The organism is Novosphingobium pentaromativorans US6-1 (assembly GCF_000767465.1).
GTDB lineage: Bacteria > Pseudomonadota > Alphaproteobacteria > Sphingomonadales > Sphingomonadaceae > Novosphingobium > Novosphingobium pentaromativorans.
The window spans coordinates 171,960-630,631 of the sequence record NZ_CP009291.1; the positions used below are offsets into that span (position 1 = coordinate 171,960).

Consider the following 458,672-nt stretch of genomic DNA (forward strand, 5'->3'; position numbering starts at 1 on the left):
CTTAGGTCGGGATGAGCTTAACACCCTGTCCAGATTTCCAGCACCACGTCACACCTCGATCTTGATTTGCACCTCGTCCGCACGGACGATCAGCTTGGTGACGATGTTCTCGCCGGCCGAGCGCGAGGCATGGACCCGCGCACCGCGTATGCCCTTCTCGATCCGCTTCGCGATGCGCAGCATGGCGGCGTCGATCGCGGCGAGCGAGGCGGCGCGATCCTCGACCGGCAGATAGGTGAGGTCGATGTCGACCGAGAGGCGCGGCAGGTCGCGCACGAACAGGTTGATCGCCGTGCCGCCCTTGAGGGCAAAGACTCTTTCCTCAGCAACGAACGGGAGAACGCGGATGAGAAGGGCGACCTGTTGCCGGTAGGTGTCGAGAAAAGCCATGGCGATCAATGCGCCTCGAGATCGGCGGGAACGGTGATCTGGTAGCGCGAGTCCAGCCTGCCGTCTTTGACAAGGACGCGCTTGCCCGCGCCGAGATCGACGCGCGAGGTATCGAGACGCGAGCGCCACGCATGGCGGTGGCGGTCGGCGAAGAACAGGAAGAGCCGCTTCACCTTGACGCTGGCGCAGGATTCAAGAAGCGTTTGCAGGCGGCGCGGACTCAAGTCGCTCATGCCTTCCATCAGGGCATCGACCTGATGGAAACTCTCGTGCCCGGGGAGTTCGTCGAGCAATTCGAGAACGGCGCGCTCCTTGCTGGAATAGTGCAGAGGCAAGGTCTGGCCAGCGGCGCCGGCCATGACAGGGCTTGGCTCGGGCGGCGCATCGGCATCGCCGGGAAACAGTCGCAGACTGTTGTGCCAGCGGAAAGCAACATCGAGCGGCAAGCAGGCAAGCCAGGTCGGCGGGCGCTTCGGCCCGTAGAGGTGAACCTCACGCACCGAAGCCGACAGGTAATGGGCGTAGCCCTGCTGTTCGAGCGCGGTGCGCCCGCCAACGGTCAGGGGCAGGTCGAGCACGGTCTGGAGCGAGACAACGGTCTGCTGCCATGTCAGCGGGGTGCGCGCACGGCGATAGACGCGCCGCGCCGGACTGGTGAGCCAACCGGCGCGAACGTACTGGCTGCGCAGAGATGATGAATAACCGTGGGCTTCCATCCATGCCGCATCGGCAAGGAGTCCCTCGGGGAGTTCCTGCTGGAGGCGGTTTAACTTATGGTCAGAACGCATAGCCATACTTAGCATTTTGCCGGATTCGTAAACCGATGTCGAGTTTATAAATTCCGGTTTTTGGAAAGCCGCACTTGGCGTTTCATGCAATCCATAAACCTATCAGCCCTATTCACCGCACATTATGCGGTGAATAGGGCTGATATTCGCCGCAAACAGGCAGGGGCGGGGCGCGCGTCAGCGCCCTTCGGCCTCCTCTGTTTTCGGCTTCGGAGTATATGCGATGATGCTGCGCTATGCCCACCTCGCGCCCGGACACAAGCTGAAGGCGGTCGAAGTGTTCGACCGCAAGGTTCCGCTCGCGGCGGTAGCGTGACATGGTCCGGCTTGATCTGTTGTCATATTTGACTACAGATTGCCGCGATGGCTGGCCCAGACAATTCATGCGAGCTGGTGCGCGGCTCGGGCAATGTCTTCGCCGATTTCGGCGCGCCCGATGCGGGCCTGCGCCAGCTGCGCGCCACGCTTGCCGCTGAAATCATCAAGGCGCTCGATGCCGAAGGGTTGAGTGTGCGCGATGCCGGGGCGCGGACCGGCGTGGCGGCGGCGGATTTCTCGCGCATTCGCCAGGTCAAGCTCGACCGCTTCACCGTCGACCGGCTGCTGCGGATTCTCGACCGGCTGGACTGGGATGTCCGGGTGGAGGTATTGGTGACGCCGCGCGCGCCCGGAACGGCGGAGGCCCCGATTGCTAGCTGACTCATGCCTATTGCAGGACCGCCAGCGAATGCAGGTCGTTCGGATGCGCTATGGGGTAGGGAAGTTCTCCAACTCGTCGCGAGATATCCGCCGCAGGAGAATCAGGAAGGATGACTGTCCGCGCCAATCCAGTCGGCGCGTAGGCGATCCATCCCTGCAACGACGCCTTCGACGATCACCTTCGAGCCGATAAGATCGTCGGCAACTTCCTCGCTTTCGACAATCCAGACCTCGTCTGTTTTCGTGGTCAGGATCATCCCACGCCTGCCGCGGCTCAGCATTCCTGACACGCGTATTCGACCGGAACTCACCACTACCCCCCTGTTCAGAAGCGCCAATGACGCAGCACATCGCGCACATAGGCCGGTGTCTCGCCATTGCGTGGGATACCGCCCGCTCGCTCGACGGCGCCAGGGCCCGCATTGTAAGCGGCGAGGGCCAGATGCACTACCCCGAACTTGTCGAGCATCTGACGCAGATACTTCGCCGCGCCGAAGAGGTTCGCTGCGGGATCGAAGCGATTTGGCACGCCAAGGTCGCGCGCGGTCCCCGGCATCAACTGACCCAGGCCAGCGGCACCAGCCTTGCTGATCGCCAGGGGGTTATACCGGGACTCCGTCCATACCAGAGCGTCGAGAAGGCCAATTGGCAGCGAGTATTGAGCCTCCGCTGCATAGACATGGGGAAGGTAGCTTGCCCGTCGAAAGCCCGATGGGCCGGTGCCTTCGGGCTTCGCATAACGATAGGGGAGGTGGGTCCTGCCCGCTTCGAGAACCGGAGCGCCGGACGAAGCTGCCAGGGACTGTCGCCAGATCCCATGTTCGACCAGTTGGAAACCGTTCGCCCCCTCGGCCACACGGAAACCGTCAGGTCTGATCTCTGGTGCAGCACCCTCAGGGGCAGCCTCCCCTTGCGCGTGAGCCGGGACGACGAACGCCCATCCCGTCACCGCCGCTGCGATCATTGCCCATCTCAGTCTCATTTCCCGATTCCTTCTATGGCCGAATCGGGGTGGAACATATATAGAACATTGCATGTAGGTGAATTTCGTCAGGGCAGGGGTGAAGGTCGTGTCGGCGCCGGCGTAGGCGGCGCTGGCAGCGAGTGCTGCGACCGCAATCGGCACTGCGAAGGTCAAGGCCCGCCCGAACTTCGAGGGGCTTTGATCGGTGGCGCCGGAACGCCGGGAGAGGGTGAGAGACTGCATATGGAGCTCCATCTGGAGGGGTGAACCCAGCGTTCTTTCGTTCGCTGTGTGTTCCACATGCATATAGGAAATGGATGTAGGAAAGTCGGATTACCTTTCGCGCCGATGCGGCGGACTGATATGGACGCATCGAATGGACGGTGTCGGCGATAATGCACAGAAACAGCGGATTATCTGGTGATGTGCGTCGATGAATCCCGACAGGAGCGCCGACGATTGTCGGCGACTCGGGGCTAGGGGATGATTCGCCTAGAAACGATATGTTCCGCTAATGTTCTTTTTGTTTTCCTACATGCGGTGCGCGCGATATGGCTACGACTCAGTTGTTCATCGTCGGAGTTTCTTCCATGCACCAGCCCGCGTCATTCCGAGGCAAAGCGAATGCCAGCCTCGCGCACATTCTGGCCCACGCCATCGAGTCGTCTGACAAACCCAAGCACCAGATCGCTCGAGAAGTAGGCATCCATCGCGAGACCCTGCTTCGCGTCATGCGCGGCGACCGGCCGATCGGTCTAGATGAAGCTGCCCTCGTACTCGACGTGTGCGGCGCCTTTCCACGTGCGAGCATGATCCTGGCTCTTGCTGGTCAGGAAGATCTGGCCTGCGAATGGATGCGCAGCGAGATGGGGGAGTTCCTTGAAGACTTCTTCACCGCCTTGCCTGGTCAGCTCGAGCGGACGCTTGGTCGACGGGTCGAAGATCTGAGGCCGCGGTGGGCTAACGGCACCTCGCAACTCGTAGCGCGCATGCTCGCCAAGCATATCGACGATTTTGCCAATCGTGACATCGCGATGGCGCTGCCGCGCTAAGGCTATTCACCTCGGAGGGGACCGAGCCAATCTACCCGACAGGACAGACCATGAATGCGAAACCCCAGATCACCGATGGCGCTTCGACCGATGACGAGGCGCTGCGGCAAGTCCTTCCGCCGGCGCGGCTGTTGCGTCTACCCGAAGTCATGGACCGGGTCGGCTTGCGGCGTTCAGCCATCTACCTGCGGATGAGCGAGGGCCGCTTTCCTAAGTCGCGGTCGCTTGGTCCCAAATGCGCAGTATGGGTCGAGGCAGAAATCAACGACTGGATCCAGTCGATCGCTCTGAATTCGTCGCGCGCCGATCCATGATCTATGCCACGGAAAATCCTCGCGCTAAGCTGCGCGCATGGTTCATCGTTACCCGGCGGGCAATCCACTTCATCCAGAGGCCTTGAAAGAGAAGCAGCGATCGCTTCGCGCAGGTTTTCCAACGCCTCTGACCCTGCGTGTTCACCGCGCCCTGTCCTGGCTTCGCCGCGCTGTAGCGGAGGACGAGGACCAGGACGTTCGCTTCATTCTCCTCTGGATCGGGTTCAATGCTGCCTATGCTGGCGACGTCGAAGCCTCGGCCAGCAGCTCAGCCCCTGAAGGCGAGCGCGGCCTGTTCCAGACGTTCTTCTCGACACTGGTGAAGTTTGACGGGCGCCACCGGGTCTATGACGCGGTATGGCAGCGTTTCAGCCAGGAGATTCGCCTCCTGCTCGATAACCGCTATGTCTATCACCCCTTCTGGCAGCATCAGAATGGTGTGCCCGGATACGATGATTGGGAGCAGAAGCTCGAGCGTAGCCGGACCGCCATCAATTATGCCTTGCGTGAGCACGACACGGTCCGGATTCTCTCGATCCTGTTCGATCGGCTTTACGTTCTGCGTAATCAGCTCGTGCATGGCGGCGCAACCTGGAACAGCGATGTCAATCGCGACCAGGTGAGGGACGGGGCGTCGCTGCTGGGTTGCCTGCTGCCGATCTTTGTTGATCTGATGATGGACAATCCGCAGCACGAATGGCCGATGCCGAACTATCCCGTCGTGGAATGATCAGAGCTGGCAGTCAGGCAGAGGCCGGGTCTGAGCGAAATCTGAAACTCGGCTAGCTCGCTCACGACATCTTCGCTCATCCCTGAGAAGAGTTCGATCAGCTCGTCCTGCCGCGGTTGCCCGAATGCCAGTCGATAGCTCGCCAGCGACTTCTTCAGGTTATCCCCTACACAGCACCTGCACAGCTATGGAATTCAGCGCGCGTTCGTTCCAAACCTGCACGGTATCTGCACAGTGGAGCGTGGCTATGGCATTCATCATCGACAAGGAGGTTCTGGAAACCGGCCTGATCATTTTCAGGCGCGGCGATGTCGAACACCGCAATTTTTATTGCCGCATCAAGCTCCCCAAAGAGGATCGCTACAAGACGATTTCACTCCACACGGCGGATCGGGAGTCTGCCCGAGATCGTGCGTTCGATCAGGATGCCGACATTCGGTTTCGCGTGAAGCATGATGTGGCCGTGTTCAATCGTCCGTTTCGGCAGGTGGCGGAAGACTATCTCCAGACGCAGCAGCGCCGCGCTGATACGGGCGAGGTTTCCCATGACCGGGTGAAAAATCTCCGAAACGCCTTCAAGAAGGCGCTCGAAGATTATGTTGGCAGCACCCAGATTCACTTGATCGGTCAAGACCGTTGGGCGGGTTATCCGACTTGGCGGCGGGAAAACGGCAAGGGGCGGTTCCGCGAGCATATCAGCGATGCGACAATTCAATTTGAGATGGGCGCGCTCAACGCAGTGATGAACTTCGCCATTACCAAGCGGCTTGTGCCTGCCAGTCACCGTTTTGAAGGCCGACCGAAACTCAAAACCATGCGCCGCGACGAATTCACGATTGAGGAATATCGCAAACTGCACAGCGTCGGGCGCAAATGGATCAGGGCGGCGACCACACCCCAAGGCACTTGGTATCGGACCATGTGCTACAATTTCATGCTCATTATGTGCAACACGGGGATGCGTCCGCCCGAGGCGAAGAATTTGCGTTGGCGCGACATCACACTCGCCAAGGATCGCGACGGGCGCGAGATCGTCGTGATGTTCGTCCAGGGCAAAGGTAAATCACGCAAGCTCGTGGCTCCCAAAAGCGTCGGCGAATATCTCGATCGGGTGCGCGAGCTGTCCAAAGCCACTGCGCCCGATGATGCCGTGTTCACGATCATCAACGGGAAGCCTGCCAAATATCTCTACAGCGACACCGTGCAGGCCTTGCTCGTGGAGGCTGACTTACGCATGGGGCCGAACGGCATCCCGCGTTCGACCTATTGCTTCCGCCACACCTACGCCACCTTCCGGCTTAGCGAGGGTGTGGACGTCTATATCCTGTCAGAACAGATGGGCACCTCGGTCAAGATGATCGAGAACCACTACGGCCATGTGAATACCATCAAGCACGCCGACCGCGTGTTGATGGGCATTGGCGGATGGGAAGCCATGCACGCCGATATGGATGCTGAAGGCGACGTTGAAGAAGCCACCGCCAATGCGCGACAGGCGGCAAAATCGAAACAGTCGGCTCGCCCTGCCCACTTCAAACGCTGACTCCGCATCGCTGATGCCCTTTGGAGCCTTGCGTTTGCGCCGGATATCCGATGCGCCGCTGGCGCTCTTGATCGGGACACCGGCCAAGCGGGTGAAGGAAATAGGTGCGCCGAGCCTCAAGCACCCCTTTGCCCGCGTCTTCACCGCACTTGTCGCCCCTTCGCCGCTGGCGAACTCAAAGGGGTGCAATGCGGTGTCTTTCCACCGGCAGCCGAAAATCTTGGCCGCTTGTGATTGATTGGCTATCGCTTTATCAATCATAATCATGCTATATCATGATTGATAGAAAGGCATCTTATCCATCATGCGCTGGAATTGGCAGCTTCCCGATTGGCCTGAATTCCGCTTCGATGCGGATAGCATCCGTGCGGCAGAAGAGCAGTTCCTGAAAGGCTCCGGCGTTGTCATCGGCGCGCTGCACCACCTAGATGCCGATGCGCGCGATGGCCTGACTGTCGAACTCATATCGCAGGAGGTCGTCGAGAGCTCCGCCATCGAGGGCGAAATTCTCGACCGCGACAGCGTTCAATCGTCGCTGGCCAAGCATCTGGGCTTTGCCACAGATTCGCGCCGTGCAAGTGCGGCGGAGGCCGGTGCCGCCGAGCTCATGGCCGATGTTTACCGGAACCATGCAGCGCCACTCGACGATCAGACGCTATTTGCGTGGCACGCGATGTTGATGAACGGACGCCGGGATATTGCCGATGTCGGGCGCTACCGGACGCATGAGGACGCAATGCAGATCGTTTCAGGGGCGCTCCACGCGCCGCGTGTGCATTTCGAGGCACCGCCATCGGATACCGTGCTACTGGAAATGTCCCGCTTTATCTCGTGGTTCAACGACCGTGCGCCGTCGTCACCGAATCCGCTTCCAGCGATCACCCGTGCCGCGATCTCGCACCTGTGGTTTGAGAGCATCCATCCCTTTGAAGACGGTAATGGCCGGATCGGACGCGCAATTGCTGAAAAGGCGTTGGCGCAAAACCTGTCAGCACCGACGCTGACCGCGCTTGCAGAAACGATCCACCGCCACCGAAAAGCCTATTACGCCGCACTCCAGCTTGGAAGCCAGAGCAATGACATCAATGTCTGGCTCGCATGGTTCGCCGATATTGTCATCGAGGCGCAGGCGCGGACGATCACCCGCATCCGCTTCCTGATCGACAAGACACGGCTGCTTGATCGCTTGCGCGGGGAAATCAACGAACGGCAGGAGAAGGCGCTGCTTCGCTTGTTCCGCGAAGGGCCGGATGGGTTTGAGGGCGGGTTGAGTGCGGGAAATTACCGGACAATTACGGGGGCTGCCCTTGCCACTGCGACACGCGATTTGGCCGATCTTGTCGAGAAGGGCGCGCTGATCCGCACCGGTGAGCGTCGCTATGCTCGTTATCGCCTTGCGGTTGGAGTGGTAGCCGATAAAAGCGCAAGTGAATGACTGAAATAATTACAGATTATCACTCAAAATACTTGGCTAGTGACCTTGTGCGACGGAGATCGTCCGATAGCAGTGAAAAGCTCGCAGTTGCTGTCGCGGGCGCGCAAGTTGATATGAATCCGCATCAAGTGGACGCGGCCTTGTTTGCATTTGCATCGCCACAGTCAAAGGGAGCGCTGCTTGCCGACGAAGTTGGCCTTGGCAAAACTATCGAAGCCGGATTGGTGATTTCGCAACGGTGGGCCGATGCACATTTCTTCCGCGTCAATCAAACAACCCAAATTTGAGCTATTTGCAGGCCGTTCCCGGGGAGCGCTACACCTCCCCTATCAATCGCGACTATGCCATCCGGCATTTCAAACAGCTCGCAGAGCGAAAGTCGGTCAGGCTTTCAAAGCTTATATGGGAAACGATGCGTTTGTTGCCAGAAACGCATCACAAACATGACTGGGCTACATATGAAAACCCCCTTCGAGCAGTGTATCGCAAGAACGAGAGCAATGGTGCGCGCTTTGCCGATTCGTGCCTTGTTCATCAGCTCCGAAATTTTGCATGGGTGCCACAGGGCAAGGCCGAATTCGTAAAGCCAGCGCAGGCTCGATCAGAACTGCTGCCAGAAGGGTTCACCTTCGATGCCGGATGGCCTTGGCTAAAAGCTATCCAGTTTGGAAAGAATATTGAAGCCCAGAGTGCTGCCGACAAGGCACGGGCCGCTGCCGTCGCCGATCGGGAAAAATCACAGAACGAAGCTGCGAAAGCATTGGGCTTTGACGATGCGGAATACGCGCCATGCCAGGCGAAGTGAAAAGGGTGGCTCAAATGCTGAGCGATACGCCTGAGGTCGTCGAAGCGGATCGCGTGACCGGGGCGGACTGTTTTCTGGCGAAATTCGTGGTTAGCGACGTGCAAGAACTTGAAACTGTGGTTGATCGCTTCGTCCCGTTCGCATCGACCGACACGGCTATCATCCAATCGTCAACAGTCGCCCGACGCCTTCCAAAATTATAAAACGTCCCGGTTCGGACTGCGGTGTTGAGGCCAGCTAAGTATATGCCTGCCCTTCGCGTTTAGCACGATCGGAGCCGACGCAAGGGCGGGCCTTGGACGCGATACTGTTATAATGTCCGGAAAGGGGTGGTTTGCTGACTGGCAGGTTCTTGGGACCAGAGGTAGGATAACTGACCTTCATGAGGGCCAAAAGCTTTCGACGGCAGTCGACCCAACTTTGCCACTCATCCGCGCATCGGCAACATTGTTTTGGGCCGCCAGGATCAGCACCTTGAGCATCGCCACCGGATCATAAGCCGGGCGACCGCCCTTCGCTCCGTCCCCGGAGGCCAGCGCCGCAACCAGCGTCGGGCGGAAAACCTCAAAATTGATGATCAGGCCCAGTTCTTCCAGCGGGTCGCCATAGGCCGATAAACGCTTCAAATGATCCGACAATCCAAACAATCCAGCCTGACGCATCGCCGCCTCCCGTCAGGACGAGTGAATCAAATTACCCCAGGAATGTCGAGAGGTTGATGGAGGTGCCCAGATAGTCGACAAGGGCGTTGTCGGCGTCGTCAAGTGAGGTTGGCGGAAAGCGGTGCCCGCTGTGCCTCGTTTCGCGTGGGTTCAGGCCAGATCGGCACCGAAGAGCGAGAGGAATTGGCGCGCTGTAGCCGAGGTGGATTCCCGGTTCCATGCTAGCGCGAAACGCACGGAAGATAGTTTTTGGGCCTTCCGAGGAACCTTGAGGTTCCGGAATGTGGCCCCATCGATAGACAGGTGCCGCGCCGAGGCCGGAACAATGGCGACTCCTTCGCCACAAGCGACGATGCCTATCACGCCTTCCGTATTGGGGGCGACATGGGCAATCATCGGGCTGAAGTCGACCGTCCGACACAGTTCCAGAAGGTCAGTGTGGAAATTGTATCCCATCCGGGTCTCATAGGAGATAAATGAACAGTATTCCAGTTCTCCGATATTTACTTCCTCTGAGTTGCGGGCGAGTGGGTGGTTGTTTGGCAGGGCGATGATAAGTGGTTCAGTGCGGATGATATGGTGAGCAATCATTGCGTCATTGATTGGCAATCTGATGACGCCAATGTCCAATCTGCCTTCTCGTAATGCTTCGAGTTGTCCGGTTATCGATATGGTGCAGAAGTCGATCGCCACATTTGGTACTGCGGAGCGGAACTGCCTGACCAGCGCAGGGATTAGCGAGTAGACCATTGATCCCCCAAATCCGATGGTCAGCGATCCTCGAAGGCCATCCGCAGTTTCGCGTGCAGCCAGAGCCCCGCTCTCAAGCAGGTCGATGATTTTTCGGGCTGTGTTGACGAAACTTGTGCCGGCAGGCGTGATCTGCACATGATGCTTGCTCCGTTCGAACAGCTTCGTCCCGACCTTGTCTTCGATATCCCTTATCGCCCGGCTCAGCGGCGGCTGCGAGATGTGGCACCGCTCTGCGGCGCGGGTGAAATTGAGTTCCTCCGCCAAGGCAATCGTGTAGCGCAGTTTGGAGAGGTCCATGGTTAAACCTTTTCGGTATGACACAGTGCGGAATCGGTATTTTACATCGCTCAAACCGCTATTACAACGAGTATCAGGAGGAATGGAGCTAATACTATTCCAGATCGTGTGAATGGAGTTTCCAACAACCATGAGCGGACGTATCCCGCGCTTGAGCTTTGAAGAAATGGCTCCGCGACTCCAGGGAATCTTGCGTTCGCGGGTGGAGCGGCTGGGCTATCTCGGCGAGTTTTTCCAATACAGTGGTGCGCTGCCCGATGTGCTTGCGCCTTACATGGAAATGACCGAGGCGCTCAAGCAGGCGCTTCCCGACCGTTTGACGGAAACCGGCGCGCTGACGGTCGCGAGACTCATGGGCAACGCATATGAATTGCATCAGCATGAGAGACTCTCGGTCAAGCGCGGCTTTGGCGAGGATTGGGTTGCTGCCGTCGAGCGGCTTTCGCCTGATGATGCGCCGCTGCTCTCGGGTAAGGAGCGTGCCGTGCAGCGGCTGGCCATGGCGATGGTCGAACGTCGCGGAGTAGGCGTCTCGCGCGAAATCGAGGTTGCTATCGAACAGGTCGGCGCGGATCAGGCCTTGGCCGTGATGTTTCTTGTCGGGCGCTACATCACGCACGCGCTGATCGTGAACGGCCTCGAACTTCAGCCTCCGGTCCCTTCGATTTTCGAAAAGCTTGGCTCATGAGCGAAGCTCTCTGGATCACCGAAGGCGAAGTGGTTTCGCTGCTGGCGCTGCCGGAAGTGATCGAGGCATTGCGCTGGGGTCTTGGCGAACAAGCGGCCGGCCGCGCCAGCAACATGACCAAGACGCAACTGACTTGGGGTGGCGGCTCGACCCTGCATGCCATTGGCGCGCTATTCGAAAGCGGGCCCATTGTCGGCACCAAGACCTGGACCCACACCAAAGGCGGCGCCAATCCCCTGCTGTTGCTGTTTGACGCGGGCAAGGGGAAACTGCTTGCCGTGATCGAGGCTTTCGCACTGGGGCAGATGCGTACGGCGGGGATCAGCGGCCTGGCAACCGATCACCTTGCTGATAGCGCAGCGCGGACAATGGCCATGATCGGCACTGGCAAGCAAAGTCTGGCGCAAGTCGCCGCCGTCGCTGCGGTGCGCCCGCTCGAACGAGTGGCCATCTGGAGTCCGACCGAAGCCAACCGCCGGGCGCTGGCGGAAAAAGTGCGCGACCGACTTTCGTTGGAGGCCGTGGCGGCAGGATCGTTGGAAGAAGCTCTGGCGGGGGCTTCGGTCGTCACTTTGGCGACGCGGGCCGGAGCGCCCTTTATTTCGCGCGATGCGCTTGCGACTGGCGTGCATCTCAATGCCATCGGCGCAATAGGGCCGGACCGGATTGAGTTTGAGCCACAGCTTTTGGACCGCGCGACGGTTTGTGCTGCTGACAGCATATCGCAGGTGCGGAGGCTTAGCCGGGAATTCATGGCTGCCTTCGATGACGATGAGGCGAAGTGGACGCGGCTGAGGCCGTTGAGCGAACTGGTGGCGACGCGATTCCAAAGACCCGCCGACGCCGATCTCACGGTTTTCAAGGCGATGGGCATGGGGATTTCCGACTTGTCTGTCGGGATCGAGGCACTTCGGCGGGCACGCGCGAAAGGCATGGGGCGTCAGCTGACAAGCACCACTTTTCATGAGCCGAGACTGCGGCTCGATCCGTGATGACTTGGGTGAGCCGGAATTAGGAATGGAAGCGACAAGATGACGAACAGGAATATTCTGGATGGCAGTGGTCCGCTCTTGCCTCAGTCGGCGCTGTGGGAACCATTTATTTTCACAAAAGAGGAGATCGACGCGGAAATCGAGCGGCTAGCCGCTATTCCCAAGCCTGCCAACGGGCGCCGCAGGTCTTATTTTGTCCATCCAGCTAACCGTAGATCGGTCGGGCTTGGCCCCGGTATCCAGGTATCGCTCGATGTGCTTCTCCCGGGGGAGGAAACAGCGACCTTCCGCCAGAACTCGAGTCAAGTGAATTTCGTGATCCGGGGGCAGGGACGCAGCGAGATCGATGGTCAGGTTCGCGATACTTCCCTTTATGACGTGTGGAACACGCCTTCGATGCGGGTTTATCTGCACAAGAACACCGGAGACGATCTTTACGCTCGGCTGACTTACTCCAACGCGGCGCTGCTCGAGATGATGAACATCCATTTCCAGGAGGAAAATCCGGATATCGCGTCGCCCTCGGAAAACGGCCACGGCTCTGAGGAGTACGATCCTACGAAGGTCAATCCATTCGGAACGTTCCAACTGAATGAGGGTGGGGCGTGGCTGATGCCATACGAGCGCCTGATCGATCCGCCATGCCACGAAAGCCCGGCGCTGTTCTGGCCGTGGGCAGACGTAAAGGAGCATCTCGACAAGCTTGAGGCGCTTGGGAAGGAATACGTTGGGCGTAGGCTCTATCTCTTGTGGAATCCCGCTACCGGCCGGACCAATGGAACGACGCCGAACTTCTTCGCCACCATGACCCTTCGCCCGCCGAAGATAGTGGATCGGCCGCATCGACATTCGTCAGCGGCGATAAACTACTACTTCTCCGGTTCAGGCCGATCGACGGTGGAAGGCAAGGTCTATGAGTGGAAAGCCGGCGATCTTATGCTTTCGGCGCCGGGCTGGGCGGTTCACAATCACGCGAGCTTCGATGAGCCGGTTTATGAACTCACTATCCAGGATCAACCGCTCAACATCGTGATGGAATCCCTGCTTTGGCAGGAAAGCCTTAAGGAACCTCCTGCCCTGCTGGGGGTTCAGCAGGGATTTGCGACAAACCGTGTCGAGGTGGCGGCTTGATGCAGGCTGCAACCCCGCCTGTCGTCAGTGGCCGGATCGGGCGCATGCTCGATGACAAAGCCATTCAGGCCGCAGCGTCGGCACTCGAAGAGGCTGAGCGCAGCCGAAAGCAGATCCGTCTTCTGAGCGAAACCTATCCAGAGATCACGATGGATGATGCCTATGCGATTCAGGATTGCTGGATCGGGATGAAACTGGCCTCTGGGGAGAAGCTGGCTGGCTGGAAGATCGGCCTGACATCCAAGGCGATGCAGGCGGCGGTTTCGATCGACATTCCCGACTCCGGCGTTCTGCTGGAATCGATGCGCTTTCCAAATGGAGCGGTTATTGTGCCTGGCCGCTTCATCCAACCCCGGATAGAGGCCGAGATCGCGTTCGTGATGAATGGGCCGTTGGAAGGGACGGCGACGGTGGAAGACGTCCTCGCGCAACGGATTACATTGCTCCGGCGCTGGAAATTCTCGATACAAGAATCGCTCGCAAGGATCCCCAGACGGGTAAGCTGCGCACAGTCTATGACACGATTTCGGACAATGCGGCCGATGGCGGTTTTGTCCTTGGCGATGCGGTCACGGATTTCTCCGGACTTGATATGCGTTGGCTTGGCGCGATCGTGTCACGCGATGGTGAGGTCGAGGAAACGGGGCTGAGCGCCGGCGTTTTGAACAACCCCTTGATGTCGGTTGCCTGGCTGGCGCAACGTCTTGCGACCTATGGCCACAGGATTGAGGCCGGCCAGGTTATCCTGTCAGGATCATTCATCCGCCCTATCGAGGCCATTCCCGGAAGTGAAATTGTCGGCGATTTCGGAACTTTTGGACATGTGTCATGTCAGTTCGAGTGAACATCTCCGTGCCAAGCAGGAGGCACCTATGAATCCGTTCAAGGCGGCCATCGGAGCAAGGCGCGCGCAGATCGGCCTGTGGCAGGCGCTGGCCTCTCCCTACACGGCTGAAATTTGCGCAGGCTCGGGTTTTGACTGGCTGCTGATCGATGCGGAACACGCGCCGAACGACATTCCGCTAGTTCTTGCCCAGCTTCAGGCCACGGCTGCCTATCCTGTTGAACCAATGGTGCGCATTCCAAGCGCAGATGCGGTCTTGATCAAGCAATACCTCGATATCGGTGCGCGCTCCCTGATGGTTCCCATGGTCGAAACGGCAGAGATGGCCACAGGGATAGTCCGGGCGACGCGTTATCCACCACATGGCATCCGGGGCGTTGGTTCGGCAATCGGGCGCGCAAGTCGCTGGAACCGCAGGGCGGGGTATCTGCAAAAGGCCTCAGAAGAAATCTGTGTAGTCGTGCAACTGGAGACCGTTGCGGCCATCAAAAACCTGCATGCCATTGCACAAGTCGAAGGTGTTGACGGGATATTTTTGGGGCCTTCGGATCTCGCCGCAGACATGGGATACCTCGGCAATGCGCAACATTGTGATGTTCAGATGTTGATCGAGAATGCCTTGGCAGAGCTCAACAAGCTTGGCGTCCCGGCCGGAATATTGATGGCGGATGAGGCATTGGCCAAGCGTTATCTAGAACTTGGCGTCAGTTTCATTGCCGTTGGGACCGATATTTCTCTCCTTGCGCGCGGAGCTGAGCAACTGTGCGCTCGGTTCCGATCAATGAATGGGGAAAGCTGATGATACGAAGTTTGCTGTCTCGCAAATAAAATTACAGATATCTTGGGAAAGGATAAGCTCCAAAATGAGCAACAGGATGCACAGCGCCAATGCCTTGAAGATTGGTCTCTTCGGCGCGAACTGTTCCAATGGCCTTGCAGCCACGACAGTGCCAGAACGGTGGGAGGCGAACTGGGATAACAATCTCTCGCTTGCTCGCATGGCTGATGAAGCGGGTCTGGAGTTCATGCTTCCGATCGCGCGCTGGCGCGGTTTTGGGGGAGAATCGCAGTTTCAGGAGAGCGTCTTGGAGACGGTTACTTGGGCGGCGGGACTTCTCGCGGCCACTACCGGGATAACGGTATTTGCCACAACACACGTTTCCTACTTTCATCCGGTGGTCGCGGCCAAGCAGATTGCGACAATGGATCACATCGGTGGCGGACGATACGGGCTCAATATAGTCTGCGGTTGGAGTCAGGCTGAATTTGACATGTTCGGAATCAAGCTCTCGCTTGAGACCGAGGGAAGGTATGAATACGGCCAGGAGTGGTTCGACATTGTTCGCAAAATTTGGACGAGCAGCGAGCCATTCGACTGGAGCGGCAAATATTTCAATTTGCGCGGCGTGAAGGGGCATCCAAAGCCGACAGGTGGCGTGCTCCCTCCCATCATGAACGCCGGAGCGTCGGGTCCCGGCCAGGATTTCGGAGCGAGGAACGCCGATAGTTGCTTTATCACGATGGTCTCACCCGAAAAAGGCAAGATGGAAGTGGAGGCGATCAAGCGGAGCGCCAAAGAAAAATACCTTAGAGATGTAACAGTATCTACTAACTGCTATGTTGTTTGCCGAAATACGCGCAAGGAAGCAGAAGAATATCACCGATACTATACGGAAGAATGCGGAGATCATGAGGCGGCAGAAAATCTTATGTCTTCACTTGGCGTGAGTAGTAAATCATTTTCTGCAGAGCATTACAAATTATACAAAACCAGATTTCTTGGGGGCCACGGAGGCTATCCTATCATCGGAAGTCCGGATGACGTTGCGGATGAACTGGAGAAGATTTCGCATGCCGGTTACGCCAGCGTTGCTTTGAGCTTTGTCAATTATCTGAACGAGCTTCCATTGTTCAGGGATGAAGTTTTGACGAGACTAGCCGCAAGGGGTGTAAGAGCTTGACGGTTATGTTATTAAAGAAATTAGGGTGAGGTGGTCCCGCCTTCCTGTACAGGTTTGCGGCTAAGTTAAGCTCATCCGGTTGTTGTTTACGCCGCCATTCTGGTGATCAGATCATGGGGGGCATGCCCCCCATGATCTGAAGCGTCGATTTGCCCATATGCCTCTGCCGGGGTTTTGCCTGCAAGGCGTGAGTGAGGCCGGTGATGGTTGTAATAGGCGAACCAGCGGGACAGGCCTGCGCGCAGTTCGGAACCCGTCTCGAAGGCGTGCAGATAGACGCACTCGTACTTCACCGAGCGCCACAGGCGCTCGATGAAGACGTTGTCCATCCAGCGCCCCTTGCCATCCATGCTGATTTTCACTTCGGCCGCCCGCAGCACGCCGGTGAAGGCCTGCGAAGTGAACTGGCTGCCCTGATCGGTGTTGAAGATGTCCGGCTTGCCAAAGCGGGCCATGGCATCCTCCAGAGCCTCGACGCAAAAAGCCGCGTCCATGGTATTGGACAATCGCCAGGCCAGCACCTTGCGGGTGGCCCAATCCATGATCGCAACGAGATAGAGGAAGCCTCGGCGCATCGGTAGATATGTCACGTCCGCACACCACACCTGATTGGGCCGCTCGATCTTCATGTCCCGCAGCAGATAGGGATAAATCCGATGCTCCGGGTGCGGATCGCTCGTGCGCGGGCGCTGGTAGATCGCCGCCAGCCCCATCTGCGCCATCAGCCGTCGTACCCGGCGGCGGCCCACCGCATGACCAAGCCGCTGCAGGTGCCGCACCATCTGCCGGCTGCCGTACCACGGACAGTCCATGAACGTCTCGTCGATTACCCGCATCAGCGCCAGCGTCTCCTCGCTCTGAGGCGCAGGCGTATAATAATAGGAAGACCGGCTGATCGACAGCAGGCGGCACTGCGCCGCGATCGACAGGCGCTGGTGAGCAGGCTCGATCAGCAATCGCCTCTGGCCCGCGCTCATCGACCGGAGGCTTTCGCCAAAAAATCCCGCTCCACCAGCAATTGCCCGATCTTGGCATGCAGCTTCTCGATTTCCGCTTCGGTCTCCGTCTTCGACGCCTGCTCACCGCCGTCGAACAGGCTGGCCATCCCGTCCACCGCCTGACGCTTCCATCCCCCGATCATCGTATGGTGGACGCCGTGCTTCGCAGCCAGTTCCGCCAGCGTCAGTTCACCACGGATCGCCTCCATCGCAACTTTCGCCTTGAATTCCGCGCTGTAGCGCTTTCTCGTCTTCTTCATTCCCGTCCATTCCTTAGGTCGGGATGAGCTTAACACCCTGTCCAGATTTCCAGCACCACGTCAGGGTTTAATAGCTAAATATAAGCTTACATAAAAAGGGGAGATGTCATGAACGTTACTAAGGATAAGGCGGTAAGGTCGAAAATTTCATACTTCGGGTATTCGACGGCTCTTGCCGGGCTTCTGTCGTTTGGGAATAATGCTCTTGCTCAAACAGCAGTATCCAATGAACAAGCAGCAGAGCCCAATGGAACTGTCGGCATCGAGGAAATCATCGTTACTGCACAGAAGAAGTCGGAAAACGTTCAGAAGGTCGGGATTGCCATTCAGGCTTTCACGGGCGACGATCTGGCCGAGCGCGGAATTCAATCAAGTACGCAATTGGTTGATGTCACGCCCGGCCTCGCTCTATCTAGCGCCGGTGGCGGCACAGAGAGCCACTTTTCCATTCGCGGTGTGACGCAGAGCGATTACAATGACATTGTCGAGTCTCCGAATGCGGTTTACCTGGACGATGGCTATATGCCCTTCCAGGGCGCTCAGACCTTCATGATGATGGATTTGGAGCGCGTTGAGATACAAAAAGGGCCGCAAGGCACGCTCTTCGGCCGAAATGCAACCGGTGGCCTTATCCAGTTCATTTCGAGGAAGCCGAGCCTGACCGAGTATTCCGGCTATCTTTCGTTGGAGGCTGGTATGTTGGATAGCCCGACGAACCCGCTGCGCACCACAGTTGAGGGGGCCGTTGGAGGGCCGATCTCAGACAAGCTTGGTTTCCGGATTGCCGCAAAAGGCTTCAAGCTCTCGCCCTTCGTGATCAACAGGTATCCCGAACAGCTATTCGAAGGCCCGCTTTCGGGCGACGGCGCAGACCTTGGTGCCGAACGCATGCTGGCGGTACGCGGCATTCTCCTTTTCAAGCCGAGCGAGTCGTTTTCAAGCGAGCTCACCGGCTTTGTCTTGCGCCGAACAATGTCGGCGGGTTTATTTGAGCAAGAACAGGCCGCTTCCGTCATCGATAGAAATGGCACGTGGGTCGATACGGTTGTGATTGGCCCAAATGAAACGAGACTGTCGATCGGCCCGGGTGGTGCCGATGCCGGTTGGGACGTCCAAAACACAGGCATCTTCACACCTGGACCTCCGGAAAGACCGGTTCCTGGCGGTGATTATTTCGGTTTTACGGGAATAAAGCCTTGGGTGACGTCTAGCTCTTACGGCTTTGACAAGGCGGGCCATGTCGACATGGAAGGCGTCAACCTGAAAAACACTTGGGATATCTCGGGTGCGATTACGCTGACGTCCGTCAGCGACTACAAGAAATTGTCAAAGCTGCAAACCTCCAACGGCGGTTCCGGACCGACTGCTTTAATATTCCCGACTATCGGCAATGAAGCCTGGTCATTTACCCAGGAACTTCGTCTCAATGGAAAGGCCGGAAACCTGCAGTGGCAAGCAGGCGCGTTTTACTTGCATACTGATATTGATGCGAACAGTGCGCTTGGCATCGGCCTTGCAAATCCACAAATATCCTTGAGCACGCTGGCATCCCAAAAAACCAATTCCTATTCCATTTTTGCGCAGGGCGACTGGTCCTTCGCGGACAAATGGAAGTTGATTCTAGGCGGACGCTATACGCAAGAGAAAAAACGTTCTTTGGTAACACAAACTAGTTTCCTTCGACCCACTGAGTTGTACTATCCGAGGACTATAACGGACCCGGGCTACATCGCCACCATTGGGCCTCTCCCAGGTGGGCTTCCCTTTGCCGGCAGGTCAGACGATGGCCTCTGGGCAATGAAAGCACAGATCAACTACAGCCCGACCAACGATATGCTGCTTTATGCGGGCGTGAACAGGGGGGTCAAAGCGGGTGGCTTCAATTCTCCTCTTGCCGGCGGGCTTCCAATTCCTGCAAGTCTTCTATCTTACAAGCCAGAGGTGATTTGGGCTTTTGAAGGGGGCGTAAAGTCCTCGTGGTTTGATAATAGGCTTCAGGCAAACCTGTCGATCTTCCATTACGACTACAGGGATTACCAGGCATTCTTGTTCGCTGGCGTCGGCGGTATCGTTCTAAATCGGGATTCAAAGACGAACGGCGGCGAACTTTCGATTAAGGCTGTTCCAGCGCGCGGGTTAAACATTACGGCCGGGGTTTCGTACACCGATGCGAAAGTCTACAATTTTCCTACCGACGTGACCGAGCAAGTGGTCCGCACCGTAAGGCCTTCATTCACTCCGAAATGGCGTTCGAACCTCGATGCGCGCTATTCTCATTCGTTCCATAACGGAACTCTAACTTGGGATGCGAACTGGACATATCGAAGCTCAATGTTCTTTTCGCTTCGCAATTTTTCAGCGGTGTCGGACGTGGGGCACAGCAAATTCGGCGCTGGAATTAGCTGGGAGGATCAGTCGGAACAGCTCACTTTTGGGCTGAGAGTGGAGAACTTGGCAAACGAACGGATCAAGACCTCGGTGTTCGACGTCGCGTCGGTGTGCGGGTGCGTTGACGTGAGTTATGAATTGCCGAGGGTTTACACGCTTTCAGTGAGGTATAACTTTTAAACGGACCCAACTGATCGGAGGAAGCGGTTGGTCGCAGAAAAATACACCGGTTATCGATCGTCGAATTGCACCACGCATTCGGGATCGGGCGCTGTGATCGGCTTCTGCGTCCAACTGTGAATCTCGCGTTTTTACGCAACATCGGCGGATTGAGGTTCGAGCGGCAGTTATTTGACTTACGGATCTTGGATTTAGAGAGAAGCTAATCATGAATCACAAATTTGGTGCCTCACCGACCGATGAGTTGATCGACGACATTCGGAGAGATCTGGATATCGGCTTGATTGCCCCTGCAGTTTTTAGCGATCCAGACCTATATCAAGCTGAGCTTCGACGGGTTTTTACGCGTACTTGGGTATTTCTTGGGCATGAATCCGAGATCCCCAACCGGGGCGATTTTGTGCAGAGGAATATCGGCGAGGATCCCTTCATTGTCATCAGGGATGACAAGGGAGAGATTCGGGTTCTGCTGAATGCGTGTCGGCATCGCGGTGCTCATGTTTGCCGGGTTCAGGCTGGTAACGCCCGCATGTTCGTCTGCCCATATCACGGTTGGACATATGCAAATTCTGGTAAACTGTCCGGTGTGCCAGTGAAGAACTTGGGGTACGCCAAGCTTAAACTCGACGAATGGGGCTTGTATTCGGCACCGAACGTAACTGTATATTCAGGGCTTATATTTGCGAATCTGAACAAAGATGCGATTTCCTTCGAAGAATACCTCGGTGACTTTGCGTGGTATTTGGATATCAACTTACATTTATCCGAAGGGGGCATGGAAGTGTTGGGCGAGCCGCATCGCTGGCTTGTCGATGCAAATTGGAAGCAGGGGGCAGAAAATTTTTGTGGAGACAGCGCCCATACCCAGATGACGCATCGATCCGCGCTTGAAATTGGAGTAGCAGACCTTTCTTCTGCTGGCGCACCAAAACCAGATGCGGGCGTTCATGTTCATGATATCAGTGGGCATGCTGTCAGCATTCGCAGGCGCCCTGGTGAAAAGCCATTCTTCTCTTATCCACCCGAAGTTAAGCGCCACTTTCGTCCCGGGGCATTGAATGAGCAACAATTTGCCCTGGCCGAGGAGTCGCTTCTGCACAATGGAACTCTGTTTCCGAATTTCTCTTTTCTGCACATAGGCCTCAGCGAGGAATCCGGAAAGGAGGCGGCTGGTTTTCTGACTGTTAGATTGTGGATGCCGAAAGGCCCGCGGCAGACGGAGATTGTCAGTTGGATCCTCGCTCCGAAGGAGGCATCCGAGGAATACAAGCGTCGGGCCTACCGCATTGGGATGAGTTCGTTCAGTCCATCCGGAAACTTCGAGCAGGACGATGTATCTGTCTGGCCGGGCGGCGCACGCACAGGCGGTTCGATTTTCGCAGCAATGAATCATATGCGATACAATTATCAGATGGGTCTTGGAGACATGTCGCCATTGCCACCTAAGGAGATCTGGGACGGCCCTGGAATTGCAGATTCCTCAAATGCTGGCGAGGGCGGTCTTCGCTCTTTCCACAAGACATGGCTTAAATGGATGAAAGGTTCGGGCCGTAATGTCGCCGATCCATCAAATTGAAAGGTTCCAGGGCGATGCATAAATTAGATCAGGTCCGTCAAGAATCATTTGAATTCGCGGAGAAAATATCTGCAAACTTTCTAGTAAACGAAGCCGAAATTCTTGATGATCAACGATTTTCGGATTGGCTCGACATGCTTGATCCGGATATAATCTATCAAGCTCCCGTCAGGACTATCCGAGAAAATTGGGATCAAAGCGGCATCAGCCATTCTGCTTTCTACTTCGATGAAAATATGGGCACACTGCGAACAAGGGTAGAAAGACTCAAATCCCGATTTGCTTGGGCGGAAAATCCCGCGACTCGAACCAGAAGGTTCGTGAGCAATATTCGCGTTGCAAGTGCGGAGGGTGGTCTGCTGTCAGTGCGAAGCAACATCGCTGTTTTTTGCTACCGCGGAGACATCGCTGCACCAGCAATCCTTACCGCCAACCGGATGGACGATCTTCGTCTCTGTGATGAGGGAGTGCGACTAGTGCGAAGGTATGCAGTCCTTGACACGACTGTTCTTGGCTTGGGTGCTTTGTCAATATTTGTTTGATCTCTTGGTTAAATGAAATAAATTAGGGAGAACTATTTCAATGGGTAAGCTATCCCTAAGTTACGCTGGCCATATTGCTGACCGGGTTAGGGGGCTTTATGATGGCGTTGTTGATGTAAATGGAATAGATCTTCATTTTACAGCCCTGACACCGGTCGAGGCTTTTAACAGAGTCTTGTCTGGTGAATTTGCAACTGGAGAGATGTCGTTCTCGACGGTGGTAACCAGAGTCGCACGAGGAGACTTCCCCTTCGTCGCAATTCCAGTTTTCCCGGCACGGACTTTTCGACATGGGGCTATCTACGTGAACAGTGCGGCTGGAATTGCGCGCCCTGAAGATCTCATAGGCAGACGGGTCGGCGTTCCCGAATATGGCATGACGGCTGCAGTTTGGGCCAGGGGATTGCTCAAGCACGAATACGGTGTAGGTCCGGAAGATATCAACTGGGTGACTGGAGGGTTAACCGGGCCAGGCCGCAAACCTCTCGTCAATCTTGACCTTCCCAAGATCAGGATCGAGCACGAGGTAGAGCGAGGTTTGAACGACCTGCTGCTGGAGGGGGCGATAGATGCTCTGATCGCACCGCAGGTGCCACCGGCGCTTCTGGCCGGCGATCCGCGGCTTGCCTATCTGTTTGCCGACGTGCCGGCGGTAGAGCGCGAGTATTATAAAAAGACCCGAATTTTTCCGATCATGCATACGGTCGTTATCAGGCGGGATGTTTACGAGCGTGATCCATGGATTGCGGCCAATTTGTTCGAGGCATTCGTAAAAGCCAAGAATCTTTGCCTGGCTGATTTGACGATAGACGAGCCGACAACTGTCAGCGTTCCTTGGATTCAACATCACGTTGCTGCAACTAAGCGACTTTTTGGAGAGGATTTCTGGCCATATGGCGTTGAACCCAATCGCGCCACGATAGAAGCACTGTGCCGCTTCCTTTACGAACAGGAAATCACGCAGCGGCTCGTCGGCGTGGATGAACTTTTCGCTGAAACTTTCCAGTCGGCCCCTGCCCGGCTTTAACCGAAGAAGGACAGCTCGATGCCAGCAGTTCAAGCTCCGCAGATGCGCGTTGGAGTTATCGGCCTTGGTGGTGCAGCGCGTCAGATGCTTCCAAGCTTCCAAACCCATCCGCACGTTGTTATCGCCGCCGGTGCGGATCCTCGCGAGGATGCCCGTGATGCATTCTCGACCGAGTTTTCTGCGCCAGCATTTGCGCATCCCGAGGATCTTTGCTCCTGTTCAGATGTTGATGTCGTTTATATCGCGACCCCTCATCAACTGCACCGCGAACATGCGGTTCTTGCAGCCCGGGCAGGCAAACACATCATCGTCGAAAAGCCGATGGCGCTGACCTTGGAAGACTGCGATGCCATGATCGAGGCGGCAGAGCACGCCAAGGTTCTTCTTGTCGTCGGGCATACTCACGCCTTTGATGCGCCAATTATCGAGATGCGGCGCTTGATTTGCGAAGGTGCAATTGGACCGTTGGCATTGATCAACAATTTCAATTACACTAATTTTCTTTACCGACCTCGTCGGTACGAGGAACTCCGAACCGAAAGCGGCGGCGGGGCGATTTACAACCAGGCTCCGCATCAGGTGGACATTGTGCGCTTACTTGGAGGCGGGAAAGTGGAAAGCGTCCGCTCGGCCTCGTGGGCTCTCGATCCGGACAGGCCGACTGATGGGGCCTATTCAGCGTTTCTCCAGTTCGAAGGGGGCGCCGTGGCGGTCATTGTTTACAGTGGTTACGATTTCTTCGATTCGGATCAATTCCATGACTGGGTCGGCGAGCTCGGTGAGTCAAAGCCATCTGGCTTAAATGGATCGGCGCGTCGTGCCCTTAGCGCGCTTCCGGCTGGCGCCGACGAATCGGCGCTGAAGGCCCAGCGTGGACTGGGTGGTAAACCTTCCCCGTCGCACGATGATCCGGCTAGCCGGGCACATCCTCATTTCGGTGTGACAATCGTAACAGGGCGCGATGGCGATCTGCGCCAGACGGCCCGTGGACTTGAACATTACGGGCGTGAGGGCATCCGGGAGATTGCCATCCCCGGACCGAAAGTCTTTCCGGACAAAAGCGGACTTGTGGATGAAATGTACGATGCCTTTGCGGGCCAACAACCGCTGCTTCGCGATGGACACTGGGCGCGTGCCACTATGGAAGTGTGCCTTGCCATCAGGCAATCCGCGCTAGAGGGCCGTGAGATACAATTGAGCCGTCAGGTGGGAATATAAGATAAAGTACTAGAAAGGTCTTAAGGCAATGCAAGCATCCGATTTCAAAGGGCTTTACGCTATCATTCCGACGCCCGCCGTGCCGGGTTCAGATGCCCTTAGTGCGAAAAATACGATTGCGCTCGACGAAACCGAACGGCTTGTCAATAATCTGATCCGCGACGGGGCCGATGGTTTGATCATTCTTGGTACGACCGGCGAATGTGCAACTCTTTCCGCAGCAGATTTTCGGGCATTCGTGGATTGTGTGTGCCGAACCGTAGACAAGCGAATCCCGCTTGTCGTCGGGGCGACCGCGCTTGGAGGACACGAGGTCTTCGACCGCTTGAGCTTCTTGAAGGCGCAAGGTGCCGATGCCACCATGCTGGGCTTGCCCATGTGGCAACCATGCACCCTGGACATGGCGGTTGGTTTCTACAGCGATGTATCCGAAGCATTTCCCGATCTTCCCGTTATGGTCTATGCCAACGCGCGCGCATTCCGTTTTTCGTTTCCGACGGAATTCTGGGCGGCTGTTGCCCGCAATGCTCCAAGCGTTGTCAGCGCCAAGTCGTCGCACGCTCGCGATCTGGCGCGCAACATTGCCGAAACGGGCGGACGCATCCACTTCATGCCCAGCGACATGGTTGCAAACCAGTTCTTCGAAATTTCTCCGGAGACGACGACTTCGTGCTGGGCCACCGCTGCCGCCATGGGGCCGGAACCCGCCAAGGCGCTAATTGACGCAATTAACCGCAACGATACATCCGAGGCTAACCGCTTGGGTGAAAGAATCGCTTGGGCCAACCAACCGATACAGCCGATACTGGCCGATCAGGAAGGCTTTGCGTCCTACAACATCCAGGTTGAAAAAACGCGCATCGCCGAGGCCAACTACTGTATCCCGGGTCCGGTGCGGCCGCCGTATAATCATTTTCCCGAGAACTATGCCGAACTCTCAAGAGATTGCGGTCGTCGATGGGTGGAACTGCGCCGGGAGCTTTCAGTCAACTTGGCGAACTGATGTCTAAAAGCAGAGGAAGCAATAATGGATGCAGAAGATATTGTTACAAATCCCGTCATTCGAGCCGAATTGGAAGCTTTGATTGCTGAGCATGCCTATCGTGTTGATTTCTGCTGCTCTGAAAACCTTGCTGAACTCTATACTGAAGATGGGCGATTTGTTCTTCCTTCCGGTACAGAGTATGTCGGACGGGAAGGCGTGAATGCATACGGTCGGTTGAGCGCTGGCAAGTCCGATCGCCGCGTGCGACATGTGTTCACCAACTTCCGTTTCGTGATGGACGGCCCCGATCAGATCCTTGGCGTCAGCTTCGTCACGCTCTACCGCACACAGCACCGGGACACAGCTCCGCCAGAGGCAGTGGCGCTGGCCGATGCCAAGGACATCTATAGGCGCTGCCCCGATGGCCGGTGGCGCATTTACGAACGGCGCATCGAGGTCGTGTTTGAAACCGACGAGCACAGGCAAGGCTGATACGATCAGCCTACCGTAGTACCCGTCCCATGGGGAGTTGAGAGATGCCGGTAAAAGATTATTCTGATGTTGCGCTTGGTGATTTGATTTCGCTCGCTGGCCGGACGGCCGTGATTACGGGCGGTGCCGCAGGCATTGGCAAGTCGATTGCTCGCCGACTGGCCGAAGCTGGTGCAGCCGTCATGATTGGCGATCTCGACGAAGGCAAGGCGCAATCTGTGGCCGCGAACCTTGCCGAAACGAGTGTGCCTCATGCAGGCGTCAAAGTCGATGTGCGCGACCATGCCTCGATTGCGGCGCTGGGCGACTTTGCGATTGCCAGGACCGGTCGATTGGACATCTGGATCAACAACGCAGGTATTTTTCCTGCGGGCAAGGCGCTCGAATTGCCTGATGATGACTGGAGCCGGGTTCTGGATATCAATCTGCGCGGCACATTCTTCGGGGGTCGCGAGGCGGCGCTGCGGATGCAGGGGCAAGGCGTCATTGTCAATCTTGCCTCCACGAACAGCTTCAACACGGGTGTGAGTGCTATCCACTATGTCGCTTCCAAACATGGAGTGGTTGGTGTGACCAAGAGCCTGGCCGTCGAATTGGCTGGAAAGGGCATCAGGGTTCTTGCTGTCCGCTCCGACAATGACCACGTCTGACGGCGTAATGCAGATGCGCAAGCTCGGTCCAGAAGTCGCCGAAGGTTTGGACAACTTTGCCCATTCGCTTCCGCTCGGTCGCGCAGGCGTACCGGATGACGTCGCGCGAGTAGTGCTGTTTCTGGTTTCCGACCTTGCCGCCTTTATGACCGGGGCGGTCGTGCTGGTTGATGGCGGGGAATTAGCAAAATAAGCGATACGTGACCGCTGGATGTCCGGGTAATATTCCTCAACGGGAGCAGGAGTAAGATGCACATGAAGAATTTAGCAATCCAAGCAGCTGACGGCGGCAGGTTCAACGCTTATGTCGCCTTGCCGCCTGATCAGACCGGCCCAGGACTGGTCCTTCTGCATGAAGCCTTTGGCGTAACATCACATATGCGGCGAATGGCCGATAGGTTTGCCGAGGACGGCTATGTCGTCCTCGTTCCGGATCTGTACTGGCGAATTCAGCCTGGCGTCGAATTGAGCGACGCCGAGTTTGATCGCGCAATGGAGTTATATCAGAAATTCGATGCTGATCTTGCGATAAAGGACATCGAAGCAACCATTGGCACCATGCGGAAGATGTCACAGCATGTCGGTGGGGTCGGCGTGGTCGGTTTCTGTCTTGGCGGGACACTGGCCGCACTGACTGCGGCGAGAACGGATATCGATTGTGCGGTCAGCTATTACGGCGTGGGTATTGCCAATCATCTGGACGAAATGGAAAAGGTGAAAATCCCGATCAGCTTCCACTATGGGACCGAAGACGAGCATTGCCAGCCTGAATTCGAGGCGATGCAAGCCTTTGTCGATGGGCACCGGGGCAACATGTCTCTTCGAATGTATCCAAATGTGGGGCATGGCTTCGCTAATGATGATCGGGCGTTTTACGATCCGGGTGCCGCAGAATTGGCGTTTACAAGAGCGTTAACGACCATTCGTTCGGCGATTGGTCCGAAATTCGATATCGAGGGCATCTGGGAGACCCATCTTTATCATGAGTTCGTGACCAAGGATGCGGCTGAGACTCTCAAGACCATGGTCGACAATCCCTACGTCAACATCGCTCCCACTCTTACGGGGGGTGTTGGTCACGATATGCTTTTGAGATTCTACAAGTACCACTTTGTTGATGTTCATCCCGAAGATACGAGGATGATATCGATTTCCAGGACCGTGGGCGTAAACCGTGTCGTCGATGAGATGATCATGTGTTTTACCCATGACCGGGAGATACCTTATCTTCTTCCTGGTATTGAACCGACCGGTAGATACATGAAGGTTCCCATGGTTGCTATAGTCTCCTTCAAGGGGGGCAAGGTATACAATGAACATATTTATTGGGACCAGGCATCGGTTCTTGTTCAGGCCGGCTTGCTTGAGAAGAATGGTCTTCCAATCATGGGCTCGGAAATTGCCGACAAGCTTCTCGACAAGAACATCAGGCCTAACGATTTGATGATGGATATCTGGGCAACAAGTGAAGGAAAGCCGATATGATTGTGCTGAGGTTTACTATTATGAATCTATTTGAGTGTGATTACCTTGGATCCCATGATCTGACATCATGGGGCATTGGGTAGAGCCGTTGCGTCAGTTTCGGTGAGGCAGCGGCAGCTTGATCGTTTTTTTATTCAATCCGGCACGGGATATCGAGCTCAATTTGGTAGGCGCAAGGTTTCCAGTCAATCAAGCTTGGTATTACTTTTTGATTTTTTTGCCAATTGAAGTGCTGCATTAATGGAGTGTCTGAAAATGAGTTCAATCGCGCCCCGCCCCCGCGTGACAGGCATCCACAGCATAGCGCTGCGGGTACCTTGTTATGCCGAGGCCATTGCGTTCTATCGTGATGTCTGGCTGCTGGAGGATATGGGGGAACGGGATGATTCTCACGCCTTCCGGACGGCTTGCGCCGATCACGATAACCTCCTCCTGAGCAGCGGCGAACCGGGGATCGTAAATATTAGCCTCACTGTCGCTACTCGTGAAGATCTTCTGAGCCTTGAGCGCAAGATCGAAACGTCTAGCCACGTAGTGTATGCTTTGAGCGAAGCTGATTTGGCACCAGGCGAGGCGTACGGGCTTGTAACTACCGATCCCGATGGCCGGCAGATCCGACTTGTCGTGCCGACGCGTCCTGATCGGCCCTGCGAGGCAGTTGCCGACAGTCTGGCTCCGCAGAACATTGGGCATGTCGTGCTGTGGACTCCGGACTCATCAGTTTCTGAGGCATTCTATGGCTTGCTTGGTTTTTCAGTGACCGACAGGACGCATTTGGGGATGTCCTTTCTCAAATGCGGCAACGAGGACCACCATTCCCTTGCGCTGGTTGGCTCGAAGACGGGACGGGCAGGGCTTCAGCATCTCGCGTTCGATGTCGGTTCAATTGATAATGTCATGCGCAATTTTGCCAGGCTTCGGGACCTGGGTGTATCAATTTCGTGGGGTGTTGGACGACATGGACCTGGGAATAATGTCTTCAGTTATTATCAGGATCCGGCAGGAAACTTCGTCGAATATTATGGCGACATGCAGAAATTTCCGGTCGATGAGGACCTCGAAACCAGGTTCTGGGGGGCGGAACACAAAGGCGACGTCTGGGGTGTGGCGGGGGCACCTCCCGACGCCTTCAGGCAATAGTTGACGGAAGAGGAGATGCCGCGCGCGCCGACTGAGTAACTGTCCCGTGGTGCATTTGTTTCCGTATCGGATTGGTGCGATTCCGTGAAAAGCAATTTTCGGAGATTTTATGAAAAGCATGGTCAAGTCCGCAAGGATGCTAATCGGTGGCGAACTCGTTGAGAGTGAGAGCGGGGAGTTCGTCTCTTCGATTGATCCGGCTACCGAGGAAGTCATTGGAAAGTTTCCTGCCGGTACAGCGCGTGATGTCGAAAAGGCCGTCGAAGCTGCGGAAGGGAGTTGGGAGGCCTGGAATGGAATCGGAGTCGCCGGTCGTGCCGAGGCCCTGCGCAGATTCGGTGAACTTATCATGGAACGGGCAGACGAACTTCTGGAAGTGGAAGTACGCGATACCGGAAACACGATCACCCCGATGCGAGGCGATGTAAAAACTGGTGTCGGCGGAATCAACTATTATGCCGGGTTAGGTTATGAACTGAAGGGGGAAACCGTTCCCTCCACGCCTAACAATCTGCATCTTACCCTTCGCGAGCCATATGGCACAGTGGGTCGCATCATTCCCTTCAATCACCCCATCCTTTTTGCCACAGGGCACACGGCAGGGGCGCTGATGGCTGGCAATTCGGTGGTTGTGAAGCCGCCCGAAACCGCTTCCTTGTCCGCCCTGCTTCTGGCTGAGATCGCCCAGCAGGCCCTGCCGCCGGGCGTATTCAACATCGTAACTGGACTGGGGCCGCAGGTGGGGGCTGCCTTGGCCGTTCACCCGCAGGTGAAGCGGATCGCCTTCATTGGATCGGCCCGCACGGGAATGGCGATACAGCGCATGGCGGCGGAAGTTGCGGTAAAGAACATCACGCTAGAGTTGGGAGGCAAGAATCCAATGATCGTCTTCCCGGATGTGAATGTTTCAGACATCGTAACTGCGGCGATCCAGGGCATGAACTTTACGTGGCAGGGCCAGTCCTGCGGTTCGACCAGCAGGCTTTTGCTTCACGAATCGATTTACAATGAGGTCGTTTCCCAGTTGGCCGAGCGGATCGACGCCATGCGGGTGGGAAATCCGATGGATGAAGCCAGCGAAATGGGGGCGATCAATTCTCAGGGGCAATACGAGAAGGTGCTTCGCTATATCGAGACTGCAAAAGCCGAAGGTGCCAAGCTACTTGCTGGGGGAGAACGTCCGAAAGGCCCCGAATTCAAACGCGGTTTTTGGCTACGACCAACCTTATTCGGCGATGTGAAGCCCGGGATGTGCATTGCGCAGGAAGAGATTTTCGGCCCGGTGCTGTCAGTCATGAAATGGTCTGATTTTGACGAGGCCTTGCGGATCGCGAATGACGTGGAGTACGGCCTGACCGCCTCCATCTGGACAAACAACATCGATGACGCGTTGGCAATGGCCCGGCGGGTGAGGGCAGGGTTTGTCTGGGTGAACTCGGTTGGCCCGCACTACCGGGGGCTGAACTACGGTGGTTACAAGAATTCTGGTGTGGGCCGAGACGAAGGGATTCAAGAAATGCTTTCCTATACCGAGCAGAAAAGCATAAGTATCGCCTTGCGGAATTGAAATGAAACTACATGTAAAGGAGTTGATGTGGACTACACACATTTCCTACGACAGCAATGCTACATCAACGGCAAGTGGTGCGATGCCGATAATGGCGCTACCATCAACGTCAGCGATCCGGGCAAGGGCAAGGTGCTCGGGACTGCCCCCAACATGGGCCAAGTGGAAACCGAGCGCGCCATCGATGCCGCAGAGGCCGCGCTGCCGGCCTGGCGGGCGAAGACCGCAGGTGAACGCGCGAAGATCATGCGTCGCTTCTTTGATCTGATGATCGCCAATCAGGATGCCCTTGGCGAGTTGCTGAGCCGCGAACAGGGTAAGCCGTTTTCGGAAGCCAAGGGCGAGATCGCCTATTCCGCCAGCTTCATCGAATGGTTCGCCGAAGAGGGCAAGCGCGCCTATGGCGAGGTCGTGCCGTCTCACGCGGCAGATCGGCGCATCGTTACCTTGAAGCAGGGCATCGGCGTGGTCGCGGCGATCACCCCCTGGAACTTCCCGAGTGCGATGATCGGTCGCAAGCTCGGCCCGGCACTGGCGGCAGGCTGCACCATGGTACTCAAGCCAGCCTCTGCAACGCCCTATTCGGCGCTGGCTCTGGCCGTGCTGGCTGACGAAGCAGGCGTGCCTGCGGGCGTGTTCAACGTCGTAACCGGCTCGGCCAGGGCCATCGGCGGGGAGCTAACGCGCAACCCCAAGGTCCGTAAATTGACCTTCACCGGCTCAACCGAAATTGGTGTGCAACTGCTGCGCGAATGCGCCGACACGGTGAAGAAGGTCTCGATGGAGCTGGGCGGAAATGCGCCCTTCATCGTGTTCGACGATGCCGATGTTGAGGCGGCGGTCGAAGGGGCCATCGTCTCCAAGTTCCGCAATTGCGGCCAGACCTGCGTCTGCACCAACCGCTTCTATGTGCAGGATGCGGTCTATGACGAATTCGTCACCAAGCTCGCCGCACGGGCCAAGGCCATGCCGATCGGTTATGGCATGGACGAAGGCGTCGTGATTGGCCCGCTGATCGACATGGCGGCGGTCGAAAAGGTGGAAGAGCACCTTGAAGACGCGCTTTCGGGCGGTGCCACGCTGCTCACCGGCGGCAAGCGCCATACTCTGGGCGGCAGCTTTTATGAGCCGACCGTGGTCGCCAATGTGAAGGCAGACATGAAACTCGCCCGCGAAGAGACCTTTGGGCCGCTGGCCGGTGTGATCCGTTTCAAGGACGAGGCGGAGGCCATCGCGCTCGCCAATGACACCGAATTCGGCCTTGCCGCCTATTTCTACGCCCGCGACCTGGGTCGGGTGTGGCGTGTGGCAGAGGCGCTGGGGGCAGGGATCGTCGGTATCAACACCGGGCTGATCTCAACCGAAGTCGCGCCGTTTGGCGGCGTCAAGCAATCGGGCCTTGGTCGCGAAGGTTCGCGCCATGGAATCGACGATTACATGGAAATCAAGTATCTCTGCATGGGTATTTTATAGTCCTCTTTGAGGGGGAATGTTAAGCTCGACTTTGTACGTTTTTGATCAGGTGGGCACCTCCATCAACCTGATGATTTGAGCGGATTTGGGCCTGTTGCGCCGAACTTGGCGTAAGTGCAGGGCTTTTGGGTCTCCATTTCACTGTTTCTGGCAATTTTTCTGATATTCAGGCGCAGCTATCCCATTGCTGCCCGTCGTTCGTGGAAGATCTGTGCAGGGCGGTGACAAAACCGTAACCCTCCGGCGGGACTTGCGATTACCCATAAGTCGCGAGTTCCGCGCCGATCTGGATATCGACGAGGCGCCGTAGGCCGCGCCAGACGACGGTGTTACCAGGCGGTGGGTCGGACGACCTCGCGAGATAGCCGCCAAGGCGGGACAGTTTAGTGAGATAGAGCTGGAGCGTGCCCGGCTTTGCACCGCGGTTCCCGCTATCGGCAACGAGGCGGTCGAGGATTGTGATTTCCGTGGCTGTGAATGCGATCGCCGGGTCGGCGTCGGGGGCCGCACGTGCCATCATGGTCATCCACAATACGCGCCAGCTGACGATACAAAACAGCGCGACAAGGTTGGCTAACCGATCGGCGGTGCGGAGCTTGGCGTCCTCGGCGCGGCATCCCGACTTCAGGATTTTGTGGAAGACTTCGATCTTCCAGCGCATGGAATACCAACGGATTTTCTCGATCGCATCTTGAAGGTCGTTGACCTCCAGATCGGTTACGAGCTTCCACAGGATCGGCTTTCGGCCGTAAGCGTGGCGTGGAGGCCGCGTTGTCAGCGTGATTTTCTTGCTTGAGCGGCTTTTCCGGCGGCGCGTCGTTTGGCGATGGCGCCGATCCTGAGCTTTGCGTCGCGTTCGTCTATCTCGTCAGGATTGAAGGCTTTGCCGTAGCAGCCCTGGTGCCACTCGGTGGCATCCTTGTGCTCGGGGTGCTTGGGATCGGTGACGGCTTCAAGGAAGGCTTCGAAGCCGGGCGTGCCGCCGCAGTCTTCGGGCGGAGCGCGGTGTTCGCCCTCAATATATCGCGGATATTTGGTTCCTGCTTCGCCATCCCTGACCGCTTCGACGGTGACGATGTGCTCCCAGCTGTCGCCCATGTCGTAAGTGTAGAGGAACTGGACGCCTCGAAAAACTGGTAGCGTTTGCGGTCGCTGCGTGATTCACTGCCTTTGCGTTGCAGCGGAGGTGGTGATGTTAGGACAGGCGGGTTTCTTTGATCTTTCGGACAGGTACGAGGCGCTGAGCGCAGCGGGTGATCCGCTCGAGCGGCTCGCGGCTGTCGTCGACTTCGAGGTTTTCCGTGGACCGCTGGTCGCGGCGCTCCGGCGGAGCGTTCGTGGTAAGGGCGGACGCCCGCCATTCGACCCGGTGCTGATGTTCAAGATCCTGGTGCTGCAGGCGCTCTACTCGCTGTCTGACGAGGCCACCGAGTTCCAGATCAAGGATCGCCTGTCATTCCAGCGGTTCCTGGGGCTCGGGCTCGACGGCACGGTGCCCGACGCGACTACAGTCTGGCTCTTCCGCGAGAGGCTGGTCAAGGCCAAGGCGATTGACCGGCTGTTCGCCCGCTTCGATGCCGCACTCACCGACCGGGGCTATCTCGCCATGGGCGGGCAGATCATCGACGCCACAGTCGTACCCGCGCCCAAACAACGGAACACCGAAGCGGAGAAAGCCGCGATCAAGGAGGGGCGCGTTCCTGAAGCCTGGCAGGCCAGGCCCGCGAGGCTTAGGCAGAAGGACCGCGATGCACGCTGGAGCGTCAAGTACAGCAAGGCCAAGGTAAAGGAAGGCGCCGATCCCAAGGCGTTCAAGCGGGTCGACCTTGCCATCCCGATGTTCGGCTACAAAAATCACATCGGCATCGACCGGGTCCATGGCATCATCCGCACATGGGATGCAAGCGCAGCCAATGCCCACGATGGCGCCCGGCTGCCCGACGTGGTCAGTAAGGACAATACCGGATCGGGCATCTGGGCCGATACGGCCTACCGGTCGAAGAAGAACGAGGCATTCCTCGCCAAGGGCATGTTCACCAGCCATATCCACCAGAAGAAACCGCCGCGTCGGCCGATGCCCGAGCACATCGCGCGCGCCAATGCAAAGCGGTCCGCCGTGCGCTCCGCGGTCGAGCACGTGTTCGCTGGCCAAAAGCACCGCATGGGGCTCATCGTGCGCACCATCGGCATCGCCCGCGCCCGCATCAAGATCGGGATGGCGAACCTGGCTTATAACTTCCAACGCCTCGCCTGGCTCGAGGGGCGTACTGCGCCCGCATGACGCAAAAACCGGCTCCTAAGACCGGTTCCGACGGAAAATCAGCAGATCAAGAGGCCGAAACAGGGGCGCACCATGCCCCCGCGCGCCATCACGTCGCCATCAAGCCAAAATCAGACGGTTCTTCGAGGTGTCCAGCTGACGGACATCGCGGTCGAGCAGCGCCTTGAGTCTGGTGTTTTTGGCCGCGAACAGGCGATCGTCGGGCCAGTCGGGATCGGTCACGCCGTAGCGCCTGTCGCCTGCCTCGAACTCCCAGAGATGATAGTCGAGCCAGCCCATTGCGCCCTGGATGACATCGTGGAGCATCTTGAGGTTGGCATCGACCGGAACATCGACCCGCCGCCAGATCGAGGGATCGGTATCGGCAAGCGCGATATGCAGGCGGGCAATGGTCTCGCTCATGCCGCCATGCTGACTGGCGTGACTTCGGCTGTCCAGTTCCATGGCATGAGTTCGTCCCAGCGCGAGGCCGGCCATCCGCTGGCGATCTTCTCGATCACATCGGCGATGTAGGCTTGCGACTCCAGACCATTGAGCTTGGCGGTCTCGATGACGGAATAGATCGCGGCCGCCCGTTCGCCGCCCGCCTTCGAACCGGCGAACAGCCAGTTCTTCCGACCAATGGCGATTGAACGCATGGCCCGTTCGGCGATGTTGTTGTCGATCTCGGCACCGCCCTCGTCGAGGAAGAGGGTGAGCGCCGTCCAGCGCTTGCGGCCATAGGCGAGCGCCTTGGCCATCGCCGACTTGGGCGACAGGCGGTGCAGGGCATCATGGATGGCTACGCGCAGGCTCTCGATCTGCGGCTTGCTTCGTTCCTGGCGACATCGCCGGCGGACGTCGGGCGGCCTACCGCGTATCTCTTCCTCGATCCGGTAAAGCCTGGCGATCCGTTCCAGCAGATCCGTGGTCAGCGGCGTCGGGCTGGTCTGGTGGTTCTCGAATATCTTGCGCCGGAAATGCGCCCAGCAGGCGACTTCCCTGATCCGACCGCCCGCATAGAGCTTGTCGTAACCGGCATAGGCGTCGGCCTGAAGAAGACCGGCAAAGTGCTTGAGCTCGGTCTGCGGATGGATGCCGCTGCGATCGGACGTGAACCGGTACCAGACCAGAGCCGGACCAGTGGCACCCGATGCGCGATCATCGATGACATAGGTCCACAGCCTTGCCTGCGCGGTCTTGCCCTTGCCCGGCACCAGCATCGGCACGGGCGTATCGTCGGTGTGTAGCTTGCCGGCCTTGAGGCCCTGTTCACGAATGCGGGCAACAATGGGATCGAGCAGCGCGGCTGCCTGTCCTGCCCAACCGGCCAGGGTCGAGCGGTCGATACTGACCCCTTGCGCCGCCATCATCTCGGCCTGGCGATAGAGCGGCAGGTGATGGTCGAACTTGTTCACGACCACATGGGCGAGCGTCGCGAAGCTGGCCTTGCCGCGCGCGACCGCTTTTACCGGGGCGGACGCCTGGACGATCTTCTCGCAGGACCGGCAGGAATACTTGGGCCGCACGGTGCGGATGACGCGCCACTTCACCGGCGCCACGTCGAGCATCTCGTCGCTGTCCTCGCCCAGCGGGCGCAGGGCGCCGCCGCAATCGGGGCAGGCGCAGCTTCCCGCTTCCGGTTCGATCCGGCGCTCGCTGCGGTGAAGATGACCGGGGAACTGACGGATCGGTGTCGCGCGCTGGTTGCCGGTTGCCGATGCCGTTGCGGCAACATCAGCAACAGCGGCTTCGCCTTCCAGTTCCTCAAGCGCCAGTTCGAGTTGCTCGATCTGGCGGCTGAGCTTCTCCGACGACTGGCCGAATGTCATCCGCTTAAGCTGGGCGAGCTGAAAACGCAGCGTCTCGATCAGCGTATCGCGGGCCGCCAGAGCCGCTTCCAGCTCGGCGATCCGGGCATCCTTGTCGATGGGGGAGGAGGCTTGATCCGACACCGTGATCCTTTAGCGAATCGGGTGGTCCAATGCCAGAAAAACCAACGGAATCCGTGAGCTTTTATCCCGCCAGAAGAGGCACAGTCGTCCGCTCGGGCCGACGCCAGTCGATGCCTTCCAGAAGCATCGAAAGCTGCGCCGAGGTGAGACTGACCTTGCCTGTCTTCGTCACCGGCCACACGAAACGCCCACGATCCATACGCTTCGAAAACAGGCACATGCCCTGACCATCGTACCACAGCAGCTTGACCAGATCACCGCGCTTGCCCCGAAAGGCGAACAGCGCCCCGCAATGCGGGTTCTCGTGCAGCACTTGCTGCGCCAATACTGCCAGACCGTTAAAGCCCTTACGCATGTCGGTCACACCGCAGGCAAGATAAATGCGTGTCGAAGGAGGCAACGGGATCATTGAGACAGCACGCTGATCACCCGCGCCAGCGCATCGGCATCGACTGCAGTGTCCACCGTCAGCTTCACGCCCGAAGGCAGTTCGATCCCGATCTCGCCACCCGCTCGGGCGGGAGATGAAACAGCCGGAAGCAAGGGCTCCGATATCTCAACCTCGGCAAAAGCCGGCAATGCCGTCCGCCTCGTTCCCGTCAACTCACCAGACATCGCCAGGCGCCGCCAGGTGTAGAGTTGCCCGCTGCCGACTTCATGCCGTTCACAGGCCGACCGAACCGAGCCATCCGGTCCGAAGGCGTCCCGCAAAATCGCCAGCTTCTGCTCCACCGTCCAGCGCCGACGGCCCGACACGCGCCCTACGATCTCGACGCGACCAGTCATACGAGTGCTCATATGACCAGTCGTATGACTGCTCGTTCCGTCATCGTCGATATCGTCCATCGGCACCGCTCCACAAGAGAGCGGTAATCAGCCTATCCCAACGCCATCATGCAAGGCGGCCTTCACACCACGCTTACTCTTGATTTGACGTTGCGTAGTTATCTATCGCGGATCAGCGAAGGCTGTTTTCCAAAATGTCGCTCGCTTGACCCCAATGGCGCGGTGTGAGTTGAGGTGGAAATCGACGCGTTAATAAAGGGGATTGCGGAGCGCGGTGCATGAAGTAATGTCGCGGCACGTTAGATGGTGGAAAGGCTAAGCCTGCTGTCGTCGTCCCGTCAGCGCGTCCCGCCGCTCGTCAATCGTTTCCTCTGTCCCTTAGTTGTCGGCCAGGAAATTGGCGCACCGGAGAACCTTTTGTCTCATTTTCTCTCCACCCTGCCGTTAGAAACCCTACAACAGCTCGATGAAATGGAGGTTCGTCATGCGGCAGCATGGGCGATCGAGGGTGACGCTAATATACCCATCATTCTTCCAGATCTCTTGAGCTGCAGTAATGCAATCCAAGCCGATTTGCCGACAATCTGGCTTGGCGTTCCTGCACGCGGAGATTTTACTTCATTGTTTGCTTTTCTTAATGAGGAAGAGAAGGCCCATGTTCTTCGTCTTAGAAACCGTAAAGACCAATGGAGTGTCGCGTCAGCTCGCGCGGCAGTACGAATACTATTGAGCAGACACCTTGATTGTCCTGCTCAAGATATAGTCTTTATCCGCGACGATTATGGAAAACCTTGGCTCGATCTCCGAAGCCATGGGAATATTGCTGAACAACTCCACTTCAGCATCAGTCACACGAGAGACTTGGTAGCCGTCGCTATCGGCCGCAGTCGAGTGGGCATCGATGTTGAAATAGTCCGTGAGTTTACTGATATTATGCAAGTCGCTACGATGCAATTTGCAAAAGAAATGGTTAACGATCTTCGTGCAGCTCATTCGGACGCTGAAATGGTCGAGTTATTCTACAGATTTTGGACGCTTGGTGAGGCCTTTATAAAAGCAACCGGTGAAGGCATTGCACAAGGACTGCAGTCATTTGCTTTTTCCGCTTATGGGCGCCCTGCGTTGAAGCGGGTGAGCAAACTCTGGGGACCAACGGATCGCTGGAGCTTTGGAGTACTGCGATGTGGAGCGCGTCCTGCTGTCAGCCAATCCTAGCTTGTTCTGCCGGTCATGGTCCGACCAGCGAACCGCCTCAGCTGGCGGAAAGTACCAGTGGCCAGCGGCATAGAAAGGTTCTTCCCGTCAGATCCTGCGCGCTAGCTCGCGCGCGATTTTGCAAATGCGTCCATTTCCCGCACCAGGCTCAATGGACGCATGTCGGTCCAGTTCTCGTCGATCCAGGCCATGCACATTTGCCTGTCGCCCTTTGGTCCTATCGTCCGCCATCCGGCAGGCACGTCAAACTGAGTGGGCCACAGCGAGTGCTGCCCTTCATCGTTGACCAGAACCAAGAACTCGCCTTCCTCATCGTCAAAGGGATTGGTCATCTGTGGTGGGTTCCTTTCTCCAAGCTGACGAAAACTCTAGCGCCGCATTTCAGATGGGCAAGCCGACAACATCCATGACTGCCCGGTGAAAGGCCTGCACGGCCGGCTCATTGCGCCCCACGATGAGATCGGGCCCTTCGTCCTTGGTCGCCAGATTGGACCAGATGCCCTCAGCGACCTCATAATCCTCCAACGTCACGTCGCTCTTGCTGTCGTCAATGGTCCCGAATTTGGCTTTATAGTTTTCAACCGAAAGACCAGAAATGTAGACTGAGAAAAGGCAGACCATTTCACCCGGCGTGTCACCAGGGAAAATCCGGAACATGCGCACGAAACGCTCGGAGGGCCCGATATCGCCGGCGACCAGAACGGTATTCGGGAAAATGAAGTAGGTTCCCACATGTCGCGCTTCAGGCCACTCTTGCTCAGAAGTGCCGACCAGATCGGCAAGCGCACGTTCGGCAAAAGTCAGAACCCAGTGTGCGCCATGATCGTCGAACGCCGCTACATTCGAGATGTATGCATTGCCTATAGAGCGGGCATGGAGCACGCCGAAATGATAGCTTTCCGCATAGGTGTCGATTGCGATCTTCCAGTTAGTTCTCGCATCCAGTCGGCTAGCCTGAACCGGCACCATTGCGGTCAGTTCGAGCGTCGCCAGGACCGGCGCAAAGCTACCTAAATGCATTGGCAAGTCGAGCGGCTCGTTTCCCCGCATTCGCACAAAGACCACACCGTCTTGCTCCGCTGCGACCACAGGCAACAGCCGACAATTTTCGAGCGTCTCCGGGTCAAAGCCTGCTCGACCGGGGATGTTGACCAAGCGGCCGGACAGATCATAGCTCCAGCCGTGGAACGGGCAAACGATGCGCTGACCGCGCCTCAAGTCTGGATCGCCCCCGGACCCGACAAGCCGCGCGGCACGATGTGCGCAACGATTCCGAAAGGCGCGGACCTGCCCCTTCTCATCCCGCAGGACCAAAACCGCATGGTCCGCGACTTCGAACACTATTCGATCGCCGGGATGCGGGATGTCTTGTGCGAGACAGGCGATCAGCGGCACCCCATCGAACAAGGTCTGTCGCTCGGCTGCCCAGCGCGCCGGATCAGTATAACAATGCGCAGGTAAACGCATTACCGATGACGCCAAATCTGTGGTTCCACCGGCTGAGATATGCGCAACCAAGCGCTTGCGAACCGATTGAGCTTGCGCGCGTCGCGCCTTCTGAAACATAGTCATTCGAGTCAGTTCTTTGTAGCTTGAGAAGCAGTAATCATGGATATTCAAACAGGGAAGTCGAATTCAGGTGTGGTGGAGCGAAATTGGGTGTACCCTGCATGATCGAAGACCAGATCGATCTGACTATGGGAGATGCCCCTGTGCCGAGGCCGTCCCATGTGCCGGTGGAGCGGATGGTCGATCTCGACATATATCGCCTGCCCGGATCGGGTGACGATTTTCTCCGAGCTTGGATGGAAGTAGCTGAAAGCGCTCCTGCGCGAGTCATCTGGACTCCGCGCAATGGCGGACACTGGGTCGTGCTAGGGGGAACGGACATTGCCCACGTTTATTCCGATCACGAGCATTTTTCGTCTAAGATCACGCTTGTTCCCCGCAAATGGGGCGAACTGTATCCGCTCAGGCCCACCACCCTCGACCCACCCGAACACCAGCCATATCGGCGCATTCTGACGGGCCTGTTGTCGAGCCGCACAGTGCGCCGCTCCATACCGATCGTGCGCGAACTTGCATCTCGCGCCGCCGAAGGCATCCGCCATCGTGGAGCGTGCGACATCGTTGCGGATTATGCCGCCGCGCTACCTCTTGCGCTTTTTGCAGCGTTGGCGGGAATCGAGGCCGACCGCATGGCAGTTTTGCCTGGTTATGCCGCACATCTGCTTGCGGATGAAGGGACCGATCTCCCTGAGCCCGTAATGGATCGCTTTACAACCTTTCTGCGGGCGTTGATCGCGGAGCGGCGGGCCTTACCGGGAGACGATATCATCACAGCGCTTCTGGCTGGACAAATTGACGGTCGACCTATCGAAGATGATGAGGCTGCGGATGTTGCGACCGCACTATTGACCGGCGGGCTGGACACTGTCGTGTCGCTGTTTGCGATGATGATGAGGCACCTCGCCGGCGAAGACGCATTACGGAGCAGACTCGTTGCCGATCCAGAATTGTTGCCAGCGGCGGTGCGCGAAATGACACGGCGCTTCGCCATCATGACAAAGGCGCGGCTGGTGCGTGCGGAACAACTCCTCGACGGGGTGACCCTGAAGGCAGGAGACATGGTCGTTATGCCCCCACTGCACGGCCTGGATCCAACGATTTTCCCCGATCCTTTGCGCGTCGACCTGACTCGGGATGCCGCGCCGCATTCCGCATATGGTAACGGCGTTCACCGTTGCCCGGGTGCGCAACTGGCCGAAGCAGAAATGACAGTCATGCTGAAAGAATGGCTGGCCCGGATTCCGAACTTCATGCTCGACCCTGACCGCCCGGTGCGCATGCAAGGCGGTGTGCTGGGTACGGTCGTCACTTGTCACCTGCGCTGGGATACAGCGACCGCGGCGCCATGACCTTTGATGCCGAAGCCCTATTAGCGCAGGCAACGCACGAGGCTGATCGTTTGCCTCTCGAACAGATCGACGTCAGCCTAGGAGAGCGATTTCAAAGCCAGACGGTCGGACCCTATTTCGCGCGCCTACGGCGAGATGATCCGGTTCATTGGTGCCCTGACAGTGCTTACGGTCCCTACTGGTCGATCACGCGGTACGACGATCTCATTGCAGTGGAAAAGAATTTCGAAGACTTTTCGTCAGCGGGCAACGTCATCATTAATGAAATTCCACACGAATTCGACGCGCCGGCGTTCGCCACAGCCGATCCGCCCGGCCATACCGCCGAGCGTGCTGCTGTGGCGCCAGCGCTTGGCAATCGGCGCATTCGCGCGCTGGAAGACGAAATTCGGCACGAAATTGGGGCGATACTCGATGCGCTTCCGGTCGGCGAACCCTTCGATTGGGTGGAGCGGGTGTCGGTCGAACTGACGACTTGGATTGTGGCCGCGCTATTCGACTTTCCACGCGATGAACGACATCTGCTGCCCTATTGGGCCGAAGTGCTGGTGACAAGCCCGGAACCTGGCGCACTGGTCGAGAGCTGGGATCAGCGCGCTGCGATCCTCGATGTCTATCTGGCGCGCATCATGGAGATGTGGCGCGCCCGCACAGGCGGATGCGGGCATGACATCATATCCGCGCTCGCCAATGCGCCGGCAACCTGCGCCATGCCGCACGATCCCAAGCATCTCATCGGCACCGTGACCATGATCGCTGGCGCCAACGAAGCGGCACGCGGTGCGCTCTCGGGCGGAGTCGTTGCATTCGACCGTTTTCCGCAGGCTTGGGAGAAACTGCGTTCCGAGCCGTCGCTCATCCCCAACGCGGCGGCGGAGATTGTCCGCTGGCAATCTCCGATCATCCATATGCGGCGGACGGCAACGCGTGATACCGATCTTGGCGGCAAGTTGATCCGAAAAGGTGACAAGGTCGTGCTTTGGTACTGGTCGGCGAATCGCGACGAAGTAGTATTCGAAGACGGTGATACATTCCGTGTCGATCGGCCTAACGCTCAACGTCACGCCGGCTTTGGTTGGGGCGTCCATCGCTGCCTTGGCAGGCGTGTAGCTGACATTGAGCTACGGCTGCTTTGGGAAGAAATCCTGCCGCGCTTCCGCCGTCTCCGCCTCTGTGAGCCACCGGAGAGGCTAGCCTCAAACTTTTCGTCCAATTACAAGCGCGTGATGGTCATTGCCGAGAGATGAACGAACCCGGTCGGGAGCCTACTCGAAGAAGGCGATTAGCCGCTCGTCAATGCTCTCGCGGGGCGGGACGCCTTCGGGGCAGGTCGGATCACTGAAGGCGGCATGGGCGATGCCCTGCGGTCGGGCCGGATCGGAATCGTGGCCGGTAAAGACCATCAGGTCGTTCCGACCTAGCTTTGGAAAGTAGAACCAATTCTGAGCTGGGTTATAGTGGTAAAGCCTGAGTTCGAAGCGGATTGTGCTGCCATCTCTGGCCGTAATCACCTGATCGCAGCCAACAATATCCTCCGGCAATACGCTGGCCGGCTCGCAGAATGCGAGCGGCGTATCCTGTGGCGGATCGGTCAGGCACTGCCAGACATTGTAGATAGCATAGCGACGAGCCAGTCTCACCTGCGCTTCTCGGCCAGACAGCAGATGCTCCACCCAAAAACGTGAACCGGCATCCGAGGGACTGAAATCGCAATGGGCAAAGCGTCCGAGCACGGTCGTCCCATCACGCCTGTGGCGTACCGAGCGTTCGCTACGACGGACGACGCCATTCCCCAGCGCCACGACCTTTACGGCTCCAGTCGTACTGGCGACGAATTCCTCGAGCGCTCGAAGATAGGCGATGCGGCCTTCACCTGCCGGTTGGTATTCCAGCGGACATGCCCGTTGAACAATCTCGATGCCGTGCCGGTCGAGCGTGAATGTCGTCCGCTCGTCATGGACCGCGCTGATTGGAACGATGTGTTGTGTAAGCGGGAGAAAATCCTTGTCTGAAGGTGTATCATGAAAGACAGGACGCCGCTTGCACGGCGCTAGGAACGCGATCTCGGCTTCGACCATCGCCAACGAGTACTCCGCATGATCAGAACTCGGGACTACGGGCTTGTCTCTCCACTATGCCCTTATTAACGAATAGGGCATCATGAGGGGCAAATCCAATTTATTCCTAACGCGGAGAAATCTGCTTGGAGCGGTCGCTTGCTCGGCGTTGTTGCCAAGCCCCCTCGGCGCGTCAGCGGCGGCTCAGCGCGTTGCCGTACTGGATTGGGCCATTGCCGAGACCCTTTTTGCGCTCGGAAAACCGCCGGTTGCGTTGGTGGCGGCGAGCGATTGGAACCGATTCGTGGTCGAGCCGCGCCTGCCGGCCGGCACGGCCGACATCGGCATCCAGCAAGAGGTCAATTTCGAGCTCTTGGCCGCTCTGCGCCCAGACATCATCCTGACATCGCCCTTTTCGCAAGACCAGGAGCCGGCGCTCGCCCGCATCGCACCGGTTCGCCGCTTCACCGTCTTTGAGCCGACACCCTCGCCGCTCGAGCGTCCTCGTAGATTGACCCGTGAATTGGGAGCGATGATCGGTGCCGAACGACAGGCAGAAGCCCTGATCACATACAGCGATGCACAGTTTGCCGCTTGCCGCGCTCGTCTTGCGCGTTTGCGCCTGCCGCCAGTTCTGCTTGTGGGCTTTCTCGATGCACGGCACGTGCGCGCTTATGGCGGAGTTGGGCTCTACCAGAATGTGCTCGAGACACTGGGTCTCCAGAACGCCTGGACCAAACTCACAAATGCCTGGGGCTTTGCGACGACGGGGATAGAAGGGCTCGCAACCGACAAGGACGTGCGTCTCATCACCTTCCAGCCCGTCCCGCCAGATGCGTTGCCGACACTCGCGCAGAGTCCTCTCTGGCGCGAGCTGCCGTTCGTTAAGGCGGGCCATATGTCGACATTGCCGCCGGTTCTCATGTTCGGGGCGCTGCCGGCCGCCCTGAGATTCGCGCGCCTCCTCACGACCGAGTTGGAGCGCGTCGCGGGATGAAGGATGGAATGGTGAAATTTGGGCCGGCCCCGCTGGCCATGCTCCTCGCTCTGATCGCCTGCGGGTTGGTGGTTCCAGTCATTCATGACCCGCTTACGGCCTTCCTGCAAACGCCATCGAAGGCCGAAGGCTACGACGCAGACAGGATGGTCTTCATCTATGCGACGCTGCCACGGCTGGCCATGGCTGCGCTGTGTGGCGCGGGGCTTGCGGGGGCCGGAGCAATCATGCAATTCGTGCTGCGCAACCCGCTGGCTTCGCCGACGACGCTCGGTGTCGAGGCTGGTGCGCGAGTTGCACTGGCAATCGCCACAGTTGCGGCGCCCGGCCTTCTCGGCTTCGGTCGCGATCTTGTGGCGATCTCGGGCAGCGCGATCACTACAGGTCTAGTATTCCTGCTCGTTCGACGTCGCAATTTCGAGCCTGTCGCAACGGTGATAGCCGGCTTGATCGTCGGGCTGTTCTGCGGCGCTCTGGCCGCCCTATTGGGCCTAGTCGAGGCTCGGCAAATGACCGCAGTGTTCCTATGGGGTAGCGGCTCTTTGAGCCAACAGAGCTGGTCGCCGTTCATGGGTCTGGCGCTGCGTTTGGGGTTGGTCTCATTGGCCTTGCTGCCGCTCCTGCGCTCTTTGGCCGTTCTGCAATTGGGCGATGAAGGGGCTCGAGGGCTTGGCCTGTCCGTCGCGCGGCTGCGTTTCGTCGCGATCGCTATCGCCTCCACCATGACCGCCTTCGTTGTCAGCATGGTCGGCGTTATCGGATTCGTTGGTCTTGTCGCGCCGGCTCTTTCGCGGTTGGCGGGCGCGCGTCGGCTCGGTGCTCAACTGGGTTGGTCGATCTTGCTTGGCGCATTGATGCTGCTTATCACCGATGCGACCGTCATGCTTTTCGCCGGCCAGCTTTCGGAGTTTCTTCCGACCGGGGCCGTTACGGCCGTTCTCGGTTCGCCTTTGCTCCTGCTGCTCATTCGCCGGATGAAGCCATCGGCGCCCCCCGCCATCGCTACGCCGCCCAGTTGGAGTGATCCACCCGCGGCGCGGACGCCTGTTGTCCTCACGGGGCTGGGACTGCTCGTCATTGTCGCCTTGCTCGTCGGCCGAGGGCCGACCGGCAGCTGGTCTCTACCCTTTGGTGCGTGGGACGCGGTTGCTGTCTGGCGGCTTCCGCGGATCCTGGCCAGCGGCGCAGCCGGTGCCCTGTTGGCTATCTCCGGTGTCGTCCTGCAACGCCTGACTCGCAACGAGCTTGCGAGCCCCGAGGTGCTCGGAGTCTCGGCCGGCGCATTGCTGGCTGTAGCGCTGAGCCTGCTGGTCTTCGGTGAGATCGGCGTCGCAGGCGAGGCGGCGACAGCCGTTTGTGGTGGCCTGGTTGTCTTGCTGCTGATTTTGGCTCTCGGAAGGCGCAGCGCTTTTGCTCCAGACCATATGTTGCTGGCGGGCATCGCAGTCAGTGCACTGGCTGATGCGCTGGTTGGCGTCTTGACAGCTGTCGGCGATCCGCGCGCGATGCGCTTGCTGGGCTGGATGTCGGGTTCGGTCGCTGGCGTCTCGCTCGAGGCTGCGGTGCTGACGATGTTGGCCGCAGTGCTGACGCTAATCGCAGCGCTGGTGCTGCGCCGCTGGCTGGAGATTCTTCCGCTGGGACCCGAGGCCGCTCAGGGGCTGGGCGTAAATCTGCCACGGGCGCGGCTCACGCTGTTGCTGCTGGCCGCCCTTGCCAGTGTAGCGGCTATGCCAATCCTCGGGCCTGTCACATTCATTGGATTAGTCGCACCGCACATCGTCATGACACTCGGCTTGCGCAAGCTCCAGTCGCTGATCTTTGCAGCGGCGGGAGCTGGTGCCGCGATTATGATCGGGGCGGACTGGCTGGCGCGGACTGTCAGTTTCCCGCTGCAACTACCAACCGGGCTTGTGGCCGCGTTGTTGGGGGCGCCGGCTTTGATGCTGCTATTGAACAGAAGGGCGCGCGGCAAATGAACGGATCGACGACCGGAATGACACTTGCTGGCCTGCAATTCGCGGTCGAAGGCAAGATACTGTTGCATCCTTTGACGCTTGATATCGGCAGGCAGGGCGTGACTGGTATCATAGGACAGAATGGCTCCGGAAAATCCACCCTGCTGCGGCTACTCGCCCGCCAGCAACCGTCAAGTGGAGGAACGATCTACTATGATGGCCGTGACGTCGTCGACTGGTCGGATCGCGCCTTCGCTCGTGCAGTGGGCTATCTGCCGCAACATGTGCCAATCACGACACGACTGACAGTCCGCGAACTCGTCGCCTTTGGGCGCTATCCTTGGCACGGCGCTTTTCGTCGCTTCGGCGAGGGAGATGGCCTGAAGGTAGAAGAAGCGCTGCATCTTACAGGGATGGTTGGCTTGGCTGATCGCTTCCTGGAAACTCTCTCTGGTGGCGAACGCCAACGCGCGTGGCTGGCTATGCTCGTGGCCCAAGAAGCACGGCTGCTTCTCCTCGATGAGCCGATCGCGGCACTGGACGTAGGACATCAAATCGAAGTCCTGAGTTTGCTTAGGCAGCTCAGCGAGGCGCATCGTGTTGCGAGCGTGGTCGTGATCCACGAGATCAATATGGCAGCGCGCTTCTGCGACCGGATCATCGCACTTCGTGAGGGGGAGCTCGTCGCCGATGCAACGCCGGACGATTTGCTGACTCCTGATAGCCTGAACGCAATTTACGGCATTCCTATGGGCGTAACCCCCTTGCCTGAGGGAAGGGGCCGATTTGCTTTCCCGGTGACTATCGGGTGAGTTGACCCTCGGACGCCATTGTTCGATCAAGGATGGTGTGTCGGATCCAAGCATGAGGGACGGCCGGGACAATGATGGCTCACGAAGACGCGGAAGCGTTTGCCTTCCCACAGGGACTTGACGCGGTCAGGCGAAGCGATGATCGCCGTTCCGGCCGAATGTCCGGCCTTACTGTATTCGATGCGTGCCATAATGCCGACCGTGATCTGGCAATAAGAGGCCTGCAATCGGGCTTGATCGACGATGAAGAAGATCGCGTGTTCGGAGCCTTGCTAGGGCTCGCCGTGGGCGACGCACTCGGCGCTCCTTTGGAATTCAGTGATCTCAGCTATGGCGCTTCGGAACTGACAGGTTTCAAGTCCGACTTCTGGTGCAGGCCGTCATACAACAGATTTGCGCTTCGTCCTGGCCAATGGACAGACGACACGAGCATGGCGCTCTGCCTCGCCGATTCTCTGCTCCTAAGAGACGCTTTCGATGCCCATGATTTGCGGTTGCGCTTCCTGAACTGGTGGTACTTTGGCTACTGCAATGCATTCTTTCTGGACGATCAGAGACCGACCAAGACTTCAGTCGGACTCGGCGGCAACATCTGGCAGAGCTTCGAAGAATTTACGCGTTTGAGGACTCAATTCACGACAGCAGGAGATTTGAAAACATCGGGCAACGGGTCGCTTATGCGCAATGCGCCAGTGGCGCTTTTCTTCCGGCATGACGACAAATTGGCGACCGCCATGTCCTATTGGCAGAGCAAGACCACCCATCAGGGAGAGGAAGCCGCCGAATGCTGCCGGTTGCTGACGCGGTGCATACTCGACGGTATTCGGGGCGATGGAACAGCGCGCTGCCTTGAAGGGCTGGCGGATCGCTTCACGTCGCAGGTTTATTCAGTGGATTGCCTGTCCCGGTCCGATCAGGAAGACGCATGCTCGGATAACATGGGTGCCAATCTGGAAGACAGGAACTGGAACTGGCTCAGCTCGGAATTTCGATACTCTCCGGCCCGAGCAAGAGAACATCCGGAATATATTGGCAGCTACGCGATGGACGCCTTGGCAATGGCATTGCATTGTGTCTGGTCGACTTCGTCTTTTTCCGATGCTGTACTCAAATGCGCGAACCTCGGTGGCGATGCCGATACGACAGCTGCCATCACAGGACAGATTGCGGGTGCCATCTACGGTGCAAGTGCCATTCCAACGGATTGGATCGAGACGATCCTGCGCTGGGATGCGCATTCGGATATTCTGTTGCGAGCCCATAAGCTGAGCCGGCGCCAAAGGATTGCAGTGCAATAAGTGCAACGAGTTATTTGCCGAATTGCATGCTGCTTCAGAAGGCGGAAGAGTGAAATGATATTAGATCAGACGACAGATAGATTTTTTGCTTCTTCGAGCGTTCGTCTGGCTCTCGGAGAGGCGACGAAGCTGATCAACAGCGATCAACACGCCGAAGCGCAGGTAGTGCTCGATGACTGCCTGAGAAAGGCCCTGGATTCGCAAACCACGTCCGGCTTGCATGACATCGCGGTCCTGTACGTATACACCGCCATCGCCGCGGACGCCGGACATGAATCGGAAAGGGCACTCGAGATCCTCTCCGAGGGAATTCTCACCATTAGCTCTCGCGACCCCAGCGAGCGCTTCTATCAAAGCCGCCTCTTTGCAGTTCAGCTATGGCTTCTTGAAAAAGCAGGAAAATATGAAGACGCCCTAAGCATTGCAAAGCTCGCCGTCGAGAAAATAATGCCACCCACATGCGAAGGAGACGGCCTGACTAACATGTATCTGGAGGATCTATATTTCCAGTATAGCTCTCTACTCCAAAAACGCGGCGAAGATGAGCTGGCTCTAGCTACGCTGCAAGGAATTGCAGATCGCTGCGCCCACGCTTTGACCAACTACGGGCCTTTGGCATTTATGGAGGAGGGAAAGTTCGAGCGCTTCTGGTTGAACCAAATCGCCACTGACGCTCGCACTGCGCTTGCCATGAAAGGGCGATCACGCGAGGCGCCGCAAGGATGATTCTCCTCGCAAACTCCAAGCTGGCGCAGGGAATGCCATGGATGCGGCCAGTCGTAGGCGGCGCATGTCCAAAGCTTGGCAAGTATTTGGAGACATTAGGGAGTCGCGCGTCTCGCGACATTTTTCAAAGCTCAAGTCGTCCCAACGCACTTCAATAATGTCCTGCTTCTCGTACTGCCGAAATCCGATACGCCAAATTGCCCCAAACGCCATTTTCGCAGTGGTAAATCGCAGCCTGTGTGGATATCGTGTCGTCACCAGTTTTTCGGGGGCGAATTAACGGATTCGGGCTGAAAGGTGCGTCGGCCGTCCTGTCCCAAGATTTCGTAAGGGACGATGGCCAAAGTGCGTCAAGACCAGCGAACTACGGACCATCAGGGTTCAAGCAGCCAATCTGCTGATGGCCTTTCGGCATCAGGAACCGTGACCGATCACGCGGGCCAGAACAACCCGCTCTTTGCTACGCATTCCCTCAATCTGGCCGAGTTGTTTGAAGCCCAAGCCGGTGCGACACCCGATGCCATCGCTTTGGTTGAGGGCAAGCGGGAGCTGACCTACGCCGAGCTTGACCGGTATGCGGGGCACTTTGCCGAAATACTGTTGAACACGGGCGCTGGCCCCGAACAGGTGTTCGCGATCCTGTCGCCGGCCACGATCGAGAGCATTGTCGCGATCCTGGGCATCCTGAAGGCGGGTGCAGCCTATCTGCCGCTCGACCCCAACCAGCCAGATACCCGCCTCGCGTCGATCCTCGGCGACGCGCGACCGAGCGGAATCGTGGCCCCGGAGGGAATGGGGAGACGCCTGCCCGAGCCGCTGCGCTCGCTCAGAATAGCGATGCCAGTTCTCACCTTTGCGCCTTCGGCGGTTCCGGCGGCGCCACAGAGGCAAGTTTCGCCGGATCAGATCGCCTATCTCATCTACACTTCCGGTAGCACGGGAGACCCGAACGCCGTCGCAGTCTCCCACCGTGCTATTATGCACTCGCTTCGCGCGCGGGGGCATCTTTATCCGGGCGCGCCAGGCGTCGCCTGCCTGACCGCTCCGCTGACCTTCGACATCTCCGTCGCCCAAATCTTCGCGACCCTCGGCGGCGGCGGAACCCTGGTGTTGGGTGTCGATCTGGCCGGATTTCATGACTTGGCGCCGCGCTGGCGTGATGCGGTGCGGACAGTTATGTTGGCGTCGTCGGCTTATGCCGCCGTGCTTACAGATGACGATGCGCCGTTCGGCGCTAATTTGACGCGGGTCATCGTCGGTGGCGATGCGCTGCAACCGAGTCTGGTCCGGCGGCATTACGAGCAATTTGCCGCCGTCGCCCTGGTCAACGAATATGGTCCGACGGAAGCAACGATCTTCTCGACGGCGGCGCACATCGCTCCGGCAGAAGATGCGCCACCGATCGGGGCGCCGATTCTTGGGACGAGCCTTTATCTTCTCGATGAGCGACTGAAGCCCTGTTGTCCGGGCAAAACCGGAGAACTCTATATCGCCGGCGATAACCTCGCCCGTGGGTATTGGAGGCGTCCCGCTCCAACGGCCACGCGCTTCATCGCCAGCCCTTTTCAGCCCGGGGAACGTCTTTATCGAACCGGTGATCTGGCCAGCCAGCGGGAGGATGGTCAGTTCGTATTCCATGGGCGCGTCGACGATCAGCTCAAGGTTCGCGGCGTCCGGATAGAGCCCGGCGAGATCGCAGCCGCAATTCTTCGGGCGCCTAATGTCGAACAGGCCGAGGTGCTTGGCCTTCCGGCGGCCGATGGTGAACTTCGGCTGGCCGCCTATGTCGTGGGGCGTGCGCTCGATGAAGGCGCACTGCGCAAACATCTTTTTGCGGTTTTGCCGGATTATATGGTTCCGTCGGCGATTGTGGTGCTGGACGCGCTGCCGCTGACGGCGAACGGGAAGGTGGACCGCAAGGCGCTGCCTGCGCCGGGGCCCCAGGTGCGCGGGGGCGTGTCGGGGACGCCGGAAGAGGCGGTGCTGTGCGGCCTGGTTGGCGAGCTGCTGGGTCTGGAACGGGTGGGTCCGGAGGACGACTTCTTCGCGCTCGGCGGCCACTCGCTGCTGGCGGCGCGGTTGGTGGCGCGGGTGCGCAGCGTGCTGGGCCGGGTGCTGGGCATCCGCTCGGTGTTCGAGGCGCCGCGGCTGGGCGATCTGGTCGATCGGGTGCGGCAGGCGCCGCGGGCGACCCATGCCCTGACGGTGACACAACGGCCATCGCGCTTGCCGCTGTCGTTTGCGCAGGCGCGGCTGTGGTTCCTGGACCGTCTGGAAGGAGCCGACGCGGCCTACAACATCCCTCTGGCGGCACGGCTGCTAGGTGGGCTGGATAAGGCGGCGCTGGCGGCGGCGCTGGACGATGTGGCGATGCGCCACGAGAGCCTGCGCACGCTGCTGAAGGACGATGGCGGCGAGCCCTACCAGGAGGTGCTCGAACAGGCGCATGTCGTGCTGGATCGGCGGGCCTGTGCGCCGGATGCGGTCGACGCCGTGCTGGCGGCCGAGGCGGCGCGACCGTTCGACCTGGCGCGCGACCTGCCGCTGCGGGCGGTGCTGCTGGACCTGGGGCCGGACGATCATGTGCTGGCATTGGTCGTGCATCACATCGCGACCGACGGCTGGTCGATGGGCCGGCTGCTGGAGGATCTGGCGATAGCCTATCGGGCGAGGGCGGCCGGAGAGGCGCCGGACTACGATCCACTACGGGTGCACTATGCCGACTATGCGCTGTGGCAGCGGGCGTTGCTGGGCGAGGAGACCGACCCAGAAAGCCTGATCGGACGCGAGATAAACTATTGGCGGACGGCCTTGGCGGGCGCGCCCACGGAACTGGCGCTGCCGCTGGATCATCCGAGGCCAGCCCGGCCCACGCGGCGCTCAGGGTCAGCGCCGATCGAAATCCCGGCGACGCTGGTTGCGGCCATAGCGCAGTTGGCGCGCGATCAGGGTGCGACGTCTTTCATGGTGCTGCATGCGGCGGTCTCGGCGCTGCTGATGCGGCTTGGCGCGGGCGACGATATTGTGATTGGAACGCCGGTTGCGGGGCGTGGAGATGCGGCGTTGGACCGGCTCGTGGGGTTCTTCGTCAACACGCTGGTGCTGCGACTGGACCTGGGCGGTGATCCGGATTTCGGGGCGCTGGTGGCGCGGAGCCGCGAGGTGTGCCTTGACGCCTATATGAACCAGGACGTGCCGTTCGAGCGGTTGGTGGAGGTGCTCGACCCGCCGCGGGTGCTGGGGCGCCAGCCCTTGTTCCAGACGATGCTGGTGCTGAACAGCGGGGCGGAGGGCAGCTTTGCAGCGCCTGGTCTGAAGACGCGGCCCCTGTCCGTCAGCGTGCCAACGGCGAAGTTCGATCTGTGCTTCACCTTCACCGAAGAGGATGGAGTCTGGCGAGGCAGCCTGGAGTATAGCGCGGAGCTGTTCGACCGGGCGAGTGCGGAGGGTCTGGCGGCGCGCCTGATCGGCCTGCTGGAGCAGGGTCTGGCGGACCCGGAGCAGCCGTTGTCGAAGCTGAGCGTGCTGCTGCCGGGTGAAGCGAGCCGGCTGACAGAGGATTTCGCGGGACCTCGGCGCTCGATGCCCGAACCCGCGACGCTGCCGGCGCTGTTCGAAGCGCAGGCCGCGCGCACGCCGAAGGCGATCGCGCTGACCGACTGGGAGCGATCGCTGGACTATGCCGGGCTCGAGGCCGCAGCCAACCGCATCGCCTGGCACCTGATCGGGCTGGGTGCGGGTCCCGAGACAGTGGTGGCGCTGGCGTTCGATCGGTCGATCGAGATGGTGGCGGCGGTGCTGGGCGTGCTGAAGGCCGGCGCCGCCTATCTTCCGCTCGACCCGGACCTTCCGGCCGAACGCCTCGACTTCCTGCTGTCCGATGCGCGGCCGCAGGCTGTGCTGACGACGCGCGTGCTCGCCGACCGCCTGTCAGGCCTGGCTGAGGCCGACGCCACGCTGATCGCGATTGACGACGATGCCGGTCTCGACGCCGCGCCTGCCCATGCGCCGATCGACACCGATCGCGTCACGCCGCTCGACCCGAGGCATCCCGCCTATCTCATCTACACCTCAGGCAGCACCGGTCAGCCGAAGGCCGTCTGCATCGAGCATCGTCAGGTCTCGCGGCTTTTCGATGCGGCGCGTCCATGGATGGCCTTCGACGGCGGCGATGTCTGGACGTTGTTTCACGCCTACGCCTTCGATTTCTCAGTCTGGGAGATTTGGGGTGCACTGCTGCATGGCGGGCGGCTGGTGATCGTACCCAGTCTTGTTGTTCGCTCGCCCGATCAATTCCGATCCCTGATTGCCAAGGAAGGGGTGACGGTCCTCAACCAGACACCCTCGGCCTTCTATCAACTCAACCAGGCAGACGCCGCCGGAGACTTTGCTCCCTTTGCGCTGAGGACTGTGATCTTCGGAGGCGAAGCGCTCGACATTCCGCGGTTGCAGTCGTGGGTCGATCGGCATCCGGTGCGCCCTCGGCTGATCAATATGTACGGCATCACCGAAACGACTGTCCATGTGACCGCCGCGCCGATCGACCTGTCGACGATCGCTGCGAAACAGACGGGTTGGATTGGTACGGGGCTCACCGACCTTCAGGTCTACGTCCTGGATTCCGGGCTTGGTCTGTGTCCGCCGGGGGTGGTGGGGGAGCTCTATGTGTCAGGTGCCGGGCTGGCGCGCGGATATCACGGCCGCCCCGGGCTGACCGCATCGCGTTTCGTGGCGAGCCCGTTCGGGGATGGAGAGCGGCTTTACAGGACGGGCGACCGAGGGGCCTGGCGGGCGGACGGCCAACTCGTCTATCACGGTCGCGGCGACGATCAGGTGAAGCTGCGCGGCTTCCGCATCGAGCCGGCGGAGATCGAGGCGGCGCTGCTCGACCAGCCCGAGGTGGTGCAGGCCGCAGTGGTGGTGCGAGGCGCCGGAGCCGATGCGCGCCTCGTCGGCTATGTAGTGGTGATGCCCGGTGCGGGCATCGACGTGACAGTGCTGCGCACGCGCCTGGCTGAGCGGTTGCCGGGCTATATGGTGCCCGCCGCGCTGGTCGCGCTGGATCGCCTGCCGCTGACGGTCAACGGCAAGCTGGACCGGGGCGCGCTGCCCGAGCCGACGGTGGCCGTGACCGAGCATGTGGCGCCGGCCACGCCGGACGAGGTGACACTCTGTGCGATCGTCGCCGAGCTGGTCGGTGCCCCACAGGTCGGCATGGGCGACAACTTCTTCCATCTCGGCGGTCACTCGCTGATGGCGGTGCGCCTGGTCGCCCGCCTGCGCGAGCGCCTCGGTCGCGAGGTCTCCGTCCGCATGGTGTTCGAGCATCCCGTTCTCCAGGACCTCGCCAACGCCATCGCACGGGCGGCAAAGGCCGACGACACGCTGACCGTTCAGCCGCGCCCGGCCGAACTGCCGCTCTCCTTCGCCCAGCGGCGCGTCTGGCTGCTCAGCCAGATCGAGGGCGAAGGCGCTTACAATATTCCGATCCTCTGGCGTCTAGCCGGTCCGCTGGATATCGCGGCCTTGAGGGCGGCGATGGGCGACGTGGTCGCGCGCCACGAGGTGCTTCGCACCCGGATCGTTCAAGGAACGGGAGGACCCATCCAACAGGTCCTGGCCGCCGGGCAGGTGCAACCGCCCTTCCGGCTCGTCGCCATCCCCGAGGTTGACAGCACGTCGCTGATCGAAGCGGAAGCGGCGCGGGGCTTCGACCTAGCGTCGGACGATCCGATCCGCACGACCCTGATCGAGCTGGCGCCACAGGATCACCTGCTCCTACTCGTCCTGCATCACGCGGCGGCGGACGGCGCATCGATAGCGCCGCTGCTCTCCGATCTGGCGCAGGCCTACGCGGCGCGGCAAGCTGGGGACGCGCCGGAGTTCACGCCACTGGAGGTAAGCTACACCGACTTCGCACTGTGGCAGCGGGCGCGATTGAATGAAGCGGCCGAAGCGGAGCACCTGGCCTATTGGCGTGCGAAACTCGCCGCATTGCCGGACGAGATCGCACTGCCGGTGGATCGCAAGCGACCGGCGCAGCCGAGCCACGAGAGCGGGGCTGTCACCATTAGGATAGCCCCGGACACGACTCGGCGACTGCGCCAGCTCGCCCGCGAGCAGAACGCGACCCTGTTCATGGTTCTGGAAGCAGCTCTGTCCGTATTGCTGCATCGTCTCGGCGGGGGCGACGACATTGTGATCGGCACGGCGTCCGGCGGGCGCAAGAACAGCAGCCTCGATGCGCTGGTCGGCTTTTTCGTCGATACGCTTGTCCTGCGTAACGATTTGAGTGGCGATCCGGACTTCGTTACTCTGCTTGCCCGTGTGCGAGCGACCTGCATCGACGCCTATGCTCACGACGCGCTGCCGCTTGAGCGGATCGTCGAGGCGCTCGACCCGCCCCGCATTGCAGGCCGCCAGCCGCTGTTCCAGACCATGCTGAGCCTTGAGGTTGGCCCGGCCGCCGCTCTCGACATGCCAGGCATCGCTGCCACGCCGGAGACAATCCTTGCCGCCGGACAATCGAAATTCAGCCTGTCCTTCGAATTTCGGGATGACGGCGATGCCTTGACCGGCCGGCTGGAGTTTAGCGCCGATCTGTTCAATCGTTCGACGGCGGAAGACATCCTGGCCCGGCTCGGCCGATTGCTCGAGCAGGTCGGTCGCGACGCCAAGGTTCGGCTTTCGCGGCTGGACATTCTTTCCGAGGAGGAACGAGGGAGGCCGACGGACGGGGCCGCCGCTGGCGAAACTCTAGCGCCGGACACATTGCTCAGCGAATTGATCTTGGCGCAGATTGTAGCAAAGAGCGAGGCACCCGCTATCCGATGCGGCGACCAGATCGTGAGCTACTCGAAATTGGGTAACCAAGCCCATCGGCTTGCGCGTCTGCTGATTGCTGAAGGTGTCTACCCGGACGACCGGGTCGCAGTGTTGCTCGACAGTTCGATCGAGCACGTCGAAGCGGCGGTGGCCATTCTTCAGGCCGGCGGCGCTTATCTGCCGCTCGGTGTGGATCTGCCCGAAGAACGACTGAATTTCCTCCTTTCGGATGCGAAGCCTGCGCGCATTATTACTTCGGCCCAGTTCGCGACTCGTCTGCCTTCGGAGTTCCGTTCACAGGTCGTCTGTCTCGATGAGCCTGATACGCACTGTCGTCTCGCCACATTCTCGCCAGAGCCGCTCACCCAAGCGGAGCGGCGTGCTCCGCTCCGCAACGCCCATCTCGCCTACGTGATCTATACTTCGGGCAGTACTGGCCGCCCAAAAGGCGTTGGCATCAGCCATCACAGCATCGTCCACTATGTGGATCATGTGGCTCGGGAGATCCTGGACGACGTCGCGGTCACTATGCCGTTGTTCACGGCGTTGGGCTTTGATCTCACACTCACAAGCATGCTGGTGCCGCTGTGTTGCGGCGGGGTGGTTGATGTCGTTCCGCCCATGGCGGCGGAAGCGGCTCTGGCGTCGGTCTTCGAAACGGACGCCGGATTTAACGCCATCAAACTGACACCCTCGCATCTGTCCATGCTGACTGGTCTGCCCGCGGGAACCTCACCGATTCAGGTAGCGATCGTCGGCGGCGAGGCCCTGACCCCAGGTCAGGCGGATATCCTGCGGGCGCGCTGCCCCGGCATCCGCATCGTCAACGAATACGGCCCGACCGAAGCCACCATCGGCTGCATCGCAGCGACGGTGGAGGGGGCGGACATGGCGATCGGGCGACCTTATCCGAATGTCCGCGTCTATGTGCTCGACGAGCGACTGTGCCCCTGCGTGCCCGGCGTCGCTGGCGAACTCTATGTGGCTGGCATCGGATTGGCGCGTGGCTATCACGGGCGTCCCGGCCTGACGGCGACCCGCTTCATCGCCAGTCCATTCGTAGCCGGCGAGCGTCTATATCGTACGGGCGACCGCGTGATCTGCCGCCGCGATGGCGTGCTGGACTATCAGGGCCGCACTGACGATCAGGTCAAGATTCGGGGCGTGCGAGTGGAGCCCGGCGAGGTCGAGGCCGTCCTTGCCGCCCATCCGGATGTTGCGCAAGCAGCCGTGCTGGCCTTGCCCGAGCACGGCGGCGGCCTGCGGTTGGTCGCTTGTTTTGTCGCACGACCGGACAGACGGATCGAACCGGACAATTTGCACGCGGCGTTGGCCCGACAATTGCCCGATGCAATGATGCCGACAGCATTCGTTCCGATTGACGCCTTGCCGCTGACCCGAAACGGCAAGATCGACAAGGCTGCGTTGATCGGCATGGCAATTCCGCCTCACGTTCAAACTCATGACCTCACACCTTATGTGGCGCCGCGCACGTCCGAAGATCACACGCTCTGCACAATTGTGGCTGATCTCCTCGGGCTGCCGCGAGTTGGCCTGGCTGATGATTTCTTCCGCCTTGGAGGACATTCGCTCCTTGCAGCCCAACTGGTAGCGCGAGTGCGCGAGACGACCGGACGTGCGCTTTCTTTGCGGGCCGTGTTCCAATACTCCGTGCTTGCGAGGCTGGCCGAACATCTGGCTACTCTGGCCGAGGACGCAGCCGCGCCCCAGGCGTTGCTCATCGATCGAGACAGCGCCTTCGATCCCTTTCCACTTACGCCAGTCCAGCAGGCTTACTGGTTCGGACGACAGCAACTTGTCGCACTCGGCGATGTCGCCTGCCATGTTTACGCCGAGCTTGTCGTTCGCAATCTGGACCTGCCACGTTTCACGGCGGCCTGGCGCACTGTCATCGACCGGCACCCGATGCTGCGAGCGGTGATTGCGCCGGACGGAACTCAGCGGATTCTCCAGAGTGTGCCGCCCTTCGTCATCCCATGCGCGGATTATGCCGATGTGTCCCAAGATGCCGGGGAGGCGGCGGTATCCGCTACCCGCGAGGCGATGTCGCATCAGGTGCTGCCTACCGACCGCTGGCCGCTGTTCGACGTCCGCGCTACGCGCCTGCGTGACGATGACTGGCGGGTGCATCTCAGCATCGATGCGCTCATTCTGGACGGCGAAAGCAACAACCGCCTTCTGCAAGAGGTATTCGACGAATATCGCGGCCGCACCGGATCACATCGGGCTCCGTCCGGCGCGGCGACCTTCCGCGATTACGTGCTGGCGACCGCGCAGCCGGATCTGGCGAACAAACAGGCTGAGGCCTATTGGGACGAGCGACTGGCCAGCTTGCCTCCCCCGCCGAACTTGCCGTTGGCGGTCGAACCTAGCGCGCTCGCCGACGGCCGCTTCTCGCGTCTCCATGCCCGTATCGAGGAGGCACAGTGGAGCAGCCTGAAGCAGCGCGCAGCTGCCAGGGGTCTCACTCCGTCCAATGTGCTCATGACCGCCTATGCTGAAGTGCTCGGCACATGGGCCGCGTCGGATGACTTCACCTTGAACCTGACGGTTGGCGACCGTCGGCCCCTCGCGCCCGATGTGGCGGGCATGCTGGGTGTGTTCACCAATCTCGTGCCGCTGGAGGTGCGGGCGGCGCGCACGGGGCCGTTCACCCAGCGGGCGCGCGCCCAGCAGCGGCAATTGGCGGCAGATCTCGATCATCGCGCCTTCAGCGGTGTCGATGTGCAGCGTCGGCTCGCCGCGCGGGCCGGCGATCCGTCAGCGGGCCTGCTGCCGATCGTCTTCACCAGCGTTCTCGGTGAAGCACAGGCTGAGCTGCCCGATGACGTCATCGACGTCGTTCATGGCATCACACAGACGCCGCAGACCTGGCTCGACAACAAAGTCTATGAGGTGGGTGGAACGGCGTTGGGTGTCGACTGGGACGCTCCGGCGGCGCTGTTCCCCGAAGGTCTGCTCGACGCCATGTTCGAGGCCTATGTCGGCCTGCTGCAAACCCTGGCCGACGATGATGCGGCGTGGGACGAGGCTGAACGAACGCTGTTGCCGCGTGCCCAGCGTGACCTGTACGACGCCGTCAACGCCACCGCTGGCCGCCTGGGGGATGAGCTGCTGCATGAGCCGGTGCTAGCCGCTGCACAGGCGAACCCCGGCGCTGTGGCGATAATCGCCGATGGGCGGTCCTATGACTTCGCGTCGCTCTACACCGCAGTTCAGCATCAGGCGGCACGGCTGCGCGCGGTACTGTCCGACGAAGATGCGCTGGTCGCTGTCGTCATGGAAAAGGGGCCGGAGCAGATCATCGCGGTCCTCGCGGTCCTGGCGGCGGGTCGAGCTTTTCTCCCGATCAGCGCCGGGCAACCGGATCTGCGCATCGCGACCATTCTGGCTGAATCCGGCGCGCGCGTTGCACTCACCCAGGCCCGCATCGAACGGGGCCGCGCCTGGCAGGAGGCGATCACTCTGCTCGATGTGGACATGGACGCGTCCGTCGCGCCAGTCTCAGAGCCTTCGGCATCAGAGTCCCGACCGGTGTCGGCGGGCGATCTGGCCTATGTGATCTTCACATCCGGCAGCACAGGCAAGCCCAAGGGCGTTGCGATCAGCCATCGCGCCGCTCGCAATACCTTGGCGGATCTCCACGAGCGGCTCGGCTTGAACGCCTCGGACCGCGTGTTGTGGGTTTCGTCGCTCGAGTTCGATCTGTCGATCTTCGATATCTTTGGCGTGCTGGCCGCCGGCGGAGCGATCGTGGTCCCGAAGGTCGATGGGCAGCGCGATCCGATCCGTTGGGCCGAGGCCATCAAATTGGACAAGGTGACGATCTGGAACTCCGCGCCTGCGCTCGCCGACCTCATGATGACGGCGGCCGGCGACGCCGCTCCGGGCCTGATCGGCGGGCTGCGGGTCGTGATGTTGAGCGGCGACTGGATTCCGGTCGCTTTGCCGCCGCGCCTGTGCGAGGCCGCGCCCGAGGCGCAATTGCTCAGCCTGGGCGGCGCCACCGAAGCGTCGATCTGGTCGATCCTTCATCCGATCGACGCTTCCGACGCAGCGCGGACGTCGGTGCCGTATGGCAAGCCGCTGCGCAATCAGCGCTTCCACGTCCTGAAGCCCGATTTCTCGCCGTGCCCGGTCCATGTGCCCGGCAAGCTGTTCATCGCAGGCGATGGGCTGGCGCTCGGCTACTGGAACAATCCGGTTGAAACGGGGGCCCGCTTCGTCCGGCATCCCGTCACCGGCGAGCGGCTTTACGATACCGGCGATCTGGGCCGCTACCTGCCAAACGGCGAGATCGAGTTCCTCGGTCGCGAGGACAGTCAAGTCAAGCTGCGGGGGTTCCGCATTGAGCTGGGTGAGATCGAGGCCCAGCTCTGCGGCTTGCCACAGATTGTCAGCGCCGCCGCGAGTCTGACGGGCGACAGCGACCGCACGCGCCGGATTGTGGCCTATGTTACTCTCGACCAACCTGGCGCCGGTGTCCGCAAAGCCGGCGAGATGGTCGATCCGCGCGCACACGCTGCCTTCGTCCTTGAACAACGCGGCCTGCCTGGCGCCGCCGATCCGCAGGTCTCCGTCGCGCTGCCCCTTGGCCAGTTTGACGAACAACAACGGTCTGGCTTTCTGGCGCGTCAGAGCTACCGCCATTTCGCCGAACGGCCCATCGGGGCCGCGGTTCTGGGCGCTTGGTTGAGCGTGTTGCGGGCCATGCCCGCTGAGAACGCGGCCTTGCCCAAGCGGCGCTATGCGTCCGCAGGCGGCCTCTATCCTGTGCGGCTCTATGTGCTGGCCAAGGACGGCGCGGTCGCCGGACTTGACGGCGGAGCCTATGTCTACGACCCGGCTGGCCACACGCTGAACCCCGTCGGGGACCTCGCGTTCGATACCCATCTGTTCGACGGCGTGAACCGCGGCATCGCCGAGGGGGCCGCGCTGGCGATGCTGCTGGTCGGACACCTTCCGGCGATTGCGCCCATCTATGGCGACTGGGCGCGTGACGCCTGTCTGATCGAAGCCGGCGCCATGGGACAGGTTCTGGCCGATGCAGGGCCGGCGCTGGGCGTGGGCAGTTGCCTGGTTGGTGGCTTCGATGCGGACAGGTTGCAAGCCGACCTGGGACTGGCGGACGCCCAGACCAATCTGATCCTTGGCGCGATGCTGGCCGGACCGATCGATACTGCTCAGACAGAGGCCTGGAGCCCCTATGCGCCGCCGCCGTCGCTGCGTCAGCATTTCGATCCGGAAGACGCGCGCCGGCATCTTTTTGCGGTTTTGCCGGATTATATGGTTCCGTCGGCGATTGTGGTGCTGGACGCGCTGCCGCTGACGGCGAACGGGAAGGTGGACCGCAAGGCGCTGCCTGCGCCGGGGCCCCAGGTGCGCGGGGGCGTGTCGGGGACGCCGGAAGAGGCGGTGCTGTGCGGCCTGGTTGGCGAGCTGCTGGGTCTGGAACGGGTGGGTCCGGAGGACGACTTCTTCGCGCTCGGCGGCCACTCGCTGCTGGCGGCGCGGTTGGTGGCGCGGGTGCGCAGCGTGCTGGGCCGGGTGCTGGGCATCCGCTCGGTGTTCGAGGCGCCGCGGCTGGGCGATCTGGTCGATCGGGTGCGGCAGGCGCCGCGGGCGACCCATGCCCTGACGGTGACACAACGGCCATCGCGCTTGCCGCTGTCGTTTGCGCAGGCGCGGCTGTGGTTCCTGGACCGTCTGGAAGGAGCCGACGCGGCCTACAACATCCCTCTGGCGGCACGGCTGCTAGGTGGGCTGGATAAGGCGGCGCTGGCGGCGGCGCTGGACGATGTGGCGATGCGCCACGAGAGCCTGCGCACGCTGCTGAAGGACGATGGCGGCGAGCCCTACCAGGAGGTGCTCGAACAGGCGCATGTCGTGCTGGATCGGCGGGCCTGTGCGCCGGATGCGGTCGACGCCGTGCTGGCGGCCGAGGCGGCGCGACCGTTCGACCTGGCGCGCGACCTGCCGCTGCGGGCGGTGCTGCTGGACCTGGGGCCGGACGATCATGTGCTGGCATTGGTCGTGCATCACATCGCGACCGACGGCTGGTCGATGGGCCGGCTGCTGGAGGATCTGGCGATAGCCTATCGGGCGAGGGCGGCCGGAGAGGCGCCGGACTACGATCCACTACGGGTGCACTATGCCGACTATGCGCTGTGGCAGCGGGCGTTGCTGGGCGAGGAGACCGACCCAGAAAGCCTGATCGGACGCGAGATAAACTATTGGCGGACGGCCTTGGCGGGCGCGCCCACGGAACTGGCGCTGCCGCTGGATCATCCGAGGCCAGCCCGGCCCACGCGGCGCTCAGGGTCAGCGCCGATCGAAATCCCGGCGACGCTGGTTGCGGCCATAGCGCAGTTGGCGCGCGATCAGGGTGCGACGTCTTTCATGGTGCTGCATGCGGCGGTCTCGGCGCTGCTGATGCGGCTTGGCGCGGGCGACGATATTGTGATTGGAACGCCGGTTGCGGGGCGTGGAGATGCGGCGTTGGACCGGCTCGTGGGGTTCTTCGTCAACACGCTGGTGCTGCGACTGGACCTGGGCGGTGATCCGGATTTCGGGGCGCTGGTGGCGCGGAGCCGCGAGGTGTGCCTTGACGCCTATATGAACCAGGACGTGCCGTTCGAGCGGTTGGTGGAGGTGCTCGACCCGCCGCGGGTGCTGGGGCGCCAGCCCTTGTTCCAGACGATGCTGGTGCTGAACAGCGGGGCGGAGGGCAGCTTTGCAGCGCCTGGTCTGAAGACGCGGCCCCTGTCCGTCAGCGTGCCAACGGCGAAGTTCGATCTGTGCTTCACCTTCACCGAAGAGGATGGAGTCTGGCGAGGCAGCCTGGAGTATAGCGCGGAGCTGTTCGACCGGGCGAGTGCGGAGGGTCTGGCGGCGCGCCTGATCGGCCTGCTGGAGCAGGGTCTGGCGGACCCGGAGCAGCCGTTGTCGAAGCTGAGCGTGCTGCTGCCGGGTGAAGCGAGCCGGCTGACAGAGGATTTCGCGGGACCTCGGCGCTCGATGCCCGAACCCGCGACGCTGCCGGCGCTGTTCGAAGCGCAGGCCGCGCGCACGCCGAAGGCGATCGCGCTGACCGACTGGGAGCGATCGCTGGACTATGCCGGGCTCGAGGCCGCAGCCAACCGCATCGCCTGGCACCTGATCGGGCTGGGTGCGGGTCCCGAGACAGTGGTGGCGCTGGCGTTCGATCGGTCGATCGAGATGGTGGCGGCGGTGCTGGGCGTGCTGAAGGCCGGCGCCGCCTATCTTCCGCTCGACCCGGACCTTCCGGCCGAACGCCTCGACTTCCTGCTGTCCGATGCGCGGCCGCAGGCTGTGCTGACGACGCGCGTGCTCGCCGACCGCCTGTCAGGCCTGGCTGAGGCCGACGCCACGCTGATCGCGATTGACGACGATGCCGGTCTCGACGCCGCGCCTGCCCATGCGCCGATCGACACCGATCGCGTCACGCCGCTCGACCCGAGGCATCCCGCCTATCTCATCTACACCTCAGGCAGCACCGGTCAGCCGAAGGCCGTCTGCATCGAGCATCGCAGCATCGCCCACTATGTCGACCATGTGGGCTGCGACGTGCTCGGCGCGGATGCGGTCTCGATGCCCCTGTTTACGGCAGCCGGGTTCGACCTTACGCTGACCAGCCTGTTCGTGCCGCTCTGCCATGGTGGACGGATCGACGTCGTTGCCGAGCCGCGCCCGGAGGCGGCCGTGGCAGCGGTTTTCGCGCTTGATCCGCCATCGGGGACGATCAAGCTTACTCCCTCGCATGTGGCGCTCCTGGAAGGAAGCGACCTCTCGCCCGCCCCGGTCGGTGCCGTGATGCTGGGCGGTGAGGCGGTGACGCCGGCACATCTCGCGATCCTGCGGACCTACTGTCCCCAAGCACGAATCATCAATGAATATGGACCGACCGAGACCACCATCGGCGTGGTCGCCGGGGAAATGGGAGACGAAGTCACCATAGGTTCGCCCTACGCCAACACTGGCGTCTACGTCCTGGATTCCGGGCTTGGTCTGTGTCCGCCGGGGTGGTGGGGGAGCTCTATGTGTCAGGTGCCGGGCTGGCGCGCGGATATCACGGCCGCCCCGGGCTGACCGCATCGCGTTTCGTGGCGAGCCCGTTCGGGGATGGAGAGCGGCTTTACAGGACGGGCGACCGAGGGGCCTGGCGGGCGGACGGCCAACTCGTCTATCACGGTCGCGGCGACGATCAGGTGAAGCTGCGCGGCTTCCGCATCGAGCCGGCGGAGATCGAGGCGGCGCTGCTCGACCAGCCCGAGGTGGTGCAGGCCGCAGTGGTGGTGCGAGGCGCCGGAGCCGATGCGCGCCTCGTCGGCTATGTAGTGGTGATGCCCGGTGCGGGCATCGACGTGACAGTGCTGCGCACGCGCCTGGCTGAGCGGTTGCCGGGCTATATGGTGCCCGCCGCGCTGGTCGCGCTGGATCGCCTGCCGCTGACGGTCAACGGCAAGCTGGACCGGGGCGCGCTGCCCGAGCCGACGGTGGCCGTGACCGAGCATGTGGCGCCGGCCACGCCGGACGAGGTGACACTCTGTGCGATCGTCGCCGAGCTGGTCGGTGCCCCACAGGTCGGCATGGGCGACAACTTCTTCCATCTCGGCGGTCACTCGCTGATGGCGGTGCGCCTGGTCGCCCGCCTGCGCGAGCGCCTCGGTCGCGAGGTCTCCGTCCGCATGGTGTTCGAGCATCCCGTTCTCCAGGACCTCGCCAACGCCATCGCAAAGACACCGCTGACCAGCAACCCGGTAGCCGCAAGTCCAGACCCCGATGGCCTGCTCCAGCCCTTCGCGCTGACGCCGGTGCAACAAGCCTATTGGCTGGGCCGCCAACAGCTCGTCGCACTTGGAGAGGTAGCCTGTCACGCCTACGTCGAGCTGCGCGCAACCCGGTTCGATCCCGCACGGTTCGCCAGCGGATGGCGTCAGGCGATTGACCGCCATCCGGTGCTACGGGAAGTGATCGATACCGACGGCGTCCAGCGCGTCCTGGATGGCGAGATTCGGTTCGCGATCGAGCCAATTGACGTCAGCCATTTGTCGCCGTCGCAGGCCGAGACGGAAGTGGCCGACATCCGCCGGAAAATGTCGCACCAATTGTTGTCGCCCGACCGCGCGCCCTTGTTCGATGTGAGAGTGACTCGGGTCGCCGACGAGGATTGGCGCATACATATGAGCTTCGATGCGCTCATTCTGGATGGCGAAAGTATCAACCTGCTCCTGGCCGAAGTCTTCGCGGTCCATGCCGGCCAGGCACTTACGCCAGCGCCGGCCTTGACATTCCGGGACCATGTTATCGCCCAAGCCCGAAACCACACGGCCCGTATGCGTGCCGAAGCCTATTGGCGCAGCCGGATCGAGACGTTGCCGCCAGCGCCGGCACTGCCTCTCGCAGTTTCGCCTTCGCAGCTCAGGGATCACCGCTTCGGTCGTCGCGCCGCATGCCTTTCGCCGACGGTCTGGAGCCGTATGAAGCGGTACGCTGCCGATGCCGGCCTCACGCCGACAAACCTTCTACTCACGGCCTATGCCGAAGTCGTTGCGACCTGGGCCAGCGAGGACGACTTCACGCTCAACCTGACCGTCGGTAACCGTCCCGACGGATTCGAAGGCGTGCTGGGCGTTTTCACGACACTGCTCCCGCTCGAGATCCGGGGTGCGCGCCGAGGATCGTTCCGCGAGCGCGCTTCGGCTCAAGGCCGGCAGATGGCTACCGATCTCGATCACATGGCTTTCGGTGGCGTGGAGGTCCAGCGGCTCAAGGCGCAGGCGGCCGGCGACCCCGAGGCCGGCCTGTTGCCGGTGGTGTTCACCAGCGTCATCGGCGAAACGGACGTGACCCTGCCCGAGGGTGTCACGGTCGCACACGCCATCACGCAAACGCCGCAGACGTGGCTCGACTGCAAGGTCTTTGAGGAAGGTTTCGCCGAGGGGGTGGGGCTAGGGATTGACTGGGATGCGCCCGAGGCGCTGTTCCCGCCCGGTCTGCTCGACGACATGTTCGCCGCCTATGTCCAACGCCTGGAATGCCTGGCCGAGCCAGAGGCGTGGGAGGCAACCGACGCGGTACTGACACCGCCGGCGCAACTCGCCCTTTTCGCCGCCACCAACGCGACCCAGGCGGAGGCGAGCAGAGACCTGCTGCACGCCGGAATGCTGAGGGCGGCCGCGCGTCATGCTGCTGCGCCAGCCCTGATCACCCCAGACGGAACCGTCACGCACGGCTCGCTGCTCATGCGGGCCACGGCGTTGGCGCACCAACTTCTGGCCGTTTTGCGGTCGGACGACGCACTTGTGGCGATCGTCATGGAAAAGGGGCCGGAACAGGTCGTGGCAGCGCTCGCCGTGCTATTGGCCGGGAGGGCCTTCCTGCCGATCAGTGCCGGCCAGCCCGACCGACGCATTGCAGGAATCATGGATCAAGCCGGCGTCCGCGTGGCCATCACGCAGACACGTATCGAGCGCGGCCGGGACTGGCAAACAGCAGTCACGCTGTTCGATGCTCCCGAAACCGATCCGGCCGTGCCTCCACCGCCCATAGCGACGGAAACACTGTCGCCGGAGGCATTGGCCTACGTCATCTACACCTCCGGTAGCACAGGCGTGCCCAAGGGCGTCGCCATTGCCCATCGCGCCGCGGTCAACACTTTGGCCGATCTTGGTCGGCGTTTCCGCATCACTGAACGCGATCGGGTGCTCTGGGTTTCCTCCTTCGAGTTCGATCTTTCCATTTTCGACATTTTCGGTGTTCTCGGTGCGGGTGGCGCGATCGTCATTCCCCCTGTCGAGGGCGCGCAGGATCCGGCGGTCTGGGCCGATCTGATCCGGGTGCACGACGTTACCGTGTGGAATTCAGTGCCGATGGTGGCTGAACTCATGCTGGCGGCAACTCCGGCACCGCAGGTTCATTTGGCAAGCCTACGGCTGGTGTTGCTCAGTGGTGACTGGATTCCGCTTGCGTTGCCGCCGCGATTGCGGACTGCGCTCGCTGAGGATTGCCAGCTCATCAGTCTCGGCGGCGCAACCGAAGCGGCGATCTGGTCTATTCTTCACCCCATCGTGCAAATCCAGCCCGACTGGATATCCATTCCCTATGGTCGACCTCTGGCCAACCAGCACTTCCATGTGTTGAAGCCCGATCTGTCACCCTGTCCGGTGTACACCCCGGGCCGATTATTCATCGCCGGAGCTGGTCTCGCCGAGGGCTATTGGCGGAATCGGGAAGAAACTGCATCCCGTTTCGTGCGTCATCCGGCCACCGGCGAGCGCCTGTACGATACCGGCGATCTTGGCCGGTATCGACCGGACGGTGAGATCGAATTCCTTGGCAGGCAGGACAACCAGGTCAAGCTGCGTGGCTTCCGGATCGAACTCGGCGAGATCGAGGCGCAGATGCTGCGCCACCCTGCCGTCGAGGCTGCGGCCGTCTTGCTCGTCGCCGACGGCAGCCGGCGTCAGCTGGTCGGATATTATGTAGCCGGTGCCTGCGCGGAGGCCGATCTGCGCGCATGGCTGGAAGATCGGCTGCCTGACTATATGACGCCGACGGCGCTGGTCCGGCTCGATGCGTTGCCGCTAACCCGAAACGGCAAGCTTGATCGCAAGGCGCTGATGGCCTGGCGACCGATCGCTTTGGCCGGCGATGCTGCGCCGCAGACACCGGCCGAGACATGGTTCTGCGATCAAGTCGCTAACCTGCTCGGGTTGGAGCGCGTCGGCCCGCAGGACAATTTCTTCCATCTCGGCGGCGACAGCATCATCGCGATCCGCCTGGTCAATGCGGCACGCAACGCCGGGTTCAGCCTGGCCGCCCGCGATGTGTTCCTGCATCCGGTCATCCGCCAGATCGCCGAGCGCTCGACGCCGGCGGACGCATCGGAAGACATCGAAGCAGCCTTCCATTCGGCAGAAATGCTCGCGGATCTCCGGCGAGCCTACCCCGACGCCGAAGACTTCTGGCCACTCACACCGTTGCAACAGGGCATCTGGTTCCATGCGGCTTATGGCGGCGCAGCCGCGGACGGCGAAGACCCCTATCTCGTCCAGCTCATCCTGACGTTCGAGGGTGTGCTCGACGCCGAGCGGCTACGGTGCAGCTTCCAGGCCCTGCTGGAACGGCATCGCAGTCTGCGCGTGTCTTTCCACGAAGATGGCGACAAGCGGCCAGTGCAACTTGTCATGCGAGATTGCGCCATGGCGTGGCGCGAAATGGATCTGACCCATCTGGCGCCAGAACAACAGGCCAACCAAGTCGACGTCTTGGCGCGCGTCGATCGCGCGGATCGCATCGCGCTGGATACCGCGCCGTTGATGCGCGCGACCTTGCTGAAGTTGGCGTCTGGCCGCAACCAGCTGTTGCTCAGTCAGCATCATTTGCTCGGCGATGGCTGGGCGACGACCATTTTCTTCCGCGATCTCGTCGCGCTTTACCGGGCCGACGGCGTGGTCGGCGCCCTCCCGCCGCCGGCGGACTTCGGAGGCTATCTGGCCTGGCACGCCGGCCAGGATCGCGAAGCGGCACGCGAGGCTTGGGGGCGCTACCTCGACGGGCTGGCCAAGCCGACGCTTGTGGTGCCCGATGCTGACCGGTCCGCTCCCGCCCATCAGGCCATGCAGGAGCGGTTGATAAGCCGCACACTTTCCACGCGATTGACAGAGATGGCGCGCGAGCACGGCCTTACCTTGGCAAGCGTGCTGCAAGGCGTGTGGGGCTTGACCCTGGGCTTGCTACTCAATCGCACCGACGTGTGTTTCGGCGTGGTCAGCTCCGGACGGCAAGCGCCGGTTGCCGGAATCGAGGATATGCTGGGCGCTGTCATCACCACCACGCCCGTGCGCCTGTCCCTGCGGGGAGGCCGCACCTCCCTCGATCTGCTCCAAGAGCTCCAGCGTGATGCGGCGAACCTCATGCCGCATCAACATCTTTCGTTGATCGAGATCCACAAGCATCTGGGCGTAGAGAGCCTGTTCGACACTCTGTTCACCTACGAAAACTATCCGGTCGAACCGCCGCCGCCCGCGCAGTCGCCGGACGACTTGCCACTGACGGACGTCAGTGGCCATAACAGCAATCATTATCCGCTGAGCGTCGCAGTCCTGCCGGGGCCGATGCTGGGCCTGCGGTTTCACTACAACGCCGATCTGCTGCCCGCGGGGGACGTCCGGCGCTACGCCGATGCCTTCGTGCGGTTGCTGGAGCAGGTCACGCGCGCGCCGCTGCAACCGATCGCTCGGCTTGACGTGCTGCCCGCTGTCGAACGCGCGAGGTTGCTGGACGGGCTGCCGCCGCCCACTTCGCTTCCGACCGTCTCGCTGGCCTCGCTGTTCGAGAGTCAAGTGGCCGCGATGCCTGGCATGACGGCGATAATCGATGGCGACCAGAGCATCGATTACGCAACGCTCGACGCCGAAGCCAACCGGCTCGCCTGGCGCCTGATCGGGATGGGTATCGGGCCGGGCGATATCGTTGCGACGCAGTTCGCCCGATCCGAGCCGATGGTGCGCGCGGTGCTGGCGGTAATGAAAGCCGGCGCGGCCTTCATGCCGCTGGATCCGGGTCACCCACCTGAGCGCCTGGCGCAGTTGCTGGCAGATGCAACGCCCAAGCTCACACTGACGACGGGCGACTTGTCGCCTCGGTTGCCTGCCGATCTCACGCGGCTCCTACTGGACGATGCCATCGTTGGGGCCGAGATCGCAGACGAATCAGAGGTCGCGCCTCGGAACGAAGACCGCACGCGTCCATTGCAGGGCGATCATCCGGCCTATCTTATCCACACCTCCGGCAGCACCGGTCGGCCCAAGGGTGTGCTGGTGCCGCATCGAGGACTGCCGAGTCTGGCGGCCGTCCAGGCGGATCGGCTTGGGATCGGGCCGGGCGATCGTGTGGTGCAACTGGCGTCCTGCGCCTTCGACGCATCGGTTTCGGAACTGGCGATGACCCTTACGCGCGGAGCGACCCTGGTGATCGCGGGCGTTCACGAGCGCGCCGGCGACGATCTGGCCCGATTACTGGATAGCGCCGCTATTACCCATGCCACCTTCACGCCGACCGCGTTGCAGACCCTGTCCCCGCAAGCCGGTCGGGCCTTGCAGGCGATCATCGTCGCCGGTGAAGCGTGCCCTGCCGATCTCGTCGCTGCGTGGAGCAAGCGAGTCCGCCTGTTCAACGCCTATGGCCCGACCGAAACGACCGTTTGCGCAACAATGAGCGCTCAGCTTGCGGACGATGGCGATGTCACAATCGGTCGTGCCATTGCCGGCGTGCGCGTTTATGTCCTCGATAGCTCCCTGCGTCCTTGCCAATCGGGAACGATTGGCGAGTTGTACATCGGGGGCGATGCGCTTGCTCAAGGCTATTTCGCACAGCCGGCGCTCACGGCGCTGCGGTTCGTGGCGGATCCTTTCGCCCGGGCGTCCGGCGCCCGCATGTACCGCACCGGCGACCTGGCGGCGTGGCGCGCCGACGGCCAACTGGATTTCCATGGTCGGGCCGATGATCAGGTGAAGATCCGCGGAGTGCGTGTCGAACCTGGCGAGGTGGCGGCCGCAATCGCGGCGATGCCGCTGGTCGACCAGGTCGCTGTAGATGCCGCGCCGAACGCCGAAGGCCGCCTGACGCTGACGGCCTATGTGTCGCCTGTGCGTCAGGGCTCTACCATTGAGGCCCTACGCCGGGCGTGCGCGATCGAACATGTCGATGCGTGGCGTGAGATCGAAGACGATGGTGTGGTGTCCGGCGACATCGCCGATCCGACCTTCGACACGCGCGGCTGGAACAGCGCCTATACGGGCGAGCCACTGTCGAATGCGGAAATGCGCGACTATGTCGAGGGCGCCGTTGCCCGCATCAAAGATCTCGCGCCTCGTAGGGTGTTGGAGATCGGGTGTGGCGCCGGGCTGATTACCTTCCCGTTGCTCGGCATGACTGGATCCTACGTCGGCATCGACATCTCCCGGCGACGCATCGCGCAATTGCGATCGCTGCAAGCGAATGCTGCCTTGATGGATCGCATGCCCGGGCTTGCCCAAGCGGTATTCCAGTGCGCGGCTGCGCACGAGATCGAACAACTGGCTCTGGGCAAGTTCGACACGATCATTCTGCCGTCCGTCGTGCAATATTTTGCAGATGAGACTTACCTGATCGAAATCATCTCGCAATTGATCGGGACGTCGCTTGAGCCGGACGGAACGATTTTCTTGGGCGATATCCGTCACAAGGGATTGCAGAACGCCTTTAATCTGTCCGTCGAGTGGCACCGCGGCCCTCCCGACATGCATGCAACGGAACTGCGGGAGCTCGTGCGGCGCAAGGCTGAACAGGAACGAGAGCTTCTCCTCAATCCAGCCTTCTTCATGACATTGCGCGAGCGGTTTTCGCAGATCACGCAGATCGACGTGTTGCCGAAAGCGGGTGAATTCCCCGGCGAACTGAACCAATTCCGGTACGACGTTTTGATCCGCACCGACGGTGATTCCATCGACGCCTCGGCTTTTGAATGGGTTGACGGCGGTTCGGCCAGTATCGCGTCCATCCAGGAGAGCTTGATCACGCAGCCGCGGGCTCTGGCGCTGCGTGCCGTGCCCAACGCTCTGACGATCGCAGCCTGTTGCGACGCCACCTGTTTGCTGGAAGGCGAGATGGCACTGCTTTCACCCGGCGTCGAACCCAAGGAGTTGCGGCGCCTGGGAGAGGCCCTTGGATATCGGGTCGATATCAGTCTGGCAGCTGGACATTCGGACGCCAGCCTCGATGTCCTGTTCCGAGCCGGCGACGACCGCCGCGTACAAATGCCGGGCAGCGCCGCGAGCAGGGAGGTCCGTCCGCCGGTCGGAAGTCCGCTGGACAGCGTACTTGGTCAACGCATAACGCGGAGCATTCGCGAAGCGCTCGAAGCAAAGCTGGCCGCGCCGTTCATTCCGCAGGACATCGTCCTGATCGACGCCTTGCCGATGACTGCCTCAGGCAAACTCAACCGGCAGGCATTGCGTGGGATGGTTCGGCGGGGATCCCGGCCAGTGCAGACGGCCCGGAATGCCCGCGAACGCGTCCTGTGTGCGATCGTTGCCGAGCTTCTGTCGCTGGATGCGGTCGATCTCGACGGCAATTTCTTTCATCTGGGTGGCGACAGCATCAGTTCGATCCGATTGGTCAGTCTCGCCCGGGAGCAGGGATTGCTGCTTTCTCCGCGCGATGTCTTCCTGCACCCGGTGCTGCGGGATCTCGCCGCAAATGCTCGCTTCGGACCGCAAGAGACCGAGCAGGAGGATGTGGCCGAAGGCGGTGTTGCTGCCACGCCCATAATCCACCGCACCACTGCCCGCAGCGAGCACTGGCGCAGCTTCCACCAGGCCAGTGTGCTATTCACTCCCGCTGGATTGAATATTGATGCTCTGGAGCGCGCCTTGGCGGCGATCATCGCGCACCACGACGCGCTACGCCTGACGGTCAATGGCGCCGGGGAAATGTCCATTCCTGCGCCGGACCCAGGGCCACCTGTATCGCTGCGACGGCTTATGACGGCCGGGAAAACCGTGTCTGAGCGCGATGCTGCACTGAAGGCGGCCTATACTGACGCCATTGCGCGTCTCGATCCGTCATCCGGGCGGATGGTGGACGCGGTATGGGCCGACGCAGGACCATCTCAGCTTGGGCATCTTCTGATCGTGATCCACCATTTCGCGGTCGACGGGGCGTCCTGGCGCATCCTGGCCGAAGATCTCGCCCGCGCATACGCACAGGCCGAGAAGGGGGGGCGGATCGACCTCGGACGGAAGACGACAAGCTTTCGGCAGTGGTCGCTGGCGCAGGATGCAGCAATCTCCAGCCATCGAAACGAGCTGCCTTACTGGCAGGGGATGGTAGCGAGAGCGGGGCTTACGCTCACTTCCGACCGTCTGGATCCTCAGCAGGACCTGTTGGGAGATGCCGGTTACATCAGTCGTTCTCTGGACAGCGGGATGACCAGCGACTTGCTCACCCGCGTTCCGTCAACGTTCCGCGCGCGCATCAATGATGTGCTGTTGACAGCCTTGGTGCTGGCGGTCACCGCCTGGAGCGAGAGCGCTGGCAGAGGCGGCCGGCCAGCATTGACGCTGGACCTGGAGGGGCATGGTCGGGAACCGCTGGATGCAGCGGCTGATCTGACCCGGACCGTCGGATGGTTCACCAGCCTCTTCCCGGTGCATCTTGATGCCGGAGATATCGATCTGACTGAAGCCATGGCAGGCGGAAGCGACGCGGGGCAGGCGCTCAAGCGGATCAAGGAGCAATTGCGTACGCTGCCTCATGCCGGCGTCGGCTATGGTTTGCTCAGGTATCTCGACGATGAAGGACAAGCCGCGCTGGGCGGCACTGCCGATCCGCAAATTGCCTTCAACTATCTTGGACGTTTCGGTCGTCCACGCAACGCGCCGTTTGCCCCTGCCGACACCTACTCCGCGGTTTTTGGCGGAGCCGAGCGCGACAGGCCGTTGGACCATATGATCAGCCTGAATTGCGCAGTGCATGAAACGCCTGACGGGCCCCGACTGGACGCGACTTGGCAATATGCGCCCAGGGTGCTCGGCGAGGGTGCGATGCACGCGCTTGCCGATGCATGGGGAGCCGCGCTCCAAGCTCTGGTGTGTCACGCAGCGACGCCCGGCGCCGGTGGGCCCTCACCCAGCGATTTCGACCTCGTGTCGTATGATCAGGTTCAGATTGACGCGTTCGCCGCGATCGTTCCGGAATTAGAGGACATATGGCCGCTTACGGCAATGCAGGCCGGCTTGCTGTTCCATTCGGAGCGGACAGCCGGGCAGGAGGACCCCTATCTCGTCCAGCTTCGTCTCGATCTCGATGGGCCGCTTGATCCGGGCAGGCTGCAACGTGCGCTTAATGCACTGGTCAAACGGCATCCCGGCCTGACGGCGCGACTAGTGCATGATCGGCAGGGTCGGGCGGTGCAACTTGTTCCCTCGCAGGTGTTCCTGCCGCTGAAGAGGGTCGTTCTGCAGGATGGCACATCCGATAGCCTTGAACGGATAGCGACCGAAGATCGCATGCGCGGTTTCGATCTCTTCGGCGGACCGCTTATCCGTGCGTCGTTGATCGAGGGAGACGGCACGTGCGAACAGCTTTTGCTGACCATGCATCATATGGTCGTCGATGGATGGTCCGGCGCACTCTTGCTGCAGGAGTTGGACGCGCTGTATCGCCATAACGGTGACGGGGCCATGTTGCCGCATCCGGCCCGGTTCAATTCCTATCTAAGCTGGCTTCGTGCGCAAGATGAAGAAGAAGCTTGTGACGCCTGGCGCACGTATCTCGACGGTTTGGACAGCACCCCGCTGACCGGCGACAAGGCCGGCAGCCCGCAGGGGGTGTCGGAGAGCGAACTCAGTCTGTCGTGCACCATGACGGCGCAGCTGGAAGCGCTGGCGATAGGCGAGGGCGTCACCCTCGCGACGGTGGTGCAAGGCGCTTGGGCGCTTCTGCTGGCGCGCCTATCGGGCCGCGATGACTTTTGTCTGGGCGTCGTCAGTGCGGGCCGCCACGCGGCCGTGCCGAACGTCGAGCGCATTGTCGGCATGCTCATCACGACCACGCCGTTTCGCGTCAAATTGTCAAAGGACGAGCCCGTGGGTGATTTCCTGCGTCGGCAGCAGCGTGAACAGGGATCGATGATCCCCTATCAGCACCTGCCGCTTTCGGAGATCAGCCGACTGGCCGGGGGGGCGTTGTTTGACACGCTGTTCACCTTTGAGAATTTTCCTGCCGAAGGCGAACACGGCCGCGACGGAGGACTGCCGCTCGCCTCGGTCTCGGGAAGCAGTGGTACGCACTACCCATTGAGCCTGATCGTTCAGCCCGGACCGGCGCTGTCCTTCAAACTCCATCTGAGTGGCACGCTGGCTTCCGCAAGCGGGGCGGAATTGCTGTCGCGGTTGGAGCAGCTCCTCAAATCCATGCTGGCTGATCGGCAGGCCGACGTGGCGGAGCTCGACCCGCTCCTGCCCGGAGAGAAAGTTAGACTGACTCAGGCCAACAACGAGACGGTCGCAACGGTCGCAACAGGTACGGTAGTCGATTTGTTTGAGGCAATCGTCGTCCGCTTCCCCGATCATGGCGCGGTGACCGACAAAGGGACGACGCTGAGCTACCGCCAGCTTGATGAGCAAGCCAATCGGCTGGCCTGGCGCTTGATCGCCGAGGGGGTAGGACCCGGTGATGTTGTAGCCATCCAGTTGCCCCGTGGTGCGGCGACGATTGTGACGATCCTCGCAATCCTGAAGGCAGGCGGTGCGTATCTCCCCATCGAGCCCGACTCTCCGGTCTTGCGGCGAGATTTCAGCCTCGAGCAAACGCAACCGAAGGTCATCGTCACTACGAGTGATCTGGCGGCGACGCTCTCGCCTCCGTGGTTCAGTATGGCCATCGCCGTCGATGCCGCCGAAACGCTATCGGATCTGGCGCAACGTTCGCCGCGACATCCAAGCGCGACCGACCGCTGTGCTCCGCTCTTGCCGCAGCACCCAGCCTATCTCATTTACACGTCGGGCAGCACCGGTCAGCCGAAGGCCGTCGTCAACAGTCACGCCAATCTGATGCACCTGATGGCTGCCGCCGATCGGTTCGATTTCACTGAAACCGACGTCTGGACCTGGTTCCATTCCTACGCTTTCGACTTTTCGGTTTGGGAGATTTGGGGTCCGTTGCTTCGGGGCGGACGGCTGGTTGTAGTGCCGCAGGAGAAGGCGCGGGCGCCCGAGGCTTTCCTTGCGCTATTGGCTGATGAGCGGGTGACGATTCTCAATCAGACGCCAAGCGCCTTTGCGCGTTTGCTCCCCTTCGATGGCGACGGCGCAGGACTTGCTGTCCGAAAGCTCATCCTGGGCGGCGAAATCTGCTCGCCTACAACCGCGGGGGCATGGGCGCGCGCTTGCACCGTCCACAACGGCTATGGCCCGACCGAGACCACGGTCTTCGCCACCATGAGCCTGGCGCTAGACGGAACGTGCCAGCCGCCCATCGGCACGCCGATCGCGAATGTCCGGACCTACGTCCTGGATCAGCGGCTTCGGCCATGTCCGAAAGGCGTGATCGGCGATCTCTACATCGCCGGAGCGGGGCTCGCGCATGGTTATCACGCGTGCCCGGCGCTCACAGCCGCGCGTTTCATTGCCAATCCTTTCGAGGACGGACAGCGCCTGTATCGCACTGGTGATCGCGCCTGCTGGAACGACGACGACCAATTGATGTTTCATGGTCGCCAAGACGGTCAGGTCAAATTGCGAGGCTTCCGCATCGAGCTGGGTGAAATCGAGTCTGCCCTCTGTGCCCGGTCCGATATCGCCCAGGCCGCAGTCCGCGTCAGAGACGATGCCGAGAGAGCTCAGCTCATGGCATGGTTGGTTCCATCGGGTCCGATCATGCCAGACATCGAGGAGGCAAGACGCGAGCTCGCGCAAGCCCTGCCGCACTATATGATCCCCGCTCAGTGGCGTGTCGTAACCGAAATCCCGCTGACCCCCAACGGCAAGCTCGACTTCACGGCCTTGTCGACCGGACCTGAGCATGTAGTCCGCGCCGATGTCGCTCCACGCGCGAGCGCGCCGGAAGAAATGGCGCTTTGCGCTATCGTCGCGGATATCCTCGGGATGGAGGAGGTTGTCCCGACCGACAATTTCTTCGATCTCGGGGGCCATTCGCTGCTCGCCGCGCAATTGGCCGTGCAGGTCAGCGCGAAGCTTGGTCGCGATCTGTCGATCGATACCATCTTCAGTCATCCGGTGATCGCCGAAATGGCGAAGCGGATCGGCGTAGTAGCCGAGCCTGGCGCCGCCTTCGATGTAATCCTTCCTATTCGATCTGAAGGCGCACGCGCGCCGATCTTCTGTCTGCACCCAGGAACCGGCCTTTGCTGGCCCTACACCAATCTGCTCGCAATTCTCGATTCCGATCAGCCGCTTTACGGCATCCAGTCACGCGGATTCCTGGCTGACGCGCCGTTGGCGACCTCCTTCATGGACGTGGTCGACATCAGCTTGGCAGCGATCCGTTCGATCCAGCCGACCGGTCCTTATCACTTGGCCGGCTGGTCGTTTGGCGGGAGCGTCGCCCATGCGATCGCCACGCGCCTGCGCGCCGAGGGAGAAGCGGTCGAGCGGGTTTTGCTCTTCGACGCCTTCCCCCCGGTCCCCGATACATCGCCCACGGAACCCGGCAACGTTTGGAGTGAAATCGCGCACGGCGCCGATCTCAGGACGGCGGTCGCGCCGCGCGATGCGGGACAATTGCTCGCTCTGGCCAAGGCACAGGGGCATGTGTTTGGCAGTTTTTCGGTCGAGCAGTTGCAAGCCATGGCCCGCGTCGTGACCAACAACGCCCGTCTTCTATGGGAGGCGCGCTTCGATCGGTTCGACGGCGAGGTGATCCTGTTCGAGGCGACCCGCGTCACGCCCGGTCTTGATCGATCCTTCGCCGATGCGGAGGCATGGCGCTCCTTAAGCGGCACACTGCGGGTCATACAGGTGGACGCGGAGCATCATCATATGCTGTCGTCGGCGGCGGTCAGGCAGATTCGGGGAAAAGTGTGACTATCGACGATCTGCAGGCGCGTTTTGCCGCCCTTTGTGTGACGGCCGGCCTTGATTTGCGCGAAGGACAGGAGTTGATCGTGTCAGCTCCCATTGAAGCCCAGTCATTCGTGGGCCACGTCGCCGGAGCCGCCTATCGGGCCGGTGCGCCGCTCGTAACTTGCCTATACGAGGACCCCTCCCTGATCCGCGCGCGTTTCGATCATGGCGCAGACGAGGCGTTGGACTGCGCCCCCGGCTGGCTCTCCGATGGTGTTGTCAAGGCCTATGAAGGTGGTGCGGCAAGGCTTTTTGTCTACGGCCCCTATCCTGATCTGCTGACGGGTGTCGCGCCCGAGCGGATCGGTCGCATGCACGCCGCGATGGCGGCAGCCTCGGCCGCCGAGGGCGCGTTCACCGCGGATCTGCGCGTGAACTGGTGCGCGATCCCTTTCGTAACCCAGAGCTGGGCGCGCATCGTCTATCCGTCGATGCCGATCGCCGAGGCGACCGACAAACTTTGGAATGATGTGTTTGATGTCGTGCGCGTTAAGTCCGCCGATCCCATCGCCGCCTGGCGTGACCATCTGGCGGTTTTGGAAACGCGATGCCAAGGTCTTCAAGCCCTTGACCTCAGCGCGCTCCATTTCGTCGGCGGCGGCACGGATCTTAGAGTCGGGCTGGCCGAGGGCCATCAATGGGTGGGTGGTCGATCTCGCGCCGCCAACGGCGCGCTTCCGGTCTGCAACTTCCCAACTGAGGAAGTCTTCACCTGCCCACATCGTGACCAGGTCGAAGGCAGGTTGGCGGCCTCGCGTCCGATCGCCCTGGGGGGGATTGTCATAGACGGCTTGGTCGTGACCTTCCGCAACGGGGTCGCTGAGCATGTCGAGGCGCGGGAAGGGCGGGAGATGCTGGAGGGGCTGCTTTCCGGCGATAAGGGCGCAAGGCGGCTGGGCGAAGTTGGCTTGGTGCCGTGCAACTCGCCGGTAGCACGCAAGGAGGTGCTTTTCTACAATACGCTCCTCGACGAGAACGCCGCCAACCACATCGCCTTCGGCCAGTCATACTCCGCCTGCATCGAAGCCGGGCGCGACCGGAACATCGCCGGCGCGAACACCAGCGCCCTGCACATCGACTGCATGATCGGCCATGACGCGATGGATGTAGACGGCGTTCTGAAAAGCGGCGAGCGGCGAGCGATCATGCGGGCCGGCGATTTCGTTTTGGATTGACCGGCCGACCGAGGGGCCTCCTCAGCTCGGTCGCGTCAAAGCCTGACTGAGCGTGCCGGGCGCGAAGTCCTGGCTTCGCTCGAGCGTTCGCCGTGTCGTTTCAAGGGCGGGGCCCACCTCAACCCGATCGGCGAGCGTGCGCATTTGATCGCGCAGCGCTTCGGTCAGCTGCTCATCCTTGCCGTCCCACGACCATGGAATTCGGCGTCGCAGAACCGGAATATCGTGAGCAAGACGACGGACCTCCGACTGCAGCACGTCAGAATAGGTGAGGCTTTCCAAGCTGATCGTGAGATGGAGCGAGTGCTCATCTGTGCATCGGGCAGCGTGCATGACGCCGCGTGGAAGGTAAAGAACATCGCCGAGTTGCATCACCAAGCTTTTCCCCGAGCCTAGAGGCTTGTAACGCTCCGGTTCCCAAGGGGTATCTGCGGACGGTAGCTGCGTTTGATCGGTGTAATCTTCGAAGATCGTCCAATCTTTCGTGCCGCCGCACTGGACGACAAATCCATCGGTGATGTCGAAATGAGCAGGGAAACCCGCACCACCCATCGGGGCCAAGTATAGGTTCACTTGGCACTTGGCTAGGAAAAGCTGCTCGAGCTGGCGCACTGTATGTTCAATCGACTGACTTGCGTTCTGAAGGTCCCGGACGCGAACCATTGCCCCCTGGCGAAGCTGGTCAATGAGTACCGCTAGTTGTGAACGGCCCGTCTTGTGCTGGAGATCACCAAGGCGAACCAAATGGCCATTGGTGAAAACGTCGATCGAGTCCGTGCTAATCCTAGAGGAATCAACATCGGCTTCGAGCTGATCGGCTGTGTAGAACAGACTTGAAATGTCATTCTGAGAAAACGCCCCGCGATAATGCGCCCAGTGATCTTCACGTACCTCCTCATTAAAATGATCGATTGTTTTATCCCCAATGATCCGGAGAAGTTTGATTTGTTTCACGCAATTCGAAGGCTTGTGTTCGGTATTCATTGTAAATTTCTATCTCAACAGATTTCATTGAGCGAACAATTTTCGCCGGTAACAGCAGATCCAAGTCCATCGATGGGAGAAAGCCTAGACTACCACAGCGAGGTTCGAACCACTTCAACAGATTTGGATTTAACGAATTTGGAGCAGAAGTTGGTGACGTGACCTTCAGATTTCACTTCACGAGCGACCGCTCTCGCAGCCTGACTGGCATGCTCGAAACCGTAGCATGATCGTTCTCAACAAACGAGGTGCTTTTGGCTACTCATACGTAGGTTAGAATCGAATTAGGTCGAGCATTTTCGGAGACGCGGATAACTTCGTGTCGCCTTGACGCAGGCTATAACCGGCTCGTCGTAAATAGGCGGTCGATGGGGGTAGTGGTGGGGGTATTTCGAGGGTTGAAAAAGGACAAAGATAGTTAAATCAATAGGATAGATCATATCTATAGATCCCTCCTCCGCTACCATCCCGCGCAGCAGTCGCGGACTTACCAGAAAGTCGAAGAAAAACCCTCATTTCCGGGGACTTGGCAGCACAGGCCCAATTCCGGCCTGACGGCATCGCACGCCACGCTGGGCAATCTTCAGGAGCGTTTTGCGGCTGTCTCAGGGCAATTTCGATTGCCCGACATGCCGGTAAGACGCTCGGCTGATCAGCCGAGCGCCTGTTCCTTTTCCGCGTAGAGCCGTTCCAGCTCGGCGCGGCTCTTCTTTTCTGCAGCGGTCTTGAGCTGGCCGCAGGCGGCATCGATGTCGCGGCCGCGCGGGGTGCGCACCGGCGCGGAGATGCCCGCTTCGAAGACGATGTTCGAGAATGACCGGATGCGTTCGGGTGTCGAGCACTCATAGGGAGCGCCCGGCCAGGGGTTGAACGGGATCAGGTTGACCTTGGCCGGCAGCTTGTAGTGCTTGAGCAGGCGGACCAGCTCGCGCGCGTCGTCGTCGCTGTCGTTCTTGTCCTTGAGCATCACGTATTCGAAGGTGATGCGCCGGGCGTTGGATGCGCCGGGATAGTCGGCGCAGGCCTGCAGCAATTCCTCGATGCCGAACTTCTTGTTGATCGGCACGATCTCATCGCGCACCTCCTTGGTCACGGCATGGAGCGAGACGGCGAGGTTTACGCCGATCTCCTCGCCGCAGAGCGCCATTTTCGGCACCACGCCCGAGGTCGACAGGGTGATGCGGCGCTTGGACAGGGCGAGGCCGTCACCGTCCATGACGAGCTTGAGCGCGTCGCGCACGTTGTCGAAATTGTAGAGCGGCTCGCCCATGCCCATCATCACGATATTGGTGAGCAAGCGCCCATCGGCCGAGTAGGAGCCTTCGTCCTCTTCCTCGTCGAGACCGGCCATCGTGGCGAGGCGGGTGTCGTTCGCGCCCTTGGGCCATTCGCCCAGTGAATCGCGCGCCAGCATGACTTGGCCGACGATCTCGCCGACAGTGAGGTTGCGCACGAGCCGCATGGTTCCGGTGTGGCAGAAGCGGCAGTTCAGGGTGCAGCCGACCTGCGAGGACACGCACAGCGTGCCGCGGTCCGCGTCGGGAATGAAGACCATCTCGAAGTCGTGCCCGTCGGCGGTGCGCAGCAACCACTTGCGCGTGCCGTCGCTGGAGTGCTGGGCCTCGACGATGTCGGGGCGGCCGATGACGAAACGCTCGGCCAGCCAGGGGCGCATGGTCTTGGCGATGTCGGTCATCGCCTCGAACTCGGTCACGCCGCGATGGTAGAGCCAGTGGAACACCTGCTTGGCGCGCAGCTTCGCGGCCTTGGCGTCCAGACCCGCCTGCTCGAACAGTTCGGCGATGCGCTTCTTGGGCAGGCCGATGAGATCGACGCGGCCATCCTCGCGCGGGGTGACGTCACGCGGGACGGGCACGGGGTCTATGTGCCCCGGGATCGGCATGAGTTTCGTGTTTGACATGATTGGCGGCCATATAGTGCAAGGCGCGCCATTTCGGAAGGGTGCAGGATTCCGAGACATTCATGAAGCGCATGCAGGCGCCCGCGAACGCCGAATGTTCGCATTCGGTTCCCGCCGTCCGGCGCTTTGAAGAGGCATCTCGTCGATGCGGTGTTGCCAAAAAACATCAATGATTTCGTTGTCTTACGTTCATGAAACTCCTCTTGGCCCCTGGGCATTCCATCGGTCCAGGCAGGCGCAACCTGCCGTTGAAGAAGAATTGGAGTTACACATGAAGAAGATCCTTGTTTGTCTCGCCGCCGGCAGTGCCATCGCATCGGTTCCGGCCATGGCGCAGGACGTCGGTCCGGCCGAGCCCTTCGAGGGTTTCCACGTCGAAGGGCTCGCAGGCTATGACGTGAGCAAGGCCGGCAGCAGCATCGACGACGATTCCTCCATCGACAACGACCAGTCGATCGACGGCTTTCTCTATGGCGTGGGCGCCGGTTACGACTTCAAGATGGGCAACGTGGTTGTCGGTCCCGAAGCCGAAGTAACCTGGTCGACCGCCAAGACCAAGTTCGACAACGGCGACTTCGAAGGCTTCGGCATCGGCAACGTGAAGACCAACCGCGACCTCTACCTTGGTGCGCGCCTGGGCTACGTGGTGTCGCCCTCGACCATGGTCTATGCCAAGGGCGGCTACACCAACGCCAAGTTCGACGTTCGCAACGGCGACGGCACGGTCGTGACCAACCGTGATATCGATGCGGACGGCTGGCGTATCGGTGCGGGCATCGAGCAGGCGGTCAGCAACAACGTCTTCGCCAAGCTCGAGTACCGCTATTCGAACTACGAGAAGGGTGAGCTGGACTACACCGGCGACATCCCCGACGGTCAGCGTTTCGACCTCGACCTCGATCGTCACCAGGTCGTTGCGGGCGTCGGCGTCCGCTTCTGATCCTGCCCCGGGTTTGGAGAGAGGAGGGCGGGGGCGTCATGCTCCCGCCCTTTTTCCTGCCGGATCAGCGCAGCTGTGCGCAGCCGATCAGGGCTGCATCCATGGCAGAGGCGGCGCCGGCGAGCGGCCAGCTGTTGCCGAAGCGTCCGCCTTGGGCCCCTTGCGCACTGACGGACATCTTCGTGGCGGACCGCATCGCGGCTATGATCGCGGCATTGTCATTTTCGTCGCGCGGCCAGGCATCGCCGCCGCCGCCGATGAGGGCATAGCGCTTACCCCCGATACTCAGCGAAATGCGCGGGTTTTGCGCCATCTTGCGTGACAGCCGGAAGTGCAGCTGGTTGCGCGCGCCGCGGCGGGGCCAGGTGCCCACAGCGACATAGGGCTGATAATCGCGCCGCAATGCGCTCGGCTCGGCAATGGCGATTGCATAGCAGCGCGGCACCACCGGATCGCGAAAGGCGCCCCAGGTGCCGTAAAGCCCAAGGCTCTCTCGCGCCGAAGCTGAGCCCCCGCAGACGGCGAGCGTGGCGGCAATCAGGAGCGAGAAGACCGGACGAAGCGAATGAGGCATCGTCGGTGCTATAGGCTGACCGATGGGGCGAGGGAAAGTCCTCGGACGCACGGGCGCTCGATCGTGACCCCCGGGCAGGGCGGGGCGCGGATCGAAGCCTTGGCATGCCACCGGGGCTACCAGGGCTCGAGGGCGAATTCGCCCCGCTGGTATTCCCCGATGCGCCGGGCGGTCGCGGGTGAAATGTCCGGCGGCAGGGCATCGGGCGAAAACCAGCCGATTTCGCGCACCTCGTTGGGGTCGGCGATGCGAGCGGCCTGCTCGGTGTGCACGGCCAAGATGACGACGTGATCGTCCTTGTGCTCGCGCGTATTGTGATAGATGCCGACCACGCGTTCCACAATGAGGTCGCTGAGGGCGATTTCCTCGACCAGTTCCCGGCGCAGCGCGACTTCGAAACTCTCGCCCTTCTTTGCGCCGCCACCCGGCAGGTGCCAGAAGTTGCCGTAGGTGTGGCGGACAAGCAGGAGCTGCCCGGAGCCGTTCCACACGATCGCCCGCACGCCCAGGGTTCGCGGCTTGAACAGGCGCCAGTACACCCGCGCGGCCTTGCCGATTATCCTGTGACGTAGAGCCATGCCGACCTCCGGCCTGCGCCGATTGCGATACTAGGGATACTCGATGGAGATCACTTCCCATTCCTTCTCGCCGGACGGGAGGGGCACGGTCTTGAGATCGCCGATCGCCGCACCGCGCAAGGCACGCGAGAGCGGGGCGCTCCAGCCGATCCGGCCGGTACTGGCGTCCTGCTCGTCGTCGCCGACGATGGTGATGGTCTTGTGGCTGTCGTCCTCGTCCGCAATCGTGACGGTGGCGCCGAAGAAAACCCTGTCGCGCTCGGTCTGGCGTGAGGGATCGACCACCCGCAGCTTTTTCATGCGGCGCGCAAGGTGGCCCAGTTCGCGGTCGATTTCGCGCATGCGCTTGCGGCCGTAGAGGTAATCGCCGTTCTCCGAACGATCCCCGTTGCCCGCCGCCCACGAAACGATCTCGACGATCTCTGGCCGCTCGGTGCCGAGCAGGTGGTCATAGCGCGCGCGCAGCGCGGCCATTCCGGCAGGGGTGATCGGTGGTCCGGCAGGTTGCATAGACCGCTATCCTTAAGCGAGGAACCGGGCCCAGGCCAAGCCTGCCGCCACACTTGTGAACCGCCGGGCACGGACCCGAGCGTGCGGGTCAGCCCGGCTTGCGCTTGCCCATCAGGTGGCTGAGCGGGGTCTGTCCCTTGTAGGGGGACTTTGCCGGATAGATCGTTTCGTAGACCACGGCATTTTCCAGCACGCGCTGGATGTAGTTCTTGGTCTCGTAGATCGGGATCTGCTCGATCCAGTCGATCCAGTCGATCGAGCCGGTGCGCGGATCGCCATTGGCGCGCAGCCACTTGTTCACGTTGCCGGGCCCGGCATTGTAGGCCCCCACGGCCAGCGGGGTCGAGCCGCCGTAGTAGTCCATCATGCGCGCAAAATAGCCGTCGCCCAGGCGAATGTTGTAGCTGGGATCGCTGGTGAGCGAGGTCGGGTCGTAGCTCAGGCCCATCTTGCCGGCCTGTTCGCGCGCCGTGCCTGGCATGAGCTGCATGAGCCCACGCGCGCCGGCATGGCTCACGGCGTTCTGCGCGAACTGGCTTTCCTGCCGGGTGAGGGCGTGGACCATGGTCCAGTCTGTGCCCGGCGGATTGGGGATCAGTGGGAAGGCGATTTCGCCGAACTCGCCGAAGCCGTCGGCATGGGCGCTCTGCCCGAGGATGACGGCAAGGTCGCGCCGCCCGATTTCCTGGGCAAGCTCGGCGACGAGAACGTGGTCGGACGCCGTCTGCGCGGCATCCGAGATCTCGCGGAAGAACTGAACCGTGGTGCGCCAGTCACCGTCGCGCGCGACATCGCGCACGGCATCGGTGATCGGCTTTTTCATGAAGGCTTCGCGTTCGGCCTTGGTCGGGACGATGTGCGGCATCGTGTCGAGGTCGGGCAGGGGGCGGCCAAGCCGTTCGAGCGAAAGCTGACCGTAGAAATACTGCGGATAGGCGGCGGCCATCTCGAAATAGCGGTTGGCTCCGGCGGTATCGCCTGCCTTGGCCATGGCGCGCCCGGCCCAGTAGAAGCCCTTGGACCGCGTGCCCGGGGTCTGCGCCGCAGCGCCGTACCGGTAGAACAGCGGCGCCGCGCGGCGCGGATTGCCCAGATCCCAAAGCGCCTTGGTGCCGCCCAGCCAGACGAGCGAGGTGTAATCGTCCCTCAGGCGATAGGAGAGCTGGCTGATGTCGGTGCCAGGGGCAAACGCGTCATCGATCGATTCGGCGATCTTCACCGCGCTTTCGGTGCCGGCCCCGCGCGCAGCGACCAGCAGTTCCTTTACCCATTTTTCCGGTTCGGGAACGGGTTCGGACAGCGGCGGGCGATTGGCCAGCAGGTTGATTTCCGAAGACATGCCGCCCGATTTGCGCGCCTGAACCGCCCGGTTGTAGACGTATCCGGGGTCGCGGCCGATGTTCGGGGGCAGGGTCAGGCCCAGGCTGCCCGGAGCCGAACCCTGGAGAAGGGACAGCCGTTCCATGAAGGCATTGCGGTTGGCCGAGGACACGAACGAGACCTGACGTTCCGCCTGCGATGTTTCTCCCTGCCAGAGCAGTTCGTTCATCCGTGCATCGTGGTCGGCCGGGGTCAGGACGTTGCGGTAGAGCGTGAGCAGGCTCGTCTCGTCCATCGGATCGAGGGAGCCGGCGCGCCAGGCGGCGACGGCCTTTTCCCTGGCATCGGGACGGCGCAACCCGGCAAGCGCGGTGGCATAGCGTCCCGCACCCTTGCTGGTGAGCGGGGGGAAGCGATCGAAGAAGGCGGCGACCGAGCGCGGATCGGGCGAATCGCGCAGCACCGCCTGCTCTGCAAACCGGCGAATCTTCTCTTCCTGCGGGTAGCCAGGATAGGTCAGCAGGAAGCTGGAATACGTCGAGAAGCCGAGGTTGCCGTTGGCGACAAGGACCTTCCAGTTATCGATCGACTGGTGCACGCGCATGTCGTGATTCTGCATCGACCGCGCCCGCGCCAGGTCCCATTCGCGGCCATCGACACCCTTTTCCTGAGCCATCGCGGGAACGCTCATGAGCGCGGTCGAGGCAAGCAAGATGAGGGGAGATATTCGCTGCATGCTGGACATTTTGGGAAAAGGCTCCTTATCAGGCGCTGAACACGAAGTCCGTGCATCAGGTTCCCGGGATTCCGGGGCCGATTGCCGGACGATCAATGAACGTCAGTTGGGGTAAAGTCCATGTTCTCGGGGTCCATTCCTGCTCTTGTCACACCGTTTCGCGACGGGGCGTTCGACGAGCAGGCTTTCCGTCGCCTGGTCGACTGGCAGATCGAGTGCGGCTCCTCCGCGCTCGTGCCCTGTGGGACGACGGGCGAGAATTCGACGCTTTCCAACGCCGAGCACCACCGCGTCATCGAGGTCTGCATCGAGCAGGCGGCCGGGCGCGTGCCGATCATTGCCGGCTGCGGCAGCAACGATACGATGAATGCGCTTCTCCACATGAATTTTTCGAAGAAGTGCGGAGCCGCTGCCGCACTGGTGGTTGCGCCCTACTACAACAAGCCGAGCCAGGAGGGCCTGCTCGCCCATTTCAGCTATCTGGCTGAAAATGCTGAGCTGCCGATCGTGCTCTACAATGTGCCCGGACGCACCGTGACTGACCTTCGCCCCGAGACGGTGTGCGAACTGGCGCGCCGTTTCCCGGATACCTTCATCGGTATCAAGGATGCGAGCGGGGACCTCAGCCGCGTGACAGATCACCGCCGCGGTATCGGCAAAGACTTCGTGCAGCTTTGCGGCGACGACGAACTGGCACTGCCGTTCAATGCGGCGGGCGGCGTCGGCTGCATTTCGGTGACGGCGAACGTCGCGCCCAAGCTCTGTGCCGAGTTCCAGGCCGCCTGCGCGGCCAACGACCTCGAGGAATCGCGCCGCCTCAACGACCTGCTCTATCCGCTGCACTATGCCATGTTCGAGGACAGCTCGCCGGGCCCGTGCAAGTACGCGCTGGCGCAGGTCCATGACTGGATCGAGAACGAACTGCGCCTGCCGCTCGTACCCTGCAGCGACAAGGCCCGCGCCGCGGTCGACGAAGCGCTGGTCCACGCCGGCCTGCTCTGACCCTTACCGTCCGGCGATCCGCTCGGTTCGGCGGACGGTCGTCAATCTGCCGGGTTGTGCTCCTGCACGAAGCGCATGGCGGCGCTCAGCATCTCCTTGCGGGTTTCGCTGTAGCGCGCTGCTGTGCGGGCCTTTCGGGACCTGTACTGAAGGCGCCGGGGAATTCGGCACAAGCGCGCTGCAATTCGTCCCGAAGGGGCGTTTCCTTTTCGCTTTTGAATCCCTACATGGCCCACCGACATGGCACGCCCGCAGCACAAGACATTCGACAAGAAGAAGAGCGTCGCGGAAAACCGCAAGGCCCGCTTCGACTATCACATTGAAGACACTTTCGAGGCTGGCATCGCGCTGACCGGCACGGAGGTGAAATCGCTGCGTTTCGGCGAGGGATCGATCGGCGAATCCTATGCCGAGATCAAGAACGGCGAATGCTGGCTGGTGAACTCCAACGTGCCCGAGTTCAGCCACGGGAATCGCTACAATCATGTGCCCAAGCGGCCGCGCAAGCTGCTGCTGCACGAGCGGGAGATCGCGCGCCTGCAAGGTGCGGTCGAGCGCAAGGGCATGACGCTGGTGCCGCTGTCGATCTACTTCAACAGCCGGGGGCGGGCGAAAGTCGAACTCGCGCTTGCCAAGGGCAAGAACGCCGCGGACAAGCGGCACACGATCAAGGAACGCGACTGGAAGCGCGAGCAGGGCAGGATCTTGCGGGACCACGGATGAGCGCGCTGCTGACCCGCCTGTCAGCCTGGCTCCATCGCCAGATGCCCACGCACGAGCAACTCGAGGCGAATCGGCTTACCGCTCCCATCTCGCGGCGACGCGAATTGTTCCGCTTTACCCGCCGCTCGGTCCCGCGCGGTGTTGCCGTCGGAATGTTCGTGGGCATCTTCGCGCTGATCCCCGGCGTGCAGATCGTAGGCGCTGCGTTGATGTGCGTACCGGTTCGCGGCAACATTCCGCTGGCTGCCGCGGTTACCTTCATCAGCAATCCGTTCACGACGATCCTGATCATTCTGCCGCTGGCCGTAGCAATCGGAAACAGTTTCGGCTTTCACGCCGATGTCGAAACCGTCAACGCCATGGTCCGTTCAGGTGCGGGCGTGCACCAATGGTGGTCGTGGCTGCTTTCGGATACTGCGCCCGCCATCGTTATCGGATTGTTTGTGCAATCGGTGGTAGCGTCCGTCGTTAGCTATTTTGTCACTGTATGGTTCTGGCGTTTCTGGATAGGGCGCAAGCATCGTGCAAGGCTCAGGCGTTCTGGTCGGGATTTCGATTCGTGAGTGGCATTTTCCGTCGCATCTCCACTTCGCTGCACCGGCGCATGCCGTCGCGGGAGGATTTCGAGCGCAATCGCTGGATCGCGCCGATCGCCCACCGCGTGCTCAGCCCGGAACTGTGGCGCTATACCCGCCGCTCGGTGCCGCGCGGGGTGGCGCTTGGGCTTTTCGCCGGTTTCATCGTCCCTGTCGGGCAGATCTTCCTTGCCGCGTTCCTCGCGCTTCCAGCGCGCGCCAATGTGTCGATCGCCGCGCTCGTTACCTTCGTGACCAATCCTTTCACCTTGCCGTTCTGGGTGGTGGTCGCCAATCGGGTGGGTCGCTTCTTCCTGCATGTCGATCCCACGGGAGTGGCGTCCGCGGTCGGCAGCGGCATGGACCACAGCGGCTGGGATACGCTCATCTGGTTCGCCCAGTCCGCGGGGTTCGCTGCCGTCGGCTTCATCGTGCTTGCAATTGTCGCTTCCGCGCTCGGCTATGTTCTTTCCGGCCTGATCTGGCGCAGCTGGATCGGTCGCAAGCACCGTGCGCGCCGCCTTCGCCACGCCCAGGCCCGTGCCGAGCGCGAGGCCCGCGCGCGCGAGGCCGGTGCGTCGCTTGAGGCGGCTGCGTGAAGCTGATCGACGAGGCCATGCGTCAGGGTCGCCAGACCGACTTCCTGGTGGTCGGCCTCGCGATGGCTTTCAGCGTGTTGCTGGTCGGTCTCGCCACTCAGGATTCGCTCGCCACTTCCGTCTATCTCGGCGCGATCGTTGCCTTGGCGGGGCTGGCCTGGTTGATCGTTCGCAACCGGCCTCAGGAGGCCGAGGCCGAGTTCGCCCAGCCTGACTGGTCGGTAACGGTCGCCGCGATCGACCGGCCGGACATGGCCATTGCCGTGACCGATCGCGCCGGACGGCTGACTTGCGCCAATGCCAGCTTCGAGGCGTGGTTCGGCACCGGTTATGCGCCGCCGCGCCTTCCGCTCGACGAACTTTCGCTTGAACGTCTTGCCGATTCCAGCCGCGCAGCCTGGCGCGACGGCGCCGCTTCCGCCGATGTGGCTGCCGGTCCCGAGTATCCCGGCGGAGCGCGGCAATGGCGGATCGAAGTGCGCCGTTCCGGTCGCGGTGACGACTTTCTTGTCTGGCGCATCGCTCCGGTCAGTTCGGTGGACCTCATCGGCGATATCGTGACCCAGCTTGACGGCAAGCTTGGCAAGGGCCTCGCCCGTGCCGGGATCGGCGCTGCCCTGGTCGAACCGGACGGCATGATCCGCGCCGCCAGCAAGGGTTTCGCGCTGCGCGCTGCCGGCGACGAGGCAATCGATCTCACCGGCGAGGATTTCGTCTCGCTGCTCAGCCAGGAGGAAGGCGAGCGCATCGGCTGGGCGCGCGACAATGGCCGCGGCAGCCCGCTGGTCCTCTATCATGTGCCGGTCGCCGATCCGGACTCGCCGGTCGAGCCCGACCCCAACACGACCCCTTCGCTGATGTTGGTGATGGAGGCCGGACAGGGGATCGGCGCAGCGGGCGGCGGCGGGAATTCCGCGCCGCATCTGGAAGCCCTGCTCAGCCAGTTGCCTCTCGGCCTCGCCATGGCCGACCGTGACGGGCACCTCCTGTTCGCCAACCCCGCCTTCATGCGCGCGGCCGGACGCGAGGGGCAGGATCCGCCGACTTATCCCACCGACCTCGTCGTTCGCGAGGACAAGCGCGCGCTGTCCGAATCGATTCGCCGTTTCGCGCAAGGGCCCGCTGCCGCCGGCGACATCGCGATTCGCCTGACTGCGCAGCCCGACGATCCGGTCTCGCTCAGCCTTGCAGGTGTGCGTGGGCTGGGTGAGCCCGCGGTCCTGCTTGGCCTGACCGACACTTCGGAGGAAACCCGGCTCAAGCGGCAGGTCGCCCAGGCCACGAAGATGCAGGCGGTCGGCCAGTTGGCCGGCGGCGTCGCGCATGATTTCAACAATGTGCTGACCGCGATCCTGGGAACCTGCGACCTCATGCTGATGCGCCATACGCCGGGCGATTCGGACTATGACGACATCCAGCAGATCCGGGCCAATTCGAACCGTGCCGCATCGCTGACCCGCCAGCTGCTCGCCTTCTCGCGCCAGCAGACGCTGCGGCCCGAAGTGCTGCAGCTGCCCGACGTCGTTGCCGATGTGTCGCAGATGCTGCGCCGCCTGATCGGTGAGAAGATCGAGCTGGTCGTTTCGCACGACCGCGATCTCGGACCGGTGCGCGCAGACCCGACCCAGCTCGAGCAGGTCATCGTCAACCTCGCGGTCAACGCGCGCGATGCGATGCAATCGTCCAGCGCGAAGAAGGGCGGTGACGGCTCGGGCGTCCTCACCCTCGCGACGCGCAAGGTGACCACGACCGACGTGCGCGCGATGCGCAGCGAGATCATCCCGGCGGGTGAGTACACCGCGCTCATCGTCGAGGATACCGGTGGCGGCATCGCGCCCGAGCATCTGGGCAAGATCTTCGAGCCGTTCTTCACCACCAAGGAGCAGGGCAAGGGCACCGGGCTGGGGCTCTCGACCGTTTACGGCATCGTCAAGCAGTCGGGCGGCTTCATCTTCGCCGAGAGCGAAGTGGGCAAGGGCACGCGCTTCATCGTTTACCTGCCGGTCTATCACGTTGCTCCGGGCACGACGCCGACTCTGTCGGTCAAGGAAGAGGCGCCTGTGCTGAGCCAGTGGGCCGGCGGCGGGCGCATCCTTCTGGTCGAGGACGAGGACCCCGTGCGCATGGTCGCCGAGCGCTCGCTCACGCGGCAGGGCTACGAAGTCACCAGCGCCCGCGACGGGGAAGAGGGGCTCGCGCTCGTGGAAGAGGGCGGCCAGTTCGATATCGTCGTTTCCGACGTCGTCATGCCTTCGCTCGACGGCCCGGCCATGGCGCGCGAAATCCGCAGGCTGCAGCCGAACCTGCCGGTACTGTTCATGTCGGGTTATGCCGAGGAACAGCTGCGCAAGGAGATCGGCCTGTCGAATGCCTGGTTCATGCCCAAGCCGTTCTCGGTCCAGCAGCTTTCCGAAAAAGTGGGCGAGGTCCTCGCGCGCACGGCCAAGTAAGGCCCGGCGCTTCCTAACGCCTTGATTTCCGGCCCGCAGTCCGCGCTGCGGTCCGGCGCCTTTTCGCGCTGCCTGCGCCTGCCTCAATTAAATTTTGGAAAACTCCCGTTGTTCTCCTCTTGTTCACGGAGAACAAACGCGATACATCGGGGTCCGCGACGTTGACCTTTCCGGTCAGGCCGGTAGCAAAGGGGAAGTGAAATGGCTGCTCAGCTCAAGCTGATCCAGGAAGGCAAGGATAAGGACTCCATGGACCGTCAGAAGGCGCTCGACGCAGCGCTCGCCCAGATCGATCGCGCGTTCGGCAAGGGCAGCGCGATGAAGCTCGGCTCGAAGGAGACGATGCAGGTCGAAGCGATCTCGACCGGCTCGCTCGGGCTGGATATCGCGCTTGGAGTCGGCGGACTTCCCAAGGGCCGCGTGATCGAAGTCTACGGGCCGGAAAGCTCGGGCAAGACCACGCTGGCACTGCATGTCATCGCCGAAGCGCAGAAGGCCGGCGGTACCGCTGCCTTCATCGATGCCGAGCACGCGCTCGATCCGGTCTATGCCAAGAAGCTGGGCGTCGACATCGACGAGCTGATCGTCTCGCAGCCCGACACCGGCGAACAGGCGCTCGAAATCACCGATACGCTGGTGCGCTCGAACGCGATCGACGTGCTGGTGGTCGACTCGGTCGCCGCGCTCGTTCCCCGGGCGGAGATCGAAGGTGAGATGGGCGACAGCCACGTCGGCCTCCAGGCCCGCCTGATGAGCCAGTCGCTGCGCAAGCTGACCGGCTCGATCAACCGTTCCAAGTGCATGGTGATCTTCATCAACCAGCTGCGCATGAAGATCGGCGTCATGTACGGCAACCCGGAGACCACCACCGGCGGTAACGCGCTCAAGTTCTATGCCTCGGTCCGTCTCGACATTCGCCGCACCGGGCAGATCAAGGACCGTGATGAAATCATCGGCAACGCAACCCGCGTGAAGGTGGTCAAGAACAAGGTCGCGCCGCCGTTCAAGCAGGTCGAATTCGACATCATGTACGGAGAGGGTATCTCCAAGATCGGCGAGATTCTCGACCTCGGCGTCAAGGCCGGCATCGTCGAGAAGTCGGGCGCCTGGTTCTCCTACGATTCGATCCGCATCGGCCAGGGGCGTGAGAACTCGAAGAACTACCTGCGCGAAAATCCCGAGGTCTGCGAACGTCTCGAAAAGGCGATCCGCGCCAAGACCGAAGGGCTGGCCGAGGAAATGATGGCAGGCCCCTCGGACGAGGATGGCGCCGAATAAGTCTTCCGCCCCTTTGCAGGAACAGGAACCCCGGTGCGTTGCGCCGGGGTTTTTGCTTGGGGGAGGCGCGGTGCGCGAAGGCCTGCGCGACCGGCAAAGCTACCTCCGGCGTAGCCGATTTGCCGCATATCTGCGGATTATCGCAAAAACCGAACAGTCTGACGGTGCCTTATAGCTTGTCGGTTTCGCGCCTGTGCCTTATCGGCCCGAATTATGCAGACGACCAACGAAATCCGCCGGTCCTTCCTCGACTATTTCGCCAGTAATGGTCACGAGGCCGTCCAGTCCGCGCCGCTCGTTCCCTACAACGACCCGACGCTGATGTTCGTGAACGCCGGCATGGTGCCGTTCAAGAACGTGTTCACCGGCCTCGAGACCCGCGCCACCCCGCGCGCGACGTCCTCTCAGAAGTGCGTACGCGCCGGCGGCAAGCACAATGACCTCGACAATGTCGGCTATACCGCGCGCCATCACACTTTCTTCGAAATGCTGGGGAATTTCTCCTTCGGCGATTACTTCAAGGAACAGGCGATCACCCACGCCTGGACCCTGCTGACAAAGGAATGGGCACTTCCGGTCGAGAAGCTGCTGGTGACGGTCTATCACACCGACGACGAGGCCTTCGACCTGTGGAAGAAGATCGCCGGCCTGCCTGAATCGAAGATCATCCGCATTCCCACCAAGGACAATTTCTGGGCGATGGGCGACGATGGCCCGTGCGGTCCGTGCTCGGAAATCTTCTACGACCACGGCGACCACATCTGGGGCGGCCCTCCGGGAAGCCCCGAGGAAGACGGCGACCGCTTCATCGAGATCTGGAACCTCGTGTTCATGCAGTTCGAGCAGGCCGCGGGCGAAATCGTCGGCGATCTGCCCAAGCCCTCGATCGACACCGGCATGGGGCTCGAGCGTATCTCTGCAGTCATGCAGGGCGTCCATGACAATTACGACATCGACACCTTCAAGGCGCTGATCGCCGCTTCCGAGCACCTCACCGGCGTGGCCGCCGAAGGCGACAGCCGCGCGAGCCACCGGGTCATTGCCGATCACTTGCGCTCGACCAGCTTCCTGCTTGCAGACGGCGTGCTGCCGTCGAATGAAGGCCGCGGCTATGTCCTGCGCCGCATCATGCGCCGCGCCATGCGCCACGCGCACCTGCTGGGCGCCAAGGACCCGCTGATGCACCGCCTCGTGCCGGCGCTCGTCGCCGAGATGGGCCAGGCGTACCCCGAGCTCGGCCGCGCGCAGCCGCTCATCGAAGAGACGCTGGAACGCGAGGAAGTGCAGTTCCGCCGGACCCTGTCGAACGGCCTCAAGCTGCTCGACGAAGCCACCGCCGAAATGGGCGAGGGTGCCCGCCTGCCCGGTGAGACCGCGTTCAAGCTCTACGACACTTACGGCTTCCCTTATGACCTGACCGAAGACGCCCTGCGTTCGCGCGGCATCAGCGTCGACAAGGATGGCTTCGACGCCGCCATGGCGCAGCAGAAGGCCGCTGCCCGTGCGGCCTGGAAGGGGTCGGGACAGACCGCCGACAACGAAGTCTGGTTCGACATCGCCGAGCGCGAGGGTGCGACCGAATTCACCGGCTATACTTCGACTTCGGGCGAAGGCCGCGTCGTGGCGCTGGTGAAGGACGGCAAGGAAGTCGAAACCGCTTCGGCCGGCGATGAAGTCATCGTCCTGACCAACCAGACCCCGTTCTACGGCGAATCGGGCGGACAGGTCGGCGATGCAGGCACGATCACCGGTCCCGGCGGCCTTGCCATCGCGATTGTCGAGACCGCCAAGCCGCTTGGCCGCCTGCACACCATGACCGGCAAGGTCGAGGCCGGGCTGATCAAGGTCGGCGAGACGGTGAACCTCGTCGTCGACGTTGTGCGCCGCGATGCGATCCGCGCCAACCACTCGGCCACCCACCTGCTGCACGCCGCCCTGCGCAACCGCCTGGGCGATCACGTTACGCAGAAGGGCTCGATGGTGGCGAGCGACCGCCTGCGCTTCGACTTCTCGCATCCCAAGGCGCTCGAGGCCGAGGACATCGCTGCGATCGAGGCTGAAGTGAACGCCGAGATCCGCGCCAACGATCCGGTCATGACCCGCCTGATGACACCCGACGATGCCATCGCTGCGGGCGCCATGGCGCTGTTCGGCGAGAAGTACGGCGACGAGGTGCGCGTCTTGTCGATGGGCCGCAGCAATGGCGGCAAGACTTACTCTGTCGAGCTGTGCGGCGGCACCCACGTCAACGCAACCGGCGACATCGGCGTGTTTCGCATCGTATCGGAAAGCGCCGTCTCCTCCGGCGTGCGCCGTATCGAGGCGCTGACCGGCGAGGGCGCGCGCCAGTGGCTGGTTGGCCGCGAGGAGGCGCTGAAGAATGCCGCCGGTATTCTGCGCACTACCCCCGAAGACGTCGAAGCCCGCGTCGCGGCCCTGCTCGATGAGCGCAAGAAGCTCGAGCGTGAACTGGCCGAGGCCAAGAAGGCGCTGGCGCTCGGTGGCGGCGGCGCTGCCGCGGCCGGTCCGGCCGACGAGGAAGTCGATGGCGTGAAGTTCTCGGGACAAGTCCTCGAGGGCCTCGATCCCAAGGAACTGCGCGGACTGCTCGACCAGGCCAAGCAGCGCCTCGGATCCGGCGTGGCGGCGATCGTGGCGGTCAACGAGGGCAAGGCATCCATCGCCGTGGCCGTGACCGACGATCTCAAGGACAAGGCCAGCGCGGTGGATCTCGTGCGCAAGGGCGTCGAGGCGCTCGGCGGCAAGGGCGGCGGCGGTCGTCCGGACATGGCGCAGGGCGGCGGTCCCGACGGTTCGAAGGGCGCCGATGCCATCGCTGCGGTAAAGGCGGCCCTCGCCGGCTGATCGGCCGGATGTAATGGAGATGTCGGCAATGGATCCGGGGCGCAATGACATCGGCCGGATCGTTGCCGAGATCGCCGAGGAAATGCGTGGCCACGCGCATCGCGGTAAAGTGGCGGACTACATTCCGCCGCTCGCCTGCGTGCCGGTCGAGAAATTCGGTCTGGCCGTGGTCATGGCCGACGGCACCGTCCACTGCGCGGGCGATTGCGACGAGCCGTTCTCGATCCAGTCGATTTCCAAGGTCTTCGCGCTCACTCTCGTGCTGGGCGCGGTGGGCGACCAGTTGTGGAAGCGGGTAGGGCGCGAGCCGTCGGGATCGGCTTTCAACTCGATCGTCCAGCTCGAGACCGAACACGGCATCCCGCGCAATCCTTTCATCAATGCCGGGGCAATCGTCGTGTGCGATGTCCTGCTCGGAGGGCTGCAGCCGCGCGAGGCGATTGGCCAGATGCTGCGCTTCGTGCGCGAACTGGCGGGCGACGACACCATCGCCATCGACGAGACGGTTGCCCGCGCCGAACAGGAGACCGGCTTTCGCAACATGGCGCTGGCCAACTACATGCGCGCATTCGGCAATATCCATGCGCCGGTCGACCTGGTGCTGGGCACCTACTTCCACTTCTGCGCGCTGGCCATGAGCTGCCGCCAGCTTGCCCTTGCCGGGCGGTTCCTGATGGCCGATGGACGCAATCCGGTGAGCGGCTTCAGCGTCGTCACCCCGCGCCGGGCGCGGCGCATCAATGCGCTGATGATGTCCTGTGGGCACTACGACAATTCAGGTGACTTCGCCTATCGCATCGGCCTGCCGGGCAAATCGGGCGTCGGTGGCGGCATACTTGCGGTCGTGCCGGGAATCGCCAGCATCGCCGTTTGGTCGCCGGGGCTGAACCGCAGCGGCAATTCGCATCTGGGGCAACTCGCGCTCGAACGGCTCGTGCAGAAGACCGGGTGGTCCGTGTTCGAGCCGCGCGTCGGCAGTCAGGCGTGAAGGCTGTCCTCGAGCGATGAGGACTTGAGCGCGGGCTTCTCGGAAAGTCCGCCCTGTTCCATGATGCTTTCGCGAAACTCGTCGCGCTTTTCGTGGATCGAGGCGATGACCGGTCCCATGGCAACGCCGGTTTCGATCAGCACCGCTTCCGACAACTGCAGCGAGCTTTCCAGCGTTTCCGGCACGGCATGGGTTGCACCGGCGCGGTAGAGCTGAGCTGCGTGCTCGGGATCGCGGGCGCGGACCAGCACCGGCAGATCCGGGAATTGCTGGCGCAGCTTGCGCACCATGCGCTGGGCCGTGACCGGCTCGTCCATGGTCAGGATCACCGCGTTGGCCTGATCGGCACCGAGCCGCATCAGGGCATCGCCGCGTCCGGCGTCGCCGAAGGACACGGTATAGCCCAGCCGCCTGCCCTGGCTGACGAGGTCGGTGTCCGAATCGATGGCGATATACGGCTTGTTGTGTGTGGCGAGCATATCCGCCACGAGCCGCCCGACGCGCCCGAAGCCGACGATTACGGTGTGCGGCTCGCCGGTATGCTCGGGCGGCTGGTGAAGCGGTTCGCCGGCATCGACGCGCCGCGCCATCATGCGCCCGAACAATGAGAGCAGCGGCGTGACGGTCAGGCCGATGGCGGTGACGATCTGCCAGAACATCGCCGTACCGGGCTGTATCAACTGCGCAGATCCGGCCGCGGTGAGCACGATGAGCGTGGTTTCCGAAGGACTCGACATGAGGATGCCGGTCTCGGTCGAAGTGCCGCGCCTGGCCCCCATCATGCGCAGAAGCAGCCCGGTCACGACGGCCTTGAGCAGGATGACGCCGACCGTGGCGACGAGGATCGAGCCGAGGTTCTCCCAGATCACTTGCAGGTCGATGCTCATGCCGATGGTGATCAGGAAGACACCCAGCGCGAGCCCCTTGAACGGTTCGGTGATCTGCTCGACCTCGGAATGGTATTCGGTTTCGGCGATCAGCAGGCCTGCCACGAGGGCCCCGACGATCGGCGAGAGGCCGGCGGCGGCGGTCGCCAGCGAGGCGAGGATGACGACCAGCAGACTGGCGGCCAGGAACAGCTCCGGGCTCTTGGTACGCGCCGCTTGGGCGAAGAGCGGCGGCAGCAGGTAGCGCCCGAAGACGAGCAGGGCGAGGAGGACGACTGTGCCCCAGATCAGCGTGTTGATGAGGTTGCCCATCCCGTCCGCTGCGGCATGGGGCGCCAGCGCGCCGAGCAGGAAGATGATCGGAACGAGGGCGATGTCCTCGAACAGGAGCATGGAGAGCGCGGCGCGCCCGACCGGCGTCGTCGTGTTGGTGATCTTGAGGACGAGCGCGGTCGAGGACAAGGCGAGGGCAAGGCCCAGCGCCAGCGCGCCGGTGAAGTTCTGGCCGATGGCCGAGAGGATGAAGGTCAGCGAACCGCCGATCACGATCAGTTCGAGCGAGCCAAGCCCGAAGACGAGCCTGCGCATTTCCCACAGGCGGCCGAACGAAAGCTCCAGCCCGATGGAAAACAGCAGGAGGATGATGCCGAACTCGGCGAAGACCTCCAGCCCGCCAGGGTCGGTTATGGTAATGTAGGACAGCCAGGGATGGTCGAAGACGTGGCGGCCCAAGCCGAAAGGTCCGACCAGCACGCCGACCAGGATGAAGCCGATCACCGGCGTGATGCGAAAGCGCGAGAATACCGGGATGACGATGCCGGCTGCACCGAGAATGACGAGAGCGTCGGAAAGAACGGGTGAGTAGAGTTCGCTGGAGCCGGCCATGTGCCGGTCACTATGGCAGGCGAAGCGAATTTGTCACCTTCGAAGCTGCATTTTCGGGCCATTTGCGCTGGCAGGGCAGGGGCTTGCAGGCGCGAGGTACGACAGGGGCGGTGACGCGGACGACTGGGCATACCCGCGTAACTTCACTTGGCGTTCAGCAAAGCGCTGGTTATAGACCCCGCCATGTTCGAACGCTCGCGTCTGAAGACCGCCCTGCTTGCCGCCGCCACTGGCGCGATTGTCCTCACTGCCGGTTGCGCCGGTCGCGGGGGGGCAAACAAGGATACCGCCTACGTCGCACGCGACGTCGACACGCTCTATGCAGCGGCCAAGCAGCGCCTAGACACGGGCCGCACCAAGCAGGCCGCCGCGTTGTTCGACGAAGTGGAGCGCCAGCATCCCTATTCGCCCTGGGCCCGCCGCGCCCAGCTGATGAGCGCCTTCAGCTATTATGCCGCGCGCGACTACAACAAGGCGATCCAGTCGGCGCAGCGCTTCCTGTCGATCCACCCGGGCAACAAGGACGCGCCTTACGCCTATTACCTGATCGCCATCTGCTATTACGAGCAGATCAGCGACGTGACCCGCGACCAGCGCACGACCGAGCAGGCGAAGCAGGCGCTGACCGATATCACGCGCCGCTATCCGACCACGCCCTACGCGGCGGACGCCAAGCTCAAGCTGGACCTTGTCAACGATCACCTCGCCGGCAAGGAAATGACCATCGGTCGCGCTTACGAGCGTCGCGGCAAGTGGCTGGCGGCAACGCTGCGCTTCCGCAACGTGGTCGACAACTTCCAGACCACCAGCCACGCGCCCGAAGCTCTGTTCCGCCTCGTTGAGGGATATCTCTCGATGGGCGTTCCCGAGGAGGCGCAGAAGGCCGCGGCGGTGCTGGAGGCGAACTATCCGGGCAGCAAGTGGTACGACCGCGCCTACAAGCTGATGACGCGTTACGCTCCGGAGAACGTCGCAGCCTGAACGGTGCGGGCCGTCCTATAGGGGATGGGTTTTCTCTACCAGGCAGGTTGACATGATACTGTGCCCCCGCGCAGTGTCCTCCCATGCTGTCGCAGAAAACCCGTTACACGATCCGCGCCCTGCAACATCTGGCTGACAACTACCTGAAGGGCTGCGTGCGTCTCGACGAGATTGCAACGGCGCAGAACATCCCGCGCAAGTTCCTGACGGTGATTCTCTCCGAGCTGGCGCGCGACGGCATCGTTATCTCCCACAGGGGGCGCTCGGGCGGGTATGAGCTGGCGCTGCCGCCGGTCGACATCCGCTATGGCGACATCATCCGCATTACCCGCGGCAGTCTCGCGCTCGTGCCTTGCGCCAGCCGCAATGCGCACGAGACCTGCGCCAATTGCCTGCCCGAGGCTGAATGCCGCCTTCGCGGCCTGATGCTGACCTTGCGGGACGAAACCGCCAACATGCTCGACCGCCTGACCCTGGCCGACCCGATCGATCCCGAGCCGCCGGTCCTCGCCGAGCCTGAATACTGATTTCCGCTTGCCTCGGGCCGTTGCGCTTCGCGCACAGTTGGGGGAAACTGGCAGGCAAGGGGCGCAATCGCGGGTGACGCGCGAAAAAGACTTCGCTAGAACGCTTCGCGAACATGCTGACCCGGCTTTCCATCCGCAATATCGTATTGATCGAGGCGCTGGATCTCGATTTCGCCGGAGGGCTTGGCGTCCTCACCGGTGAAACCGGGGCGGGCAAGTCGATTCTGCTCGATGCGCTGGGCCTGGTGATCGGCAACCGAGCCGACAGCGGGCTGGTGAGGGCGGGCGAGCCGAAGGCCAGCGTGACTGCCAGCTTCGAATTTTCAGCACTTCCGCCTGCCGTCCATGCGGTGCTCGAGGATGCCGAGATCGATGTCGAGCCGGGCGAACCGCTGATCCTGAAGCGCCAGCTCAAGGCGGACGGCGGCTCGAAGGCCTTCCTCAACGACCAGCCGGTGAGCGTCGCGCTGCTGCGCGAAATCGCGCCGGCGCTGGTCGAGATTCACGGCCAGCATGACGATCGCGGTCTCGTCAATCCGCGTGGACACCGTGAACTGCTGGATCGCTTTGCAGGCGGAGACGTCGCCGGCGTCGAGGCGGCTTGGAAGGACTGGCGCAAGGCCCAGGATACGCTTGACGAAGCGCGGGCCCGGGTCGCCAAGGCGGCCGAGGACCAGGACCTGCTGGTCGCGCACCTTGCCGAACTCGACGGGCTTGCGCCGGAAGAGGGCGAAGAGGAACAGCTCGCCCACGCCCGCGCCGACATGCAGAAAGGCGAGAAGCTCTCCGAGGACCTCTCGGCACTGCAGCACTTGTGGGAGGGATCCGATTCGGCGCTCGCCAGCATGCGCGGCGCGGCGCGGCGGCTCGACCGCATCGCTGGTGAGCACGAATTGCTGGCCGAGGCTCTGGCGGCGCTGGACCGCGCGGTGATCGAGGCGAGCGAGGCGGAAGAAAAGCTCGAGCGCGCTGCCGAGGCGCTGGCCTTCGATCCGGCCGAGCTGGACCGGATCGAGACGCGCCTGTTCGATCTGCGTGCCGCGGCCCGCAAACACGGTTGCCAGGTCGATGACCTGCCCGGTCGCATGGCGCAAATGCGCGAGGATCTGGCGGCCATCGAGGGCGGCGAGGAGCAGGTTGCGGGGCTTGAAAGGGCAGCGGGCAAGGCCGCGCTTGCCTACCATCAGGCGGCGAGCGCCCTGCACGACCTGCGCCGGGCGGCGGCCAAGCGGCTCGATGTGGCCGTGGCGTCGGAACTGGCCCCGCTCAAGCTCGATGCGGCGCGCTTCCAGACCTCCGTGGCGAAACTGCCCGAGGAGCGCTGGGGGCCGCAGGGCATGGACGCGGTCGAGTTCCTGATCAGCACCAACCCCGGCGCCGATTTCGCGCCGCTCGCCAAGATTGCCTCGGGCGGCGAGCTTTCGCGCTTCATCCTCGCGCTGAAGGTCGCGCTGGCCGAAGAGGGCGGGGCATCGACGGTGATCTTCGACGAGATCGACCGGGGTGTGGGCGGCGCGGTTGCCTCGGCGATCGGCGATCGCCTGGCGCGGCTCGCCAGCGACGGGCAGCTGCTGGCGGTCACGCACAGCCCGCAGGTCGCGGCACGCGGGCGGCGGCACTACATGATCGCCAAGTCCAGCGAAGGCACGGTCACGCGCACCTCTGTCACCCTGCTGGGCGATGGCGACCGCAAGGAAGAGATCGCCCGCATGCTTTCCGGCGCGGAAGTGACGGACGAGGCACGGGCCCAGGCCGACAGGCTGCTCGAAGGCGTCTAAGCTGTACTGCGGCGAGCAGCGCCGAGCCTGCGCGCCGGGATCAAGGAGCGGATGTAGCCTCTTCGCCCCGCTGGTTGAGCACGATCAACAGCAGGACGTAGGACGCGCCGAAAATCCACGAGCTGTAGAACGGATCGCGCCCGGCTTCGATCTGCCACATCTGGTACCCGGCCCCGGCCAGCGCCTGGAACAGTCCCCACCAGTTGGCGACCGCGCAGGCAATGCCGATCTTGGCTATGCGCACGCCGCCGGCAAAGGCCGTAGCGTCCTTGCGGCCCGCGATCATCTGCGCTCCGGCCCACAGCAGGAGCACGCCTGCCGCGGCCTCCAGCGCGAACACGACGATCATGGCAACCACCACCAGCGCGGGTGGCGGCACCGGCAGCAATGTCACCGGATAGGCCTTCTGGTCGGCATGGCTGGTCACGTAAGTGAAGAAGGCCTGTGCAGCTTCGATATTGGCAATGTTGTGCACGACATAGAGCAGTGCCATGGCACCGAGAATGAGCGCGAAAAGCGCTTTGAGGAGCCTGTCGATCATGGCTATCTCCCTGTTGCCCGCCCGCAGGTTAACATGGGCCGGGACGAATAAGGAAACGGACCGCCAAGTGGCATCTGACAGCGAATCGATCACCGAAGCCGAAGCCGCCAACGAACTGATGCGCCTTGCGCGCCAGATCAATCGCGCCAACCGCCTCTATCATGCCGAGGATGCACCGGAGATTCCCGACGCCGAGTACGACGCCCTCGTGCGCCGCAATGCGGAACTGGAAGCGGCCTTTCCCCATCTTGTGAGAGCGGACAGTCCGTCGAACCAGGTCGGTCACGAAGTCGCGGCCTCGCCCCTGTCCAAAGTTCGTCATGAGGTTCGCATGATGAGCCTCGACAACGCCTTCACCGACGAGGAAGTGGGCGAATTCGTCACGCGCGTGCGACGTTTTCTCTCGCTCTCGGCGGATGAGCCGGTGGTCATGACCGCCGAGGACAAGATCGACGGTCTGTCCTGCTCGCTGCGTTACGAGAACGGCAAGCTGGTCCGCGCGGCGACGCGCGGCGACGGACAGGTGGGCGAAGACGTCACCGCCAATGTCGCCCACATCCCGGACATCGTGCAGGAGTTGCAGGGCGAAGGCGTACCCGAGGTCTTCGAGGTGCGCGGCGAAGTCTACATGGAAAAGGCCGCCTTCCTCGCACTCAACCAGGCTCTGATGGAGGATGCGCGCAAGGCTGCCGAAGCCAGGGGCGAGACGCTCGACGAAAGCAAGGTTCGCCAGTTCGCGAACCCGCGCAATGCCGCCGCCGGTTCATTGCGCCAGAAGGACGCCAGCGTCACAGCCCGGCGTCACTTGCGCTTCTGGGCGCATGGCTGGGGTGCTGCCAGCGAAGTGCCGGGCGAAAGCCAGCATGAGGTCGTGCGCAGGATCGAGGCCTGGGGCCTGCCGGTCTCTCCCCAGTTCCGTCAGTGCCGCTCGCTCGACGAAATGCTGGCTGCCTACCGCGAGATCCGTGACGGTCGCCCCGACCTGCCGTTCGAGATCGACGGCGTCGTCTACAAGGTCGATCGGCTCGATTGGCAGCAGCGCCTTGGTTTCGTGGCGAAGGCGCCGCGCTGGGCCATGGCGCACAAGTTTCCCGCCGAGCGGGCCGAAACGACGCTGGAATCGATCGACATTCAGGTCGGCCGCACCGGGAAGCTGACGCCGGTCGGGCGGTTGAAGCCCGTGCTGGTCGGCGGCGTCACCGTCACCAACGTCACGCTGCACAACCGCGACGAGATCGCGCGCCTTGGCGTGCGGCCGGGCGATACGGTGGTGCTGCAGCGGGCAGGGGACGTCATCCCGCAGGTTGTCGAGAACCTCACCCGCGAGGCCGAGCGCGCGCCTTTCGAGTTCCCCGATCATTGCCCCGAATGCGGCTCGGAAGCCGTGGCAGAAGAAGGCGAAGTCGACGTGCGGTGCACCGGCGGCCTGATCTGTCCAGCCCAGCGCACCGAGCGCCTCAAGCATTTCGTGAGCCGCGCCGCGCTCGACATCGAGGGGCTGGGCGAAAAGACCATCGACGAATTCTTCGCCAAGGGCTGGCTGGAAAGCCCTGCGGATATCTTCCGTCTCAAGGACCGCAGGGACGAGATCCTCGCGCTTGAGGGATGGAAGGACAAGTCTGTGGAAAACCTGTTGAGTGCTGTGGAAAGCAAGCGCGCTCCCGATGCCGCGCGGCTGCTTTTCGGGCTCGGCATACGCCATGTCGGCGCAGTCACTGCGCGCGACCTGATGAAGCGGTTCGAGACCCTGCCGGCCCTGCGCGCCATTGCCGAGAACGCGCATGTGAAGGACGGCGAGGAACAGGCCGCCCAAGCTTCGGAAGCCTATGCCGAACTCACGTCCATCGACGGGATCGGACCGGCCGTGGTCGAGGCGCTGGGCGACTTCTTCCACGAGGAGCACAACCGCGAGGTCTGGGACGACCTGCTCTCGCTGGTGTCGCCGCCGCCCTACGTCGTGGAGACGAGGGACAGCGCGGTTGCAGGCAAGACGGTGGTTTTCACCGGCAAGCTGGAAACGATGAGCCGCGATGAGGCCAAGGCCCAGGCCGAGCGTCTGGGAGCCAAGGCATCAGGATCGGTTTCGCCGAAGACCGATCTGGTCGTGGCCGGGCCGGGAGCCGGGTCCAAGCTGAAGAAGGCGGCGGACCTGGGAATCGAGGTGATCGACGAGGCGCAATGGGCGGAAATCGTGAAGGCTGCCGGCTGAACACGCATCAGCCGCCCGTGCCCCGGTGATTTCCGCCCATCGGCCGCTCCATGACTGGGTCGGGTCAGGAGCGGCGGCTCTGCCTTTCGTGAATCTGGCGATAGTGCTGAACACGCGTCGCACGGAGTCCGGGCATGCCTTCGCGTTCTATCGCACGTTGCCACGAGGCCAATTCCTCGAGGGTCAGGCCGTAGCGTTCGCAAGCCTCGGTTGCCGACAGCAGCCCGCCATTGACGGCTGCGACGACTTCCGCCTTGCGCCTCACGACCCAGCGCGACGTATTCGCTGGAGGCAGATTCTCTCGCTTGAGAGCTTCACCCAGGGGCCCGACGACCGTCTCAGGACGGGTCCGTTCAGATTGCAGCATGTGATGCCTTTCGAGCTAGTTAGTACCAGCCCCCCTTGGCCTCAGATTCTTGGCTCAAAGTGTTAATGACCGCTCACTTGAAATGGTTAATTTCATCTTAGGGAACGAACTCCAAGAGTTTGAGTAACTTGGGTAATCTTCCAGAGTGTGAGCGGCTGATCGTTTACTTTTGCTTCACATTTCTTAACCTCTCGGTCCCGGTGCCGAATGGATGTGCAAACCTCTGAATTCGTGCGGATTGCTCCCAGGAGGCGAGGGCCAAAGGAAGCGGGCGCGTTCCTCGCCGGGGCCGCTGCCGGGCCGCCGCAGACGCTGAAAACGCGGCTTCGAAGGGCCTGGAATGACTTTTTGGCGCGGTTATCGGGACGACCTGCGCGAAGAGTGCGATGGGCCGTTGCCAGGGGCTTTCCGTTGGACGCCCGAAACCTTTCGCGCAGAAGTGCCAAGGCGCGCTGCCGTTGCCGCAGCGGTCCTTTGCCAGATCGGGAATCGATGGGGGACGAGGCCCGATGCGCGGCACAGTATTAAGCCGCGCATCGGGATCTATCCGCAGGGTACTAGCGGCGCTTGCGCAACCACAAAATCGACCAGTCGCCGTTTACGAGTCGGGCTGCGAGTCGCATTCCCGCCTTGCGGCAGGCAGAGCGCACGGCGGTTTCCTGAGTCTCGAGCAGACCCGCCAGGAGCAGGTGCCCGCCCGGAACCAGCGAGGTCGCGAAGTCCGGGGCCAGGCTCACCAGCGGGCCGGCCAGGATGTTCGCCATGATCAGGTCGTAGGGCCCGCGCGCCGCGAGCAGGGGATGATTCATGCCATCCGCCACCGTCATCACGAGTTGGCCGCCGCGCGGCCCCATGGCGATGCCGTTCGCGGCGGCATTGTCGCGCACGACGTCGACGCAGACCTGATCGATGTCGCTGGCCGTCGCGAGCGCCGATGGCCAGAGCGTCAGCGCGGCGAAGGCGAGAAGACCGGTGCCGGTGCCGATATCCGCGCAGTTGCGCACGACAACGCCCTGCTTGCGCATGTGCGTCAGCATCGAAAGGCAACCCGCGGTCGTCGCGTGCTGGCCCGTGCCGAAAGCCTGGCTGGCGGGAATGGTGAAGTCGGTCACGCCCGGTTCGTTCACAGCCGGGTGATCGGGCGTGTGGACGTGAAAGCGACCGGCGCGGATCGGCTCGAGACCCTGCTGGCTTGTAACGAGCCAGTCGGTGTCCGGCAGCTGCTCGACGATCAGTTCCGGAACCTCGCCGGCAAAGAGCGCGGCAATCGCGCCTTTCTCGGCTTCGCCCGGCTCGTCCGCGAGCCAGGCTTCGAGTTGCCAGTCGTCCGGCTTGTCCTCGGCGATCTCGCTTCCGGACAGGACGATCTGCGGATCCCAGTCGAAGGCGTCCTCATGGGCGAGGAGGGCACCCTCGATGACGCTGCGCGGGGCAAAGGCGGTGATCTTCCAGCTCACTGCGCGGCCTCCCCGGCTTCCTCGGCGAGGCGCTTGGCGAAATAGCTTCCTGCAGCCTGCGAATAGGCGGCGCAGGCCTGTGCGTTCACCAGTGGGGCCTTGCCTGAAAGGCGGTCGAACAGGTTGCTGGCCGAGGGGTGGGGGGTGACGAGAATGTCGCAAGGCAGCTGGGCGATTCGCGACAGGCCGGTGCGGATCCTCGCGATGCGATCGGGATGATCGGAGAAGCGATAGTCGTCGGCCGAGATCGTCGTGGCACTGTCCGCATAGGCGATCATCCTGCAGGTGAAGGCTTCGTCGCAGGCCTGCCAGGTCCAGCTTGCCGATCCGGGCGAGTGGGCGGGAGTTTCACGTACGGTTAGGGCAAGCCGGCCAAGCGTGACCGAGTCCCCGTCGACAAGGACGCGCGCGACATGGACAGGGGGAAAGCCCTCGATCAGGCCGGACTGGGGGTCATCGGCAGAAGGCTTGCCGCTTTCCAGCACCTGCCGAGCCGAGGCCACAGCGGCGATCTGCGCGCCGGTGGCCTTCTGCAGCTCGGCAATGCTGCCGGCATGGTCATGATGTTCGTGGCTGGTGAGAATCCAGCGTACGTCCGCGGGATCGAAGCCAAGCTTGCGGATGTTGGCGAGGACCAGCGGCGCGGCGTCAGCCGGGCCGCTGTCAATCAGGACATGCCCATCGTCGGAGGTGACGAGGATCGAGGCGATGCCGCAGGTGCCGACGTACCATGTGTTGCCGTATATATGCGCAGGCGGTGCGGGGTGCGACCAGCCTTCGCGGCCGTCGAGGCCCTTGCAGGCCGTCGCGAGAGTGGTTGGGGCTGCTTTGGCCGCGCTGTCGCGGGCCTGTGCGATCGAGGGGGGAGTAGCGGCGATCAGCGCCGCCAGGACCATGTTCTTGACGATGCGACTCATGTGGGCCGCTTTAGTCCCCACCCGTTACATAGGCCAGTAGGCGCGCGATAAGTTGCCTTGCGGAACTTGCACGCTGCCGCGATTTGGCTAAGGGGACTTCGACGAAGGCAGTGTCACTGGCTGCCGCAGGCAAGGGGATTCGCAAGAGCATGGCAAACGCCGGTACCAAGAACCGTCCGCTGTCGCCGCACCTCCAGATCTGGCGCTGGGGTCCGCACATGTTCGTTTCGATCATGCACCGCGTGACCGGAAACGGAATGGCATTCGCTGGACTGGGCGTGCTGTTGTGGTGGCTTGGCGCACTCGCAAGCGGGCCTGCCGCCTATGCGACTTTTGCATGGGCCATGACCACTCCGATCGGTTACATCGTGCTGGTCGGCATCTCCTGGGCCTTCTTCACCCACATGATGAGCGGCCTGCGCCACTTCGTGCTCGACATCGGCGCCGGCTTCGAACTCAAGACGAATCGCACCTGGTCGATCCTTTCGCCGGTCCTGGGCGTGGTTCTCACCGTCGCCTTCTGGGCGATCCTGCTGCTTCGCTGAGGAACGAAAACAATGGGTAACGGAACATCCATCGGCCGCGTTCGCGGCCTCGGCTCGGCCAAGACCGGTGCGCACCACTGGCTGGTGCAGCGCTTCACCGCCATCGGCAACCTGCTGCTGGTGCTCTGGCTCGCCGTCTCGATCCTGCTGCTGCCGGACATGAGTTACGCCTCGGTTTCCGAGTGGCTCTCCACGCCGGTTCCGGCGACGGCAATGGCGCTGCTGGTCGTGTCGACCTTCTGGCATGCACGCATCGGCCTGCAGGTGGTGGTCGAGGACTATGTCCATGAGCACGCCAACAAGTTCGCCTGCATCGCCGCCCTGAACCTTGCCGCATTCGCTGGCGCCGCTTTCGGCGTCTTCTGCGTCGTCCGCCTCGCGCTGGGAGCCCACGCCTGATGTCCGCCCCTGCTTACAAGATCATCGACCACATCTATGACACCGTCGTCGTCGGCGCCGGTGGTTCGGGTCTGCGTGCCACGATGGGCTCGGCCGAAGCCGGCCTGAAGACCGCGTGCATCACCAAGGTCTTCCCGACCCGTTCGCACACCGTTGCGGCGCAGGGCGGCATCGCCGCCTCGCTGCAGAACAACACGCCGGACCACTGGACCTGGCACATGTACGACACCGTCAAGGGGTCGGACTGGCTGGGCGACCAGGACGCCATCGAATACATGGTGCGCGAAGCGCCGCAGGCGGTCTACGAGCTGGAGCACGCCGGTGTGCCCTTCAGCCGCAACGCCGACGGCACGATCTACCAGCGCCCGTTCGGCGGCCACATGCAGAACATGGGCGAAGGCCCGCCGGTGCAGCGCACTTGCGCCGCCGCCGACCGTACCGGCCACGCCATGCTGCACGCGCTGTACCAGCAGTCGCTGAAGTACGACGCGGACTTCTTCATCGAATACTTCGCGATCGACCTGATCATGGACGGCGGCAAGTGCGTCGGCGTGATTGCGCTGTGCCTCGATGACGGCTCGATCCACCGCTTCCGCTCGCAGGCCGTCGTGCTCGCGACCGGTGGTTACGGCCGCAGCTACTACACCGCCACTTCGGCCCATACCTGCACCGGCGACGGTGGCGGCATGGTCCTGCGCGCCGGCCTGCCCCTGCAGGACATGGAATTCGTGCAGTTCCACCCGACCGGCATCTACGGCGCGGGCGTGCTTATCACCGAAGGCGCGCGCGGCGAGGGCGGCTACCTCACCAACTCCGAAGGCGAGCGCTTCATGGAGCGCTACGCGCCTTCCGCGAAGGACCTCGCCTCGCGCGATGTCGTCTCGCGCTCGATGGCGCTGGAGATCCGCGAAGGCCGCGGCGTCGGTCCGCACAAGGACCACATCTACCTGCACCTCGATCACATCGATCCCAAGGTGCTGGCAGAGCGCCTGCCGGGCATCACCGAGAGCGGCAAGATCTTCGCGGGCGTTGACCTGACCCGCCAGCCGCTGCCGGTCGTCCCGACCGTGCACTACAACATGGGCGGCATCCCCTGTAACTATCACGGCGAAGTCGTGACCATCGGCCCGGACGGCAATCCGGACACCGTGGTCCCGGGCCTGTTCGCTGTGGGCGAAGCCGCATGCGTTTCGGTCCATGGCGCCAATCGCCTGGGATCGAACTCGCTGATCGACCTCGTGGTCTTCGGCCGTGCGACCGGCCACCGCCTCAAGGAAATCGTCAAGGCCGGCGCAGCGCAGCCTGAACTGCCGAAGGACTCGGCGGACATGGCTCTCACCCGCCTCGACCACTTCCGCAATGCCAACGGCGGATCGCCGACGGCGGAAGTCCGCACCGAGATGCAGCGCACGATGTCGGCTCACGCCGCAGTGTTCCGCACCGACGAACTCATGGTCGAAGGCAAGCAGAAGCTCGCCGACACCTATGAGCGCATGCAGGACATCAAGGTCACCGACCGCGGCCTGATCTGGAACTCGGACCTGGTGGAAACGCTGGAACTCGACAATCTGATCTCGCAGGCTTCGGTAACGCTGCACGGCGCGCAGGCGCGCAAGGAAAGCCGCGGCGCCCACGCGCACGAGGACTTCCCGAACCGCGACGACGCGAACTGGATGAAGCACACCGTCGGCTGGTTCAACGGCTGGGGCGGCAATGGCGGCGAAGTCCGTCTCGACTACCGTCCGGTCCACGAATATACGCTCACCGACGATGTCGAGTACATCAAGCCCAAGGCGCGCGTTTACTAAGGTCATGGCGGGGCGCGCGGCGATCCTGAAATCCTGGGTCGCCGCCGCGCCCCTGCTTGCCCTGCTTCACCCGGCCCCCGTCGCCGCGCAGCAGGAGCCTTCCGCCCGAGAGGCGGTAGAGCCGGCATCGATTGCCGGCACTTACGACGGTTCCCAGATGGAAATGGCCGCCTGGCTGGAACTGGGCGATGATGGCCGGTACCGCTATGCGCTGAGCTACGGCGCTATCGACGAATATTCGACAGGAACCTGGACCCGTCAGGATGGCGGCATCGTACTCAACAGCGATCCGTCCACGCCGCCGCAATTCGAACTGCTGGGGACCGAGCAGGGGACGGGCGCACCCGATGCCGTGACGCTCCACCTCGAAGGGACCGGCAACCTGCCGATCTCGGTGTTCAGCGCAGTGGTCGAGCGTGACGACGGCACAAGTTCACTTGTCGACTTTTCCGATGGCGCACTTGAAATCCCGGTTGTCGATGGCGGGCAATTCGTCTCGATCAGCCTGGCCCTGCCGATCTACGAGATCCGCGGTGAAGCGATCCCGGTGCCAGAAGCGTCTGGCAAATCGCTCTATTTCGCGTTCCATGCCAACAGCCTCGGCTTCAAGGCCTTCGACAATGCCGGCCTGTTCGAAAGCGACGGAATGTTCCTGCTTGAACGCTATGGGCGCGAGATTGCGTTCCACAAAGTCGGCGATTGAGGGGCTTCGTCTGCCTTGCGGCAAACGCGCGTCTCCAATCTCCGCTGCGAAGGCATGCTCTGCCGGAGTTGTCGTAGACCCCAGTCTCAAGGCGGCTCCCGGGCGACGATCCTAGACGAAGCAGTCCAGGGTTTGGTCGCGGATGGTTTGCATGCGTGGTGGCCGCCGGCAGTGCCAGGGGCGCGTCGCATCGATTTCAGGGTGACGTGAGCGCTCCCTGTCAGGGAACCTTCTGGACGACAGGTTCGGAAACAATGGGTACGCCGGCGCTGGTGGTCTCCTGCGCCTTGCCATCCTGCTTCTCATCGCCCTTTGGCGCTTCCTGCGCCTTCTTGTCGTCGTTCTTGCTGTCCTCGTCGTTCTCGCTCTGGGCGAGGTAGGCGTTGATGACTTTTTGCGTAGCGGGTGAGGCGGGGTAGGCGCAGCCGCGCTGGGCGCCCACGCCCTTGAGAAAGCCGCGGCGGGCCAGTCCCGCCTGGATGGCGGCGCGCACGGCGCGCTCCTGCGCATTGGCGCCGGAAAGTTCGCGGATCAGCCCGCGGAAGGGAATGAAGGAACTGACCACCCACTTGGCGACGCGCCCGGCACTGACCCGGTCGCGTGCCTCCTGCGGCAGGTCCATGTCCGGGCCGAGGATCGTATCGAGCCGCTCGACCGCGGCAACGAGCTGCTTGCACCTGCCAAGGTCGGTAAGGTCGTAGGGCTTGTCGATTGCCTCGATCAGGATCGGTGGAATTTCTTCCTTTGTGATGTTGAGATCGGTCGTGGGAGTCTTGGCGACGTCCATCACATCGGGGTCGCTGTCGGTGATCGGCTTATCCTGGCTGCGCGCTTCGGCCTGGCTCAGCGAGAGCGTTGCAGCCACGGTAACCAGGAAAAACGATCTCAGCACTCGCACCCTTCAGGTCCTTTCACTCGGGAAACCGGGAGCGGCCATCTCCCCTACTGTTGATTGAACGTATCGCAGGCGTCCTCGTTCCCGGTCTCGATGCCGCGCCGCAGCCACTTCATGCGCTGGGCGCTGCTGCCGTGGGTGAAGCTCTCCGGGCTCACCGAGCGACCGGCCCCGCGCATCAGGGCATCGTCGCCGATGGCACTGGCAGCGGTCATGCCTTCCTCCATGTCTCCCGGTTCGATCAGGTCGGCATGTTTGCCGGCCCAGACACCGGCATAGCAATCCGCCTGGAGTTCCATACGCACCGACAGGGCATTGGCCTGCGAGGGGTTCTGCTGCTGCGCATTGCGGACCTTCCGGTCGAGCCCGAGAAGGCTTTGCACGTGGTGGCCGTACTCATGGGCAATCACGTAGTAGCGGGCGAAGTCTCCGCGCGCGCCGAGCTGGCGGTCGAGCTGGTCGTAGAAGGACGTGTCGATGTAGATGCCCCGGTCGGCGGGGCAGTAGAACGGTCCCATTGCGCTTTGCGCAGCGCCGCAACCGGTGCGGGTGCCGCCGGTAAAGAAGTTGAGCGTGGGCTGATCGAAGGCGATGTCGGCCCGTTCGAACAGCGGTTGCCATGTCCGGTTCAGCGAATCGAGCGCGTTGCAGGCCTCCAGCGAATAGGCATTGGCTTCGCAGATCGCGGTGGCATCGGTCGGGGCTGCACGGCTATCGGGCGAGGGCTGCTGCTGTTGCTGCACTTCGCTGATGGTGCCGAGCATCTGCGCCGGATCGAGCCCGAAAACGAGCGCGCCGATCAGGACGAGGACGATCGAGCCGCACCCCAGCTTCGCTCCGCCTCCACCCGGAAAACCGCCGCCGCCACCCCGGCGTACCTTGATATTCGCAGGATCGAACCGGTTGAGCCGCATGATGGGGTATCCTTTCCCGTCCGTTTCGCCGTCTGCCCAAGCACTGGCAGAACAAGACCGAATCTGCCTATCCGGACTGCTAACGAAAGTGAAATTGAATTGGCTTGCACGGGGTTCCCGCATCTTCGTGAGGTGCTCATGCAACGCTGTTGCTCATCGACGCGCAAAAACGACTGCAATCGCGAAGTTTTCTGACACCTGCCGAATTTCCATCGTATAGAAGAGCGGCAATGAATTGGGGTGCAGTGGCAGGTTCGATGCGAACGGTCAGGGCTATCGCTCTTGGCCTCATTCTCGTTGTTTGCACGCCTGTCCCCGCCTTTGCCGCCAGTTCGCGAACCGACCGCGAGATTCAGGCCCAACTCCTCGCGCAGATCAAGATTCTCGCCAGCGACGATTTCGACGGGCGCGAACCGGGCACCGAGGGCGAGGCAAAGACCTTGCGCTACATCGCCCGACAATGGTTCGACATCGGCCTCGTCTCAGGCACCAACGATCCGGGCAATGAGTGGTTCATGCCGGTCACGCTCGTCGCGCGCGAGCCTGCCGCATCCCAGGCGACGTTCCAGCGCAAGGGCTATCGTACCGCGTTGACGCCCGGCAATATCCTCGTCCTGACTTCCGGCCACCGCAGTCTGGTGCGCAATGCTCCGCTGCTTTTCGTCGGCAAGGCGCGCGGCAATGACTTCACCCGCAACGAACTGGCGGGCCGGATCGCAGTCATCCTCGATGGCAGCCGCCCCGACAGCGAGCGGCAGAACGAGTTGCTTTCCCTTGGCGCTTCGGCCGTGCTTACCGTTCTCGACGGCGAGCGCAGCCTCGAGCAGGTTGCAGCGCGCCGCAAGCGATCGGGCTATGCGCTTTCCGATGACGCGATTGGCGGCGACCTTGAGGCCTTCATCACCCGCGAGGACATGGTGAGCCTGCTCAAGGGCACTTCGCAAAGTCTCGAAGATCTGGAAAAGCTCGCCGATGCGGAAGACTTCGCGCCGGTCACCCTCGACCTGACCGCGTCGCTGGAGGCGACCACGCGCGAAACGACGATCCATACGCACAACCTGATCGGCAAGCTGCCCGGCCGCCATCCCGAGGCGGGCGCCGTGCTCTACGTGGCGCACTGGGACCATTTCGGCGAGTGCGGCGAGCCGACCGCGGAGGACCGGATCTGCAACGGTGCGGTCGACAATGCCAGCGGGGTCGCGGCGATGACCGAGGTGGCGCGCCGACTTGCCCGTGGCCAGCCGCTCGACCGCGACGTCTATTTCCTCGCAACGACGGCGGAGGAACTGGGCCTTCTCGGCGCCCATGCCTTTGCCGAGAATCCGCCGCTGCCACTCACCCGGATCGTCGCGGCCTTCAATATCGATTCGGTCGCGATTGCGCCCAAGGGCACGCCTTTCGCCATTGTCGGACGCGGCATGACCTCGCTCGATGCGGACATCGCCAAGGTCGCCAAGGCAGAGAAATTCCGCCTGCGCGACAACGACGATGCCAACGAATTCGTCAAGCGGCAGGACGGCTGGGCCTTGTTGCAGCACGACATTCCTACCGTCATGGTGACCACAGCCTATGGCGACATCGAGCGCATGCGCGCCTTTTTCGACGGGGATTATCATAGACCTAGCGACGATCTTTCGCATCCGATCGAACTGGGCGGGGCGGTTCAGGACGTGAAGATGCTGACCGCGCTGGGCCGCTGGTTCGGGGATCTGCGCAAGGTGCCGACGGAGCCCGGCGCCGGTTGACCGGCAATCTGTGCCGCATTGGCGAAATCAGGCACTAGCCCAATTGGGCACCTTTGATTACATGGGCCGCCACGATTCTCCCCCGCACAAGGCATGGTGGCACACATGGAAATCCAGCTCGGACTTACTTTCGACGACGTCCTGCTGCGTCCGGCTAAGTCCGACATCGTCCCGACCCAAGCCGATACCCGCACGCGTCTCACCCGCGAAATCGGTCTCAACATCCCGGTCATTTCCTCGGCGATGGATACCGTTACCGAAGCCGACATGGCGATCGTCATGGCGCAGATGGGCGGCATCGGCGTTCTTCACCGCAACCTGACGATCGAAGAGCAGTGCGCCGCGGTCCGCGCGGTCAAGCGCTTCGAAAGCGGCATGGTGGTCAACCCGATCACGATTTCGCCCGATGCGACCCTTGGCGAGGCGCAGGCGATCATGCTCGCCAACCGCATCAGCGGCATTCCGGTCGTGGAAGGTCCGGGCAAGCTGGTCGGCATCCTGACCAACCGTGACGTGCGCTTTGCCGACAACCCAAGCCAGCCGGTCCGCGAACTCATGACGCATGAGAACCTCGCGACGGTCCAGGTCGGCGTATCGCAGGAAGAGGCGCGCCGCCTGCTGCACCACCGCCGCATTGAAAAGCTGCTGGTCGTCGACGATTCGTTCCACTGCGTCGGCCTGATCACGGTCAAGGACATCGAGAAGGCCGTCACTTATCCCGACGCCACCAAGGACGCAGCGGGCCGCCTGCGCGTCGCTGCGGCGACGACCGTGGGCGACAAGGGCTTCGAGCGCACCGAGGCGCTGCTCGCCGCCGAATGCGACGTCGTCGTGATCGACACTGCGCACGGCCATAACAGGGACGTCGCGCTTGCCGTGGAGCGCGTGAAGAAGCTGTCGAACTCGGCGCAGGTCATTGCCGGCAACATCGCCACGGCCGAAGCGGCCCGTGCGCTGATCGATGCCGGTGCGGACTGCGTGAAGGTCGGTATCGGCCCCGGCTCGATCTGCACCACTCGCGTCGTTGCCGGCGTCGGCGTGCCGCAGCTGACCGCGATCATGGATGCCGCCGAAGAAGCCGACAAGTCGGGCGTTCCGGTCATCGCCGACGGCGGTCTGCGCACTTCGGGCGATGCCGCCAAGGCGCTGGCAGCCGGTGCCTCGACCATCATGGTCGGCTCGATGCTGGCCGGTACCGAGGAAGCCCCGGGCGAGACGTTCCTGTATCAGGGACGCGCCTACAAGTCCTACCGCGGCATGGGCTCGGTCGGCGCCATGGGCCGTGGCTCGGCGGACCGTTACTTCCAGGGCGACATCAAGGACCAGATGAAGCTCGTGCCCGAAGGTATCGAAGGCCAGGTGGCCTTCAAGGGCCCGGCCAAGGATGTCATCCACCAGCTCGTGGGCGGCGTGAAGGCGGCCATGGGCTACACCGGGTCGGCGACCATCGAGGACATGCGCAAGAACGCGCAGTTCGTGCGCATCACCAATGCGGGGCTGCGCGAGAGCCACGTCCACGACGTCACGATTACGCGCGAGGCGCCGAACTACCCGTCGCGTTGAGGGGCGGGCGATGACGCCCGCCGCCCGCGTTCAGGCCGCGATCGAGATCCTCGATCTCGTGATCACGGCCGCGCGCGCAAATGGCGCGCCTGCCGACCGGCTGATCGCCGACTGGTTCCGTTCTCGCCGCTTTGCCGGCAGCAAGGACCGGCGGGCGGTGCGCGAGCTGGCCTACCGGGCAATCCGGGCCTGCGGCGAAGTGCCCGAGACCGGCCGCACGGCGATGTTGCGTGTCGCTGCCGAGGATCCGGCTCTGGCATCCCTGTTCGACGGATCGCGCCATGCCCCCGCGCCTGTCGAAGCGGATGAGCCAAGGGCTGAAGGCGGCGTTGCGCCCGTCTGGCTGGCGGATCGTCTGGCTGCCAGCGGCGTGTCGCAAGCCGACGCGGCATCGCTGCTTGACCGCGCACCGCTCGACATTCGGGTCAATACGCTGCGGGCAGGGCGCGTGACCCTGCCGGAAGGTGCCGAGCGGACGGTCGCGGCAAACGGCTGGCGCTATCCGCCCGAGACCCGCATCGAGCAGTCCGATGCCTATGCGATGGGCGCCATCGAAGTGCAGGACACCGGCTCGCAGCTTACCTGCGAGGCCGTGGCGGCCAAGCCGGGCGAAACGGTGATCGACTTGTGCGCCGGGGCGGGCGGCAAGACCCTTGCACTGGCCGCAGCGATGGAAAACCGGGGCAACCTGATTGCCTGCGACGCCGACCGTGCACGTCTTTCGCGACTGGCTCCGCGCGCAGAGCGTGCGGGGGTGACGATGGTCGAGACCGTGCTGCTCGATCCCGGCCGCGAGGTCGAGGCGCTGGAGCCGTGGCGAGGCAAGGCCGATGCGGTGCTTGTCGATGCGCCCTGTTCGGGAACCGGCACCTGGCGACGCAATCCCGAGGCGCGCTGGCGTCTCACGCCCGGGCAGCTCGATCGCTATGTCGCGATCCAGTCGCGCCTGCTGGATGTCGCGGCGGGGCTGGTGCGCCCCGGCGGTCGCCTCGTCTTCGTGACGTGTTCGCTGCTGGACGAGGAGGGCGCCGATCAGGCGAGCGGCTTCCTTGCGCGCCATCCCGGCTGGCGGGCCGATATTCCAGTGCTTGCCGCCGGATCCGAGCGCGGCTTCGGGCTGCGCCTGTCACCGTATCATGACGGGACCGACGGCTTTTTCGTCGCACGTATGACTTGCGTATGATAGCGTAATCCCCATGATGAGGACGAAACCCTCGGCCAAGGACATGCTGATGCGTTACACGCCCGCTGCCATTGCTCTTTCGCTTCTCGTTGCCGTTTCTTCCAGCGCCATCCTCTCCGAACCCTCGGAGGCGCTCGATCCGCGTGCCGCGAAGCTGATGAGCGAAGGACGCACCGCCGTCTCCACCGGAAAGCTGCAGGCTGCGATCGATGCCTACGAAGCGGCACTGACCGTCGAACCGGGCAATGTCTCGGTGCTGGTCGCGCTGGCCGATGCCACCCGCCGCACCGGAATGCAGGGCAAGGCCGTGCACTATTACCGCATGGTCCTGGACTCCGATCCCCGCAATCTCGATGCGCTTGCCGGCGAAGGCGTGGCGCTGGCCGAAAAGGGCGCGACCGAAAAGGCAAGCCGCAATCTGGCCCGGCTCGAAACGCTCTGCGGGAATTCCTGCGCCGCCACGGAAAAGCTCGCCGCCGCCATCGCCAAGGGCCCGAGCCCGCGCATGGTCACCGCCGAAGCCGTGACGCCCAAGCCCATCGTCAGCGAGAACTGATCGCGCGCGTGGCCGCGACGCTGAAGCCGCTTCAGCAGAACGGTCGGAATCTACCCATGTTCAAAGCGGAATAGCGCGCCTTGAGTGCGCTCAGATCAGGGCGCGAAACTCTTCCAGTACAGAGCGATAGACGCGCTTCTTGAAAGGCACGATGAGGTCGGGAAGCAGCGCGGCCTCGACCCATTTCCAGTCGCAGAACTCGGGCGGATTGTGCGCCTTCAGGTTCACGTCCTTGTCGCTGCCTTCGAAGCGGGCGAGGAACCAGTGCTGGCGCTGCCCGCGGTACTTGCCCTTCCACAGCTTGCCCAGCAGTTCGTCGGGCAGGTCGTAGAGCAGTTCTTCCCTGGTGCGGCTCAGGATCGTCACGTGCCGCTCCGTCACGCCGGTTTCCTCGTGAAGCTCGCGCAGCGCTGCTTCCCTGAGATCCTCGCCATCGTCGACGCCGCCCTGCGGCATCTGCCACCAGTCGCCTTCCTTGGTGTCGATTCGCTTGCCGACGAAGACTTTCCCGTCAGCGTTGACGAGCATGACTCCGACGCAGGGGCGATAGGGCAGGGACGAAAAATCGTTCATCGAGAATAAGGATTCCGTGGGTTATGAGGAGGTGCGGCGGGAGAGAAGGGATGCTGCAATAGCCGGTCCGCGCAACGCATGAAACAGAGAATGACCGATGCCGGTGCTCTTGACTAGCGTCTTTTATGGTTCTCTTGCGGAAATGACAGGTTTGTCCGCCTGAGAGATTTTCTAAATTGCACCCGGGCCCCGGAAAGCCCACGTGCATAAAGGCAAGAGCAGTTCCGGCGCGCAGCCGAAGAGGAAAATGATGGCATCAATTACAGCCGAACAGGAAAAGCCGGCTTCCGTGCAGGAAGCATCGCCCGAAGCCGTCGTCGTGCGCTTCGCCGGCGACTCGGGCGATGGCATGCAGCTCACCGGCGGTCAGTTCACGCTGTCGACCGCGCTGGCGGGTAACGACCTGGCGACCTTCCCGGACTTTCCGGCGGAAATCCGCGCGCCGCAGGGGACGCTGTTCGGCGTCTCCGCTTTCCAGATCAACTTCGGTTCGAGCGAGATCACGACCGCGGGCGACGCGCCCGACGTGCTCGTGGCGATGAACCCGGCCGCGCTGAAGACCAACGTCCAGGCGCTCAAGCCCGGCGGTCTCGTCATTGCCGACACCGGCGAGTTCTCGAAGCGCAACCTCGACAAGGCGAAGTACGAGACCAGCCCGCTCGAGGATGGCAGCCTCGCCAAGTGGGACGTGCTGGCCTTCGATATCTCGGCGCTCACCCTCGAGGCGGTGAAGCCTTTCGGCCTTGGCAACAAGGAAGCGCTGCGCTGCAAGAACATGTGGACGCTGGGCCTGGCCCTGTGGATGTTCGACCGCGATCGTGAGCCGCTGGTGAACTGGCTCAAGACCAAGTTCGCCAAGAACCCGGTTCTCGCCGACGCCAACATCGCCGCGCTCAACGCTGGCCATGCCTATGGCGAAACCGCCGAACTGGCCGGTCCGCTCAAGAAGCTGCACATCGATCCTGTGCCTTCCGAACCGGGCCTCTACCGCACGATCACCGGCGCGGAAGCCGTTTCACTCGGCCTCGTGGCCGGTGCGCAGCTGGCCGAACTGCCGATGTTCTTCGGCGGCTACCCGATCACTCCGGCTTCGGCGATCCTTCACAACCTCGTGAAGATGAAGGAATTCGGCGTCACCACCTTCCAGGCGGAAGACGAGATTGCTGCGATCTGCGCGGCCATCGGCGCGTCCTATGCCGGCCAGCTCGGCGTTACTTCGTCCTCGGGCCCGGGCATTGCGCTCAAGGGTGAGGCGATGGGTCTTGCGATCATGACCGAGCTGCCGCTCGTCATCGTCAACTCGCAGCGCGGCGGTCCTTCGACGGGCCTGCCGACCAAGACCGAGCAGTCGGACCTTTACCAGGCGGTTTACGGTCGCAACGGCGACGCACCTTTGCCGGTCATCGCCGCCCGCTCGCCCGCCGATGCCTTCGAATGCGCCATCGAGGCCTGCCGCATCGCCACCCAGTTCATGACCCCGGTCATGCTGCTGACCGATGGCTACATCGGCAATGCGTCTGAGCCGTGGCTGGTGCCCGATCCCTCGACCTTCGAACCGTTCCCGGTCAAGTTCCTCGAGGACACCAACAACCCGGACGGCAAGGTCCTGCCCTACAAGCGCGACGAGCGCGGCGTGCGGCCGTGGATCAAGCCCGGCACCGCCGAACTGATGCACCGCGTCGGCGGCATCGAGAAGGCCATCGACACCGGCGACCTCGATTATTCGCCCGCGACGCACCAGGCCCAGACCGACGCGCGCAAGACGAAGGTCGACGGCATCGCCGCGGCGGTGCCTGCGCAGGACGTCTGCCTCGGTAACGACAAGGGCAGGCTGGCGGTCGTCGGCTGGGGCTCGACCTACGGGCCGATCCATCAGGCGGTCCGCCGTGCGCGCCGCAAGGGCTATGACGTCAGCCACATCCACGTCCGCCATGTCTGGCCGCTCCCGGCCAACATGGGTGACCTGCTTGCCGGTTTCGACAAGGTGCTCGTCCCCGAGATGAACACCGGGCAGTTCAAGACCGTGCTGCGCGACCAGTTCCTGGTCGATGCCGTGCCGCTCAACAAGACCAGCGGCCAGCCTTTCGCCATCGCCGAGATCGAAGATGCCATCGCGTCCTTCTTCGACGGCGTGCCCGGCCATGCCGAAGGCGAAGTGCCCGTCAACGATACCCAGCTCCCGAGCCCGGAGGCCTGAGCCATGAACGACATGACCCCCATCCAGACCACGCTGAAGGACTGGGAATCCGATCAGGAAGTGCGCTGGTGCCCCGGCTGCGGCGACTACGCGATCCTCAAGGCGGTGCAGCGCACCCTGCCGATGATCGGCGCCGACCCGAAGAACACCGTGTTCGTTTCGGGCATCGGCTGCTCCAGCCGCTTCCCGTACTACGTCGAAAGCTACGGCTTCCACACGATCCACGGCCGCGCCCCGGCGTTCGCCACCGGCATCAAGCTCGCCAATCCCGAGCTCGACGTCTGGCTGGTGACCGGCGACGGTGACGGCATGTCGATCGGCGGCAATCACACGATGCACGTGCTGCGCCGCAACCTCGACTGCCAGATCATGCTGTTCAACAACGAGATCTACGGGCTGACCAAGGGCCAGTACTCGCCCACCAGCCGCGTCGGCACCAGCTCGCCGACGTCGCCGGTCGGCTCGGTCGACCGTCCGGCGCTGCCCTGCGCCTTCGCGCTGGGTTCGGGCGCGCGCTTCGTGGCGCGCGGCTACGACGTTTCGAAGGACCTGCCCGAAGTGCTCAAGGCGGCTCACGCCCACAAGGGCGCGGCCTTCATCGAAATCTTCCAGAACTGCATCGTCTACAACAAGGATCGCTTCGACGACTTCACCGCAAAGGGTGTCGCGGCCGAGAACCAGATCTGGTGCACCGACGGCGAGCCGCTGCTCTTCGCCAAGGGCACCAAGGGCCTCTCGCTCGATCACACTACGCTGACCCTCAAGGTTGTCGATGTCGTCGACGGTGACTGGCAGGCAGCCGATGTCGCGGTTCACAACGTGAAGAACCGCGGCCTTGCGCACATGCTGGTCGAAATGCCCTTCGGCCCGTTCCCGATGGCGCTGGGCGTGATCTACGACGATCCGCGCCCGACTTTCGAAGGCGAAGTCGTGGCCGAACGCGCAAAGCTGATCGAAGGCAAGACCGCCAATCTCGGCAAGCTGCTCTCGAAGGGCCAGACCTGGACCGTCGAGGAAAAGGACGCAGCCCACGGCCTGATGGACTGATGACACCGGGGTGAGATCTGCCCAAAGGTTGGTCTCACCCCCACGTTTTCGCTTTCAGTTCGGCGTTCGCGCGGCCACCTTCCGCCGAACCATGGCCGCAGCACGCTCAATCGTGCTCCAGCCTGTCGGCCGTCATCTGCGCGGGCCGATAGAGCAGGGCAGAGGCCGCAAAGGCCCAGCCTGCGCCGCCCAGCCATCCTGCGATAACGTCGCTGGGCCAATGGACGCCAAGCCAGACCCGGCTCCACGCAATCGCCATGCTGGCCAGCACGGCGCCGCCGATCACCGTCATGCGTACCGATTGCCTTGGGCTCAGCGCCGCGAAGGCAAGGGCCATGGCGATGTAGACGGCCGCGGAGTTGAAGCTGTGGCCGCTCGGAAAGCTCATTCCGCCGGCCTCGGTGAGATGCGGCACGATTTCCGGCCTCGGCCTGCCGAACAGGACCTTGGCCGCGCTGTTGGCGATAAGGCCGCCGATCACCGTCAAGGCCAGCAAGGCCGCTTCGCGTCGCAGCTTCAGGAAGAGCAGGGCAACGACCGCGCAAAGCGCGAAGAGATTGCGCAAAAGGGTGCCGCCCAGGGCTGTGACGTCGCGGACGGTTTCCAGCAGCCGGGTCGGCCCGACCGGGCGCAAGTCGCTGTCGCGCCAGAACAGCAGGCCGGCCTTGTCGATGGCGGTGATGTGGCCTGTCTCTACCGCCCAGACCATCATGGCGAAGCCGAGCCAGCATAGACTTGCGGCGATCAGCGCCTTGCGCGGATCGATCCGGTAACTGGAAGTCGGAAAGCTTGCGGAATTGTCTGCGGCTACCATAGAGTTACGGAACGTCCCTGAGGCAATCGCGTTCCGGTCCCATGTCAGCCCAATCGTCAGCCCAATCGTCTGCCAATTCGCACTCTCCCGTCATCGTCTGGTTTCGCCGTGACTTGCGGCTTTCGGACCAGGCGGCGCTGGCCGCGGCCGCCGCGCAAGGTCCGGTCCTGCCGGTCTATGTCCTCGACGACGAGACGCCCAGGCACCGGGCGATGGGCGGCGCCTCGCGCTGGTGGCTGCACTACAGCCTCGCAAGCCTCGATGCTACCTTGCGGGAGAAAGGCTCCCGGCTGATCCTGCGCAAGGGCAAGTGCGAGGACGTCCTGGCCGCGCTGGCGCAGGAAACCGGCGCAAGCGAAGTCCACGCGCTTCACCATTACGAACCCTGGTGGCGCAATGCCGAAAAAAGTGTCGGCAAGCGGCTGACCCTGCACTTGCACCATGGCAATTATCTTGCCCCGCCCGGAACGGTCACGACCGGCTCGGGCAGTCCCTACAAGATCTACACGCCGTTCTGGCGCGCGCTGATCGAGCGCATGCCCCCGCCGGAGCCGCAGCGCCGCCCGCAGAACATCGCCTCGCCGGACAGCTGGCCCGCATCCGACGCGCTCGATGACTGGGGACTGCTGCCGACACAGCCCGATTGGGCAGGGGGCATGCGCGATATGTGGGAGCCTGGCGAGGAAGGCGCGAAGAAGCGCCTGCGCGCCTTTGCCGATCACGCCTCTCACTATGAGGGGCAGCGTAACCTGCCCGCGGTGGAGGGCACTTCCTTCCTTTCGCCGCACCTGCACTTCGGCGAAGTCTCTCCGGCGCAGGTCTGGCATGCAACCTCCTCGGCGGGCGGCTCGGTCGCGACGTTTCTGGGCGAGATCGGCTGGCGTGACTATGCGCAGAACGTGATCGTGCAGTTTCCCGACTATGGCAGCCGGTCGGCACGGGATACCTTCGATCACTTCCCCTGGCGTTCGGGAAAGGAGGCGCAGGAAGACTTGCGCGCCTGGCAGATGGGCATGACCGGCTATCCTATCGTCGATGCCGGGATGCGCCAGCTCTGGCATACCGGCTGGATGCACAACCGGGTGCGGATGATCGCGGCCAGCTTCCTCATCAAGCACCTGCTGATCGACTGGCAGGAAGGGGAGCAGTGGTTCTGGGATACGCTGGTCGATGCCGACTATGCCTCGAACGCGGTCAACTGGCAGTGGACCGCTGGATCGGGCGTCGATTCCAACATGTTCGTGCGGATCATGGCGCCGCTGACGCAGTCTGAGAAATTCGACGCGGCAGCCTACATCCGTGAATGGGTGCCCGAGCTGGCGGACCTGCCGGATGCGGAGATCCACGATCCGGGGCCGATGTATCGGCCCGGGGACTATCCCGCCCGAATTATCGAACATCGCGCCGGCAGGGAGCGGGCGCTTGCCGCATGGGAGAAGGCAAAAGAGTGAATGCAACGGTTGCTGGTGGATTGCCCCGGTGTGACTTTGTGTTCATATCAAGGACATGAACGCGCCAGTTTCCGGGAGGGGTGAGGAACTCGTGGAAGGCGGCCGCGCCATCGGCGTGGGGCCGCAATGGTTCGCGCGGCTCTGGACGGGCGGCGTCAGGCGCATCCTCGACCAGATCGACAGGGGGCTCGACCGCGGTTCCATCCTTGCCACCCTGCCTTCGGGCGAAACCCGCCTGCTGGGAGGACGCGACACCGGCTTCGATGCGGTGGTCAAGATCAATTCCTGGCGTGCGATCCTGCGGCTGGCCACGGCCGGTTCGGTCGGCTGGTATCAGGCGTGGGATGCGGGCGAGTGGGACAGTCCCGATCCGGTGCCGCTCTTCGCATTGTTCATGGACAACGCCCTGTCGCTGGGCGATTCCGGGCGCGCCCATGGTCCCTGGCGGCTGATGACGCGGCTGGTCCACTGGCTGCACCGCAACACCCGCACCGGCTCGCTGCGCAATATCCATGCGCACTATGACCTCGGCAACGATTTCTATGAGGCTTGGCTGGGCGAGACGATGCTCTATTCGAGCGGCATTTTCGCGACTTCCGACGACGGGCCCAATGCCCTGAGCCAGTTCGTTACCCGGCTCGACATGGCGCAATCGAACAAGGTCGCCGCGATCGTCGAGCGTCTCGATATCGCGCCTGACGACAAGGTACTGGAGATCGGTTGCGGCTGGGGCACGCTGGCGGCCTTCATCGCCGGTAACGAGGCCGTGCATGTCGATGCGATCAGCCTCTCCGACGCGCAGCTTGCCTATGCGCGCGAGCGTTGGGAGATCGAGAACGGAACCGTCGACTTTCGCAAGCAGGACTACCGCGACGTTGGTCTTGGCGATGAGGGTGGTCAGTACGACGCGGTCGTCTCGGTAGAGATGGTCGAGGCGGTGGGACGCGAGTACTGGCCCGATTTCCTCGACTGCATCGCTCGCAATCTCAAGGCCGGTGGCAGGGCCGGGCTACAGCTCATCTCGATGCGCGACGAGATCTTCGAAGGCTATGCGCGCAGCGCGGACTTCATCCAGACCTTCATTTTCCCCGGGGGCATGCTGATCCGGGAATCGGAGTTCCGCCGACTGGCCGAGGAACGCGGGCTATCGTGGGAAGACCGCACGAGCTTCGGTCTCGACTATGCGAAAACCTTGCGTGAATGGCGGCGCAATTTCGATGCGGCGGTTGAGGAAGGCCGGCTTCCTTCCGGCTTCGACGAGCGCTTTGTGCGGCTATGGCGCTTCTACCTGATGTATTGCGAAGGGGGCTTTCGCGGCGGCGGCATCGACGTCGCGCAAGTCACGCTGGTCAAGCGCGGCTGAGCGTCGTTTCGCTGCCCGCGCGTCCGGGCAGGTCAGGTGCGGTAGGACGGATCGTCCGACCAGCGCGATACGATGTTATCCAGAATGATCGGACTCATCAGGTTCTCGAAGGCGCAGCCGGTCAGTCCATTGTCCCACCAGACGACCTTTGCCGAAAGCGACTCCATCCCCGGCAGGGTGATCCAGCAACGCGTGCCGGGGTGCAGGCGGCTGACCGCCGTGGCCGAGAAGCCGGAAAGCGAGAGATCGCGCACGACTGTCTGGAAGCTGCGGCCACCGGACGGACGGAGGCCAGCCGGAATGCTCATCTTCACGCGATGTGCGCTGCGGTCTTCCTGAGCGGCGAACTCGTACTTGTCCTGTTCCGTTCCTACCATGGAGAAGCCATCCTGTCGTAGCCGGAAACCGGGCGAGATGCCCGGAATGACTCCGAAAGATCGCAGGCGGGGGTTAACGGGGACTTAAGCCGGCTGGTTAACGGTCTCGCGATGTCCCGTGGGGAATGTTTCACCCAGCAGAGTCACCAGGCGGTCGGCCACCACTTCGGGCGGCTTGACCGAAGCGGGCGCTTCGCCGGGATAAGCGCGCGCGCGCATTGCAGTGCGAGTGGCGCCGGGATTGACGATAGCGACGCGGATCTTCGAGAGCTTGGCGGTTTCCTGGCCATAGCAGTCCAGCAGCACCTCAAAAGCCGCCTTGGTCGCGCCATAGGCGCCCCAAAACGCGCGCGGCTGGCCCGCCACCGTCGTGGTCATGCCGACCACCCGGGCATCGGCACTCTTGCGCAGGAGCGGGTCGAAATTGGCGATCAGCGCCTGGGTAGCCAGCACATTGGTGGTCAGGGCCTTGTTGAAGGCCTTCTGGTCGATATCGGTCACCGAAGTCAGCTCCGGCAGGATCGCTGCATTGATGACAAGGATATCGAGCTTGCCCCACCGCTGTGAGACTGCCGTGGCGAGACGGGCTATACCGTCGGGCTCGATGAGGTCGACAGGGGCGATCGTGGCCGAACCGCCGGCCTCGAATATCGCTTGCTCGACGCCTTCGAGCGCCTTGGTGTCGCGCGCAGTGAGCACGACATGCGCGCCCGCAGCGGCCAGCGCCTGCGCGGTCGCGGCGCCGATGCCGCGGCTGGCACCGGTGACGAGCGCAATCTGGCCTTCGAACGGCTTTTCGCTTCCCGTATCGCTCATCCTGTCGTTCACGCGGCCGTGAGCTGTTGCGGACGAAGTTCGGTGAAGTCGGTCAGCTTGGTCGGATATTCGCCCGAGAAGCACGCGTCGCAGAACTGCGGGCACTTCTTGTTGCGTTTCGCTTCGCCCACGGCACGGTAGAGGCCGTCGATGGAGACGAAGGCGAGACTGTCGGCCTTGATGAACTCGGCCATGGCCTGGATGTCCATCTTGGCGGCGAGCAGTTTCGAACGCTCCGGCGTATCGACGCCGTAGAAGCACGAGTGGCTGGTCGGCGGGCTGGCGATGCGCATGTGCACTTCGGCAGCGCCGGCATCGCGCATCATCTCGACGATCTTGAGCGAGGTGGTGCCGCGCACGATCGAATCGTCGATCAGGATGATCCGCTTGCCTTCCACGAGGGCGCGGTTGGCATTGTGCTTGCGCTTCACGTCAGCATGGCGGGCAGCGTCACCCGGCTGGATGAAGGTGCGTCCGACATAGTGCGAACGGATGATGCCCAGCTCGAAGGGAATGCCCGATTCCTGCGCATAGCCGATCGCGGCGGGGACGCCGCTGTCGGGCACCGGGATCACGATGTCGGCAGGCGCCGGCGCTTCCTTGGCCAGTTCGACGCCGATCTGCTTGCGCACGCCGTAGACCGAGCGGCCGTCCATCACCGAATCGGGGCGGCTGAAATAGACGTGTTCGAAGATGCAGGGGCGCGGGGCGGGGCTGCCGAAGGGACGGTGGCTGGAAATCGTGCCCTTGTGGTCGACCTGGACCAGCTCACCGGGTTCGACTGCGCGGGTGAATTCCGCACCGATCACATCGAGCGCGACGGTTTCCGAGGCGAACACGGTGGCATCGCCGAGGCGGCCCATGACCAGCGGGCGGATGCCGAGCGGATCGCGGCAGGCGATCATGCCCTCGGAAGTCATGCAGATCAGCGAATAGGCGCCTTCGACCATGCGCAGCGCATCGATGAAGCGGTCGAGCAGGGTGGGATAGCGGCTGGTCGCGACGAGGTGGATGATCACCTCGGTGTCGGAAGTCGACTGGAAGATCGAACCCTTCGACACGAGATCGCGCTTGAGCGTCATCGCATTGGAGATGTTGCCGTTATGGGCGATGGAGAAACCGCCAGCGGCGAGGTCCGCGAAGAGGGGCTGCACGTTGCGCAGGCCCGATCCGCCGGTCGTCGAATAGCGCACATGGCCGGAGGCCATCGTGCCGGGCAGCGTGTCCAGTTCCTTCTGCGAGAAGACCTGGGCGACATGGCCAAGGCCGCGGTGGGAGTGGAACTCCGTCCCGCTGAAACTGGTGATGCCCACGGCCTCTTGGCCGCGGTGCTGCAGGGAATGGAGCCCGGCTGCGGCAACATTTGCCGCATCCTTGGCACCGATCACGCCGAAAACGCCGCACTCTTCGCGCAGCTTGTCCCCGTCGGCGTCTCGAAAGGGGTGAGTTAGGTTCATGGAGTCGTCCGGCCCGCTGGCGCGTCAATGTCTGCGGCGCATTTGGCGGGGTTCGCCCGCAATTGCAAGGGGTGTGGGAAAGGCTTGTGCAGCTTTGCCTCCTGCGCGCGCTTCGTGACCGGGTCATGACAGCGTTGCGACCCGCTCGTCGAGGGAACCCATAGCGGGCTTGTCGGTTGGGCACAAACCCGGTGTCGTCACGCGTCCCCGGCCAAGTTCGCCCGTGGCTTGCAAGCCTTTGTTCATGTCCTTAATGCCAGCTGCGCATTGACCCGATCACAGACGGACCCGTCGCTTGATCCTTTCCACCTTCGAATGGACTATCGCCAAACGTTATATGTTGCCCGGCAAGGGCGAGCGTTTCATTGCGCTCGTCGCGGGCATCAGCCTTGCCGCGGTGATGCTCGGCGTGGCGGCGCTGGTGATCGTCATGAGCGTCATGAACGGCTTTCGCGCAGAGCTGTTCGACAAGATCGTCGGCCTCAATGGCCACGCCATCATCCAGGCCTATGGCGGCAGGCTCGACAACTGGCAGAACGTCCTTGAGGACGTGCGCAAGACGCCCGGCGTCACCCGCGCCACGCCGCTGATCGAGCAGCCGCTGCTGGCCAGCTTCAACGGCCGGGTCGAAGCGATCCTCGTACGCGGCAATACCGACCAGGACATCGTCCGGCTTCGCGACAAGGTGAAGGCCGGCAGTCTCGGTCAACTCGAGCCCGGCAGCAACAACGTGGCGATCGGCTCCCAGCTCGCCCAGAACCTTGGCGCGCAAGTGGGCGACATGATTACCGTGATCAATCCGCAAGGCCGCTCGACCCCCTTCGGCACCGTGCCGCGCCAGATCGCCTACCGCGTCGCCGCGATCTTCGAGATCGGCGTTTATGACTACGACAAGGCCTTCGTGGTGATGCCGATGAAGGATGCGCAGACGTTGCTGCTGACCGGCGATTCGATCGGCATGATCGAAGTGACCACGACCGATCCCGACCGTGTCGACCAGATCCTTGCCCCGCTTGAGCGCAAGCTGGCCGGGCAGGCCATCGTCACCGACTGGAAGACGATCAATGCCTCGCTGTTCGAGGCGCTGGCGGTGGAACGCGTGGCGATGTTCGTCGTGCTCTCGATCATCGTTCTGGTCGCGGTGTTCAACATTCTCTCGTCGCTGATCATGCTGGTGCGCGCCAAGACGCGCGACATAGCGATCCTGCGCACGATGGGGGCGACGCGAAAATCGCTGCTCAAGGTCTTCGTCACCACGGGCTTCTGCATCGGTGCGCTCGGCACGGTGGCGGGCGTTATCCTGGGCTTCGTGTTCCTCTATTTCCGCCAGCCGATCGTCCATCTCGTGGAAATCGTCACCGGACAGAACCTGTGGGACCCTTCGATCCGCTTCCTGACCGAATTGCCGGCCCGCTCCGATCCGGTGGAGATCGCCGTTATCTGCCTGATGGCGCTCGCCTTCAGTTTCCTTGCCACGCTCTACCCGGCCTTCAAGGCGGCGAGCACCGATCCCGTGCAGGTGCTGCGCTATGAATGAACCCGTGAATGTCCAGGAACCGCACGTCGGCGCCGAGCGCGGCGCCCCGGTCGTGCGTATCGAGAAGCTGACGCGCAGCTTCGAGCAGGGCGGCGTCACTATCGACGTGCTGCGCGGCGTCGACCTTGTGATCCGCCCCGGCGAGATCGTGGCGCTGCTGGGCCCGTCGGGCTCGGGCAAGTCGACGATGCTGCAGGCCATCGGCCTGCTTGAAGGCGGCTTCGGCGGCCATATCGAGATTGCCGGGATCAATGCCTCGAAACTGGGCAAGGACGAACGCGCCTGGGTGCGCCGCGATCACATCGGCTTCGTCTATCAGTTCCACCACCTGCTGCCCGACTTCAACGCGATCGAGAACGTCGTGCTGCCGCAATTGATCACCGGCAAGCCGCGCGAGGAATGCGAGGAGCGCGCGCGCGAGCTGCTCGGCGCACTTGGCCTTGGACAACGCCTCGAGCATCGCCCGAGCAAGCTTTCGGGTGGCGAACAGCAACGCGTCGCAGTGGCCCGAGCGCTGGCCAACAGGCCGCGGCTGGTGCTGGCCGACGAACCCACCGGCAACCTCGACGAGGCGACGGCCGACAAGGTCTTCGACCAGTTCCTGCGCCTCGTGCGCGGGCAGGGCAGCGCCGCACTGGTCGCCACCCACAACGAGAGGCTGGCGCAGGGCATGGACCGCGTCGTGCGTCTGCATGACGGCGTCCTGCAATAACGCTGCAATGACCGGGCCGGCATCATTGCAGGACGCAGTGAGGATCCTCGTTGATTTCGCCGCGGCAAATGCCCAAGTTGAAAGAAAACCACAGGGAAAACGAAAGGACCACGCAGATGAGCGACTCTCCCTCCACGATCCAGGGTGAACCGGAGGCGCCGCGCGGTTTCGGCTGGAACGATTCGGCGGAACTGCACAAGTGCGCCGATGGGGGCGGTCTGTTCCACCGGTTCAAGACGATCCGCCGTGGCACCGTGGCCCAGTTGATCGACTTCGTGATGGACCTGCCCGAAGAAAAGCAGAGGGAATACGCGATCCAGAAGGAAGGCGATCACCGTCTTTCCATCGGCGAGATTCGCGCGCTTTTCCGCCGCGCGGACTTTCCCAAGACCCCGGACTGACGCAGGTTGCACGGTGAGGCCGACCCGCATTGCCGGTCGGTCTCGCTGCAGCCTGCGGGTAAGCCTGCGAAGATAATTCCTTGAAAGCGAGTTCAGACAGCGAGGTGCCGACCTTGAAGACCATCGCCGATTTCAATGCGACGCTTCCCAATGGTGACAAGCTGGCCCTTGCCGACAAGGCGGGCAAGGTCCTGCTGGTGGTCAACACGGCAAGCAAGTGCGGCTTTACCCCGCAGTATAAGGGTCTTGAGGCGCTCTGGCAGAAGTACCGCGACCGCGGGTTCGAAGTGATCGCCTTTCCCTGCAACCAGTTCGGCGGCCAGGAACCGGGTTCGGCCGATGAGATCGCCGAATTCTGCGAGGTCAATTTCGGTCTCTCGTTTCCGCTTATGGGCAAGATCGAAGTCAATGGCCCGGGCGCGGATCCGCTGTTCGACTGGCTCAAGGCCGAAGCGCCCGGCGTGCTGGGCACGAAGAAGATCAAGTGGAACTTCACCAAGTTCCTGGTCGACCGCGAAGGCAAGGTGGTGCGTCGCTATGGTCCGACCGACAAGCCCGAGGGCCTTGCGAAGGACATCGAAGCGCTGCTCTGATCCGGCAGGGCCCCTTCCGCGATTGCGCGGGGGCGGGGCAAGGCCGGCAATTTGCGCCGCGGCAATGGGCGCTATCCCCCGCTTTGTCCCCAGCGCGGCCTTGATCGCGCGGGCGCGCGATGCCTAAATTCCCATCATGCCGTTCTCGCCTTTCGTCCCGCTTCGCATCTTCTCTAGCTTCACGATGCTGGACGGCTCGATCGACCCCAAGGCGATCGCCAAGCTGGCCAAGGAGCGCAAGTTTCCGGCCATCGCCATCTGCGACCGCAATGGTCTCTATGGCGCCCCGACTTTCGCCGGTGCCTGCATGGACGCAGGGGTGCAGCCCGTTGTCGGGACCTTTCTCGCCGTCGCCCGTCCGGGGGCGGTTGCGCAGGGGCAGGACCTGCCGATCGACTGGCTGGCGCTGTTCGCCCAGAACGAGGATGGCTGGCTCAACTTGTGCCGCCACGTCAGCCGCGCCCACCTCGACCGACCGCTGGAACTCGATCCCCATGTGGAACTGGAATCGCTGCGCGGCCATACCGATGGCCTGATCTGCCTCACCGGCGGCAACGAGGGTGCGCTGGCGCGGCTCTATGCCGACGACCGTCCCGAGGCGGCGGAGCGCTACTGCGATGCCCTGCAGGGCCTGTTCGGCGACCGCCTCTACATAGAGATCACCCGCACCGGCGAGCCCGAGGAGGATGCCTCCGAGGAAGACCTGATCGCGCTTGCCTATGAGCGCGACATTCCGCTGGTCGGGTCGAACCCGGCACAATATTCCGAGGCGAGCTTTCATTCCGCGCACGATGGCATGCTGTGCATCGCCAACTCCACGCAGGTCGATGCACCGGACCGGCCGCGCTCTTCGTCCGAGCGCTGGGTCAAGCCGGTCGATGTCATGCAGGAACTCTTCGCGGACCTGCCGGAAGCCATCGCCAACACCATGGTCGTCGCCCAGCGCTGCGCCTTTGCGCCGCCGCGCCGCAAGCCCCTTCTGCCAAGCCTTGCCGGCGACCGCGAAGGCGAGGCGCGGATGCTGGTCGACGATGCCCGGCGCGGCCTTGCGCGGCGCCTGCTGCCCTACTGGCCCGACGTCAGCGAGGACGAACTCGACGAGGCGCTGGCCTTCAAGGGCGACGAGCGCAAGGCGGCTTACGAGACCCTGCGCGAAAAGGGCGTGAGCGAGGACTTCCTTGCCTATGCCGACCGCCTCGATTTTGAGACGCAGATCATCATCGGCATGGGTTTCCCCGGCTACTTCCTGATCGTTGCCGACTTCATCAAGTGGGCCAAGGACAACGGCATTCCGGTCGGCCCGGGCCGTGGTTCGGGTGCCGGCTCGCTGGTCGCCTGGGCGCTGACCATTACCGACCTCGACCCGCTCAGGCTGGGCCTGCTTTTCGAACGCTTCCTCAACCCGGAACGCGTCTCGATGCCTGACTTCGATATCGACTTCTGCGAAACCCGGCGCGGCGAAGTGATCCGCTACGTCCAGCGCAAGTACGGCCACGACCACGTCGCGCAGATCATTACCTTCGGCAAGATGAAGGCCCGCGCGGTGCTGCGCGACTGCGGGCGCATCCTGCAGATGGGCTACGGCCGCGTCGATTCGCTGTGCAAGATGGTGCCCAACCATCCGACCGACCCGTGGAACCTCACCGAGGCGCTCAACGGCCGCAAGGAACACGGCGTCACCAAGGACCCGCCGGTCGCCGAGTTCCGCCGCGAATACGACACCGATCCCGAAGTGCGCCGCATGGTCGACCTGGCCGTGCAGCTCGAGGGCCTGCCGCGCAACTCCTCGACCCATGCGGCGGGCGTCGTCATCGGCGACCGCCCGCTGGAAAAGCTGGTCCCGCTTTACCGCGATCCGCGTTCGGACATGCCCGTCACCCAGTTCGACATGAAATCGGTCGAGGATACCGGGCTCGTGAAGTTCGACTTCCTCGGCCTCAAGACCCTGTCGGTATTGCGCAAGGCCTGCGACCTGCTCGAACGGCGGGGGATCAGGATCGACCTGTCGAGCCTCGGCTGGGACGATCCGGCCGTCTACGAACTGCTCAAGCGCGGCGACACGGTCGGCGTGTTCCAGCTGGAATCGGAGGGCATGCGCCGCACCCTGGCGGCCGTGAAGCCGACCAACTTCGGTGACATCATCGCGCTCGTCTCGCTGTATCGACCGGGCCCGATGGACAACATCCCGCTCTTCGGCCGCCGCAAGAACGGGCTGGAGCAGATCGAGTTTCCGCACGAGAAGCTCGAGGGCATCCTCGGCGAAACTTACGGCATCTTCGTCTATCAGGAGCAGGTCATGCAGGCCGCGCAGATCCTGGCGGGCTATTCGCTCGGCGATGCAGACTTGCTGCGCCGCGCGATGGGCAAGAAGAAGAAGGAGGAGATGGACAAGCAGCGTGCCCGCTTCGTGGCCGGCTGCAAGGAACTATCCGACATCGACGAGCCCAAGGCCAACGAACTGTTCGACTTGATCGACAAGTTCGCCGGCTATGGCTTTAACAAGTCGCACGCAGCCGCGTACGCGCTGCTCGCTTATCATACCGCTTGGCTGAAGGCGCATTACCCGCACGAATTCTATGCAGCGGCCATGTGCTTCGACATGCACCAGTCGGAAAAGCTGGCGATCTTCGTGGACGATGCGCGGCGCAACGGCATCGAACTGGCCGCGCCCGACATCAACATGTCGGAAGCGGAATTCATCGTCGAGGAAACCCACGACAGCCACGCCGTGCGCTATGCCTTGGCAGGCATCCGCAACGTCGGTGAAAAGGCGATGGACGCGATCGTTGCGGAGCGTCAGGCGAACGGCAAGTTCGTCAGCCTGCACGACCTGTTCAAGCGCGCTCCGGCCGGATCGATGAACCGCCGCCAGCTTGAAAGCCTGGGCGCGGCCGGTGCGCTCGACAGCCTGGAGCCGAACCGTGCGAAGGTGTTGGCCAATGCGGACCTGCTTCTGGCCGTTGCCGATGAAGCCTCGCGCAGCCGTTCGAGCGGGCAGGCGGGGCTGTTCGGCGGCGACGATCACGCCGAGCCGGGGCTGCGTCTCGTCGATGCCGAGCCCTGGAGCCGGATGGACCAGATGGCCAAGGAGCGCGAGAATTTCGGCTTCTACTTCGCCGCCCATCCGGTCGAGCAGTTCCGCGCGGTGGCCTCGGCCAATGGTGCGCGCACGCACGCCAGCCTGATCGCCGGCGGCTCGGGCGGCGGCGGACGATCCGGCGCAGTCATGGCTGCGCTTGTCGAGAACGTGCAGAAGCGCAAGACCCGCAAGGGCAAGGATTTCGTCATGGCCGACTTCTCGGACCAGTCGGGCAATTTCTCCGCGTCGTGCTTCGAGGAAAGTCTGGTCGAGAACTTCGTGAAGTGGGCGAAGGAAGGCACTTGCGTCCTGCTCAACGTCGAACTGGACAGTCCGAGCGCGGACGAGCCTCCCCGGGTTACGGTGCGCGGGGCGCGGCCACTGGCCGAAGTGAAAGCCGATGCGCGCATGCTGCTGCGGCTCGACATCGACCGGGTGGAGGCGGTGCAGGAATTGGCGCTGCTGATGCGTCCCGGATCGCCTGGCGGGGGCGAGGTCATCGCCAACCTCAAGCTGGGCAACGGACGTGAGCAGAAAGTGCGGCTGGGCCGTGACTTCGCGCTCGACGGCGAATTTGCCGAGCAGCTCGCGACGATCGATGGCCTCTCCAACATTTCGCTGACTGCCCGCCGCGGCCCGGAAGGGCTGCGCCGCGCGGCCTGATTTGCAAAGGTCGGTTTGCTATGGCCTAGTGCCGCGCCGATGATTACCCTCCTGTCTCAAAGCATAAGTGCGCAAAGGCACAGCCGCAGAGAGGAGAGCCGATGCTGGGTGCGATGCAGGACTGGGAGCTGCGGGTCACGGGTCTGATCGACCATGCCGCGCGGGAACATGGCGAGCGCGAGATCGTCACCCACTGGGCGGATGGAAAGCAGTCCCGCACCAACTGGCGGGAAGTTCGGCGCGATGCGCTGAAGATGGTGCAGGCCTTGCGGCGCCTTGGCATGCAGCCGCAGGATCGGGTCGCGACGCTGGCGATGAACCACTCGCGCCATCTCGTTACCTGGTACGGCGCGCCCGGAGCCGGCTGCGTGCTGCACACGATCAATCCGCGGCTCTTCGACGACCAGCTCAGCTTCATCATCAACCATGCCGAGGACCGGGTGCTGATCTATGATGCAGCATTCCAGCCCATCGTCGACCGCCTGCGTCCGCTGTGTCCGGGGATCGAGCATTACATCTGCTTCGATTCGCCCGAGCATGCGCCCGCATTCGACGACTGGATCGGTGCCGAGAACGGCGAGACGGCCTGGGCGCCGGGAGACGAGCGCGATCCGTGCATGCTGTGCTATACCAGCGGCACGACCGGGCACCCCAAGGGCGTGCTCTATTCGCACCGTTCGAACATGCTGCACACCTTGGCGATGATCGCCCCGTCGTGCCTGGCGCTGGAGCCGCGATCGTGCGTTCTACCCATCGTGCCGATGTTCCATGCCAACAACTGGGGCATGCCCTGGGGCTGCGCGGCGACCGGGGCGAAGCTGGTCTATAGCCAGGTCAACGATCCGTCGGCGCTTTGCGCGCTTATCGAGCAGGAGCGGGTTTCGCATGTCGCCGGCGTGCCGACGGTCTGGTTCGCCTTTCTCCAGCACCTCGACGAGACGGGCAAGGACATGCCGCCGATCGCTTACGCCATATCGGGCGGTGCTGCCTTTCCGCGCAGCGTCGTGGAACGGCTGATGCGCAGCGGTGTGCGGGTGGGTCATGCCTGGGGCATGACCGAGACTTCGCCGATCGCGACGGTTTCCTACGAAGGGGCCGATTGGGACACGCTGTCGTTCGACGAACAGGTCGATCGCAAGTGCCTGCAGGGCAGGGTGGTCTATGGCAGCGAAGTGCGCATCGTTTCGCTCGATGACCATGAAACGCCGCTGCCTCACGATGGAAAGGCCTCGGGCGCGCTGCAAGTGCGCGGGGCCTGGACGATCAGGCGCTATTTCAAGGCGGAAGAAGATGCTGCGAATGAACAGGGCTGGTTCGATACCGGAGACGTGGCGGCGATCATGCCGGACGGTTCGGTCAGGCTGACCGACCGCACCAAGGACGTCATCAAGTCGGGCGGGGAATGGATAAGCTCGGTCGAACTGGAAAACGCCGCGGTGGGGCACCCGGACGTCGTCGAGGCGGCGGCCATCGGAATTGCGCATCCCAAGTGGGACGAACGGCCGCTCCTCATCGTCGTGCCGCGCGGTGGCAGCAGTCTGCGCGGTGAGGACGTGCGCGAATTCCTGCGCGACAAGGTCGCCAGCTGGTGGCTGCCCGATGCGGTGGAACTGGTGAATGCCCTGCCGCATACGGGCACCGGAAAGATCAGCAAGAAGGACCTTCGCGTGCAATACAAGGACTACACGCTGCCGGTATGACGAAGGCGGCCGCTAGGCGGGCAGCCGCCTCGGCTCGAATTACTGGTTGGCCGCGTTGCCGGCAGCGGTCTCGGCGGCGTCGCCGACCTGTTCGGCCGCATTGCCCACGCTGTTCGCAGCATTGGCGATGGCGTTGTCCTTGGCTGCTTCGCTGCTCGATGTCTGGCTGAACAGGTAAATCCCGCCGATAACCGCGACGAGGACAATGACCGCCATGACGATGCCGGTTCCACTGGAAGAACTCTTTTCGTGAATTACAGTCGTGTGCGGAGCTTGCGACGTTTCGCGTGTGGTTTCGGTGGTGGTGTATTCTTCGGCCATGAAGACCTCCTTTTGAATTCCTTGTCTGCAGCGAAGAACTCGCCACCCATCGAGTTGTTTCAAAACTGACATGTCCTGCGTCGAATCGAGCCTGATCAGGGACGAAACGTGCCTAGAGAAACGACAACTGTCCGCTTGCGTCGGGCGCCTTGAAACCGGAGCAGTCCAGATGGACATCCGGCGGGCCGAAGCCATGCCGTTTGGCCGCAAGCCGGAAGCGATTGCGGAACAGATCGGCCCACACGCCGCTGGGGCGCATGCGCTCAAAGAAACGCGGGTCGTTGTCCTTGCCGCCGCGCATCTCGCGAATCGTCGTCATGACCTTGGAGGCTCGCTCGGGGAAGTGCACTTCCAGCCATTCGCGAAACAGCGGCGCAACTTCGTGGGGCAGGCGCACCATGATCCACATGGCGCCGCGCACGCCTTGCCCTGCCGCGGCTTCCAGTATCGCCTCCAGGAATTGGTCGGTGATCGCCGGGATTACCGGAGCGATCGAGACATGGGCGGGGATTCCGGCCTCTACCAGCTTGCCCAGCGCGGCAATTCGCCTGGCCGGGGTGGCCGCCCGAGGTTCCAGCAGGCGCGAGAGGTGGGCATCGAGGCTGGTTACGGAAATGCCCACGCCCACCAGATCGAATCGCGCCATCTCGCGCAGGATGTCGAGATCGCGCAGGACCCGGTCCGACTTTGTGGTGATCGTCACCGGGTGGCGCGTCTCCAGGCAGACTTCGAGGATCTCGCGCGTGATGCGGTAGTGCGCCTCGATCGGCTGGTAGGGATCGGTATTGGTTCCCATCGCGATCGGTGCCGGCCGATAGCCTGGCTTTGCCAGCGTGGTGCGCAGGAGCCTTGCCGCATCGGGCTTGGCGAAGAGCCTGGTTTCGAAATCGAGGCCGGGCGAAAGGTCGTGAAAGGCGTGGCTGGGCCGCGCGAAACAGTAGATGCAGCCATGTTCGCAGCCGCGATAGGCATTGATCGAGCGATCGAAGGGAATATCCGGCGATTTGTTGAAAGACAGGATCGTGCGGGGATGCTCCTCGGTCACGCTCGTGGCCGGGTTGCGGGGAGGGCCGTCGATGTCGGCGACGCTGTCGAGCCAGTCCCCGTCGGCTTCCCGTCCGGGCAGGTTGAAGCGAGAGCTTGGCGCCCCGCTGGCAGCGCCTCTTCCCTTTAGAGGTTGCATGCCACGATGTGAACATAAAGAGAACAAAAGTCAATGGCGCTACCTGCGCCGCATGACGTGCAGGTAAAGAAAAAGCCCTCCCCGCGTGGGGGAGGGCTCTTCTTGTTTCGGCAGCCGGAGCTGCCCGAATCCATGGACCGTAAAGGTCAGGCCCAGGAGGCCATTTCCTTCTCGAGGTTCTCGACGATGGCTTCGAAGAACTGCTCGGTGGTCATCCAGCTCTGCTCGGGGCCGATCAGCAGCGCGAGGTCCTTGGTCATCGCGCCGCTTTCGACGGTCTCGATGCAGACGCGCTCGAGGGTCTGGGCGAACTTCACGACGTCCGGCGTGTTGTCGAACTTGCCGCGGTACATGAGGCCACGCGTCCAGGCGAAGATCGAGGCGATCGGGTTGGTCGAGGTCGACTTGCCCTGCTGGTGCTGGCGGTAGTGACGGGTGACGGTGCCGTGGGCGGCTTCCGCTTCGACGGTCTTGCCGTCGGGCGCCATCAGGACCGAGGTCATCAGGCCCAGCGAGCCGAAGCCCTGTGCAACGGTGTCCGACTGCACGTCGCCGTCGTAGTTCTTGCAGGCCCAGACGAACTTGCCCGACCACTTGAGCGCCGAGGCGACCATGTCGTCGATCAGGCGGTGCTCATAGGTGATGCCGGCATCCTTGAACTTCTCGGCGAAGCCTTCGGTGTCGAACACTTCCTGGAACAGATCCTTGAAGCGGCCGTCGTAGGCCTTCATGATCGTGTTCTTGGTCGACAGGTAGACCGGCCATTTCAGGCCGAGGCCGTAGTTGAACGAAGCGCGCGCGAAGTCGCGGATCGATTCGTCGAGGTTGTACATGGCCATGGCGACGCCCGGCGCCGGGAAGTCGAACACGTCGAGGTCGATCTTGTCGCCGTTTTCACCGTCCCAGACGAGGCGCAGCTTGCCGGGGCCAGGGATCAGGGTGTCGGTGGCGCGGTACTGGTCGCCGAACGCGTGACGGCCCACGACGATGGGGTCGGTCCAGCCCGGAACCAGGCGGGGAACGTTCGAGATCACGATGGGTTCGCGGAAGACGACGCCGCCGAGGATGTTGCGGATCGTGCCGTTGGGCGACTTCCACATCTTCTTGAGGCTGAATTCCTCGACGCGGGCTTCGTCGGGGGTGATCGTCGCGCACTTCACGGCAACGCCATACTGCTTGGTGGCGTTGGCGGCGTCGACGGTGATCTGGTCGTCGGTCTCGTCGCGCTTGGTGACCGAGAGGTCGTAGTACTTGAGGTCGACGTCGAGGTAGGGGAGAATCAGACGCTCGCGGATCCATTCCCAGATGATCCGGGTCATTTCATCGCCGTCCATCTCTACGATGGGATTTGCTACCTTGATTTTTGCCATGCTTGAAAGCTCCCCTGGGGATGAGAATTTGGGCGTCTCTTAAGGAGAGGGTGGGCGCTTAGCAAGGCAAGGAACGGCATTTTGGCGCCAGTTTGACGGCGCGGGGGCGTTGATCCTGCCTTCAGGAGAGGTGCCGAAGCACCGGGCGGCCCGACTTGGCGAGGTGCAGCGGCTGGAAAGCCGGTCCCGGAAAGCAGAAAACCCGCCGCTTTCGCGACGGGTTTCTAGCCATCAGGCCTGGGGAATGGTGGGCGTAGCAAGGATTGAACTTGCGACCCCTACGATGTCAACATAGTGCTCTACCACTGAGCTATACGCCCATTCCGTCCAGAGCTCCTTGCGGGCGTTCCCGCTCGGAGGACTGGCCCTCTAGCGTCATGTTTCCGGTGATGCAAGACGCTTTGGCAGGAATTTTTCAATTAAAGTCGAGCGTGCTCGGGAAGGCCGAAAACCCGCTGCACTTCCATCACAAGATCGCGAAGATGGAAGGGTTTGGAAAGGACTTTCGCCTGCGGTGCCTCGCGGCTGGCGCGCAGGGTGACGGCAGCAAAACCGGTAATGAACATGACCTTGGTCATCGGCGAAACCTCGGCGCAGCGCTGCGCCAGTTCGATGCCGTCCATCTCGGGCATGACGATGTCCGAAAGCAGCAGGTCGAAAGTCTCGGTCTCCAGGTGGGGCAGGGCGGTCGTGCCGCAATCGACGGCAACCACATCGTATCCGGCATTTTCCAATGCCCGTGCCAGGTAGGTGCGCATCGCCTCATCGTCTTCGGCTAGCAGGATGCGGATCATCGCCTTGTCGTCCCGTATTTCCATGTCGTTGAACAAAGTCGCTTTCGGTGCGACCGGAAGACGGGTCATACGCCAGGACGGGTTAACATTCTCGTCTGGATTTGGGACTGACCGGGAACGGGACGCTTTGACTCGCGAAAGTGAAAGGACCAGTTTCAAGGACATGGTGAGCAAAGTGGGCGAGAGTGATTCGCAAAGACGAACGGGAGGGCAGATTCCCGGCGCTCCGGCGAGCCCGGCCTTCACGATCACCGCAGCCGAACCCTCGGCGATACCCGTGCTCGTTGCCGTCCCCCATGCGGGCAGGGTCTACCCCAGCGGCCTGCTGCGAGAGATGCGCCATCCCGAGTCGGTCTCGCTGCGGCTGGAGGACCGTTACGTCGATCGTCTTGGCGAGGAGATCGCGGCGCGAACCGGGGCGAGCCTGCTGATAGCCCATGCGCCCCGGGCAATGGTCGACCTCAATCGCGCACCCGACGATATCGATTGGGAAATGTTCGAGCGTTCGGCGCGGCCCGAGCGCGGCGGCGATATGCCGAGCCGGCGGGTCCTGAGCGGGCTGGGGCTGATTCCGCGGCGTCTGCCTGGCCTGGGCGAACTGTGGCGTTCTCGCCACGCTCGGCAGGATCTCACCGCCCGGGTCGATGGCATTCACGCGCCTTATCATGAGGCCCTGGCCGAGCAGTTGGCCATTCTGCGTGAGCGCTGGGGGGCGGCGCTGCTGCTGGACCTGCATTCGATGCCGCCGTTGCCGAGTCGATTCGGCGTGACGGGTGCGCAATATGTCGTCGGCGATCGCTTCGGTGTCACTTGTCACGGCAGCGTGATCGCCACGGCCTTTGCCCATTTCGCGGAGCAAGGCCTGCCGTCTGCACACAATCGCCCTTATGCCGGGGGTTACGTCCTCGAACGCCACGCGCAGCCGCAGCGCGGTCTGCATGCTTTCCAGCTCGAGATCGACCGCAGTTGCTACCTCGATGCGCATCTTGCCGAGCCTGGCGAGGGGCTGCCGCGAGTCGTCGATGTGCTGGTGGGCCTGATCAGGCGTCTGGCCGCGGTTGTCGCCGATCTCGGACAGGCGGCGGGGGGCAGGGACTGGCCGCTTGCGGCGGAGTGATTCGAGCGTAATCTCTGGAGAAATCCGGCTGATTTCAGCGGGTTTCGACGGTCTTCGAAGTTTCCTCAGGCCATTAAAAAACCACCTCGTGCGATGCACGAGGTGGCCAAGGTTCAGGGAGGAGGTGCACGATGTGCACCAACCCGACCGGGCCATGAGGGTAGCGCCGATCAGGCATTGCAATGATATGCAGGCCTGAGGCGAGATTCAAGAACTTCTTTAAAACAAATCGGAATCGCTTTGCACTAAGTTTCCGACGCGACCGTGGCGAATTGGACGAGAGTGTGACAAATTTGTCAAAACCCTCGTCCGCATCGGTTTTTCGGTCAGGCGTTGGCGGGAACCAGCGGACCCTTGCCCTGGCTGATCTGGCGGCCGAAAATGTCACGCACGAGTTCGAGCGAGAACAGGTGTGCGTAGATCAGCGGCAGCATGCCGTTCTGGTTCCACTGGCGAAGGACATCGCCGCGCATCTCGCGCAGCTTTTCCTCGTTGACCATCTGGAAGCCGCGATAGTTGAACGGCTGGCCCTGGCCGGTCTCGATGTTCAGCTCGCCGTCCATCAGCAGGTCGTGCTTCTTGAGCTCGGCGATGAAGTTGGCGGTCTTGTTGCCCGCGATCTCGAAGTTCTCGCAGAACTTGAGCATGTTCTTGGTGGCTTCGGCCGGATCCGCGCCGTCGAAGAGCGCCTGGCCTTCGTCAAGCTCGCCGACGAGTTCGCTGGTCGGGTCGAAGCACAGCGAGAGTTCCTCGCTGTCCGGGCGCAGCTTGGCGAGCATGAAGGGATAGCGGCGGACATAGGCCGGAATGTAGACCGGGGAGTTCACGGTGCCGTCTTCGTCGACGAACACGTTCACGCCCTCGTTCATGCCCATCAGGGCAAGCGGGACCGGATTGTCGCCGGTGGTGAAGATGATCGGGAAATTACGCTGGGCCTGCGGGAATTCCTCGACCGTAAGCGGGATCGAGTTCACGCCGACCAGCCAGGTGGCCTTGTCGGTCGCGCGCGTCTTCCACGATGCATGCTGCTGCGAATTGAGCGGGATAAGGTCCTTGTAGAACAAGGGCAGGGCAGAATTTTGCGGCGCGCTGGCCATTACGATCTTCTCCGCAGGCTGGGTAGATTTTTGGATAGGTCGCTTTAGTGGCTGCCTTGCAGGCGCGCAAGCGCGCTGCCCGCGTTGCGCACGGGCAGGCGGTGCCATTGCGCAGCTTTGCTCAGATGAGCTTGCCGGGGTTGAGAATGCCCTTGGGATCGAGCGCCTGCTTGACCGCGCGCAGCATCGAAAGGGCGACCGGATCGCCCAGGCGCGCCAGTTCGTCGCGCTTCATCTGACCGATGCCGTGTTCGGCGGAAATCGAACCGCCCCACTCGGTTACGAGGTCGTGGACGTAGCGGCTGATCTCCTTGCCAGGGCCGGTCTGCCAGCCGAGCGCATCCTCCGCATTGGGGGCAATGACGTGGTAGTGCACATTGCCGTCGCCCAGGTGCCCGAACGCGACCGCCTCGGTTCCCGGCCATTTCGCCTCGATCATCGGCGCGGTCGTCTCGACGAATTCGGGCATCTTCTCGACCGGCACGGAAATGTCGTGCTGCATCGCCGGTCCGCGCTCGCGCTCGGCGGGAGAAATCGATTCGCGCAGCAGCCAGAAGGCTTCGGCCTGGGCTTCGCTGGCCGACATGACGGCGTCTTCGACCAGCTCGTTCTCGAAGGCCGAGGCCATCATGTTTTCGCACCGTTCGCGCAGGGTATCGGCCGCTGAGCTATCGGCCACGACCTCGATCAGCACGTGCCAGCCATGTCGCCCTTCCAGCGGGGAGCGGGAATCGGGCAGGTGGTCGAGCACGGCATCGAGGCAGGCCTGCGGCAAGACTTCAAAGCCTTCGAGGGCATCGCCCATCGCCTCTTCGCAGAACAGCATCAGCTTGCGCGCCTCGCCAAGGGTGGGCACGCCGGCCCAGATCACGACGCGGTCCGCAACGGCGGGAAGCAGCTTGAGCGTGGCCGCGGTGACGACGCCCATCGTCCCTTCGGAGCCGATCAGCAACTGCTTGAGATCGAAGCCCCGGTTGTCCTTCTTCAGCGGCGTCAGCATCGAGAAGACCTGGCCGTCAGGCAGGACAGCCTCAAGACCCAGGACGAGCGCACGCATGGAGCCATGGCGCAGGACCTGGCAGCCGCCGGCATTCGTGGAGATCAGGCCGCCCACGGTCGCAGAACCCTTGCCACCCAGAGTGAGCGGAAAGCGCAGGCCCTTGGCATCTGCCGCTTCGTGCAGCGTCTGGAGCACCACGCCAGCCTCGCAAGTGGCGCGGCGGCCTTCGACGTCGATCTCGCGGATCGCATTCATGCGCCGCAGCGATAGGACGACGGCCGTGCCCGATTCGTCCGGGGTGGCCCCGCCCGACATGCCGCTGTTTCCGCCTTGCGGCACGATCGGCACGTCATGGGCGTCGCACAGTTTGACGAGAGCAGCGACTTCGGCGGTCGTGGCGGGAGAGGCCAGGGCGATCGCGCGCCCGGTATAACGACCGCGCCAGTCGGTCAGCGACGGCGCAACGAGGTCCGGGTCGCGCGTGATTCCGCGCGGGCCAAGCAGGGAGAGGGCTTCTTCGAAAAATGTGTCGGAACCGGTCATGGGGGCGCTATGCCACAGCGATCTGGCCGTTTCATCCTCAATCCTTGCAAATGCTTGGTGGCATTGCCTAGCCTTGCACGGTGCAACGAACTTCCGTTTCAAGTTAAGCGGTGGTTCAAGCTCATGGGCTATGGCTGCATATGCGGCATGACCGTGTCCAGGGAACCTGCTCGACGATGAATCTTGCGACTGCGATGCTTTATCCGATCATGGTGCTGCTTCCGGCAGTCGGCCTGGTCGATGGCGAACGGTCGAAGGATAAGGGTGCGTTCGATGCCGCGTGGCTTTCGGATGAGGACGGCTCGGCGGTCTATTCCTGGCGCGAAACCGATGCGCCCGGGGCAGACGATGAACCGCAGGCGGCGCTTTCGGCGTGGCCCTTCACGGTCTCGGCCTTTCAGCGGGTGGAGCCGCCGGACGCCTGGCAGGTGAGGATCGAGCAGCGCATGACGATCCGCATCACCCCGCGCAGCCCGCGCACTGCGCCGCCGGACATGTTCGTTGGCTTGCCCGACGGAGAGATCGGTTCGCACTTTTCCGAGCGCAAGATCGGCAAGTGCCTTTCCATAGCCGGCATTGTGGGCGTCCAGCCCGATGGCGACAATCGGCTGCTCCTGTTCATGCGCGACCGGCGGCTGGTCAGCGCCGAACTGGAGCGGGCCTGCAGGGCGCGGGACTTCTATTCGGGCTTCTACCTGTCGCATACGTCCGACGGACAATTGTGCATCGATCGCGATACTTTGCTTTCGCGCAGCGGCATGAATTGCAAACTTACCCGTATCCGCCAATTGGTTGAAGTCGATCACTGAGCGATTTCACGCAGCTCTTTCGCGGATTTCCTTGACTTTTATACTGGATCACGCATAGGGCGCGGCCAGTTGCACAAACGATGCGCGCGGTGATGCAAAATCCCGCTAGCTTCCTTGCGACCTGTTACTCTCGTATTTCCGGAAACTTGTTCGCCTATGAACTTTGCCGATCTCGGCCTGTCTGAAGAATTGCTGCAAGCGGTGGAAGCCGCGGGCTATACCGAACCGACTCCTATCCAGGCCCAAGCGATTCCGCCGGTCCTGATGATGAAGGATCTCATCGGCATCGCCCAGACCGGCACCGGCAAGACGGCCAGCTTCGTGTTGCCGATGATCGACATTCTTGCGCATGGCCGCCGCCGCGCGCTGATGCCGCGCTCGCTGATCCTCGAGCCGACTCGCGAACTTGCCGCCCAGGTTGCCGAGAATTTCGAGAAGTACGGCAAGAACCACGACCTGAAGATGGCGCTGCTCATCGGCGGTGTGCAGATGGGCGACCAGGTGAAGGCTCTGACCGAGGGCGTGGACGTTCTTATCGCCACGCCGGGCCGCCTGATGGATCTGTTCGAACGCGGGAAGATCCTGCTGACGGGCTGCGAACTGCTCGTCATCGACGAAGCGGACCGCATGCTCGACATGGGCTTCATCCCCGACATCGAGAACATCTGCTCGAAGCTGCCGACCAATCGCCAGACGATGCTGTTCTCGGCAACGATGCCGCCGCCGATCAAGAAGCTGTCGGACCGCTTCCTGTCGAACCCCAAGTACATCGAAGTGGCACGCCCGGCGACGGCCAACATCAACATCGTCCAGCACAAGGTTGCCGTGACGGCCCGCAAGAAGCGCGAAGTCCTGCGACACCTGCTGCGGACCGACAATGTCTCGACCGCCATCGTCTTCTGCAACCGCAAGACGACCGTGCGCGAACTGGCCAAGAGCCTGAAGGGCCACGGCTTCGGTGCCGGCGAGATCCATGGCGACATGGACCAGCCTGCGCGCCTCGCCGAACTCGACCGTTTCAAGAGCGGCGACGTGAACATCCTCGTCGCCTCCGATGTGGCGGCCCGGGGTCTCGACGTGAAGGGCGTGAGCCACGTCTTCAACTTCGACACGCCCTGGCACCCAGACGATTACGTCCACCGCATCGGTCGCACCGGCCGCGGCGGCGCTTCAGGCCGCGCATTCACGTTCGTGGCGCCCGAGGATGCCGAAGCTATCGACAATGTCGAGAAGCTGACCGGGCACAAGATACCGCTGTTCGATCTCCAGACCGAAGAAGCCGAAGAGGCGCGCGAGGAGAAGCCGAAGGCGCGCCGTGCGTCCAGAGAGACGGCAAGGGATACGGACAGGCGCGAGGTTCCCGAAAAGCGCGAGGTTCCGGAAAAGCGCGAGGAGTCGGCCAGGCGTGCGCCGCGACGTGAAGCGCGTGCACCTGCCGAGGAGCCACGCCGCGAACGCCGCCAGCGCCGTAGCGAGGCCGAGCCCGCCGATGACGGCTGGAACGGTCCGGTTCCCGAATTCCTCAAGGTCTCCGCACTGGCCTGAGATTGCGGTCGCGCGGTCGAGACCGGTCGCGCGTGATCGCGCGGCGGTGACCGTTCCGGTTCCGCCGCCGCGTCAGGCGATCTTGACGAAGCTGTCGATCACGCGCTTGCGGCCCGACTGCTCGAAGTCGATCTCCAGCTTGTTGCCTTCCTGCCCGGCCACGGTGCCGTAGCCGAACTTCTCGTGAAACACGCGCGCGCCGATGGCGATATCGGTGCGCGGCTTGGCCGCGAAGCTGGCCGCGCTGCGCGTCGTCTCGGCGATCCGGCGGGGTTTCGTTTCGAATTCGCGTGCGGCAGCCCGCTGCCAGCCCGGGCCGCGCGTCATCGTGCGCGCGGGTTGGGCGCGGGCGACGTCGGCGAAGGGATCGGCATGTTCTGACCACTGCGCGCGCCACAGCGAAGCACCGCCGGTGAGCGTCGTCTCGCTTTCGACGTGATCTTCGGGCAATTCGGCGATGAAGCGCGAGGGGATCGAGCTGGTCCACTGGCCGTAGATGCGGCGGTTGGCGGCGTGGAGGATGGTGCACTTGCGGCGCGCCCGGGTGATCGCGACATAGGCAAGGCGGCGTTCTTCCTCGAGGCTGGCAAGGCCGCCTTCGTCCAGCGAACGCTGCGAGGGAAATACGCCTTCTTCCCAGCCCGGCAGGAATACGTGGTCGAATTCCAGGCCCTTGGCGGCGTGCATGGTCATGATCGTGACCTTTTCCTCGTCGCTGGCCGCGTCGTTGTCCATGACGAGGCTGACATGCTCGAGAAAGTCGCCGAGGCTTTCGTACTCTTCCATGGCGCGGGCAAGCTCGACAAGGTTTTCCAGCCGTCCGGAGGCTTCGGCTGTCCGCTCGGCCTGCAGCGCGTCGGTATAGCCGCTTTCGTCGAGAACGATGCGCATCAGGTCCGCCGGGTTCTCCGTCTTCTCCAGATCGCGCCACCGGGCGAAGTCGCGCATCAGCGACAGGAAAGTGTTGCGCGCACGGGCGGGCAGTTCGTCGGTATCGACGATTTCGATGGCGGCCGCGGCAAGAGGGATGCCCTGGCGGCGCGCGAGCTGGTGCAGCTTCTCCAGCGCCTTGGCGCCAAGTCCGCGCTTCGGGGCATTGTAGATGCGCTCGAAAGCGAGGTCGTCGGCGGGCTGGGCGATAACGCGCAGGTAGGCCAGCGCATCGCGGATTTCGGCGCGTTCGTAAAAACGGAAACCGCCGACGATCCGGTACTTGAGGCCGATCGAGATGAAGCGGTCTTCGAACTCGCGCGTCTGGTACTGCGCGCGCACGAGAATGGCCATCTGGTCCAGCGGGGCGCCCTCGCGCTCGAGCCGCTCGATCTCGTCGCCCACGCGGCGCGCTTCTTCCGGTGCATCCCAGACGCCGATCACGCGCACCTTGTCCCCGGGGTGGCGCTCGGTCCACAAGGTCTTGCCGAGGCGCTGGCTGTTCTCGTTGATGAGGCCCGAGGCAGCGGCAAGGATCTCGGGCGTCGAGCGGTAGTTCTGTTCGAGCCGGATCACTTTCGCGCCGGGAAAATCCTTTTCGAAGCGCAGGATATTGGCGACTTCTGCGCCGCGCCATGAATAGATCGACTGGTCGTCGTCACCCACCACGCAGATGTTCTGGCGGCCCTGCGCGATCAGGCGCAGCCACAGGTACTGGACCTGGTTGGTGTCCTGATATTCGTCCACCATGACGTACTTGAAGCGCTGCTGGTACTGCTCCAGCACCTCGCGATGGGTGCGCAGGATGTTGAGCATGTGCAGCAGCAGGTCACCGAAGTCGCAGGCGTTGAGCGTCTTCAGGCGGTCCTGGTAGAGGCTGTAGAACTTCTGGCCGCGGCCGTTGGCATAGGCTTCGTTTTCCGCTGCATCGAGATCCTGCGGATTGAGCCCGCGGTTCTTCCAGCGATCGATGCACCCGGCAAGCTGGCGGGCGGGGAAGCGCTTTTCATCGACGCCTTCGGCCTGGATGAGCTGCTTGAGCAGGCGCAGCTGATCGTCGGTGTCGATGATCGTGTAGTTGGGTTGCAGCCCCACCAGTTCGGCATGGCGGCGCAGCATCCTGGCCGCGATGGCGTGGAAGGTGCCGAGCCACGGCATGCCCTCGACCGCGGGGCCGACGAGCTGGCCGACCCGGTCGCGCATTTCGCGCGCGGCCTTGTTGGTGAAAGTGACGCACAGCACTTCGCTTGGCCATGCAAGGCGATTGCGGATGATGTTGGCAAGACGCCGGGTGAGGGCGGCGGTCTTGCCCGTGCCTGCGCCTGCCAGCATCAGGACCGGCCCTTCGGTGGTCAGCACGGCCTCCTTCTGGGGCGCGTTGAGGCCGTCGATCAGGGGATCGTTGCTGGCGGCAGGCATGCCGCTGGGCGAGGTATCTTGCAGGCTGTTCACACGTGAACAACTAGGGAACGGAACATCGCGGCGCAAGGCCGCTTTGCCGCATGAATGGAACATTCCCGGGCGTGAAACGTCGGTTCGGCAACGGATACACAGTGGAGAGAGACCATGCGAAAATCGATTCTCGCAGGCGCATCGGCGCTTGCTCTGGCGGCCTTGCCCGGTGCGCTACTGGCCCAGAATGCGCCGCCTGCAGCCGCCGATCCGGCGCAAGTCGCCTCGGCGGCGCCGGTAACGCTGACGCCGGAGCAGAAGGCCTTGTACGACGGCTGGCCGGCAGACCGTCAGGCCGAGTACGATGCCTGGCCGGACGAGTACAAGGGCTACTACTGGACGCTCGTTCCCGAGCGGCAGGAAGGGTACTGGGCCCTGACGCCCGACCAGCGCGGACAGGTCTACAAGATGAGCCCGCAGCAGCGTGAAACCGCGTGGGCGTCGATCATCCAGCAGCTCAACGGCGAAACTCCCACAACCCCTGCAACCCAGGCGAATCCGCCCGGCGAGGGCATGCCGACTGCCGGGGTGCCCGCGCCGCAAGCGGCCGAACAGGCCGTGCGCCCCGCGATGCCTGCGGACGAAAGCTATCAGGGCGGCCCCTACAAGGGGGCGCTTACGCCGCCGCCTGCCTCTGCGATGAACAAGGATTATCCGGTCTGCAGCAAGACCGTGCAGGACAGCTGCCGCAATCCCGGTGGCAAGTAACGGCCCCGGTTTTTTGAGTACGAAAAGGGTCCCGCCGCGTGGCGGGGCCCACTTCATATCGGCGCAATATCAGGATTCGATGCGGCGCAGGATGTGGAGCCGTGCCTTGCCGACATCGCGTACGGCGTCGGTTTCGAACCCGCGGATCGAAACGTCCTCGCCGCGCGCCGTCTCCAGGCTCACCCAGGTGGTTTCCCCGATCCAGCCGAGTCGCGTGAGCTTGTCCACGGCGACCGCACCGGCTCCGGTATCGTAAGGCGGATCGAGCAGCACGAGGTCGAGCGGCTCCTTCGCCGGACCCAGCGATAGTGCCGAGCAGGCCCGAACGTCGCATTGCGACTGGGCCTGCAGGTTGGCGATGTTGCGACGGATGGCGCGGATCGCGGCAGCGTCCTGATCGACGAAGAGGCAATGCGCCGCGCCGCGCGACAGGGCTTCGAGGCCGAGCGCGCCGGAGCCTGCGAACAGGTCGGCGACCTTCAGTCCTTCGAACGTGCCGAGGCGGCTCGTCAGCATCGAGAACAACGTCTCGCGGGTGCGGTCGGCGGTCGGGCGCGTCGTGTCACCTTCGGGCGCAGCCAGCTTGCGCCCGCGCCAAGCGCCGGCAACGATTCGCAGGCCGGTGCTTGTGCCCTTCATTCGCCTTTGCCCTTGCCGAGGGAGCGGCGGAAGGTCTCGAGATCGCGCTGCGAAACTTCTCCGACCGTGCCCTTGGGCAGGTCGCCCAGCACGAAGGGGCCGTAGGAAATGCGCAGCAGGCGGCTGACCTTCAGGCCGAGATGTTCCAGCACGCGGCGCACTTCGCGGTTCTTGCCCTCGGTCAGGGTCATTTCGATCCACTGGTTGCGTCCCGTCCGACGTTCCATGTTCGCGTCGATCTTGCCGTATTGGATGCCGTCGATCTCGATGCCGTCGATCAGGTCCTCGAGCTGGGCCTGCGTGATATCGCCGAAAGCGCGGGCGCGGTAGGTGCGCGGGACGCCGTTGGCGGGCAGTTCCAGCTGGCGCTTGAACTCGCCGTCGTTGGTCAGCAGCAGCAGGCCCTCGGTGTTGAGGTCAAGTCGGCCGATCGGCATGACCCGGCCGCTGCCGGCAGGCAGGGCATTGCGCAGGGCATTGTAGATCGTCGGGCGGCCGGCGGGATCGCGCTCGGCGGTCAGCAGTCCGGCAGGCTTGTGGAAGACGAACAGGCGGGTCGCCTCGGGTGCCTTCACCGGCTGGCCGTCGACGGTCACGCCGCGCAGATCCTTCAGGACCGTCGAGGGCGCGGTAATCGGCTCGTCGTCCAGCTTGACGCGGCCCTCGGCGATCATGCGTTCCGCTTCGCGGCGGCTGGCGACGCCAGCGCGGGCGAGCAGCTTGGCGATCCGTTCGCCCTCGCGCTCGGGCAGCGAGGGATCGCGGGGCGTCGGCGGTGCGGCCGGGCGCGGGACGCGAGGCTTGCGCGGCGCATTGCCGCGCGCGTCGTCGCCGCCGGGACGGCTTTTGTCGCTGCCGGGACGGCCGTTCTCGTTGCCGGATCGGCTGTTGAAGGGACGCTTGCTGCCGGTGGCCGCGCGCGGGCGTCTCGGTTCACCGGGTTTCTGGGGAGGTCTGGCCATGGCAGCGCCTTAGCTGTTGATCGCCGGTTCATCCAGCCTTCCCATACAGGTGGGGGCTGCGTATCCCGAAGCCCCGCACGCCGATGGAGTTTCATGAATGGCCGCAGCCGCGACAGATCAGCCGAAGAAGCCGGGCTGGCGCCGCGTCCTTCGAGCACTCGGGAACCGCAAGACGGGTTTCATGGCGCTGTTCGGCTTCGCATCGGGCCTGCCTTACGCGCTGCTGCTCGGCACGCTCTACGCATGGCTGTCCGACGCCAAGGTCGATCTGGAGACGATGGGCGTCTTCTCGCTGATCGGCCTTGCCTACTCGTTCAAGTTCCTCTGGTCGCCCTTGCTCGACCGGGTGGAACTGCCGCTGCTCAAGCGGCTCGGCAAGCGCAAGCAGTGGATCGTCTCGGCGCAGCTCATGCTGGGGCTGATCCTGCTGGTCCTTTCGACCCTCAATCCGCTCACGGCCCTTGGCTGGTTCTCGCTGCTCGCCGGGATCGGCGCCTTTGCGTCGGCAACGCAGGACGTCGTCGTCGATGCCTGGCGGGTCGATGTCGCCGACGAGGAAGCGACGATCGACATGCTCTCGACCGTCTATCAGATGGGCTATCGCATCGCGGCGCTGGTCGGCGGTGCGCTGGCGCTGTTCTTGGCTGAGCGCACAGACTGGCCGACGGTCTATGCGACGATGGGGGCAATCATTGCGCTTGTCGGCGTGCTGGGTCTCTTCGCGCCCGATGCCGAGGTTACCGCCGCCACGATCGGCGCTGCCGAAGATGAGCTGCTGGCACTGCGCGAAGTGGGCGAGATCGATCCGCGCGTGCGCAAGTGGGCGCTTTTCGGCATCGGCCTGCTCTGGGCCTGGGCGCTGATCACGGTGGGCCTGTTCATGGTCCGCTCGCTTGGCAGCGATCCGGAAACACGCCCCGATTCGGTCGCCTTCATCGCCACGAAGGGACCGCTTGTGGTCATCGCCACCGTCGTCGTGCCGGCGCTGGTGGCTGCATGGCTGGTGCGCATGAAGGACAAGGGGCGCTACGTGCTGACCGCCGCGAGCCCCGCCCGCAGCGCGATGGACCGCTTCGTCGACCATGGCTACCGCGCCCTGATCCTGCCCCTGACCGATTTCGTCGGGCGACTGGGCTGGGCGGTCATCCTCGTTTTCGCACTGGTGCTGACCTACCGGATCACCGATGCGATCTGGGGCAGCTTTGCCTATCCGTTCTACCTTGGCGAACTGAAGTACTCCAAGGACGAGGTCGCGATTGCATCCAAGTTCTTCGGCGTCGGCGCACTCGTCGTCGGGCTGGCGCTGGGCGGAACCTTGCTCACGGTCATGGGACGCATGGCCACGTTGACCTTCGGTGCGCTGATCGCCGCGCTGACGAACCTGCTCTATGCCGACCTTGCCCTGGGCGGCGCGCGTATTGCCGCCGTCAGCGATGCGAGCGGCTTCACCTGGCTCGTCTCGCACCTTGGCGGAGACCAGCGGCTGGCCAAGCTGATGCTGGCGATCGCGGGCGAGAACATTGCCGTGGGCATCGCCGGCGCGGCTTTCGTCGCATATCTCTCCTCGGTCGTCGCCAAGGGCTACAGCGCCGTCCAGTACGCCTTGCTGTCATCCCTGACCTTGCTGGTCGGCACGCTCGGGCGCGGCGCGCTGGGGCAGATGATCGAGGAATACGGCTATTATCCGGTGTTCCTGCTCACCACGGCCATGGGGATGGTCGCGGTCGTCCTGTGCCTGATCGAGTGGGCGCGCGTTGCAAGGCTGGGCCGGGCATCGGGCATCGACGCGACCGCGCTCGAAGGCGCCTGACCGGCTCGATCCTGCGCTGAGCCATTCAAGCCATCGCGCGGCGCCAGCGTGAGCCGGGGCGGCGCCTAGTCGGGAATTTCGTCGTTGTCCCGCAGCACCGTACCGGCGAGGTACAGCGAGCCGCCGATCAGTACGACGTCATCCTGCTGCGCATCGATCCGGAGCGCTGACAGCGCCTCGCGAACATTGGCCGCTGCAACGGGGGCGGGGATATCCGGGACCTGGCGGAAGGCTTCGACGTCATGGCAATCGTGGCCGGGCACCGGCACGACCGTGACGCTGGCAAGTCTTTCGCGCAGCGGTTCGAGCAAGGCCTGCGGGGCCTTGTTGGCCAGCATGCCGAGAACGAGGTGAACCCTGGTCGGCCGCCGGAAATGCGTGGCGATGGCGTTGCCGGCGTCCGGGTTATGCCCGCCATCGAGCCAGCAAGCGGTGCCTGCAGGAAGCAGCGCTGTCAGCGGACCTTCGCCGAGCCGTTGCAGGCGGGCAGGCCAGCTGGCTTGGACCATCGCCTCGGCATAGGCGTTTTCCGGGATGTCGACGGCCTGCTGGTGGCGCAGCATGGCGATGGCCAGTCCGGCGTTCACGCCCTGGTGCAGGCCCGGCATGCGGGGCGTGGGCAGCGACAGGCTGCCTTGGGCGTCCGAGTACGTGAGCCCTTCGGGCGAAGCGACGATCGTCCAGTCCTGGCCGCGGCGGATCACCGGCGCGCCGACGATGGCGGCCTGCCCCTGGATCGCCTGATTCATCGCCGGTGTATAGTCGAGCGTGACCAACGCCGCGCCGGACTTGGCAATGCCCGCCTTCTCGAAGGCGATACGGGTCATGGCATCGCTCGGCACATTGTCTTCGGGCGCGAGGAGGAAAGCCTCGTGGTCGATGCCGAGCGAGGCGATGCCGCCCACTACCGGCGTCTCGATGACATTGGTCGCGTCGTAGCGGCCGCCAAGGCCGACCTCGATCACGCAGGCATCGGCAGGATGGCGTGAGAAGGCAAGGAAAGCCGCCGCGGTCGACACTTCGAAGAAACTCGCGCCGATCCCGGCGGCCTCGGCCACGTCCAGCACTTCGTCCAAGTGCCGGGCCAGCGTTTCGTCCTCGATCAGCTTGCCCGAAACACGGATGCGTTCGTTGAAGCGCACGAGATGCGGGCTGGTGAAGACGTGGACGGTTCTGCCGACCGCTTCCAGCGCGGCGCGCAGGAAGGCGCAGGTCGATCCCTTGCCGTTGGTCCCGGCGACGTGGAACACCGGTGGCAGGTTGCGCTGCGGATTGCCGAGCCGCTCGAGCAGCACGCGCACAACGTCGAGACCGATGCGGCCCTGCGGCACCGAAAGGGCGCCGAGGCGATCGAGCTGGGTCTGGACGCGGGGGTCGTCCGAAACCGCAAAGTCGCGCATGGGATCAGCGTGCCGAATGTACCGCCTGGGCCAAGGCCGCGGTCAGTTCGCGCAAAGGACCCGCGGCATTGTCGCCATGCTGCTTGACGAGGTCGATGAAGGCCGAGCCGACGACCACGCCATCTGCGACCTTGGCGATCTTCCCGGCCTGCTCGGGCGTGCGCACCCCGAAGCCGACGGCCACGGGAATGTCCGATGCGGCCTTGAGCCGGGCTACGGCGTCCTCGATCGAGGCCTGCGCGGCCTGCTGCATGCCGGTGATCCCTGCAACCGATACGTAGTAGAGGAAGCCGGAAGAGCCTTCGAGAACGGTCGGAAGACGGGCAGTGTCGGTCGTCGGCGTCGCCAGGCGGATCAGCGAAACGCCGGCCTCGCGCAGCGCCGGACCGAGTTCGGGGTCTTCCTCGGGCGGAATGTCCACGCAGATGACGCCGTCGACACCGGCCTTGCGGCATTCCTGCGCGAACCATTCCGACCCGCGAATCGTCATCGGGTTGGCATAGCCCATCAGCACCAGCGGTACTTGCGGGTGGCGGGCGCGAAATTCGGCGGCCATGCGGAAGATGTCGGCCGTGCGCGTGCCCTTGGCGAGACTGCGCAGGTTCGCTTCCTGGATCGCGGGGCCATCGGCCATCGGATCGGTAAAGGGCATGCCCAGTTCGATCACGTCGGCGCCGCCTTCGACAAGCGCGTCGAGATTAGCTGCGGTATCGCCGTCACCGCCGGTAATGAAGCAGACGAGCGCAGGGCCCTTGGAAAAGGCAGTTTCGAAGCGGGTCATGTCTTAGAGTTCCACTCCCAGCGCTTCGGCGACGGTGAAGATGTCCTTGTCGCCGCGGCCCGAGACGTTGACGACGAGGATCTTGTCCTCGTCCATTTCGGCAGTGAGCTGCGGCAGGGCGGCCAGCGCGTGAGCGGTTTCGAGCGCCGGGATGATCCCTTCGAGCGCGCAGCACAGCTTGAACGCCTCGAGCGATTCGTCATCGGTGATCGGCACGTAGCGCACGCGGCCGCTTTCGTGCAGCCAGGAATGCTCGGGCCCGAGGCCGGGATAGTCGAGACCGGCGCTGATCGAGTGCGCCTCGGTGATCTGGCCGTCCTCGTCCTGCAGCAGGTAGGTCTTGTTGCCGTGGAGGATGCCGGGCTTGCCGCCGGTTAGGCTGGCAGCGTGCTGGCCGGTTTCGATACCGTGCCCCGCCGCTTCGACACCGACCATCGCTACTTCCGGATCGTCGAGGAAGGGGTGGAACATGCCGATCGCGTTCGATCCGCCGCCTACGCAAGCCAGAACCAGGTCGGGCAGGCGGCCTTCGGCTTCGAGAACCTGCTGGCGGGTCTCGTTGCCGATCACGCTCTGGAAGTCGCGCACGAGTTCCGGATAGGGGTGCGGGCCTGCCGCGGTGCCGATGATGTAGAACGTGTCGTGGACGTTCGCGACCCAGTCGCGCAGCGCCTCGTTCATCGCGTCCTTCAGCGTTTCCGCGCCGCTGGTGACGGGCTGGACCTCGGCGCCAAGCAGCTTCATGCGGAACACGTTGGGCTTCTGGCGCTCAACGTCCTTGGCGCCCATGAAGATCGTGCAGGGCAGGCCGAAGCGCGCGGCGACGGTTGCCGTGGCCACACCGTGCTGACCGGCGCCGGTCTCGGCGATGATCCGGGTCTTGCCCATGCGGATCGCCAGCAGGATCTGACCGATGCAGTTGTTGATCTTGTGCGCGCCTGTGTGATTGAGGTCTTCGCGCTTGAAGTAGATCTTCGGGCCCTTGCCCCGGGGCGCCAGCTTGCGGAAGTGCTCGGTCAGGCGCGGCGCGAAGTAAAGCGGGTTCGGGCGACCCACGAAGTTCTTCAGCAGGTCCTGGAACTCTTCCTCGAACGCCGGATCCTGCTTGGCCTTGCGATACTCCTTCTCGAGATCGAGGATCAGCGGCATCAGCGTTTCGGCGACGTAGCGCCCCCCGAACTTGCCGAAGTGACCGGTTTCGTCGGGCTGGGAACGCAGCGAATTCACGGGCGTGATGGAAGTCATAATCGGGCCGATTGGCAGAGGAGCGCGGCCAAGTCCAGAGCCTTCGCGCACTGGGAGATTCACTCACGAATTCAATTGCAAATTATGCATCTGCACGTGAGCATATAACACGATAGTGTCCTTAAATGGCCGATTTGTGACACTTTCGACCTTTTCTGAATAATTTTGTTCATCTGGCGGCAAGGATGCGGGGCCCAGCGGGGCGGTCCCCGATGAGGGTCGGGGGAAGAATACTGGAGTTTAAAAATATGCGTATTGCACTTGTCTCGCTCGCCGCGGTTGCTGCCGCAGCTGTTGCCACCCCCGCCATGGCCAACGAAGCCCGTATCGAGGCGCGCACCGGCCTTATCTGGAACGGCAGCGACAGCGACGCAGTTGCGGGCGTCGCAGCCGGCTACGACTACGACTTCGGCGACAAGTTCTTCGTCGGCATCGAAGGTTCGGCTGACAAGATCCTGACCGACGACACCCGCGTTTCGTGGGGTGCTGGTGGCCGCGCCGGCGTCAAGGTCCTCCCGGGCAGCAAGCTCTACGCTGCGGCCAACTGGCAGTCGAAGCCCTGCCGTTACTGCAACAGCGCCGTCGGCGTTGGCGGTGGCTGGCAGCAGGACCTCGGCCAGAAGATCTATGCCAAGGTCGAGTACAAGCACCAGCTCATCGGCGACAACACCCCCGATGCCGATCTCGGCCTCGTCGGCGTTGGCGTGAAGTTCTGATTTCGGGCCCAGGCCTGAACTGAAATCGCTCCTCGGAGCGTAAGCCAGGGGAAGGGCGGTCCATGAGGGGCCGCCCTTCCTCTTTGTGCGTTCAGCGCGCCTGGACTGCGCGGCAGAAGGCGGCGATCAGGTCGTCGTCCTTGACGCCGGGCGCACTTTCCACGCCCGAGGACGTGTCGACGAGCGGCGCTGCAGTCAGGTCCAGCGCTTGGGCGACATTGTCGGGCGTCAGGCCGCCGGCGAGCCCCCAGGCCACTGGGCCCTTCCAGTTCGCCACCAGCTTCCAGTCGAAGCTCAGCCCCATGCCGCCGGGCAGGGTGCCCGCAGGCGTCTTGGCGTCGAACAGAACCCGGTCGACGGCACCGGCATAACTATCGGCGCGCGCGACGTCCGTTTCACTCGCCACGGAAAGCGCCTTCCAAACGGGAATGCCGAAGCGTGCGCGCAGTTGGGCGGCACGCTCGGGCGTTTCCTTGCCGTGGAGCTGCAGGACGTCGAGCCGAGCTGCGGCCACCGCTTCGCCGAGCATGGCATCGTCGGCATCGACGAACAGGCCCACGCGGGCAATGCGCCCCTGTGCACGGGCGGACAGAGCTGCAGCTTCAGCAGTCGTGACATTGCGCGGGCTCCTGGGGAAGAAGACGAACCCGGCAAAGGCGGCGCGCGCGCGGATCGCCGCATCGAGCGAACCGGGTTCGCGGATTCCGCAAATCTTGATCTCGGGTGTTGGCATCGCGCAGTCGTCGCCTATGTAATGGCCCCCAGTCATTGCCGGGGACGAAGATGTACCGTGTCGCGCGCTATCTAATGCCATTTGCCGCCGCCGCAATGCTGGCGGGCTGCGGGATCAAGGAGTCGGTGAAGGACGCGAGGGTCGAAGTGGGCCAGTTCCACGCCGCGCTGGATGGTGGGCAATGGAAGAAGATCTGGATCTCAGCGGATCCCGATCTTCGCAAGAACACGCAGAAGGCGAAGTTCGAAAAGCTGCTCGAGGCGGTCCATCGCAAGCTGGGCGGCGTGAAGGACAGCCAGCAGGTCAGCCTCAACGTGAACACCGGAACCGGTGGCACTTTCGTGACCGTGATCATGCAGACCACGTTCGAGAAAGGCACCGGCACCGAGGAATTCGTTTATCGTCGCGGCGAGGGGAATGCGTTGGCGCTGGTGCGCTACGACATCCAGTCGCAGGACATGATGTTGAACTGAGGACGATGCCCGGGCGTCAGGGCGCCAGTTCGAACTGGACCGTGACGCTGGTGTTGAGTTCCAGCTCACCCGCGGCGACCGGCGGAGCCGCACCGACCTTGCTCGATTCCATGCGCACGGCCATCGGCATCGGCCGCGGTGCATAACCGCTGCTCTCGCTGATCGAGATGATCCGCACCACGCGCAAGCCTGCCGCTTTCGCGTAGAGCTCTGCGCGTGCGCGCGCCTGCTTCATGGCGTCGATCCGGGACTCGTCGCTCGCCGCATCCGGTTCGGCCAGCATGAAGTTGGGGCCGTTGACCTGGTTGGCGCCCGCGCTGACCAGTGCGTCGATTACCTTGCCCATGTCGTCCAGCTTGCGCTGGCGCACCATGACGTTGTTGTTGGCCTCGTAGCCGACGATAGTCCGGGTATCGCTGTCATAGCTTCCGTCGGGCTGGCGCTTGGGCTGCGAATAGACCGGGTTGAGGCTGAGATTGCTGGTCTGGATGTCCTTGTCGGCGATACCCGCCTTCTTCAATGCAGCCATGACCTGCGTCATCTGCCGCGAATTGGCGGATAGCGCTTCGCTGGCGGTGCGACCCTGCGTGGCGACACCAGCGGTGTAGCCCGCCATGTCGGGCGTGCGCGTGGAACTGCCCTGTGCAGTGACAGTCAGGAGCGTATGCCCCGCCGCAATGGCGGGCACGACATCGCTTTGCTGGGCAAGAGCCGGCGGCGCGATGGCAGTGGCAAGCGCGGCGGCGGCAATCAGGCTCAGGCGTTTCATTGTGTATCTCTCCGTCTTGGTGACCGTGCAACGGTCTGGACGGAAGGAGGTTTCAGCGCGCTGAACCGAGTTGGCGATTCAGAGGGTGCCCTCGATCGCGCGGGCAGCGGCGAGGGGGTCTTCGGCGCGGCTGATCGGGCGGCCAATCACCAGCACGCTGGCGCCGTTGTCGCGCGCCTGACGCGGGGTGACAATGCGCTTCTGGTCGCCGTTGCCATTGCCGCTGTCGGGGCGCAATCCGGGGACGACGAAGTATCCGTCCTTCCACTGCTTGTGCACCGCGCCGACTTCGTGGCCGGAGCAGACGATGCCGTCGAGCCCGGCCGAATGGGCCAGATCGGCAAGGCGCAGGGCCTGTTCGGCGGGGTCGGACTGGACGCCGATCGCCGTCAGGTCGTCATCGTCGAGGCTGGTAAGCACGGTGACGGCTACGACCTTGCAGTTCTCTCCGGCAGCGGCCTTGGCGTCTTCCATCATCGCCCGGCCGCCGGCGGCGTGAACGGTGACGATCGCCGGTTCCAGCACGTGGATCGCCTGCATCGCGGCGGCCACCGTATTGGGAATGTCGTGCAGCTTGAGGTCGAGAAAGATCGGCAGGCCGAGCTTGTGCAGCTCATGCACACCGTGATGCCCGTGCGCGCAGAAGAATTCGAGCCCCAGCTTGATCCCGCCGATATGGCCCGCGACCTTGCGCGCCAGCGCTTCCGCTGCATCGAGGCGGGGCACATCCAGGGCGAGATAGATGGGGTTGTTGCTCATTCTCAGGCTTCCGGAGAGGGGGTGGGCGTTGACGTATCGAGTGGATCGGCAGCCAGCGGAGTATCGCCGGGCTGCGAAGTCATGGACGGCATCGAGCTTGCCCGGATCGAGTTCTCCAGCGAGGCGATGCGGCGGGTCAGGCGCCAGCGCACGGCACGCAGATAGAGCCATACCGGAAGCATGCCCAGGAGGAAGAACAGCAGGGCGACGACGCCCACCGGCCATTCGAAGTGGACGTAGTTGCCATCGTCGAGCGGCCAGAAGTTCACCGGAACCTTGGTCCAGTTCATGGCAATGAACGCCACGAGGATCGCCGTGAGCGCGATCCACAGGACGGTGCGTATGACCTGCATTTTTCCTCCTGTGCTCCCTTCGGGATTTTCACGATGCTAGGCGTGAAATCAGGGCATTGGAAGACCGGGCAAAAGGCTTAGTTGCCGAACACCCGCGCGAAGATCGTGTCGACGTGCTTGAAATGGTAGTCGAGATTGAACTTGTCCTCGATCACTTCGGCCGGCAGGGCCTTGGCAACGTCCGCGTCGGCCTTGAGCAGTTCCAGCAGGCTGAGCTGTCCGTCGGATTCCCAGACCTTCATCGCGTTGCGCTGAACGAGGCGGTAGCTTTCGTCGCGGGTAAGACCTGCCTGCGTCAGCGCCAGCAGGACGCGCTGCGAGTGAACCAGCCCGCCCATGCGGTCGAGGTTCTTCTGCATCCGTTCGGGGTAGACGAGCAGCTTGTCGATCACGCCGGTAAGGCGCGCGAGCGCGAAGTCGAGGGTGATCGTCGCGTCCGGACCGATGAAGCGTTCCACCGAGGAGTGCGAGATGTCGCGCTCGTGCCAGAGCGCCACGTTCTCCATCGCCGGGAAGGCATAGGATCGGATCATGCGCGCCTGGCCGGTCAGGTTCTCGGTGAGGACCGGGTTGCGCTTGTGCGGCATGGCCGACGAGCCCTTCTGGCCCGGCGAGAAGTATTCTTCGGCCTCGAGCACTTCGGTACGCTGGAGGTGGCGGACCTCGACGGCGATGCGCTCGATCGAGCTGGCGATTACGGCGAGTGTGGCGAAGAACATGGCGTGGCGATCGCGCGGGATGACCTGGGTCGAAACCGGTTCGATCTCGAGGCCCATCTTATCGGCGACATAGGCTTCGACCGAAGGATCGACGTTGGCGAAGGTGCCGACAGCACCGGAGATGGCGCAAGTGGCGATCTCTTCGCGCGCGGCGACGAGGCGCTTGCGGCAGCGCGCGAACTCGGCATAGGCCTCGGCCATCTTGAGGCCGAAGGTGACCGGCTCGGCATGGATGCCGTGGCTGCGGCCGATGGTCGGGGTGTACTTGTGCTCCTCGGCGCGGCGCTTGATCGCGGCCAGCAGGTCGTCGAGGTCGGCAAGCAGGATGTCGGCAGCCTTGGCGAGCTGGACGTTGAGCGTCGTATCGAGAACGTCCGAGCTGGTCATGCCCTGGTGCATGAAGCGCGCCTCGGGACCGACTTGCTGGGCAACCCAGTCGAGGAAGGCGATGACGTCATGCTTGGTAACGGCCTCGATGGCGTCGATCGCGGCGACGTCGATCACCGGCTTGGTTGCCCACCAGTCCCACAGGGCCTTGCCGGCGCTTTCGGGCACCACGCCCAGTTCACCCATCTTGACGGCGGCATGCGCCTCGATCTCGAACCAGATGCGGTAACGGGCTTCGGGTTCCCAGATCGCGGACATCGCGGGGCGGGCATAACGGGGGACCATGGTTCGACTCCTTCAGACCTGACGCGCGTGTGCCGCTAGGGGCAGGGCGCGCGAAAGGCAAGGGCGGCGCGGCGGAATTGCAGCATGCGCCCTTTTACGGCCTCTTCCCGGCCCGGCCAATCGCGCGCGACGAGGACTGCAAGTCCGCCGTGTGCCGCGCTCGCGCCGTCCTCGTTTCGCAGGATTGGCGGAGACCGCACGGGGAAAAGGGGCTCATGCAGCGCCGCAATGCGAAACGATACCGGGGAGAACGGTTTTTTCGTTCGTGCAGCTTGCTACAAGCTCAAAGTCAGCCTTATAATGCAACTAGTTAAGTGCCGAAGAAGGGCGTCGGCACGAAACCGGGGTATATGGATGAAGAACGCTACCGGCTGGGCGGGGCATGGCTGACGAGAACGCCGATCCGGCGCTGCGTCCACTGGATGTGTTCCCCAGTCTGACGCCAAAGCAGCATGAAGTCCTTTCCTACGTCGCGGAAAATCGCACGAGCAAGGAAATCGCATTCGAAATCGGCATCTCGGTCAGTGCCGTCAATCAACGTATTGAAAGCATCCGCAATCGAACCGGCTCGCCGCCGCGCGCCGAACTGGCGCGAGCCTATCGAATCTTCCTGCAGGAACAGGATAAGGCGAACGCGCCTGATCATGCGGCGCAAGCCGATGGATGGCAGGCGGCGCAGGAGAGCGAAGCTGCAGACAATCTCCCGCAAGAAAATGCCAGCGACGGCGATGAGGCTCCTGCGCCCAGGCTGGCCCAGCCTGCCGTCGGGGCGATGACGGACGTTCTGCCTGCGGCGCGTCATCATCTTCCCGTAGAAGGCCATTCGCATGGCCCTCTGGTAAAGGGCCTTACAATCGTGGCCGGCACCGTCCTCGTCGTGCTGGTGGCCCTTGGCATCGTGCTGACGCTGCACCGCGTGCTGTGACGGTCAACCCGAACGCACGGGGCAATGCTTCGGCTCGTTTCAGCCAATTGCGCACTCGCGTCATCCGATCGGGCGTTTGACTTCAATGAAAACGCCATGAAAGTGTTCGCAAGTGCAAACCGCACCGTTCGGCCGGTGGATCTGCCGGCGGTTCATCCTTTTTTCGTTCACGCTATTCAGCTTATCCCGGTGGAGACTTCGGATTGACCCAGATCGTCACGGTTCAAACCCAGCCTTACGATGGACAGGCCCCCGGCACGTCCGGCCTGCGCAAGAAGGTGAAGGTCTTCCAGCAAGCGAACTACGCCGAGAACTTCATCCAGTCCGTCTTCGATTCCGTGACGCGTGAGCCGGGGTCGACCCTGGTAATCGGCGGGGACGGACGTTTTCATAACCGTACCGTTATCCAGCAGGCGATCCGCATGGCGGCGGCGAACGGCTATGGCCGCGTACTCGTGGGGCGCGGCGGCATTCTCTCGACTCCGGCGGCCAGCCACGTGATCCGCAAGTACAAGGCCAGCGGCGGGCTGGTCCTGTCGGCCAGCCACAACCCCGGCGGCCCCGACGAGGATTTCGGCATCAAGTACAACATCGCCAATGGCGGCCCCGCGCCCGAAGGCGTGACGAGGGCGATCCACGCCCGCACACTCGAGATCGACCGCTGGTTTACGGTGGAAGCCCGGGACGTCGATCTCGACCGGATCGGCGACGTCGAAGTGGGAGCTATGACGGTCAGCGTGATCGACCCGGTCGCCGACTATGCGGACCTCATGGAAGAGCTATTCGACTTTGCTGCGATCCGAAAGGCTGTTGCTGGCGGGTTCACCATGCGCTTCGACGCGATGAGTGCGGTGACCGGCCCCTATGCCGTCGAGATCCTCGAAAACCGCCTCGGTTTTGCGAAGGGCACGGTCGTCAACGGCACGCCGCTTGAGGATTTCGGCGGACATCATCCGGACCCCAATCTCATCCACGCCCGGGAACTCCACGATCTGATGATGGGTGAGGACGCGCCGGACATCGGGGCTGCCTCCGACGGTGACGGAGACCGCAACCTGATCATCGGGCGCGGGCGCTTCATCACGCCCTCGGATTCGCTGGCCATGCTGGCGGCCAACATAGAGATTGCTCCGGCCTATAAGGGGCGCCTAGCCGGAATTGCCCGCTCGATGCCGACCAGCGCCGCTGCCGACCGCGTGGCCGAAGCGCTGGGCGTACCATGTTTCGAGACGCCGACGGGCTGGAAGTTCTTCGGAAACCTGCTCGATGCCGGCAAGGTGACGATCTGCGGCGAGGAAAGCGCCGGTACAGGTTCGGACCATGTGCGCGAGAAGGACGGTCTTTGGGCCGTGCTCCTGTGGCTCAACATCCTGGCGGTAAGGCAGATCCCCGTGGATCGGCTGGCCCGCGAACACTGGGCCCGGTTCGGCCGCAATTACTATGCCCGCCACGATTATGAGGGGATCGACAAGGACGGCGCCGATGCCCTGATGGCAGGTCTCGAGGACAGTCTCGGCTCACTGGCGGGCCGCTCCGTCGGCGCGCTGCGCGTGAAGCTCGCCGACAGTTTCTCCTACACCGATCCGGTTGACGGCTCGGTTAGCGAGAATCAGGGCATTCGGGTGCTGTTCGAGGATGGCTCGCGCATCGTTTTCCGTCTTTCCGGCACCGGTACGCAAGGTGCCACCTTGCGCGTCTATCTCGAACGGTATGAACCGGCAGGCGGCAGGCTGGACGAGGATACCGGGGCGATGTTGGCGGAGCAGATCGCGGCAGCCGATGCGATCGCCGGGATCACGCGGCATACCGGTCGTAGCGCGCCAGACGTCATTACCTGACGGGCAGCACCCAAGGGTAGGAGCGGGGCCATGGGAAAGTCCCCTGCCTGTGCACAGCATTTCCCCTGTTCATGCACCGGTTATCCCGGAGTTATCCACAGGCTTGCCCGAACCGGCGTGAACATGCCATTCCGCCGGGAATGGAACTCGGACAGTACCTTGGCCGCATCGGCCTGAGCGAAGCGCCCGCGCTCGATCCGGGCGGGCTGGCCCAGTTGCAGCTCGCGCATCGGCGCGGCATCGGCTTCGAGAACCTGGATATCCGCCTGGGCCGCGGCATTCGCATCGACGGCGCTTCGGTGTTCGACAAGCTCGTGGTGCGTGAGCGGGGCGGATACTGCTTCGAGCAGAACCGCCTCTATGCCGATATGCTCACGCTCCTCGGCTTCGAAAATCGCCCGCTGCTGGCGCGGGTCCTGCTCGGCGTTCCAGAGGGCGTCGCGCCGCCGCGCACGCATACGCTGCTGCTTGCGCAAGTGGATGGAAAACCATGGATCGCGGATGCGGGTTTCGGTGGCAGCTTCGTGCCGCCCCTGCCGCTGGAACACGGCGCTGAAGTGGGGACGTCTGACGGGGCCCGCCACCGCCTGCTTCGCGTGGGCGAACCCGGTTCGCTGCCGGGCGAATGGCGGCTGGAACGCGCCGGGCCGGTAAGCGCGACCGATGGCCGCAGTGCACCGCACGGGGACTGGCAGGCGCAATACGCCTTCGATCTCACGCAAGTCGCTCCCGATGACCTGGAGATGGGCAATCACTGGACTTCGACGCGGCCCGATACGCGCTTCACTTCGCTGCATATCGCCAGCATTGTCCTGCCGGGAGGTTTCGCGGCGCTCAGTGAAAGGCAACTGACGGTCTATCGTGACGGTACGAGCGAAACGCGCACGATCGACGACCCGCGAGATTACGCGCGCCTGCTGCGCGACCTGTTTCGTATCGACCTGACCGACCAGGAAGTCGCCGCGCTACCGCTGTTCGGCTGAACGGGTCAGTTCCATTCCAGCCGCAGCTCGGTCAGCGCCCCGACATTGCCGGCGCGGTATCGCGGCGGCGAACCGGGCTTGACCCGGAACGACCGCATGCCTTTCAGCCATTCCTCGATGAACAGGATCGCTTCCAGCCGGGCGAGCCCCGCGCCAACGCAGCGGTGCGGCCCAACGCCCATGGCGGTGTGGCGCACAGGCGACCGATTGCGCAGCAGGTTCTGGTCCTCAAGATGGCGCGCTAGGCGCAGGGCGAAGATGTCGAGATCGACGACCCGGCCTGCTCGCGCAAGGACGAGGTGGCGCAAGTGGGCCTGCCGAACCCTCGGCTAGTCAGACTTCGCGCAGACGCGGCATGAGTTCGACGAAGTTGCAGGGCCGGTTGCGGCTGTCGAGCTGCTCGGCAAGGATGCCGTCCCAGCCGTCCTTCACCGCGCCATTGGATCCGGGCAGGGCGAAGATGTAGGTCCCGCGCGCAACGACCGCCACGGCCCGGCTCTGCACGGTCGAAGTGCCGATGGTCTTGTAGGAAAGCCAGCGGAACAGCTCTCCGAAGCCGGGGATTTCCCTGTCCTTGATCTTGTCGAGCGCCTCGGGCGTGACATCGCGGCCAGTCAGTCCGGTGCCGCCGGTCGAGACGATGGCGTCGATTCCGCGATCGTCGACCCAGTTGTTCAGCCGGTTGGCAATCCGCACCGCATCGTCGCGTTCGATCGCACGCGCGACCAGCTTGTGGCCGGCATCGCGAATCCGCTGCTCGAGAATGTCGCCCGAGGTATCGTCCTCGGGGCCTCGGGTGTCGGATACAGTCAGAAGGGCAATGTTGATCGGCTTGAAAGTCCGGTCGAGGTCAATGGCCACGCAAGATCGCTCCGTTCGCTGCCATGCGTACGCCCTTTGACCCGGCCAGTTCCGGGAAAGTCGGCCACATGTCCTGTGCAAGCGCCATCCGGCTTTCCGAAACGCCGCCCGCCTGGCGTTCGTACATCCAGTAATTGCGCAGGACAATGTTCACGTAGCCGCGGGTTTCCCAGTAAGGAATCGATTCCATCCAGAGCAGCGGATCGCCGTCGTCCTTGACCTCGGTATTCCAGCGCGTGACCGGCGCTAGACCGGCATTATAGGCCGCCATGACCTTGGGCAGCAGGCCCTGCGTTCCCGATGAGCCCTTGAGCATTTCGAGGTGCCGCTGGCCGAACGCGAGATTGATCTCGGGCTTGTTGAGGTCGCTGGCGGATCCCGACACGCCGATGTCCGAGGCATGATCGCGTGCGGCGGAAGGCATGATCTGCATCAGGCCGCGCGCACCGGCGGGGCTGACGACGCTGGCCTGGAAAATGGATTCCTGCAGCGCATGGGCATAGACCAGCGCCGGATCGACTTTCCAGCCGCCGATGGGCGTCCACTTGGGAGTGGGGAAACGGGTTGCCGGTTCGGGCTTGCCGCCGCGCGGGGCATTGTAGGCCATCCACAATTGCGTCGAAGGCAGGCCAAGGTCGCGGGCTAGGCGGGAGAGCGGTTCGTATTGGCCGGGATCGCCAATGCGGGCCTGATGGCGCAGCACTTCGTCGGCAAGGCCGTCCTCGCCGATTTCCGCCAGCTCAACCGCGGTGCGTACATTGGTGTTGTTGCGCAGCGACTGCCAGTCCGACTGGGTGAAGTCCGCACCTGCATGCTGTTCGGGCAAGTGCACGCCGAGCTGTTCGCTCGCCAGCATGCCGTAAAGCGTCTCGTCGCGCTTGGCCGCCATGCGCAGCGGCTCTGCGGCGAGGTCGGGGCGGCGGCAGCGCACGAGGGCGCGGCTCTGCCAGTAATAGGATGCCGAAGTGAGTTCTGCGTTCTCGGACGTTTTCGCGGCCTTGGCAAAGGCATCGCTGGCGGCATCGCAATCGCCCAGGCGCCATGCGGCAAGGCCTGCTGTCCACCATGCCTCACCAACCCAGGGGCCGGTGCCAAGGGCAGCCAGCTGCGCCATCTGGTAGGCCGAGGCGTCCTGGTTCTCGATGTAGAAGCTCCAGGCGACGCGCTGGCGCCACTCGGCGCGCGCCGAATTGCTCAGCCCGGCGTCGATCCCGTCGAGCAGGACGCGCGCGCCCGTCGGGTCGTCGTTCTTGATGCGCTCGAGGATGCCGGAGGAAATCGCCTCGGGCATCGTGCCGTCGTTGATCGAGGAGGGACGGGTGCGCTTGGGCATCGAGGGCAGGCGGGCGAACTGCTGCTCGGTCGGCAGGTCGGGGATCGCCTCGGCCCCGCGCTTCAGGGCAAGGCGGGAAATCTGGTCGGCGCCGGGAAGCTCCGTGCCCTTGGCCAGCCAGTCCTTCAGGTCGGGCAGCTCGATCTTGGGCGAACCGGCGGCAAGATAGTATTCCGCGCGGGCCTGCTGGTGCAGGGGGCCGTCGGGACGCTCGGCCAGCATCTGCTGGACCTTGGACCAGTTCTTGGCGTCGATCGCGTCGAACACCTGCTTGTAATAGGCGCGATCATCCTGGCTCAGCAGCGAAGGCACGGCAGTGCGGTCCGCGCGGGTGCGGAAATAGTCGACGGCGGCACTGTTCGCATATGCAGGAGCGGTCGCCACGGTCGCGGTGCACGCGATGGCGAGTCCGGCGATCCATCCTGCCTTGGCAAGTTTAGTCAAAATTCGCTTCCCCGATCGTTCGATCACTCTGCCTGCCCGGTGCGGCCCCGGCCGGTCAGGCGCAACTTGGCTCTGCGGTATCTGCGCTGGGCCGGTTCAGCCGGTCGTCCACTTGAGCCAGGCCTGCCAGAGAACGGCTTTCCATCGCGGCTGAGCCAGCAATGCAGGTAGCCCCCTCGAAGCAAGCAGAGGTATCGTTCCTCCTTCATGATGGAATGTGTGCAAAACGGCAGAGCGTTGCGGCAATTCGTGCCCGATGAGCGGCAGGACGTTTGTTCCCAGTAGGATAAGCCGTTCCGGCGCCACCAGGTTGACGTGATGGACAAGCACCTGGCCGAGCCCGCGCTCGTTCATCGCTGCCCAGTCGGGCGCCGGTGTCGCGCGGGGCAGGGCGCTTGCGAGGTAGATGTCCTCGCGGCGCGTGCCGAAGGCGGCCAGCATGGCATCGAGCAGTCTGCCTTGCGGTCCGCCGAGCAGCGCCTGGCTGTCGTCGGGTTCCGGCATGTCGACAACGACCATCAGTTTCGCGCCCGCCTGGCCCTGTGGCAGCATCCTGCCCTCGGTGGAGCCATCGTCGAGCAGCGGTTCGCTCAGCCACCACTGGCCGAAGGCGGCGAGGTCGCCGGGCAGCGCTGCAGGATCGAAGCGGCTGGGTGGCGGCGTTGCTTCAACCTGTTCGACCGGTGTGCGCCGGGGGCGCCGCGGTCCGGTGGAATCGGCGTCTTCGTCCTCGGGCGGGGTCAGCCACTGGCGCGGCTCGTCGAGGAAGGCATAGTCCACCCCCGCATCGCGCCACCAGTCCAGTGCGCCTGCGATATCGTCCAGAAATTGCGTATTCGTGGCTTGAACCATCGCCGGGGTCTTGACCTGTCGGCGACGAGCAATCAAGGCACAAGAGAAATTAATCGTACGACTAAGTTGATACCGGATAACAGGATCGGAGTTGGGGGCCCCCATGATTGAACGCGAAGAGATGCCATACGACGTCGTTGTTGTCGGCGGCGGTCCGGCCGGCCTGTCGACGGCGATCCGGCTCAAGCAGGTTGATCCCGAATTGCAGGTCTGCGTGCTGGAAAAAGGCTCCGAGATCGGCGCCCATATCCTGTCCGGCGCGACGATCGACCCCAAGGCGCTCGACGAGCTGCTTCCGGGGTGGGCCGACGACGGCTGTCCGCTGGCCGAAACACCGGTGACCGACAACCTGCACTGGCACCTGACGAAGAAGGGCAAGGTCTCGATGCCCGAGATCGTGATGCCGCCCTTCATGTCGAACGAAGGCAACTTCACGGGCTCGCTCGGCAACTTGTGCCGCTGGCTTGCCGAAAAGGCCGAGGAACTCGAAGTCGAGATCTTCCCCGGCTTCCCGGCTGCCGAGATCCTCTATGACGACAACGGCGCGGTGATCGGCGTCCAGACCGGCGACATGGGCGTTGACCGCGAGGGCAATCCCAAGGGCGACTTCCAGCCGGGCATGAACCTGCTCGGCAAGTACACCGTCTTCTGCGAAGGCGCGCGCGGCCACCTGACCAAGCGTCTCAAGGCCAAGTTCGACCTCGAGGCGAACTGCGAGCCGCAGATCTATGGTCTTGGCATCAAGGAGCTCTGGGACATCGATCCCGACAAACATGCGCCGGGCCGGGTCATCCACACCCAGGGCTGGCCGCTCAGCGAGAGCGATTCCTGGGGCGGCGGCTTCCTGTACCACCAGGCCAACAACCAGGTCTCGCTCGGCTTCGTGACTGCGCTCGACTACAAGAATCCCTACGTCTACCCCTTCGAGGAATTCCAGCGCTGGAAGCAGCACCCGGAAATCCGCAAGATCCTCGAGGGCGGTAAGCGCGTGGCCTATGGCGCGCGCGCAATCAACGAGGGTGGCTGGCAGTCGGTGCCGCAGCTTGCCTTCCCGGGCGGCGTTCTGGCCGGTTGCTCGGCAGGGTTCGTCAACGTGCCGCGCATCAAGGGCACGCACACCGCGATGAAGTCGGGCATGCTCGCCGCCGAGGCGATTGCCGCCGCGATCAAGGCGGGCCGTGAGCAGGACTCGCTCATGGAATACGACAGTGCCGTTCGCGAAAGCTGGATCGCCAAGGAGCTCAAGCTCGTGCAGAACGCCGAGCCGCTGGTCGCCAAGTGGGGCGGCGAGCTGGGCACGATCCTTGCCGGCGCGGACATGTGGCTGCGCACCCTGTTCGGCTTCGGTCTTGCCAAGCCGATGAAGCACCATACCGATGCCTCGACGCTGCAGCGGGCCGATCTGTACAAGCCGATCGAATATCCCAAGCCCGACGGCGTCATCAGCTTCGACCGCCTGACCAGTGTCGCCTACTCGTTCACCAACCACGAGGAAGAGCAGCCCTGTCACCTGCGGCTCAAGGATCCGACGGTACCCACCGCGATCAACCTGCCGGTCTATGCCGGGCCGGAAGCGCGCTACTGCCCGGCAGGCGTCTATGAGTTCGTCGACCCGGATGGTGCGGGGCCGCGTCTGCAGATCAACGCGCAGAACTGCGTCCATTGCAAGACCTGCGACATCAAGGACCCGACCCAGAACATCGAATGGGTCACGCCCGAAGGCGGCGGCGGTCCGAACTACCCGAACATGTGATTTTCGGATCATGGCGAAATGACTGTGAAGCGTCGGGGGTTGCTCCGGCGCTTCACTCGTTTCAGGGAGGGCGCGATGACTCTTTCCGAAACCGCTTATGCGAAGATCAATCTCGCCCTGCACGTGCGCAGGCGACGCGAGGACGGCTATCACGAGCTGGAGACGCTGTTCGCCTTCGTCGATGATGGCGACCGGCTGACAGCTTCCGTCGCGGACCGCGATCACCTGACGACGCACGGTGAATTCGCCGGGAAGATCGACGACCCCTTCGACAACATCGTCGCCAGGGCGCTCACCGCCCTGCCGCACGGCAAGGGCTGGGCGGTCGACCTCGACAAGCGACTGCCGGTCGCGGCGGGGCTGGGCGGCGGTTCGGCCGACGCGGGCGCGGTATTCCGCATGGTCGAGCGCGGGCATGGCCTGCCCGATGACTGGCACGCGAAGGCGGCGAAGCTGGGGGCAGACGTGCCGGCCTGCGTCCTCTCGCGCCCGTGCATCGGCACCGGGACAGGCACCGACCTTGAGGAAGTGGCCGAGAACGACCTTGCCGGATGCCCGGTCCTGCTTGTCAATCCGCGCGTGCCGGTGCCGACCGGGCCGGTGTTCAAGGCGTGGGACGGCGAGGATCGCGGGGCAATGCCGACAGGATCGCTGCGCGAGATCGCGCTAGCCGGGCGCAACGACCTGGAGGTCCCGGCCATCTCCATCTGCCCGCAGGTGGCCGATGTGCTTGCGGCCCTCGGGCGCACCGATCCGTTTCTCGCCCGCATGTCGGGCTCGGGCGCTACCTGTTTCGCCCTTTACGAAAGCCGCGAGGCCATGCTGGCCGCCGCCGAGGCGATTGCGCGCGACCATCCCGAATACTGGCAGATGACCGGAGCCCTGCGTTGATTCACGAAGCCTATCGCATCGTCGGAACCCCGCGTTTCGGCGGCATCCTCGTCGTTGCCGATCATGCCTCGAACCGCGTTCCGGACGACATCGCGCTCGGCATCGATGCCGCGCTGATGGACGAACACATCGCCATCGACACCGGCGTGGCCGGAATCGCGGAGAAGATGGCGCGCAATACCGGCACGGCGGCCTTCCTCGGCAATGTCAGCCGCCTCGTATGCGATACCAACCGCGACGAGACCGACCCGGCCGCGATCCCCGAAAGGAGCGACGGCCGCGTCATTCCCGGCAATCTCGACATCGACCGCGAAGCGCGTCTGGCGCGTTTCCATCGCCCGTTCCACGAAGCGCTGGGAGAGATCCTGCACGGCACGCCGCAGGCGCTCACTCTGATCCTGCACAGCTTCACCCCGGCGCTGGAAACCCGGCCCGACGAGGAGCGCCCCTGGCACTGCGGCCTGCTTTACGATGAAGACGACCGCGGCGCGCGCCTTGCCGAGCCCTTGCTCGACGCCGATGGCCTGATCGTCGGGGACCAGCTTCCCTATTCGGGCAAGATCTACAATTCGACGATCTGCCGCCACGTCGAAGGCGAGGGACGGCCTTACCTGTACCTTGAAGTGCGGCAGGACCTGATCGCCGACGATGCCGGACAGGAGGAATGGGCCGAGCGCCTGACGCGCATCTGCAATGAAGTGGCGATCGGCCTGGAGTAGCGCTCAAATTGTCGCGTCGGTTGCGACAGGTCGGGACCGAGAGTAGCCTGCAAGGGGCAAGGCCCTCCGTCTGCGCTATTCCGCATCGCCGCCGAAGGCGATCTCGTTCAATTGCTCGCGCGTCTGTTCATACATCATGTCGATGTCGACCCGCTCGCCTTCCTCGACGCGCTGCGAGATCATCGTCACCGGGAAGCACAGGATGCTCGTGCCCGGCCAGTTGAGCGCGGGCTGGCGGCCGTACTCGTCGTCCACCGTCACCCAGTCCAGCATCAGGTCCTGTGCCAGGGCATCGCCCATGGCGATCCCCAGCGACTGCAGCTTCCAGGTGTCTTCTGGGCCGACCCATCCTTGCGCGAGGTTGGCGCGGATCACGGCCAGCTTGCCCTCGATCGTGTCGTAGGCTTCGTCGGGGTTGTTGGCGAAGTGACCCTTGATCCATCCCCTGGCCAGATCGAGCCACTCTTGCTCCTCGGGTGCGAGGGTAAGGGGTTCAGGCATGTCCATGGCACCATGATAGCAGCAAGGCGCCCGGCGGCCAAAACCGGCTTGTGAATAGCCTGTGTGCAATCGTCGCAAGTGCCGCTTGCGCAAGAAAAGGTGCGGCGCAGGCGCCCTTCATGGTATTTTTTCGCTTCGGATGAGGCCCCATATGCCGTAGGGGGCGCACCAAGCACTTGTGCGCCTGTGGGGCGCTGTTTTCGACCGGAGTTTCGCTGATGCCTGCCTATCGTTCCCGCACTTCCACCCACGGCCGCAACATGGCTGGTGCCCGTGGCCTGTGGCGCGCGACCGGCATGAAGGACGGCGATTTCGGCAAGCCGATCATCGCCGTGGTCAATTCCTTCACCCAGTTCGTGCCCGGTCACGTCCATCTCAAGGACCTTGGCCAGCTTGTCGCCGGTGAGATCGAGGCCGCGGGCGGCGTCGCCAAGGAATTCAACACCATCGCGGTCGACGACGGCATCGCCATGGGCCACGACGGCATGCTCTACTCGCTGCCCAGCCGCGACCTGATCGCCGACAGTGTCGAGTACATGGCCAATGCCCACTGCGCCGATGCGCTGGTGTGCATCTCCAACTGCGACAAGATCACCCCGGGCATGCTCATGGCCGCGCTGCGCCTGAACATTCCGGCGGTCTTCGTTTCGGGCGGGCCGATGGAAGCGGGCAAGGTCGTGCTCAAGGGCAAGGAACACGCGCTCGACCTCGTCGATGCCATGGTTGCCGCTGCGGACGAGAGCTACACCGACGAGGAAGTCACCGCGATCGAGCGCTCGGCCTGTCCGACCTGCGGTTCGTGCTCGGGCATGTTCACCGCCAATTCGATGAACTGCCTCACAGAAGCGCTGGGCCTTTCGCTGCCGGGTAACGGTTCGGTGCTGGCCACCCATGCCGACCGCGAGAAGCTGTTCCGTGAAGCAGGCCGCCTCGTCGTCGACCTGTGCCACCGCTACTACGAGCAGGAGGACGAGAACGTCCTTCCGCGCAAGATCGCCAGCTTCGGTGCTTTCGAGAACGCGATGAGCCTCGACATCGCCATGGGCGGTTCGACCAACACCGTGCTGCACCTGCTTGCGGCCGCATACGAAGCAGGCGTGGACTTCACCATGACCGACATCGACCGCCTTTCGCGCAAGGTGCCGTGCCTGTCCAAGGTCGCGCCGGCAAAGTCCGACGTCCACATGGAAGACGTTCACCGCGCCGGCGGCATCATGGCGATTCTCGGTGAGCTGGACCGTGCCGGCCTGATCCATCGCGATTTGCCCACCGTTCACAGCCGCACTCTGGGCGATGCGCTGGAGCGCTGGGACATCGTGCGCACCAAGGACGCCTCGGTGCAGGAATTCTTCAAGGCTGCTCCGGGCGGTGTGCCCACGCAAACCGCGTTCAGCCAATCGCGCCGCTGGAAGGAACTGGATATCGACCGTGAAGGCGGCGTGATCCGTTCGAAGGAACATGCCTTCAGCCAGGACGGCGGCCTCGCTGTCCTGTCGGGCAATGTCGCGCTCGACGGCTGCATCGTGAAGACGGCGGGCGTTGATGACAGCATTCTCAAGTTCACCGGCCCGGCGCGGGTCTATGAAAGCCAGGATGCGGCTGTTGCCGGTATTCTCGGCGGCGAAGTCGTTGCCGGTGACGTCGTAGTCATCCGCTACGAAGGGCCGCGCGGCGGACCGGGCATGCAGGAAATGCTCTATCCGACCAGCTACCTCAAGTCGAAGGGCCTCGGCGCGGCCTGCGCGCTGATCACGGACGGGCGCTTCTCGGGCGGCACTTCGGGGCTGTCCATCGGCCACGTTTCGCCCGAGGCGGCCGAAGGCGGTGCGATCGGTCTGGTCGAGAACGGCGACGTGATAGAGATCGACATCCCCGGCCGCTCCATTTCGCTGAAGATTTCGGACGAGGAACTGGCTGCGCGTCGAGCCAGGATGGAAGCGCGCGGGGCCGATGCCTGGGCGCCGGTCCATCCGCGCAAGCGCAAGGTCTCGGTTGCGCTGCAGGCCTATGCGGCGATGACCACCAGTGCCGCACGCGGCGCGGTGCGCGACGTAAGCCAGCTCAAGCGGAACTGAGCCGCATGGCGCGCGGCGCGGCGGTTGTCGGACTTTCGCGCGGCGTGCTCGCGCTGCTGCCGCTGATCGCACTGGTCGCATGCTCGAGCGGGAAGCCGCAGGCGCCGGCGACGGCCGAAGGGGCCGACCACATCGCCTGCGCCGTGGGCGGCGCGCAAAAGCTGACCGAGGCCTGCGCCGTCGAGCGCGGCGAGGTCGACGGCAAGCTGATGCTGGTCGTTCATCATCCCGATGGCGCCTTTCGCCGCTTTGAAGTGCTGACCGACGGGCGCGGCATAGCCGTGGCCGATGGCGCGGACGAGGCGGTGACTGCGCTCAGGGACGGCTCGCTCGACGTGAGCGTGGGAACGGATCGTTATGTCTTCCCCGCGAAAGTGCGGCCCAGGCCCGATGCCACCGGAGAAACTGATGTCCAGCGAACAGACGCCCAGCGATCGGACGCGAATTGACCAGATCCTGACTGTCGCGCAGATGCGCGATGCCGAGCAGGCCCTGATCGACGCCGGGACATCGGTCGACGAACTGATGCAGGTGGCCGGTCGAGGAGCCGCGGATTGGGTCTGGCGGCTGGCTGGACATCACAAGGTCACGGTCCTTTGCGGCCCGGGCAACAACGGCGGCGACGGCTATGTGATCGCCGAGGCAATCCGCGAGCGCGGGGGGCATGCCGTGGTCATCGCTGCGACCGAGCCAAAGACCGACGCGGCCCGCAATGCGCGGGCGCTCTTCAAGGGCGAAGTCATCGCCCTAGATGCCCCTGGCGGCGATGTGCAGGTGGAAGGCGACGTCTTCGTCGACTGCCTGTTCGGCAGCGGCCTTGCGCGTCCCCTGACCGGGGAGCACGCGGCCGTCGTCAACGCTCTGGCGGCATCGCACCGCCTGTCGATCGCAGTCGACTTGCCCAGTGGCGTCCAGTCCGACAACGGTATGCTGCTCAACGAGCATTTGCCGAAGTACGACCTGACGATTGCGCTGGGGGCCTGGAAATTCGCGCATTTCCTGATGCCCGCTTCTGCGCGCATGGGCGAATTGCGGCTGGTGCCGATAGGCGTGGAACCGGTCGCGGGGGCCGCCTTCGCGGTGGCGCGTCCGGCAGTTGCCGCACCCTCTGCGGATTCGCACAAGTACAAGCGCGGGCTTCTTGCCGTCGTCGGCGGGGCCATGCCGGGCGCGGCGATCCTCGCCAGCATCGCCGCGCAGGGCGCAGGGGCCGGCTATGTCAAGCTGTTCGCCGACAGCAAGCGCAATGCGCCCGCCGATCTCGTCGTCGATACAGGCGCATTGTCCGATGTGCTGGCCGATGATCGCAACAGCGCGGTTTTGGTCGGCCCGGGGCTCGGACGCGACGGTCTTGCGCGCGAAAGGCTCGCCGTCGCGCTCGCCGATGCGGTACCCGCAGTCGTCGATGCCGACGCGCTGATCCTGCTTGCCCCGCGCCATCTCGCCGAACGGCAGGCCGCGACGATTGCCACGCCCCATGAAGGCGAGATGGTCGCGCTCGAACGTGCCTTCGACCTCGATGGCAGCGGTTCGCGGCCCGAGCGCGCCCTCGCGCTGGCGGCGGAAAGCGGCATGATTGTCGTTGCCAAGGGGCCGGATACAGTTATCGCCGCGCCTGACGGTCGGCTCGCCTGCGCACCGCGCGCGACCGCGTGGCTTTCGACCGCTGGTACCGGGGACGTGCTTGCCGGAGCGATCGCCAGCCGGGTCGCCAGCGGGGTACCCGCCTTCGAGGCGGCCTGCGAGGGCGTATGGCTCCACGGCGAGGCAGCGCGGCTTTGTCCGCCGGCTTTCACTGCCGGACAGCTTGCCGAGAGGATACCGGCTGCGCTAGCGGCCTGTGTGTGAGCGAAACCGAAGAAATCCTGCGCATCGCCTCCAAGGGCGATGGCGTAACCGCAAGTGGCCGATTTGCCTGGGGCGCCGCCCCGGGGGACATGCTGCACGAGGACGGCACCCTGGAATGGGGGCCGCATCACGTGGAGCCGCCCTGCCGTCATTTCGGCCATTGCGGTGGCTGCCAGTTGCAGCAGCTCGACGAGGAGAGCCTTGCAGCCTTCGTCGAGGCGCGCGTGGCCAATGCCTCGGTTTCGCAGGAGCTGGGCGCCGAGACGATCACGCCGCCGCATCTCTCGCCGCCGATGAGCCGCCGCCGCGTCTCGCTGCGGGCGGAAAGTTCGGGAGGCCGCATCGTCGTCGGCTTCCGCGAGGCGCGTTCGCACCGGCTGGTCGAGCTTGAGGAATGCCATGTGATGGCGCCCGAGCTGGCGGCGCTGCTGGCGCCCTTGCGCAAGCTGCTGATCACGATGGGCAAGGGCGCGCCCAAGCCGAAGAAGGGCGGAAAGCAGGGCAAGCGCCAGGAAAAGAGCGGCGCAATGCCGCGCATGGCCGCCGACATCGAAATGACCCTGGTCGAGCAGGGCGTCGACCTGGGGGTCAAGGGCCTGGCCACGGAAGGGCTAGCGGCGACCGAGGCCATGCTGGACTTCGCGCGCGACCACGGTCTTGCGCGCCTTACCATGGATGGCGGCTACGGCCACGAAGTGGTCTGGGAGCCTGAACCGGTCACGGTGAAGCTGGGCGAAGTCTCGGTGCCGTTTCCGCCGGGCAGCTTCCTGCAGGCGACGCAAGACGGCGAGGAAACGCTGGTCGGCGCGGCCAGGGAATGGCTCGCCGGGATGCCGACGGTTGCGGATCTTTTCTCCGGGCTGGGCACATTCGCCTTCGCGCTGGCGGGACCGGATAGGAAAGTGCTGGCCGCAGAGGCCGCGCGCGATGCGCATCTGGCCTGCAAGGCCGCCGCGGACCGCTCGCAGCAGCCGGTCTTTGCCGTCCACCGCGACCTGTTCCGCAATCCGCTGCAGGCAGACGAACTGGGCAAGTTCGCGGCGGTTCTCCTCGATCCGCCACGCGCCGGCGCGCGAGAGCAGGTGGACTGCATTGCCGAATCGAGCGTGGGGCGGGTGGTCTATATTTCCTGCAACCCGTCGAGCTGGTCACGCGATGCGGCGCGGTTGATCGAGGCGGGATTCCGCCTTGTCGAACTGCGCCCGGTAGGCCAGTTCCGCTGGTCGACGCATGTCGAGCTGGCGAGCCTGTTCGTTAGGGACTGAGCGTGCGCGGGCGGCTTGTTGCGCGGCCCGTTATTCTCCGGCGGCCTTGGCCATCATGTCCATGAAGTCGCGCGCGGCTTCGCGATCTTCCTCGCTCTTGAATGCGACGTCTAGGTCGGGCGCGGCGCCGAACATGTACATCAGCGTCCACAGCGCGAACTTGCGGCTACTGTCCTTTTCCATTCCGAAGTCGACCTTCATCCGGTCGATGCCCACCTCAAGCGTGGTCGGGGCAATGGTGGTCAGGTCGTCGGTGCCGAAATAGCGGCGAAGCTGGTCGTCGAAATCCATGCCTCACGCCTTACCAGCAGGCGCGCCCGAGACGAAAGCGGATTGTGGAGGAAACGCTCCGGAACCGGTCAGCGGCGCTTTTCGGTCCAGCCAAGGCAGGAAGCGCACAGCTGATAGGACGCGATGCCCCAGGCACTGGCAATGAAGCCGATGAAGAATGTGTGCCAGTTCAGACCCCAGCCGGTCTGAAGGACCTTGTCGACGAGCGAGGTAATGGTCAGCAGAATGCAAAAGACGACCACGCTCAGGAAAACGTATTTTCCCGGTTTTACAGCCGTATATGTGCGGTCGACTACCACGCTCACGCTCCCAGGTCATTTATTATTGGTAGTATACTACGTTGATTCGGCCGCCGGGTCCAGAGCCAGTTTTGCTCAAAACATGGCGAGCGCCGCGCGGGCCACGAGGAACATCAGGCAGAAGCTCGAGAGCGCGAAGATACCGAAGCGCAGGCTGATCTTGTTGATGGTCGATTGCACGATCGAATGGATCACTCGCAGGACGACGTAGGCCCAGCCGATCTGGGCATTCAGACCATCTCCCTGGCCGATGATGGCAAGGGTGATCGCAACGGCATAGAAGACGGTCGGCGCCTCGTGCAGGTGGTTGTAATTGTGGGCCTTCCACTGGACCTGCGGCGGAAGGAGATTGTCGAGTGAGTTTGCGGGATCGCTGGCGAGCTCTTCGGGATCGACCTTTGCGGCGCTGAGGGCCGGAATGCGGGTGCCGTAAAGCCAGAACCACATGACCATGGTCCACGCGGCCAGCGCGACCACGGGTTGCAATATCGCCATTCCGATCATTCGATTTCCCCCTCTGCCAGTGCCTTAGCGTCTGCCGAGACGGGGAACTTGTCAATCGTTCCCGGCCAGTACCGCCGCAAAGCTCGCAGGATCGGTATTGCCGCCGGACAGCACGATGGCCGTGCGCTCCGCAAGCTCGACCTTGCCCGCCAGAACGGCGGCCAGCGCAGCCGCACCTCCCGGTTCGACGACCAGGCGCAGCCTCTGGAATGCAAGCCGCTGTGCGGCCCGAATTTCCGCTGGCGTCGCGATCAGGCCGAAGGGGCAGCGTGCTTTCAGAACCTCGAAATTGACCGGACGCGTCGCCGGGGTCTGCAGGGCATCGCAAGCGGTCGGCGGCGCATCGGGCGCAACGGGGAGGATCTTGCCCGCTGCCAGGCTGCGGCAGACATCGTCCCATCCTTCCGGTTCGACCGGGATCACGCGCGAAGCGGGGCAGGCTAGGGCAAGGCCTGCGGCAAGGCCGCCGCCGCCGCAGGGTGTGACGATCAGATCGGGCGCGCCGTTCATTTGCCGGGCAATCTCGATCCCGACAGAGCCTTGCCCCTCGATGATCCACGGGTCGCCGAAGGCATGGACCAAGGTAGCACCGCGCTCGGTCGTCAGCCGTTCGGCCACTTCGTCGCGGTCCTCGCCGCCAGGCCGGTCGTAGAGCACGACTTCGGCCCCGAGCGCACGTGTGTTGGCGAGCTTCACCTGCGGCGCGTCGATGGGCATGACGATGGTCGCGGCGATGCCCAGTTCGCGGGCGGCCCAGGCGACGCCCTGCGCGTGGTTGCCGCTCGATACGCCGATGACGCCGCGCTTGCGTTCTTGCTCGGACAGCGCGGTCAGGCGGTGCCATGCGCCGCGGATCTTGAACGCGCCGACAGGCTGCAGGCACTCGGCCTTGCACCAGATCCTTGTGCCCTCGACTTCGAGCGGGAGCAGGGGAGTCATGGGAAGGATTTCACCGACCTTGCGCGCGGCGAGGCTCACGCCCTCGGCGGTCGGCTTGCGGGGGGATGCACTGCTCATCGCCGCGCTATAGTCTCAGCGCGAGATGTGCACCATCTGGTAATAGCCGAGCGGTCCGCGCACGTGCTCCAGCCTGAGGTGCTTCTCGCGCGCAATTCGGGTGCAAACGGATTCCATCCCGGTGCGCGGGGTGACGTGGAAATGCGCGAGCCACTTGTGCAATCCCCCCGCGAGCGGCGCGGGCAGGCCGGCCAGATCTCCGAAATCGACGACGCGCACGGAGCCGCCCGGGGCCAGTGCCGCAACCGCTTGCTCCAGCGTCGCTTCCCAGCCCGGGATCATCGAGAGCGCATAGGACAGGACGATGCGGTCGAAGCCCTCGCGCCCGAACAGGCCGCGCGCATCGAAACGGGTGGCATCGCCGAGGGCCAGCCGACCGGACAAGCCCAGCCGCTTGCGGGCGTTCTTGAGCATCTCGGCGGAAATATCGAGGCCGTGGCACTGCACGCCGGGCCAGCGGCGGGCAATGAGCTGCAGGTTGCGTCCGGTGCCGCAGCCCAGCTCGAGCACGGCGTGACCGGCGCGGCATTCCAGCTCGTCGATCAGACGGTCGCGGCCGAACAGGTAGTACTTGCGCGTCAGGTCGTAGATGTGACGCTGGCCGCGATAGACCCTGTCCATCAGTGCGGCATGGTCGGTCGCAGGTGTCGAGCCGGTCACGCGCGCAGCTCGTAGAGGTGCACACCGCCGTAGATCGAGGAGCGGTCGGCCAGTGTCGCCGCCTGCGACTCCACCTCCCGGTATTCCCAGCGATCGAGGATGGCGTCGGGCACACGGCCGGGCAGCAGCGAGGGCTCGGCGGCTGTGCGGAACAGTACGCGCGATCCCGGCCGGGCGGTGCGGGTGATCTGGCTCCACAGCTCGGCCAGTTGCGCGTCGCTCATCCAGTCCTGCGCGTCGAGCAGGATGTAGCGGTCGTAGGAGGCATCGCCGGCTTCGGCGAGGACCTGGGTGAAATTGGCATGGCGCACGGTGAGCCGGTCGAGCCGCTCGCGCACGAGGGGCAGGTTGCCGCGCTGCAGGTAAGGGGGCAGGGGATGCTCCGCGCCGCGCCCATAGCCGCGCCCGAAAGCCTGCCAGGCGAAGTAGTTGTCGTTGACGGGGAAGTGGCAAGCCAGCTTCTCGAGCCGGGCGCGCAGGACGTCCGCCATGCGCTGCTCGCCGGCAAGGGCAGAGTATTGGGCGGGCGGAATGCCAAGGCCGAACAGCGAAGCGGGGTGATTGGTCAGCCAGCGGACCAGGCGGCGTTCGAAGATGGGCGCGAAGCGTTCGTCGAAGACGCGGCGCTGGTCCTCGAGCGACCCTGCGCCGAGGATCTCGGCAGGATCGATCCGGTACAGCTTGGCAAGGATGTGGGCGAGGCCGATGAAATTGCCGAGCAGTCCGTGCTTGTAGATCCCGCGGCTGAAGGCACCGATCCGGCGGCGACCGACGAGATCGCGGCCTTCCCAGTAGCGCCGCGTCGCCTCGTCGAGATGGGGGGCGAGCAGCAGCGAGTAGGTTTCGACGTTCGACGGATGATCGGCCTCGGCAATGAAGCGTCGCACGTTCGCATAGTCTGGCAGATGGCGCACGGCGGCGTGCTTGAGCTTGTTGAGGGCGATGTGCGCAGTGTTGAGGTCGACGCAGGTGATCGAGTGCGGGTTGGCCGTCAGGTAGCTCAGTGCATTGCAGCCGCCGCTGGCGATGGTGATGATGCGGCTGTCGGGCCCGATTTTCAGCGCATCCATGTCTGCCACCGGGTCTTCCCAGATCTGGGCATAGACCAGACCCTTGAACGCCATCGCGAAAGCCTTGTCGAGCAGGCGGGAGAGGCGGGGGGATTCGTGGCGGACAACAGCCTTTTCGATGAGGGTCGAGGCACTCTTGGGCATCTGGATCAGTCCTTCGCCGCTGACGGTTTTGCGACCTTTGTGCGCAGCGCGTGACCGGGTGATGACGCGACGATGGCAGTTTATGACAGCTCGACAATCGACATATCCGTGAACTTCGCAGGCGGATCGGCGTTGAGTTGTCACACAGGCATTCTATATGCGGCCCTTCGCACCTGTTCGTGCGCGCCCTGTCCGGGTGAATTGAAGGAGAAGATCGGTGAGCAAGGTTCTGGTGATCGGCGCAGGCGGCGTCGGCTCGGTCGCAGTCCACAAGATGGCGATGAACCCGAATATCTTCAGTGACATCCACCTCGCCAGCCGCACGGTCTCCAAGTGCGAGGCGATCGCGGAGTCGGTGAAGGAACGCACCGGCGTGACGATCGGCACTTACGCCATCGACGCCGACGACGTGGAGGCCACTTCGGCGCTCATCCGCTCGATCGGCCCCGAGCTCGTCGTCAATCTCGCGCTGCCCTATCAGGACCTGGCGATCATGGACGCCTGCCTGGCGACCGGCGTCAACTACATGGACACGGCGAACTACGAGCCCAAGGACGTGGCGAAGTTCGAGTACCGCTGGCAGTGGGAGTACCAGGACCGCTTCAAGGAAGCAGGACTCATGGCGCTGCTCGGTTCGGGCTTCGATCCGGGCGTTACCAGCGTCTTTGCGATGTGGCTCAAGAAGCACAAGCTCAAGACGATCCGCACGCTCGACATTCTCGACTGCAACGGCGGCGATCACGGCCAGGCCTTCGCAACCAATTTCAACCCGGAAATCAACATCCGCGAAGTGACCGCGCCCGCGCGCCACTGGGAAAACGGCGAATTCGTCGAGACTCCCGCGATGGGCGTGAAACAGTCGTTCGACTTCGAAGCTGTCGGCCCGAAGAACATGTACATGATGTACCACGAGGAACTGGAAAGCCTTGCGAAGTTCATCCCCGAGATGGAGCGCGCACGCTTCTGGATGACCTTCGGCGACGAGTACATCAAGCACCTGACCGTACTGCAGAACGTGGGCATGACCCGCATCGATCCGGTCATCTACAACGGTGTCGAGATCGTTCCGCTGCAGTTCCTCAAGGCTGTCCTGCCTGAACCGGCCTCGCTCGGCCCGACGACCAGGGGCAAGACCAATATCGGCGACATCGCGACGGGCGAGGCGCTCGACGGTTCGGGTGAGAAGACGTTCTACATCAAGAACATCTGCGACCATGAGGACGCCTACGAGGAAACCGGCAATCAGGCGGTGAGCTATACCACCGGCGTTCCGGCGATGATCGGCGCTGCCATGATGCTGACCGGCGCCTGGAAGGGTGAGGGCGTGTTCAACATGGAGCAGTTCGACCCCGATCCGTTCATGGCGATGCTCAATGAGCACGGCCTGCCGTGGACCTGCGAGGAACTGGCCGAACCGCTGCCGTTCTGAGGCTGTCTGGAGGAAATCGTTCCGGTTTCCTCCGTCATCCCCGCTCGGACGGGGATCGCGCTTGTTTTCCCCGCGACGATGAAGCGGGGCCCTGCCTGTGCGGGAGCGACGGTGATGTTGGGGTTTGAGTGATGGAAACCAGAGCCGGTGATCCGGGCGCATTCGCCCAATTCGACCTGTCGCGCGTCGACAGTCCCAGCTTCGTCGTCGACGCGGCGAAGCTGCGCGAAAACTTGCGCGTGCTCTCCGAGGTCGGCGAGCAGTCGGGCGCAAAAGTGCTCTCGGCGCTCAAGGCGTTCTCGATGTGGTCGACCGCCCCGATCATCGGCGAGTACCTCGACGGCGTGTGCACCTCGGGCCTGTGGGAAGCGCGGCTGGCCTCCGAGTTCTACGACGGGGAGATCGCGACCTACTGCGCGGCCTACAAGCCCGACGATCTCGACGAGATCCTGCGCCTTTCGGATCACGTGATCTTCAATTCGCCCCAGCAGATCGAACGGTGCTGGCCGATCATCGAAGCCGCCCGTGCCCGTGGCGAGGATTTCGACATCGGGCTTCGCATCAATCCGCTCCACCCCGAGGGCGAAGTGCCCCGCTACGATCCGTGTGCGCCGCATTCGCGCCTGGGTTTCCCGATCGACCAGCTGACGGAAGAGCATGTCGAGTTGATCGACGGCGTGCACATGCACACCTTGTGCGAGCAGGATTTCGAACCGCTCCACCGCACCTGGGACAAGGCATTCGATTATCTCGAGCCATATTTCGGCCAGTTCAAGTGGATCAACATCGGCGGCGGCCATCACATCACCCGCGCCGACTACCAGCGCGAGGAACTCGTCGAGTTCCTGCGCGACATGGCCGAGGACACCGGCGCGGAAATCTATCTTGAACCGGGCGAGGCGGTCGCGCTCGACGCCGGCATCCTCGTCGGCACGATCCTCGATGTGGGCTTCAACGGCATGCCGGTTGCGATCACCGACATCTCTGCGACCTGCCACATGCCCGATGTGATCGAGGCACCCTATCGCCCCGCGATGCTGGGTGAGGTGCCCATCGAGGGCGACGACCTCGTCGACGAGGCGCAAGGGGGCAGGGTACGCCTTGGCGGACCGTCGTGCCTCGCGGGCGACGTGATCGGCGACTATGTGCTTCCGGTCGAGGCCAAGCCGGGCGAGCGCTTCGCCTTTCTCGACCAGGCGCACTACTCGATGGTCAAGACAACCACTTTCAACGGGGTACCGCTGCCCTCGATCTGGCTGTGGGATTCGGAAACGGATTCGCTCGAGTGCGTGCGCAAGTTCGCATACGAGGATTTCCGCGACCGCTTGAGTTGAAGGACTTAGGCGAGTAGGGGCCGTTCGTCTCAATGCAGGCGCGATCGGGCTCCTTGGCGGCGAGTCGCCGGGACCTTCTTGTCAGCGCTGGCGTTGTTATTGGTGTGAGGGGCGGTTCTGCCGCCCCGGGTTTGCATTTTTCCGAGTGGAGAGATTTCTGGGTAAAATACGGAAATCACAGGAGATAGTCACCGGGAACCACCCTGCTGAGCAGGGCTGGAAACCCTATGTGACGTTTTTGTGAACCTTCCGGATTTTCACTTGCGATTCATCACCGCAGGCTTATATCCCGCCCCTCGCTGCCCCATGGGGACTTCCAAACCGCAAGGCAGCTTTGACGCTAACACACCGATTGGGGGTCCCTTGAGTTGCTCGAACATCCTGACGCACCGGCTGTAGTTCGCGCCCTCGCGCCTGACGAACCCGTTATCCTGAACCGCCCGCACGCTGCTGCGCGCGCTGCCCGCTTCTTTGCAACGAAGTTTCCGGGCAAGTCGCTCTATGCGGTGAAGGCGAACCCGTCCCCGGATCTCGTCCAGATCCTGTGGGACAACGGCATCACGCATTACGATGTTGCCTCGATTGCCGAGGTGCGCATGGTTCGCGGCGTCCTGCCCACGGCAACGCTGTGCTTCATGCACCCGGTCAAGACCGCGAGCGCCATTCGCGAGGCCTATCGCGTCCATGGCGTGCGCACTTTCAGCCTCGATACGCAGGAGGAACTGGAAAAGATCCTCGCCGCGACTGCCGACGATGAAGGCAATCTCGCCGCAGACCTGCGCCTCTGCGTGCGCCTTCGCGTCTCGTCCGAATATTCGGAGCTGAGCCTGGCCTCGAAGTTCGGCATCGACTTGGCCGATGCCGCGCCGCTGCTGCAGGCGACCCGCCAGGTCGCCGACTGGCTCGGCGTCTGCTTCCACGTGGGTTCGCAGGCCATGACGCCTTTCGCTTATGTCCAGGCGCTGGAGCGCGCGCGTGCCGCGATTGCCGATGCCGGCGTCGTCATCGACATGATCGATGTCGGCGGTGGGTTCCCGTCGAGCTATCCGGGCATGGAGCCGCCGCCGCTCGAGGACTACTTCGCGATCATCCACCGCCACTTCGAGGCGCTGCCGATTGCCTACAACGCTGAGCTCTGGTGCGAGCCGGGCCGGGCGCTGTCGGCCGAGTACAACTCGCTGATCGTCAAGGTCGAGAAGCGTCGCGGCGATGAACTTTACATCAACGATGGTGCCTATGGCGCTCTCTACGATGCGGCGCACGTCGCCTGGCGCTTCCCGGTGCGGCACCTTCCGCGCGGTGGCAGCAACGACAATGCGGCCATCGACGTTGCCGAAATGCAGGAATTCTCGTTCTACGGCCCGACCTGCGACGATGCCGACTTCATGGAGGGCCCCTTCATGCTGCCGGCGGAAATCAAGGCGGGTGACTGGATCGAGGTGGGCATGCTCGGCGCTTACGGCGCCGCCATGCGCACTGCCTTCAATGGTTTCGGCCAGGGCGATGTCGTGACCGTATCGGACGAGCCGATGGCGAGCCTGTACACCGGCCGCAAGGATCCGCGCGTTTCGGACAACGTCGTCTCGCTGCGCTGACCGGCACGGCACAGACCGGAATTTGAAAAGCCCACCGCAGCGATGCTGCGGTGGGCTTTCTCGTTTCAGGCCTTGCTGGGGTCGGTCAGTCCTGTTCGAACAGGTCCTTGTAGGTACGCGGCTGGCAGCGCAGGTACTGCGGCGCGGCCGTGACCTGCGCGCCCAGCTTTGCGGCAGCGTGCCAGGGCCAGCGCGGATCGTAGAGGATCGTGCGGGCGATCGCGATCATGTCGGCGTCACCTGTGGCGACAATGGCCTCGGCTTGTTCCGGCTCGGTGATCAGGCCGACGGCGATGACCGGTATCGAAACCGCTTCCTTGACCTTTCGTGCCAGCGGGACCTGGTAGTTGGGGCCGACCGGGATCTTCTGTTCGGGATGGAGGCCGCCGCTGGAGACGTGGATGGCGGCGCAGCCGCGCGCTTCCAGTGCGCGGGCGAAGGCGGCGGTCTGCTCGGCATCCCAGCCGCCGTCGACCCAGTCGGTGCCCGACACGCGCACGGTCACGGGCTTATCGGCCGGGAACGCCGCGCGCACGGCGTCGTAGATTTCGAGGGGGAAGCGCATCCGGTTTTCCAGGCTGCCGCCGTAATCGTCGTCGCGATGGTTGGAGAGCGGCGAAAGGAACTGGTGGAGCAAGTAGCCATGCGCGGCGTGGATCTGAATGGCATCGATGCCCAGGCGCGCTGCGCGGCGCGCGGAATCGGCAAAGGCATCGCGGATGCGGGCAAGACCGGCTTCGTCGAGCGCTTCGGGCGGATATTCATGCGGCTGGAACGGCACCGCAGAAGCGGAGAGGGTCTGCCAGCCGTTCTCTTCGCCCGGCGCGAGTTGTGCGCCGCCATCCCAGGGGCGCGCCGTGCTGGCCTTGCGGCCGGCATGGGCAAGCTGGAGCGCGATCGGCATGTCCGACCAGCGTCGCACACTCTCAAGAACCTTGCCCATGGCCGCTTCAGTCTGATCGTCCCAAAGGCCGACGTCGGCATAGGAGATGCGTCCCTCGGGCGTGACCGCTGCGGCCTCGATGGTCAGGATGCCTGCGCCTGACTGGGCAAGCGTGCCAAGGTGAACGGTGTGCCAGTCGGTCATCCGCCCGTCCTCGGCGGAGTACTGGCACATCGGCGCGATGACGATGCGGTTGGCGAGGGTGAGATTGCCGACCTGAATCGGCTCGAAAAGCTTTGTCATGTCATTCCTCATGATCGTGTCGCCGCCGGGGGGGAGGGAGGGGATGATGCGCCTCGCGGGGGACGGGCGCGCAGCCGCGACGGGCAGAACTTGGGGATTGGCCGGGCCGCAAAAAAGGGCTCCGCCGCCTGAGCGGGGAGCCCTGAGGAGTAGAAATTGTTGCAGGCGCCAAAGTGAGCCTGGCCATGCCTGAAAATCAGGCGGCCAGCTTCATCTCCATGCGCTCCCAGATCTCGACCAGCGCGTTGGTCAGGTCGCGCATCATGGCCTCGGTATGGGCAGGACCCGGGGTGAAGCGCAGTCGCTCGGTGCCGCGCGGCACTGTCGGGAAGTTGATCGGCTGAACGTATGCGCCGTACTCGGCAAGCAGGATGTCGCTGATCTTCTTGGCCTTGACCGGATCGCCCACCATCAGCGGGACGATGTGCGTGGTCGAGTCCATCACCGGCAGGCCGGCGTCGCGGAACATCTGCTTGAGCATGCCGGCCGAACGCTGTTGGCCTTCGCGTTCCTCGCTCGAGCTCTTTAGGTGCTTCACCGAAGCCAGCACGCCCGCAACGAGGACCGGCGAGAGAGAGGTGGTGAAGATGAAACCCGGGGCATAGGAGCGGATGCAGTCGATGATCTTGGTGTCGGCCGCGATGTAGCCGCCCATGACGCCGAACGCCTTGCCCAGCGTGCCCTCGATGATGTCGATCCGGTGGGCTGCCTCGTCGCGGTCGGTAATGCCGCCGCCGCGTGGGCCGTACATGCCGACCGCATGAACCTCGTCGATGTAGGTGAGGGCGTTGTACTTGTCGGCAAGGTCGCAGATCGCATGGATCGGCGCGACGTCGCCGTCCATCGAGTAGACCGACTCGAATGCGATCAGCTTGGGAATTGCGGGATCGGTTTCGGCCAGCAGTTCCTCGAGGTGCTCGAGGTCGTTGTGACGGAAGACTTTCTTCTCGCAGCCGGAATTGCGGATCCCTGCGATCATGCTGGCGTGGTTGAGCTCGTCCGAGAAGATGATGCAGCCCGGAAGCAGCTTGGCCAGCGTCGAGAGCGTGGCGTCGTTCGAGACGTAGCCCGAGGTGAACAGCAGCGCGCCCTGCTTTCCGTGCAGGTCGGCCAGCTCGCTCTCGAGCTCGATGTGATAGTGCGTGTTGCCGCCGATATTGCGGGTTCCGCCCGAGCCGGCGCCGACATCGTGCAGCGCCTCTTCCATGGCTTCGATGACCTTGGGGTGCTGGCCCATGGCGAGGTAGTCGTTCGAGCACCAGACCGTGATCGGCTTCGGGCCGTTGTGACCGGCGAAGCACCGCGCATTGGGGTAGGCCCCCTTGTTGCGCAGGATGTCGATGAAGACACGGTAGCGGCCTTCGGAGTGCAGGCGTTCGATGGCCTGGTCGAAAATGTGCTCGTAGTTCACGTAGGCTTTGTCCTGCGTTACCTCTGCGGGGCCTTCTACCCTCTAGACGGCGGGCGTTTACATTATACTACGGCCCATGACCAGTCAGTTGTCCTTTGCTCCCTAATCGGTGAAACCGCGCTTTACCGAGGTCAGGGTACCAGGCTCATGACCCGTGATGACGGTCATATGGGGAGCGTCACTGGCCAGGGCATTGATCGTCATCAACCAGGAGACGATTTCCGTGCGTTCCCGCGGGCGCAGGTAATTGGTGACGATGCGCGCGGGCGGCAGCACGTCCTGCCAGCTGCTGTCGATCATCGCGGCATCGCCGGTGAAGAGGAATTCGCGTCCGTCTTCCAGGCGGGTGTAGACCATGTTCGAACCCACGGTGAGGCCGGGAAGCGGGATTACCACGACGCCCGGCGCGACGGCATGCGGTGCGTCCGAGTTTGTTGCGGGCATGGTGCGGGCACGCGGAGACCCGAAACCGCCGTCGCCGTTGTGCAGGGGGTGATCGACCAGTAGCAGCGAAAGGCTGGCCTTTTGCGCCGCCCTGTTGATCCGGCGTTCGGCCATGCGGTCGTAATTGCGCACATTGTACCGTTCGGCCGCGGCGGATGTCGTGCCGCAATCGATGGTGATCGGGCCTTCTCCCGGTACGATCAGTTCATAGGCCCGCAGCGCCGAGCGGGCAGGGCGCAGGCCGGTGCCGGCGGCCAGCTTGTTGCTCAGGATGAACCGAAAGCCGAGCTGCTCGTAGTTCACGCCTGTCGGCTTCTGACCGGGAATGCTTTCGGCAAGAGAGCGCAGCTGCGCGATCGAAAGCGGCTTCGGCTTCGCGCCGTCGCGGTCGGCATCGAGCTGGAACCAGTAGTAGGGGACACCGATGATCAGGATCAGGGCGAGAAGAAGCAGGTTCAGTCTCGGAGTCAAAATTTACCGCCCTCGATCAGCCCATAGTTCGCCAGCGCTTCCCGATATGCGCCCAGCGTGCCTTCCGGCCCGGTGAAAAGCGCCCGGTCGGGTACCTGGCGAGTGCATGCCTGCCCGTCAGTCAGGCGCGCGATCTGGCGCGCGATACCTGCGGCGCCGTGCACGAAGCGCACGTCCGGACCGAAGACTTCGGCCAGTTCGGTCCTGAGCAGCGGGAAGTGCGTGCAGGCGAGAACGACGGTGTCGATCCGCTCGCCATCGGGCCTTGATCGCAGGGCCTCGCAGGCCTCCCGGATGATTCTCGTGTCCACCGGCTCGCCGCGCAACTTCGCTTCGGCTGCCTCGACGAGACCCGGAGCGCCATGGCGCAGCAGGATCTTGTCGGCGGCGAATTCGTGCTCGAGCCGGTCGACGTAGGCCTGCCGGATCGTCGCTTCGGTGCCCAGCAGGCCGATCACGCCGCTGCGCGTCATGGCCGCAGCCGGCTTGATTGCCGGAACGGTGCCCACGATCGGAACCTCAAGCACGTCGCGAACCATGCCCAGGGCGATCGTCGAGGCGGTGTTGCAGGCGATGCACACGAGTCGGGGCTTGAAGCGCTCCGTCATGCGGCCGAGCAATCCGGCGACGCGGGCGGCGACTTGCGCCTCGCTCTTGGTGCCATAAGGCAGGCCGGCCGTGTCCGCCGCGTAGATCACCGGCATGGCGGGCTGGAGCTTGCGCACTTCCTCCAGCACCGTGAGGCCACCAACCCCCGAGTCGAACAGGAGAATCGGAGCCGACGGGTCGTTGCTGGCCCGGTCGCCTGCGGTCTGCCCGGTGGTGGAACTATCGGAGGACATCGTTTTTCCCTGAACCTTGCGACCTGTTAACCGCTGCCATGACGAAAGAGCAACTAGGCTTCGCCATTCCAGAGCAAACCGCTAAGGGAGGCGCATGCAGTGGATATTCGCTTTGGCACTGGGCTACGCGCTCGGCTCCGTACCCTTTGGCCTCATCATCACCCGGATTGCCGGTGCGGGCGACTTGCGCTCGATCGGTTCGGGCAACATCGGCGCAACCAATGTGCTGCGCACCGGACGCAAGGGGCTGGCTGCGGCCACCCTCCTGCTGGACCTGCTCAAGGGCCTTGCCGCAGTGCTGATCGCCGCGGCGCTGTGGCCGGCATCGGTCTGGCTGGCTGCACTCGGCGCTTTTCTGGGGCACTGTTTTCCGGTCTGGCTGAAGTTTCGCGGCGGCAAGGGCGTGGCGACGACGGCGGGCATTGCCTTCGGCCTCGCCTGGCCGGTGGGCCTTGCTTATGCCTTGACCTGGATCGGCCTGCTCCTGACCGTGAAGATTTCTTCTGTCGCGGGCATGACGGCGGCCGTGGTCGCTCCGCTGGTGGCCCTGGCGCTGGGGCACCAGGACGCCGCGCTCGTCCTCGCCGTCATCGCTGCGATCGTGCTGTTCCAGCACCGCGAGAACATCGCGCGGCTTCGCGCCGGAACCGAACCCAGGGTGGGCGGCAGCAAGAAGTCCTGACGGAGGCCTGCGCGTGAGTGGCGGGCAGGCGCTCGCCGCGATCGACAGGGACGAAGCGCTCGCGCGCATCCGTCTGCTGCGCTCCCCCAATGTCGGTCCGGTCACTTACGCGCAGCTGCTTGCGCGCTTCGGCGATGCGCGCCGGGCCGTCGATGCGCTGCCCGAAATCGCGGGGCGCTCCGGCAAGCGCTATCGACCGGCGCCCGAGCAGGTTGCACTCGATGAGGCGAAGGCAGTGCGCCGGGCAGGGGCGCGCTATCTCTTCCACGATGCGCCCGAGTATCCTGCGCTGCTCGCCGCAAGCGAGGCGCCGCCGCCAATCCTGATCGTCAGGGGCGATCTTGCATGTCTGGCAGCGCCGTGTGTTGCGCTCGTCGGCGCGCGCAACGCCTCCGCAGCGGCAGTCAGGCTTGCCCGGATGCTGGCCGGAGAACTGGCGGACGCGGGCATGACGGTCGTCTCGGGCCTTGCCCGCGGCATCGACGGCGCCGCCCATCACGGCGCGCTTGGCGCCGGCGGCGCGACCGTGGGGGTGATCGCCAGCGGCATCGACGTAACCTATCCGCCGGAACACGCAGAGCTGCAGGAACGGATTGCACTGGACGGCCTGCTGATCGCCGAGCAACCGCCGGGCACGGAGCCGCTGGCGCGGCACTTCCCGTCCCGCAACCGGATCATCGCCGGCCTGAGTTCAGGAACCCTGGTGGTAGAGGCCGCTCCGCGTTCCGGTTCGCTGATCACGGCGCGGCTGGCCGGAGAGATGGGCCGCGAAGTCATGGCGATCCCCGGCTCGCCGCTCGACCCGCGTTCGCACGGCTGCAACCAGCTCATCCGCGACGGCGCTATCCTCGTCCAGCGTGCCGAGGACGTGATCGAGCTGCTCAGCGGTTTCGATGGATCGGCGCGCTCGACGTTTCGCGAAGCCATGCCGGGCTGGGGCGCCTGCGAGGATATTTCCGAGGCGGAACCCGCGCCGCTTGCCGACTTGCTCACCACGGCCCCGGTGCCCGTCGACGAGCTGATCCGCCAGTCCGGCGCCAGTCCGGCGGCCGTGCAGCTTGCGCTGCTGGAACGGGAGATCGCCGGTGCGCTCGTGCGCCATGCCGGAGGCCGGGTCAGCCGGGCGTGATGGTTTCCCTCTTGATTCGCAGCTCGACCGGCATTGTCCGGTGCATGGTCGATGCCCTCTTGACGGGCGCTCAAAGCCCGACCCAACTTGTACGTGTGTATATGTGTGCGTACATGCGCACGCGCGTAGCGCTTATCGAAAGTCTGAAATGCAGCTTGTCATCGTCGAATCGCCGGCCAAGGCGAAAACCATCGAAAAGTACCTGGGCAAGGACTTCAAGGTCCTGGCGAGTTATGGCCACGTCCGCGATCTTCCGCCCAAGGATGGCTCGGTCCGCCCGGACGAGGGCTTCGAGATGGATTGGGAGCTCTACGGCGACAAGCAGAAGCAGGTTCGCGCTATCACCGATGCCGCGAAGGTTTCCGACCGACTGATCCTCGCGACTGACCCTGATCGCGAAGGCGAGGCGATTTCGTGGCACGTGCTGGAACTGCTCAAGAAGCGCCGCGCGCTGCCCAAGGACGTGCAGCGCGTGACCTTCAATGCCATCACCAAGGACACGGTGACCAAGGCGATGCAGGCCCCGCGCGAGCTCGATCAGGACCTGATCGACGCTTATCTTGCCCGCCGCGCGCTCGATTACCTGTTCGGCTTCACGCTTTCGCCGGTCCTCTGGCGCAAGCTGCCGGGCGCCAAGTCCGCGGGCCGCGTGCAGTCCGTGGCGCTGCGCCTGATCGTCGACCGGGAGCGTGAGATCGAGGCGTTCAGGCCGCAGGAATACTGGTCGGTCGCCGCGCTCATGGAGCAGGATGGCACGCCTTTCACCGCCAAGCTGGTCGCGTTCGAGGGGCAGAAGCTCGATCGCCTGAGCCTGGGCGACGAAGGCATCGCGATGCGCGCGAAGGCCGCCGTGGAGCAGGGTGCGTTCAAGGTCGAGAATGTCGAGACCAAGCCGCATCGCCGCAATCCGCAGCCCCCGTTCACGACCTCGACCCTGCAGCAGGAAGCCTCGCGCAAGCTCGGCTTTTCGGCCAGCCAGACGATGCGCGTGGCGCAGTCCCTCTATGAGGCGGGCGCGATCACCTACATGCGTACCGACGGCGTGCAGATGGACCCTTCGGCCATTTCCGCGTGCCGCAAGGCGATTTCGGACCGCTACGATGGGCACTACTTGCCCGAGAAGCCGCGTCACTACGAGACCAAGGCGAAGAACGCGCAGGAAGCCCACGAGGCGATCCGTCCCACCGAGTTTACCCGCGACCGTTTCGGTTCGGGCGACGAGGCGCGCCTCTACGACCTGATCTTCAAGCGCGCGATGGCCAGCCAGATGGCCTCTGCCGCCCTTGAGCGCACGACGATTACGCTGCGCGACGGCACCGGCCGCAACGAACTGCGCGCCACCGGCCAGGTCGTGAAGTTCCCCGGCTTCCTTGCGGTCTACGAGGAAGGACGCGACCAGAAGGAGGACGACGAGGAATCCGGCCTGCTGCCGATGATGCGCAGCGGCGACGCGCCCGCGAAGAAGGACGTGACCGCCGAGCAGCACTTCACCCAGCCGCCGCCGCGCTTCTCCGAGGCCAGCCTCGTCAAGCGGCTCGAGGAACTGGGCATCGGCCGCCCTTCGACTTACGCCGCGACGATCCAGGTCCTGAAGGACCGCAACTACGTCCGCACCGAGAAAAACCGTTTCTTCGCAGAGGAATCGGGGCGACTTCTCACCGCATTTCTCGAGCGCTTCTTCGAACGCTACGTGGCCTACGACTTTACTGCGGGCATGGAAGAGGAACTCGACGACGTTTCGGGCGGTCGCCATGCCTGGAAGGAGCTGCTCGAGGCCTTCTGGCGCGATTTCAAGCCGAAGTCCGACGAGGTGATGGAGCGCAAGCCCTCGGAAGTGACCGAGGTGCTCGACGAGTTCCTTTCCGACTACCTGTTCCCGCCCAAGGACGACGGTTCGGATCCGCGCGCCTGCCCCAAGTGCGCCGATGGCCGGCTGGCGCTGCGTGGCGGTCGTTATGGCGCCTTCGTCGCCTGTTCGAACTATCCGGAGTGCAAGTTCACCCGCAAGTTCGCGCAGCCCGGCGGCAATGGCGAGACGGCCGATGACGAGGAACTGGGCAAGCACCCGGAAACCGGCGAAGAGATCACCCGCCGGGTCGGTCGCTTCGGTCCCTACATCCAGCTGGGTGAGGGCAAGGAAGCCAAGCGCGCCTCGATTCCCAAGGACATCGACGAGCTGACGCTGGACTGGGCGCTCAAGCTGCTCAGCCTGCCGCGCGAAGTCGGCAAGCACCCCGAGACTGGCAAGGAAATCGTCGCGAATATAGGGCGTTACGGGCCTTACCTGCTGCACGACGGCAAGTACGGCAAGCTGCGCTCCACTGCCGACGTTTTCGAGACGGGCATGAATGCGGCTGTTTCGATCCTGGCCGAGGCCGCGCAAGGCGGCGGACGCGGCCAGCGCGCCAAGGCGGAGCCGATCAAGGTGCTGGGCAAGCACCCGACGAGCGAGGGCGAGATCAAGGTCCTCGCGGGACGCTACGGCCCCTACGTCACCGACGGCACGACCAACGCCACTCTCCCGCGCGACCAGAAGCCTGAGGAGCTGACCGCCGAGCAGGCGATCGCCCTGATCGATGCCAAGGCCGCCAAGGGGCCGGCGAAGAAGAAGGGTGCCAAGAAGGCTCCTGCCAAGAAGGCCGCCGCGAAGAAGGCACCGGCCAAGAAAGCCGCGACCAGGAAGGCTGCGCCCAAAAAGAAGGCCGCCGAAGCGGAAGCCGCCGAATGAGCCAGAAGATCGCCAAGCACAAGCAGCCCTGGAAGCCCGAGGAGCTGCAGAAACTGCAAATGCTCGCGGGCAAGGGCAAAGGTCTCAAGGAGATCGCCAAGGCGCTCAACCGCACCGAGGAATCGACCAAGGATGCTGCCCGACAGCACGGCATGACGATAGCCAAGCTGCGCTAGAGGCTCGCAGTCACCAGGTTGCGTTTCGCGCAACCTGGTGGAAAATTATGGCGTTTGTCGGGAGACATCGGGCGGCCTAGACGTTTTCCTGACATGCTGCAGTTGCGAAACACTATATCTCCGGAAGGGAAGTCGACCGCCAGCGACCTCGCTTTCTCCAGCGAATCGAAGGCTGGAGGGGGCGATGAACCCTTCGGCGAACGGCACGAGGACGATGGCCTTGCGATGCCGCGGCGGATCTGGGCGATCATTGCCATTTCGTTCGGTACGGCGCTTTTCGTGCTGGATGGCACGATTGCCAACGTCGCCCTGCCGACGATCGCGCGCGACCTCAAGGTGCAGGACGGTGCGGTCGTCAATGTCGTCACCTTGTACCAGCTTGTCATGGTCATGGCCCTGCTGCCGTTTTCCAATCTGGGCGAACGGCTGGGACTGCGCCGCGTCTATCAGATCGGGCAGGTCATCTTCATGGCGGCCTCGGCACTCACGCTGTTCGCCCATTCACTTCCGGCCCTCTTGCTCGTGCGCGTCGGGCAGGCGCTGGGTGCCGGCATGGCGATGAGCGTGTCGGCGGCCATGATCCGGGAGATCTACCCGAAGACCGGGTTGGGAAGCGGGCTGGGCATCAATTCGGTGATCGTGGCATCGGCCAATGCCGTCGCACCTGTCCTTGGGGGCCTGATCGTTGCGCGGGCGGATTGGCGGCTGATCTTCGTTGCCGCTGTTCCTTTTGCGCTGGTCTCGTTTCTGATCGGACGTTTTCTTCCCGACCCTGTTCGCGGGGAAGTCCCCTTCAACTGGCGCGCGGGCCTGTGGAGCGCGGGAACTTTCGCCATGCTGGTCGGTGGCATCGAACTGGCGGTCCATGGCGGCTGGGTCGCTGCAGGCATCGCGGTTGCGATTGGCGGCCTGATATCGGCGGTCTTGCTGGCGCGCAGCGAGCGGTCGCGGACCAGTCCGGTCTTCCCGGTCGACCTGCTTTCGCGCCCGGCAATCGGAATCTCGATCCTGGCGGCGATGGCCGGTTTCATCGGCACGGCAGGGCTCGTGGTCGCGCTGCCGTTCCAGCTCGAGCAGGGAATGGGCTTCAGTCCCACCGAAGTGGGGCTGCTGATCCTGCCGCTGCCTCTGACGATGCTGGTCGTCTCGCCCACGGCGGGATGGCTCTCGGACCGCGTCTCGCCATCGATCCTCGGGCTGACCGGCATGGTGATCGCCGCCATCGGACTTTTCCTGCTGGCCTTTCTTCCAGTCCATGCGGGGGCCGTGGAGATCGCCTGGCGCCTCGTCCTGTGCGGTCTGGGTTTCGGCCTGTTCTTTTCGCCCAATGCACGCATGGTCGTCGGCAATGCCCCGCGCGAGCGTACTGCGGCGGCTGGCGGCCTGTTGGCGACGGGCAGGCTCTTCGGCCAGACCCTTGGCGCCGCCTCGATCGGCCTGTTCCTCTCTTTCGGAGCCGGGTTGGGGCCGATTCCCATGCTGTTTGCGGCCGGGCTAGCGTTGCTGGCGGGGCTGGGAAGCCTGACGCGCTGGCGGGTCGCCGAGAACCCGCGCAGCGCGGTCAGCTGAATTGGAAGCGTGTCAGACCTTGGGCTGCTTGCCCGAGGTCGGGCTTTCCGGGCTCAGCTTAGGCTTGTCCTCCCGGGCGGGTTCCGCCGTGTCGGGGTCCTGCGGCTCGGGAGCGACCTGGTCTTCTATCGGTCCCGGTCCGGGCTGCACGACGCCAGGCACTTGCGGGACTTTCGGCTGCACGCCGCTCTTTTCCAGCCAGTAGGCGATGCCGTCTGCAGTCGCCTTCATACCCGCGAGGTTGAGGTGCCACTGCAGGCCATCCTTGCCGTTATAGCCCTTGGGCGCGCCGATCATCCACGGTTCGGCATCGCAGGGGGTGTGGTTGGCGGAGGCCTGGTTCATTTCCACGACGATGGCCTCGTGCGCCTGCGCTACCTTGCCGGTGATCTCGGCCAGCCGGGCGCCGATCCGGCGCACGATGGCTGCGGCATCCTCGCTGACCGGAGTGTTCGCGCACAGCGTCCCTGCGGGCAGCGGCGTGAGGTACTGGACGAAGACGAGCCGCGCGTTCGGCGCGACCTCGCGCACGCGGCGGGCAATGGCGTTGAGCTGCTCCTCGACGCGCAGGTAGTCGGCTTCGGTTGGATTGCGGATCGCGCCGCACGGTTTCGGGGCGAAGCCGGCTGCGGCCAGTTCGCCGGCGCGCTGGATGCAGGTCGCCGAAAACAGGTCGCCGACATAGCTGAGGTCATTGCCGCCGATGGTGACGGTCACCAGCCGGGTCGCTGCATCGACCGAAGCGAGCTGCGCCGGGACGTCCCCCCAGGGGCCGAGGACGTGGTCCGTCGTCGCGCCCGAACAGGTGCGATCGACCAGAACCATGCCGAAGCGCTGCGCCAGAAGGGTCGGATAATTGTTCATGCTCTGGCCGCAGCGCGCCGGCGCGCCGGGCGCCGCGGGCTTGCCGGGCGGCAGCAGAGGTCCGGCAGCATAGGAGGAGCCGATCGCAACGTAGCGCGCGCCTTCCAGGCTCTGCGCAACGGAGGTTTCGGGGTTTGCCTGCTGCGAAGCGATCTGGCCGACGGATTCGATGTTGTCGGTCTCGGTGGCCTGCGCCTCGACCAGCGGGGCAGTCGCGCAGCTGAAGAGGAGTGCCGCACAAGCGGCGGCAATGCGGGGCATCGGGATCATTTTACCCAGTCCAGTCCGATTTCTTCGTAGATGTCGCGAGCCTCGGCCCAATCTTCCTCGACCTTGACGTGGAGGAAGAGGTGAACCTTTTGCCCGAGAACCTCTGCCAATTCGTTACGCGCGGCCTCGCCGATGGCGCGGATCTTCGCGCCGCGCTTGCCCAGGACGATAGCCTTCTGGCTGTCGCGTGCGACGACGATCTGCTGGCGGATCTCGACCGAGCCATCCTTGCGCTGGGTGTAGGATTCTGGGCGCACCGCGCTGTCGTAAGGCAATTCGTCGTGGAGCTGCTTGTAGAGCTGTTCGCGCGTCACTTCGCAGGCCAGCAGGCGCTCCGAGGCGTCGGAAACCTGGTCCTCGGGGTAATGCCACGGGCCTTCCGGCATGAGCCCGGCAAGGTGCGTCTTGAGTTCGGGCACGCCGTCGTTGGTAAGCGCCGATACGAAATACACCTCGTCGAAGCTGACCGCCCCGGTCAGTTCTTCGGCCAGCTTGAGCAGGGGTTCCTTGGCGCTGGCGTCGACCTTGTTGAGCACGAGCAATTTGCGCTCGGGACGGTCTTTGAGCGTTTCGAGCAGCGGCGCCAGTTCGTGCCGGCGTTGCTTGACCGCGTCGACCACGAGCAGGATCGCGTCGGCCTCCTGCGCGCCTTCCCAGGCGGCGGCGACCATGGCGCGGTCGAGGCGGCGCTTGGGAGCGAAGATGCCGGGTGTATCGGCCAGGATAATCTGCACTTCGTTCTGCAGGGCAATGCCCATCAGGCGGGCGCGGGTGGTCTGCGCCTTGGCCGAGGTGATCGCCACCTTCTGGCCGACGAGCGCATTGACCAGCGTGGACTTGCCGGCATTGGGAGCGCCGATCACGGCGACGAGACCGCATTTCTCGGTCATGGGCGAATTCCTTGATAGTCAGGTTGGCACGCGCGCCTCGACAGGCTTGGCTCGCGCGAAACAGGGCAATGGGTCAAGCCGGTAACGCCCCAAGTTTGCCTGAGGACGTGCGCGGCATAATCCATCATGCGAATTTTTTCATGAACTCTTCGGCGGCCTGCGTTTCCGCATCCTGCTTGGACGAGGCCGTGGCCTGGGCGCTGCCGACGTGGTGGATCGTGACTTCGACCGTGAATTGCGAGGCGTGATCGGGTCCGGTGCGCTCCAGCAGGCGGTATTCGGGCATCCGGCGGCGATTGCCCGCGGCCCATTCCTGCAGAGCGGACTTGGGATGCTTGCGCTTGCCCGTCTTGCCCTGCACCGCATCGGCCCACAGCTTGCGCACCATGGCCTTGGCGCTTGCGAAGCCGCATTCGGTGAAACATGCGCCGATCAGCGCTTCCATCACGTCGCCGAGGATGTTGTCGCTGTCCTCGCCGCCGTCGTCGCGGGCCTGCTTGCCCAGCCGCATGCGCGGCCCGAGTTCGATCTGGCGCGCGATCTGGGCACACATCGCCCGGCTGACGAGGGCATTGAGGCGCTGCGACAGGCGGCCCTCGGCCTCGTTGCTGGTCTGGTACAGCCATTCGGCGACAACCAGGCCAAGGACCCGGTCGCCAAGGAATTCCAGCCTTTCGTAATTGCGCTTCTCGCCCGTACTGCCGTGGGTGAGGGCGGCCAGCCAGAGGGCCTCGTCCCGAGGCGCGCTGCCGGTAATTCTGGTTATGAAGTCGCGGGTAGCATCGTCCAGCAAGGTCAGAAGGTCCCGCCGATGCGGCTCCAGCGTGCCGCGGTGAACCAGGTCCAGGGCTTGATCCATTCGGCCGAGCCATCGGTCGAGAACATCATGACCGCGGCCTTGCCCACCAGGTTGCCCTGCGGGACGATGCCGATGCCCTGGCCTTCGACGGCAGGGAAGCGGCTGTCCATGGAATTGTCGCGGTTGTCGCCCATCAGGAACAGGTGATCCTCGGGCACGATGTAGACGCCGGTATCGTCCTGCGGCGTGGTGCCGAGGTCGAGCACATTGTAGCTCTTGCCGTTTGGCAGCGTCTCGCGGAACTGCGGATAGTGGCAGACCGGCTCGCCGTCCTTGCCCGTCGCTTCGAATTCGGGTCCATAGCAGTCGGTGTTCGGCGAGACTGGCAGGATGAAGTCGTCCACGCGCTGCTTGGGCACCGCCTTGCCATTGATGAAGACCTGGCCGGACTTGATCTGGATCTCGTCACCCGGCAGCCCGATGACGCGCTTGATGTAGTCGACGTCGTTGCCCGGGGGCGCCTTGAAGATGACGACGTCGCCGCGCTCGGGCTGGCTGGCGAAGATGCGGCCCGGGATCAGCGGCAGGCTGAAGGGCAGCGAGTACCTGGAATAGCCGTAGGACCACTTGGTCGCGAATAGGTAATCCCCGGTCAACAGGCGCGGCAGCATGGATTCGCTGGGGATGTTGAACGGCGAAATGATGAAGCTGCGCAGCACCACTACGGCCAGCACCAGCCAGAAAAGAAACGAGAAGAAACCCTCGTCCTTCTTCTCCGCCGCCGCAGGCTTCTTCGCTGTCGAGTCGATGGCCGGCTTGGCGGCGTCGCTATTGGTCTCGCTCATGGGCGGAACCCTTGTTGCGCAAGCTGCGATCCGTCAAGTTCAATCCCGCCTTGCAACCGTCTCATCTCGACGAAGAAGCGTCTTGGCCTTCGCAGCCGCAACATGCATAAGGCCAGCAAGTACACTGTTCAGGAGCAATTTATGAGTGAATCAGCCTGGGAAAAGCTCAGGGGACTGGCCAAGCCGTCGCTGGCTGAGCTCTTTGCAGGCGATCCGGCCCGGCTCGATACTCTGGCGACCCGCTTCGAACTGGGCGAGGACGAGGCGGCGACCACGATCCGTTTCGACTGGTCGAAGACCCATCTCGATGCCGCTCACATGGCCGCTTTCGAGGAACTGGCCGAGGCGATGGATTTCGCCGGTCGCCGCAAGGCCCTGTTCGGCGGCGAGATCGTCAATCCGACCGAAGGCCGTGCCGCCGAGCACACCGCCCAGCGCGGCGTCGGCAAGGAAGAGAGCGTGATGCTCGCGGCCGAGAACCATCATCGCATGGCTGCGATCGTCGAAGCGATCCACCGCGGCGCGATGGGTGAGGTCAAACACCTGATTCACATCGGCATCGGCGGTTCGGCGCTCGGACCGGCGCTCGCGGTCGATGCACTGGCGCGTGACGGTGCGATGGTCGATGTGCACGTCGTATCGAACATCGACGGCTGCGCGATGGAAGAGGCCTTCAAGGGCTGCGATCCGGCCAAGACGATGCTGGCGGTCGCGTCCAAGACGTTCACCACCATCGAGACGATGACCAATGCCGAAAGCGCCATCGAGTGGCTGCGCGAGAATGGCGTCGAGGATCCGTACGGCAGGGTCGTCGCGCTGACCGCTTCGCCGGAAAAGGCGATGGAATGGGGCGTCGACGAGACGCGCATCCTGCCCTTCTCGGAAAGCGTGGGCGGCCGCTACTCGCTATGGTCCTCGATCGGATTCCCGGTGGCGATGGCGCTGGGCTGGCCCGATTTCGCCGAGTTCCTGGCCGGGGCCGCGGCGATGGACGAGCATTTCCGCGACACTGACGGAAGCGCCAACCTGCCGCTGCGCGCGGCATTTGCCGACCAGTACTACACGCGCCTGCGCGGTTGCCAGACGCGCGCCGTGTTCGCCTATGACGAACGGCTGGCGTTGCTGCCCGACTACCTCCAGCAGCTCGAGATGGAATCGAACGGCAAGAGCGTGAAGGCAGACGGCAGCGCGGTCGATGGCCCGACCGCGCCGATCACCTGGGGCGGGGTGGGCACCGACGCGCAGCACGCGGTGTTCCAGCTCCTCCACCAGGGCACGAACCTCGTTCCGGTGGACTTCATCGCCTCGATCGCGCCGGGCCATGACCTGAGCCTCGATCATCACCGCATCCTCCTGTCGAACTGCTTCGCGCAAGGCGCGGCGCTGATGGCGGGCAAGGAAAGCGACGATCCGGCCCGCGCCTATCCGGGCGACCGCCCTTCGGCGACGATCCTGCTCGACGAAGTGAGCCCGGCCACATTCGGCGCGCTGATCGCGTTCCACGAGCATCGCACTTTCGCCAATGCGGTGCTGATGGGTATCAATCCCTTCGACCAGTTCGGTGTCGAACTGGGCAAGGAAATCGCCAAGCAGATCGAGAAGGGCGGCACCAAGTTCGATCCTTCGACCGAGGCGCTGCTGGAACTGGCCGGAATCAGCTGAGGCCGCTTCGGGGCCTTTTCGGCCCTGAAATGACCGAGTGGCAATTTCAGTATTCGGCAAGAATTAACCCTGTAAGGTCGGCCGCGATCGGTGATTGCGGCCCGCCTTTTTTCCGGATGCGCGGCGAAGGCATGCGGGCCTGCATGGGCAGGGGGACAAGGCCATGGCGAGGCCTTCGCGAGTGGTACGTGATGCGGTCATGGCGAGTGTCCTCGCAATGGCCCTGGCAGGTTGCGGCGGCGGCGGCAGCGGGAGCGTCAATTCGACGCCGAGCCCGGCGCCCAGTCCGACTCCCGGCCCCACACCAAGCCCGACACCTACGCCCACACCTACGCCCACACCTACGCCCACTCCTACGCCGACTCCGGTGCCTACCGGCTACGTCATCACGCCCGAGAGCCAGCAGCCCCGGCGATCGGTGCAGGACGATGCCGAATATCGGAACAACTACGTCTCGTTCGAGTACGTCAATGCGCTCTATGCGCTCGACAACGGATGGACGGGGCAGGGCGTGAAGGTTGCCGTGCTCGATGACGGCGTGAAGGAAGTGTCCGAACTTCAGGGCAAGATTTCCAGCCTCAGCCGCGATTACGGCACGGTCACCGAAAACGGCGTAACCACGCAGCGCAATGTCATCGGTGACGACTATTCCGACCATGGCACGATGGTCGCGGGCGTGATTGCCGCACGCAACAACGGCACCGGCGTGCAGGGCATTGCACCAGGCGCCGAAATCGTCGCCCTGCGCATCAGCGAGATCGATCTGGACACCACCGATCCCGACGCGCAGGAGACCCTGGGCATAGGAATCTCGCAGGCCATGGCCTATGCCGGGGACAACGGCATCAAGGTCGTCAATGCCTCGATCGCCAAGATCGATCCGGCAGTGGCGAGCCCGACCTGGGCGCAGATGGTGGCGCGCTACCAGACGACCGGGGGACTCTTCGTCAATGCTGCCGGCAATGACAGCGCGGCCAATGTCGACGGCTACCTCGACCTCAATTCCAGCAATTCGCGAAGCTGGCTGTTCGTCGTCGCGCTGGAGGGCACGCAGACCAGCTACGAACTTACCGATTATTCGAATCAGTGCGGCACGAAGGCGATGAACAATTGCGTCGCAGCCATGGGCACGAATGCAACGCAATATACCGATGGCTCGCTCGTCCTGTTCAGCGGGACGAGCTCGGCAACACCGCAGGTCAGTGGTCTTGCCGCCCTGATCCTGAGCAAGTGGCCCCAGCTGACCGGCGTCGAGGCCGGGGAAGTTATCGTCAACACCGCCCGCGACATCGGTGCGCCGGGCGTGGACCCGGTCTTCGGGCATGGCCTGATCGACGCGAAGGCTGCGCTTTCGCCGGTCGATCCAACCTTGTCCAACGGCGTGACCCAGACATCGCTGACAAGTTCCAGCCTCGTCGTTCCCACTGCGGTCGGCGCTGCCGGGCTCAAGGCACGGGCGCTGGGCAATGTGACGGTGCTGGATGCGTACGGACGGGATTTTACCGGCGACCTGTCGGGCCTCGTCGCGCAGCCTGGCGTTGACCGCTTCTCGATAGAGCGGCGGATGCGGGTGCAGGCCAACGCCGGAAGCGCGCGGCTGGCGACCCGCGATCTCGATGCCAGCGCGGGCTTCACCCGCTTGCGGGTCGGGCCGGGTGAGGATGAAGTGCGCACGATGCTGACCAACGGCCATATCGCCTGGCGAAGCGGCAAGACGTGGTTCAGCGCCTCGCTGAATTCCAGCGACAGCGTTTCGAGCGAATTCATGGGCCTCGCGCCGAGTTCCGACGCGGTCTTTGCCTATTCTCCGGTCGCCGATCTGGCGGTTACTGCGGAACGTCCCCTCGCCGGGGGACGCCTTGGCGTGTCGGTGGTGGGTGGCCGCGCCGATTACGGTGCGGCCAATGGTGCGCTCATTTCCTGGCGCAAGGGAGGAACCGGTCTCAAGGCGGGGCTGCTCGACGAGCAGGGAACCGTCTTCGGCACGCCGACCGGAAGCGGCGCGCTGCGCTTTGGCGACGGCGCTCGAACGGCTTTCCTCGAAGTCGCGCAGTCCGCGCAGCTGGGGTCCTGGAGGCTCTCGGGCTATGCCAGCCTTGGAGCAACCAGGCTGAAGCTGGCCGACGACATGCTGCTGACCGATGCCGGGACATTCCTTACCAGTCGTTTCGCAGTCTCGATGAGCCGGTCGGCTTTCGGCGGGACGCTTCGGCTTGGGCTTGCCCAGCCCCTGACAGTCGTTTCGGGCGAGGGGACCTACACCATCGGCTCGGGTTATGACCTTGCCACCCGTTCGCTGTTGTTCACCGACCGCCGCGTCGACTTTGCAGGAGCGATCGATCCACTGCTGACCGTGGGTTTCGAGAAGGGCGGGCCGCGCTCGCTGCTGCGCATGGGTATGGCAAGTACTGCCGATGTGCGGGATTTGCGGGCGCTGGGAACCTGGCGACTGGTCCTGAACTGACCGCTGCCCCGGCTCCGCGAGCCAGGGCAGGACGGGATTAAAAACTCCGCGATTGTGCTCAGGCGGTTGGCAATCGCGGTTTCGATGCCCCATATGCGCCCCGACCAGTCCAATGGCGCAGGCCGGGAGCATGTGAATGTCCGAGTACGATTACGACCTTTTCACCATCGGCGCCGGTTCGGGCGGCGTGCGCGCCAGCCGCGTTGCGGCTGCGCACGGTGCGCGGGTGGCCGTAGCCGAGGAATTCAGGGTTGGCGGGACATGCGTGATCCGCGGCTGCGTGCCCAAGAAGATGCTCGTCTACGGCGCCCATTTCGCCGAGGACCTGGAAGATGCCAAGCACTTCGGCTGGGACATTCCCGAGGCCAAGTTCGACTGGGTCAAGCTGCGTGACAACGTGCTCAACGACGTAGACCGCCTCAATGGCCTATACACGCAGACGCTTACCAGTCACGAAGTGGAGATCTTCCACGAGCGGGCGAGGATCACCGGTCCGCACGAGATTACCTTGTCGAGCGGCGAGAAGAAGACGGCCAAGGTCATCCTCATCGCGACGGGCGCGCGGCCGCATGTGCCCTCATGCCCCGGGCATGAGCTGGGCATCACTTCGAACGAGGCCTTCCACCTCGATGCGATACCCGGCCGCGTGCTGATTGCCGGTGCGGGCTATATCGCCAACGAGTTCGCGGGGATCTTCAACGAGTTCGGCGCCAAGGTGACGCTGATGAATCGCTCCGACCAGCTTCTTCGCGGATACGATGAAAGCGTGCGCGACCGCCTGCTACAGATCTCGCTCACCAAGGGTATCGAATTCCGCTTCAATGCACAGTTCGAGAAGATCGAGCAGAACGAGGACGGCTCGCTCAAGGTCTCGATGAGTAACCACGATCCCATGGACGTCGATTGCGTCCTGTTCGCTACCGGCCGCGTGCCCAACGTCGAGGGGCTTGGCCTCGAAGACGTCGGTGTGGAAGTCGACGACAAGGGGGCGATCAAGGTCGACGAGTATTCGCAGACCAGCGTCGATCACATCTACGCCGTGGGCGACGTGACGAACCGCGTTCAACTTACCCCGGTCGCCATCCGCGAAGGACAGGCCTTTGCCGATACGGTCTTCGGCGACAAGCCGACGACGGTCGACTACAGCTGCATTCCCTCGGCCGTTTTCAGCCATCCGCCGATCGCAGGCGTGGGCATGACCGAGGGAGAGGCGAACCGGACGCTGGGCTCGGTGCGGGTCTATACCAGCGACTTCCGGCCGATGAAGAATGTGGTCGCGCATCGCAACGAGCGCTCGCTCTACAAGATGATCTGCGACGCCGAGACGGACCGCGTCGTGGGTCTGCACATGATCGGGCCCGAGGCGCCCGAAATCATGCAGGCCGCCGCCATTGCGGTGAAGGCAGGGCTGACCAAGGCCGACTTCGACGCAACGGTCGCGGTGCACCCGACGATGTCCGAGGAACTGGTCCTGCTCAAGTGACCCGGGCGCACGCTTGCGCTCAGGCGGGGGTTGAATGACAGCCTGAGGGGTCTATGCCCCCTCGCATGCGTGTTTTCCGATGGTTGCCCGCGAGTCTTCTCGCGGTGCTTTCGACCCCTGCGCTGGCCCATGGCGGGCACGTCCACGCCGATGCCAGCCCCTGGACACTCTGGCAGTTGTCGCCCGAGATCATTGTCGGTCTCGTGGTCGTTGCCCTGATCTACTGGAAAGGCAGCCGGCACGGCCTCGTTGCCGAGCGATGGCGGCTCGTGGCGTTCAACGGCGGGCTGCTCGCCTTGTTCGTGGCGCTGATCTCTCCGGTCGAGCGGCTGGCAGATCACATCTTCGCGGTCCATCAGGTCGAGCACATGCTGCTGCGCACGGTGGCGCCGATGCTCATCTTCCTGGCGCGCCCGCAGGCAGCGCTGGTGCGCGGGCTGCCCAGGGGCGTTAGCCGGTTCTTCGCGGGTTCCGGGCCCTTGCGTGGCCTCGTCGAATTCCTGCGCATCCCGTTCGTGGCGACGGTCCTGTTTCTCGCGGCCAGCCTGTTCTGGATGTTGCCCCACTGGCACGATCTCGCGATTCTCGACGAGCCGATCCATTACATGTGGCACATCAGCCTGCTGGTGACCGGACTGAACTTCTTCTCGGTCATCTTTGACCGGCGCGCCGCGCCGCAGGGGCCGGGGCTGGGCGCGCGGCTTGCGATGTTCGTCTTCGCGGCGCTGGGCAATATCGTGCTGGGCGCATTCCTGACGTTCAAGACGATTCCGCTCTACGACGCCTACCTGGCGCTGGGACACATGTGGCATGTCTCGATGCTCACCGACGAGCAGACCGGCGGCATCATCATGTGGATCCCTGGCACGATGATGTTCGCGATTTCGGCGCTCGTGGTGATCCACCGCTGGGGCAGCGAGGAGGAGCGGCTGGTGTCGCGCCGGATGCGGACGGGACGCGAACTGACCGCCGAGCGAGGACCGGCCAATCGCGCCCTCGCGATCGGTCTGGCGGGCTTCGCGCTGCTCATGCTGGCGGTCACCGTCAGCGTGGTCGCCGTGATCGATCACCCGCACGACAAGGCCCGCGATTTCGGTCTTTCCGGAAAGATCCCCGGCTAAGCGAAAGTTGCGCAGCCAATCCTTTCAGTATTTGGAATATGGCGGTTTCCGAGGCGGCATTGGTTTAATCGTACGATTAAAAACTATTGACCTGAGGCTCGCAACCTGCCTTAGGCACGGACACGAGAACAAGCTGAAACCTCTTCGGATAAGGGAAGCCGAATGTCCGCAAATATTGCCGAAATGGAGAAGCGCCGCGCCGCAGCCAGAATGGGCGGTGGCCAGAAGCGTATCGATGCTCAGCACGCCAAGGGTAAGCTGACTGCACGTGAGCGTCTGGAAGTTCTGCTAGACGAGGGCAGCTTCGAGGAACTCGATCTCTACGTCGAGCATGACTGCGTCGACTTCGGCATGCAGGAGCAGCGGATCCCCAGTGACGGCGTTGTGACCGGTTCGGGCACGATCAACGGTCGTCTGGTTTACGTGTTCAGCCAGGACTTTACCGTCTTTGGCGGTTCGCTCTCGAACCGTCATGCGCAGAAGATCTGCAAGGTGCTGGACAACGCGATGAAGGTCGGCGCCCCGGTGATCGGGCTCAACGACTCCGGCGGCGCGCGTATCCAGGAAGGCGTGGCATCGCTTGCAGGCTATGCCGACGTTTTCCAGCGCAACGTGTTGGCCTCGGGCGTGATCCCGCAGCTTTCGCTGATCATGGGGCCCTGCGCCGGCGGCGCGGTCTATTCGCCGGCGATGACCGACTTCATCTTCATGGTGAAGGACAGCTCCTATATGTTCGTCACCGGTCCGGACGTCGTGAAGACGGTGACGAACGAGGTCGTCACCCAGGAAGAACTCGGCGGCGCGATCACGCATTCCAGCAAGACCTCGGTCTCCGACCTTGCGCTGGAGAACGATGTCGAGGCGCTGCTGGCCGCCCGCGACTTCTTCGACTTCCTGCCGCTGTCCAATCGCGAAGACGTGCCGGAACGCCCCAGCGCCGATCCGTGGGACCGTATTGAGGAAAGCCTCGACACGATCATTCCTCCCAATGCCAACCAGCCCTATGACATGCACGAAGTCATCAGGAAGACGGTGGACGAAGGCGAGTTCTTCGAGATCCAGCCGATGCACGCGGCGAACATCATCTGCGGTTTCGGCCGTGTCGAGGGCAAGACGGTGGGCATCGTCGCCAACCAGCCCATGGTTCTGGCCGGCGTGCTCGACATCAACTCGTCGAAGAAGGCCGCGCGTTTCGTGCGCTTCTGCGATGCGTTCAACATCCCGATCATCACCTTCGTCGACGTTCCCGGCTTCCTCCCGGGCACCGACCAGGAACACAACGGCATCATCAAGCACGGTGCGAAGCTGCTGTTCGCTTACGGCGAAGCCACCGTGCCCAAGATCACCGTGATTACCCGCAAGGCCTATGGCGGCGCTTATGACGTCATGGCCTCCAAGCACCTTCGCGGCGACCTCAACTACGCCTGGCCGACCGCCGAAATCGCGGTCATGGGCGCCAAGGGCGCGGTCGAGATCATCTTCCGCGGCCGCGACGCCGATGGCATGGCAGCAGCCACCAAGGAATACGAGGATCGCTTCGCCAACCCGTTCGTGGCCGCCAGCCGCGGGTACATCGACGAAGTGATCTACCCGCACTCGACCCGTCGCCGCATCGCCCTGGGCCTGCGCAAGCTGCGCAACAAGCAGCTCGAGAACCCCTGGAAGAAGCACGACAACATCCCATTGTAATCCGGAATGGGCGGGACGACATTGCCTCCGGGCGTCGTCCCCGCCGATCCGGAACTGATCGCTGACTGCCCTCTTGGTCTTCGCTTCGACAAGCGCGGGACGGAAACGCCAGAGACGGCATTTGGATCAAGTTGGGCAGGTGCAGGTCTCGGCAAGAGGATCGCCCCCCGGTTCGCAGGTAAAGGTAAAGACCATGGAAGACATCTACATCCTCAGCGGCGCGCGCACGGCCATCGGTTCCTTCGGTGGCTCGCTGGCCTCGCTCCGTCCGGCGGAGCTTGGCGCCATCGTCATGGAAGAGGCGATCAGGCGTTCGGGGATCAGCGCTTTGGACATCCAGAACGTGGTCGTCGGCAATGTCGTGCCGAGCCAACCCAAGGATGCCTACATCTCGCGCGTTGCCTCGGTGAACGCCGGCGTCCCGGTTTCCTCGCAGGCCATGAACGTCAACCGCTTGTGCGGTTCGGGCCTCCAGGCTATCGTTTCGGCTGCGCAGGCCATTGCCCTTGGCGAGCATGACTTCGCTATCGGCGCCGGTGCGGAATCGATGTCGAATGCCCCGCACATGACCAGCTCCGCCCGCAACGGCGTGCGCATGGGCAATGTCGTGTTCGAGGACGCGATGCTCGGCGCGCTGCACGATCCCTTCGAGGGCATCCACATGGGCGTGACCGCGGAGAACATCGCGTCGCAGTGCCAGATCAGCCGCGAGGAGCAGGACGCCCTGGCCGTCGAGAGCCACAAGCGCGCCGCCAAGGCAATCGCCGAGGGCCACTTCAAGGACCAGATCGTCCCGGTAGAGATCAAGTCGCGCAAGGGCACCAAGGTGTTCGACACCGACGAGCACGTCCGCGCCGATGCCTCCCTGGAAGGCATGGCCAGCCTCAAGGCGGTGTTCCGGAAGGACGGCACGGTCACGGCCGGCAATGCCTCGGGACTCAACGACGGCGCCGGCGCAGTCGTTCTCGCCAGCGGCAAGGCGGTTGCTGCCAAGGGTCTCAAGCCCCTCGCCAGGATCCTCGCCTGGGGCCATGCCGGAGTCGAGCCCAGCGTGATGGGCCTGGGTCCGGTCAAGGCGGTTCCCATCGCGATTGAGCGTGCGGGCCTCAGCCTCGATCAGATCGACGTGATCGAGAGCAACGAGGCATTCGCTGCGCAGGCTTGCGGCGTCGCCAAGCAGCTAGGTTTGGACCCGGCCAAGACCAACCCCAACGGTTCGGGCATTTCGCTGGGTCACCCTATCGGCGCGACCGGCGCGATCCTGACGATCAAGACGATCTACGAACTCAAGCGCACGGGGGGCAAGTACGGCCTCATATCCATGTGCATCGGCGGCGGTCAGGGCATCGCCATGGTCATCGAAAACGTGGAGGATTGATCCCATGAAGCTTGGCCGCATGAACCACATCGGTGTCGCGACGCCGGATCTCGATGCCTCGATCGCCTTCTACCGCGATGTCATGGGCGCTACCGACATTACCGAGCCTTTCGTGCTCGACAGCCAGAAGGTGCGCGTCTGCTTCGTCAACACGCCGGGCGAGAACGGGACCGCGGGCACGCAGGTCGAGCTTCTGCAACCGACCGAGGCAGACTCGCCGGTGGGCAAGTGGCTCGAGAAGAACCCGCTCGGGGGCCAGCATCACATTTGCTATGAAGTGCCCGATATCCAGGAGGCGAAGGCCTGGTTCGAAGGGCAGGGCAAGCGGGTGCTGGGCGAGCCGCGCATCGGCGCCCACGGAACGCTGATCTTCTTCGTCCATCCCAAGGACATGGGCGGTCAGCTCACTGAAATCATGGAGACGCCCAAGGAGGCGCATTGAGGAACGAGGTGTCCCGGGTCTGACCCGGGGCCGCTGGCCGGGCGGTTCGGCCTGTGAATGCCAGCGATCCCGGGTCGTACCGGGAGGAAAATATACGAGGGAAACGGGAAATGGCTGACATCAACGACTGGAAGGCAGCGGCGGACAAGGAGGTCAAGGGCAAGGACCTGACCTGGCAGACGCCCGAGGGCATCGCGGTCAAGCCGCTATACACCGCCGAGGACGTCAAGACCGATCCGGGCCTGCCCGGCTTTGCGCCCTTCACTCGCGGGGTCAAGGCCTCGATGTACGCTGGCCGTCCCTGGACGATCCGCCAATATGCCGGTTTCTCGACCGCCGAGGAATCCAACGCCTTCTATCGCCGCAACCTTGCGGCGGGCCAGAAGGGCCTGTCGGTCGCCTTCGACCTTGCCACCCACCGCGGCTACGATTCCGATCACCCGCGCGTCGTTGGTGACGTTGGCATGGCAGGCGTCGCCATCGACTCGGTGGAAGACATGAAGATTCTCTTCGACGGCATTCCGCTCGACCAGATGTCGGTCTCGATGACCATGAACGGCGCCGTGATCCCCATCCTCGCCTTCTTCATCGTCGCCGGCGAAGAGCAGGGCGTTCCCACCGAACAGCTTTCCGGGACCATCCAGAACGACATCCTCAAGGAGTTCATGGTCCGCAACACCTATATCTATCCGCCCGAACCCTCGATGCGGATCATTTCGGACATCTTCGCCTACACGGCGGACCACATGCCGAAGTTCAACTCGATCTCGATTTCCGGCTACCACATGCAGGAAGCCGGGGCGACGCAGGTGCAGGAACTGGCCTTCACCATCGCCGACGGCATGGAATACGTGAAGTACGGCGTGGCCTCGGGCCTCGACATCGACAAGTTCGCCGGCCGCCTCTCGTTCTTCTTCGCGATCGGCATGAACTTCTTCATGGAGATCGCCAAGCTGCGCGCCGCGCGCACGCTGTGGTATCGCGCGATGACCGAGCTCGGCGCGAAATCCGAACGCTCCAAGATGCTGCGCACTCACTGCCAGACCTCGGGCGTCTCGCTGCAGGAGCAGGATCCCTACAACAACGTCATGCGCACCACGATCGAGGCGATGGCCGCGATGCTGGGCGGCACCCAGTCGCTGCACACCAATGCCCTCGACGAGGCGATTGCGCTGCCGACCGACTTCTCGGCCCGCATCGCGCGCAACACCCAGATCGTCATCCAGGAAGAGACCGGCATGTGCAATGTCGTCGATCCGCTGGGCGGTTCCTACTACATCGAGGCACTGACGCAGGAACTGGTCGACAAGGCCTGGGAGATCATCGAGCGCGTCGAGAGCGAAGGCGGCATGGCCAAGGCGGTTGCCGCCGGCTGGCCCAAGGCGATGATCGAGGAAGCCGCTGCCGGTCGCCAGGCACGCGTCGACAAGGGCGATGACGTGATCGTCGGCGTGAACAAGTATCGCCGCGACCAGGAAGACGCGATCGAGACGCTGGAAGTGGACAACCACAAGGTCCGCGAAGCGCAGATCGCCCGCATCAAGCGCGCCCGCGAAAGCCGCGACGAAGCGGCCTGCCAGGCAGCGCTCAAGGCGATCACCGAAGGTGCGAAGGGCAAGGGTAACCTGCTCGCGCTGGCAGTTGAGGCCGCGCGCCACCGCGCGACCCTGGGCGAGATCTCGGACGCGATGGAAGCCGTCTTCGGCCGTCACGGCACGTTCCCCACCCCGGTCAAGGGCGTCTACGGTTCGGCCTATGCCGGCGACAATCGCTACCAGCAGGTGATCGACGGCGTGGAAGCGGTTACCCGCCGCCTCGGCCGCAAGCCGAAGATGTTCGTCGCCAAGATGGGCCAGGACGGCCATGACCGCGGCGCCAACGTGATCGCCTCGGCCTTCACCGACATGGGCTTCGAGGTCGTCTCCGGCCCGCTGTTCCAGACGCCGGAAGAAGCCTGCCAGATGGCGCTGGAAAACGGCGTCGACGCGGTCGGTGCCTCGTCGCTGGCTGCCGGTCACAAGACGCTGATCCCCGAACTGATCGGCCACCTGCGCAATGCCGGGCGGGCCGACATCAAGGTCGTCGCGGGCGGCGTTATCCCGCCCCAGGACTACGACTTCCTCAAGAAGGCGGGTGTTCAGGGCATCTACGGTCCCGGTTCGAACGTGGTCGAGTGCGCCGCCGATGTTCTGCGCCTCCTGGGCCACAACATGCCGCCCGCCGGCAGCGAACTGCAAGCGGCCGAGTAAGGCGCGAAGGGAAGGGGCGATGTCACTGGGTTTCTCTGTCGAGGCGCTTTTGCCTGACGCGCGGGTTTCCGGCCCGCTGCGCATGGGGCTGGTGCGTCTTGACGAAGGCCGGTGGCTCGATCCCGAACCGGACCTGGCGGCGCGCGCGGCAGGCTTCGACGCCCATCCCGAGAGCGTGATGGTCCTGCCCGAAGCCGAAGCGGGGATTGCCGAACTGGCAGACCTGCTTGGCGTGAAGGGCGGGCTGGAGACTTGCGCACGCTCGGTCTGGGAGGACTTGTGCGTGATGGTGCAGGATGCGCCGGGGCAGCCGTTCCGCCTGGGGGCAGGGGCCGTCGCATTTCCGACCGACTGGCGTCTGTCTGAAAAGATCGGCCGTCCGCTGCACCAGGTCCATGAGCCGATCCACGGCTATGCCGAGCAGCTGGCCTCGGGCGTGGACAAGTTCATGAACGGATTGCAGTCGTTCAACATCTTCGGACGCACCAATGCCTTCGTCGTGGCCTCGGATGACTTGCGCTACATGCCCGCAGCGGCGCCGGAGCAGCGCTTTGCCCATGTCACTGCGGACAATGCGGGCGAGACGCTGTTCGTGCGCTGTGAGCGCGAGGCGCTTCGGCGCTTGCCGAAATCGCGCGCGATCGTCTTCACCATCGGCATTTACCGAAGGCCCCTCTGCCAGCTCAGCGACGCTGCGGTGGCGCGAATTGCCCAGTCGGTGGACGGTTTTGCAGGTGGGGAACTGGAACGTCGCGCCGGACCGCACTATGCAGCGGCGCTGACCGCCTATGCCGCGCGCCGTGCGCAGGCCAAGGCAGCCTGAGGAATTCGAGATGACCAACGCCCCCCAAACTGCTCCCCGTACCGACTGGACCCGCGAGGAAATCGCCGCGCTGTTCGACCTGCCCTTCACCGAGCTGGTCTTCCGCGCCGCCGAGGTTCACCGCGCCAATCACCCGCATAACGAAGTGCAGCTCTCGACGCTGCTCTCGATCAAGACCGGTGGTTGCGCCGAGGACTGCGGCTACTGTTCGCAGTCGGTCCATGCCGACAGCGGCGTCAAGGCGACCAAGCTGATGGACGTGCAGGCCGTGCTGCAGCGCGCGGCGCAAGCGGCCGATCAGGGCTCCACCCGCTTCTGCATGGGCGCCGCGTGGCGCAACCCCAAGGATCGCGACATGCCGGCCATCATCGAGATGGTGAAGGGCGTGCGCTCGATGGGCATGGAAACCTGCATGACGCTCGGCATGCTCACGCCCGAGCAGTCGCAGATGCTGGCAGATGCCGGGCTCGACTATTACAACCACAATATCGACACTTCGCCCGAGCGCTACGACCAGGTCATCACCACGCGCACGATGGACGATCGCCTCGAGACGCTTTCCAACGTGCGTTCGGCCGGGATCAACGTCTGTTCGGGCGGGATCGTCGGCATGGGCGAAACGCGCGAGGACAGGGTCGGCTTCATCCACACGCTGGCGACGCTCCCCGAGCATCCCGGCTCGGTACCGGTCAACGCACTGGTCCCGGTCAAGGGCACGGTGCTGGGCGATATGCTTGCCGATACCCCGCTTGCCAAGATCGACGACGTGGAATTCGTGCGCACGGTCGCGGTGGCGCGAATCACCATGCCGCGTTCGATGGTACGCCTTTCTGCCGGCCGCGAGTCCATGTCCGAGATGACCCAGGCAATGTGCTTCATGGCCGGCGCGAACTCGATCTTCACCGGCGACAAGCTGCTCACCGCGCCCAACGCGGGCGACGACAACGATGCGGCGATGTTCGCCCGCCTTGGCATCAAGCCGATGGCGATCAGCGAAACCGATGCCCAGGTCGAAGCGTCCCGCATGCCCAAGGGCTGCGTCAAGCTGGAAGCGATGGGCTGATGGCCGCGGCCCTCCCTCGTCATCCCCGCGAAGGCGGGGAGCCCGCTGCACGGCGGGACCTTGCGTTCAAGCGGAAATCCCGCCTTCGCAAGGGTGACGGCAATGGGGAGGGGGCCGAGTGATCTTCACGCTGTTCCTGATGGCGGCCGAGCCGCAAGTCGATTGCTCCAATGCAATGACGCAGACGGACATGAACATCTGCGCCTACAAGGACCTCCAGGCCGCCGATCGCTCGCTTAACGCGGCGTGGAAGCAGGCCGCGGCCAAGGCCCGGTCCGAAGGCGCACAGCAATTCGCAAGGCTCCTCGATGCCCAGCGCAAGTGGCTCGCGTTCCGCGACGCCCAGTGCCTGGCCGAGAACGGCCCGCGCGAGGAGAGCGGCACGATCTGGCCGCTCGTTCAGAACACCTGCATGCAACGACTCACCGAGGCGCGCACCGATCAGCTGCGCGAATACGTGGAAACGGAGAACTGATGTTCAAGAAGATCCTCATCGCTAACCGGGGCGAAATCGCCTGCCGTGTCATCAAGACCGCGCGCCGCATGGGCATCCAGACGGTCGCCGTCTATTCCGATGCCGATGCCCGCGCGCCATTCGTGCAGATGGCCGATGAGGCAGTGCACATCGGTCCGGCGCCCGCCGCGCAGTCTTACCTGATCGCAGAGAAGATCATCGAGGCCTGCAAGCAGACCGGCGCCGAAGCGGTTCACCCGGGCTACGGCTTCCTGTCCGAACGCACCTCCTTTGCCGAGGCTTTGGCCGCAGAGGGCATCGAGTTCATCGGCCCGCCCGTGAACGCGATTGCCGCGATGGGCGACAAGATCGAGTCCAAGAAGCTCGCCAAGGAAGCGGGCGTCAACGTCGTGCCCGGCTACGTCGGCGAGATCGAGGACACCGAGCACGCGGTGCAGATCTCCAACGACATCGGCTACCCGGTGATGATGAAGGCTTCGGCCGGCGGCGGCGGCAAGGGCATGCGCCTGGCCTATTCCGAGAAGGACGTCCGCGAGGGCTTCGAGTCCGTCAAGCGCGAGGGCCTCAATTCCTTCGGTGACGACCGCGTCTTCATCGAGAAGTTCATTCTCAATCCGCGCCACATCGAGATCCAGATCCTCGGCGACAAGCACGGCAACATCCTTTACCTGAACGAGCGCGAGTGCTCGATCCAGCGTCGCCACCAGAAGGTGGTCGAGGAAGCGCCGTCGCCCTTCGTCACCGAGAAGATGCGCAAGGCCATGGGCGAACAGTGCGTCGCGCTGTCCAGGGCCGTGGGCTACTACTCGGCGGGCACGGTCGAGCTGATCGTCTCGGGCGCCGATCCGAGCGGCGAGAGCTTCTACTTCCTCGAGATGAACACCCGCTTGCAGGTGGAGCACCCGGTCACCGAAGCGATTACCGGGGTCGACCTCGTCGAGCAGATGATCCGCGTCGCTGCCGGTGAGAAGCTGGAGATGACGCAGGATGACGTGAAGATCGACGGTTGGGCCATCGAGAACCGCGTCTATGCCGAAGACCCCTATCGCGGCTTCCTGCCCTCGACCGGTCGCCTCGTGCGCTACAGCCCGCCGGTTGCCGGTTGGGAAGACGACGGCGCCGAGAACCCCGATAACCTGAACGGGCGCCGCGGTATCGATGGCATTCGCGTCGACGACGGCGTCTACGAAGGCGGCGAGGTCTCGATGTTCTACGACCCGATGATCGCCAAGCTGATCACCTGGGGCAAGACCCGCGATGAGGCCGCCGACAAGCAGATCGCCGCGCTCGACGCCTTCGAGATCGAAGGTCTCGGCCACAATATCGACTTCGTCTCGGCGATCATGCAGCACCCGCGCTTCCGCTCGGGCGAGCTGACCACCGGCTTCATCGCCGAGGAATATCCCGAGGGTTTCACCGGCGCGGCGACGTCGGAAGAACTGAAGGTGAAGCTTGCCGCCGTGGCCGGCTTCGTCGCGACTGCGCGCTCGGACCGCTCGCGCCGCATCTCCGGCCAGCTTGCCGATCCGACCGATCCGCCGGCCGACTGGACGGTGACCATCGACAAGACCGACTACGTGGTCGTGCTTGACGAGGATGTGGTGACGGTGAACGGCGAGGAAGTCGAACTCGCGCTCGAATACACGCCGGGGGATCGCCTGGTCGAAGCCGAAGTCGACGGCGAGGACCTTGGCATCAAGCTGGAAATCACCCGCACCGGCTTCAAGATGACCACGCGCGGCGCGATCCACAAGGTCGACTGCCTGCCGACCCGCGTGGCCTATCTGTCGCAGCACATGATCGAAAAGATCCCGCCGGATCTTTCCAAGTTCCTCATCTGCCCGATGCCGGGCCTGCTCGTCGCGCTGAACGTGAGCGAGGGCGAGAAGGTCGAAGCCGGCCAGCCGCTCGCGGTGATCGAGGCAATGAAGATGGAAAACATCCTGCGTGCCGAAAAGTCCGGTGTGGTGAAGTCGGTCAACGCCAAGGCCGGCGAAAGCCTCGCGGTCGACGCCGTGATCCTCGAGATGGAGTGACGATTGCACCTCGATCATGATCCGGCCGCACCTGCAGCCGATGCGATTGCCTTCGACGATTTCCTGAAGGTCGACATTCGCATCGGCACCGTCGTGGCGGCCGAAGTCTATGAAGGGGCGCGCAAGCCGAGCTACAAGCTGCGGATCGATTTCGGTCCCGGCATCGGTGAGAAGAAGAGCGTCGGGCAAGTCGCGGCGATCTATTCTCCTGAAGACCTGATCGGACGCCAGGTGGCGGCCGTGGTCAATTTTCCCGTTCGCCAGATCGGCAAGGCGCTGTCCGAAGTGCTGACACTGGGCTTTGCCGATGAGGAGGGCCGGGTGACCCTGTTCTCGCCGGACAAGGCGGTCCCCAACGGATCTCGCCTGTTCTGATGACCGGCTTTGCGCAGGTGCTTGCTGCAGGCGAGACGCTCGAGGACGGCCTTGCCGTCGAAGTGCCGTCCCGCTGGCTCCAGGGGCGCACGGCCTACGGCGGATTTTCCTCTGCCCTGGCGCTGGTCGCCGCGCAGCAGGTGGGAGGGGACCTGCCGCCCCTGCGCTCAGCGCAACTGGCGATGATGGCGCCGCTTTCCGGTCGTATCGAGGCGCATGCCAAGGTCGAGCGCCAGGGGCGCAATGCCACCTGGGTCTCGGCGCAGATCACCGGCGACAAGGGGCCGGCGTTCACCGCCAGCTTCGTGTTCATGCGGGCGATCGAGAGCACGCTGACCTTGGATGAGCGCCCGGTACCGGACGACGTCGTGGCGGTCGAGGATGCGCCGCCGATGGCGCCAGACTTGCTTGCGCCGTTCATTCGCGACCATTTCGATGTGCGCCTTGGCGTACCCGTGCAGGGCGAGCGAAAGCCCGAATACTGCTGGTGGCTGCGATCACGCGAGCGCGGTACGCTCGATCCGATGGTCGAGATCCTGCTGTGCGGGGACGGGTTGCCGCCTGGCGTCCTGCCGATGATGCCGGCGCTGGTTCCGGTCAGCAGCATGCATTGGCAGGTCAATCTGCTTACGGCCCTGCCGCAGACGCGTGATGGCTGGTGGCTGCTGCGCTGCGCCGGCGATTTCGCCCGGCACGGCTGTTCAAGTCAGCGCATGGCCATGTGGAACGCCCAAGGGCAGCCGATTCTTGCTGGAATGCAGTCCATCGCGCTCTTCGGCTGAGGCCGGTTCAGGCCCCTTGCGATCGCTCCTCGTCCTTGTCGGCAAGGATATTGCCGAGGAACATCCTGAGCACCGCGAAGGCGACAAGGCCGAAGGCTGCGGTGGCGACATGGAGCAGCCAGAAATGGACCGTGTCCATGCTGGAGTACCAGCCGCCGACGATGCCTACCGTCTTGTTGGCCGCGAAGAAGGCCAGGTAGTAGATCCCCACGACCGTTGCATTGAGCGCGCGCGGGGCGACCTTGGTGAACAGGGCCAGGCTGACCGGCAGGACGTGGGCGAAGCCGATCGAGTTGAACAGGTGGAACATGACCGGCCAGAACAGGCCGATCTTCGCGTCGCCCGCTGTCGCCGCGGCGATCACCAGGCACATGCCGCCCATCACGGTGAAGACCGAACCGATGATCATCTTGCCCAGTTCATCCGGTTCGCGGCCGGTGCGATCGCTGCGCCACTTCCAGAATGCGGCAACTGCCACCAGCATCGAGAAGCTGAGCGTTGCATCGATTGTGATCATCCAGCTTGTCGGCAGGGTTTCGCCGAAGAAGGTGAGCTGGAACTTCGCATCCGCCCAGACGAGATAGGCATTGAAGATTTCCTGATTGGTCAGGATGGCGATCGCGAGCACCGGAACCAGGATCGCCAGAGCGCCAAGTCGGGGCCAGTCGCTCCGCTCCAGTCCCGTGGACTTTGCCTTGCCATCCTTGGTGTCGGCGGCATCGGCCGGGAGATGTGGCCGCGCGCGCAGGTACAGCACCAGGCCCAGGACCATGACGACGCCGGCAGTGCCAAAGCCGTAGTGCCACCCCACCTTCTCGCCGAGCGTGCCCGAGATCAGCGGGGCCGCGATGACCGAGACGTTGATGGCAATGTAGAAGATCTGGAACGCCATCGCCCGGCGCAGGTCGTTGGGTTTGTAGAGCTCGCCGACCTGGCTGGCGATGTTGCCCTTGAACAGACCGACGCCGACGACGAGCGAAATCAGTGCGAAGAGGAACATGCCTTCGAAGGCCATCAGGAAATGGCCCAGGGACATGATCAGCGCGCCCGCAATCAGCGTGGCGCGGCGCCCGAGCCAGCGGTCTGCGACGATTCCGCCCAGGATCGGGGTGAGATAGACCAGCGAAGTGTAATCGCCGAAGATCGCGGAGGCGAGCGGCTGCCCGCTCAGCCCTGCGTAGTATCCGGTGCGCAGCCAGTCGAGGCCGATGACTTTCCCGATGTTCTCCGGAAGCAGGAGATACTTGACCATGTAGAGCACCAGCAGGGTCTGCATGGAGTAGTAGGAGAAGCGTTCGCAGCCTTCGACGAACGAGAGATAGCCCAGGCCCCTGGGGTGGCCGAGGAAAGCGCGGTCGTCCGCGACGGCTTCTTCAGGGAAATCCAGCTCCGGCGTAGCTTCGGCAACAGTCATCGCGCTCTTCGTATTATTATTGTCCAAGTTGGTAACTTAGGAACATTGCAGCGTAATGTCACGAGTGCGTTGCCCCGCCGGTTCCGCTATGTGCCGGAGCCTATTCGTCGACGTGCTCGGGCTTGCCCTTGCGGGACGTGCCCGCAAACTCCTCAAGCTGCCTTTCGCTCATCGTTTCAAACATTTCGCGCGAGGCACCCTGAAGGCTACTCTTGCTGGTCTCCCCGCGCTTGGCCGCGAGGGCGGCGCCGGCCGCCTTTTGCTGGGTTTTCGATTTTGCAGGCATGATCGGCGTGTCCCTTCGTGGCTGAAGGCCTTCGCAATCGCGGTCGATTCGCAAGGCCGGAGAAGGCGGCGGGCCCGATCGACCCGCCGCCCTCCGGTGCCCCTGGGCTCCATCGGCACGGATTTTCTCCGACCTGGTGCAGCCATGTGCGACCCGCCGTGGCTCTTGAGCGGGGTCCCCATCCACATCGTGAACGCGCGCAGGCTTCAAGCCGTTCCCGGATCCGGGTACGCTCCGCCGCGGGTGCGGCACGTCATATCCGGGATGCGCAGTGTGGCCGGAATGGCGTCAGGCCGGTTCGCGGGCAAGCTCGCCGTCGAGGAAGTCCGCGACGTCGTCGAGCGAAACTTCCTTGTCGAGGTAAGTCTTGCCTATGCCTTTCATCAGGAGGAAGGGCAGGGTCCCGGCATCCATCTTCTTGTCATGAAGCATGTGCCGCACAAGTCCGGCGCCGTCGCAGTCGAGGCCGAGCCCGGCCAGGCTCGACGGCAGGCCGACATCGCCGATGTGCTGCGCGACATGGTCTGCGCTTGCCATGGCCATCAGGCCCTTGCGCGCGGAGTAACGCGCGGCCAGCACCATGCCCAGGGCCACAGCCTCGCCGTGGAGCAGGCGGCTGGAAAAGCCGGTCTGTGCCTCCAGCGCATGGCCGAAGGTGTGGCCTAGGTTGAGCAGGGCGCGGCGGCCGGTGGTTTCGAATTCGTCCTCCGCCACGATCCGGGCCTTGGCGGCAACCGAATGGGCAACGGCATATTCGCGCAGGGCGCTGTCGCCAGCCAGCATCTTCGCGCCATTGGCATCGCACCAGGCGAAGAAGTCGGCATCGTCGATAAGGCCGTACTTCACGACTTCCGCATAACCGGCGAGCAGTTCGCGGGTCGGCAGCGTCTCGAGCGCAGAGAGGTCCGCCAGCACAAGAGAGGGCTGGTGGAAGGCGCCGACGAGGTTCTTGCCTGCCGGGGTGTTGATCGCGGTCTTGCCGCCGACGCTCGAATCGACCTGCGAAAGCAGGGTGGTCGGGACCTGGATGAACTTGCACCCGCGCTTGAGTACGGCCGCGCAAAAGCCGGTGAGATCGCCGATGACCCCGCCGCCAAGCGCGATGATGTGGTCGCCGCGCTCGACTTCCAGGCCCAGCAGCCAGTTCACGGTGGCGGCCAGTTCGTCCCATGACTTGGTCTGTTCGCCCGGTGGCAGGATGCGCCAGTGCGGTTCATGGCCGTTGTCGCGCAGGCTGGCCTCGACCACGTCGCCCCAGGCGGCATGGACATTGGCGTCGGTGACGATCGGCACGTCGCGCTTGCGCAGCTTGCCGCGGCAGTGGGGCACCAGTTCGGCCAGAAGGCCTGCGCCCACCCGTACTTCATAGGGCCGACCGGCGATGTTGACGGGGATCACAGCCATTGCGAAATTCCCTGCAGGACCTTGTTGATAGTCTGGACGTGCGGTCCGGGGCCGCTCAGAACATGGATCGGCGCTTGCTCATAGTGGGGGCGGCGCTCCTCGCGAAGCCGTGCCAGGATCTCGCGTGGGTTTCCGTCCTTGAGCAGCGGTCGGTTGTCCTTGCGGCTGGTGCGTTCGACCAGGGTTTCGACTTCGCTGTCGAGCCAGATGGTGAGCGCGCGATCGAGAATCAAGGCGCGGGTCTCCGGGTTGCAGAAGGCGCCGCCGCCCGTGGCGATCACGCGGCAGCCTTCGGTGTCGTCGATGAGGCGGGCGATCACCCGTCGCTCTCCGTCGCGAAAGTAATCCTCGCCGTAAGTCTCGAAAATCTCGGGAATGCTCATCTGGGCCGAGTGCTCGATTTCCTCGTCGGCATCGACGAAGGGACAATGGAACAGGGAAGCCAGTCTTCTGCCCACGCTCGACTTGCCTGTGCCCATCATGCCGACAAGCACGATCGGGCGATCGATGCGCTTGGCCAGTCCGGCAATTTCCTGTGCGGAGAAGTGGGTCTGTTGAACGTCCATTGCCCCACCGCCTATAGTTGCGCTAGGTCGCAGCGCAAGCATCGGTGAAGGAAGGCGAGTTGACGGTTACAATGCGAAGGCACACGATTCTGGGAGCCGTCGCCATCCTGGTCATTGCATTGCTGGCATGGAGCTGGATCGACGCTGGCAGGGAACCGGTGCGCGACATCATTCAGCCCGTCCCGGTCCCGGAGTTGCCGAAATGAGGCGCGCCTATCTTCTGGCCGGTGTGGCCCTGACCCTGACCTCGGCCTGGGCGGTGGCGCAGGATGCACCCGAATCGCTGCTTCCCAAGATGTTCCAGGACCCGGCGCCTGCGCCCAGTCCGACGCCGACCTCGCGCGCTACCGCGGCGCCGGCCGCCTCGTCCAGTGACTCGAGCGGCAATCCAGCCGCGCCGCGCGCGGTTTCGACCCCGGTCGTGCAGGCGCTTCCCGGCAACGCGACGGGACAGGCTGCCCAAACACAGCAGCAGGACGGCGAACTCGCCCTGACCCGGCTTCCCACTCTCGAGGAAATCGAGAAGATGACGCCGGACGACTTCGAGGAGTTGCTGGGCAGCAAGATCCAGCTCGACATGCCGCCTGCCGCGCGCCGCTCGATGGAGCAGGTGGGCATGCTCGCGGATGGCGAGGGCGGGCTACCTGCGGCCTCGCTCGCCGGGCAGAACCCGATGCTGGTGGAACTGGCGCTGTCTTCGAACCGCGGCGCGCTCGTTTCGCGCTGGGGCCATATTCTTCTGCGCCGTGCGCTCGTCTCTCGCCTGCAGGCGCCTGCAGGTATGGAGCCGCAGCAATTCGCCGCGCTGCGCATCGGCCTGCTGCTGCGCATGGGTGAAATCGATGCCGCACGCGCCGTGCTGCAGGATATCGATATCGACAACTATACGCCCACCCTGGGCGAACTGGCGATGCGGACCTACGAGCGCACGGCCGATTTCACTGGTCTGTGCCCGGTCATGGCGACCCAGGGCAAGCTGCGAGACGATCCGCAATGGGATGTTGCCAAGGCGATCTGCGAGGCTTTTCGCGGCAACAGCAGCTCGGCGCTGTCCAAGCTGGAGCGGGATCGCCGAACCGGCAAGATGGACAACATCGACATGCTCCTTGCTCAGAAATACGCCGGTGCCGCCGGCAAGGCGCGCCGGGCGGTCACGATCGAATGGGACAAGGTAGAAGGCATGACGCCCTGGCGTTACGGCCTGACGATCGGCACCGGCATGGAGCCGCCGGCTCGCTTGATGAACAAGGCCAGCGTGCAGTACGACTACACCAATGCGCTCGCCCCGATGGTCAGCCTGCAACGCCGGGCCGCGTCCTCTGATCGCGCCGCCGCTGCCGGCATCCTGTCGAACGCGGCCATGGTCGACCTCTATTCGCAGGTCTATGCCGATACAGACATTACCGGCGACTTCCAGGACGCGGCGGAGTCCCTGCGCGATGCCTATACGCTGCAGAGCCCGGATTCCCGGCTGGCTGCCATGCAGGCCCTGTGGAACAGCGCGAGCGATCCGGCTTCCGGTTATGCCCGCAAGGTCCTTACCGCAGCGGCGGCGGCCCGCATGCCGGCCTCGGAGGATTACGCGGACAATGCCGCCTCGCTGATCACGTCGATGCTCTCGGCCGGTTTCGATGCCAATGCCATGCGCTGGTCTTCGGTGGTGGAGAAGGGGAGCCCGGCCTGGGGCCTGTTGGCGCTGGTCTCGAAGGACGGCAGCCGCTCGGTCGATGCCGGCGATCTCGATCGCTACATCGACGACGATGAAAGCGCCAACAAGCGCAAGGCCGCGTTTCTCGTTGCCGGACTGGCAGGTCTGGGGCGTCTGGGTGAAAACGACGTCTCGCGCTATTCCAACGACCTTTCGCTGGAACTGGCGGGCTCGACCCGCTGGACGACTGCGATCGACAGCGCGGCGGGGCGCGGCGATGCCGCCAGCGTGGTGCTGCTCATGGGCTTCGGCATGCAGGGATCAAACTGGCAGCGCATGACGCCGCGCTATCTCTACCACATCATTTCCGCCCTGCGTCAGGTCGGCATGGAAGCCGAGGCGCGCATGATTGCCGCCGAAGCGGTCGGCCGCGCCTGATCGCATGATCGGGGCGGGAGAAGACCTCGCCGAACGGTTTCTCGCTGTGCTGGCAGTGGAGCGCGGTGCGGCGGCCAACACCCTGGCGGCCTACCGGCGCGACCTTGCCGCCGCTCGGGAACAGCTGGGCGATCTGGCCGGCGCTGATGGCCCCGCTCTTGCCGGGCTGGGCGAGGCATGGAGCGACCTTGCTGCCTCTAGCCTTGCGAGACGGTGTTCGGCGTTGCGGCAGTTCTACGGTTTCCTTGTCGACGAGGGCTTGCGCAAGGACGATCCATCCGGCTCGTTGCCCAAGCTGCGTACGCGCCGACCCCTGCCGCGCCTGCTTTCCCACGAGGACGTTGAGCGGCTCCTCGTTTTGGCCGAAGAGGAGGCCAGCACGGGGCGTGCGGATGCGCTGCGCATGCTCACGCTGCTCGAATTGCTCTATGGATCGGGCCTGCGCGCAAGCGAACTGGTCTCCTTGCCTTTGGCGGCGGTGCCGCGCGATGCGCCGTTCCTGCATGTGACGGGCAAGGGCGGTCAGCAGAGGATGGTTCCGGTCAGCGGCCGCGCCCGCCAGGCGCTGTCGCGTTGGCTGGAAGTGCGCCGGGGGCAATCGAAGTTCCTGTTTCCCTCCAGCGGCGCGAGCGGACACCTGACGCGTGTGCGCCTGTTCCAGCTCCTGCGGGCGCTCGCGCTGCGGGCAGGCATCGATCCTACGCGTGTTTCGCCGCACGTCCTGCGCCACGCCTTTGCCACGCACCTGCTGGAGGGCGGCGCGGACCTGCGCGTCTTGCAGACCCTGCTTGGCCATGCCGACATCGCCACGACGCAGATCTATACGCATGTCGAGAGCAGCCGCCTTGTCGAACTCGTCAATGCGCGTCACCCGCTCGCCGGCAAGCGCGGCGGGTGAGGGGAACAAGCGAGGCGCCGCGCCGTTGTGTGAAGCGGACGATCACGAACAGTGCAAAGTCGAGGGCAAAAGTGAATGAAGGGAAGGGCATGACCATGGCATCGCGACGCTTGAGGGCCGCAACTCTGATCGGCACGAGCCTGGGTTTCGTGGCCCTGGGTTCGGCTGCATGCGTTCCGGCCGCCAGTGGCGGCAGCGTGGGATCGACGGGGATGCCGACAACGTCGGCCTCCATCAGCCAGGCCGACAAGGCCGAAGGCGCCAAGGCGCATCCCCAGTTGCTGGAAGAATTCGGCGGTTCGGTGTCCGGTCCCCAAGCCGCTTACGTGGAATCGGTAGGCAAGACGATCGCCGTGCAGTCCGGACTGAGCAACGCGCGCGGCGACTTTACCGTCACCTTGCTCAACAGCCCGGTGAACAATGCCTTCGCGATTCCCGGTGGCTATGTCTACGTCACCCGCCAGTTGACCGCGCTGATGAACAATGAGGCGGAGCTGGCCGGCGTGCTGGGCCATGAAGTGGGCCATGTCGCCGCGCGGCATGCCGCCAAGCGCCAGCAGGCCGCCCAGCGCAACCAGATCATCGGCGTGCTTGGCTCGATCCTCTCGGGCGTCCTGCTCGGCGACAGTTCGTTCGGCCAGTTCGGCCAGAAACTGTTCTCGCAGGGCTCGCAGCTCCTGACGCTCAAGTACTCGCGCTCGCAGGAGCTTGAGGCTGACAATCTCGGGATCACTTATCTCAAGCGCGCGGGTTACGATCCGCGGGCGATGGCGACTGTGCTGGAAAGCCTCGCGCGGCAAAATGCCCTCGAGGCACAGTTGCGTGGGACGAGCAATCAGGTGCCCGAGTGGGCCTCGACCCACCCTGACCCAGCTTCGCGCGTGCGCGATGCGCTGAACCGGGCGGGCAGCAACGCGACGGGGCTAACCAATCGCGACCGGTTCCTTACCGGCGTCGATGGTCTTGTCTATGGTGACGATCCCAAGCAGGGCGTCGTCGAAGGCAGCAAGTTCACCCATCCGGTGCTGCGCTTCGCCTTCGAGGCTCCGGACGGCTTCTACATGGTCAACGGCTCCAGTGCGGTGTCGATCAACGGTCAGTCGGGCAAGGCCCAGTTCTCGGGCGGCAAGTTGAGCGGAAGCCTCGAGACCTACATTCAGACCGTCTTTTCCGGGCTGACCGATTCGGGGCAGGCAAAGATCGCTCCGTCCTCGGTCGAGCGCACGACAGTGAACGGCATTCCGGCCGCTTATGGCGTCGCGCGCGTGCAGTCCTCGAACAGCAGCGTCGATGTCGTCGTCTTCGCTTACGATTTCGGCAACGGGCAGGCCTATCACTTCGTCACGATCGCGCAGGCGGGCGGCGCCGGGGTGTTCAATCCGATGTTCCGCAGCCTGAAGCGGATATCCGCCAGCGAGGCAGGCAGCGTGAAGCCGCGCCTGCTTGATGTCGTCACTGTAAAGTCAGGTGACACCGTGCGTTCGCTGTCCCAGCGCATGGCGTACAGCGATGCGCAGCTCGAACGCTTCCTGGTGCTCAACGGTCTGCAGTCGAATGCGACGCTGACGCCGGGGCAGAAAGTGAAAATCGTCACTTACTGAGGCGCCAGTTCTGTCGAGTATGGAGAACAGCGCGTCCGGGCAAAAGAAAAGGGGCGGCAGGTTTCCCTGCCGCCCCTATCCGGTTCTTGCTATGACTACGCCGAATTAGGCGTTGGCCATCGCCGAAGACGTCTTCTCGAAGGTCGAGGTGAGCTGCGAGCCCATGCCCTGCATGGCGGCGATCGCGGCAACCGCGATCAGAGCAGCGATCAGACCGTATTCGATTGCGGTTGCGCCTTCTTCATTGCGGCGCAGCTTGGCGAGAAACTTCATGTCGTGTCTCCTGATAAGTGCAGTCTTGTGTACCCGGTCCGGCAAGCTCAAAACCCCATTAGCGATCCGGACATCTTGCTGAATTAAGGATCATTCGTTGAAAAATGCTTAAATCGCTTGATCCACTAGGTTCCACTGACAGCGGTGGCCGTCTTGTCGGCGATATCGGTCCACATATCGACTGTGACTGTGGCAACGGAATCGATCGACACGATGACGACCAGGACCACCAGGCCGAGTATCAACGCATACTCGACGGCGGTGGCGCCGCGTTCGTCAGCGTACAGTTTCGGCAGGATGTCTTTGTACATCGTGAGTGTCCCGCAGTTCCCCTAGTAATCCGGGAGATCTCATCTTGGACTTAATTCATTCTTAAAAAGGCGCTTGGATCTGGAAAATTCTTTTACAGCAATGCTGGTGGTCGCAGTTGCACTTCGCGATGCCGCTGGCCGTATCCTCATGCAGCAACGCAGTTTCCGTGCCGAACATGGGGGGCTATGGGAATTCCCGGGGGGCAAGGTTGAACCTGGCGAAAGCCCTGAATTGGCAGCCGTACGAGAGCTGGAAGAGGAACTGGCCGTGCGAATCGAGCCCGAGGCGCTGGTGCCGGTGGGCTTCGCCAGCGGATCGACAGGCGGCGGGAAGGGGCCGTCCCGCCCGCTTGTAATCCTTCTTTACGAATGCAGCCGCTGGCAGGGCGAACCGCAGCCCCATGAGGCCGAAGCCATCGCATGGCACGTCCCCCGGGCGATCGGGGGGCTGTCGATGCCGCCGCTCGACTATCCGCTCGCAGAGGCCCTGTGCAGTTTCCTTGCAAGAAAGGCGATATAGGCGTTGACCCGAGGCGAATCCCTTTCTAAAGGCGCCACTCCAACGCGCCCGTAGCTCAGCTGGATAGAGCATCAGACTACGAATCTGAGGGTCGGACGTTCGAATCGTTCCGGGCGCGCCATTTCTTCCGATCAGGCTTTTCGGCCTTGCCGGTGGAAACGGATAAAATTTGGATCATGCGCGCCCGTAGCTCAGCTGGATAGAGCATCAGACTACGAATCTGAGGGTCGGACGTTCGAATCGTTCCGGGCGCGCCATCATCCCCCGCCAGGCTTTCGGCCTCGGCGGGGTTTGTTTTGTCCGGGCTGGGTGAAGGCTTCGGGCGCCATGTCACAGGCGCAAAAGGAGAGCCCCCGCACTTGAGGCGGGGGCTCCTTTGTTCGGTGCCAGGCCTTGAGGGGCCGTCTCAGGCCTGCTTGGCTGCGGAATCGCCCTGGCTGCTGCGCTGGACCACGAAGCCCTTCGATAGGCCGTGGTAGAGCTTCTCTCGGCACACCAGCTTGCTGACGGCATCGGCGATGATCGCGGTCATGAACAGGGGCAGGATCATGCCCCGGCTGGCGGTTGTTTCCATGAGAATGATGACGGCGGTCAGCGGTGCACGCACGACGCCCACGAAGTAACCGGTCATGCCCAGCAGCACGATGGCGGCCATCGGGTCGTCCGGGAACAGGAACGAGAGCAATTGGCCGAAGCCCGCGCCCACGGACAGCGATGGGGCGAAGATCCCGCCCGGCGCGCCTGAAACGGCAGTCGCCGTTGTTACAAGGAACTTGGCCGGCCCGAACCAGACCGAGGCATCGCCCTGGCCTTCGACGAGCTGCTTGGTAGTCTCGTAGCCGGTGCCCCAGGTCGAGCCGCCGGTAAGCAGGCCGGCGATGGCGACGATGAGTCCGCAGGCAAAGGCGGCAAGCACCGGGCGCTTGCGTACTGCGACGAACCAGGAATGACCGCTGCGGGCGAATGCCAGCAGGCAGCGCGAGAACAGGCCGCCTGCCGCACCGCCGAGGATGCCTGCAACCGGTGCGGCCAGGACGACCGAGCCGACGTCGAGCGTTTCGTGCATGACGCCGAAGTAGACATAGTCTCCGGCGATGCCGAGGCTGACGAGGCCCGAGGCGACGACTGCGGCCATCACCAGCACGGCGACGCGCTGTTCGAAAGCGGAGGCCAGTTCCTCGATGGCGAAGGCGACCCCGGCGAGCGGCGTGTTGAACGCGGCGGCGACGCCGGCGGCGCCCCGGCGATCAGGACGCCTGCAGTCATCGGGACGCGCAGGATCTTGTGGCAGGTGATCATGATCGCGGCGCTGACCTGCACCGTCGGTCCTTCGCGGCCGACCGATCCACCGACCAACAGCATGGCGACCGTCAGCACCAGCTTCGCCATCGCGGTCGGCAGCGAAAGCAGCTTGGAATAGGCCAGATCGAGGTCCTTGCCCGCGGCGATGACCTGCGGGATGCCCGAGCCCTTGGCCGCAGGTGCCCAGGTGTTGGTGATCCAGACGACAGCGGCAAAGACGCTGGGCGTGAGAATCAGCGGCAGGTAGGGATAGCTGCGCGTGATCGAGAGGAAGATCTGCTGTGCCTTGTCGCCGGTCCAGGCGAAGACGATTGCCAGAAGACCCAGGGAAATGGCGCCGGCGGCAGTGGCCGCTCGGCGGCGGGCAAGGTCGAAAGAGGTGTCAAAGCCGGGGACGGCTTTCGCGAATCGTTTGAAATGCTCCTGAGGAGACAAGGCGCCGCAGCTCACTGTGTTTGGATCTGGAAATTGCCGCGCAGCACTGCACGGCGGGATTCGCGGACCCTATTGGGCTAACAGACATGGCGACCGCAAGGATTTTCCCCAGAAATCGCCACTTCAAGCGAATCGGGCTGCGCAAAAGAACAGGGCCGGAAGCGACAATGTCGCTCCCGGCCCTGCAAATTCGCTCGAGTCCGGCCTTTCGCGAGCCCGGCTCGAGCGTGTCGCGATTACTCGCTTTCTGTGGAAGCGTTCTCGGCCTGCGCACCTGCCGGGGCAGCGGCATCGGCACTGGCCTGGGCCGTGCCGGCAGCCGACTGCGTGGCAGCGGCGAAATCGGCAGCGGTCATGCCGAGGGCGAGCGAGCTGTCGGCGGTAAGGCCGATCGACGCCTTCTTGAGCGCGACAGCGGCGCCGTCGCTGAGCGTGAGGGTCACGTCGTCACCTTCGACCTTGGTGACAGTGCCGAGCACGACGCCGTCGCTGCTCTTGATCGGAGCGTCGACGACAAGCGCGGCGTCCTTGGCTTCGGTCGACTGGGCGGCAGCACCGTTAACGGCTGCTTCGAGCTGAGCTTTCGTCATGCCGATGGTCAGGCCCTTTGCGCGCATTGCAAAGGCGCTGGTCGGAAGACCGGCGCGAGCCGTGCCGGTCGAAACCGTGATCACGTCGCCCTGGACGGCTTCGACGGTGCCAACTTCATTGCCTTCGGGGCCGAAAACCTTGGCTCCCACCGTCGGGGCGACGGCGGTAGCGGCTGCGTCCTGCGCCACCGCGGCGACGGGAGCCAGGCTCGCTGCAGCAATCGCGGCGGCGATGAGCGAATTCTTCATGTGTTACTCCTTCTCGTGCAGGATCGTCATGCGATCCCAATGCCGGCTCCCGGTCATGCGGAAGCGCGAAAGGGGGTCCGGAAAGTTGCCGGACGACTGACCCGACCCGAAGGGCCAGGGGTTCATTTCTGGCGAAACGATCGCGCGGCGAAACGAACTGCGATGGTGCAATAGTTACACGCGCCAAGACGAATGGCGCCTGAATGAAACGAGATCAACCGTAGAAAGTGCCATTTTTCGTCAAAGAATGGCCGGAATCCGCCATGCGCTGAGAAAAACGCCGAAGATCGTCAGTCGAGTCGCCCAGGGGGTGCCGTGGAGAAGCGCAATTCGGCGGCGCGGACTGTTTCGCGATAGCCCATGCCGAATCGGCACTTTCATGTCGCAATCGAAGCGCTCGGCCGCGCAAGGGCGGCAGGCTTGCCACTCGCATCGGCGGAACAAGCAGGCGTCTGGGGACTTGATCGCGCAGGCGTGCTGCTCCAGCAAGGTGAATGATGAACGAAGAGGGAGGAAATGCGGCACATGATGCCGAGGGGCAGCGGCCCTCCGTCTGGCGTTTTGCGATGGCGAAGCGCGCGCATCTCGTCATCGATGCAGCAGACTATTTCGATGTGATCCGCGAGGCGATGGTCGATGCGCGCCAGCGAATCTTCCTGATCGGCTGGGACTTCGATTCCCGCATCCTGCTTTCTTCCGGACGGCGCTGGTGGCAGCGCGGGCGCAAGTTGCGCTTTCCGGCCCGCTTGGGCTCTTTCATCCTTTGGCTGGTACGCCGCACGAACAATCTCGAGATCCTGTTGCTCAAGTGGAATTTCTCGCTGATCCGTTCGCTGTTTCGCGGCACGATGCTGGTCGATCTCATTCGCTGGGCAGTCCACAAGCGCATCGATTTCAAGTTCGATTCGGCTCATCCCATCGGTTGCAGCCATCACCAGAAGATCGTGGTGATCGATGATGTCCTGGCCGTGTGCGGGGGCATCGACATGACCTCGGACCGTTGGGATACACCTGAACATCGACCACGGGATACGCGCCGGCGCAGGCCGACGGGAGGGCTTTACGGCCCCTGGCACGACGTCACGATGATCATGGAGGGCGAGATCGCCTCCGCGCTCGGAGAGCTTGGCCGGGACCGATGGCAGGCCGCTGGCGGCAAGGTGATCGGCCCCTGTGCGCCGCAGCAGGAATCGCCCTGGCCGGACAGCATCGATGCCGAGTTCGAAGATGTGGAGATCGGCATTGCGCGCACGCGCGCGAAGTGGGGAGAGTGTTCGCAGGTCTGCGAGATCGAAGACCTGTTCATCGAACAGATCCGCCGGGCGAGGCGCTTCGTCTATGTCGAGACCCAGTACTTTGCCTCGCGGGCGATTGCCGAAGTCATATGCGAGCGGCTGATGGAGGACGATCCGCCAGAGTTCGTGGTGATCAATCCGCGGACTGCGGACGGATGGCTGGAGCAGTTCGCGATGGATACCGCACGGGTCGAACTGGTGGAGATCCTCAAGCACGCCGATCACGCCGGTCGTTTTCACATCTACACGCCGCTGGCCGCCGACGGGACGCCGATCTACGTCCACGCCAAGCTGATGATCGTCGATGACGAGATCATCCGTGTCGGATCGGCAAACATGAACAATCGCTCGATGGGGCTGGACAGCGAGTGCGATGTCTTCATCGATGCCGGAAGACCCGCCAATTCCCACGTAGGCCCCTCGATCAAGCGCTTGCGTATCCGCTTGCTGGCCGAACATTGCGGTATCGAGGAAGATCTTGTCGAGGCCGAACTGGACCGGCAAGGCTCGATGGCGGCGATGATCGAGGCCTTCGCGCCCTTGGGCAAACATCTGGCACCCTTGGCCTTGAAACATTTGTCGGATGCTGAAAGAGCGATTGGTGAGAGCGCTTTGCTCGATCCGGAACGTCCGGATGAAATGTTCGAGCCGATCGAGCGCAGGGGGCTGTTTCGTCGCAAGGGACAGCTCATGCGGATCCGATTGATGCACAAATTGAAGATGAGGAGTTTGAAAGGATGAGCAGCCTGATCGGGCCCGACGAGGACAACCCTCTCGGCAAGCCCCCGTCCCGGAGGACGTGCAGGAAGCGATTCGCACCCTCATCCGCTGGGCAGGCGATGATCCGCAACGCGAAGGATTGCTCGACACGCCCAAGCGCGTAGCGCGCGCGTGGAAGGAATATTGCATCGGCTATGCGGAAGATCCGGCCATTCATCTTTCCCGGATCTTCGAGGAAGTGGGCGGCTACGACGAAGTCGTGCTGCTCAAGGACATCCCCTTCCAGTCGCATTGCGAACATCACATGGCGCCGATCATCGGCAAGGCCGCGATTGCCTACCTCCCGCGCGACCACGTGGTCGGCATTTCCAAGCTGGCGCGCGTGCTGCACGGCTTTGCCCGCCGCCTGCAGATCCAGGAGCGGCTGACCGCGGAAGTCGCGCAGTGCATCTGGGATCATCTCAAGCCGCACGGCGTTGCCGTCGTGATCGAAGCGAGCCACGCCTGCATGTCCGCCCGCGGTGTGCGCACGCCGGGCGTCGGCATGATCACCAGCCGGATGATGGGCACTTTCCTGGAGGACGAACGCACGCGCAAGGAAGTGCTCAGCCTGATGGGCTACTGATCGCGGCCCGCTGATCTTGCGCAGGTTTCTTGGCGAACCTGCGCATTGCCCACTTGCGTCGCCACCCGCGATCGGTTTCCCTGCTCGCCATTGATCCGACCGCGCCGGTCGGAGGCGGGGGGAGGCGGTTGCAGGAGGATTCGCAAAGCACAGGTACAACGGCGCGCTTGCCTTGGGCACGGCTTGCCGAATGGGCGCTGGTCCTTGCGCCCGCGATCATTCTTGCATTGCTCCTGACCCGCAAGGTCTGGGACGTCGATATCTTCTGGCAGCTCAAGCTGGGCGAGATGATCCTGGCCCACCGCGGCCCGATTGCGCACGAGCCCTTCGCAGCTTCCCATATTGGAGATCCGCTTCCGGCGCTGGCCTGGCTGGGGCAGGCGCTCATGGCCGAGGTCCGGCTGCTGGGCGGCTGGGACGCGCTGCGCGTGTTCGATGCCTTGTGCTGGGCAGGCGGCTTCTGGGCTGTTGCACTGGCCTGCCGCTGGAAGGGGGCTGCGCCGGTCGCGGTTCTGGTGGCCTTGTGCCTGTCACTGGTCGCGGCACTGGCGACGGCGAGCATCAGGCCGCAGAGTTTCTCGGTGCTGTGTTTCGGCCTGCTGCTGGCGCTACTGCGCCTGGACCTGCGTACGTGGCTGACCGTGGCGCTTGCAGCGCCTTTGCTGGTCCTGTGGCAGAACCTGCACCCATCGGTCAGCGTGGCTGCCGGAGCGCTGGGCGTCTATGCCGCCGCCGGCTGGTTCACATGGTGGCGCCAAACAGGAAAACGGCCACCGATTGCCGAGACCATCCTGATCCCGGTTGCTGTCCTTGCCATGTTCGCGACCCCGGATGGCGGCTCGATCCTCGCACTTTCGGCGCGCAATGCGCAGGCGAGCTTTGACATCGGCGTGTCCGAATGGCTGCCCATGTGGGCTCCGGACAACTGGCTGGATTCGCTCCCGATCCTCTATGCCGCGTCGCTGGCGCTATGGTTGGTGCTGCGCAATCGCCAACGCGTGGATCTGCGCGAACTTGCCCTGGCCACGGCGCTTTTCATCATGACGCTGGTCACGATCAGGTTCGTTCTCTTCTGGGCAGTTGCGCTTGTGCCCTTGCTGGCGCGCGTCGTCTCGTCCCCGCAGCCGGCACCGATGCGTGTACCGCGCTGGACCGGAACATTCGCCGTCGCACTGGTTGGCTTGCTCGGGCCGATGTTGTTGCCCACGCGTTTCGACGAAAGCCTGCCGATCGCCGCCATCGAGCGTCTGCGCCGGGAAAACGTGCGCGGCGTGATCTACGCCGACTTTCCCTATGGCGGGCCGATCATCGATGCCGGTTATCCGCAGTGGCGTGTCGCTTTCGACGGGCGGTATTATCGCTACACGCCTCAGGAGTGGCACTTCAACGGCAAGGTCGAGGCAGGAAAGCTGGGCCTTCAGGCCATCCAGCGCAAATGGCCGGTGGCTGCCTTCCTGCTCAAGGCGCAGCATAATGCCCCGCTCGCGCACGAGTTGTCTCGCGCGCCGGGCTGGCGCAGGATCTGGGACAGGGACGGCATCGTCGTCTATGTTCCCGCAGACAGGCCGAATGCCTCCCCGGCCGGAGGATCAGCCCCCTCGTGAAACGGGGATCAGTGCGCCGGTAATCGACCGGCCGGCGTCCGAGGCGAGGAAAGCGATGACTTCGGCAATGGCTGCAGGCTGGACCCATGTCGAGAAGTCGGCGTCGGGCATGTCGGCGCGATTGGTCGGCGTGTCGATGATCGTGGGAAGGACAGCGTTGACGGTCACTCCCGTGCCACCAAGCTCTTCGGCGAGGGCTTCGGTCAGCTTGTGCACGCCGGACTTCGAGGCGGCGTAGGAGGCCATGCCCATGCCTGCCTTGAGCGCGCCGCCCGCGCCGATGTTGACGATCCGCCCGGCCGAAGACGCCTTGAGCGCGGGCAGGGCCAGCTTGGTGATCGTGGCATTGGTCATGAGGTTCATCGCATGCATTTTCGCGAAAGTCTCGAGCGAGCCGTCTTCAAGGGTTTCCCATGCGAAGCCGCCTGCGACGTTGACGAGAACGTCGATCCCGCCGTTGGCCGCGATGACCTTGTCGAGCGCTGCCTGCGTGGCTTTTGTATCGGTGAGGTCGACGCTGCCGATATCCATTGTGCCGTCGATCGCCTGCGCTGCGCTGGGCGCGAAGTCGATGCGGGTGACCTTGTCGCCAGCCGCGGCGAAAGCCTGGGCGACGGCTTGGCCGAGTATACCGAATCCGCCTGTGACGATTACCGAGCGTGTCATGATCTCTCCTCAAATCCCTGATGCCGGTTAGCTAGTTGCACGAGAGGCGCAGGGCAAGGTGACTGAGGCCCAATCTGCAGGGCGAAACGCGCTGGCGATCCGTGGCGGATCATGCGGCGATACCTGCGAGACATACGAAAAAGGGCGGCCTTCGTCTGCCGAAGGCCGCCCCGATTGCGTCAAACGCTCTGAAAGTTTCAGAGCTTGCCGAGCATGTATTCGGCCGAGCTGACCTCGAACGTGCCGGGTGCCTCGACGTTGAGCTGTTCGACGACGCCGTCGTTGACGACCATCGAGAAGCGCTGGCCGCGGCTGCCCAGGCCGAAGCCGGAACCGTCCATGACCAGGTCCACGGCCTTGGCGAATTCGCCGTTGCCGTCAGCCAGCATGGTGACGTCGTTGGAACCGGCGGCCTTGCCCCACGCGCCCATCACGAAGGCGTCGTTGACGGCAGTGCAGACGATTTCGTCGACGCCCTTGGCCTTGAGGTCTGCGGCCTTCTCGACGAAGCCCGGCAGGTGCTTGGCCGAGCAGGTCGGGGTGAAGGCACCGGGAACCGAGAACAGCGCGACCTTCTTGCCGGCGAAGTAGTCGGCGGTCTGGACCGGTTCGGGTCCGCTTTCGCCAGCCTTGATCAGCTTGACGTCAGGCAGCTTGTCTCCAACGGCGATGGTCATGGAATGCATCCTTTATTCTGCAAGTGAATCGCAACGTGGCGAGATATAGGGTGCTGCGGCATTCCGGCAACGCCTCTGCGTGGTAAATTTCGATTTACGGTGACCGTTCAATCGTCGGTAAACGCCTGGGGTGATCCTCGGTCTCATGCAGGACTCGGCCTGCGGGGGGGACTGGGACAATGGGCACTTTCGAGAACATATTCGGGGCAACACGCAAGTCAGATAGCTTTGCAAGCGGCGAACGGCGGTTGTTATGGGCATCGCTGATCGGAATCATCATCGCGATCTGTATCGGCTTGCCGATGCCTGCGAATGCAGCGGGCAATGACGGCAGCGCGGAAAAGTTGCGCCGGCTTGACATCATGCTGATGGTCACCGGCCTGCGCTGCCGGACAACCGCTGATAACTTCACCGCCGATTACGGGGACTTTACGCGGCACCACTTGAGCGAACTGAACGAGGCCAGCAACGACCTCAAGACCGACCTCGCGCGGCGCTACGGGGCGAAGGGCGCGAACCGGGCGCTCGATCGCATGAGCGTGGTCATGGCCAATGAATACGGCGGCGGCCATCCCTGGCTGACGTGCGCCGAACTCAAGGACGTGACGCGCAGTCTGGCGAAGGTCCAGGGCCGTGAAACCCTGGTCGAAGCGGCCGGGCAACTGCTCTCGCGCCAGCCGGCTCCCTTGCTGGCGCTGGCCTCGCGCTAGAATCCAATCGTCGATTTCCCGCCGTCCGCGCATAAGCGGGGGCTAGCGCGAAGGCGGCGGCCTTGTGGCCGCGGGAGGAAATGGCTCTACTCCCGCGGCCATATAAAGATTTCTTTATATTTGCTTCTCGCGGACTGAAACGGTAGGTACGCCGCATTCAGGTTGCTGCATCTGCATGCCCAAGGGACAGGCGCGCGGCACCCCGTCGAACCTAACCGAACCGTTTCAGGAGTACCTGTCCGTGGCCACCGCCCAGACCGCCGCACACGATTACGCCATCGCCGACATCGGCCTTGCCGAATATGGCCGCACCGAGATCGCGATCGCAGAAACCGAGATGCCGGGCCTCATGGCCCTGCGCGAGGAATTCGGCGAGAGCAAGCCGCTCAAGGGCGCGCGTATCACTGGCTCGCTGCACATGACGATCCAGACCGCGGTGCTGATCGAGACGCTGGTCGCGCTGGGCGCCGAAGTGCGCTGGGCCACCTGCAACATCTTCTCGACCCAGGACCACGCCGCCGCCGCAATCGCCGCGCAGGGCATCCCGGTCTATGCCATCAAGGGTGAGAGCCTTGCCGATTACTGGGACTATGTCGGCCGCATTTTCGACTGGTCGAGCGAGGGCAATCCCGATCTCACCTGCAACATGATCCTCGACGATGGCGGCGACGCCACCATGTTCGCGCTGTGGGGCGCGCGCGTTGAAGCCGGAGAGCCGCTTTTCGAACCCTCGAACGCCGAGGAAATCGAGTTCGTGCGCGCACTTAACGCCTTCCTCAAGGCCAAGCCGGGCTTCCTGTCGCGCACTGTCAACGCGATCAAGGGCGTTTCGGAAGAGACCACAACCGGCGTTCATCGTCTCTACCACCTCGCCAAGGACGGCAAGCTGCCGTTCCCGGCGATCAACGTGAACGATTCGGTCACCAAGTCGAAGTTCGACAATCTGTACGGCTGCCGCGAATCGCTGGTCGATGCGATCCGCCGCGCGACCGACGTCATGCTTGCCGGCAAGGTCGCCTGCGTTGCCGGTTTCGGCGATGTCGGCAAGGGTTCGGCCGCATCGCTGCGCAACGGCGGCGCGCGCGTCATGGTCACCGAGATCGACCCGATCTGCGCCCTGCAGGCGGCCATGGAAGGCTATGAAGTCGTCACCATGGAAGAAGCCGTCAAGCGCTGCGACATCTTCGTCACTGCCACCGGCAACGAAGGCGTCATCACCGGCGCCCACATGGAGGCGATGAAGGACAAGGCCATCGTCTGCAACATCGGCCACTTCGATTCCGAGATCCAGATTTCGGCGCTCGACAATTACAACTGGCATGAAGTGAAGCCGGGCACTGACCTGGTGACTTTCCCGGACGGCAAGCAGATCCTCGTTCTTGCCAAGGGCGCCTGGTGAACCTGGGCTGCGCCACCGGCCACCCCAGCTTCGTGATGTCTTCCAGCTTCACCAACCAGGTGCTTGCGCAGATCGAACTCTTCGCGAAGTCGGACGACTACGAGAACCGCGTCTATGTCCTGCCCAAGCACCTTGACGAAAAGGTCGCCGCGCTGCACCTCGAGAAGCTCGGCGTGAAGCTGACCAAGCTTTCCAAGCGCCAGGCCGACTACATCGGCGTGCCGCAGGAAGGCCCGTTCAAGCCGGACCACTACCGCTACTGATCGGAATTTCATCCCGGCCTTGCTCCTGCAGTGAGGCCGGCGGTGCCCGAGATCCGGTACTTGCCCAGGCAGGTGCCGGATTTTTTGGTTGCGCGCTGCCGAACGGAGGCGCGCGGATGGGGGATTGCGTCCATTGCAGCGCAACCAACCCATTGTCATCACGGGCAAGGCGCACCATAGCCATCTGCGATGGACCAGGAGCGCCTCGTAACACTGCTGATCGGATTGCTGCTCGCGGCGTGGACGCTGGGGGCAGCCTGGGCGATCCTCTCGGCGCGCACGCGCCAGAAGCGGGCGGAAGGGGCGCTGCGCTCGGCGCGCAGGCTTGCCCGCATGGTGGAGGAATCGCCAGCGATTCCCCTGCTCGTACGTTCCGACGGGCGGATCGAGGCGAGTCCGCGTCTGGCGCAGTGGCTCGGGCTCGACGGCGTGCCGCAGTTCCTGTCCGAACTCGATACCGCCGAACGGGGCCTGCCTGCCGAGAAGCTGGCGGAGCTGACCGAAGCGGTGCGCCGCTGCCAGAAGACGGCCGCGCCTTTCCGCCTGGTCGCCACCCCGCGCAATTCCACCCGCAGCCTGGCGCTGCGCGGGCATCTCGCCGATCCGCAGGTCTCGCCCGGCGGCGCCGCGCTCGTCTGGGTCTTCGACTTTTCCGACAGCGAAAGCGAACTGGCTCGCCTGCGCGAGGAAGCGGCCCGGGCGAGAGGGGACTTCACCGCGCTCGTCTCGCTGATCGAGGCCGCGCCCATGCCGATGTGGTTCCGCCGTCCCGACGGCGAGTTGCAGCTGGTCAATTCGGCTTATGTCGCGGCTGTCGGCGGTCAAAGCGCCGAAGCGGTCGTGGCGGCCGGCGTCGAACTGGTCGAGACGGTTGACGGGCACACGCCTGCACACGTGGCGCAGGCCGCGCGGGAGAAGGGCGCGCCGATCGAGCGCATCGTTTCGGCCACGATCAATGGCCAGCGCCGGGCGCTGCGCGTCAGCGACTTGCCGCTCGGGAATGACGGCGTTGCCGGCTATGCCGTCGACATCGAGGATCTCGAGGAAATGTCGCGCTCGTTCCGCGCCTTCCGCGATGCCCAGCGCTCCATGCTCGACCAGCTTTCGGCCGGTGTGGCGCAGTTCGATGCCAAGCGGCGCCTGTCGTTCGCCAACCAGCCATTCCAGCGCCTGTTCAAGTTCTCCGCCAGGATGATGCAGGACCCGCCTGCCTTCGAGCGCCTGCTCGACGCGGCGCGCGATGTCGGGCGTGTTCCCGAAGTGCGCGACTTTCCGGTCTGGCGGCGCGAACGTGCAGCGTGGTTCGCCTCGGGCGACACGCAGGAGGAGGCCTGGTCGCTGGCCGATGGCACCCATCTGCGCATTGTCGCCCAGCCTGACCCGGACGGCGGCCTGCTGCTCATTGTCGAAGACCGGACCGAACAATTGCGCCTGTCGGCCGTGCGAGACACCCTGCTGCGCACCCGCACGGCGACATTCGACAGCCTCTTCGAATCGATTGCGGTCTTCGCGCCCGACGGCCGCATGCAGATCTGGAACCGCCGTTTCGCGGCCGACTGGGGACTCGACAGCGATTTTCTCGACACCCACCCGCATGTGGAGGCACTGCTCAAGAAGATCGCATCGCGCCTCAAGCGCGGGGCGGAAGCCGAACTTGTCGGCAATGTCGTGCGCGCGGCGACGCTCGATCGCACCCAGAAAGGTGGCCGGATCACCCTGGCCGACGGGCGTATCCTGGAATTTGCCGGCGTTCCGCTGCCCGATGGCAACGGCCTCCTCGCCGTGCTCGACATCACCGATTCGCAAAAGGCCGAAGACGCCCTGCGCGAAAGCAACGCGGCGCTGATGGAAGCCGATGCGATCAAGACCCGCTTCCTTGCCAACATGAGCTACGAACTGCGCACGCCGCTCACCTCCATCGGCGGCTTTGCCGAATTGCTGCAGGCGGGCCTCGGCGGCGATCTTAGCGACAGCGGACGCGAATACGTCTCCGACATTCTCGCCTCGGTCGACCAGTTGGGCGAACATATCGAGAGCCTCCTCGATCTCTCGCAGAGCGAGGCCGGCATGCTGCCGCTCAAGAAGGAAGAGATCGAACTCATGCCCTTCGTGCGCAGCGTTGTGGAAGAGCGCGCCGGGCGGCTGGAAAAGGCGGGGCTTGAGCTGGACCTGCAGGCCAAGGGGCTGCCGCGCCCGATTACTGGCGACCGCAAGCGGCTGGGCCGTGCCATCGGCCATCTGGTGGACAACGCCATCGCCGCTTCCAAGCGCGGGCAGCGGATTCTCGTGCAGGTCGCCTCGCGCAAGACACCGCAGGGCGAAGTCGCGCAGATCCTCGTTCAGGACAAGGGATCGGGCCTCGACAGCCGCAGCCTGACGCGCGCTCTGGACGGGATGAAGGTCAGCGCCGACGGCAAGAGCGTCGAGCGGCGCCAGGGCCTGGGGCTCCCGCTCGCCCGGCAGCTGGTCGAGGCGCATGGCGGATCGCTCAAGCTCGAATCCGAACCGGGCCGGGGCACCAGCGCCATCGTCGAACTGCCATGAGGATAGATCTGCCCGATCTCGCCGCGATGGAGCGGTTGGGCCGCGCCATTGCCGCGAAGCTGCAGGTGGGCGATGTCGTGGCGCTCGAAGGCGGTCTGGGCGCCGGCAAGACGACCCTGGCCCGGGCAGTGATCGCCGGCCTCGGGCACTTGGGCGAAGTGCCGTCGCCCAGTTTCGCCATTGTCGAGCTTTACGAACCGCCCCTCGTGCGCCTGCCGCTCGTCCATGCCGACTTCTACCGCCTCGCGCATCCGTCCGAGGCTGAGGAAATCGGCCTGGACGACTACCGCGAGGGTGCTGCCATGATCGCGGAATGGCCCGATCACGCCGGTGGCTTCGCGCATGAGCCGGGCTGCCTCTCCATCACGCTGGAAATTGCGGATGAGGGGCGGATCGCCATTGTCGAGGCGGGGGGTGATTGGCTAGGGCGAATGCCGATATGACGGACACTGCCGTGATGCTGCCTGCGGGCCTCGATTCCTTTCTTGAAACTGCCGGCTGGGCCGGCTCGCAAGTCGAGCCGCTACCGGGCGACGCGTCGTTTCGCCGCTATTTCCGCATTCGCCGGGGCGACGAGACGGCGATGCTGATGGACGCTCCGCCGCCCAATGAGGATCCGGGGCCGTTCCTGCGCGCCGCGCACTGGCTCAATGCCAATGACATGCGCGCGCCGCGAATCCTCGCCGAGGAGGCTGAACGCGGCCTCGTCCTGATCGAGGACTTCGGCGAGGCGCGCATGCGCGACTACCTCGACCAGTGGCCCGCGGACGAGACCGATACCTACAAGGGTGCCGTCGATGCTCTGGTGAAGCTGCACCGCCTGCCGCCGGGGCCGTTCCTCGAGTACTCGATGAGCGAATACCAGCGCGAGGCGCGCCTTTTCGTCGACTGGTACTGCGCGGCGCGGGGCCTCAAGGTCGACGTGCCCGGCTTCGTCGCCGCCTGGGATGCGGCGCTGGGCGGCATGCTTCCGCGCCAGCATCCGGGCGTGACCGTGCTGCGCGACTATCACGCTGAAAACATCATGCTTCTGGGCGCGCAGGAAAAGCAGGGGCTGCTCGATTTCCAGGACGCGCTGGTGGGCCATCCGGCCTACGATCTCGTTTCGCTGCTGCAGGATGCGCGCCGCGATGTCCCGGCGGAACTGGAAGCGCAGATGTTCGACCATTACACGCAGGCGAGCGGCGTCGATGCGGGTGCTTTTCTGGCCGATTACGCAAGGCTGGGCGCGCAGCGCAACACCAAGATCGTCGGCATCTTCGTGCGCTTGTGGAAGCGTGACGGCAAGCCGCGCTACCTCGACATGATCCCGCGCGTCTGGGCGCTGCTGGAACGCGACCTTGCGCATCCTGCGCTCGCTCCGGTGGCGCAATGGTTCGATGCGAACATTCCGTCGGATCTGCGGCAGGCCGGTGGAGGCAAGTTCGAGCTATGAGCGGCAAGCCCCTCGCAAGCGACACGGCGATGATCCTGGCCGCCGGGCTGGGCAAGCGCATGCGCCCGCTCACCGCTTCGCAGCCCAAGCCGCTGGTGCGCGTCGGCGGCAAGGCGCTGATCGATCATGCGCTGGAAAAGCTCGAAAACGCGGGCGTCGCCAAGGCGGTCGTCAACGTCCACTATCTTGCCGATGCGCTCGAAGGCCACATGAAGGTGCGCAAGACGGGGCCAGCAGTCACGATCTCGGACGAGCGCGAGGTGCTGCTGGAAACCGGCGGCGGCATGGTCAAGGCCGCGCCGATGCTGCCCGATCCGTTCTTCTGCCTCAACAGCGACAACATCTGGCTCGACGGGCCCAGCGACGTTTTCGCCGAGCTTTCGCAGGCGTGGGATCCTGAACGGATGGACGCGCTGCTGCTGCTGGTGCCGCACCCGCGTGCGCTGAACTACCGCGGGGAGGGGGACTTCCACCTCGATCCGGCGGGCAAGGTCAGCCGCCGCGGCAAGGGGCGGGTCGCGCCGTTCATCTACACCGGCATCCAGATCGTGTCGCACCGGTTGCTGCGCGATGCGCCCGAAGGTCCGTTCTCGACCAATGTCCTGTGGTCCCGCGCGATCGAGGAAGGCCGACTCTACGGCATTTCGCATACCGGCCTGTGGTTCGAAGTCGGTGATCCGGGCGCCATCAAGCCCACCGAGGCATGGCTGCCCCGTGCCTGATCGGGCCGGGCCGCGCGTTTACTCGATTGCTGCGCACCGCGGGTTTGCCGATGCCCTCGTGGCCGGCCTCGTGCCGCGCTATGCGCAAGGGGAGCTCGGCCTTGCCCGGCTGACGCTGCTCCTGCCCAGCCGCCGTGCGGTGCGCACCGTCACCGAGGCTTTCGTGCGCCATTCGGGTGAGAGCGAGACGCCTGGCATGCTGCTGCCGCGCATGGCCGTGGCAGGTGACCTCGATCTCGACGAGACGCTCGGCCCCTTGCTCGATCCGCTGGGCGCTGCCGACATTCCGCCGGCTGCCGATCCGATGCGGCGCTGGCTGCGCCTTGCCCATTACCTGCGGGAAGTCGAGGGCGACGAGGCCGGGAAGGGCGCGGCCCTCCTGCGCCGCGCGTGGGAACTGGGCAGCACCATGGACCGGCTGCTGGTCGAGGGGATCGCGCCGATCGACCTGATGTCGGAGCGGGTCATCGGCATCGTCGGAGATCTTGCCGGGCACTGGACGGACAATACCCGCGCTTTCCTGAAAGTGCAGCAACACTGGATCGCCGAACTGGCCGAACGCGGGCAGATCGACGCGCCCGAACGCCGCAACCGCCTGTTTGAACATGCCGCGAAGTGTTGGCGCGCTGAACCGCCGCAGCATCCGATCGTTGCCGCCGGTGTTACCAGCGCCTCTCCGGCGCTGGCGAAGATGCTGCGCGTGGTGAGCGAACTGCCCGGCGGTTCGGTGATCCTGCCCGACCTCGATCTGGCGCTGGATGCTGGCGTCTGGGACGAACTGGGCACGGCTGGAAATCCGGTCGAGCCGGACGATCCGCCCTTCGGTCGCAGCGATGCGGTGACCCATCCGCAATATCACCTCAAATTGCTGCTCAACCGCATGGGCATTGCGCGCGACGAAGTGCAGCCCTGGCACCGTTCGGGGCACGGCGCCGCACCGCCGGAGCGCAGCAAGGTCATTTCCAACCTGTTCCTGCCGCCGCGCGCCTCCTCCGTCTGGGTCGATCTGCCTGCTGAAAGGCGCCGGCTCTCCGGCGTGCGGCTCATGGAAAGCGCACATCCGGGCGAAGAGGCGCAGGCAATTGCGGTGATGATCCGCGAGGCGTTGGAGACGCCCGAACGCCGCGTCGCGCTGATCACGCCCAACCGCGGTCTTGCCGGGCGGGTCGTTGCGCATCTGGAACGCTGGGGGATCGAGGCAGACGATACCGCCGGACGGCCCTTGCCACAGTCCGCTGCGGGACGGCTGCTGCTCCTACTGGCCGAACTGGTCGCCGAACAGGGCGCCCCGGTGCCGCTCATCGCCCTGCTGACGCATCCATTGGCCGGGTCGGGGGAAGGGCGCGCGCGCTGGCTGGAAAATGCCCGCAGGCTCGACCTCGCCTTGCGCGGTCCGCGACCGGGAGCGGGGCTGGCGCCCATCGCCGTGCTCGCCGAAGAAGCCAGGCTCGGCGAGTGGTGGGCATCGGTTGCGGACATGTTGGCGCCGCTGTTCGCCTTTGGCGAGGCAGAGCCGCTCGAAGTCCTGCTCGGCGCCTTCAGCGAAATTGCCGAGACGCTTTGCGGGGATGCCTTGTGGACCGGGCCGGACGGCCGCGCCCTCAGCGCGTTCGTTGAGGAATTGCGCGGCGCGGCGAGCGCGGCGGGCACTGTCCTCGATCCGTGCGAACTGCATGCGGTGCTGCGCGATGCGATGGACCGCGCCTCGGTGCGTCCGCCCTGGGGCGGGCATCCGCGCGTATCGATCTACGGCCTGCTCGAAGCGCGTATGAGCCGTGCCGATCTGGTCATCTGCGGCGGACTGGTGGAGGGTACCTGGCCTGCGTCGCTTTCGCAGGATTCGCTGTTGCCCCCTGCCGTTCTGCGCGCGCTGGGCGTACCGGGAGCCGATTTCCGCATCGGCCTTGCCGCGCATGACCTTGCTGCAGCACTCGGCGCGCCCGAAGTGGTGCTGAGCTGGGCGCAGCGCGACGAAGGCGGCCCGGTCATTCCTTCCCGCTTCGTATTGCGCGTGAAGGCGATGCTCGGCGATCAGGCCGCGCGCCATGTCGAGAGCGAGGCGCTGCGACTGGCGCGCAGGCTTGACGAGGCGGCGAAGGTGGCGCCTCATCCGCGGCCCCAGCCGATGCCCGATGCCGAGCAGCGCAAAGTCGACATCTCGGTCACCGGCCTCGATCGCCTGCGCGGCGATCCCTATCAGTTCTATGCCAGCTCGATCCTCGGCCTGCGCACGCTCGATGCGCTCGATGCTGAACCGAGCGCAGCCTGGAAGGGCGAGATTGCGCATAGGATCCTCGAACTGTGGCACAAGTCGGGCGAGCCCAGGGGCGGTCTGCACGCCATAGCCGAACAGGTGCTCGACGAAGCGAATGCGCACCCGCTGATGCGGGCGCTGTGGTGGCCGCGTCTGGCCGCGGCGCTCGATACGTTCGATGCAATGATTGCCGACCAGAAGGGGCAGGGCCGCGAAGTGCTGTGCGTCGAGGCCTGGGGCGACATGCGGTACCGCGATGTGCGCATCCATGGCCGCGCCGACCGTATCGACCGCAAGGCGGACGGCACGCTTGCGGTTGTTGACTACAAGACCGGAGGCCCGCCCCGGCCGCTGCAGGTCAAGGAAGGCTTTGCGCTGCAACTCGGCCTGATCGCGATGATCGCCGAACAACGCGGTTTCAAGGGCGTCGAGGGCGAAGCCAGCGGTTTCGAGTACTGGTCGCTCGCCAAGAAGCCGCGCACCGACGACTTTGGCTATGCGGTTGAACCGGTCACCGACGATCCGAAGAAGCAGGAGAAGATGGTCCTGCGCGAAGAGTTCCTGGACGAGACCGAGGCTTTTCTCAACGATGCGCTCGACAAGTGGATCCTGGGCACCGAGCCCTTTACCGCGCGGCTCAATCCCGAACTGGCCAGCTATGCCGATTACGACCAGCTGATGCGCCTGGACGAGTGGATCACCACGCTCGGCGGCAGCGGGGAGGACGCGGCATGAGCGGTCCGGCCACCGTCCATCCCCTTCACGGCAAGCAGATGCGCGCGGTCGATCCCGAAGAGACCGTGTGGCTCTCCGCTTCGGCCGGAACCGGCAAGACGCAGGTTCTGTCTTCGCGCGTGCTTCGCCTGCTGCTGCAGCCGGGCGTGGATCCTTCGCAGATCCTGTGCCTGACTTTCACCAAGGCTGGCGCTACCGAGATGGCGGCGCGCATCAACGGCACTCTCGCCGAATGGGTGCGGCTTGAGGATACGCAGCTTTTCGCCAGGCTCGATGCCATCGGCGCCAAGGCCGATGGCGAGACCATGGCACGCGCACGCACACTGTTTGCCGCCGTGCTCGACTGTCCCGGCGGCGGCCTGCGCATCGATACGATCCACGCCTTCTCGCAGTGGCTGCTGGCGACGTTCCCGCTCGAAGCGCAGCTGATCCCGGGATCGCGGCCGATGGAAGACCGCGAGCGCGTGCTGCTTGCGCGGCAGGTTCTGGCCGACCTGCTGGTCTCGGCCCAGAGCGAGCCCCGGGGCGATCCGCAATTGCTGCGCGCCATCAGCGACCTCTCGCTGAGGCACGGACCCGATGCGGTCGAGGCTTTCCTGCTGCGCTGCGCCTCGGCGCGTGAGGCGTGGTTCGGTCCCGGCGGCTGGCAGGAACCGATGCGCGAGAACGTGCTGCGATTGCTGGGCCTGCCGAGCGAAGCCGACGAGGTCTATCTGGCAGATCTGTGCAGCGACGAGCGCTTCGACGTGCGCTCTCTGCGCCGATGCTGCGAGACGTTGGCAGACTGGGACACCAAGGCCGGGCGAGAAGGCGCCGAAGCCTCGGTCGTGTGGCTCTCCGCTTCGCCGGAGAAGCGCGCCGCGACCATCGACGATCTCTATTTCGGGCTGTTCACCAAGACGACCGATGCGCCCAAGCAACTGACGAATATTCTCAAACGCGATCCCGACTACGAGGGTTACGTACTGCGCGTGCAGGAGAGCATCGCCCGGGTGCGCGAGGCCAAGGCATTGCTGGAACTGACCGAGCGACTGGTCCCCGCGCTGCGGCTAGGCCGGACCTTTGCTCTCGCATGGGACGAAGCCAAGCAGCGCGAGGGCCTGATCGACTTCGACGACCAGATCCGCCGCGCGGCCGATCTGCTGCGCAACCAGTCGCAGGCGGACTGGATCCGCTACAAGCTCGACCGCCGCTTCGACCACATTCTCGTCGACGAGGCGCAGGACACCAATGCCGCGCAATGGGACATCATCCTTGCCATGGCCGAGGAGTTCTGGGCCGGCCTTGGCCAGCATGGCGACCTGATGCGTACGCTCTTCGTTGTGGGCGATTACAAGCAGGCGATCTTTCGCTTCCAGGGCACGAGCCCCGAGAACTTCCGCCGCGCCGCCGAGAAAGTGCGCGCAAAGATGAACGAGGCGGCGCAGAATGCAGAAATGCTGCGCAGCAATTTCCGTCCGCGCAGCCTGCTCGAACTTGGCCTCGACCGCAGTTTTCGCACTGCGCAGAAAGTCCTCGATTTCGTCGACGATGCGATCGGCGGGATCGGCCATGCCAATTTCGGTCTCGCCGATGCGCCCGAGCGCCATGACGGGCAGGACCGGCCCGGATACGTCGCCTTGTGGAAGCCGGTTGGCGCGGCGATCGGCGACGATGACGATGACCCGCGCGACGAGGGTGAGGATGAAGGGCAGGAGGGCTGGCTTTCCAAGCCCGACCGCCAGATGGCCGAAGGCATCGCCCGGCAGGTGAGGGCATGGCTCGATCCGATGGCTCCGGGCTTCACCTTGCAGAAAGGCAAGCCGCGCCGCGCCCATGCCGGGGACATCATGGTGCTGGTGCGCCAGCGCAAGGAACTTGCCGGGCTGATCGTCGGGCGGCTTCATGCTGCAGGCGTGCCTGTTGCCGGTGTCGACCGCCTCCGGCTCGGCGCGCCGCTGGCGGTAAAGGATCTCGTCGCCGCGCTGCGCTTCGCGGTCCAGCCGTTCGACGATCTCAACCTCGCCAGCCTGCTCGTCTCGCCGCTGGTGGGTTGGAGCCAGGAGCAATTGCTGCGCCACGGCTACCGGGACAAGCACACGCGTCTCTGGTCGCATCTACGCGCCAGCTCGGATCCGCAAGTCGCTGCCGTGCTGCAGCAATTGGGCGCGCTGCTGGCACTGGCCGACTTCGAACCACCGCAGCAATTGCTGCACTGGCTGCTGGTGGGGCCGTGGCAGGCCCGGCGCAAGCTGGTCGCCCGGCTCGGCAGCGAGGCCAACGATCCCATCGACGAACTGCTCAACGCCGCGCAGGCCTATGTTGCCACCGACACGCCAAGCCTTGCAGGTTTCCTTGCCTGGTTCGATGCCGGTGACGGCGAACTGAAGCGCGAGGCGGACAGCGCCGCCGGGCTTGTCCGGGTGATGACGGTCCACGGCTCGAAAGGCCTGCAGGCGCCTATTGTCATTCTCGCCGATGCGACCGGCAATCCCGAGCGCAGCCGCGACCGCGGCCTCGATCTGCCCGACCCGCGCGATGAGCATCGCAAGATCCCGCTTCCCCCTATCCCCTCGGCGGCAAAGAAGATCGGGCGGATCAGGGACGAGATCGAGACCAACCGTGCGGCGGACGAGCAGGAGCACTGGCGCCTGCTCTACGTCGCGATGACCCGCGCGGAAGAAGCGCTGTTCGTCGGCGGCGCGCTGGGCAAGAGCGACAAGGGCGTGCCTGCGCCCAAGAGCTGGTACGCGCGCCTGCGCGATCTTTTTCCGCCCGAAGCCGAGGTCGCCGATCCGGTCTGGGGTGCGCGCTGCGAATGGGGCGAACTGCCGGAGCCCGTCGCGCCTGAAACCGGCCCGGTCGAGTTGCCCTTGCCCGAACCGCTGCCGGTCTGGCTGGACCGCGCGCCGCCTGCCGAACCGCGTCCGCCAAGGCCGCTCGCGCCTTCGGCCCTGGGCGAGGAGGAAGCGCCCGATCCGCCGTTCCCGCCCGGTGCGGGCCGCGATGCCGCGCGGCGCGGTACGCTGGTCCACAAGCTGCTCGAGCGTCTGCCCGAAGTGGCGCTGGCCGAGCGCGAAGCGGCAGGGCGCGCCTGGCTTGCGCGCAATGCTGCCGATCTGGAAGAGACGCAGCGCGAGGCGATGCTGGGCGATGCCCTGGGGGTTCTTGCCAATCCGGACTGGGCACCGCTGTTCGCCGAGGGCAGCCTTGCCGAAGTGCCGGTGGCCGCCATCGTCGGTGGGCAGGTCGTGGCGGGCACTATCGACCGGCTGGTCGTCGAGCCCGAGCGCGTGCGCCTCGTCGACTACAAGACGTCGCGCCGGCCGCCCGAATCGCTGGAGGCCGTGCCCAAGGGCAACCTGCGTCAGATGGCTGCCTACGCAGCCGCGCTCGAAGTGGCCTTTCCGGGCCGCGCTGTGGAAGTGGCGTTGCTCTACACCACGGCCCCGCGGCTCATCACCGTGCCTGCCGAGGTCCTTGCAGCGCACAAGCCGGACTTCTTGCCACCCGAGTAAAGCTTCACCGCACAGGCGTTGTCACGAGCGGTTTCTTCCCTAGATTGCAGTCAAACCCGATTTTAGGAGTCATTTCATGCCGACCATTGCCGTCACCGATGCCAGCTTCGAGGACGATGTCCTGAAGTCCGACAAGCCCGTTCTCGTGGACTTCTGGGCGGACTGGTGCGGTCCGTGCAAGATGATCGGGCCGGCTCTCGAGGAAATCAGCGACGAACTGGGCGAGCAGGTGACCATCGCCAAGATGGACATCATGGCGAACACCGACACGCCGGCCAGCTTCGGCGTGAAGTCGATCCCCTACCTCGTGCTGTTCAAGAACGGCGAGAAGGTGGCCGACAAGCTTGGCGCCGCTCCCAAGAGCGCGCTCAAGGGCTGGATCGAAAGCAGCATCTGATCGATCCCTGCACCGGCGCCCCGGCGCCCCGGCGCCTGCGATGCGAAATGCCGAACCCCTCTCACCTTACAGGGTGGGAGGGGTTCAGCGTATGCGGGCGATGATTTCGGCGAATTCGTCCCACAGCTTGGGCGATGAGGCGCCCAGCAGTTCGCGGCGTTCGTATTCGTCGACGCGATAGGCGCTGCCGTCCGGCCGCGCGGCCTTGCCGCCCGCCTCGTTGAGGAAGAGTACGCCCGCGGAATGGTCCCAGGGCAGGGTGCGGTTGAACACCGATATGTCGTTTGTGCCCAGCACGAGGCGTGGATACTGTTCAGCCGCGCAGCGCGGAATGTCGACCAGCCGGTAATGCGGGGCGATATGGCGGATGACCTTCTCGCGCGCGTCTTCGTCCATGAAGATCGTCGAGATCGCCGCGACGGGCGGAGACTCGCCGCTCGTGCGCGCGGCCACGCGTTCGCCGTCGATCCAGGCGCCCGTGCCGATTCCGGCATGGCAGAAACGCCCGGTCAGCGTGTCGAGAATCCAGCCGCCGATGGTCTCACCCTTGTCGGCCAGTGCGACGAGAATGCCGAACGGCGGCTTGCCCTGTGAAAAGTTCATTGTCCCGTCGAGCGGGTCGACGATCCAGCAGAGCCGGTCCTTGAGTCGTTCGAGCACCGACTTGTCGGCATGGACTGCCTCTTCGCCCACGACATCGGCTTCGGGCAGGAGCGCGGCCAGCTTTTCGGTGAGGATCGCCTCGCTCTCATGATCGGCGACCGTCACTACATCGTCCGCGGCCTTGGCGATGATCTCGTGGGAGGCAAGCAAGCGATAGCGCGGCGCGATGGCGCGATCCGAGGCATCGCGCATGATAGCCTCTACGGCACGGGTGAGTTCGGGGGTGATCATGTCAGAGGGATCATCACCTGCTGGGCGAAGCCGGGACGCTCCCTGATACGCTCATACCAAGCCGTGACGTTGGGGAACTCTGGCTTGTCGAACGGCAGCGAAAACCAGGTATAGGCATAGACGCCCATGGGAATGTCGCCGATGCCGAACTGGCCACCCGACAGCCACGGCTTTTCGCCAAGATACCGCTCCATCACCGCAAGCTGCTGCGCGCACCTTGAGATGTCGCGCGCAATGGCGGACATGTCGCGCTCTTCCGGCTTTGTCCGGGCAAAGCTGAGGAAAGGCAGGCGCTGGGCGTCGGCATAAGTGATCTGCCAGTCCATCCAGCGGTCGGCGAGCGCGCGGTCGATAGGGTCGTGCGCATACCAGCGCGGGCCGCCGTATTCGGCTGCCATGTAGCGCAGGATTGCATTCGATTCCCACAGGACCAGCTTTCCGTCCTCGATCGTCGGGATCAGGCGGTTTGGGTTCTTTTCGAGATAGTCCTCGGTGTAGCCGAACTGGCCACCGATATCGTGGCGCACGTACTTCAGGCCCAGTTCCTCGGCGAACCAAGCGACCTTCTTGACGTTGTGGGAGTTCAGCCGCCCCCAGATCGTGAATACCGGAACGCTCATCAGCTGCGGTAATCCGCATTGATGGAGATATAGCCGTGCGTCAGGTCGCAGGTCCACACGGTGGCCTGGCCGTCCCCGAGACCAAGGTCGACCTCGATGGAGATGTCCTGTCCCTTCAGGTGCGCGGCGACGGGGGCCTCATCGTAGTCGGCGAGCGGCAGCCCTTCGCGTGCGGCCCAGGTGCCGCCGAAGCCGATGGAGAGCTTGTCGCGGTCGGCCGGCTCGCCCGCCTTGCCCACGGCCATGACGACGCGGCCCCAGTTGGCGTCCTCGCCGGCGATGGCGGTCTTGACCAGCGGCGAATTGGCGATGGCAAGGCCGACCTTGCGCGCGCTTTCGTCCGAGACGGCGCCCGAGACGGTTACGGCGATGAACTTCTGCGCCCCTTCGCCGTCCCGCACGACGAGGTGCGCAAGCTGGCGGCACACGTCGTGGACGGCAGCGGCGAAGGCATCGGCACCGGCGCTCTCGAACGAGGCGAGGGGGCATTGCCCGCCTTGCCGGTGGCGAAGGCCATGACCGTGTCGCTGGTCGACGTGTCGGAATCGACGGTGATGCACGAGAAAGTGCGCAGGTTCGCAGCGGAGAGGCATTCCTGCAGGAATGCCGGCTCAACCGCCGCGTCGGTGAAGAGATAGCCGAGCATCGTTGCCATGTCCGGCGCGATCATGCCCGAACCCTTGATGATGGCGCTGATCGTCACCGTCTTGCCATCGACGATGGCTGATGCAGTCGCGCCCTTGGCGAAGGTGTCGGTCGTGGCGATGGTATTGGCGGCGTCTTCCCAGGTGCAGGGCTGCGCCGTCAGCGCCTTGTCGACGCCCTCGCGAGCCTTGTCCTTGGGCAGCGGCACGCCGATCACGCCGGTCGAGGACACGAAGACCTGTTCCAGCGGGCAGCCGAGGTGTGCGCTGACCTGACCCATGATCTGCTCCACCGCTTCGCGGCCGCGGTACCCGGTGAAGGCATTGGAATTGCCGGCGTTGACGACGAGCGCGCGCGCCTTGCCCTGCCGCACATTCGCGCGGCCCAGCTCCACTTCGCTGGAACAGCACAAGTTGCGGGTGAAGACTCCTGCGACGCTGGTGCCTTCGTCGAGTTCGACATAAGTCAGGTCGCATCGGCCCCAGTCCTTGTACCCGGCGCGCACGACGCGCGCGGTCACGCCGGCAATCGGCGGCAGGGCGGGAAAGGGCGATGCGAGCGGTGAGACGGGGTATGCCATGCCTGCAGCGCGTAACGCGTGCGCGCGCGGCGTCAAGCTTCGACAGGAGGCTGTCGGTCAACCTTCCCTTTGGCGGAGCTTTGGCTGTGCGATAGGTCCCCGGCTTCACCGAGCTTTTGCGCTGACGCGGACTTGGCTTTGTGCCGATGATCGATGGTGAAGCCAAGTCCGGCAGCCAGCATCAGGCTGGTCGCCAGCGCAGCGACGCCGGTGATTGGTGACTGATCGAAGTGACTGAAGAGCTTGAGGATCGGAAGATGCACCGCGTAGAGCGGAAAGGATAGAATTCCGAGGCCGCTGAACACACGTTCGAGGCGTGAGGGAACGGACCCGCATGCGGCTAGCCAGAACAAGGCTGGCATCGCCACCAAGACGCTCAGCGCATCTCCAGAGGCACGGCTCAACCAGCCATTTGTAAAACACAAGGCAATCGGCAAGAGCGAGATCAGGGCAAACGGGACGAGCCAGTGGCTTTCTATGCGAGTGCGTCTGGATTGCCAGAGCCGCCCAAAGCAGATGCCGAGGGTGTAGGCGAAGGCAACCCGGGGCAGCCCGGCATACCAGTCGAGCGAATCGGGCCCGACCCTGTTGCTGCCATAGGTGAATATGACGAGCGCTTCGGTAGTTCCGGAAATGACCGCAATGCCGAGCAGAACTTTGGTTGCAAGGCGTTGCAGCAACATAGCGTGCACAAGGTTTGCAATAAGCTCGAATAGCAATGACCACTGCGGCCCGTTAAGCGGAAAGGCTTCCAGGTCGCGAATGCCGGTGAGCGGAATCATCGCGAGGGCCATCAGGAGCGTGAGGGCGATTTCGACGGTACCCGATCCACCTGTCGCGAACATGACCATTGCGCCGGCGACGGCGCCCAGGGCCGCCATCGGCCAGAGGCGGATGATACGGGCGCGGATGAAAGCGCTGGGAGGCCAGCCTTTCGCCAGCCGCGGTTCGAGTGCCAACGTGAGAACGAAGCCGCTGAGGATGAAGAAGAAGTCTACAAATAGATATCCGCGCGCAAAAAGGTTCTTCACATGGAAAACGTGACCGAAATGATAGCCCATGACGCTGATCGCGGCGATTCCTCGCAGGCCGTCGAGCAGGAGCAGGCGCTGTGGCGATCGAGCCGTCATTGAGGCGCATCCGGACATTCCAGCCATCATAAGCCAAGACTGTTAAATCGCCGTTGCCCTCGCTGCGGGTTGCAGGAGTGTGAGCGCGATATTTTGCTCTCGGGCATTTGTCATAGCCGGGTTCATTGCGCCAGAAGGGGCGATGTTGCCGTATTTTTTCCAGATGCCTGCGGGCTGTCGTGACGCGGTCCGGTGATCGAGTAACCGTGCAATGGAGATAAAGATTGGCCGATGAGGCCGGCTGTGACAGCGGACAATTCACCGCGTCGCGAGCTCTACGGTGGACTATTGTAATTACCGCCCCTATCTGGTCCGCATGGCGAACCGCCTGATCCTGACTCTGCTCGCACTTCTGACGGGCCTTGCCGCGCAGATCGGTCCGGCCGAGGCGCGTGCGTCGCAGGTTGCGAGCATGCAGGTCGGCACGCTGGCCGAGTCATCGGCGGTCAAGGCGCCGCGTGCGCCCGTGGCGCTGGCACAGTTGCCTGAGCCGGGTCTGCGCAATACCCGCAGGCATGCGCCCGTGCTCGTTTCGGCAGAGCCGCTCGCTCTTGCCGCGCCCGCCGTTCTGGCAGGGATAGATCGCGCCCGCGAATAGCGCCGGCGCGCGCATTCTTTCGCTTCTTCGCGATATTCTGTCGTGCCTGCCATGATCGCGGGCGCGCCTTCAGACCATACGCATTCATGTAAAACAGGGATTCCCGCCATGCTCGGCGCACTCGTCAAATCGATTTTCGGTTCGTCCAACGAACGCTACGTCAAGTCACTCGAAAAGATCGTCCAGCAGATCAATGGCTTTGAGCCGACGCTGGAAGCCTGTTCCGACGAAGAACTCGCTGCGCAGACGCCCAAGTTCCGCGAAATGCTGGCGGCCGGGGCGACGCTCGACGACATCCTGCCCGAAGCCTTCGCCACCGTGCGCGAGGCCTCGAAGCGCGTGTTCGGCATGCGCCACTTCGACGTCCAGATGATCGGCGGCATCGTCCTGCATCGCGGTGAGATCGCCGAGATGCGCACGGGCGAGGGCAAGACCCTTGTCGCGACGACCGCGACCTATCTCAACGCGCTGGAAGGCAAGGGCGTTCACATCGTCACGGTGAACGACTACCTCGCCCGCCGCGACGCGGAAATGATGGGGCAGCTGCACAATTTCCTCGGCCTGACCGTCGGCGTGATCGTGCCCAACCTCAACGAGTTCGAGCGCCGCGAGGCCTACGCTGCCGACATCACCTACGGCACCAACAACGAGTTCGGCTTCGACTACCTGCGCGACAACATGAAGCATGAGCGCAGCCAGATGGTGCAGCGCCCCTTCAACTTCGCCATCGTCGACGAAGTCGACTCGATCCTGATCGATGAGGCGCGTACGCCGCTCATCATCTCGGGTCCCACCGACGACAAGTCGGAGCTGTACATCTCGGTCGACGCGATCGTGAAGCAGCTCGACGCGGAAGACTACGAGACCGACGAGAAGACCAAGAACATCACCCTCACCGAGGACGGTGTCGAGAAGGCCGAGCGCATGCTCGAGGATGCCGGTCTGCTGGTGGGGTCGAACCTCTACGATGTCGAGAACACGCAGGTGGTTCACCACCTCGACCAGGCTCTCAAGGCCGTGGTCATGTTCAAGCGCGACACCGACTACATCGTCAAGGACAACAAGGTCGTCATCATCGACGAGTTCACCGGCCGCATGATGGACGGCCGGCGCTGGTCGAACGGCCTGCACCAGGCGGTCGAGGCCAAGGAAGGCGTCAAGATCGAGCCGGAGAACCAGACTCTCGCCTCGATCACCTTCCAGAACTACTTCCGCATGTATCCCAAGCTTTCGGGCATGACCGGCACTGCCGCGACCGAGGCGGCGGAATTCTACGACATCTACAAGATGAACGTGGTCACCATCCCGACCAACCTGCCGGTCGCGCGCGTCGACGAGGAAGACGAGTTCTACAAGAACACGCTCGACAAGTTTGCCGCCATCGCCAAGCTGATCCGCGAGAAGAACGAGAAGGGCCAGCCGGTCCTCGTCGGTACCGTTTCGATCGAAAAGTCGGAACTGCTTTCGGACTTCCTCAACAAGGAAGGCGTCAAGCACTCGGTCCTCAATGCGCGCTTCCATGAGATGGAAGCGCATATCGTTGCCCAGGCCGGTCGCTATGGCGCGGTGACCATCGCCACCAACATGGCCGGCCGCGGCACCGACATCCAGCTTGGCGGCAACTACGAGTTCCGCATCGACGACGAGCTCTCCGAAATTCCCGAAGGTCCCGAGCGCGAAGCTGCGATTGCACGGATCAAGATGGAAGTGAGCGACGAGAAGGACCGCGTCATCGCTGCAGGCGGCCTGTGCGTCATCGGCACCGAGCGCCATGAGAGCCGGCGCATCGACAACCAGCTGCGCGGCCGTTCGGGCCGTCAGGGCGACCCGGGCCTTTCGAAGTTCTACCTCTGCCTCGAGGACGACCTGCTGCGCATCTTCGGTCCGGACACGCTCTTCGCCAAGATGATGAACAGCAACCTTGCCGACGGCGAGGCGATCGGCTCGAAGTGGCTGTCCAAGGCTATCGAGACGGCGCAGAAGAAGGTCGAGGCCCGCAACTACGAAGTGCGCAAGCAGGTCGTCGAATACGACGACGTGATGAACGACCAGCGCAAGGTGATCTACGAGCAGCGCTCGGACATCATGGACGCCGAGACGGTCGACGACGTCGTGGTCGACATGCGCAACGACACGGTCAACTCGCTTGTTGCCGATGCCTGCCCGCAAGGGTCGTACCCTGAGCACTGGGATGTCGAGGGCCTCAAGGAAAAGGCGAAGGACATTCTCGGGGTCGATGCCCCGATCGACGCCTGGATCGACGAAGACGGCATCGAGCCGGAAATCGTCGAGGAACGCCTGGCCGAGCTGGCTGGTGCGCACATGAGCGCGAAAATGGCCAGCGACGATCCGGCGATCTGGCGCCAGGTGGAAAAGTCCATCCTGCTCGACCGCATCGATCATCACTGGAAGGACCATCTCGCCACGCTCGACGCGCTGCGTCAGGTCGTGTTCCTGCGCGCTTATGCGCAGAAGACGCCGATCAACGAGTACAAGCAGGAAGCCTTCGGCCTGTTCGAGCACATGCTCGATACGATCCGCGAGGACGTGACCCGCATTCTGTCGGTCAGCGAACTGCGCATTCCCGAGCCGGCCCAGCTGCCCGAACTGCCCGACTTCCTGACCGGGCACATCGATCCGCTTACAGGTCTCGAGAATTCCAATGACGGCGACGGTTCGGCCGAACGTGCGGCGCTGTTCGGTTCGCTTGCAGGCAGCCCGCAGGCGACGGCTAGCCCGGGCGGCACTGCCGAGAATCCCTATGCGGACCTGCCGATCAGCCGCAATGCGCCTTGCCCCTGCGGTTCGGGGAGCAAGTACAAGCACTGTCACGGCGCGCTGGTCTGACGCTTCAGGCCGCCGCGCTCCCTGATCGGGGCAAGGCAGCACAACTTACGAAATCGAAAGCCCCGGAGCGATCCTCCGGGGCTTTTTTCGTGCTTGCGCGCGCGTGCCTGACCGGGCGGCGGCGATGGGCATTGATGTGCAGCGATAATTCTTTTGCCACATCTTGCTAATGATAATGAGTCGCGTTAACAGGCCGCCAGTCAATCAACTGGGGATTTCATGAAGACCATTCGGATCATGGCTGTGTGCTGCACGGCATTGGTGTCACTGCCGGCCATGGCGGAGGAAGCTGCGGATGTCCGGGACGCCATCGTTGTTACAGGCGCGCGGGCTGACAGCGGCCTGGCCCTGAAGACCGATACGCCGGCAATCGAAACACCGCAGCCGGTCACGGTCATCCCGGAAGACCTGTACACCGCGCAAGGCGCGATTTCGGTCAGCGACACGCTGCGCTACGTCGCGGGCGTCCAGTCCAATCCCTATGGCCCGGACAGCCGTGTCGACGGCGGCTTCGTGCGCGGCATCGATGCGCTGCAGTTCCGCGACGGCATGCGCGACGTCTACAGCTACTACGCCAGCATTCGCGCCGATCCCTACAACTTCTCATCGGTCCAGGTGATCCGCGGTCCGGCCTCGGTTCTCTTCGGCCAGGGGTCGCTCGGCGGCATCATCAACCTGACATCGAAGAAGCCCCAGTTCGAGAGCGCCGGGGAAGTCTCGCTGCTTTACGGCTCGCACGATCGCAAGGAGATGCTGGCCGACCTGACCGGGCCGCTCTCGTCGACGCTCGCCGGGCGAGTGGTTGCCCGCGTCCGCGATTCCGGCACGCAGACGGACCACGTTCCCGACGACCGGGTCATGATCTCGCCGTCGCTGACCTGGAGCCCGGACGCGCGCACCGACCTGACGCTTATCGGGCTCTACCAGGAGGACGACGGTGGATCGACTTCGCAGTTCCTGCCGCTGGTCGGCACGATCCTGCCCAATCCGAACGGCCAGCTGAAGAACAGCCTGTTCGTCGGCAAGCCGGGATGGGACCGCTATGACGGTCGCCTGCTGCAGGGCACGGCGATGCTCGGCCACCGCTTCAGCGACAACGCGAAGATCAATCTCAAGGCGCGCTACATCGATAGCGACCTGACCTATTTCTCGCACTATCCGAACAGCTATTCAAACCCGGCCAATCCCTATCTCGACGAGGAGCAGCGGCTGATCACGCTGATTGCCGCGGGTTCGAAGGCGCGCATGGAGATCTTCTCCAGCGACAACAATGTGCAGTTCGATTTCACTACCGGCAGCGCTGTCGAGCACAAGCTGCTGGCCGGCGTCGACTACAGCTGGAACCGCGTCCGCAAGACAGACGGCTATGCTTATGAAACGATCGATATCTACGACATCGACCGCGATACCCTGAGCGATTTCGGCGGCGGTCTGCCTCCGGGCGCGGCGCAGTCGGACGATACCAGGCAGGAGCAGCTGGGCCTATATCTGCAGGACCAGGTCCGCTTTGCCGACCGGATTTCGGTGGTCCTCGGCGTGCGCCGGGACAAGGTGACCTCGCGCAGCTTCGGCATGAAGGCCATCGACGAAAGCGCGACCTCCTTCCGCGCCGGCGCGATCGGCGAAGTGGTTCCGGGCGTCTCGCCGTTCTTCAGCTTTACCGAGAGTTTCGAGCCGATTGCAGGCACGGATGTATATGGCGATGCATATGCGCCCAAGCGCGGCCGGCAGTTTGAGGCAGGGGTCAAGTTCCACCCGGGCGAGGCGACGCTGGTGACGGTTACCGCCTACCACATCAAGGAGCGCAATCGGCCGGTTTCGGTTGCGGTGGAGGACCCGGACAATCCCGGAAACCAGATCACCGGAATGCTGCAGATTGGCGAGTCCTTCTCCAAGGGCATCGAAGTCGAAGGCAGCACCGTACTTCCGGGCGACTTCCAGATCCTGGCCAACTTCAGCTACAACAAGGCCGAAGAAGCCGGAAGCGGTCAGCAACTCGACAACGTACCCAAGTACAACGCCTCGCTCTGGGCGACGCGGCCATTCCAGCTCTCGCCGGATGTCGCACTCCTGCTGGGCGGCGGCGTTCGCCACACCGGGGGCCAGCGTTCCTACGGGCCTGCGTTCCCCGATGGCCTCCGCACGCCCGGCTACACGCTGGTCGATGCGCTGGCCGAGGTGAGCTGGCAGAACTGGTCGTTCCGTGTCAATGCCACCAACCTGCTGGGCAAGAGCTTCTACTCTTCCTGCCTCGCCCGCGGCGACTGCTTCATGGGTGAAGAGCGCAATGTGTTCGGCACGGTGAGCTATCGCTTCTGATGGTGGGTGACGCGCTCCTCTCTCTCGGAGCGGCGCTCGCTGTGGCTGGCGTGGCAATGCTGCGCCGGTCATGGTCGCGCCGCACCCGCTCGCACGGCCTCAACCTTGCGGCCTGGGGGGCTCTGGCCCTGTCCATCGCGCTGGGTTGGTCAAGCGCCGGTGCCTGGGGACTGCTGTCGAGATCATCGTGGCGATGGCGCTGGCTTTTGTCCTCCTGGGATGGGCTGCCTGGTCGTCGCCGCCCGGCAAGGCGGCAGCCTCGAACCGGCGTGTCGGCATGCTGCCCGAGAATGGGGGGGCGCTGCGTGTCGGCCGGCGCTTTGTCACTTTCGCCTTCGTCGCGGTCCTGGCGCTGGTATCCTCGCTGGGGCTTGCCGTGGCGGCGCGCGGGCTGGCGCTTGCGGCCGGGGCAGGGGAGGTCAACGCCAATGCGATCAGCCTCTACGTTACGCCGCTGGCCTGGACGGGGATGGCCTACGCCCTGATGATGACCGGCAGCCGTCGCCGACAGCTGGTCATGCTCGCCTTCGGCACGGTCGCCGCCGTTCCCGCCTACATGATCGGAGCCATGACATGAGCGCCGCTATCGAACCGGGCACGGTCAAGCGCGCCCTTTCCGCCCATGCCGCCATCGGCCTGATCGCCGGGGCATTGCTCTATCTCGTCTCGCTGACAGGCACGATCTGTGTGTTTGCAGAAGAACTGCAGAGGCTCGAGCAGCCGGATGCGCCGGAAATGGCGCAGATCGCGCCCGATGCGGTCCAGCGCGGTGTGGAGGCGATGCTGGCCGCAGAGGCGGACAAGCCGGTGACGAGCCACCTCTATGTGCACATGCCCAGCGCAGACCTGCCGCGCGCAACGATCACCACGGACAACGGCGCGCGCCATCTCCATCCCGATGGCTCGCTGGCAGAGCCCGAGGAGATCGCGTGGACGGACTTCCTGGTGGCGCTGCATTACAAGCTCAACCTGCCCAGCCTTGTCGGTATTTCCATAGTCGGCGCGCTCGGGGTGATGATGCTGGCCCTCTCGCTGTCCGGCGTCGTGGCGCACCCGCGCATCTTCCGCGATGCCTTTCGCCTGCGTGCGCGGGACAAGGGCGGGGTTGGCCTGGCCGACTGGCATAACCGCATGAGCGTGTGGACGCTGCCGTTCTCTATTGCCATTGCGCTGACCGGTGCGGCGATCGGCCTTGCGAGCCTGACGGCGTTCTCGGTCGCCAGCGCCAGCTACGCCGGCGACGCCGAAGCGGTATTCGCCACCATCTTCGGGGATGAACCCACTCCCGACAAGACGCCCGCGCCGATGCCCGATGTGGCAAGCGCGCTGCGCCACATGGCCAGCGAGAAACCGGACATTGCCGTGGACTACGTCGTGCTTGAGGACCCGCAGACTGCGGGACAGGCCGTGCGGCTGATCGGCAAGCCCGAAAGGCGGCTCATTTTCGGCGAATATTACGGTTTCGACGCCCGGGGGCGGTTCACCGGCAGCGTGGGCCTGTCCGATGGCGCGCTGGGGCAACAGGCCGCGGCATCGACTTATGACCTGCATTTCGGCAACTTTGGCGGGCTCTGGGTCAAGATCGCCTATTTCGTCTTCGGAACGGCGATTACCGCAATCTGTGCGACCGGCACTTACATCTGGCTCGGCAAGCGCCGCAGGCGTGGGCACGATGAGCCGGTTCTGCGCGCCGGATGGGACGGCATTGTCTGGGGCGCGCCGCTTGCAGTGGCAGCGACATTTGCTGCGCGGCTGTTGTGGGGCAACGAGACGCCATTCGCGGCCATTTTCTGGATAATTTATCTTATCGTTGTCGTTGCTTTCATTGCATTGAAATATAAGTGTTTTTACGTATTTAGCAGATCTAAGTTAGCTTCCTGAGTCAAACGTAAACGGGTTGTTAACCAAGTTGGGCTGATAATTCTTAACCAGCGTGTAAGAAGTATGACGCTCAAGAGCTGCGGAAGAACAGGCTCAAACCACACAGTTTGCCATATCTCCACACAAAAATAGCCCGGCTTCCCCGCCGGGCTTTTTTTGTGTCCTGTCAGTAGATCCATCTTCCGGCGCGCTGGCCTGACCTGCCTGTACGCGATTCAGCGTTCAGGGCAGTTCTCGACGCATGTGTCCGCAGGCGTTGCGATCAGCCCGCCACTCGTGCGGATAGTCGCGCCGCTGCCTACCCTATAGGCCGGGGCATCGGTGCTGGTCAGGGGGTCGACACCGCCGGGAAGAGGGGCAACCTGGCTCGCGGCTGCTGCACCGTTTCGTGAGCTGTGCTGCCGCCTGCTTTTCGTTTCGATCCGTGCCCGACGGGCGCGGCCGCCCTCGATGGCCCGCGCGGTTGCGTCCATGCTGTGCGAAATCGCCGAACCCAGCGAGCGGCCCGCACCCGATTGCTGCGCCGAGCCGGAGAGGATCTGGGCCGTTTCGAAGGCGTCCTGTGCGGCAGCAGGCCATGTAGCGCCCAGAAGGATCATCGCTCCTACGAAGCGAAGTAGCGCACCAGTCATTGCCCTTGCTCCCTTCAGGTGTCTGGTCACAGCAAGGCTGAACCTCCTTCGTCTCCATGGCAAGCCTTTGCCAGGCGGAGGGCACGGCGCAGCACTTCCAGGTACAGCCGGGCAATTGCCCCGGACGACCCCATTTGGCGAATCGATCTGGTGGTGTCGGAAAACAGGCTGCGGGCTGCGGGCAAAAAAATAGCGGCCCGAAGACCGCTGATTTTTTCCTTCTTGGAAGAAGGAGGAAGTTGGCTCCCCGAGTAGGATTCGAACCTACGGCCATTCGATTAACAGTCGAATGCTCTACCGCTGAGCTATCGGGGAGCAGCCCTGCAGTGTCTCCACCGCGGGGCAGGGGTGCGCCTATAAGCGGCACTGATTGGGTTGGCAAGCCCGGGGCGAGGAAATTTTGACAAAATTTCCTCGCCCTTGCTTTCGCGCGGCTCAGACCTGGAACTGTTCGGCGAAGATACGCTCTTCCAGCGTGTAGCCGGGGTCGAACAGGATCGTCAGCTCCTTCTCGGTTGCCGCGCGGATTCGCACCGATTGGACCTCGCGCACTTCCTTCTGGTCGGCGACGGCGGCGACGGGGCGCTTTTCCGGTTCGCGAATCCGGAATTCGACCTCGGCGCTTTCGGGCAGGATCGCACCTTTCCACCGGCGCGGACGGAAGGGGCTGATCGGGGTCAGGGCCAACATGCGCGAGCCCAGCGGCAGGATCGGTCCGTTCGCAGAGAGGTTGTAGGCCGTGGATCCCACCGGTGTCGCCACCAGGATGCCGTCGCCCGCCAGTTCCTCCATGCGCACGCGGCCGTTGATGCGCACTTCCAGCTTCGCGGTCTGGCGCGTTTCGCGCAGCATCGAGACTTCGTTGATGGCGTAGTAGCTGAATTCCACGCCGGAGCGATCCACAGCGTCCATGCGCAGTGGGCTGACGGGGACGGGGTGCGCTTCTTTCACGCGCTGGCCGATGACCTGATGCCCATGCGGGTGGTTCATCAGGAAGCCAACGGTGCCCAGGTTGAGTCCGTAGCAGGGCTTGAGCGTGTCCCTGTCGAGCATTTCGTGCAGGACGTGGAGCAGGAAACCGTCTCCGCCCAGGACTACGAGGATGTCCGCCTCCTCCGGCGAAACCCAGTCGTGAGACTTGCGCAGCGTGTCGGCCCCGGCCTGCGCCTTGGCGCTGTTCGAGACGACGAGGGCAAGCTTCTGTTCGCTACTCAAGGAATGTTCCCCCATATTCCATGTGCCCGGGATCGGGGCGGGTGTTGCCCGAGATGCTTGGGCTGAAAAATTTTGAACGGTTTGGCAAGGCCTTTGCGCTAAGGCTGCACGTTATGGGTGGCACACAGCAAGGGCTGGCATTGAGCGGGGCACGAGGTATCGAGGCGCGTCTGACCGGGATTCCCGGTCTGGACGTCGTGCGCGAGCGAATTGAACATTGGCGCAGCGACGGTGCCTGCGGTCCGCAGCATGCCCATGTCCATGCACTGCTTCTTGGCCTGAGGCGGCTCGATGCGATCAATATCGCCTATGGCGCAGCGGCCGGAGACGGCGCGCTTGAGGAAGTCGCCGCGCGGATCAGCCACTTTGCGGAAGACGAACTGGATGGGGCCTGGATGGTGGCGCGGGCAGGCGGGGGTACCTTCCTGCTGATCGCCAACGAGGCCTGCAGCCGCGAGCGCTGGCAGCTTTTCGCAGACCAGTTGGCCGAAGCCATTGCGCGCCCGATCGCGGTGCCATCGGGCGTCCTGCGCCTGTCGCCCCGAATCGCGCTGATTCGGGCGCTCGACGACGAGAGCGTGGATTCGATGCTCGATCGGCTCGGCCATGCGCTGCAGGGCGTCAACGAGCAGCAGAGCGGCCGACTCGCATGGGCAGACGGCGAAGTCACGCCGCCGGGGCGCTCGGCCGCTCAGCTTGAGACCGACCTGCTTGGCGCCATCGACCGCGATGAAATCGAGATTCTGTTCCAGCCCCAGTTCAGCCTGGCAGACGACCGCCTGACCGGCGCCGAGGCCCTGGCGCGCTGGAACCATCCCGAACTCGGCCGTATCGGCGCCGGGGCGCTGTTTTCCATTGCCGAACGCGCCGACCACGTGGCGCCGCTTTCGCGTCATATCGCGCACAAGGCGCTGGCCGCAGCGCGCGACTGGTCGGGCGACCTGCGCCTCTCGATCAACGTCACGCCCGCCGATCTCGCCTTCGGCAGCTATGTGCGCCAGATGCTCGACCTGGTGCGCGAAAGCGGCTTTCCCTTGCGCCGCCTGACGCTGGAAGTGACCGAGCAGGCGATGATCAGCGACGTGACCCTGGCCGCGCAGACGATGGCCGAATTCTCCTCGCAGGGCATCCGCATCGCGCTCGACGATTTCGGGGCGGGGTTCTGCAACTTCCGCTACCTCAAAGTGCTGCCGATCCATTACCTCAAGCTCGACCGTTCGATGATCGAGGGCGTTGCCAGCGACAAACGCGACGTGGCCGTGCTGCGCGCGATCGTGGCCATGGCCGAGGCGCTCGACCTGCAGGTCATTGCCGAAGGTATCGAGGAAGAAGCCCAGCGCGAAGTCGCGGCGAAGGAAGGCTGCGCCTATTATCAGGGTTTCCTGCGCGCGCAGCCGATGAGCGCGGCGATGTTCGAGAAACTGGCGCGCGCGGAGGGCTGATGCCCGGACCCGCGAGCGATCAGATCCTCTCGTAGATTTCCACCTGTCCCATCCGCCTAACGAGGCGGTAGCGCGCGCCCAGCCAACCGTCGATGTCCCGGCCGGCATCGCGTACCCATGCCCGGCCTCGGCCCATGCTGTCGGTGACGATGAAGCGCGGCGTGCTCGCCATGATCCGGCCGATTTCATCGTGGCCGACATAGTCGTGGTCCGCCAGCGTATCGATGATGGCCTTGCGGGACAGATTGCTCGGATAGACCCCGGCGCGCGAAAGCGGCGGTGTATCGAGATAGAAAAGCGCAAGGTGCATGTGGAGGGCCCAGACCGGCGATCCGGTGCCGCCCCGGGCGCGGATCCACTGCGCGGCATCGTGGATGGAGTGATCGGCAGAATCCGGGTTCGCCGCAAGTTTTACGGTCTGCGCGGTTCCGGTTACCAGCACGGCGATCACCGGGCTGGCGGCAAGCGCCGCTGCGCCGACAACGGCACTCGGCGCCAGTCTCCCGAGGCGCGATGCGGCGGGAAAGGCAAGGGCGGCGAAGATGGCAAGGAAGGGCATGACCTGCAGCCAGTAATGCGGATAGGCCGCTCCTCCGATCAGCAGTGAGGCCAAGACTGCAACCATTCCGGTCCACTGGACGAGGGCGAACCAGGCCTTGTCCGGATCGCGGCGATGCCTGACGAGCAGCGGCAGGCTGGCCCCCATGCCAGCAAGTGCGAGCAGGGTCGTCGGGACATAGATCAGCGGGGCAAGCTGCGCGGTATAGTAATATTGCGCCGCGTGGAGCCGCAGCACGTCAAGAGCCGAAAGCTGGCCGGAATAGGCCAGTGGAACGTCGATCATCGCCAGACGGAACGTCGCCAGCTCTCCGGCAAGAGCATAGACCAGCGTCAGCATGGCGAGCGGGACCAGCCCGGCAAGGCCATAGGCCAGCCAGGCGTGACGCGCGCACCGCGCCGGGCGCATGACCGCCAGGGCAAGGAGTAACAATCCGAAGGCCAGCGCCACCACCGCCAGATTGGTGCGCGTCAGAACCGCCAGCGAGACGAGCAGACCGCACAGTGCGGCATCGGCGAGGGTTACGGTCTCGCGGCGCACCAGCAGCCATGTGGCCGGCATCATGAAGGCGATGGCAGGCAGTTCCGAACTCGTATCGAGCCCGAGTGTGCCCGAGCAGAGCGCGACGCTCATCAGCGCTGCGGCCAGAGCCGGCCAGGCGCCGGTGGCGCGCCGCGCGATCAGGAAGGTGAAGAACGCGGCAGTGAACACCGCAAGGGCGCCGATCAGGCGGATCGCGAGCAGGCTCTTGCCGAATGTGGCGATGACCGCGCCGAACAGCAGGAAGACGACCGGCGGCTTGAGGTCGAACTGGTGGACGAAGGGCAGGTGGCCCTTCGCCACGTCCGCGCCCATCAGGATGTAGCTCCATTCGTCCGAATCGATGTGTTCGGTCAGGAACGCGCCGCCGCGCGCGAGCAGCACGAAGAGCGCGATGACAACGGCTGCCGGCAGGGTTGCAGGAGCAGACCCGGCGCGCGCGAGTCGCTGCGGTGTAAATGCACGGCTTGCCATGATCGCGCGACCATGCCGGCAATTGCTTGCGATCGGGTTACGCGCCGCGCCCGCGCCCACCCCCGTCCCGGAGGATTCAGCCCTTGCGGGCGACGGCGCTCAGGCCCTTGGTCAGCTGGAAGAGGCCATTGAGGCGCGACTTGGGATCGCCCCATGCGCGCGTGAGGACGAGCTTGTTGTCCGGGCGCAGCTTGACCGTGCCCTGCAGCCTTTCCGCATAGGCGATGAGGCCGGCCGGGTTGGGGAAGCTGTCGTTGTGGAAGCTGACCAGCGTGCCGCGCGAGCCGACGTCGATCTTGGCGATATGCGCCTCGATAGCCTGACGCTTGATCTCGATGAGCTTGATGAGGTTGATCGTCGGCTGGGGCAGGGCGCCGAAGCGGTCGATCATCTCTGCGGACAGGGATTCGATCTCCTGCTGGCTCTCGGCATCGTTGAGGCGGCGATAGAGCGCCATGCGCACGGCGAGATCGGGGACGTAGTCGTCCGGAATCATGATCGGCGCATCGACGGTGATCTGCGGGCTGAGGCCCGAGGTGTCCTTCTCCAGCCCGACGCCGCCCGCGCGGGCGGCCATGATCGCGTCTTCCAGCATCGACTGGTAGAGTTCGAAGCCGACTTCGCGAATGTGGCCGGACTGTTCGTCACCCAGCAGGTTGCCCGCGCCGCGAATGTCGAGGTCGTGACTGGCGAGCTGGAAGCCCGCGCCCAGGCTGTCGAGATCGCCCAACACCTTGAGGCGCTTCTCCGCGACTTCGGAAAGCGCGGTGGCTGCAGGCGTCGTCAGGTAGGCATAGGCACGCAGCTTCGAGCGCCCGACGCGGCCTCGGAGCTGGTAGAGCTGGGCGAGACCGAAGCGGTCGGCGCGGTGAATGATGATCGTGTTGGCGCGCGGGATGTCGAGCCCGGATTCGACGATGGTCGTCGACAGCAGGACCTCGTACTTGCCCTCGTAGAAAGCGCTCATGCGCTCTTCCACTTCGCCTGCGCTCATCTGCCCGTGTGCGGTGATGCACTTCACTTCGGGAACGTGCTTGTGCAGCCAGTCCTCGACTTCGGCCATGTCCGCAATGCGGGGGACGACGATAAAGCTCTGGCCGCCGCGATGGTGTTCGCGCAGCAGTGCCTCGCGCATCACCATGTCGTCCCATTCCATCACGTAGGTGCGCACCGCAAGGCGGTCGACCGGCGGGGTCTGGATGGTCGACAGCTCGCGCAGGCCCGACATCGCCATCTGCAGCGTGCGCGGGATCGGCGTCGCGGTCAGCGTCAGGACGTGGACGTCGGTGCGAAGCTGCTTGAGCTTCTCCTTGTGGGTGACGCCGAAGCGCTGCTCCTCGTCGACGATGACCAAGCCGAGGCGCTTGAACTGCACCGACTTCGACAGGATTGCATGGGTGCCGCAGACGATGTCCACGGTGCCCGAGGCGAGCCCTTCGCGGGTGGTGCGCGCTTCCTTTTCGGGGACGAGGCGCGAGAGGCGGCCGACATTGAGCGGAAAGCCTGCGAATCGCTCTGCAAAGCCGGAGTAGTGCTGGCGCGCGAGCAGCGTGGTCGGCGCGACGACGGCGACCTGCTGCCCGGCCATGGCAGCGACGAATGCGGCACGCAGGGCGACCTCGGTCTTGCCGAAGCCGACGTCGCCGCAGACGAGGCGGTCCATCGGCTTGCCCGCGGCAAGATCGTCGAGGACATCGGAAATCGCGTTGTCCTGGTCTTCGGTTTCCTGCCAGGGGAAGCGGTCGACGAACTGGTCGTAGGCCGATCCTTCGGGAACCATCGCCGGAGCCTGCCGCAAGGCCCGCTCGGCGGCTGTCTTCATCAGCTCTCCGGCGATTTCCTGGATGCGCTCCTTGAGGCGCGCACGGCGCTTCTGCCAGGCTTCGCCGCCCAGCTTGTCGAGCATGACGCCTTCGCTCTCGCTGCCATAGCGCGAGAGGACGTCGAGGTTCTCCACCGGGATGTAGAGCTTGTCGCCGCCCGCGTAAGTCAGCATCACGCAGTCGTGCGGGGACTGGCCCACCTGGATCGACTGCAGGCCTTCGTAGCGACCGATGCCGTGATCCATGTGGACGATCAGGTCGCCGGGCGTCAGCGCCGCCAGTTCGGCAAGGAAGGCGTCGGAATCCTTCTTGCGCTTCTTGCGGCGCACGAGGCGGTCGCCGAGGATGTCCTGCTCGGTGATGACCTCTACGGTGTCGTTGGCAAAACCGGTTTCGAGCGGCAGCACCAGCGCGGCCGAGCGGCCCTGGACGGCCAGACCCAGCGCTTCTTGCCAGGTGTCGGCAAGGCGCGGTTCGGGGCCCCACTTGTTGGTCTGGCTCGCTTCGCCGAGGATCGAGACGAGCCGCGCGCGGCTGCCGGTCGAGTAGGCGGCGAGGATCGGCTTGCGCCCGGCTTTGCCGACGGCGTGGAGGTGCTTGGCCGCAGCCTCGTAGGCATTGTCGCCGCGGGCGCGCTCGGGCGTGAAATCCCGGGCGTTTGCAAAGCCGAAGTCGATGATCTTGCTGCCTTCGGGCTTGGCGAAGGCATCGGCGCGGTGGACCGGGAAGCCGGACAGGGCCTGCTCCAGTTCCTCGCCGCCAAGGTAAAGCGCGTCGATCGCGAGAGGACGGTAGCTTCCCGCCTTCTGACCCGAGGTGTCGAGGCGCGCCTTGTGATAATCGGCGATGTCGCCCAGCCGCTCTTCGGTTGCACCGACGGCGGAAGTGTCGGCGACGATCAGGTCGTCGTCCGACAGATGGTCGAAGAGGCTGACGAGGCGGTCCTCGAACAGCGGCAACCAGTGCTCCATCCCGGCCAGGCGACGTCCGTCGCTGACTGCCTGGTAGAGCGGGTCGGCGGTGGCATGGGCGCCGAACATCTCGCGGTAGCGACTGCGGAAGCGCTTGACCGTATCGTCGTCGATCAGGGCTTCGCTGGCAGGTACGAGCAGGTGCTCGGCGATGGTGCCGGTCGAGCGCTGCGTGCCGGTATCGAAGAGGCGCAGCGTCTCCAGCTCGTCGCCGAAAAAGTCGAGGCGCAGGCCTCCTTCAAGGCCCGAAGGCACGATGTCGAATATCGAGCCGCGCACGGCGAACTCACCCGCGTCGATGGCGGTGTCGGTGCGCTGGTAGCCCTGGCGGCGCAGCAGACCGATCAGACTTTCGTGGCCGATTTCCATGCCGGGTTTGATCAGGCGAACCGATTCCCGGATACGGAACGGGGTGAGCACGCGCTGAAGCACGGCATTGGCTGTGGTGACCAGCAATTGCGGTCCGCTGCGCTTCGCCTGAAGCCGGTAGAGCGCTGCAAGCCGCCGCGCGCTGACCGAGAGGGCAGGGCTGGCGCGGTCGTAGGGAAGGCAGTCCCACGCCGGGAACTCCAGGACGTCGAGCTCGGGCGCGAAGAATTTCGCCGCCTCGGCAATCGCGCTCATCGCCGCCTCGTTGTCGGCAATGAAAACGGCGCGTCCTTTTGCCGCGCGGGCGAGATCGGCCATCACGAGCGGCTGCGCGCCGCGCGTCACCGCGGCGAGGGTCAGGGGCGTCTTGGCCGAGAGAAGTCGCTGGAAATCGGGCATGGCGGAAAGCGGGGCTGATAAGGCGTCAGCAGGGAATTTCAATCGTGTTGATGGTTCCCCGGCCGGAAAGCCCGTGCCAGGTGCAACCCGCGGCGCCTCTTCGGGGCGCTTGCGGACCTGGTCGCAGGCAAGCCTTGATTCCTCGCGCTAGATGACCGGGCTCATCTTTCCGGTCGATGGCAGGCAGGTCAGATCAGCGCGGGATCTCGACATAATCGAGCTTCATCATGCGCTCCAGCATCGGTCCGCGGTATTCCTCCGGGATCGTCTGGGTGCCAAGCGCCCAGGCCATGATGTCGACATCCTCTTCGTCGATGATCTTCTCGAACAGGTCGAGGTCGGCTTCCGACCAGGTATGGTGGAAGCGGTCGAAGAAGCAGCCGATCATGTAATCGGCTTCGCGCGTGCCGCGATGCCAGGCGCGAAACTTGATGCGCGCGAGACGGGGCGAAAGTTCGGAAGCGTTTTCGTCGGCCATGACAGCGCCGTTACGCGACGGCGCTGTCATGGGCAAGTAGGGCAGGGGGGCTCAGTCGTGCAGGGCGCGCACGATCTCTGCGGCCGGGCGACCGGTCATCGTCTTGGCCACTTCGCCGACCAGCACCTGCTTGAGTTCCTTGTGATAGTGGCGGCGCATTTCACCCAGCGAGCGGGGATCGGCAACCACGATCAGCTGCTCGATCTCGCGTTCCAGCACCTTGCGGTTGAGCCAGTCGGTCACCGCGGCGACGTGGGCGCGCTCATCCAGCGAGTCGTTGCTGGGGTCGCCGGTACGGGCCTTGTGGCGCGATCCGGCATCGTGTTCACGCGCGCCTGCGCTGAAATTCGTGGGCTCGAGTTCGGGAACCGTCAACGCCGTGAGCCGCGGCTCGGCTTCGATCCCGGAGTTGCGATAAAGCTCGAACTTCTCGCCGTCGACGACTGCGAACACGGTTCCGTTGGGCAAGAGCATGCGATTCTCCTTTTCCGGTCATGCCTGTAAGGCCAACAACGCTGTCCCCATCCCTGTTCCCTGGCGTCTGGTGAAACGCTTCAGTATCGCGCTAAGAGGCTGCTCATGAGGCCTGAAGCGCTCAATTCCCTGTTCGTCGAAGTCGATGCGCTCGACGGTGTCGGTCCGAAACTGCGTCGTCCGCTTGAAAAGCTTGGACTCACGCGGCTCAGGGACCTTGCATACCACTTGCCGGACCGGTTCGTCGAGCGCCGCGCGGTCGAGAATCTCGACGATGCCGGGGTGGGCGAAAACATCATCGTGGCCCTGACCGTCCGCGAGCACAGGGCGCCCGCCGGCAGGGGGCCGTTCCGGGTGATCGCTGAGGACGTGGCGGGCAATGTCTGCACGCTCACCTATTTCGGCCGCGCATCCTACACCGCCCGCAAGCTGCTGCCGGTGGGTGAAACACGCTGGATTGCGGGGCGCCTCGACCAGTACGGTCAGATGCTGCAGATCGTGCATCCCGAACATGTCGCGGAAAGCGGTTCGGCGCTTCACGGCCATCTTTGCGAGGCGGTCTATCCCCTGTCCGAAGGGCTGACGCAGGGGCGCGTGTCCGGGCTTGTGCAGCAGGCACTCAAGGTCCTGCCGGAAATGCCCGAATGGATCGAGCCGGGCCTGCTCGCGAAGATGAAGTGGCCGGTCTGGCGCGAGGCGCTGCTGGAGGCGCACAAGGGCGTAAATGGCCCGGCGCGAGACCGGCTGGCTTATGACGAACTGCTTGCCAATGCCCTGGCTTTGATGCTGGTGCGGGAGAGCAATCGTGCCCAGTCCGGCACGCCGCTGGCAGGAGACGGCTCGCTGCGCGCGAAGCTGCGGCTGCCTTTCGAGCTGACCGGGGCGCAGAAACGCTCGATCGCCGAGATCGAGGGCGATGTTGCGCAGAAGTCGCCGATGCTGCGCCTGCTGCAGGGCGACGTCGGTTCGGGCAAGACAGTGGTCGCCCTGTCGTCGATGCTGATTGCAGTCGAAGCCGGGGCGCAGGCGGCGCTGCTGGCGCCCACCGAAATTCTCGCCCGTCAGCATCACGAGACTCTGTCCCGCATGGCCCAGGGCACCGGGGTCGAAATTGCCCTGCTGACGGGGCGCGACAAGGGCAAGGCGCGCGAATCGATCCTCATGGGGCTGATCGACGGTTCCATCGACATTGTCGTGGGCACCCACGCAATCTTCCAGGATACCGTCTCCTACAAGAACCTCGCGCTCGTGGTGATCGACGAGCAGCACCGCTTCGGCGTCGGGCAGCGCCTGATGCTGGCGCGCAAGGGACGGCGTACGCCGCATACGCTGGCGATGACCGCCACGCCGATCCCGCGCACGCTCACGCTTGCGCAATACGGCGAGATGGAAGTCTCGCGCCTCGACGAACTGCCGCCCGGTCGCCAGGCTATCGATACCCGCGTCGTCTCGGTCGAGCGGATGGAGGATGTCGTCGGTGCCATCGCCCGGCATCTGGAGACGGGGCAGCAGGCCTACTGGGTCTGCCCGATGGTGCGCGAAAGCGAGAGCGACGATCTCGCCGCGGCCGAGGCGCGCTATGCTGCGCTCAAGGAGCGGTTCGGCGAAGACATCGTCCTCGTCCACGGCCAGCTCAAGCCCGAGGCCAAGGACGCCGCGATGGAACGCTTTTCCGGCGGCGAGGCGAAAGTTCTGGTGGCAACGACGGTCATCGAAGTCGGCGTCGATGTACCGAACGCCACGCTGATGGTGATCGAGCAGGCCGAGCGGTTCGGCCTGGCGCAGTTGCACCAGCTTCGCGGCCGTGTCGGGCGCGGCAGCGAGAAGTCGACCTGCCTGCTGCTACGCGGACAGCAGCTCAGCGAAACCGCTCGCCAGCGTCTGGCCCTTATGCGCGAGACGCAGGACGGTTTCCGTCTGGCCGAGGAAGACCTCGAATTGCGCGGCGGCGGTGAACTGCTCGGCACGCGCCAGTCCGGCGATACGCCGTTCCGCCTCGCGACGCTGGAGCAGATCCAGAAGCTGCTGCCGCTGGCACACGACGATGCGCGGCTGCTGATCGAGCGCGACGGCGGCCTCTCTGGCCCGCGCGGGGAAGCGGCACGCCTCCTGCTCTACCTGTTCGAACGCGATTGGGGCGTGCAGCTGCTGCGGGGCGGGTAAATCGCGGGCGAGTGAAAATCAGGCGGCGAGGCGAACCTGGTCGCGCCCGCCGTGCTTGGCTTCGTAGAGCGCGCGGTCGGCCCGCTCCATCAGCTTGTTGGCATTCTCGCTGGGGTCCAGCTGCGCCACGCCGGAACTGATCGTGACAGGTACCGTGGCATCTCCGCTCAGTTCCATCGCCTGCGCCTGGATCTCCACACGCAGCCTTTCGCAAATTGCGCGGGCATGGTGCATGTCGACATTGGGCAGCAGTACGCCAAATTCCTCCCCGCCGATCCGCCCGACCAGATCGCACGCGCGCACGGTGCCGACCGCAAGCCTGGCTACACGCCTGATCACATCGTCGCCGGCGGCATGGCCGTAAGTGTCGTTGATGCTCTTGAAATGGTCGATGTCGAAAATGGCGAGAGAGAATTGCGACTGGTTGCGGCGCGCGAGGGCAATAGCCCGATCCAGGGCCGCCAGGAATTCGCGCCGGTTGGCGATGCCGGTCAGTTCGTCGGTCTGGGCGATATAGCGCAGTTCCCGCTGGAAGGCGCGTTCGCGCGCAATGGAGCGGCGCAGCGCGATGACGGTCAGCGATGTCGTGAAAAGCAGGCATACGCCGGTACCGGTCATGGCGAAAAGGTACATCAGGAGGATATTGTTGACCGATCGTGTCCTGGCGTTGAACTCACTGAGTCGAGCGCGTTCGCGCGTGATGATCTGATGGACGTCGGCATTGATCCGGTTGATCGAATTGCGGGCGTGGCCAGTGCGCACGATATCGATCGTTTCTTTCCTCATTCCGGCCTTGTCGAGGACGAGCACCGTGCGCAGGTCCATGAAATAGCTCTGCACTTCGTCTCCCAGTCGCTGGAGCTCCCGGTTGTTCTCCTCGTTGCCGTCGATGTGACTGCGCAGGTTGGCCATGTAGCCGGGAAGGGCGCGTTCCGCTTCGAGCATGGGCTCGAGATATTCGGGGTCGCGGGTCAGAAGGTAGCCGCGTTCGCCGCGCAGAGCTTCCAGGGCGATGAGCCGGATACGGTGGGCATCGCGCAGGAGTGCGATGGTTGCGGAATTGAGCCGTGCCAGTTCCTGCTGCTGCACATTCGCCCGCCAGGCAATAAGGCTCGATCCGACGAGGAGCGAGCCGAACAGGACTGTCGACGCGATGAAAAGACCGACGCGTGAGGAGAGGCCGTTGACCGCATTCAGGAAATTTCGGGATCTTGTCACGTTCTCACTCGGTGGCGCGAGATCGTTTCTTATTCGGCGATAGTTATTTTCACGTAAATTCAGCTGCGGCCGCCGGCTTGCGGGGAGAATGAAGCATTGACCTCAACGGACACTCGCAAGACATTGGGCGGACGATGAATTTCGGGAGGCTTTCCGTGCAGCACAGGGCGTCGATACCATGCTTGATCTGACGCGGCGCGGCTTGGCTGGACTGGTCGCGCTCTATGCTGGCGTGGCCATCCTCGGCTGGATTTTCGATTTACCTGCACTGACGAGCTTCAATGTCGGAGCGGCGCAAGCGTCCTTTGCGACGGCGACTTGCGCGATACTCGTGGTGCTTGCCGTGCTGGCTCACGAGCCGGACGGGCGAGGGGAGCGGCGCGGAGCGCGCATTTTCGCCTGTTGCGTCGTTGCGGCCCTGGCGCTGACAGCTCTGGGGCAATATGCGCTTGGCCTGAAGGATGCAGGCTACCTGATGGGGCGCAGCATGGGGCGCTTTTCTCCCGCAACGGCGGCCAGCTTCCTGCTCCTGGCCGGGGCGCTGCTCATGATCGGCTCCCAGCGCTACTACCTTGGCGCAAGCCTTGCCATCTGCGCCTTGACGGTCGCGGGTAGCGCCATCGTCGGTTATGCTTATGACGTCGCCGCGCTGACCCAGGTCCTGGGCTTTTCTGCAATGGCCTTCCCTACGGCGCTGGTCATTACGCTTCTGGCGATTGCCATATTGATGCTGGATCCCAGGCGCGGATGGCTGCGGCACATGGCGTCCGGCACGCAGGCACGCAGCGCTTTCCAGCTGATGATGCCGGTTGCGGTGTTTGCGCCTTTCATCATCGGCGGCCTGGCGAACTGGTCGGTCGGCGCCGGGCTCGTCGGCACTTCGTTCGGTTTTGCCGCCTTCGCCGTCATCATGATCATTACCCTGGGCGTGATGGTCGTCCTCACCTGCGCCCAGCTCGCCCGGATCGACCGGACCGATGCGCGGCTCGCCGCCATTGTCGAATCGTCGGACGATGCGATCATCGGCAAGAACCTGGAAGGCGTGATCACCAGCTGGAACAGGGGAGGCGAGCGGCTTTTCGGCTACACCGCGCGCGAGGCGATTGGCCAACCGATGCAGATGGTGATCCCGCGCGATCGGACTGATGAGGAAGCCGAGATCCTGGCGAGAATCCACCGCAAGGAACACATCGACCATTTCGAGACTGTCCGTTGCCGCAAGGACGGGAGCACGTTCGACGTCTCGATCACGGTTTCACCGATCCTGCTCGCGTCGGGCACGGTCATCGGCGCGTCTTCGATCGTTCGCGACATAAGCGCCCGCAAGCTCAAGGATCTCGAACTCCAGCGCAGCAACGCCGAACTGGAGCAGTTCGCCTATGTCGCCTCTCATGACCTGCAGGAACCCTTGCGCATGGTTGCCAATTACGTCGAGCTGCTCAGCCAGCGCTACAAGGGGCAGCTTGATGAGAGGGCCGACAAGTTCATTCATTATGCCTCAGACGGGGCACGCCGGATGCAGCAGCTGGTTTCGGATCTCCTGGCCTATTCGCGCGTGGGATCGCAGGGCAAGCAGCCTGCACCGGTCGAGGCCAATGCCGTCGTCGACCGCATCATGCACACGCTCCAGCGCCGACTGGCCGAAACCGGCGGCACGGTGGAGCGCGGCGACTTGCCGCGCGTGATGGGCGATGAGGTGCAGCTTGGGCAACTGTTCCAGAACCTGATCGGCAATGCTCTCAAGTTTCGCGGAGAGGAACCTCCGCGGGTGCTCGTGCAGGCCGAACGCGAAGGCAGGCTGGTGCGCTTCGCCGTGCGCGACAACGGCATAGGAATGGACATGCGTTTCGCCGAGCGCATCTTCCAGATGTTCCAGCGCCTTCATGAACGGGCGGCCTTCGAAGGCAGCGGGATCGGTCTCGCCATCGCCAAGCGAATCGTCGAGCGGCACGGCGGAACCATCTGGGTCGACTCGGAACCGGGCCGCGGAACCGTGTTTTTCTTCACGCTTCCCAGCGAACTTTAAAGCAACGATTGCATCCCGAATTCGAGGCAAATCCGGCAATCGCTGTTTCATGCCGGACTTAAGCGGTTAAATCCTTGTCATCGCTCGAGACGTGTTACTGCCTTACTTGATTGTACCTATCCAATTGCTTTAACTTGCTTTCTCGCTGGCAGGACATATCGTGTCTTCGAAGCCTGCCGACGCAATGACAGATGCAGGCGTAAGTCTCTCACAAAGAAGGGGGTCAGGGGATGGGCAGTCAGATTCGATTATTGATCGTTGAAGACAACGAAGCCGACGCCTTCCTGATAACCGAGACCCTGCAGCCCGGACCGCTCTCGTGCGATCCGGTCATTGTGAAGGACGGCGTGGAAGCCTGCGATTATCTTCATGCGCGTGAGCCATACGAAGGAGCTGCGCAGCCCGATCTCATCCTGCTCGACATGAACCTGCCGCGGCTCAACGGGCACGGTGTCCTGCGCGAAATCCAGCGGGACGAGCGCCTCAAGCGGATTCCGGTAGTGGTGCTCTCCTCATCCGATGCCGCTCCGGACGTGGAGCGGAGCTATGACCTTGGCGCCAACTGCTACGTCACCAAGCCGGTGGGACTGCACGAATTCCAGTCCCGGGTGAAGGAGATCGAGAACTTCTGGCTATCGGTTGCCAGGCTGCCGTGAACGGATTGTTGGCAGGCGATCGGGATAATGGCCCGCGCGGCCATCAAGTCGAGGACATCGGCCCGATCCTGCTGGTGGAAGACAATCCCGGCGATGCCGACTTCATAGAGGAGATCCTTGCCGATCAGCGGTCGCAGCTGATCCATGCGGCTTCCCTCTCGAGGGCGAGCGAAATCCTTCGCGACATTGCGGTAAACGCCATTCTGCTTGATCTCGGCCTGCCGGACGGCAACGGCATCGAATGCGTCCATGCCATTCGCAGCGTGGCCAGCGATGCGCCGATCGTGGTGCTGACCGGACTGGACGAGGAGCGCCTGGCGCTGCAGTGCCTGGAAGCGGGCGCGCAGGACTACATTCCCAAATCGGACCTCAAGGGCACGTCATTGGCCCGCGCCATTCGCTATGCCGCGGCGCGAACGCGCGAAGCATCGGAACGCTCCCGCGCGGAGCAGTTGCGCGCGCTCCTGGCGGGCATCGTCGAGGCATCGGGCGACGCGGTGTTCAGCGGCGGGCCCGACGGGACGATCACCAGCTGGAACCCTGCGGCCGAGCGGATCTTCGGTTATTCCTCCGCCGAGGCTATAGGCACCCGCGCCCATGACCTGCTGCGTGCCGTCGATGTCGAAAACGCAGTCGAGCAACGCGGTGTTCTGGCCGTTGCATTGCAGGACGGTAGCGTGGGCGAGCATGAGATTACCCTCTTGGCGCGGGACGGGCGGCAGATGACGCTGTCGATGGTCGCCTTCGGCCTGCCGGATGCGGAAGGAACGATCCAGCAGTTCGGCGCGATCTGCCGGGACGTCACCGAGAAGCGCAGACAGGAGGCGCAGATGCGCGCCCAGTTCGAAATGCTCAAGATCCGCGACCGGCAGATGCGGCAGCTGACGGCGCGTCTCAATACCGTGCGCGAGGAAGAGCAGAAACGCATCGCCCGCGAAGTGCACGACGAACTCGGTCAATTGCTGACTGCCTTGAAAATGGACGTCTGGTGGATGAACCGCAAGCTCGAAGCGGGTACGCCGCTGGCGGACATCCTCGTGCCCAAACTCAACGATGCCAGCGAGCTGATCGAAGCGACCATCGAGACAGTCCGGCGCATCGCCGCGGAGTTGCGGCCCAGCGCCCTCGATGTCCTGGGTCTGGCTGCCGCCGTCGAAGATGAAGCGCGCCGCTTCGAGATGCGCACCGGCCTGTCTGCGGTGTGCCGTGTCGACGAAAGCGATCTGCCTCCGCCGGAGATCGCTACGGCCTTCTTCCGGGTGCTGCAGGAAATGCTCACGAACATTATTCGCCACGCTCAGGCCAGCTGTATCCGGATCGATTTCACGACCACGCAGGAAGACTGGCGCTTGTCGGTGAGTGACGATGGCAAGGGCTTTGCCGAGATTCCCAAAGAGGGCGCCTCGCTCGGCCTGCTGGGCATGCGCGAAAGAGTCGAACTGTTCGGCGGTTCCATTCGCATTGCGCCCAATTCCCCGACCGGGGCGGTCGTGAGCGCAAGGGTGCCGAAATGAGGGAGATGGCAATCGGCAAAATCCTCGTGGCGGACGATCACGCCATCACCCGGTGCGGGCTGCTCTCGATGGTGCACGAGATCTTCGGCGATGTGGAAGTGGCGGAGGCCGGGGACTCGCAGTCCGTCGTCGAAAATGTCGCGCAAGGGGACTGGGACCTCATCCTGCTCGACATGATGATGCCGGGCGGCATGGACATTCTCGAGGTCCTCGGGCGGATCAGGAAGGTCAATGCCGAAGTTCCCATCCTTGTCATCACTGCCGAGGGGGAGGCCTCGTTTGCAGTGCGATCGATCAAGGCGGGCGCCAACGGCCTGATCAACAAGCATCTGCCGCCTGACGAACTGGTGAGGGCGATAGAGAAAGTCGCGCAAGGCGGTACCTACCTGCATGCCGATGTCGCCGCGGCTATCGCCCGTTGCATCCGCGACGACGAACCGCTTCCGCACGAAAGGCTTTCCGAGAGGGAACTGGAAATCCTCAAGGGGCTGGCGATGGGGCGTGCGGTCAAGGAAGTCGCGGCCGACCTTGCCATCAGCGACAAGACCGTCGCCACCTACATCGCCCGGATCCGGCAGAAGACCGGTCTGGCAAATGCGGTGGAAATGGCGCGATACGCAATGCAGCACGATCTGGTGAACTAACGCGGGCATTCAGGGCCGCGATGCGCCTTGCCTCAGATCCGCCCGCAATTTGCTGGCGCCTGTGTAGTCAAATTTCTGACGTCGGCTGGCGAACGTTCCGACAAGACCTTGCAGCGCAAATCCCTATTCTGGGCCCATGGTCACCGAGGCAATTCACGGGGGGCAGTGTGGGGGCCTTGTCAAAAGCCAGGGGGGCGTTGGCAAGGTACAGGCGCGGGCCAGCATGGGGGCGGCCCGAATGGGGAAGCGACGCTGCGTGCTTATTGCGGACGATGCACGCAGCGTCGCTATCCGGCTGGCGGATCTCGTGGGGGAAACGGGGCAGTTCGAGGTCGTCGGTCCGGTTTTCGATGGATTGGAGGCAAAGAGGAGCTTTGAGGCCAAGCGACCGGACGCGGTCATCCTGGATTTTGCCATGCCGCTTCTTTCGGGGTTGGAAGTGGTTCAGGCGATCCGCAAGGTCAGCAGCACCTGTTTCATCATCGTGCTGACGAACCAGCCGGACGCTTCGCTCAGGCGGAGCTGCCTGATGGCGGGAGCCGATAAGTACCTTCACAAGTCGCATGATTTCGAAGCGGTGCCCGGCATTCTTGCCAGCCACTTCGAGCGCATTCCCTGAGCCGCAAGCATCAGGGGGAGATCTGGGCGGGGCTCGGCGCTGGGGGGTGTCCGGCCCCGCTCAAACCGAAAAGGGTTTACGCAAGCAGAAGCCTTTCGGGTCGCACCAACCGCACAATGCGGGTAGAGAACAGGCATAGCGCCTGTATGGCCTCTCGGCATTGCCGGGAGGCCACGTCTTTATGGGGCGGTGCGTTGCGGCGCTGCGAAGCGGATGATCGGATCGCCCGGCGACCACGGCTTCACCCGCAGCATGATCGCCTTGAACAGATCGCTTTCGAGGTGGGCTTCCAGCCACGGTTTGAGGTGTCGCAGCGGCAAGGTATCGAACCAGGTCCTGTCGACGGCCGCGAACTGGCGTATGAACGGCATGATCGCCATGTCGGCCAGTCCGCGTTTTGCGCCGCAGAGCTGGCCTTTCCCGGCAAGGCGCGCGTCCAGGTCGAGCAGCACCTCCAGGCCGGCCTCGCGGTGGGCAAGGGCATCGGAGCCATGGCGCTCAGGGTACTTGTAGCGGTCAAGGTCGTGCTTGAATGTACTGTCGTTGCGGGCGATCAGGTCCGGGGCATCGCGCTCCAGCCAGCCCTCGGGATCGTTCTGAGCAAGCGATCGGCGCATGATGTCGATGCTCTCGTCGATGACTTCGCCTTCGGCGGTGACGAGTACGGGCACCGTTCCCTTCGGCGAGGCGGCCAGCATCGCCCCGGGCTTGGCCGACAGCTTCACCTCTCGCAGTTCGCAGGCGGTGCCACTCACCATCAGCGCCAGCCTTGCGCGCATCGCGTAGGGGCACCGGCGGAAACTGTAGAGGATCGGATCAGGCGCCGCGGTCATTGCGCTGTTCGGCCTGTACCTGTTCGAACCGGGCGCCGACATGGGCCTCGCCCCGGGCAGCGGCCAGCGCTTCCTGGCGGTGTCGTTCGCGATAGGATTCGCGCTGCTCTTCTGTGCGCTCGCCATGGCAGGCCGGACAGCTCACTCCCTCTTCGTACATCGGTGAGGTGGCACCTTCCGCACTGACCGGACGGCGGCAGGCGTGGCACAGCGAATAGGAGCCTTCGACCAGCCCATGGCCGATGGTCACCCGCTGGTCGAATACGAAGCACTCGCCGCGCCAGAGGCTTTCCTCTTCGGGCACTGTCTCGAGGTATTTCAGGATGCCGCCCTTGAGGTGGTAGACGTCCTCGATGCCCTCCTGTTTGAGGAACGCCGTCGACTTTTCGCAGCGAATACCGCCGGTGCAGAACATCGCGACCCTGGGCGGCTTGCCGCTGCCCAGCAGGCGTTCGCGTTCCTGCCGGAACCACTCGGGAAAATCGCGGAAGCTGGGCGTTCTGGGATCGATTGCGCCTTCGAATGTGCCGACGGCCACTTCGTAGTCGTTGCGGGTATCGATCACGATGGTCCGGGGATCGGAAATCAGCGCGTTCCAGTCCTGCGCCTCGACATAAGTGCCAACGCTCGCGCGCGGGTCGATGTCCGGCTGGCCCATCGTCACGATTTCGCGCTTGAGGCGCACTTTCATGCGATGGAAGGGCATGACCGACGCGCTAGAGAGCTTCACATCGAGATCCGCGCAGTCAGGAAGGGCGCGAATATGCGCCAGCACTGTGTCGATGCCTTCCGGCGTTCCCGCAATGGTACCGTTGATGCCCTCGGCTGCCAGCAGCAGGGTGCCGCGAATACCCTGCTTCCGGCAGAGCCGGTCGAGCGGCTCGCGCAGGCTGGCGAAGTCCTCGAAGCGAGCGAAGCGATAAAGCGCAGCTACGCGCAGCGGCGCGTCGATGTCACGGCAGTGTGTGTCCATGGCAGGCCCATAGCGCCATGCGGCGGCCGCGTCAGCAGCCCAGCGCGAGATCGCCACCATATGAAGGACCGCCCGGCGACAATTTTGCTTGCGACCGGCCGAGCCTGCGGACGATCCGGAAGCTCCGTTTAAGTGCGTCGACCGGAATAGTGGACATCACGGGCAGGGGGCAGCGCTTCATTTGCGCGCGCCAGTTTCAGTCATCCAAGTGGCCTTTGAGTCACCCTTGAAGCTGCCGATCGTTTGGCAAATGCTCCGCGGCGCCGCGGCACAACAGATCGATAATTCCTGTGACATGATACAAGGAAAGCGCGCTACGGTCGGATTCCAGTTTGAGGTAAGTTCGCTACGCTAACACAAGAAGACGCTTGCCCTCTTTGAGTTGTATGCCGATACCTGCTTTGTCACTTCTCTCAATTCAGTGGTGAGAATTTGTGCACGGCCCGGTCCGCCAACCCTTGAGAAAGACGACGGAGGAGCACTCCGTTTCTTCTTTAGCCGACGCGCCCCCTCGCAAATACGATTACCGCAAAAGCGCACGGGCAGCCATTGCCGACCTCGGCAATGATGCGAGGTTCAGTGTGCCGCTTGGGGTGATCGGTCCGTTTTCACAATGGCTGGGGTGGCCGGACTGGCTGCGTGAGGGCACTTCGATACCGGGTTGCGGCAAACTGCCACAGCGAATTTCGATGGCTGACGACATCACGATTACCGCCAACTTCCTTGAACGTGGGCATGGCCCTGAGCTGATAAGGAAAACTCTGCAGACAAATCGACTGATAACCGGACCGACGGCTTCGATCATCATCAGGAATGCACCCACCCTTGAACAAGCGTTGATTCATCTGACCTCATTGATCGAAGCCACAAACATGAACGTCTCGCTTCAATTCGCTGCGACGGTTCGGCGGGCTGAGGTTAATGTCGTGCAGAAATTGCCCCTCGGTCCGATGCTGGATTTCGTGGCAGCCATCAGGCTCATCCTCGTGATGCGGACCATTGAGTGGTTCTTGCTGGCTGACCTGCAGCCGGTCGGCTTGACCCTTTCTCTTCCGTATGACCAATCGATCGAAGGCCTGTTCAGGGAGAAAGGGGTGAAGGTCGAGATGGGGGCAGACCACAATCGAATAAGCTTCCCTTCGGAATGGCGTGAGACGTCCAATTCGGATTACGACGCTTCCTTGTGGTATACTGCCTTGCTGCGCTTGAAAAAGGCGGACGAAATCAAGGGTAATCGAGAATTGGCAGCCCGCCTTCGCGGACAGGTTGCAACCAGCCTCGCGTCTCAGGGAAAGGTCTTGCGCCTGAAAGAAATTGCGGTGCGTGAAGGAGTAACGGTCCGCACTCTCGCTAGAAGGCTGTCGGCTACCGGAATAAAATTCCAGGAACTTGTAGATCAGGAACGCCGGCAGTTCGTCGATGGCTTGATGGCCGATGCCTCACTTACGCTGGCGGATGTCGCCAGCATGTCCGGTTTTTCGAACTCGTCGAGTTTCGGCCGCGCATTCCAACAGTGGCATGGTCAGTCCCCCGGGGCGTATCGGGACGCGCTCAATCGGCATTGACAGCTGGTATGCAGCAAAGGTCCCACCTCATTGTCCTGATTTGTAGATGGTTTGTCACCAGATGTGCATTGCGCCGGGAGCCGATTCACACCTTAATGATCAACCTGAATTCTATGGCTTTATGCTGAATTGTCTTCTCGACGCATAGACACCGGGAGGTGTTGGATCAGGCTTCGGTCTGCGAGACACCAACACCGCAAATTCCCGCCCAACGTTGGGAGAGCTATCAATACTTGCATGTAGGAACGCACTTTTCCAGAAATGGGGTGCGTGCAAAGCGGAGTATCCGCACTGCGCCATGTTTGGGTGCAGTCGATCGAATATTATCCTGTGAAGAGCAATCGGATAGGGGGCATGCATGCACAAGTGTATCCGTAAAGTCGCTTATTGGACGATATTGCCTGCGGCCGTGATACTTTCTGCTACGGGCACCGTTGCCCAGGATCGCGACCGTGATGACGGATACTACGGCGGGATGGACCTGCACCTGGTCTGTTACGGTGAGGGAGAGAAGCCGAACGTCCAGACTGTTCCGATCTTCCACTGGAGTCGGCGTCATCACGAATTTGATACCGATTACGCGACCGTCATGTCGCGCCGGCAATTCGACAGCATCGTCCAGATCGACATTCACGGCGACGAGGGCCACATCTGGCTGCCCAAGAAGTTGATCCCGCCGATCCATTCGGGCGGACAGGACGGCTGGTGGGAACTGCATGACTTGCAGGTCGGCTACTCGGAAATTCACGCAAAGTATCGCCTCAACGGCCTGAACAAACCGAAGGTCAAGATCAACCGCCAGACCGGGCATATCAGTGTCGACGGGATCGAGGATTTCCGTGGCACTTGTGAAGAGCATAATTCCGGCGAACAACGCCGGTTCTAATTTCTCCTGAAAGTATAGGAGGTCCAGATGCGTAGCGTTGTTCTGTCGGCAGGCCTTGCAATACTTCTCTACGGCTGTGGATCGGGAGCGAAGGCCCCTGCCGCTTCGGAGACGGAGGCAAGTTCGCCGGCCTCCGAACCGGCTTCTGCGCCGACGAGTGAAGCTTCCGCTGCTCCCCAGCCTGTAGCGCCTGTCGAAGCGCCGAGCGCAAGCGAACCCTCACCCGCTTCTGCCGCCTCGTTGAAGCCACGCATCCCGCTGTTCAATGCAATATGCGGTAACGCTATCGAGGTTCACGCCAACGAAGGCGGGCCGGTGTTCATCAATGGTGAGGAAACGAGCCTCAAGAAGTTCAACGACAACTATTTCGAGGCCTCACGAGATGGAACGACGATCTCCATTTCGTTCAATCCGGACGGCTCGTTGAGCCTCAGTTTCTCGGGACCCAACCGGGCCAACGGGATCTGCACGCTCAAGTGAAGAACGCGTGGCTGTCGCGCTCGGGTGCATTGCACGGCCACGCAATTTGGAGGAGTGATGTCGATGATCAAGCATATTCTGGCTGGAGCGGGCCTTGTCGCGGCTCTCTGTGCCGCCCCCGCTCTGGCTCAGGAAGCGCCGCGGATATTTGCCGGCAGTAACGGCGAGATCGAGGCAACTTTCTCCAACAATTGCGTGGTTTATTACGGCGCCGACGGCAGGCGCAAGAGCGCCAACAGCAACTGCTCGCGGAGCCAGAGGAGTCAGGCTGACACTGGCGTAGCGGCCTATCGGCGGGAACAGGGAATGGATGGCTATCCCGGCAGCGAAGCGCCTCCGGGAGGCTTTGGAAGCCAAGGCAGTCACGCCGGTCACCACTACGGGCCGCCCGAGGTCGTGATGGATCGCCATGGGCGAAGCCATGTCAATGTCGGTGCTGCATGCATCGTCTACTACGATCGCGATGGCGAACGTAATGGGACGAATGACCATTGCTCTCATTCGGACCGGAGCAAGGCCGATGACGCGATGGAATCCTATCGCAAGGAACAGGGACTGACGCAAAAGCATCACTCGGGCTACACATATGGCGTTCCGGTCCTGCGCCTGCGAAACGGCAATTATCAGGCGACCGTTTCGGGAACCTGCACGGTATATTTCAACGACAAAGGCGGTCTCATGAGCGCACTGCCGGGCTGCACGACAGGCGAAAAGGCAAACGCCGCAGTCGCCGTGCTTCAATATCGCAGGAATAACTGATCGGGCTCGGGACAATCGGAGGAAGCGTAATGGGCAAGGGCAAGCTGCTGGCTGGCGCAACCGGAGGTCTCCTGCTGCTGGCGAGCGGTTCTGCTCTTGCTGATGATGACGGGACGGACCCCACTCCGGATACTCTGGCCTTCTCGATCGAGAACATGGATCGGTCGGTCAATCCCGCCGATGACTTCCTGCGCTATGCGTCGGGCGGCTGGTTCGACCGGGTCAAACGGCCAGCCGATCAGCCGACCTTTGGTTTCATGCAGTTCATAGCCAACCGGATCAGCCGGCAAATGGCCAGCGTATTGACCGATGCCGCCGCGACGTCCTTCTCGGCGGCAAAGGGAAGCCCGGCGCAGCAGGTCGGAGCCTTGTACAGTTCCTATGTCGATGTCGATCGGATCGATGCCACTGGCCTTGCCCCGATTGCCGGGGAACTCGCGCGGCTGGACGCCGTCGAGAGCAAGAAGGAGCTGGCGGCCTACCTCGGCACGTTCTCGGCGCACACCGGGCACTGGCCATTGGTCAGTCTCGATATTTTCCCGGAGCTGACCGATGTTTCGCGCAACGCAGTTTATATGGAGATTGGCGAGCGGGCGCTTTCTGTTGATGCCATCTACGAAAGTCCCGAAGACTCTCCGCTTCGCACGATTTACCGGGAATACGTATCGGCGATGCTGGAAGTCGCCGATGTGCCTGCGGAGCGTGCGAAGGCGATTGCCGCGACATCGCTCGCAATCGATTCCATGCTGCACGCAGGCGAACTCGATCCGGTCAAAAAGGTCGACAAGCGCAACGTCAACAACCCGCGGACAATGACTCAATTGCGCGCCGAGTCAGCCGGTTTCGAAATCGATGCGTATCTTCAGGCTCTGGGCCTGCAGGAACCGGACCGGGTCATACTGGTCGATCCCGATGCGGCCCGCACACTCGGCAAGGTGATGGCTGCCTTCACCGTCGACGAGTTGAAGGATTATCTCAAGCTGCGCCTGCTCCAGGCATTCGGATCGGTTCTGAGCACGAAGTTCGAGGAACCGAAGAAGCAGGTGAACATCGCCTTGCTCGGTGCCTATTCCGAAAAACCGCGCGAAGAGACGGTCGTCGAATTCATGGAGAAGTCGCTGGGTCAGCCTCTGGGGCACCTTTACGTCGACAACTTCTTTTCAAAACCGAAGGAAAATGCGGGCCTGGACATGATCCGGCGCATCCAGGCTGCCTTTCGAAAGCGGATCGAAGCAAACGACTGGATGGCCGAAGCAACGCGGTCGGCGGCGCTCGAGAAGGTCGACGCGCTCTACTACCGCGTCGGTTATCCCGACCGTTGGATCGACTATGGCAAGGTCGAAGTCGGCGACGATCCAGTGCAGAACCTGATCAACCTTCATGAATTCGAAATGGCCCGGATGGCGGCGAAGCAGAACGCCCCGGTCGAGTTCTGGGCCTTTTCCGAACCGCTGCATACGACACCGACGGTAGTAAACGCGGCCTACGATCCCACCATCAACGGGTTCCAGGTTACGGCCGCCATCGCGCAGCCGCCTACTTTTTCGGTAAATCGTGATGCGCCGCTCTATTTCTGCCGCCTCGGCGCGATAATCGGCCATGAAATGACCCACGGCTTCGACACCGGTGGACGGAATTTCGATGCGAAGGGAAACCTTCGCAACTGGTGGACGGCCAAGGACGGCGCCCGCTTCGAAGCGGAGGCACAGAAGCTGATCGACCAGGCAAGTGCCTTCGAGGCGCTTCCCGGAACCTTCATGAACGGCGGCCTCACCGTGACCGAGAACCTTGCCGACATCGGCGGCATCGCACTCGCCCACGATGCCTTGATGAACTACCTTGCAGAGCATCCCGACGAGAACGTCGAGATCGATGGCCTCAGTCCGAGCCAGCGCTGTCTCATCGCCTATTCCCAGCTCTGGGCAGAGCAGCGATCGGACGGTTCGATGCGGGTGCAGCTGGAAGACAACCACGCGCCGGGCATCTATCGCGCCGTTGCTCCGCTGCAGCATCTGGATGCGTTTTACGAGGCATTCGACATCCACGAAGGTGACCCGATGTGGCTTGCCCCTCAGAAGCGGGTCGACATCTGGTAGGTCGGTTCGAAAGGCGGAAGAATGGCTGACACGGAACTGAACGCAGCTGACGGATCTGAAAGAGACTATCCGTTCTACAACGGATGGCCGATCGAGATTTCCGCCCTGAAGTGGCTGGTGCCGCTGGCAGCGGTCGGTTTGGCCGTTGCCGTTCTGCTGAGGCATTTGCCGATGTTCTCGCAGGGCTACCTGCAGCTTGCCCCGGGCATGCTGCTGACCCTTCTTCCGCTCCTTGGAATGGCCCTGGTCGCGGGCAGGCACTGGACCGCTTTGTTTCGACGGGTTCGCCTGAAAGACATCGGCTGGATGTTCGCCTTCGCGTTGCTCAACTACGTGATAGCGGTTCCTTTGGGCTTTATCGTGCTGAACTTCGTCGATACCGAAACAAACGCTGCTATCGAGGGGTTGAAGACCTTCGGACAGGCAGACAGGGTTCTGTTCTTCGTGAACTCCATACCTCAGCTCATCGGGGAAGAGCTGATCTCGATCGTGCCCTTCCTTGCGCTGCTCTACTATCTGACGCGGAAGTTTGGGCTATCGAGACGGACCGCAGTGATTATCGCCTGGTTGGCTACTGCCGTGTGGTTTGCTGCCATCCATCTGCCGACCTACAACTGGAATATCCTCCAGTGCCTGATCCTCATCGGCGGAGCCCGGCTTGTCCTGACGCTGGCGTACCTCAAGACCAAGAACCTGTGGGTCTCGGCCGGGGCGCACATAATCAATGACTGGATGACGTTCACGTTGACATTGGTCGGCGCGAGCATGGGGGCCGGTTGAATGTCGAAATGGTCTTGCATGATCGCGCCAAAGATTCTCGTGCCGGTACCCACTGCAATGGCGCTGGCCATTTCGCTCTTGTCGATCACGTTTGTGTCGAAGGCAAACGCGCAAGGGGCCGTTGCCAGCTCTCCGCCGGAATTCGCGCGTGACATCGACAGGCTCAAGCCGGGGGAATGGGTTTGGGCACCCGAAGTTGCCCCCAGCGGTCCTGTCCTGATTTACGTCGATCTCTCGCGCCAGATCGCCATGGTCTATCGCAACGGCATTCGCATCGCGGCAACCACGGTCTCCACCGGAAGACCCGGCCACCCGACGCCGACCGGCGTTTTCACCATCCTGCAAAAAGACGCAAGGCACCGGTCCAGCACTTATAACAACGCGCCCATGCCCTACCAGCAGCGGCTGACATGGGACGGCGTGGCGCTGCATGCGGGCGGCCTGCCGGGTTATCCCGAAAGCCATGGCTGCGTGCATCTGCCGATCGGATTTGCACGCGAGCTGTTTGCAATCACCGATCTGGGGGGAACGGTCGTCGTCGAAGGCGATGCCGCGGATCACGTAGTCACGAGCGAGAACAGCCTGCTCGCCCCGTTCAACGAGCGCGGGGAGGCGATTGAGAAGCTGACCTTGCGGAGCGGCGAACGCTTTCGCTGGAATCCCGAACTTGTTGCCAGCGGTCCGCTTTCGATCATCGTCTCCAAGCTGGATCAGCGCATCGTGGTATTGCGCAGCGGCGTGGAGATCGGGCGCAGTGTCGCCACCATCGATGATCCCGACCCCGGTTCGCATGTCGCCACCAGGATCATCCAGAATGGACAGGCGAAATGGACCTTTGTCGGCATGACAGGGCACGAGGATGAAGATGGCAAGGCCCTTGACGAAGCGCAACTGAACAGGGTCCGCATGCCGCGTGAATTCCGTGAGCTGCTGATGGCGGCAGTCGAACCGGGCACGACAATGCTGATTACCAATTCACGCGTAGGCAGCGGAGCAAGACCGCATCTCACGCTGGTGGATGCGATCGAACATCATGAATGATCGGTGGGGGTGCTTCCGACAAAATATCCGTGAAGGCTGATCGAAGGAGGAGAAACACCATGATCTGCAAGAGTTCCGGAAGAAAGCTCATCTCGGCGAGCGCCGCGATGGCACTGATGCTTGCGCCAACAGGTGCTGCAATGGCGAGGGACCGCGACCACGATCATGAACGCCACCGGCATCATGACGACGGCCACAGCGCGGCAGGTGTTATCGCCGGCGTCGCTATTGCGGGTGTGCTGGCTGCCGCCATCGCCAGCAAGAAGAAAAAGGAACGCGAGCGCGAGCGATATTACCGCAATAACAGCTATTATTATCACCACGATCGCGAAGCTTTCGCACCCGAGGGTTCGAGAGACACATGGTGCTATCAGCAAACACGTTCGTGCTACACCCACGGCCACTATTCCAGCCGTTGGACGAGCTACGAATTCGGGCATGATCGGAGGTTCTGATGAAAAAGGTGTTCAAGAACTGTGCCATGCTCGCGCTGCCGTTGGCTGCATTGCTTGCTGCCGGCTGTAGCCAAGGAAAGGCCGAAGCAGCGACTGAAAGCAGCACTGAAACGGCAGAGGACGCCAATACCGTTCCTGCGGCCGTTCACATGCAGATGAGTGTCGACGATGCGCTGAATGAGGCGATGAAGGATTCGCTCAATACCGGCCAGATCACCATGCTCAAGAACATGGCCCACCAGGTCACCGTGGGTGAGCGCTGCGAGGGTTTCGAGGTTGATCAGGATCGTTTTGCCAAGGAAATGAACCTGATCCACTATGATGAAGACGGAAAGCAGATGGATCTGACCGAAGCGGAGCTGAACACGCTTGAGAAAAAGGCTCTGCTCGGGTTTGGCATGGCAATGGGATCGCAGATGGCGATCGCCGCGTTCGACGTGAAAAGCTATTGCAATGCTGCCGAAGAAGAACGCGCCAGCCTGGCCAAGGACGACGATTCCTCTACTATCTGGAAGACGCCAGCCTGATCAATCGCTTTGATACCTCACTGGATCGGCCGGTTTCATGCCGTCCGGTCCAGTGGCTTTTCATGCAGGCAACCTGGCCGCGCTACCCTATGGCATATTCATCCGAACACCGCCATTCTCTCGGAGAAAACTCGATAGGAAGCCAGCACGGCAAGTACCGCTCCGGCTGGCAGGGAAAAACAGAGGAGCCAAGGTCCAAACAGCGGCCCGGGCCTGGTCTGCCGAAGATGCGCGCCAGTCCCGATGGCGGCGAAAACCACGCCCATGGTCAGATTGCGGATCGCTCCGCCGGGATAGAGCAAGCCGCTGACGGATACGATCGCTGCCAACCCTGTCCAGAGCGCAAACGATGCGAGGCTCATCCTTCGAATTACCGACTGCCTGTCCATGAATTCGTCCATTACGCTCGGGGCGCGCGATGCAGCCAGGTTTCGCCGTTTGCTAATTGCCAATGGGCTTGGCCACCTATTCTGCAAGCGCTTCCAGTTACACCGCATTTTGCCTCAATGGTATGTACGACAAGCGCTGCGACGATGTTACGTGTACCTTGCATGAGTGCAATGAGCCGCCCAACATTCACATTGCGCTGCGGAAACAGTTGATTGCGTTTCTTCATGAATTTCGAAGCACGCGCATGCTGCTGGGGATTGGCGATGAAAAAGCTGATGTGGTTTCTGCTGGCTCGATGGCTTGTCTTTGCAGGGCTGGCGATGGCGCTCTTTGCGGCGACTGCGAGCGATGCCGCGTCTCGCCAGCTTGAGGCGCCAAACGTCACTGCCCGGACGCCGGAAGCCACGGCAGGCGAGCAATCTGAGGTGGTCCCGCCTTCCTGTACAGGTTTGCGGCTAAGTTAAGCTCATCCGGTTGTTGTTTACGCCGCCATTCTGGTGATCAGATCATGGGGGGCATGCCCCCCATGATCTGAAGCGTCGATTTGCCCATATGCCTCTGCCGGGGTTTTGCCTGCAAGGCGTGAGTGAGGCCGGTGATGGTTGTAATAGGCGAACCAGCGGGACAGGCCTGCGCGCAGTTCGGAACCCGTCTCGAAGGCGTGCAGATAGACGCACTCGTACTTCACCGAGCGCCACAGGCGCTCGATGAAGACGTTGTCCATCCAGCGCCCCTTGCCATCCATGCTGATTTTCACTTCGGCCGCCCGCAGCACGCCGGTGAAGGCCTGCGAAGTGAACTGGCTGCCCTGATCGGTGTTGAAGATGTCCGGCTTGCCAAAGCGGGCCATGGCATCCTCCAGAGCCTCGACGCAAAAAGCCGCGTCCATGGTATTGGACAATCGCCAGGCCAGCACCTTGCGGGTGGCCCAATCCATGATCGCAACGAGATAGAGGAAGCCTCGGCGCATCGGTAGATATGTCACGTCCGCACACCACACCTGATTGGGCCGCTCGATCTTCATGTCCCGCAGCAGATAGGGATAAATCCGATGCTCCGGGTGCGGATCGCTCGTGCGCGGGCGCTGGTAGATCGCCGCCAGCCCCATCTGCGCCATCAGCCGTCGTACCCGGCGGCGGCCCACCGCATGACCAAGCCGCTGCAGGTGCCGCACCATCTGCCGGCTGCCGTACCACGGACAGTCCATGAACGTCTCGTCGATTACCCGCATCAGCGCCAGCGTCTCCTCGCTCTGAGGCGCAGGCGTATAATAATAGGAAGACCGGCTGATCGACAGCAGGCGGCACTGCGCCGCGATCGACAGGCGCTGGTGAGCAGGCTCGATCAGCAATCGCCTCTGGCCCGCGCTCATCGACCGGAGGCTTTCGCCAAAAAATCCCGCTCCACCAGCAATTGCCCGATCTTGGCATGCAGCTTCTCGATTTCCGCTTCGGTCTCCGTCTTCGACGCCTGCTCACCGCCGTCGAACAGGCTGGCCATCCCGTCCACCGCCTGACGCTTCCATCCCCCGATCATCGTATGGTGGACGCCGTGCTTCGCAGCCAGTTCCGCCAGCGTCAGTTCACCACGGATCGCCTCCATCGCAACTTTCGCCTTGAATTCCGCGCTGTAGCGCTTTCTCGTCTTCTTCATTCCCGTCCATTCCTTAGGTCGGGATGAGCTTAACACCCTGTCCAGATTTCCAGCACCACGTCACTTGGCTGGGCGGTTAGAAACGGACCGAGGCTGCCCGGTCGTATTCCCATCTGGCTTCCAAAGTTAGTTGAAACGAAGCGCAGGCATTTGTCCCATGCGGAGTTCGAACGGTTCTACGCTAGCGTGTCAGCCGAGCACGCCAAGCTGTACGTGATGCTAGGCCTCTACTCGATGGCGCGCCCGACGGCGATCTTGCAGCTTGAGTGGGATCGGGTTGATTTCCATCGCAAGCAGATCGACTTCACTCCGCCTGGACATATTCGCACGACTAAGCGGCGCACGGTGGTCTCAATCTCCGATGACCTGCTGCCATTGTTAGAGGCCGCCTATTCCCAACGGACGAGCGCGTATGTGATCGAACGTGCCGGAGAGCCCATCAAGTGCATCAAAAAAGCCTTCCAGGCAGCGTCCGAAAGGAGCGGTGTCCATGCTACCCCATATACGCTGCGTCACACTGGAGCAGTCTGGGCGGCTGAGGCTGGCGTGTCGATGGCCGAACTTGCCCAGTTTATGGGCCATGACGACGATCGGACGACCCAAAAACACTATGCCAGGTTTAGTCCTGAGCACCTTCGTGGGGTCGCAAACGCGATCCGTCGCCGGCCCTGAAGGTTCAATCTGAACCTTCAACCCCTGTTCATAGGATGGATAAAAATGCTTAGATTTTATAGAGTTAGTTGGTCGGGGAGAGAGGATTCGAACCTCCGGCCCCTGCCTCCCGAAGACAGTGCTCTACCAGGCTGAGCTACTCCCCGACCGATCGTGCCACTTTGAAAGCGGCCCGAGGCAGGAGCGCGCCTATAGAGAGCGATTCCGGGGCTGGCAAGGGGCCAAAGTCACTTTATGCGGCTTGAGCGAGTTTTGCACAGGGGGCGTCCTGCTTGCCGGCAAGATTTTGGCCCGAAACGCGGAAATGGGCGACGGTGCGGGTCATGCCTTCAGCTTCGCTTGAGAGGTGGCGAGCCGCCGCGGTTCCTTCCTCGACCATCGCTGCGTTTTCCTGCGTCGCGGAATCGAGCCGGGCGATACGTTCGTTGATGCGCGCGATCTCTGCCGCCTGTTCCTGCGACACGCTGGCGATGCGGGCAATCGCTTCGTCGATCTCGGCAATGCCCGAGACGATCGTCATCAGCGATTCGCCCGACTGGCCGACGAGCTTCACGCCTTCGGAGACCTGAACCGAGGAGGTGCCGATCAGGTCCTTGATCTGGTTGGCCGCTTCGGCAGAGCGCTGCGCCAGCGCGCGTACTTCGTTGGCGACCACTGCAAAGCCCTTGCCCGCTTCGCCCGCGCGCGCGGCTTCGACGCCGGCATTCAGGGCGAGCAGGTTGGTCTGGAAGGAGATGCCGTCGATCAGCGTGATGATCTGGTGGATCTCGTCGGCCGAGCGTTCGATCTCGCCCATCGCGCCCACCGCGCTTGCGACTACGGAATTGCCCGATAGCGCATCGCTGCGCGCTCTGGCGACGTTGGCCTGCAGGTCCTGCGCGCTCTTGGCATTGGCCTGCACGGTGGTGCTGAGCTGGCGCAGGGTATTGGCGATGTCTTCCAGCGTCGCTGCCTGCTGCTCGGTGCGCAGCGCAAGATCGTCGCTGGCGCTGCGAATTTCGCGCGAGCCCGATTCGATCTGCCCGGCCGAGCGGGTGACGTCGCGCACGATGTCGTCGAGATCGCTGGCCGCTGAATTGAAGTATCCGCGCAGTTCCTCGTAGCCTTCGGGGAAGGATTCGGAGAGCCGCAGCGAGAGATCGCCCGAGGCAAGGCCGCGCAGACCACGGCCGATCTGTTCGATCACTTGTTTTTGGTCCTCGGCTGCCCGGGTGCGTTCGATCTGGGCGGCTTTCTCCGCATCGGCCCTTGCTTCATGCGCTGCCGCCTGGTCGATCACCAGCCTCTCGAACCCGGCCGAGAGCACGACGAGAACGCCGGTTTCCAGCACGACGATGACGGCATGGAGCAGCACGCGGGCAAAGTCGGCGCCGTCAGGGAAGACGAGCGAGGGAGCCGCGAAATTGGTAGTGAGGTGATGAACCGCGGTCACGCCGGCAGCGAGCAGAACGGGGCGCCAGTCTGCGAGCAGGGTGAGCATGGCAATGGCGGCAAAAAAGGTCATGTGGATGTCGAGCATCCAGTTCTGTCCGCTCCATTGCCACAGCATGATGGCCGGGTAGAGCGGCACGGCAAGGCCAAGGGCCAGCCGGGCCTGCAGGCCGTTGTTGCCAGCCATGACCTGCAGCGTCGGCACGATCGTGATCGCGGCTGCCAGCAGGGCAGGGGCCGGGCCGGAGCCGGAAGCCCAGGCGCAGCCGGCAATGATGGCTACGCTCAGCCAGGAAATGGCGAGGAGAATCTTGGCGCCCTTGCGGCGCATTTCATCGAGTTCGTTCATGACCAGTTATGTCTTCTTTGAAGGATCGGGCGAACCGCACAGGAATTCCGGAACCGAGATCAGCAGCGCGCCTTGCCGCAGGGCTTCCATGGCAAGATGACCTTGCGGAATGCGCAGGATGAAAGCGCCCTCGTAAGGCCCCGGAGCGACCACTTCGGCACCGCGCTGGCGTGACCAGGCGACTGTATGGGCCGCTCCGCTTCCATCCAGGGGCAGGTAGATGGCTGCGCCCCCTTCTGCGGGAGACAGCGCGACGAGCATCACGAGGCCTGCGATGAGCCCTTGCAGCGCAAGAGGAGCGGGCAGGAATCGGGAAAGGACAGATCTGGGCGATGGGACCATGCAATCGATGATGCACCATGGGGTCCTGCATTGGCGCAAAGCCGATCCTAAGGGCGAACCCGGATCGTCACATCCTTCGAAGGTAATGCATCGGGACCATTCATCATGGTGCGTCGGCGGGGAAATTGAGCGCGCCGCCTCTTTTCGCTCGGGGCCGGCGGGTCTAGGCTTTGCCCATGAACGCGCCCTCGACACTGCTTCGATCCGAATCGCCAGCCAGCGGCCGCGTGCCGCATTGGGAGTGGCAATATCTCGATCTCATGCGCCATATCTGGGAGCATGGCGACGAGCGGGTGGACCGCACCGGGGTTGGAACGCGGTCAGTCTTCGGCGCAACGATCCGCTTCGACCTTGCAGACGGGGCCATGCCGCTGCTCAGCACCAAGCGGGTCTACTGGAAGACGGCGACGCGTGAGCTGCTCTGGTTCCTGACCGGCGACACCAACATCCGTTCGCTTTGCGCGCAAGGCGTGCAGATCTGGACCGACTGGCCGCTCGATCGCTATCGCCGCGAAACCGGCGACCAGATCTCGCGCGCGGACTTTTCCGACCGGATCGTTGCCGATGCCGCATTTGCCGAGAAGTGGGGCGACCTCGGACCGGTTTACGGCAAGCAGTGGGTCGATTGGCCGGTCTTTGAGGATGCCGGAAACGGACTTTTCCGCCGGCGCGAGCAGGGCATCAATCAGGTTGCGCAGGTGATCGCATCCTTGCAGGAGAACCCCGGCAGCCGTCGCCACATCATCGAGGGGTGGAACGTCGCCGAGCTGGACGCGATGGCTCTCCCACCCTGCCACAAGACCTATCAGTTCCATGTTGCGGGTGGCCGTCTTTCGTGCCTGCTTTACCAGCGCAGCTGCGATTTGGGCCTGGGATTCGCGTTCAACATGTGGTCGCTTGCCCTGTTGACCCGCATGTTCGCGCAGCAATGCAACCTGGAGCCGGGTGAAGTCGTTTGGACAGGGGGTGATGTCCATCTCTACCTCAACCATGGCGCGCTGGTGGAAGAGCAGATTTCCCGCAAGCCCGAGGGGCAGGCGACGCTCGAGATCCTGCGGCGTCCGCAAAGCGTCTTCGACTATCGTATCGAAGACTTCGAAGTGCGTGGATATGCGCCCCAGTCGCACATCTCCGCACCGGTTGCGGTCTGATTGACATTGCGGGGGTTTGTAATATTATGACTCAACCGTAGAATTTTGATACGCTCCGATTCTCCCGGTGCGTGGAGTTCTCACGGGCCGAAACTGGCGGGAGAGAACGAAAATGGGCGAAAGTCCGGTCAGGTCTGGAAAGCCGCGCGGCAACTTGCCGCCACTTGAACTCTATGTGCCCGAGCCGAAGTACAGGCCGGGTGACAAGGTCGATTACTCGGAGCTGGATATTCCCGAGCCGGGCGAGCTGGCGCGGCCCGACGAGGCCTGCGCGGCAAGCGAAACCTGGCCGCTTACGACCGACATGATCCGCGTCCTGGGTGACGACGACAAGGCGGTCGGTCCCTGGAACCCCAATCTCGACCCGGAATCGCTGCGCCGCATGCTGCGCAACATGGCGCTTACCCGCGCCTTCGACGATCGGATGTATCGCGGCCAGCGGCAGGGCAAGACCAGCTTCTACATGAAGTGCACCGGCGAAGAGGCGATTTCGGTCGCCTGCGCATTGGCGCTGGCCGGCGACGACATGGTCTTCCCCAGTTATCGCCAGCAAGGCATCCTGATCTCGCGCGGGTATCCGCTGGTCGACATGATCAACCAGATCTACTCGAACCGCGCGGACCGATTGAAGGGCCGCCAGTTGCCGATCATGTACTCGGCGCGCGATTATGGCTTCTTCACCATCTCGGGCAATCTTGCCACGCAGTTCCCGCAGGCCGTGGGCTGGGCCATGGCAAGCGCGATCAAGGGCGACACGCGCATCGCCACCAGCTTCATCGGCGAAGGCTCCAGCGCAGAGGGCGATTTCCACGCGGCGATGACCTTTGCCGCCGTTTACAATGCGCCGGTCGTGCTCAACGTCGTCAACAACCAGTGGGCGATCTCGAGCTTTTCCGGCTTTGCAGGGGCCGAGCGCACGACCTTTGCCGCTCGCGCCGCGGGCTATGGCATTGCCGGGCTGCGCGTGGACGGAAACGATGCGCTGGCGGTCTATGCGGCGATGGAGTGGGCGGCCAACCGCGCCCGCGGCAACCTCGGTCCCACGCTCATCGAGCATTTTACCTACCGCGCCGAGGGCCATTCGACCTCGGACGATCCCAGCGCCTACCGTTCGGCGCACGAGCGCGAGGAATGGCCGCTGGGCGATCCGATCATGCGGCTCAGGAACCATCTGATCGCGATCGGCGAGTGGTCGGAAGACCGGCACGCCGACATGGACCGCGAACTGGCGGAAGAGGTGAAGGCGGCGACCAAGGAGGCCGAAAAGAACGGCATCCTCGGCCATGGCCTGCACCATCCGTTCCACACCATGTTCGAAGACGTCTTCGAGGAACTTCCCTGGCATCTGGACGAACAGGCCGAGCAGGCCATTCGCGAACGCCAGATGAAGTGGCCCGAGTGGAAGGAGTAAGGGCAATGCTCGAAGAAGAAGCTGTAAGCCTCCACGATGCCCCCACGCGCTCGCTCAACATGATCGAGGCGATCAACGAAGCGCTCGACGTCATGATGGCGCGCGATCCCGATGTCGTCATACTAGGCGAGGACGTGGGCTATTTCGGCGGCGTCTTCCGCGCGACCGCGGGCCTGCAGGGCAAGTATGGCAAGAACCGTGTGTTCGATTCGCCGATCAACGAATGCGGCATCATCGGCGCGGCAGTCGGCATGGCCGCCTATGGCCTGCGCCCGGTGCCGGAAATTCAGTTTGCCGATTATATCTATCCCGGCCTCGACCAGCTCGTGTCTGAAGCGGCGCGCCTGCGCTATCGTTCGGCAGGCGAATTCGTGGCCCCGATCACGGTCCGCTCTCCCTTCGGTGGCGGCATCTTCGGCGGCCAGACGCATAGCCAGAGCCCCGAGGCCCTGTTCACCCATGTCGCGGGCCTCAAGACGGTGATCCCGTCGACCCCGCACGATGCCAAGGGGCTGCTGATCGCCGCGATCGAGGACAACGATCCGGTCATCTTCTTCGAACCCAAGCGCATCTACAACGGACCCTTCGACGGCTATTACGACAACCCGTCCAAGAGCTGGAAGAACCATGCCGGGGGCAAGGTGCCCGAGGGCTACTATTCCATCCCGCTGGGCAAGGCGCGGGTCGTGCGCGAAGGCGCGGCGATGACCGTGCTGGCCTATGGCACGATGATCCATGTGGTCGAGGCGGTGCTTGCCGAAAAGGGCGTCGATGCCGAAATCATCGACCTGCGCACGCTTGTTCCGCTGGACATAGAGACTGTGCAAAAGTCGGTGGAAAAGACCGGCAAATGTCTCATCGTCCATGAGGCGACGCGCACTTCGGGCTTCGGCGCCGAGCTTTCCGCGCTCGTCCAGGAGCGTTGCTTCTATCACCTCGAGGCGCCGATCGAGCGCGTGACGGGTTTCGACACGCCTTATCCGCACAGCCTCGAGTGGGCCTATTTCCCCGGTCCCGTCCGCATCGGCGAGGCGGTCGACCGGCTCATGAAGGATTGATCCGATGGGTCGCTATACATTCCGCCTCCCCGATATCGGGGAAGGCATTGCCGAAGCCGAGATCGTCGCCTGGCACGTGAAGATCGGCGACATGGTCGAGGAAGACGGCCGTGTTGCGGACATGATGACCGACAAGGCGACGGTCGAGATGGAAAGCCCGGTCTCGGGCAAGGTGATCGAGGTCGCCGGAGCGGAAGGCGACGTTATCGCCATCGGTTCGCCGCTGGTGGTGATCGAGGTGGAAGGCGAGGGTAACGAGCGGGACGGCAAGGGCGGTCGCCCCGCTGCTGCACCGGCGCCCGCTCCTGAGGAGACGGCCGCAAAGGAACCGGCCGCGGTGCCGGCCCCTGAACCCGCGTTTGAACCGGCTCCCGCTCCCGTTGCCGAAAAGAGCCCAGCGCCCGCTCCCGCGCCTGCACCGACGCCGAGCCCGGCCCCGGTGCCGGCCCGCGCGATGGGTCATACGCGCGTCATGGCCAGCCCGGCGGTTCGCAAGCGCGCGGCAGACCTCGGCATCGATCTGGGCGAAGTCCGCCCGGCCGAGGATGGCCGCATCCGCCATTCCGACCTCGACGCTTTCCTGTCCTACAATGCCGCGGGCGGGTTTCAGCCTGCCGGTCTGAAAGGCAAGGACGAGCAGGTCCGCGTCATCGGCCTGCGCCGCCGCATTGCCGAGAACATGGCGGCATCCAAGCGCCAGATCCCGCACTTCGCCTATGTCGAGGAATTCGACGTGACGGCGCTGGAGGAAACCCGCGCGCAGCTCAATGAAGGGCGTGGAGATCGTCCCAAGCTGACGATGCTGCCGTTCCTGATCGCGGCGATCTGCAAGCTGATGCCCAGGTACCCGATGCTCAACGCCCATTACGACGATGAGGCAGGCGTGGTGACGCGCTATGGTTCGGTACACCTGGGCATGGCAGCGCAGACTCCGGCCGGGCTGATGGTCCCGGTGATCCGCGATGCACAGGATCGCAACCTCTGGCAGCTTGCGAGCGAGATCTCGCGCCTCGCGCGGGCGGCGCGCGACGGTTCGGCCAAGTCCACGGAGCTATCCGGCTCGACGATCACGCTGACCTCGCTCGGCCCGATGGGCGGGGTGGCGACGACACCGGTCATCAATCGCCCCGAAGTGGCGATCATCGGTCCCAACCGCATAGTCGAGCGCCCTATGTTCGTGCGCGATGCCGGCGGCGTGGAGCGGATCGAGAAGCGCAAGACGATGAACATCTCGATGAGCTGCGACCATCGCGTCGTCGACGGATGGGATGCCGCCAGCTTCGCGCAGGACCTCAAGAAGCTGATCGAAGCACCGGCGCTCATTCTCGCCGGTTAGGAACCGAAGGAAAGGGCGGCTTGCGCCAGGGTGCGGGCCGCCGTCCTGCTTTCACCGAAAATCGGCTATCAGCGCACGATGGCGCTGTAGGCGAGCTGGCCGCGGCCATTGGCGGCGCTGCCTGCCGGAATGCGCCAGCGTACATGGGTGACGTCCTCTGCCGTCGCCAGTCGCCCACCCTTGCGTAGAGCGCCGAGGTGGCCCCAGGTGCGGCCGCCGTCCACCGAGACTTCCTGTCCCTCGTTCGCGCTCGCCTCATAGGCAAGCTTCGTGGGCATCGGGTTGGTGATGACGAAGCCCCCGTTGCCGCCCATGCGGTACCAGGTGACAACGGTCACGACCTTGTCCCCGCGCGAAAGGCGCGCGGCCGGCTCGAGGCGGCTGCTCGAATCCGCCATGACCTTCTCGACGAAGACGGCGCTGTCGGTGGCGACCGAAACCGGCGCCGCCGGTTGTGCCAGAGCCGGCGCGCACAGCGCCTGCGTCATGGCTGCGATAAAGACGAACTTGCTTTTCATAGGTTCCGGACAGCCCCCGCTGGCCTGTTGGCGATGCGGGGGAGATTGACGGCCAATTCGCCAAAATATGGTTAACACGGACTTGATCGCGCAGGCCTCGTATCGGCGTGCCGGGGCAGGGCGCGCAAAAAAACCACTTACCCTCTCAAGGCAGTTGACAGCCCGGTGAGCCTGTCTTAGTGGCGCGGCTCCCAAGCGGACGCACCGCCTTAGAACGCGGGTGTAGCTCAGTTGGTTAGAGTGCCGGCCTGTCACGCCGGAGGTCGCGGGTTCGAGCCCCGTCACTCGCGCCACTTGGGAAAAGCCTGTGAAAACAGGATACATAGAAAGAACTGAGGTGCAGTTCTTTTCACTGGTGAGCGGGTGTAGCTCAGTTGGTTAGAGTGCCGGCCTGTCACGCCGGAGGTCGCGGGTTCGAGCCCCGTCACTCGCGCCACTTCAGGAATGTCCTGAGGTGAATCATCAGAAGAAAAGGCCGGGCATGTCCCGGCCTTTTTCTTTTTGCGATCAGCGGCCTGTGAAAGACATCGTGCAGCCTCTCTGAGGGTGCCGGGGCAAGCGACTCGGTTACCCGCAGGACAGGCATCCACCAGGACGGCTCAGTGCCGTGCGGGCATGCCGATTGCGCAGCTTGTCATGTCGATGTTCGCGAAGGTTTGAGGCTGCCGGGGCTCAACCCCAGCGGCCGGTCTCCATCCATATCAGGAAGCGACGCATCGGCATGATCCAGGCGACGCCGAGCACGATGTAGACGGGCGTCTGCGCCAGGGCGTGCCAGTTACCGATCAGCGGCGGCACGTAAGTCGCGATGAGAATGCCGTAAACCGCAAGCGCGACGCACAGTCCCAGGACGCCGATCGGAATTCGCCATGTCGGGGTCTCGCGCATTTCATTCGCTTCCTTGATAGATCCGGGTCGGCGTCACGACGGCGTCGAGATGCCGGTCGTGATCCTCGATCGGAAGCGCATCGGCGATCTGGCAGTCCCATGCAAGCCCGATGGCGCGCACCTGCGGATTGGCCTGGAGCCAGCGGTCGTAGTGTCCACCGCCCTGGCCGAGGCGTTCGCCGCGCTCGGTGAAGGCGATCAGCGGTACGACGACAAGATCGGGGATGAGCGCTTCGCCGGTTCGGTCCGGTTGCAGCCCGCCCCAGGGCGAGATTGCCAGTTCATCGTCCACGAAAGGATCGTTCCAGGCGCGAAATTCCATCGGGCTCTCGCGGGATTCGAAGGCGGGCAGGGCGATGCGGCGGTCATTCTCGACCAGCCAGCGCGCCCAGCCCAGTGAGGGTGCCTCGTCACCTACAGGATAATAAAGTCCGACCAGCGCCCCTTCAGGCATCATCTGCGCGATGGGAGAGGGCGGCCGGTTGAGCATGAGCGCACGCATGCCCTGGGGCAGCGCGGAGACATGTTCGCGCCGGGCGGTCCGGAAGGCCCTGCGCAGCCGGGCCTTTGCTTCATTCGCGGGAAATGGGGGTGACGGGTCCACCTTGGGTCGTTTTCCTAGAAATCCTCTGACGCCTCAACGTCAGGTGGGAGCCATGTGCGTCGGACCACGGTCCGGGCAGGGACAGCCCCCTTGGATTGCTTATAGCCTCAGGGATGTTCGAACGGCTCGTGCCGGGCAGATCCCGTCGAGCCCTAGTTAGGCGTTGCCGGCGTCAGCCTCAAGGAGGTTCGCGATATTTTCTATGCGGCCCGCGACCTCGGCGAGGCGCTCGGCCAGATCTTCGGGCAGTTCGCTTGCCGGGGCGGGGGCACTTGTGCCCGAACGACGCAGTTCATGCACCTCGTCCGCCAGCAGCAGCGCCGCGAAGAGCAGCATGCGCGTTTCGGTCTGACCTTGCGCGCCGGCCTGGCTGACCTTGGCGTCGATCAGATCGCCCAGGTCGGAAACATGGGCTTCCTCGCCGTCGGCGCAAGCGACGGTGAAGCGGCGGGAGCCGATGGAAAGGGTGACGTTGCTCATGACTTCAGGGGCTTCGAAAATGTGATCTGGATCCGGCGGATCATTTATCGGCCCGTCCGATCAGCCCGTCGATCCGGGAGAGCGATTGCTCGACGCTGGACTTGAGTGTCACGTGCCGGGTGGCGAGAGCCTCGTGCTGCCCGATCAGGGCCTCGTGGCGACCGCGCAGGTCTACAGCCTGCCGGGTTGCGCCCTCGACACGCGCAAGCGCTGCCTCGATCCTTTGCAGTGCTTCACAGATCGCCGTCTGTTCCATCCTCCGTTGGCTACCGGAAAGAAGATAAAACGCAAGCAATTGGCCCTTGTTGTTCACAATCATTTCGACGTGCGGCTCAACTGGTCGGTCGCGCGAAACTGACTGGCGAACTTGACGGGAAGCCGCCTCTCCCTAAAGGGGGTCCGGACTTTCGAATCGCCCAGTAATTTCCGTATCCGGAGCCATCAGATGACCCTCGCCCCCAACCGCCTCGCGCCGATGGCCAATGCCATCCGGGCGCTTTCGATGGATGCGGTCCAGGCTGCCAACAGCGGTCACCCCGGCATGCCGATGGGCATGGCGGACGTCGCCACGGTGCTGTTCTCCAAGTTTCTCAAGTTCGATCCCGCCGCGCCCAAGTGGGCCGACCGCGACCGCTTCGTGCTCTCGGCCGGCCACGGCTCGATGCTGATCTACTCGCTGCTCCACCTGACCGGCTATGCCAGCCCGACGATGGACGACATCCGCAACTTCCGTCAGCTCGGCTCGGTCTGCGCCGGTCACCCGGAAAACTTCCTGATCCCGGGCGTGGAATGCACCACCGGTCCGCTGGGTCAGGGTCTGGCGATGGCGGTCGGCATGGCGATGGCCGAGCGTCAGCTCAACGGTACTTTCGGTGACGACCTCGTCGACCACAAGACCTGGGTCATCGCCGGTGACGGCTGCCTCATGGAAGGCATCAACCACGAGGCGATCGGCCTGGCCGGCAACCTCAAGCTGGGCCGCCTCAAGGTCCTGTGGGACGACAACAACATCACCATCGACGGCGATACCTCGTTGTCGACGAGCGAAGACATCCCCGCGCGCTTCCGCGCTACCGGCTGGGACGTTTTCTCGTGCGACGGCCACGACTTTGCCGATATCGAGCGTGCGCTGGCCGAAGCCGCTGCCTCGGACAAGCCCTCGCTCGTTGCCTGCAAGACGGTGATCGGCAAGGGCGCACCCAACAAGCAGGGTAGCCATGACGTTCACGGTGCTGCGCTCGGCCCCGATGAAGTCGCCGCCGCTCGTGAATTCCTGGGCTGGACGGCAGCCCCGTTCGAGATCCCGGCCGAGATCCTTGCCGACTGGCGTTCGCTGGGCGAAGCCGGGGCCAAGGCCCGCGCCGAGTGGGAAGGCCGCCTGGCCGCCAGCGCCGACGCTGCCGAATTCAACCGCCGCATGGCCGGCGATCTTCCGGAAGGCGACGAGGCTGCGAAGACTTTCGCCGGCTGGCTCGACGGCGACACCACCGTCGCTACCCGCAAGGCTTCGGAAAACTGCCTCAACGTCCTGGCGCCGGTGGTGCCCGAGATGGTTGGCGGTTCGGCCGACCTTACCGGCTCGAACAACACCAAGGCCAAGTGCCAGGAGCCGTTCACCCCGGAAAACTACGCCGGTCGCTATGTCTATTACGGCATCCGCGAATTCGGCATGGCCGCGGCGATGAACGGCATGGCGCTGCATGGCGGCGTCATTCCCTACGGCGGCACCTTCCTGATCTTCTCGGACTACTGCCGCAATGCGATCCGCCTCTCGGCGCTGCAGCAGACCCGCGCGATCTACGTCCTGACCCACGATTCCATCGGCCTGGGCGAAGACGGTCCGACCCACCAGCCGATCGAGCAGGTCATGAGCCTGCGCCTGATCCCGAACCTCTACGTGTTCCGCCCGCGGACGTGATCGAGACGGCAGAGTGCTGGAACATCGCGCTGCAGTCCAAGGATACGCCTTCGGTTCTTGCGCTGACCCGCCAGAATCTGCCGCAGCTGCGCAATAGCGGTGACATGCTTTCGGCGCGCGGCGCCTACACGCTTCGTCATGCTGCGGCCGACCGCAAGGTCATCCTGATCGCCAGCGGTTCCGAAGTGGAACTGGCCGTGAAGGTCGCCGAGCAGCTGGAATCGCAGAACATCGGCGCCGATGTCGTCTCGATGCCCTGCATGGAGCTGTTCGAAGCGCAGGATGAAGCGTACAAGCACGAAGTGCTGCCGCACGATGCGTCTGTCCTGCGCGTTTCGATCGAGGCCGGCTCGACGCTGGGCTGGGAGCGCTATACCGCTGCGAGCCGCAACGGCGGTCTCAACATCGGCATCGACCGGTTCGGCGCGTCAGCGCCGGCAAAGGACCTGTTCGCACGCTTCGGTTTCACCGCCGAATCCATCGTGCCCAAGATTCTTGATAAGCTAAGCGCCTAAAGGAGGAGAATTTTATGGCGACCAAGGTTGCTATCAACGGTTTCGGACGTATCGGACGCCTTGTCGCCCGGGCCATTCTCGAGCGCCCCGACTGCGGTCTCGACCTCGTTTCGATCAACGACCTGGCCGACACCAAGTCGAATGCTCTCCTCTTTGCCTATGACAGCACCCACGGTCGCTTCCCCGGCACCGTTGAGGCAGGCGAAGGCAAGATCACCGTCAACGGCAAGGACATCGTCGTCACTGCCGAGCGCGATCCGGGCAAGCTGCCGCACAAGGATCTGGGCATCGACATCGTGCTCGAGTGCACGGGCTTCTTCCAGTCGAAGGAAGCGTCGCAGCCGCACCTCGATGCGGGCGCGAAGCGCGTGCTGATCTCGGCCCCGGCCACCGGCGTCGACAACACCGTCGTCTTCGGCGTGAACCACGAGACGCTGACCGCCGATCACATCGTCGTGTCGAACGCTTCGTGCACCACGAACTGTCTCGCCCCGGTTGCCAAGGTCCTCAACGACACCGTCGGCATCGAGCGTGGCTTCATGACCACGATCCACAGCTACACCAACGACCAGCGCATGCTCGACCAGATCCACAGCGATCTGCGCCGCGCCCGTGCCGGTGCCGCCAACATGATCCCGACCACCACGGGCGCTGCCCGCGCGGTCGGCCTCGTGCTGCCGGAACTCAAGGGCAAGCTGGACGGTTCGTCGGTCCGCGTGCCGACCCCGAATGTCAGCCTGGTCGACCTGTGCTTCGTGCCGAAGCGCGACACCACCAAGGAAGAAATCAACGCCGCTCTCAAGGCAGCGTCGGAAGGCCCGATGAAGGGCGTCCTGGCCTACACCGAAGAGCCGCTGGTTTCGTCGGACTTCAACCACTACCCGGCGAGCTCGACCGTCGACAGCCTCGAGACGGCCGTCATGGAAGGCAAGTTCGTCCGCGTCGTATCCTGGTACGACAACGAGTGGGGCTTCTCGAACCGCATGCTCGACACTGCGGGTGCGATGGCGAAGTTCCTCTGAAAGTGAATCCGGCGACGGGCACACTCCTTGGCATAGCGCGGCGTTCGCGATCGCGTGGAACCATGGAGGAATTGTCGTCCGTCGCCGTCACTGCCGCCGCGGGAGTCCAGGGGGACTTTCGCGGCGCCGTGCGTCAGGGCCCCGATGGGGCAAGAAAGCAGCCGCGCCGGCAGGTCTCGCTGATCGAGGCCGAGAGCTGGCGCGCGGCCCTGCGCGATCTCGACATTCCCGACGACGCGTTCCTGCCGTGGCATGCACGGCGGGCAAACCTGTGCGTCTCGGGCCTGCGCCTGCCGCGAGCGGCGGGTGCGGTAATCGCGATCGGGCCGACCTGCCGCATCGAGATAACCATGGAATGCGATCCATGCAGCCGCATGGATGAAATCAAGCCCGGACTGATGGCCGCGCTGACGCCGGACTGGCGTGGCGGCGTGCTGGGCCGGGTTCTGGACGATGGCGAGATCGCCGTCGGAGACGAAGTAAGGATCGAGCAATGAGCGCTTTCAAGACCCTGGACACCCTCGAATCTGACCTGGGCGACGTGACCGGCAAGGTGGCGCTGGTACGTGTCGACCTCAACCTGCCGATGAAGGACGGCCTCGTTACCGACGAGACCCGCATTCGTGCATGTGCTCCCACGATCCTGGAACTGGCCGGGAAGGGCGCCAAGGTCCTGCTTCTGGCGCACTTCGGCCGTCCCAAGGGCGAGCGCTCCTCCACCATGTCGCTATCGATGGTGGTCGGTGCGGTCGAGAGGGTGCTGGGCAAGGAAGTCATGTTCGTGCCCGAAGTCGCCGGTCCGGTGGTTGCGCAGTCGGTCGGCATCCTGCGTGCCGGTGACATTGCGATCCTTGAGAACACGCGCTTCTGGAAGGGCGAGGAAAAGAACGATGCCGATTTCGTGAAGGCGATTGCCGAGAACGGCGACTTCTACGTCAACGACGCGTTCTCCGCCGCGCACCGCGCCCATGCGACGACCGAGGGCCTGGCGCGCGTCCTGCCCGCCTATGCGGGCCGCTCGATGCAGGCAGAGCTCGAAGCGCTGGACAAGGCGCTGGGCGCTCCGGAAAAGCCGGTGGCGGCCGTCGTCGGCGGAGCCAAGGTTTCCTCCAAGCTCGACGTGCTCAAGCACCTTGTCGGCCAGGTCGATCACCTGATCATCGGCGGGGGCATGGCCAACACCTTCCTCGCCGCCAAGGGCGTCGACGTGGGCAAGTCGCTTTGCGAGCACGACCTGACCGGCACTGCCAACGAGATCCTCGAGGCGGCCGACACGTCAGGCTGCACCGTGCATCTGCCCTATGAGGTCGTCGTGTCGAAGGAATTCGCGGCCAACCCGGCTTCCTTGCGCACCTGCAACGTCCACGAGGTCGCCTCTGACGAGATGATCCTCGACGTCGGTCCGCTGGCGGTCGAAGCCCTCGGCGATGTGCTCAAGACTTGCCGGACGCTGGTCTGGAACGGTCCGATGGGCGCCTTCGAGACGGTGCCCTTCGATGCGGCCACTGTCGCCCTTGCGCGCACGGCAGCCGCACTGACCGTCGAAGGTTCGCTGATTTCGGTCGCCGGTGGCGGCGATACCGTGGCGGCGCTCAATCACGCGGGCGTGGCGCAGGACTTTTCGTATATCTCGACGGCCGGCGGTGCCTTCCTTGAATGGATGGAAGGCAAGGAACTGCCCGGCGTCGCCGTGCTGGAGGCCTGAGCGCGATCCGCACCTCGCGAGGCAAAGGCGCTTGAGCGGATTAAGCCCTTTGCCGAGGTTGCGCGCCGGGTCCCCCGCCGATAGCCCCGATTACCAACAGGTGAGACAAACAGGAGGAGAACCATGCAAGTTTCACAGATGACGGCCAAGATGGCCGATGGCGACGGCTTTATTGCCGCGCTCGACCAGAGCGGCGGCTCCACGCCAAAGGCACTCAAGGGCTACGGCATCGAGGAAGGCGCCTGGTCGACCGAAGAGGAAATGTTCGGCCTGATCCACCAGATGCGCAGCCGCATCATCTCTTCTCCTGCCTTCACCGGCGAAAAGGTCATCGGCGCGATCCTGTTCGAGCGCACCATGGACGGTCAGGTCGACGGCGTTCCCACTCCGACTGCGCTGATCAACAAGGGCATCGTGCCCTTCATCAAGATCGACAAGGGCCTCGAGGACGAGGCCAACGGCGTGCAGTTGATGAAGCCGATGCCGACGCTCGACGCGCTGCTGGAGCGTTCAAGGGCGCTCGGCGTCTTCGGTACCAAGGAGCGTTCGGTGATCAATTCGGCCAACGCCGAAGGCATCGCCGCCGTGGTCAAGCAGCAGTTCGAGATCGGCCAGCAGGTTCTCTCGCACGGCATGATGCCGATCATCGAGCCCGAGGTGAACATCAAGAGCGAGACGCGCGCCGAGTGCGACAAGATCCTGCTTGCCGAGATCCTCAAGAATCTCGACGCGCTGCCGGAAGGCCAGCAGGTCATGCTCAAGCTATCGCTGCCGGTCGTCCCGGGCACGTTCGACGCACTGGTCGATCACCCCAAGGTGCTGCGCGTCGTCGCGCTCTCGGGCGGATACGAGCGTCCCGAGGCCTGCGTCGAGCTGGCCAGGAACAAGGGCATCATCGCCAGCTTCAGCCGCGCGCTGCTGCAGGACCTGCGTGCGCAGATGAGCGACGCGGAGTTCGACGCCTCGCTCGGCGCGGCGATCGATGAGATCTACAAGGGTTCTACCCAGAAGGCCGGCGCTGCTGCGGCTGCCTGACAGGTCTGACCTTGCCGGAATGATGAAAGGCGGTGCCCCGGCGGGCGCCGCCTTTTTTCTTGCGACCATGGCGACATCCTGAGGGCGTTATACGTACATCTCCTGATGCCGGTCTGCGCTCCCGATCAAGCATGTGTGCGTAGCGTGGGCCGAGCGGCATGCGAATGCCGACAAGAATGACCGGGGCGCCAAGCATGTCCCCGGCACCGGAGAGCGGTTCTGCAGGCAGGGGAAAGGCAAGAGTCCGACAGGAGTGGTATGCAGGATCAGATAATCGACCTCGCACTGGAACTGACGAAGGTCACCAAGGCCAAGATTGCCGATCTCGACCAGATCATGATGCGCACGCAGATTCTTTCGATGAATGCGCGCCTGGAAGCCGCGCGCGCTGGCGAAGCGGGCAAGAGCTTCAGCGTCGTGGCGCAGGAGATGGGGTCGGTATCGCGCGAAGTGACGGAGCTGTCCGGCTCGCTCAACCTTGCGATCAGCGAGAATGCCGCGCGCATCCAGAATGCCGGCGAAGAAATGATGATGGGATTCAAGGGCAGCCGCTATGCCGACATGGCGCGCAATGCCGTGGAGATCATGGACCGCAACCTGTACGAGCGCTCCTGCGACGTGCGCTGGTGGGCGACTGACAGCGCCGTGGTCAGCGTGGCCGAGCAGCCCGGCGCCGAAGCTGTTGCCCATGCGACATCCCGGCTTGCCACGATCCTGCGGTCCTACACCGTCTATCTCGATCTGTGGATCGCGGATCGTTCGGGCAAGGTTATCGCCAATGGCCGTCCCGACCGCTACCACGGGGTGATCGGAGCCGACGTCTCGCGCGAGGACTGGTTCCGGCGCGGCCTTGCAACCGCTGACGGCGATGATTTCGCGGTCTGCGACGTCGAGAAAGTTGCCCGTCTGGGCAATGCGCAAGTCGCGACATATTCCACTGCCATTCGCGCCGGGGGCGAAACCGGCGGCAGATCCGTGGGTGTGCTGGGGATCTTCTTTGACTGGGAGCCGCAGGCCCGGTCCATCGTCGAGGGCATTTCGCTGTCGCAGGAGGAGCGCAAGCACAGCAAGGTGATGCTGCTCGACTCCCGCTACCGCGTGATTGCCTCGACCGAGCCCGGTGCCTTCGGTAAGACCTATCCGCTCAAGCCTGAGGCCGAATGGGGCTATGGCAACAAGGACGGCAAGATCGTCGCCTATGGCCTGACACCCGGCTACGAGACCTATCGCGGGCTGGGCTGGTACGGTTGCATCGAGAGCGCGATGAACGCTGCGGCCTAGAGCCCGCCCATGAAGCGGAAGCCGAAGCGGTAGGTTCCCGGATCGATCACGCCGCCGCTTTCGCCTCCGGCTACCCGGTCGGGCCGTATTTCGACGAGTTCAAGGCTTCCGTCTGCTACCTGGAGCGGCTTGCCCGAGGTGATTTCGCGCGTGGCGCTGCCGGAACCGAGGTCGATGCGGATGCGCAGGCGGACCTGCCCGGCCCAGACGCAGCGGGCGTTCATCGGACAGCGGCTGTCCTCGAGGAGTTCCAGCGGCGTCACGCGCGGACCGTCGACATAGACGCTCTGGCCAAGCGCGGCGTAGGTGAGGTGCGCTTGGTCGTTTCCTGCGCTCTCGCTCGCCTGTTCCTGCGGCGGCGATGGCGGCGGCAGCGGGGCGGACTGCGGCTCTGCCGGAGGTATGATGGTGCACCCGGCAAGGGCGAAAGCGGCCATGAAACCGGCGAGCAGGGCCTGAGATTGTCTTGCGATCATGGGGGCAATCACAACATGTGGCAGATGAACCGCTCCGGAATGCTTGGCGCAAGCCGCGTGCAGGGCTAGAGGGCAGCCATGACCGATCAAATCGACACCGACCAAGCCGAACAGGACGAAATCGAGCGCGAGCCGACGCTGCTCTACCTGATCTCTCCGCTCAAGGTGGACGGGGACTTCCCGCAGCGCCTGGCCCGCGCGCTCGACGCAGGGCCGGTGGCTGCCTTCCAGTTCCGCGTTAAGGACATCGACCAGCACGAGGCCGCGCGCCTTGCCGAGCCGTTGCAGGCGATCTGCGCCGAGCGGGAGGTTGCCTTCATCGTCAACGATTCGATCAGCCTCGCCAAGCGCCTGGGGGCGGACGGCGTGCATCTGGGGCAGGAAGACGGCACCGTCGAGGAAGCGCGCAAGGCGCTTGGCCGCGATGCGCAGATCGGCGTCACCTGTCACGACAGCCGCCACCTTGCAATGGAAGCAGGCGATGCGGGCGCCGACTATGTCGCTTTCGGTGCCTATTTCCCCACAACGACCAAGGACGTGAAGCACAAGGCGGGTCTCGACCTGCTCGAATGGTGGCAGCGCATCTTCGAGATCCCCTGCGTTGCCATCGGCGGGATCACCCCGGAGAACTGCGGAGCGTTGGTCGCGGCCGGAGCGGACTTCCTGGCCGTGTCGGGTGCGGTCTGGAATGGCGATGAGGCGGCCGCGGTGAAGGCCTTCAACGAGGCGATTGCTGCCGCGATGCCGTGATGCCGTGATGCCTTGCGGTCAGGCGAGGACCGCGGTGCTTTCGTAAACGAGGCGCACCAGTTCGGCCTGACCGCGCACGCCCAGCTTGGCGTATAGCCGCTTCGAATAATTGCGCGCGGTCTCCAGCGTGAGCCCCATGCGTTCGGCGCTCTCGGCGATCGAATGTCCACCGGCAAGTTCCATGGCCAGCTCGGCCTCACGCGGAGGCAAGTCGTGAACCTGTGCCAGCCGCGCTGCGCCGTCTGCGGGCAATTCGCGGGGTAGCGGGACAAGCGCCAGGATGTCTCCGGGATATTCGCTGCCCGCGTCCATGGCCATGAGCAGCGCTTCCATCCGGGGCACCCGGCGCAGCAGAACGGCACGCGCCGCGCGGCCCGGATCATCCACAAGGTCCGCCATCGCTGCCGCCAGTTCGCGATCCGTGCCCTGATCGAGGCCGCGCAGCCGTTCGCCGATGCGCGGCTCGGTGCCGCAATGCGCTTCCCAGTAGGTGACGGTCTCGGGGTCGATGGCGGTGAGGCGCTGGTCGAGATCGAAGGTCATCCAGCCCCGTCCGGCGCGGGCGAGGCTCAGGGCATTGATGCGCGCGAGCAGGCGGTCGCGTTCGGCGGCTACCAGATTGCCCAGCGCGATTCCGACATAGGGAGCAAGGTTGGAGAGCAGGGCGCTATCGGCGGCAGAGCAGGGTTTTGCGCGGGCCAGCATCAGCCACGCGGTGAAGCTGTCACCGTCGGTGATGCGGACCACGCGTTCGTCGGCAAGGCCGAGGTTGGCCATTCTGCGCGCGCGGGCCGCCCGCGCCACAGGGTCGTGCTCGACGAGTTCGGAGAGGCTGTATACCCGGTTGGGGCGCAACTGTTCGAAAAGCGCGCGGTCGGTTTCGAATGGATCGGGACTGTTGGTCTCGGCCGCCCGGCGACTCAGATCCTCGCCCGCGAAATAGATGGACTTGCGGGCACCGGTCCAATCGTGCGTGTGATTGATAAGTCCGATATGGTTTGCATCGGTTCGGCGGCGCAGGCGCTCGAGGAACGTTGCAAAGCGCGGATTCTCATGCGTTCCCGTGAACAGGGGAAGGATCAGATCCGTTTCGTCGGTGCTGGTCAGGGCCATACCCTCCCATATGGGAGGTTCGCGCAAAAGTCATCCCTGCAATGACATGCGCGACAGACGGGCGACGGCCGCGCCGATCCCCGCCGAAGCCCACGCGAAGGGATTGAGATGAAGACACTGACCCACCTTGAGAGGCTGGAGGCCGAGAGCATCCACATCATCCGGGAAGTCGTTGCCGAGGCCGAACGGCCGGTGATGCTCTACTCGGTCGGCAAGGACAGCGCCGTCATGCTGCACCTTGCGCGCAAGGCTTTCTATCCCTCGCCGCCGCCGTTCCCGCTGCTCCACGTCGACACGACCTGGAAGTTCAAGGCGATGTACGAGCTGCGCGACAAGATGGCCGAACTCTCGGGCATGGACCTGCTCGTCTACCAGAACCCCGAAGCGCAGGAGAAGGGCATCAATCCCTTCGACCACGGTTCGCTGCACACCGACATGTGGAAGACCGAGGGGCTCAAGCAAGCGCTGGACAAGTACGGCTTCGACGCTGCCTTCGGCGGTGCCCGCCGCGACGAGGAAAAGAGCCGCGCCAAGGAGCGCATCTTCTCGTTCCGGACTTCCTCGCATGGCTGGGACCCAAAGAACCAGCGCCCCGAGCTGTGGAACCTCTACAATGCCAAGAAGGCGCGCGGGGAATCGATCCGCGTCTTCCCGATCTCGAACTGGACCGAGCTCGACGTGTGGCAGTACATTCACCTCAACGACATTCCGATCGTGCCGCTCTACTTCGCCGAGAAGCGCCCGACCGTTGAGCGCGACGGCATGCTGCTGATGGTCGATGACGAACGCTTCCCGCTGCAGCCGGGCGAGGAGCCGGTCATGCGCTCGATCCGCTTCCGCACGCTGGGCTGCTACCCGCTGACCGGCGCTGTGGAGAGCGAGGCGAAGACTCTCCCCGAGGTGATCCAGGAAACGCTGCTCACCACCACGTCCGAGCGGCAGGGCCGCGCCATCGACAAGGATGCCGGCGGTGCCGGCATGGAAGTCAAGAAGCAGCAGGGGTACTTCTGATGACCGACACCAAGACCCACAACGATCCGGTGTACGTCGTCGACGAGCTGATCTCCAAGGATATCGACGCCTACCTCGAGCAGCACGAACACAAGACGATGCTGCGCTTCATCACCTGCGGCAGCGTCGACGACGGCAAGTCCACCCTGATCGGGCGCCTGCTCTACGATTCGAAGATGATCTTCGAGGACCAGCTCGATGCGCTGACTTCGGATTCGAAGAAGGTCGGTACGCAGGGGCAGGAAATCGACTTTGCATTGCTGGTCGACGGCCTCGCCGCCGAGCGTGAGCAGGGCATCACCATCGACGTGGCCTATCGCTTCTTCAACACCGAGAAGCGCAAGTTCATTGTCGCCGACTGCCCGGGCCACGAACAGTACACCCGCAACATGGTGACCGGCGCCTCGACCGCCGACCTCGCGGTGATCCTGATCGACGCGCGCAAGGGCGTGCTCGTCCAGACGCGCCGTCACAGTTACCTGTGCCACCTGATCGGCATCAAGAACATCGTCCTGGCCGTCAACAAGATGGACCTTGTCGATTACAGCCAGGAAGTCTTCGACAAGATCGTTGCCGATTATTCCGCATTCGCCAACTCGATCGGGATCGAGAGCTTCACGGCCATGCCGATCTCGGGCTTCAAGGGCGACAACATCACCACGCTCTCGGCGAATACGCCGTGGTACAAGGGGCCGACGCTCGTCGAGCATCTCGAGACCGTCGAAGTCATCAGCTCGGTCGACGCCGACAAGCCGCTGCGCATGCCGGTACAATGGGTCAACCGCCCGAACCTCGACTTCCGCGGTTTCTCGGGCCTTATCGCGACCGGCGCCGTGAGGCCCGGCGACAAGATCCGCGTCCTGCCTTCGGGCAAGACCAGCACGGTCAGCAAGGTCGTCACCTTCGATGGCGAGATCGAAGAGGCCGTGGCCGGCGAGTCGGTCACCGTCTGCTTCGAGGACGAGATCGACTGCTCGCGCGGTTCGGTGATTTCGATCGCCGACAATCCGCCGCAGACGGCCGACCAGTTCGAATCGACCATCGTATGGATGGCAGACGATGCGCTGGTGCCGGGCCGGGCCTACTGGCTCAAGCTTGCCACGCAAACGGTCTCGGTGACGGTCCATGAGCCCAAGTACACGGTCAACGTGAACACGATGGAGCACATGGCGGCCAAGACGCTTGAACTGAACGAGATCGGCGTAGCCGAGATCGTGACCGACAAGCAGATCGTGTTCGAGCCTTATGCGGACAATCGCGCACTGGGCGGGTTCATCCTCGTCGACAAGATGACCAACGCCACGGTTGCGGCGGGCATGATCAACTTCTCGCTGCGCCGTTCGCAGAACGTGCACTGGCAGGCGCTCGATATCGGCCGCAAGCAGCATGCCGCGCTCAAGAACCAGACCCCGGCGGTGCTGTGGTTCACCGGCCTTTCCGGCTCGGGCAAGTCGACCATCGCCAACATGGTCGAGAAGAAGCTGCACCGGATGAACCGGCACACCTTCCTGCTCGACGGCGACAATGTGCGTCATGGCCTGAACAAGGATCTCGGCTTCACTGAAACAGACCGCATCGAGAATATCCGCCGCGTCGGCGAAGTCTCCAAGCTGATGGCCGATGCCGGCCTGATCGTCATCACCGCGTTCATCTCGCCCTTCCAGGCGGATCGCGAAATGGTGCGCTCGATGCTTCCCGAGGGCGAGTTCTTCGAAGTCTTCATCGACACGCCGCTCAAGGTGGCCGAGGCGCGCGACGTCAAGGGCCTCTACAAGAAGGCGCGCTCCGGTGAGCTCAAGAACTTCACCGGCATCGATAGCCCCTACGAAGCGCCGCGCAGCCCGGAAATCCGGATCGACACGACCAAGATGTCGCCTGAAGAAGCGGCGAACCTGATCGTCGATACGCTTCTGGGAGACGCCTGATGACGATGACCGATGGCGATCTCGCCGCGCATCTGGCCGGGGTTGCCGGCAAGATCCTCATCGAGGTCCGCGAATCCGGCATGTTCGAGGGCAAGTCCCTCGGCAAGGCGGGTGACCAGACCGCGAACCAGTTCCTCGTCCACGCGCTACGTCAGCAGCGCGCGGATGACGGGCTGCTGTCCGAGGAAGAAAAGGACAACGCAGAGCGCTTGTCGAAGGAGCGCGTGTGGATCGTCGATCCGGTCGACGGCACCCGCGAATATGGCGAGGAGCGCTCCGACTGGGCCGTACATGTAGGCATGGCATTGAACGGCGCGCCGGTCCTGGGCGCCGTCGCGCTGCCCGGTCTTGGCGAGGTTCTGCGTTCGGACCAGCCGGGTCAAGTTCCCGTAGCGCCCGAGAAGCTGCGCATGGTGGTGAGCCGGACCCGCCCGGCCCGGGAAGCGACCGGCGTGTGCGATGCGATCGGCGGTGAACTCGTGCCCATGGGCTCGGCCGGCGCAAAGGCCATGGCGATCCTGCGCGGCGAAGCGGATATCTACCTTCACTCGGGCGGCCAGTACGAATGGGATAGCTGCGCGCCAGCCGCGGTCGCGCTGGGCTGGGGCCTGCATGTGTCGCGCATCGACGGCAGCCCACTCGTCTACAACCAGCAGGACGTCTATATGCCCGACTTGCTGATCTGCCGTAAGGAACATGCCGCAATGGTCTTGCGCGAAGTGAAGGCCTTCCTCTGATCGGATCTTCGCGGGAAACCGGTCGGTAGAGGCCGGTTTCCCGACCGATGGCCAGTGGCGCACAGGGCTCCGCAATATTTTCACTAGTCAATTATAAGCAAGCCTACTAAGTTCGGGGCATGGAACGAAGGTTTGGCACATTAGTGGGACAGGTTGCGCGTTTGATGCGCCGTAGCTTCGACCAGCGCGCCCGGGAAATCGGCGTAACGCGGCCGCAGTGGCAGGTCCTTTCCGTTCTCAGTCGCCGGGAGGGTATCAAGCAGGCCGAACTTGCTGAAATTCTCGAGGTCGAGCCGATTACCGCCGGGCGCATGATCGACCGTATGCAGGACGCCGGGCTGGTCGAGCGTCGCGCCGATCCGGCAGACCGCCGCGCATGGCGTTTGTTCCTCACGCCGCAAGGCCAGAATCGCGTGGGCGAGTTGGGGCCCTTGTCCGAGGAAATATCCGATCTGGCGCTCACGGGCGTCAGCGATGCCGATCAAGCCCAGCTGTACGCTACACTGGAAATCATTCGGCTCAACCTGTCAGGCAAGCCAGCAGCGGACGATAACGCCGGCAAGTGAGCGTCATGGCCGCACGCCATGGCATTCGTGCTGACCTGCGCAAATTCCCCCCTAGAAGTCGATCGAACGCGCTGGCGGAACTTGGGCGCCCAGAATTGCCGCAACGTCGGCGAGAGCGTGCTGAGGGCGCTCGTGTGCGAGCACCGTGATCGTATCTGCCACGCCTTCAGGGCCCCAGGCACTGGTGAAGTCGGCTTCGGGAAACAACTCGAGCGCGCGGCGCATCACCTCAAGGGGCATCTCTGCCCCGGCGCAGGCAATGGCCCGCAGGGTCGTGAGGTCACGGCCCACGCCCGCTTCCATATCCTCGACGATGCACGCCAGAAGCGCCGGTACGACCAGGGCTTGCGACACCCGCTGGCTCTCTACGAGAGTGAACCAGGCTTCGGCGGCGATGTAGGGGAGCAGGACTGCCTTTCGACACTCCTGCACCGCAAAGAGCAAGGCCAGAATGCCGACGATATTGTGCGGAGGAACCGCCAGCAGAATGACGTCCGAGCGCTCGGATCGCGGAGCGGACGCAGCCTTGGCTAACTGGTCGAGCAATTGGGAATGCCGGAAGATTTCGGCACGGGGCGAATCCCGGGTGTCGCGCGTGAAGATCTCGATGGCGACGCCGCCGCCGGGGTCGTATTCGCGGGCATTGTCGTCAGGCACTGTCTCCTGAGCCTTCAGGCTGAAGTCCTCTCGCGAAAAGATCATGTGCCCTTGGGTGCCGGCAATGCGCGTGGCGCGCTCTTCGTCGCCGATAACGATGGCCGGGGCCAGTCGCTGCAGTTCGGCGCCGAGAACCTCATCCGCCAGCGTGCTGTCGAGCGGGCAGTACGGCACGCCTGCCAGGGCCGCGCCGAACAGCGCGAAGACGCTGGCCTCGCTGCAGTCGTCCAAGATTGCAACTGCTTCCGCTTCGCTTTCCTGGATCAGTTCGAAAGCTCCGCGCGCCGCGTCCAGAAGATCGCCGTAGCGCCATGATCGCTCCTGGCAGACCAGGCCGATCCGGTCGGGAGCGGCCGCAGCCGCACGTTCTAGAATGAGCGCTATATTCATCTGTTCTACTCAGCCTGAGGGACGATTGCAGCGGCAGTTGGGGAGAAGGGTGCGCTCGTTGCGCAGGATGGCGGCGCGAACGGACCGGCGCATGTGAGCGAGATAGCTTGGCAAACGCGGTGTGTGAGGCAGGCGCAAGGGCTGAGGTGGGCGCTCAGCCAAGTGTTCCGGTTCTTTCAGGCGCGTCTCGACCATGGCCTAGACATCCTCACCGCGTTTCTTGTGCTTTCGTCTGAATGTAGTGCTTTTCGCAGCAAAAGTCAGGGGGCGGCCTGCTTTTGGTGCATCGCCGGTTCGCTCAAGCAAACCACCTGCATGCCGCAGTCGTCCCGGCTGCAGCCCCAGATGCCCGGGAGGGGATGCAGGTCTCAGCCGCGGCTGACGTTCTCGTAGATGCGCAACATGAAGTCGAGCAACTGGTCGACTTCTTCGTCCGAGAAATTGTTGAACATGCGATCCTCGCTGGCCAGGGCGATTTTCTGCAGTTGCTCGAGCAGAGGCGCCGCCGCGTCCGTCAGATAGACGGCGCGCGCGCGGCGGTCGTCCCGGCGGTCGCGCCGTTCCAACAGGCCTTCGGCGCACAGCCGGTCGATCAGGCGCCCGGCCGAGGCTTCCGACATTTCGAGATGTTCGGCAATCACCCGCTGGGTGGCGCCCGGAATGCGCGAGACGACGGCTATCATCGCCCATTGCGAGCGTGTGACGTTGAGCGCCGATACCTTGCGATCGAAATTGTTGCGCATGAGGCGGGCGATTACGGTCAGGCTCAGGGCGATTTTCCGCCTCGCGCCCTCATCCTCGTTGGTGAAGGTCTGGGTCAGGATGTTCGGGGAGGTTTTCTCGGTTTCGCTCGCCACGCCTGCTCCTGGTCTGTAGCCGCCGGCAGGAACCGCGCGTCCCTGCCAGAAAGTCTGAACTTCATCGCCTCCGACCGACGATGTCGCCCCGGAGCCCGCTTTCAGACCCCGTGATGATGAGGCCGGATGCACGTTGCGTCGGTTGTGCCTCGCAGCCGCGCAAGGTCAAGCGCAGGCGTCGATTTTTTAACTCGGCGATGGGGAAATTAACGCGGCTATCGCAGGTTCGCTCGTGCCGGATGGCTGTCCCGGGCTCAGCGCGCGGGGGAAGTTTCGCTGGCCTGATCGCCGCCCAGCACCCGGTAAAGGGTGATCCGGTTCGATGCGGAGGCAAGGCGCACGGCGATTTCGGCCCTCCGCGCGGAATAGAGACTGCGCTGCGCATCGAGATTGACGAGATAACTGTCGATGCCTTGCTTGTAGCGTGCCTGGGTCAGCTTCGCGGTGTCGCTGGCAGCTTCGGTAAAGGCTTGTGCCGAGCGCAGCCGCTCGGCCAGCGTGCCCTGGTCGGCCAATGCGTCGGCCACTTCGCGAAAAGCGGTCTGGATCGTCTTTTCATAAGTGGCGAGGGCCGCGTCGCGGCGGGCCTTGGCGACATCGACATTCGCGGCCTTGCCACCTGCGTTGAAGATCGACCAACTGGCGTTGCCGCTTCCGGTGGCGGCAAATGCACCGTCGGTGAACAGGGACGAGAGCGAATTGCTGGCGAATCCCAGCAGCCCGGTAAGGGAGATCGAGGGAAAGAGCTGCGCGCGTGCCACGCCGATGTCGGCATTGGCGGCGCGCAGGTCGTATTCCGCGCCGATGACGTCCGGGCGACGCAGCAGAACCTGCGAACGCGTTCCGGCCGGCAGCATGGCGAGGCTTGCGTTGACCTGGTCTATGCCATCGGGAAGCAGCGTTTGATCGAATTCGGCGCCGATGAGCAGGCGTATCGCATTGATGTCCTGCGCAAGGGCCGACTTCTGCGAAGCCAGATCGCCGCGGGCGGTTTCGAGAATCTGCTGCGCCTGACGCAAATCCGTGCGCGGCGCGACGCCGGCATTCAGCAGGGCGCCAGTCAGCTCCACGCTGCGCTGTGCGTTCTGCGCGGTTTCCTGCGCAATGCGCAGCAGGTCCTTGTCCGCCGCGTAAGTAGACCAGGCGCGGGCGAGATCCGCGACAAGGCCGAGCCTAACGGTGCGCGCCGCCGATTCGGTCGATAGCGCCGCGTTGCGCTGCGCTTGCGTTGCATTGGCGAGCTTGCCGAAAAGATCGAGTTCAAAGCTCGAGACGCCGCCTTGCGCCGAATAGGACCAGCCGTCGGCGCCACTGACGCCGCCATTGACGCCGCCACTGCCTGCCCCGCCATTACGGTCGGTGTAAGTGGCGGAGCCATTGACGCCAAGCTCTGGGAATTGGTCGGAACGCACGACGCGCACTTGCGCGCGCGCAGCCGCGACATTGGCAGCAGCCACGCGCAAGTCCCGGTTGTTTGCAAGAGCCTGTCGGATCAGGGCCTGCAGACGCTCGTCGCGGAAGATCTCGGTGTAGGAAACGAGGGGAAGCGCTGCCTCGCTTTGGGTCAGGTAGGCATCGCCGACGGGCCAGGATACCGGAACCGGAGCATCGGGTTGAACGTATTTCGGCGCCATGGAGCAAGCACCGAGCGCCGCGGCGGGCAGGAAGACGGCAAGGCGGGTCCGGTGGGAGAGCTTCATGCGCCATCTCCCGCCGCCGCGCGCCGTTCGGCCAGCTTGCGCCGCGCCGCTGCCAGCCCGTCGCGGACCCCGCGCCGGACCAGAACGAAAAACAGCGGAATGTAGAAAATCGCCAGGACCGTCGCCGTGAGCATGCCGCCGACCACGGCCGTGCCGATGGCAACACGGCTGTTCGCGCCTGCGCCTGTCGCCGCGGCGAGGGGAAGTACGCCGAAGATGAACGCGAAGCTGGTCATCAGGATCGGACGCAAACGGATCCTTGCAGCCTCGAGCGCGGCGTCGATCACCCTCTTGCCCTGCCGTTCGGCCTGTTCGGCGAATTCGATCATGAGGATCGCGTTCTTGGCGGCCAGTCCCATCGTTGTGAGCAGGCCAATCTGCAGATAGACGTCGTTTTCAAGGCCGCGCAGGGTCACGAACACGATGGCCCCCAGCAGGCCTAGCGGGATGACCAGGATTACCGCGATCGGGATCGACCAGCTTTCATATAGAGCGGCAAGGCACAGGAACACGACCAGCAGCGAGAGGCCATAGAGCAGGGGCCCCTGACCGGTGGACAGCCGCTCCTGGTAAGACGAGCCTGCCCAGGCCACGCTCGTTCCGGGCACCTTGCTGGCCAGTTCCTCCATCACTTCCATGGCCGTGCCGGAACTGAGGCCCGGCGCGGGCGTTCCGGAGAATTCGTAGGCCTGCAACCCGTTGAAGCGCGACGTGCTGCTGGGTGCGGTTGACCAGCTTACATGAGAGAAAGCGGAGAACGGCGCCATTTGTCCGCTGGAGCCGCGCACGAACCACTGGTTCAGGTCTTCGGGGCGTGAGCGGAACCTGGCTTCGCCCTGCACATAGACTTTCTTGATCCGGCCCTCGTCGAGGAAATCGTTGACGTAGTTCCCGCCCCAGGCGGTGCTCAGCGTTGCGTTCACGTCACTTTGCGACAATCCGAAGGCGCTGAGGGCCTGGGTATTGGTATCGACCTTCAGCGTGGAAACGTCCGGCAAGTCGCTGAGGCGAACCTGTGCGAGACGGGAATCGCTGTTCGCCAGCGCCAGGAGCTTGTCGCGAGCGGCAGCGAAATCCTGGCGGCTGAGGCCGCCGCTGTTCTGTAGCTCCATGGTGAAACCGGAATTCTGCCCTAGACCGCGGATCGAGCCGGGAACCAGTGCGAAGACCTGTGCATTGCGCAAGGTGCTGAACGCCGCAGATGCGCGGTTGGCGATGGCCTGGGCGGTATTGTCGTCACCCGGCCGTTGATCCCAGTCGACGAGATTGAGGAACGCGCTGCCGGTGTTCTGCCCCGAAGCCCCGAGGCCACCGCCCGAAATCGTCAGCATGCCCGAGACGAGAGGCTTCTGGCCGCCGATGAAGTACTTGTCGATTTGCGACTGGACCTCCTCGGTCTTCGAGCGCGGTGTGCCGGCCGGGAGGCGCCATTGCACGAAAAGCGAACCCTGGTCCTCGTTGGGCAGGAACCCGGTCGGCAGCCTGATGAACAGGGCGTAAGTCGCCACGCAGACGATCGCGAACACTCCGAGCCAGCGCCACTTCTGCTCGACCACGCGCTCGACCGCCCTGCCATAGCGCTCGGTTCCTCGCTCCATCGTGCGATTGAAACCGTTGTGAAACTTGCTCCAGGCCCGGGTGAGCCACGGCAGGCGTTTGTCGACCCATGTCGGTTCGTCGTCGCCATTCCTGGGCTTGAGCAGGGTGGAAGTGAGCGCTGGGCTGAGAATAAGCGCGACCAGCACCGAAAGAACCATGGCAGAGACGATGGTCAGCGAGAACTGGCGGTAGATGACACCGGTCGAACCGCCGAAGAAGGCCATCGGCAGGAACACGGCCGAAAGCACCAGCGCGATCGCGACGAGCGCCACCTGTATTTCCTGCATCGACAGGATCGTGGCTTCACGGGCGCTCATGCCGGGGTTTTCCTCCATCAGGCGCTCGACGTTCTCGACGACGACGATGGCGTCGTCGACCAGCAGGCCGATCGCCAGGACCAGCCCGAACAGGGTCATCGTATTGATCGAGAAGCCGGCGAGATAGAAGATGCCGAAGGTACCCAGCAGCACGACGGGCACGGCGATGGCCGGGATCAGAGTGGCGCGCCAGCTCTGCAGGAAGATGAACATCACCAGCACGACAAGGACGATAGCCTCGAAAAGGGCCTTCGCCACTTCGGAGATCGACAGCTTGATGAACGTCGTGGAGTCGTTGGCGTAGATGAATTTGAGTCCGTCGGGCAGCCGGGGCGAAAGGGCGTTCATGGCCTTCTTCACGCGTTCCGCGGTCTGCAGGGCGTCCGCACCCGGAGAAAGCGATATCGAGATACCGGCGCCGGGGTGCCCGTTCACGCGGGTAAGCGAGGAATAGTCCTCCGCTCCGATCTCCACCCGCGCGACGTCACCGATAGTAACGGCGGAGCCGTCGCTCTTCGTCTTGACGACGATACTGCGGAACTGATCTGGCGTCTGCAGTCGCGAACCGGCGGTGACGATGGCATCGAGCGCCTGGTCTTCGGTCGAAGGCAGGCCGCCCACTTCGCCGGCTGCGACTTCGGTGTTCTGGGCCTTGATCGCGGCGATGACGTCGCTGGGCATGAGCGAAACCGCGGCGAGCCGTGCCGGATCGAGCCAGATGCGCATGGCGTGCGGCGATCCGAAGACGTGAACGTCGCCCACGCCCTCGACGCGCGAGAGCGGGTCCTGCATGTTCGATGTCAGATAGTCGGAAACGTCCTGGTTCGAACGCGTGTCGGTTTCGTCGAAGACTGCAACCACCAGCAACTGGTCGGGATTGGACTTGGTGACGCGAACGCCTTGATTCTGCACGGACTGCGGCAGGCGCGACAAGGCGGTCTGGACCTTGTTCTGGACCTGCACCTGGGCAATGTCCGGATCGGTTCCCTTGCTGAAGACCGCGGTAATCGTGCCCTGGCCGCGGTTGGTCGACTGCGAGCTGAAGTAGAGCAGACCGTCGATCCCGGTAAGCTGCTGCTCGATGATCTGCGTAACGCTGTTCTCGACCGTCTCGGCAGAAGCACCGGGGTAACTGGCGCGAATGTTGACTTCGGTCGGCGCGATGTCCGGATATTGCTCGTTGGGCAGCAGCGCGAGGGCGCCGATGCCCGCCAGCATGACGATGATCGCCAGCACCCAGGCAAAGATGGGGCGGTCGATGAAGATCCGGGACATTCGCGATCAGTCTTGCTTGCCGGAGGGCTGGAGTGACGCGTTGACCCGCTGCGGCGTTGATGCCGGCACCGGAGTTATCGCGTCGCCCTGCTTTAGGCCGTTCAAGCCGTCGACGATGATCTTTTCCCCGTCCGCAAGCCCATCGGTAACGACGGAGAACTTCCCGCGCGTTCTGTCGGTGATGACCTTGCGGCGCATCGCCTTGCCCTCCTTGCCCACGATCATGACATAGGCGCTGCCGTCGAAGTCGCGCAGGACCGCGCTTTGCGGCACCAGGTAGGCATCGTGCTGGACCGACTGGTCGAAGACTGCGTTCACGAACATGCCCGGCAGCAACAGGCCGTCGGGGTTCGGGAATTGAGCGCGTATGGTTACGGTTCCGGTCGATTCATCGACGGTTACTTCCGAAAACTTCACGGTGCCGCTCGCGCCGTACGCGTTCCCGTCCTGCAGCTTGAGGCGAACCGAAGTGCTTCCTGCGCTTGCACCGCCCTGGCTGAGTTTCTGGCGCAGCGCCGTCAGGTCCGTCGAGGACTGCTTCATGTCGACATAGATCGGATCTGTCCGCTGGATCAGGGCCAGCGGGTCGGCCTGGCTTGCGCTGGCGAGCGCCCCGACCGTAAACAGCGAGCGGCCGATGCGACCGCTGATCGGCGCCGGAACCGTGGTGAAGCGCAAGTTGATGCGTGCGGTATCGAGTGCCGCGGCATTCTGGGCGACCGCTGCCTTCGCGACGCGGGCCTGGGCGAGTGCGTCGGTATAGTCCTGCTTGGCGATGGCTTCCATCTCGGCAAGCGGCTTGTAGCGCTCGGCCTTCACCGCGGCGGCATCGGCCGACGCGCGGGCGCTGGCGAGATTGGCCTCAGACTGGTTGACGGCGGCGCGGTACAGGCTGGGGTCGATCTGGAACAGCGGCTGCCCGGCACGCACATAAGCGCCTTCCGTAAAGTACCGCTTCTTGATCACGCCGGAGACCTGCGGGCGCACTTGCGAAGTTTCATAGGCGACCGTGCGTCCGCCCAGCACGACTTCGACCGGCACATCGCTGGATTTGGCGACGACGAAACCGACTTTGGGCTTTGGGGCGTGGCGATCCTGCTGCGAACCGCCGGAGCAGGCGGCGAGAGCCGTCAACGCGGCCATTGCAATGATCCCGCGCCGAAGCCGACCGGCGCTGACCGGATGAATGGAGGGTCGTTTCAAGACAAACACCGTCTGCTGATCAGAGGGGCCTGCTATCCGTTCATTCCGCCGGCGCTGCAAGCATCCATTTCCCAATTGCGACAAATTCTTACAACGGCAGGAATGGCTGCTGCATTGCACCGGGCGCGCGGCGCGAGCCAAGCGCCGCATCAAGGCGCTTCGCAAGCGAACCGGTTCGCAAGTGTCGGTTTTTCGAGGCTTGTATCGTTGAGGCCACTCTGACCTTCCCGCGAGGGAGGAGAGTGGTGCCCGGGGACGGAATCGAACCGCCGACACCATGATTTTCAGTCATGTGCTCTACCAACTGAGCTACCCGGGCATCTAGGCCAGCGACGGTTGCGATTGCGTCCCGTCGAGCGTTGGTGGCGGGCCTATGACGAAGCTCGCGCACCTTTGCAACCCCCTATCGGTCAGGAATTTTCATTCATCCTGTGGAATATCCGAAAAGCTGGGCGGACCGGGCAGGGCATAGCCGTCATCCAGCCACTGCAGCAGGTCTCGATCCCGGCACCGTTTCGAGCAGAAGGGACTGTGCTCGGCGACGCGGGGTTTGGAACAGATCGGGCATTTGCGTTCGGAGCGGGTCATGATGCCACGGCCTGCGCGAATCCTCCGCCGAGTGCAAGGTTGCTGTCCGCCTCGATGCGAATGCGGCGCCCGGTGCGGCGTTGCAGTTCTTCCTGCCATGCAGGCGCAATCGCCGCGCAGACCTGCGGATGGGCCTTGAGCAGCAAGACGCCTGGGTCGCGCACCGATTCCGCACGGCGCAGCAGCAGTCTTGCAGCCGCCGCGAAAGGCTCCTGTCGCACGTGCTGGAGAATCGACGGGCGCTCGAGGCGGGCGACGAGCTGGACGAAACCGAATCCGTTCATCGCCGTGCGCTGGTGGGGCCAACGATCGAGCGCTGCGCCGAGAGCCTCGTCCACGGCGCGCCGATCGTCCTTGCGCTCGAGCGAGGGGAAATCGATGCCGATCGAGCCCGCCAGGTCGAACTGGCCGATGGCGGCGGCGATCGCGGGAATTGCGGCTAGCGCAAGCAGCCGAGGTGGCAATGCGCCGTCGATGTCGATCAGGGTCATGGCAGGCGTGGGGCTGACGACGATCGAGCCGCCGTCGAAAGCCATAACGCCATCGAGTGCTTCGCTTACGATCTCGGGCCAGGGATCGTCTGGGAAGCGCTCGACCACGCGCACGTTAAGCCCTTCCTTGCGCAAGCGCTCGGCAAGCGTGGAGGCGGGGCGCACGGGCCGGTCGGTGAAGCGGGCCTGAGCGCGCTTGTGGCGCCCGGTCTCGGCAATGGCTGCGCGTAGTATCGTCGCGCGCACGAGGGCTCCCTCACTGGCACTGGCGGGAAGACCGTCGATCAGGGCTTCCTCGCCGCACGGGAAGCGCACCGTGCCCCGCTTGGCACCGCTTCGCCGGGAAACGAGCGTGGCATCGGCCGTTTCGCCTGCTGCCAGCCTGCCGGGCCATTCAAGCCGCGCGGCCAGCACTTGCCCGGCCTCGACGAGGATTGCCCGGGTTTCCCCGATCCCTTCCTCGACCAGCCACTCAGCCAATCGGGAATCCTGCCGCCTTGAGCAGGGCGCGGGTTTCGAACAGGGGCAGGCCGACGACGCCGGAATGGCTGCCGCCGATCCAGGCGATCAGGCCCTCGGCGCTGCCCTGGATGGCATAGCCACCGGCCTTGCCGTGCCATTCGCCGCCAGTGATGTAATGCTCGATCTCTTCGCGGCTGAGCGGCTTGAAGCGCACGACCGTCTCGGACAGGCGTTCGCGCACGGTGCCATCGGGGCTCTTGAGGGCAATCGCCGAAAGCACGCGGTGGCGCCGCCCGGACAGCAGGGCAAGGCACTCGCGCGCGGTGTTTTCGTCTTCCGCCTTGGGCAGGATGCGGCGTCCGCAGGCTACGACCGTATCGCCCGCCAGCACATGCGCGTCGGAGACCTCGACCGCCATGGCTTTTTCGCGCGCCATGCGCCGGGCATAGACGCGCGGCAGTTCGCGCGGTTCGTGAGCTTCGTCGATGTCGGCAGAAATGATCGCGTCGGGCTGCAGGCCGAGCCGCGCGATCAGCTCGCGGCGGCGCGGGCTGGCCGATGCGAGGACCAGCCGCGGACTGGGGGCGCGGGTGTCACCGGCTTGCGTCCCGGCGACGGGCTGGGCCTCAGTACTGACCGGGGCCACCGCGACCGGGCATGAAGCGATAGGTGATGCGCCCCTTGGTAAGGTCATAGGGCGTCAGTTCGACGAGAACTTCGTCGCCGACCAGCACGCGGATGCGGTTCTTGCGCATCTTGCCGGCGGTATGGCCAAGTATCTCGTGGCCATTTTCCAGTTCGACGCGGAACATGGCGTTGGGAAGCAGTTCCACAACGCGGCCGCGCATCTCGAGGAGTTCTTCTTTCGCCATCGGCGATCAATATCCGTAGTTTTGCTGCAACAGTGCGGCGCGCCATAGCCACGACTCGCGAAAAAGGGAAGCCTCGCTTGTTCATTCTCGCGCAAGCAACATGCGACAAATTGTTACCCCGACGCGACTTGCGGGGTGGAACGGCTCACGGCAAGAGCGGGGTGGGAAGGACAGAGCGTATCATGGCGGAGAATTTGTTTGCGATCCCACCTTTTGCTTCCCTTGATTACGGGCGCATCCCTGCCGTCCCTGGCGCTGGCACAGGTTGCTGCACCCGCGACGATCATTGACGAGGATGACGACGCCATCGAAGTCAATTCGACCGAGATCGTCGTCGTAGCCCCGCGTATTCGCGGGCAGATCGAAGTTCCCAACCAGCCGGTCCAGACTTTCGACGAGGAAGACATTGCCGCCTATGGCGCCGACTCGATCGCTGACCTGATCGAGGCGATCTCGCCGCAGACGGGCAGTGGGCGTGGGCGCGGTTCGGGCCGCCCGGTGATTCTGGTCAACGGACAGCGCATCACCAGCTTCCGGGAACTTCATCGTATCCCGCCCGAAGCGATCCGCCGGATGGAGGTGCTGCCCGAAGAAGTCGCACTGCGCTTTGGCTATCCGGCGAATCAGCGCGTCCTCAACCTGATTCTGAAGGACAACTTCGCGGCGCTCATGGCAGCGGGCGAGTACAATGTCCCGACGCGCGGCGGCTATGACAACTATGAAGCCGAAGGCGGCATCTTCAAGATCTCGGGACCGCGCCGGTACAACTTCTCCGCGAAGCTGACCGAGACGACGATCCTGACCGAGGACGAGCGCAATATCCGGCAGAGCGCTTCGGGCCAGCCGACGGTCGCGGGCGACCCCGATCCGGTACGCTATCGCAGCCTTGCCGATGCCGATTCGACGCTCGAGCTGAACGGCACGATGACGCAGGGCATCGGCGAGGGCGGCCTTGCCGGTTCGATCACCGCCAACGGTGCCTATACGCATCAGCAGACGACCTCGCTTTCCGGCCTCGACACGGTCAGGTTGAGCTATGGTGGCGAAAGCCAGACCCGCACGCTGCCCGATCCTCTGACGACGCGTTCGGTAGTCGACACCTTCGCGGGCGGGCTGGGTTACAACACGATGATCGGGGACTGGACGTTCTCGACCACGGCGGACGGCAGCTACACCGACACCAATACGCGTACCGACCGGCGCCGCGATACCGATGCCCTCGTGGCCGCGGCGGCAAGCGGGACGCTGGCGATTGGCGGCGCGCTGCCGGCCGTGCCCGGTGCCGGCGTCGATGTCGCGCGCAATCGCGCGCTCGCACTCGCAACGCTGACCACGTTGTCCGGTCGGCCGTTCCGGATGCCCGCGGGCGATGCCAACCTGACGATCAAGGGCGGATTCGATTTCAATCGCACCACGAGCGAGGACAGCCGCACCGACATCGGTGCCTTCACGCTCAGGCGCTCGGACGTGTCGGGCGGCGTCAACCTCGCCGTGCCGCTGACCAGCCGCGGCGAGGATTTCCTGGGCGCCGTCGGCGACTTCACGCTGAATGTGGGCGGCGGGATCGATCATCTCTCTGATTTCGGTTCCTTGAAGAACTGGAACCTGGGGCTGACCTGGAACCCGACCGATGCGCTGTCCTTCCAGGCGAGCTATCTGGTGGAGGACGCGGCGCCGAGCCTGTCGCAGCTGGGCGCACCCACTATCCTGACCTACAACGTCTCGGTCTATGACTTCACCAATTCGACGACCTCGCTGGTCACGGTAACGTCCGGCGGAAACCCCGATCTGGTCAAGGAAAAGCAGCGCGACATCAAACTTTCGGCGACCTGGAAACTGCCTTTCCTCGATCGCTCCAACCTGCTCGTCGAGTACTTCCGCAACCGGTCGAGCGACGTCACCAAGTCATTCCCCTTGCTCACCCCCGCGATCGAGGCGGCGTTTCCCGGACGCGTCACGCGCGACGCATTCGGCAACCTCATCGCCATTGACCGGCGCGCCGTGACTTACGACGAGGTCTCGACTTCCAGCATGCGCTGGGGCTTCAACATATCCGGCAAGCTGGGTAGCGACAGTGCTTCGGGCGGCGGTGCGAGCCGCGGATCTTCTCGCACGGCAGCGCCTGTGCATAGCGCGCCGTCGACGCCGCCCGGTGGCTTTGGCGGGCCGCCTCCCGCCGGTGCCGGCGCTTTCGATCCATCGCGTTTCGAGGCCTTGCGCAAGAGCCTGTGCGCACCGGCGGGCGAGGGCGCAGCATCGCCCGATCTTTCGGCCATGCCCGAGCGCATGCGCGAACGCCTGGTCGGGGCGGACGGCAAGGTCGATCCCGACAAGCTGGAGAAGATGAAGCAGAGGGTCTGTTCGGCTGAGGGGCCGGGCGCTGCCGGGGGCTTCGATCCCGAACGCTTCGCGCGCATGCGGCAGGCGGTCTGTGCCCAAGGCAGCACCGGGCCCGATCTTTCGAAGCTGCCCGAACCGATAGCGGAACGTCTCAAGGGCCCCGATGGACAGGTGGACAAGGCGCGCCTTGCCGCCATGCGCGAGCGGATGTGCAGCAGCGACGGCGCCTCGTCGCCGGGCGCAGGTGCAGCGCCTGCCGAGCAGAAGCAGTCGGGTGACGCCTCGCGTTCTGGCAGCGGTGGCGGCGGGCACTCGGGCTTCGGACCTCCGGGGGGTGGGCGCTGGAACCTCTCGGTCTATCACACCTGGCGTTTTGTCGACCGGGTGCGCATTGCACCGGGCGTCCCGGAGCTCGACGAACTGGCGGGCGATGCGATCAGTGCCGGCGGCGTTCCGCGCCATTCCATCGAGATGGAGGGCGGCCTGTTCAAGAACGGCTACGGCCTGCGTCTCAAGGGCGAATGGAATGCCCCGGCCAAAGTCAACGGCAGCGGCCTGCCCGGCAGCTCCGACTTGCGCTTCGGCAGTACTTTCGTTCTCGACGCGCGGCTTTTCGTCGATCTCGGCCGCATGGAGAGCCTCGTTGCCAAGGCTCCGTTCTTCAAGGGCGCGCGGCTTGCGCTGACGGCTGACAACCTGCTCGATTCGCGCCAGAAGGTTACCGACGGGAACGGCGCCGTGCCGCTAGCCTATCAGGCCGCCTACCGCGAGCCGCAGGGGCGCGTTGTGGGGATCGACTTCCGCAAGATGTTCTGAAGCGCGGTCTCAGTTGAGGATGACATGGTGCGCAGGTCTACCGCTCGCGCGCACCATGTCCTATCTGGCGGGCATGGCGCGTACTCCAGCCGGAACTCCCGATCACCCAAAGGGGCTCGAACGCTTCAACGAGGAGCGGGCGACAACGACCGTGCGCGGGTCGGACAAGCCCGACCTGCAGGCCGGTGCGGAAGTGATCCGCGACACGGTGCGCACCTTGCCGCACAGGCCCGGCGTCTACCGCATGCAGGATGCGCGCGGGGAAGTGCTTTATGTGGGCAAGGCGCGCGCCTTGAAGAATCGTGTTGCCAATTACGTCCAGTGGGAACGGCTGCCCGGTCGCCTGCAGCGCATGGTCAGCCAGACCCGGTCGATGACGATCGTCACGACCAATTCCGAGGCCGAGGCGCTGCTGCTCGAAGCGCAGCTCATCAAGCGCTTTCGCCCCGCCTACAACGTGCTGCTGCGCGACGACAAGTCGTTCCCGTTCATCCTGCTGCGGGCGGACCACGCCTTTCCGCGAATCATGAAGCACCGCGGCGCGCGCAAGGCCAAGGGCAACTACTATGGCCCCTTCGCCAGCGCGGGATCGGTCAACACCACGATCAATGCACTGCAGAAGCTGTTCCTGCTGCGCAGCTGCACCGACAGCTTCTTTTCCCGGCGCGACCGACCTTGCCTGCTTTACCAGATCAAGCGCTGCTCTGCTCCGTGCGTCGACCGGATCGACGAGGCGGGTTATGCCGAGCTCGTCCAGGAGGCGAAGGATTTCCTGGGCGGCAAGTCCAGTGCGGTGCAGCGCAAGATCGAATCGCAAATGGCCGAGGCGGCCGAAGCGCTGGACTTCGAGCGTGCCGCGATGCTGCGCGACAGGTTGCGCGCCGCCACGTTCATCCAGGGCAGCCAGGCGATCAATGCCGAAGGCCTCGACAATGCCGACATCTTCGCGATGGCCAGCAAGGGCGGGCAGATCGGGGTGCAGGCCTTCTTCATCCGCGGCGGGCAGAACTGGGGGCACCGCGCCTTCTTCCCCGCGCACACCGAGGGGTTATCGGAGGAAGAAGTCCTGCAGAGCTTCCTTGCCCAGTTCTATGAGGAAGTGCCGCCAGCGCGCACCATCCTGATCGACCGCGAATTGCCTGAGGCGGACCTTCTGGCCGAGGCGTTCCGCGAATTGGCAGGAGGCAAGGTCGAGATCTCCGTGCCCCAGCGCGGCAATCGCAAAAGGTTGATGGCGCAGGCCCATCGCAATGCGGTGGAAGCGCTCGACCGCCGCCTCGCAGAGCGCGGCACGCAGGCCAGGATTCTGCGCGAACTGGCCGAATTCCTTGAACTGCCGGACGTGCCGCAGCGGATCGAGGTTTACGACAACAGCCATATCCAGGGCACCAAGGCCCTGGGCGCCATGGTTGTCGCCGGGCCCGAAGGCTTTCTCAAGAACCAGTACCGCAAGTTCAACATCAAGTCGGCCCGGACCGACGACGACTACGCGATGATGCGCGAAGTGATGACCCGGCGATTCGGCCGGGCGCAGGAGGAAGATCCCGAGCGTGAAAGCGGGACCTGGCCCGATCTCGTCCTGATCGACGGCGGCAAGGGACAGATGAGCTCGGTAAAGGATGCACTTGAGGAACTGGGCATCGAGGACGTGCCGCTCATCGCGATTGCCAAGGGACCGCACCATGGCCGCGAAGGGCGCGAGGTATTTCATTTCCCCGATGGCCGGGAAAAGATGCTGCCGGTCAATTCGCCACTGTTGTTCCATCTCCAGCGCCTGCGCGACGAAGTGCACCGCTATGCCATCGGCGCGCATCGGGCCAAGCGCAGCCGGGCCATTTCCGCCAGCCCGCTCGACGAAATTCCGGGCATCGGCCCGGCGCGCAAGCGGGCGCTACTGCTGCATTTCGGTACAGCAGGGAAAGTGCGGGCGGCCAGTCTGGAGGACCTGCAGCGCGCGCCCGGCGTGAGCAAGGCCGTCGCCCAGACGATCTACGATTTCTACCACCCGAACGGCTGAAGCCGCGCCCCGATCCGTCAGCGGTCCACTTCGGCCGTCACGCGGTGGAAGAAGGGATGGTGCGGAGTCGCTCCATTATGAATGTTATTGAAGATCCCTCCGCACAGGCTGCCCAACCGGGCCGCGGCGGTAGAGACTTCCTCTCCGGTGCGGACATCGATGTGCAATTTCAGCTTGCCGTCGAATTCGAAGAAGACCTTGATGGCCTTGGGAAATTCAGATTTCAGTATTTCAAGTAACTTGCCAAGCTCTTCGGCAATAGAAATCGCCCTCGTTGCCTGAGGGAAAGGCTCGACCTGGCTGATGTTGGTGACTTCGGACATGGTACACCCCTGTGTTCCCAGAAGTGTTCTAACAGGCGGCTGCGAACTTGTGCAGGGGGAATGCGGTTTTTGCGAGCGGTTATTAATTGGTAGGCGTTACCCTGCGCCCAACTTGCGCGCTACTCTCCAGCCATAGGCCTTCGCCAGATTGCGCGCTGGCCAGCGGCCGGGACTGCGGGGCTTCAAACCGTATTTTCGCAGCAAACCGTTGAAGGCGCGGGCATCCGCTTCGGCAAAGCTCCATTCGGAGCGCCAGGTAATCGAAAGCGAAATCGATGGTTCCGGTCCATTTCGGACGAAATGCGGCGCCATGACCGGGACGAACAGCGCCTCTCCTGCAGCAATCGCGAATTCACGGCCACCCGAGAGCAGATCTTCGCTCCAGCGCAATTCCCGACCGCCGCCAGTGTGGTAGGTTTCGTGCACTTCGTCGGGCGCATAGCGGGCATCCCCGGCGGGAAACTGCGTCATCACCTTCGAGCCGCGCACCTGCAGCAGGATATTGTGCTCCGGATCGAAGTGATAGGGCGTCACACCGCCTGCCGAGGTCACGAAGACAAAGCCCTGGGTCTTCATCATGCGCCCGGTCCTAGCCTCGATCTGCGGGCGCAGTTCGCCGAGAAGGTCCTCCAGCAAGGCCGCGTAGGACGGATGCTGCTCTATGTTCTTGAGCGCGGCCCACGAATTGCTCGTCTCGATCGAACGGATCGTTTCGCCGATGGGAATGCCGGTCGCCGCAGGCTTGCCATCTATGCCGATGGGCTGGTTGCCGGCGTTGTACTCTATCGAGGCTTCCGGCAGCGCTTCGGCAAGATCGGCAAGCGCACCGAAGTCCAGCAGCGGATGGGCACTGAGTGTGTGAACCAGCTTATGCGGAATTTCCGGGTAGTTGGCGGAAAATGTCGCGCGGGCGCTGGGCGGGAAAACGCTCATGAAGACGTTCCTGTGGGATTGCGCGCAGTTTCGGCGCGCACGAATTGGCGGAAGGCGGCGCGGCGCAGGCGCCCGCCGATTGCAATGGATAGACGTCCGACCGGGCGACGCTCGCGCCAGAAGTGGTCGATCATCGGGTGGTCGGAGGCTGCGCAACTGTCCGTCCAGGCGATATCCTCGCGCGCGAGCATCTCGAGGTTCTCCCGCTGCAGGAGGACGCCGGGGGAGAAGCGGGCGTAGGTTTCGTCGAAGGCGGTCTTGAACGAGAAGGCCCCCGGTGGAGACAGGAACGTCGCCAGCATCGCCAGCGGCCGACCGTCCAGCGTCAGCGTCAGCCGCTCCAGCTTGCCGTTCAAGGCGCCGCCCGCGAGGCTTTCGCGCAAGAGGCTCTCCGTCGCCGGATCGCAGGCGAGGGCCGAGCCGGCCTTGCCTTTCCAGCCCGAAGCCTCGAGCGAGAGGAAGGCATCGCACCATGCCTCGATCCCTTCGGCATCGCGCTGGCGGATCACGGCAAGTTCGCCTTCATCGGCGAGGCGCTTGGCCTGGCGGCGCAGTTCCTTGCGCTTCTTGGTAGAGAGCGATGCCTCGAGATAGGCCTGCGCGCCAAGATCGGAGGCCAGCATGGCGCGGTGTTCAAGGTGGACGAGCGCGGCTTGGCGCCGCTGCTCGGCAAGGATGCTCTCCAGCGCGGCGTGAAGCGGCGTGCCGAGCGGCATGGCGCGCAAGTGCATGAACAGGGCTGCGCCGGGGCTATGGTCGGCCCACTTGAGTACCGCTCGCCAGAATTCGTGTTCGCTTCCTTGCGCAACCAGCGGCGCGCCGCAGAAACAGTTGGCATGCAGCCAGCTGGAGATCTGGGGGACCGGCCAGCGATAGTAACGGCCCGCGCGCAGGACCGGCAGGATTCCGACGAGGCGGCCGCCGCGTTCGAAGCGCAGGATCCTCACGCGGTGGGTCTCGGGCAATTGCCGCAGCGAAGGCAGCAAGTACCAGCTCTCGAAAAAGGGATTGGGCTCACTGGCTTCGCGCGCAAGACTGTCCCACGCGGCGATTTCCGCCTCGAGGTCGCGCCAGGGAACGCAGCTCAGGGTCCCGGCGTCGGTACGCAGGTCGACGGCATCGGTCGCAGGGACCGGGCGCGTACGTTCCTCCTTGGGCAGGCTTGCCACTGTCCTGAACTTCCACTTCGAGCGAGCATGGATTTCCTGAAGCTGACCTAGCGGGTTTCCTTCAAGGAATTGCTAACGATGCCCGGTCACCCTGTTTCGGCGCGAAGCAGGCAGAAAAAAGGGCCTGACGGATGATCCGACAGGCCCTCAGGCTTACCGTCGTGTGGTAACTTTTATCCCGCGGCGAGTGCAGCGAGCAGCAGCAATGCCACGATGTTGGTGATCTTGATCATCGGATTGACGGCCGGACCCGCGGTATCCTTGTAGGGATCGCCCACGGTATCGCCGGTGACCGCGGCCTTGTGGGCTTCAGAGCCCTTGCCGCCGTGGTTGCCGTCCTCGATGAACTTCTTGGCATTGTCCCATGCGCCGCCGCCCGAGGTCATCGAGAGTGCGACGAACAGGCCGCCGACGATCACGCCCAGCAACAGGGCGCCCAGAGCGGCGAAGCCGTTCTCGCGCCCGGCAACCGCAGTGATCACGTAATAGACCACGATCGGCGCCAGAACCGGCAGCAGCGAGGGGATGATCATCTCCTTGATCGCCGCCTTGGTGACGAGGTCGACCGTGCGGGCATAGTCGGGCTTCGAAGTGCCCTCCATGATGCCCTTGTTCTTGGCGAACTGGTCGCGCACGTCGACGACGACATCACCGGCCGCGCGGCCCACCGCGGTCATGCCCATGGCTCCGAAGAGATAGGGCAGGAGCGCGCCAAGCAACAGGCCGACGATGACATAGGGATTCTCGAGACTGAAGTTGACGGTCAGCCCCGGGAAGAACTCCCGCAAGTCGGTCGTATAGGCGGCGAAAAGGACCAGCGCGGCCAGGCCGGCAGAACCGATGGCATAGCCTTTGGTGACCGCCTTGGTGGTGTTGCCCACGGCATCGAGGGCATCGGTCTTTTCGCGCACCGTGTCTTCCAGTCCGGCCATTTCCGCAATGCCGCCGGCATTGTCGGTGACCGGGCCATAGGCGTCGAGCGCCACGACCATTCCCGCCAGAGCGAGCATGGCGGTTGCCGCATAGGCAATGCCGAGCAGGCCCGCGAGCTGGTGGGCGACGATGATGCCGGCGACGATGACGATCGTCGGCAGCGCAGTCGCCTCAAGGCTGATGGCAAGGCCCTGGATCACGTTCGTGCCGTGCCCCGTGACCGAAGCCTTGGCGATGGACTTGACCGGGCGAAAGTTGGTGCCGGTGTAGTATTCGGTAATCCAGATGATCAGGCCGGTGATTACCAGGCCCACCAGCGCGCAGTAGAACAGTGAGCGGCCGTTGAAGTCGGCATCGCCGATCGGCGTTTCCATGCTGCCCAGGGCAAAGCTGATAGACCACCAGATCGCCGGAACCGACAGCACGGCGGTGACCAGGAAGCCCTTGTACATGGCGCCCATGATGTTGTTAGACTTGCCGAGGCGGACGAAATAGGTGCCGATGATCGAGGTCACGATGCACACGCCGCCGATCAGAAGCGGCAGCGACATCATCTGGATGAGCACTTCACCGAGGTTCTTCATCAGCAGCGCGGTGAGGATCATCGTTGCGCCCACGGTGACGACGTAGGTTTCGAACAGGTCGGCGGCCATGCCGGCGCAGTCGCCCACGTTGTCGCCCACGTTGTCGGCGATGACGGCCGGGTTGCGCGGGTCGTCTTCGGGAATTCCCGCCTCGACCTTGCCGACGAGGTCGGCGCCGACGTCGGCGGCCTTGGTGAAGATGCCGCCGCCAAGGCGCGCGAAGATCGAGATCAGCGACGCGCCGAAGGCCAGGGCCGTCAAGGCCTGGACGACGGTGCGGTCTTCACCGCCGACGCTGTATCCGGCAGGGCCGGTCAGGTACCAGAACAGGACCGAAATCGCGAGCAGGGCGAGGCCCGCCACGAGCATGCCGGTAATCGCGCCGGCGCGGAAAGCCAGCGTCAGCCCTTGCTGCAACCCTTCCTGGGCTGCGGCTGCGGTGCGCACGTTGGCACGGACAGAGATGTTCATGCCGACGAAACCGGCCACCCCCGACAGGACGGCGCCTGCGACGAAGGCCACGGCCGAAATCGTGCCCAAGGTTACCGCGATGATTATGGCGACGACGATGCCGACCAGTGCAATCGTGGAATACTGCCGCTTGAGGTAGGCCTGTGCGCCTTCCTGAATGGCCGCTGCGATTTCCTGCATCTTTTCATTGCCGGTCGAATTGACCAGAACTTGCCTACTGGTCTCCAGGCCATAGATAATGGCCAGAAGTCCGAGGCCTATTGCGATCGTGACTAGACTCACAGAACGCCCCCTTCCCAAAGAGTTCCTCTATTTCGGCGAGTTTTCCCGCTCGAAGTGGCAAGGGCTATAGACAAGGCTCGATACTGGCAAGCGCCATGTTCTAAGGGCTTGCGTACTGTTCACCGACTTGTGCGCGGTCGCAATGTCAGTGCTGGTAGCCGAGGCGCTCGGGCAGGGGGACCGGTTCGTCGTCGTGCATGAGCGTCAGTCCATCGCCCTTGACGACGACGCCGACGGCATTGACCTCGCATCCAAGGCCTGCCGCAGCTTCGCGAATTCCGGCAGTTCTTTCAGGCGGCGCGGTGAATAGCAGGCAGTAGTCGTCGCCCGCTGTGACTGCGGCGATCCGGGCAGCGCGGTCCTGTCCGGCGGTCTCGCGCAAGGCGCGCGAAAGCGGCACGCTTTCGAGGCCAAGGACGATCCGCACCGCGCTTGCGCCCGCCATGCGCCGCGCATCGACGAGAAGGCCGTCGGAAATGTCCATCATCGCATTGACCATCGGGCCAAGCGCAGCGCCGAGTGCGGGAACGGGGGAAGGGCGGCGGTAGCGTTGGCTTAGCCAGCGGGCGTTTTCGGCTGAGAGCGTGGCCGCATTCAACTTGCCGTCGAGGAGCGCGAGCCCGACCCCGGAATCGCCGATCGTGCCGCTGACCCAAACCCGGTCGCCCGGCCGTGCGCCCGAACGCGAGGGGACCGGGCAGCCATGTGGCCCGCGACCCAGCGCCGTGAGCGAGAAACTGCGCGGTGCGCCTTCGGGCATGCGCACCGTATCCCCGCCCAGCAGGGGAAGCGCGAAGTGATCGGCAGCAGCCCTCAGGCCAACGAGAAACGCCGCGTCCCAGGCGGCTTCCCCAAGTGCATGGGAATAGAGGCAGCCAAGCGGCTGAGCGGCTTTCGCCGCCAGGTCGGAGACGTTGACGGCGACCAGCTTCCACGCGACGTCGGCCGGCGGATCGGCGGGCAGGAAATGCACGCCTTCGACCACGGTATCCATGGTCAGGACCAGCTTTTCCCCGCCGATTTCGATGACGGCGGCATCGTCATCGAGCCCGCGCGCGGCCGGATCTGTGGCAATCGCACGCAGCGCTTCGATGAAGGCAAATTCGCTTGTCACGCCAGAAGCATGGCGATGAACCGCGATCCTGTCGAGGGTTCAGCGAACCGCCTTGGCGACCGAATCGAGTACGCCGTTGACGAACTTCGCCTCGCGCGCCTCGAAGAACGCGTGGGCGACGTCGACATATTCGCTGATCGCGGCTCCGGTCGGCACGTCGGCACGGGCCATCAGCTCCCATGCGCCGCAGCGCAGGATCTGGAGCATGGTCTTGTCGAGGCGGGCGAGCGACCAGCCTTCGGCCAGCTTGCCGGTGAGGATCTCGTCGATCTCGTCGCGGCGCGCGATCACGCCCTTGACGACGTCGTCGAAGAAGGCGGTCTCGGCCTTGGCGTACTGGTCCTCGTCGATCTCCATGCCGAGGCGATGGCGATGGAATTCGTCGAGCAGCGAGGCTTGCGGCGTCGCTTCCATGTCATGCTGGTAGAGTGCCTGCACCGCGGCGAGGCGGGCGGCGGCACGGGCTTTGTTACGGGCGGTCATTGGCCAAGCCTTACTTGAATCGAGCGCGCATGCGCGGGGAGCCCTTCCGCATCGGCAAGGGCGACGGCGGCGGGGCCAATGGCCTCGAGCGCCGCCTGGTCGAGCTGGATGAAGCTGGTGCGCTTCATGAAATCGAGGACCGAAAGGCCCGAGGAGAAGCGTGCGCGCCGTCCGGTGGGCAGCACGTGGTTGGGACCCGCGACATAGTCGCCGACCGCTTCGGGGGTCATGCGTCCGAGGAAGACCGACCCGGCGTGGCGGATCTGCTTCATCAGCGCTTCGGGATCGTCCGTGGCGATCTCGACGTGTTCGGCCGCCAGTGCATTGGCGAGGGCAGGGGCCTCGTCGAAGCTGCCGACGACGACGATCACCCCGTTGTCGTTCCAGCTGGTGCGGGCGGTCTGCTCGGTTGCCAATGCTGCCAGTTCGGTCTCGACGGCCGCAGCCACGGCATCGGCGAAGGCAGCGTCGTCGGTGATCAGGATCGACTGCGAGGTCGGATCGTGTTCGGCCTGGCTCAGCAGGTCGGCGGCGATCCGGCGCGGTTCGTTCTTTGCATCGGCGATCACGAGGATTTCGCTCGGCCCGGCAACCATGTCGATGCCGACAACCCCGTAGAGCTGGCGTTTGGCTTCGGCGACCCAGGCATTGCCCGGCCCGGTGATCACGTCGACCGGGGCGATCCGCCCGGTGCCATAGGCCAGAGCGCCAACGGCATGAGCACCGCCCACGCGCCACACCTCGTCCACGCCGGCCAGGTGTGCGGCGGCGAGGACAAGTGCGTTTACTTCGCCCTTGGGGGTGGGGGTGACGACGACGAGACGCTCGACGCCTGCGACCTTGGCGGGAATCGCGTTCATCAGCATCGATGAAGGATAGGCCGCGCGTCCGCCGGGGACGTAGAGGCCCGCAGCGTCGACCGCGCGCCAGGTTGCGCCGAGGCGCACGCCGGCCGCGTCGGTGTAGTCGCGATCCTCGGGAAGCTGCGCTTCGTGATAGGCGCGGATGCGGGTCGCAGCCAGTTCAAGGGCTTCGCGCAGCTCGGGTTTGAGCGCTTCGAAGGCCTCACGGCAGGTTTCGACGTCGACCTGCCAGCCGCTCCGGTCCAGGTCGTGCCCGTCGAAGCGCTGCGTGTATTCGGCCAGCGCAGCGTCGCCGCGTTCGCGCACGGCGGCAAGGATTTCGGCAACGTCCTTGGTGACATCGACCGCGCTTTCGCGGCGGTCGGCGACGACGCGCCGGAAGGCTTCGGCGAAGCCTTCATCGTGTGTCGAAAGGCGCAGCATCAGGCGGGCGCCCCGGCGCCTTCGGCAACGAGTGCGCGGAAACGCTCGACCAGCGAGGCGACACGCTCGTCGGTCTTCAGGGCGGCGCGGTTGACGATCAGGCGCGCGGAGATGTCGAGGATGCGGCTGGTCTCGACCAGGCCGTTCTCCTTGAGCGTGCGCCCGGTGGAGACGAGATCGACGATGCGGCTCGAAAGGCCCAGCGTCGGGGCGAGTTCCATCGCGCCGTTCAGCTTCACGACTTCGGCCTGCACGCCCAGCTTCTCGAAGTGGCGGCGGGTGAGATTCGGATACTTGCTGGCGATGCGCAAGTGCGAGGGCAGCGGCCCGCCGACCTTGTCAGCCATCTCGGCAACCGAGAGGCGGCAATGACCGATGTCGAGATCGACCGGGGCATAAAGGTCGGAATAGTTGAATTCCTCGACCACGTCCGAGCCGACGATGCCGACTTGCGCAGCGCCATGAGCGACGAACGTGGCAACGTCGAATGCGCGCACACGGATCAGGCGCATGTCGCTGCCTTCGCAGGCGAAAGACAGCGCGCGCGACTTCTTGTCGTGGAACTCCGCATCGGGCACCACACCGGCGCGCGCCATCAGCGGCAACGCCTCGTCGAGGATACGGCCCTTGGGCACGGCAAATGTCAGCGGATTTGGCATAGGGCGCGCATTTAGGCGCGGCAGCGGCAAAGGGCAACACGCGATGGAGGGGCAATGCGGCGCGATCGTCTGGATGGCCTGCCTCCATCGCCCCGGTTGCTCATTCAGAGGCCCGCGAGGACCTTGCTGCCTTGTCGCCGATCCGGCCGGATGCCGGGCCTAAGGGCCTGGACCTACTCCCCGGGTGCGCGGGCCTTGATCGCCAGCGCATGGACCTGTTGACCCGGGATGTCGCCCAGCGCCGCATTGACGAGGCGTTGGCGCTGCAGGCGCGAAGCGCCGGCGAAGCGCTCACTCTCGATCACGATGGTAAAGTGCGATTCGCCGCTGCCGTCATCGCCCATATGACCGCTGTGACTGGCGGAATCGTTGGTGATTTCGAGATGGGTGGGGGCAAAGGCCGCTGTGAGCAGTTGCCGCATTTCCTGTGCTATCGGTCCGTTCATGTCTTCCATTTAGGCGCATCCGAGTCCATCTTGAAGCGGGTGAAGTACAGCAGATTTCATGGAAGACACGAAACCGCGGGCCGCGAATGCAGCTGGCCCGGGTGCGAGCATGCGGGCGAATTCCGGGCGCCGGGGGCTCGTCCCTCGGGATTTGACGGCCCGGGAGACTACCGCTGGTTCTGCCTCGAACACGTGCGGCAGTTCAATGCGGGCTACGACTATTTCGAGGGCATGGAGGCCGAAGAGATCCTGCGCGCCCAGTCGCCGCTACACGGATGGGAAACGCATACCCGCGCCTTTCGGCCCGACGCCGGGGTGGACGGCGTGCCGCGCTGGGCCGACTTTGCCGATCCGCTGGAGGCGATCAGCGGCAGGGCCCGCGCGCATGTGCGGCGCAGCCAGGCCGGGATGGGCCCCCAGAACCATCGCTTCACGCCGGACGAACGGCGCGCGCTCGACGTGCTCGGGCTGAACGCGGACATCGACCGCCGGGAGCTGCGCCAGCGCTACACGAGCCTGCTGCGCAAGTATCATCCCGACCATAACGGCGGTGACCGCGGCCACGAGGCGCGCCTGCAGGTGGTGGTCGAGGCCTACCAGTTGCTGCGCCGGGCGGCCGCTTTCGCCTAAGCGCAATTGCGCTTAGGCTGCTTCGGCTTCGCAGATCTCGGCAAGCTGGGCGGCGCAGGCATTCCAGCCCTCGATGAAGCCCATTTCCTCATGGTTGCGGCGGGTTTCCTCGCTCCAGTGGCGGGCCCTGGCGGTATAGCGCGTGCCGTCTGCTTCGGGCGCGATTTCCCAGATTCCGATCATGAAAGGGCCTGATGGCTGAAAGTCCCCGACGACGGCATCGGTAGTCACGAAGCGCTCGCCCTCGTCATAGGCGAGGTAGATGCCGACCTGCGGGGCGACTTCGCCATTGGGGCCGTACATGGTCATCCGGCAGGCGCCGCCAGGGCGGCGTTCCTGCTGGTCCACCTCGACGCGCCATGGCCTGGGGCACCACCATTCCTCCTGCCGCTCGGCCATGACTTCCCAGACCTTGGCAGGCGGCGCGGCAATGAAACGGGTTACCGACAGCTCATTGGATGCCTCGGACATCGATCTCTCTCCTTTTGGAAGTCCGGTTTCGATTCAGTCCCGGTCGGGCGCGCCGAGCGGGAAAAAGGCGCGATAAGGCCGGGCGGCATCGACACATTTGGCGACCGGGGGCAGGGCGAGCAGGTGAGCGCGCCAGCGTTTGAGCCGCGACATGCCATCGGCGATGGGATGCACCCAGTCGGCGTAGAACAGCGAAGGCGCCGCCGCGCATTCGATCAGCGTCACGCTTTCGGGCAATTCGTAGGATCCGAGCCAGGCCTCCAGCCAGCCGTACGTGCGGTCCAGCCGTCCGCGCTGTTCGGCCACGCGCGCCATGTCGGGATTCTCGGGCGCGCGCAGGTATTCGTCGACCACGGCCTGCATCGGGGCCATGACGTAATTGTCGAAGACCCGGTCCATCATCCGCACCCGCGCGGCTTCGGATGCATCGAAGGGAAGCAGGCCTGCATCGGGCGCGTGATGCAACGCGATGTGCTCGACGATCGATGTCGCTTCGAAAATGCGGGTCTTGCCGTCGACGAGGACCGGAAACTTGCCGAGCGGCCCCGTCGTCTGGACGACTTCTCCATTTTCGGGATGGTCTGGGTCGACGATGCGAAAGTCGAAGGCGATCTGCGCGGCGTGAAGCGCGATCATCGCCTTCCAGGTATAGGACGAAAAGGGGTGACCGTAGAGCACGAGACTCATGCTTCGGCCTCTGAGTAAGGAGCAGTCAGGGCTTCGAGGTTGTGGCCGTCAGGCCCTTCGAAATAGACGCCCCGGCCGCCGAACCTGTGATTGATCTGCCCGGGTTGTTCCTGGCCGGGATCGGCCCAGAAGCGGATGCCCTTTTCCTTGATGCGGGCGAAGATGGCGTCGAACTCTTCATCGCTGACCAGGAAGGCATAGTGTTGCCGCGCGATTGGGCCCTCTCTGTCGGCAAAGTCCAATGATGCTCCGTTGGCGAGTTCAAGGACGCGAAAGCGTCCGAAACTGCCCGGCTCGGGCAGGCCGAGAATATCCGCGACAAACCTCGCCGAATGATTCTTGTCCGAAGACCATACGATCGTGTGGTTCAGCTCGACGCTCACGCTTCCGCTCCGCTTTGCGCGCCCTCATAAGCCTTGCCTTCGCGCGCAAGGCCGGTGCGGTTCTTCGCTGTCATTTCCTCATCTCCGCTATCAGGGCATTGTCGACCGCCTTGGCTGCCTTGTAGGCCCGGCGCGACTGGACCCGCTCGGCATAGCCGACGAAAGCCCGGCGGGGCGGCATCACGCCGAAATTGAGGCCCCAGTCGACCGAACTGCCGACATAGACGTCGGCCATAGTGAAGCGGTCCCCGCAGACCCAGCGCACGTTGTCGAGATGCGCTTCGAGTGCGTCCATCGTGCGATCGAAGTTGCCCCAACCGGCCATCGCCTCCTGCTCCGGCGTCGGTTCGAAGCGGAGACTGCGCGAAGTGATCGCCTGCTCGACCGGCCCCGAGGCGAAGAAAGTCCAGCGATAGTAGTCGGCCATCTCCGAATCGTTGGGCAGCAGGCCTGCCTCGGGATGCATTTCGGCGAGGTAGAGGCAGATCGCTGCAGCCTCGGTCACGACCCTGTCGCCATCCTCGGCATGATGGATCAGGGTCGGCACCTTGCCCATCGGATTGGCGGCAAGAAATGCGGCCGGCTTGTCCTTCCAGTCAACGAGGACCTGGTCATAGTCCGCACCCGCTTCGTGCAGGGCCCAGCGGGCGATCTGTCCGCGCGACATCGGGTTGGTGAAGAAGGTATAATCGGCCACTGTCCGGTCTCCTCAAGACGCCAAGGCTTTAGGGGAACATGCGTAGAACATGTGCCGCGCGTCAATGCCTATTCGCTTATTCGCCCTTGGGGCCGACCAGACCGAACGGGGCGCCATGAGGATCGAGACCGACCACGATCCATTCGCCGCCCGGAACTTCGTGCGGCCCCATGATGATCTGCCCTCCGGCATCTTCGATCCGCTGCTTTGCGGCGAGCAATGAGGGCACCCCGAAATAGAACAGCCACAAGGTTGGCTGCTGCGGGTTCATCTGCGGCATGATTGCGCCCAGGGTGACGCCGTGATGATCGATGAAGCAGTAGTCGCCCATCTCGCCCATCGCCATCTTTTCGTTGAATGCGTATCCGAAATGACGGGCGTAGAAGTCCATCGATGCGGCCTGGTCGGGACTGGCCAGTTCGTTCCAGCGCACGTGCTGGTTTTCGGACACGGAGAAGACGTCGCTGGCGGCATCGGGCTTATCCGCAGGCGGGATCGGGGCCATGAGGTAGATCGGGACGCCCTGCGGATCGGTGACCATCGCAATGCGGCCAACGGGCAGGTCGCTTGCGGGCATCATCACCTTGCCGCCTTCCGCTTCGATCTCGGCCACTTCGCGGTCGACATCGGGCGTATGAAGATAGGGCAGCCATGTGGGCCGTGCGCCGCCGGCAACCATCTCGTCCGTCAATTTGAGCATTCCGCCCGCATTGCCGCCGTCGGAACGCTCGAACATGCGGTAATCCATGCCGCCGGTCTGGTCAGGCGTACCTGCCGCAACCGTCCAGCCCACGACGCTGCCGTAGAAGCGCGCCGCCGCATCGGGATCGGTCGTCATCAGTTCGTACCAGATGAAGCTTCCTGTAGGATTGGTCATGGTCACGCTCCCATGTCGACGATGGGCGTAAAGCAGCCGAAGATCATCCGTGCCCCGTCGAATGGGACGGGGTTGTTGTTCATGTCCATGCGCGGATCGGCCATGACCGCGTCCATGCCCTTGTCGCGGGTGGCCTTGTCGGGCCACTCGATCCAGCTGAAGACGACCGCCTCGTCGTCCCGGGCCGCGACGCTGCGGTAGAAATCGGTCTGCTTTCCGTGCGGAACGTCTTCAGCCCAGCATTCGACGACGCGGCTGGCGCCCTTTTCGACGAACAAGGCGTCGAATTCCTCGGCATGGGCGATGAAGCTGGCCTTGTTCGCGATGGGGACCGCGATCACGAATCCTTCGACATAAGTCATGTCAGGCTCCTGCGGGTTCGACCGGGGCATGGGCATCGAAAACGTCCAGTTGTGCTTTTAATGCAGTCTGGAACGCCGGACGTGCAGTGGCCCGTTCGACATAGGCGGCGAGGCCGGGGCGGTCATCGAGCTGTCCGCGTCCGGCCAGTTCGCGCAGGGCCGTGACCATCGCGATATCGGCGATGGAAAATTCGCCGGCGATCCAGCCGTCCTGCGGCGCCCGCGCTTCGAGCCGGTCGAGCCGCCTGGCCACGGTTTCCAGCAGTGAGGGGCGGCGCAGGGGCGCCCAGTCGGACTTGGCGGAGAAAGTCTCCACATTGTTGAGTTCGAATACCATCGGCTCGATGCTGTTGAACGCCGCGAACAGCCATGAAAGCGTCGACGCGCGGGCTTGCCCGCTTTGCGGGAGAAGACCACCGCCTTTCTCGGCCAGGTGGATCAGGATCGCTCCGCTTTCGAACTGGCACACTTCACCGTCGCGCAGGAACGGCACCTGGCCCCAGGGCTGGTCGTCGTAGTACCACTCGGGCCGTTTCATTGCGCTGATCAGCCGCTCGCGATAGGGCAGGCCGAGTTCCTCGCAGGCCCAGCGCGGGCGCAAGTCGCGCACGAAACCGCGAGCAAAGGAAGGGACCCAGTCGAAGGCAGTGATCTCGATTTCGGCATCGGGGCGAATCGGCATCCGTACTCTCCTGTATGTCGACGAACGGCGGGGGCAGTCCGTGTTGGCTTGCGATGCGCTTTATGGCGAATCGAGCTTGCGCAAGGGTGTGCTTGAGGGTTACAAAAAGCAACTATGAAGTTACAAAAAGATACCAAAGGGTCGAAAGTTGCGGTGAGTAGTGACGAGGGACCGCATGGCCGGTGGTACGCCGATGCCTGCGGCGCGGCCTTCGCCATGGAGCTGATCGGCGAGCGGTGGTCCTTGCTGATCGTGCGTGAAATGATGCTGGGCGCCCGCCGCTTCAGCGAACTGCGCCAGGCGCTCCCCAACCTAAGCGCCAAGGTGCTGACCGAGCGGCTGGAGACGCTGCAGGCGAACGGGATTGTCGCCCGATCGTTCCGCAAGCCGCCGGTTTCCGCGCAAGTCTATGGCCTGACCGACTGGGGCAGGGCGCTCGAGCCGGTGTTGCAGGAACTTGGCCGCTGGGCGGTGCGCTCGCCGTTGCACGACCACACACTTCCGTTGACGCCCGTTGCGCTGATGCTTTCCTTGCGCACGATGATCGTTCCGGCCCGGGCGAGCGGGTTGGAGCTGTGGATCGCGTTCAACGTGGGCGAGCAGCACTTTGCAGGGCGTCTGCGTGAGGGTGACCTGGCGATTCACCCCATCGGGGAGGGGATGACTTCGCCCGACCTGCGCTTCACGGCGCCGGATGCGACCGATTTCCTGCCCGTTTTCTACGGCAAGCAAAGCCCTGCCGAAGCCGGGGGCAAGCTGAAGATCGAAGGCGATCCGGCCTTGGCGCAGCGTTTCATCGACCTGTTCGCCTTGCCGCCCAAGTGCGAAGGCTGAGGCGCGGGGGGAGGAAGGGCCAGCTTGCCTCCCGCAAGTCACAGGTCCACCGCTTCAACCCCGTAAAGCTTATTGCGGTGCAGCGCCCGGTCCTTTAGGCGAGGTCACGCAATGACTGACTCCGCGAACATCAAGACCGACCGCCGCGATTCCACGCTGCTTGCCGCTCCCGATATCGAGATCGACGTCCGCGAGACGTTCGGTATCGACATCGACATGAAGGTGCCTGCCTTCTCCAAGGCGGACGAGCGCGTGCCCGATCTCGACGAGACTTACGTCTTCGATCCGGACACTACGCTGGCGATCCTTGCCGGCTTTGCCTACAACCGGCGCGTCATGGTGCAGGGATACCACGGCACCGGCAAGTCGACCCATATCGAGCAGGTCGCAGCGCGCCTCAACTGGCCGTGCATCCGCATCAACCTTGACGCGCACATCAGCCGCATCGACCTGATCGGCCGCGATGCCATCGTCCTGCGCGACGGGTTGCAGGTCACCGAGTTCCGCGAGGGCCTGTTGCCCTGGGCTCTGCAGCACCCGGTCGCGCTGGTCTTCGACGAGTACGACGCAGGCCGCCCGGACGTCATGTTCGTGATCCAGCGCATCCTCGAGACCGAGGGCAAGCTGACGCTTCTCGACCAGAATCGCGTGATCCGCCCGGACCGCAATTTCCGCCTCTTCGCCACGGCAAACACCGTGGGCCTTGGCGATACCTCGGGCCTTTATCACGGCACCCAGCAGATCAACCAGGGCCAGATGGACCGCTGGAACATGGTCGTGGGCCTCAACTACCTGCCTGAGGACATCGAAGTGGACATCGTCCACAAGAAGGTCCCGAGCATGGACGTGAAGACCATCACCGACATGGTGAAGGTTGCCGACTTCTCGCGCCAGGGCTTCATGAACGGCGATATCTCGACCGTGATGAGCCCGCGTTCAGTGATCACCTGGGCCCAGAACGCCGAGATCTTCAAGGACGTCGGCTTCGCGTTCCGTCTCACCTTCCTCAACAAGTGCGACGAGACCGAACGCGTGATGGTGGCCGAGTACTACCAGCGCGTCTTCGGCACCGACCTTCCCGAAAGCGTCGTGGGCAAGGTCTGACCCTGCCCACGCCCGGCCTGCCCGATCACCCGTTGGGCAGGATCAGGAATTTCTGTCCGGTTCGCCGCGCCGCGTAACGGCACACCGCTTCGCGCGTGAGCATGTCGCCAAGACCGATGCGGTCGCTGAAGCGGCTGGCGAAAGTGGTGTCCAGGCCCTGCATGACGCGAGCGCGCATGCGCCCGGCTACCTGCGGTCCGACTTTGGCGAGGAAATTGGGCAGCAGCCATCCGGCTAGCTCCCAGGCGAAGCCGATGTTGCCGGCGATCGTGGTCGGCCCGGTATCCAGCTTTCCATAGATGTAGACCTTCTTGAATTCGGACGAACCGTAGCGGTTGAATTCGATATCCCTGGCCGCGTCCACTTCCATCGCATTGAGCATGGCGCTGGCCATGGTGCCGCCGCCGATGGGATCGAAGCCGAGGCGTGCACCGGTTTCGGAGACCGCGGCAACGAGCCTGGACATGAAATCGGGCTCTGACGAGTTGACTATGTACTTGGCACCAAGGTCCTGCAGCAGCTTCACCTGTTCATCGCTGCGCACGATGTTGATGAGGTCGATCCCGTCCTCCTGGCAGATGCGTACCAGCATCTGGCCCAGGTTCGACGCGGCGGCGGCGTGGATCAGGGCGGTGAAGCCTTCGGCCTTCATCGTTTCCACGAAGCCCAGCGCGGTCATCGGATTGACGAAGCTGGAGGCCGCCTGCTCGGCGCTCGTGGCATCGTCAAGGGCAATCGCCATCGCGGCATCGCAATAGGCATAGGTGGCATAGGCCGTGCCCGGAACGCAGGCGACGCGTTTGCCCATCAGTGCCTGCGCTGCCGGGTCGTCACCGGCAGCGACGACAGTGCCTGCGCCTTCGCTCCCTGCTGGCAGGTCAAGGCCATGGCGCGCGCTTGCAACCCTGGTGTAGGCCTCGGGCATCTGCGCGACGAGCTTGCCGGGAGAGTAGGTAGCGTTTTCAATGTCGGCCGCCGCGAAAAGGAGGGCGAGGTCCGAAGGGTTGATCGGCGATGCTTCCATGCGGACCAGAACCTGGCGGCCCTTTGGCGCCTCCCAGGTCCGTTCGCGCAATTGCACGGTCAAGGTGCCGTTGGCGTCGAGCCGCGTTGTGAGTTCCTTGCCGGTATGGCTCATGTCATTCTCCAGAATATACGGCCCTTACGAAATAAAGGCCGTCCGGGGGGGCATTCAATCCGAGCGCCTGGCGGTCGCGCGCTTCCAGTGCTTCGCGCACCTGCTCCTCGCGCCAGCGGCCCATGCCGACCATGGCAAGGCAGCCGACCATCGAGCGCACCTGATGGTGCAGGAAGCTGCGCGCCTCGGCCTCGATCAGGACATGTTCGCCCTCGCGCCGCACGTCGAGGCGATCCAGCGTCTTGAGCGGGCTCTGCGCCTGGCAATGGGCCGAGCGGAAGGTGGTGAAGTCATGACGCCCGACAAGGAACTGTGCGGCGCGATGCATCGCCTGTGCGTCGAGCGGCTTGGCGACCTGCCACGCCTTGCCGCGCTCTAGAGTGAGCGGGGCGCGGCGGTTGACGATGCGATAGATGTAGGCGCGCCCGATGCACGAAAAGCGGGCGTGCCAGTCGTCGGGCACTTCCTCGCAGGCGATCACGGCGATGGGGTCGGGGCGCAGCTTTGCGTTGATCGCTTCCATCAGCCGGAAGGGTGTGAACGGCTTTTCGATCTCGACATGGGCCCGCATCGCCAGGGCGTGGACGCCCGCATCGGTGCGTCCGGCCGCGTGCATGATCGCGGTTTCTCCGGTGATCGCGTGGACGGCGTCCTCGACGCTCTGCTGCACCGAGGGGCCGTGAGCCTGTCGCTGCAGGCCCATGAACGGGCTGCCGTCGAATTCGAGCGTGAGGGCGTAGCGCGTCATCGGGTCAGGCGATCACGGTTCCGGCCGGGACCGGGCGGCCGCGCAGCAGGTCGGCGGTATCCATCGCGGGCTTGCCGGCGCGCTGGATGCGCATGACCCGGATCGCGCCCGAAGCGCAGGCGATCGTCAAGGCATCGTCGAGCACGGCGCCGGGATTGCCCGATCCTTCGACGACCTGTGCGGAGAGAACCTTGTAGCGCTCGCCCTCCAGCTCGAAAAAGGCGCCGGGGGCTGGCTGGAAGGCGCGCACCTGCCGTTCCACCTGATCTGCATCGGCGGTGAAATCGAGGCGGGCCTCTGCCTTTTCGATCTTCCTGGCGTAAGTCACGCCGTCTTCGGGCTGGGTGACCGGGCGGTGATTGTCCAGCTCGCGCAAGGTGCCGACCATGAGCTGCGCGCCCTTGTCGGCCAGTTCGTCGGTCAGTTCGCCGGCGGTCTTGGCGTCGATCGTGGTGCGCAGGGTCGCCAGCATCGGCCCGGTATCCAGCCCGGCTTCCATCTGCATGATCGTCACGCCCGTCGTCGGATCGCCGGCAAGGATGGCCCGCTGGATCGGCGCGGCGCCGCGCCAGCGCGGCAGGATCGAGGCGTGGATGTTGAGGCAGCCCTTGCGCGGGGCATCGAGGATCGCCTGCGGCAGGAGCAAACCGTAAGCCGCGACGATGGCGACGTCGGCCTCCAGCGCCGCGAACGCGGCTTGCTCTTCCGCGCCTTTCAGCGAAACCGGGTGGCGCACTTCGATGCCGCGCACTTCGGCTTCCTTGTGGACCGGGGAGGGGGTCAGTTCCTTGCCGCGACGGCCGCCGGGGCGCGGCGGCTGGGTATAGACGGCCACGACTTCATGCCCCGCCTCCACCAGCGCGACGAGCGCCGGCACTGCGAACTGGGGCGTTCCCATGAAGATGATGCGCAATTCGATTCTCCGCTCGCCTGAGGCCGGAACCTGTCGAAGAGTCGAAGGGCGCGATTGCGCATAAGACATGGTCATGCTTCGACAAGCTCTGCCCGAGCGGTTAGGGAATTGGCCATGGCATCGCAAGAGATCGAGACGCTTACTGCCGCCTTGTCGCGGCTGCCCGGGCTGGGGCCGCGTTCGGCGCGGCGCGCGGTTCTCTGGCTGATAAAGCGGCGCGAGACGTCGCTGGTGCAGTTGCTAGAGGCGCTCTCTGCCGTGCGCGATACGCTCGTCGAATGCGATACCTGCGGCAATATCGATACCGCCAACCCTTGCGGGATCTGCGCCGATCCGCGCCGCGATGCCCGTTCGATCTGCGTTGTCGAGGAAGTTGCCGACTTGTGGGCGCTCGACCGTGCGCGCCTGTTCACCGGCAAGTATCACGTGCTGGGCGGACGGCTCTCCGCGCTCGACGGGGTCCGCCCGGAAGACCTGACGATTGACCGCCTGCTGGCGCGAGTCGCGCAAGGGCAGGTCGATGAAGTGGTGCTGGCGATGAATGCCACGCTGGAAGGCCAGACGACCGCGCACTACATCGCCGAGCGGCTGGAGGCCTATCCGGTGCGCATTACCCAGCTGGCCCACGGGCTCCCGGTGGGCGGTGAACTGGACTATCTCGACGAGGGTACGCTCGCCCAGGCGATCCGGGCGCGCAGGCCGGTCGGCTGAGAAATCGCGAAGACCGCAATTCTGCGCGCATCGTCAATATTGCGAAAATCGCGCTTCGCCCTTATTTGCGATACATGGCTATTCGCGAAATCCTGGAAGTTCCCGACCCGCGCCTGAAGCAGGTCTCCGCGCCCGTCGAAAAGTTCGACGACGAGCTCAAGACGCTTGTCGATGACATGTTCGAGACGATGTACGATGCCCCCGGCATCGGCCTTGCCGCCATTCAGGTCGGTGTGCCGCTGCGCGTTCTGGTCATCGATCTCCAGCCCGAAGATCCCGATGCCGAGCCGGAAGTCTGCACCGCCCACGGCGGCCATGCCCACACGCATCAGCCGACCAAGCGCGAGCCGCGGATCTTCATCAATCCCGAAATCCTCGAACCTTCCGAGGAGCACTCGGTCTATCAGGAAGGCTGTCTCTCGGTTCCCGAGATCTACGCCGAAGTGGAGCGTCCGGCCCGCATACGCGCGCGCTGGCAGGACCTTGAGGGCAATGTCCATGAAGAAGACATGGACGACCTCATGGCCACGTGCCTCCAGCACGAGATGGACCACCTCGAAGGCATCCTGTTCATCGATCACCTCTCGCGCCTGAAGCGCCAGATGGTCCTCAAGAAGCTCGACAAGCTGCGCAAGGCAGCCTGATTGCTGCGGAGCGGTCCTGGCACAGGGCCGCTCCCGCACCTTCCCATCATTCCTGTCGATAGTTCGATGCAGGGTCTGGCGTTCCTGAAACGTTCCGGATAACCTGACGGAATGGAAGGGATCATTTTCGCTATCGTCGCCCTCGTCATCGGGCTGGGGCTGGGCTGGTTCTTCGGTTCGCGGACGGGCGCGCAGTGGCGCGGCCAGTTCGAGACGCGTGACCGTGAGGCGCGCGAGCTGGACGAGAAGTTCCGTGCCGCGATTCGCGATCTGGCGAGCGCTGAAGAGCGCGCCAGCCGCGCCGATGCATTGGGCGAAGCGCTTGAGCGGACGCGCAGCGAAAATGCCCAGCGCATCGAGCAGTTGCGTGCCGAGGCGGGAGCCGCGCTCGAGTGTGTGCGCAGTGAAGCGACGGCGACGCTCGACAAGGTCCGTTCGGACAATGCCGCGCTTGTCGACGGCCTGCGACGGGAACAGCGCGAACTGGCCTCCGAACTGGCGACCCTGCGCGAAAAGACCGCCAATTTCGACGAGCAGAAGCGCCTTTTGCTCCAGGCGCAGGAAGCCTTGCGCAAGGAATTCGAGAATGCCGGGGCCAAGGTCCTCGAAGGTGCGCAGGAGGCCTTCCTGCGCCGCGCCGGCGCTCGCTTCGAGGAAAGCGAAAAGGCCAATGCCGAACGTATCCGCTCGCTGCTCGAACCGGTCGGGGCGCGGCTCAGGAGCTACGAGGAACAGGTCCAGGTGCTCGAGGCCAAGCGAGTCGATTCGTTCGGCCAGCTCACCGGCCTGATCCAGTCGATGCGCGAAGGGCAGGAGAAAGTGCGCGAGGAAGCCGCAAGGCTCGGCAATTCACTGCGCAATGCCCCCAAGGCGCGCGGGCGCTGGGGCGAGCAGCAGCTGCGCAACGTGCTGGAACAGTGCGGCCTGTCCGAACACACCGATTTCATTACCGAGCACTCCATCGAGACCGAGGACGGGCGCCTGCGGCCCGATGCCATCGTCAACATTCCCGGCCACAAGAAGCTGGTGATCGACGCGAAGGTTTCGCTCAATGCCTATCAGGAGGCGTTCGAGGCGCAGGACGACATCGCGCGCGAAGGGGCGCTGCGCCAGCACGTCGCCTCGATGCGCAATCACGTCCAGACGCTCGGCGCGAAGAGCTACCAGAGCCAGTTCGAGGACGCGCCCGACTATGTCGTGATGTTCGTGCCGGGCGAACATTTCGTGGCCGCCGCGCTCGAATACGATCCGGAGCTGTGGGACTTCGCCTTCCGCAACCGCGTGCTGCTGGCAACGCCGACCAACCTCGTCGCCATCGCCCGCACCGTCGCGCAGGTCTGGCGTCAGGACGGTCTGGCCCGCGAGGCGCGAGAGATCGGGCGCATGGGCGGCGAACTCTACGATCGCCTTGCCGTTGCCGCCGAACACATGAAGCGCGTGGGCGCGGGGCTGGAAAGCGCGGTCAACAACTACAACAAGTTCGTCGGCAGCTTCGAGCGCAACGTGCTGTCCTCGGGCAAGCGCCTGCGCGACAAGCACATCGAGATCGGCAAGCGGGAAATCGAGGACGTACCGCAGGTGGAATCCATGCCGCGCTATGGCGTCGATTCGCTTGAGGAGGATCCGGAGACGCCGTCGCTCCCGGCCGCCGCCGAATAGGCGCTACTTCGCAGCCTGCAGGTCGCGGACCAGTTCCGCGGTATGGCCGCTCGACTGGATGATCATCCGGTTCTCGTCCACGGCAAGGCGCGGGGTTGCGACGAGGAGGGCGGTGACGGCCTTTTCCTGCCCCCAGACCGGATTGTTGCAGGGTATTTCGGACTGGCTGAGCGCTGCGGCGACCAGTCGGTCGTCCTGCATGCTCCACTTGCCTTCCATCAGATTGCAGCCGATCTGGACGCGGATCTTGCTGCCCAGGAAAATGATGCTGGCCGCGTCGGTTGAAGGCCGTTTCCCGTCGATCAGGGCAAAGCGCCAGGCGCTCCCCTTGAGCTGGACGTCGGCCTTGGGACCGGTGCCGCAGGACGCGGCGCCGAGAGACAAGGCCAGAATGAGTGCGGAACGAAGAAGCATCGTCGCAGCACCTTAACGGCCTTTGATGATGCCTTGATGAACCTGTTCTCAGGACCTGTCCAGATGCGCCAGCGCCTCGTAGGCAAGGACCGCACCGGCAACCGCGGCATTGAGGCTGTCGGCCCGTCCACGCATCGGAATCGTGACCCGCAGGTCGCAGGCTTCCTCGTATTCCCGGGGCAATCCTTGCGACTCGTTGCCGACCATGAGGAAGCACGGGGCGGCGTAAGGGGCCTCGCGATAATCGGTCGGATCGCGCAGCGATGCGGCGACGAGCTGTCCTTCATCCTGACGCAGCCACGCGATGAATTCGTCCCAGCGCGCGATGGCGAGCTTCTGGGTGAAGATCGCCCCCATGCTGGCGCGCACGGCCTCGACCGAGAACGGGTCGGCGCAGTCGTCGATCAGGATCAGCCCGCCTGCGCCGACGGCATCGCCGGTGCGCAGCATCGTGCCGAGATTGCCCGGATCGCGCAGCGCCTGCGCCACCAGCCAGATCGGTGCGGCGCGCCTGTCGACATTGGCGATGCGCGTGTCGAATTCGGCGAAGACCCCGGCGACGGCCTGCGGATTGTCCTTGCCGGTCACCTTGGCAAGGATGTCGACGTCCATCTCGACGATCTCGCCGCCAGCTGCGGCCACGGCGTCTTCAAGAGCGTCGAGCAGCGGGTGCGGATCGCGGCCGGTCGCCATGACCAGCATTTCGGGCACTATCCCGCATTCGCGCGCATCGGTCAGCAGGCGCAGTCCTTCGGCAAGGAAGCGTTTCTCCCGCTTGCGGTGCTTCTTCTCGCGCAGGGAGCGCAGGAACTTGACCAGCGGGTTGGAAAATCCGGAAATCGTGCGGCGCGTGGCCACTGGTTTCAATCCTCGCCGAAGCCGTCCCTGACGAGCGAGGCGAGCGTCGAGAGCGCGCCTTCGGCACCTTCACCGGAACAGGCAATTTCGATGGTGTCGCCCTTGGCGGCCCCGAGCATCATCAGGCCGAGGATCGATCCGCCCGAAGCTTCCGAGCCGTCCTTGATCACGGTGACGGTGACCGAACCGGGCAGGTCGGCGACGTGGTTCACAAATTTGGCGCTGGCGCGTGCGTGGAGCCCACGCTTGTTGACGATGAGCACCGACTCACGGCAATCGATCATGCATCCTGTCCCAGGTATTCCGAAGCTATCGTTATGTAATTGCGTCCGGCATCGCGCGCAGCGGCCACGGCATCGCGCACCGGCATGCAGGCGCGCGCCTTGGCCAGGCGGATGAGCATGGGCAGGTTGATGCCGGCGATCACTTCGACCTTGCCTGCCTGCATCAGCGAAATGGCGAGGTTCGACGGCGTGCCGCCGAACAGGTCGGTCAGGATGATGACGCCTTCGCCGCTGTCGACGGCCTTGATGGCATCGGCGATCTCTCCCCGGCGCTTTTCCATGTCGTCATTGGGGCCGATACAGATGGTCTCCACCGCCGGCTGATCGCCGACGACGTGTTCCATGGCGTGAACAAACTCCTCGGCGAGATTGCCGTGAGTGACCAGAATCATACCGATCATGCGGGAAGAGCGCTCCGAAATACCTGCATTCGCCCTTGGGTTTTCCAGTTATCCTTCACGCCGCAGACCTCCTTCCAGAAGATCGGCTGCTCGCGAGCCCAAGTTGCGGTGCAGCAATGTGGGCGAAAATCCATTCTGACGCAAGGCCGCAACCAACTGTTCGGCAACGAACACCGAACGGTGTCTCCCTCCGGTACACCCAAAGGCTATGTGGGCGTACGCCTTCCCCTGCGCCGCGTAGCGGGGCAGCAGCAAGAGCACCAGATCGCGGATCCGGGTAAATGCTTCCTCGAAGGCGGGGTCCTTGCGGATGTATTCGCCGACCGGCAGATCCTGACCGGTCATCGGGCGCAAGTCGGCATCCCAGTGCGGATTGTTGAGGAAGCGCATGTCGAAGACGAGGTCGGCGACGGGCGGCATTCCGCGTGAAAATCCGAAGCTGGAGACAGTCACCGTCAGTTCGTTCGGCGCGCTCGAGGCGAACTGTTCGCGAATCGTGCGCTGCAGGTCGTTCGAGGTAAAATCGGTCGTGTCGAGCAGGATATCGGCCCAGCGGCGCAGCGGGGTGAGCAGTTCGCGCTCGGCGCGGATGCCGGTTGAAACCGGGGCGTCCGAAGCCAGCGGATGGCGCCGCCGCGTTTCGTTGTAGCGTCGTTCCAGTTCCCGGCCCGAGCAATCGAGGAACAGCGTGGTCAGCTCGATAGTGCCGCTCTTGCCCAGCGCCTGGACCTGGCGAATGATCCGCTGCGGATCGAAGCCGCGGGTGCGGCTGTCGAAACCGATGGCGAGCGGCGCGCCCGGTCCATCGCCGGGGGAAGTCTCGATCAGGCCCTTGAGCAGGCGGATCGGAAAATTGTCGATGATCTCCCAGCCCAGGTCTTCCAGTACGCGCAGCGCCGTCGTCTTGCCGGCACCCAGCATGCCGGTGACAAGGAGAACGCGCTGTTTTGCGACTTCGGGAGCTTCTGTACCGGACTCGACTGTCATCTGCGGCTGTTTGCGCCCGATGATCGCGAAATGAAAGGGGGCGCGCAGCGATCCTGTTGAATGCGCGCTGTCAGAAATGCAGGCCGAAATGCCTGAGCGCGAGTTCGGCCTTGATCGCCAGGGGACCTCCTTCCGGCCAGATCCGCAAGTGCGGCAGTGCGATCCCGGCGATTTCCAGCGCACCGGCTTCTTCAACAAAACGCGGAGCCTTGGCGTCCAGGGTCAAGGCGAGCGCAAGGGCTACCCCCTCTGTGCAGGGAAACTTCAGGATGCCGAGGTTGCGCACTTCGATGAGGCCCCGGGTGCGGGGATGCGGGCTGGCGATCAGGCGCGAGCCTTCGGCCCGAAGGAGTACCCCGTCATCGCCTACCAGCCGGGCGCCGCGGTCGATCAGTTCCAGCGCGAGGCTGGTCTTGCCGCTGCCCGGCGCTCCCTCGATCAGTACGCCGCGTCCGTCGATCTCGATACAGGTTGCTTGCCGGGTGATTTCTTCGCCGGTCGCCATCATCGGGCCTGCCATGCCGGGAGGGAAATCTCGATGCAGGCGCCACGGCCGCCGTCGGGCCGGTCATTGGCCGCGATACGGCCGAAATGCGCCTCCACGATTGTCCGCGCGATCGCGAGGCCCAGGCCGCTGTGCTTGCCGAACTCTTCGCCGGAAGGGCGCAGTGAATGGAACCGTTCGAAGATGCGTTCGCGCGCGTCCGCGGGAATGCCGGGGCCATGATCGCACACGCTGATCTTCACGCGGTTTTCCTTCGCGCAGAGGGTGACTTCGATGGTGCCGTGCTCGGGAGAGAAGGACACGGCATTGTCGAGCAGGTTCTGCAGCACGCGCTCGAGGCGCGGCGGATCGCCGGCGACGGTGAGCGGGGCAGCCCCTTCGCGGCCGATGACGATAGTGCAGGTGCCGTTGACGCCGCGCTGGTCGCGTTCGGCAACGAGGCCACGGACCATCTGGCCCATGTCGACGGGTTCGAAGACAGTGCGGCTCAGTTCGGCGTCGATGCGACTGGCATCGGCGATCTCTGTCACAAGGAAATCGATCCGGCGCACGTCGTCCTTGGCGACGCCCAGCAACTGGTTGCGCAAGTCGGGCTTCTCGACGCGGTCGATGCTTTCCAGCGCGCTGCGCAGCGATGTCAGCGGGTTCTTCAGCTCATGCGCGACGTCGGCGGCGAAGCTCTCGACCGCGTCGATGCGCTGGCGCAAGGCCACGCTCATGTCGGAAATGGCGCGCGCGAGCAGGCCGATCTCGTCTCGGCGGTCGGGCAGGCGCGGGACCACGACGCTGCGGTCGCGGCCCAGGCGCACCCGCACCGCGGCGCGAACGAGCTTGCGCAGGGCTCGACGATGGTGCGGGCCAGGAACAGGGAGAGCAGGATCGAGACGGCCAGTGCGGCGCCGACGATGATCGCCAGGGTCTGGCGCGCCATGCGTACGTTCTCGGTGATGTCGCGGGCGTTGCGAGTGATCAACAGGGCCATGCCGGTCCTGCCCACGGGCGTTGCGGCGATGATGACGGGGGTCTGGTCCGGGGCGGCCTTGTGGCCGATCTCGGTCCGCCCATCTGCCAGTGCCGCGGCGATTTCGGGCCATGCCCCGGCGCTGCCGTCTGCCGGGTCGCGATAGTCCGGGATCGGCGGGGCCCCGAGCATGAAGTCCATGCCGCGGTCGAGCGCGCGGGCGGCATCCTGCAACCACGGTTCGCTGGCCGGATCGATCAGGCGATAGGAGGGCGGGGCAAGTTCGAAGCTGTCGATCTGCAGCACCCCGTCGGCGCCATAAAGACGCAGGCGCAGCGACTGGCTGGTACCGATCCGCCGGATCAGCTTGCGCTGCTTTTCGGGAGTCTCTCCGGCTAGGGCATTGGCGGTGATCTCGGCTTCCGCCTTGGCGAGCCTGTAGCGCTCGGCCAGCAGTTCGCGGCGATAGCTGTCGATGTAGAACAGGCTGCCCGCCAGCAGGGCGAGGGCGATGATGTTCACCGCTAGGATGCGCGCCGTCAGCGAAACGCGCCAGGACAGCCCGAGGCGCGCGGCCAGAGAGGGTTTGCGGCGCTTGGCCGCCGGTTCAGCCATCGGAGAACGAATAGCCGGCGCCGTAGAGTGTATCGATGGCGGCGAATTCGGGATCGACTGCGCGGAACTTGCGGCGCAGGCGCTTGATGTGGCTGTCGATCGTGCGGTCGTCGACGTAGACGTCGTCGCTGTAGGCCGCATCCATGAGCTGGTTGCGACTTTTCACCACGCCGGGGCGCAGAGCCATGGCTTCCAGGATCAGGAATTCGGTGACGGTGAGCGAGACCGGCTTGTCGTCCCAGTCGACGAGGTGGCGCGCCGGGTCGAGGCGCAAGCGGCCGCGCACGACGGGCTCGGGCAGGTTCTCCTGCACTGCTTCCTCGGGCGTTGCGCGCACCAGTTCGCTGCGGCGCAGAATCGCGCGAATCCGGGCAACCAGCAGGCGCTGGCTGAACGGCTTGGTGATGTAATCGTCCGCGCCGAGGGCGAGGCCGAGGGCCTCGTCGGGTTCCTCGTCTTTCGAGGTAAGGAATATTACGGGTAGGCTCGATTGTTCGCGCAGGGCCTGGAGCAGGTGCAGACCGTCCATGCGCGGCATCTTGATGTCGAAGATGGCGAGATCGGGGGGATTGTCCAGCAAGGCCTTCAGCGCCGTCTCCCCGTCGGTATAGACCCGCGTTGCAAATCCTTCGGCCTGCAGGCTGATAGAGAGCGTTGTCAGGATGTTACGATCATCGTCGACGAGCGCGATTGACTTCTGCTGCTCGACCTGCGGCTGCGTCTGGCTGTCGCTCTCGGCGCCGTTGGGTGGCGAAGCATCGACCATGGATGCGCTGATCTTGCCCTTGCTGCGAATTTCAAAGGGCTGGTTAGCGGGTCGGGGCGTGCATGACAATCGCCCAGCGGAAATGCTCGCATATCGAGGTAATCCGCCGCATGGCGGTTCCAATTGACGCAGATTTGACGGACAAGGGGGCGTCGATTATGCGCCGGTCGATTCCTTTCAGGAATTGTCGATGCGTCGACCAAATCGCTGCTGGCAGACGCGTCAATCAGGAGGAGAAAACATTGACCGCTTCCCTTAGCTACCCGCTCGCCCGCCAAGGCATCGAGACGGAGGCCGAGATCTTCGCAAACCTGGGCACGGCGCCGCTGGTTGAGCATGCAGTTGGTAACGGGGAGGGGATGCTTTCTGCAGACGGTCCTTTCGTCGTCGCAACCGGCAAGCACACCGGCCGTTCCGCCAAGGACAAGTTCATCGTCAAGGACGCCGAGACGGAGAACACCGTCTGGTGGGGCAAGACCAACGTCCCGATGACGCCTGCGCATTTCGCCGCCCTCAAGGAAGATTTCCTCAAGGCCGTTGCCGGGAAGGACAAGCTCTATGTGGCCGACCTGTTCGGCGGCTCACAGCCCGAGAATCGCGTCAATGTCCGCGTCATCAACGAGTTCGCCTGGCACAACCTGTTCATCCGCACCCTGCTGGTCCGTCCCACCGCAGAAGAGCTGAACGGTTTCGAGCCGGAATACACGATCATCGACCTGCCCAGCTTCCGCGCCGACCCAGAGCGTCATGGCAGCCGCAGTGAAACCGTGATCGCGGTCAACTTCACCGAGAAGCTGATCCTGATCGGCGGCACTGCCTATGCGGGCGAGATGAAGAAGTCGGTCTTCGGCATTCTCAACTACCTGCTGCCGACCAAGGGCGTCATGCCGATGCACTGTTCGGCCAACATCGGTCCCGATGGCGACACCGCCGTGTTCTTCGGCCTGTCGGGTACCGGCAAGACCACGCTTTCGGCCGATGCATCGCGTACCCTGATCGGTGACGACGAACATGGCTGGTCCGATACGGCCGTCTTCAACTTCGAAGGCGGTTGCTATGCCAAGATGATCCGCCTCTCGGCCGAAGCCGAGCCGGAAATCTTCGCAACGACCAAGCGTTTCGGCACCGTGCTTGAAAACGTCGTCATCGATCCGGAAACCCGCCAGATCGACCTCGACGACAACTCGCTTGCCGAGAACAGCCGCGGTTCCTACCCGATCGACTTCATCCCGAACTGTTCCGAGCACAACCTCGGCCCGGTTCCGAAGAACATCATCTTCCTGACCGCCGACGCCTATGGCGTGCTGCCGCCGATTGCGCGTCTCACGCCTGACCAGGCCATGTATCACTTCCTCTCGGGCTATACCGCGCGCGTTGCCGGTACCGAAATCGGCGTGACCGAACCGGAAGCGACCTTCTCGACCTGCTTCGGCGCGCCGTTCATGCCGCGCCATCCCACCGTCTACGGCAACCTCCTCAAGGAGCGCATCGCCAAGGGCGGGGTGAAGTGCTGGCTGGTGAACACCGGTTGGTCGGGCGGCAAGGCCACCATGGAAGGTATCAAGCGCATGCCTATCAAGGCGACCCGCGCCCTGCTCAACGCCGCACTCGACGGCAGCCTCAACAATGCCGAGTTCAAGGAAGATCCCAACTTCGGCTTCGAGGTTCCGGTCGCTGTGCCCGGCGTCGACAGCAAGCTGCTCGATCCGCGCGGTGCCTGGGCCGATGCGGCCGAGTACGACAAGACCGCGCAGACCCTGGTCAAGCAGTTCATCGACAACTTCGAACAGTTCGAAGCCCACGTCGATGAAGGCGTACGCAAGGCAGCGCCCGTCGCTGCCTGACCGGCGCTTGACGGACTGACGTGACAGAGGCCCCGGAACTTCGGTTCCGGGGCCTTTCTCTTTGCGGGCAAGGCATTTTGTCGAAAGGTCCTTGTACCGTCACCGAGATGGGGCATCCTGCCCTGCTCAATAATCTGGAGATCGGCGCATGGGACTTTTCGACGGCATTCTCGGCCAGGTGAGCGAGCACACCGACGTTGCCAACCTCGCAGGCCAGTTGGGCATCGACCCGTCGATGGCCGAGAAGGCGATCGCCGCCCTTGGCATGGCGCATCAGGAGCCGGGTGACACGGCGCGGTTGGCCGCCGACAAGACCGGCCTCGATCTCGAAACGATCATGAAGATCATCACCGCGATTGGCGGCGAGGGCTCGCTCAGCCAGTTTGCGGGTGAAGTAGCCAAGGACCCGTCGAAGTTTTCCGCCATCTTCGACAGGGACGGTGACGGCAGCGCGATCGACGACCTGACCGACATGGCCAAGGGCTTTTTCGGCAAGAAGTAGAGGCAAAAGCGGGACCCCGAGCGGGGATGACGGTTTGGCGTGGGGCGGCGATTGACTGCCCGACCCTGCCAACATTCTCGTCGTCCCCGCGCAGGCCGGGATCCCGCTCCCATCCGCAGGCGCGCAGCTCCTCCCGAGGGACAAAGCGCGCGCCTCGAAGCCGACCTCAACCCGGTTTCGCCTTCGCCATGTAATGGTCGATATTGTCCGCCAACACGTCGAGCGGGACATTGCCGCCATCGACGACGGCCTGGTCGAAATCGCGCAGATCATAGGCATCGCCAAGCGCGGCGATGGCGCGTTCGCGCTGCCGGTTGATCTCGCTGTGGCCCATCTTGTACCCGCATGCCTGACCTGGCCATGAGCAGTAGCGGTCGACTTCGTTGACCACTTCCTCGCGCTTGTTGCCGTTCTTCTCCATGAAGAATTGCACGGCCTGCTCTCGCGTCCAGCCCTTGGTGTGCAATCCCGTATCCACGACCATGCGGCACGCGCGAAAGGCGATGGACTGCAGGTAGCCGAGGCGGCCGACCGGATCGTCGTCATAGGCGCCCAGTTCGTCGGCCAGTTGCTCGCCATAGAGCGCCCAGCCTTCCGAATAGGCATTGAACGCGAGGATCGAGCGGATCAAGGGCAAGCGATTGGCGTATTCGCCCTGCCAGACATGGCCCGGGATCGCTTCGTGGTGGACGAGCGTGGGCAGGTCGTATTTGCGGTGAAGATCGGTGGTGCGCAAGTTGATCCACATCTTGCCGGGGACCGACCCGTCGATCGAACCCGCGCCGCCGTATGCGGTCGGCGCGCCCGGTTCCTCGGCAAGCGGCAGGCGGCGCACTTCGACATTGCCCGGAACGACTTCGCGAAAGGCGCGCGGCATCTGTGCACGGATCCAGTCGATCCGCTTGCGGATGAAGGCAAGGATCTCGGCGCGGCCGGGGTCGCCTTCGGGGAACATGAAGCGTTTGTCCTTGCCCAGCGCCGCCATGCGCGCGCCGACCGAACCATCGCCGTATCCGAGGGACTTGAGGATCGGGTCCATGCGCGCATGCAACGCAGCCAGTTCCTCAAGCCCGCGTTCATGCACTTCGGCGGGCGGTACGCGCGTGGTGGTGCTGGCGCGCAGTGCCCATGCGTAGAACGCTTCGCCGCCCGGTCGCTCGCGCATGCCCGGATCGCCCTTGGCCATGGTGCGCTGTCGCTTGAGTTCGGCCAGCTGGCGTTCGAGTGCGGGAAGGGTTTCCTTCGCGACGATTTCCCTTGCGCGTGCTTCCCAGTTGCCCGGGATCGAGGTGGTGCGGCTGACCAGCGAATGCACCAGGCCGCCGCCGTTGTCGCGCGCGTCGGCGATAGTGCCGGTCATCTGCGCGATGGCGCGATCGAGCAGGAAATCGGGCGGGACCAGTCCTTGCGCAGCCGCGCTCTTCATCCGGTCGAGTTCGCCGTCGAGTTGCTCGTCCATCTGGCCCAGCCGCGCAACGTAGGCTTCCGCATCGGCCTGGGTCCTGATCGTGTGGTCGGCATCGAGGAAGCGCGGGCTGTCGAGATAGGCGCCCACGTTCTGGATCACGACATATGGCGTATTGCGCCAACCGCCGACGGCGACGTCACCGTAAGGCAGCGCGAGGCCGTCGAGTGCGGTTCCGTAGGCGCTTCTGACGACGGCAAGGCTGGTCTGGGTGGAGGGATCCAGATCGGCGGTGTCGACTTCTTTGACGCGGGCTAGGTCTTCGCGAAGGGTCTGGGCGAGTCTGGCCTTGCCCGCCGGGGAGCGGTCTTCAAGGCGATAGCGCAGCGCAGCATGTTCGCCTTCATCGACGCCCAGGCTGGTTGCGGCTTCCGGCGCATGTTCAAGGAGGCGCCAGGCGATCTTGTCGAGCAGTGCCGGGGCCTGCGCAGTTCCGGGCTGGCCTGCGGGGGGTGCAGAGGCAGGGGGAGGCGGCGTCGAGGCTATCGAGCGGGCACAGCCGGGAAGGGCCAGCGTGGCCGTCCCTGCGGCGAGCAAGTGCAGCGCCGAGCGGCGCGACATCGGGTTGGAATCGTGGGGGTGGCTGAAAACAGGGGGGGTGTTTGTCATGGCCGGGAAGTTGGCCGGGGCCATCTGACAAGTCAAACGCGCTCGCGCCGCTATGCCCTCTGCGCTAGAGGGCGTGGCATGGATATCGCGATTTCCCTCCTCGTGCTGACCGCCATCGCCCTCGTCCTGGGCGCCGTCGCCCTGTTTCGCCGCGGCGGCTATCGCAAGCAGGCGGTGCTGATGCTGGTCCTTGCCGTTGTCATGGCGGCCAATGTCGTCATCTGGACCTTGCCCAATTCGGAAGGCCAGTCGCTCGTCACGCAGGCGGACAAGCAAAAGGCGCCGGAGTGATCCGACGCCTTTGCAAATTCACCGCGATGACCGCTTACTTGATCGGGCAGTCCGGCGCGAGGCGCATGTCGAGGTAGTTGTCGACGGCACGCATCAGGTCGCCCATCTCGTTCTCGAAGAAGTGATTGGCGCGCGGAATCTCGTCGTGGTGGATGGTGATGTGCTTCTGGGTGCGCAGCTTGTCGACCAGCTTCTGCACCGCATTCGGGGTGACCACGGTGTCCGCGGTGCCCTGGATGATGATGCCCGAGGCCGGGCAAGGCGCGAGGAAGCTGAAGTCGTACATGTTCGCCGGCGGGGCGACCGAGATGAAGCCGCGAATCTCGGGGCGGCGCATCAGCAGCTGCATGCCGATCAGCGCGCCGAAGCTGGTGCCCGCGATCCAGGTGGTCGAGGCTTCGGGGTGGATCGACTGTACCCAGTCGAGCGCGGCGGCCGCGTCGGAAAGTTCGCCGATGCCGTTGTCGAAGCTGCCCTGGCTGCGTCCCACGCCGCGGAAGTTGAAGCGCAGGGTCGCGAATCCGCGAGCTACGAAAGTCTTGTACAGGTGCTGCGTGATGCGGTCGTTCATCGTGCCGCCCGCCTGCGGGTGCGGGTGAAGGATCATCGCGACCGGCGCACGCGGGCGCGGCGCGGGCTGGAACCGGCCTTCGAGGCGACCTTCGGGACCGGGGAAGATGACTGCGGGCATATGCGTTCGGGACCTGACCTGTTGAAACTCCCGTCAACGGGCGGCGATCCTGATCGCCTGCCACCTGCGGGAGTGGAAAAGATGAGGTTCGCTATATAGAAACCTTTGCTCTGAAAACAACTTTGCAAGCGATGCCTACAAAACCTCTCTATCTTGACCATGCGGCAACCACGCCGCTCCTGCCTGCCGCGCGCGATGCCTGGCTGGAAGGAGCGGCGATCTGGGCCAACCCTTCCAGCCCGCACAGGCAGGGCCGCGCTGCGCGTTCCGCGCTTGAGGACGCCCGCGTGAAAATCGCAGAAATGCTGGGGTGGACGGGGGAAGTCGTCTTCACATCGGGCGCCAGTGAGGCCATCGCCCTGGCAATCGTGCGCAGCAAGAAGCCGCTTTGCGCAGTCTCTCCCGTCGAGCACGAAGCGGTGCTGCGTCATGCCGGCGCCGCGCGCCGTCTGCCGGTTGACGCATCGGGCCGAGTCGATCCGGATTCGCTGGGCGGCGATGGTCTCGTCGCTATCCAGCAGGTGAACAGTGAAACCGGGGTCATCCAGCCGCTCGACGAGGTCGCTTCGAGGGTTCGTGAGAGCGGGGGCGTCCTTCTTGCCGACTGCGCGCAAGGGGCCGGCAAGTTGCCGCTTCCCGGAGCTGATCTGATTGCGCTCGCGGCGCACAAGTTCGGCGGGCCGATCGGGATCGGGGCGCTGCTGGTGCGCGACTGGGCGTTGCTCGAGCCGGTCGGGGGCAGGAGCGCGGCTATCGCGCCGGTACGGAGAACCTGCCGGGCGTGCTGGCGATGGTCGCGGCTTTGGAAGCCGGCAGCAACTGGGTAGGCGAAGCGGTTCGACTGCGGAACAAGCTGGAGGCGGGCATCCTTGCGGCAGGGGGCGAGGTGATTGCAGCGGGCGCGGAGCGCAGCCCGACCATCGGCGGCTATCGCATGCCCGGCAAGTCCTCTGCCGCGCAACTGATCCGCTTCGATGCCATGGGAATAGCCGTATCGGCGGGTAGCGCCTGCTCCTCTGGCTCTCTGCGCACCAGCCACGTGCTTTCTGCCATGGGGCTGGACGACAAGGCGGCATCCGAAGTGATCCGTGTGAGCATCGGTCGCGAGACGGAGGAAGGGCACGTCGAACGCTTCCTTGAAGCGTGGCGCGAAATCGCCGGGAAGCGGGCGGCTGCATGATCTATCTCGATTATCAGGCCACGACGCCGCTGGCGCCCGAGGCGCGCGAGGCCATGATGCCGTGGCTGGGCGGCCCGGACACGATGGGCTTTGCCAATCCGCACAGCCCGCATCGGCCCGGCCGCGCAGCCGCAGCGGCCGTGGAAGTGGCGCGCGAACAGGTCGCCGCGCTTCTCCCGCCGGGTGGCCGCGTCGTGTTTACTTCCGGCGCGACCGAGGCGCTCAACCTCGCGCTGGCGGGGTCGGGGTCGGGGTCGGGGGCGGGCCGCCATTGCCTTGCCGTATCCGCAATCGAACATGCTGCCGTTCTCGATACGGCCCGCGCACTCGACCCAGCCACGAGGATCCTGCCCGTCAATGGCGAGGGCTTGGTCGATTCCGCGGTCTCGCTTGGCGAGGGAACTGGTCTCGTTGCGGTCATGCAGGTCAACAATGAGATCGGCACGGTCCAGCCGGTCGAGCGGCTTGCCGAGGCTGCTCACGCCGCCGGAGCACTGTTCCTGTGCGACGCGGTGCAGGGCGCGGGCAAGATGGCGCCGCCTGCCGATGCCGACCTCATCGCCGTTTCCGCGCACAAGCTCTACGGTCCCAAGGGCGTCGGCGCCTTGTGGGTACGCGACGGGCTGGAGCTTGCACCGCTCATCCATGGCGGGGGGCAGGAACAGGGATTGCGCTCCGGCACGCTCAGTCCGGCCCTGTGTGCGGGCTTCGGGGCGGCTGCGGCCCTGTCGATGGCGCGAATGGAGGAAGACGCGGCCCATGTTGCCCTCCTGTGGCGGCGCGCCCGCGAGATCCTGGGTCGCTGGACGCTGAATGGATCAGCCGATCAGCGCTGGCAGGGCAATCTCAACTTGCGCCTGCCCGGCCTCGACGTTGCCCGGCTCATGTCGGAGGTGCGCCAGGTTGCATTCTCTGCCGGATCGGCCTGTGCCAGCGGCTCGGGACGGACCAGTTATGTCCTCAAGGCGATCGGACTTGTCGACAAGGATGCCAAAGCCTCTATCCGTCTCGGATTCGGGAGATATACTGAGCTACGGGAACTGGAGGATGCCTGCGCACAAATAGATGCCGCAGCGGCGGCGCAGGGAGTCTGAATTGCTGAGCGTTCGATTTGTAACGACCGACGGAAACAAGCTTACGGTTGAGGCCGAAGCGGGAGCCTGCCTTCTCGAAGTGGCGCAGGGAGCGGGCATGCCGCTTGAAGGAACATGTGAAGGCCAGATGGCGTGCTCCACATGCCATGTGATTGTTTCGCCGGAATGGTTCGATAAACTGAAACCCGCCTCGGCAGATGAAGAGGACATGCTCGACCTCGCCGCGGGCGTGACCCGGACCAGCCGCCTGTCCTGCCAGATCGAACTGACCGAGGCGCTCGACGGAATCGAGCTGCGCATCCCCGGCGTTTCTCACGACATGCAGATCGACTGATCCGCGAAAGCACGGGCGTCAGTCAGCCTCGGCCAAGGCGTTTACAGCTTCGATCACCGCGTCGGAGAATGCGGGAATATCGTCCGGCTTGCGGCTTGTGATGAGGTTGCCGTCAACCACCACTTCCTTGTCGACGACGGTTGCCCCGGCATTCGCCAGGTCAGTGCGGATCGAAGGCCAGCTGGTCACGGTGCGACCGGCAAGGCAATCGGCCTCGGCCAGCAGCCAGGGGCCATGGCAGATCGCGGCAACGGGTTTGCCACCTTCCACGAATGTGCGCACGAGATCGACGACCGTGCGGTTCATGCGCAGGTTGTCGGGGTTCATCTGACCGCCCGGCAGGACGATCGCATCGAAGCGGCTGGCAAGAACGTCCTCGATGTTGAGGTCGACATCTACGCTCTCGCCCCAGTCTGTGTGGTTCCACCCCTTGATCTGGCCGGACTCGGGGCTCGCGACAGTCGTCTCGATGCCGGCCGACTCCAGGGCCTCGCGCGGCTTGAGCAGTTCCGACTGTTCGAAGCCGTTGGTGGCGATGATGAGGACCTTCTTGGTCATCGGTGAATCTCCTTGGGGACTGAGGGGTTTCAAGAAAAACGGGCGAAGGGTGAGGGCAGTTCCGCCCGCGCCAACGGCTCGGCGCGTTGGCGGGGCGGTCTGGAGAAGGGGCTCCTCCTTCGATTGCGACCTTCAAGGGCCAGCCGGGCAGGCTCCGGGGGTCAGTGATTTGAAGGTAATCTGCTGTGAGGCGGCAAGTTATGGAAAACGGGGAAATGCAGCTTTGGAGCGCGCCCGGCACTGCTAGTGCTGGCAAACCATGGTGAATATGACAGAAGACGAATCCGATCCCTTCGACGCCATCGTCGATGCGCCTTTCGACGCCGCTCTGTCCGAGCGTTATCTCGTCTATGCCCTGTCCACGATTACAGCGCGTTCGCTGCCGGACCTCAGGGACGGTCTCAAGCCGGTCCATCGCCGCCTGCTCTGGGCGATGCGGCAGCTCAAGCTCGATCCGGCTAGCGCCTACAAGAAGTCCGCCCGCGTCGTCGGTGACGTCATCGGTAAATACCATCCCCATGGCGATGCCTCTGTCTATGACGCCATGGTCCGCCTCGCGCAGGACTTTTCGCTGCGCTACCCACTGGTCGAGGGGCAGGGTAACTTCGGCAATATCGACGGCGATAATGCGGCGGCCTACCGCTACACCGAGGCACGCCTGACGCGCACTGCGATCCAGCTCATGTCGGGGCTGGACGAAGGCACGGTCGATTTCGTTCCTACTTATAACGGTGAAGAGAGCGAGCCGGAGATCTTCCCCGGCCTGTTTCCGAACCTGCTGGCCAATGGCGCCACCGGTATCGCTGTAGGCATGGCGACCTCGATCCCGAGCCACAATGTGGCCGAGATCATCGATGCCACCTTGCTCCTGATCGACAACCCCCATGCCGAACACGACCAGCTCATGGAAGTGTTCCATGGCCCCGATTTCGCCACCGGCGGCCTTGTGGTCGATAGTCCCGCGGCGATTTCCCATGCCTATGAAACCGGCAAGGGTGCCTTCCGGATGCGCGGTCGCTTCTCGACCGGCAAGGACGGGGACGGCAACTGGGAAGAGACGGGAATAGAGAAGCTGGGCAGCGGGCAGTGGCAGCTCGTCATCAGCGAAATTCCCTATATGCTCGCCAAGGGCAAGCTGATCGAGCAGGTCGCGCAGCTCATCGCCGACAAGAAACTGCCGATCCTCGAGGATATCCGCGACGAGAGCGACGAGCAGATCCGCATCGTCTTCGTGCCCAAGAGCCGCAACGTCGATCCCGAGCTGCTGAAGGAGAGCCTCTACAGGCTCACCGACCTCGAATCGAAGTTCAGTCTCAATCTCAACGTCCTGGATTCTCACCGGACTCCGGGCGTCATGGGGCTCAAACTGCTGCTGCAGGAGTGGGTCTACAGCCAGATCGACATCCTGCTGCGGCGCACCCGCCACCGCCTCGACAAGATCGCCTCTCGGCTTGAGCTCGTCGAGGGCTACATCATCGCCTATCTCAACCTCGACCGGATCATCGAGATCATCCGGACCGAGGACGAGCCCAAGCCGGTGATGATGGCCGAGTTCAACCTCACCGACCGGCAGGCCGAGGCGATCCTCAACATGCGCCTGCGCTCCTTGCGCAAGCTTGAGGAAATGGAGCTGCGGCAGGAACGCGATGACCTGCTCAAGGAGCAGGAAGACCTGCAGAAGCTGCTCGACAGTCCGGCGCGCCAGCGCACCCGGCTCAAGCGGGACCTGACGACGCTGCGCAAGGACTACGCCGAGACCACGGTGCTCGGTCGCCGCCGCACCACTATCGCGCAGGCAAGGCCCACGGTCGAATTCTCGATGGACGCGATGATCGAGAAGGAGCCGGTGACCGTGATCCTTTCGCAGCGTGGCTGGATCCGTGCGGCGAAAGGTCATGTCGCGCTGGATGGCGACTTCAAGTTCAAGGAAGGCGACGGCCCCGCTTTCGCCTTTCATGCGCAGACGACCGACAAGATCCTCATCGGGGTCGACAACGGCCGCTTCTATACGCTCGGAGCGGACAAGCTGCCCGGTGCACGCGGCTTCGGTGAACCGATCCGCACGATGGTGGACATCGATGCCGATGCCCACATCATCGCCGCCTTCACCCATCGCCCCAAGGCGCAGCTGCTGCTGGCCTCGACCATCGGTCGCGGATTTGCAGCGGAATCCGACGAGATCCTGGCCGAGACGCGCAAGGGACGTGCGGTGATGACGACCAAGCCGGGAGTGAAGCTGGCGGTCGTGCGCGAGATCCCGCCAGAGCACGACCACGTCGCAGTCGTCGGCGAGAACCGCAAGCTGGTGATCTTCAGTCTCGAGGAACTGCCGGTCCTGGCCAAGGGACAGGGCGTGACGCTGCAGCGCTACCGCGACGGCGGCATGTCCGACGTGACGACGCTCAGGCTCGAGGACGGCCTGTCCTGGACGATGGGCGGCGATACGGGGCGCACGCGCACGGAAAAGGAAATGGTGATGTGGAAGGTCGCGCGCGGCGCGGCCGGACGCCTGCCGCCCAACGGCTTCCCGCGCGACAACAAGTTCCAGTAATCCGTCGGCGCCATCGGAGCCGCCCGGGACTGGCTGCGGTCAGGGTCCCGCCGCCGGTTGCGGGCGGTTCGGGACGAGGATCAAGGTCCGGCCCTCGACCCGCCAGCTGGCGAGGCGCGAGAGGAAGTTCATTCCGATCACGTTGGCATCGCCCAGACCCGGCGCGACGACGGTATCGAGATCGCGCGCGACGATGTTGCCGAAGCGGAACTCGCGGATCGTGCCGACCTCTGCGCGAACCACGCCATTGGCCGTGCGCATGGTGATGGCCTGACGGATCGGTTTGGGATCCACGCCCGACAGTCCGGCAGTCTGCGGCGAGATCGCGGTGATCGTCGCGCCGGTATCGACAAGGAAATCATGCGGTACGCCGTTCACTTCGGCCGTAACCCAGAAGTGCCCATCGTCGCTGATCGGCACGCGCGTCTCGTTGCCTTCCACGGATTGGCGGGGCATGCCGAACTGGGGCAGGGCGAAGTCGGTATCGGTGGTGAAGCGAGTGACTTGCGCGATGGTGAGCAGCAGGGCCGCCACGAGGCCAAGATGGCTGACACCGCGCAGCAGCCCGCCCAGCCTGGGGGCGGACCGGCGCAGCATGCCGCCCGCGACCCCGATGAAGATCGCCAGCATCGCCAGCGCCAGCAAAGGTTGGGTGGCAAGGTAATCCGTCAGATCGGAAATGTAGGCGGACAATTCCATGCGCGGATCATATCACTTCCCAGCTTGCCTGGCGCTGACTGAGATGCGGTCACAGGCTTCAGGCGGCGCGGTCGGCAAGTTCAGCATCGAGCAGGGCATCGACCCGGGCCTTGTCGGGGAAGCCCTCCGCGATCCAGCAGTCCTCCACACTGCGCAGGATGCGCGCCACCTCGGGCCCGGCGCCGACACCCTTGCCGACGATTTCGCCGCCCTTTAGCGGGAACTGCGGGATAACCCAGTGATCCAGCGATGACGCATCGGCGCCGGCGATCAGGAGACGGTCGAGCGCCCCTTCGATACCGAGGCGATAGGCAAGGGCGCGCGGCTCGACAGGCTCGTCCGTGCGTGCGGCGGCTGTGGCAAGACGCTTCTTCTGGGCGCCCGAGAGGCGAAAGCGCGATGCCACCTGTTCTGCCAGCGGGACTTGTGCGGGAAGCAGGGCTGCCAATCGCCGCAGGGCATCGGGAGCGATGCCCTGGCTCCTCTCGGCAGCGACAAGCGCCGTGAGGGCCTCGGGATCGGCCTCGGGCAGGATGACGGCAAGGACGCCCAGTTCGGCCATGCGGCGCAGGGTCGGCGAGGGGGCGGCCAGGCCGAGCAGGTTCATCGTCTCCATGCCGATCCGCTCGCGCGACAGACCCTTGAGCGTAGCTGCCAGCTCGGCGCAGGCTTCTTCCGCTTCTTGATCAGCAGGTTGCGATCCGAACCTGGCCTGGAAACGGAAGTAGCGCAGGATGCGCAAGTGATCCTCGCGGATGCGCTGGCGGGCATCGCCGATGAAGCGGACGGTGCGCTGCCTGAGGTCGTGAAGACCACCGAAGAAGTCGAAGATCTCGCCGCTTTCGGGATCGGCGTAGAGCGCGTTTATGGTGAAGTCGCGCCGTGCCGCGTCGTCGCGCCATTCGCTGGCGAAAGCCACGGTGGCGCGCCGCCCATCGGTGCTGACGTCATGGCGCAAGGTCGTGATCTCGACCGGACCGCCGGGCAGGACTGCCGTCACGGTACCATGCTCGATGCCGGTGGGCACGTTGCGCATGCCCGCATCGTCGAGCCGGGCGATGACATCCTGGGGTAGCAGCGTCGTTGCCATGTCGATGTCCTTGACCGGCAGGCCCAGCAGTTCGTCGCGCACCGCGCCGCCCACGAAGCGGGCGTTGTCGCGGCCAAGCGCCTCGACCAGTTGCACGATATCGGCACGCCGCATCCATTCGGCGGCGAGACGGTCAGTCATTCCAGTTCAACCTGTAGGAGAGATTGTGAAGGATCGCACCGGTTACGCCCCAGATGCGATGGTCCTGTCCGCGTTCGGACCAGACGATCTCGACGAACTTGTGCGTGCGCTCGTCGAATTCCAGGGTCCGTGCCTGCTGGTTGGCGGGATCCAGCACGAAATCGACCGGCGCCTCGAACCACTGCGCGACTTCGGCCGGGTTGGGCGTGATCTCGAGGTCGGGCGGAACCACGCCGACTACCGGCGTGATCTCATAGCCGCTGCCGGTGCGGTAGAGGTCGCTGGAGCCGACCACGCGAACTTTCGCAGGGTCGATGCCCAGTTCCTCGTTGGCTTCGCGCAGCGCGGCCTCGACCGGAGTTTCACCGGGGTCGATGCGGCCGCCGGGAAAGGCGATCTGGCCGGGATGGGCGCGCATCGTCGAGGGGCGATGGAGCAGGAGCATGCCCGGCCGTTCGCGCTCGGTAATCGCGATGAGGACTGCGGCGGGCTTGAAGCTCGCTATGTTCGCAATGCGCGGATCGTTCCACAGCCTTGAAGGCTCTGCCATGTGCCCGCGCTCGAAGCGGCGCGATACCTGTTCGAACAACGTGCTCATGCAGGCACCAACGGGAAGCTGGCGCCGCCGCTTGTCACGGCAAGCTCTTCGTTCTCCAGCGCGATTTCCACCAGCTGCGCATAAGTGCTGCGATTGAGCCGGGCCTCGGTGCCATTGCGCACGCGCAGGTAGAGCGCGGGCGTGTCCGGATCGCCGTGGCTGCGGATGGGGTGATCGGGGCCGGCGATGACAAGATCGTCGGTGTTGAGCCGAAAGGCGATGTCGCTGCCTTCGCGCTTGAGGTCGACGGCGATGAAGGCCGCGTCCTCGACCTCGATGCTCAGCTTCTGGCTTGGCGTAACGAGCCAGTGCCGCCCTTCCTTGTCGCGCGTCAGGAGTGCAGCGAAGGCGCGCACCATGGCCGGGCGCCGGATCTCGCCGTCTTCATGGAACCAGCGCCCGTCCGCCGCGATGCGCATGTGGCTGTCGTCGACGTGAGCAGGTTCCCATTGCGCGACGGGCGGCAGCTTGCGGGCTGCAGCCAGTTCGGCAATCTCGGCCAGCGAGAGGCCGGAGAGTTCGGGAGGCGGTTCGTAAGGCATCGTCGTGCGATGCCAGATAGGACCTTTCGCGCCAAGGTCCAGTCGGCGCAGATCCGGGGATCGATCAGCGCAGCCAGGGACCGAGCATGCCGTTTACGGGAAGAACTGCCGGGTTTTCGCAGCGCACGAGCAGGCGGCGCGGGTCGAACGGGCCGGGCAGGTCCCAGCCGGCGGTACCTTCGTTCGAGAAGCCCCAGAAGCGGCCATAGTATTCCGGATCGCCGACCATGACCTGCGGCAGCGGCGCGCGGCCATCGATGCATGCCATGCTCGCTGACATCAGCGCCTTGCCGTAGCCCATGTTCTGAAGCGCGGGCAGCACTGCCACCGGGCCGACCATGATCATCGGATGCGCACGGCCCTCGGGGTCGGTCAGGGCGACCGGCCAGCACTGGATCGAGCCGACCAGCATCTCGCTGGAATCGAGCGCGGCGAAGCTCAGGGCCGGGAGCCAGTCCACCCCGTCACGCACCTTGTAGGCGGTGCGTTCGTGTCGCTCGGGTTCGAACGCGCGGTCGAGCAGGGCCTCGACGAGGGCGGGTTCGACATTGTCGAGCGGGATGATGGTGGCACTATCGGACATGGCGCGCGCCGATAGGAGCGACGCGGCCATTTGTCGATTCAATTCACTTCGTGACCGGGCTCAGTTTCAGCAATTTGCCAGAATTGCGCTGTTTGCCATCCTCCAGCAGCCAGATCGTGCCGTCCGGGGCCTGCTCGATTTCGCGAATGCGCTTGTCGAAGGAATAGCGCGCTTCCTCGAATCCCTTGTCGACATCGATGTCGCCATCGATCCGCACCCGCACGATGCCGGGATCGACCATGGCAGCGATAAGGGCCTGGCCCCGCCAGGCCGGGAAGGCCTCGCCGGTGTAGAAGATGAAGTCGCCCGGGGCGATCACCGGGTTCCAGCTGATCGCGGGCGCAGCCAGGTCGGGCCGCGTATCGTGGCGCGGGATCGGCCTGCCGTCATAGTGGTCGCCGTTGGAGACGAGGGGCCAGCCGTAATTGCGCCCAGGCTTGACGAGGTTCAGCTCGTCCCCGCCGGCCGGACCGTGCTCAAGGTCCCAGAGCCGTCCTTGCGGATCGAAGGCGAGGCCGAGCACGTTGCGGTGGCCGAAGGACCAGATCTGGTTGGTCGGCGCGCCCTTGTCCGCCCATGGATTGCCGGGGGCAGGGGAGCCGTCGGGCAGGAGCCGCACGATGGAGCCGAGGTTGTTGGTCAGGTCCTGCGCGGGAGTGAATTTCTGACGTTCGCCGGAACTGACGAAAAGGAACTGCCCATCGGGCGAGAAGGCGAGCCGGTGGGAGAAATGGCCGCGGCCGGTGACCTTGAGGCTCTGGCGCCAGATCACCTTGAGGTCGTCCAGCGTGCAGGCGGTTTCTTCCGGGCAGGAAAGCGTGGCCCTGCCGACAGCCGCGCCGCGCGTGTCGCCTTTTCCCGCTTCGGCCCAGCTGAAGTAGATTTCCCGTCCGTCCAGAGTGGGGCCGCTCTGTCCCGGTGCAAAGATCACGTCGCCCAGGCCACCCTGTCCGCCGTAGTCGACTTTTGGCAGGCCGGTGACGCGGCCCATTCGGCCATCGGCCAGGCGCAGGCGCATTGTCCCGGCCTTTTCGGTGACCAGAAGCGCGCCTGTGGGTTCGTCGAAGTCCATCGCCCACGGTTCCTCGAATTGCCCCATTTCCTCGATCGTGAAAGGGCGCTCGCCTTGTGCATTATCCCCGGTTGCGGCCGCGCCGCAGCTTGCGAGGGGGAGGGGGAGAAGGGATAGCGTGGCAAGCACGTTTCGTATGAGCATAGGCACCCGCGTGAGTAACTTGGCCTCTGGAACAGTCCGCAGCGGCGGTATCGTCATCGGTGTCGACGAGGCCGGTCGCGGCCCGCTTGCCGGTCCGGTTGTGGCCGGAGCCGTCCTGCTATGCAAGCCGCGCCCGCCCGGGCTCGACGATTCCAAGAAGCTCTCGAAAGCCAGAAGGTTGCAACTCGAAGAAGTGATCAAGCGGCGCTGCCAATGGGCGGTCGGAGTGGTCGATGTCGAGGAGATCGACCGGCTCAACATCTTCGGCGCCACGATGCTGGCGATGACGCGGGCAGTGGCCGCGCTTTGCGAGAAGATCGGCACGGAAGCTGACGAAGTCCTGGTGGACGGCAACATGACGCCGCATGGCCGGCGCGAGGAATGGCGCTGGAAGGCGCGGGCGATCGTCGGTGGCGACGCGCTGGAGCCATGCATTTCCGCCGCATCGATCATCGCCAAGGAACACCGCGACGCGATCATGCGGGGTCTTGCACAGGTTCATCCGCAATACGGGTGGGAACGCAATGCGGGTTACGGCACTGCCGAGCACCTGGAAGCTTTGCGTCGCCACGGACCGACCGTCCACCACCGCCGCAGTTTTGCGCCGGTGGCGCAGCTGGAAATGGCGCTTTAGAGCCGCGCTCAGGCGTTGGGGCCGAAGGCTTTAGCCCGCATCGCGCTCTTGTACCTGCGCGCGCCTTCTTCGGCCTCTTCAGGGCTGAGCTCGGCCTTTTCGGCAAGGCCGCTTTCGACCATGTCCTTGCTGGTGTTCACTACGGGATAGGGCGCATCCGGGACGGGCACCTCGAGGAAATCGCACAGCCCTTCCCAGCCCTCGCCAATCCGGTGAACATGGAGGCGTTGCGGAGGTATCGCGGCGACGACGTCGGCTTCCCACTTGCGGAAGTAATCGACCATGAAGGCGCGGTCGGCGATGCGGTCTCCGAACGGCGCATAGACGGCAGGCTGCAGGAACTTGCCGAACGGGGGTGCCTTGAACCTTTCAAGGTTTTCCGGGGAGAAGATCGTTCGCGATACCGAGTTGAACCAGTCGTCCGCATCGCGCGTCGACAGGACCACCTTGGCTTGCGGATAATGGTCTGCCAGTTCACGCCAATAGCTGCATGCCGGGTAGTCGACCGTGGAGGCGAAGCCGTCGAAGATGGCGTCCCAGTCCGCCTTGCCGTCTGCAACGTCGCTCCACAGCGGAATCTGTCTGCGTCCGTCCGATACGATCTCGACCATGTGGAAGCATGGCCCGAAACCGAGATGCTCCAGCGCGAGCTTGAGTGACAAAGTGCCGGTGCGGCCGAGCCCTGCGCCGATGACCTTGAGTGCCATTTCGATCGTCTCCCTGTTTCGCTGCCGAGGATACCTGCTGCGCGCGGTCATGCGAGAACAATTTTTTATCCACGAATCCGGCGAGTCGCAGCCACCATATCTAGAGTCGCGGGGCGCCCGGCAGACTCAATATGCGGTGTCGGATTCGTTTTGTTCTCCTGTTCCGATTCCTGAATCGGCAGGAGTCTCCACGAGTCGCGACTTGACGGCGAGTCCGGAAAGACTCAGTTTACGGCCTTTCCACAGCTGATTTGCGGCTGAATTGCACAAGGGACTTCGGAACGGCCATGGGGCAGGTACTCGTCAAGGAAAGAATTCGTGCGCGCGCGCCTGCGCCGACGCCGAAGGAACTGCTGCCGCTGGGTCAGATCATTCCCGGTGACTGCATCGAGGCGATGCGTACCATTCCCGATGCTTCGGTGGACATGGTCTTCGCCGATCCGCCGTACAACCTGCAGCTGGGAGGCGATCTTTCGCGGCCGGATGGCAGCCACGTCGATGCCGTGACCGACGACTGGGACAAGTTCTCCAGCTTCGCCGCCTATGACAAGTTTACGCGAGACTGGCTGACCGAAGCACGCCGCGTGCTCAAGCCGGAAGGCTCGCTGTGGGTGATCGGTTCGTACCACAACATCTTCCGCCTCGGCGCGATCATGCAGGACATGGGCTTCTGGATCCTCAACGACATCGTGTGGCGCAAGGCCAACCCGATGCCGAACTTCAAGGGGACCCGCTTCACCAACGCGCACGAGACGCTGATCTGGGCCTCGATGGGCGAGAAGTCGAAGTACACCTTCAATTACCGCGCGATGAAGACCCTCAACGACGAACTGCAGATGCGTTCGGACTGGGTGCTGCCGATCTGTGGCGGGCAGGAGCGGCTCAAGAAAGGTGGCCGCAAGGTTCACCCGACGCAGAAGCCAGAAGCGCTGCTCTACCGCGTGATGCTGGCCACGACCAACAAGGGCGACGTCGTGCTCGACCCGTTCTTCGGTACCGGCACCACCGGCGCTGTCGCCAAGCGCCTGGGCCGCGACTGGATCGGTTGCGAGCGGGAATCCGACTATCGCGATGCGGCCATGGAACGCATCGAGATGGCGCTGGAACTCGACGAGTCGGCGCTCAAGACGATGCAGTCCAAGCGCAGTGCACCCAAGGTTGCCTTCGGAACGCTGGTCGAAACCGGCTGGATTGCGCCGGGCACGCAGATCTTCGACAAGAAGCGCCGTTTCACCGCCACCGTGCGCGCCGACGGCTCGCTCGTCGCGGGCGATGCCAACGGTTCGATCCATGGCGTGGGTGCCCAGCTTCAGGGCGCGCCCTCGTGCAATGGCTGGACGTTCTGGCATCTCGAGCATGAGGGCGAGATCAAGCCGCTGGATTCGATCCGCCAGCTCTACCTGCTTGCCACCGAGCCGTGATCCGCACTTTCGTCTGACGATATCGCCGTGCTGAAACGTGTTCAGCATGGCTCCGCAAGTGGCTAAGGGGGCGGCATGACCAAGCAACTCTACATCCGCCCCATTGCTCTTGCCGACAACCCGCAGAGCGAGGAAGGCGAGGCCGTCCGGCTGGGCGGCTCGATGGTCTGGGCCAGCCGCTTTGCGGTCATCGTGCGTGAGAGCGGCAAGCTCCTCTCGCGCACCCGCGCTTCGGTTGCCGAGATGCCCGGCGTCATGGCGCAGCTCCCCGCCGAGCTGGGCGCGCAGGCCGAGACGCAGTGGGCGAACCTGCGCAAGGTCCATGCGCCGCTGCAGTGCGGCCAGCGCACGATCCGGCTCGATCAACCGCAGGTCATGGGCATTCTCAACGTCACACCGGACAGTTTCTCGGACGGCGGCGAGTTCATGGACAAGCCCGAGATCGCCCTGGACCACGCCTCGGCTATGCTCGAGGCCGGGGCGGCGATCATCGATGTGGGCGGTGAGTCCACCCGGCCCGGCGCTGCCGCAGTCTGGGAAGGCGACGAGATCAAGCGCGTGGTCCCGATGGTCGAGCGACTGTCGGCAATGGGCGCGGCGATCAGCGTCGACACCCGCCGACCCGCAGTGTGGGACGCCAGCCATGAAGCCGGCGCGCATATCTTCAACGATGTTTCGGCGCTGCGCTACGATCCGCGCAGCCTTGATCTTGCCGCCAGTTCCGGCGCGCCGGTGGTGCTCATGCACGCTCCCGGCAACGGCGAAGATCTCCACGCGAACGGCGATTATGCCGATGTCGTTCTCGACGTCTTCGACTGGCTTGGCGATGCCCGCGACAGGGCGGTTGCCGCAGGGATCGCGGCGGAGAAGATCCTGCTCGATCCGGGTATCGGCTTCGGCAAGACCCTGGCCGAGAACCTTGCGCTGATGAATGCCCTGCCGCTGTACCACGGGCTCGGCCAACCGCTGCTGCTGGGTGCGAGCCGCAAGCGCATGATCGGCGCGCTGTCGAACGAAGCGCCGGCGCATGAGCGGCTTGGCGGTTCATTGACCCTTGCACTCAAGGCACTGGACGCCGGAGTGCAGGTCCTTCGCGTGCACGATGTGCGCGAGACGGTTCAGGCGGCGCGCGTCTGGCGGGGCCTGCGCGATGCAGCGCTGACGGATTTCTCGCAGCTCGCTTGAGCCGCTCCAGCGGCGAGGCACCAGACCTGGCCTAAAGACTGTACCCGCCATCGCTTACCAGCACGGCCCCGGTAATCGTCGCTGCCGCATCCGACAGGAGAAACGCGATCTGTTCGGCGATTTCCTCGCTCCGCGCGAAGCGGCCGAGCGGGGTGGCCACTTCGCCCATCGCGGCAATCGCCGCTGCGCGGCTGCCATGCTGCTTCACGAAGTCGTCGAACATTGGCACTTGGTCCCAGATGGGCGTATCGACCCCGCCGGGCGCAATGGCGTTGACGCGGATCGCCCTGGCGGCGCCTTCCCTGGCTGCAACTTTGGCGAGCTGGATGACGCCGGCCTTGCTCGCGCCATAGGCGGCGGTTCCCGGCTCGGCCTTGATGCCGCTTACCGAGGCGGTGAGGACAATGCTTCCACCAGCGGCCCGCATTGCCCGCATGGCGCAGCGCAGCGAAAGGAACATGCCATCCAGATTGGTCGAGAGGACATTGCGCCAGTCCGCGAGGTCGAGATCGACGATAGGGGCGCTGTCGGCTCGTCCGGCATTGAGGATGGCGCAGTCGAGCCGGTCGATGCCTGCCGCCACCTCGCCCCACAAATCAGGATCGGCGACATCGCCGTGATGCCGGAGTGTCTCGCAATCGGCGCAAAGCGCAGCGAGGGCCCGCTCGTCCTTGTCGACGAGGATCAGGCGGGACACGCCTTGCGCGCAAAGGTGGCGGGCGCACGCAGCGCCGATACCGGATGCCGCGCCGGTGATGAGCGCGGTCTTGCCTTCGAAACGGGGCATGGAATTTCCTTCAGATGACATGGTCCGCACGGCACAAATGCCGCGTCGCAGGGGAACAGTCCGCCGGGGCGGTGTCACTGGACCAAGTCAGGAAACTCCTTGAATGCGTGATCCGGGAATATGGCCCGCTCAGGCGGCGTTGTCGATTCCGAGTTCGCTGAGCTTGCGATAGAGCGTGGACCTGCCGATGCCGAGCCGCCTGGCGACTTCGGTCATGCGTCCACGATAGTGCCCGATGGCGAGACGGATCACGTCGGCCTCGATGTCTTCCAGCGGTCGCAGGTTGCCGTCGGGGGTGTAGAGCATGACCCCGGAGCTTTCCTGCATCGGGTTCCCGGCCACTGTGGATGGACCTGTGCCCAGTATGTTGAGAAGCTGTGGAAAATCTTCCGATGTCAATGCGTCGCCGTCGCAAAACACCGCCGCGCGGAACAGCACGGCCTGAAGCTGGCGGACGTTGCCCGGCCAGTCGTAGGCGGCCAGAAGCGACAGTGCGCCGTCGGTGATGCCCAGTTCGCGCAGGCCCGGCTGCTCGCCGATTCGGGCGAGGAAGAAGCGGGTGAGGGCGGGAATGTCGCCGGTCCGCTCGCGCAGCGGCGGTAATTCGACCTTTGTCGGCGAGAGGATTTCGAGCAGTTCGGGCAGGAAGTGGCCCTGGCTGACGAGGTCCTGAAGCGGCAGGTTGCTTGCAGCGATGATGCGCACGTCGATGCGGAAGGAGTGCTGTGCGCCGATCGGCCGCACATCGTGGCGGCGCAGCGATTCCAGCAGGCGTTCCTGCACCGAGAGCGGGAGGCGGTCGACTTCGTCAATCGCCAGCGTGGCCCCGTCGCAATGCTGCAGTGCACCGATCTGGCGGTCGAACGCGCCGGGGAAGGCGCCCTTCTCATGGCCGAACAGGGCCGATTCCACCGAGTTTCCGGCGAGGCCCGCGATATTGACGATACGCAGCGGCATTTTTGCGCGCGGGCTGGCTGCGTGCATGGCGCGGATAAGCAGTTCCTTGCCGGATCCGCTTTCGCCCTCGATCAGGACATGGCCGTGTCCGCGTGCGGCCTTGGCGGCGACAGCCAGCGCCTTGCGGAAGTTGGGCGAAGCGCCGATCATCGATTCGAAATCGGGATTGGACGGCATCTTCTCGGTCAGCGGCGCCAGTTCGTCGCGCGGCGTTTCGCGGGTCGTGGCCGAGCGCAGCGCATGCATGAGCCGGTCGGGCGCGACTGGTTTGACGAGATAATCCGTGGCGCCTGCGCGCATGGCTTCCACCGCGAGGAGCGGGGAAGTGCTGGCGGTCAGCATCAGGATCGGCAGGGCCGGACGGCGCGATTTCAGCTCGGAAATGAGCGAGCAGGCATCGTCGCCCGGAACCCACTGGTCCAGGATGATGGCCGAAAGCTGCATGCCCTGGCGCGTGCCCAGCGTGGCGATAGCGGTTTCCGCATCGCGAGCGATGATCGTGCGCCAGCCTTCGCGTCCGGCGAGGGCCGAGATCAATCGGCTTTGCGCCGGCTCATCGTCGATAAGCATGAGTAGGCGCTGTTCGAGATCCGCCATTTGCCCGCCTTGTACCAAGCCCTTGCTGTGTGTTGCGAAAGTCTTAGGGCAATCAGGTAAAGACGGTATTAAGCGTGAACTGTCTCATTGCGGGCCGCCTGAGGCGCCCTTGGCAGAAGTTTCAGGTCGGTTCGCTTCGTGCTTGAGTGCAGTGCAGCATGCAGCTAGAGCTAGCGCCAGTAATCACAAGAACCAATACTTGGGGAACGATATCATGGCTTCGGGCAACGACATGCGCGCTGCGCAGGAAACCTACAACAGCTTCATCAAGGCGGCCACCTGGGGAACCGGGATCTGCATCGCCGTCGTGGCGGTCGTCGTCAGCCTGATCGCCTGATCTGACTGTGCCACAGAGCCAGCGGATCGCGGTCCTCAAAGAGACCGCGAAGGAGGAGACGCGTGTCTCGGCATCGCCCGAGACCGTTAAAAAGCTCGTGGCTCTCGGCGCCGAAGTGGCGGTCGAGTCCGGTGCGGGCGCTGTGGCCAGTTTTTCCGACGAGGAGTACAGGAATGCCGGGGCGCAAGTCGGCCCGGCATCTGAAGTGCTGTCCGGCGCGGACATCATTTTCGGTGTCCAGGGCCCCGAACCGGCTGCGCTTTCGGGCGTCAAGCTGGGCGCATGGGTCGTTGCCATCATGGATCCGTTCGGTCAGCGCGAGCGTATCGAGGCCTATGCAGCGGCAGGACTCGAAGCGCTGTCGATGGAATTCATGCCGCGCATTACCCGCGCGCAGTCGATGGACGTCCTGTCCTCGCAGTCGAACCTCGCCGGGTACAAGGCGGTGATTGCCGCTGCCGATACCTACGGCCGCGCGTTCCCGATGATGATGACGGCAGCCGGCACGGTCAGCGCAGCCAAGGTCTTCATCATGGGCGTGGGCGTTGCCGGACTGCAGGCGATCGCCACCGCGCGTCGTCTCGGCGCGCAGGTTTCGGCAACCGACGTGCGTGCGGCGACCAGGGAGCAGATCATGTCGCTGGGGGCCAAGCCGATCTTCGTCGAGAACGTCGCCGGGATCGAGGGCGAGGGCACCGGCGGCTATGCTACCGAGATGTCGGAGGAATACCAGAAGGCGCAGGCCGAGCTGGTATCCGGCCACATCGCCAAGCAGGATATCGTCGTGACGACCGCGCTCATCCCGGGACGGGCCGCGCCGCGGCTGATTACCGATGCGCAGATCGCGACGATGAAGCCGGGCAGCGTCATCTTCGACCTCGCCGTCGCGCAAGGCGGCAACGTCGAGGGTTCGGTGCCCGATCAGATCGTCGAAAAGCATGGCGTGAAGATCATGGGCTATTCCAATACGCCCGCGCACCTGCCTGCCGATGCCTCCGCGCTCTACGCCCGCAACCTGTTCAATTTCCTCTCGGCCTTCTGGGACAAGGAGCAGGGACGGCCCGTGCTCGACGAGGAAATCGGCGACGCGATCCGCCTGACGCAGGGTGGCAAGGTCGTCAATCCACGCCTACTGGCCTGAGGAGGGCCACGACGATGGACTTCATTTCGATCCTTTCGATCTTCGTAATGGCCTGCTTCGTGGGTTACTACGTCGTCTGGTCGGTTACCCCGGCCCTGCATACGCCGCTGATGGCGGTGACCAATGCCATTTCCTCCGTGATCGTCGTCGGCGCGCTGGTCGCCAGCGCCGCCGCGGGAAGCCCGCTGGCCAAGTGGCTGGGTCTGGGCGCGGTCGTGCTTGCCAGCGTCAATATCTTCGGTGGCTTCGCTGTGACTGAACGCATGCTGGCCATGTACAAGAAGAAGGACAAGCCGGCAGCAAAGGGGGATAGCAAGTAATGGAAGCCCATGCGGTAAACCCGTGGGTGGCCGTCGCCTATCTCGTTGCAGGCGTCTGCTTCATCCTGGCCCTTCGCGGGCTTTCCTCGCCGGCAACGTCCCGCCGGGGCAATCGCTATGGCATGTTCGGCATGCTCATCGCCGTCGTCACGACGCTGATGACGCACGATATCGCCAGCCTGCCCGAGATCGTGGGCGCCATTGTCATTGGCGGCGGCGTCGGCTTCGTCATTGCCCGGCGCATCCAGATGACGGCGATGCCGCAGCTCGTTGCGGCGTTCCACTCGCTTGTCGGCCTGGCCGCCGTGCTCGTGGCCGTGGCGGCTTTCCTCAACCCGGGCGCTTTCGACATTCTCGGCGATGACGGCAATATCCTGACCGTCAGCCGCATCGAGATGGCGCTGGGCGCTGCCATCGGCGCGATCACCTTCTCCGGTTCGGTGATCGCCTTTGCCAAGCTCAACGGGAACATGTCGGGCGCGCCGATCATGCTGCCCGCTCGTCATGTCATCAATCTGGGCACGCTGGTGCTCATCCTCGTGCTGACGGCGCTGTTCACCAACTCCGGGCAGGCAGGCCCGGGCGAGAACGTGCTGTTCTGGATCGTCGTTGCCCTGTCGTTCGCGATCGGCTTCCTGCTGATCATCCCGATCGGCGGCGCGGACATGCCGGTGGTAGTTTCGATGCTCAACTCGTACTCGGGCTGGGCCGCGGCGGCGATGGGCTTCACGCTGCACAACACCGCGATGATCATCACCGGTGCGCTCGTGGGTTCCTCGGGTGCGATCCTCTCCTACATCATGTGCAAGGCGATGAACCGCAGCTTCATCTCGGTGATCGCAGGCGGCTTCGGTGCCGATACCGGCGGCGCGGGAGAGGGCGGCGCCAAGGAGCAGCGTCCGTGGAAACGCGGCTCGGCCGAGGACGCGGCCTTCCTGATGAAGGAAGCCGAGAACGTCATCATCATCCCGGGTTACGGCATGGCCGTGGCCCAGGCCCAGCATGCCCTGCGCGAGATGGGCGACCTGCTCAAGGAACATGGCGTCAACGTGAAGTACGCGATTCACCCGGTTGCCGGGCGCATGCCGGGCCACATGAACGTCCTGCTTGCCGAAGCCAGCGTCCCTTACGATGAGGTTTTCGAACTCGAGGACATCAACAGCGAGTTCGCGCAGGCCGACGTGGCCTTCATCATCGGCGCCAACGACGTCGTCAATCCGGCGGCCAAGACCGACAAGTCCTCGCCGATCTACGGCATGCCGGTGTTCGACGTCGACAAGGCCAAGACGATCTTCTTCATCAAGCGCTCGATGGGCGGACAGGGCTATGCGGGCGTCGACAACGACGTCTTCTACATGGACCAGACCATGATGCTGCTCGCCGACGCGAAGAAGATGGTCGAAGAGATCGTCAAGGCCCTCTAGGCCCGGCTATCCGGTCATGATGAAAATGGTGAAGCGGGCGCTGATGCTCGTCGGCATTCTGGCCCTGCTGGCAGTGTCCGCTCACCTTTACGCAGGCTGGCGCGTCCGCGCGGCCTTGCTCGACGCAGGGATGTCGGCCCGGGTGTCGACCTGCATGGCCAGGCGCATGGTCCGGCAACTGAGCTTCGTGCAATTGCTGAAGCTGCAGGCCCTCGAAGGCGACAAGCCGACCCCGGGCGCCTGGCTGCGGGCGCTGCGCGAGGTGGACGACCCGAAGGTCATTTTGGTCACGACGGCCTCGGCGGCCTTGTGCAAGGTGGGGATTGCTCGCTAGGGCGGCGCAGACGATCCAGTTCCGACAGCCGATCCGGGAAAGACCTGCGCTTGACCCTAGCCCCCTATGCTTCGAACCCAGCCCGTTCGCGCGGACGCGAATTTCCGATGGAAAATGCCGTGGCCCGAGGTCCGCGAAGTGCATACCAGCGCGACCGCGACCGGATCATCCATTCGATCGCTTTTCGCCGCCTGCGCTACAAGACCCAGGTCTTCATCGCGCCTGACGGGGACCATTACCGGGTTCGCCTGACCCACAGCCTCGAGGTTGCGCAGATCGCACGCGTGATCGCCCGTACGCTCGGCCTCGACGAGGACCTGACCGAGGCGCTGGCTCTGGCGCATGACATCGGCCATCCGCCTTTCGGCCATGCCGGGGAGGAGGCGCTCGACAGTGCGCTCCACAAGGCCGGCGGCTTCGATCACAATGCCCATTGCCTGCGCACGCTGATGCGCATCGACAGCCCCTATTGCGAGCATGACGGGCTCAACCTCACCTGGGAGACGCTCGAAGGGCTGGCCAAGCACAATGGACCGGTGACCGCTCCCAACTGGGCCCTGAGCGAACTTGACGCCGCCTATGGGCTGGAACTTGGCACTTACGCCTCGCTGGAGGCCCAGGTCGCCGCGCTTTCCGACGACATCGCCTATGACAACCACGATATCGACGACGGCCTGCGGGCGGGCTTTCTCGATCTCGACGAACTGCTCGCCCATCCCTTCGTGGCCGAACACTGGGGCGAAGTCGAAAGGCGCTATCCCGGTGTGCCGCGCGAACGGCAGCTTGCCGAGCTGATCCGCAGCCAGATCGGTTTCATGGTCAACGACCTGATTGCGGAGACGCAGCAGCGCCTTGTCGGCGTGGGCAGCGTCGATGAAGTGCGCGGCGCGGATCGCCCGCTCGGCGCCTTCTCGCCCGAACTGGCCGAGGCCGAGCGTGGCTTCAAGCGCTTCATGTACGACAAGCTCTATTACCATCCCGAGCAGATCGAGACCGCGCGCCGTGCGCGTGCGGTGCTGGCGGAGTTGTACTCCGCCTATTCGCAGCAGCCGGTGCTGATGGAGGAAAGCTGGATCGATACGATGCCGCGGCACGAGCCCGAGCGCAGTCGTCACATCGCCGACTACATCGCCGGCATGACCGACCGCTACGCGATTACCTGCCACGCGCAGATCTACGGGCGCACGCCTGAGGGGCTGCGCAATGTCTGACCTGTTCGATGTGCTGAAACGGGGCGAGGAGCCTTCGCTTCCGGCACATCGCATTTGCCTCGTCGGGGCAAGCGGCCTGATCGGTACGGCGGTCCTGGACGAAAGCGTGGGACGCTCCGACATGCGCGTCGTCAGCGTCGCCCGCCGCGAATTTGCGCTGCCTCGCGGCGCGCGTACCGAAGTTCTCGTGGGATTGCCGGATGACTGGTCTGCGCTGATCGGCGCTGCCCGCGCCGATGTGCTCGTCTGCGCACTGGGCACGACGATCAGGGCTGCCGGCAGCCAGGCGGCTTTCCGGGCGGTGGATCACGATCTCGTCGTCGAAGTTGCGCAGGCGGCGCGCATGGCGGGCATCGAGCACATGATCGCCGTATCGTCAGTCGGCGCCGACCGGGCGAGCCGCAATTTCTACCTGCGCACCAAGGGAGAGACGGAAGAGGACCTGGGCAAGCTGGGGTTTCGCCGACTCGACATCCTGCGTCCGGGCCTGCTGCGCGGGCCCCGGGCCGAGAAACGCAAGCTGGAAGGGCTTGGGCAGGCGATCGCGCCGGTGGCAGACCTGCTCGTCATGCACGGCAAGTTGCGCAAGTATCGTTCCGTGCGCGGATCCACCGTGGCGCGGACCGTTTTTGCGCTGGTGCGGGAAAAGGCGCAGGGCCGCTTCGTCCACGACTATGATTCGATGCAAAGGGCCTTGCGGCGGGCCGGGGAATAATACTGCATCGCAGCGTGAGGGGCGTTGACTCGCACGTGCCCCTCAATCAAGGGTGATTTCGTCGCTGACAGCGCGGGAGAGACCTGCCGATTCGGCCCCCGAAAGGGATCGGAACGGCAGGCGCCGAAGGAGCAACCGCCCCGGAATCTCTCAGGCAAAAGGACCGCGCCAGTCGATAGTGACGCTCTGGAAAGTGCCCCGTCCATTTCGGATGTGGCCGCCGAAGGTGTAAGCCCGGATACCCTGCTGCAGGGTGGCCGGGGCAAAGCTCTCAGGCTTCCGTGACAGAGGGGGCACCTGAAAACGGTGTGCCATTGCTGTGCGGAGCTATGCCTTGAGCGAATTAGTGAATCCCCAAGACGAACAGGACCTCGAGCCGGTCGAGCCCTTGCTGTTGCCGCTCGACGCGTGGCATCGCGAGAAGGGCGGGCGCATGGTCGAGTTCGCCGGCTACATGATGCCCGTCCAGTACGAAGGGATCATGGCCGAACACCTCTGGACCCGCGAGAGCGCCGGACTGTTCGACGTCAGTCACATGGGCCAGCTCTACATTTGCCCCGCCGAAGATGCGCAGGTGGATCTCGACGCGGCGCTTGAAGCAGCGCTGCCGATCGACCTTTCGACCCTGAAGACAGGATCGGTGCGCTATTCGCTCCTGCTCGACGATGAGGGCGGCATTCTCGACGACCTCATGGTCACCCGCTGGGAGACGGGCTTCTATCTCGTCGTCAATGGCGCCACCAAGTGGGACGACATCGGTTCCTTGCGCGAACTTCTGCCTGACGAAGTGACGCTCAACCACCTCGACGACAGCGCATTGCTGGCGCTGCAGGGACCCAAGGCCTTCGCGGCGCTGGAACGTCACGCCAAGGGCGACACGCCGCTTTCGGCGCTCACCTTCATGAAGGGGCCAGCTTCACGCTGGGCGGTGTCGATGCCTGGATCAGCCGTTCCGGCTACACTGGCGAGGACGGTTTCGAGATCTCCATTCCCGGCAAGGATGCCGCCCGGGTGGCAGACCTGCTTTGCGGCGAACCGGAAGTGAAACCGATCGGTCTTGGCGCGCGCGATTCCCTGCGTCTCGAAGCAGGGCTGCCGCTCTACGGCCATGACATGTCGCCCGATCACGGCGCGGTCGAGGCCGGGCTGATCTTCGGCGTCAACAAGCGCCGCCGCAGCGAAGGCGGCTTCCCCGGCGCCGCGCGCGTCCAGCGCGACCTCGCGCAAGGAACCGCCCGCAAGCGCATTGGCCTGTCCCTCGAAGGCCGACAGGCAGCACGCGAAGGCGCCATGGTCCTTGCCGGCGATCTCGAAGTCGGCGTGGTGACTTCTGGCGGTTTCTCGCCCTCGCTGCAGCACCCGATCGCCATGGCCTACGTCGATGCGGCCCACGCCGCCGACGGTACGGCCCTTTCCATTGAAATCCGAGGCAAGCGGCTCGACGCCAAGGTCGTGCCCATGCCCTTCGTCCAACATCGCTACCATCGCTGAGGAGCTTGCCCAGATGACCCGTTATTTCACCGAAGACCACGAATGGATCGAAGTCGAGGGCGACACCGGCACGGTCGGGATCACCGACTATGCGCAGGGCCAGCTTGGCGACATCACTTTCGTTGAACTGCCGGACGCCGGCGCGACCGTCGCCAAGGGCGATTCCGTTTCGGTCGTCGATTCCGTGAAGGCCGCTTCGGACGTCTACACGCCGGTTTCGGGCACCGTTTCCGATGCCAATGGCGCGCTCGCCGATGAGCCGGAACTGGTCAACACCGATGCCGAAAAGGGTGGCTGGCTGTTCCGCATCACCCTGTCCGATCCTGCCGAACTCGAAGGTCTCATGGATGAGACCGCGTACAAGGCATTTGTCGAAACCCTCTGATTCTCCATTGAATCGTACGGAGTAACGCCCCTTGCGCTACCTGCCCCTGACCGATGCCGATCGCGCCGCCATGCTGGACGTGATCGGCGCCGCCTCGGTCGACGATCTCTTCATCGACGTGCCATCCGAGGCGCGGCTTTCCGGCCCGGTCGAGGGGCTGCCCATGCATGCTAGCGAAATGGCCGTGGAACGGCACATGAGCGCGCTGGCGGGCAAGAACCTCAGCGCAGGATCGGCGCCGTTCTTCCTCGGGGCAGGGGCCTATCGCCACCATGTGCCGGCTTCTGTCGACCACATCATCCAGCGCGGTGAGTTCCTGACGGCCTATACGCCGTACCAGCCGGAGATCGCGCAAGGCACGTTGCAGGTGCTCTTCGAGTTCCAGACCCAGGTCGCGCGCCTGTTCGGGACCGACATCGCCAATGCCTCGATGTACGACGGTTCGACCGCGTGCTGGGAGGCGATCCTGATGGCGGCGCGCATCACCCGCAAGGACCGGGCGATCCTCTCTGGTGGCCTGCACCCGCATTATGGCGAAGTCGTGCGCACCATGGCGAAGTTCACCGAGGACGAGATCGCCTCGCTCGCTTGCGAACTCACGCGTGAGCCCGACGATGCGGCGGTGATCGCGGCGATCGACGAGAAGACCTCGTGCGTCGTCGTGCAGTATCCCGATATCCTGGGCCGAATTCCGGATCTGGCAGCGATTTCCGAAGCCGCCCACGCCAAGGGCGCGCTGGTCGTTGCCGTGGTGACCGAACCGGTCGCGCTGGGCATGATAGAGGCGCCGGGCAATCTCGGTGCGGACATCGTCGTGGGCGAAGGCCAGTCGCTGGGCGTCGGCTTGCAGTTCGGCGGGCCTTACCTCGGCCTGTTCGGCTGCCGCGAGAAATTCGTGCGACAGATGCCGGGCCGTCTTTGTGGCGAGACCGTCGATGCCGAGGGCAAGCGCGGCTTTGTGCTGACGCTCTCAACCCGCGAGCAGCACATTCGCCGGGAGAAGGCGACCAGCAATATCTGCACGAATTCCGGGCTTTGCGCCCTGGCCTTCAGTATTCACCTGACCCTGCTGGGTGGGAATGGCCTGGCCCAGCTGGCAGCAGTGAACCATGACCGCACGCAGGCGGCGGTGGAGCGCCTGACGCAGATCCCCGGCGTCTCGCTGCTCAACGATGCCTATTTCAACGAGGTCACATTGGTACTGCCCGGCGATGCGCGCGAAGCGGTGCGCGAACTGGCCGACCGCAAGGTGCTTGGCGGCGTTTCGCTCGGCCGCCTGTTCCCCGCGCAGGAAGACCTGCACAAGGGCCTGCTGGTCGCGGCGACCGAGACGACCACCGATGAAGATATCGAGACGCTTGCCACCGAACTGGCGGCCGTCCTGGAAGGAGTGCCGGCATGAGCGGCGTGAATGCGGCGGGCTGGCGTCCGACCATGGGCGAGGCGGGTGAAGCCTCGGAGAAATTCGTAACCTCCAGCGGCGATTACGGGCTGATGCTCGAGGAGCCGCTGAGCTTCGAACTGGGCGCGGAAGGCAAGTGCGGCGTCGATATCGACACGCCCGATCGCGCGCCCGCGGCGGGACTGTCGAAGTTCCTGCGCAAGGCCGCGCCGGACCTGCCGGGCCTGACGGAGCCGGAAACGGTGCGTCACTACACGCGCCTGTCGCGCCAGAACTACGCCATCGACCTCGGGCCGTTCCCGCTCGGGTCGTGCACGATGAAGCACAACCCGCGTCTCAACGAAAAGATGGCACGTCTGCCGGGCTTTGCCGACGTTCACCCGCTGCAGCCGCAGAAGTCGGTCGAAGGTGCGCTCGAAGTGATCGAGCAGCTTGCCGACTGGCTCATTACGCTGACCGGCATGGCCTCGGTGGCGATGAGCCCCAAAGCCGGTGCGCATGGCGAGCTGTGCGGCCTGCTGTGCATTCGCGCCGCGCTCGATGCGCGCGGCGAGAAGCGCGACATCGTGCTCGTTCCGGAAAGCGCTCACGGCACGAACCCGGCGACGGCGGCTTTCGCCGGCTTCAAGGTGCAGTCGATCCCGGCAACGCCCGCGGGGCGCGTCGATCTTGAGGCGCTCAAGGCGAAGCTCGGGCCCAATGTGGCGGGGGTGATGATCACCAACCCGAACACCTGCGGCCTGTTCGAGCCCGACATGAAGGCGATTGCCGATGCCGTCCACGAGGCGGGCGGATACGTCTATTGCGACGGCGCGAACTTCAACGCGATCGTCGGCAAGGTGCGCCCGGGCGACCTCGGCGTCGATGCCATGCACATCAACCTGCACAAGACCTTCTCAACCCCGCACGGCGGCGGCGGTCCGGGTGCCGGTCCGGTGGTTCTGTCCGCGGCGCTGGCGCCCTTCGCGCCGCTGCCGTTCGTAACCCGCGGTCCTGACGGGGGCATCCACCTCGTCGAAGAAGAAAACCGGGGCGAGGGCCATGGCCGCGCATTCGGGCGCATGGTCGCCTTCCACGGCCAGATGGGCATGTTCACACGCGCGCTGACTTACATCCTCAGCCACGGCGCCGACGGCCTGCGCCAGGTAGCCGAGGATGCGGTGCTCAATGCCAATTACGTCCTGCGTTCCTGCGAGGACCTGCTGCCCGCGCCATTCGCCAAGAGCGGCCCGTGCATGCACGAGGCGCTGTTCAGCGATGCGGGGCTTGCCGATGGCTTCTCGACGCTCGACATCGCCAAGGGCCTGATCGACGAAGGTTTCCACCCGATGACGGTCTACTTCCCGCTGGTGGTCAGGGGCGCGATGCTGGTCGAGCCTACCGAAACCGAGAGCAAGGCCGGTCTCGACCGCTTCATCGCTTCGCTGCGCAGTCTGGCTAAGCGGGCGAAGGCGGGCGATGAAAGCCTGCACTCCGCACCGCATTTCGCGCCGCGTCGCCGTCTTGACGAGACGCAGGCAGCGCGTAAGCCGGTCCTCGTGTGGCAGGGGGTACCCGGCGAACCGGGCAAACCTTCGCTGAGCGAGATTGGCGGGAGCTGACCCGCCCGAGGGGGGAGTGAACAGATGATGGATCGGGTGACGAGGCTTTTCGCCTTGTGGACCGTGCTGGGCGTAACCTGGGCGTGGTTCGTGCCCGATCACTTCATCTGGGTTGCCGACGGGCGTTTTGCGCCTTTCGGCCAGCCGCTGATCAGCGTCATGCTCGGCGTGATCATGCTGGGCATGGGCCTTACCCTGAGCTTCGACGATTTTCGCAGGGTTCTCGCCCTGCCGTCGCAGGTTCTGGCGGGAGCCGTGCTGCAGTTCACGATCATGCCGCTGGCGGGGTTCGCGATCGCCTGGGCCTTTGGGCTGGAGGCAGGGCTTGCCGTCGGCCTCATCCTCGTGGCCTGCTGCCCCGGGGGCACTGCGTCCAATGTCGTGTGCTACCTTGCCCGCGCCAACGTCGCGCTATCGGTATCGTTGACGATGGTGTCGACGCTCGTCGCCATCGTCATGACGCCGCTGCTTACGGGCTGGCTGGCCGGGGTCTTCATCGAAATCGATCGCTGGAACCTCTTTCGCGGCATGGTCACCGTTGTGCTCCTGCCAGTGATCGTCGGGGTGTTGATGAACCGCTATCTGCCCCGGCTGACGAAATCGGTCAGCTCTGTTTCACCCGTGGTCTCTGTGCTGTTCGTGGTCCTGATCGTGTCGGCCATCATCGCCCAGTCGAAAGCCCTGATCGAGGCGCACGCGAACATTCTGCTGGCGGCCGTTTTCACGCTCCACGCCGCCGGGTTCGGCCTTGGCTATGGCTTGAGCAGGATGCTGGGCCTCGGCGAAGCCTCGGCGCGCACGATAAGTGTGGAAGTCGGAATGCAGAACAGCGGGCTGGGGGCGAGTCTTGCGTCGACGCCTGCTTTCACGCGGCAGTTCGCCAATCCGATGCAGGCGGCGCTGGCGCCTGTCCCGGCAGCCATATCCGCCGTTCTGCACGTGCTGATCGGCAGTTTCCTGGCCTCGCTATGGAGCCGCAGGCCAGGACAAGGTGCGCATGTCGCGCCAGGAGCGGCTGCCGAGGCGTAAAGCCTCAGGTAGCCTTGTCGACCGTGTTCGCGGCGGATTCGAGATCCTGACCGACGCCGCGGACGGTGTTGCAGGCGGCCGCGCCAAGGACGATGCTTCCTGCGAGAAGGGTAAGTACGAGCTTCCTGATCATTTCTGTTTCCTGTTGAGCGGGCATGCCTTCCGGTCGTCCGGAACCCGCTGAATCAGGATTTAGGCAGTACTGCCAAGGAAAGGAAGATCTCACGTGTCTTCGTGAACGCGCGAACGGTGCCTGCAGACCTGTCCGCAGGTGCCGCTCGCGAATTGCACGGCTTTGCGTCAGTTGATCGCTTCGTCGCCGGCCTGACCGACCGATTCGATGTCCCGGCCGGCACCCTTCACGGTGTTGCAGGCAGTGGCAGTGAACAGGATGCCGCTAGCGGCGAGAGCGAGAACGAGTTTCTTGACCATCGGTATTTCCCTTTCAGCATTCAAGCGATCCCGGGCCCGGGTTGATGAAGGGAACTCCCGGCGAGCGTTCATGTTCCCCGGGACCTTGGCGATGCTTCTTCGATGGACCCTTCGTCGAGAGCCGAAGTGGGAGAGATGTTGCGCGCAAGGAAGTGCTCGCGCCACGTGATGATGATCCCTGCGGTGATGATGATGGGGGCGCCGAGCCAGGTCATGGCCGGCGGCAGGTCCGAGAAGACCAGCCAGCCCCACGCCGTGGACCAGATGAGCGAGGTGTAGTCCATCACCACGACAGTCGCGACCTGCCCGACGCGCAGCGATGCCGCGATCAGGAACTGCGCCAGCGTGCCGCTGGCTCCGATGGCGATGAGCAGCAGCCAGATGCCCGGTTCATGCGGCCGCGCGTAGAAGGGCAAGAGAATGGCGGTGAACAGTGCGCCGAACAATGAGAACCAGAAGACGCAGGCAATCGGTGCATCGGTACGCGCCAGATCGCGGATCTGGAAGCTGACGGTGGCGACGATGATGCCCGCCCCGATCCCGAAAAGCAGGCCGAGCAGGGGTATGTCGCTCTGGCCGGGCTGGGCGATGATGAGCACCCCTGCAAATCCCAGAGCCACCGCAGTCCAGCGCCACTTGCCCACAGTCTGGTGCAGGACGAGGGCGGTGATCAGCACTGCGAACAGGGGGGCGGTGAAGCCCAGCGTGGTCGCGATCGGCAGCGGCAGGAGCACTGCGGCGCCGACATTGCAGACCAGGCCTACGGTGCCGACAACGGCGCGGCCCGCATGAGCCTTGATGCGCCGGGTCGCGAGCAGGCCGATGCGGTCGGTTGCAAGCAGCCAGGCGAACAGGATGGGTACGCTCATGGCCTGGCGCCAGAAAATCAGTTCGGGCATGGAGACGCCGTGTTGGCCAGCGTACTTCACAAGCATGAACATCGTCGAAAGCATGACCATGGCGCCAACGCGCAGCCCGATGGCCAATAGGGGATGTTCAGCGTGGTGCACGGATCATCGCTTTAACTGGCAGCCGCATCAAGGCAAGGGCAGTCCATGAATGATTCGTTGCGTTTCCTTGCAACTGCGGGCGCAGTTGCCGCATTCATCGCCGCTGTCGCATGGATCGGCGACCGGCGACGGATGAAGCGGCGCAATCTCGACCGTGTGGGCTTCATGCCGTGGACCACGATCTTCTTCTGGTCGTTGCTGGCCGCCATACTGCTTCTAGGAATTTCGGGCAGGGCCTGGCTCGGCGGGAACTAGGCTCATGCGAAACGGCCCCACTCTGCGTTAGAGCGAGGCCGCATCGATACGTCCAACTTGCGTTCGGCTTGTCAGAGACAGGCTTCCAGATAGGCCTGGTCGAAGCCGAACTGGCGCGCCTTTTCCAGCGTATAGGGGCGCAGGCCGGATGCGCGGAACTCGCCCAGGATCTTGCCGTCCTCGGTTTCGTCCAGATACTCGAACTTGAAGAGTTCCTGGGTGACGATGACGTCGCCTTCCATACCGATCACCTCGGTGATGTTGGTGGTGCGGCGCGAACCGTCGCGCAGGCGCTTCACCTGAACGATCAGGTCCACCGATTCGGCGATCTGGCGGCTGATGGCTTCCTTCGGGATCTTGATGTCGCCCATCAGGATCATGTTTTCCATACGGCCAAGGCATTCGCGCGGAGAGTTCGCGTGGAGCGTACACATCGAGCCGTCGTGGCCGGTATTCATGGCGGCGAGCAGGTCGAAGCACTCGGCGCCGCGAATTTCGCCCAGGATGATGCGGTCAGGTCGCATACGCAGGGCGTTCTTGACCAGATCGCCGATAGTGATCGCGCCCTGGCCTTCCAGGTTCGGCGGGCGGGTTTCGAGCGGCAGCCAGTGAGGCTGCTGCAGGCGAAGTTCGGCTGCGTCCTCGATGGTCAGAACGCGCTCGCCCGGATCGATCATCTTTGACAGCGCGTTCAGCATCGTCGTCTTGCCCGAGCCGGTGCCGCCCGAGATGACCACGTTCATCCGGCAGGCGCCGGCGATCTTGAGGGCGGTCGCCATCTTCTCGCTCATCGAACCGAAGTCCTTGAGCATGTCGATGGTGATGGGCTTCTCGGAGAACTTGCGGATCGAGATGGCGGTGCCGCGCAGCGAGAGCGGTGGCACGATAACGTTGACGCGGCTGCCGTCCTTGAGGCGGGCGTCGGCCAGCGGGGTGGTCTGGTCGACGCGGCGGCCGACCTGGTTGACGATGCGCTGGGCGATCTGGAACAAGTGCTGCTCGTCGCGGAACTTGGTCTGCGCGAGCTGCAGCTTGCCATTCTTTTCGATGTAGGTCTGGTTCGGACCGTTGACCATGATGTCCGAGACGTCGGGGTCGTTCAGCAGTTCTTCGAGCGGACCAAAGCCGAGCAGCTCGTCGATCAGAACCTTTTCCAGCGCGAACTGCTCGCGGCGGTTGAAGGTGATCTTCAGTTCGGCGAGCACTTCGATGATGATCGGGCGGAATTCTTCCGACAGCTCGTCCTTGGTCAGCGTCGCTGCCGCCTCGGGATCGACGCGCTCGAGCAGGCGCGGAAGGACCTGTTCCTTGATCTTGTGGATCGAGGCTTCGAAGCCGTTCTGCTCGACCTGTTCGTGGACGGCATTGGCGCGGTCGGCGAGCCGCGACATTGCATCTTCGCGCATCGGCGGGACCGAGGGGCCTGCGCCCGGCAGTGGCGGAAACTGGTCGCCGCCCGGCACGGGCGCACCGCCGTGTGCCGGAGGAGGGGCCTTTTCCGCTGCCGAACCGCCCTTGATGGGCTTGGCCACGCCGAAGGCAGGACGGGCTCCCTGGCCCATGCCACCAATACCGTTCCGCCGCCCGAATGCGCTCATGAAACTTCCAACCCTGCCAGCGCCCGCATCATTGTTGCGGGCCTAATCCCTTGCGATGGGTTCGAAGATTAAGGTTGAAACTTTGATAACTTCCTAATGGTGGGAAAATCGATTGCGCGCCCGCGCGTAACTGCGGTCAGGCCCGATCCTGCCCTTGGCACGAAGGGAGGTAGAGCGTTAGACTGACCTCGATGGCTTCGGATCCGCTTCAGTGCTGGCTGTGTGCTCGCCCTCTGGGACGGCGCGTGGAATGGCACCATCCCGTACCCAGGAGCCGCGGCGGTAGGGAGACCGTGCCGGTTCATCCGATCTGCCACCGCACTATCCACGCAACATTCAGCAATGTCGAACTCGCCCGCCATGGGCACGATGGTGAGGCGCTTCGATCGTCTCCCGCGATAGCGAGGTTCGTCTTGTGGGTAGCGCGCAAGCACCCGGACTTTCACGCGCCGACCGCCCGCAAGCGCTGACGGGCGGGGCGCCAGCCCGCAACTCACAACGAAAAAGGGGCGCCGCCGATTGTCGGCGACGCCCCTTTTTGGCGTTTCTGGCTGCAGAGATCAGCCTTCGACGTGTTCGGCGAGAACCGTCAGGCCCGCATCGCCGACTTCAGCGAAGCCGCCGGTAATGATGATCTCTTCCGGAGCACCGTTCTCGGTCCGGTAGACCTTGAGGGCGCCGTCGGCGACCGTCGACATGAAGGGCGCATGGCCCGCCAGCACGCCGAACTCGCCTTCCGTGCCGGGGACGACCACCATGTGGACGTCCTCCGAGCGGACGAGCTTCGCCGGCGTAACGAGTTCGAAGTGCAGAGCCATGAGACTTACGCGTCCTCAGCCAGCTTCTTGGCCTTGGCAACGGCCTCTTCGATGCCGCCGACCATGTAGAAGGCCGATTCCGGCAGGTGGTCGTACTCACCGTCGACGACGGCCTTGAACGACTTGATGGTGTCTTCCAGCTGGACGAACTTGCCCGGGATGCCGGTGAAGACTTCGGCCACGTGGAACGGCTGCGAAAGGAAGCGCTGGATCTTGCGCGCGCGGGCGACGGTCAGCTTGTCCTCTTCCGAGAGCTCGTCCATGCCGAGAATGGCGATGATGTCCTGGAGCGACTTGTACTTCTGCAGGGTTTCCTGAACCTTGCGGGCAGTCTCGTAGTGCTCCTGGCCGACAACGCGGGGCTCAAGCACGCGCGAGGTCGAGTCGAGCGGGTCGACTGCCGGGTAGATGCCCAGCTCCGAAATGGCGCGGTTCAGCGTGGTCGTTGCGTCAAGGTGCGCGAACGAGGTGGCCGGTGCCGGGTCGGTAAGGTCGTCCGCGGGAACGTAGATGGCCTGGACCGAGGTGATCGAACCCTTGGTGGTCGAGGTGATGCGTTCCTGCAGGGCGCCCATGTCGGTCGCCAGGGTCGGCTGATAGCCCACGGCCGAAGGAATACGGCCGAGCAGGGCCGACACTTCCGAACCCGCCTGGGTGAAGCGGAAGATGTTGTCGACGAAGAACAGAACGTCCTGGCCTTCCTGGTCGCGGAAGTACTCGGCCATGGTCAGGCCCGAGAGAGCGACGCGCGCGCGGGCACCCGGGGGCTCGTTCATCTGACCGAACACGAGGGCCACCTTCGAACCGTCCGAAGTGGCGTTGCCTTCGGCGTCCTTGGCGATAACGCCGGCGTCGAGGAACTCGTGGTAGAGGTCGTTACCTTCACGGGTACGTTCACCGACGCCCGCGAAGACCGAGACGCCGCCGTGGCCCTTGGCGATGTTGTTGATCAGTTCCTGGATGAGAACCGTCTTGCCCACGCCGGCGCCGCCGAACAGGCCGATCTTGCCGCCCTTTGCGTAAGGGGCGAGAAGGTCGATCACCTTGATGCCGGTGACGAGGATCGCGGCTTCGGTCGACTGGTCGACGAATTCCGGAGCCTTGGCGTGGATCGGAGCGGTCTGCTCGGCGCCGATCGGGCCGCGCTCGTCGATCGGCTCGCCGACGACGTTCATGATGCGGCCGAGGGTCTTGGGACCCACGGGGACCGAGATCTGGGCGCCGGTGCTGACGACGTCCTGGCCGCGGGTGAGGCCGTCGGTGCCGTCCATGGCGATGGTGCGGACAGTGTTCTCGCCGAGATGCTGGGCAACTTCGAGCACGAGCTTGCGACCGTTGTTGTCGGTCTCGAGCGCGGAGAGAATAGCGGGCAGCTCGCCTTCGAAGGTCACGTCGACGACAGCGCCGATGACCTGGCTGATCTTGCCGGTAGTGGTCTGGTTGAGCACGGGTGCGGTGGCCATTTTGGTTTCCTTGCCTGCGATGTCTTAGAGCGCTTCCGCGCCCGCGATGATTTCGACGAGTTCGGTGGTAATCGCGGCCTGGCGGCTGCGGTTGTACTGGATGGTAAGCTTGTTGATCAAGTCGCCAGCGTTGCGGGTCGCGTTGTCCATGGCGGTCATGGACGCACCCTGTTCGGAAGCGGCGTTCTCAAGCAGCGCGCCGAAGATCTGCGTGCGCAGATAGCGCGGCAGCAGGGCAGCGAGGATGTCTTCCTCGTCAGGCTCGTACTCGACCACGGCATCGCTCTCGGCCACCGCCGCCTTGGGGGCAGGGACAGGAATGATCTGCTGGCTGGTCGGCTCCTGGACGAGCGCCGAGCGGAACTTCGAATAGAACAGGTGCGCAATGTCGAACTGACCGTCCTCGTACATCGCGACGAGTTCGTTCGCGACCTTTTCGGCCTCGTTGAAGCCCGGATCGCGCACGTCGGTGGTGTCGAACATCTTGGCGATCTGCTTGGGGTACTCGCGCTTGATTACCGCGCGACCCTTGCGGCCGACGAGGTAGAACAGCACGGTCTTGCCCTGCGCTTCCAGTTCCTGCGCCTTGACGCGGGCCGCCTTGACGATGTTCGCGTTGAACGCGCCGCACAGGCCCTTGTCGGAGTTCGCGACGACGAGCAGGTGGACCTGGTCGCTGCCGGTACCGGCGAGCAGCTTGGGGCTGTTGTCGCTGACCGTGATCTTGCCGGCGAGCGAGCCCATCACCTCGGCGAGGCGCGAAGCGTAGGGACGTGCGGACTCGGCCGCCGCCTGCGCCTTGCGCAGCTTGGCCGCGGCGACCATCTGCTTGGCCTTGGTGATCTTCTGGGTCGATTTGACCGAGTTGATGCGGCCTTTGAGTTCCTTGAGCGAAGCCACTCGTTTCTCTCCTTTTTCCGCCCCGGTTGCCGGATTGGCGAACCGGAACGGAAGGTCAGGTCAATCTCAGGCGAACTGCTTGGCGAACGCGTCGAGCGCAGCCTTGGTCTTCGCCTTCGCTTCGTCGCCGAAGTCCTTGGTCGAGCGGATCAGCTCGAGAACGTCGGCGTGCTTCTCGTGCATGAAGCTGAGCATTTCGGCTTCGTACTCGGTGACCTTGGAGACCGGGAGGGCGTCGAGGTAGCCGTTGGTGCCGGCGAAAATCGACACGGTCTGCTCTTCGAAGGCCAGCGGCGAGAACTGCTTCTGCTTGAGCAGTTCGGTCAGGCGCGCACCGCGGTTGAGCAGCTTCTGGGTCGAAGCGTCGAGGTCCGAACCGAACTGGGCGAAGGCAGCCATTTCGCGGTACTGAGCGAGCTCGAGCTTGATCGAGCCGGCGACCTTCTTCATCGCCTTGGTCTGGGCCGAACCGCCGACGCGGCTGACCGACAGACCGACGTTGATGGCCGGACGGATGCCCTGGTAGAACAGGCCGGTTTCAAGGAAGATCTGGCCGTCGGTGATCGAGATCACGTTGGTCGGAATGTAGGCCGAGACGTCGCCTGCCTGGGTTTCGATGATCGGCAGGGCGGTCAGCGAGCCGGCGCCGTTGTCGTCGTTCATCTTTGCAGCGCGTTCGAGGAGACGGCTGTGCAGGTAGAAAACGTCGCCGGGGTAGGCTTCGCGGCCCGGCGGGCGGCGGAGCAGCAGCGACATCTGACGGTAGGCGACGGCCTGCTTGGAAAGGTCGTCGTACACGATGACGGCGTGCATGCCGTTGTCGCGGAAGAATTCACCCATAGCAGCGCCGGTGTAGGGCGCGAGGTACTGCAGCGGAGCGGGCTCCGAAGCGGTCGCGGCGATGACGATGGAGTATTCCATCGCGCCGTTTTCTTCGAGCTGACGCACGATCTGCGCGACGGTCGAACGCTTCTGGCCGACGGCGACGTAGATGCAGTAGAGCTTCTTGCTCTCGTCGTCGCCAGCATTGGCGTCCTTCTGGTTGATGAAGGTGTCGATGGCAACGGCGGTCTTGCCGGTCTGGCGGTCACCGATGATCAGCTCGCGCTGGCCGCGGCCGACGGGAACGAGGGCGTCGATGGCCTTGAGGCCGGTCTGCACGGGCTCGTGCACCGACTTGCGCGGGATGATGCCCGGAGCCTTGGTCTCGACGAGGCGGCGCTCGGTGGCCTCGATCGGGCCCTTGCCGTCGATCGGGTTGCCCAGGGCGTCGACCACGCGGCCGAGCAGGCCCTTGCCGACGGGAACGTCGACGATGGTGTTCGTGCGCTTGACGGTGTCGCCTTCCTTGATCTCGGCGTCCGAGCCGAAGATCACGACGCCGACGTTGTCGGCTTCGAGGTTGAGCGCCATGCCCTGCACGCCGTTGGCGAACTCGACCATTTCGCCGGCCTGGACCTTGTCGAGGCCGTGAATGCGGGCGATGCCGTCACCGACCGACAGAACCGAGCCGACTTCGGAAACCTGGGCTTCGGTGCCGAAGCTGGCGATCTGGTCCTTGATGACCTTCGAGATTTCTGCTGCGCGGATATCCATTGTTCTGCCTTTCTTAGCCCTTCATGGCCTGGGCGAGCGAATTGAGACGAGTGCGGATCGAGCTGTCGATGCGCTTGGAGCCGATAGTGACGACAAGGCCGCCGAGCAGGTCGGGATCGACGCTCGTCTTGACCTTGACCTTGCGGCCTTCGCGAACTTCCAGCTTCTGGCGCAGCTGTTCGACCTGATCGTCGGTCAGCGCGTGAGCGGAAGTGATGTCGGCGGTCGCTTCGCCGCGCTGGGCGGCTGCGATCGCGGCGAAGGCGCGAATGATCTCGGGCAGGGCGGACAGGCGGCGGTTGGCCGCAAGCACGCCCAGGAAATTCTTGGTGAGGTCCGAAAGGCCAAGAACGCCGCTGACGGCATCGACAACCTTGCCGGCTGCCTCACGGCTGACCTGCGGATTGCGAATCAGTGCTGCGAAGTCAGCGCTCTCGCCGATCGCGTGACCGACTTTCTCAAGGTCGGACTCAACCGCCGTAACGGTGCCGTTCTCGCTGGCAAGTTCGAATAGCGCCGAAGCGTAGCGCCCTTGCAAGCTGGCTTTTATGCCGCCGGAATTCTCCACGCGTGTTCTTTCCTTACATCGGGTGGGCTGGGGCACTGTTACGGACATGCGCAAGTAACGCACCCCCCGGCCCGCAGACGGGGCGCGCATAGCGACGATATTGTCATGATGCAAGGCACCCGAAGGTAATCGGAGTCAATGCTGCGAAAAGCGGTTTAAAAGCAAGGCGCGGGAAGCGGCGGTTCTGCAAGCGCGCAATTATGAGGCAAACAGCCGTGGAGTTGCATGCGATGAAGTACCGAATCAAAGGTCTGCCGAGAACTACTTTCGCCTCATATTTTACCATGAACGCCCAGGAATTGGCTCAGATTGGGGCCTTGCGCCTGGTTGCCGACAAGGATCGGGGTTTCCCGTGCCGGGTCAGCCTGCGCGATGCCGACAAGGGTGAAAGCGTGCTCCTGCTCAATTATGTGAGCCATCCGGTGGATAATCCCTATCGAAGCGCTCATGCGATATTCGTTCGCGAGCTTGCAGAGGAGCCTGAACCCTATGTCGATTGCCTGCCTCCGGTCTTTGCTGGACGGCATCTTTCGCTGAGGGGATTCGCGAAGGGCGGCCTGATGGTCGATGCCCTGCTTGCCGCCCCGGGATTGGTGGAGGAGGGGATCGAGCGCCTCTTCGCCAACAGCGAGGTGGCTTGCATCCATGCGCACAATGCCGCCTATGGTTGTTTCGCAGCGCGTATCGAGCGCCATGGAGCGTATCAGTGACTCTTGTCGAAGCCGGATTGGACGAGGAGCGCGCCTGGCAGGCGGTGATCGAGCGCGACCGCAAGTTCGACGGGCGCTTCGTGACCGGGGTTCTCTCGACCGGGATCTATTGTCGTCCGTCGTGTTCGGCGCGACACCCCCACAGGGAGAACGTGCGGTTCTTCGAGGGGCCTCGCTCGGCTGAGGCGGCTGGACTTCGCCCCTGCCTGCGCTGTCGGCCCGCAGAGGTCTCGCGCGATGAAGAGGCGGTCAGAGTAGCCGTCGGCCGAATCAAGGAGGCGGAGCAGGCGCCCTCTCTGGAGGAGCTAGCAGGGCTGACCGGATATAGCCCGACCCATTTCCAGCGTCTGTTCAAGCGGGCGGTCGGCTTGTCGCCGGCAGCCTACGCCCGCGCACTGAAGCTGCGCAGGGCCGGCGATGCCATGAGCGAGGGCGCGAATGTGACGCAGGCCATCTACGAGGCGGGTTTCGGAGCGTCCTCGCGATTCTACGAAGCCAGCGAGGGAAAGCTGGGCATGAGCCCATCGGCATGGCGCGATGGGGGCAAGGGCGTGACGATCCGCTGGGCGGTAGTTCCCACAAGCCTTGGCGAGATGCTGGTTGCCGCCACGGCCAAGGGCGTGTGCCGCCTGTCCTTCGCTGAAGGGCGCGGGGATCTGGCCGCGCGGTTCCCGAACGCCATGCTGGTGGAAGGCGGCGAAGAATTTGCCGCACTGCTGCGCGAGGTCGTCGCGGCCGTCGAGCAGCCCGGCGATTCCCGCAGCATTCCCATCGACGTGCAGGGCACGGCCTTTCAGGAGGCGGTCTGGCGGGAACTGCAACGCATACCTGCGGGTGAGACGCGCACATATGCGCAGATCGCGGCGGCCATCGGCAAGCCCGGGGCAGTGCGCGCGGCGGGCTCCGCCAATGGCGCGAACAATGTGGCGGTGCTCATTCCCTGCCACCGGGTGATACGCTCCGACGGTTCACTGGGCGGATATGCCTATGGCGAGGCGATCAAGCGCGAACTGCTCAAGCGCGAGCACGATGCGCAGGGCCAGGGCTAGCTCACACGAAGCTGTAGGGGTCGATGTCGATGTGGACCCGCACGCCGCGCGGGAATTCCAGCGGATCGAGCCATTCGCGCAAGTAGCGCTGCAGTTCGGCCGAGCGCCGCGCGTTGATGAGAAGGCGGAAGCGGTGGCGTCCGCGCAGCAGCGAAAGCGGGGCAGGTGCGGGGCCGAGGACGAGCATGTCCGGGTGGTCGGGCGCGGTGCCGCCGATGGCACGGGCGGCGGACTGCGCTTCTGAAAGATCTTCCGACGAAACGATGATGGCGGCCCAGCGCCCGAACGGCGGCGCGCCCGCATCGCGGCGCGCTTCGGTTTCCGCAGCGTAGAAGGCGTCGCGGTCTCCCGCGGCCAGCGCGGCGATCACCGAGGCCTCCGGATGGCGGGTCTGGATCAGCACTTCGCCAGGCTTCTCGCCGCGTCCGGCGCGCCCGGCGACTTGTGCGACCTGCTGGTAGGTCCGCTCCGCCGCGCGCAAGTCCCCGCCTTCTAGGCCCAGATCGGCATCGACGACCCCGACCAGCGTCAGTTCGGGAAAGTGATAGCCCTTGGTGACAAGCTGCGTGCCGATGATCACATCGATCGCGCGCCCCTCGGCCATGGCCACGAATTCGGCGATGGCCTCGGGATTGTTCATCGTGTCCGAAGTGACCAGCGCGGTGCGGGCCTCGGGCAGGATCTCGGCGACCTCGTCGGCAATCCGCTCGACGCCCGGCCCGCACGCGACGAGGCAGTCGGCGGTCCCGCAATCGGGACAGGCCTCGGGTACCGGCGTCTCGTGCCCGCAGTGATGGCAGGCGAGGCGCTGCGAGAAGCGGTGCTCGACCAGCCAGGCGGTGCAGTTCGGGCACTGGAAGCGGTAGCCGCAATTGCGGCACAAGGTGAGCGGGGCATAGCCGCGCCGATTGAGGAACAGCAGCGACTGTTCGCCGCGCGCCAGCCGCTCCTTCATTTCATCGACAAGGCGCGGCGCGAGCCAGCGGCCGCGCTCGGGCGGCTCCTTGCGCAAGTCGAGAATGTTGATCTGCGGCAGCGTTGCACCGCCGAAGCGGTCGGGCAGCTCGATCTTGCGATAGACCCCCGCCTCGGCAAGCTGCATCGATTCGAGCGCGGGTGTCGCGCTGGCCAGAATGACCGGGATCTGCTCGAACTTGGCGCGGATCACGGCGACGTCGCGGGCATTGTAGCGCACGCCGTCGTCCTGCTTGAAGGAAACCTCGTGGGCCTCGTCGACGACGATCAGCCCGAGCTTTGGGTAAGGCAGGAACAGCGCCGAGCGCGCGCCGACCACGACCTGGGCATCGCCGAGAGCGATCGCGCGCCAGGCGCGGCGGCGTTCGCTGGCCTTCAGCGAGGAGTGCCACTGCACGGGCGAGACCCCGAAGCGCTGCTCGAAGCGGCGCAGAAAGTTCTCGGTCAGGGCGATCTCGGGCAGGAGCACGAGGATCTGCCGGCCTTCGCGGATCGCCTCGGCCACGGCTTCGAAATAGGTTTCGGTCTTGCCCGAGCCGGTCACACCGTCGAGCAGGAACGGGGCGAACTTGCGGGCCTTCACCGCGTCCACGAAAGTGTCGGCGGCCTTGCGCTGGCCTTCGCTGAGTTTCGGCTGATCGAAATCGGGCCGGGCCGGGGGATAGGGCCTGTCGAGATCCACGGTTACCGGTTCCAGCAGACCTGCGCCCACCATGCCGCGCAGGACGCCCTCGGATACGCTGGCCAGCTCTGCCAGCTCGCGGATCGATGCCTGTTCACCCTGCAAGGCATCGAGCGCTGCTGCACGCTGGGGTGTCAGGCGAGCGGGCTCCTCCCCGGTCAGGCGATATTCGGTCGTGGTGCCGCCGCCGCGCAGCGCCGCGCTGCTGCCCAGCGCCATGCGGGCGACGGATGAAAGCTGCGCACAGTAGTAGTCGGCCGTCCACTCGATCAGGCGGCGCAGCCGGGCGGGCAGGGGCGGTACCGGCAGCACTTCCAGAAGCGGGCGCAGCTTCGCCTCGGGCACTTCCTGTGCGGTCAGGCGTTCCGGTTCCCAGACTATGCCGAGTACCTGCCGCGGACCGAGCGGACCTACGACCACGGAGCCGGGCTCCACGGTCATCCCTTCGGGAACGCGATAGTCGAGGACGCCCAGCGCGGCGTTGAAGACAAGGAGTCGGACACGGTTCATTTTCCGGGGCATATAGGCATCCGGTGCCGCGAAGGTGAAGGAGCATGCGACTGTGAATTGGGGATCGAACGAAATCGGGGGTGAACTGCAGTCGATCGTGACCGGGCGGCGCGCTATGTTGGGTGGCATCCTAGCAGGCGCTGCGCTGACCTTGCCGGGGTGTGCCTCGCTCGGCCCGCCCAGCTATGTCGAAGTGGTGCGTCGGCTGCTCGAGGCATCTACCCGCCAGGCATTCGCCCGGCTGACCCAGCCGGACGGCTTCTGGGACAGCGCCGTGGCGCGGATCGACATGCCGGTGCTGTTCGGCAAGACCGGGACGCTGCTCTCGGGCATCCTGCGCAGCAACCTGTTCCGCGAAAAGCTGCAGCACCAGCTCAACAACCTGGCGGAGGACGGTGCGCGCAAGGCGGCGCCGGTGGTGGCCGATGCGGTCCGTCGCATTTCGATCCCCGATGCCATAGCCCTGCTGCGCGCAGGCAAGTCCGGCGCGACGACCTACTTGCGCGACCAGATGGGCCCGGCGCTGGTCAACGCTATGATTCCCGAACTCGACCGGGTGATGCGCATTGCCGACGATCCGTTTCTCAGCGAAGCGATTTCCTCTCTGGCCGGCGTGAACATTGCCGATGCAGCCCATGCCCTTGCCCTCGAGGCGGACAATGCGATCTGGTACGAGATCGGGGCGGCAGAAACGCAAATCCGAGAAAATCCGGAGTCGACCCACGATCCGGTGCTGATTGCCGGGCTCAAGCTCCTGTAGGCCTAGCCGCACGGGACGAGCTTCCCTATAGCGGCGCCAGAATCGCCGTATCGGGCCAGAATCGCCCGTGCGGCTCCCTGCCTTGCCGATAGGAACACGCCATGAAGTTTTTCGTCGACACCGCCGACACTGCCGAGATTGCCGAGCTTGCCGAAACCGGCCTGCTGGACGGCGTTACCACCAATCCTTCGCTGATCGCCAAGTCCGGCCGTGACTTCATGGAAGTCACCAAGGAAATCTGCGGTCTCGTCGACGGTCCGGTTTCGGCCGAAGTCGTCGCTCTCGACCATGAAGGCATGATGCGCGAGGCCGAAATCCTGCGCAAGATCGCCGACAACGTGTGCATCAAGGTGCCGCTGACGATCGACGGCCTGAAGACCTGCAAGAAGCTGACCTCGGACGGCACCATGGTCAACGTGACACTGTGCTTCTCGGCCAACCAGGCGCTGCTGGCCGCCAAGGCAGGTGCGAGCTTCATCTCGCCCTTCATCGGTCGCCACGACGATAACGGTCTCGACGGCATCGCGCTGATCGAGGACATCCGCCTGATCTACGACAACTACGCTTTCGAGACCGAGATTCTCGCTGCCTCGATCCGTCATCCGATCCACCTGCTGCAGTGCGCGAAGATCGGTGCCGACGTGGCGACGATGCCGCCTGCCGTCATCAAGGGCCTGTTCAAGCACGTACTGACCGACAAGGGCATCGAAGGCTTCCTTGCCGACTGGGCGAAGACCGGCCAGACTATCTGAGTATCCACCCTGTTTCCTAAGGTTCCTTCCCGTTGAGTGACGAGACCCCAGCCGACCGCTTCAAATCCGTTCTGGCCGGCGCATCGCGCGCCATCGCCCATGAAAAGGAGATCGAGGTCAACTGGACGGCCGATGCGCCCAGCTCGACGGGGGGAACCTTCAGGGTGCCCATGCCCGGGCGCAACCTGCCGCGCGGAGCGGCGATGCAGGCGCGCGGCTATGCCGACAGCTTCGCGCTGAAGGTGCGTCACCACGACGACAGGCTGCACCAGCGCCATGCCCCGGCCGAACCCTCGGCGCGGGCGTGCTACGACGCGGTGGAGACGGTGCGCTACGAGGCGCTCGGTTCGAACCGCTATGCCGGGATGCGCGACAACCTCGACGCATCGCTGGAAGCGCGCATCGCTTCCGATCCGATATCCCGCGCCGAATCGCGCGACCAGGTGCCGCTCCAGTCGGCGCTGGCGCTGATGCTGCGCGAAAAGCTGACCGGGCAGCCGATCCCGGAGATCGCGCGGCCGGGCGTCGACATGATCCGCGACTGGATCGAGGAAAAGGCCGGCGGCGACATCGAGGCGCTGGCCGATTCGATCGGCGACCAACAGGCCTTCCAGAACCTCTCGCTCGACATGCTCCAGCACCTTGAACTGACCCGTGCCGAGGAAATCGAGCAGCCGCCCGAGGATTCGGACGATCTCGACGGCGACGATGAGACCGAGCAGGAAGAGGACGGCGCGGACGCGGGCGAGGAGCAGCAACCCTCGGAAATGGCCGCCGAGCCCAGCCAGGGCGATGACGAGGGCGAAAGCGAATCCGAAGGCGAAGCCTCGGACGACATGCAGGAGGCGGAGGAAGGCCAGGACGGCGAGGAAGGCATGCTTCCCGTCCGCCCCAACCGGCCCTGGACCGACATTCCCGACAGCTTCGACTACAAGGTCTTTACCGAGGCCTTCGACGAGGTGATCGGCGCTTCGGAGCTGTGCGACGAGGAAGAACTGACGCGCCTGCGCGCTTACCTCGATGCGCAGCTCAAGGGCTTGCAGGGCGTCGTCACGCGGCTCGCCAACCGCCTCCAGCGCCGCCTCATGGCCCAGCAGAACCGCTCCTGGGATTTCGACCAGGAAGAAGGCCTGCTCGATGCCGCACGGCTGGCCCGGGTGGTCGTCTCGCCCGGCCAGTCGCTGTCCTACAAGGTCGAGCGCGACGTCGAGTTCAAGGATACCGTTGTCACCCTGCTGCTCGACAACTCCGGTTCGATGCGCGGACGGCCGATCTCCATCGCCGCGATCAGCGCCGACGTGCTGGCCCGCACGCTGGAGCGCTGCGGCGTGAAGGTGGAGATCCTCGGCTTCACGACCCGCGCGTGGAAGGGCGGTCAGAGCCGCGAGGCCTGGCTGGCGAACGGCAAGCCCGCAAGCCCGGGCCGCCTCAACGACCTGCGCCACATCATCTACAAGAAGGCCGATGAGCCGTGGCGCCGTGCGCGCAAGAACCTCGGGTTGATGATGCGCGAGGGGCTGCTCAAGGAGAACATCGACGGCGAAGCGCTGCTCTGGGCGCACAACCGGATGCTCGCGCGGCCCGAGGATCGCCGAATCCTCATGGTCATTTCCGATGGCGCGCCGGTCGACGATTCGACGCTTTCGGTGAACAGCGCCGGATATCTGGAGGCGCATTTGCGCAAGGTGATCGAGTGGATCGAGGCGAAATCGCCGGTCCAGCTCGTCGCCATCGGCATCGGGCACGACGTGACCCGCTATTATCGCCGCGCGGTGACGATCATGGACGCCGAGCAGCTCGGCGGCACGATGATCGAACAGCTCGCCGGCCTTTTCGAGGAAGAATGATGAAAGTATCCGAGGCTGTCGCCAGCCGCCGCTCGATCCGCGCGTTCCGTGATGAACCGGTCGGGATCGAGGTGATCCGCCGCGTGCTGGACCGGGCGCGCATGACGCCCTCGGGCTGCAATTTCCAGCCCTGGCAAGCCACCGTGCTGACCGGTGAGCCGCTCAAGGCCCTTCAGGAAAAGATGCTGGCGTCCTCGCCGCAGGACCCGATCGAGTACAGCTTTTCCGAGCCCAACCAGTCGCCGCGCCATCTGGCCCGGCTGCATAAGGTCGGTGCCAGCATGTACGGCGCGCTCGGTATCGAGCGCGAAGACGCCGAAGCCCGCGAAGCCTTCACGCGGGCGAACATCTTCTCCTTCGGCGCACCGGCGCTGCTGGTCTGCTACTTCGAACGCTTCATGGGCCCGCCGCAGTGGTCGGATGTGGGCATGTGGCTCCAGTCGATCATGCTGCTGCTGCGCGAAGAGGGGCTGGACAGCTGCCCGCAGGAGTGGATGTCGCTCTATGCGCGTCTGATCAAGGAGCACATCGGCGTTCCGGACGAGACGCACATCCTCTTTTGCGGCCTGGCCATCGGCCATCGCGACGAGGATGCGCCCGTCAACCGGTTCGATCGCGACCGTGTGCCGCTTGATGAACAGGTGCGCTTTCTCGGCTTCTGATTGCCGTTCGATGGGGCTGGAGGGCCTTTCATGACCGATTGGCCATTGCTGTGGGTGCCCTTCACCCTTGCCGCGGCGCTGGCACAGGTGCTGCGTAATGCGGTGCAGTCGCGGCTGGCAACGCGGATCGGGACGGTTGGCGGAACGCAAGTGCGATTCGTCTACGGCCTTCCGGTCGCGATTCTCTTTCTGGGCTTGTTCTGTTTCGCGACCGGGGAAGGGCTGACCGCTATTCCTTCCGGCGCCCTGGCATGGTCGGCGGTGGGCTCGGTGACCCAGATCGTGGCCACCGCGCTCATGCTCGTCGTCATGCAGAAGCGCGATTTCGGCGTTGCCTATGCCTACATCAAGACCGAGCCGGTAACGGTTGCTATCCTCGGCTTCGCCCTGATCGGCGACCGGTTGCCATTGGGCGGCTGGCTGGCGGTTCTGATCGTGACGTTTGGCGTGATTCTCGCCTCCTTGCGTCCGGGGGATGGCGGGGCGAAGCTGGTCGAGCCGAAGCCGCTCGCGGTGGGCGTCGCCAGCGGCGCGCTTTTCGGATTGACCGCCATCTGCTTTCGCGCCTCGATCGCTGGGGTTCCGGAGGGCAGCTTCATGCTGCGCAGCCTCCTGATGCTGGTGGTGTCGCTGGGAATCCAGTCGTCCGTCCTTGCCGGGTGGTTCGTGCTGCGCGATGCCTCCGGCTTCTTCGGATCCCTTCGCGAATGGCGCCTGTCGGTCACGGGCGGAGCGCTGGGAGCGCTCGCGTCCGCCGGATGGTTCATTGCTTTCTCACTCACCGCCGCGGCCAATGTGCGGACCCTGGCGCTGATCGAAATGCCCATCGTCGCCATCGTCTCGCGCAAACTTTCCGGCCGCTGGCTGACGGCCCGCGAATGGGCCGGCTTCGTGCTGATCACGGTGGGCGTCGCATTGCTGATGTTGTCGCACGCCTGAGCCGTCCGCGATCGTCGGCCGCACTGCCCAGGCCGCTGACTTTCCGCCCGACTTGGCCTTTGACATGTCCGTGTACCGCTCCGTCGGCCTGGTTCGATCCCGTAGCGCCCTGCATGCACCTTGACTGCCACGCATCGCCGCCTAATGCCCCTCGGCCATGACCGATGCCCATGCACTGACGCTGTTCAACAGCCTGACCCGCCAGTTGGAACCGTTCCAGCCCGTCCATGAAGGCGAGGCGCGGGTCTATTCATGCGGGCCGACGGTCTACAACTACCCGCATATCGGCAACATGCGCGCCTATGTCTTTGCCGATATCCTCGGGCGTACGCTGAGCCACAAGGGCTACAAGCTCACCCACGTCATCAACATCACCGACGTTGGCCACCTGACCGACGACGCCGATGCCGGCGAGGACAAGATGGAGAAGATGGCCGCCGAGAAGGCGCAGTCCATCTGGGACATCGCACGCCACTATACCGAGGCCTACTGGGCCGACATCGCCGCGCTCAACATACGTCAGCCCGCCCAGTGGTCGGTGGCGACGGAATATGTGCCGCAGATGATCGAGTTCGCGACGCAGATCGCCGACAAGCACTGCTACGAGATCGACAGCGGCCTCTACTTCGACGTTTCCACCGTGGCGGACTACGGCCGCCTGGCCCGTGCCGTGACGGAAGAGGGCGAAGGCCGCATCGAGGCGGTCGACGGCAAGCGCAATGCCGCAGACTTCGCGATCTGGCGCAAGACGCCCGCCGGCGAGAAGCGCCAGATGGAGTGGGATTCGCCCTGGGGCCCGGGCGCGCCCGGCTGGCACCTGGAATGCTCAGTCATGTCGGGCAAGCTGCTGGGCTTTCCTTTCGACATCCATACCGGCGGCATCGATCACCGCGAGATCCATCACCCCAATGAAATCGCACAGAATCAGGCGTTCTGCTGCACCAACGGGCTCGACATACCGGCAAACTCGGGTGCGCGGGTGTGGATGCACAACAACTTCCTGGTCGAGCGCTCGGGCAAGATGAGCAAGTCGTCGGGCGAATTCCTTCGCCTGCAGCTGTTGATCGACAAGGGCTATCATCCGCTCGCCTACCGCATGATGTGCCTGCAGGCGCATTATCGCTCGGAACTGGAATTCTCGTGGGACGGCCTTGGCGCCGCGCTCACCCGCCTCAAGCGCATGATCATGGCTGCCGAGCGCCTTGCTGGTGTCGAGGCTGGATCGCCTTCGCACCCCAAACTTGCCGCGATGATCGAGACTTTCGAGAAGGCGATGTCCGATGATCTCAACACCCCGGTCGCGCTGACGGCGCTGGAAGACGTGCTTGCCGCCAAGAAGGTCGATCCCGCGGCCAAGCGTGCCGTCGTGGAAGCGATGGATGCGGTGCTCGGCCTCGATCTCTTCGGGACGTCCCGCGCCGACTTGCGCTTGCGTCCGAAGAGTGCCGCTATTTCCGAAACGGAAATCGAGGCCGCGCTGGCGGCGCGCAAGGAAGCGCGCGCCGCAAAGGACTTTGCCGCATCCGATGCCTTGCGCGACGAACTGGCTGCGAAGGGCGTGGAAGTGATGGACGGCGACCCGCTTGGCTGGGAGTGGAAACTGGGCTGAGGCCGGCGCCGCCCGAAGGCCAGACATTCCCTTTAGCCTCCTTCGCCCTGCGTGTGCCCGTGCGATGCGCGTTGGCGGCCTTGTGGCCGATTTCGTTGCCTTAGCCCTATGTAAACGAACAGGCCGCTAGCCCATTCACCAGGGCGCAGGCTGCTGCGCTGGATTGCGTATTTGCACATGACGCAGGGCCGGGTTGGTCTATACCGGCTCGGCAAGAGAGCAGAAACGGGGAAAGCGGAAAATGGCAGAGGGCGACAAGCGCAAGGCTTCGGATGTTTTTATCGAGTGCCTTGAAGAGGAAGGCGTCGAGTACATCTTCGGCGTTCCCGGTGAAGAGAACCTCGACTTTCTCGACTCGCTCTCGCGATCGGAAAAAATCAAGCTCATCCTTACCCGTCACGAGCAGGGCGCCGGTTTCATGGCTGCGACTTACGGACGGCATACCGGCAAGACTGGCGTGTGCCTCTCGACCCTGGGACCGGGCGCGACCAATTTCGTCACCGCTGCGGCCTATGCGACGCTTGGCGGCATGCCGATGCTGATGATCACGGGCCAGAAGCCGATCAAGAAATCGAAGCAGGGCCGTTTCCAGATTCTGGACGTCGTCTCCATGATGGGGCCGATCACCAAGTACGCGCACCAGATGGCATCCTCGGACAACATTCCGAGCCGGGTGCGCGAAGCCTTCCGCATCGCCGAGGAAGAAAAGCCGGGCGCAACGCACATCGAGCTGCCCGAGGACATTGCCGACGAGCATACCGATTCGCGGCCCGTGCGCCGCTCGATCGTCCGCCGTCCGACAGCCGACGTGAAATCGATCGCCCAGGCCGTCGATGCGCTGCAGAACGCGAAGAAGCCGCTGCTGGTGATCGGTGCGGGTGCGAATCGCAAGATGACCAGCAAGATGCTGGGCGAATTCGTCGAGAAGACCGGCATCCCCTTCCTCACTACCCAGCTCGGCAAGGGCGTGATCGATGAGCGTCACCCCAAGTTCCTGGGCTGCGCCGCGCTTTCGGCCGGTGACTTCGTCCATCGCGCCATCGAGGATGCCGACTGCATCCTCAACATCGGGCACGACGTGATCGAGAAGCCGCCGTTCTTCATGCACAACGACGGCACGCGCGATGACCGCGTGGTTGTCCATATCTCGACCAAGACGGCGGAAGTGGACCCGGTCTATTTCCCGCACATCGAGGTGATCGGCGACATCGCCAATGCCATGTGGCAGATCAAGGAAGCGGTCGTGCCGTCGTCGAAATGGAACTTCGATGCCATGCTTGGGTTCCGCAAGGCAGAACTGGAACACACCGCGAAGCTGGCCGCTGACGAGCGTTTCCCGATCTTCCCGCCGCATCTCGTGCAACAGGTTCGCGATGCGATGCCCGACGATGCGATCATCTGCCTCGACAACGGCGTCTACAAGATCTGGTTCGCCCGCGGCTTCTGTGCCTGCAAGCCCAACACCGTCCTGCTCGACAATGCACTGGCGACGATGGGGGCAGGGCTACCCTCCGCGATGGCGAGCGCCATGGTCTATCCCGAGCGCAAGGTCATGGCGATCTGCGGCGACGGCGGGTTCATGATGAACAGCCAGGAGCTTGAAACGGCGGTTCGACTCGGCCTTAATCTGACCGTGCTGATCCTCAACGACAATGCCTACGGGATGATTCGCTGGAAGCAGGCGAACATGGGATTCGCCGACTTCGGCCTGACCTACAACAACCCCGATTTCGTGAAGTATGCCGAAAGCTACGGGGCCAAGGGGTATCGGGTCGAAAGCGCGCAGCATTTGAGCGAGCTGCTGGCCCAGTGCCGCGATACCCCAGGCGTTCATGTGATCGACTGCCCGGTGGACTACTCGGAAAACGATCGCATCCTGAACACGGACATCAAGGATCTGTCCCGGGCGCTCTGAGCGCCCGGAAACAGGTTCTCGCCTCGGTCAGCACTCCTCGAGCAGGAGAAATTCGGCCTCGACCGTCATGCGCGGTTCGGGGCCGTTATCGTGATCGACGCAGGTGATCGTGGCATCGGCGACGAGATGGCCGGGGATCGCGAATTCATGGTCGGGCAGGGCGGCGATCAGCGCCTCTCCGGCGTCGATGGCCCGCTCGCCGGTAAACGAAAGCGCAAGACTGTGGCGGCTGCCCGAAAATGTCGCGCTACTCCATGGCCGCTCGCCATGGCGCAGCAGTTCGCCTTGCGGTCCGGCAAGGGCGAGTACCTCGCAAAGCAGTTTGAGCCAGGGGCCGCGCCGGGCTGATCCTGAAGTGCGGGCACGCAGCGCGTTGAGCATCGATCGGTCGGAAGTGGGGTCAAAGCGCATGATCGGTCTCCTGATAGTTTCGCATGAATTGCTCGACGCGCGCCGCCGTGCGGGCGCGGGGAATGCGGCCATTGCGCAAGTCGGCCACGAAGCGCGGATCCTGTGCTGCGAGCCGCCCGAACTTGGTCCAGGGCATGTCCGTCTGGCGCAGGAAGCGTTCGATCTGACGCAAAAGCATCGATCCTGATCCTTTCCGTGTTGGATTCGTTGGCTGTGTTCATGGTATGTTCCAATCGAAATCCTACTTGTCTAGGAAATTTCCTTCACCTACGGATTACAAAATGGACATGACCGATCCCCGCGGAGCACTGCTGGAACTGGCCGAGAAACGCGGCGCCAGTCTCTCCGCTCTGTCGCGAATGCTGGGAAAAAATCCAAGCTATCTCCAACAGTTCGTTCGCAAGGGTAGCCCGCGTAAGCTGGAGGAAGGCGATCGCGGCAAGCTCGCCAGGTTCTTCGGCGTGGACGAATCGGTGCTGGGTCGGCCGAAGGAAATTTCCTCGAAACGCCTGCAGGACTGGGTCGACGTACCCAGGCTTGCAGTCGATGCCTCGGCCGGCGGCGGAGCCTTTGCCGGGGAGGAGGAATTGCTGGGCACGATCCGCTTTTCACCGCGCTGGTTGCGCAGCATGGGCCTCGATCCCAAGGCGCTGAGCGCCATTGCCGTGGCCGGCGATTCGATGGCGCCTACCTTGCAGGACGGCGACGAGATCCTGGTCGACCGCACCGTGCGGGCCCTCAGTGAAGGCATTCACGTCTTGCGGCACGAGGGCAACTTGCTCGTCAAGCGGGTCGAGCGCGGCGCGGGCGGGAAAGTGCGGCTTATCAGCGACAACAAGGTCTATGGGCCGATCGAATGCCCGGCCGGTAGCATCGACGTGGTCGGCCGCGTGGTCTGGAAGGGCGGGCGCCTCTAGCCGCCGCTGGAAGCATTGCAAGATCGCCCGTGTGTTGGCAGGACGGTTGCAATCGCGGCGTTAGGCCGCCATTTCCCGTCCCATGACCCAGACCGAACCGCCGATGCGCGTGGGAATCGTTCCCGTTACCCCGCTCCAGCAGAACTGCACGCTACTGTGGTGCACCAGAACCATGCGCGGGGCGCTGGTCGATCCCGGCGGCGACCTCGATAAGCTCAAGGCGGCGCTGGAAAAGACCGGCGTGACGCTGGAAAAGGTGCTGGTCACGCACGGTCACCTGGATCACTGCGGCATGGCCGGCGAGCTGGCCAGGGAAATGGGCGTGCCGATCGAAGGGCCTCAGGAAGAGGATCGCTTCTGGATCGCTCAGCTCAGCGACGATGGTCCGCGCTGGAACATGGAGGCACATACTTTCGAGCCGGACCGCTGGCTGGAGAACGGAGACCGGGTCCAGGTCGGCGAACTGACGCTCGACGTCTATCACTGTCCGGGGCACACGCCCGGGCATGTCGTCTTTCATCATGCACCCAGCAAGTTCGCCATGGTCGGCGACGTGTTGTTCCAGGGCGGAATCGGGCGCTGGGACTTCCCGCGCGGGAATCTCGACGATCTGATCGCTTCGATCACCACGCGTCTGTGGCCGCTTGGCGACGATGTGACCTTCGTGCCGGGGCATGGCCCTGTCAGCACCTTCGGCGAGGAGCGTCGCCACAATCCCTACGTCAGCGACGCGGCGCTTTCACGCCGCGTCTCCTGACGGATCAGAGGCGGCCCAGGGCGATCAGGATCGCCACGACCGACAGACCCAGAAGGGTGAGGACAGTTACAATGATCCCGCCCGCGCGCAGGAGGTTCGCATCCGACCTGTCCATGCCGAAGGCGTGGGCGACCCGCGCGGCCATGTATATGGCGCCGACTATCGCCAGCCAGGGGCCGGCCTTGCCGGTCATTTCGATCGCCGCGATCAGGATGAGGACAAAAGGCGTGTTCTCAACGAAGTTGAGCTGCGCGCGCATTCGGCGAGCGATGGCTTCATTGCCGCCGTCTCCATGCAGGACCTTGGCTGCCATGCGCAGTCTGCCAACCCGCGTCAGCAGCCAGAAATTGATGACCGCAGCAGCGGCGGCAAGGCATAGAGTCGTCTGAAGAATCATCCCGGGCATCTCCCCCAATGTGGTTTTGGCTACATGAGGAAGGTATCAACGGGTTGCAACTCGTGAGAAATCGGTTATAGGCCCGCCTTCGCAAGCCGCCGGTTCCGGGTGACGGTTCCCGGCGGCCTTTTTGACATTAACGCATTTCCAGGAACAGGTGCCAAAATGGCTGTCCCTAAGAGAAAAACGACCCCGTCCCGCCGGGGCATGCGCCGCAGCCATGATGCCCTCAAGGTTGAAGCGTTTCATGAGTGCCCGAACTGCGGCGAGCTGAAGCGCCCGCACAACCTCTGCAACGCTTGCGGTCACTACAACGGCCGCGAGATCGTCGCGGTCGAAATCTAAGACCTCAGACGAAGTTCGGAGATTGCCCATGACTCTGCCGCGTATCGCTATCGATGCGATGGGCGGCGATGAGGGCGTGCGCGTCATGATCGAGGGCGCGGCACTCGCGCGCCGTCGCCATGACCGTTTCAATTTCCTCCTCGTCGGCGACGAGACGCGGATCAAGGCCGCGCTCGAGGATCATCCGAACCTTCGCGGGGCATCGGAAATCCTGCACACCGATGGTGTGATCAGTGGCGAAGACAAGCCGAGCCAGGCCCTGCGCCGCGCGAAAGGCACGTCCATGGGGCGTGCCATCGCTGCGGTGAAGGCCGGCGACGCGGGAGCCGCCGTCAGTTCCGGTAATACCGGTGCACTGATGGCGATCGCCAAGCTCACCTTGCGCACGATGCCCGGCATCGATCGTCCCGCGCTTGCCGCATTGTTGCCCACGCTGGGCGACAATGACGTCGTGATGCTCGATCTCGGCGCCAATACCGAGTGCGATAGCCGCAATCTCGTGCAGTTCGCGATCATGGGCGCAGCCTATGCCCGCGTGGCGACGGGGCGCGAGCAACCGCGCCTGCGCCTGCTCAATATCGGTACTGAAGAGATCAAGGGCACGGAACTGCTGCGCGATGCAGCGGCGACGCTCAAGGCGGCGGCCGGTGACCTGGCCATGTCCTTCGACGGCTTCACCGAGGCGGACAAGGTTTGCCGCGGCGACGTCGACGTGGTCGTGACTGACGGTTTTTCCGGCAACATCGCTCTCAAGGCGGTCGAAGGTACGGCGCGATTCGTCGGCGACCTGCTGCGTCGCAGCTTCTCCAGTTCGCTGCGCTCGAAGATCGGCTTCCTGATCTCGCGTCCGGCGACCGAGTTGCTAAAGCATCACCTAGACCCCAATAATCATAATGGCGCCGTGTTCCTTGGCCTGAACGGTATCGTCGTGAAAAGCCATGGCAGCGCGAATGCTGCAGGCGTGGCCAATGCCGTCGCCGTAACTGCGCGGCTTCTGGAGGAAAATGTGACCGAGCGGATCACTGCCGACCTAGCCCGCGTGGGTGAAGCCTCGCTGCGCATGCCCGGGAACCAGGAAGAACGGGCATGACCCGGCGCTCGGTTCTGATCGGCACCGGTTCGGCCCTGCCGCGCCGCGCGGTAAGCAATGCGGAACTGGCAGCGCAGGTCGATACCAGCGACGAATGGATCGTCGAGCGTACCGGCATATCCAATCGCTACATCGCCGCCGACGACGAAACGACCTCGAGCCTTGCCACCGACGCAGCGCGCAAGGCGATCGAGGCGGCCGGCATCGATGCGGCCTCCATCGACCTCATCATTCTGGCAACCGCGACACCCGACCAGACTTTTCCGGCATCGGCCACGATCGTGCAAAACAACCTCGGTTGCGCAGGGTGCATTGCCTTCGACGTCGCCGCGGTGTGTTCCGGTTTCCTTTACGCGGTAGGCATTGCCGATTCGATGTTGCGCTCGGGAATGGCCCAGCGCGCGCTCGTAATCGGTTCGGAAACCTTCTCGCGCATCCTCGATTGGGAAGATCGCACGACTTGCGTGCTGTTCGGCGACGGTGCCGGTGCGGCGATCTTCGAAGCGCGCGAACAGGGCGAGAGCGAGGCTCCGCGCGGCATCCTGGCATCGCGGCTCCATGCCGACGGTGCACACAACGAACTGCTTTATGTGGACGGTGGTCCTTCGACCACCGGCACGGTTGGCAAGTTGCGCATGAAAGGCCGTGAAGTATTCCGTCACGCCGTTGTGAACCTGGCTCAGGTTCTCAAGGAAGTGCTTGAAGAAGTTGGAATTCAACCCTCGGATATCGACTGGTTGGTCCCGCACCAGGCAAACGCGCGTATTCTTGACGCGACGGCGAAGAAGCTGGGTCTTCCGGTCGAAAAGGTCGTGATGACTGTAAGTCAGCATGCCAATACTTCGGCTGCATCGGTGCCGCTGGCGCTCGATCAGGCGGTTCGCGACGGCCGAATCCGCGAAGGTGATCTCGTCGTTCTCGAAGCAATGGGCGGCGGTTTCACTTGGGGCGCAAGCCTGCTGCGAGTCTGAGAACCTACCCCCTAAGGTTTATCTGCGTTCATTATTTGACGTAGGATTGCCTTTTTCCCTGTTAAATCATATTATCAGCGCGGGGGTTGGCGCTCAGAGGGGAAGCGGGTTCGATGGGCTCAACGGATACATTGACGCGAGCTGAGATCGCGGAAGCGATCCACAAGAAGCTGGGTCTGTCGCGCGCGGAGTCGCTGGCGATGGTCGAAGCTATTCTGCAACACATGTCGACTGCGCTCAGTTCGGGCGAGAACGTCAAGATTTCGGGATTCGGCACATTCCTGTTACGGGACAAGGGCGAACGTATCGGCCGTAATCCCAAGACGGGGGTCGAAGTGCCGATCACGCCGCGACGGGTTATGACATTCCGAGCGAGCCAGATGCTGAAAGACAGGATCGCCGGAGACTGAAGGAACAGAGCCGATGACTATCCTTTCCGACATCCCGGTTTTCGATGACGGAAAGGATCCGGAGGCTTTGCGAACCATCGGTGAAGTCAGCAAGGCGCTGGGCATCCGCCAGCACGTCTTGCGCTATTGGGAAGAACAGTTCCCTTCGCTCCAGCCTGTCAAGCGCAGCGGTGGCCGGCGGTATTATCGCCGTGACGATGTTGCGCTCGTGGTTGAGATCAATCGTCTTGTCCACCAGGAAGGCTACACCCTGCGCGGTGCGCGCAAGGCTATCGAGGACCAGGACGCCCGGCCGACACCTGCTGCAGTCTCCGGGCCCGAGGCCCAGCCGCAAACTTCGGCGGTCGCAGGCGGTGACATCATCGGCGAGCTTCGGCAGATCCGCGCGCAATTGGCAGCGGCGCTCGCTGCGGCTTGAGACGTTCGCGTCCCGCGCGGGACGCTCGCCCGATACTCCCTGAAGGCAGTCAGTCGGTCAGGCTTGGCCCCAGCGCGGGGTCGAGATCCCTGGGCCTGACGAGGTGCGTGATCCTTCCGCAATTCTCGTCGATATCGTCCCAGCTGTCGATATCCAGTTCGAGCACGGCATAGGCGGCGGTCGGGAATTTCTCCTCGACGACATCACGCAGCGGACTGGTGCCATCGTCGGGAACCAGGTCGAAGATCAGGTCCTCAAGGCCCGGATTGTGTCCGATCAGCATGATCGAGGCGGGATCGCCTTCCTGTTCGCGCAGGAGATCCATCAGCGTGGCTGAGTTGGCAAGGTAGATGCGCCTGTCCCAACTGACCGGCGGCGCCATTCCGGCCGCTTCCGAGGCAAGCTCGATCGTCTGCGTGACGCGAACCGCGGGAGAGGCGAGAATGCGCTTCCACGCCCTGCCGTCATTGCGGATATGCTCGCCCATGATCGCCGCGCCCTTGCGGCCCCGCTTGTTGAGAGGCCTGTCGAAGTCGCGCAGGCGCGCATCGTTCCAGTCCGACTTGGCGTGGCGAAAGATGCCGAGGGTCTTCATCTGTCAGGCAAGCTCGTATTCATGGCCGGGCGGCGTGATCGGGTCGGTACGCTTCTTCTGAAGCATTGGTAGCGACCCGATGTAAAGCCTCCTCCAGAGAAAGCCGCAGGACGGGCGTTCCTTCGGGGAAGGCGCTCAGCAGGCGCGAGGGGAATGCAGCGGAGAGGACCACGAAATGACCGCGGTCGTCGCGGCTGCGGATGAGGCGTCCGAAGGCCTGGGCCAGCCGGGCGCGGATGATGCCGTCGTCATAGCTGCCGCCGCCACCGGCGAGGCGCCGGGCCCGGTGCAGGATGGTCGGCCGCGGCCAGGGCACCTGTTCCATCACGACCAGCCGGAGCGAATCGCCCGGCACGTCGACGCCGTCCCGCAAGGCATCGGTGCCCAGCAGCGATGCTGCGGGATCGTCGCGGAAGATGTCGACGAGCGTGCCGGTGTCGATCGGGTCGACGTGCTGGGCATAGAGCGGCAGGCCGGTGCGGGCGAGGCGGTCGGCGATCCGGCCATGCACGGCGCGCAGGCGCCGGATTGCCGTGAACAGCCCGAGTGCACCGCCGTGCGAGGCCTCGATCAGGCGTGCATATGCCGCGGCCAGGGCAGGGATGTCGCCGCGTGGGACGTCGGTGACGATCAGGACTTCGGCCTGCTTTGCATAGTCGAACGGGCTGGAGTGGGTGGAAAGGCGCGGGGTCACGCCGATGTGCTCGACACCGGACCGGGCCACCGCCTTGCCCCAGTCCTCGCCGTCGCGCAGCGTTGCCGAAGTCATGACGACGCCGTGTGCCGGTTCGAGGACGACCTTGGCGAAAGGCTTCATCGGATCGAGCCAGTGGCGGTGGATGCCGATGTCGAATTCACGCGCCTCCGAGCGGTCGACCGCCAGCCAGTCGACGTATTCCGGGTCGGCGGGGCCGCCCAGCCGTTCGAGCAGGGCTTCCCATGCCGAAAGCAGGTCGATGCGCCACGATAGCGAATGCCGGGCGCCCTCGATCCGGGCGCGGCCCTGGCCGTCCAGCCAGTCGGGCGGATCTTCCAGCAGCGCTTCCAGTCTCATGCCGAGTCGCATCAGCGGTTGGCGCAAGTCCGCGAGTGCCTCACGCGCGGCCTGCGAGACTTCGATGAACGTGCCGTCGAGGCCGGCCGCCTCGGTTTCGAGGCCGTATCCGGCTTCCTGTCCGCCGCTCTCGTCGCGCGCGTAGACAGTGGCTCGCACCGAGGCGAGCAGGTCTTCAAGCGGTCCGGATGGCGCGCCTTCATTGATCCGCTGCATCCAGCCGTCGCCGGGCAGGGCTTCAGCGGCGGCGCGCGCGGCGGCAATCGCCTTGGCGCCGGCCTCGTCGTAGCTGACGATATCGGCAAGCCGCGCGGAAAGACCGCGACGCCGACCGCGCGAGGCCTTTTCCGGACCGATGACCCAGCGGCGCAGTTCGATCGTCTCACTGCCCGACAGCGCCGCCGCGAAAGTTGAATCGGCGGCGTCGAAAACGTGATGCCCCTCGTCGAAGACGATCCGCGTGGGCCGTGCGGCATGATCGCGTCCGCGCGCGGCATTGACCATGACCAGGGCATGGTTGCCGATCACGAGGTCGGCTTGCGCACTGGCTCGCGATGCCCGCTCGATGAAGCATTTGCGGTAGTGCGGGCACCCGGCATAGACACATTCGCCGCGCCGGTCGGTGAGGGCGGTGATGCCGCGCTGGCGGAACAGGGTTCCGAGCCATCCCGGCAGGTCGCCGCCGATCATGTCGCCATCGCGGGTATAGGCCGCCCAGCGCGCGACGAGCTGGGCCAGGATCGCCGCGCGTCCGGCGAAGCCGCCCTGCAATGCATCCTCGAGGTTGAGCAGGCACAGGTAGTTTTCGCGCCCCTTGCGCACGACGACGGGCTGGCTGCCGTCAGGCCGGCGCTCCGGCCACGCGCGGCGGCTCTCCTGCCGCAGCTGGCGCTGCAGGGCCTTGGTATAAGTCGAAACCCAGACAGTGCCGCCGGACAGGGCGCTCCACAAAGAGGCGGGGGCGAGGTAGCCCAGCGTCTTGCCGATGCCGGTGCCTGCCTGTGCCAGCAGGACATTGGGCTGTCCCGATGCCTTGCGCGGCGAGAAGGCGGCGGCGGACTGGGCGGCATAGGCCCGCTGCCCTTCGCGCTGCTCGGCCTTGGCCCCGGTCAGCGTCTGCAGCTGCTGCAGTACATCTGCCTCGCTCAGCTCTACCTGTCGTGGCTGGGGCTGGTCCGCTGTTTCCTCCCACTCTGGCAGACGCGAGAAGAGCCAGCGTTCGGCGCGCTGGGGCTTGGCGATGCGCGTTCCCAGCAGTGTGGCCCAAGGCCAGCGCATGCGCACCAGCGACTGAAGCGAGGTCCAAGCGCCTTCGCGTTCCTGCCAATCCGGGCTTTCGCAAGTCTCCAGCAACCTGCCGGCAGCTTCCTGCAGCAGGCGCGGGACATCGGGTTCGCCGTCGGGCTCGGTCAGGTCGAGGGCATGGGCCAGGCCCTTGGGCGTGGGCACGACGAAGCGGGCCGGATGCACGAAGGCGAAGAGTTCGAGCAGATCGAGCCCGGACAGGTCGGGGTAGCCGAGCCGGGTTGCCAGGAGCGGGGCGTTGAGGATGAGCAGCGGCGTATCGGCCGCGGCCATCATCGCTTCGCCCTTCGAGACGGTCCGCGTGGCCGCGTTGCCGTCGCGCAGCCAACTGCCGCCATGGCTGGCATGCAGTGCGGGAAGGGGAAGCGCGGACATATGATCCGGTCTTAGGGATGCCTTGCCTGATTTGGAAATGGCTCTGCGTCGCTTCCCGCAGGAAATTACGACTTGTTACAAATTCGCGCCTTGCAAAAATCCTTCTAAGATATATCTTGATGCCATCATGAAGATTTTTGGAAATATAATGAGACAGATGAACAGTAACCCCAGGCGCGGCGGACACGGCTTCGCGCGCTACGATCATGCAATGGACATCGCCTTCGAACGGCGCGCCCGGGGCATGCACGGACGCCGTGGCGGTATGCGCGGCCCCTTCGGACCGGGACGCGACGGTTTGGACGATGAACTCTTCGACGGCCGCAGGCACGGCCGCGGCGGTCGCGGGGGAGGAGTCGGTCCGGGCTTTGGCGGCGGTCGCGGCATGCGCGGCGGTCGGCGTCGGCGGATCTTCGACCAGGCCGAACTGCAGACGCTGCTGCTGGCCTTGATCGCGGAAGCCCCGCGCCACGGCTATGACCTGATCCGCGAGATCGAGGCCATCTCGGGCGGCGAATATGCGCCCAGTCCCGGCGTGGTCTATCCTGCCCTGACCTACATGGAAGAGGCAGGCTGGATTGCGGTCGGCTCGGACGAAGGGGCTCGCAAGTCCTACGAGGCCACCGAAGAAGGCCGCAAGCACGCCGAGACCGATGCCGACAAGGCAAATGCTTTGCGCCAGCGCCTGGCGGCTTTGGCAGAGGCCCGTGAGAAGGTCGACCCCGCGCCGGTTCGGCGCGCCATGCACAATCTCAAGACCGCCGTATTCGACCGACTTTCGGTCGAAGGTGCGGACCGGGATTTCATCCTGCGGGTGGCGGAAGCCATCGACGAAGCCACGCGCAATATCGAAAGGATCGAGAAATGAGCACAATCGCAGCGAAAGTCGCCACGCCGAACGGCGGCAAGTACGTACGCCAGGTCTGCAAGCACTGGAGCCACAAGTTCGAGGTCGAAGTCGAGGGCGATACCGGCAAGGTCCATTTCCCGTCTGCCGTCACGACGATGGCGGGAGACGAGGAAGGCATCGCGATCGAGATCACCGGGGAGGACAAGGCAACGCTCGAACGCCTGACCGAAGTGGTGGCAAACCATATCGACCGCTTCGCGTTCCGCGAAGGATCGCTCAACTACGAATGGTCCTGGCAGTAACCCGGCGCCATACTGCCGGAATCGGAAAGACCCGTCAGCAGGCCTTTGACGGCGTGCTGACGGGTCTTTCATCGCAGCGGTGCCGCGCGAAGTGGCACGCTGGCCTCGCCTCAGGCAGCGTTCTCGTTGACCGCCTCGGGGTTCCGTGCCCTTTCGAGGGGCAGCGGTTCCTTGAAGGTATTGGTGACATAGGGGAACGGGATCTCGATGCCCGCCTCGTCTAGCGCGGACTTCACGGCCATGACGATCTGGCTCTTGGTCAGGCGCAGGTCCTGCGCGACGGTGTCGGTCCACCACTGGACGAGGAAGTCGACCGAGCTGGCATTGAACTCCTGCGCGAAGACGACGACGCCCTTGTCCTTGTCCACCGCCTCGACGCTTTCGACGGCCTTCTGGATGACGTCCTGGGCTGGGCCGAGGTCCGTGTCATAAGAGACGCCGACGACGATCTCGTTGCGGCGCAGGGCATGGTCGGTGAGAATGTCCACCGGGTTCTTGAACAGCATGGAGTTCGGAACGACGGTCAGTTCGCCCGAGAACTGCCGGATGTGCGTTTCGCGCAAGGTGATCCTCTCGACCTTGCCGCTGATGCTGCCGCAGATGACCGAGTCGCCGATGTTCATCTTGTCGCGCAGCATGATCAGCACGCCGGCGAGAAAATTCTCGAAAATATCCTGGAACGCAAAACCGATGGCGAGAGCGCCGACACCCAGACTTGCGAAGGCGCCTGCCGGGGTGAAGCTGGGAATGGCGATCGTGAGGGCAATCAGCGATCCGATGATCCACACCAGCAATCGCACGAGGGTATCGAGCAGTTGCTTGAGATCGTTGCGGATTGCGGTTCTGCCGGTGATGCGATCGGCAATGCGCACGGCGGTGCGCGCAACGATCCATGTAGCCAGCAGAACGACAAGCGCGATGACCAGAGAGGGCAGGGCCTGCACGACTCCTTTGCCCATGGCCTCCAGTTCAGTGCGCAATGTTTCGACGTAATTCACGATATCTTCGTCCCTTTCGGTCCCTTTTGAACGTAACGGGCCTGTCACGGCCCGGTTCCAATGCAGCTTCGCGCTTGCGAAATGTCCGCGTTTCGAAGATGAGCGCCCCCATGACTGAGAATGCCCTGATCGAAGCCGCCCGTGTGTCCAAGGCCTGGCCCTTCCAGGAGGCCCAGAAGCTGCTCAAGCGCTATCCGGACGGCAAACCGGGCGGTGAGCCCATGCTGTTCGAGACCGGTTACGGTCCCTCGGGCCTTCCGCATATCGGCACGTTCCAGGAAGTTCTGCGCACGACGCTGGTGCGTCACGCCTACGAAACCCTGACCGGTGGCGCGCCGACTCGGCTGGTCGCCTTTTCGGACGATATGGATGGGCTGCGCAAGGTCCCGGACAATATTCCCAACGCCCAATTGCTTGCGGACAATCTCGGCAAGCCGCTGAGCCGCATTCCCGATCCGTTCGGGAAGTTCGAGAGCTTCGCGCATCACAACAACGCGATGCTGCGCGATTTCCTCGATCGCTTCGGCTTCGAGTACGAGTTCGTCTCGGCCAGCGACCGCTACAATTCCGGTGCCTTCGACAGTGCCCTGTCGAACGTGCTCTCACACTACGATGCCATCATGGGTGTCATGCTGCCCACGCTTCGCGAGGAGCGCCGCAAGACCTATTCGCCGGTCCTGCCGGTGTCGCCGACCACAGGCGCGGTGCTGCAGGTGCCGGTCGAAGTCCTCGATCCGGCCACCGGAATGATCCGCTTTGCCGACGAGGACGGCTCGACCGTTGAGCAATCCGTCTTCGGCGGCCATGCCAAGCTGCAGTGGAAGGTCGATTGGGCAATGCGCTGGGTCGATCTTGGCGTCGACTACGAGATGTGCGGCAAGGACCTGACCGACTCGGTGACGCAGTCGGGCAAGATCTCGCAGATCCTTGGGCGCCGTAAGCCCGAAGGGCTGATCTACGAACTCTTCCTCGACGAGAACGGCGAGAAGATCTCCAAGTCCAAGGGCAATGGCCTCACCATCGAGCAGTGGCTGACCTACGGGACCGAGGAAAGTCTTGGCTTCTATCTGTTCCGGGAGCCCAAGAGCGCCAAGCAGCTGCATATCGGCGTGATCCCCAAGGCGGTCGACGAGTACTGGCAGTTCCGCGGCAACCTTCCGGACCAGACGCTCGAAAAGCAGCTTGGCAATCCGGTTTGGCACCTGCTGCGCGCGACCGGAAACGGTGAAGGCGCGGGCGACACCCTGCCGGTGACCTTCTCGCTGCTGCTCAACCTCGTGGGCGTGCTGGGCGCCGATGCAACCGCCGATCAGGTCTGGTCGTACCTTGGCAATTACGTCGCCGATGCGACGCCCGAGGCGCATCCGGAACTGGGCGAACTGGTGCGCGCCGCCCTTGCCACCAACCGGGATTTCATCGCGCCGACGCTGGTGCGCCGCGCGCCGGCCGCCCATGAAGCCGAAGCGCTCAACGCGCTCGATGCCGAACTGGCCAAGGCTGGGCCGGACACGTCGGCAGAGGAATTGCAGAACACGGTCTATGAGATCGGCAAGAACGAGGCTTACGGCTTCGGTAATTTGCGCGACTGGTTCAAGGCGCTTTACGAAACCCTTCTGGGCTCCAGCCAGGGGCCGCGCATGGGCAGCTTCATCGCGCTTTATGGCATTCCCGAGACGCGCAAGCTGATCGCAGAAGCGCTTTCCAGCCAATGATGCAACTGCCCCGGCGCACGCCTGAGCAGCTGGCCGAGGAGCTTCTCGGCCGCAAGTTCAGCGAGCTGGAGCAGGAAGAACAGAATGTCCTGCGGCGCATTGCCGCGGGCACCCTGATCGGCCCCGATGCCGACGAGATCGCCGCGACCCATGCCAGCCGCGGCGACCGGCTTGCTGACCGGGTTGCGTCGGTCGGCGGCAGCTGGGGCTTCATCATTGCCTTTGGACTGGTGCTGATCGCCTGGATGCTCGTTAACAGCCATGTGCTGGAAGCCTTCGGGCTGCATCCCTTCGATGGCTACCCGTACATCTTCCTCAACCTCATTCTCTCGATGCTGGCTGCGATCCAGGCGCCGGTGATCATGATGAGCCAGAACAGGCAGGCCGACAAGGATCGCATTGCCGCGCGGCATGACTATGAAGTCAACTTGCGCACGCAGCTGGAAATTTTGCGGCTCCACCGGCGCTTCGATCACCTCATCGAATACCTTGAGGCGCGCCGCGCATCGGAAGCCGGGGAGGAATACTGAACCTGCCGGAGAGTGAGGCGATCCTGCGGGCTTACCTTGCCACGCCCGCGCGGTGGGGGCGGCTCGCGGCGATCCAGCCGTCTATCTTCGCTTCCAGCACCGGCAGGGGCAGGGCACCCGAACCCAGCACTTCCTCGTGGAAGGCACGGATATCGAAGCGCGCTCCGAGCTGTTCCTGCGCCTTGCCGCGCAGGCGCTGGATGGTGAGCGCGCCGATCTTGTAGGCGAGCGCCTGTGCCGGCATTGCGATGTAGCGATCCACCTCGGCTTCCGCGTCGCTGCGGCCCATGCCCGAATTGGCCAGCATGTAGTCGATCGCCTGCTGGCGCGACCAGCCCTTGGCGTGGATGCCGGTATCGACGACCAGCCGCATTGCCCTCAGCATCTCGTCGTCGAGCGTGCCCCAGTGCTGCAGCGGGTCCTTGTAGAATCCCATGTCGTAGCCCAGCGTCTCGGCATAGAGCGCCCAGCCTTCGACGAAGGCGCTGTTGCCACCGTAGCGCTGGAAACCGGGGAGGCTCTGGTCTTCCTGCGCGAGGCTGATCTGGAAGTGATGCCCCGGCACGCCCTCGTGCATATAGAGCGTGGTCATGCCGCTGAGGAAGCGGTGCGGCAGGTCGTAGGTGTTGTAGTAGAAGACACCGGGCTTGCCGCGTTCGGGCGCGCCTTCGGAATAGCTGCCGCCAGCTTCGAACTTCTCACGATAGGCCGGGTAGGGTTCGATCAGCATGGGCGTTTCGGGCATCCGCTCGAACCAGCGCGGCAGAGCGGCGTCGACCTGCTTGCCGATGCGGGCGAAACCGTCGGAGAGCTGGCTGCCGTCGGTCGGATGAAAGCGTGGATCGCCGCGAATTTCGTCGAAGAATGCAGCGAGGGTTCCTGAATAGCCCAGCTGCCTGCGCACCCCGTCCATATCCCGCTGAATGCGGGCGACTTCCGAAAGGCCGAGCTGGTGAATGGCCTCCGGTTCCAGCGTCAACGTCGTCTCGCGCCGGATCAGAGCGCGATAGAGCTGCGTGCCTCCCTTCATTTCGCCAAGCCCGATAGAATCGCGGGCCTCGGGAAGGTACTCGGCCTGCAGGAATTGCCGCAGGCGCCGGTAGGCTGGCCAGATCGCCTCGCGGGTCGCCGACCGGAATGCCGGCGCGAGGGCCTTGCGGCTCTTGTCGGAGAGTGTCTCCGGGACCTGCCGGAGCGGGCCGAGAAGGGCGAATCTTCGTAGGATTGGGCCAGTAGGGCGTCGATCTGGGCAATCATGTTGATCACCGTCAGGCGCGGTTCGACCACGCCTGAGGCCATGCCCTGCCGAAAGCGGGCGATGGCATTGTCGATCACGCGGGGAAAGGCCCGGTAGAGCGTGAGGGCGCGCCGGTAATCTGCCTCGTCGGCGTAGTCGTAAGTGCCGCCGGGCGCGATCATGGCGGGGAACTCGACATGCAGTCCGCCGAAATGGTTGAACGGCCGTACCCTGGTCAGGCGGCGCAGTTCTGGCTGGAGCCACGCCAGTTCGTCGTCCTTGAGCGCTGCGAACGTATCGTAGGAAATCTGGAGTTCGGGCGGCAGCGCGGCGCGGTCGACCGAGCGCAGCGCTTCGCGGCTCTTGCGGGCAGAGGCCTGCACGTCGCGATCGAGGGCGTCGGTGTACATGCGTTCGAACTGGGCGCCTCCCGCCGTGGCGCCGGCATAAAGCGGGGTCAGGGGATCGAGTTCGTCCTCGCGCTGCGCATCTTCGGCGAAGAGGCGAAGCAGGTGCAGGCGATTGCGCTCTGCATCGGCCGCAGGCACCGGGTGCGATGGCTGGACGGCGGCCTCGGCACTGACCGGCAAGGCCGGAAAGGGGAGCGCGCAGGACAGGCCCAGCGCCAGGAGCGTAGCCGCGTTGCGAAATCTCATTGCCAGTTGCGAACCCGGAACCACTTGGTGACGACGTACTTGACGCCCCTGACGACTGGCCGGGCTGCATGCATGGTCAGCGGATTGGGGGTCCCGTCGGGCAATGCGTTGTTCCACAGCAGGAGGCAACCGGGTTCGGGCGGGATGCTCAGGCCGATGTGGGTAAAATCGGTCCGTCCACCTTCCTCCACGGCGTTGAGGTAGATCATCGCGGTCCAGCTGCGCTGGCCGCCGCAGCGCCGCTCCTGCCGCCAGTAGCCGGCTTCGGTATCGAACCAGTCGCAGTGCTCGTTGAAATACTGGCCGCATTCGTAGCGCTGGCCCTGCGCCGATTCCCCGCAGGACGGAGCGATGCCGGTAAAGTCGCTCAGGCGCAGTTCGAGATCGCGCACGATCCTGTCGTGGGTGTCGATGTCGCCCGAATAGCTGGTGCGGTAACCGTCCCAGCCTTCTTCTTCCAGCAGGCGGGAAGGGCAGGCGCAGGTGTCGATAAGCGCTATGAGGTGAGCGCAGTCGGCCTCGTTGAGGAAGCTGTTGGAGGTGTAGATTTCCACCGCCTCGACGGGCAGCCGCCTGACCGTGGGCTGGCCGGACAGGCGCTCCCGGACCGAAGCGCCGATCCTTGCAAGTGCCCTGCAGTCCGGATGAGGCGTGGCTGGCATCTCGATCGTGAGACTACCGGGAATGTTCCACAAATCAATCGCTTCGTTTCACACAGTAAAACCCTGCATGATTTTCGGCGCACGCGGCGTGACCGGCATCGAAAAAAGGCCCCCGGCGCTGGTGCCGAGGGCCTTTCATTCGCCGTTCTTCTTGAGCTTACCAGAAGAAGTCGTAGATCACGTCGACCACTTCGCCGGTGTAGATATCCACCAGCAGCACGTCGTCGTAATAGCGGACCCAGCGGTAGGGACCGTAGACTTCCGGCAGCCTGTAGGACCAGGGATCGTCGATCCAGTAGCGCGAGCTGTAGAACAGCGATCCCAGCGAGAAACCGATGCCGATGCGCCGATACGAGTAATTGCTGTAAGGCGAGTAGTAGCGGCCGATCCGGTAGACCGAACGGTTGCGGGCCCGGTAATCGCGCCAATCGTAACGCTTGTCGCGCCGCCAGTCCTTGCGGTCCCAACGCCGCGCGTCGCGATAGTCGCGCCGGTTGCTGTCGCGCCACTTGTCGTTGTCACGCCAACGGTTGTTGTTCCCGTCCCGCCACCTCTCGTTGTCGCGGCGGCTGGAGTTCGCGCGCGACTGGTCCCGCCAGTCCCGGCGCGTATCCACGCGGCGGTCATTCCGGTCGTTGTCGCGTCGCTCGATGCGCTGCTCGGTCTGTTTCGCGTAGTCGCCGCTGCGCATTCTCTGCTGCCAGGTGGACTTGCGCTCCTGTTCGCTGCGCTGCTCGCGGCTGGTGTCGCGCGAGGAGCGGTTGCCCGACCAGCTGCGGTTCTGTGTCGGCGTGGCTTCCTGACGCACGCGGTTGTCGTTGTTGGCGTTACTGCGCGACCAGTCGCGGCGAGACTCGTTCGACGAGGCGCGCTCCTGACGCTGCGCCCGCATCTGTTCGCCCCGGTTGCTGTAGCCACGGCTCTCACTGCGGGAGTTGTCCGGGCGCGATGCCGCTTCCGCCACGCTGGGAGCGACGAGGCCGGCAACGGCAATGGCCATTGCGCCCCACGCTCCAGCTGAAAAAAGTGCACCCGCCTTCATGTTCATCCTTCTTGCCATATCCGGTCTCCAAAACCGGACGTGCCGCACGGCGATCGCGGCTCATCCTGAAATTGTTCTAGACCATGGGCGCTGTCCTGAACGTGAACCGGGATATGACTCTTTGTTAATGTCGGGGTGATTGAAAATGAACAGGCCGCCGATCCGGTATCCCGGAGCGACGGCCTGTATATCATGCCCGAGGCGTTTTCGTCAGCGCGTCAGCTTCTTGTAGGCAAGACGCGTGGGACGATCGGCCGCATCGCCGAGGCGGCGGCGCTTGTCTTCTTCGTAGGCCTCGAAGTTGCCCTCGAACCATTCGACGTGGCTGTTGCCCTCGAACGCGAGGATGTGCGTGGCCAGACGGTCGAGGAAGAAGCGGTCGTGCGAGATGACCACGGCGCAGCCGGCGAAGTTCTCGATGGCTTCTTCGAGCGCGCCGAGCGTTTCGACGTCGAGGTCGTTGGTCGGTTCGTCGAGCAGGAGTACGTTGCCGCCCTGCTTGAGCATCTTGGCAAGGTGCACGCGGTTGCGTTCACCGCCCGAGAGCTTGCCGACGTTCTTCTGCTGGTCCTGGCCCTTGAAGTTGAAGGCGCCGACATAGGCGCGCGTCGACATGTCGTGGCCGTTGACCTTCATGTAGTCCAGCTTGTCCGAGATTTCCTCCCAGACGTTGTTCTTGCCGTCGAGGTGGTCGCGGTTCTGGTCGACGTAGCCGAGGTGAACCGTCTGGCCGATCTCGATGGTGCCGGAGTCCGGCTGTTCCTGGCCGGTGAGCATCTTGAACAGCGTCGACTTACCCGCACCGTTGGGGCCGATGACGCCGACGATGCCGCCCGGCGGCAGGATGAACGAGAGGTCTTCGAACAGCAGCTTGTCGCCGAACGCCTTGGATATGCCCTTGGCTTCGATGACCTTGCCGCCGAGGCGCTCAGGCACCTGGATGACGATCTGGGCCTTGCCCGGCGTGCGCTGGTCCTGCGCGTTCTGCAGTTCCTCGAACTTGCGGATACGGGCCTTGGACTTGGTCTGGCGGCCCTTGACGCCGGCGCGGATCCATTCGAGCTCGTCCTTGAGAGCTTTCTGGCGTCCGGTCGCCTCGCGGTCTTCCTGCTCGAGGCGCTTGGCCTTCTTCTCGAGGTAGGTCGAGTAGTTGCCCTCGTAAGGGAAGTACTTTCCGCGGTCGAGTTCGAGGATCCAGCCCACCACGTTGTCGAGGAAGTAGCGGTCGTGGGTGATCATCAGCACCGCACCGGCATATTCCTTGAGGTGGTTTTCCAGCCATTCGACCGATTCCGCGTCGAGGTGGTTGGTCGGTTCGTCCAGCAGCAGGATGTCGGGCTTCTGGATGAGCAGGCGGGTGAGCGCGATGCGGCGCTTTTCACCGCCCGAGAGGCTTTCCACCGACCAGTCGCCCGGCGGGCAGCGCAGGGCTTCCATCGCCACTTCGAGCTGGTTGTCCAGGGTCCAGCCGTCGACCGCGTCGATCTGGTCCTGAAGCTCGCCCATCTCGGCCATGAGGGCGTCGAAGTCGCAGTCCTCCGGCGGATCGCCCATGATCATGGAGATCTCGTTGAAGCGATCGATCTTGTCCGCCGTCTCGCGCGCGCCGTCCTTGACGTTCTCGAGGACGGTCTTGCTCGTGTCGAGTTGCGGTTCCTGCGGCAGGTAGCCGACGGTGATGTTCTCGCCGGGCCATGCCTCGCCGGTGAAATCGGTATCGATGCCGCCCATGATCTTCATCAGGGTCGACTTGCCTGCGCCGTTCGGGCCGACGATGCCGATCTTGGCACCCTGGTAGAACTGCAGGCTGATGTTCGAAAGCACCGGCTTCTGGGCGCCGGGGAAGGTCTTTGTCATGCTCTTCATGACGAAGGCGTATTGCGCGGCCATCGGTTTCCTCTGGGATCTGGCGTGTCGGAATTTGCGGCGTGCTCTACAGGGGCGGGCCACCAGCCGCAAGGTTGCTGGCAGGTGGTCGTGTCGGTTCTTGCCGGAATGGCGCTGGGCCTGCGTCGAGAGCGTCGCAAAGTTGAGCTGGAAATGGGTATTGGAGCCGGCCCCGTCAAGATTTCGTGACCTGCCGGGAATTGGTCCGGTCAAGTTCTGCGACTTGGGATTGGAAATGGCGAGGCAGGGCGTTAGGCATTGTCCATGCTACGCAAAACCTTTTGCGCTGCCCTGCTTGCAGCGACCACTTTCGCCTCCTTCAGCGCTGCTCCTGCCAGTGCCACGCCCACGCAAGGGTCTGGCGTCGCCTGGGACATCGTCGAAGGTCTCACCACCGAAATCGGCCCGCGCCTCGCAGGTTCCGAGGCCGAAGCGCGCGCCCGTGACTGGGCGCAGGCCCGGCTCAGGGCGCTCGGCTTCAGCGATGTTTCGGTCGAGGAGTTCAAGACCCTGGCCTGGCAGCGCGGCGAGGAACATGCCCGCCTGACCGCCCCCTATCGGCAGCCGCTGGCGATCACCGCTCTGGGTTTCTCGGTGCCGACCCCGGCGCAAGGCCTCAAGGGTGAACTGGTTTATTTCCCGACGCTGGCCGCGCTCGAAGCAGCCCCCGAAGGATCGCTGAAGGGCAAGATTGCGTTCGTCGACCATGCCATGCGTCCCACGCAGGACGGTTCGGGTTACGGACCCTATGGCGATGTCCGCCGAAAGGGGCCGACGATCGCTTCGCAGAAAGGGGCTGCCGGCATCGTCATCCGCTCGGCCGGCACGGACAGTCACCGCAATCCGCATACCGGCGCCACGGTTTTCGCCAAGGATGTGAAGCCGATCCCGGCAGGGGCCGTCTCCAATCCTGACGCCGACCTGATCGCGCGCATCGCCTCGCGCGGCAAGCCGATGAGCATCGACCTCAAGCTGATGGGCAAGCCGTTTCCCGATGCGCCTTCGGGCAATGTCGTGGCGGAACTGCCGGGGCGCGATCCTTCGCTGCCGATCATCCTGCTCGCCTGCCACCTCGATTCCTGGGACCTGGGCACAGGAGCGATCGACGATGCTTCGGGCTGCGGGATCATCACGGCCGCGGCCCTGGCGGCGCAGAAAGATGGTCAGACCCTGCGCACGATCCGCGTGCTGTGGTCGGGCAACGAGGAAATGGGCATCACCGGCGGCGGCGGCGATCATTACGTGAAGGTCCATGGCAGCGAACCCCATGCCGTTGCGATGGAAAGCGACTTCGGCGCCGACAAGGTCTGGCAGCTCAAGACGACTTTCGCCCAGGCCAATGCCGAGCTGGTGGACAAGGTGAAGGCGGCGCTTTGGCCGCTGGGTATCGTGCCGCATGACGGTCCCACCGAGGGCGGCGCCGACGTTGCCCCGATCATCGCGCACCAGAAGCTTGCCGTGATCGATCTCGGCCAGGACGGGATGCATTACTTCGACCTGCACCACACGCCGGACGATACGCTCGACAAGGTCGATCCGATTGCCCTGCAGCAGAACGTCGATGCCTGGACGGCGGTGCTCAAGGTCATCGCCAACACGCCGGAGCCGATCGCGTCGGTTTCGGCGGCAGAAGGCGGCGAGTAAGCAGCAGAGGCGTCAGGCGGCGGCAGCGATCCGCCCGGCAACGGCGACGAGCCGCTGGGCCTGTTCCAGGTGTAGCAGTTCGGTCATCTTGCCATCCACGCGGATCGCGCCCTTGCCGGCGTTTTCGGGCTGGGCGAAGGCGTCGATGACGCTGTGCGCCCAGGCCAGGTCCGCCTCGCTGGGTGAGAATACCGTGTTGCATGGCTCGACTTGCGCGGGGTGGATCAGGCTCTTGCCATCGAAGCCGAACATCAGCCCCTGGCGCGCTTCGGCCTCGAATGCCTCGAGGTCGCGGAATTCATTGCACACGCCGTCGAGGATGGCGACGCCATGCGCGCGCGCGGCGGCAACCGCCATCGACAGGAATGGCAGGAACGGCGTACGGCAGGGCGTAAGCTGCGCGCGCATTTCCTTGGCGAGATCGTTGGTTCCCATGATCCACAGCGACAGGCGCGAATTGTGCGCACACTGCGCAATGGCATCGAGATTGCCCACGCTCGCGCAGGTCTCGATCATGGTCCAGAGCTGCATGTCCTTGTGCGCACTCTTGAGGGCGTCTTCATAGCGAGCGATGTCGGCCGGGGAATCGACCTTGGGCACCAGCACGGCGTCGGCCCCGGTCGATGCGATGGCGGCAAGGTCGTCCATGCCCCATTCGGTATCGATGCCGTTGGCCCGGATGACGACTTCGCGGTGGCCGAAACCGCCTTCCTCCACGGCAGCGACGGCAGCCGCGCGCGCTTCGGCCTTGAATTCGGGGGCTACGGCATCCTCGAGGTCGAAGATGACGACGTCGCAGGGCAAGCTGCGCGCCTTGGCAATCGCCTTGGCGTTCGAGGCGGGCATGTAGAGCGCACTGCGGCGCGGACGGTCAGTCGGTGCAGTCATCGTGTCTTCCTCTGGCTTGCCTGTTCCCTTGCGGCGGAGCGGGCCGCGGGGTCAAGTGTCTGGGAAGACCAAATGTCGGCGCCGCGAAGATCAGCAGCCGATGGTTTCGAGGATGCGTTCGCTCTCCATCCACAGGCGGCTGGCCGCACGGTCGTCCCGGGCCTGCGGTGCCGGTTGGATCTCGGCCAGGTCGCGGAAATAGCGTCCGCCCTGTTCGCCGACTTCCGGCGAAGTGGCCAGCCACATGATCGTGCGGGCCGGGTGTTCGGGCGGAGTGCAGGGGCTGCGGGCCATGGCATCCTGGATCAACTCGTCGCCGTGGCTGGCGAAGTTGGAGCCTACGCATCCCGGGTTTACCGCCTGGGCCACGATCCCCATGGGCGAGAGCCGGCGGTCCAGTTCGCGGGTGAACAGGAGGCTCGCCAGTTTCGCCTGGCTGTAGGCCTCGGTGGTTGCGAAACCTTCCAGCAGCATCAGGTCGTCCCAGTTCATCGCCTGGCAGCTGGCATGGCCGTCTGCCGCAACGGCGATGATGCGCACGGTTCCCACCGGGGAATCCTTGGCTGCATACTCAAGCTGGGGAAGCAGTTCGCGCGTGAGCAGGAACGGGGCGAGATGATTGGTGGCGAATGTCGCCTCCAGCCCTTCGGAAGTGCGGTAATAGCCGTCTCGCACACCGCCAGCGTTGTTGACGAGAACGTGAATGCAATCGGTGAGCCGGGCGATTTCTTTCGCAATGCGGCGCACATCCGACATCTCGGTAAAGTCGCCGCGCAGGAAATCGACGCGCGCTTCGGGCGAGGCGATGGCGCGGATTTCTTCCTCGGCGGCATCGCAGCGCTCCGGCGTGCGGCCGGTGCCGATGACATGCCAGCCCATGAGGGCGAAGACTTCCGCCGTGGCCTTGCCGATGCCGGAGCTGGCGCCGGTAATGACGATCACGCGCCGATGACTTGACTGGGTCAATCTTCTCTCCCTCGGTGGCGAATGTCAGGAAACGATTGCCGGACGCGGGCGGGAGGTAGGCCAAGCGGTCCTGCCGATCAGGGCACGCGTGACGAGTTGCCTCTCCATTCGTCCTCTCTCCATGGCGCGTCCTGTCTCAGGATCGCGGCTGTTCCATAGCCGAGTCAGGCCAGGTTCAGGAAATTGTTTACGGTGAAACGGCCTGTGTTGTCGATACTTGGCCTCGGACGGCATCGCCATGCGTATCTTTACGGGTCATCTTTGCAAGGGCTGGACAGGCCCCATCACGACGCGCAGACTGAGGGCATGAAACGCATCCTAGCCCCCCTGTTCGCCATCGGATTCCTTGCAGCATCGTCGGTAGCGCAGGCTGCCCTGCCGATGGGCGCGACCGCGCCCGAGTTCAGCACCAAGGGTGCGAAGGCGGGCAAGGAGGTCGACTTTGACCTCAAGCAGGCGCTCAAGCGCGGTCCGGTCGTCCTCTACTTCTACCCCAAGGCGTTCACGCAGGGTTGCACCCTGGAAGCGCATGCCTTTGCAGAAGCGACGCCGGAGTTCGCAGAACTGGGCGCCACCGTCGTCGGCATGTCGGCCGACGATCTGCCTACCCTCAAGAAGTTCTCGACCGAGGCTTGCCGCGACAAGTTTGCCGTCGCCGTCGCCACGCCGAAGATCATCAAGGAATACGACGTCCCCCTTGCGCGGGATGGCAAGCCGCAGGGTATGGCCGACCGGGTGAGCTACGTCATCGACCAGAGCGGAAAGGTGGTCTTCATCCATTCCGATCTCGATTATCGCGATCACGTGAAGATGACCCTGGCGGCCGTGAAGGTGCTGGCGAAAAAGCGCCCCTGAACGGCGTAGCATTGCGGCCTCTTGCGGGGCCTTGAACAATCCCGATATCTGCGGGTAGTAGCGCTGGCTTGTCGCCCGCTGATTGCGAGCCGATCGCCGCGCCGCTTTACAATCGGCTGCACTTCGCTAAGCGGTGCGCCGCAGTTTCATTGGAGTTTCGTGCCATGCGTGCCGAAGGGCAGGCCCACATTGACCGTATCGAAAAGGCGCTCGCGCTTGTGCGCAAGTTCCTGGACTGGGATCGCGCGCTGCGCCGCTTCGACGAGCTGAACGCCCGCGTCGAGGATCCCACGCTCTGGGACAAGCCCAAGGAAGCCGAGGCGGTCATGAAGGAGCGTCGCCGGCTGGAAGCTTCGATCGGCACGGTCAACGAGATAAGCCGTGAGATGGCCGACGCCGTCGAGTTCATCGAGCTGGGCGAGATGGAAGGCGATGAGGACACGGTCAACGAGGGGCTCGCCACGTTGGCCCAGCTGGCCGATCGTGCCGATGCGGACAAGGTCCAGGCACTGCTCGCCGGCGAGGCCGACAGCAACGATACCTACCTCGAAGTCCATGCCGGTGCCGGCGGTACCGAGAGCCAGGACTGGGCCGAGATGCTGCAGCGCATGTATACGCGCTGGGCAGAGCGCAAGGGCTACAAGGTCGAGCTGGTGGACTATCACTCAGGCGAAGCCGCGGGCATCAAGAGCTGCACGCTGCTGATCAAGGGCGAGAACGCCTACGGTTATGCCAAGACCGAAAGCGGCGTGCACCGTCTCGTGCGCATCAGCCCCTACGACAGTTCCGCACGCCGTCACACCAGCTTCTCGTCGGTCTGGGTCTATCCGGTGATCGACGACAGCTTCGAGGTCGAGGTGAACCCGGCCGACCTGAAGATCGACACTTACCGCGCGTCGGGCGCTGGCGGTCAGCACGTCAACACCACGGACTCGGCGGTGCGTATTACCCACCAGCCGTCCGGGATCGTGGTCGCCAGCCAGATCGACCGTTCGCAGCACAAGAACCGCGAGATCGCGATGGGCATGCTCAAGGCACGCCTGTTCGAGGAAGAAATGCGCAAGCGCGAGGAAGCGGCCAGCGCGGAGCACGCCTCGAAGAGCGACATCGGCTGGGGGCACCAGATCCGTTCCTACGTGCTGCAGCCCTACCAGCAGGTGAAGGACCTGCGCACCGGCGTCGTTTCGACTTCGCCCGGCGATGTTCTGGACGGCGAACTCGACGCCTTCATGGCTGCGGCGCTGTCACAGCGGGTGACGGGTGAAAAGGCCGAAGTCGAGGATATCGACTGACCCGAGCGATGGGCCGCATGAGAGGTTTTGCCAAGTCCTTGGCGAGTCGCTAAGGGGCGGCATGTTTTTGTCTCGCCGCCTTTCCTGTGTGGTTTTTGCGCTGGCTCTCGCTGCCTGCCAGCAGAAGCCTGCCGATGACGGCAGGCCCGAGACTTCGCGTGAATTTCCGGTCGCCGATCGCCCTGTTTCGCGACTTGGAGCGAACTCCGTTTCCTCGGAAGTGGAGCGCGACAGCGTCAATGAAGCCAACGTCGTGATGAACCTCGCGGACATCCGTGAGGGGATGAGCGTGGCCGATATCGGCGCAGGCGAGGGGTATTACACCGTTCGCCTGGCGCAGCGCGTGGGCAAGAAGGGCCGTGTCCTCGCCGAGGACATCGACCGCGATGCCAACGAGCAACTCGGCCAGCGCGTCCTGCGCGAGCGATTGGAGAACGTCTCCATCATTCTGGGTACCGAGGACGACCCGCGATTGCCGCCTGACAGTTTCGACCGCATCATGCTCGTGCACATGTACCATGAGGTCACCGAGCCCTATGCTTTCCTGTGGCGCCTGCGGCCGGCCCTGCGCAAGGGCGGAAAGGTCATCGTCGTCGACGTCGACCGGCCGACGGACGAACATGGCATCCCGCCGGAGCTGCTTTTCTGCGAATTCGCGTCGCTGGGCTTTCGTTTAACCGAATTTGTTCGTAAGCCGGAACTGCAGGGTTACTATGCGCAGTTCGAGGCTGCTAGTGCGCGGCCCGAGCCTGCCAATATCGTACCTTGCCGATTGTCTGGCGATAGGACTGCTTCAAAGGACTTGAGCGTTACGCCAGGGGGAAAGACAGAGAGTTTATGAGTTTCAAGGGTCTCAAGCCGATTGTTTATGGCGGACGTGAAGTCTGGCCGCTTATCGAGGGCGGCAAGGGCGTTTCCGCCACGAACCATAACAGCTCCGGCGCCTGGGCGGCGGCCGGGGGAATCGGCACCGTCAGCGCGGTCAACGCTGATTCCTACGATGCGGAAGGCAAGATCGTTCCGCAGGTCTATCACGCCTTGACCCGCAAGGAGCGCCATGAGGAACTGATCCGCTACGCCATCGATGGCGCCGTGGAGCAGGTGCGCCGCGCTTACGACATTGCCAGCGGCAAGGGCGCGATCAACATCAACGTCCTGTGGGAAATGGGCGGCGCCCAGCAGGTTCTCGAAGGCGTGCTGGAAAAGACCCGTGGCATGGTCACAGGCGTGACCTGCGGCGCGGGCATGCCCTATCGCCTGTCCGAGATCGCCGCGCGCTTCAACGTCAGCTACCTGCCGATCGTCAGCTCCGCGCGCGCTTTCCGCGCGCTGTGGAAGCGGGCCTATCACAAGGTGTCCGAGCTGATGGCGGCGGTGGTCTACGAAGACCCCTGGCTTGCCGGCGGCCACAACGGCCTGTCGAATGCGGAAGATCCGCTCAAGCCGGAAGATCCCTATCCGCGCGTCAAGGCGCTGCGCGACACGATGCGCAAGGAAGGCATTTCAGACGATGTGCCGATCGTGATGGCCGGCGGCGTATGGTACCTGCGCGACTGGAACGAGTGGATCGACAATCCCGAACTCGGCACGATTGCCTTCCAGTTCGGCACCCGCCCGCTGCTGACGCATGAAAGTCCGATCCCGCAGGCGTGGAAGGACGCACTTCGCGATCTGGAGCCGGGCGACGTGCTGCTGCACCGGTTCTCGCCCACGGGATTTTATTCCTCGGCCGTGCGCAACCCGTTCCTGCGCAATCTCGAAGCGCGTTCGGAACGCCAGATTCCGTACTCGAAGGTCGAGGCCGGCGAACATACCGTGCGTCTCGACGTCGGCGTGAAGGGCAAGAACTTCTGGGTCGCGCCGAAGGATCTGGATCGCGCCCGCTCGTGGTCGACACAGGGCTTTACCGATGGCCTGCGTACGCCCGACGATACGATCATCTTCGTCAATCCGCAGGAACGCGACGAGATCCGCCAGGATCAGGCCGACTGCATGGGCTGCCTGTCGCACTGCGGATTCTCCTCGTGGAAGGACCATGATGACTACACCACGGGCCGGCTTGCCGATCCGCGCAGCTTCTGCATCCAGAAGACGCTGCAGGACATCGCCCATGGCGGTCCGGTAGAAGAGAACCTGATGTTTGCAGGCCATGCCGCCTACAAGTTCAAGCAGGACCCGTTCTACTCGAACGGCTTCACGCCCACGGTCAAGGAACTGGTCGACCGGATCCTCACCGGCGACTGATCGCCAAGGGCAATTGCCGAATTCAGACGGCCGGCGGGGAGATGTCCTCGCCGGCCGTTTGCGTGTGTAGATGCGCGGGTTCTCGTGCGCTTCGCTCTACGAGGAGGCTGAACGCCTTGCGGGCATGAAGAGCGCTGCGACGGCGACAATCAGGAATCCGGGAACGAGCACCCAGTTGAGCAGGTCGGTCCAGCTCTCGATCGCGTCGCGCACATTGGGATAGCCGGCGATGCCGAGGGCCTTGAGCCCGAAGGTGCGGGCCATTGCGACGAGAACGAAGAGCATCCACCAGCCGCTTCGCCCGAGGTCATGCAAACGCCTGGCGAAGAGGGCGAAGACGGGGAGAAACAGGAGGGTATCGAGGACGAGGCGAACCCAGCTTTCGGCATCGCCTTCGAGCATGATCCTTGCCAGCAGATTGAGGGCAAGGTCGAGGCCAATGGCCCAGGCGAAGAACGCCGCCAGCTCGCGGCGCGAGGAACGGCCGGAGAAATCGAGGCTGCGTGCGCAGGCCTCCATCGCGAGGCGGCGCAAGGGCCTGTTTTCTCCGGCTGTCATGCTGACCTTTCTCTAGCTCAGTCGAACTCCCAGGCCCGCTCACCGTGGCTGGTGATGTCGAGGCCTTCGCGCTCGGCATCTTCGCTGACGCGCATTGGGAAGACAACCGAGGCCATGACTGCGAGAATGACGCTGGCAATTACCGACCACAGGATTGTCACGCCCACGCCGATGAACTGCGCGGCGGTCTGGCTGGCCATGGTCACGCCTTCACCGTAGCCCACGCCGCCCAGGCTCTGCGACATGAAGATGCCGAGCAGGAGCGAGCCGAGCATGCCGCCCACGCCGTGCACGGCGAAGACGTCGAGCGAGTCGTCGATGGCAAGTTTCTGCTTCACCAGCTGGATCGCGTAGTAGCACACCACCGCGCCGGCAGCGCCGAACAGGATCGCGGCGCCGGGCGAGATGAATCCTGCCGCGGGCGTGACAGTGGCAAGCCCGGCGATGGCGCCGGTGGCGAAGCCGACGCTGGTGGGCTTGCCGACGGTGAAGCGTTCGACGAGCAGCCAGACGAGGGCCGCCGTCGCCGCCGCGGCATGGGTCGCGATGATCGCGGCGGCCGCATCGTCGTTGGCCGCAATCGCCGAACCGCCGTTGAAGCCGAACCAGCCGACCCAGAGCAGCGCCGCGCCGGCCATCGTCAGCGACGGGCTGTGCGGCAGCATCAAGGTATTGGGAAAGCCGCTGCGGCGGCCCAGCATGATTGCGATGACCAGCGCCGATACGCCTGCGGTCGTGTGGATGACGATCCCACCGGCCCAATCGAGCGTGCCAAGGCCGGTTGCCAGCCAGCCGCCGCCCCAGATCCAGTGGGCAACGGGCGCATAGACCACGAGACCCCAGAGGGCGCAGAAGGCGATGACCCAGCCGAAGCGGGCACGGTCGACCCAGGCGCCCGCCATCAGCGCGGGGGTGATCGCGGCGAAGGTCATCTGGAACAGGGCGAAGGCGCTCTCGGGAACTTCGGTTCCGGCGCGCACATTGCCCAGATTGCCGAGCATCAAGGCATTGCCGCCGCCCAGCCAGCCACTGCTGACGTTGCCAAAGGCGAGGGTGTAGCCGACCGCGATCCACAGCACCGAGGCGATGGCGGCGATCGCACCGCACTGGACCAGCACCGACAGGAAGTTCTTCGCGCGAACGAGGCCGCCATAGAACAGCGACAGCCCGGGCGCAGCCATCATGAGGACGAGCGCGGAAGATACCAGCAGCCACGCCGTGTCACCACTGTTGCTCACATCGATTCGGCCGTCCTGCGCCAGGGCCATGCCCGGCAGGACTGCGAGCATGCCGGCAAGCGGCAGCAAGCACTGCTTTTTCATTTGAGATTTCCCCTTCAGGCCACGCTTCGCGAGGTCGCTGTGTTCCTCCTGCGGGGCGCCTTAGAGCACTCATTCGTCATGAGACAAGCGTTTGCAGCATGTTCTGCCATATCGATGGCATGAATGGCGCAATGTTCGTGCCGGGACGGCGCGCGGTTCAGGGAAGTTCGGGCAGTACCTGGTCGGGAGGACGGTGTCCGTCCACCCAGAACTGGATATTGGCGATGATCCGCTCTCCGGCAGCGCCGCGTCCTTCCTCGGTGGCGCTGCCGAGGTGGGGCAGGGCGACAATGCCGGGCGCCGCGAGTAGCTGTGGATTGACGTTCGGCTCGTTGGCGAAGACGTCCAGGCCCGCGCCGCCGATGCGCTGCTCGGTCAAGGCTTCGATCAGGGCCTGCTCGTCGATGATCTGGCCGCGGGCGGTGTTCACGACGCAGGCCCCCGGTTTCATCAGCGACAGCCGGCGACGGTCGAGCAGTGCAGCGGTATCTGGCGCGGCAGGGCAATGGAAAGTGAGGATGTCCGCCTCGGCGACGAGCTTGTCGAGATCGGCCTCGTAGCGCGCGGAGACCATGTTCTCCAGCGAAGCGGGCAGGCGGTGCCGGTTGTGGTAATGGATCTGCATGCCAAAGGCGCGGGCGCGGTGGGCAACGGCCTGACCGATGCGGCCCATGCCGACGATACCGAGGCGCTTGCCGCCCAGGCTGTGGCCGAGCATGGCCGACGGTCCCCATCCTTGCCAACGGCCTTCGCGCAGGACGCGGGCACCCTCGCTGAACTTGCGCGAGACGAGGATGATCAGCGCCAGCGTCAGGTCGGCGGTATCGTCGGTGAAGACGCCAGGCGTGTTCGTGACCATGATCTTGCGGGCGCGGGCTGCGGCAAGGTCGATATGTTCGGTGCCTGCGCCGAAGTTGGCGATCAGCCCCAGGCGTTCACCCGCCTGCTCGATGAGTTCAGCGTCGATCCTGTCGGTAACGGTCGGCACCAGCACATCGCACTCGCGCATGGCGGCTGCCAGATCGCCGCGCGACATGGGCAGGTCCTCCCGGTTGAGCGTCACATCGAAAAGCTGCGCCATGCGATCCTCGACGCCGGGCAACAGCCGCCGCGTGACGATCACGCGGGGAGTGCCGTCGAAAACGCGGGCGGATGCAGAGTCGGTCACCAAAGTCATGTCGTTATCCGGCTATGCCTTCCACAGGGTCCGGGTCAAGAAACCTTGATGGGAAATGTCAGGCAGGCGTAAGTAGCCGGCATGATCCGCTGGAAGTTCCTGATCCCTCTGGTTGCCCTTTGCGGCATGTCCGTGCCTGCCCATGCGGGCGATGACGACAAGGTGCCTTACTGGGCCTCGATCGATACCGATCTTGCGAACATGCGCGTAGGTCCCGGGGAATCCTACAGGATTGCCTGGGTCTACAGGCGCGAGCATCTGCCGGTGAAGATCGTACGCCGGGAGGGGCCCTGGCGCCTGATCGAAGACCCGGACGGGGACAAGGGTTGGATGCGCGACCTGCTGCTTTCGCGCCAGCGATCGGCCATCGTGACGGGTGACGGCCTCATCGAGATGCATGCCGAGGGCAAGGCCGGTTCGCCGGTTCTCTGGCGCATCGAGCCGGGCGTCGTGGGCCTGCTCGGCAATTGCGAGTCGGGCTGGTGCGGTTTCGACGTGGAAGGGCACAAGGGCTTCGTGCTGAGCGAACGTCTCTGGGGCACAGGAGAGCCCTGAGCCCCAAATGAAAAGGCCCCGCCGTTACCGGCAGGGCCCTTCCTTCGAATCGTTATTGCCCGAAGGCGATCAGGCCAGTTCGACCGCAATAGCGGTGGCTTCGCCGCCGCCGATGCAGAGGCTGGCGACGCCGCGCTTGAGGCCCTTGTCCTTGAGCGCGTTGATCAGCGTCACGATGATGCGGGTGCCCGAGGCTCCGATCGGATGGCCCAGAGCGGTGGCGCCGCCGTGGATGTTGATCTTGTCGTGCGGGATGCCGAGGTCGTGCATCGCGAACATCGCCACGCAGGCGAAGGCTTCGTTCACTTCAAACAGGTCGACGTCGGAAAGCTGCCAGCCCACCTTGTCGAGGAGCTTGGTGATCGCGCCGACCGGTGCGGTGGTGAACTTGGCGGGCTCATGCGCATGGGCCGCAACGCCCACGACGGTGGCGACCGGCTTGAGGCCCTTGGCGGCAGCAACGCTGGCGCGGCTCATGACGACGGCAGCGGCGCCGTCGGAAATCGAGCTGGAGCTGGCTGCGGTGATCGTGCCGTCCTTGGCGAAAGCGGCGCGCAGGGTACGGATCTTGTCCGGGTTGCCCTTGGGCGGCTGCTCGTCGGTATCTACGACGACTTCACCCTTTCGCGTCTTGACTGTGACGGGAACGACTTCGTCCTTGAACGCGCCGCTGGTGATCGCTTCCTGCGCGCGGCGCAGCGATTCGATGGAGAAGTCGTCCTGATTTTCGCGGGTCAGCTGGTACTCGTCGGCTGTTACTTGCGCGAAGGAGCCCATCGATCCGCCTTCGTAGGCATCCTCGAGTCCGTCGAGGAACATGTGATCGTAGAGCGTGTCATGGCCGGCGCGGGCGCCCGAGCGATGCTTCTTGGACAGGTAGGGGGCATTGGTCATCGATTCCATGCCGCCTGCGATAATCAGGTCGAGCGAGCCCGAAGCGAGTGCCTCTGCGCCCATGATCACCGTCTGCATGCCCGAACCGCAGACCTTGTTGACGGTCGTGGCCTGAACCGACTTGGGCAGTCCGGCCTTGAGCGCTGCCTGGCGGGCAGGGGCCTGGCCGAGACCGGCGGGAAGGACGCAGCCCATGTAGATGCGCTCGACGTCTTCGCCCGCAACGCCCGAGCGTTCGACTGCGGCCTTGACCGCGGTGGCGCCGAGATCGGTGGCCGAGACATCAGCGAACACACCCTGCAGGCCGCCCATGGGCGTGCGTGCATAGGAGAGGATGACGATGGGGTCGTTAGCCGAAATCTGGGCCATGACTTTGCCTTTCTGCATGGAAGAACAGTTGACAGTGATCTAATGCTGCATTGCATCAAATGCAATTGGCCTGTCCAAAAGAACAACTGGCATCGTGAGCGCGTTAACGCTCCCCATATATGGGGTGTGACGATGATAATCCCATGACGGAAAATTGTCTGCCCTCGACTCCCGCTCACGCGATCTGAAGCCCTCCGAGTCGCGCTGGGCAGGCCCGGGTGCAACCGATCGATCCCAGCGGCAGCGGCTGCGGCGTGTTCTTCGATTTTTGCCGGATTGCGGCAGAAGAAGGGCAGTTGCGGCCCGGCGCGCTTGGCTGGGCTGAACCTGCACAGAGCCCGTGCGCGGCAATCCCGCGCAATTCAGGGCCTTTGTCGGTGATCGCCGGCGGATGTGCGGCGGTCGGTCCCGCGCTGCAGGGCCGAGGCATGGCATTTGCGAGCTATCAATCTTGCTGCATCGCGATGAAGAAGGCCGGAATTATCCGATTGCCTCCCTTGCGATGGCCGGAGGGCTGGCCTAAGAGCGCGCGCAACGACCGGACGCCGCTCAGGCCAAGTCCGGCAGCCCTCACCGGTACGAGGCCATGACCATTGACTGATCTGTCGCAATATTTGCCGATTCTGATTTTCCTGGTGATCGCGTTGGCGCTCTCCGGGATTATCGTGTTCCTGCCCATGGCGGTCGCCCGTCTGACCGGGACGCACAATCCGAACTCGGACAAGCTCAGCGAGTACGAATGCGGTTTTCCCGCGTTCGAGGACCCGCGCAGCCAGTTCGACGTGCGCTTCTACCTGGTGGCGATTCTCTTCATCATCTTCGACCTTGAAGCAGCGTTCCTGTTTCCCTGGGCGGTCTCGCTCGACGTCACGGGCTGGGCTGGCTGGCTGACGATGATGGTGTTCCTCGGCGAACTGGCCATTGGCCTCGCCTATGCATGGAAGAAGGGAGCTCTGGACTGGGAATGAGCACTCTCGTGGACAGCACCGGACAGCCTATGGGTCAGGGTGGCGCAGTCACGCCGCCCGACCAGGCGTTTTTCAAAGACCTCAACCAGGAAGTTTCGGACAAGGGCTTCCTCGTTACCTCTACGGAAGAACTTTTCCAGTGGGCCCGCACGGGTTCGCTGTGGTGGATGACTTTCGGCCTTGCCTGCTGCGCGGTCGAGATGATCCACGTGAACATGCCGCGCTATGACATGGAGCGCTTCGGCGCCGCGCCGCGCGCTTCCCCGCGTCAGTCGGACGTGATGATCGTGGCCGGCACCCTGTGCAACAAGATGGCCCCGGCGCTGCGCAAGGTTTATGACCAGATGTCGGACCCCAAGTACGTCATCTCGATGGGGTCGTGCGCGAATGGCGGTGGCTACTACCACTACAGCTACAGCGTCGTGCGCGGCTGTGACCGCATCGTGCCCGTGGACATCTACGTGCCCGGCTGCCCGCCGACTGCCGAGGCGCTGCTCTATGGCGTCATGCAGCTGCAGCGCAAGATCCGCCGCGCCGGTACGCTCGAGAGGTAATGGCCCCCATGCCCGTACTGCATTCCGCCCCCAAGTTTGCGTCCAACGAAGGCGTCATCGACGCGCTCTCCGCTGCGCTCGGATCGATGCTGGTCTCGGCCAAGGAAGAGCACGGCGAAGTCGTGCTCACCGTGGTCCGTGACCAGATCGAGAACGCGCTGCGCCTGCTGCGCGACAGCCATGAGTATCAACAGCTCATGGAAATGGCCGGCGTCGACTATCCGTCGCGCGCCGAGCGTTTCGAAGTCGTCTACATGTTGCTTTCGGTGACGAAGAACCACCGCCTGATGGTGAAGGTCAGTGCCGCCGAAAGCACGCCGGTGCCGACCGTCACGACGATCTGGCCCAACGCGGGCTGGCTCGAGCGCGAAGTGTTCGACATGTACGGCGTGATCTTCGCCGGCAATCCGGACCTGCGCCGCATCCTGACCGACTACGGTTTCGAGGGTCATCCCTTCCGCAAGGATTTCCCGCTCACCGGCTACCAGGAACTGCGCTACTCCGAAGAGGACAAGCGTGTGGTCTACGAACCGGTCAAGCTGGCCCAGGATTTCCGCTCGTTCGACTTCATGAGCCCTTGGGAAGGCGCGGAATACGTGCTGCCGGGCGATGAAAAGGCGGAAGGGGACAAGGCATGAGCATGCAGCTCGAGCAGTCGCCGACTACCGGCGACGAGATCATCAGCAACTACACGATCAACTTCGGCCCGCAGCACCCGGCGGCCCACGGCGTTCTGCGCATGGTCATGGAGCTCGACGGCGAAGTCATCGAGCGCATCGACCCGCACGTCGGCCTGTTGCACCGCGGCACCGAGAAGCTGATCGAGAACAAGACCTATCTTCAGGCGCTGCCCTACTTCGACCGGCTCGATTACTGTTCGCCGCTCGGCATGGAGCACAGCTACGTCCTGGCGATCGAGAAGCTGCTGAACCTCGAGGTTCCGCTGCGCGCCCAGTACCTGCGCGTGCTGTTCGCCGAGCTGACCCGCATCTGCAACCACATGCTCAACATCGGCAGCCACGTCATGGACGTCGGCGCGATGACCCCGAACCTGTGGCTGTTCGAGATCCGTGAGGACTGCCTCAACTTCTTCGAACGCGCTTCGGGCGCACGCATGCACTCGGCGTGGTTCCGCCCCGGCGGCGTCCACCAGGACGTGCCGCTCAAGCTGCTGACCGACATCGCCGACTGGCTCGACACACGCCTGCCGACGCTGTTCGAGGACGCGATGAGCCTCGTCGTCGACAACCGCATCTTCAAGCAGCGCAATGTCGACATCGCACTGGTGAGCCGTGAAGATGCGCTGGCCTGGGGCTTCTCGGGCCCGATGATCCGCGCGGCGGGCATCCCCTGGGATATCCGCAAGAGCCAGCCCTACGACGTTTACGACCGCATGGACTTCGAGATCCCGGTCGGTACCAACTCCGACTGCTATGACCGTTTCATGGTTCGCGTCGAGGAAGTGCGCCAGTCCGCGCGCATCATGAAGCAGTGCCTTGCCGAGATGCCGGAAGGTCCGGTCATGACTGCGGACCGCAAGGTCGGCCCGCCCAAGCGCGGCGAGATGAAGAGCTCGATGGAATCGCTGATCCATCACTTCAAGCTCTACACCGAGGGCTTCCACGTTCCGGCCGGCGAAGTCTACGTTGCCACCGAGAGCCCCAAGGGCGAATTCGGCGTCTATCTCGTCTCGGACGGTTCCAACAAGCCGTACCGCTGCAAGATCCGTCCGACCGCCTTCTCGCACTTGCAGGCGATGGACTTCATGTCCAAGGGCCACATGCTGCCTGACGCGACCGCCATCCTGGGCGCCATCGACGTCGTGTTCGGGGAGTGCGACCGTTGAGCAAGCTCGCAATCGCCGAGGCCATGATCGCCGCCTACAATGCGCAGGACGCCGATCTCTACGTGACCTACATGACCGACGAAGCCAGCGAAGCGAACTATCGCGGCGCAGTTGTTCGTGAGGGCAAGGAAGGTACGCGTTCGGGCCTCAAGGCGGCTTTCGCCAGGTGGCCGCAGAACAGGGCCGAGATCGTTTCGCGCGAAGAGACCGACAACTACGTCGTCCTGCGCGAACACGTCACGCGCGGCCCGGCAACCGATGGCTCCGAACTTGTCGAGCCGTTCGACGTGCTGGCCGTCTACAGCTTCGAAGGCGACAAGTGCTCGCGGGTGGAGTTTATCCGGTGAAATTCAACACGCTTGAACTGACCCGCGTCTGGGCGGCAGTGACGGGCCTCGTGCTCGCTGTCTGCTACTTCGGCGCGCTCTATCTCGATACCGCCCCGTCGCCCTTGCTGGCGATGCTGGTAACCGCCATCGGCGGATTTGAAATGTTTCTTTTCGGCCAGGACCAGTGGCTGAAGCGCAGGGGTAAGCATGGCTGACCGCTATATCGAACCCGATACGCCCGAATTGCGGGCCCGTTGGGGCAACTTCGCGTGGACCGCGGAGAATGCCGAGAAGGCTAAGGACATCGTCGCGCGCTATCCGGCGGGCCGTCAGCGTTCGGCGGTGATGCCGCTGCTCGACCTCGCCCAGCGCCAGGTCGGTGCCGAGGAAAGCACGCAAGGCTGGCTGCCGATCCCGGTGATGGAATACGTCGCGGCACAGCTCGACATGCCGATCATCCGCGTTGTCGAAGTCGCCACGTTCTACACGATGTACAACATCGCGCCGATCGGTCGCTTCCACGTTCAGGTCTGCGGCACCACGCCGTGCATGCTGCGCGGTTCTGACGACATCATCGCGGCCTGCAAGAAGCGCGGCATGAAGAAGGGCCACACCACGCCCGACGGCATGTGGTCGTTCACCGAGGTCGAGTGCATGGGCAACTGTGCCTCCGCGCCGATGGTCCAGATCAACGACGACAACTACGAGGACCTCACTCCCGAGCGCCTCGATGCCGTGCTCGACGCGCTGGCCAAGGGCGAGACGCCCAAGGCCGGGACGCAGGAGCCGGGCCGTCACACCGTCGAACCTTCGGGTGGCCCGACCACCCTGAAGGAGATGGTCACGGAAAATCACGATTACCGGGGAGAGTGGTAAGTCATGGCTCTCGCTGACAAGGATCGCATCTTCACCAATGTCTACGGCTACCAGCCGTGGAACCTGAAGGCTGCGCAGGCACGCGGCGCCTGGGACAACACCAAGGACATCATCGCCAAGGGCCGTGATCTCATCATCGAGGAGATCAAGGCTTCGGGGCTGCGCGGCCGCGGCGGCGCAGGTTTTCCGACCGGCATGAAGTGGTCCTTCATGCCCAAGCAGCCGCCGCTCGACCATGCTGGCAATCCCAAGCCCAGCTTCCTGGTCATCAACGCGGACGAATCCGAGCCCGGTTCGTGCAAGGATCGCGAGATCATCCGTCACGATCCGCACCTGCTGCTGGAAGGCGCGCTGGTTGCCGGTTTCGCGATGGGCGCGCGTGCGGCCTACATCTACATTCGCGGTGAATACATCCGCGAGGCCGAGACGCTCTTCGCGGCGCGCGATGAAGCTTATGCGGCAGGCCTGCTGGGCAAGAACGCAGCCGGTTCGGGCTACGACTTCGACGTCTTCGTCCACCGCGGCGCGGGCGCCTACATCTGCGGTGAAGAAACCGCGATGATCGAAAGCCTCGAAGGCAAGAAGGGGCAGCCCCGCCTCAAGCCGCCGTTCCCGGCGGGTGCAGGCCTTTACGGCTGCCCGACCACGGTCAACAACGTCGAGTCCATCGCCGTTGCGCCGACCATCATGCGCCGCGGCGCCTCGTGGTTCTCCAGCTTCGGGCGCGACAACAACAAGGGCACCAAGCTCTTCCAGATCTCGGGCCACGTGAACAAGCCGTGCGTCGTCGAAGAGGAAATGAGCATTCCCTTCAGCGAGCTGATCGAAAAGCACTGCGGCGGCATCCGCGGCGGCCGGGACAACCTGCTGGCGGTGATCCCGGGCGGTTCCTCGGTTCCGCTGGTTCCGGCCGACCAGATCTGGGACGCGCCGATGGACTTCGATGGCCTCAAGGCCGTCGGGTCGGGTCTCGGCACCGCTGCCGTGATCGTCATGGACAAGTCCACTGACATCGTTCGCGCCATTTCGCGTCTCTCGTACTTCTACAAGCACGAGTCCTGCGGCCAGTGCACGCCCTGCCGCGAAGGCACGGGCTGGATGTGGCGCGTCATGGAACGCCTGCGCACCGGTGACGCGGCGGTCGAGGAAATCGACATGCTGCAGCAGGTCACCAAGCAGGTCGAAGGCCACACCATCTGCGCCCTTGGCGACGCTGCGGCGTGGCCGATCCAGGGCCTGATCCGCCATTTCCGCCCCGAGCTGGAACGCCGGATCGCTGAAAACATGCCGGAGGCTGCTGAGTGAGGGCTGCTTTTCGCCTTGGGATTGCTTTGCTGGTATTCGGCGGGACTTGCTGCGAAGCTGGGGCCGCGCAGGTGCTGAAACCCGAGTTGCAGACGGGGTCACGCATTCCGGTAAAGCCAAAGCAGGTGACGGGTCGTGAGCGCAGGGCCCTGCTGAAGGATTTTGCCTCTTGTGTGTTTCGCAGTCAGCCGGACAGAGTGGACTATTTCCTCCGTCATAGTGACATGACAGATTTCGATCCGGGTTTGGGCAACATTGTCGGTTATCTGCGACTCGATAAATGTCTTGGCGCGCAGGAAGTTGGCATTACTCAGATGGGTGCCGAGTTCAGCACGCACGCCTTGCGGGGCTTGCTGGCTGAGCAAGCCTACTTAGACAACCGCAAGGCTCAGCCAGAGAACGGTGTCGAGCAATCTGTGCCGCGCCCTTCCTACGCGAAAGCTGCAGATGTTAGCCGCGCTCAGGCCTTGGGTGCCTTCGCCGATTGCGTGGTCGCGCAGAATAGCGCAGATGCCGACAACTTAATGCGTACCGGTTGGGGAACAGTGGAAGAGAAGCAAGCAGCCAAGGCATTGGTGCCCACGCTAGGCGCCTGCTTGCCCCAAGGGGAAACAATTTCACTTAGAATAGAGGACGTTCGCGGCTTTGTCGCAGACGGACTGTGGCAACGCTTTGAAGCGCCCATGCCTGTAACATATGAGGGGAAACCCTGATGCCTAAAGTTACCGTAGACGGCGTAGAACTCGAGGTCCCTGCAGGCGCTACCGTGCTGCAGGCCTGCGAACTCGCCGGCAAGGAAATCCCGCGCTTCTGCTATCATGAGCGCCTGTCGATTGCGGGCAACTGCCGCATGTGCCTCGTCGAGGTGAAGCCCGGACCGCCCAAGCCGCAGGCTTCGTGCGCGCTTCCGGCCACCGAAGGACAGGAGATCCGCACCGACTCCGAAATGGTCAAGAAGGCGCGGGAAGGGGTGATGGAGTTCCTCCTCATCAACCACCCGCTCGACTGCCCGATCTGCGACCAGGGCGGCGAATGCGACCTGCAGGACCAGTCGGTGGCCTATGGCCGCGGCGCCTCGCGCTATGACGAGAACAAGCGCGCGGTCACCGAGAAATACATGGGCCCGCTCATCAAGACGACGATGACGCGCTGCATCCACTGCACCCGCTGCGTGCGTTTCTCGGAAGAGATCGCCGGCGTGGACGAGATCGGCGCGCTCTATCGCGGCGAGAACATGCAGATCACGACCTATCTCGAACATGCTGCCAAGCACGAGATGTCGGCCAACGTGATCGACCTTTGCCCGGTCGGCGCGCTGACTTCGCGCCCCTATGCCTACGAAGCGCGTCCCTGGGAGCTGAAGAAGACCCTCGGGATCGACGTTTCCGATGCGATCGGCGCGAACATCCGCATCGACAGCCGCGGCCGCGAAGTGCTTCGCGTGCTCCCGCGCATCAACGACGATGTCAACGAGGAATGGATCTCGGACAAGGCGCGCTACCAGGTCGACGGCCTGACCAAGCGCCGCCTCGACAAGCCGTTCCTGCGCCGTGACGGCAAGCTGGTTCCGGCTAGCTGGGGTGAGGCCTTTGCCGCGATCGCCTCGCTCAATCCGGGCAATTCGATTGCCGCGGTTGCCGGCGACATGCTCGACTGCGAGACGATGTTCGCGGCCAGCAAGCTGGTCGGCGCGCTTGGCTCGAACCTGCTCGAAGGTCGCCAGACCGGCATGGACTACGACACCTCGAGCCTGGCCGCGGTGAACTTCAACTCCACGCTCGGTGGCATCGAGACTGCCGACGCAATCCTGGTCGTGGGCAGCAACGTGCGCGCCGAAGCGCCGTTGGTGAACGTGCGACTGCGCAAGGCCGTGAAGGGCGGCGCGAAGGTGTTCCTCGTCGGTCCGGAGTGGGAAACCACGTTCGGCGGCGAGTTCCTCGGCGATGACCTTTCGGTTCTCGGCAAGCTTCCGGCCCATGTCGGCGAAGCGCTCAAGGGCGCGGCGCGTCCGGCGATCATCGTCGGCGGAGCAGGGCTGGGCCGTGGCGGCCTCGAAGCGGCTCTGGCGCTCGCGGGCGAGTTCAATCTCGTTCGCGATCTGGAAGACGGCACCAGGTGGAACGGCTTCAACGTCCTGCACATGGCGGCTTCGCGCATGGGCGGGCTGATGCTCGGCTACGCGCAGAAGGGCGGCATCGCCGACATCGTCGCAGCCAAGCCCAAGGTCCTGCTCTCGCTCGGTGCGGACGAAGTGGACTATACCCGCTTCGCCGACTCGATGATCGTCTACATCGGTCATCACGGCGACAAGGGCGCGCACGCAGCAGACGTGATCCTGCCGGCTGCGGCCTATACCGAAAAGGCCGGTACCTACGTGAATACCGAAGGGCGCGTGCAGATGGCCGACAAGGCCGTCTTCGCTCCGGGCGATGCGCGTGAGGACTGGTCGATCCTGCGGGCCCTGGCCGATGCTTTCGGCGTTTCGGTGGGCTTTGACAGCTTCGAGGAATTGCGCGCTGCGATGATTTCCGAGGTCCCGGCCCTTGGCATCGAGGGTCTGGCCGACTACGGGAGCGACCTGCCTGCTGGTGGCGGTTCTGCCGCCGGCGTGATCGCCTATCCGGTCAAGGACTTCTACATGACCAACCCCATCGCCCGCGCCAGTGCGACGATGCAGCGCTGTTCGGCTGAACTGCTGCACGGCGAGGAGATTGCGGAGGCTGCGGAATGACCGCTTTCTTCCAATCCCTCGGCATGTCCCACGACTGGGCGTGGTTCGTCTCGACGATCTGCGGCATCCTGCTGATCGCGCTGCCGCTGCTGCTCGGTGTGGCGATGATCATCTACGCGGACCGCAAGATCTGGGCGGCCATGGCGCTGCGCCGCGGCCCCAATGTCGTCGGCCCGTTCGGTCTGCTTCAGTCCTTCGCGGACGGCCTCAAGGTCTTCCTTCAGGAAACCATCATTCCCTCGGCCGCGAACAAGGGCATCTTCCTGATCGCCCCTGTCGTGACCTTCACCGTGGCGCTGATGGCCTGGGCGGTGATCCCGTTCAATTCGGGCGCGATCCTCGCCGATATCAATGTCGGTCTGCTCTACGTTCTCGCGATCAGTTCGCTGGGCGTTTACGGCACGATCATGGCGGGCTGGGCTTCGAACTCGAAGTACCCGTTCTTCTCGGCGATGCGCGCTTCGGCGCAGATGATTTCCTATGAAGTCTCGATCGGCTTCATCCTGATCTGCGTCGTCCTGTGGGCCGGCACGTTCAACCTGAACGACATCGTCTGGGCGCAGAAGGGCCATGTCTTCGGCATCTTCAACGGCTTTGCGTTCAATCCGCTGCTGTTCCCGATGTGGGTGATGTTCCTGATCTCGGGCATGGCCGAGACGCAGCGCGCTCCCTTCGACCTGACTGAAGCGGAATCCGAGCTCGTCGCCGGTTACCAGACCGAGTACTCGTCGATGGCTTTCGCCGCCTACTGGCTTGGTGAATATGCCAACGTCCTGCTGATGTGCGCGCTCAACGCGACGCTGTTCTTCGGGGGCTGGCTGCCGCCGCTCGACATTCCGATCCTGTACCTGGTTCCGGGCTTCATCTGGTTCCTGCTCAAGGTACTGTTCTTCTTCTTCGTGTTCAGCTGGGTGAAGGCGACCGTCCCGCGGTACCGCTACGACCAGCTGATGCGTCTGGGCTGGAAGGTCTTCCTGCCCGTATCGCTGCTGTTCGTCGTACTCGTCAGCGGCTACCTCATGGCTACCGGACACTTCGCATGACCGTCGGACACCTCATCAAGAGCTTCACGCTCTGGGAGTTCGTGAAGGCGCACTGGCTCACCTTGAAGTACTTCTTCAAGCCCAAGGCGACGATCAACTACCCCTTCGAGAAGAACCCGCTTTCGCCCCGCTTTCGCGGTGAGCACGCCCTGCGCCGTTATCCCAACGGCGAGGAACGCTGCATCGCGTGCAAGCTGTGCGAGGCGATCTGCCCGGCGCAGGCGATCACCATCGAGGCCGCCCCGCGTGCCGACGGTTCGAGGCGCACCACGCGCTACGACATCGATATGACGAAGTGCATCTACTGCGGCTTCTGCCAGGAAGCCTGCCCGGTCGATGCAATCGTCGAAGGGCCGAACTTCGAATACGCGACCGAAACGCGCGAAGAACTGCTCTACGACAAGGCTAAGCTGTTGGCGAACGGGGACAAGTGGGAGCGGGCCATTGCCGCGAACCTTGAAGCCGATGCGCCGTATCGCTAGGGGCGCGCCGAGGTCATGATTCACGTATTTGCCTTCTACCTCTTCGCCGTGATCACCATCGCGTCCGCCGTGACGACGATCACTGCCCGCAACCCGGTCCACTCGGTCCTCTGGCTGATCCTGGCGTTCTTCAACGCCGCCGGCCTGATGGTGCTGACCGGCGCCGAGTTCATCGCGATGCTGCTCGTCATTGTCTATGTCGGCGCGGTTGCGGTGCTCTTCCTGTTCGTCGTCATGATGCTCGACATCGACTTCGCCGAACTGCGTGCCGGGTTCGTCAGGAACTTCCCGCTGGGCCTGCTCGTCGCAATCGTCTTGCTGGCCGAGATGGTCCTGGGCATCGGTGCCTACCGCGCCGGCGCGATGGACCTTGGCTCGCCCGACGGCACCGCCGCGACGCCTGCCGGGGCCAGCAACATCGAGGCCATCGGTGGCCTCCTTTACAGCCGCTACCTCTTCCTGTTCGAAGCCGCGGGCATCATCCTGCTCGTCGCGATGATCGGCGCCATCGTGCTGACCCATCGCCAGCGTTCGGACACCCGGGGCCAGAAGATCTCCAAGCAGATCATGCGCCGTCCCGATGAAGCGACCGTCAACGTCAAGCCCGAAGTGGGCAAGGGGGTCCAGCTGTGATCGGTATCGAACACTATGTCGTGGTCAGCTCGATCCTTTTCGTGCTCGGCGTTCTCGGCATCTTCCTGAACCGCAAGAACATCATTGTCATCCTGATGGCGATCGAACTGATCCTGCTTGCGGTGAACATCAACCTCGTCGCCTTCAGCTCCTTCCTGGGAGACCTGACCGGGCAGATCTTCGCCATGTTCGTTCTGACCGTGGCGGCGGGCGAGGCCGCAGTGGGGCTTGCTATCCTCGTGATCTATTTCCGTGGCCGCGGCAGCATCGCCGTCGACGACGTCAACCGGATGAAGGGATAAGGCCTTGCAGTCGATCCTGCTCATCGTCTTCCTGCCGCTCCTGGCAGCGATCATCGCCGGGCTTGGCAACAAGCAGCTCGGCAATGTTCCGGCAAAGGTGGTCACCACCGGCGCCCTGTTCATTGCCTGTGCACTGTCCTGGCCGATCTTCATCAGCTTCCTGACGGGCAGCGCCGAAGCGACCGTCGTACCGGTGCTGACCTGGGTGAAGTCGGGGCCGATGGCCTTTGACTGGGCCCTGCGCGTCGACACCCTGACCGCGGTCATGCTGGTGGTCGTCACGTCGGTTTCGGCGCTCGTGCACCTCTATTCGTGGGGTTACATGGACGAGGAGCCGGATCAGCCGCGCTTCTTCGCCTACCTCTCGCTGTTCACTTTCGCCATGCTCATGCTGGTGACCGCGGACAACCTGGTGCAGATGTTCTTCGGTTGGGAAGGCGTCGGTCTGGCCTCGTACCTGCTGATCGGCTTCTGGTTCCGCAAGCCTTCGGCCTGCGCTGCCGCCATCAAGGCCTTCGTGGTCAACCGCGTCGGTGACCTTGGCTTCATGCTTGGCATCTTCGGTACGTTCCTGGTCTTCGGCACCGTCTCGATCCCCGAGATCCTGCATGCGGCACCGGGCATGGCGGGTTCGACGATCGGTTTCCTTGGCCATCGTTTCGACACCATGACCGTCCTGTGCCTGCTGCTGTTCATCGGTGCGATGGGCAAGTCGGCACAGCTCGGCCTGCACACCTGGCTTCCGGACGCGATGGAAGGCCCGACCCCGGTTTCGGCGCTGATCCACGCGGCGACCATGGTCACCGCCGGCGTCTTCATGGTCTGCCGTCTTTCGCCGATGTTCGAGACCAGCCCGACGGCGATGGCCTTCATCACCGTGATCGGCGGCGCGACCTGCTTCTTCGCGGCGACGATCGGCTGCACCCAGTGGGACATCAAGCGCGTGATCGCGTACTCGACCTGCTCGCAGCTCGGCTACATGTTCTTCGCCGCTGGTGTGGGCGCGTACGGTGCGGCCATGTTCCACCTGTTCACGCACGCCTTCTTCAAGGCGCTGCTGTTCCTGGGTGCCGGTTCGGTCATCCATGCGATGCACCACGAGCAGGACATGCGCTTCTACGGCGATCTGCGTAAGCACATCCCGATAACCTTCTGGACGATGACGGCCGGTACGCTCGCCATCACCGGCGTGGGTGTGTTCGGTGTGGGCTTCGCCGGCTTCCACTCGAAGGACGCGATCCTCGAGGCGGCCTATGCCGCGGGCAGCGCCTCGGGCAGCTTCGCCTTCTGGATGGGTATCTTCGCTGCTTTGATGACCAGCTTCTATTCCTGGCGTCTGGTGTTCCTGACTTTCTTCGGCAAGCCGCGCTGGGCCGGTTCGGAGCACATCCAGCACGCCGTGCACCATCACCACGAGGATCCTTCGGAGGAAGCCGGGCATGACAACCATGTCCACAATCCCGAAGGCACTGCCGGCTATCATCCGCATGAAAGCCCGCTGGTCATGCTGATCCCGCTGCTGGTTCTCGCCTTTGGCGCGGTTGCCGCAGGTTATGTGTTCCAGCACGAGTTCGTCAGCGAAGGTACCGGCGAATTCTGGAAGGGCGCACTGGTGTTCCACGAACACCTGATCCACGCGATGCACTCGATCCCCGAGCTCATCAAATGGAGCCCGTTCATCGTGATGGTCATCGGTCTGGTCACCGCCTGGTACGGTTACATCCGCAACACCAGGTTCCCGGCGGCGGTCGCAGAGCAACTCGGGCCGATCTACACCTTCGTGTACCGCAAGTGGATGTTCGACGAGCTATACCACTACCTGTTCGTGGTTCCGGCATTCTGGCTCGGCCGCGTGTTCTGGAAGCAGGGCGACGTGGGTCTGATCGACCGCTTCGGTCCCAACGGCGCGGCCTGGGTCGTCGCCAAGGGTTCGACTTACGCACAGAAAGTCCAGTCGGGCTATCTCTACAGTTACGCACTAGTCATGCTGCTGGGCCTTGTCGGCGCCATCAGCTGGGTGATCGCGGGATAAGATGATGAGTGGTTTTCCGATCCTCAGCCTGATGCTGCTTGTGCCGCTTGCGGCGGCACTGGCATGCCTCTTCCTCGAAGCGAAGTCGGCGCGAAATCTCGCGCTGGCGGCGACCTTGGTCGATTTTGCACTGGGCGTCGTGCTCTGGGCGAATTTCGACATCGGCGGCGCGCAGTGGCAGTTCACCGAGCGGGTGGAGCTGTTCTCCGGCTTCTCCTACGCGCTCGGTATCGACGGCATCGCCCTGTTGCTGATCATGCTGTCCGTCTTCCTCATGCCGATCTGCATCGGTGCCAGCTGGAAGTCGATCGACAAGCGCGTTGGTGAGTACATGGCCGCGTTCCTGCTGATGGAAACGCTCATGATCGGCGTTTTCGCGGCGCAGGAC

At 63.7% G+C, this 458,672-nt stretch carries 408 protein-coding genes, 8 tRNA genes, 13 pseudogenes and 2 riboswitches (1 of these 431 only partly in view); of the genes and pseudogenes, 246 read left to right on the forward strand and 183 right to left on the reverse strand.

Annotation, left to right across the window (positions count from 1 at the left end):
- Positions 1–48 precede the first annotated feature (48 nt).
- The gene (locus tag JI59_RS00790) at positions 49–390 is read right to left on the reverse strand and encodes a nucleotidyl transferase AbiEii/AbiGii toxin family protein (RefSeq protein ID WP_039856925.1); all 342 of its coding nucleotides are present in this window, start codon (positions 388–390) and stop codon (positions 49–51) included.
- A 5-nt stretch (positions 391–395) separates the two neighbouring features.
- Entirely contained in the window at positions 396–1,184 is a 789-nt protein-coding gene (locus JI59_RS00795) for a type IV toxin-antitoxin system AbiEi family antitoxin (RefSeq protein WP_007010925.1), read from the reverse strand.
- Positions 1,185–1,541: 357 nt separating this feature from the next.
- Between JI59_RS00795 and JI59_RS00800 the strand changes: the two genes are divergently transcribed.
- Entirely contained in the window at positions 1,542–1,877 is a 336-nt protein-coding gene (locus JI59_RS00800) for a helix-turn-helix domain-containing protein (RefSeq protein WP_038575298.1), read from the forward strand.
- Positions 1,878–1,978: 101 nt separating this feature from the next.
- On the opposite strand, the gene JI59_RS27265 is transcribed toward JI59_RS00800, so the two are convergent.
- Together JI59_RS27265 and JI59_RS00810 are read right to left on the reverse strand one after the other, a co-directional pair.
- On the reverse strand, positions 1,979–2,158 hold the full coding sequence (locus tag JI59_RS27265; protein ID WP_274378208.1) for a DUF5818 domain-containing protein: 180 nt from the start codon (positions 2,156–2,158) through the stop codon (positions 1,979–1,981).
- Positions 2,159–2,202: 44 nt separating this feature from the next.
- Positions 2,203–2,859 carry a lytic transglycosylase domain-containing protein gene (locus tag JI59_RS00810; protein ID WP_038576708.1) on the reverse strand — a complete coding sequence of 219 codons (657 nt, stop codon included), beginning with the start codon at positions 2,857–2,859 and terminating at the stop codon, positions 2,203–2,205.
- 548 nt (positions 2,860–3,407) lie between these two features.
- Here JI59_RS00810 and JI59_RS00815 point away from each other — a divergent pair.
- From JI59_RS00815 to JI59_RS00845, 8 genes are all read left to right on the forward strand, one after another.
- The gene (locus JI59_RS00815) at positions 3,408–3,893 is read left to right on the forward strand and encodes a hypothetical protein (RefSeq protein ID WP_007010921.1); all 486 of its coding nucleotides are present in this window, start codon (positions 3,408–3,410) and stop codon (positions 3,891–3,893) included.
- Positions 3,894–3,943: 50 nt separating this feature from the next.
- Positions 3,944–4,207, forward strand: a complete 264-nt coding sequence (locus JI59_RS00820) for a helix-turn-helix transcriptional regulator (protein ID WP_007010920.1) — start codon at positions 3,944–3,946, stop codon at positions 4,205–4,207.
- A gap of 37 nt (positions 4,208–4,244) precedes the next feature.
- Positions 4,245–4,937: a HEPN domain-containing protein gene (locus tag JI59_RS00825; RefSeq protein ID WP_007010919.1), complete on the forward strand. Its 693-nt coding sequence runs from the start codon at positions 4,245–4,247 to the stop codon at positions 4,935–4,937.
- Positions 4,938–5,184: 247 nt separating this feature from the next.
- Positions 5,185–6,480, forward strand: coding sequence for a tyrosine-type recombinase/integrase (locus JI59_RS00830; protein WP_007010918.1), 1,296 nt, complete (start codon positions 5,185–5,187; stop codon positions 6,478–6,480).
- A 304-nt stretch (positions 6,481–6,784) separates the two neighbouring features.
- On the forward strand, positions 6,785–7,915 hold the full coding sequence (locus JI59_RS00835) for a Fic family protein (protein WP_007015364.1): 1,131 nt from the start codon (positions 6,785–6,787) through the stop codon (positions 7,913–7,915).
- Positions 7,912–8,202 (forward strand): DEAD/DEAH box helicase family protein, encoded by a 291-nt coding sequence (locus JI59_RS25900; protein ID WP_202946110.1) that lies wholly within the window; start codon positions 7,912–7,914, stop codon positions 8,200–8,202. The genes JI59_RS00835 and JI59_RS25900 overlap by 4 nt, the downstream gene beginning before the upstream one ends.
- Entirely contained in the window at positions 8,199–8,720 is a 522-nt protein-coding gene (locus JI59_RS00840) for a hypothetical protein (RefSeq protein WP_038575303.1), read from the forward strand. Before JI59_RS25900 ends, JI59_RS00840 begins: the two co-directional genes overlap by 4 nt.
- On the forward strand, positions 8,705–8,923 hold the full coding sequence (locus JI59_RS00845; RefSeq protein ID WP_052117828.1) for an Lrp/AsnC ligand binding domain-containing protein: 219 nt from the start codon (positions 8,705–8,707) through the stop codon (positions 8,921–8,923). Before JI59_RS00840 ends, JI59_RS00845 begins: the two co-directional genes overlap by 16 nt.
- Before the next feature lie 177 nt (positions 8,924–9,100).
- Here the strand turns inward: JI59_RS00845 and JI59_RS00850 are convergent, their stop codons facing one another.
- Together JI59_RS00850 and JI59_RS00855 are read right to left on the reverse strand one after the other, a co-directional pair.
- Entirely contained in the window at positions 9,101–9,382 is a 282-nt protein-coding gene (locus tag JI59_RS00850; protein WP_007015360.1) for a transposase, read from the reverse strand.
- Positions 9,383–9,532: 150 nt separating this feature from the next.
- Positions 9,533–10,432 carry a LysR family transcriptional regulator gene (locus JI59_RS00855; protein WP_007015359.1) on the reverse strand — a complete coding sequence of 300 codons (900 nt, stop codon included), beginning with the start codon at positions 10,430–10,432 and terminating at the stop codon, positions 9,533–9,535.
- 130 nt (positions 10,433–10,562) lie between these two features.
- Between JI59_RS00855 and JI59_RS00860 the strand changes: the two genes are divergently transcribed.
- From JI59_RS00860 to JI59_RS00885, 7 genes are all read left to right on the forward strand, one after another.
- Positions 10,563–11,120: a carboxymuconolactone decarboxylase family protein gene (locus JI59_RS00860; RefSeq protein WP_038575305.1), complete on the forward strand. Its 558-nt coding sequence runs from the start codon at positions 10,563–10,565 to the stop codon at positions 11,118–11,120.
- Positions 11,117–12,112, forward strand: a complete 996-nt coding sequence (locus JI59_RS00865; RefSeq protein WP_007015357.1) for an ornithine cyclodeaminase family protein — start codon at positions 11,117–11,119, stop codon at positions 12,110–12,112. Before JI59_RS00860 ends, JI59_RS00865 begins: the two co-directional genes overlap by 4 nt.
- Before the next feature lie 39 nt (positions 12,113–12,151).
- Positions 12,152–13,243: a cupin domain-containing protein gene (locus JI59_RS00870; RefSeq protein WP_007015356.1), complete on the forward strand. Its 1,092-nt coding sequence runs from the start codon at positions 12,152–12,154 to the stop codon at positions 13,241–13,243.
- A gap of 44 nt (positions 13,244–13,287) precedes the next feature.
- The gene (locus JI59_RS00875; protein WP_239000580.1) at positions 13,288–13,893 is read left to right on the forward strand and encodes an FAA hydrolase family protein; all 606 of its coding nucleotides are present in this window, start codon (positions 13,288–13,290) and stop codon (positions 13,891–13,893) included.
- The gene (locus tag JI59_RS27515; RefSeq protein WP_239000581.1) at positions 13,857–14,087 is read left to right on the forward strand and encodes a hypothetical protein; all 231 of its coding nucleotides are present in this window, start codon (positions 13,857–13,859) and stop codon (positions 14,085–14,087) included. The genes JI59_RS00875 and JI59_RS27515 overlap by 37 nt, the downstream gene beginning before the upstream one ends.
- Before the next feature lie 28 nt (positions 14,088–14,115).
- Complete coding sequence (locus tag JI59_RS00880) at positions 14,116–14,886, forward strand: aldolase/citrate lyase family protein (protein ID WP_007015354.1); 771 nt, start codon at positions 14,116–14,118, stop codon at positions 14,884–14,886.
- A gap of 64 nt (positions 14,887–14,950) precedes the next feature.
- Positions 14,951–16,048 (forward strand): LLM class flavin-dependent oxidoreductase, encoded by a 1,098-nt coding sequence (locus tag JI59_RS00885; protein ID WP_007015353.1) that lies wholly within the window; start codon positions 14,951–14,953, stop codon positions 16,046–16,048.
- 86 nt (positions 16,049–16,134) lie between these two features.
- Here the strand turns inward: JI59_RS00885 and JI59_RS00890 are convergent.
- A protein-coding gene (locus JI59_RS00890) for an IS3 family transposase (RefSeq protein WP_085997526.1) occupies positions 16,135–17,306 on the reverse strand; the annotation gives its coding sequence in 2 pieces (ribosomal slippage) (positions 16,135–17,042 and positions 17,042–17,306; 1,173 coding nt in all).
- A 108-nt stretch (positions 17,307–17,414) separates the two neighbouring features.
- Here JI59_RS00890 and JI59_RS00900 point away from each other — a divergent pair.
- The 13 genes from JI59_RS00900 (at position 17,415) to JI59_RS00950 (ending at position 32,029) form a co-directional block, all read left to right on the forward strand.
- On the forward strand, positions 17,415–19,874 hold the full coding sequence (locus tag JI59_RS00900; protein WP_007015352.1) for a TonB-dependent receptor: 2,460 nt from the start codon (positions 17,415–17,417) through the stop codon (positions 19,872–19,874).
- A 208-nt stretch (positions 19,875–20,082) separates the two neighbouring features.
- Positions 20,083–21,450 carry an aromatic ring-hydroxylating oxygenase subunit alpha gene (locus JI59_RS25905; RefSeq protein ID WP_007015351.1) on the forward strand — a complete coding sequence of 456 codons (1,368 nt, stop codon included), beginning with the start codon at positions 20,083–20,085 and terminating at the stop codon, positions 21,448–21,450.
- 14 nt (positions 21,451–21,464) lie between these two features.
- Positions 21,465–21,992 carry an aromatic-ring-hydroxylating dioxygenase subunit beta gene (locus tag JI59_RS25910; protein WP_081474079.1) on the forward strand — a complete coding sequence of 176 codons (528 nt, stop codon included), beginning with the start codon at positions 21,465–21,467 and terminating at the stop codon, positions 21,990–21,992.
- A gap of 40 nt (positions 21,993–22,032) precedes the next feature.
- Entirely contained in the window at positions 22,033–23,019 is a 987-nt protein-coding gene (locus JI59_RS26600; protein ID WP_138921542.1) for an ABC transporter substrate-binding protein, read from the forward strand.
- 18 nt (positions 23,020–23,037) lie between these two features.
- Complete coding sequence (locus JI59_RS00915; protein ID WP_007015348.1) at positions 23,038–24,237, forward strand: Gfo/Idh/MocA family oxidoreductase; 1,200 nt, start codon at positions 23,038–23,040, stop codon at positions 24,235–24,237.
- 28 nt (positions 24,238–24,265) lie between these two features.
- Positions 24,266–25,240 carry a dihydrodipicolinate synthase family protein gene (locus tag JI59_RS00920; RefSeq protein ID WP_007015347.1) on the forward strand — a complete coding sequence of 325 codons (975 nt, stop codon included), beginning with the start codon at positions 24,266–24,268 and terminating at the stop codon, positions 25,238–25,240.
- 24 nt (positions 25,241–25,264) lie between these two features.
- Positions 25,265–25,714 (forward strand): nuclear transport factor 2 family protein, encoded by a 450-nt coding sequence (locus JI59_RS25915; protein WP_007015346.1) that lies wholly within the window; start codon positions 25,265–25,267, stop codon positions 25,712–25,714.
- A gap of 44 nt (positions 25,715–25,758) precedes the next feature.
- Complete coding sequence (locus JI59_RS00930; protein ID WP_275042259.1) at positions 25,759–26,364, forward strand: SDR family NAD(P)-dependent oxidoreductase; 606 nt, start codon at positions 25,759–25,761, stop codon at positions 26,362–26,364.
- A complete protein-coding gene (locus tag JI59_RS27940) occupies positions 26,351–26,557 on the forward strand; it encodes an SDR family oxidoreductase (RefSeq protein ID WP_275042260.1) in 207 nt (68 codons plus the stop codon). Before JI59_RS00930 ends, JI59_RS27940 begins: the two co-directional genes overlap by 14 nt.
- 62 nt (positions 26,558–26,619) lie before the next feature.
- Positions 26,620–27,849, forward strand: a complete 1,230-nt coding sequence (locus JI59_RS00935) for a dienelactone hydrolase family protein (RefSeq protein WP_202946109.1) — start codon at positions 26,620–26,622, stop codon at positions 27,847–27,849.
- A 255-nt stretch (positions 27,850–28,104) separates the two neighbouring features.
- Entirely contained in the window at positions 28,105–28,989 is an 885-nt protein-coding gene (locus JI59_RS25920) for a VOC family protein (RefSeq protein WP_160289715.1), read from the forward strand.
- A 109-nt stretch (positions 28,990–29,098) separates the two neighbouring features.
- Complete coding sequence (locus tag JI59_RS00945) at positions 29,099–30,556, forward strand: aldehyde dehydrogenase family protein (RefSeq protein WP_007015342.1); 1,458 nt, start codon at positions 29,099–29,101, stop codon at positions 30,554–30,556.
- 27 nt (positions 30,557–30,583) lie between these two features.
- Entirely contained in the window at positions 30,584–32,029 is a 1,446-nt protein-coding gene (locus JI59_RS00950) for an NAD-dependent succinate-semialdehyde dehydrogenase (protein ID WP_007015341.1), read from the forward strand.
- A gap of 256 nt (positions 32,030–32,285) precedes the next feature.
- On the opposite strand, the gene JI59_RS00955 is transcribed toward JI59_RS00950, so the two are convergent.
- Together JI59_RS00955 and JI59_RS00960 are read right to left on the reverse strand one after the other, a co-directional pair.
- Positions 32,286–32,690, reverse strand: a complete 405-nt coding sequence (locus tag JI59_RS00955; RefSeq protein WP_038575315.1) for a hypothetical protein — start codon at positions 32,688–32,690, stop codon at positions 32,286–32,288.
- Positions 32,691–32,803: 113 nt separating this feature from the next.
- Positions 32,804–33,190, reverse strand: coding sequence for a plasmid pRiA4b ORF-3 family protein (locus tag JI59_RS00960; RefSeq protein WP_275042267.1), 387 nt, complete (start codon positions 33,188–33,190; stop codon positions 32,804–32,806).
- A gap of 31 nt (positions 33,191–33,221) precedes the next feature.
- On the opposite strand from JI59_RS00960, the gene JI59_RS00965 reads away from it, so the two are divergent.
- Entirely contained in the window at positions 33,222–34,310 is a 1,089-nt protein-coding gene (locus tag JI59_RS00965; RefSeq protein WP_038575317.1) for an IS5 family transposase, read from the forward strand.
- A 99-nt stretch (positions 34,311–34,409) separates the two neighbouring features.
- Here the strand turns inward: JI59_RS00965 and JI59_RS00970 are convergent, their stop codons facing one another.
- From JI59_RS00970 to tnpA, 4 genes are all read right to left on the reverse strand, one after another.
- The gene (locus JI59_RS00970; protein WP_052117810.1) at positions 34,410–34,712 is read right to left on the reverse strand and encodes a plasmid pRiA4b ORF-3 family protein; all 303 of its coding nucleotides are present in this window, start codon (positions 34,710–34,712) and stop codon (positions 34,410–34,412) included.
- Positions 34,709–36,244, reverse strand: a complete 1,536-nt coding sequence (gene tnpC / locus JI59_RS00975) for an IS66 family transposase (protein ID WP_038575320.1) — start codon at positions 36,242–36,244, stop codon at positions 34,709–34,711. Before tnpC ends, JI59_RS00970 begins: the two co-directional genes overlap by 4 nt.
- A gap of 61 nt (positions 36,245–36,305) precedes the next feature.
- Complete coding sequence (gene tnpB / locus JI59_RS00980) at positions 36,306–36,653, reverse strand: IS66 family insertion sequence element accessory protein TnpB (RefSeq protein WP_007015837.1); 348 nt, start codon at positions 36,651–36,653, stop codon at positions 36,306–36,308.
- Positions 36,650–37,090: an IS66-like element accessory protein TnpA gene (tnpA, locus tag JI59_RS00985; RefSeq protein WP_223308190.1), complete on the reverse strand. Its 441-nt coding sequence runs from the start codon at positions 37,088–37,090 to the stop codon at positions 36,650–36,652. The genes tnpB and tnpA overlap by 4 nt, the downstream gene beginning before the upstream one ends.
- Positions 37,091–37,333: 243 nt before the next feature.
- Here tnpA and JI59_RS25925 point away from each other — a divergent pair, with 243 nt between their 5' ends.
- Positions 37,334–38,245: a 4'-phosphopantetheinyl transferase family protein gene (locus JI59_RS25925; RefSeq protein ID WP_081474062.1), complete on the forward strand. Its 912-nt coding sequence runs from the start codon at positions 37,334–37,336 to the stop codon at positions 38,243–38,245.
- Between the two features lie 101 nt (positions 38,246–38,346).
- Here JI59_RS25925 and JI59_RS00995 read toward each other — a convergent pair whose 3' ends face one another.
- Together JI59_RS00995 and JI59_RS25930 are read right to left on the reverse strand one after the other, a co-directional pair.
- Positions 38,347–38,577 (reverse strand): MbtH family protein, encoded by a 231-nt coding sequence (locus tag JI59_RS00995; protein ID WP_007014722.1) that lies wholly within the window; start codon positions 38,575–38,577, stop codon positions 38,347–38,349.
- 49 nt (positions 38,578–38,626) lie between these two features.
- Positions 38,627–39,865 (reverse strand): aromatic ring-hydroxylating oxygenase subunit alpha, encoded by a 1,239-nt coding sequence (locus JI59_RS25930; RefSeq protein ID WP_081976328.1) that lies wholly within the window; start codon positions 39,863–39,865, stop codon positions 38,627–38,629.
- Positions 39,866–39,915: 50 nt separating this feature from the next.
- Here JI59_RS25930 and JI59_RS01010 point away from each other — a divergent pair, with 50 nt between their 5' ends.
- On the forward strand, positions 39,916–41,163 hold the full coding sequence (locus JI59_RS01010) for a cytochrome P450 (protein ID WP_052117811.1): 1,248 nt from the start codon (positions 39,916–39,918) through the stop codon (positions 41,161–41,163).
- The gene (locus tag JI59_RS01015; protein ID WP_007014725.1) at positions 41,160–42,410 is read left to right on the forward strand and encodes a cytochrome P450; all 1,251 of its coding nucleotides are present in this window, start codon (positions 41,160–41,162) and stop codon (positions 42,408–42,410) included. Before JI59_RS01010 ends, JI59_RS01015 begins: the two co-directional genes overlap by 4 nt.
- 18 nt (positions 42,411–42,428) lie before the next feature.
- Here JI59_RS01015 and JI59_RS25500 read toward each other — a convergent pair whose 3' ends face one another.
- Positions 42,429–43,241 carry a CmcJ/NvfI family oxidoreductase gene (locus JI59_RS25500; RefSeq protein ID WP_007014726.1) on the reverse strand — a complete coding sequence of 271 codons (813 nt, stop codon included), beginning with the start codon at positions 43,239–43,241 and terminating at the stop codon, positions 42,429–42,431.
- 82 nt (positions 43,242–43,323) lie between these two features.
- On the opposite strand from JI59_RS25500, the gene JI59_RS01025 reads away from it, so the two are divergent.
- From JI59_RS01025 to JI59_RS01060, 10 genes and pseudogenes are all read left to right on the forward strand, one after another.
- Positions 43,324–44,217 carry an ABC transporter substrate-binding protein gene (locus JI59_RS01025; RefSeq protein WP_038575335.1) on the forward strand — a complete coding sequence of 298 codons (894 nt, stop codon included), beginning with the start codon at positions 43,324–43,326 and terminating at the stop codon, positions 44,215–44,217.
- A complete protein-coding gene (gene fhuB, locus JI59_RS01030; RefSeq protein WP_007014728.1) occupies positions 44,214–46,196 on the forward strand; it encodes a Fe(3+)-hydroxamate ABC transporter permease FhuB in 1,983 nt (660 codons plus the stop codon). The genes JI59_RS01025 and fhuB overlap by 4 nt, the downstream gene beginning before the upstream one ends.
- Positions 46,193–46,987, forward strand: coding sequence for an ABC transporter ATP-binding protein (locus JI59_RS01035; protein WP_007014729.1), 795 nt, complete (start codon positions 46,193–46,195; stop codon positions 46,985–46,987). Before fhuB ends, JI59_RS01035 begins: the two co-directional genes overlap by 4 nt.
- 158 nt (positions 46,988–47,145) lie before the next feature.
- Positions 47,146–48,285, forward strand: coding sequence for an ADP-ribosylglycohydrolase family protein (locus tag JI59_RS01040; RefSeq protein ID WP_039858250.1), 1,140 nt, complete (start codon positions 47,146–47,148; stop codon positions 48,283–48,285).
- Positions 48,286–48,339: 54 nt separating this feature from the next.
- Complete coding sequence (locus JI59_RS01045) at positions 48,340–49,011, forward strand: hypothetical protein (protein ID WP_007014731.1); 672 nt, start codon at positions 48,340–48,342, stop codon at positions 49,009–49,011.
- A 336-nt stretch (positions 49,012–49,347) separates the two neighbouring features.
- Positions 49,348–60,990: pseudogene (locus tag JI59_RS01050) on the forward strand (amino acid adenylation domain-containing protein); the annotation flags it as partial.
- Positions 60,991–61,131: 141 nt separating this feature from the next.
- Positions 61,132–61,231 (forward strand): annotated as a pseudogene (locus JI59_RS28160) (hypothetical protein); the annotation flags it as partial.
- A 53-nt stretch (positions 61,232–61,284) separates the two neighbouring features.
- Positions 61,285–63,966, forward strand: a pseudogene (locus JI59_RS28165) (non-ribosomal peptide synthetase); the annotation flags it as partial.
- Positions 63,918–77,468: a non-ribosomal peptide synthetase gene (locus JI59_RS01055; RefSeq protein ID WP_203226074.1), complete on the forward strand. Its 13,551-nt coding sequence runs from the start codon at positions 63,918–63,920 to the stop codon at positions 77,466–77,468. The pseudogene JI59_RS28165 and the gene JI59_RS01055, both read left to right, overlap by 49 nt.
- Positions 77,465–78,682 (forward strand): aminopeptidase, encoded by a 1,218-nt coding sequence (locus JI59_RS01060; protein WP_007014735.1) that lies wholly within the window; start codon positions 77,465–77,467, stop codon positions 78,680–78,682. Before JI59_RS01055 ends, JI59_RS01060 begins: the two co-directional genes overlap by 4 nt.
- 21 nt (positions 78,683–78,703) lie before the next feature.
- Here the strand turns inward: JI59_RS01060 and JI59_RS01065 are convergent, their stop codons facing one another.
- Positions 78,704–79,666 (reverse strand): JmjC domain-containing protein, encoded by a 963-nt coding sequence (locus JI59_RS01065; protein ID WP_007014736.1) that lies wholly within the window; start codon positions 79,664–79,666, stop codon positions 78,704–78,706.
- 652 nt (positions 79,667–80,318) lie between these two features.
- Positions 80,319–81,587, reverse strand: a complete 1,269-nt coding sequence (gene rlmN, locus JI59_RS01070) for a dual-specificity RNA methyltransferase RlmN (protein WP_038575339.1) — start codon at positions 81,585–81,587, stop codon at positions 80,319–80,321.
- 271 nt (positions 81,588–81,858) lie between these two features.
- Between rlmN and JI59_RS01075 the strand changes: the two genes are divergently transcribed.
- Entirely contained in the window at positions 81,859–82,527 is a 669-nt protein-coding gene (locus JI59_RS01075; protein ID WP_007014739.1) for an outer membrane protein, read from the forward strand.
- A gap of 64 nt (positions 82,528–82,591) precedes the next feature.
- On the opposite strand, the gene JI59_RS01080 is transcribed toward JI59_RS01075, so the two are convergent.
- The 4 genes from JI59_RS01080 to JI59_RS01095 all read right to left on the reverse strand — a co-directional run bounded on the left by JI59_RS01080 (position 82,592) and on the right by JI59_RS01095 (position 86,200).
- Positions 82,592–83,101, reverse strand: coding sequence for a hypothetical protein (locus tag JI59_RS01080; RefSeq protein ID WP_007014741.1), 510 nt, complete (start codon positions 83,099–83,101; stop codon positions 82,592–82,594).
- 116 nt (positions 83,102–83,217) lie between these two features.
- A complete protein-coding gene (locus tag JI59_RS01085) occupies positions 83,218–83,679 on the reverse strand; it encodes an NUDIX domain-containing protein (protein ID WP_038575342.1) in 462 nt (153 codons plus the stop codon).
- Between the two features lie 30 nt (positions 83,680–83,709).
- The gene (gene greB, locus JI59_RS01090; RefSeq protein ID WP_007014742.1) at positions 83,710–84,189 is read right to left on the reverse strand and encodes a transcription elongation factor GreB; all 480 of its coding nucleotides are present in this window, start codon (positions 84,187–84,189) and stop codon (positions 83,710–83,712) included.
- 88 nt (positions 84,190–84,277) lie between these two features.
- Positions 84,278–86,200 carry a lytic transglycosylase domain-containing protein gene (locus tag JI59_RS01095; RefSeq protein ID WP_420845478.1) on the reverse strand — a complete coding sequence of 641 codons (1,923 nt, stop codon included), beginning with the start codon at positions 86,198–86,200 and terminating at the stop codon, positions 84,278–84,280.
- 165 nt (positions 86,201–86,365) lie between these two features.
- Between JI59_RS01095 and dapA the strand changes: the two genes are divergently transcribed.
- The 8 genes from dapA (at position 86,366) to JI59_RS01135 (ending at position 96,725) form a co-directional block, all read left to right on the forward strand.
- Entirely contained in the window at positions 86,366–87,247 is an 882-nt protein-coding gene (dapA, locus tag JI59_RS01100; protein ID WP_007014744.1) for a 4-hydroxy-tetrahydrodipicolinate synthase, read from the forward strand.
- Positions 87,248–87,487: 240 nt separating this feature from the next.
- On the forward strand, positions 87,488–87,970 hold the full coding sequence (gene smpB / locus JI59_RS01105) for an SsrA-binding protein SmpB (RefSeq protein ID WP_007014746.1): 483 nt from the start codon (positions 87,488–87,490) through the stop codon (positions 87,968–87,970).
- Positions 87,967–88,533: a DUF2062 domain-containing protein gene (locus tag JI59_RS01110; protein ID WP_007014747.1), complete on the forward strand. Its 567-nt coding sequence runs from the start codon at positions 87,967–87,969 to the stop codon at positions 88,531–88,533. Before smpB ends, JI59_RS01110 begins: the two co-directional genes overlap by 4 nt.
- Positions 88,534–88,574: 41 nt before the next feature.
- Entirely contained in the window at positions 88,575–89,144 is a 570-nt protein-coding gene (locus tag JI59_RS01115) for a DUF2062 domain-containing protein (RefSeq protein ID WP_038576749.1), read from the forward strand.
- Positions 89,145–89,161: 17 nt separating this feature from the next.
- A complete protein-coding gene (locus JI59_RS01120; RefSeq protein WP_038576751.1) occupies positions 89,162–91,594 on the forward strand; it encodes a hybrid sensor histidine kinase/response regulator in 2,433 nt (810 codons plus the stop codon).
- Between the two features lie 201 nt (positions 91,595–91,795).
- Positions 91,796–92,872, forward strand: coding sequence for a recombinase RecA (gene recA, locus JI59_RS01125; RefSeq protein WP_007014750.1), 1,077 nt, complete (start codon positions 91,796–91,798; stop codon positions 92,870–92,872).
- A gap of 213 nt (positions 92,873–93,085) precedes the next feature.
- Positions 93,086–95,737, forward strand: a complete 2,652-nt coding sequence (gene alaS / locus JI59_RS01130) for an alanine--tRNA ligase (protein ID WP_007014751.1) — start codon at positions 93,086–93,088, stop codon at positions 95,735–95,737.
- 28 nt (positions 95,738–95,765) lie between these two features.
- Positions 95,766–96,725: a glutaminase gene (locus tag JI59_RS01135; RefSeq protein WP_085997516.1), complete on the forward strand. Its 960-nt coding sequence runs from the start codon at positions 95,766–95,768 to the stop codon at positions 96,723–96,725.
- On the opposite strand, the gene JI59_RS01140 is transcribed toward JI59_RS01135, so the two are convergent.
- Positions 96,716–98,497: a cation:proton antiporter domain-containing protein gene (locus JI59_RS01140; protein ID WP_007014753.1), complete on the reverse strand. Its 1,782-nt coding sequence runs from the start codon at positions 98,495–98,497 to the stop codon at positions 96,716–96,718. The genes JI59_RS01135 and JI59_RS01140 overlap by 10 nt on opposite strands.
- 183 nt (positions 98,498–98,680) lie before the next feature.
- Here JI59_RS01140 and JI59_RS01145 point away from each other — a divergent pair, with 183 nt between their 5' ends.
- From JI59_RS01145 to recN, 3 genes are all read left to right on the forward strand, one after another.
- Positions 98,681–99,478: an outer membrane protein assembly factor BamD gene (locus tag JI59_RS01145; protein WP_007014754.1), complete on the forward strand. Its 798-nt coding sequence runs from the start codon at positions 98,681–98,683 to the stop codon at positions 99,476–99,478.
- A gap of 83 nt (positions 99,479–99,561) precedes the next feature.
- Positions 99,562–100,005, forward strand: a complete 444-nt coding sequence (locus tag JI59_RS01150; RefSeq protein ID WP_007014755.1) for an RrF2 family transcriptional regulator — start codon at positions 99,562–99,564, stop codon at positions 100,003–100,005.
- Positions 100,006–100,118: 113 nt separating this feature from the next.
- Positions 100,119–101,783 carry a DNA repair protein RecN gene (gene recN / locus JI59_RS01155; RefSeq protein WP_007014756.1) on the forward strand — a complete coding sequence of 555 codons (1,665 nt, stop codon included), beginning with the start codon at positions 100,119–100,121 and terminating at the stop codon, positions 101,781–101,783.
- A 40-nt stretch (positions 101,784–101,823) separates the two neighbouring features.
- Here recN and JI59_RS01160 read toward each other — a convergent pair whose 3' ends face one another.
- Entirely contained in the window at positions 101,824–102,324 is a 501-nt protein-coding gene (locus JI59_RS01160; protein ID WP_007014757.1) for a DUF2165 family protein, read from the reverse strand.
- 118 nt (positions 102,325–102,442) lie between these two features.
- On the opposite strand from JI59_RS01160, the gene ligA reads away from it, so the two are divergent.
- Positions 102,443–104,533, forward strand: a complete 2,091-nt coding sequence (gene ligA / locus JI59_RS01165) for an NAD-dependent DNA ligase LigA (protein ID WP_052117930.1) — start codon at positions 102,443–102,445, stop codon at positions 104,531–104,533.
- A 64-nt stretch (positions 104,534–104,597) separates the two neighbouring features.
- Here ligA and sciP read toward each other — a convergent pair whose 3' ends face one another.
- The 3 genes from sciP to blaMIM all read right to left on the reverse strand — a co-directional run bounded on the left by sciP (position 104,598) and on the right by blaMIM (position 107,274).
- Positions 104,598–104,900, reverse strand: a complete 303-nt coding sequence (gene sciP, locus JI59_RS01170; protein WP_013834041.1) for a CtrA inhibitor SciP — start codon at positions 104,898–104,900, stop codon at positions 104,598–104,600.
- Between the two features lie 557 nt (positions 104,901–105,457).
- Positions 105,458–106,357, reverse strand: coding sequence for a 50S ribosomal protein L11 methyltransferase (locus tag JI59_RS01175; RefSeq protein ID WP_007014760.1), 900 nt, complete (start codon positions 106,355–106,357; stop codon positions 105,458–105,460).
- Complete coding sequence (blaMIM, locus tag JI59_RS01180; RefSeq protein WP_007014761.1) at positions 106,354–107,274, reverse strand: MIM family subclass B3 metallo-beta-lactamase; 921 nt, start codon at positions 107,272–107,274, stop codon at positions 106,354–106,356. Before blaMIM ends, JI59_RS01175 begins: the two co-directional genes overlap by 4 nt.
- Positions 107,275–107,423: 149 nt before the next feature.
- On the opposite strand from blaMIM, the gene sdhC reads away from it, so the two are divergent.
- From sdhC to JI59_RS01200, 4 genes are read left to right on the forward strand one after another with little or no spacing between them, the layout of a single operon-like run.
- Positions 107,424–107,819 carry a succinate dehydrogenase, cytochrome b556 subunit gene (gene sdhC / locus JI59_RS01185; protein WP_038576757.1) on the forward strand — a complete coding sequence of 132 codons (396 nt, stop codon included), beginning with the start codon at positions 107,424–107,426 and terminating at the stop codon, positions 107,817–107,819.
- A 12-nt stretch (positions 107,820–107,831) separates the two neighbouring features.
- Complete coding sequence (gene sdhD, locus JI59_RS01190; protein ID WP_007014763.1) at positions 107,832–108,218, forward strand: succinate dehydrogenase, hydrophobic membrane anchor protein; 387 nt, start codon at positions 107,832–107,834, stop codon at positions 108,216–108,218.
- Positions 108,218–110,026, forward strand: coding sequence for a succinate dehydrogenase flavoprotein subunit (sdhA, locus tag JI59_RS01195; RefSeq protein ID WP_007014764.1), 1,809 nt, complete (start codon positions 108,218–108,220; stop codon positions 110,024–110,026). Before sdhD ends, sdhA begins: the two co-directional genes overlap by 1 nt.
- 4 nt (positions 110,027–110,030) lie before the next feature.
- Positions 110,031–110,729, forward strand: coding sequence for a hypothetical protein (locus JI59_RS01200; RefSeq protein ID WP_007014765.1), 699 nt, complete (start codon positions 110,031–110,033; stop codon positions 110,727–110,729).
- A gap of 220 nt (positions 110,730–110,949) precedes the next feature.
- Here JI59_RS01200 and JI59_RS01205 read toward each other — a convergent pair whose 3' ends face one another.
- Together JI59_RS01205 and ypfJ are read right to left on the reverse strand one after the other, a co-directional pair.
- Positions 110,950–111,627 (reverse strand): hypothetical protein, encoded by a 678-nt coding sequence (locus JI59_RS01205; protein WP_239000582.1) that lies wholly within the window; start codon positions 111,625–111,627, stop codon positions 110,950–110,952.
- 44 nt (positions 111,628–111,671) lie between these two features.
- Positions 111,672–112,538, reverse strand: coding sequence for a KPN_02809 family neutral zinc metallopeptidase (gene ypfJ / locus JI59_RS01210; RefSeq protein ID WP_007014767.1), 867 nt, complete (start codon positions 112,536–112,538; stop codon positions 111,672–111,674).
- Between the two features lie 230 nt (positions 112,539–112,768).
- On the opposite strand from ypfJ, the gene JI59_RS01215 reads away from it, so the two are divergent.
- The 4 genes from JI59_RS01215 (at position 112,769) to JI59_RS01230 (ending at position 117,585) form a co-directional block, all read left to right on the forward strand.
- Positions 112,769–114,283: a M20/M25/M40 family metallo-hydrolase gene (locus JI59_RS01215; RefSeq protein WP_081474065.1), complete on the forward strand. Its 1,515-nt coding sequence runs from the start codon at positions 112,769–112,771 to the stop codon at positions 114,281–114,283.
- A gap of 105 nt (positions 114,284–114,388) precedes the next feature.
- Positions 114,389–115,846: an IMP dehydrogenase gene (gene guaB, locus JI59_RS01220; RefSeq protein ID WP_007014769.1), complete on the forward strand. Its 1,458-nt coding sequence runs from the start codon at positions 114,389–114,391 to the stop codon at positions 115,844–115,846.
- 10 nt (positions 115,847–115,856) lie between these two features.
- Positions 115,857–117,029 carry an RsmB/NOP family class I SAM-dependent RNA methyltransferase gene (locus tag JI59_RS01225; protein WP_007014770.1) on the forward strand — a complete coding sequence of 391 codons (1,173 nt, stop codon included), beginning with the start codon at positions 115,857–115,859 and terminating at the stop codon, positions 117,027–117,029.
- Positions 117,030–117,042: 13 nt separating this feature from the next.
- Positions 117,043–117,585, forward strand: coding sequence for a tetratricopeptide repeat protein (locus JI59_RS01230; protein WP_007014771.1), 543 nt, complete (start codon positions 117,043–117,045; stop codon positions 117,583–117,585).
- 90 nt (positions 117,586–117,675) lie between these two features.
- Here the strand turns inward: JI59_RS01230 and JI59_RS01235 are convergent, their stop codons facing one another.
- Positions 117,676–118,158, reverse strand: a complete 483-nt coding sequence (locus JI59_RS01235) for an RNA pyrophosphohydrolase (RefSeq protein ID WP_007014772.1) — start codon at positions 118,156–118,158, stop codon at positions 117,676–117,678.
- Between the two features lie 250 nt (positions 118,159–118,408).
- On the opposite strand from JI59_RS01235, the gene JI59_RS01240 reads away from it, so the two are divergent.
- Together JI59_RS01240 and JI59_RS01245 are read left to right on the forward strand one after the other, a co-directional pair.
- Complete coding sequence (locus JI59_RS01240) at positions 118,409–120,355, forward strand: 2-oxoacid:acceptor oxidoreductase subunit alpha (RefSeq protein ID WP_038576765.1); 1,947 nt, start codon at positions 118,409–118,411, stop codon at positions 120,353–120,355.
- Between the two features lie 3 nt (positions 120,356–120,358).
- Entirely contained in the window at positions 120,359–121,402 is a 1,044-nt protein-coding gene (locus JI59_RS01245; RefSeq protein ID WP_007014774.1) for a 2-oxoacid:ferredoxin oxidoreductase subunit beta, read from the forward strand.
- A gap of 106 nt (positions 121,403–121,508) precedes the next feature.
- Here the strand turns inward: JI59_RS01245 and JI59_RS01250 are convergent, their stop codons facing one another.
- Complete coding sequence (locus JI59_RS01250; protein WP_007014775.1) at positions 121,509–122,216, reverse strand: phosphatase PAP2 family protein; 708 nt, start codon at positions 122,214–122,216, stop codon at positions 121,509–121,511.
- A gap of 41 nt (positions 122,217–122,257) precedes the next feature.
- Between JI59_RS01250 and JI59_RS01255 the strand changes: the two genes are divergently transcribed.
- Together JI59_RS01255 and JI59_RS01260 are read left to right on the forward strand one after the other, a co-directional pair.
- Positions 122,258–123,667, forward strand: a complete 1,410-nt coding sequence (locus tag JI59_RS01255; RefSeq protein ID WP_007014776.1) for a cryptochrome/photolyase family protein — start codon at positions 122,258–122,260, stop codon at positions 123,665–123,667.
- A gap of 55 nt (positions 123,668–123,722) precedes the next feature.
- Complete coding sequence (locus JI59_RS01260) at positions 123,723–125,030, forward strand: SAM-dependent methyltransferase (RefSeq protein ID WP_038575347.1); 1,308 nt, start codon at positions 123,723–123,725, stop codon at positions 125,028–125,030.
- 32 nt (positions 125,031–125,062) lie between these two features.
- Here JI59_RS01260 and JI59_RS01265 read toward each other — a convergent pair whose 3' ends face one another.
- The 3 genes from JI59_RS01265 to purF form a co-directional block, all read right to left on the reverse strand.
- Positions 125,063–125,407, reverse strand: coding sequence for a PilZ domain-containing protein (locus JI59_RS01265; RefSeq protein WP_007014778.1), 345 nt, complete (start codon positions 125,405–125,407; stop codon positions 125,063–125,065).
- An 84-nt stretch (positions 125,408–125,491) separates the two neighbouring features.
- Entirely contained in the window at positions 125,492–126,223 is a 732-nt protein-coding gene (locus tag JI59_RS01270) for an SDR family NAD(P)-dependent oxidoreductase (protein WP_038576768.1), read from the reverse strand.
- An 8-nt stretch (positions 126,224–126,231) separates the two neighbouring features.
- Entirely contained in the window at positions 126,232–127,680 is a 1,449-nt protein-coding gene (gene purF / locus JI59_RS01275) for an amidophosphoribosyltransferase (RefSeq protein WP_007014780.1), read from the reverse strand.
- A gap of 295 nt (positions 127,681–127,975) precedes the next feature.
- On the opposite strand from purF, the gene JI59_RS01280 reads away from it, so the two are divergent.
- The 6 genes from JI59_RS01280 (at position 127,976) to JI59_RS01305 (ending at position 136,365) form a co-directional block, all read left to right on the forward strand.
- Positions 127,976–129,217 carry a lipoprotein-releasing ABC transporter permease subunit gene (locus JI59_RS01280; protein WP_007014781.1) on the forward strand — a complete coding sequence of 414 codons (1,242 nt, stop codon included), beginning with the start codon at positions 127,976–127,978 and terminating at the stop codon, positions 129,215–129,217.
- The gene (locus JI59_RS01285) at positions 129,210–129,929 is read left to right on the forward strand and encodes an ABC transporter ATP-binding protein (protein WP_052117813.1); all 720 of its coding nucleotides are present in this window, start codon (positions 129,210–129,212) and stop codon (positions 129,927–129,929) included. The genes JI59_RS01280 and JI59_RS01285 overlap by 8 nt, the downstream gene beginning before the upstream one ends.
- Before the next feature lie 116 nt (positions 129,930–130,045).
- A complete protein-coding gene (locus tag JI59_RS01290) occupies positions 130,046–130,330 on the forward strand; it encodes a hypothetical protein (protein ID WP_007014784.1) in 285 nt (94 codons plus the stop codon).
- Between the two features lie 104 nt (positions 130,331–130,434).
- Positions 130,435–130,923 carry a glutathione peroxidase gene (locus JI59_RS01295; protein WP_007014785.1) on the forward strand — a complete coding sequence of 163 codons (489 nt, stop codon included), beginning with the start codon at positions 130,435–130,437 and terminating at the stop codon, positions 130,921–130,923.
- 136 nt (positions 130,924–131,059) lie between these two features.
- Positions 131,060–134,665, forward strand: coding sequence for a DNA polymerase III subunit alpha (gene dnaE, locus JI59_RS01300; protein WP_038575349.1), 3,606 nt, complete (start codon positions 131,060–131,062; stop codon positions 134,663–134,665).
- Between the two features lie 101 nt (positions 134,666–134,766).
- A complete protein-coding gene (locus tag JI59_RS01305; RefSeq protein ID WP_007014787.1) occupies positions 134,767–136,365 on the forward strand; it encodes a long-chain fatty acid--CoA ligase in 1,599 nt (532 codons plus the stop codon).
- A 39-nt stretch (positions 136,366–136,404) separates the two neighbouring features.
- Here the strand turns inward: JI59_RS01305 and JI59_RS01310 are convergent, their stop codons facing one another.
- The 5 genes from JI59_RS01310 to cpdR form a co-directional block, all read right to left on the reverse strand.
- Entirely contained in the window at positions 136,405–136,686 is a 282-nt protein-coding gene (locus tag JI59_RS01310; protein WP_007014788.1) for a hypothetical protein, read from the reverse strand.
- Positions 136,687–136,798: 112 nt separating this feature from the next.
- Positions 136,799–137,869, reverse strand: coding sequence for a PA0069 family radical SAM protein (locus JI59_RS01315; protein ID WP_007014789.1), 1,071 nt, complete (start codon positions 137,867–137,869; stop codon positions 136,799–136,801).
- Between the two features lie 146 nt (positions 137,870–138,015).
- Complete coding sequence (locus JI59_RS01320) at positions 138,016–139,239, reverse strand: NADP-dependent isocitrate dehydrogenase (RefSeq protein ID WP_007014790.1); 1,224 nt, start codon at positions 139,237–139,239, stop codon at positions 138,016–138,018.
- A 245-nt stretch (positions 139,240–139,484) separates the two neighbouring features.
- Positions 139,485–139,559: transfer RNA gene (locus JI59_RS01325), tRNA-Val, on the reverse strand.
- A 99-nt stretch (positions 139,560–139,658) separates the two neighbouring features.
- Positions 139,659–140,033, reverse strand: a complete 375-nt coding sequence (cpdR, locus tag JI59_RS01330; RefSeq protein ID WP_038576773.1) for a cell cycle two-component system response regulator CpdR — start codon at positions 140,031–140,033, stop codon at positions 139,659–139,661.
- A 163-nt stretch (positions 140,034–140,196) separates the two neighbouring features.
- Between cpdR and JI59_RS01335 the strand changes: the two genes are divergently transcribed.
- Positions 140,197–141,150 (forward strand): N-formylglutamate amidohydrolase, encoded by a 954-nt coding sequence (locus JI59_RS01335; RefSeq protein ID WP_052117814.1) that lies wholly within the window; start codon positions 140,197–140,199, stop codon positions 141,148–141,150.
- A gap of 326 nt (positions 141,151–141,476) precedes the next feature.
- On the opposite strand, the gene JI59_RS01340 is transcribed toward JI59_RS01335, so the two are convergent.
- On the reverse strand, positions 141,477–142,247 hold the full coding sequence (locus JI59_RS01340; RefSeq protein WP_007014794.1) for a SapC family protein: 771 nt from the start codon (positions 142,245–142,247) through the stop codon (positions 141,477–141,479).
- A gap of 121 nt (positions 142,248–142,368) precedes the next feature.
- Positions 142,369–143,790: an FAD-binding oxidoreductase gene (locus JI59_RS01345; protein ID WP_007014795.1), complete on the reverse strand. Its 1,422-nt coding sequence runs from the start codon at positions 143,788–143,790 to the stop codon at positions 142,369–142,371.
- Between the two features lie 176 nt (positions 143,791–143,966).
- Between JI59_RS01345 and JI59_RS01350 the strand changes: the two genes are divergently transcribed.
- Positions 143,967–144,599 carry a hypothetical protein gene (locus JI59_RS01350; RefSeq protein WP_007014796.1) on the forward strand — a complete coding sequence of 211 codons (633 nt, stop codon included), beginning with the start codon at positions 143,967–143,969 and terminating at the stop codon, positions 144,597–144,599.
- 156 nt (positions 144,600–144,755) lie between these two features.
- Entirely contained in the window at positions 144,756–146,144 is a 1,389-nt protein-coding gene (locus JI59_RS01355) for a DEAD/DEAH box helicase (protein WP_007014797.1), read from the forward strand.
- A 72-nt stretch (positions 146,145–146,216) separates the two neighbouring features.
- Here JI59_RS01355 and JI59_RS01360 read toward each other — a convergent pair whose 3' ends face one another.
- Positions 146,217–148,493, reverse strand: a complete 2,277-nt coding sequence (locus JI59_RS01360; protein WP_038576778.1) for an ATP-dependent helicase — start codon at positions 148,491–148,493, stop codon at positions 146,217–146,219.
- 147 nt (positions 148,494–148,640) lie between these two features.
- Between JI59_RS01360 and JI59_RS01365 the strand changes: the two genes are divergently transcribed.
- Positions 148,641–149,234 carry a hypothetical protein gene (locus JI59_RS01365; protein WP_007014799.1) on the forward strand — a complete coding sequence of 198 codons (594 nt, stop codon included), beginning with the start codon at positions 148,641–148,643 and terminating at the stop codon, positions 149,232–149,234.
- A gap of 69 nt (positions 149,235–149,303) precedes the next feature.
- Here JI59_RS01365 and rsmD read toward each other — a convergent pair whose 3' ends face one another.
- Together rsmD and JI59_RS01375 are read right to left on the reverse strand one after the other, a co-directional pair.
- Positions 149,304–149,873 carry a 16S rRNA (guanine(966)-N(2))-methyltransferase RsmD gene (gene rsmD, locus JI59_RS01370; RefSeq protein ID WP_007014800.1) on the reverse strand — a complete coding sequence of 190 codons (570 nt, stop codon included), beginning with the start codon at positions 149,871–149,873 and terminating at the stop codon, positions 149,304–149,306.
- Positions 149,870–150,835: a pseudouridine synthase gene (locus JI59_RS01375; protein WP_007014801.1), complete on the reverse strand. Its 966-nt coding sequence runs from the start codon at positions 150,833–150,835 to the stop codon at positions 149,870–149,872. Before JI59_RS01375 ends, rsmD begins: the two co-directional genes overlap by 4 nt.
- 97 nt (positions 150,836–150,932) lie before the next feature.
- Here JI59_RS01375 and JI59_RS01380 point away from each other — a divergent pair, with 97 nt between their 5' ends.
- On the forward strand, positions 150,933–152,645 hold the full coding sequence (locus tag JI59_RS01380) for an AmpG family muropeptide MFS transporter (RefSeq protein ID WP_007014802.1): 1,713 nt from the start codon (positions 150,933–150,935) through the stop codon (positions 152,643–152,645).
- Positions 152,646–152,710: 65 nt separating this feature from the next.
- Here the strand turns inward: JI59_RS01380 and JI59_RS01385 are convergent, their stop codons facing one another.
- Genes JI59_RS01385 through trpB form a run of 3 tightly spaced genes read right to left on the reverse strand, consistent with a single transcriptional unit; the run spans position 152,711 to position 156,071 of the window.
- Positions 152,711–154,045, reverse strand: coding sequence for a bifunctional folylpolyglutamate synthase/dihydrofolate synthase (locus tag JI59_RS01385; protein WP_007014803.1), 1,335 nt, complete (start codon positions 154,043–154,045; stop codon positions 152,711–152,713).
- Between the two features lie 4 nt (positions 154,046–154,049).
- A complete protein-coding gene (gene trpA, locus JI59_RS01390) occupies positions 154,050–154,826 on the reverse strand; it encodes a tryptophan synthase subunit alpha (RefSeq protein ID WP_007014804.1) in 777 nt (258 codons plus the stop codon).
- 3 nt (positions 154,827–154,829) lie between these two features.
- Complete coding sequence (gene trpB, locus JI59_RS01395; RefSeq protein WP_038575352.1) at positions 154,830–156,071, reverse strand: tryptophan synthase subunit beta; 1,242 nt, start codon at positions 156,069–156,071, stop codon at positions 154,830–154,832.
- Positions 156,072–156,319: 248 nt separating this feature from the next.
- On the opposite strand from trpB, the gene JI59_RS01400 reads away from it, so the two are divergent.
- Entirely contained in the window at positions 156,320–156,787 is a 468-nt protein-coding gene (locus JI59_RS01400; RefSeq protein ID WP_007014806.1) for an outer membrane protein, read from the forward strand.
- A 91-nt stretch (positions 156,788–156,878) separates the two neighbouring features.
- Here the strand turns inward: JI59_RS01400 and JI59_RS01405 are convergent, their stop codons facing one another.
- On the reverse strand, positions 156,879–157,520 hold the full coding sequence (locus JI59_RS01405; protein ID WP_038575354.1) for a phosphoribosylanthranilate isomerase: 642 nt from the start codon (positions 157,518–157,520) through the stop codon (positions 156,879–156,881).
- Between the two features lie 50 nt (positions 157,521–157,570).
- Here JI59_RS01405 and JI59_RS01410 point away from each other — a divergent pair, with 50 nt between their 5' ends.
- Positions 157,571–157,993, forward strand: coding sequence for a DUF4019 domain-containing protein (locus tag JI59_RS01410; RefSeq protein WP_007014808.1), 423 nt, complete (start codon positions 157,571–157,573; stop codon positions 157,991–157,993).
- Positions 157,994–158,009: 16 nt separating this feature from the next.
- Here the strand turns inward: JI59_RS01410 and JI59_RS01415 are convergent, their stop codons facing one another.
- The 4 genes from JI59_RS01415 to purB form a co-directional block, all read right to left on the reverse strand.
- Positions 158,010–158,762 carry an SIMPL domain-containing protein gene (locus tag JI59_RS01415; protein ID WP_007014809.1) on the reverse strand — a complete coding sequence of 251 codons (753 nt, stop codon included), beginning with the start codon at positions 158,760–158,762 and terminating at the stop codon, positions 158,010–158,012.
- A gap of 78 nt (positions 158,763–158,840) precedes the next feature.
- Complete coding sequence (gene pyrF, locus JI59_RS01420) at positions 158,841–159,521, reverse strand: orotidine-5'-phosphate decarboxylase (RefSeq protein ID WP_007014810.1); 681 nt, start codon at positions 159,519–159,521, stop codon at positions 158,841–158,843.
- Positions 159,522–159,523: 2 nt separating this feature from the next.
- Complete coding sequence (locus JI59_RS01425) at positions 159,524–159,874, reverse strand: LapA family protein (RefSeq protein ID WP_007014811.1); 351 nt, start codon at positions 159,872–159,874, stop codon at positions 159,524–159,526.
- A gap of 77 nt (positions 159,875–159,951) precedes the next feature.
- Positions 159,952–161,265, reverse strand: coding sequence for an adenylosuccinate lyase (purB, locus tag JI59_RS01430; protein ID WP_038575356.1), 1,314 nt, complete (start codon positions 161,263–161,265; stop codon positions 159,952–159,954).
- 382 nt (positions 161,266–161,647) lie between these two features.
- Here purB and JI59_RS01435 point away from each other — a divergent pair, with 382 nt between their 5' ends.
- From JI59_RS01435 to JI59_RS01445, 3 genes are all read left to right on the forward strand, one after another.
- Positions 161,648–162,190 (forward strand): helix-turn-helix transcriptional regulator, encoded by a 543-nt coding sequence (locus JI59_RS01435; protein WP_007014814.1) that lies wholly within the window; start codon positions 161,648–161,650, stop codon positions 162,188–162,190.
- Between the two features lie 203 nt (positions 162,191–162,393).
- Positions 162,394–164,028: an alpha-D-glucose phosphate-specific phosphoglucomutase gene (locus JI59_RS01440; protein ID WP_007014815.1), complete on the forward strand. Its 1,635-nt coding sequence runs from the start codon at positions 162,394–162,396 to the stop codon at positions 164,026–164,028.
- A gap of 140 nt (positions 164,029–164,168) precedes the next feature.
- On the forward strand, positions 164,169–165,011 hold the full coding sequence (locus JI59_RS01445; RefSeq protein WP_007014816.1) for an arylamine N-acetyltransferase family protein: 843 nt from the start codon (positions 164,169–164,171) through the stop codon (positions 165,009–165,011).
- A gap of 5 nt (positions 165,012–165,016) precedes the next feature.
- Here JI59_RS01445 and JI59_RS01450 read toward each other — a convergent pair whose 3' ends face one another.
- The 4 genes from JI59_RS01450 to JI59_RS01465 all read right to left on the reverse strand — a co-directional run bounded on the left by JI59_RS01450 (position 165,017) and on the right by JI59_RS01465 (position 168,501).
- A complete protein-coding gene (locus JI59_RS01450) occupies positions 165,017–165,319 on the reverse strand; it encodes a cytochrome P450 (protein ID WP_007014817.1) in 303 nt (100 codons plus the stop codon).
- A 25-nt stretch (positions 165,320–165,344) separates the two neighbouring features.
- Positions 165,345–165,872 (reverse strand): molybdenum cofactor biosynthesis protein B, encoded by a 528-nt coding sequence (gene moaB, locus JI59_RS01455; protein WP_007014818.1) that lies wholly within the window; start codon positions 165,870–165,872, stop codon positions 165,345–165,347.
- Positions 165,862–167,676, reverse strand: coding sequence for a lytic transglycosylase domain-containing protein (locus tag JI59_RS01460; protein WP_007014819.1), 1,815 nt, complete (start codon positions 167,674–167,676; stop codon positions 165,862–165,864). The genes moaB and JI59_RS01460 overlap by 11 nt, the downstream gene beginning before the upstream one ends.
- Before the next feature lie 69 nt (positions 167,677–167,745).
- Positions 167,746–168,501 (reverse strand): uracil-DNA glycosylase family protein, encoded by a 756-nt coding sequence (locus tag JI59_RS01465; RefSeq protein ID WP_038575359.1) that lies wholly within the window; start codon positions 168,499–168,501, stop codon positions 167,746–167,748.
- Between the two features lie 103 nt (positions 168,502–168,604).
- On the opposite strand from JI59_RS01465, the gene JI59_RS01470 reads away from it, so the two are divergent.
- The 3 genes from JI59_RS01470 to JI59_RS01480 all read left to right on the forward strand — a co-directional run bounded on the left by JI59_RS01470 (position 168,605) and on the right by JI59_RS01480 (position 171,864).
- The gene (locus tag JI59_RS01470) at positions 168,605–170,254 is read left to right on the forward strand and encodes an electron transfer flavoprotein-ubiquinone oxidoreductase (RefSeq protein WP_007014821.1); all 1,650 of its coding nucleotides are present in this window, start codon (positions 168,605–168,607) and stop codon (positions 170,252–170,254) included.
- Between the two features lie 75 nt (positions 170,255–170,329).
- The gene (locus JI59_RS01475; protein ID WP_007014822.1) at positions 170,330–171,145 is read left to right on the forward strand and encodes a 4-(cytidine 5'-diphospho)-2-C-methyl-D-erythritol kinase; all 816 of its coding nucleotides are present in this window, start codon (positions 170,330–170,332) and stop codon (positions 171,143–171,145) included.
- On the forward strand, positions 171,142–171,864 hold the full coding sequence (locus JI59_RS01480; RefSeq protein ID WP_007014823.1) for an N-formylglutamate amidohydrolase: 723 nt from the start codon (positions 171,142–171,144) through the stop codon (positions 171,862–171,864). Before JI59_RS01475 ends, JI59_RS01480 begins: the two co-directional genes overlap by 4 nt.
- 75 nt (positions 171,865–171,939) lie before the next feature.
- Here the strand turns inward: JI59_RS01480 and JI59_RS01485 are convergent, their stop codons facing one another.
- Positions 171,940–172,365 carry a DUF3806 domain-containing protein gene (locus JI59_RS01485; protein WP_038576783.1) on the reverse strand — a complete coding sequence of 142 codons (426 nt, stop codon included), beginning with the start codon at positions 172,363–172,365 and terminating at the stop codon, positions 171,940–171,942.
- A 218-nt stretch (positions 172,366–172,583) separates the two neighbouring features.
- Between JI59_RS01485 and ilvD the strand changes: the two genes are divergently transcribed.
- From ilvD to JI59_RS01505, 4 genes are read left to right on the forward strand one after another with little or no spacing between them, the layout of a single operon-like run.
- On the forward strand, positions 172,584–174,440 hold the full coding sequence (gene ilvD / locus JI59_RS01490) for a dihydroxy-acid dehydratase (RefSeq protein ID WP_007014825.1): 1,857 nt from the start codon (positions 172,584–172,586) through the stop codon (positions 174,438–174,440).
- Positions 174,441–174,445: 5 nt separating this feature from the next.
- Positions 174,446–174,889, forward strand: a complete 444-nt coding sequence (locus tag JI59_RS01495) for a hypothetical protein (RefSeq protein ID WP_007014826.1) — start codon at positions 174,446–174,448, stop codon at positions 174,887–174,889.
- Positions 174,849–176,288 carry an NAD(P)H-hydrate epimerase gene (locus tag JI59_RS01500; protein WP_007014827.1) on the forward strand — a complete coding sequence of 480 codons (1,440 nt, stop codon included), beginning with the start codon at positions 174,849–174,851 and terminating at the stop codon, positions 176,286–176,288. The genes JI59_RS01495 and JI59_RS01500 overlap by 41 nt, the downstream gene beginning before the upstream one ends.
- Entirely contained in the window at positions 176,285–177,553 is a 1,269-nt protein-coding gene (locus JI59_RS01505) for a class I SAM-dependent RNA methyltransferase (protein ID WP_007014828.1), read from the forward strand. Before JI59_RS01500 ends, JI59_RS01505 begins: the two co-directional genes overlap by 4 nt.
- A gap of 30 nt (positions 177,554–177,583) precedes the next feature.
- On the opposite strand, the gene JI59_RS01510 is transcribed toward JI59_RS01505, so the two are convergent.
- The 6 genes from JI59_RS01510 to JI59_RS01535 all read right to left on the reverse strand — a co-directional run bounded on the left by JI59_RS01510 (position 177,584) and on the right by JI59_RS01535 (position 181,538).
- Positions 177,584–177,844, reverse strand: coding sequence for a hypothetical protein (locus tag JI59_RS01510; RefSeq protein WP_007014829.1), 261 nt, complete (start codon positions 177,842–177,844; stop codon positions 177,584–177,586).
- A 68-nt stretch (positions 177,845–177,912) separates the two neighbouring features.
- Positions 177,913–178,143, reverse strand: a complete 231-nt coding sequence (locus tag JI59_RS01515) for a hypothetical protein (RefSeq protein WP_138921513.1) — start codon at positions 178,141–178,143, stop codon at positions 177,913–177,915.
- Between the two features lie 75 nt (positions 178,144–178,218).
- Positions 178,219–178,647: an MAPEG family protein gene (locus tag JI59_RS01520; protein ID WP_007014831.1), complete on the reverse strand. Its 429-nt coding sequence runs from the start codon at positions 178,645–178,647 to the stop codon at positions 178,219–178,221.
- Positions 178,648–178,698: 51 nt separating this feature from the next.
- Entirely contained in the window at positions 178,699–179,664 is a 966-nt protein-coding gene (locus tag JI59_RS01525; RefSeq protein ID WP_007014832.1) for a threonine ammonia-lyase, read from the reverse strand.
- A 15-nt stretch (positions 179,665–179,679) separates the two neighbouring features.
- Positions 179,680–180,324, reverse strand: a complete 645-nt coding sequence (locus JI59_RS01530) for a class I SAM-dependent methyltransferase (protein ID WP_007014835.1) — start codon at positions 180,322–180,324, stop codon at positions 179,680–179,682.
- A complete protein-coding gene (locus JI59_RS01535; protein WP_007014833.1) occupies positions 180,321–181,538 on the reverse strand; it encodes a BtaA family protein in 1,218 nt (405 codons plus the stop codon). The genes JI59_RS01530 and JI59_RS01535 overlap by 4 nt, the downstream gene beginning before the upstream one ends.
- A 217-nt stretch (positions 181,539–181,755) precedes the next feature.
- On the opposite strand from JI59_RS01535, the gene JI59_RS01540 reads away from it, so the two are divergent.
- The 3 genes from JI59_RS01540 (at position 181,756) to JI59_RS01550 (ending at position 185,896) form a co-directional block, all read left to right on the forward strand.
- Entirely contained in the window at positions 181,756–182,967 is a 1,212-nt protein-coding gene (locus JI59_RS01540; protein WP_007014834.1) for a saccharopine dehydrogenase family protein, read from the forward strand.
- A gap of 131 nt (positions 182,968–183,098) precedes the next feature.
- Positions 183,099–184,301, forward strand: a complete 1,203-nt coding sequence (locus tag JI59_RS01545; RefSeq protein ID WP_038575362.1) for a carboxynorspermidine decarboxylase — start codon at positions 183,099–183,101, stop codon at positions 184,299–184,301.
- A gap of 368 nt (positions 184,302–184,669) precedes the next feature.
- Complete coding sequence (locus JI59_RS01550; protein ID WP_007014837.1) at positions 184,670–185,896, forward strand: type III PLP-dependent enzyme; 1,227 nt, start codon at positions 184,670–184,672, stop codon at positions 185,894–185,896.
- A gap of 85 nt (positions 185,897–185,981) precedes the next feature.
- Here JI59_RS01550 and JI59_RS01555 read toward each other — a convergent pair whose 3' ends face one another.
- The 4 genes from JI59_RS01555 to murI all read right to left on the reverse strand — a co-directional run bounded on the left by JI59_RS01555 (position 185,982) and on the right by murI (position 190,250).
- Positions 185,982–187,082 (reverse strand): NADH:flavin oxidoreductase/NADH oxidase, encoded by a 1,101-nt coding sequence (locus tag JI59_RS01555; RefSeq protein WP_038575364.1) that lies wholly within the window; start codon positions 187,080–187,082, stop codon positions 185,982–185,984.
- Positions 187,083–187,278: 196 nt separating this feature from the next.
- Positions 187,279–188,493 carry a 5-aminolevulinate synthase gene (gene hemA, locus JI59_RS01560; RefSeq protein WP_007014840.1) on the reverse strand — a complete coding sequence of 405 codons (1,215 nt, stop codon included), beginning with the start codon at positions 188,491–188,493 and terminating at the stop codon, positions 187,279–187,281.
- Positions 188,494–188,595: 102 nt separating this feature from the next.
- Positions 188,596–189,408, reverse strand: a complete 813-nt coding sequence (locus tag JI59_RS01565; protein ID WP_007014841.1) for an MBL fold metallo-hydrolase — start codon at positions 189,406–189,408, stop codon at positions 188,596–188,598.
- Positions 189,405–190,250 carry a glutamate racemase gene (gene murI / locus JI59_RS01570; protein WP_007014842.1) on the reverse strand — a complete coding sequence of 282 codons (846 nt, stop codon included), beginning with the start codon at positions 190,248–190,250 and terminating at the stop codon, positions 189,405–189,407. The genes JI59_RS01565 and murI overlap by 4 nt, the downstream gene beginning before the upstream one ends.
- 94 nt (positions 190,251–190,344) lie before the next feature.
- On the opposite strand from murI, the gene plsY reads away from it, so the two are divergent.
- The 5 genes from plsY (at position 190,345) to JI59_RS01595 (ending at position 196,534) form a co-directional block, all read left to right on the forward strand.
- Positions 190,345–190,932 (forward strand): glycerol-3-phosphate 1-O-acyltransferase PlsY, encoded by a 588-nt coding sequence (gene plsY, locus JI59_RS01575; protein WP_007014843.1) that lies wholly within the window; start codon positions 190,345–190,347, stop codon positions 190,930–190,932.
- 13 nt (positions 190,933–190,945) lie between these two features.
- On the forward strand, positions 190,946–192,061 hold the full coding sequence (gene dprA, locus JI59_RS01580) for a DNA-processing protein DprA (RefSeq protein ID WP_007014844.1): 1,116 nt from the start codon (positions 190,946–190,948) through the stop codon (positions 192,059–192,061).
- A 148-nt stretch (positions 192,062–192,209) separates the two neighbouring features.
- Positions 192,210–194,789 carry a type I DNA topoisomerase gene (gene topA, locus JI59_RS01585; protein WP_007014845.1) on the forward strand — a complete coding sequence of 860 codons (2,580 nt, stop codon included), beginning with the start codon at positions 192,210–192,212 and terminating at the stop codon, positions 194,787–194,789.
- Positions 194,786–194,965: a hypothetical protein gene (locus tag JI59_RS01590; RefSeq protein ID WP_007014846.1), complete on the forward strand. Its 180-nt coding sequence runs from the start codon at positions 194,786–194,788 to the stop codon at positions 194,963–194,965. The genes topA and JI59_RS01590 overlap by 4 nt, the downstream gene beginning before the upstream one ends.
- Positions 194,966–195,058: 93 nt before the next feature.
- On the forward strand, positions 195,059–196,534 hold the full coding sequence (locus JI59_RS01595; RefSeq protein ID WP_007014847.1) for an MFS transporter: 1,476 nt from the start codon (positions 195,059–195,061) through the stop codon (positions 196,532–196,534).
- A gap of 12 nt (positions 196,535–196,546) precedes the next feature.
- Here the strand turns inward: JI59_RS01595 and JI59_RS01600 are convergent, their stop codons facing one another.
- The 4 genes from JI59_RS01600 to lepB all read right to left on the reverse strand — a co-directional run bounded on the left by JI59_RS01600 (position 196,547) and on the right by lepB (position 200,202).
- Positions 196,547–197,668: an SGNH/GDSL hydrolase family protein gene (locus JI59_RS01600; protein WP_007014848.1), complete on the reverse strand. Its 1,122-nt coding sequence runs from the start codon at positions 197,666–197,668 to the stop codon at positions 196,547–196,549.
- A complete protein-coding gene (gene era / locus JI59_RS01605; RefSeq protein WP_007014849.1) occupies positions 197,665–198,558 on the reverse strand; it encodes a GTPase Era in 894 nt (297 codons plus the stop codon). The genes JI59_RS01600 and era overlap by 4 nt, the downstream gene beginning before the upstream one ends.
- Positions 198,559–198,682: 124 nt before the next feature.
- Complete coding sequence (gene rnc / locus JI59_RS01610) at positions 198,683–199,351, reverse strand: ribonuclease III (protein ID WP_007014850.1); 669 nt, start codon at positions 199,349–199,351, stop codon at positions 198,683–198,685.
- Between the two features lie 2 nt (positions 199,352–199,353).
- A complete protein-coding gene (gene lepB, locus JI59_RS01615; protein ID WP_007014851.1) occupies positions 199,354–200,202 on the reverse strand; it encodes a signal peptidase I in 849 nt (282 codons plus the stop codon).
- Positions 200,203–200,343: 141 nt separating this feature from the next.
- Here lepB and pgi point away from each other — a divergent pair, with 141 nt between their 5' ends.
- From pgi to JI59_RS01685, 14 genes are all read left to right on the forward strand, one after another.
- Positions 200,344–201,864: a glucose-6-phosphate isomerase gene (gene pgi / locus JI59_RS01620; RefSeq protein ID WP_038575367.1), complete on the forward strand. Its 1,521-nt coding sequence runs from the start codon at positions 200,344–200,346 to the stop codon at positions 201,862–201,864.
- Between the two features lie 199 nt (positions 201,865–202,063).
- Complete coding sequence (locus tag JI59_RS01625) at positions 202,064–204,328, forward strand: S8 family peptidase (RefSeq protein ID WP_239000583.1); 2,265 nt, start codon at positions 202,064–202,066, stop codon at positions 204,326–204,328.
- A 136-nt stretch (positions 204,329–204,464) separates the two neighbouring features.
- Positions 204,465–205,811, forward strand: a complete 1,347-nt coding sequence (gene gor / locus JI59_RS01630) for a glutathione-disulfide reductase (protein ID WP_007014854.1) — start codon at positions 204,465–204,467, stop codon at positions 205,809–205,811.
- 65 nt (positions 205,812–205,876) lie between these two features.
- Positions 205,877–206,932 (forward strand): cytochrome c oxidase assembly protein, encoded by a 1,056-nt coding sequence (locus tag JI59_RS01635; protein ID WP_052117815.1) that lies wholly within the window; start codon positions 205,877–205,879, stop codon positions 206,930–206,932.
- 162 nt (positions 206,933–207,094) lie between these two features.
- Positions 207,095–208,621: an acyl-CoA carboxylase subunit beta gene (locus JI59_RS01640; RefSeq protein ID WP_007014856.1), complete on the forward strand. Its 1,527-nt coding sequence runs from the start codon at positions 207,095–207,097 to the stop codon at positions 208,619–208,621.
- Between the two features lie 193 nt (positions 208,622–208,814).
- Positions 208,815–209,999: an acetyl-CoA C-acyltransferase family protein gene (locus tag JI59_RS01645; protein ID WP_007014857.1), complete on the forward strand. Its 1,185-nt coding sequence runs from the start codon at positions 208,815–208,817 to the stop codon at positions 209,997–209,999.
- 4 nt (positions 210,000–210,003) lie between these two features.
- Positions 210,004–210,441 carry a methylmalonyl-CoA epimerase gene (gene mce / locus JI59_RS01650; protein ID WP_007014858.1) on the forward strand — a complete coding sequence of 146 codons (438 nt, stop codon included), beginning with the start codon at positions 210,004–210,006 and terminating at the stop codon, positions 210,439–210,441.
- A 110-nt stretch (positions 210,442–210,551) separates the two neighbouring features.
- Entirely contained in the window at positions 210,552–212,690 is a 2,139-nt protein-coding gene (gene scpA / locus JI59_RS01655) for a methylmalonyl-CoA mutase (RefSeq protein ID WP_007014859.1), read from the forward strand.
- 19 nt (positions 212,691–212,709) lie between these two features.
- Complete coding sequence (locus tag JI59_RS01660; protein ID WP_007014860.1) at positions 212,710–213,513, forward strand: heme-dependent oxidative N-demethylase family protein; 804 nt, start codon at positions 212,710–212,712, stop codon at positions 213,511–213,513.
- Positions 213,514–213,523: 10 nt separating this feature from the next.
- A complete protein-coding gene (gene bioB / locus JI59_RS01665; RefSeq protein ID WP_007014861.1) occupies positions 213,524–214,576 on the forward strand; it encodes a biotin synthase BioB in 1,053 nt (350 codons plus the stop codon).
- Between the two features lie 118 nt (positions 214,577–214,694).
- Positions 214,695–215,051, forward strand: a complete 357-nt coding sequence (locus JI59_RS01670) for a lysozyme inhibitor LprI family protein (protein WP_007014862.1) — start codon at positions 214,695–214,697, stop codon at positions 215,049–215,051.
- On the forward strand, positions 215,051–217,087 hold the full coding sequence (locus JI59_RS01675) for an acetyl-CoA carboxylase biotin carboxylase subunit (RefSeq protein WP_007014863.1): 2,037 nt from the start codon (positions 215,051–215,053) through the stop codon (positions 217,085–217,087). Before JI59_RS01670 ends, JI59_RS01675 begins: the two co-directional genes overlap by 1 nt.
- 3 nt (positions 217,088–217,090) lie before the next feature.
- Positions 217,091–217,462, forward strand: a complete 372-nt coding sequence (locus JI59_RS01680; RefSeq protein WP_007014864.1) for a tRNA-binding protein — start codon at positions 217,091–217,093, stop codon at positions 217,460–217,462.
- The gene (locus JI59_RS01685) at positions 217,462–218,244 is read left to right on the forward strand and encodes a thioesterase family protein (RefSeq protein ID WP_007014865.1); all 783 of its coding nucleotides are present in this window, start codon (positions 217,462–217,464) and stop codon (positions 218,242–218,244) included. Before JI59_RS01680 ends, JI59_RS01685 begins: the two co-directional genes overlap by 1 nt.
- 7 nt (positions 218,245–218,251) lie before the next feature.
- On the opposite strand, the gene JI59_RS01690 is transcribed toward JI59_RS01685, so the two are convergent.
- The 4 genes from JI59_RS01690 to JI59_RS01705 form a co-directional block, all read right to left on the reverse strand.
- Positions 218,252–219,658, reverse strand: coding sequence for a peptide MFS transporter (locus tag JI59_RS01690; protein WP_052117816.1), 1,407 nt, complete (start codon positions 219,656–219,658; stop codon positions 218,252–218,254).
- A 100-nt stretch (positions 219,659–219,758) separates the two neighbouring features.
- Entirely contained in the window at positions 219,759–219,944 is a 186-nt protein-coding gene (locus tag JI59_RS01695) for a DUF3008 family protein (RefSeq protein WP_007014867.1), read from the reverse strand.
- 288 nt (positions 219,945–220,232) lie between these two features.
- Positions 220,233–221,348 carry a 3-dehydroquinate synthase gene (gene aroB / locus JI59_RS01700; RefSeq protein ID WP_038575368.1) on the reverse strand — a complete coding sequence of 372 codons (1,116 nt, stop codon included), beginning with the start codon at positions 221,346–221,348 and terminating at the stop codon, positions 220,233–220,235.
- Positions 221,339–221,914 (reverse strand): shikimate kinase, encoded by a 576-nt coding sequence (locus tag JI59_RS01705; protein WP_007014869.1) that lies wholly within the window; start codon positions 221,912–221,914, stop codon positions 221,339–221,341. Before JI59_RS01705 ends, aroB begins: the two co-directional genes overlap by 10 nt.
- Before the next feature lie 71 nt (positions 221,915–221,985).
- Here JI59_RS01705 and JI59_RS27945 point away from each other — a divergent pair, with 71 nt between their 5' ends.
- The 4 genes from JI59_RS27945 (at position 221,986) to JI59_RS01720 (ending at position 226,499) form a co-directional block, all read left to right on the forward strand.
- Positions 221,986–222,120, forward strand: coding sequence for a hypothetical protein (locus JI59_RS27945; protein WP_275042262.1), 135 nt, complete (start codon positions 221,986–221,988; stop codon positions 222,118–222,120).
- Positions 222,117–224,000, forward strand: a complete 1,884-nt coding sequence (locus JI59_RS01710; protein ID WP_007014871.1) for a hypothetical protein — start codon at positions 222,117–222,119, stop codon at positions 223,998–224,000. Before JI59_RS27945 ends, JI59_RS01710 begins: the two co-directional genes overlap by 4 nt.
- A gap of 4 nt (positions 224,001–224,004) precedes the next feature.
- Entirely contained in the window at positions 224,005–224,898 is an 894-nt protein-coding gene (locus JI59_RS01715) for a tyrosine recombinase (protein ID WP_007014872.1), read from the forward strand.
- Between the two features lie 95 nt (positions 224,899–224,993).
- Complete coding sequence (locus tag JI59_RS01720) at positions 224,994–226,499, forward strand: M48 family metalloprotease (RefSeq protein ID WP_038576792.1); 1,506 nt, start codon at positions 224,994–224,996, stop codon at positions 226,497–226,499.
- Positions 226,500–226,604: 105 nt separating this feature from the next.
- Here JI59_RS01720 and JI59_RS01725 read toward each other — a convergent pair whose 3' ends face one another.
- Both JI59_RS01725 and JI59_RS01730 read right to left on the reverse strand, forming a co-directional pair.
- The gene (locus JI59_RS01725; protein WP_007014874.1) at positions 226,605–226,772 is read right to left on the reverse strand and encodes a Flp family type IVb pilin; all 168 of its coding nucleotides are present in this window, start codon (positions 226,770–226,772) and stop codon (positions 226,605–226,607) included.
- A gap of 125 nt (positions 226,773–226,897) precedes the next feature.
- Positions 226,898–227,083: a Flp family type IVb pilin gene (locus JI59_RS01730; protein ID WP_007014875.1), complete on the reverse strand. Its 186-nt coding sequence runs from the start codon at positions 227,081–227,083 to the stop codon at positions 226,898–226,900.
- A 100-nt stretch (positions 227,084–227,183) separates the two neighbouring features.
- On the opposite strand from JI59_RS01730, the gene JI59_RS01735 reads away from it, so the two are divergent.
- The 3 genes from JI59_RS01735 to JI59_RS01745 all read left to right on the forward strand — a co-directional run bounded on the left by JI59_RS01735 (position 227,184) and on the right by JI59_RS01745 (position 227,860).
- Complete coding sequence (locus JI59_RS01735) at positions 227,184–227,603, forward strand: (deoxy)nucleoside triphosphate pyrophosphohydrolase (protein WP_007014876.1); 420 nt, start codon at positions 227,184–227,186, stop codon at positions 227,601–227,603.
- 44 nt (positions 227,604–227,647) lie between these two features.
- A tRNA-Arg gene (locus tag JI59_RS01740) sits at positions 227,648–227,724 on the forward strand.
- A 59-nt stretch (positions 227,725–227,783) separates the two neighbouring features.
- Positions 227,784–227,860 (forward strand) — tRNA-Arg (locus JI59_RS01745).
- A 149-nt stretch (positions 227,861–228,009) separates the two neighbouring features.
- Here JI59_RS01745 and JI59_RS01750 read toward each other — a convergent pair.
- Together JI59_RS01750 and JI59_RS01755 are read right to left on the reverse strand one after the other, a co-directional pair.
- Positions 228,010–229,355, reverse strand: a pseudogene (locus JI59_RS01750) (chloride channel protein).
- Between the two features lie 221 nt (positions 229,356–229,576).
- Positions 229,577–230,179 carry a hypothetical protein gene (locus tag JI59_RS01755; protein WP_007014878.1) on the reverse strand — a complete coding sequence of 201 codons (603 nt, stop codon included), beginning with the start codon at positions 230,177–230,179 and terminating at the stop codon, positions 229,577–229,579.
- A gap of 494 nt (positions 230,180–230,673) precedes the next feature.
- On the opposite strand from JI59_RS01755, the gene JI59_RS01760 reads away from it, so the two are divergent.
- The 3 genes and pseudogenes from JI59_RS01760 (at position 230,674) to JI59_RS01770 (ending at position 234,423) form a co-directional block, all read left to right on the forward strand.
- Entirely contained in the window at positions 230,674–232,215 is a 1,542-nt protein-coding gene (locus JI59_RS01760) for a phospholipase D-like domain-containing protein (protein ID WP_007014882.1), read from the forward strand.
- Positions 232,212–232,819: pseudogene (folE, locus tag JI59_RS01765) on the forward strand (GTP cyclohydrolase I FolE). Before JI59_RS01760 ends, folE begins: the two are co-directional and overlap by 4 nt.
- Before the next feature lie 167 nt (positions 232,820–232,986).
- Entirely contained in the window at positions 232,987–234,423 is a 1,437-nt protein-coding gene (locus JI59_RS01770; protein ID WP_238532622.1) for a hypothetical protein, read from the forward strand.
- On the opposite strand, the gene JI59_RS01775 is transcribed toward JI59_RS01770, so the two are convergent.
- Together JI59_RS01775 and JI59_RS01780 are read right to left on the reverse strand one after the other, a co-directional pair.
- Positions 234,409–235,089 carry an SDR family NAD(P)-dependent oxidoreductase gene (locus JI59_RS01775; RefSeq protein ID WP_007014885.1) on the reverse strand — a complete coding sequence of 227 codons (681 nt, stop codon included), beginning with the start codon at positions 235,087–235,089 and terminating at the stop codon, positions 234,409–234,411. The genes JI59_RS01770 and JI59_RS01775 overlap by 15 nt on opposite strands.
- Positions 235,090–235,286: 197 nt before the next feature.
- Positions 235,287–235,766: a peroxiredoxin gene (locus JI59_RS01780; protein ID WP_038576795.1), complete on the reverse strand. Its 480-nt coding sequence runs from the start codon at positions 235,764–235,766 to the stop codon at positions 235,287–235,289.
- A 302-nt stretch (positions 235,767–236,068) separates the two neighbouring features.
- Here JI59_RS01780 and JI59_RS01785 point away from each other — a divergent pair, with 302 nt between their 5' ends.
- The 9 genes and pseudogenes from JI59_RS01785 (at position 236,069) to trxA (ending at position 249,722) form a co-directional block, all read left to right on the forward strand.
- Entirely contained in the window at positions 236,069–236,476 is a 408-nt protein-coding gene (locus JI59_RS01785) for an S-adenosyl-L-homocysteine hydrolase (RefSeq protein ID WP_239000584.1), read from the forward strand.
- 175 nt (positions 236,477–236,651) lie between these two features.
- A pseudogene (ahcY, locus tag JI59_RS01790) lies at positions 236,652–238,138 on the forward strand (adenosylhomocysteinase).
- A 189-nt stretch (positions 238,139–238,327) separates the two neighbouring features.
- Positions 238,328–240,682, forward strand: a complete 2,355-nt coding sequence (locus JI59_RS01795) for a sensor histidine kinase (RefSeq protein ID WP_007014889.1) — start codon at positions 238,328–238,330, stop codon at positions 240,680–240,682.
- Positions 240,679–241,125 carry a tRNA (adenosine(37)-N6)-threonylcarbamoyltransferase complex ATPase subunit type 1 TsaE gene (tsaE, locus tag JI59_RS01800; RefSeq protein WP_007014890.1) on the forward strand — a complete coding sequence of 149 codons (447 nt, stop codon included), beginning with the start codon at positions 240,679–240,681 and terminating at the stop codon, positions 241,123–241,125. Before JI59_RS01795 ends, tsaE begins: the two co-directional genes overlap by 4 nt.
- Positions 241,122–242,117 (forward strand): aminoglycoside phosphotransferase family protein, encoded by a 996-nt coding sequence (locus JI59_RS01805; protein WP_038575371.1) that lies wholly within the window; start codon positions 241,122–241,124, stop codon positions 242,115–242,117. The genes tsaE and JI59_RS01805 overlap by 4 nt, the downstream gene beginning before the upstream one ends.
- Entirely contained in the window at positions 242,114–242,839 is a 726-nt protein-coding gene (locus JI59_RS01810) for a nucleotidyltransferase family protein (protein WP_007014892.1), read from the forward strand. The genes JI59_RS01805 and JI59_RS01810 overlap by 4 nt, the downstream gene beginning before the upstream one ends.
- Complete coding sequence (locus JI59_RS01815) at positions 242,832–245,828, forward strand: PD-(D/E)XK nuclease family protein (RefSeq protein WP_007014893.1); 2,997 nt, start codon at positions 242,832–242,834, stop codon at positions 245,826–245,828. Before JI59_RS01810 ends, JI59_RS01815 begins: the two co-directional genes overlap by 8 nt.
- Positions 245,825–249,325, forward strand: coding sequence for a double-strand break repair helicase AddA (gene addA, locus JI59_RS01820; protein WP_007014894.1), 3,501 nt, complete (start codon positions 245,825–245,827; stop codon positions 249,323–249,325). The genes JI59_RS01815 and addA overlap by 4 nt, the downstream gene beginning before the upstream one ends.
- Positions 249,326–249,401: 76 nt before the next feature.
- Positions 249,402–249,722 carry a thioredoxin gene (trxA, locus tag JI59_RS01825; protein ID WP_007014895.1) on the forward strand — a complete coding sequence of 107 codons (321 nt, stop codon included), beginning with the start codon at positions 249,402–249,404 and terminating at the stop codon, positions 249,720–249,722.
- Between the two features lie 84 nt (positions 249,723–249,806).
- On the opposite strand, the gene JI59_RS01830 is transcribed toward trxA, so the two are convergent.
- The 4 genes and pseudogenes from JI59_RS01830 to JI59_RS01845 all read right to left on the reverse strand — a co-directional run bounded on the left by JI59_RS01830 (position 249,807) and on the right by JI59_RS01845 (position 253,621).
- Positions 249,807–250,616, reverse strand: a complete 810-nt coding sequence (locus JI59_RS01830; RefSeq protein WP_007014896.1) for an inositol monophosphatase family protein — start codon at positions 250,614–250,616, stop codon at positions 249,807–249,809.
- Positions 250,613–251,236 (reverse strand): glutathione S-transferase family protein, encoded by a 624-nt coding sequence (locus JI59_RS01835; RefSeq protein WP_007014897.1) that lies wholly within the window; start codon positions 251,234–251,236, stop codon positions 250,613–250,615. The genes JI59_RS01830 and JI59_RS01835 overlap by 4 nt, the downstream gene beginning before the upstream one ends.
- Positions 251,236–252,461: pseudogene (gene argJ / locus JI59_RS01840) on the reverse strand (bifunctional glutamate N-acetyltransferase/amino-acid acetyltransferase ArgJ). The gene JI59_RS01835 and the pseudogene argJ overlap by 1 nt, the downstream one beginning before the upstream one ends.
- Before the next feature lie 32 nt (positions 252,462–252,493).
- Positions 252,494–253,621, reverse strand: a complete 1,128-nt coding sequence (locus JI59_RS01845; protein ID WP_007014899.1) for an acyltransferase family protein — start codon at positions 253,619–253,621, stop codon at positions 252,494–252,496.
- A 250-nt stretch (positions 253,622–253,871) separates the two neighbouring features.
- Here JI59_RS01845 and JI59_RS01850 point away from each other — a divergent pair, with 250 nt between their 5' ends.
- The 5 genes from JI59_RS01850 (at position 253,872) to JI59_RS01870 (ending at position 261,236) form a co-directional block, all read left to right on the forward strand.
- Positions 253,872–254,189: a hypothetical protein gene (locus JI59_RS01850; protein ID WP_007014900.1), complete on the forward strand. Its 318-nt coding sequence runs from the start codon at positions 253,872–253,874 to the stop codon at positions 254,187–254,189.
- Positions 254,190–254,297: 108 nt separating this feature from the next.
- Entirely contained in the window at positions 254,298–257,036 is a 2,739-nt protein-coding gene (gene secA / locus JI59_RS01855) for a preprotein translocase subunit SecA (RefSeq protein ID WP_007014901.1), read from the forward strand.
- Positions 257,037–257,255: 219 nt separating this feature from the next.
- Positions 257,256–259,355 carry a TonB-dependent siderophore receptor gene (locus tag JI59_RS01860; protein ID WP_007014902.1) on the forward strand — a complete coding sequence of 700 codons (2,100 nt, stop codon included), beginning with the start codon at positions 257,256–257,258 and terminating at the stop codon, positions 259,353–259,355.
- 193 nt (positions 259,356–259,548) lie between these two features.
- Positions 259,549–259,932: a hypothetical protein gene (locus JI59_RS01865; protein ID WP_203226075.1), complete on the forward strand. Its 384-nt coding sequence runs from the start codon at positions 259,549–259,551 to the stop codon at positions 259,930–259,932.
- Positions 259,929–261,236 carry a PepSY-associated TM helix domain-containing protein gene (locus JI59_RS01870; RefSeq protein WP_007014904.1) on the forward strand — a complete coding sequence of 436 codons (1,308 nt, stop codon included), beginning with the start codon at positions 259,929–259,931 and terminating at the stop codon, positions 261,234–261,236. Before JI59_RS01865 ends, JI59_RS01870 begins: the two co-directional genes overlap by 4 nt.
- Before the next feature lie 215 nt (positions 261,237–261,451).
- Here JI59_RS01870 and JI59_RS01875 read toward each other — a convergent pair whose 3' ends face one another.
- The 3 genes from JI59_RS01875 to JI59_RS01885 all read right to left on the reverse strand — a co-directional run bounded on the left by JI59_RS01875 (position 261,452) and on the right by JI59_RS01885 (position 263,098).
- Positions 261,452–261,868 carry a hypothetical protein gene (locus JI59_RS01875; RefSeq protein WP_038575374.1) on the reverse strand — a complete coding sequence of 139 codons (417 nt, stop codon included), beginning with the start codon at positions 261,866–261,868 and terminating at the stop codon, positions 261,452–261,454.
- 240 nt (positions 261,869–262,108) lie between these two features.
- Positions 262,109–262,183 (reverse strand) — tRNA-Asn (locus JI59_RS01880).
- Between the two features lie 120 nt (positions 262,184–262,303).
- Positions 262,304–263,098 carry an NAD kinase gene (locus tag JI59_RS01885; protein ID WP_007014906.1) on the reverse strand — a complete coding sequence of 265 codons (795 nt, stop codon included), beginning with the start codon at positions 263,096–263,098 and terminating at the stop codon, positions 262,304–262,306.
- A 98-nt stretch (positions 263,099–263,196) separates the two neighbouring features.
- On the opposite strand from JI59_RS01885, the gene JI59_RS01890 reads away from it, so the two are divergent.
- Complete coding sequence (locus tag JI59_RS01890) at positions 263,197–264,525, forward strand: EAL domain-containing protein (RefSeq protein WP_013833923.1); 1,329 nt, start codon at positions 263,197–263,199, stop codon at positions 264,523–264,525.
- A gap of 19 nt (positions 264,526–264,544) precedes the next feature.
- Here the strand turns inward: JI59_RS01890 and JI59_RS01895 are convergent, their stop codons facing one another.
- The 4 genes from JI59_RS01895 to JI59_RS01910 all read right to left on the reverse strand — a co-directional run bounded on the left by JI59_RS01895 (position 264,545) and on the right by JI59_RS01910 (position 270,612).
- Positions 264,545–266,098 carry a glycosyltransferase family 39 protein gene (locus tag JI59_RS01895; RefSeq protein WP_052117818.1) on the reverse strand — a complete coding sequence of 518 codons (1,554 nt, stop codon included), beginning with the start codon at positions 266,096–266,098 and terminating at the stop codon, positions 264,545–264,547.
- A 76-nt stretch (positions 266,099–266,174) separates the two neighbouring features.
- Complete coding sequence (gene mfd, locus JI59_RS01900; protein WP_038575375.1) at positions 266,175–269,660, reverse strand: transcription-repair coupling factor; 3,486 nt, start codon at positions 269,658–269,660, stop codon at positions 266,175–266,177.
- 193 nt (positions 269,661–269,853) lie between these two features.
- Positions 269,854–270,138, reverse strand: coding sequence for an FAD assembly factor SdhE (locus tag JI59_RS01905; RefSeq protein WP_007014910.1), 285 nt, complete (start codon positions 270,136–270,138; stop codon positions 269,854–269,856).
- Between the two features lie 51 nt (positions 270,139–270,189).
- Positions 270,190–270,612 carry a host attachment protein gene (locus tag JI59_RS01910; RefSeq protein WP_007014911.1) on the reverse strand — a complete coding sequence of 141 codons (423 nt, stop codon included), beginning with the start codon at positions 270,610–270,612 and terminating at the stop codon, positions 270,190–270,192.
- A gap of 105 nt (positions 270,613–270,717) precedes the next feature.
- Between JI59_RS01910 and recG the strand changes: the two genes are divergently transcribed.
- On the forward strand, positions 270,718–272,775 hold the full coding sequence (gene recG / locus JI59_RS01915) for an ATP-dependent DNA helicase RecG (protein ID WP_007014912.1): 2,058 nt from the start codon (positions 270,718–270,720) through the stop codon (positions 272,773–272,775).
- An 18-nt stretch (positions 272,776–272,793) separates the two neighbouring features.
- On the opposite strand, the gene JI59_RS25505 is transcribed toward recG, so the two are convergent.
- Positions 272,794–273,993, reverse strand: coding sequence for a sensor domain-containing diguanylate cyclase (locus JI59_RS25505; protein ID WP_007014913.1), 1,200 nt, complete (start codon positions 273,991–273,993; stop codon positions 272,794–272,796).
- Positions 273,994–274,171: 178 nt separating this feature from the next.
- On the opposite strand from JI59_RS25505, the gene JI59_RS25935 reads away from it, so the two are divergent.
- The 5 genes from JI59_RS25935 to JI59_RS01945 all read left to right on the forward strand — a co-directional run bounded on the left by JI59_RS25935 (position 274,172) and on the right by JI59_RS01945 (position 279,452).
- Positions 274,172–276,019, forward strand: coding sequence for a sensor histidine kinase (locus JI59_RS25935; RefSeq protein ID WP_007014914.1), 1,848 nt, complete (start codon positions 274,172–274,174; stop codon positions 276,017–276,019).
- A 230-nt stretch (positions 276,020–276,249) separates the two neighbouring features.
- Positions 276,250–276,675 (forward strand): response regulator, encoded by a 426-nt coding sequence (locus tag JI59_RS01930; RefSeq protein ID WP_038575376.1) that lies wholly within the window; start codon positions 276,250–276,252, stop codon positions 276,673–276,675.
- Complete coding sequence (locus tag JI59_RS01935; protein WP_007014916.1) at positions 276,672–278,189, forward strand: response regulator; 1,518 nt, start codon at positions 276,672–276,674, stop codon at positions 278,187–278,189. Before JI59_RS01930 ends, JI59_RS01935 begins: the two co-directional genes overlap by 4 nt.
- A 5-nt stretch (positions 278,190–278,194) precedes the next feature.
- Positions 278,195–278,833 carry a response regulator gene (locus tag JI59_RS01940; RefSeq protein ID WP_007014917.1) on the forward strand — a complete coding sequence of 213 codons (639 nt, stop codon included), beginning with the start codon at positions 278,195–278,197 and terminating at the stop codon, positions 278,831–278,833.
- 136 nt (positions 278,834–278,969) lie between these two features.
- Positions 278,970–279,452, forward strand: coding sequence for a response regulator (locus JI59_RS01945; RefSeq protein WP_238532623.1), 483 nt, complete (start codon positions 278,970–278,972; stop codon positions 279,450–279,452).
- Positions 279,453–279,631: 179 nt separating this feature from the next.
- Here JI59_RS01945 and JI59_RS01950 read toward each other — a convergent pair whose 3' ends face one another.
- Both JI59_RS01950 and trhO read right to left on the reverse strand, forming a co-directional pair.
- Entirely contained in the window at positions 279,632–280,285 is a 654-nt protein-coding gene (locus JI59_RS01950) for a glutathione S-transferase (RefSeq protein WP_038575377.1), read from the reverse strand.
- Positions 280,269–281,258 carry an oxygen-dependent tRNA uridine(34) hydroxylase TrhO gene (gene trhO, locus JI59_RS01955; protein ID WP_038576807.1) on the reverse strand — a complete coding sequence of 330 codons (990 nt, stop codon included), beginning with the start codon at positions 281,256–281,258 and terminating at the stop codon, positions 280,269–280,271. Before trhO ends, JI59_RS01950 begins: the two co-directional genes overlap by 17 nt.
- A 458-nt stretch (positions 281,259–281,716) precedes the next feature.
- Here trhO and JI59_RS25510 point away from each other — a divergent pair, with 458 nt between their 5' ends.
- Both JI59_RS25510 and JI59_RS01965 read left to right on the forward strand, forming a co-directional pair.
- The gene (locus JI59_RS25510; RefSeq protein ID WP_203226076.1) at positions 281,717–282,823 is read left to right on the forward strand and encodes a helix-turn-helix transcriptional regulator; all 1,107 of its coding nucleotides are present in this window, start codon (positions 281,717–281,719) and stop codon (positions 282,821–282,823) included.
- Positions 282,824–283,232: 409 nt separating this feature from the next.
- Positions 283,233–283,709: a hypothetical protein gene (locus JI59_RS01965; protein WP_007014922.1), complete on the forward strand. Its 477-nt coding sequence runs from the start codon at positions 283,233–283,235 to the stop codon at positions 283,707–283,709.
- Between the two features lie 68 nt (positions 283,710–283,777).
- Here the strand turns inward: JI59_RS01965 and JI59_RS27270 are convergent, their stop codons facing one another.
- A complete protein-coding gene (locus tag JI59_RS27270) occupies positions 283,778–283,963 on the reverse strand; it encodes a hypothetical protein (protein ID WP_007014923.1) in 186 nt (61 codons plus the stop codon).
- Here JI59_RS27270 and JI59_RS01970 point away from each other — a divergent pair.
- The 7 genes from JI59_RS01970 to JI59_RS02000 all read left to right on the forward strand — a co-directional run bounded on the left by JI59_RS01970 (position 283,950) and on the right by JI59_RS02000 (position 289,847).
- Entirely contained in the window at positions 283,950–284,189 is a 240-nt protein-coding gene (locus tag JI59_RS01970; RefSeq protein ID WP_007014924.1) for a hypothetical protein, read from the forward strand. The two genes, JI59_RS27270 and JI59_RS01970, sit on opposite strands and share 14 nt — an antisense overlap.
- Positions 284,190–284,252: 63 nt before the next feature.
- Positions 284,253–284,948, forward strand: coding sequence for a hypothetical protein (locus JI59_RS01975; RefSeq protein ID WP_238532624.1), 696 nt, complete (start codon positions 284,253–284,255; stop codon positions 284,946–284,948).
- Positions 284,949–284,977: 29 nt separating this feature from the next.
- A complete protein-coding gene (locus JI59_RS01980) occupies positions 284,978–287,044 on the forward strand; it encodes a M13 family metallopeptidase (protein WP_007014926.1) in 2,067 nt (688 codons plus the stop codon).
- 21 nt (positions 287,045–287,065) lie between these two features.
- Complete coding sequence (locus tag JI59_RS01985) at positions 287,066–287,824, forward strand: CPBP family intramembrane glutamic endopeptidase (protein ID WP_007014927.1); 759 nt, start codon at positions 287,066–287,068, stop codon at positions 287,822–287,824.
- A 57-nt stretch (positions 287,825–287,881) separates the two neighbouring features.
- Positions 287,882–288,865 (forward strand): L,D-transpeptidase, encoded by a 984-nt coding sequence (locus JI59_RS01990; RefSeq protein WP_038576813.1) that lies wholly within the window; start codon positions 287,882–287,884, stop codon positions 288,863–288,865.
- A gap of 59 nt (positions 288,866–288,924) precedes the next feature.
- Positions 288,925–289,320 (forward strand): hypothetical protein, encoded by a 396-nt coding sequence (locus tag JI59_RS01995; RefSeq protein ID WP_007014929.1) that lies wholly within the window; start codon positions 288,925–288,927, stop codon positions 289,318–289,320.
- Complete coding sequence (locus JI59_RS02000; RefSeq protein ID WP_007014930.1) at positions 289,320–289,847, forward strand: hypothetical protein; 528 nt, start codon at positions 289,320–289,322, stop codon at positions 289,845–289,847. Before JI59_RS01995 ends, JI59_RS02000 begins: the two co-directional genes overlap by 1 nt.
- Positions 289,848–289,945: 98 nt before the next feature.
- On the opposite strand, the gene JI59_RS02005 is transcribed toward JI59_RS02000, so the two are convergent.
- Positions 289,946–290,248 (reverse strand): hypothetical protein, encoded by a 303-nt coding sequence (locus JI59_RS02005; RefSeq protein ID WP_007014931.1) that lies wholly within the window; start codon positions 290,246–290,248, stop codon positions 289,946–289,948.
- A 56-nt stretch (positions 290,249–290,304) separates the two neighbouring features.
- On the opposite strand from JI59_RS02005, the gene JI59_RS27275 reads away from it, so the two are divergent.
- Positions 290,305–290,607 carry a hypothetical protein gene (locus tag JI59_RS27275; protein WP_203226095.1) on the forward strand — a complete coding sequence of 101 codons (303 nt, stop codon included), beginning with the start codon at positions 290,305–290,307 and terminating at the stop codon, positions 290,605–290,607.
- A 111-nt stretch (positions 290,608–290,718) separates the two neighbouring features.
- On the opposite strand, the gene JI59_RS02015 is transcribed toward JI59_RS27275, so the two are convergent.
- Positions 290,719–291,890 (reverse strand): IS3 family transposase gene (locus JI59_RS02015; RefSeq protein ID WP_085997526.1). Its coding sequence is split into 2 segments (ribosomal slippage): positions 290,719–291,626 and positions 291,626–291,890, totalling 1,173 coding nucleotides; the frame shifts between segments, so codons are not numbered across the junction.
- A 150-nt stretch (positions 291,891–292,040) separates the two neighbouring features.
- Between JI59_RS02015 and JI59_RS02025 the strand changes: the two genes are divergently transcribed.
- On the forward strand, positions 292,041–292,562 hold the full coding sequence (locus JI59_RS02025; protein WP_052117820.1) for a site-specific integrase: 522 nt from the start codon (positions 292,041–292,043) through the stop codon (positions 292,560–292,562).
- Positions 292,563–292,631: 69 nt separating this feature from the next.
- Here the strand turns inward: JI59_RS02025 and JI59_RS02030 are convergent.
- The 3 genes from JI59_RS02030 to JI59_RS02040 form a co-directional block, all read right to left on the reverse strand.
- Positions 292,632–292,708: transfer RNA gene (locus tag JI59_RS02030), tRNA-Pro, on the reverse strand.
- An 86-nt stretch (positions 292,709–292,794) separates the two neighbouring features.
- Positions 292,795–294,342 carry a methyl-accepting chemotaxis protein gene (locus JI59_RS02035; protein ID WP_007014933.1) on the reverse strand — a complete coding sequence of 516 codons (1,548 nt, stop codon included), beginning with the start codon at positions 294,340–294,342 and terminating at the stop codon, positions 292,795–292,797.
- A gap of 6 nt (positions 294,343–294,348) precedes the next feature.
- On the reverse strand, positions 294,349–294,603 hold the full coding sequence (locus JI59_RS02040) for a hypothetical protein (protein WP_007014934.1): 255 nt from the start codon (positions 294,601–294,603) through the stop codon (positions 294,349–294,351).
- 257 nt (positions 294,604–294,860) lie between these two features.
- Here JI59_RS02040 and thyA point away from each other — a divergent pair, with 257 nt between their 5' ends.
- The 4 genes from thyA to JI59_RS02060 all read left to right on the forward strand — a co-directional run bounded on the left by thyA (position 294,861) and on the right by JI59_RS02060 (position 299,640).
- Entirely contained in the window at positions 294,861–295,835 is a 975-nt protein-coding gene (gene thyA, locus JI59_RS02045) for a thymidylate synthase (RefSeq protein WP_007014935.1), read from the forward strand.
- Between the two features lie 112 nt (positions 295,836–295,947).
- Positions 295,948–297,246, forward strand: coding sequence for a 3-methyl-2-oxobutanoate dehydrogenase (2-methylpropanoyl-transferring) subunit alpha (locus JI59_RS02050; protein WP_007014936.1), 1,299 nt, complete (start codon positions 295,948–295,950; stop codon positions 297,244–297,246).
- 5 nt (positions 297,247–297,251) lie between these two features.
- Positions 297,252–298,304: an alpha-ketoacid dehydrogenase subunit beta gene (locus tag JI59_RS02055; RefSeq protein ID WP_007014937.1), complete on the forward strand. Its 1,053-nt coding sequence runs from the start codon at positions 297,252–297,254 to the stop codon at positions 298,302–298,304.
- A 4-nt stretch (positions 298,305–298,308) separates the two neighbouring features.
- Positions 298,309–299,640: a dihydrolipoamide acetyltransferase family protein gene (locus JI59_RS02060; protein ID WP_007014938.1), complete on the forward strand. Its 1,332-nt coding sequence runs from the start codon at positions 298,309–298,311 to the stop codon at positions 299,638–299,640.
- A gap of 68 nt (positions 299,641–299,708) precedes the next feature.
- On the opposite strand, the gene JI59_RS02065 is transcribed toward JI59_RS02060, so the two are convergent.
- Positions 299,709–300,158, reverse strand: a complete 450-nt coding sequence (locus tag JI59_RS02065) for a hypothetical protein (protein ID WP_007014939.1) — start codon at positions 300,156–300,158, stop codon at positions 299,709–299,711.
- Positions 300,159–300,374: 216 nt separating this feature from the next.
- Here JI59_RS02065 and JI59_RS02070 point away from each other — a divergent pair.
- Positions 300,375–300,451: transfer RNA gene (locus JI59_RS02070), tRNA-Asp, on the forward strand.
- Positions 300,452–300,517: 66 nt separating this feature from the next.
- Positions 300,518–300,594, forward strand: a tRNA-Asp gene (locus tag JI59_RS02075).
- A gap of 236 nt (positions 300,595–300,830) precedes the next feature.
- Here the strand turns inward: JI59_RS02075 and JI59_RS02080 are convergent.
- The 4 genes from JI59_RS02080 to JI59_RS02095 all read right to left on the reverse strand — a co-directional run bounded on the left by JI59_RS02080 (position 300,831) and on the right by JI59_RS02095 (position 302,386).
- Entirely contained in the window at positions 300,831–301,046 is a 216-nt protein-coding gene (locus JI59_RS02080) for a DUF2842 domain-containing protein (RefSeq protein ID WP_007014940.1), read from the reverse strand.
- Position 301,047: 1 nt separating this feature from the next.
- On the reverse strand, positions 301,048–301,650 hold the full coding sequence (locus JI59_RS02085; protein ID WP_007014941.1) for a 5-formyltetrahydrofolate cyclo-ligase: 603 nt from the start codon (positions 301,648–301,650) through the stop codon (positions 301,048–301,050).
- Between the two features lie 156 nt (positions 301,651–301,806).
- Entirely contained in the window at positions 301,807–302,130 is a 324-nt protein-coding gene (locus tag JI59_RS02090; RefSeq protein WP_007014942.1) for a cell division protein ZapA, read from the reverse strand.
- Positions 302,131–302,170: 40 nt separating this feature from the next.
- The gene (locus JI59_RS02095) at positions 302,171–302,386 is read right to left on the reverse strand and encodes a hypothetical protein (protein ID WP_138921522.1); all 216 of its coding nucleotides are present in this window, start codon (positions 302,384–302,386) and stop codon (positions 302,171–302,173) included.
- A gap of 189 nt (positions 302,387–302,575) precedes the next feature.
- Here JI59_RS02095 and tkt point away from each other — a divergent pair.
- The 6 genes and pseudogenes from tkt (at position 302,576) to JI59_RS02125 (ending at position 309,606) form a co-directional block, all read left to right on the forward strand.
- A pseudogene (gene tkt, locus JI59_RS02100) lies at positions 302,576–304,563 on the forward strand (transketolase).
- A 14-nt stretch (positions 304,564–304,577) separates the two neighbouring features.
- Positions 304,578–305,585 (forward strand): type I glyceraldehyde-3-phosphate dehydrogenase, encoded by a 1,008-nt coding sequence (gap, locus tag JI59_RS02105; protein ID WP_007014945.1) that lies wholly within the window; start codon positions 304,578–304,580, stop codon positions 305,583–305,585.
- A 62-nt stretch (positions 305,586–305,647) separates the two neighbouring features.
- Positions 305,648–306,082 (forward strand): MOSC domain-containing protein, encoded by a 435-nt coding sequence (locus JI59_RS02110; RefSeq protein WP_007014946.1) that lies wholly within the window; start codon positions 305,648–305,650, stop codon positions 306,080–306,082.
- Complete coding sequence (locus tag JI59_RS02115) at positions 306,079–307,290, forward strand: phosphoglycerate kinase (RefSeq protein ID WP_007014947.1); 1,212 nt, start codon at positions 306,079–306,081, stop codon at positions 307,288–307,290. Before JI59_RS02110 ends, JI59_RS02115 begins: the two co-directional genes overlap by 4 nt.
- 123 nt (positions 307,291–307,413) lie before the next feature.
- Entirely contained in the window at positions 307,414–308,325 is a 912-nt protein-coding gene (locus JI59_RS02120) for a fructose bisphosphate aldolase (protein ID WP_007014948.1), read from the forward strand.
- Positions 308,326–308,583: 258 nt separating this feature from the next.
- A complete protein-coding gene (locus JI59_RS02125) occupies positions 308,584–309,606 on the forward strand; it encodes a methyl-accepting chemotaxis protein (protein WP_007014949.1) in 1,023 nt (340 codons plus the stop codon).
- Here the strand turns inward: JI59_RS02125 and JI59_RS02130 are convergent.
- Positions 309,603–310,082 (reverse strand): hypothetical protein, encoded by a 480-nt coding sequence (locus JI59_RS02130; RefSeq protein ID WP_238532625.1) that lies wholly within the window; start codon positions 310,080–310,082, stop codon positions 309,603–309,605. The two genes, JI59_RS02125 and JI59_RS02130, sit on opposite strands and share 4 nt — an antisense overlap.
- A 78-nt stretch (positions 310,083–310,160) precedes the next feature.
- Between JI59_RS02130 and thiE the strand changes: the two genes are divergently transcribed.
- The gene (thiE, locus tag JI59_RS02135; RefSeq protein WP_007014951.1) at positions 310,161–310,832 is read left to right on the forward strand and encodes a thiamine phosphate synthase; all 672 of its coding nucleotides are present in this window, start codon (positions 310,161–310,163) and stop codon (positions 310,830–310,832) included.
- 18 nt (positions 310,833–310,850) lie between these two features.
- Here the strand turns inward: thiE and JI59_RS02140 are convergent, their stop codons facing one another.
- Positions 310,851–311,945: a helix-turn-helix transcriptional regulator gene (locus JI59_RS02140; protein WP_007014953.1), complete on the reverse strand. Its 1,095-nt coding sequence runs from the start codon at positions 311,943–311,945 to the stop codon at positions 310,851–310,853.
- Between the two features lie 108 nt (positions 311,946–312,053).
- Here JI59_RS02140 and cysD point away from each other — a divergent pair, with 108 nt between their 5' ends.
- The 4 genes from cysD to JI59_RS02160 all read left to right on the forward strand — a co-directional run bounded on the left by cysD (position 312,054) and on the right by JI59_RS02160 (position 316,184).
- On the forward strand, positions 312,054–312,956 hold the full coding sequence (gene cysD / locus JI59_RS02145; protein WP_007014954.1) for a sulfate adenylyltransferase subunit CysD: 903 nt from the start codon (positions 312,054–312,056) through the stop codon (positions 312,954–312,956).
- The gene (gene cysN, locus JI59_RS02150) at positions 312,956–314,881 is read left to right on the forward strand and encodes a sulfate adenylyltransferase subunit CysN (protein WP_007014955.1); all 1,926 of its coding nucleotides are present in this window, start codon (positions 312,956–312,958) and stop codon (positions 314,879–314,881) included. Before cysD ends, cysN begins: the two co-directional genes overlap by 1 nt.
- Positions 314,881–315,618, forward strand: a complete 738-nt coding sequence (locus tag JI59_RS02155) for a 3'(2'),5'-bisphosphate nucleotidase CysQ (protein WP_007014956.1) — start codon at positions 314,881–314,883, stop codon at positions 315,616–315,618. The genes cysN and JI59_RS02155 overlap by 1 nt, the downstream gene beginning before the upstream one ends.
- A 164-nt stretch (positions 315,619–315,782) precedes the next feature.
- The gene (locus JI59_RS02160) at positions 315,783–316,184 is read left to right on the forward strand and encodes a MarR family winged helix-turn-helix transcriptional regulator (RefSeq protein WP_007014957.1); all 402 of its coding nucleotides are present in this window, start codon (positions 315,783–315,785) and stop codon (positions 316,182–316,184) included.
- Positions 316,185–316,235: 51 nt separating this feature from the next.
- Here JI59_RS02160 and JI59_RS02165 read toward each other — a convergent pair whose 3' ends face one another.
- From JI59_RS02165 to infA, 10 genes are all read right to left on the reverse strand, one after another.
- Positions 316,236–317,231: an AMP-binding protein gene (locus JI59_RS02165; protein ID WP_007014958.1), complete on the reverse strand. Its 996-nt coding sequence runs from the start codon at positions 317,229–317,231 to the stop codon at positions 316,236–316,238.
- Between the two features lie 368 nt (positions 317,232–317,599).
- On the reverse strand, positions 317,600–318,088 hold the full coding sequence (locus JI59_RS02175; protein WP_007014959.1) for a MarR family winged helix-turn-helix transcriptional regulator: 489 nt from the start codon (positions 318,086–318,088) through the stop codon (positions 317,600–317,602).
- Between the two features lie 254 nt (positions 318,089–318,342).
- Positions 318,343–319,788, reverse strand: coding sequence for an efflux transporter outer membrane subunit (locus JI59_RS02180; RefSeq protein ID WP_007014960.1), 1,446 nt, complete (start codon positions 319,786–319,788; stop codon positions 318,343–318,345).
- A complete protein-coding gene (locus tag JI59_RS02185) occupies positions 319,785–322,979 on the reverse strand; it encodes an efflux RND transporter permease subunit (RefSeq protein ID WP_007014961.1) in 3,195 nt (1,064 codons plus the stop codon). Before JI59_RS02185 ends, JI59_RS02180 begins: the two co-directional genes overlap by 4 nt.
- Before the next feature lie 6 nt (positions 322,980–322,985).
- A complete protein-coding gene (locus JI59_RS02190) occupies positions 322,986–324,191 on the reverse strand; it encodes an efflux RND transporter periplasmic adaptor subunit (RefSeq protein ID WP_007014963.1) in 1,206 nt (401 codons plus the stop codon).
- A 234-nt stretch (positions 324,192–324,425) separates the two neighbouring features.
- Positions 324,426–324,501: transfer RNA gene (locus tag JI59_RS02195), tRNA-Phe, on the reverse strand.
- A gap of 101 nt (positions 324,502–324,602) precedes the next feature.
- Complete coding sequence (gene yacG / locus JI59_RS25940) at positions 324,603–324,770, reverse strand: DNA gyrase inhibitor YacG (protein WP_007014964.1); 168 nt, start codon at positions 324,768–324,770, stop codon at positions 324,603–324,605.
- Positions 324,767–325,741: an Rne/Rng family ribonuclease gene (locus tag JI59_RS02200; RefSeq protein ID WP_007014965.1), complete on the reverse strand. Its 975-nt coding sequence runs from the start codon at positions 325,739–325,741 to the stop codon at positions 324,767–324,769. The genes yacG and JI59_RS02200 overlap by 4 nt, the downstream gene beginning before the upstream one ends.
- Positions 325,734–326,369, reverse strand: a complete 636-nt coding sequence (locus JI59_RS02205; protein ID WP_007014966.1) for a Maf family protein — start codon at positions 326,367–326,369, stop codon at positions 325,734–325,736. Before JI59_RS02205 ends, JI59_RS02200 begins: the two co-directional genes overlap by 8 nt.
- Positions 326,350–326,595 (reverse strand): translation initiation factor IF-1, encoded by a 246-nt coding sequence (infA, locus tag JI59_RS02210; protein WP_007014967.1) that lies wholly within the window; start codon positions 326,593–326,595, stop codon positions 326,350–326,352. The genes JI59_RS02205 and infA overlap by 20 nt, the downstream gene beginning before the upstream one ends.
- A gap of 222 nt (positions 326,596–326,817) precedes the next feature.
- On the opposite strand from infA, the gene JI59_RS02215 reads away from it, so the two are divergent.
- Positions 326,818–329,751: a TonB-dependent receptor gene (locus tag JI59_RS02215; protein ID WP_007014968.1), complete on the forward strand. Its 2,934-nt coding sequence runs from the start codon at positions 326,818–326,820 to the stop codon at positions 329,749–329,751.
- 55 nt (positions 329,752–329,806) lie between these two features.
- Positions 329,807–331,768, forward strand: a complete 1,962-nt coding sequence (gene uvrC / locus JI59_RS02220) for an excinuclease ABC subunit UvrC (RefSeq protein ID WP_007014969.1) — start codon at positions 329,807–329,809, stop codon at positions 331,766–331,768.
- Positions 331,769–331,785: 17 nt separating this feature from the next.
- Here uvrC and JI59_RS02225 read toward each other — a convergent pair whose 3' ends face one another.
- The 9 genes from JI59_RS02225 to JI59_RS02265 all read right to left on the reverse strand — a co-directional run bounded on the left by JI59_RS02225 (position 331,786) and on the right by JI59_RS02265 (position 340,451).
- Positions 331,786–332,091: a hypothetical protein gene (locus tag JI59_RS02225; protein WP_007014970.1), complete on the reverse strand. Its 306-nt coding sequence runs from the start codon at positions 332,089–332,091 to the stop codon at positions 331,786–331,788.
- A gap of 96 nt (positions 332,092–332,187) precedes the next feature.
- Positions 332,188–333,024 (reverse strand): cupin domain-containing protein, encoded by an 837-nt coding sequence (locus tag JI59_RS02230; protein WP_007014971.1) that lies wholly within the window; start codon positions 333,022–333,024, stop codon positions 332,188–332,190.
- Positions 333,021–334,193, reverse strand: a complete 1,173-nt coding sequence (locus JI59_RS02235; protein WP_007014972.1) for a GNAT family N-acetyltransferase — start codon at positions 334,191–334,193, stop codon at positions 333,021–333,023. The genes JI59_RS02230 and JI59_RS02235 overlap by 4 nt, the downstream gene beginning before the upstream one ends.
- A gap of 173 nt (positions 334,194–334,366) precedes the next feature.
- Positions 334,367–336,463 carry a sodium-translocating pyrophosphatase gene (locus tag JI59_RS02240; RefSeq protein ID WP_007014973.1) on the reverse strand — a complete coding sequence of 699 codons (2,097 nt, stop codon included), beginning with the start codon at positions 336,461–336,463 and terminating at the stop codon, positions 334,367–334,369.
- A gap of 145 nt (positions 336,464–336,608) precedes the next feature.
- Positions 336,609–337,577 (reverse strand): thiamine-phosphate kinase, encoded by a 969-nt coding sequence (gene thiL, locus JI59_RS02245; RefSeq protein ID WP_007014974.1) that lies wholly within the window; start codon positions 337,575–337,577, stop codon positions 336,609–336,611.
- A gap of 39 nt (positions 337,578–337,616) precedes the next feature.
- Positions 337,617–338,060, reverse strand: a complete 444-nt coding sequence (nusB, locus tag JI59_RS02250; RefSeq protein ID WP_007014975.1) for a transcription antitermination factor NusB — start codon at positions 338,058–338,060, stop codon at positions 337,617–337,619.
- A complete protein-coding gene (gene hisD / locus JI59_RS02255; RefSeq protein ID WP_007014976.1) occupies positions 338,057–339,346 on the reverse strand; it encodes a histidinol dehydrogenase in 1,290 nt (429 codons plus the stop codon). The genes nusB and hisD overlap by 4 nt, the downstream gene beginning before the upstream one ends.
- Positions 339,346–340,005 (reverse strand): ATP phosphoribosyltransferase, encoded by a 660-nt coding sequence (gene hisG / locus JI59_RS02260; protein WP_007014977.1) that lies wholly within the window; start codon positions 340,003–340,005, stop codon positions 339,346–339,348. The genes hisD and hisG overlap by 1 nt, the downstream gene beginning before the upstream one ends.
- 173 nt (positions 340,006–340,178) lie before the next feature.
- Positions 340,179–340,451 (reverse strand): BolA family protein, encoded by a 273-nt coding sequence (locus JI59_RS02265; protein ID WP_174888145.1) that lies wholly within the window; start codon positions 340,449–340,451, stop codon positions 340,179–340,181.
- A 39-nt stretch (positions 340,452–340,490) separates the two neighbouring features.
- Between JI59_RS02265 and JI59_RS02270 the strand changes: the two genes are divergently transcribed.
- Entirely contained in the window at positions 340,491–341,081 is a 591-nt protein-coding gene (locus JI59_RS02270; RefSeq protein ID WP_038575398.1) for a J domain-containing protein, read from the forward strand.
- Between the two features lie 12 nt (positions 341,082–341,093).
- On the opposite strand, the gene JI59_RS02275 is transcribed toward JI59_RS02270, so the two are convergent.
- From JI59_RS02275 to JI59_RS02305, 7 genes are all read right to left on the reverse strand, one after another.
- Complete coding sequence (locus JI59_RS02275; RefSeq protein WP_007014980.1) at positions 341,094–341,552, reverse strand: SRPBCC family protein; 459 nt, start codon at positions 341,550–341,552, stop codon at positions 341,094–341,096.
- A gap of 33 nt (positions 341,553–341,585) precedes the next feature.
- The gene (locus JI59_RS02280) at positions 341,586–342,239 is read right to left on the reverse strand and encodes a glutathione S-transferase family protein (RefSeq protein WP_007014981.1); all 654 of its coding nucleotides are present in this window, start codon (positions 342,237–342,239) and stop codon (positions 341,586–341,588) included.
- Complete coding sequence (locus JI59_RS02285) at positions 342,236–342,622, reverse strand: VOC family protein (protein WP_007014982.1); 387 nt, start codon at positions 342,620–342,622, stop codon at positions 342,236–342,238. The genes JI59_RS02280 and JI59_RS02285 overlap by 4 nt, the downstream gene beginning before the upstream one ends.
- Before the next feature lie 70 nt (positions 342,623–342,692).
- Positions 342,693–343,319 carry a glutathione S-transferase family protein gene (locus tag JI59_RS02290; protein WP_007014983.1) on the reverse strand — a complete coding sequence of 209 codons (627 nt, stop codon included), beginning with the start codon at positions 343,317–343,319 and terminating at the stop codon, positions 342,693–342,695.
- A 76-nt stretch (positions 343,320–343,395) separates the two neighbouring features.
- Positions 343,396–344,196, reverse strand: a complete 801-nt coding sequence (locus JI59_RS02295; protein ID WP_013833859.1) for a VOC family protein — start codon at positions 344,194–344,196, stop codon at positions 343,396–343,398.
- Positions 344,197–344,198: 2 nt separating this feature from the next.
- Positions 344,199–344,558: a DUF1428 domain-containing protein gene (locus JI59_RS02300; RefSeq protein WP_007014985.1), complete on the reverse strand. Its 360-nt coding sequence runs from the start codon at positions 344,556–344,558 to the stop codon at positions 344,199–344,201.
- A gap of 1 nt (position 344,559) precedes the next feature.
- Entirely contained in the window at positions 344,560–345,240 is a 681-nt protein-coding gene (locus JI59_RS02305) for a glutathione S-transferase family protein (RefSeq protein ID WP_007014986.1), read from the reverse strand.
- A 114-nt stretch (positions 345,241–345,354) separates the two neighbouring features.
- Here JI59_RS02305 and JI59_RS02310 point away from each other — a divergent pair, with 114 nt between their 5' ends.
- Complete coding sequence (locus JI59_RS02310; RefSeq protein ID WP_013833856.1) at positions 345,355–346,074, forward strand: winged helix-turn-helix transcriptional regulator; 720 nt, start codon at positions 345,355–345,357, stop codon at positions 346,072–346,074.
- Positions 346,075–346,185: 111 nt separating this feature from the next.
- A complete protein-coding gene (gene cobS, locus JI59_RS02315; protein WP_007014988.1) occupies positions 346,186–347,178 on the forward strand; it encodes a cobaltochelatase subunit CobS in 993 nt (330 codons plus the stop codon).
- Between the two features lie 25 nt (positions 347,179–347,203).
- Here cobS and JI59_RS02320 read toward each other — a convergent pair whose 3' ends face one another.
- From JI59_RS02320 to fmt, 3 genes are read right to left on the reverse strand one after another with little or no spacing between them, the layout of a single operon-like run.
- Complete coding sequence (locus JI59_RS02320; protein ID WP_007014989.1) at positions 347,204–348,316, reverse strand: zinc-binding dehydrogenase; 1,113 nt, start codon at positions 348,314–348,316, stop codon at positions 347,204–347,206.
- Between the two features lies 1 nt (position 348,317).
- Positions 348,318–349,064, reverse strand: a complete 747-nt coding sequence (truA, locus tag JI59_RS02325) for a tRNA pseudouridine(38-40) synthase TruA (RefSeq protein WP_007014990.1) — start codon at positions 349,062–349,064, stop codon at positions 348,318–348,320.
- Between the two features lie 4 nt (positions 349,065–349,068).
- A complete protein-coding gene (fmt, locus tag JI59_RS02330) occupies positions 349,069–349,977 on the reverse strand; it encodes a methionyl-tRNA formyltransferase (protein ID WP_038576827.1) in 909 nt (302 codons plus the stop codon).
- A gap of 114 nt (positions 349,978–350,091) precedes the next feature.
- Between fmt and recR the strand changes: the two genes are divergently transcribed.
- The 3 genes from recR (at position 350,092) to JI59_RS02345 (ending at position 352,991) form a co-directional block, all read left to right on the forward strand.
- Complete coding sequence (gene recR / locus JI59_RS02335; protein ID WP_013833852.1) at positions 350,092–350,688, forward strand: recombination mediator RecR; 597 nt, start codon at positions 350,092–350,094, stop codon at positions 350,686–350,688.
- 74 nt (positions 350,689–350,762) lie between these two features.
- Complete coding sequence (gene def / locus JI59_RS02340) at positions 350,763–351,332, forward strand: peptide deformylase (RefSeq protein ID WP_007014993.1); 570 nt, start codon at positions 350,763–350,765, stop codon at positions 351,330–351,332.
- A 111-nt stretch (positions 351,333–351,443) separates the two neighbouring features.
- Positions 351,444–352,991 carry a DNA recombination protein RmuC gene (locus tag JI59_RS02345; RefSeq protein ID WP_007014994.1) on the forward strand — a complete coding sequence of 516 codons (1,548 nt, stop codon included), beginning with the start codon at positions 351,444–351,446 and terminating at the stop codon, positions 352,989–352,991.
- 3 nt (positions 352,992–352,994) lie between these two features.
- Here JI59_RS02345 and JI59_RS02350 read toward each other — a convergent pair whose 3' ends face one another.
- From JI59_RS02350 to JI59_RS02385, 8 genes and pseudogenes are all read right to left on the reverse strand, one after another.
- The gene (locus JI59_RS02350; RefSeq protein WP_007014995.1) at positions 352,995–353,405 is read right to left on the reverse strand and encodes an META domain-containing protein; all 411 of its coding nucleotides are present in this window, start codon (positions 353,403–353,405) and stop codon (positions 352,995–352,997) included.
- 48 nt (positions 353,406–353,453) lie between these two features.
- The gene (locus tag JI59_RS02355) at positions 353,454–354,263 is read right to left on the reverse strand and encodes a TrmH family RNA methyltransferase (RefSeq protein WP_007014996.1); all 810 of its coding nucleotides are present in this window, start codon (positions 354,261–354,263) and stop codon (positions 353,454–353,456) included.
- Between the two features lie 5 nt (positions 354,264–354,268).
- The gene (locus JI59_RS02360) at positions 354,269–354,547 is read right to left on the reverse strand and encodes an HPr family phosphocarrier protein (protein ID WP_007014997.1); all 279 of its coding nucleotides are present in this window, start codon (positions 354,545–354,547) and stop codon (positions 354,269–354,271) included.
- Positions 354,544–354,948, reverse strand: coding sequence for a PTS sugar transporter subunit IIA (locus JI59_RS02365; RefSeq protein WP_007014998.1), 405 nt, complete (start codon positions 354,946–354,948; stop codon positions 354,544–354,546). The genes JI59_RS02360 and JI59_RS02365 overlap by 4 nt, the downstream gene beginning before the upstream one ends.
- Positions 354,949–354,996: 48 nt before the next feature.
- Positions 354,997–355,935, reverse strand: coding sequence for an RNase adapter RapZ (gene rapZ / locus JI59_RS02370; protein WP_007014999.1), 939 nt, complete (start codon positions 355,933–355,935; stop codon positions 354,997–354,999).
- Between the two features lie 70 nt (positions 355,936–356,005).
- Positions 356,006–356,440, reverse strand: a complete 435-nt coding sequence (locus JI59_RS02375) for an HPr kinase/phosphorylase (protein WP_038576829.1) — start codon at positions 356,438–356,440, stop codon at positions 356,006–356,008.
- Positions 356,440–358,016, reverse strand: a pseudogene (locus tag JI59_RS02380) (sensor histidine kinase). Before JI59_RS02380 ends, JI59_RS02375 begins: the two are co-directional and overlap by 1 nt.
- A complete protein-coding gene (locus tag JI59_RS02385; RefSeq protein WP_007015003.1) occupies positions 358,009–358,782 on the reverse strand; it encodes a response regulator transcription factor in 774 nt (257 codons plus the stop codon). Before JI59_RS02385 ends, JI59_RS02380 begins: the two are co-directional and overlap by 8 nt.
- A gap of 242 nt (positions 358,783–359,024) precedes the next feature.
- Between JI59_RS02385 and JI59_RS02390 the strand changes: the two genes are divergently transcribed.
- Positions 359,025–360,626, forward strand: a complete 1,602-nt coding sequence (locus tag JI59_RS02390) for a phosphoenolpyruvate carboxykinase (RefSeq protein WP_007015004.1) — start codon at positions 359,025–359,027, stop codon at positions 360,624–360,626.
- 148 nt (positions 360,627–360,774) lie between these two features.
- Positions 360,775–361,128, forward strand: a complete 354-nt coding sequence (locus tag JI59_RS02395) for a hypothetical protein (protein ID WP_007015005.1) — start codon at positions 360,775–360,777, stop codon at positions 361,126–361,128.
- A gap of 166 nt (positions 361,129–361,294) precedes the next feature.
- On the opposite strand, the gene JI59_RS02400 is transcribed toward JI59_RS02395, so the two are convergent.
- Entirely contained in the window at positions 361,295–363,202 is a 1,908-nt protein-coding gene (locus JI59_RS02400; protein ID WP_238532626.1) for a DUF885 domain-containing protein, read from the reverse strand.
- Positions 363,203–363,280: 78 nt separating this feature from the next.
- On the opposite strand from JI59_RS02400, the gene JI59_RS02405 reads away from it, so the two are divergent.
- On the forward strand, positions 363,281–363,493 hold the full coding sequence (locus JI59_RS02405; RefSeq protein WP_007015006.1) for a hypothetical protein: 213 nt from the start codon (positions 363,281–363,283) through the stop codon (positions 363,491–363,493).
- A gap of 34 nt (positions 363,494–363,527) precedes the next feature.
- On the opposite strand, the gene JI59_RS02410 is transcribed toward JI59_RS02405, so the two are convergent.
- On the reverse strand, positions 363,528–364,184 hold the full coding sequence (locus JI59_RS02410; protein WP_007015008.1) for an alpha/beta hydrolase: 657 nt from the start codon (positions 364,182–364,184) through the stop codon (positions 363,528–363,530).
- A gap of 131 nt (positions 364,185–364,315) precedes the next feature.
- On the opposite strand from JI59_RS02410, the pseudogene JI59_RS02415 reads away from it, so the two are divergent.
- From JI59_RS02415 to JI59_RS02425, 3 genes and pseudogenes are all read left to right on the forward strand, one after another.
- Positions 364,316–365,364 (forward strand): annotated as a pseudogene (locus JI59_RS02415) (cysteine desulfurase family protein).
- Positions 365,361–366,458, forward strand: coding sequence for a cysteine desulfurase family protein (locus JI59_RS02420; protein WP_007015010.1), 1,098 nt, complete (start codon positions 365,361–365,363; stop codon positions 366,456–366,458). Before JI59_RS02415 ends, JI59_RS02420 begins: the two are co-directional and overlap by 4 nt.
- Positions 366,430–366,792 (forward strand): 2Fe-2S iron-sulfur cluster-binding protein, encoded by a 363-nt coding sequence (locus tag JI59_RS02425; protein ID WP_052117821.1) that lies wholly within the window; start codon positions 366,430–366,432, stop codon positions 366,790–366,792. Before JI59_RS02420 ends, JI59_RS02425 begins: the two co-directional genes overlap by 29 nt.
- Before the next feature lie 18 nt (positions 366,793–366,810).
- On the opposite strand, the gene JI59_RS02430 is transcribed toward JI59_RS02425, so the two are convergent.
- On the reverse strand, positions 366,811–367,350 hold the full coding sequence (locus JI59_RS02430) for a type 1 glutamine amidotransferase domain-containing protein (RefSeq protein ID WP_007015012.1): 540 nt from the start codon (positions 367,348–367,350) through the stop codon (positions 366,811–366,813).
- Between the two features lie 259 nt (positions 367,351–367,609).
- Between JI59_RS02430 and parC the strand changes: the two genes are divergently transcribed.
- Positions 367,610–369,901, forward strand: a complete 2,292-nt coding sequence (gene parC, locus JI59_RS02435; RefSeq protein WP_007015013.1) for a DNA topoisomerase IV subunit A — start codon at positions 367,610–367,612, stop codon at positions 369,899–369,901.
- A 39-nt stretch (positions 369,902–369,940) separates the two neighbouring features.
- On the opposite strand, the gene JI59_RS02440 is transcribed toward parC, so the two are convergent.
- The 6 genes from JI59_RS02440 to JI59_RS02465 form a co-directional block, all read right to left on the reverse strand.
- Positions 369,941–370,600, reverse strand: a complete 660-nt coding sequence (locus tag JI59_RS02440; protein WP_007015014.1) for a retropepsin-like aspartic protease family protein — start codon at positions 370,598–370,600, stop codon at positions 369,941–369,943.
- A 58-nt stretch (positions 370,601–370,658) separates the two neighbouring features.
- On the reverse strand, positions 370,659–371,831 hold the full coding sequence (locus tag JI59_RS02445; RefSeq protein WP_007015015.1) for a CCA tRNA nucleotidyltransferase: 1,173 nt from the start codon (positions 371,829–371,831) through the stop codon (positions 370,659–370,661).
- A complete protein-coding gene (locus tag JI59_RS02450; RefSeq protein ID WP_007015016.1) occupies positions 371,824–372,429 on the reverse strand; it encodes a CoA pyrophosphatase in 606 nt (201 codons plus the stop codon). The genes JI59_RS02445 and JI59_RS02450 overlap by 8 nt, the downstream gene beginning before the upstream one ends.
- Positions 372,426–372,971: a DUF1285 domain-containing protein gene (locus JI59_RS02455; RefSeq protein ID WP_007015017.1), complete on the reverse strand. Its 546-nt coding sequence runs from the start codon at positions 372,969–372,971 to the stop codon at positions 372,426–372,428. The genes JI59_RS02450 and JI59_RS02455 overlap by 4 nt, the downstream gene beginning before the upstream one ends.
- Before the next feature lie 64 nt (positions 372,972–373,035).
- A complete protein-coding gene (locus JI59_RS02460) occupies positions 373,036–373,584 on the reverse strand; it encodes a GNAT family N-acetyltransferase (protein ID WP_007015018.1) in 549 nt (182 codons plus the stop codon).
- Positions 373,585–373,597: 13 nt separating this feature from the next.
- Positions 373,598–374,770 carry a PQQ-dependent sugar dehydrogenase gene (locus JI59_RS02465; RefSeq protein WP_038575403.1) on the reverse strand — a complete coding sequence of 391 codons (1,173 nt, stop codon included), beginning with the start codon at positions 374,768–374,770 and terminating at the stop codon, positions 373,598–373,600.
- On the opposite strand from JI59_RS02465, the gene JI59_RS02470 reads away from it, so the two are divergent.
- Complete coding sequence (locus tag JI59_RS02470; protein WP_052117822.1) at positions 374,763–375,404, forward strand: ribonuclease HII; 642 nt, start codon at positions 374,763–374,765, stop codon at positions 375,402–375,404. The two genes, JI59_RS02465 and JI59_RS02470, sit on opposite strands and share 8 nt — an antisense overlap.
- Before the next feature lie 8 nt (positions 375,405–375,412).
- On the opposite strand, the gene JI59_RS02475 is transcribed toward JI59_RS02470, so the two are convergent.
- Positions 375,413–376,111 (reverse strand): sulfotransferase family protein, encoded by a 699-nt coding sequence (locus tag JI59_RS02475; RefSeq protein ID WP_038576833.1) that lies wholly within the window; start codon positions 376,109–376,111, stop codon positions 375,413–375,415.
- A gap of 287 nt (positions 376,112–376,398) precedes the next feature.
- Between JI59_RS02475 and JI59_RS02480 the strand changes: the two genes are divergently transcribed.
- Together JI59_RS02480 and folP are read left to right on the forward strand one after the other, a co-directional pair.
- On the forward strand, positions 376,399–377,532 hold the full coding sequence (locus JI59_RS02480; protein ID WP_007015022.1) for a site-specific DNA-methyltransferase: 1,134 nt from the start codon (positions 376,399–376,401) through the stop codon (positions 377,530–377,532).
- A gap of 75 nt (positions 377,533–377,607) precedes the next feature.
- Positions 377,608–378,717, forward strand: a complete 1,110-nt coding sequence (gene folP / locus JI59_RS02485) for a dihydropteroate synthase (RefSeq protein ID WP_007015023.1) — start codon at positions 377,608–377,610, stop codon at positions 378,715–378,717.
- A 31-nt stretch (positions 378,718–378,748) separates the two neighbouring features.
- Here the strand turns inward: folP and JI59_RS02490 are convergent, their stop codons facing one another.
- Positions 378,749–379,504, reverse strand: a complete 756-nt coding sequence (locus JI59_RS02490) for an SDR family NAD(P)-dependent oxidoreductase (RefSeq protein ID WP_038575405.1) — start codon at positions 379,502–379,504, stop codon at positions 378,749–378,751.
- 129 nt (positions 379,505–379,633) lie between these two features.
- Positions 379,634–381,058: a sigma-54-dependent transcriptional regulator gene (locus JI59_RS02495; RefSeq protein WP_007015025.1), complete on the reverse strand. Its 1,425-nt coding sequence runs from the start codon at positions 381,056–381,058 to the stop codon at positions 379,634–379,636.
- Positions 381,059–381,272: 214 nt separating this feature from the next.
- On the opposite strand from JI59_RS02495, the gene JI59_RS25945 reads away from it, so the two are divergent.
- From JI59_RS25945 to JI59_RS02550, 12 genes and pseudogenes are all read left to right on the forward strand, one after another.
- Positions 381,273–381,395 carry an aa3-type cytochrome c oxidase subunit IV gene (locus JI59_RS25945; RefSeq protein WP_007015026.1) on the forward strand — a complete coding sequence of 41 codons (123 nt, stop codon included), beginning with the start codon at positions 381,273–381,275 and terminating at the stop codon, positions 381,393–381,395.
- 7 nt (positions 381,396–381,402) lie between these two features.
- Positions 381,403–382,536: a Re/Si-specific NAD(P)(+) transhydrogenase subunit alpha gene (locus JI59_RS02500; RefSeq protein ID WP_007015027.1), complete on the forward strand. Its 1,134-nt coding sequence runs from the start codon at positions 381,403–381,405 to the stop codon at positions 382,534–382,536.
- Between the two features lie 14 nt (positions 382,537–382,550).
- Entirely contained in the window at positions 382,551–382,856 is a 306-nt protein-coding gene (locus JI59_RS02505) for an NAD(P) transhydrogenase subunit alpha part 2 (RefSeq protein WP_007015028.1), read from the forward strand.
- Entirely contained in the window at positions 382,856–384,280 is a 1,425-nt protein-coding gene (locus JI59_RS02510) for an NAD(P)(+) transhydrogenase (Re/Si-specific) subunit beta (RefSeq protein ID WP_007015029.1), read from the forward strand. Before JI59_RS02505 ends, JI59_RS02510 begins: the two co-directional genes overlap by 1 nt.
- A gap of 19 nt (positions 384,281–384,299) precedes the next feature.
- Positions 384,300–384,614, forward strand: coding sequence for a hypothetical protein (locus JI59_RS02515; RefSeq protein WP_203226077.1), 315 nt, complete (start codon positions 384,300–384,302; stop codon positions 384,612–384,614).
- A 50-nt stretch (positions 384,615–384,664) separates the two neighbouring features.
- Complete coding sequence (locus JI59_RS02520) at positions 384,665–385,825, forward strand: deoxyguanosinetriphosphate triphosphohydrolase (protein WP_038575406.1); 1,161 nt, start codon at positions 384,665–384,667, stop codon at positions 385,823–385,825.
- Positions 385,818–386,540 (forward strand): NAD(P)H-binding protein, encoded by a 723-nt coding sequence (locus JI59_RS02525; RefSeq protein ID WP_007015032.1) that lies wholly within the window; start codon positions 385,818–385,820, stop codon positions 386,538–386,540. Before JI59_RS02520 ends, JI59_RS02525 begins: the two co-directional genes overlap by 8 nt.
- 63 nt (positions 386,541–386,603) lie before the next feature.
- Positions 386,604–386,716: riboswitch (glycine riboswitch) on the forward strand.
- Positions 386,717–386,838, forward strand: a riboswitch (glycine riboswitch).
- 48 nt (positions 386,839–386,886) lie between these two features.
- A pseudogene (gcvT, locus tag JI59_RS02530) lies at positions 386,887–388,031 on the forward strand (glycine cleavage system aminomethyltransferase GcvT).
- Positions 388,032–388,044: 13 nt separating this feature from the next.
- Entirely contained in the window at positions 388,045–388,416 is a 372-nt protein-coding gene (gene gcvH, locus JI59_RS02535) for a glycine cleavage system protein GcvH (protein WP_007015034.1), read from the forward strand.
- A gap of 31 nt (positions 388,417–388,447) precedes the next feature.
- Positions 388,448–389,818 (forward strand): aminomethyl-transferring glycine dehydrogenase subunit GcvPA, encoded by a 1,371-nt coding sequence (gene gcvPA / locus JI59_RS02540; protein WP_007015035.1) that lies wholly within the window; start codon positions 388,448–388,450, stop codon positions 389,816–389,818.
- Positions 389,815–391,419, forward strand: a complete 1,605-nt coding sequence (gene gcvPB, locus JI59_RS02545) for an aminomethyl-transferring glycine dehydrogenase subunit GcvPB (RefSeq protein ID WP_007015036.1) — start codon at positions 389,815–389,817, stop codon at positions 391,417–391,419. Before gcvPA ends, gcvPB begins: the two co-directional genes overlap by 4 nt.
- 24 nt (positions 391,420–391,443) lie before the next feature.
- Complete coding sequence (locus JI59_RS02550) at positions 391,444–392,448, forward strand: bile acid:sodium symporter family protein (RefSeq protein ID WP_007015037.1); 1,005 nt, start codon at positions 391,444–391,446, stop codon at positions 392,446–392,448.
- Between the two features lie 4 nt (positions 392,449–392,452).
- On the opposite strand, the gene JI59_RS27235 is transcribed toward JI59_RS02550, so the two are convergent.
- From JI59_RS27235 to JI59_RS02560, 3 genes are all read right to left on the reverse strand, one after another.
- Positions 392,453–392,581 (reverse strand): entericidin A/B family lipoprotein, encoded by a 129-nt coding sequence (locus JI59_RS27235; protein WP_081474068.1) that lies wholly within the window; start codon positions 392,579–392,581, stop codon positions 392,453–392,455.
- 167 nt (positions 392,582–392,748) lie between these two features.
- Positions 392,749–392,880, reverse strand: coding sequence for an entericidin A/B family lipoprotein (locus JI59_RS02555; protein WP_007015039.1), 132 nt, complete (start codon positions 392,878–392,880; stop codon positions 392,749–392,751).
- 68 nt (positions 392,881–392,948) lie between these two features.
- Positions 392,949–393,890 carry a DMT family transporter gene (locus JI59_RS02560; protein ID WP_038575409.1) on the reverse strand — a complete coding sequence of 314 codons (942 nt, stop codon included), beginning with the start codon at positions 393,888–393,890 and terminating at the stop codon, positions 392,949–392,951.
- A 45-nt stretch (positions 393,891–393,935) separates the two neighbouring features.
- Between JI59_RS02560 and JI59_RS02565 the strand changes: the two genes are divergently transcribed.
- On the forward strand, positions 393,936–394,145 hold the full coding sequence (locus tag JI59_RS02565) for a hypothetical protein (protein WP_007015041.1): 210 nt from the start codon (positions 393,936–393,938) through the stop codon (positions 394,143–394,145).
- Between the two features lie 71 nt (positions 394,146–394,216).
- Here JI59_RS02565 and JI59_RS02570 read toward each other — a convergent pair whose 3' ends face one another.
- A complete protein-coding gene (locus JI59_RS02570; RefSeq protein ID WP_085997518.1) occupies positions 394,217–395,743 on the reverse strand; it encodes a TadA family conjugal transfer-associated ATPase in 1,527 nt (508 codons plus the stop codon).
- Between the two features lie 191 nt (positions 395,744–395,934).
- Here JI59_RS02570 and JI59_RS27520 point away from each other — a divergent pair, with 191 nt between their 5' ends.
- Entirely contained in the window at positions 395,935–396,213 is a 279-nt protein-coding gene (locus tag JI59_RS27520; protein ID WP_081474069.1) for an HNH endonuclease, read from the forward strand.
- 90 nt (positions 396,214–396,303) lie between these two features.
- On the opposite strand, the gene JI59_RS02575 is transcribed toward JI59_RS27520, so the two are convergent.
- The 5 genes from JI59_RS02575 to JI59_RS02595 form a co-directional block, all read right to left on the reverse strand.
- Positions 396,304–396,561 (reverse strand): ATP synthase F1 subunit epsilon, encoded by a 258-nt coding sequence (locus JI59_RS02575; RefSeq protein ID WP_007015044.1) that lies wholly within the window; start codon positions 396,559–396,561, stop codon positions 396,304–396,306.
- A 5-nt stretch (positions 396,562–396,566) separates the two neighbouring features.
- Positions 396,567–398,024, reverse strand: coding sequence for a F0F1 ATP synthase subunit beta (gene atpD / locus JI59_RS02580; protein WP_007015045.1), 1,458 nt, complete (start codon positions 398,022–398,024; stop codon positions 396,567–396,569).
- Between the two features lie 24 nt (positions 398,025–398,048).
- Positions 398,049–398,924, reverse strand: coding sequence for a F0F1 ATP synthase subunit gamma (locus JI59_RS02585; RefSeq protein WP_007015046.1), 876 nt, complete (start codon positions 398,922–398,924; stop codon positions 398,049–398,051).
- 66 nt (positions 398,925–398,990) lie between these two features.
- A complete protein-coding gene (atpA, locus tag JI59_RS02590) occupies positions 398,991–400,520 on the reverse strand; it encodes a F0F1 ATP synthase subunit alpha (RefSeq protein WP_007015047.1) in 1,530 nt (509 codons plus the stop codon).
- A gap of 13 nt (positions 400,521–400,533) precedes the next feature.
- Complete coding sequence (locus tag JI59_RS02595) at positions 400,534–401,088, reverse strand: F0F1 ATP synthase subunit delta (protein ID WP_007015048.1); 555 nt, start codon at positions 401,086–401,088, stop codon at positions 400,534–400,536.
- A gap of 284 nt (positions 401,089–401,372) precedes the next feature.
- Between JI59_RS02595 and JI59_RS02600 the strand changes: the two genes are divergently transcribed.
- Together JI59_RS02600 and ada are read left to right on the forward strand one after the other, a co-directional pair.
- Positions 401,373–401,798: a DUF1203 domain-containing protein gene (locus JI59_RS02600; protein WP_007015049.1), complete on the forward strand. Its 426-nt coding sequence runs from the start codon at positions 401,373–401,375 to the stop codon at positions 401,796–401,798.
- A complete protein-coding gene (ada, locus tag JI59_RS02605; RefSeq protein ID WP_007015050.1) occupies positions 401,795–402,847 on the forward strand; it encodes a bifunctional DNA-binding transcriptional regulator/O6-methylguanine-DNA methyltransferase Ada in 1,053 nt (350 codons plus the stop codon). Before JI59_RS02600 ends, ada begins: the two co-directional genes overlap by 4 nt.
- A 1-nt stretch (position 402,848) precedes the next feature.
- Here the strand turns inward: ada and JI59_RS02610 are convergent, their stop codons facing one another.
- On the reverse strand, positions 402,849–405,014 hold the full coding sequence (locus tag JI59_RS02610; RefSeq protein WP_007015051.1) for a primosomal protein N': 2,166 nt from the start codon (positions 405,012–405,014) through the stop codon (positions 402,849–402,851).
- A 52-nt stretch (positions 405,015–405,066) separates the two neighbouring features.
- Between JI59_RS02610 and JI59_RS02615 the strand changes: the two genes are divergently transcribed.
- From JI59_RS02615 to JI59_RS02645, 7 genes are all read left to right on the forward strand, one after another.
- Complete coding sequence (locus tag JI59_RS02615; RefSeq protein ID WP_238532627.1) at positions 405,067–405,774, forward strand: DUF4197 domain-containing protein; 708 nt, start codon at positions 405,067–405,069, stop codon at positions 405,772–405,774.
- Positions 405,775–405,875: 101 nt separating this feature from the next.
- A complete protein-coding gene (fsa, locus tag JI59_RS02620) occupies positions 405,876–406,526 on the forward strand; it encodes a fructose-6-phosphate aldolase (protein ID WP_007015053.1) in 651 nt (216 codons plus the stop codon).
- Positions 406,527–406,558: 32 nt separating this feature from the next.
- Entirely contained in the window at positions 406,559–408,373 is a 1,815-nt protein-coding gene (gene cobT, locus JI59_RS02625) for a cobaltochelatase subunit CobT (protein ID WP_007015054.1), read from the forward strand.
- Positions 408,373–409,035: a nitroreductase gene (locus tag JI59_RS02630; protein WP_038575413.1), complete on the forward strand. Its 663-nt coding sequence runs from the start codon at positions 408,373–408,375 to the stop codon at positions 409,033–409,035. Before cobT ends, JI59_RS02630 begins: the two co-directional genes overlap by 1 nt.
- A 30-nt stretch (positions 409,036–409,065) precedes the next feature.
- Positions 409,066–409,974, forward strand: coding sequence for a DMT family transporter (locus JI59_RS02635; RefSeq protein ID WP_007015056.1), 909 nt, complete (start codon positions 409,066–409,068; stop codon positions 409,972–409,974).
- Positions 409,975–410,131: 157 nt separating this feature from the next.
- Positions 410,132–411,583, forward strand: coding sequence for a cysteine--tRNA ligase (cysS, locus tag JI59_RS02640; RefSeq protein ID WP_007015057.1), 1,452 nt, complete (start codon positions 410,132–410,134; stop codon positions 411,581–411,583).
- Between the two features lie 241 nt (positions 411,584–411,824).
- Complete coding sequence (locus tag JI59_RS02645) at positions 411,825–413,498, forward strand: acetolactate synthase large subunit (protein WP_038576840.1); 1,674 nt, start codon at positions 411,825–411,827, stop codon at positions 413,496–413,498.
- 27 nt (positions 413,499–413,525) lie between these two features.
- Here the strand turns inward: JI59_RS02645 and JI59_RS02650 are convergent, their stop codons facing one another.
- Positions 413,526–413,909 carry a hypothetical protein gene (locus JI59_RS02650; protein ID WP_238532628.1) on the reverse strand — a complete coding sequence of 128 codons (384 nt, stop codon included), beginning with the start codon at positions 413,907–413,909 and terminating at the stop codon, positions 413,526–413,528.
- Positions 413,899–414,087, reverse strand: a complete 189-nt coding sequence (locus tag JI59_RS02655; RefSeq protein ID WP_007015059.1) for a hypothetical protein — start codon at positions 414,085–414,087, stop codon at positions 413,899–413,901. The genes JI59_RS02650 and JI59_RS02655 overlap by 11 nt, the downstream gene beginning before the upstream one ends.
- Before the next feature lie 103 nt (positions 414,088–414,190).
- Between JI59_RS02655 and JI59_RS02660 the strand changes: the two genes are divergently transcribed.
- Positions 414,191–414,826 carry a S24 family peptidase gene (locus JI59_RS02660; protein WP_007015061.1) on the forward strand — a complete coding sequence of 212 codons (636 nt, stop codon included), beginning with the start codon at positions 414,191–414,193 and terminating at the stop codon, positions 414,824–414,826.
- Positions 414,827–414,908: 82 nt separating this feature from the next.
- Complete coding sequence (locus JI59_RS02665) at positions 414,909–415,583, forward strand: MBL fold metallo-hydrolase (RefSeq protein ID WP_007015062.1); 675 nt, start codon at positions 414,909–414,911, stop codon at positions 415,581–415,583.
- Positions 415,584–415,587: 4 nt separating this feature from the next.
- Here JI59_RS02665 and JI59_RS02670 read toward each other — a convergent pair whose 3' ends face one another.
- On the reverse strand, positions 415,588–415,980 hold the full coding sequence (locus JI59_RS02670) for an MAPEG family protein (RefSeq protein WP_007015063.1): 393 nt from the start codon (positions 415,978–415,980) through the stop codon (positions 415,588–415,590).
- Between the two features lie 165 nt (positions 415,981–416,145).
- Here JI59_RS02670 and rpmF point away from each other — a divergent pair, with 165 nt between their 5' ends.
- The 5 genes from rpmF to JI59_RS02695 all read left to right on the forward strand — a co-directional run bounded on the left by rpmF (position 416,146) and on the right by JI59_RS02695 (position 419,214).
- Complete coding sequence (gene rpmF / locus JI59_RS02675) at positions 416,146–416,325, forward strand: 50S ribosomal protein L32 (RefSeq protein ID WP_013833797.1); 180 nt, start codon at positions 416,146–416,148, stop codon at positions 416,323–416,325.
- A 28-nt stretch (positions 416,326–416,353) separates the two neighbouring features.
- Entirely contained in the window at positions 416,354–417,415 is a 1,062-nt protein-coding gene (gene plsX, locus JI59_RS02680; RefSeq protein WP_007015064.1) for a phosphate acyltransferase PlsX, read from the forward strand.
- Positions 417,412–418,386 (forward strand): beta-ketoacyl-ACP synthase III, encoded by a 975-nt coding sequence (locus JI59_RS02685; RefSeq protein WP_007015065.1) that lies wholly within the window; start codon positions 417,412–417,414, stop codon positions 418,384–418,386. The genes plsX and JI59_RS02685 overlap by 4 nt, the downstream gene beginning before the upstream one ends.
- A 113-nt stretch (positions 418,387–418,499) precedes the next feature.
- Positions 418,500–418,796: an integration host factor subunit alpha gene (locus JI59_RS02690; protein WP_007015066.1), complete on the forward strand. Its 297-nt coding sequence runs from the start codon at positions 418,500–418,502 to the stop codon at positions 418,794–418,796.
- Between the two features lie 13 nt (positions 418,797–418,809).
- On the forward strand, positions 418,810–419,214 hold the full coding sequence (locus tag JI59_RS02695) for a MerR family transcriptional regulator (RefSeq protein WP_007015067.1): 405 nt from the start codon (positions 418,810–418,812) through the stop codon (positions 419,212–419,214).
- Positions 419,215–419,263: 49 nt separating this feature from the next.
- Here the strand turns inward: JI59_RS02695 and JI59_RS02700 are convergent, their stop codons facing one another.
- Positions 419,264–419,809, reverse strand: coding sequence for a SixA phosphatase family protein (locus JI59_RS02700; RefSeq protein ID WP_007015068.1), 546 nt, complete (start codon positions 419,807–419,809; stop codon positions 419,264–419,266).
- A 19-nt stretch (positions 419,810–419,828) separates the two neighbouring features.
- A complete protein-coding gene (locus JI59_RS02705; RefSeq protein WP_038575417.1) occupies positions 419,829–422,543 on the reverse strand; it encodes an ATP-dependent DNA helicase in 2,715 nt (904 codons plus the stop codon).
- 157 nt (positions 422,544–422,700) lie between these two features.
- On the opposite strand from JI59_RS02705, the gene JI59_RS02710 reads away from it, so the two are divergent.
- Entirely contained in the window at positions 422,701–423,411 is a 711-nt protein-coding gene (locus JI59_RS02710) for a PadR family transcriptional regulator (protein ID WP_007015070.1), read from the forward strand.
- The gene (locus JI59_RS02715) at positions 423,408–423,695 is read left to right on the forward strand and encodes a DUF2218 domain-containing protein (RefSeq protein WP_007015071.1); all 288 of its coding nucleotides are present in this window, start codon (positions 423,408–423,410) and stop codon (positions 423,693–423,695) included. The genes JI59_RS02710 and JI59_RS02715 overlap by 4 nt, the downstream gene beginning before the upstream one ends.
- A 110-nt stretch (positions 423,696–423,805) precedes the next feature.
- On the opposite strand, the gene JI59_RS02720 is transcribed toward JI59_RS02715, so the two are convergent.
- Positions 423,806–424,693: a mechanosensitive ion channel family protein gene (locus JI59_RS02720; protein ID WP_007015072.1), complete on the reverse strand. Its 888-nt coding sequence runs from the start codon at positions 424,691–424,693 to the stop codon at positions 423,806–423,808.
- Between the two features lie 110 nt (positions 424,694–424,803).
- Here JI59_RS02720 and JI59_RS02725 point away from each other — a divergent pair, with 110 nt between their 5' ends.
- Positions 424,804–426,405 (forward strand): lysine--tRNA ligase, encoded by a 1,602-nt coding sequence (locus JI59_RS02725; RefSeq protein ID WP_007015073.1) that lies wholly within the window; start codon positions 424,804–424,806, stop codon positions 426,403–426,405.
- Positions 426,402–426,935, forward strand: coding sequence for a DUF1003 domain-containing protein (locus JI59_RS02730; RefSeq protein WP_007015074.1), 534 nt, complete (start codon positions 426,402–426,404; stop codon positions 426,933–426,935). Before JI59_RS02725 ends, JI59_RS02730 begins: the two co-directional genes overlap by 4 nt.
- A 31-nt stretch (positions 426,936–426,966) precedes the next feature.
- On the opposite strand, the pseudogene JI59_RS28260 reads toward JI59_RS02730, so the two are convergent.
- From JI59_RS28260 to ettA, 4 genes and pseudogenes are all read right to left on the reverse strand, one after another.
- Positions 426,967–428,828 (reverse strand): annotated as a pseudogene (locus tag JI59_RS28260) (DUF885 domain-containing protein).
- Positions 428,825–429,490 carry a 2OG-Fe(II) oxygenase gene (locus JI59_RS02740; RefSeq protein WP_038575418.1) on the reverse strand — a complete coding sequence of 222 codons (666 nt, stop codon included), beginning with the start codon at positions 429,488–429,490 and terminating at the stop codon, positions 428,825–428,827. Before JI59_RS02740 ends, JI59_RS28260 begins: the two are co-directional and overlap by 4 nt.
- A 157-nt stretch (positions 429,491–429,647) precedes the next feature.
- Positions 429,648–430,550 (reverse strand): RcnB family protein, encoded by a 903-nt coding sequence (locus JI59_RS25960; RefSeq protein WP_081474070.1) that lies wholly within the window; start codon positions 430,548–430,550, stop codon positions 429,648–429,650.
- Positions 430,551–430,742: 192 nt separating this feature from the next.
- Positions 430,743–432,422, reverse strand: a complete 1,680-nt coding sequence (gene ettA / locus JI59_RS02750; RefSeq protein WP_007015080.1) for an energy-dependent translational throttle protein EttA — start codon at positions 432,420–432,422, stop codon at positions 430,743–430,745.
- Between the two features lie 261 nt (positions 432,423–432,683).
- Between ettA and JI59_RS02755 the strand changes: the two genes are divergently transcribed.
- Positions 432,684–434,063, forward strand: a complete 1,380-nt coding sequence (locus JI59_RS02755) for a M28 family peptidase (protein ID WP_007015081.1) — start codon at positions 432,684–432,686, stop codon at positions 434,061–434,063.
- A gap of 12 nt (positions 434,064–434,075) precedes the next feature.
- Here JI59_RS02755 and JI59_RS02760 read toward each other — a convergent pair whose 3' ends face one another.
- Together JI59_RS02760 and JI59_RS02765 are read right to left on the reverse strand one after the other, a co-directional pair.
- Positions 434,076–434,951 (reverse strand): HpcH/HpaI aldolase/citrate lyase family protein, encoded by an 876-nt coding sequence (locus tag JI59_RS02760; RefSeq protein WP_007015082.1) that lies wholly within the window; start codon positions 434,949–434,951, stop codon positions 434,076–434,078.
- Between the two features lie 90 nt (positions 434,952–435,041).
- Complete coding sequence (locus JI59_RS02765; protein ID WP_038575420.1) at positions 435,042–435,917, reverse strand: SDR family NAD(P)-dependent oxidoreductase; 876 nt, start codon at positions 435,915–435,917, stop codon at positions 435,042–435,044.
- A gap of 306 nt (positions 435,918–436,223) precedes the next feature.
- On the opposite strand from JI59_RS02765, the gene JI59_RS02770 reads away from it, so the two are divergent.
- The 4 genes from JI59_RS02770 (at position 436,224) to JI59_RS02785 (ending at position 440,308) form a co-directional block, all read left to right on the forward strand.
- A complete protein-coding gene (locus tag JI59_RS02770) occupies positions 436,224–436,772 on the forward strand; it encodes a peroxiredoxin (RefSeq protein ID WP_038575422.1) in 549 nt (182 codons plus the stop codon).
- A gap of 164 nt (positions 436,773–436,936) precedes the next feature.
- The gene (prfB, locus tag JI59_RS02775) at positions 436,937–438,064 is read left to right on the forward strand and encodes a peptide chain release factor 2 (RefSeq protein WP_038575424.1); all 1,128 of its coding nucleotides are present in this window, start codon (positions 436,937–436,939) and stop codon (positions 438,062–438,064) included.
- A gap of 61 nt (positions 438,065–438,125) precedes the next feature.
- A complete protein-coding gene (locus JI59_RS02780) occupies positions 438,126–438,905 on the forward strand; it encodes a class I SAM-dependent methyltransferase (RefSeq protein WP_038575426.1) in 780 nt (259 codons plus the stop codon).
- On the forward strand, positions 438,902–440,308 hold the full coding sequence (locus tag JI59_RS02785) for an NAD(P)H-dependent flavin oxidoreductase (protein ID WP_007015087.1): 1,407 nt from the start codon (positions 438,902–438,904) through the stop codon (positions 440,306–440,308). The genes JI59_RS02780 and JI59_RS02785 overlap by 4 nt, the downstream gene beginning before the upstream one ends.
- 96 nt (positions 440,309–440,404) lie before the next feature.
- Here JI59_RS02785 and JI59_RS02790 read toward each other — a convergent pair whose 3' ends face one another.
- The 3 genes from JI59_RS02790 to JI59_RS02800 form a co-directional block, all read right to left on the reverse strand.
- Entirely contained in the window at positions 440,405–440,866 is a 462-nt protein-coding gene (locus JI59_RS02790) for a DUF805 domain-containing protein (RefSeq protein WP_007015088.1), read from the reverse strand.
- A 17-nt stretch (positions 440,867–440,883) separates the two neighbouring features.
- Entirely contained in the window at positions 440,884–442,188 is a 1,305-nt protein-coding gene (locus JI59_RS02795) for an ammonium transporter (protein ID WP_007015089.1), read from the reverse strand.
- A gap of 157 nt (positions 442,189–442,345) precedes the next feature.
- Complete coding sequence (locus JI59_RS02800) at positions 442,346–443,365, reverse strand: 2-hydroxyacid dehydrogenase (protein ID WP_007015091.1); 1,020 nt, start codon at positions 443,363–443,365, stop codon at positions 442,346–442,348.
- 81 nt (positions 443,366–443,446) lie between these two features.
- Between JI59_RS02800 and JI59_RS02805 the strand changes: the two genes are divergently transcribed.
- Complete coding sequence (locus tag JI59_RS02805; protein ID WP_007015092.1) at positions 443,447–443,920, forward strand: SH3 domain-containing protein; 474 nt, start codon at positions 443,447–443,449, stop codon at positions 443,918–443,920.
- A gap of 69 nt (positions 443,921–443,989) precedes the next feature.
- On the opposite strand, the gene JI59_RS02810 is transcribed toward JI59_RS02805, so the two are convergent.
- The gene (locus JI59_RS02810; protein WP_013833774.1) at positions 443,990–445,183 is read right to left on the reverse strand and encodes an acetyl-CoA C-acyltransferase; all 1,194 of its coding nucleotides are present in this window, start codon (positions 445,181–445,183) and stop codon (positions 443,990–443,992) included.
- Between the two features lie 593 nt (positions 445,184–445,776).
- Here JI59_RS02810 and ndhC point away from each other — a divergent pair.
- The 16 genes and pseudogenes from ndhC to JI59_RS02890 all read left to right on the forward strand — a co-directional run.
- Complete coding sequence (ndhC, locus tag JI59_RS02815) at positions 445,777–446,151, forward strand: NADH-quinone oxidoreductase subunit A (RefSeq protein ID WP_007015095.1); 375 nt, start codon at positions 445,777–445,779, stop codon at positions 446,149–446,151.
- Positions 446,148–446,705: a NuoB/complex I 20 kDa subunit family protein gene (locus tag JI59_RS02820; protein WP_051010081.1), complete on the forward strand. Its 558-nt coding sequence runs from the start codon at positions 446,148–446,150 to the stop codon at positions 446,703–446,705. Before ndhC ends, JI59_RS02820 begins: the two co-directional genes overlap by 4 nt.
- A gap of 8 nt (positions 446,706–446,713) precedes the next feature.
- Positions 446,714–447,325 (forward strand): annotated as a pseudogene (locus JI59_RS02825) (NADH-quinone oxidoreductase subunit C); the annotation flags it as partial.
- 14 nt (positions 447,326–447,339) lie between these two features.
- The gene (locus JI59_RS02830) at positions 447,340–448,551 is read left to right on the forward strand and encodes an NADH-quinone oxidoreductase subunit D (protein WP_013833771.1); all 1,212 of its coding nucleotides are present in this window, start codon (positions 447,340–447,342) and stop codon (positions 448,549–448,551) included.
- Positions 448,548–448,898: a nuclear transport factor 2 family protein gene (locus tag JI59_RS02835; RefSeq protein WP_038575429.1), complete on the forward strand. Its 351-nt coding sequence runs from the start codon at positions 448,548–448,550 to the stop codon at positions 448,896–448,898. The genes JI59_RS02830 and JI59_RS02835 overlap by 4 nt, the downstream gene beginning before the upstream one ends.
- Positions 448,895–449,095 (forward strand): hypothetical protein, encoded by a 201-nt coding sequence (locus JI59_RS02840; protein ID WP_007015100.1) that lies wholly within the window; start codon positions 448,895–448,897, stop codon positions 449,093–449,095. The genes JI59_RS02835 and JI59_RS02840 overlap by 4 nt, the downstream gene beginning before the upstream one ends.
- Positions 449,088–449,756: a complex I 24 kDa subunit family protein gene (locus tag JI59_RS02845; RefSeq protein ID WP_007015101.1), complete on the forward strand. Its 669-nt coding sequence runs from the start codon at positions 449,088–449,090 to the stop codon at positions 449,754–449,756. The genes JI59_RS02840 and JI59_RS02845 overlap by 8 nt, the downstream gene beginning before the upstream one ends.
- A 3-nt stretch (positions 449,757–449,759) precedes the next feature.
- Positions 449,760–451,061: an NADH-quinone oxidoreductase subunit NuoF gene (gene nuoF, locus JI59_RS02850; RefSeq protein WP_007015102.1), complete on the forward strand. Its 1,302-nt coding sequence runs from the start codon at positions 449,760–449,762 to the stop codon at positions 451,059–451,061.
- Positions 451,058–451,774, forward strand: coding sequence for a hypothetical protein (locus JI59_RS02855; protein ID WP_039858349.1), 717 nt, complete (start codon positions 451,058–451,060; stop codon positions 451,772–451,774). Before nuoF ends, JI59_RS02855 begins: the two co-directional genes overlap by 4 nt.
- Positions 451,774–453,792: an NADH-quinone oxidoreductase subunit NuoG gene (nuoG, locus tag JI59_RS02860; RefSeq protein WP_038575430.1), complete on the forward strand. Its 2,019-nt coding sequence runs from the start codon at positions 451,774–451,776 to the stop codon at positions 453,790–453,792. Before JI59_RS02855 ends, nuoG begins: the two co-directional genes overlap by 1 nt.
- Entirely contained in the window at positions 453,789–454,835 is a 1,047-nt protein-coding gene (gene nuoH, locus JI59_RS02865; RefSeq protein WP_007015105.1) for an NADH-quinone oxidoreductase subunit NuoH, read from the forward strand. Before nuoG ends, nuoH begins: the two co-directional genes overlap by 4 nt.
- Positions 454,832–455,317, forward strand: a complete 486-nt coding sequence (gene nuoI, locus JI59_RS02870; RefSeq protein ID WP_007015106.1) for an NADH-quinone oxidoreductase subunit NuoI — start codon at positions 454,832–454,834, stop codon at positions 455,315–455,317. The genes nuoH and nuoI overlap by 4 nt, the downstream gene beginning before the upstream one ends.
- A gap of 15 nt (positions 455,318–455,332) precedes the next feature.
- On the forward strand, positions 455,333–455,950 hold the full coding sequence (locus JI59_RS02875; protein ID WP_007015107.1) for an NADH-quinone oxidoreductase subunit J: 618 nt from the start codon (positions 455,333–455,335) through the stop codon (positions 455,948–455,950).
- Positions 455,947–456,252, forward strand: a complete 306-nt coding sequence (gene nuoK / locus JI59_RS02880) for an NADH-quinone oxidoreductase subunit NuoK (RefSeq protein ID WP_007015108.1) — start codon at positions 455,947–455,949, stop codon at positions 456,250–456,252. Before JI59_RS02875 ends, nuoK begins: the two co-directional genes overlap by 4 nt.
- Positions 456,253–456,256: 4 nt before the next feature.
- On the forward strand, positions 456,257–458,284 hold the full coding sequence (gene nuoL, locus JI59_RS02885; RefSeq protein ID WP_007015109.1) for an NADH-quinone oxidoreductase subunit L: 2,028 nt from the start codon (positions 456,257–456,259) through the stop codon (positions 458,282–458,284).
- Positions 458,285–458,288: 4 nt separating this feature from the next.
- Positions 458,289–458,672 carry the 5' portion of an NADH-quinone oxidoreductase subunit M gene (locus tag JI59_RS02890; protein WP_038576845.1) on the forward strand. It continues 1,152 nt past the right edge of the window, so 384 of the gene's 1,536 nt are visible here — the first part of the coding sequence; its start codon is at positions 458,289–458,291; its stop codon lies off the right edge, out of view.

Bases quoted from the DNA above. Each gene is read 5' to 3' on its own strand.
- JI59_RS01140 (WP_007014753.1), bottom strand. From the start codon at position 98,497: ATGGCCGGCTCCAGCGAACTCTACTCACCCGTTCTTTCCGACGCTCTC.
- JI59_RS01870 (WP_007014904.1), top strand. From the start codon at position 259,929: ATGAGCGCCGCTATCGAACCGGGCACGGTCAAGCGCGCCCTTTCCGCC.
- def (WP_007014993.1), top strand. From the start codon at position 350,763: ATGGCTATTCGCGAAATCCTGGAAGTTCCCGACCCGCGCCTGAAGCAG.
- parC (WP_007015013.1), top strand. From the start codon at position 367,610: ATGGTGAATATGACAGAAGACGAATCCGATCCCTTCGACGCCATCGTC.
- JI59_RS00835 (WP_007015364.1), top strand. From the start codon at position 6,785: ATGCGCTGGAATTGGCAGCTTCCCGATTGGCCTGAATTCCGCTTCGAT.
- JI59_RS00850 (WP_007015360.1), bottom strand. From the start codon at position 9,382: ATGCGTCAGGCTGGATTGTTTGGATTGTCGGATCATTTGAAGCGTTTA.
- JI59_RS00900 (WP_007015352.1), top strand. From the start codon at position 17,415: ATGAACGTTACTAAGGATAAGGCGGTAAGGTCGAAAATTTCATACTTC.
- JI59_RS02715 (WP_007015071.1), top strand. From the start codon at position 423,408: ATGAGCACAATCGCAGCGAAAGTCGCCACGCCGAACGGCGGCAAGTAC.
- mce (WP_007014858.1), top strand. From the start codon at position 210,004: ATGAAGCTTGGCCGCATGAACCACATCGGTGTCGCGACGCCGGATCTC.
- JI59_RS01285 (WP_052117813.1), top strand. From the start codon at position 129,210: ATGAATGAACCCGTGAATGTCCAGGAACCGCACGTCGGCGCCGAGCGC.
- JI59_RS01345 (WP_007014795.1), bottom strand. From the start codon at position 143,790: ATGACCGGTTCCGACACATTTTTCGAAGAAGCCCTCTCCCTGCTTGGC.
- recR (WP_013833852.1), top strand. From the start codon at position 350,092: ATGGCATCGCAAGAGATCGAGACGCTTACTGCCGCCTTGTCGCGGCTG.
- JI59_RS01035 (WP_007014729.1), top strand. From the start codon at position 46,193: ATGAACGGATCGACGACCGGAATGACACTTGCTGGCCTGCAATTCGCG.
- JI59_RS01350 (WP_007014796.1), top strand. From the start codon at position 143,967: ATGAATCTTGCGACTGCGATGCTTTATCCGATCATGGTGCTGCTTCCG.
- JI59_RS01520 (WP_007014831.1), bottom strand. From the start codon at position 178,647: ATGATCGGAATGGCGATATTGCAACCCGTGGTCGCGCTGGCCGCGTGG.
- JI59_RS02725 (WP_007015073.1), top strand. From the start codon at position 424,804: ATGACTGAGAATGCCCTGATCGAAGCCGCCCGTGTGTCCAAGGCCTGG.
- JI59_RS00885 (WP_007015353.1), top strand. From the start codon at position 14,951: ATGAGCAACAGGATGCACAGCGCCAATGCCTTGAAGATTGGTCTCTTC.
- JI59_RS01590 (WP_007014846.1), top strand. From the start codon at position 194,786: ATGAGCCAGAAGATCGCCAAGCACAAGCAGCCCTGGAAGCCCGAGGAG.
- JI59_RS02785 (WP_007015087.1), top strand. From the start codon at position 438,902: ATGAGTTTCAAGGGTCTCAAGCCGATTGTTTATGGCGGACGTGAAGTC.
- tnpB (WP_007015837.1), bottom strand. From the start codon at position 36,653: ATGATCCCGTTGCCTCCTTCGACACGCATTTATCTTGCCTGCGGTGTG.
- JI59_RS27235 (WP_081474068.1), bottom strand. From the start codon at position 392,581: ATGATCAGGAAGCTCGTACTTACCCTTCTCGCAGGAAGCATCGTCCTT.
- atpD (WP_007015045.1), bottom strand. From the start codon at position 398,024: ATGGCCACCGCACCCGTGCTCAACCAGACCACTACCGGCAAGATCAGC.
- JI59_RS01910 (WP_007014911.1), bottom strand. From the start codon at position 270,612: ATGCTCTTGCCCAACGGAACCGTGTTCGCAGTCGTCGACGGCGAGAAG.
- cobS (WP_007014988.1), top strand. From the start codon at position 346,186: ATGACTGACTCCGCGAACATCAAGACCGACCGCCGCGATTCCACGCTG.
- JI59_RS01405 (WP_038575354.1), bottom strand. From the start codon at position 157,520: ATGCCAACACCCGAGATCAAGATTTGCGGAATCCGCGAACCCGGTTCG.
- JI59_RS02645 (WP_038576840.1), top strand. From the start codon at position 411,825: ATGGCAGAGGGCGACAAGCGCAAGGCTTCGGATGTTTTTATCGAGTGC.
- JI59_RS02660 (WP_007015061.1), top strand. From the start codon at position 414,191: ATGGACATGACCGATCCCCGCGGAGCACTGCTGGAACTGGCCGAGAAA.
- trxA (WP_007014895.1), top strand. From the start codon at position 249,402: ATGCCGACCATTGCCGTCACCGATGCCAGCTTCGAGGACGATGTCCTG.
- JI59_RS00870 (WP_007015356.1), top strand. From the start codon at position 12,152: ATGACGAACAGGAATATTCTGGATGGCAGTGGTCCGCTCTTGCCTCAG.
- JI59_RS01735 (WP_007014876.1), top strand. From the start codon at position 227,184: ATGCTGGTGGTCGCAGTTGCACTTCGCGATGCCGCTGGCCGTATCCTC.
- JI59_RS02820 (WP_051010081.1), top strand. From the start codon at position 446,148: ATGAGCACTCTCGTGGACAGCACCGGACAGCCTATGGGTCAGGGTGGC.
- JI59_RS02700 (WP_007015068.1), bottom strand. From the start codon at position 419,809: ATGAAGACCCTCGGCATCTTTCGCCACGCCAAGTCGGACTGGAACGAT.
- JI59_RS01940 (WP_007014917.1), top strand. From the start codon at position 278,195: ATGGCAATCGGCAAAATCCTCGTGGCGGACGATCACGCCATCACCCGG.
- JI59_RS02110 (WP_007014946.1), top strand. From the start codon at position 305,648: ATGGAGGAATTGTCGTCCGTCGCCGTCACTGCCGCCGCGGGAGTCCAG.
- JI59_RS02555 (WP_007015039.1), bottom strand. From the start codon at position 392,880: ATGGTCAAGAAACTCGTTCTCGCTCTCGCCGCTAGCGGCATCCTGTTC.
- dapA (WP_007014744.1), top strand. From the start codon at position 86,366: ATGTTCTCGGGGTCCATTCCTGCTCTTGTCACACCGTTTCGCGACGGG.
- JI59_RS02830 (WP_013833771.1), top strand. From the start codon at position 447,340: ATGAGCATGCAGCTCGAGCAGTCGCCGACTACCGGCGACGAGATCATC.
- JI59_RS02180 (WP_007014960.1), bottom strand. From the start codon at position 319,788: ATGAAGCTCTCCCACCGGACCCGCCTTGCCGTCTTCCTGCCCGCCGCG.
- JI59_RS25925 (WP_081474062.1), top strand. From the start codon at position 37,334: ATGGTGGAAAGGCTAAGCCTGCTGTCGTCGTCCCGTCAGCGCGTCCCG.
- JI59_RS01810 (WP_007014892.1), top strand. From the start codon at position 242,114: ATGAGCGGCAAGCCCCTCGCAAGCGACACGGCGATGATCCTGGCCGCC.
- JI59_RS01730 (WP_007014875.1), bottom strand. From the start codon at position 227,083: ATGTACAAAGACATCCTGCCGAAACTGTACGCTGACGAACGCGGCGCC.
- JI59_RS01385 (WP_007014803.1), bottom strand. From the start codon at position 154,045: ATGCGCGACTTTGCGGTTTCGGACGACCCCCGCGTCCAGACCCAGCTC.
- JI59_RS01305 (WP_007014787.1), top strand. From the start codon at position 134,767: ATGCTGGGTGCGATGCAGGACTGGGAGCTGCGGGTCACGGGTCTGATC.
- ypfJ (WP_007014767.1), bottom strand. From the start codon at position 112,538: ATGCGGCTCAACCGGTTCGATCCTGCGAATATCAAGGTACGCCGGGGT.
- JI59_RS00875 (WP_239000580.1), top strand. From the start codon at position 13,288: ATGCTCGATGACAAAGCCATTCAGGCCGCAGCGTCGGCACTCGAAGAG.
- JI59_RS02810 (WP_013833774.1), bottom strand. From the start codon at position 445,183: ATGGCCCAGATTTCGGCTAACGACCCCATCGTCATCCTCTCCTATGCA.
- JI59_RS02525 (WP_007015032.1), top strand. From the start codon at position 385,818: ATGTCTGACCTGTTCGATGTGCTGAAACGGGGCGAGGAGCCTTCGCTT.
- JI59_RS01830 (WP_007014896.1), bottom strand. From the start codon at position 250,616: ATGATCACCCCCGAACTCACCCGTGCCGTAGAGGCTATCATGCGCGAT.
- JI59_RS02420 (WP_007015010.1), top strand. From the start codon at position 365,361: ATGATCTATCTCGATTATCAGGCCACGACGCCGCTGGCGCCCGAGGCG.
- JI59_RS02600 (WP_007015049.1), top strand. From the start codon at position 401,373: ATGAACGCCCAGGAATTGGCTCAGATTGGGGCCTTGCGCCTGGTTGCC.
- JI59_RS02065 (WP_007014939.1), bottom strand. From the start codon at position 300,158: ATGAAAAGCAAGTTCGTCTTTATCGCAGCCATGACGCAGGCGCTGTGC.
- JI59_RS01380 (WP_007014802.1), top strand. From the start codon at position 150,933: ATGGCCGCAGCCGCGACAGATCAGCCGAAGAAGCCGGGCTGGCGCCGC.
- JI59_RS01260 (WP_038575347.1), top strand. From the start codon at position 123,723: ATGAACGCGCCAGTTTCCGGGAGGGGTGAGGAACTCGTGGAAGGCGGC.
- truA (WP_007014990.1), bottom strand. From the start codon at position 349,064: ATGACGCGCTACGCCCTCACGCTCGAATTCGACGGCAGCCCGTTCATG.
- JI59_RS00845 (WP_052117828.1), top strand. From the start codon at position 8,705: ATGCCAGGCGAAGTGAAAAGGGTGGCTCAAATGCTGAGCGATACGCCT.
- JI59_RS02455 (WP_007015017.1), bottom strand. From the start codon at position 372,971: ATGCCTTACGAACCGCCTCCCGAACTCTCCGGCCTCTCGCTGGCCGAG.
- JI59_RS02795 (WP_007015089.1), bottom strand. From the start codon at position 442,188: ATGAAAAAGCAGTGCTTGCTGCCGCTTGCCGGCATGCTCGCAGTCCTG.
- JI59_RS01545 (WP_038575362.1), top strand. From the start codon at position 183,099: ATGGAAACCAGAGCCGGTGATCCGGGCGCATTCGCCCAATTCGACCTG.
- cysD (WP_007014954.1), top strand. From the start codon at position 312,054: ATGAAGACACTGACCCACCTTGAGAGGCTGGAGGCCGAGAGCATCCAC.
- JI59_RS02040 (WP_007014934.1), bottom strand. From the start codon at position 294,603: ATGCTCGTCGCGCTGTCTCCCGCAGAAGGGGGCGCAGCCATCTACCTG.
- JI59_RS01230 (WP_007014771.1), top strand. From the start codon at position 117,043: ATGATGAGGACGAAACCCTCGGCCAAGGACATGCTGATGCGTTACACG.
- JI59_RS02305 (WP_007014986.1), bottom strand. From the start codon at position 345,240: ATGCCGATTCGCCCCGATGCCGAAATCGAGATCACTGCCTTCGACTGG.
- JI59_RS02690 (WP_007015066.1), top strand. From the start codon at position 418,500: ATGGGCTCAACGGATACATTGACGCGAGCTGAGATCGCGGAAGCGATC.
- gcvPB (WP_007015036.1), top strand. From the start codon at position 389,815: ATGAGCGGCGTGAATGCGGCGGGCTGGCGTCCGACCATGGGCGAGGCG.
- JI59_RS01895 (WP_052117818.1), bottom strand. From the start codon at position 266,098: ATGGCAAGCCGTGCATTTACACCGCAGCGACTCGCGCGCGCCGGGTCT.
- JI59_RS02505 (WP_007015028.1), top strand. From the start codon at position 382,551: ATGGACTTCATTTCGATCCTTTCGATCTTCGTAATGGCCTGCTTCGTG.
- gcvH (WP_007015034.1), top strand. From the start codon at position 388,045: ATGACCCGTTATTTCACCGAAGACCACGAATGGATCGAAGTCGAGGGC.
- JI59_RS01685 (WP_007014865.1), top strand. From the start codon at position 217,462: ATGACCGGCTTTGCGCAGGTGCTTGCTGCAGGCGAGACGCTCGAGGAC.
- guaB (WP_007014769.1), top strand. From the start codon at position 114,389: ATGGAAATCCAGCTCGGACTTACTTTCGACGACGTCCTGCTGCGTCCG.
- JI59_RS02360 (WP_007014997.1), bottom strand. From the start codon at position 354,547: ATGATCGATTGCCGTGAGTCGGTGCTCATCGTCAACAAGCGTGGGCTC.
- JI59_RS00865 (WP_007015357.1), top strand. From the start codon at position 11,117: ATGAGCGAAGCTCTCTGGATCACCGAAGGCGAAGTGGTTTCGCTGCTG.
- JI59_RS02125 (WP_007014949.1), top strand. From the start codon at position 308,584: ATGCAGGATCAGATAATCGACCTCGCACTGGAACTGACGAAGGTCACC.
- JI59_RS01595 (WP_007014847.1), top strand. From the start codon at position 195,059: ATGCTGCAGTTGCGAAACACTATATCTCCGGAAGGGAAGTCGACCGCC.
- JI59_RS01215 (WP_081474065.1), top strand. From the start codon at position 112,769: ATGAATTGGGGTGCAGTGGCAGGTTCGATGCGAACGGTCAGGGCTATC.
- JI59_RS01600 (WP_007014848.1), bottom strand. From the start codon at position 197,668: ATGATCCCGATGCCCCGCATTGCCGCCGCTTGTGCGGCACTCCTCTTC.
- JI59_RS00965 (WP_038575317.1), top strand. From the start codon at position 33,222: ATGTTAGGACAGGCGGGTTTCTTTGATCTTTCGGACAGGTACGAGGCG.
- JI59_RS01510 (WP_007014829.1), bottom strand. From the start codon at position 177,844: ATGGATTTCGACGACCAGCTTCGCCGCTATTTCGGCACCGACGACCTG.
- JI59_RS02050 (WP_007014936.1), top strand. From the start codon at position 295,948: ATGGGCGAAAGTCCGGTCAGGTCTGGAAAGCCGCGCGGCAACTTGCCG.
- JI59_RS01240 (WP_038576765.1), top strand. From the start codon at position 118,409: ATGGCATCAATTACAGCCGAACAGGAAAAGCCGGCTTCCGTGCAGGAA.
- JI59_RS02275 (WP_007014980.1), bottom strand. From the start codon at position 341,552: ATGTCCGAGGCATCCAATGAGCTGTCGGTAACCCGTTTCATTGCCGCG.
- folP (WP_007015023.1), top strand. From the start codon at position 377,608: ATGACCAAGCAACTCTACATCCGCCCCATTGCTCTTGCCGACAACCCG.
- JI59_RS02470 (WP_052117822.1), top strand. From the start codon at position 374,763: ATGAGCATAGGCACCCGCGTGAGTAACTTGGCCTCTGGAACAGTCCGC.
- JI59_RS01990 (WP_038576813.1), top strand. From the start codon at position 287,882: ATGGCGCTGGCCATTTCGCTCTTGTCGATCACGTTTGTGTCGAAGGCA.
- JI59_RS01535 (WP_007014833.1), bottom strand. From the start codon at position 181,538: ATGCCCAAGAGTGCCTCGACCCTCATCGAAAAGGCTGTTGTCCGCCAC.
- JI59_RS02035 (WP_007014933.1), bottom strand. From the start codon at position 294,342: ATGAACGAACTCGATGAAATGCGCCGCAAGGGCGCCAAGATTCTCCTC.
- JI59_RS02445 (WP_007015015.1), bottom strand. From the start codon at position 371,831: ATGACTGACCGTCTCGCCGCCGAATGGATGCGGCGTGCCGATATCGTG.
- JI59_RS02730 (WP_007015074.1), top strand. From the start codon at position 426,402: ATGATGCAACTGCCCCGGCGCACGCCTGAGCAGCTGGCCGAGGAGCTT.
- JI59_RS02550 (WP_007015037.1), top strand. From the start codon at position 391,444: ATGATGGATCGGGTGACGAGGCTTTTCGCCTTGTGGACCGTGCTGGGC.
- JI59_RS00880 (WP_007015354.1), top strand. From the start codon at position 14,116: ATGAATCCGTTCAAGGCGGCCATCGGAGCAAGGCGCGCGCAGATCGGC.
- JI59_RS02090 (WP_007014942.1), bottom strand. From the start codon at position 302,130: ATGAGCAACGTCACCCTTTCCATCGGCTCCCGCCGCTTCACCGTCGCT.
- JI59_RS01660 (WP_007014860.1), top strand. From the start codon at position 212,710: ATGTCACTGGGTTTCTCTGTCGAGGCGCTTTTGCCTGACGCGCGGGTT.
- JI59_RS01335 (WP_052117814.1), top strand. From the start codon at position 140,197: ATGGTGAGCAAAGTGGGCGAGAGTGATTCGCAAAGACGAACGGGAGGG.
- ilvD (WP_007014825.1), top strand. From the start codon at position 172,584: ATGCCTGCCTATCGTTCCCGCACTTCCACCCACGGCCGCAACATGGCT.
- scpA (WP_007014859.1), top strand. From the start codon at position 210,552: ATGGCTGACATCAACGACTGGAAGGCAGCGGCGGACAAGGAGGTCAAG.
- JI59_RS02095 (WP_138921522.1), bottom strand. From the start codon at position 302,386: ATGGAACAGACGGCGATCTGTGAAGCACTGCAAAGGATCGAGGCAGCG.
- ligA (WP_052117930.1), top strand. From the start codon at position 102,443: ATGCGCCTTGCGCGCCAGATCAATCGCGCCAACCGCCTCTATCATGCC.
- JI59_RS01080 (WP_007014741.1), bottom strand. From the start codon at position 83,101: ATGCCTCATTCGCTTCGTCCGGTCTTCTCGCTCCTGATTGCCGCCACG.
- JI59_RS01975 (WP_238532624.1), top strand. From the start codon at position 284,253: ATGATCAAGCATATTCTGGCTGGAGCGGGCCTTGTCGCGGCTCTCTGT.
- JI59_RS01860 (WP_007014902.1), top strand. From the start codon at position 257,256: ATGAAGACCATTCGGATCATGGCTGTGTGCTGCACGGCATTGGTGTCA.
- infA (WP_007014967.1), bottom strand. From the start codon at position 326,595: ATGGCGAAAGAAGAACTCCTCGAGATGCGCGGCCGCGTTGTGGAACTG.
- JI59_RS01290 (WP_007014784.1), top strand. From the start codon at position 130,046: ATGAGCGACTCTCCCTCCACGATCCAGGGTGAACCGGAGGCGCCGCGC.
- JI59_RS02780 (WP_038575426.1), top strand. From the start codon at position 438,126: ATGTTTTTGTCTCGCCGCCTTTCCTGTGTGGTTTTTGCGCTGGCTCTC.
- JI59_RS00860 (WP_038575305.1), top strand. From the start codon at position 10,563: ATGAGCGGACGTATCCCGCGCTTGAGCTTTGAAGAAATGGCTCCGCGA.
- JI59_RS01200 (WP_007014765.1), top strand. From the start codon at position 110,031: ATGGCGGGGCGCGCGGCGATCCTGAAATCCTGGGTCGCCGCCGCGCCC.
- JI59_RS02395 (WP_007015005.1), top strand. From the start codon at position 360,775: ATGGGACTTTTCGACGGCATTCTCGGCCAGGTGAGCGAGCACACCGAC.
- JI59_RS01095 (WP_420845478.1), bottom strand. From the start codon at position 86,200: ATGAGCGTTCCCGCGATGGCTCAGGAAAAGGGTGTCGATGGCCGCGAA.
- JI59_RS01905 (WP_007014910.1), bottom strand. From the start codon at position 270,138: ATGGCCGACGAAAACGCTTCCGAACTTTCGCCCCGTCTCGCGCGCATC.
- JI59_RS01885 (WP_007014906.1), bottom strand. From the start codon at position 263,098: ATGGGGGAACATTCCTTGAGTAGCGAACAGAAGCTTGCCCTCGTCGTC.
- mfd (WP_038575375.1), bottom strand. From the start codon at position 269,660: ATGCCCGATTTCCAGCGACTTCTCTCGGCCAAGACGCCCCTGACCCTC.
- JI59_RS01475 (WP_007014822.1), top strand. From the start codon at position 170,330: ATGACTCTTTCCGAAACCGCTTATGCGAAGATCAATCTCGCCCTGCAC.
- JI59_RS01045 (WP_007014731.1), top strand. From the start codon at position 48,340: ATGATATTAGATCAGACGACAGATAGATTTTTTGCTTCTTCGAGCGTT.
- JI59_RS01445 (WP_007014816.1), top strand. From the start codon at position 164,169: ATGGAACTCGGACAGTACCTTGGCCGCATCGGCCTGAGCGAAGCGCCC.
- JI59_RS02165 (WP_007014958.1), bottom strand. From the start codon at position 317,231: ATGAATATAGCGCTCATTCTAGAACGTGCGGCTGCGGCCGCTCCCGAC.
- JI59_RS01085 (WP_038575342.1), bottom strand. From the start codon at position 83,679: ATGGCTCTACGTCACAGGATAATCGGCAAGGCCGCGCGGGTGTACTGG.
- JI59_RS02460 (WP_007015018.1), bottom strand. From the start codon at position 373,584: ATGGCCGCGTCGCTCCTATCGGCGCGCGCCATGTCCGATAGTGCCACC.
- gap (WP_007014945.1), top strand. From the start codon at position 304,578: ATGGCGACCAAGGTTGCTATCAACGGTTTCGGACGTATCGGACGCCTT.
- JI59_RS00920 (WP_007015347.1), top strand. From the start codon at position 24,266: ATGCAAGCATCCGATTTCAAAGGGCTTTACGCTATCATTCCGACGCCC.
- JI59_RS00945 (WP_007015342.1), top strand. From the start codon at position 29,099: ATGAAAAGCATGGTCAAGTCCGCAAGGATGCTAATCGGTGGCGAACTC.
- JI59_RS02875 (WP_007015107.1), top strand. From the start codon at position 455,333: ATGATTCACGTATTTGCCTTCTACCTCTTCGCCGTGATCACCATCGCG.
- fsa (WP_007015053.1), top strand. From the start codon at position 405,876: ATGAAGTTTTTCGTCGACACCGCCGACACTGCCGAGATTGCCGAGCTT.
- JI59_RS00795 (WP_007010925.1), bottom strand. From the start codon at position 1,184: ATGGCTATGCGTTCTGACCATAAGTTAAACCGCCTCCAGCAGGAACTC.
- secA (WP_007014901.1), top strand. From the start codon at position 254,298: ATGCTCGGCGCACTCGTCAAATCGATTTTCGGTTCGTCCAACGAACGC.
- cpdR (WP_038576773.1), bottom strand. From the start codon at position 140,033: ATGATCCGCATCCTGCTAGCCGAAGACGATGAGGCGATGCGCACCTAC.
- JI59_RS01525 (WP_007014832.1), bottom strand. From the start codon at position 179,664: ATGAGCAGTGCATCCCCCCGCAAGCCGACCGCCGAGGGCGTGAGCCTC.
- JI59_RS02705 (WP_038575417.1), bottom strand. From the start codon at position 422,543: ATGTCCGCGCTTCCCCTTCCCGCACTGCATGCCAGCCATGGCGGCAGT.
- JI59_RS01265 (WP_007014778.1), bottom strand. From the start codon at position 125,407: ATGGTAGGAACGGAACAGGACAAGTACGAGTTCGCCGCTCAGGAAGAC.
- JI59_RS01040 (WP_039858250.1), top strand. From the start codon at position 47,146: ATGTCCGGCCTTACTGTATTCGATGCGTGCCATAATGCCGACCGTGAT.
- JI59_RS01645 (WP_007014857.1), top strand. From the start codon at position 208,815: ATGGAAGACATCTACATCCTCAGCGGCGCGCGCACGGCCATCGGTTCC.
- JI59_RS01375 (WP_007014801.1), bottom strand. From the start codon at position 150,835: ATGGCCAGACCTCCCCAGAAACCCGGTGAACCGAGACGCCCGCGCGCG.
- JI59_RS01780 (WP_038576795.1), bottom strand. From the start codon at position 235,766: ATGACCATCGCCGTTGGAGACAAGCTGCCTGACGTCAAGCTGATCAAG.
- nuoH (WP_007015105.1), top strand. From the start codon at position 453,789: ATGACCGCTTTCTTCCAATCCCTCGGCATGTCCCACGACTGGGCGTGG.
- hisG (WP_007014977.1), bottom strand. From the start codon at position 340,005: ATGCCAAATCCGCTGACATTTGCCGTGCCCAAGGGCCGTATCCTCGAC.
- JI59_RS01435 (WP_007014814.1), top strand. From the start codon at position 161,648: ATGGCTGACGAGAACGCCGATCCGGCGCTGCGTCCACTGGATGTGTTC.
- JI59_RS02280 (WP_007014981.1), bottom strand. From the start codon at position 342,239: ATGAGTCTCGTGCTCTACGGTCACCCCTTTTCGTCCTATACCTGGAAG.
- JI59_RS02130 (WP_238532625.1), bottom strand. From the start codon at position 310,082: ATGATCGCAAGACAATCTCAGGCCCTGCTCGCCGGTTTCATGGCCGCT.
- fhuB (WP_007014728.1), top strand. From the start codon at position 44,214: ATGAAGGATGGAATGGTGAAATTTGGGCCGGCCCCGCTGGCCATGCTC.
- JI59_RS01555 (WP_038575364.1), bottom strand. From the start codon at position 187,082: ATGACAAAGCTTTTCGAGCCGATTCAGGTCGGCAATCTCACCCTCGCC.
- JI59_RS01270 (WP_038576768.1), bottom strand. From the start codon at position 126,223: ATGAGCGATACGGGAAGCGAAAAGCCGTTCGAAGGCCAGATTGCGCTC.
- JI59_RS25900 (WP_202946110.1), top strand. From the start codon at position 7,912: ATGACTGAAATAATTACAGATTATCACTCAAAATACTTGGCTAGTGAC.
- JI59_RS00825 (WP_007010919.1), top strand. From the start codon at position 4,245: ATGGTTCATCGTTACCCGGCGGGCAATCCACTTCATCCAGAGGCCTTG.
- JI59_RS01465 (WP_038575359.1), bottom strand. From the start codon at position 168,501: ATGGTTCAAGCCACGAATACGCAATTTCTGGACGATATCGCAGGCGCA.
- JI59_RS02120 (WP_007014948.1), top strand. From the start codon at position 307,414: ATGCAAGTTTCACAGATGACGGCCAAGATGGCCGATGGCGACGGCTTT.
- sdhC (WP_038576757.1), top strand. From the start codon at position 107,424: ATGGCAAACGCCGGTACCAAGAACCGTCCGCTGTCGCCGCACCTCCAG.
- JI59_RS01675 (WP_007014863.1), top strand. From the start codon at position 215,051: ATGTTCAAGAAGATCCTCATCGCTAACCGGGGCGAAATCGCCTGCCGT.
- JI59_RS02345 (WP_007014994.1), top strand. From the start codon at position 351,444: ATGGAAGGGATCATTTTCGCTATCGTCGCCCTCGTCATCGGGCTGGGG.
- JI59_RS02080 (WP_007014940.1), bottom strand. From the start codon at position 301,046: ATGCGCGAGACCCCGACATGGCGAATTCCGATCGGCGTCCTGGGACTG.
- JI59_RS02375 (WP_038576829.1), bottom strand. From the start codon at position 356,440: ATGGCGACCGGCGAAGAAATCACCCGGCAAGCAACCTGTATCGAGATC.
- JI59_RS01495 (WP_007014826.1), top strand. From the start codon at position 174,446: ATGGCGCGCGGCGCGGCGGTTGTCGGACTTTCGCGCGGCGTGCTCGCG.
- JI59_RS25915 (WP_007015346.1), top strand. From the start codon at position 25,265: ATGGATGCAGAAGATATTGTTACAAATCCCGTCATTCGAGCCGAATTG.
- JI59_RS01120 (WP_038576751.1), top strand. From the start codon at position 89,162: ATGCGTCAGGGTCGCCAGACCGACTTCCTGGTGGTCGGCCTCGCGATG.
- JI59_RS02350 (WP_007014995.1), bottom strand. From the start codon at position 353,405: ATGCTTCTTCGTTCCGCACTCATTCTGGCCTTGTCTCTCGGCGCCGCG.
- thyA (WP_007014935.1), top strand. From the start codon at position 294,861: ATGAACGCGCCCTCGACACTGCTTCGATCCGAATCGCCAGCCAGCGGC.
- JI59_RS01875 (WP_038575374.1), bottom strand. From the start codon at position 261,868: ATGACTGGTGCGCTACTTCGCTTCGTAGGAGCGATGATCCTTCTGGGC.
- nusB (WP_007014975.1), bottom strand. From the start codon at position 338,060: ATGACCGCCCGTAACAAAGCCCGTGCCGCCGCCCGCCTCGCCGCGGTG.
- JI59_RS02635 (WP_007015056.1), top strand. From the start codon at position 409,066: ATGACCGATTGGCCATTGCTGTGGGTGCCCTTCACCCTTGCCGCGGCG.
- lepB (WP_007014851.1), bottom strand. From the start codon at position 200,202: ATGAGCGAGACCAATAGCGACGCCGCCAAGCCGGCCATCGACTCGACA.
- JI59_RS01075 (WP_007014739.1), top strand. From the start codon at position 81,859: ATGAAGAAGATCCTTGTTTGTCTCGCCGCCGGCAGTGCCATCGCATCG.
- JI59_RS00935 (WP_202946109.1), top strand. From the start codon at position 26,620: ATGAAGAATTTAGCAATCCAAGCAGCTGACGGCGGCAGGTTCAACGCT.
- JI59_RS02295 (WP_013833859.1), bottom strand. From the start codon at position 344,196: ATGACCAATCCTACAGGAAGCTTCATCTGGTACGAACTGATGACGACC.
- JI59_RS02055 (WP_007014937.1), top strand. From the start codon at position 297,252: ATGCTCGAAGAAGAAGCTGTAAGCCTCCACGATGCCCCCACGCGCTCG.
- JI59_RS01065 (WP_007014736.1), bottom strand. From the start codon at position 79,666: ATGAATACCGAACACAAGCCTTCGAATTGCGTGAAACAAATCAAACTT.
- JI59_RS01145 (WP_007014754.1), top strand. From the start codon at position 98,681: ATGTTCGAACGCTCGCGTCTGAAGACCGCCCTGCTTGCCGCCGCCACT.
- JI59_RS01710 (WP_007014871.1), top strand. From the start codon at position 222,117: ATGAGGCGCGCCTATCTTCTGGCCGGTGTGGCCCTGACCCTGACCTCG.
- JI59_RS02740 (WP_038575418.1), bottom strand. From the start codon at position 429,490: ATGCCAGCCACGCCTCATCCGGACTGCAGGGCACTTGCAAGGATCGGC.
- JI59_RS01400 (WP_007014806.1), top strand. From the start codon at position 156,320: ATGCGTATTGCACTTGTCTCGCTCGCCGCGGTTGCTGCCGCAGCTGTT.
- JI59_RS26600 (WP_138921542.1), top strand. From the start codon at position 22,033: ATGGGTAAGCTATCCCTAAGTTACGCTGGCCATATTGCTGACCGGGTT.
- trhO (WP_038576807.1), bottom strand. From the start codon at position 281,258: ATGGACACACACTGCCGTGACATCGACGCGCCGCTGCGCGTAGCTGCG.
- JI59_RS02320 (WP_007014989.1), bottom strand. From the start codon at position 348,316: ATGAGCCATACCGGCAAGGAACTCACAACGCGGCTCGACGCCAACGGC.
- JI59_RS01720 (WP_038576792.1), top strand. From the start codon at position 224,994: ATGGCATCGCGACGCTTGAGGGCCGCAACTCTGATCGGCACGAGCCTG.
- rapZ (WP_007014999.1), bottom strand. From the start codon at position 355,935: ATGACAGTCGAGTCCGGTACAGAAGCTCCCGAAGTCGCAAAACAGCGC.
- JI59_RS02710 (WP_007015070.1), top strand. From the start codon at position 422,701: ATGAACAGTAACCCCAGGCGCGGCGGACACGGCTTCGCGCGCTACGAT.
- JI59_RS27270 (WP_007014923.1), bottom strand. From the start codon at position 283,963: ATGCGTGGCTTCAACGAGGCGGCAGAAGCGGGTGAGGGTTCGCTTGCG.
- JI59_RS01250 (WP_007014775.1), bottom strand. From the start codon at position 122,216: ATGGTAGCCGCAGACAATTCCGCAAGCTTTCCGACTTCCAGTTACCGG.
- JI59_RS01410 (WP_007014808.1), top strand. From the start codon at position 157,571: ATGTACCGTGTCGCGCGCTATCTAATGCCATTTGCCGCCGCCGCAATG.
- atpA (WP_007015047.1), bottom strand. From the start codon at position 400,520: ATGGATATCCGCGCAGCAGAAATCTCGAAGGTCATCAAGGACCAGATC.
- sciP (WP_013834041.1), bottom strand. From the start codon at position 104,900: ATGCTGCAATCTGAACGGACCCGTCCTGAGACGGTCGTCGGGCCCCTG.
- JI59_RS27265 (WP_274378208.1), bottom strand. From the start codon at position 2,158: ATGCTGAGCCGCGGCAGGCGTGGGATGATCCTGACCACGAAAACAGAC.
- JI59_RS01805 (WP_038575371.1), top strand. From the start codon at position 241,122: ATGACGGACACTGCCGTGATGCTGCCTGCGGGCCTCGATTCCTTTCTT.
- JI59_RS02650 (WP_238532628.1), bottom strand. From the start codon at position 413,909: ATGCGCTTTGACCCCACTTCCGACCGATCGATGCTCAACGCGCTGCGT.
- JI59_RS02465 (WP_038575403.1), bottom strand. From the start codon at position 374,770: ATGCTCATACGAAACGTGCTTGCCACGCTATCCCTTCTCCCCCTCCCC.
- JI59_RS01755 (WP_007014878.1), bottom strand. From the start codon at position 230,179: ATGAAGAATTCGCTCATCGCCGCCGCGATTGCTGCAGCGAGCCTGGCT.
- JI59_RS01225 (WP_007014770.1), top strand. From the start codon at position 115,857: ATGACGCCCGCCGCCCGCGTTCAGGCCGCGATCGAGATCCTCGATCTC.
- nuoG (WP_038575430.1), top strand. From the start codon at position 451,774: ATGCCTAAAGTTACCGTAGACGGCGTAGAACTCGAGGTCCCTGCAGGC.
- JI59_RS25910 (WP_081474079.1), top strand. From the start codon at position 21,465: ATGCATAAATTAGATCAGGTCCGTCAAGAATCATTTGAATTCGCGGAG.
- JI59_RS01355 (WP_007014797.1), top strand. From the start codon at position 144,756: ATGAACTTTGCCGATCTCGGCCTGTCTGAAGAATTGCTGCAAGCGGTG.
- nuoI (WP_007015106.1), top strand. From the start codon at position 454,832: ATGACCGTCGGACACCTCATCAAGAGCTTCACGCTCTGGGAGTTCGTG.
- smpB (WP_007014746.1), top strand. From the start codon at position 87,488: ATGGCACGCCCGCAGCACAAGACATTCGACAAGAAGAAGAGCGTCGCG.
- JI59_RS01640 (WP_007014856.1), top strand. From the start codon at position 207,095: ATGTCCGCAAATATTGCCGAAATGGAGAAGCGCCGCGCCGCAGCCAGA.
- JI59_RS02160 (WP_007014957.1), top strand. From the start codon at position 315,783: ATGCGCCGTAGCTTCGACCAGCGCGCCCGGGAAATCGGCGTAACGCGG.
- JI59_RS01835 (WP_007014897.1), bottom strand. From the start codon at position 251,236: ATGAGCGTTCCGGTATTCACGATCTGGGGGCGGCTGAACTCCCACAAC.
- JI59_RS02570 (WP_085997518.1), bottom strand. From the start codon at position 395,743: ATGAGCGCATTCGGGCGGCGGAACGGTATTGGTGGCATGGGCCAGGGA.
- yacG (WP_007014964.1), bottom strand. From the start codon at position 324,770: ATGACCCGCTCCGAACGCAAATGCCCGATCTGTTCCAAACCCCGCGTC.
- nuoF (WP_007015102.1), top strand. From the start codon at position 449,760: ATGGCTCTCGCTGACAAGGATCGCATCTTCACCAATGTCTACGGCTAC.
- rlmN (WP_038575339.1), bottom strand. From the start codon at position 81,587: ATGTCAAACACGAAACTCATGCCGATCCCGGGGCACATAGACCCCGTG.
- JI59_RS02760 (WP_007015082.1), bottom strand. From the start codon at position 434,951: ATGACTGCACCGACTGACCGTCCGCGCCGCAGTGCGCTCTACATGCCC.
- JI59_RS02790 (WP_007015088.1), bottom strand. From the start codon at position 440,866: ATGACAGCCGGAGAAAACAGGCCCTTGCGCCGCCTCGCGATGGAGGCC.
- JI59_RS00810 (WP_038576708.1), bottom strand. From the start codon at position 2,859: ATGAGACTGAGATGGGCAATGATCGCAGCGGCGGTGACGGGATGGGCG.
- JI59_RS01985 (WP_007014927.1), top strand. From the start codon at position 287,066: ATGGCTGACACGGAACTGAACGCAGCTGACGGATCTGAAAGAGACTAT.
- tsaE (WP_007014890.1), top strand. From the start codon at position 240,679: ATGAGGATAGATCTGCCCGATCTCGCCGCGATGGAGCGGTTGGGCCGC.
- JI59_RS02300 (WP_007014985.1), bottom strand. From the start codon at position 344,558: ATGACTTATGTCGAAGGATTCGTGATCGCGGTCCCCATCGCGAACAAG.
- era (WP_007014849.1), bottom strand. From the start codon at position 198,558: ATGACCGAGAAATGCGGTCTCGTCGCCGTGATCGGCGCTCCCAATGCC.
- JI59_RS01245 (WP_007014774.1), top strand. From the start codon at position 120,359: ATGAACGACATGACCCCCATCCAGACCACGCTGAAGGACTGGGAATCC.
- topA (WP_007014845.1), top strand. From the start codon at position 192,210: ATGCAGCTTGTCATCGTCGAATCGCCGGCCAAGGCGAAAACCATCGAA.
- recG (WP_007014912.1), top strand. From the start codon at position 270,718: ATGAGGCCTGAAGCGCTCAATTCCCTGTTCGTCGAAGTCGATGCGCTC.
- JI59_RS01890 (WP_013833923.1), top strand. From the start codon at position 263,197: ATGGGTGGCACACAGCAAGGGCTGGCATTGAGCGGGGCACGAGGTATC.
- JI59_RS01635 (WP_052117815.1), top strand. From the start codon at position 205,877: ATGCGTGTTTTCCGATGGTTGCCCGCGAGTCTTCTCGCGGTGCTTTCG.
- JI59_RS01950 (WP_038575377.1), bottom strand. From the start codon at position 280,285: ATGACCGCGGCGCCTGATCCGATCCTCTACAGTTTCCGCCGGTGCCCC.
- JI59_RS01255 (WP_007014776.1), top strand. From the start codon at position 122,258: ATGTCAGCCCAATCGTCAGCCCAATCGTCTGCCAATTCGCACTCTCCC.
- cysN (WP_007014955.1), top strand. From the start codon at position 312,956: ATGACCGACACCAAGACCCACAACGATCCGGTGTACGTCGTCGACGAG.
- JI59_RS01360 (WP_038576778.1), bottom strand. From the start codon at position 148,493: ATGCCTGCCGCCAGCAACGATCCCCTGATCGACGGCCTCAACGCGCCC.
- JI59_RS01485 (WP_038576783.1), bottom strand. From the start codon at position 172,365: ATGCCTGAACCCCTTACCCTCGCACCCGAGGAGCAAGAGTGGCTCGAT.
- JI59_RS01025 (WP_038575335.1), top strand. From the start codon at position 43,324: ATGAGGGGCAAATCCAATTTATTCCTAACGCGGAGAAATCTGCTTGGA.
- tnpA (WP_223308190.1), bottom strand. From the start codon at position 37,090: ATGGACGATATCGACGATGACGGAACGAGCAGTCATACGACTGGTCAT.
- JI59_RS01705 (WP_007014869.1), bottom strand. From the start codon at position 221,914: ATGGACGTTCAACAGACCCACTTCTCCGCACAGGAAATTGCCGGACTG.
- rpmF (WP_013833797.1), top strand. From the start codon at position 416,146: ATGGCTGTCCCTAAGAGAAAAACGACCCCGTCCCGCCGGGGCATGCGC.
- JI59_RS02155 (WP_007014956.1), top strand. From the start codon at position 314,881: ATGACGATGACCGATGGCGATCTCGCCGCGCATCTGGCCGGGGTTGCC.
- JI59_RS02670 (WP_007015063.1), bottom strand. From the start codon at position 415,980: ATGATTCTTCAGACGACTCTATGCCTTGCCGCCGCTGCTGCGGTCATC.
- JI59_RS01785 (WP_239000584.1), top strand. From the start codon at position 236,069: ATGCCTGCGAATGCAGCGGGCAATGACGGCAGCGCGGAAAAGTTGCGC.
- JI59_RS01315 (WP_007014789.1), bottom strand. From the start codon at position 137,869: ATGCAACCTCTAAAGGGAAGAGGCGCTGCCAGCGGGGCGCCAAGCTCT.
- addA (WP_007014894.1), top strand. From the start codon at position 245,825: ATGAGCGGTCCGGCCACCGTCCATCCCCTTCACGGCAAGCAGATGCGC.
- JI59_RS00855 (WP_007015359.1), bottom strand. From the start codon at position 10,432: ATGGACCTCTCCAAACTGCGCTACACGATTGCCTTGGCGGAGGAACTC.
- JI59_RS25920 (WP_160289715.1), top strand. From the start codon at position 28,105: ATGAGTTCAATCGCGCCCCGCCCCCGCGTGACAGGCATCCACAGCATA.
- recN (WP_007014756.1), top strand. From the start codon at position 100,119: ATGCTGACCCGGCTTTCCATCCGCAATATCGTATTGATCGAGGCGCTG.
- JI59_RS25905 (WP_007015351.1), top strand. From the start codon at position 20,083: ATGAATCACAAATTTGGTGCCTCACCGACCGATGAGTTGATCGACGAC.
- JI59_RS02685 (WP_007015065.1), top strand. From the start codon at position 417,412: ATGACCCGGCGCTCGGTTCTGATCGGCACCGGTTCGGCCCTGCCGCGC.
- JI59_RS02005 (WP_007014931.1), bottom strand. From the start codon at position 290,248: ATGGACGAATTCATGGACAGGCAGTCGGTAATTCGAAGGATGAGCCTC.
- JI59_RS25935 (WP_007014914.1), top strand. From the start codon at position 274,172: ATGCTTGATCTGACGCGGCGCGGCTTGGCTGGACTGGTCGCGCTCTAT.
- JI59_RS25500 (WP_007014726.1), bottom strand. From the start codon at position 43,241: ATGGTCGAAGCCGAGATCGCGTTCCTAGCGCCGTGCAAGCGGCGTCCT.
- JI59_RS01470 (WP_007014821.1), top strand. From the start codon at position 168,605: ATGATTGAACGCGAAGAGATGCCATACGACGTCGTTGTTGTCGGCGGC.
- trpA (WP_007014804.1), bottom strand. From the start codon at position 154,826: ATGACCCGCTTCGAAACTGCCTTTTCCAAGGGCCCTGCGCTCGTCTGC.
- JI59_RS02495 (WP_007015025.1), bottom strand. From the start codon at position 381,058: ATGGCGGATCTCGAACAGCGCCTACTCATGCTTATCGACGATGAGCCG.
- pyrF (WP_007014810.1), bottom strand. From the start codon at position 159,521: ATGAGCAACAACCCCATCTATCTCGCCCTGGATGTGCCCCGCCTCGAT.
- JI59_RS01340 (WP_007014794.1), bottom strand. From the start codon at position 142,247: ATGGCCAGCGCGCCGCAAAATTCTGCCCTGCCCTTGTTCTACAAGGAC.
- JI59_RS02630 (WP_038575413.1), top strand. From the start codon at position 408,373: ATGAAAGTATCCGAGGCTGTCGCCAGCCGCCGCTCGATCCGCGCGTTC.
- JI59_RS01415 (WP_007014809.1), bottom strand. From the start codon at position 158,762: ATGAAACGCCTGAGCCTGATTGCCGCCGCCGCGCTTGCCACTGCCATC.
- JI59_RS02475 (WP_038576833.1), bottom strand. From the start codon at position 376,111: ATGGCACTCAAGGTCATCGGCGCAGGGCTCGGCCGCACCGGCACTTTG.
- JI59_RS00790 (WP_039856925.1), bottom strand. From the start codon at position 390: ATGGCTTTTCTCGACACCTACCGGCAACAGGTCGCCCTTCTCATCCGC.
- JI59_RS02060 (WP_007014938.1), top strand. From the start codon at position 298,309: ATGGGTCGCTATACATTCCGCCTCCCCGATATCGGGGAAGGCATTGCC.
- JI59_RS02800 (WP_007015091.1), bottom strand. From the start codon at position 443,365: ATGACTTTGGTGACCGACTCTGCATCCGCCCGCGTTTTCGACGGCACT.
- trpB (WP_038575352.1), bottom strand. From the start codon at position 156,071: ATGACTTCCATCACGCCCGTGAATTCGCTGCGTTCCCAGCCCGACGAA.
- JI59_RS01135 (WP_085997516.1), top strand. From the start codon at position 95,766: ATGGATCCGGGGCGCAATGACATCGGCCGGATCGTTGCCGAGATCGCC.
- JI59_RS02140 (WP_007014953.1), bottom strand. From the start codon at position 311,945: ATGGCCCTGACCAGCACCGACGAAACGGATCTGATCCTTCCCCTGTTC.
- pgi (WP_038575367.1), top strand. From the start codon at position 200,344: ATGAGTGAATCAGCCTGGGAAAAGCTCAGGGGACTGGCCAAGCCGTCG.
- JI59_RS02185 (WP_007014961.1), bottom strand. From the start codon at position 322,979: ATGTCCCGGATCTTCATCGACCGCCCCATCTTTGCCTGGGTGCTGGCG.
- JI59_RS01425 (WP_007014811.1), bottom strand. From the start codon at position 159,874: ATGCAGGTCATACGCACCGTCCTGTGGATCGCGCTCACGGCGATCCTC.
- JI59_RS01980 (WP_007014926.1), top strand. From the start codon at position 284,978: ATGGGCAAGGGCAAGCTGCTGGCTGGCGCAACCGGAGGTCTCCTGCTG.
- JI59_RS02450 (WP_007015016.1), bottom strand. From the start codon at position 372,429: ATGAGCACGTTGTTCGAACAGGTATCGCGCCGCTTCGAGCGCGGGCAC.
- greB (WP_007014742.1), bottom strand. From the start codon at position 84,189: ATGCAACCTGCCGGACCACCGATCACCCCTGCCGGAATGGCCGCGCTG.
- JI59_RS01795 (WP_007014889.1), top strand. From the start codon at position 238,328: ATGGACCAGGAGCGCCTCGTAACACTGCTGATCGGATTGCTGCTCGCG.
- JI59_RS02515 (WP_203226077.1), top strand. From the start codon at position 384,300: ATGAAAATGGTGAAGCGGGCGCTGATGCTCGTCGGCATTCTGGCCCTG.
- JI59_RS02425 (WP_052117821.1), top strand. From the start codon at position 366,430: ATGCCGCAGCGGCGGCGCAGGGAGTCTGAATTGCTGAGCGTTCGATTT.
- JI59_RS01725 (WP_007014874.1), bottom strand. From the start codon at position 226,772: ATGAAGTTTCTCGCCAAGCTGCGCCGCAATGAAGAAGGCGCAACCGCA.
- alaS (WP_007014751.1), top strand. From the start codon at position 93,086: ATGCAGACGACCAACGAAATCCGCCGGTCCTTCCTCGACTATTTCGCC.
- JI59_RS00995 (WP_007014722.1), bottom strand. From the start codon at position 38,577: ATGACCAATCCCTTTGACGATGAGGAAGGCGAGTTCTTGGTTCTGGTC.
- JI59_RS25960 (WP_081474070.1), bottom strand. From the start codon at position 430,550: ATGGCAAGAAGGATGAACATGAAGGCGGGTGCACTTTTTTCAGCTGGA.
- cysS (WP_007015057.1), top strand. From the start codon at position 410,132: ATGACCGATGCCCATGCACTGACGCTGTTCAACAGCCTGACCCGCCAG.
- JI59_RS00820 (WP_007010920.1), top strand. From the start codon at position 3,944: ATGAATGCGAAACCCCAGATCACCGATGGCGCTTCGACCGATGACGAG.
- JI59_RS02610 (WP_007015051.1), bottom strand. From the start codon at position 405,014: ATGAACCGTGTCCGACTCCTTGTCTTCAACGCCGCGCTGGGCGTCCTC.
- JI59_RS00830 (WP_007010918.1), top strand. From the start codon at position 5,185: ATGGCATTCATCATCGACAAGGAGGTTCTGGAAACCGGCCTGATCATT.
- JI59_RS02405 (WP_007015006.1), top strand. From the start codon at position 363,281: ATGGATATCGCGATTTCCCTCCTCGTGCTGACCGCCATCGCCCTCGTC.
- JI59_RS01115 (WP_038576749.1), top strand. From the start codon at position 88,575: ATGCCGTCGCGGGAGGATTTCGAGCGCAATCGCTGGATCGCGCCGATC.
- JI59_RS27940 (WP_275042260.1), top strand. From the start codon at position 26,351: ATGACCACGTCTGACGGCGTAATGCAGATGCGCAAGCTCGGTCCAGAA.
- JI59_RS00930 (WP_275042259.1), top strand. From the start codon at position 25,759: ATGCCGGTAAAAGATTATTCTGATGTTGCGCTTGGTGATTTGATTTCG.
- JI59_RS25945 (WP_007015026.1), top strand. From the start codon at position 381,273: ATGGCTTCGGGCAACGACATGCGCGCTGCGCAGGAAACCTACAACAGC.
- JI59_RS02655 (WP_007015059.1), bottom strand. From the start codon at position 414,087: ATGCTTTTGCGTCAGATCGAACGCTTCCTGCGCCAGACGGACATGCCC.
- JI59_RS02400 (WP_238532626.1), bottom strand. From the start codon at position 363,202: ATGACAAACACCCCCCCTGTTTTCAGCCACCCCCACGATTCCAACCCG.
- aroB (WP_038575368.1), bottom strand. From the start codon at position 221,348: ATGGCTGTGATCCCCGTCAACATCGCCGGTCGGCCCTATGAAGTACGG.
- sdhD (WP_007014763.1), top strand. From the start codon at position 107,832: ATGGGTAACGGAACATCCATCGGCCGCGTTCGCGGCCTCGGCTCGGCC.
- sdhA (WP_007014764.1), top strand. From the start codon at position 108,218: ATGTCCGCCCCTGCTTACAAGATCATCGACCACATCTATGACACCGTC.
- JI59_RS02845 (WP_007015101.1), top strand. From the start codon at position 449,088: ATGGCTGACCGCTATATCGAACCCGATACGCCCGAATTGCGGGCCCGT.
- JI59_RS02115 (WP_007014947.1), top strand. From the start codon at position 306,079: ATGAGCGCTTTCAAGACCCTGGACACCCTCGAATCTGACCTGGGCGAC.
- ettA (WP_007015080.1), bottom strand. From the start codon at position 432,422: ATGGCCGCGCAATACGCCTTCGTCATGAAGAGCATGACAAAGACCTTC.
- dnaE (WP_038575349.1), top strand. From the start codon at position 131,060: ATGCCGTTCTCGCCTTTCGTCCCGCTTCGCATCTTCTCTAGCTTCACG.
- JI59_RS01715 (WP_007014872.1), top strand. From the start codon at position 224,005: ATGATCGGGGCGGGAGAAGACCTCGCCGAACGGTTTCTCGCTGTGCTG.
- JI59_RS01015 (WP_007014725.1), top strand. From the start codon at position 41,160: ATGACCTTTGATGCCGAAGCCCTATTAGCGCAGGCAACGCACGAGGCT.
- JI59_RS01365 (WP_007014799.1), top strand. From the start codon at position 148,641: ATGCGAAAATCGATTCTCGCAGGCGCATCGGCGCTTGCTCTGGCGGCC.
- thiE (WP_007014951.1), top strand. From the start codon at position 310,161: ATGACCGATCAAATCGACACCGACCAAGCCGAACAGGACGAAATCGAG.
- JI59_RS00955 (WP_038575315.1), bottom strand. From the start codon at position 32,690: ATGCGCTGGAAGATCGAAGTCTTCCACAAAATCCTGAAGTCGGGATGC.
- JI59_RS01625 (WP_239000583.1), top strand. From the start codon at position 202,064: ATGGCGAGTGTCCTCGCAATGGCCCTGGCAGGTTGCGGCGGCGGCGGC.
- gor (WP_007014854.1), top strand. From the start codon at position 204,465: ATGTCCGAGTACGATTACGACCTTTTCACCATCGGCGCCGGTTCGGGC.
- JI59_RS01150 (WP_007014755.1), top strand. From the start codon at position 99,562: ATGCTGTCGCAGAAAACCCGTTACACGATCCGCGCCCTGCAACATCTG.
- JI59_RS01320 (WP_007014790.1), bottom strand. From the start codon at position 139,239: ATGGCAAAAATCAAGGTAGCAAATCCCATCGTAGAGATGGACGGCGAT.
- bioB (WP_007014861.1), top strand. From the start codon at position 213,524: ATGACCAACGCCCCCCAAACTGCTCCCCGTACCGACTGGACCCGCGAG.
- rsmD (WP_007014800.1), bottom strand. From the start codon at position 149,873: ATGAAGGGCACAAGCACCGGCCTGCGAATCGTTGCCGGCGCTTGGCGC.
- JI59_RS02565 (WP_007015041.1), top strand. From the start codon at position 393,936: ATGAATGATTCGTTGCGTTTCCTTGCAACTGCGGGCGCAGTTGCCGCA.
- hisD (WP_007014976.1), bottom strand. From the start codon at position 339,346: ATGCTGCGCCTTTCGACACACGATGAAGGCTTCGCCGAAGCCTTCCGG.
- JI59_RS01945 (WP_238532623.1), top strand. From the start codon at position 278,970: ATGGTCACCGAGGCAATTCACGGGGGGCAGTGTGGGGGCCTTGTCAAA.
- JI59_RS02385 (WP_007015003.1), bottom strand. From the start codon at position 358,782: ATGGTCGATGCTTCGCCACCCAACGGCGCCGAGAGCGACAGCCAGACG.
- uvrC (WP_007014969.1), top strand. From the start codon at position 329,807: ATGTCCTATCTGGCGGGCATGGCGCGTACTCCAGCCGGAACTCCCGAT.
- purF (WP_007014780.1), bottom strand. From the start codon at position 127,680: ATGAACCTAACTCACCCCTTTCGAGACGCCGACGGGGACAAGCTGCGC.
- JI59_RS01310 (WP_007014788.1), bottom strand. From the start codon at position 136,686: ATGGCCGAAGAATACACCACCACCGAAACCACACGCGAAACGTCGCAA.
- JI59_RS01845 (WP_007014899.1), bottom strand. From the start codon at position 253,621: ATGATGGCTGGAATGTCCGGATGCGCCTCAATGACGGCTCGATCGCCA.
- plsY (WP_007014843.1), top strand. From the start codon at position 190,345: ATGCAGTGGATATTCGCTTTGGCACTGGGCTACGCGCTCGGCTCCGTA.
- JI59_RS02480 (WP_007015022.1), top strand. From the start codon at position 376,399: ATGGGGCAGGTACTCGTCAAGGAAAGAATTCGTGCGCGCGCGCCTGCG.
- JI59_RS02265 (WP_174888145.1), bottom strand. From the start codon at position 340,451: ATGAACGGACCGATAGCACAGGAAATGCGGCAACTGCTCACAGCGGCC.
- JI59_RS02230 (WP_007014971.1), bottom strand. From the start codon at position 333,024: ATGAGCGTTTTCCCGCCCAGCGCCCGCGCGACATTTTCCGCCAACTAC.
- blaMIM (WP_007014761.1), bottom strand. From the start codon at position 107,274: ATGAGTCGCATCGTCAAGAACATGGTCCTGGCGGCGCTGATCGCCGCT.
- JI59_RS02755 (WP_007015081.1), top strand. From the start codon at position 432,684: ATGCTACGCAAAACCTTTTGCGCTGCCCTGCTTGCAGCGACCACTTTC.
- JI59_RS01500 (WP_007014827.1), top strand. From the start codon at position 174,849: ATGTCCAGCGAACAGACGCCCAGCGATCGGACGCGAATTGACCAGATC.
- JI59_RS01160 (WP_007014757.1), bottom strand. From the start codon at position 102,324: ATGATCGACAGGCTCCTCAAAGCGCTTTTCGCGCTCATTCTCGGTGCC.
- JI59_RS00970 (WP_052117810.1), bottom strand. From the start codon at position 34,712: ATGAGCGAGACCATTGCCCGCCTGCATATCGCGCTTGCCGATACCGAT.
- JI59_RS02805 (WP_007015092.1), top strand. From the start codon at position 443,447: ATGATCCGCTGGAAGTTCCTGATCCCTCTGGTTGCCCTTTGCGGCATG.
- plsX (WP_007015064.1), top strand. From the start codon at position 416,354: ATGACTCTGCCGCGTATCGCTATCGATGCGATGGGCGGCGATGAGGGC.
- recA (WP_007014750.1), top strand. From the start codon at position 91,796: ATGGCTGCTCAGCTCAAGCTGATCCAGGAAGGCAAGGATAAGGACTCC.
- JI59_RS02430 (WP_007015012.1), bottom strand. From the start codon at position 367,350: ATGACCAAGAAGGTCCTCATCATCGCCACCAACGGCTTCGAACAGTCG.
- JI59_RS01865 (WP_203226075.1), top strand. From the start codon at position 259,549: ATGGCGCTGGCTTTTGTCCTCCTGGGATGGGCTGCCTGGTCGTCGCCG.
- JI59_RS02490 (WP_038575405.1), bottom strand. From the start codon at position 379,504: ATGCCCCGTTTCGAAGGCAAGACCGCGCTCATCACCGGCGCGGCATCC.
- JI59_RS02665 (WP_007015062.1), top strand. From the start codon at position 414,909: ATGACCCAGACCGAACCGCCGATGCGCGTGGGAATCGTTCCCGTTACC.
- JI59_RS01690 (WP_052117816.1), bottom strand. From the start codon at position 219,658: ATGACTGTTGCCGAAGCTACGCCGGAGCTGGATTTCCCTGAAGAAGCC.
- JI59_RS01235 (WP_007014772.1), bottom strand. From the start codon at position 118,158: ATGAACGATTTTTCGTCCCTGCCCTATCGCCCCTGCGTCGGAGTCATG.
- JI59_RS00800 (WP_038575298.1), top strand. From the start codon at position 1,542: ATGGCTGGCCCAGACAATTCATGCGAGCTGGTGCGCGGCTCGGGCAAT.
- JI59_RS02410 (WP_007015008.1), bottom strand. From the start codon at position 364,184: ATGCCCGCAGTCATCTTCCCCGGTCCCGAAGGTCGCCTCGAAGGCCGG.
- JI59_RS01110 (WP_007014747.1), top strand. From the start codon at position 87,967: ATGAGCGCGCTGCTGACCCGCCTGTCAGCCTGGCTCCATCGCCAGATG.
- JI59_RS02225 (WP_007014970.1), bottom strand. From the start codon at position 332,091: ATGTCCGAAGTCACCAACATCAGCCAGGTCGAGCCTTTCCCTCAGGCA.
- JI59_RS01010 (WP_052117811.1), top strand. From the start codon at position 39,916: ATGATCGAAGACCAGATCGATCTGACTATGGGAGATGCCCCTGTGCCG.
- JI59_RS01775 (WP_007014885.1), bottom strand. From the start codon at position 235,089: ATGACACGCTCGGTAATCGTCACAGGCGGATTCGGTATACTCGGCCAA.
- murI (WP_007014842.1), bottom strand. From the start codon at position 190,250: ATGTCCTCCGATAGTTCCACCACCGGGCAGACCGCAGGCGACCGGGCC.
- JI59_RS00915 (WP_007015348.1), top strand. From the start codon at position 23,038: ATGCCAGCAGTTCAAGCTCCGCAGATGCGCGTTGGAGTTATCGGCCTT.
- JI59_RS02695 (WP_007015067.1), top strand. From the start codon at position 418,810: ATGACTATCCTTTCCGACATCCCGGTTTTCGATGACGGAAAGGATCCG.
- JI59_RS02770 (WP_038575422.1), top strand. From the start codon at position 436,224: ATGAAACGCATCCTAGCCCCCCTGTTCGCCATCGGATTCCTTGCAGCA.
- JI59_RS01930 (WP_038575376.1), top strand. From the start codon at position 276,250: ATGGGCAGTCAGATTCGATTATTGATCGTTGAAGACAACGAAGCCGAC.
- JI59_RS01760 (WP_007014882.1), top strand. From the start codon at position 230,674: ATGATGAACGAAGAGGGAGGAAATGCGGCACATGATGCCGAGGGGCAG.
- JI59_RS02575 (WP_007015044.1), bottom strand. From the start codon at position 396,561: ATGGCTCTGCACTTCGAACTCGTTACGCCGGCGAAGCTCGTCCGCTCG.
- prfB (WP_038575424.1), top strand. From the start codon at position 436,937: ATGCGTGCCGAAGGGCAGGCCCACATTGACCGTATCGAAAAGGCGCTC.
- JI59_RS27945 (WP_275042262.1), top strand. From the start codon at position 221,986: ATGCGAAGGCACACGATTCTGGGAGCCGTCGCCATCCTGGTCATTGCA.
- JI59_RS02440 (WP_007015014.1), bottom strand. From the start codon at position 370,600: ATGGAATTGTCCGCCTACATTTCCGATCTGACGGATTACCTTGCCACC.
- JI59_RS02510 (WP_007015029.1), top strand. From the start codon at position 382,856: ATGGAAGCCCATGCGGTAAACCCGTGGGTGGCCGTCGCCTATCTCGTT.
- JI59_RS27520 (WP_081474069.1), top strand. From the start codon at position 395,935: ATGGCTTCGGATCCGCTTCAGTGCTGGCTGTGTGCTCGCCCTCTGGGA.
- purB (WP_038575356.1), bottom strand. From the start codon at position 161,265: ATGGTCCCCCGTTATGCCCGCCCCGCGATGTCCGCGATCTGGGAACCC.
- JI59_RS02365 (WP_007014998.1), bottom strand. From the start codon at position 354,948: ATGATCGGTATGATTCTGGTCACTCACGGCAATCTCGCCGAGGAGTTT.
- JI59_RS01995 (WP_007014929.1), top strand. From the start codon at position 288,925: ATGATCTGCAAGAGTTCCGGAAGAAAGCTCATCTCGGCGAGCGCCGCG.
- JI59_RS02000 (WP_007014930.1), top strand. From the start codon at position 289,320: ATGAAAAAGGTGTTCAAGAACTGTGCCATGCTCGCGCTGCCGTTGGCT.
- JI59_RS01695 (WP_007014867.1), bottom strand. From the start codon at position 219,944: ATGCCTGCAAAATCGAAAACCCAGCAAAAGGCGGCCGGCGCCGCCCTC.
- JI59_RS02310 (WP_013833856.1), top strand. From the start codon at position 345,355: ATGAAGTTACAAAAAGATACCAAAGGGTCGAAAGTTGCGGTGAGTAGT.